At 72.1% G+C, this 446,248-nt stretch carries 438 protein-coding genes, 6 pseudogenes and 2 riboswitches (2 of these 446 running past the window's edge); of the genes and pseudogenes, 204 read left to right on the top strand and 240 right to left on the bottom strand.

Translation table 11 applies throughout. The features are described 5' to 3' along the window. A protein-coding gene (locus ACTFTM_RS16015) for a hypothetical protein (RefSeq protein WP_449561281.1) crosses the window boundary here: on the top strand, positions 1 to 22 show its 3' end. The gene continues 539 nt to the left of window position 1, outside the view; the window shows 22 of its 561 coding nt (coding positions 540–561); the start codon falls outside the window, past its left edge; it ends in the stop codon at positions 20 to 22. 24 nt (positions 23 to 46) lie between these two features. Here the strand turns inward: ACTFTM_RS16015 and ACTFTM_RS16010 are convergent, their stop codons facing one another. Continuing rightward, a complete protein-coding gene (locus ACTFTM_RS16010) occupies positions 47 to 1,009 on the bottom strand; it encodes a TerC/Alx family metal homeostasis membrane protein (protein WP_449561280.1) in 963 nt (320 codons plus the stop codon). A gap of 245 nt (positions 1,010 to 1,254) precedes the next feature. Here ACTFTM_RS16010 and ACTFTM_RS16005 point away from each other — a divergent pair, with 245 nt between their 5' ends. Both ACTFTM_RS16005 and ACTFTM_RS16000 read left to right on the top strand, forming a co-directional pair. Further along, positions 1,255 to 1,803 carry a hypothetical protein gene (locus ACTFTM_RS16005; RefSeq protein ID WP_449561279.1) on the top strand — a complete coding sequence of 183 codons (549 nt, stop codon included), beginning with the start codon at positions 1,255 to 1,257 and terminating at the stop codon, positions 1,801 to 1,803. 145 nt (positions 1,804 to 1,948) lie between these two features. Further along, positions 1,949 to 2,341, top strand: coding sequence for an FKBP-type peptidyl-prolyl cis-trans isomerase (locus ACTFTM_RS16000; RefSeq protein ID WP_130400969.1), 393 nt, complete (start codon positions 1,949 to 1,951; stop codon positions 2,339 to 2,341). Between the two features lie 107 nt (positions 2,342 to 2,448). Here ACTFTM_RS16000 and ACTFTM_RS15995 read toward each other — a convergent pair whose 3' ends face one another. After that, complete coding sequence (locus ACTFTM_RS15995) at positions 2,449 to 2,871, bottom strand: STAS domain-containing protein (protein WP_449561278.1); 423 nt, start codon at positions 2,869 to 2,871, stop codon at positions 2,449 to 2,451. A gap of 191 nt (positions 2,872 to 3,062) precedes the next feature. On the opposite strand from ACTFTM_RS15995, the gene ACTFTM_RS15990 reads away from it, so the two are divergent. Then, a complete protein-coding gene (locus tag ACTFTM_RS15990) occupies positions 3,063 to 4,079 on the top strand; it encodes an SMP-30/gluconolactonase/LRE family protein (RefSeq protein ID WP_449561277.1) in 1,017 nt (338 codons plus the stop codon). Positions 4,080 to 4,197: 118 nt separating this feature from the next. Here ACTFTM_RS15990 and ACTFTM_RS15985 read toward each other — a convergent pair whose 3' ends face one another. The 4 genes from ACTFTM_RS15985 to ACTFTM_RS15970 all read right to left on the bottom strand — a co-directional run bounded on the left by ACTFTM_RS15985 (position 4,198) and on the right by ACTFTM_RS15970 (position 8,975). Next, positions 4,198 to 5,466, bottom strand: coding sequence for an Ig-like domain-containing protein (locus ACTFTM_RS15985; RefSeq protein ID WP_449561276.1), 1,269 nt, complete (start codon positions 5,464 to 5,466; stop codon positions 4,198 to 4,200). A gap of 336 nt (positions 5,467 to 5,802) precedes the next feature. Continuing rightward, a complete protein-coding gene (locus tag ACTFTM_RS15980; RefSeq protein WP_449561275.1) occupies positions 5,803 to 6,489 on the bottom strand; it encodes a type 1 glutamine amidotransferase domain-containing protein in 687 nt (228 codons plus the stop codon). Between the two features lie 27 nt (positions 6,490 to 6,516). Beyond that, a complete protein-coding gene (locus ACTFTM_RS15975) occupies positions 6,517 to 7,893 on the bottom strand; it encodes an NADP-dependent succinic semialdehyde dehydrogenase (RefSeq protein WP_449561274.1) in 1,377 nt (458 codons plus the stop codon). A gap of 11 nt (positions 7,894 to 7,904) precedes the next feature. Beyond that, the gene (locus tag ACTFTM_RS15970; RefSeq protein ID WP_449561273.1) at positions 7,905 to 8,975 is read right to left on the bottom strand and encodes an NAD(P)-dependent alcohol dehydrogenase; all 1,071 of its coding nucleotides are present in this window, start codon (positions 8,973 to 8,975) and stop codon (positions 7,905 to 7,907) included. Positions 8,976 to 9,448: 473 nt separating this feature from the next. Here ACTFTM_RS15970 and ACTFTM_RS15965 point away from each other — a divergent pair, with 473 nt between their 5' ends. After that, entirely contained in the window at positions 9,449 to 10,423 is a 975-nt protein-coding gene (locus ACTFTM_RS15965) for a sugar phosphate isomerase/epimerase family protein (RefSeq protein ID WP_449561272.1), read from the top strand. A 20-nt stretch (positions 10,424 to 10,443) separates the two neighbouring features. Next, positions 10,444 to 12,543 (top strand): PQQ-dependent sugar dehydrogenase, encoded by a 2,100-nt coding sequence (locus tag ACTFTM_RS15960; protein ID WP_449561271.1) that lies wholly within the window; start codon positions 10,444 to 10,446, stop codon positions 12,541 to 12,543. 76 nt (positions 12,544 to 12,619) lie between these two features. Here ACTFTM_RS15960 and ACTFTM_RS15955 read toward each other — a convergent pair whose 3' ends face one another. From ACTFTM_RS15955 to pdhA, 4 genes are all read right to left on the bottom strand, one after another. After that, positions 12,620 to 14,302: a right-handed parallel beta-helix repeat-containing protein gene (locus tag ACTFTM_RS15955; RefSeq protein ID WP_449566650.1), complete on the bottom strand. Its 1,683-nt coding sequence runs from the start codon at positions 14,300 to 14,302 to the stop codon at positions 12,620 to 12,622. A gap of 136 nt (positions 14,303 to 14,438) precedes the next feature. Then, positions 14,439 to 15,908, bottom strand: a complete 1,470-nt coding sequence (locus ACTFTM_RS15950; RefSeq protein WP_449566649.1) for a dihydrolipoamide acetyltransferase family protein — start codon at positions 15,906 to 15,908, stop codon at positions 14,439 to 14,441. Continuing rightward, complete coding sequence (locus ACTFTM_RS15945; RefSeq protein WP_396804965.1) at positions 15,893 to 16,897, bottom strand: alpha-ketoacid dehydrogenase subunit beta; 1,005 nt, start codon at positions 16,895 to 16,897, stop codon at positions 15,893 to 15,895. Before ACTFTM_RS15945 ends, ACTFTM_RS15950 begins: the two co-directional genes overlap by 16 nt. Further along, entirely contained in the window at positions 16,894 to 18,060 is a 1,167-nt protein-coding gene (pdhA, locus tag ACTFTM_RS15940; RefSeq protein ID WP_449561270.1) for a pyruvate dehydrogenase (acetyl-transferring) E1 component subunit alpha, read from the bottom strand. Before pdhA ends, ACTFTM_RS15945 begins: the two co-directional genes overlap by 4 nt. A 169-nt stretch (positions 18,061 to 18,229) precedes the next feature. Between pdhA and ACTFTM_RS15935 the strand changes: the two genes are divergently transcribed. Next, positions 18,230 to 18,673, top strand: coding sequence for an Lrp/AsnC family transcriptional regulator (locus ACTFTM_RS15935; protein ID WP_449566648.1), 444 nt, complete (start codon positions 18,230 to 18,232; stop codon positions 18,671 to 18,673). 1 nt (position 18,674) lies between these two features. Here the strand turns inward: ACTFTM_RS15935 and ACTFTM_RS15930 are convergent, their stop codons facing one another. Beyond that, entirely contained in the window at positions 18,675 to 19,646 is a 972-nt protein-coding gene (locus ACTFTM_RS15930) for a DNA polymerase domain-containing protein (protein WP_449561269.1), read from the bottom strand. A gap of 136 nt (positions 19,647 to 19,782) precedes the next feature. Next, positions 19,783 to 20,673: a glycosyltransferase family 2 protein gene (locus tag ACTFTM_RS15925; RefSeq protein WP_449561268.1), complete on the bottom strand. Its 891-nt coding sequence runs from the start codon at positions 20,671 to 20,673 to the stop codon at positions 19,783 to 19,785. A gap of 208 nt (positions 20,674 to 20,881) precedes the next feature. On the opposite strand from ACTFTM_RS15925, the gene ACTFTM_RS15920 reads away from it, so the two are divergent. The 4 genes from ACTFTM_RS15920 (at position 20,882) to ACTFTM_RS15905 (ending at position 24,682) form a co-directional block, all read left to right on the top strand. After that, the gene (locus tag ACTFTM_RS15920; protein WP_449561267.1) at positions 20,882 to 22,441 is read left to right on the top strand and encodes a glycosyltransferase family 39 protein; all 1,560 of its coding nucleotides are present in this window, start codon (positions 20,882 to 20,884) and stop codon (positions 22,439 to 22,441) included. Positions 22,442 to 22,503: 62 nt separating this feature from the next. Continuing rightward, complete coding sequence (locus ACTFTM_RS15915; protein ID WP_449561266.1) at positions 22,504 to 23,235, top strand: histidine phosphatase family protein; 732 nt, start codon at positions 22,504 to 22,506, stop codon at positions 23,233 to 23,235. Continuing rightward, entirely contained in the window at positions 23,219 to 24,088 is an 870-nt protein-coding gene (locus tag ACTFTM_RS15910; protein ID WP_449561265.1) for an NAD(P)H-hydrate dehydratase, read from the top strand. Before ACTFTM_RS15915 ends, ACTFTM_RS15910 begins: the two co-directional genes overlap by 17 nt. Before the next feature lie 93 nt (positions 24,089 to 24,181). Beyond that, complete coding sequence (locus ACTFTM_RS15905; RefSeq protein ID WP_449561264.1) at positions 24,182 to 24,682, top strand: hemerythrin domain-containing protein; 501 nt, start codon at positions 24,182 to 24,184, stop codon at positions 24,680 to 24,682. Between the two features lie 59 nt (positions 24,683 to 24,741). Here the strand turns inward: ACTFTM_RS15905 and ACTFTM_RS15900 are convergent, their stop codons facing one another. Then, the gene (locus ACTFTM_RS15900; RefSeq protein ID WP_449561263.1) at positions 24,742 to 25,548 is read right to left on the bottom strand and encodes an SDR family NAD(P)-dependent oxidoreductase; all 807 of its coding nucleotides are present in this window, start codon (positions 25,546 to 25,548) and stop codon (positions 24,742 to 24,744) included. Between the two features lie 149 nt (positions 25,549 to 25,697). Further along, positions 25,698 to 25,787: riboswitch (ZMP/ZTP riboswitch) on the top strand. 18 nt (positions 25,788 to 25,805) lie between these two features. Here ACTFTM_RS15900 and ACTFTM_RS15895 point away from each other — a divergent pair. After that, entirely contained in the window at positions 25,806 to 27,242 is a 1,437-nt protein-coding gene (locus ACTFTM_RS15895) for a glycine hydroxymethyltransferase (protein ID WP_449561262.1), read from the top strand. A gap of 152 nt (positions 27,243 to 27,394) precedes the next feature. Here the strand turns inward: ACTFTM_RS15895 and ACTFTM_RS15890 are convergent, their stop codons facing one another. The 6 genes from ACTFTM_RS15890 to ACTFTM_RS15865 all read right to left on the bottom strand — a co-directional run bounded on the left by ACTFTM_RS15890 (position 27,395) and on the right by ACTFTM_RS15865 (position 33,647). Further along, complete coding sequence (locus ACTFTM_RS15890; protein WP_007460594.1) at positions 27,395 to 27,655, bottom strand: hypothetical protein; 261 nt, start codon at positions 27,653 to 27,655, stop codon at positions 27,395 to 27,397. Further along, on the bottom strand, positions 27,655 to 28,971 hold the full coding sequence (locus ACTFTM_RS15885; protein WP_449561261.1) for an aminotransferase class I/II-fold pyridoxal phosphate-dependent enzyme: 1,317 nt from the start codon (positions 28,969 to 28,971) through the stop codon (positions 27,655 to 27,657). The genes ACTFTM_RS15890 and ACTFTM_RS15885 overlap by 1 nt, the downstream gene beginning before the upstream one ends. Positions 28,972 to 28,975: 4 nt before the next feature. Next, positions 28,976 to 30,076 carry an alpha-hydroxy acid oxidase gene (locus ACTFTM_RS15880; protein ID WP_449561260.1) on the bottom strand — a complete coding sequence of 367 codons (1,101 nt, stop codon included), beginning with the start codon at positions 30,074 to 30,076 and terminating at the stop codon, positions 28,976 to 28,978. After that, positions 30,069 to 31,055, bottom strand: coding sequence for an alpha/beta hydrolase (locus ACTFTM_RS15875; protein ID WP_449561259.1), 987 nt, complete (start codon positions 31,053 to 31,055; stop codon positions 30,069 to 30,071). The genes ACTFTM_RS15880 and ACTFTM_RS15875 overlap by 8 nt, the downstream gene beginning before the upstream one ends. 9 nt (positions 31,056 to 31,064) lie before the next feature. Continuing rightward, positions 31,065 to 32,276, bottom strand: coding sequence for a cytochrome P450 (locus ACTFTM_RS15870; protein WP_449561258.1), 1,212 nt, complete (start codon positions 32,274 to 32,276; stop codon positions 31,065 to 31,067). A 66-nt stretch (positions 32,277 to 32,342) separates the two neighbouring features. Continuing rightward, positions 32,343 to 33,647, bottom strand: coding sequence for an SGNH/GDSL hydrolase family protein (locus ACTFTM_RS15865; protein ID WP_449561257.1), 1,305 nt, complete (start codon positions 33,645 to 33,647; stop codon positions 32,343 to 32,345). 284 nt (positions 33,648 to 33,931) lie between these two features. On the opposite strand from ACTFTM_RS15865, the gene ACTFTM_RS15860 reads away from it, so the two are divergent. Genes ACTFTM_RS15860 through ACTFTM_RS15850 form a run of 3 tightly spaced genes read left to right on the top strand, consistent with a single transcriptional unit; the run spans position 33,932 to position 37,656 of the window. Further along, complete coding sequence (locus tag ACTFTM_RS15860; RefSeq protein ID WP_449561256.1) at positions 33,932 to 35,491, top strand: AMP-binding protein; 1,560 nt, start codon at positions 33,932 to 33,934, stop codon at positions 35,489 to 35,491. Further along, positions 35,488 to 36,702, top strand: a complete 1,215-nt coding sequence (locus ACTFTM_RS15855; protein ID WP_449561255.1) for an MFS transporter — start codon at positions 35,488 to 35,490, stop codon at positions 36,700 to 36,702. The genes ACTFTM_RS15860 and ACTFTM_RS15855 overlap by 4 nt, the downstream gene beginning before the upstream one ends. 60 nt (positions 36,703 to 36,762) lie before the next feature. Further along, positions 36,763 to 37,656 carry an aminoglycoside phosphotransferase family protein gene (locus ACTFTM_RS15850; protein WP_449561254.1) on the top strand — a complete coding sequence of 298 codons (894 nt, stop codon included), beginning with the start codon at positions 36,763 to 36,765 and terminating at the stop codon, positions 37,654 to 37,656. A gap of 4 nt (positions 37,657 to 37,660) precedes the next feature. Here ACTFTM_RS15850 and ACTFTM_RS15845 read toward each other — a convergent pair whose 3' ends face one another. Then, positions 37,661 to 38,227: a hypothetical protein gene (locus tag ACTFTM_RS15845; RefSeq protein ID WP_449561253.1), complete on the bottom strand. Its 567-nt coding sequence runs from the start codon at positions 38,225 to 38,227 to the stop codon at positions 37,661 to 37,663. 220 nt (positions 38,228 to 38,447) lie between these two features. Here ACTFTM_RS15845 and ACTFTM_RS15840 point away from each other — a divergent pair, with 220 nt between their 5' ends. The 3 genes from ACTFTM_RS15840 (at position 38,448) to ACTFTM_RS15830 (ending at position 41,938) form a co-directional block, all read left to right on the top strand. After that, on the top strand, positions 38,448 to 39,374 hold the full coding sequence (locus tag ACTFTM_RS15840) for a sialidase family protein (protein ID WP_449561252.1): 927 nt from the start codon (positions 38,448 to 38,450) through the stop codon (positions 39,372 to 39,374). A 65-nt stretch (positions 39,375 to 39,439) separates the two neighbouring features. Further along, positions 39,440 to 40,141, top strand: a complete 702-nt coding sequence (locus tag ACTFTM_RS15835) for an SGNH/GDSL hydrolase family protein (RefSeq protein WP_449561251.1) — start codon at positions 39,440 to 39,442, stop codon at positions 40,139 to 40,141. A 258-nt stretch (positions 40,142 to 40,399) separates the two neighbouring features. Further along, complete coding sequence (locus ACTFTM_RS15830; RefSeq protein ID WP_449561250.1) at positions 40,400 to 41,938, top strand: ricin-type beta-trefoil lectin domain protein; 1,539 nt, start codon at positions 40,400 to 40,402, stop codon at positions 41,936 to 41,938. A gap of 55 nt (positions 41,939 to 41,993) precedes the next feature. Here the strand turns inward: ACTFTM_RS15830 and ACTFTM_RS15825 are convergent, their stop codons facing one another. The 13 genes and pseudogenes from ACTFTM_RS15825 to ACTFTM_RS15765 all read right to left on the bottom strand — a co-directional run bounded on the left by ACTFTM_RS15825 (position 41,994) and on the right by ACTFTM_RS15765 (position 54,817). Continuing rightward, complete coding sequence (locus ACTFTM_RS15825; protein ID WP_449561249.1) at positions 41,994 to 43,352, bottom strand: hypothetical protein; 1,359 nt, start codon at positions 43,350 to 43,352, stop codon at positions 41,994 to 41,996. Next, a complete protein-coding gene (locus ACTFTM_RS15820) occupies positions 43,349 to 44,317 on the bottom strand; it encodes an alpha-ketoacid dehydrogenase subunit beta (protein WP_449561248.1) in 969 nt (322 codons plus the stop codon). The genes ACTFTM_RS15825 and ACTFTM_RS15820 overlap by 4 nt, the downstream gene beginning before the upstream one ends. Before the next feature lies 1 nt (position 44,318). Continuing rightward, positions 44,319 to 45,290, bottom strand: coding sequence for a thiamine pyrophosphate-dependent dehydrogenase E1 component subunit alpha (locus ACTFTM_RS15815; protein ID WP_449561247.1), 972 nt, complete (start codon positions 45,288 to 45,290; stop codon positions 44,319 to 44,321). Continuing rightward, complete coding sequence (locus tag ACTFTM_RS15810; protein WP_449561246.1) at positions 45,287 to 46,078, bottom strand: DUF3050 domain-containing protein; 792 nt, start codon at positions 46,076 to 46,078, stop codon at positions 45,287 to 45,289. The genes ACTFTM_RS15815 and ACTFTM_RS15810 overlap by 4 nt, the downstream gene beginning before the upstream one ends. A gap of 2 nt (positions 46,079 to 46,080) precedes the next feature. After that, entirely contained in the window at positions 46,081 to 46,992 is a 912-nt protein-coding gene (locus ACTFTM_RS15805; RefSeq protein WP_449561245.1) for a phytanoyl-CoA dioxygenase family protein, read from the bottom strand. Continuing rightward, positions 46,989 to 48,062, bottom strand: a complete 1,074-nt coding sequence (gene hppD / locus ACTFTM_RS15800; protein ID WP_449561244.1) for a 4-hydroxyphenylpyruvate dioxygenase — start codon at positions 48,060 to 48,062, stop codon at positions 46,989 to 46,991. The genes ACTFTM_RS15805 and hppD overlap by 4 nt, the downstream gene beginning before the upstream one ends. 71 nt (positions 48,063 to 48,133) lie before the next feature. Beyond that, positions 48,134 to 49,372, bottom strand: a complete 1,239-nt coding sequence (locus tag ACTFTM_RS15795) for a beta-ketoacyl-[acyl-carrier-protein] synthase family protein (RefSeq protein WP_449561243.1) — start codon at positions 49,370 to 49,372, stop codon at positions 48,134 to 48,136. Positions 49,373 to 49,394: 22 nt separating this feature from the next. Beyond that, the gene (locus ACTFTM_RS15790) at positions 49,395 to 51,011 is read right to left on the bottom strand and encodes a class I adenylate-forming enzyme family protein (RefSeq protein ID WP_449561242.1); all 1,617 of its coding nucleotides are present in this window, start codon (positions 51,009 to 51,011) and stop codon (positions 49,395 to 49,397) included. Between the two features lie 13 nt (positions 51,012 to 51,024). Further along, positions 51,025 to 51,516, bottom strand: a pseudogene (locus tag ACTFTM_RS15785) (beta-ketoacyl synthase chain length factor); the annotation flags it as partial. A gap of 107 nt (positions 51,517 to 51,623) precedes the next feature. After that, positions 51,624 to 52,721 carry a beta-ketoacyl synthase N-terminal-like domain-containing protein gene (locus ACTFTM_RS15780; protein WP_449561241.1) on the bottom strand — a complete coding sequence of 366 codons (1,098 nt, stop codon included), beginning with the start codon at positions 52,719 to 52,721 and terminating at the stop codon, positions 51,624 to 51,626. After that, entirely contained in the window at positions 52,714 to 52,959 is a 246-nt protein-coding gene (locus ACTFTM_RS15775; protein ID WP_449561240.1) for an acyl carrier protein, read from the bottom strand. The genes ACTFTM_RS15780 and ACTFTM_RS15775 overlap by 8 nt, the downstream gene beginning before the upstream one ends. After that, complete coding sequence (locus ACTFTM_RS15770) at positions 52,959 to 53,225, bottom strand: acyl carrier protein (RefSeq protein ID WP_449561239.1); 267 nt, start codon at positions 53,223 to 53,225, stop codon at positions 52,959 to 52,961. Before ACTFTM_RS15770 ends, ACTFTM_RS15775 begins: the two co-directional genes overlap by 1 nt. Positions 53,226 to 53,422: 197 nt before the next feature. Then, a complete protein-coding gene (locus ACTFTM_RS15765; RefSeq protein WP_449561238.1) occupies positions 53,423 to 54,817 on the bottom strand; it encodes a class I adenylate-forming enzyme family protein in 1,395 nt (464 codons plus the stop codon). Positions 54,818 to 55,308: 491 nt separating this feature from the next. Between ACTFTM_RS15765 and ACTFTM_RS15760 the strand changes: the two genes are divergently transcribed. Further along, complete coding sequence (locus tag ACTFTM_RS15760; protein ID WP_449561237.1) at positions 55,309 to 56,043, top strand: SDR family oxidoreductase; 735 nt, start codon at positions 55,309 to 55,311, stop codon at positions 56,041 to 56,043. Positions 56,044 to 56,055: 12 nt separating this feature from the next. Continuing rightward, entirely contained in the window at positions 56,056 to 57,024 is a 969-nt protein-coding gene (gene sigJ / locus ACTFTM_RS15755) for an RNA polymerase sigma factor SigJ (protein WP_449561236.1), read from the top strand. Positions 57,025 to 57,056: 32 nt separating this feature from the next. Here the strand turns inward: sigJ and ACTFTM_RS15750 are convergent, their stop codons facing one another. The 10 genes from ACTFTM_RS15750 to ACTFTM_RS15705 form a co-directional block, all read right to left on the bottom strand. Next, on the bottom strand, positions 57,057 to 57,884 hold the full coding sequence (locus ACTFTM_RS15750) for a M55 family metallopeptidase (RefSeq protein WP_449561235.1): 828 nt from the start codon (positions 57,882 to 57,884) through the stop codon (positions 57,057 to 57,059). A 93-nt stretch (positions 57,885 to 57,977) separates the two neighbouring features. Then, positions 57,978 to 58,319, bottom strand: a complete 342-nt coding sequence (locus tag ACTFTM_RS15745) for an antibiotic biosynthesis monooxygenase family protein (protein ID WP_449561234.1) — start codon at positions 58,317 to 58,319, stop codon at positions 57,978 to 57,980. Then, on the bottom strand, positions 58,316 to 59,566 hold the full coding sequence (locus ACTFTM_RS15740) for a beta-ketoacyl synthase N-terminal-like domain-containing protein (protein WP_449561233.1): 1,251 nt from the start codon (positions 59,564 to 59,566) through the stop codon (positions 58,316 to 58,318). Before ACTFTM_RS15740 ends, ACTFTM_RS15745 begins: the two co-directional genes overlap by 4 nt. Continuing rightward, positions 59,563 to 60,828 (bottom strand): beta-ketoacyl-[acyl-carrier-protein] synthase family protein, encoded by a 1,266-nt coding sequence (locus ACTFTM_RS15735; RefSeq protein ID WP_449561232.1) that lies wholly within the window; start codon positions 60,826 to 60,828, stop codon positions 59,563 to 59,565. Before ACTFTM_RS15735 ends, ACTFTM_RS15740 begins: the two co-directional genes overlap by 4 nt. Further along, positions 60,825 to 61,229: a cupin domain-containing protein gene (locus ACTFTM_RS15730; protein WP_449561231.1), complete on the bottom strand. Its 405-nt coding sequence runs from the start codon at positions 61,227 to 61,229 to the stop codon at positions 60,825 to 60,827. The genes ACTFTM_RS15735 and ACTFTM_RS15730 overlap by 4 nt, the downstream gene beginning before the upstream one ends. Continuing rightward, complete coding sequence (locus tag ACTFTM_RS15725) at positions 61,222 to 62,019, bottom strand: SRPBCC family protein (RefSeq protein WP_449561230.1); 798 nt, start codon at positions 62,017 to 62,019, stop codon at positions 61,222 to 61,224. Before ACTFTM_RS15725 ends, ACTFTM_RS15730 begins: the two co-directional genes overlap by 8 nt. Next, positions 62,016 to 63,446, bottom strand: a complete 1,431-nt coding sequence (locus ACTFTM_RS15720; RefSeq protein WP_449561229.1) for an acetyl-CoA carboxylase biotin carboxylase subunit — start codon at positions 63,444 to 63,446, stop codon at positions 62,016 to 62,018. The genes ACTFTM_RS15725 and ACTFTM_RS15720 overlap by 4 nt, the downstream gene beginning before the upstream one ends. A 14-nt stretch (positions 63,447 to 63,460) precedes the next feature. Next, complete coding sequence (gene accB / locus ACTFTM_RS15715) at positions 63,461 to 64,045, bottom strand: acetyl-CoA carboxylase biotin carboxyl carrier protein (RefSeq protein ID WP_449561228.1); 585 nt, start codon at positions 64,043 to 64,045, stop codon at positions 63,461 to 63,463. Continuing rightward, positions 64,042 to 65,790 carry an acetyl-CoA carboxylase carboxyltransferase subunit alpha gene (locus ACTFTM_RS15710; RefSeq protein WP_449561227.1) on the bottom strand — a complete coding sequence of 583 codons (1,749 nt, stop codon included), beginning with the start codon at positions 65,788 to 65,790 and terminating at the stop codon, positions 64,042 to 64,044. The genes accB and ACTFTM_RS15710 overlap by 4 nt, the downstream gene beginning before the upstream one ends. Further along, complete coding sequence (locus tag ACTFTM_RS15705) at positions 65,787 to 66,125, bottom strand: TcmI family type II polyketide cyclase (RefSeq protein ID WP_449561226.1); 339 nt, start codon at positions 66,123 to 66,125, stop codon at positions 65,787 to 65,789. Before ACTFTM_RS15705 ends, ACTFTM_RS15710 begins: the two co-directional genes overlap by 4 nt. Positions 66,126 to 66,559: 434 nt before the next feature. On the opposite strand from ACTFTM_RS15705, the gene ACTFTM_RS15700 reads away from it, so the two are divergent. The 5 genes from ACTFTM_RS15700 (at position 66,560) to ACTFTM_RS15680 (ending at position 71,983) form a co-directional block, all read left to right on the top strand. Further along, complete coding sequence (locus tag ACTFTM_RS15700) at positions 66,560 to 67,402, top strand: AfsR/SARP family transcriptional regulator (protein ID WP_449561225.1); 843 nt, start codon at positions 66,560 to 66,562, stop codon at positions 67,400 to 67,402. 62 nt (positions 67,403 to 67,464) lie between these two features. Beyond that, positions 67,465 to 67,812: a TcmI family type II polyketide cyclase gene (locus ACTFTM_RS15695; protein ID WP_421470912.1), complete on the top strand. Its 348-nt coding sequence runs from the start codon at positions 67,465 to 67,467 to the stop codon at positions 67,810 to 67,812. A 1-nt stretch (position 67,813) separates the two neighbouring features. Continuing rightward, positions 67,814 to 69,163: an FAD-dependent oxidoreductase gene (locus tag ACTFTM_RS15690; protein ID WP_449561224.1), complete on the top strand. Its 1,350-nt coding sequence runs from the start codon at positions 67,814 to 67,816 to the stop codon at positions 69,161 to 69,163. A gap of 283 nt (positions 69,164 to 69,446) precedes the next feature. Beyond that, a complete protein-coding gene (locus ACTFTM_RS15685; protein WP_449561223.1) occupies positions 69,447 to 70,553 on the top strand; it encodes a hypothetical protein in 1,107 nt (368 codons plus the stop codon). Between the two features lie 224 nt (positions 70,554 to 70,777). Then, on the top strand, positions 70,778 to 71,983 hold the full coding sequence (locus ACTFTM_RS15680; RefSeq protein WP_449561222.1) for a low temperature requirement protein A: 1,206 nt from the start codon (positions 70,778 to 70,780) through the stop codon (positions 71,981 to 71,983). A 9-nt stretch (positions 71,984 to 71,992) separates the two neighbouring features. Here ACTFTM_RS15680 and ACTFTM_RS15675 read toward each other — a convergent pair whose 3' ends face one another. Further along, on the bottom strand, positions 71,993 to 72,820 hold the full coding sequence (locus ACTFTM_RS15675) for a hypothetical protein (protein ID WP_449561221.1): 828 nt from the start codon (positions 72,818 to 72,820) through the stop codon (positions 71,993 to 71,995). 231 nt (positions 72,821 to 73,051) lie between these two features. On the opposite strand from ACTFTM_RS15675, the gene ACTFTM_RS15670 reads away from it, so the two are divergent. The 7 genes from ACTFTM_RS15670 (at position 73,052) to ACTFTM_RS15640 (ending at position 85,277) form a co-directional block, all read left to right on the top strand. Further along, positions 73,052 to 73,258, top strand: coding sequence for a hypothetical protein (locus tag ACTFTM_RS15670; protein WP_306271566.1), 207 nt, complete (start codon positions 73,052 to 73,054; stop codon positions 73,256 to 73,258). A 380-nt stretch (positions 73,259 to 73,638) separates the two neighbouring features. After that, positions 73,639 to 79,101, top strand: a complete 5,463-nt coding sequence (locus tag ACTFTM_RS15665) for an ATP-binding protein (protein ID WP_449566496.1) — start codon at positions 73,639 to 73,641, stop codon at positions 79,099 to 79,101. 308 nt (positions 79,102 to 79,409) lie between these two features. Next, positions 79,410 to 80,603: an endo-1,4-beta-xylanase gene (locus ACTFTM_RS15660; protein ID WP_449566495.1), complete on the top strand. Its 1,194-nt coding sequence runs from the start codon at positions 79,410 to 79,412 to the stop codon at positions 80,601 to 80,603. A gap of 171 nt (positions 80,604 to 80,774) precedes the next feature. Next, on the top strand, positions 80,775 to 81,653 hold the full coding sequence (locus ACTFTM_RS15655) for an endonuclease/exonuclease/phosphatase family protein (protein WP_449566494.1): 879 nt from the start codon (positions 80,775 to 80,777) through the stop codon (positions 81,651 to 81,653). 115 nt (positions 81,654 to 81,768) lie between these two features. Further along, complete coding sequence (locus tag ACTFTM_RS15650; RefSeq protein ID WP_449566493.1) at positions 81,769 to 82,161, top strand: hypothetical protein; 393 nt, start codon at positions 81,769 to 81,771, stop codon at positions 82,159 to 82,161. Position 82,162: 1 nt separating this feature from the next. Further along, positions 82,163 to 84,601, top strand: coding sequence for a DUF4132 domain-containing protein (locus ACTFTM_RS15645; protein WP_449566492.1), 2,439 nt, complete (start codon positions 82,163 to 82,165; stop codon positions 84,599 to 84,601). Between the two features lie 451 nt (positions 84,602 to 85,052). Beyond that, entirely contained in the window at positions 85,053 to 85,277 is a 225-nt protein-coding gene (locus tag ACTFTM_RS15640) for a GntR family transcriptional regulator (RefSeq protein ID WP_449566491.1), read from the top strand. A gap of 70 nt (positions 85,278 to 85,347) precedes the next feature. Here ACTFTM_RS15640 and ACTFTM_RS15635 read toward each other — a convergent pair whose 3' ends face one another. From ACTFTM_RS15635 to ACTFTM_RS15600, 8 genes are all read right to left on the bottom strand, one after another. Further along, a complete protein-coding gene (locus ACTFTM_RS15635) occupies positions 85,348 to 86,331 on the bottom strand; it encodes a zinc-dependent alcohol dehydrogenase family protein (protein ID WP_449566490.1) in 984 nt (327 codons plus the stop codon). 102 nt (positions 86,332 to 86,433) lie between these two features. Then, positions 86,434 to 87,036 carry a LutC/YkgG family protein gene (locus tag ACTFTM_RS15630; protein ID WP_449566489.1) on the bottom strand — a complete coding sequence of 201 codons (603 nt, stop codon included), beginning with the start codon at positions 87,034 to 87,036 and terminating at the stop codon, positions 86,434 to 86,436. Then, positions 87,033 to 88,454 carry a LutB/LldF family L-lactate oxidation iron-sulfur protein gene (locus tag ACTFTM_RS15625; RefSeq protein ID WP_449566647.1) on the bottom strand — a complete coding sequence of 474 codons (1,422 nt, stop codon included), beginning with the start codon at positions 88,452 to 88,454 and terminating at the stop codon, positions 87,033 to 87,035. Before ACTFTM_RS15625 ends, ACTFTM_RS15630 begins: the two co-directional genes overlap by 4 nt. A gap of 20 nt (positions 88,455 to 88,474) precedes the next feature. After that, on the bottom strand, positions 88,475 to 89,230 hold the full coding sequence (locus ACTFTM_RS15620; RefSeq protein ID WP_449566488.1) for a (Fe-S)-binding protein: 756 nt from the start codon (positions 89,228 to 89,230) through the stop codon (positions 88,475 to 88,477). A 19-nt stretch (positions 89,231 to 89,249) separates the two neighbouring features. Next, positions 89,250 to 89,999 carry an SDR family NAD(P)-dependent oxidoreductase gene (locus ACTFTM_RS15615; RefSeq protein ID WP_449566487.1) on the bottom strand — a complete coding sequence of 250 codons (750 nt, stop codon included), beginning with the start codon at positions 89,997 to 89,999 and terminating at the stop codon, positions 89,250 to 89,252. Next, the gene (locus ACTFTM_RS15610; RefSeq protein ID WP_449566486.1) at positions 89,996 to 90,847 is read right to left on the bottom strand and encodes a fumarylacetoacetate hydrolase family protein; all 852 of its coding nucleotides are present in this window, start codon (positions 90,845 to 90,847) and stop codon (positions 89,996 to 89,998) included. The genes ACTFTM_RS15615 and ACTFTM_RS15610 overlap by 4 nt, the downstream gene beginning before the upstream one ends. A gap of 135 nt (positions 90,848 to 90,982) precedes the next feature. Further along, positions 90,983 to 91,867 carry an MHYT domain-containing protein gene (locus tag ACTFTM_RS15605; protein ID WP_449566485.1) on the bottom strand — a complete coding sequence of 295 codons (885 nt, stop codon included), beginning with the start codon at positions 91,865 to 91,867 and terminating at the stop codon, positions 90,983 to 90,985. Positions 91,868 to 92,032: 165 nt separating this feature from the next. After that, positions 92,033 to 94,834, bottom strand: a complete 2,802-nt coding sequence (locus tag ACTFTM_RS15600; protein WP_449566484.1) for a DEAD/DEAH box helicase — start codon at positions 94,832 to 94,834, stop codon at positions 92,033 to 92,035. A gap of 86 nt (positions 94,835 to 94,920) precedes the next feature. Between ACTFTM_RS15600 and ACTFTM_RS15595 the strand changes: the two genes are divergently transcribed. After that, the gene (locus ACTFTM_RS15595; protein ID WP_449566483.1) at positions 94,921 to 95,691 is read left to right on the top strand and encodes an HAD family hydrolase; all 771 of its coding nucleotides are present in this window, start codon (positions 94,921 to 94,923) and stop codon (positions 95,689 to 95,691) included. A 54-nt stretch (positions 95,692 to 95,745) separates the two neighbouring features. After that, positions 95,746 to 96,657 carry an EamA family transporter gene (locus tag ACTFTM_RS15590; RefSeq protein WP_449566482.1) on the top strand — a complete coding sequence of 304 codons (912 nt, stop codon included), beginning with the start codon at positions 95,746 to 95,748 and terminating at the stop codon, positions 96,655 to 96,657. Here ACTFTM_RS15590 and ACTFTM_RS15585 read toward each other — a convergent pair. The 6 genes from ACTFTM_RS15585 to ACTFTM_RS15560 form a co-directional block, all read right to left on the bottom strand. Then, the gene (locus ACTFTM_RS15585) at positions 96,620 to 97,573 is read right to left on the bottom strand and encodes a diacylglycerol kinase (protein WP_449566481.1); all 954 of its coding nucleotides are present in this window, start codon (positions 97,571 to 97,573) and stop codon (positions 96,620 to 96,622) included. The genes ACTFTM_RS15590 and ACTFTM_RS15585 overlap by 38 nt on opposite strands. A 144-nt stretch (positions 97,574 to 97,717) precedes the next feature. Beyond that, a complete protein-coding gene (tatC, locus tag ACTFTM_RS15580; RefSeq protein WP_449566480.1) occupies positions 97,718 to 98,671 on the bottom strand; it encodes a twin-arginine translocase subunit TatC in 954 nt (317 codons plus the stop codon). A gap of 18 nt (positions 98,672 to 98,689) precedes the next feature. Further along, positions 98,690 to 99,004: a Sec-independent protein translocase subunit TatA gene (tatA, locus tag ACTFTM_RS15575; RefSeq protein ID WP_449566479.1), complete on the bottom strand. Its 315-nt coding sequence runs from the start codon at positions 99,002 to 99,004 to the stop codon at positions 98,690 to 98,692. 157 nt (positions 99,005 to 99,161) lie between these two features. After that, positions 99,162 to 99,407, bottom strand: a complete 246-nt coding sequence (locus tag ACTFTM_RS15570; RefSeq protein WP_449566478.1) for a hypothetical protein — start codon at positions 99,405 to 99,407, stop codon at positions 99,162 to 99,164. Positions 99,408 to 99,417: 10 nt separating this feature from the next. After that, positions 99,418 to 100,482, bottom strand: a complete 1,065-nt coding sequence (locus tag ACTFTM_RS15565; protein WP_449566477.1) for a helix-turn-helix transcriptional regulator — start codon at positions 100,480 to 100,482, stop codon at positions 99,418 to 99,420. Then, positions 100,479 to 101,477, bottom strand: coding sequence for a helix-turn-helix transcriptional regulator (locus ACTFTM_RS15560; protein ID WP_449566476.1), 999 nt, complete (start codon positions 101,475 to 101,477; stop codon positions 100,479 to 100,481). The genes ACTFTM_RS15565 and ACTFTM_RS15560 overlap by 4 nt, the downstream gene beginning before the upstream one ends. 118 nt (positions 101,478 to 101,595) lie before the next feature. Between ACTFTM_RS15560 and ACTFTM_RS15555 the strand changes: the two genes are divergently transcribed. Both ACTFTM_RS15555 and ACTFTM_RS15550 read left to right on the top strand, forming a co-directional pair. After that, positions 101,596 to 102,588: a cation diffusion facilitator family transporter gene (locus ACTFTM_RS15555; protein WP_449566475.1), complete on the top strand. Its 993-nt coding sequence runs from the start codon at positions 101,596 to 101,598 to the stop codon at positions 102,586 to 102,588. Between the two features lie 62 nt (positions 102,589 to 102,650). Continuing rightward, entirely contained in the window at positions 102,651 to 103,742 is a 1,092-nt protein-coding gene (locus ACTFTM_RS15550) for a DUF3866 family protein (protein ID WP_449566474.1), read from the top strand. Between the two features lie 86 nt (positions 103,743 to 103,828). On the opposite strand, the gene ACTFTM_RS15545 is transcribed toward ACTFTM_RS15550, so the two are convergent. Further along, the gene (locus ACTFTM_RS15545; RefSeq protein ID WP_449566473.1) at positions 103,829 to 104,968 is read right to left on the bottom strand and encodes an oxalate decarboxylase family bicupin; all 1,140 of its coding nucleotides are present in this window, start codon (positions 104,966 to 104,968) and stop codon (positions 103,829 to 103,831) included. Positions 104,969 to 105,328: 360 nt separating this feature from the next. Between ACTFTM_RS15545 and ACTFTM_RS15540 the strand changes: the two genes are divergently transcribed. Then, positions 105,329 to 107,134: a protein-arginine deiminase family protein gene (locus ACTFTM_RS15540; protein ID WP_449566472.1), complete on the top strand. Its 1,806-nt coding sequence runs from the start codon at positions 105,329 to 105,331 to the stop codon at positions 107,132 to 107,134. A 75-nt stretch (positions 107,135 to 107,209) separates the two neighbouring features. Here ACTFTM_RS15540 and ACTFTM_RS15535 read toward each other — a convergent pair whose 3' ends face one another. From ACTFTM_RS15535 to rfbA, 4 genes are all read right to left on the bottom strand, one after another. Next, the gene (locus ACTFTM_RS15535; protein WP_449566471.1) at positions 107,210 to 107,404 is read right to left on the bottom strand and encodes a hypothetical protein; all 195 of its coding nucleotides are present in this window, start codon (positions 107,402 to 107,404) and stop codon (positions 107,210 to 107,212) included. Positions 107,405 to 107,471: 67 nt separating this feature from the next. Further along, entirely contained in the window at positions 107,472 to 108,830 is a 1,359-nt protein-coding gene (gene pafA / locus ACTFTM_RS15530) for a Pup--protein ligase (RefSeq protein ID WP_449566470.1), read from the bottom strand. A 68-nt stretch (positions 108,831 to 108,898) separates the two neighbouring features. After that, positions 108,899 to 109,522: a dTDP-4-dehydrorhamnose 3,5-epimerase gene (rfbC, locus tag ACTFTM_RS15525; RefSeq protein WP_449566469.1), complete on the bottom strand. Its 624-nt coding sequence runs from the start codon at positions 109,520 to 109,522 to the stop codon at positions 108,899 to 108,901. Beyond that, positions 109,519 to 110,397 (bottom strand): glucose-1-phosphate thymidylyltransferase RfbA, encoded by an 879-nt coding sequence (gene rfbA / locus ACTFTM_RS15520; protein WP_449566468.1) that lies wholly within the window; start codon positions 110,395 to 110,397, stop codon positions 109,519 to 109,521. The genes rfbC and rfbA overlap by 4 nt, the downstream gene beginning before the upstream one ends. Before the next feature lie 87 nt (positions 110,398 to 110,484). Here rfbA and rfbB point away from each other — a divergent pair, with 87 nt between their 5' ends. Genes rfbB through ACTFTM_RS15495 form a run of 5 tightly spaced genes read left to right on the top strand, consistent with a single transcriptional unit; the run spans position 110,485 to position 114,739 of the window. After that, positions 110,485 to 111,486 (top strand): dTDP-glucose 4,6-dehydratase, encoded by a 1,002-nt coding sequence (rfbB, locus tag ACTFTM_RS15515; protein WP_449566467.1) that lies wholly within the window; start codon positions 110,485 to 110,487, stop codon positions 111,484 to 111,486. After that, positions 111,483 to 112,370, top strand: a complete 888-nt coding sequence (gene rfbD, locus ACTFTM_RS15510) for a dTDP-4-dehydrorhamnose reductase (RefSeq protein WP_449566466.1) — start codon at positions 111,483 to 111,485, stop codon at positions 112,368 to 112,370. The genes rfbB and rfbD overlap by 4 nt, the downstream gene beginning before the upstream one ends. After that, a complete protein-coding gene (locus tag ACTFTM_RS15505; RefSeq protein ID WP_449566465.1) occupies positions 112,367 to 112,738 on the top strand; it encodes a DUF2304 family protein in 372 nt (123 codons plus the stop codon). The genes rfbD and ACTFTM_RS15505 overlap by 4 nt, the downstream gene beginning before the upstream one ends. Then, positions 112,731 to 113,432 (top strand): glycosyltransferase family 2 protein, encoded by a 702-nt coding sequence (locus ACTFTM_RS15500; RefSeq protein WP_393223495.1) that lies wholly within the window; start codon positions 112,731 to 112,733, stop codon positions 113,430 to 113,432. The genes ACTFTM_RS15505 and ACTFTM_RS15500 overlap by 8 nt, the downstream gene beginning before the upstream one ends. Beyond that, on the top strand, positions 113,429 to 114,739 hold the full coding sequence (locus ACTFTM_RS15495; protein ID WP_449566464.1) for a polysaccharide biosynthesis protein: 1,311 nt from the start codon (positions 113,429 to 113,431) through the stop codon (positions 114,737 to 114,739). Before ACTFTM_RS15500 ends, ACTFTM_RS15495 begins: the two co-directional genes overlap by 4 nt. Before the next feature lie 92 nt (positions 114,740 to 114,831). Here the strand turns inward: ACTFTM_RS15495 and ACTFTM_RS15490 are convergent, their stop codons facing one another. Beyond that, positions 114,832 to 115,461 carry a TetR/AcrR family transcriptional regulator gene (locus ACTFTM_RS15490; RefSeq protein ID WP_449566463.1) on the bottom strand — a complete coding sequence of 210 codons (630 nt, stop codon included), beginning with the start codon at positions 115,459 to 115,461 and terminating at the stop codon, positions 114,832 to 114,834. Between the two features lie 63 nt (positions 115,462 to 115,524). Here ACTFTM_RS15490 and ACTFTM_RS15485 point away from each other — a divergent pair, with 63 nt between their 5' ends. Next, positions 115,525 to 116,346, top strand: a complete 822-nt coding sequence (locus ACTFTM_RS15485; protein WP_449566462.1) for an SDR family NAD(P)-dependent oxidoreductase — start codon at positions 115,525 to 115,527, stop codon at positions 116,344 to 116,346. Positions 116,347 to 116,583: 237 nt separating this feature from the next. Here ACTFTM_RS15485 and prcA read toward each other — a convergent pair whose 3' ends face one another. The 6 genes from prcA to arc form a co-directional block, all read right to left on the bottom strand. Further along, entirely contained in the window at positions 116,584 to 117,414 is an 831-nt protein-coding gene (gene prcA, locus ACTFTM_RS15480) for a proteasome subunit alpha (protein WP_449566461.1), read from the bottom strand. Between the two features lie 61 nt (positions 117,415 to 117,475). Further along, a complete protein-coding gene (prcB, locus tag ACTFTM_RS15475; protein ID WP_433538768.1) occupies positions 117,476 to 118,315 on the bottom strand; it encodes a proteasome subunit beta in 840 nt (279 codons plus the stop codon). Next, entirely contained in the window at positions 118,234 to 118,905 is a 672-nt protein-coding gene (locus ACTFTM_RS15470; RefSeq protein WP_449566460.1) for an endonuclease VII domain-containing protein, read from the bottom strand. Before ACTFTM_RS15470 ends, prcB begins: the two co-directional genes overlap by 82 nt. 6 nt (positions 118,906 to 118,911) lie before the next feature. Then, positions 118,912 to 119,127 (bottom strand): ubiquitin-like protein Pup, encoded by a 216-nt coding sequence (locus ACTFTM_RS15465; protein ID WP_088948111.1) that lies wholly within the window; start codon positions 119,125 to 119,127, stop codon positions 118,912 to 118,914. A 105-nt stretch (positions 119,128 to 119,232) separates the two neighbouring features. After that, entirely contained in the window at positions 119,233 to 120,750 is a 1,518-nt protein-coding gene (dop, locus tag ACTFTM_RS15460; RefSeq protein WP_449566459.1) for a depupylase/deamidase Dop, read from the bottom strand. 288 nt (positions 120,751 to 121,038) lie between these two features. Further along, positions 121,039 to 122,823 carry a proteasome ATPase gene (arc, locus tag ACTFTM_RS15455; protein WP_449566458.1) on the bottom strand — a complete coding sequence of 595 codons (1,785 nt, stop codon included), beginning with the start codon at positions 122,821 to 122,823 and terminating at the stop codon, positions 121,039 to 121,041. A gap of 179 nt (positions 122,824 to 123,002) precedes the next feature. On the opposite strand from arc, the gene ACTFTM_RS15450 reads away from it, so the two are divergent. Continuing rightward, positions 123,003 to 123,296, top strand: coding sequence for a ferredoxin (locus ACTFTM_RS15450; RefSeq protein ID WP_449566457.1), 294 nt, complete (start codon positions 123,003 to 123,005; stop codon positions 123,294 to 123,296). 48 nt (positions 123,297 to 123,344) lie between these two features. Here the strand turns inward: ACTFTM_RS15450 and ACTFTM_RS15445 are convergent, their stop codons facing one another. From ACTFTM_RS15445 to ACTFTM_RS15435, 3 genes are read right to left on the bottom strand one after another with little or no spacing between them, the layout of a single operon-like run. After that, on the bottom strand, positions 123,345 to 123,917 hold the full coding sequence (locus ACTFTM_RS15445) for a hypothetical protein (protein WP_435207037.1): 573 nt from the start codon (positions 123,915 to 123,917) through the stop codon (positions 123,345 to 123,347). Positions 123,918 to 123,945: 28 nt separating this feature from the next. Then, the gene (locus ACTFTM_RS15440) at positions 123,946 to 124,947 is read right to left on the bottom strand and encodes a tRNA (adenine-N1)-methyltransferase (RefSeq protein ID WP_449566456.1); all 1,002 of its coding nucleotides are present in this window, start codon (positions 124,945 to 124,947) and stop codon (positions 123,946 to 123,948) included. After that, a complete protein-coding gene (locus ACTFTM_RS15435; protein ID WP_449566646.1) occupies positions 124,944 to 126,002 on the bottom strand; it encodes a M50 family metallopeptidase in 1,059 nt (352 codons plus the stop codon). The genes ACTFTM_RS15440 and ACTFTM_RS15435 overlap by 4 nt, the downstream gene beginning before the upstream one ends. A 173-nt stretch (positions 126,003 to 126,175) precedes the next feature. Here ACTFTM_RS15435 and ACTFTM_RS15430 point away from each other — a divergent pair, with 173 nt between their 5' ends. The 4 genes from ACTFTM_RS15430 (at position 126,176) to ACTFTM_RS15415 (ending at position 131,724) form a co-directional block, all read left to right on the top strand. After that, positions 126,176 to 127,090, top strand: a complete 915-nt coding sequence (locus ACTFTM_RS15430) for a RecB family exonuclease (protein ID WP_449566455.1) — start codon at positions 126,176 to 126,178, stop codon at positions 127,088 to 127,090. 295 nt (positions 127,091 to 127,385) lie between these two features. Then, a complete protein-coding gene (locus tag ACTFTM_RS15425; protein ID WP_396805148.1) occupies positions 127,386 to 128,072 on the top strand; it encodes a response regulator in 687 nt (228 codons plus the stop codon). Between the two features lie 329 nt (positions 128,073 to 128,401). Continuing rightward, a complete protein-coding gene (locus ACTFTM_RS15420) occupies positions 128,402 to 129,169 on the top strand; it encodes an ABC transporter ATP-binding protein (RefSeq protein ID WP_449566454.1) in 768 nt (255 codons plus the stop codon). Next, a complete protein-coding gene (locus ACTFTM_RS15415) occupies positions 129,169 to 131,724 on the top strand; it encodes an ABC transporter permease (RefSeq protein ID WP_449566453.1) in 2,556 nt (851 codons plus the stop codon). The genes ACTFTM_RS15420 and ACTFTM_RS15415 overlap by 1 nt, the downstream gene beginning before the upstream one ends. A gap of 51 nt (positions 131,725 to 131,775) precedes the next feature. Here the strand turns inward: ACTFTM_RS15415 and ACTFTM_RS15410 are convergent, their stop codons facing one another. Both ACTFTM_RS15410 and ACTFTM_RS15405 read right to left on the bottom strand, forming a co-directional pair. Continuing rightward, positions 131,776 to 132,426 (bottom strand): HAD family hydrolase, encoded by a 651-nt coding sequence (locus ACTFTM_RS15410; RefSeq protein WP_449566452.1) that lies wholly within the window; start codon positions 132,424 to 132,426, stop codon positions 131,776 to 131,778. A gap of 122 nt (positions 132,427 to 132,548) precedes the next feature. Then, on the bottom strand, positions 132,549 to 133,292 hold the full coding sequence (locus ACTFTM_RS15405; RefSeq protein WP_449566451.1) for a neutral zinc metallopeptidase: 744 nt from the start codon (positions 133,290 to 133,292) through the stop codon (positions 132,549 to 132,551). Between the two features lie 307 nt (positions 133,293 to 133,599). On the opposite strand from ACTFTM_RS15405, the gene ACTFTM_RS15400 reads away from it, so the two are divergent. From ACTFTM_RS15400 to ACTFTM_RS15390, 3 genes are all read left to right on the top strand, one after another. Beyond that, the gene (locus ACTFTM_RS15400; RefSeq protein ID WP_449566450.1) at positions 133,600 to 133,965 is read left to right on the top strand and encodes a hypothetical protein; all 366 of its coding nucleotides are present in this window, start codon (positions 133,600 to 133,602) and stop codon (positions 133,963 to 133,965) included. 408 nt (positions 133,966 to 134,373) lie between these two features. Further along, positions 134,374 to 134,553 carry a YciI family protein gene (locus tag ACTFTM_RS15395; protein ID WP_449566449.1) on the top strand — a complete coding sequence of 60 codons (180 nt, stop codon included), beginning with the start codon at positions 134,374 to 134,376 and terminating at the stop codon, positions 134,551 to 134,553. A gap of 4 nt (positions 134,554 to 134,557) precedes the next feature. After that, positions 134,558 to 135,808 (top strand): RNA polymerase sigma factor, encoded by a 1,251-nt coding sequence (locus tag ACTFTM_RS15390; RefSeq protein WP_449566448.1) that lies wholly within the window; start codon positions 134,558 to 134,560, stop codon positions 135,806 to 135,808. Between the two features lie 63 nt (positions 135,809 to 135,871). Here ACTFTM_RS15390 and ACTFTM_RS15385 read toward each other — a convergent pair whose 3' ends face one another. Beyond that, positions 135,872 to 136,972: a calcium:proton antiporter gene (locus ACTFTM_RS15385; RefSeq protein WP_449566447.1), complete on the bottom strand. Its 1,101-nt coding sequence runs from the start codon at positions 136,970 to 136,972 to the stop codon at positions 135,872 to 135,874. A gap of 91 nt (positions 136,973 to 137,063) precedes the next feature. Here ACTFTM_RS15385 and ACTFTM_RS15380 point away from each other — a divergent pair, with 91 nt between their 5' ends. Together ACTFTM_RS15380 and ACTFTM_RS15375 are read left to right on the top strand one after the other, a co-directional pair. Next, on the top strand, positions 137,064 to 137,426 hold the full coding sequence (locus ACTFTM_RS15380) for an ArsR/SmtB family transcription factor (RefSeq protein WP_449566446.1): 363 nt from the start codon (positions 137,064 to 137,066) through the stop codon (positions 137,424 to 137,426). Continuing rightward, positions 137,423 to 137,923, top strand: a complete 501-nt coding sequence (locus ACTFTM_RS15375) for an SRPBCC family protein (protein ID WP_449566445.1) — start codon at positions 137,423 to 137,425, stop codon at positions 137,921 to 137,923. The genes ACTFTM_RS15380 and ACTFTM_RS15375 overlap by 4 nt, the downstream gene beginning before the upstream one ends. Here ACTFTM_RS15375 and mug read toward each other — a convergent pair. Beyond that, complete coding sequence (gene mug / locus ACTFTM_RS15370) at positions 137,896 to 138,555, bottom strand: G/U mismatch-specific DNA glycosylase (RefSeq protein WP_449566444.1); 660 nt, start codon at positions 138,553 to 138,555, stop codon at positions 137,896 to 137,898. The two genes, ACTFTM_RS15375 and mug, sit on opposite strands and share 28 nt — an antisense overlap. A 273-nt stretch (positions 138,556 to 138,828) precedes the next feature. Between mug and ACTFTM_RS15365 the strand changes: the two genes are divergently transcribed. Further along, positions 138,829 to 140,112 carry a ThuA domain-containing protein gene (locus tag ACTFTM_RS15365; RefSeq protein WP_449566443.1) on the top strand — a complete coding sequence of 428 codons (1,284 nt, stop codon included), beginning with the start codon at positions 138,829 to 138,831 and terminating at the stop codon, positions 140,110 to 140,112. 87 nt (positions 140,113 to 140,199) lie between these two features. Continuing rightward, positions 140,200 to 143,031, top strand: a complete 2,832-nt coding sequence (locus tag ACTFTM_RS15360) for a PQQ-dependent sugar dehydrogenase (protein WP_449566442.1) — start codon at positions 140,200 to 140,202, stop codon at positions 143,029 to 143,031. A gap of 256 nt (positions 143,032 to 143,287) precedes the next feature. Here the strand turns inward: ACTFTM_RS15360 and ACTFTM_RS15355 are convergent, their stop codons facing one another. Next, entirely contained in the window at positions 143,288 to 143,872 is a 585-nt protein-coding gene (locus tag ACTFTM_RS15355; protein ID WP_449566441.1) for a hypothetical protein, read from the bottom strand. 58 nt (positions 143,873 to 143,930) lie between these two features. Next, entirely contained in the window at positions 143,931 to 144,359 is a 429-nt protein-coding gene (locus ACTFTM_RS15350; protein WP_449566440.1) for a VOC family protein, read from the bottom strand. A 103-nt stretch (positions 144,360 to 144,462) separates the two neighbouring features. Here ACTFTM_RS15350 and ACTFTM_RS15345 point away from each other — a divergent pair, with 103 nt between their 5' ends. Then, positions 144,463 to 145,371 (top strand): NAD-dependent epimerase/dehydratase family protein, encoded by a 909-nt coding sequence (locus ACTFTM_RS15345; protein WP_449566439.1) that lies wholly within the window; start codon positions 144,463 to 144,465, stop codon positions 145,369 to 145,371. On the opposite strand, the gene ACTFTM_RS15340 is transcribed toward ACTFTM_RS15345, so the two are convergent. Further along, positions 145,368 to 145,808, bottom strand: coding sequence for an N-acetyltransferase family protein (locus ACTFTM_RS15340; protein WP_449566438.1), 441 nt, complete (start codon positions 145,806 to 145,808; stop codon positions 145,368 to 145,370). The two genes, ACTFTM_RS15345 and ACTFTM_RS15340, sit on opposite strands and share 4 nt — an antisense overlap. A 234-nt stretch (positions 145,809 to 146,042) precedes the next feature. Between ACTFTM_RS15340 and ACTFTM_RS15335 the strand changes: the two genes are divergently transcribed. Then, on the top strand, positions 146,043 to 149,390 hold the full coding sequence (locus tag ACTFTM_RS15335; RefSeq protein WP_449566437.1) for a GH92 family glycosyl hydrolase: 3,348 nt from the start codon (positions 146,043 to 146,045) through the stop codon (positions 149,388 to 149,390). 180 nt (positions 149,391 to 149,570) lie between these two features. Here ACTFTM_RS15335 and ACTFTM_RS15330 read toward each other — a convergent pair whose 3' ends face one another. After that, positions 149,571 to 150,011: a VOC family protein gene (locus tag ACTFTM_RS15330; protein ID WP_449566436.1), complete on the bottom strand. Its 441-nt coding sequence runs from the start codon at positions 150,009 to 150,011 to the stop codon at positions 149,571 to 149,573. Positions 150,012 to 150,027: 16 nt separating this feature from the next. Beyond that, the gene (locus ACTFTM_RS15325; protein ID WP_449566435.1) at positions 150,028 to 150,915 is read right to left on the bottom strand and encodes a LysR family transcriptional regulator; all 888 of its coding nucleotides are present in this window, start codon (positions 150,913 to 150,915) and stop codon (positions 150,028 to 150,030) included. A gap of 144 nt (positions 150,916 to 151,059) precedes the next feature. Here ACTFTM_RS15325 and ACTFTM_RS15320 point away from each other — a divergent pair, with 144 nt between their 5' ends. Next, positions 151,060 to 151,779, top strand: a complete 720-nt coding sequence (locus ACTFTM_RS15320; protein WP_449566434.1) for an SDR family oxidoreductase — start codon at positions 151,060 to 151,062, stop codon at positions 151,777 to 151,779. 46 nt (positions 151,780 to 151,825) lie between these two features. Here ACTFTM_RS15320 and ACTFTM_RS15315 read toward each other — a convergent pair whose 3' ends face one another. Continuing rightward, positions 151,826 to 152,776 carry a zinc-binding dehydrogenase gene (locus ACTFTM_RS15315; protein ID WP_449566433.1) on the bottom strand — a complete coding sequence of 317 codons (951 nt, stop codon included), beginning with the start codon at positions 152,774 to 152,776 and terminating at the stop codon, positions 151,826 to 151,828. Positions 152,777 to 152,862: 86 nt separating this feature from the next. Here ACTFTM_RS15315 and ACTFTM_RS15310 point away from each other — a divergent pair, with 86 nt between their 5' ends. Continuing rightward, positions 152,863 to 153,441 (top strand): TetR/AcrR family transcriptional regulator, encoded by a 579-nt coding sequence (locus ACTFTM_RS15310; protein ID WP_449566432.1) that lies wholly within the window; start codon positions 152,863 to 152,865, stop codon positions 153,439 to 153,441. A 51-nt stretch (positions 153,442 to 153,492) separates the two neighbouring features. Here the strand turns inward: ACTFTM_RS15310 and ACTFTM_RS15305 are convergent, their stop codons facing one another. Next, on the bottom strand, positions 153,493 to 153,969 hold the full coding sequence (locus ACTFTM_RS15305; RefSeq protein WP_449566431.1) for a hypothetical protein: 477 nt from the start codon (positions 153,967 to 153,969) through the stop codon (positions 153,493 to 153,495). 78 nt (positions 153,970 to 154,047) lie between these two features. Here ACTFTM_RS15305 and ACTFTM_RS15300 point away from each other — a divergent pair, with 78 nt between their 5' ends. The 3 genes from ACTFTM_RS15300 to ACTFTM_RS15290 all read left to right on the top strand — a co-directional run bounded on the left by ACTFTM_RS15300 (position 154,048) and on the right by ACTFTM_RS15290 (position 155,899). After that, complete coding sequence (locus ACTFTM_RS15300; protein WP_449566430.1) at positions 154,048 to 154,584, top strand: N-acetyltransferase family protein; 537 nt, start codon at positions 154,048 to 154,050, stop codon at positions 154,582 to 154,584. A gap of 238 nt (positions 154,585 to 154,822) precedes the next feature. After that, complete coding sequence (locus ACTFTM_RS15295; RefSeq protein WP_088986731.1) at positions 154,823 to 155,200, top strand: carboxymuconolactone decarboxylase family protein; 378 nt, start codon at positions 154,823 to 154,825, stop codon at positions 155,198 to 155,200. Positions 155,201 to 155,506: 306 nt separating this feature from the next. Next, the gene (locus ACTFTM_RS15290; RefSeq protein ID WP_449566429.1) at positions 155,507 to 155,899 is read left to right on the top strand and encodes a VOC family protein; all 393 of its coding nucleotides are present in this window, start codon (positions 155,507 to 155,509) and stop codon (positions 155,897 to 155,899) included. A 239-nt stretch (positions 155,900 to 156,138) separates the two neighbouring features. Here the strand turns inward: ACTFTM_RS15290 and ACTFTM_RS15285 are convergent, their stop codons facing one another. The 3 genes from ACTFTM_RS15285 to ACTFTM_RS15275 all read right to left on the bottom strand — a co-directional run bounded on the left by ACTFTM_RS15285 (position 156,139) and on the right by ACTFTM_RS15275 (position 160,154). Continuing rightward, positions 156,139 to 158,304: an FtsX-like permease family protein gene (locus ACTFTM_RS15285; RefSeq protein WP_449566428.1), complete on the bottom strand. Its 2,166-nt coding sequence runs from the start codon at positions 158,302 to 158,304 to the stop codon at positions 156,139 to 156,141. After that, entirely contained in the window at positions 158,301 to 159,038 is a 738-nt protein-coding gene (locus tag ACTFTM_RS15280) for an ABC transporter ATP-binding protein (protein ID WP_449566645.1), read from the bottom strand. The genes ACTFTM_RS15285 and ACTFTM_RS15280 overlap by 4 nt, the downstream gene beginning before the upstream one ends. 441 nt (positions 159,039 to 159,479) lie before the next feature. Beyond that, entirely contained in the window at positions 159,480 to 160,154 is a 675-nt protein-coding gene (locus ACTFTM_RS15275) for an HNH endonuclease family protein (RefSeq protein WP_449566427.1), read from the bottom strand. Between the two features lie 205 nt (positions 160,155 to 160,359). Between ACTFTM_RS15275 and ACTFTM_RS15270 the strand changes: the two are divergent. Beyond that, positions 160,360 to 160,478 (top strand): annotated as a pseudogene (locus ACTFTM_RS15270) (transposase); the annotation flags it as partial. A 75-nt stretch (positions 160,479 to 160,553) separates the two neighbouring features. Here ACTFTM_RS15270 and ACTFTM_RS15265 read toward each other — a convergent pair. Further along, positions 160,554 to 160,976: a hypothetical protein gene (locus ACTFTM_RS15265; protein ID WP_449566791.1), complete on the bottom strand. Its 423-nt coding sequence runs from the start codon at positions 160,974 to 160,976 to the stop codon at positions 160,554 to 160,556. 2,099 nt (positions 160,977 to 163,075) lie between these two features. Between ACTFTM_RS15265 and ACTFTM_RS15260 the strand changes: the two genes are divergently transcribed. Continuing rightward, positions 163,076 to 164,935: a hypothetical protein gene (locus ACTFTM_RS15260; protein ID WP_449566426.1), complete on the top strand. Its 1,860-nt coding sequence runs from the start codon at positions 163,076 to 163,078 to the stop codon at positions 164,933 to 164,935. Between the two features lie 523 nt (positions 164,936 to 165,458). On the opposite strand, the gene ACTFTM_RS15255 is transcribed toward ACTFTM_RS15260, so the two are convergent. Both ACTFTM_RS15255 and ACTFTM_RS15250 read right to left on the bottom strand, forming a co-directional pair. Further along, entirely contained in the window at positions 165,459 to 165,941 is a 483-nt protein-coding gene (locus ACTFTM_RS15255) for an NUDIX domain-containing protein (RefSeq protein WP_449566425.1), read from the bottom strand. 19 nt (positions 165,942 to 165,960) lie between these two features. Then, the gene (locus tag ACTFTM_RS15250) at positions 165,961 to 167,184 is read right to left on the bottom strand and encodes a helix-turn-helix domain-containing protein (protein ID WP_449566424.1); all 1,224 of its coding nucleotides are present in this window, start codon (positions 167,182 to 167,184) and stop codon (positions 165,961 to 165,963) included. A 138-nt stretch (positions 167,185 to 167,322) separates the two neighbouring features. Between ACTFTM_RS15250 and ACTFTM_RS15245 the strand changes: the two genes are divergently transcribed. The 14 genes and pseudogenes from ACTFTM_RS15245 (at position 167,323) to ACTFTM_RS15180 (ending at position 176,144) form a co-directional block, all read left to right on the top strand. Then, a complete protein-coding gene (locus ACTFTM_RS15245; RefSeq protein ID WP_112681382.1) occupies positions 167,323 to 167,643 on the top strand; it encodes a hypothetical protein in 321 nt (106 codons plus the stop codon). 234 nt (positions 167,644 to 167,877) lie between these two features. Further along, entirely contained in the window at positions 167,878 to 168,306 is a 429-nt protein-coding gene (locus tag ACTFTM_RS15240) for a DUF3307 domain-containing protein (RefSeq protein ID WP_449566423.1), read from the top strand. A gap of 15 nt (positions 168,307 to 168,321) precedes the next feature. Continuing rightward, positions 168,322 to 168,498 (top strand): hypothetical protein, encoded by a 177-nt coding sequence (locus ACTFTM_RS15235; protein ID WP_449566422.1) that lies wholly within the window; start codon positions 168,322 to 168,324, stop codon positions 168,496 to 168,498. Positions 168,499 to 168,589: 91 nt separating this feature from the next. Next, positions 168,590 to 169,534: a hypothetical protein gene (locus ACTFTM_RS15230; RefSeq protein ID WP_449566421.1), complete on the top strand. Its 945-nt coding sequence runs from the start codon at positions 168,590 to 168,592 to the stop codon at positions 169,532 to 169,534. Positions 169,535 to 169,618: 84 nt separating this feature from the next. Further along, positions 169,619 to 170,491 (top strand): FtsK/SpoIIIE domain-containing protein, encoded by an 873-nt coding sequence (locus ACTFTM_RS15225; protein WP_449566420.1) that lies wholly within the window; start codon positions 169,619 to 169,621, stop codon positions 170,489 to 170,491. Then, positions 170,488 to 170,697, top strand: coding sequence for a hypothetical protein (locus ACTFTM_RS15220; RefSeq protein WP_449566419.1), 210 nt, complete (start codon positions 170,488 to 170,490; stop codon positions 170,695 to 170,697). Before ACTFTM_RS15225 ends, ACTFTM_RS15220 begins: the two co-directional genes overlap by 4 nt. Before the next feature lie 87 nt (positions 170,698 to 170,784). Further along, a complete protein-coding gene (locus tag ACTFTM_RS15215) occupies positions 170,785 to 171,225 on the top strand; it encodes a DUF6197 family protein (RefSeq protein WP_449566418.1) in 441 nt (146 codons plus the stop codon). Then, on the top strand, positions 171,222 to 171,524 hold the full coding sequence (locus ACTFTM_RS15210) for a hypothetical protein (RefSeq protein ID WP_449566417.1): 303 nt from the start codon (positions 171,222 to 171,224) through the stop codon (positions 171,522 to 171,524). Before ACTFTM_RS15215 ends, ACTFTM_RS15210 begins: the two co-directional genes overlap by 4 nt. A gap of 20 nt (positions 171,525 to 171,544) precedes the next feature. Continuing rightward, entirely contained in the window at positions 171,545 to 171,925 is a 381-nt protein-coding gene (locus tag ACTFTM_RS15205) for an RRQRL motif-containing zinc-binding protein (protein ID WP_449566644.1), read from the top strand. After that, a complete protein-coding gene (locus ACTFTM_RS15200; protein ID WP_449566416.1) occupies positions 171,925 to 172,632 on the top strand; it encodes a hypothetical protein in 708 nt (235 codons plus the stop codon). The genes ACTFTM_RS15205 and ACTFTM_RS15200 overlap by 1 nt, the downstream gene beginning before the upstream one ends. Continuing rightward, entirely contained in the window at positions 172,629 to 172,895 is a 267-nt protein-coding gene (locus ACTFTM_RS15195) for a hypothetical protein (protein ID WP_449566415.1), read from the top strand. Before ACTFTM_RS15200 ends, ACTFTM_RS15195 begins: the two co-directional genes overlap by 4 nt. After that, complete coding sequence (locus tag ACTFTM_RS15190) at positions 172,895 to 174,688, top strand: replication initiator (protein WP_449566414.1); 1,794 nt, start codon at positions 172,895 to 172,897, stop codon at positions 174,686 to 174,688. Before ACTFTM_RS15195 ends, ACTFTM_RS15190 begins: the two co-directional genes overlap by 1 nt. Before the next feature lie 22 nt (positions 174,689 to 174,710). Continuing rightward, positions 174,711 to 174,901: pseudogene (locus ACTFTM_RS15185) on the top strand (helix-turn-helix domain-containing protein). 1 nt (position 174,902) lies between these two features. Then, positions 174,903 to 176,144, top strand: coding sequence for a tyrosine-type recombinase/integrase (locus ACTFTM_RS15180; RefSeq protein ID WP_449566413.1), 1,242 nt, complete (start codon positions 174,903 to 174,905; stop codon positions 176,142 to 176,144). A 57-nt stretch (positions 176,145 to 176,201) separates the two neighbouring features. On the opposite strand, the gene metH is transcribed toward ACTFTM_RS15180, so the two are convergent. Next, on the bottom strand, positions 176,202 to 179,717 hold the full coding sequence (gene metH, locus ACTFTM_RS15175) for a methionine synthase (protein WP_449566412.1): 3,516 nt from the start codon (positions 179,715 to 179,717) through the stop codon (positions 176,202 to 176,204). 262 nt (positions 179,718 to 179,979) lie between these two features. Here metH and ACTFTM_RS15170 point away from each other — a divergent pair, with 262 nt between their 5' ends. Together ACTFTM_RS15170 and ACTFTM_RS15165 are read left to right on the top strand one after the other, a co-directional pair. Next, on the top strand, positions 179,980 to 180,849 hold the full coding sequence (locus ACTFTM_RS15170) for a PAC2 family protein (protein WP_269678735.1): 870 nt from the start codon (positions 179,980 to 179,982) through the stop codon (positions 180,847 to 180,849). A 143-nt stretch (positions 180,850 to 180,992) separates the two neighbouring features. After that, positions 180,993 to 181,784: a GntR family transcriptional regulator gene (locus tag ACTFTM_RS15165; protein WP_449566411.1), complete on the top strand. Its 792-nt coding sequence runs from the start codon at positions 180,993 to 180,995 to the stop codon at positions 181,782 to 181,784. A 337-nt stretch (positions 181,785 to 182,121) separates the two neighbouring features. Here ACTFTM_RS15165 and mshC read toward each other — a convergent pair whose 3' ends face one another. The 4 genes from mshC to ACTFTM_RS15145 form a co-directional block, all read right to left on the bottom strand. Next, a complete protein-coding gene (gene mshC, locus ACTFTM_RS15160) occupies positions 182,122 to 183,360 on the bottom strand; it encodes a cysteine--1-D-myo-inosityl 2-amino-2-deoxy-alpha-D-glucopyranoside ligase (RefSeq protein ID WP_449566410.1) in 1,239 nt (412 codons plus the stop codon). A gap of 67 nt (positions 183,361 to 183,427) precedes the next feature. Then, positions 183,428 to 184,246, bottom strand: a complete 819-nt coding sequence (locus tag ACTFTM_RS15155; RefSeq protein WP_449566409.1) for an SCO1664 family protein — start codon at positions 184,244 to 184,246, stop codon at positions 183,428 to 183,430. Beyond that, the gene (locus tag ACTFTM_RS15150) at positions 184,243 to 184,821 is read right to left on the bottom strand and encodes a DUF3090 domain-containing protein (RefSeq protein WP_449566408.1); all 579 of its coding nucleotides are present in this window, start codon (positions 184,819 to 184,821) and stop codon (positions 184,243 to 184,245) included. The genes ACTFTM_RS15155 and ACTFTM_RS15150 overlap by 4 nt, the downstream gene beginning before the upstream one ends. Before the next feature lie 147 nt (positions 184,822 to 184,968). After that, the gene (locus ACTFTM_RS15145; RefSeq protein ID WP_449566407.1) at positions 184,969 to 185,673 is read right to left on the bottom strand and encodes an MSMEG_4193 family putative phosphomutase; all 705 of its coding nucleotides are present in this window, start codon (positions 185,671 to 185,673) and stop codon (positions 184,969 to 184,971) included. A 623-nt stretch (positions 185,674 to 186,296) separates the two neighbouring features. On the opposite strand from ACTFTM_RS15145, the gene ACTFTM_RS15140 reads away from it, so the two are divergent. Further along, positions 186,297 to 186,866 carry a hypothetical protein gene (locus tag ACTFTM_RS15140; RefSeq protein ID WP_449566406.1) on the top strand — a complete coding sequence of 190 codons (570 nt, stop codon included), beginning with the start codon at positions 186,297 to 186,299 and terminating at the stop codon, positions 186,864 to 186,866. 76 nt (positions 186,867 to 186,942) lie between these two features. On the opposite strand, the gene ACTFTM_RS15135 is transcribed toward ACTFTM_RS15140, so the two are convergent. Continuing rightward, positions 186,943 to 187,779 (bottom strand): undecaprenyl-diphosphate phosphatase, encoded by an 837-nt coding sequence (locus ACTFTM_RS15135; RefSeq protein ID WP_449566405.1) that lies wholly within the window; start codon positions 187,777 to 187,779, stop codon positions 186,943 to 186,945. After that, the gene (locus ACTFTM_RS15130; protein WP_449566404.1) at positions 187,776 to 188,828 is read right to left on the bottom strand and encodes an LLM class F420-dependent oxidoreductase; all 1,053 of its coding nucleotides are present in this window, start codon (positions 188,826 to 188,828) and stop codon (positions 187,776 to 187,778) included. The genes ACTFTM_RS15135 and ACTFTM_RS15130 overlap by 4 nt, the downstream gene beginning before the upstream one ends. Positions 188,829 to 189,015: 187 nt before the next feature. Between ACTFTM_RS15130 and ACTFTM_RS15125 the strand changes: the two genes are divergently transcribed. Next, positions 189,016 to 189,987 carry an aldo/keto reductase gene (locus ACTFTM_RS15125; RefSeq protein ID WP_449566403.1) on the top strand — a complete coding sequence of 324 codons (972 nt, stop codon included), beginning with the start codon at positions 189,016 to 189,018 and terminating at the stop codon, positions 189,985 to 189,987. A 127-nt stretch (positions 189,988 to 190,114) separates the two neighbouring features. Beyond that, complete coding sequence (locus ACTFTM_RS15120) at positions 190,115 to 190,306, top strand: DUF5703 family protein (RefSeq protein WP_039906151.1); 192 nt, start codon at positions 190,115 to 190,117, stop codon at positions 190,304 to 190,306. 79 nt (positions 190,307 to 190,385) lie between these two features. Here ACTFTM_RS15120 and ACTFTM_RS15115 read toward each other — a convergent pair whose 3' ends face one another. Together ACTFTM_RS15115 and ACTFTM_RS15110 are read right to left on the bottom strand one after the other, a co-directional pair. Continuing rightward, positions 190,386 to 191,048, bottom strand: coding sequence for a hypothetical protein (locus ACTFTM_RS15115; protein ID WP_449566402.1), 663 nt, complete (start codon positions 191,046 to 191,048; stop codon positions 190,386 to 190,388). Positions 191,049 to 191,090: 42 nt separating this feature from the next. Next, entirely contained in the window at positions 191,091 to 192,419 is a 1,329-nt protein-coding gene (locus tag ACTFTM_RS15110) for a M20/M25/M40 family metallo-hydrolase (protein WP_449566401.1), read from the bottom strand. A gap of 173 nt (positions 192,420 to 192,592) precedes the next feature. On the opposite strand from ACTFTM_RS15110, the gene ACTFTM_RS15105 reads away from it, so the two are divergent. Continuing rightward, complete coding sequence (locus ACTFTM_RS15105) at positions 192,593 to 193,201, top strand: hemerythrin domain-containing protein (protein ID WP_449566400.1); 609 nt, start codon at positions 192,593 to 192,595, stop codon at positions 193,199 to 193,201. A gap of 88 nt (positions 193,202 to 193,289) precedes the next feature. After that, positions 193,290 to 194,261, top strand: a complete 972-nt coding sequence (locus tag ACTFTM_RS15100; protein ID WP_449566399.1) for a LysR family transcriptional regulator — start codon at positions 193,290 to 193,292, stop codon at positions 194,259 to 194,261. Between the two features lie 4 nt (positions 194,262 to 194,265). Here ACTFTM_RS15100 and ACTFTM_RS15095 read toward each other — a convergent pair whose 3' ends face one another. Then, entirely contained in the window at positions 194,266 to 195,393 is a 1,128-nt protein-coding gene (locus ACTFTM_RS15095; RefSeq protein ID WP_449566398.1) for an FAD-dependent oxidoreductase, read from the bottom strand. Positions 195,394 to 195,417: 24 nt separating this feature from the next. Here ACTFTM_RS15095 and ACTFTM_RS15090 point away from each other — a divergent pair, with 24 nt between their 5' ends. Then, complete coding sequence (locus ACTFTM_RS15090) at positions 195,418 to 196,134, top strand: TetR/AcrR family transcriptional regulator (RefSeq protein WP_449566397.1); 717 nt, start codon at positions 195,418 to 195,420, stop codon at positions 196,132 to 196,134. Between the two features lie 84 nt (positions 196,135 to 196,218). Continuing rightward, positions 196,219 to 196,464, top strand: a complete 246-nt coding sequence (locus ACTFTM_RS15085) for a hypothetical protein (protein WP_449566396.1) — start codon at positions 196,219 to 196,221, stop codon at positions 196,462 to 196,464. Between the two features lie 55 nt (positions 196,465 to 196,519). On the opposite strand, the gene ACTFTM_RS15080 is transcribed toward ACTFTM_RS15085, so the two are convergent. From ACTFTM_RS15080 to ACTFTM_RS15070, 3 genes are read right to left on the bottom strand one after another with little or no spacing between them, the layout of a single operon-like run. Beyond that, positions 196,520 to 196,870, bottom strand: a complete 351-nt coding sequence (locus tag ACTFTM_RS15080) for a DUF3140 domain-containing protein (protein WP_449566395.1) — start codon at positions 196,868 to 196,870, stop codon at positions 196,520 to 196,522. Continuing rightward, positions 196,870 to 197,076 (bottom strand): hypothetical protein, encoded by a 207-nt coding sequence (locus ACTFTM_RS15075; protein ID WP_449566394.1) that lies wholly within the window; start codon positions 197,074 to 197,076, stop codon positions 196,870 to 196,872. Before ACTFTM_RS15075 ends, ACTFTM_RS15080 begins: the two co-directional genes overlap by 1 nt. Continuing rightward, positions 197,073 to 199,631, bottom strand: coding sequence for an ATP-dependent Clp protease ATP-binding subunit (locus ACTFTM_RS15070; protein WP_449566393.1), 2,559 nt, complete (start codon positions 199,629 to 199,631; stop codon positions 197,073 to 197,075). The genes ACTFTM_RS15075 and ACTFTM_RS15070 overlap by 4 nt, the downstream gene beginning before the upstream one ends. Positions 199,632 to 199,769: 138 nt before the next feature. Between ACTFTM_RS15070 and ACTFTM_RS15065 the strand changes: the two genes are divergently transcribed. From ACTFTM_RS15065 to ACTFTM_RS15045, 5 genes are all read left to right on the top strand, one after another. Then, positions 199,770 to 200,150, top strand: a complete 381-nt coding sequence (locus tag ACTFTM_RS15065; protein WP_449566392.1) for a hypothetical protein — start codon at positions 199,770 to 199,772, stop codon at positions 200,148 to 200,150. 152 nt (positions 200,151 to 200,302) lie between these two features. Then, the gene (locus ACTFTM_RS15060) at positions 200,303 to 200,563 is read left to right on the top strand and encodes a hypothetical protein (RefSeq protein WP_007076395.1); all 261 of its coding nucleotides are present in this window, start codon (positions 200,303 to 200,305) and stop codon (positions 200,561 to 200,563) included. A gap of 6 nt (positions 200,564 to 200,569) precedes the next feature. Continuing rightward, on the top strand, positions 200,570 to 201,643 hold the full coding sequence (locus tag ACTFTM_RS15055) for a hypothetical protein (protein WP_449566391.1): 1,074 nt from the start codon (positions 200,570 to 200,572) through the stop codon (positions 201,641 to 201,643). Next, positions 201,636 to 204,311, top strand: a complete 2,676-nt coding sequence (locus ACTFTM_RS15050; protein WP_449566390.1) for an FtsK/SpoIIIE domain-containing protein — start codon at positions 201,636 to 201,638, stop codon at positions 204,309 to 204,311. Before ACTFTM_RS15055 ends, ACTFTM_RS15050 begins: the two co-directional genes overlap by 8 nt. After that, complete coding sequence (locus ACTFTM_RS15045) at positions 204,308 to 204,982, top strand: hypothetical protein (RefSeq protein WP_449566389.1); 675 nt, start codon at positions 204,308 to 204,310, stop codon at positions 204,980 to 204,982. The genes ACTFTM_RS15050 and ACTFTM_RS15045 overlap by 4 nt, the downstream gene beginning before the upstream one ends. A gap of 69 nt (positions 204,983 to 205,051) precedes the next feature. On the opposite strand, the gene ACTFTM_RS15040 is transcribed toward ACTFTM_RS15045, so the two are convergent. Both ACTFTM_RS15040 and ACTFTM_RS15035 read right to left on the bottom strand, forming a co-directional pair. Further along, positions 205,052 to 206,347, bottom strand: a complete 1,296-nt coding sequence (locus tag ACTFTM_RS15040; RefSeq protein ID WP_449566388.1) for a cupin domain-containing protein — start codon at positions 206,345 to 206,347, stop codon at positions 205,052 to 205,054. Positions 206,348 to 206,356: 9 nt separating this feature from the next. Continuing rightward, positions 206,357 to 206,662, bottom strand: coding sequence for a hypothetical protein (locus tag ACTFTM_RS15035; RefSeq protein WP_334629546.1), 306 nt, complete (start codon positions 206,660 to 206,662; stop codon positions 206,357 to 206,359). A 157-nt stretch (positions 206,663 to 206,819) separates the two neighbouring features. On the opposite strand from ACTFTM_RS15035, the gene ACTFTM_RS15030 reads away from it, so the two are divergent. Further along, complete coding sequence (locus ACTFTM_RS15030; RefSeq protein WP_449566387.1) at positions 206,820 to 207,593, top strand: DUF72 domain-containing protein; 774 nt, start codon at positions 206,820 to 206,822, stop codon at positions 207,591 to 207,593. An 8-nt stretch (positions 207,594 to 207,601) separates the two neighbouring features. Here ACTFTM_RS15030 and ACTFTM_RS15025 read toward each other — a convergent pair whose 3' ends face one another. From ACTFTM_RS15025 to ACTFTM_RS14980, 10 genes are all read right to left on the bottom strand, one after another. Beyond that, on the bottom strand, positions 207,602 to 208,030 hold the full coding sequence (locus ACTFTM_RS15025) for a DUF2267 domain-containing protein (RefSeq protein ID WP_357398195.1): 429 nt from the start codon (positions 208,028 to 208,030) through the stop codon (positions 207,602 to 207,604). Continuing rightward, complete coding sequence (locus ACTFTM_RS15020) at positions 208,023 to 208,208, bottom strand: hypothetical protein (RefSeq protein WP_396799396.1); 186 nt, start codon at positions 208,206 to 208,208, stop codon at positions 208,023 to 208,025. Before ACTFTM_RS15020 ends, ACTFTM_RS15025 begins: the two co-directional genes overlap by 8 nt. Positions 208,209 to 208,325: 117 nt before the next feature. After that, positions 208,326 to 209,198, bottom strand: a complete 873-nt coding sequence (locus ACTFTM_RS15015; protein WP_449566386.1) for a DUF72 domain-containing protein — start codon at positions 209,196 to 209,198, stop codon at positions 208,326 to 208,328. A 49-nt stretch (positions 209,199 to 209,247) separates the two neighbouring features. Continuing rightward, a complete protein-coding gene (locus ACTFTM_RS15010) occupies positions 209,248 to 209,646 on the bottom strand; it encodes a TraR/DksA family transcriptional regulator (RefSeq protein WP_421470800.1) in 399 nt (132 codons plus the stop codon). Positions 209,647 to 209,795: 149 nt separating this feature from the next. Next, positions 209,796 to 210,443 (bottom strand): uridine kinase, encoded by a 648-nt coding sequence (locus ACTFTM_RS15005; RefSeq protein WP_449566385.1) that lies wholly within the window; start codon positions 210,441 to 210,443, stop codon positions 209,796 to 209,798. A gap of 44 nt (positions 210,444 to 210,487) precedes the next feature. Next, entirely contained in the window at positions 210,488 to 211,093 is a 606-nt protein-coding gene (locus ACTFTM_RS15000) for a winged helix-turn-helix domain-containing protein (RefSeq protein WP_449566384.1), read from the bottom strand. A gap of 247 nt (positions 211,094 to 211,340) precedes the next feature. Then, entirely contained in the window at positions 211,341 to 211,904 is a 564-nt protein-coding gene (locus ACTFTM_RS14995; RefSeq protein ID WP_449566383.1) for a winged helix-turn-helix domain-containing protein, read from the bottom strand. A 51-nt stretch (positions 211,905 to 211,955) separates the two neighbouring features. Further along, positions 211,956 to 212,444, bottom strand: a complete 489-nt coding sequence (locus tag ACTFTM_RS14990; protein WP_449566382.1) for a rhodanese-like domain-containing protein — start codon at positions 212,442 to 212,444, stop codon at positions 211,956 to 211,958. A 35-nt stretch (positions 212,445 to 212,479) separates the two neighbouring features. After that, positions 212,480 to 212,935, bottom strand: coding sequence for a cysteine dioxygenase (locus tag ACTFTM_RS14985; protein ID WP_449566381.1), 456 nt, complete (start codon positions 212,933 to 212,935; stop codon positions 212,480 to 212,482). 109 nt (positions 212,936 to 213,044) lie between these two features. Continuing rightward, a complete protein-coding gene (locus ACTFTM_RS14980) occupies positions 213,045 to 213,422 on the bottom strand; it encodes a signal peptidase I (RefSeq protein ID WP_449566380.1) in 378 nt (125 codons plus the stop codon). 54 nt (positions 213,423 to 213,476) lie between these two features. Here ACTFTM_RS14980 and ACTFTM_RS14975 point away from each other — a divergent pair, with 54 nt between their 5' ends. Both ACTFTM_RS14975 and ACTFTM_RS14970 read left to right on the top strand, forming a co-directional pair. Beyond that, complete coding sequence (locus tag ACTFTM_RS14975; RefSeq protein ID WP_449566379.1) at positions 213,477 to 213,869, top strand: ankyrin repeat domain-containing protein; 393 nt, start codon at positions 213,477 to 213,479, stop codon at positions 213,867 to 213,869. A 15-nt stretch (positions 213,870 to 213,884) separates the two neighbouring features. Next, the gene (locus ACTFTM_RS14970; RefSeq protein WP_449566378.1) at positions 213,885 to 214,835 is read left to right on the top strand and encodes a DUF3500 domain-containing protein; all 951 of its coding nucleotides are present in this window, start codon (positions 213,885 to 213,887) and stop codon (positions 214,833 to 214,835) included. A gap of 428 nt (positions 214,836 to 215,263) precedes the next feature. On the opposite strand, the gene ACTFTM_RS14965 is transcribed toward ACTFTM_RS14970, so the two are convergent. From ACTFTM_RS14965 to ACTFTM_RS14935, 7 genes are all read right to left on the bottom strand, one after another. Continuing rightward, positions 215,264 to 216,022, bottom strand: coding sequence for a methyltransferase domain-containing protein (locus ACTFTM_RS14965; protein ID WP_449566377.1), 759 nt, complete (start codon positions 216,020 to 216,022; stop codon positions 215,264 to 215,266). Between the two features lie 207 nt (positions 216,023 to 216,229). After that, positions 216,230 to 216,721: a DUF2231 domain-containing protein gene (locus ACTFTM_RS14960; RefSeq protein ID WP_449566376.1), complete on the bottom strand. Its 492-nt coding sequence runs from the start codon at positions 216,719 to 216,721 to the stop codon at positions 216,230 to 216,232. Between the two features lie 128 nt (positions 216,722 to 216,849). Further along, positions 216,850 to 217,590, bottom strand: coding sequence for a GAF and ANTAR domain-containing protein (locus ACTFTM_RS14955; protein ID WP_449566375.1), 741 nt, complete (start codon positions 217,588 to 217,590; stop codon positions 216,850 to 216,852). 178 nt (positions 217,591 to 217,768) lie between these two features. Then, on the bottom strand, positions 217,769 to 220,060 hold the full coding sequence (secA2, locus tag ACTFTM_RS14950) for an accessory Sec system translocase SecA2 (RefSeq protein WP_449566374.1): 2,292 nt from the start codon (positions 220,058 to 220,060) through the stop codon (positions 217,769 to 217,771). A 65-nt stretch (positions 220,061 to 220,125) separates the two neighbouring features. Then, on the bottom strand, positions 220,126 to 221,892 hold the full coding sequence (locus ACTFTM_RS14945; RefSeq protein ID WP_449566373.1) for an ABC transporter ATP-binding protein: 1,767 nt from the start codon (positions 221,890 to 221,892) through the stop codon (positions 220,126 to 220,128). Between the two features lie 41 nt (positions 221,893 to 221,933). Continuing rightward, positions 221,934 to 223,022 (bottom strand): zinc-binding dehydrogenase, encoded by a 1,089-nt coding sequence (locus ACTFTM_RS14940; RefSeq protein ID WP_449566372.1) that lies wholly within the window; start codon positions 223,020 to 223,022, stop codon positions 221,934 to 221,936. Then, positions 223,015 to 224,025, bottom strand: a complete 1,011-nt coding sequence (locus tag ACTFTM_RS14935) for a Gfo/Idh/MocA family protein (protein WP_449566371.1) — start codon at positions 224,023 to 224,025, stop codon at positions 223,015 to 223,017. The genes ACTFTM_RS14940 and ACTFTM_RS14935 overlap by 8 nt, the downstream gene beginning before the upstream one ends. A gap of 220 nt (positions 224,026 to 224,245) precedes the next feature. On the opposite strand from ACTFTM_RS14935, the gene ACTFTM_RS14930 reads away from it, so the two are divergent. The 5 genes from ACTFTM_RS14930 to ctaD all read left to right on the top strand — a co-directional run bounded on the left by ACTFTM_RS14930 (position 224,246) and on the right by ctaD (position 229,929). Continuing rightward, positions 224,246 to 225,229, top strand: coding sequence for a glucosyl-3-phosphoglycerate synthase (locus tag ACTFTM_RS14930; RefSeq protein ID WP_449566643.1), 984 nt, complete (start codon positions 224,246 to 224,248; stop codon positions 225,227 to 225,229). Positions 225,230 to 225,275: 46 nt separating this feature from the next. Continuing rightward, positions 225,276 to 226,433 (top strand): glycosyltransferase, encoded by a 1,158-nt coding sequence (locus ACTFTM_RS14925; protein ID WP_449566370.1) that lies wholly within the window; start codon positions 225,276 to 225,278, stop codon positions 226,431 to 226,433. Between the two features lie 85 nt (positions 226,434 to 226,518). Continuing rightward, positions 226,519 to 226,977 carry a DUF4383 domain-containing protein gene (locus ACTFTM_RS14920; protein WP_449566369.1) on the top strand — a complete coding sequence of 153 codons (459 nt, stop codon included), beginning with the start codon at positions 226,519 to 226,521 and terminating at the stop codon, positions 226,975 to 226,977. 107 nt (positions 226,978 to 227,084) lie between these two features. After that, a complete protein-coding gene (locus ACTFTM_RS14915) occupies positions 227,085 to 227,813 on the top strand; it encodes an STAS domain-containing protein (RefSeq protein WP_449566368.1) in 729 nt (242 codons plus the stop codon). Between the two features lie 124 nt (positions 227,814 to 227,937). Then, positions 227,938 to 229,929 (top strand): aa3-type cytochrome oxidase subunit I, encoded by a 1,992-nt coding sequence (gene ctaD, locus ACTFTM_RS14910; protein ID WP_449566367.1) that lies wholly within the window; start codon positions 227,938 to 227,940, stop codon positions 229,927 to 229,929. A 69-nt stretch (positions 229,930 to 229,998) separates the two neighbouring features. Here the strand turns inward: ctaD and ACTFTM_RS14905 are convergent, their stop codons facing one another. Beyond that, positions 229,999 to 231,141 (bottom strand): SigB/SigF/SigG family RNA polymerase sigma factor, encoded by a 1,143-nt coding sequence (locus ACTFTM_RS14905; protein WP_449566366.1) that lies wholly within the window; start codon positions 231,139 to 231,141, stop codon positions 229,999 to 230,001. Positions 231,142 to 231,363: 222 nt separating this feature from the next. Further along, positions 231,364 to 232,776 (bottom strand): hypothetical protein, encoded by a 1,413-nt coding sequence (locus tag ACTFTM_RS14900; RefSeq protein ID WP_449566365.1) that lies wholly within the window; start codon positions 232,774 to 232,776, stop codon positions 231,364 to 231,366. Between the two features lie 176 nt (positions 232,777 to 232,952). Here ACTFTM_RS14900 and ACTFTM_RS14895 point away from each other — a divergent pair, with 176 nt between their 5' ends. Next, the gene (locus tag ACTFTM_RS14895; protein WP_449566364.1) at positions 232,953 to 233,183 is read left to right on the top strand and encodes a CDGSH iron-sulfur domain-containing protein; all 231 of its coding nucleotides are present in this window, start codon (positions 232,953 to 232,955) and stop codon (positions 233,181 to 233,183) included. A gap of 5 nt (positions 233,184 to 233,188) precedes the next feature. Here the strand turns inward: ACTFTM_RS14895 and ACTFTM_RS14890 are convergent, their stop codons facing one another. Genes ACTFTM_RS14890 through ACTFTM_RS14880 form a run of 3 tightly spaced genes read right to left on the bottom strand, consistent with a single transcriptional unit; the run spans position 233,189 to position 237,225 of the window. Further along, entirely contained in the window at positions 233,189 to 234,304 is a 1,116-nt protein-coding gene (locus ACTFTM_RS14890) for an iron-containing redox enzyme family protein (protein WP_449566363.1), read from the bottom strand. A gap of 49 nt (positions 234,305 to 234,353) precedes the next feature. Continuing rightward, the gene (locus ACTFTM_RS14885; RefSeq protein WP_449566362.1) at positions 234,354 to 236,108 is read right to left on the bottom strand and encodes a thiamine pyrophosphate-binding protein; all 1,755 of its coding nucleotides are present in this window, start codon (positions 236,106 to 236,108) and stop codon (positions 234,354 to 234,356) included. Continuing rightward, complete coding sequence (locus ACTFTM_RS14880; RefSeq protein ID WP_449566361.1) at positions 236,101 to 237,225, bottom strand: baeRF2 domain-containing protein; 1,125 nt, start codon at positions 237,223 to 237,225, stop codon at positions 236,101 to 236,103. Before ACTFTM_RS14880 ends, ACTFTM_RS14885 begins: the two co-directional genes overlap by 8 nt. A 142-nt stretch (positions 237,226 to 237,367) precedes the next feature. Between ACTFTM_RS14880 and ACTFTM_RS14875 the strand changes: the two genes are divergently transcribed. Continuing rightward, complete coding sequence (locus ACTFTM_RS14875) at positions 237,368 to 237,916, top strand: hypothetical protein (protein WP_449566642.1); 549 nt, start codon at positions 237,368 to 237,370, stop codon at positions 237,914 to 237,916. An 18-nt stretch (positions 237,917 to 237,934) separates the two neighbouring features. Here the strand turns inward: ACTFTM_RS14875 and ACTFTM_RS14870 are convergent, their stop codons facing one another. Next, the gene (locus ACTFTM_RS14870) at positions 237,935 to 238,273 is read right to left on the bottom strand and encodes a DUF3817 domain-containing protein (RefSeq protein ID WP_449566360.1); all 339 of its coding nucleotides are present in this window, start codon (positions 238,271 to 238,273) and stop codon (positions 237,935 to 237,937) included. A gap of 184 nt (positions 238,274 to 238,457) precedes the next feature. Between ACTFTM_RS14870 and ACTFTM_RS14865 the strand changes: the two genes are divergently transcribed. Next, the gene (locus tag ACTFTM_RS14865) at positions 238,458 to 239,936 is read left to right on the top strand and encodes a glutamate--cysteine ligase (protein WP_449566359.1); all 1,479 of its coding nucleotides are present in this window, start codon (positions 238,458 to 238,460) and stop codon (positions 239,934 to 239,936) included. A gap of 97 nt (positions 239,937 to 240,033) precedes the next feature. Here ACTFTM_RS14865 and ACTFTM_RS14860 read toward each other — a convergent pair whose 3' ends face one another. The 3 genes from ACTFTM_RS14860 to ACTFTM_RS14850 all read right to left on the bottom strand — a co-directional run bounded on the left by ACTFTM_RS14860 (position 240,034) and on the right by ACTFTM_RS14850 (position 242,764). After that, positions 240,034 to 240,420, bottom strand: coding sequence for a DUF2267 domain-containing protein (locus ACTFTM_RS14860; protein WP_435206913.1), 387 nt, complete (start codon positions 240,418 to 240,420; stop codon positions 240,034 to 240,036). A 196-nt stretch (positions 240,421 to 240,616) separates the two neighbouring features. Beyond that, on the bottom strand, positions 240,617 to 241,789 hold the full coding sequence (locus ACTFTM_RS14855; RefSeq protein ID WP_449566358.1) for a zinc-dependent alcohol dehydrogenase: 1,173 nt from the start codon (positions 241,787 to 241,789) through the stop codon (positions 240,617 to 240,619). Between the two features lie 24 nt (positions 241,790 to 241,813). Continuing rightward, complete coding sequence (locus ACTFTM_RS14850; RefSeq protein ID WP_449566357.1) at positions 241,814 to 242,764, bottom strand: SRPBCC family protein; 951 nt, start codon at positions 242,762 to 242,764, stop codon at positions 241,814 to 241,816. 210 nt (positions 242,765 to 242,974) lie between these two features. Between ACTFTM_RS14850 and ACTFTM_RS14845 the strand changes: the two genes are divergently transcribed. Together ACTFTM_RS14845 and ACTFTM_RS14840 are read left to right on the top strand one after the other, a co-directional pair. Continuing rightward, positions 242,975 to 243,346 (top strand): SCP2 sterol-binding domain-containing protein, encoded by a 372-nt coding sequence (locus ACTFTM_RS14845; protein WP_449566356.1) that lies wholly within the window; start codon positions 242,975 to 242,977, stop codon positions 243,344 to 243,346. 5 nt (positions 243,347 to 243,351) lie between these two features. Then, on the top strand, positions 243,352 to 245,394 hold the full coding sequence (locus tag ACTFTM_RS14840) for an amylo-alpha-1,6-glucosidase (protein ID WP_449566641.1): 2,043 nt from the start codon (positions 243,352 to 243,354) through the stop codon (positions 245,392 to 245,394). Here the strand turns inward: ACTFTM_RS14840 and ACTFTM_RS14835 are convergent. Further along, positions 245,391 to 246,098, bottom strand: a complete 708-nt coding sequence (locus tag ACTFTM_RS14835) for a helix-turn-helix domain-containing protein (RefSeq protein WP_449566355.1) — start codon at positions 246,096 to 246,098, stop codon at positions 245,391 to 245,393. The genes ACTFTM_RS14840 and ACTFTM_RS14835 overlap by 4 nt on opposite strands. A gap of 231 nt (positions 246,099 to 246,329) precedes the next feature. Here ACTFTM_RS14835 and ACTFTM_RS14830 point away from each other — a divergent pair, with 231 nt between their 5' ends. The 3 genes from ACTFTM_RS14830 to ACTFTM_RS14820 all read left to right on the top strand — a co-directional run bounded on the left by ACTFTM_RS14830 (position 246,330) and on the right by ACTFTM_RS14820 (position 249,077). After that, the gene (locus tag ACTFTM_RS14830) at positions 246,330 to 246,995 is read left to right on the top strand and encodes a DUF4097 family beta strand repeat-containing protein (RefSeq protein ID WP_449566354.1); all 666 of its coding nucleotides are present in this window, start codon (positions 246,330 to 246,332) and stop codon (positions 246,993 to 246,995) included. A 27-nt stretch (positions 246,996 to 247,022) separates the two neighbouring features. Beyond that, positions 247,023 to 247,841 (top strand): alpha/beta fold hydrolase, encoded by an 819-nt coding sequence (locus ACTFTM_RS14825; protein ID WP_449566353.1) that lies wholly within the window; start codon positions 247,023 to 247,025, stop codon positions 247,839 to 247,841. Between the two features lie 519 nt (positions 247,842 to 248,360). Then, a complete protein-coding gene (locus ACTFTM_RS14820; protein WP_449566352.1) occupies positions 248,361 to 249,077 on the top strand; it encodes a carbonic anhydrase in 717 nt (238 codons plus the stop codon). On the opposite strand, the pseudogene ACTFTM_RS14815 reads toward ACTFTM_RS14820, so the two are convergent. Beyond that, positions 248,973 to 249,304 (bottom strand): annotated as a pseudogene (locus ACTFTM_RS14815) (DUF5990 family protein). The gene ACTFTM_RS14820 and the pseudogene ACTFTM_RS14815 sit on opposite strands and share 105 nt — an antisense overlap. Positions 249,305 to 249,383: 79 nt before the next feature. On the opposite strand from ACTFTM_RS14815, the gene ACTFTM_RS14810 reads away from it, so the two are divergent. Then, positions 249,384 to 250,475, top strand: coding sequence for a winged helix DNA-binding domain-containing protein (locus tag ACTFTM_RS14810; RefSeq protein WP_449566351.1), 1,092 nt, complete (start codon positions 249,384 to 249,386; stop codon positions 250,473 to 250,475). A gap of 32 nt (positions 250,476 to 250,507) precedes the next feature. Here the strand turns inward: ACTFTM_RS14810 and ACTFTM_RS14805 are convergent, their stop codons facing one another. Further along, entirely contained in the window at positions 250,508 to 251,080 is a 573-nt protein-coding gene (locus ACTFTM_RS14805) for a hypothetical protein (RefSeq protein WP_449566350.1), read from the bottom strand. A 250-nt stretch (positions 251,081 to 251,330) separates the two neighbouring features. Between ACTFTM_RS14805 and ACTFTM_RS14800 the strand changes: the two genes are divergently transcribed. Beyond that, positions 251,331 to 252,002 (top strand): DUF4396 domain-containing protein, encoded by a 672-nt coding sequence (locus ACTFTM_RS14800; RefSeq protein WP_449566349.1) that lies wholly within the window; start codon positions 251,331 to 251,333, stop codon positions 252,000 to 252,002. 10 nt (positions 252,003 to 252,012) lie between these two features. On the opposite strand, the gene ACTFTM_RS14795 is transcribed toward ACTFTM_RS14800, so the two are convergent. Further along, the gene (locus ACTFTM_RS14795) at positions 252,013 to 252,927 is read right to left on the bottom strand and encodes an SDR family NAD(P)-dependent oxidoreductase (RefSeq protein ID WP_449566348.1); all 915 of its coding nucleotides are present in this window, start codon (positions 252,925 to 252,927) and stop codon (positions 252,013 to 252,015) included. A 101-nt stretch (positions 252,928 to 253,028) separates the two neighbouring features. On the opposite strand from ACTFTM_RS14795, the gene ACTFTM_RS14790 reads away from it, so the two are divergent. The 7 genes and pseudogenes from ACTFTM_RS14790 to ACTFTM_RS14760 all read left to right on the top strand — a co-directional run bounded on the left by ACTFTM_RS14790 (position 253,029) and on the right by ACTFTM_RS14760 (position 256,606). Further along, a complete protein-coding gene (locus ACTFTM_RS14790) occupies positions 253,029 to 253,694 on the top strand; it encodes a TetR family transcriptional regulator (protein WP_449566347.1) in 666 nt (221 codons plus the stop codon). A gap of 80 nt (positions 253,695 to 253,774) precedes the next feature. Then, positions 253,775 to 254,467: a S41 family peptidase gene (locus ACTFTM_RS14785; RefSeq protein WP_449566346.1), complete on the top strand. Its 693-nt coding sequence runs from the start codon at positions 253,775 to 253,777 to the stop codon at positions 254,465 to 254,467. 4 nt (positions 254,468 to 254,471) lie between these two features. Then, positions 254,472 to 254,660: pseudogene (locus ACTFTM_RS14780) on the top strand (S41 family peptidase); the annotation flags it as partial. A gap of 27 nt (positions 254,661 to 254,687) precedes the next feature. Beyond that, positions 254,688 to 255,491 (top strand): alpha/beta hydrolase, encoded by an 804-nt coding sequence (locus ACTFTM_RS14775; protein WP_449566345.1) that lies wholly within the window; start codon positions 254,688 to 254,690, stop codon positions 255,489 to 255,491. 46 nt (positions 255,492 to 255,537) lie between these two features. Beyond that, positions 255,538 to 255,915 carry a DUF2089 domain-containing protein gene (locus tag ACTFTM_RS14770; RefSeq protein WP_449566344.1) on the top strand — a complete coding sequence of 126 codons (378 nt, stop codon included), beginning with the start codon at positions 255,538 to 255,540 and terminating at the stop codon, positions 255,913 to 255,915. Between the two features lie 74 nt (positions 255,916 to 255,989). Then, positions 255,990 to 256,172, top strand: coding sequence for a hypothetical protein (locus ACTFTM_RS14765; protein WP_449566343.1), 183 nt, complete (start codon positions 255,990 to 255,992; stop codon positions 256,170 to 256,172). A gap of 11 nt (positions 256,173 to 256,183) precedes the next feature. Beyond that, a complete protein-coding gene (locus ACTFTM_RS14760) occupies positions 256,184 to 256,606 on the top strand; it encodes an SHOCT-like domain-containing protein (protein WP_449566342.1) in 423 nt (140 codons plus the stop codon). Between the two features lie 339 nt (positions 256,607 to 256,945). Here ACTFTM_RS14760 and ACTFTM_RS14755 read toward each other — a convergent pair whose 3' ends face one another. Then, positions 256,946 to 257,293 carry a GlsB/YeaQ/YmgE family stress response membrane protein gene (locus ACTFTM_RS14755; protein WP_449566341.1) on the bottom strand — a complete coding sequence of 116 codons (348 nt, stop codon included), beginning with the start codon at positions 257,291 to 257,293 and terminating at the stop codon, positions 256,946 to 256,948. Positions 257,294 to 257,403: 110 nt separating this feature from the next. Here ACTFTM_RS14755 and ACTFTM_RS14750 point away from each other — a divergent pair, with 110 nt between their 5' ends. Further along, positions 257,404 to 258,045 (top strand): hypothetical protein, encoded by a 642-nt coding sequence (locus tag ACTFTM_RS14750; protein ID WP_449566340.1) that lies wholly within the window; start codon positions 257,404 to 257,406, stop codon positions 258,043 to 258,045. 28 nt (positions 258,046 to 258,073) lie between these two features. On the opposite strand, the gene ACTFTM_RS14745 is transcribed toward ACTFTM_RS14750, so the two are convergent. The 4 genes from ACTFTM_RS14745 to ACTFTM_RS14730 form a co-directional block, all read right to left on the bottom strand. Then, the gene (locus ACTFTM_RS14745) at positions 258,074 to 258,439 is read right to left on the bottom strand and encodes a VOC family protein (protein WP_449566339.1); all 366 of its coding nucleotides are present in this window, start codon (positions 258,437 to 258,439) and stop codon (positions 258,074 to 258,076) included. A gap of 166 nt (positions 258,440 to 258,605) precedes the next feature. Next, positions 258,606 to 259,142: a TetR/AcrR family transcriptional regulator gene (locus ACTFTM_RS14740; RefSeq protein ID WP_449566338.1), complete on the bottom strand. Its 537-nt coding sequence runs from the start codon at positions 259,140 to 259,142 to the stop codon at positions 258,606 to 258,608. 120 nt (positions 259,143 to 259,262) lie between these two features. Further along, entirely contained in the window at positions 259,263 to 260,180 is a 918-nt protein-coding gene (locus ACTFTM_RS14735; RefSeq protein ID WP_449566337.1) for a hypothetical protein, read from the bottom strand. Then, positions 260,177 to 260,578 (bottom strand): hypothetical protein, encoded by a 402-nt coding sequence (locus tag ACTFTM_RS14730; protein WP_449566336.1) that lies wholly within the window; start codon positions 260,576 to 260,578, stop codon positions 260,177 to 260,179. Before ACTFTM_RS14730 ends, ACTFTM_RS14735 begins: the two co-directional genes overlap by 4 nt. Before the next feature lie 73 nt (positions 260,579 to 260,651). Between ACTFTM_RS14730 and ACTFTM_RS14725 the strand changes: the two genes are divergently transcribed. Continuing rightward, complete coding sequence (locus tag ACTFTM_RS14725) at positions 260,652 to 263,450, top strand: CHAT domain-containing protein (RefSeq protein WP_449566335.1); 2,799 nt, start codon at positions 260,652 to 260,654, stop codon at positions 263,448 to 263,450. A 12-nt stretch (positions 263,451 to 263,462) separates the two neighbouring features. Here ACTFTM_RS14725 and ACTFTM_RS14720 read toward each other — a convergent pair whose 3' ends face one another. From ACTFTM_RS14720 to ACTFTM_RS14710, 3 genes are all read right to left on the bottom strand, one after another. Further along, on the bottom strand, positions 263,463 to 264,572 hold the full coding sequence (locus ACTFTM_RS14720; protein ID WP_449566334.1) for a tetratricopeptide repeat protein: 1,110 nt from the start codon (positions 264,570 to 264,572) through the stop codon (positions 263,463 to 263,465). 147 nt (positions 264,573 to 264,719) lie between these two features. Continuing rightward, entirely contained in the window at positions 264,720 to 265,469 is a 750-nt protein-coding gene (locus ACTFTM_RS14715) for a DinB family protein (protein ID WP_449566333.1), read from the bottom strand. 175 nt (positions 265,470 to 265,644) lie between these two features. After that, complete coding sequence (locus tag ACTFTM_RS14710) at positions 265,645 to 266,790, bottom strand: helix-turn-helix domain-containing protein (protein ID WP_449566332.1); 1,146 nt, start codon at positions 266,788 to 266,790, stop codon at positions 265,645 to 265,647. 372 nt (positions 266,791 to 267,162) lie between these two features. On the opposite strand from ACTFTM_RS14710, the gene ACTFTM_RS14705 reads away from it, so the two are divergent. Both ACTFTM_RS14705 and ACTFTM_RS14700 read left to right on the top strand, forming a co-directional pair. Beyond that, positions 267,163 to 268,518, top strand: coding sequence for a hypothetical protein (locus ACTFTM_RS14705; RefSeq protein ID WP_449566331.1), 1,356 nt, complete (start codon positions 267,163 to 267,165; stop codon positions 268,516 to 268,518). Between the two features lie 40 nt (positions 268,519 to 268,558). Further along, on the top strand, positions 268,559 to 269,050 hold the full coding sequence (locus ACTFTM_RS14700; protein ID WP_449566330.1) for an NUDIX domain-containing protein: 492 nt from the start codon (positions 268,559 to 268,561) through the stop codon (positions 269,048 to 269,050). A gap of 390 nt (positions 269,051 to 269,440) precedes the next feature. Here ACTFTM_RS14700 and ACTFTM_RS14695 read toward each other — a convergent pair whose 3' ends face one another. Beyond that, the gene (locus tag ACTFTM_RS14695; RefSeq protein ID WP_449566329.1) at positions 269,441 to 270,784 is read right to left on the bottom strand and encodes a hypothetical protein; all 1,344 of its coding nucleotides are present in this window, start codon (positions 270,782 to 270,784) and stop codon (positions 269,441 to 269,443) included. Here ACTFTM_RS14695 and ACTFTM_RS14690 point away from each other — a divergent pair. After that, positions 270,783 to 271,322, top strand: a complete 540-nt coding sequence (locus tag ACTFTM_RS14690; RefSeq protein ID WP_449566328.1) for a RipA family octameric membrane protein — start codon at positions 270,783 to 270,785, stop codon at positions 271,320 to 271,322. The genes ACTFTM_RS14695 and ACTFTM_RS14690 overlap by 2 nt on opposite strands. Before the next feature lie 596 nt (positions 271,323 to 271,918). Here ACTFTM_RS14690 and treZ read toward each other — a convergent pair. From treZ to glgX, 3 genes are read right to left on the bottom strand one after another with little or no spacing between them, the layout of a single operon-like run. Beyond that, on the bottom strand, positions 271,919 to 273,643 hold the full coding sequence (gene treZ, locus ACTFTM_RS14685; protein ID WP_449566327.1) for a malto-oligosyltrehalose trehalohydrolase: 1,725 nt from the start codon (positions 273,641 to 273,643) through the stop codon (positions 271,919 to 271,921). Further along, positions 273,640 to 275,946 (bottom strand): malto-oligosyltrehalose synthase, encoded by a 2,307-nt coding sequence (treY, locus tag ACTFTM_RS14680; protein WP_449566326.1) that lies wholly within the window; start codon positions 275,944 to 275,946, stop codon positions 273,640 to 273,642. The genes treZ and treY overlap by 4 nt, the downstream gene beginning before the upstream one ends. A 1-nt stretch (position 275,947) precedes the next feature. Then, complete coding sequence (glgX, locus tag ACTFTM_RS14675; RefSeq protein WP_449566325.1) at positions 275,948 to 278,065, bottom strand: glycogen debranching protein GlgX; 2,118 nt, start codon at positions 278,063 to 278,065, stop codon at positions 275,948 to 275,950. A gap of 312 nt (positions 278,066 to 278,377) precedes the next feature. Here glgX and ACTFTM_RS14670 point away from each other — a divergent pair, with 312 nt between their 5' ends. Both ACTFTM_RS14670 and ACTFTM_RS14665 read left to right on the top strand, forming a co-directional pair. Next, entirely contained in the window at positions 278,378 to 279,823 is a 1,446-nt protein-coding gene (locus tag ACTFTM_RS14670) for a glycosyltransferase family 4 protein (protein WP_449566324.1), read from the top strand. 159 nt (positions 279,824 to 279,982) lie between these two features. Beyond that, entirely contained in the window at positions 279,983 to 280,627 is a 645-nt protein-coding gene (locus ACTFTM_RS14665) for a maleylpyruvate isomerase N-terminal domain-containing protein (RefSeq protein ID WP_449566323.1), read from the top strand. A gap of 182 nt (positions 280,628 to 280,809) precedes the next feature. On the opposite strand, the gene ACTFTM_RS14660 is transcribed toward ACTFTM_RS14665, so the two are convergent. The 4 genes from ACTFTM_RS14660 to ACTFTM_RS14645 form a co-directional block, all read right to left on the bottom strand. After that, positions 280,810 to 282,093 carry a citrate synthase gene (locus tag ACTFTM_RS14660; RefSeq protein ID WP_449566322.1) on the bottom strand — a complete coding sequence of 428 codons (1,284 nt, stop codon included), beginning with the start codon at positions 282,091 to 282,093 and terminating at the stop codon, positions 280,810 to 280,812. A 211-nt stretch (positions 282,094 to 282,304) separates the two neighbouring features. Further along, complete coding sequence (locus ACTFTM_RS14655) at positions 282,305 to 284,362, bottom strand: sulfatase-like hydrolase/transferase (protein ID WP_449566321.1); 2,058 nt, start codon at positions 284,360 to 284,362, stop codon at positions 282,305 to 282,307. Beyond that, positions 284,355 to 285,779, bottom strand: a complete 1,425-nt coding sequence (locus tag ACTFTM_RS14650) for a methyltransferase (RefSeq protein WP_449566320.1) — start codon at positions 285,777 to 285,779, stop codon at positions 284,355 to 284,357. The genes ACTFTM_RS14655 and ACTFTM_RS14650 overlap by 8 nt, the downstream gene beginning before the upstream one ends. Positions 285,780 to 285,793: 14 nt before the next feature. Further along, positions 285,794 to 285,943 (bottom strand): hypothetical protein, encoded by a 150-nt coding sequence (locus ACTFTM_RS14645; RefSeq protein WP_007459587.1) that lies wholly within the window; start codon positions 285,941 to 285,943, stop codon positions 285,794 to 285,796. Between the two features lie 190 nt (positions 285,944 to 286,133). On the opposite strand from ACTFTM_RS14645, the gene ACTFTM_RS14640 reads away from it, so the two are divergent. After that, a complete protein-coding gene (locus ACTFTM_RS14640) occupies positions 286,134 to 286,982 on the top strand; it encodes an arginase family protein (protein ID WP_449566640.1) in 849 nt (282 codons plus the stop codon). A gap of 9 nt (positions 286,983 to 286,991) precedes the next feature. Here the strand turns inward: ACTFTM_RS14640 and ACTFTM_RS14635 are convergent, their stop codons facing one another. The 5 genes from ACTFTM_RS14635 to ACTFTM_RS14615 all read right to left on the bottom strand — a co-directional run bounded on the left by ACTFTM_RS14635 (position 286,992) and on the right by ACTFTM_RS14615 (position 293,013). Beyond that, the gene (locus tag ACTFTM_RS14635; RefSeq protein ID WP_449566319.1) at positions 286,992 to 288,221 is read right to left on the bottom strand and encodes a glycosyltransferase; all 1,230 of its coding nucleotides are present in this window, start codon (positions 288,219 to 288,221) and stop codon (positions 286,992 to 286,994) included. Continuing rightward, entirely contained in the window at positions 288,218 to 290,398 is a 2,181-nt protein-coding gene (locus tag ACTFTM_RS14630; protein WP_449566318.1) for an ArnT family glycosyltransferase, read from the bottom strand. The genes ACTFTM_RS14635 and ACTFTM_RS14630 overlap by 4 nt, the downstream gene beginning before the upstream one ends. A gap of 44 nt (positions 290,399 to 290,442) precedes the next feature. Continuing rightward, complete coding sequence (locus tag ACTFTM_RS14625; protein WP_449566317.1) at positions 290,443 to 291,957, bottom strand: sensor histidine kinase; 1,515 nt, start codon at positions 291,955 to 291,957, stop codon at positions 290,443 to 290,445. Further along, positions 291,935 to 292,681, bottom strand: a complete 747-nt coding sequence (locus tag ACTFTM_RS14620) for a response regulator transcription factor (protein ID WP_357172268.1) — start codon at positions 292,679 to 292,681, stop codon at positions 291,935 to 291,937. Before ACTFTM_RS14620 ends, ACTFTM_RS14625 begins: the two co-directional genes overlap by 23 nt. A 101-nt stretch (positions 292,682 to 292,782) precedes the next feature. Beyond that, positions 292,783 to 293,013: a hypothetical protein gene (locus ACTFTM_RS14615; RefSeq protein WP_449566316.1), complete on the bottom strand. Its 231-nt coding sequence runs from the start codon at positions 293,011 to 293,013 to the stop codon at positions 292,783 to 292,785. 191 nt (positions 293,014 to 293,204) lie between these two features. On the opposite strand from ACTFTM_RS14615, the gene ACTFTM_RS14610 reads away from it, so the two are divergent. From ACTFTM_RS14610 to ACTFTM_RS14600, 3 genes are all read left to right on the top strand, one after another. After that, positions 293,205 to 294,137, top strand: a complete 933-nt coding sequence (locus tag ACTFTM_RS14610) for a serine/threonine-protein kinase (protein ID WP_449566639.1) — start codon at positions 293,205 to 293,207, stop codon at positions 294,135 to 294,137. 60 nt (positions 294,138 to 294,197) lie between these two features. Then, positions 294,198 to 294,623 (top strand): OsmC family protein, encoded by a 426-nt coding sequence (locus ACTFTM_RS14605; protein ID WP_357121818.1) that lies wholly within the window; start codon positions 294,198 to 294,200, stop codon positions 294,621 to 294,623. Positions 294,624 to 294,875: 252 nt separating this feature from the next. Beyond that, positions 294,876 to 295,724 carry a hypothetical protein gene (locus tag ACTFTM_RS14600; protein ID WP_449566315.1) on the top strand — a complete coding sequence of 283 codons (849 nt, stop codon included), beginning with the start codon at positions 294,876 to 294,878 and terminating at the stop codon, positions 295,722 to 295,724. 7 nt (positions 295,725 to 295,731) lie between these two features. Here ACTFTM_RS14600 and ACTFTM_RS14595 read toward each other — a convergent pair whose 3' ends face one another. From ACTFTM_RS14595 to ACTFTM_RS14575, 5 genes are all read right to left on the bottom strand, one after another. Next, entirely contained in the window at positions 295,732 to 296,265 is a 534-nt protein-coding gene (locus ACTFTM_RS14595; RefSeq protein WP_449566314.1) for an ATPase, read from the bottom strand. 109 nt (positions 296,266 to 296,374) lie between these two features. After that, positions 296,375 to 296,818, bottom strand: a complete 444-nt coding sequence (locus tag ACTFTM_RS14590) for a response regulator (protein WP_355052356.1) — start codon at positions 296,816 to 296,818, stop codon at positions 296,375 to 296,377. A 70-nt stretch (positions 296,819 to 296,888) separates the two neighbouring features. Then, positions 296,889 to 297,236, bottom strand: a complete 348-nt coding sequence (locus tag ACTFTM_RS14585; protein ID WP_449566313.1) for an STAS domain-containing protein — start codon at positions 297,234 to 297,236, stop codon at positions 296,889 to 296,891. Between the two features lie 110 nt (positions 297,237 to 297,346). After that, positions 297,347 to 298,393 (bottom strand): cobalamin B12-binding domain-containing protein, encoded by a 1,047-nt coding sequence (locus ACTFTM_RS14580; protein ID WP_449566312.1) that lies wholly within the window; start codon positions 298,391 to 298,393, stop codon positions 297,347 to 297,349. Next, entirely contained in the window at positions 298,390 to 300,156 is a 1,767-nt protein-coding gene (locus ACTFTM_RS14575) for a SpoIIE family protein phosphatase (RefSeq protein ID WP_449566311.1), read from the bottom strand. Before ACTFTM_RS14575 ends, ACTFTM_RS14580 begins: the two co-directional genes overlap by 4 nt. A 183-nt stretch (positions 300,157 to 300,339) precedes the next feature. Between ACTFTM_RS14575 and ACTFTM_RS14570 the strand changes: the two genes are divergently transcribed. Then, positions 300,340 to 300,738, top strand: coding sequence for an STAS domain-containing protein (locus ACTFTM_RS14570; RefSeq protein WP_449566310.1), 399 nt, complete (start codon positions 300,340 to 300,342; stop codon positions 300,736 to 300,738). Positions 300,739 to 300,789: 51 nt separating this feature from the next. After that, a complete protein-coding gene (locus ACTFTM_RS14565) occupies positions 300,790 to 301,131 on the top strand; it encodes an STAS domain-containing protein (protein ID WP_449566309.1) in 342 nt (113 codons plus the stop codon). A gap of 78 nt (positions 301,132 to 301,209) precedes the next feature. Here ACTFTM_RS14565 and ACTFTM_RS14560 read toward each other — a convergent pair whose 3' ends face one another. Beyond that, on the bottom strand, positions 301,210 to 301,524 hold the full coding sequence (locus ACTFTM_RS14560) for a hypothetical protein (RefSeq protein ID WP_449566308.1): 315 nt from the start codon (positions 301,522 to 301,524) through the stop codon (positions 301,210 to 301,212). A gap of 201 nt (positions 301,525 to 301,725) precedes the next feature. Here ACTFTM_RS14560 and ACTFTM_RS14555 point away from each other — a divergent pair, with 201 nt between their 5' ends. The 3 genes from ACTFTM_RS14555 (at position 301,726) to ACTFTM_RS14545 (ending at position 304,727) form a co-directional block, all read left to right on the top strand. After that, positions 301,726 to 302,700, top strand: a complete 975-nt coding sequence (locus tag ACTFTM_RS14555; RefSeq protein WP_449566307.1) for a DUF2267 domain-containing protein — start codon at positions 301,726 to 301,728, stop codon at positions 302,698 to 302,700. Positions 302,701 to 302,782: 82 nt separating this feature from the next. Beyond that, positions 302,783 to 303,565 (top strand): spermidine synthase, encoded by a 783-nt coding sequence (locus ACTFTM_RS14550; protein WP_449566306.1) that lies wholly within the window; start codon positions 302,783 to 302,785, stop codon positions 303,563 to 303,565. Between the two features lie 61 nt (positions 303,566 to 303,626). Beyond that, positions 303,627 to 304,727 (top strand): AI-2E family transporter, encoded by a 1,101-nt coding sequence (locus ACTFTM_RS14545; protein WP_449566305.1) that lies wholly within the window; start codon positions 303,627 to 303,629, stop codon positions 304,725 to 304,727. Here ACTFTM_RS14545 and ACTFTM_RS14540 read toward each other — a convergent pair. Continuing rightward, the gene (locus tag ACTFTM_RS14540; RefSeq protein ID WP_449566304.1) at positions 304,698 to 305,999 is read right to left on the bottom strand and encodes an NAD(P)/FAD-dependent oxidoreductase; all 1,302 of its coding nucleotides are present in this window, start codon (positions 305,997 to 305,999) and stop codon (positions 304,698 to 304,700) included. The two genes, ACTFTM_RS14545 and ACTFTM_RS14540, sit on opposite strands and share 30 nt — an antisense overlap. A 115-nt stretch (positions 306,000 to 306,114) precedes the next feature. Between ACTFTM_RS14540 and ACTFTM_RS14535 the strand changes: the two genes are divergently transcribed. Continuing rightward, positions 306,115 to 307,560: a M20/M25/M40 family metallo-hydrolase gene (locus tag ACTFTM_RS14535; protein ID WP_449566303.1), complete on the top strand. Its 1,446-nt coding sequence runs from the start codon at positions 306,115 to 306,117 to the stop codon at positions 307,558 to 307,560. A gap of 93 nt (positions 307,561 to 307,653) precedes the next feature. On the opposite strand, the gene ACTFTM_RS14530 is transcribed toward ACTFTM_RS14535, so the two are convergent. Continuing rightward, complete coding sequence (locus ACTFTM_RS14530; protein ID WP_449566302.1) at positions 307,654 to 308,187, bottom strand: GNAT family N-acetyltransferase; 534 nt, start codon at positions 308,185 to 308,187, stop codon at positions 307,654 to 307,656. 43 nt (positions 308,188 to 308,230) lie between these two features. Continuing rightward, positions 308,231 to 308,947, bottom strand: a complete 717-nt coding sequence (locus ACTFTM_RS14525) for a VOC family protein (RefSeq protein WP_449566301.1) — start codon at positions 308,945 to 308,947, stop codon at positions 308,231 to 308,233. Between the two features lie 152 nt (positions 308,948 to 309,099). Here ACTFTM_RS14525 and ACTFTM_RS14520 point away from each other — a divergent pair, with 152 nt between their 5' ends. Beyond that, positions 309,100 to 309,390 (top strand): hypothetical protein, encoded by a 291-nt coding sequence (locus ACTFTM_RS14520; RefSeq protein ID WP_449566300.1) that lies wholly within the window; start codon positions 309,100 to 309,102, stop codon positions 309,388 to 309,390. On the opposite strand, the gene ACTFTM_RS14515 is transcribed toward ACTFTM_RS14520, so the two are convergent. Continuing rightward, complete coding sequence (locus tag ACTFTM_RS14515) at positions 309,377 to 309,565, bottom strand: DUF397 domain-containing protein (protein ID WP_449566299.1); 189 nt, start codon at positions 309,563 to 309,565, stop codon at positions 309,377 to 309,379. The two genes, ACTFTM_RS14520 and ACTFTM_RS14515, sit on opposite strands and share 14 nt — an antisense overlap. Beyond that, entirely contained in the window at positions 309,556 to 310,341 is a 786-nt protein-coding gene (locus ACTFTM_RS14510; protein ID WP_449566298.1) for a helix-turn-helix domain-containing protein, read from the bottom strand. Before ACTFTM_RS14510 ends, ACTFTM_RS14515 begins: the two co-directional genes overlap by 10 nt. A 222-nt stretch (positions 310,342 to 310,563) precedes the next feature. Between ACTFTM_RS14510 and ACTFTM_RS14505 the strand changes: the two genes are divergently transcribed. Next, a complete protein-coding gene (locus tag ACTFTM_RS14505; RefSeq protein ID WP_449566297.1) occupies positions 310,564 to 310,857 on the top strand; it encodes a hypothetical protein in 294 nt (97 codons plus the stop codon). A gap of 94 nt (positions 310,858 to 310,951) precedes the next feature. After that, positions 310,952 to 311,881 (top strand): alpha/beta fold hydrolase, encoded by a 930-nt coding sequence (locus ACTFTM_RS14500; RefSeq protein ID WP_449566296.1) that lies wholly within the window; start codon positions 310,952 to 310,954, stop codon positions 311,879 to 311,881. An 87-nt stretch (positions 311,882 to 311,968) separates the two neighbouring features. Here ACTFTM_RS14500 and ACTFTM_RS14495 read toward each other — a convergent pair whose 3' ends face one another. Further along, entirely contained in the window at positions 311,969 to 312,295 is a 327-nt protein-coding gene (locus tag ACTFTM_RS14495; protein WP_449566295.1) for a hypothetical protein, read from the bottom strand. 7 nt (positions 312,296 to 312,302) lie between these two features. After that, entirely contained in the window at positions 312,303 to 313,010 is a 708-nt protein-coding gene (locus tag ACTFTM_RS14490; RefSeq protein WP_449566294.1) for a DUF899 family protein, read from the bottom strand. A gap of 136 nt (positions 313,011 to 313,146) precedes the next feature. Here ACTFTM_RS14490 and ACTFTM_RS14485 point away from each other — a divergent pair, with 136 nt between their 5' ends. After that, entirely contained in the window at positions 313,147 to 314,067 is a 921-nt protein-coding gene (locus ACTFTM_RS14485) for an RNA polymerase subunit sigma-70 (RefSeq protein WP_449566293.1), read from the top strand. 47 nt (positions 314,068 to 314,114) lie between these two features. Here the strand turns inward: ACTFTM_RS14485 and ACTFTM_RS14480 are convergent, their stop codons facing one another. The 7 genes from ACTFTM_RS14480 to ACTFTM_RS14450 all read right to left on the bottom strand — a co-directional run bounded on the left by ACTFTM_RS14480 (position 314,115) and on the right by ACTFTM_RS14450 (position 319,448). Further along, on the bottom strand, positions 314,115 to 314,549 hold the full coding sequence (locus ACTFTM_RS14480) for a hypothetical protein (RefSeq protein ID WP_449566292.1): 435 nt from the start codon (positions 314,547 to 314,549) through the stop codon (positions 314,115 to 314,117). Between the two features lie 134 nt (positions 314,550 to 314,683). Beyond that, positions 314,684 to 315,859: an alginate lyase family protein gene (locus tag ACTFTM_RS14475; protein ID WP_449566291.1), complete on the bottom strand. Its 1,176-nt coding sequence runs from the start codon at positions 315,857 to 315,859 to the stop codon at positions 314,684 to 314,686. A gap of 158 nt (positions 315,860 to 316,017) precedes the next feature. Continuing rightward, positions 316,018 to 316,311: a DUF6510 family protein gene (locus ACTFTM_RS14470; RefSeq protein ID WP_396799493.1), complete on the bottom strand. Its 294-nt coding sequence runs from the start codon at positions 316,309 to 316,311 to the stop codon at positions 316,018 to 316,020. 37 nt (positions 316,312 to 316,348) lie between these two features. Next, positions 316,349 to 317,113 carry a ferredoxin reductase gene (locus tag ACTFTM_RS14465; protein ID WP_449566638.1) on the bottom strand — a complete coding sequence of 255 codons (765 nt, stop codon included), beginning with the start codon at positions 317,111 to 317,113 and terminating at the stop codon, positions 316,349 to 316,351. Positions 317,114 to 317,120: 7 nt separating this feature from the next. Further along, positions 317,121 to 317,720 carry a sulfite oxidase-like oxidoreductase gene (locus tag ACTFTM_RS14460; RefSeq protein ID WP_449566290.1) on the bottom strand — a complete coding sequence of 200 codons (600 nt, stop codon included), beginning with the start codon at positions 317,718 to 317,720 and terminating at the stop codon, positions 317,121 to 317,123. A 76-nt stretch (positions 317,721 to 317,796) separates the two neighbouring features. After that, the gene (locus ACTFTM_RS14455) at positions 317,797 to 318,819 is read right to left on the bottom strand and encodes a TerC/Alx family metal homeostasis membrane protein (protein ID WP_449566289.1); all 1,023 of its coding nucleotides are present in this window, start codon (positions 318,817 to 318,819) and stop codon (positions 317,797 to 317,799) included. Positions 318,820 to 319,037: 218 nt separating this feature from the next. Continuing rightward, positions 319,038 to 319,448 carry a DUF2267 domain-containing protein gene (locus ACTFTM_RS14450; RefSeq protein WP_449566288.1) on the bottom strand — a complete coding sequence of 137 codons (411 nt, stop codon included), beginning with the start codon at positions 319,446 to 319,448 and terminating at the stop codon, positions 319,038 to 319,040. Between the two features lie 160 nt (positions 319,449 to 319,608). Between ACTFTM_RS14450 and ACTFTM_RS14445 the strand changes: the two genes are divergently transcribed. Continuing rightward, positions 319,609 to 319,896, top strand: coding sequence for a DUF2795 domain-containing protein (locus tag ACTFTM_RS14445; protein ID WP_449566287.1), 288 nt, complete (start codon positions 319,609 to 319,611; stop codon positions 319,894 to 319,896). 42 nt (positions 319,897 to 319,938) lie between these two features. Continuing rightward, positions 319,939 to 320,607 (top strand): DUF1345 domain-containing protein, encoded by a 669-nt coding sequence (locus ACTFTM_RS14440; RefSeq protein WP_449566286.1) that lies wholly within the window; start codon positions 319,939 to 319,941, stop codon positions 320,605 to 320,607. Between the two features lie 275 nt (positions 320,608 to 320,882). Here ACTFTM_RS14440 and ACTFTM_RS14435 read toward each other — a convergent pair whose 3' ends face one another. The 4 genes from ACTFTM_RS14435 to ACTFTM_RS14420 all read right to left on the bottom strand — a co-directional run bounded on the left by ACTFTM_RS14435 (position 320,883) and on the right by ACTFTM_RS14420 (position 324,907). Continuing rightward, entirely contained in the window at positions 320,883 to 321,851 is a 969-nt protein-coding gene (locus ACTFTM_RS14435; protein WP_449566285.1) for a pirin family protein, read from the bottom strand. An 82-nt stretch (positions 321,852 to 321,933) separates the two neighbouring features. Continuing rightward, on the bottom strand, positions 321,934 to 322,701 hold the full coding sequence (locus ACTFTM_RS14430) for a hypothetical protein (RefSeq protein ID WP_449566284.1): 768 nt from the start codon (positions 322,699 to 322,701) through the stop codon (positions 321,934 to 321,936). Between the two features lie 695 nt (positions 322,702 to 323,396). Then, positions 323,397 to 323,966 carry a hypothetical protein gene (locus tag ACTFTM_RS14425; protein ID WP_449566283.1) on the bottom strand — a complete coding sequence of 190 codons (570 nt, stop codon included), beginning with the start codon at positions 323,964 to 323,966 and terminating at the stop codon, positions 323,397 to 323,399. Positions 323,967 to 324,595: 629 nt separating this feature from the next. Further along, a complete protein-coding gene (locus ACTFTM_RS14420; protein WP_449566282.1) occupies positions 324,596 to 324,907 on the bottom strand; it encodes a MazG-like family protein in 312 nt (103 codons plus the stop codon). A 216-nt stretch (positions 324,908 to 325,123) separates the two neighbouring features. Here ACTFTM_RS14420 and ACTFTM_RS14415 point away from each other — a divergent pair, with 216 nt between their 5' ends. After that, the gene (locus ACTFTM_RS14415; protein WP_449566281.1) at positions 325,124 to 326,491 is read left to right on the top strand and encodes a hypothetical protein; all 1,368 of its coding nucleotides are present in this window, start codon (positions 325,124 to 325,126) and stop codon (positions 326,489 to 326,491) included. A gap of 57 nt (positions 326,492 to 326,548) precedes the next feature. On the opposite strand, the gene ACTFTM_RS14410 is transcribed toward ACTFTM_RS14415, so the two are convergent. The 3 genes from ACTFTM_RS14410 to ACTFTM_RS14400 all read right to left on the bottom strand — a co-directional run bounded on the left by ACTFTM_RS14410 (position 326,549) and on the right by ACTFTM_RS14400 (position 329,035). Further along, the gene (locus ACTFTM_RS14410) at positions 326,549 to 327,262 is read right to left on the bottom strand and encodes a hypothetical protein (RefSeq protein ID WP_449566280.1); all 714 of its coding nucleotides are present in this window, start codon (positions 327,260 to 327,262) and stop codon (positions 326,549 to 326,551) included. 232 nt (positions 327,263 to 327,494) lie between these two features. After that, positions 327,495 to 328,607, bottom strand: a complete 1,113-nt coding sequence (locus ACTFTM_RS14405; protein WP_449566279.1) for a DUF3626 domain-containing protein — start codon at positions 328,605 to 328,607, stop codon at positions 327,495 to 327,497. Further along, the gene (locus ACTFTM_RS14400) at positions 328,604 to 329,035 is read right to left on the bottom strand and encodes a VOC family protein (protein WP_449566278.1); all 432 of its coding nucleotides are present in this window, start codon (positions 329,033 to 329,035) and stop codon (positions 328,604 to 328,606) included. The genes ACTFTM_RS14405 and ACTFTM_RS14400 overlap by 4 nt, the downstream gene beginning before the upstream one ends. A gap of 213 nt (positions 329,036 to 329,248) precedes the next feature. Between ACTFTM_RS14400 and tsaA the strand changes: the two genes are divergently transcribed. Next, entirely contained in the window at positions 329,249 to 329,662 is a 414-nt protein-coding gene (tsaA, locus tag ACTFTM_RS14395; protein ID WP_449566277.1) for a tRNA (N6-threonylcarbamoyladenosine(37)-N6)-methyltransferase TrmO, read from the top strand. A gap of 21 nt (positions 329,663 to 329,683) precedes the next feature. Here the strand turns inward: tsaA and ACTFTM_RS14390 are convergent, their stop codons facing one another. Both ACTFTM_RS14390 and ACTFTM_RS14385 read right to left on the bottom strand, forming a co-directional pair. After that, entirely contained in the window at positions 329,684 to 330,313 is a 630-nt protein-coding gene (locus ACTFTM_RS14390) for an MBL fold metallo-hydrolase (RefSeq protein WP_449566276.1), read from the bottom strand. Beyond that, positions 330,313 to 331,398 carry an S-(hydroxymethyl)mycothiol dehydrogenase gene (locus ACTFTM_RS14385; protein ID WP_449566275.1) on the bottom strand — a complete coding sequence of 362 codons (1,086 nt, stop codon included), beginning with the start codon at positions 331,396 to 331,398 and terminating at the stop codon, positions 330,313 to 330,315. The genes ACTFTM_RS14390 and ACTFTM_RS14385 overlap by 1 nt, the downstream gene beginning before the upstream one ends. Positions 331,399 to 331,581: 183 nt before the next feature. Between ACTFTM_RS14385 and ACTFTM_RS14380 the strand changes: the two genes are divergently transcribed. The 3 genes from ACTFTM_RS14380 (at position 331,582) to ACTFTM_RS14370 (ending at position 334,792) form a co-directional block, all read left to right on the top strand. Then, complete coding sequence (locus ACTFTM_RS14380; protein WP_449566274.1) at positions 331,582 to 332,001, top strand: hypothetical protein; 420 nt, start codon at positions 331,582 to 331,584, stop codon at positions 331,999 to 332,001. Positions 332,002 to 332,071: 70 nt separating this feature from the next. Continuing rightward, positions 332,072 to 333,247: a low temperature requirement protein A gene (locus ACTFTM_RS14375; protein WP_449566273.1), complete on the top strand. Its 1,176-nt coding sequence runs from the start codon at positions 332,072 to 332,074 to the stop codon at positions 333,245 to 333,247. A gap of 75 nt (positions 333,248 to 333,322) precedes the next feature. Then, positions 333,323 to 334,792, top strand: a complete 1,470-nt coding sequence (locus tag ACTFTM_RS14370; RefSeq protein ID WP_449566272.1) for a cryptochrome/photolyase family protein — start codon at positions 333,323 to 333,325, stop codon at positions 334,790 to 334,792. Here ACTFTM_RS14370 and ACTFTM_RS14365 read toward each other — a convergent pair whose 3' ends face one another. From ACTFTM_RS14365 to ACTFTM_RS14345, 5 genes are read right to left on the bottom strand one after another with little or no spacing between them, the layout of a single operon-like run. Further along, on the bottom strand, positions 334,793 to 335,665 hold the full coding sequence (locus tag ACTFTM_RS14365) for an SDR family NAD(P)-dependent oxidoreductase (RefSeq protein WP_449566271.1): 873 nt from the start codon (positions 335,663 to 335,665) through the stop codon (positions 334,793 to 334,795). Next, positions 335,652 to 337,142, bottom strand: a complete 1,491-nt coding sequence (locus tag ACTFTM_RS14360; protein ID WP_449566270.1) for a flavin-containing monooxygenase — start codon at positions 337,140 to 337,142, stop codon at positions 335,652 to 335,654. Before ACTFTM_RS14360 ends, ACTFTM_RS14365 begins: the two co-directional genes overlap by 14 nt. 54 nt (positions 337,143 to 337,196) lie before the next feature. Further along, on the bottom strand, positions 337,197 to 337,727 hold the full coding sequence (locus tag ACTFTM_RS14355) for a PH domain-containing protein (RefSeq protein WP_449566269.1): 531 nt from the start codon (positions 337,725 to 337,727) through the stop codon (positions 337,197 to 337,199). Between the two features lie 10 nt (positions 337,728 to 337,737). Continuing rightward, entirely contained in the window at positions 337,738 to 338,199 is a 462-nt protein-coding gene (locus tag ACTFTM_RS14350) for a hypothetical protein (protein WP_449566268.1), read from the bottom strand. Continuing rightward, positions 338,199 to 338,678 (bottom strand): hypothetical protein, encoded by a 480-nt coding sequence (locus tag ACTFTM_RS14345; RefSeq protein ID WP_449566267.1) that lies wholly within the window; start codon positions 338,676 to 338,678, stop codon positions 338,199 to 338,201. The genes ACTFTM_RS14350 and ACTFTM_RS14345 overlap by 1 nt, the downstream gene beginning before the upstream one ends. A gap of 44 nt (positions 338,679 to 338,722) precedes the next feature. Here ACTFTM_RS14345 and ACTFTM_RS14340 point away from each other — a divergent pair, with 44 nt between their 5' ends. The 7 genes from ACTFTM_RS14340 (at position 338,723) to ACTFTM_RS14310 (ending at position 347,975) form a co-directional block, all read left to right on the top strand. Continuing rightward, positions 338,723 to 339,700, top strand: a complete 978-nt coding sequence (locus tag ACTFTM_RS14340; RefSeq protein WP_449566266.1) for a helix-turn-helix transcriptional regulator — start codon at positions 338,723 to 338,725, stop codon at positions 339,698 to 339,700. Between the two features lie 89 nt (positions 339,701 to 339,789). Beyond that, the gene (locus ACTFTM_RS14335) at positions 339,790 to 340,422 is read left to right on the top strand and encodes an ATP-binding cassette domain-containing protein (protein WP_449566265.1); all 633 of its coding nucleotides are present in this window, start codon (positions 339,790 to 339,792) and stop codon (positions 340,420 to 340,422) included. Next, on the top strand, positions 340,419 to 341,693 hold the full coding sequence (locus tag ACTFTM_RS14330; RefSeq protein WP_449566264.1) for an extracellular solute-binding protein: 1,275 nt from the start codon (positions 340,419 to 340,421) through the stop codon (positions 341,691 to 341,693). The genes ACTFTM_RS14335 and ACTFTM_RS14330 overlap by 4 nt, the downstream gene beginning before the upstream one ends. Beyond that, positions 341,690 to 343,456, top strand: a complete 1,767-nt coding sequence (locus ACTFTM_RS14325; protein ID WP_449566263.1) for an ABC transporter permease — start codon at positions 341,690 to 341,692, stop codon at positions 343,454 to 343,456. The genes ACTFTM_RS14330 and ACTFTM_RS14325 overlap by 4 nt, the downstream gene beginning before the upstream one ends. 41 nt (positions 343,457 to 343,497) lie before the next feature. Then, the gene (locus tag ACTFTM_RS14320; protein ID WP_449566262.1) at positions 343,498 to 345,852 is read left to right on the top strand and encodes a tetratricopeptide repeat protein; all 2,355 of its coding nucleotides are present in this window, start codon (positions 343,498 to 343,500) and stop codon (positions 345,850 to 345,852) included. A gap of 72 nt (positions 345,853 to 345,924) precedes the next feature. Next, complete coding sequence (locus tag ACTFTM_RS14315) at positions 345,925 to 346,548, top strand: ABC transporter ATP-binding protein (RefSeq protein WP_449566261.1); 624 nt, start codon at positions 345,925 to 345,927, stop codon at positions 346,546 to 346,548. Then, a complete protein-coding gene (locus tag ACTFTM_RS14310; RefSeq protein ID WP_449566260.1) occupies positions 346,545 to 347,975 on the top strand; it encodes a DUF6297 family protein in 1,431 nt (476 codons plus the stop codon). Before ACTFTM_RS14315 ends, ACTFTM_RS14310 begins: the two co-directional genes overlap by 4 nt. Positions 347,976 to 347,988: 13 nt before the next feature. Here the strand turns inward: ACTFTM_RS14310 and ACTFTM_RS14305 are convergent, their stop codons facing one another. After that, positions 347,989 to 349,020 (bottom strand): extracellular catalytic domain type 2 short-chain-length polyhydroxyalkanoate depolymerase, encoded by a 1,032-nt coding sequence (locus ACTFTM_RS14305; protein ID WP_449566259.1) that lies wholly within the window; start codon positions 349,018 to 349,020, stop codon positions 347,989 to 347,991. A 154-nt stretch (positions 349,021 to 349,174) separates the two neighbouring features. Next, positions 349,175 to 349,891, bottom strand: a complete 717-nt coding sequence (locus ACTFTM_RS14300; protein ID WP_449566258.1) for an SDR family oxidoreductase — start codon at positions 349,889 to 349,891, stop codon at positions 349,175 to 349,177. Positions 349,892 to 349,960: 69 nt separating this feature from the next. On the opposite strand from ACTFTM_RS14300, the gene ACTFTM_RS14295 reads away from it, so the two are divergent. After that, entirely contained in the window at positions 349,961 to 350,776 is an 816-nt protein-coding gene (locus ACTFTM_RS14295; protein ID WP_449566257.1) for a helix-turn-helix transcriptional regulator, read from the top strand. Positions 350,777 to 350,831: 55 nt separating this feature from the next. Here the strand turns inward: ACTFTM_RS14295 and ACTFTM_RS14290 are convergent, their stop codons facing one another. Next, positions 350,832 to 351,434 carry an MBL fold metallo-hydrolase gene (locus ACTFTM_RS14290; protein ID WP_449566256.1) on the bottom strand — a complete coding sequence of 201 codons (603 nt, stop codon included), beginning with the start codon at positions 351,432 to 351,434 and terminating at the stop codon, positions 350,832 to 350,834. Positions 351,435 to 351,476: 42 nt separating this feature from the next. Here ACTFTM_RS14290 and ACTFTM_RS14285 point away from each other — a divergent pair, with 42 nt between their 5' ends. Continuing rightward, a complete protein-coding gene (locus ACTFTM_RS14285) occupies positions 351,477 to 352,283 on the top strand; it encodes an SDR family oxidoreductase (protein WP_449566255.1) in 807 nt (268 codons plus the stop codon). On the opposite strand, the gene ACTFTM_RS14280 is transcribed toward ACTFTM_RS14285, so the two are convergent. Next, a complete protein-coding gene (locus ACTFTM_RS14280; RefSeq protein WP_449566254.1) occupies positions 352,255 to 352,887 on the bottom strand; it encodes a hypothetical protein in 633 nt (210 codons plus the stop codon). The two genes, ACTFTM_RS14285 and ACTFTM_RS14280, sit on opposite strands and share 29 nt — an antisense overlap. Before the next feature lie 157 nt (positions 352,888 to 353,044). On the opposite strand from ACTFTM_RS14280, the gene ACTFTM_RS14275 reads away from it, so the two are divergent. The 3 genes from ACTFTM_RS14275 to ACTFTM_RS14265 all read left to right on the top strand — a co-directional run bounded on the left by ACTFTM_RS14275 (position 353,045) and on the right by ACTFTM_RS14265 (position 355,539). Next, positions 353,045 to 354,142, top strand: coding sequence for a DUF5919 domain-containing protein (locus ACTFTM_RS14275; protein ID WP_449566253.1), 1,098 nt, complete (start codon positions 353,045 to 353,047; stop codon positions 354,140 to 354,142). A 74-nt stretch (positions 354,143 to 354,216) separates the two neighbouring features. After that, complete coding sequence (locus tag ACTFTM_RS14270; protein ID WP_449566252.1) at positions 354,217 to 355,092, top strand: pentapeptide repeat-containing protein; 876 nt, start codon at positions 354,217 to 354,219, stop codon at positions 355,090 to 355,092. 204 nt (positions 355,093 to 355,296) lie between these two features. Then, positions 355,297 to 355,539 carry a preprotein translocase YidC gene (locus ACTFTM_RS14265; protein ID WP_449566251.1) on the top strand — a complete coding sequence of 81 codons (243 nt, stop codon included), beginning with the start codon at positions 355,297 to 355,299 and terminating at the stop codon, positions 355,537 to 355,539. Here the strand turns inward: ACTFTM_RS14265 and rnhA are convergent. Next, entirely contained in the window at positions 355,536 to 356,000 is a 465-nt protein-coding gene (gene rnhA, locus ACTFTM_RS14260; RefSeq protein WP_449566250.1) for a ribonuclease HI, read from the bottom strand. The genes ACTFTM_RS14265 and rnhA overlap by 4 nt on opposite strands. An 83-nt stretch (positions 356,001 to 356,083) precedes the next feature. Here rnhA and ACTFTM_RS14255 point away from each other — a divergent pair, with 83 nt between their 5' ends. Beyond that, positions 356,084 to 356,812 carry a tyrosine-protein phosphatase gene (locus tag ACTFTM_RS14255; RefSeq protein WP_449566249.1) on the top strand — a complete coding sequence of 243 codons (729 nt, stop codon included), beginning with the start codon at positions 356,084 to 356,086 and terminating at the stop codon, positions 356,810 to 356,812. Between the two features lie 50 nt (positions 356,813 to 356,862). Then, positions 356,863 to 357,972, top strand: coding sequence for a serine hydrolase domain-containing protein (locus tag ACTFTM_RS14250; protein ID WP_449566248.1), 1,110 nt, complete (start codon positions 356,863 to 356,865; stop codon positions 357,970 to 357,972). 11 nt (positions 357,973 to 357,983) lie between these two features. Here the strand turns inward: ACTFTM_RS14250 and ACTFTM_RS14245 are convergent, their stop codons facing one another. Continuing rightward, entirely contained in the window at positions 357,984 to 359,228 is a 1,245-nt protein-coding gene (locus tag ACTFTM_RS14245; RefSeq protein WP_449566247.1) for a lycopene cyclase family protein, read from the bottom strand. Positions 359,229 to 359,530: 302 nt separating this feature from the next. Between ACTFTM_RS14245 and ACTFTM_RS14240 the strand changes: the two genes are divergently transcribed. The 3 genes from ACTFTM_RS14240 to ACTFTM_RS14230 all read left to right on the top strand — a co-directional run bounded on the left by ACTFTM_RS14240 (position 359,531) and on the right by ACTFTM_RS14230 (position 361,970). Next, on the top strand, positions 359,531 to 360,025 hold the full coding sequence (locus ACTFTM_RS14240; protein ID WP_449566246.1) for a hypothetical protein: 495 nt from the start codon (positions 359,531 to 359,533) through the stop codon (positions 360,023 to 360,025). Between the two features lie 88 nt (positions 360,026 to 360,113). Beyond that, positions 360,114 to 360,728 carry a class F sortase gene (locus ACTFTM_RS14235; RefSeq protein WP_449566245.1) on the top strand — a complete coding sequence of 205 codons (615 nt, stop codon included), beginning with the start codon at positions 360,114 to 360,116 and terminating at the stop codon, positions 360,726 to 360,728. A 135-nt stretch (positions 360,729 to 360,863) separates the two neighbouring features. Beyond that, positions 360,864 to 361,970: a magnesium and cobalt transport protein CorA gene (locus ACTFTM_RS14230; RefSeq protein ID WP_449566244.1), complete on the top strand. Its 1,107-nt coding sequence runs from the start codon at positions 360,864 to 360,866 to the stop codon at positions 361,968 to 361,970. 18 nt (positions 361,971 to 361,988) lie between these two features. On the opposite strand, the gene ACTFTM_RS14225 is transcribed toward ACTFTM_RS14230, so the two are convergent. Then, positions 361,989 to 362,699: an MBL fold metallo-hydrolase gene (locus tag ACTFTM_RS14225; protein ID WP_449566243.1), complete on the bottom strand. Its 711-nt coding sequence runs from the start codon at positions 362,697 to 362,699 to the stop codon at positions 361,989 to 361,991. A 97-nt stretch (positions 362,700 to 362,796) separates the two neighbouring features. On the opposite strand from ACTFTM_RS14225, the gene ACTFTM_RS14220 reads away from it, so the two are divergent. Further along, positions 362,797 to 363,216 carry a YchJ family protein gene (locus ACTFTM_RS14220; RefSeq protein ID WP_449566242.1) on the top strand — a complete coding sequence of 140 codons (420 nt, stop codon included), beginning with the start codon at positions 362,797 to 362,799 and terminating at the stop codon, positions 363,214 to 363,216. Between the two features lie 62 nt (positions 363,217 to 363,278). Here ACTFTM_RS14220 and ACTFTM_RS14215 read toward each other — a convergent pair whose 3' ends face one another. Next, positions 363,279 to 364,550 carry an MFS transporter gene (locus ACTFTM_RS14215; protein WP_449566241.1) on the bottom strand — a complete coding sequence of 424 codons (1,272 nt, stop codon included), beginning with the start codon at positions 364,548 to 364,550 and terminating at the stop codon, positions 363,279 to 363,281. Positions 364,551 to 365,274: 724 nt separating this feature from the next. Next, positions 365,275 to 366,054: pseudogene (locus ACTFTM_RS14210) on the bottom strand (membrane protein); the annotation flags it as partial. Between the two features lie 174 nt (positions 366,055 to 366,228). On the opposite strand from ACTFTM_RS14210, the gene ACTFTM_RS14205 reads away from it, so the two are divergent. The 6 genes from ACTFTM_RS14205 (at position 366,229) to ACTFTM_RS14180 (ending at position 372,285) form a co-directional block, all read left to right on the top strand. Next, positions 366,229 to 367,359: a peptidoglycan recognition protein family protein gene (locus tag ACTFTM_RS14205; RefSeq protein ID WP_449566240.1), complete on the top strand. Its 1,131-nt coding sequence runs from the start codon at positions 366,229 to 366,231 to the stop codon at positions 367,357 to 367,359. 110 nt (positions 367,360 to 367,469) lie between these two features. Further along, positions 367,470 to 369,044 carry an FMN-binding glutamate synthase family protein gene (locus ACTFTM_RS14200; RefSeq protein WP_449566239.1) on the top strand — a complete coding sequence of 525 codons (1,575 nt, stop codon included), beginning with the start codon at positions 367,470 to 367,472 and terminating at the stop codon, positions 369,042 to 369,044. Between the two features lie 417 nt (positions 369,045 to 369,461). After that, positions 369,462 to 370,073, top strand: a complete 612-nt coding sequence (locus ACTFTM_RS14195) for a GNAT family N-acetyltransferase (protein ID WP_449566238.1) — start codon at positions 369,462 to 369,464, stop codon at positions 370,071 to 370,073. A 68-nt stretch (positions 370,074 to 370,141) separates the two neighbouring features. Further along, positions 370,142 to 370,579 (top strand): VOC family protein, encoded by a 438-nt coding sequence (locus ACTFTM_RS14190; protein ID WP_449566637.1) that lies wholly within the window; start codon positions 370,142 to 370,144, stop codon positions 370,577 to 370,579. Between the two features lie 57 nt (positions 370,580 to 370,636). Beyond that, entirely contained in the window at positions 370,637 to 371,824 is a 1,188-nt protein-coding gene (gene dinB / locus ACTFTM_RS14185) for a DNA polymerase IV (RefSeq protein ID WP_449566237.1), read from the top strand. A 104-nt stretch (positions 371,825 to 371,928) separates the two neighbouring features. Then, positions 371,929 to 372,285: a hypothetical protein gene (locus ACTFTM_RS14180; RefSeq protein WP_449566236.1), complete on the top strand. Its 357-nt coding sequence runs from the start codon at positions 371,929 to 371,931 to the stop codon at positions 372,283 to 372,285. Between the two features lie 74 nt (positions 372,286 to 372,359). Here ACTFTM_RS14180 and ACTFTM_RS14175 read toward each other — a convergent pair whose 3' ends face one another. Both ACTFTM_RS14175 and htpG read right to left on the bottom strand, forming a co-directional pair. Continuing rightward, positions 372,360 to 373,028: a transglycosylase family protein gene (locus tag ACTFTM_RS14175; protein ID WP_449566235.1), complete on the bottom strand. Its 669-nt coding sequence runs from the start codon at positions 373,026 to 373,028 to the stop codon at positions 372,360 to 372,362. Beyond that, positions 373,028 to 373,196, bottom strand: a riboswitch (cyclic di-AMP (ydaO/yuaA leader). (Overlaps the previous gene by 1 nt.) Positions 373,197 to 373,422: 226 nt before the next feature. After that, a complete protein-coding gene (gene htpG, locus ACTFTM_RS14170) occupies positions 373,423 to 375,339 on the bottom strand; it encodes a molecular chaperone HtpG (protein WP_449566234.1) in 1,917 nt (638 codons plus the stop codon). Positions 375,340 to 375,533: 194 nt separating this feature from the next. Here htpG and ACTFTM_RS14165 point away from each other — a divergent pair, with 194 nt between their 5' ends. Beyond that, on the top strand, positions 375,534 to 376,232 hold the full coding sequence (locus tag ACTFTM_RS14165) for an SDR family oxidoreductase (RefSeq protein ID WP_449566233.1): 699 nt from the start codon (positions 375,534 to 375,536) through the stop codon (positions 376,230 to 376,232). A 109-nt stretch (positions 376,233 to 376,341) separates the two neighbouring features. On the opposite strand, the gene ACTFTM_RS14160 is transcribed toward ACTFTM_RS14165, so the two are convergent. Together ACTFTM_RS14160 and ACTFTM_RS14155 are read right to left on the bottom strand one after the other, a co-directional pair. Then, entirely contained in the window at positions 376,342 to 376,848 is a 507-nt protein-coding gene (locus tag ACTFTM_RS14160) for a hypothetical protein (protein ID WP_449566232.1), read from the bottom strand. 130 nt (positions 376,849 to 376,978) lie between these two features. Beyond that, positions 376,979 to 378,736 (bottom strand): M28 family peptidase, encoded by a 1,758-nt coding sequence (locus ACTFTM_RS14155; protein ID WP_449566231.1) that lies wholly within the window; start codon positions 378,734 to 378,736, stop codon positions 376,979 to 376,981. 204 nt (positions 378,737 to 378,940) lie between these two features. Here ACTFTM_RS14155 and ACTFTM_RS14150 point away from each other — a divergent pair, with 204 nt between their 5' ends. Continuing rightward, on the top strand, positions 378,941 to 381,793 hold the full coding sequence (locus ACTFTM_RS14150; RefSeq protein WP_449566230.1) for an ATP-binding protein: 2,853 nt from the start codon (positions 378,941 to 378,943) through the stop codon (positions 381,791 to 381,793). 598 nt (positions 381,794 to 382,391) lie between these two features. Here the strand turns inward: ACTFTM_RS14150 and ACTFTM_RS14145 are convergent. Further along, positions 382,392 to 382,583 (bottom strand): hypothetical protein, encoded by a 192-nt coding sequence (locus ACTFTM_RS14145; protein ID WP_449566229.1) that lies wholly within the window; start codon positions 382,581 to 382,583, stop codon positions 382,392 to 382,394. 1,169 nt (positions 382,584 to 383,752) lie between these two features. Between ACTFTM_RS14145 and ACTFTM_RS14140 the strand changes: the two genes are divergently transcribed. From ACTFTM_RS14140 to ACTFTM_RS14130, 3 genes are all read left to right on the top strand, one after another. After that, complete coding sequence (locus ACTFTM_RS14140) at positions 383,753 to 383,917, top strand: hypothetical protein (protein WP_449566228.1); 165 nt, start codon at positions 383,753 to 383,755, stop codon at positions 383,915 to 383,917. Further along, positions 383,914 to 384,165, top strand: coding sequence for a hypothetical protein (locus ACTFTM_RS14135; RefSeq protein ID WP_449566227.1), 252 nt, complete (start codon positions 383,914 to 383,916; stop codon positions 384,163 to 384,165). Before ACTFTM_RS14140 ends, ACTFTM_RS14135 begins: the two co-directional genes overlap by 4 nt. 800 nt (positions 384,166 to 384,965) lie before the next feature. Further along, positions 384,966 to 385,643: a hypothetical protein gene (locus tag ACTFTM_RS14130; RefSeq protein ID WP_449566226.1), complete on the top strand. Its 678-nt coding sequence runs from the start codon at positions 384,966 to 384,968 to the stop codon at positions 385,641 to 385,643. Between the two features lie 45 nt (positions 385,644 to 385,688). On the opposite strand, the gene ACTFTM_RS14125 is transcribed toward ACTFTM_RS14130, so the two are convergent. Then, entirely contained in the window at positions 385,689 to 385,898 is a 210-nt protein-coding gene (locus tag ACTFTM_RS14125) for a helix-turn-helix transcriptional regulator (protein WP_393246253.1), read from the bottom strand. Positions 385,899 to 386,088: 190 nt separating this feature from the next. Here ACTFTM_RS14125 and ACTFTM_RS14120 point away from each other — a divergent pair, with 190 nt between their 5' ends. Then, positions 386,089 to 386,316 (top strand): hypothetical protein, encoded by a 228-nt coding sequence (locus tag ACTFTM_RS14120; protein ID WP_449566225.1) that lies wholly within the window; start codon positions 386,089 to 386,091, stop codon positions 386,314 to 386,316. Between the two features lie 226 nt (positions 386,317 to 386,542). Here the strand turns inward: ACTFTM_RS14120 and ACTFTM_RS14115 are convergent, their stop codons facing one another. Beyond that, entirely contained in the window at positions 386,543 to 387,292 is a 750-nt protein-coding gene (locus ACTFTM_RS14115; protein WP_449566224.1) for a hypothetical protein, read from the bottom strand. Beyond that, a complete protein-coding gene (locus ACTFTM_RS14110) occupies positions 387,289 to 387,789 on the bottom strand; it encodes a SigE family RNA polymerase sigma factor (RefSeq protein WP_449566223.1) in 501 nt (166 codons plus the stop codon). Before ACTFTM_RS14110 ends, ACTFTM_RS14115 begins: the two co-directional genes overlap by 4 nt. A gap of 139 nt (positions 387,790 to 387,928) precedes the next feature. Between ACTFTM_RS14110 and ACTFTM_RS14105 the strand changes: the two genes are divergently transcribed. Continuing rightward, entirely contained in the window at positions 387,929 to 388,744 is an 816-nt protein-coding gene (locus ACTFTM_RS14105) for a DUF3152 domain-containing protein (RefSeq protein ID WP_449566222.1), read from the top strand. A 9-nt stretch (positions 388,745 to 388,753) separates the two neighbouring features. Here the strand turns inward: ACTFTM_RS14105 and ACTFTM_RS14100 are convergent, their stop codons facing one another. Next, positions 388,754 to 389,419 carry a hypothetical protein gene (locus tag ACTFTM_RS14100; RefSeq protein ID WP_449566221.1) on the bottom strand — a complete coding sequence of 222 codons (666 nt, stop codon included), beginning with the start codon at positions 389,417 to 389,419 and terminating at the stop codon, positions 388,754 to 388,756. A gap of 219 nt (positions 389,420 to 389,638) precedes the next feature. On the opposite strand from ACTFTM_RS14100, the gene ACTFTM_RS14095 reads away from it, so the two are divergent. Then, positions 389,639 to 390,232, top strand: coding sequence for an AMIN-like domain-containing (lipo)protein (locus ACTFTM_RS14095; RefSeq protein ID WP_449566220.1), 594 nt, complete (start codon positions 389,639 to 389,641; stop codon positions 390,230 to 390,232). Positions 390,233 to 390,259: 27 nt separating this feature from the next. Here ACTFTM_RS14095 and ACTFTM_RS14090 read toward each other — a convergent pair whose 3' ends face one another. Beyond that, positions 390,260 to 391,255 carry a GlxA family transcriptional regulator gene (locus ACTFTM_RS14090; protein ID WP_449566219.1) on the bottom strand — a complete coding sequence of 332 codons (996 nt, stop codon included), beginning with the start codon at positions 391,253 to 391,255 and terminating at the stop codon, positions 390,260 to 390,262. A 264-nt stretch (positions 391,256 to 391,519) separates the two neighbouring features. Here ACTFTM_RS14090 and ACTFTM_RS14085 point away from each other — a divergent pair, with 264 nt between their 5' ends. Together ACTFTM_RS14085 and ACTFTM_RS14080 are read left to right on the top strand one after the other, a co-directional pair. Next, the gene (locus tag ACTFTM_RS14085; protein WP_449566218.1) at positions 391,520 to 392,158 is read left to right on the top strand and encodes an HD domain-containing protein; all 639 of its coding nucleotides are present in this window, start codon (positions 391,520 to 391,522) and stop codon (positions 392,156 to 392,158) included. Positions 392,159 to 392,170: 12 nt separating this feature from the next. Next, positions 392,171 to 393,088 carry an NADP-dependent oxidoreductase gene (locus ACTFTM_RS14080; RefSeq protein ID WP_449566217.1) on the top strand — a complete coding sequence of 306 codons (918 nt, stop codon included), beginning with the start codon at positions 392,171 to 392,173 and terminating at the stop codon, positions 393,086 to 393,088. Between the two features lie 64 nt (positions 393,089 to 393,152). Here the strand turns inward: ACTFTM_RS14080 and ACTFTM_RS14075 are convergent, their stop codons facing one another. Further along, a complete protein-coding gene (locus ACTFTM_RS14075) occupies positions 393,153 to 393,485 on the bottom strand; it encodes an L-rhamnose mutarotase (protein ID WP_449566216.1) in 333 nt (110 codons plus the stop codon). A 161-nt stretch (positions 393,486 to 393,646) separates the two neighbouring features. On the opposite strand from ACTFTM_RS14075, the gene ACTFTM_RS14070 reads away from it, so the two are divergent. From ACTFTM_RS14070 to ACTFTM_RS14045, 6 genes are all read left to right on the top strand, one after another. Continuing rightward, a complete protein-coding gene (locus ACTFTM_RS14070; protein WP_449566215.1) occupies positions 393,647 to 394,327 on the top strand; it encodes a response regulator in 681 nt (226 codons plus the stop codon). A 13-nt stretch (positions 394,328 to 394,340) separates the two neighbouring features. Next, entirely contained in the window at positions 394,341 to 395,777 is a 1,437-nt protein-coding gene (locus ACTFTM_RS14065; protein ID WP_449566214.1) for an ATP-binding protein, read from the top strand. Further along, the gene (locus ACTFTM_RS14060) at positions 395,764 to 396,678 is read left to right on the top strand and encodes a Gmad2 immunoglobulin-like domain-containing protein (protein WP_449566213.1); all 915 of its coding nucleotides are present in this window, start codon (positions 395,764 to 395,766) and stop codon (positions 396,676 to 396,678) included. Before ACTFTM_RS14065 ends, ACTFTM_RS14060 begins: the two co-directional genes overlap by 14 nt. Positions 396,679 to 396,789: 111 nt before the next feature. Beyond that, entirely contained in the window at positions 396,790 to 397,419 is a 630-nt protein-coding gene (locus ACTFTM_RS14055; RefSeq protein WP_449566212.1) for a TetR/AcrR family transcriptional regulator, read from the top strand. A 33-nt stretch (positions 397,420 to 397,452) separates the two neighbouring features. Then, complete coding sequence (locus tag ACTFTM_RS14050; RefSeq protein ID WP_435208459.1) at positions 397,453 to 398,946, top strand: MFS transporter; 1,494 nt, start codon at positions 397,453 to 397,455, stop codon at positions 398,944 to 398,946. Between the two features lie 112 nt (positions 398,947 to 399,058). Continuing rightward, the gene (locus tag ACTFTM_RS14045) at positions 399,059 to 399,850 is read left to right on the top strand and encodes a maleylpyruvate isomerase family mycothiol-dependent enzyme (RefSeq protein ID WP_449566211.1); all 792 of its coding nucleotides are present in this window, start codon (positions 399,059 to 399,061) and stop codon (positions 399,848 to 399,850) included. Positions 399,851 to 399,893: 43 nt separating this feature from the next. Here ACTFTM_RS14045 and ACTFTM_RS14040 read toward each other — a convergent pair whose 3' ends face one another. The 3 genes from ACTFTM_RS14040 to ACTFTM_RS14030 all read right to left on the bottom strand — a co-directional run bounded on the left by ACTFTM_RS14040 (position 399,894) and on the right by ACTFTM_RS14030 (position 403,224). After that, positions 399,894 to 401,093, bottom strand: coding sequence for an RtcB family protein (locus tag ACTFTM_RS14040; protein ID WP_449566210.1), 1,200 nt, complete (start codon positions 401,091 to 401,093; stop codon positions 399,894 to 399,896). A 367-nt stretch (positions 401,094 to 401,460) separates the two neighbouring features. Further along, positions 401,461 to 401,922 (bottom strand): hypothetical protein, encoded by a 462-nt coding sequence (locus tag ACTFTM_RS14035; protein ID WP_449566209.1) that lies wholly within the window; start codon positions 401,920 to 401,922, stop codon positions 401,461 to 401,463. A 21-nt stretch (positions 401,923 to 401,943) separates the two neighbouring features. Continuing rightward, positions 401,944 to 403,224, bottom strand: a complete 1,281-nt coding sequence (locus ACTFTM_RS14030) for an RICIN domain-containing protein (RefSeq protein WP_449566208.1) — start codon at positions 403,222 to 403,224, stop codon at positions 401,944 to 401,946. 159 nt (positions 403,225 to 403,383) lie between these two features. Between ACTFTM_RS14030 and ACTFTM_RS14025 the strand changes: the two genes are divergently transcribed. Further along, the gene (locus tag ACTFTM_RS14025) at positions 403,384 to 404,613 is read left to right on the top strand and encodes a spore photoproduct lyase family protein (protein ID WP_449566207.1); all 1,230 of its coding nucleotides are present in this window, start codon (positions 403,384 to 403,386) and stop codon (positions 404,611 to 404,613) included. 12 nt (positions 404,614 to 404,625) lie between these two features. Here ACTFTM_RS14025 and ACTFTM_RS14020 read toward each other — a convergent pair whose 3' ends face one another. Together ACTFTM_RS14020 and ACTFTM_RS14015 are read right to left on the bottom strand one after the other, a co-directional pair. Beyond that, complete coding sequence (locus ACTFTM_RS14020; protein ID WP_449566206.1) at positions 404,626 to 405,498, bottom strand: M15 family metallopeptidase; 873 nt, start codon at positions 405,496 to 405,498, stop codon at positions 404,626 to 404,628. 85 nt (positions 405,499 to 405,583) lie between these two features. Continuing rightward, positions 405,584 to 406,594, bottom strand: a complete 1,011-nt coding sequence (locus tag ACTFTM_RS14015; protein ID WP_449566636.1) for an acetylxylan esterase — start codon at positions 406,592 to 406,594, stop codon at positions 405,584 to 405,586. A 214-nt stretch (positions 406,595 to 406,808) separates the two neighbouring features. Here ACTFTM_RS14015 and ACTFTM_RS14010 point away from each other — a divergent pair, with 214 nt between their 5' ends. Then, a complete protein-coding gene (locus ACTFTM_RS14010; RefSeq protein WP_433539195.1) occupies positions 406,809 to 407,831 on the top strand; it encodes a LacI family DNA-binding transcriptional regulator in 1,023 nt (340 codons plus the stop codon). Positions 407,832 to 407,949: 118 nt separating this feature from the next. Here the strand turns inward: ACTFTM_RS14010 and ACTFTM_RS14005 are convergent, their stop codons facing one another. The 5 genes from ACTFTM_RS14005 to ACTFTM_RS13985 all read right to left on the bottom strand — a co-directional run bounded on the left by ACTFTM_RS14005 (position 407,950) and on the right by ACTFTM_RS13985 (position 412,711). Beyond that, positions 407,950 to 408,747, bottom strand: a complete 798-nt coding sequence (locus tag ACTFTM_RS14005) for a peptidylprolyl isomerase (protein WP_449566205.1) — start codon at positions 408,745 to 408,747, stop codon at positions 407,950 to 407,952. Positions 408,748 to 408,888: 141 nt separating this feature from the next. Then, positions 408,889 to 410,118 carry a D-alanyl-D-alanine carboxypeptidase family protein gene (locus ACTFTM_RS14000; protein ID WP_449566204.1) on the bottom strand — a complete coding sequence of 410 codons (1,230 nt, stop codon included), beginning with the start codon at positions 410,116 to 410,118 and terminating at the stop codon, positions 408,889 to 408,891. A gap of 103 nt (positions 410,119 to 410,221) precedes the next feature. Then, positions 410,222 to 410,641 carry a protein-tyrosine phosphatase family protein gene (locus tag ACTFTM_RS13995; protein ID WP_449566203.1) on the bottom strand — a complete coding sequence of 140 codons (420 nt, stop codon included), beginning with the start codon at positions 410,639 to 410,641 and terminating at the stop codon, positions 410,222 to 410,224. A 323-nt stretch (positions 410,642 to 410,964) separates the two neighbouring features. Next, positions 410,965 to 411,549, bottom strand: coding sequence for a hypothetical protein (locus tag ACTFTM_RS13990; RefSeq protein ID WP_449566202.1), 585 nt, complete (start codon positions 411,547 to 411,549; stop codon positions 410,965 to 410,967). A gap of 385 nt (positions 411,550 to 411,934) precedes the next feature. Continuing rightward, on the bottom strand, positions 411,935 to 412,711 hold the full coding sequence (locus tag ACTFTM_RS13985) for a DedA family protein (RefSeq protein ID WP_449566201.1): 777 nt from the start codon (positions 412,709 to 412,711) through the stop codon (positions 411,935 to 411,937). Positions 412,712 to 412,823: 112 nt separating this feature from the next. On the opposite strand from ACTFTM_RS13985, the gene ACTFTM_RS13980 reads away from it, so the two are divergent. Genes ACTFTM_RS13980 through ACTFTM_RS13970 form a run of 3 tightly spaced genes read left to right on the top strand, consistent with a single transcriptional unit; the run spans position 412,824 to position 414,532 of the window. Then, entirely contained in the window at positions 412,824 to 413,492 is a 669-nt protein-coding gene (locus ACTFTM_RS13980) for a nitrilase-related carbon-nitrogen hydrolase (RefSeq protein ID WP_449566200.1), read from the top strand. 44 nt (positions 413,493 to 413,536) lie between these two features. Beyond that, positions 413,537 to 413,980 (top strand): VOC family protein, encoded by a 444-nt coding sequence (locus tag ACTFTM_RS13975; RefSeq protein WP_449566199.1) that lies wholly within the window; start codon positions 413,537 to 413,539, stop codon positions 413,978 to 413,980. A 48-nt stretch (positions 413,981 to 414,028) separates the two neighbouring features. Beyond that, on the top strand, positions 414,029 to 414,532 hold the full coding sequence (locus ACTFTM_RS13970) for a DinB family protein (protein WP_449566198.1): 504 nt from the start codon (positions 414,029 to 414,031) through the stop codon (positions 414,530 to 414,532). Here the strand turns inward: ACTFTM_RS13970 and ACTFTM_RS13965 are convergent. From ACTFTM_RS13965 to ACTFTM_RS13935, 7 genes are all read right to left on the bottom strand, one after another. Further along, the gene (locus ACTFTM_RS13965; protein ID WP_449566197.1) at positions 414,516 to 415,166 is read right to left on the bottom strand and encodes a histidine phosphatase family protein; all 651 of its coding nucleotides are present in this window, start codon (positions 415,164 to 415,166) and stop codon (positions 414,516 to 414,518) included. The two genes, ACTFTM_RS13970 and ACTFTM_RS13965, sit on opposite strands and share 17 nt — an antisense overlap. 58 nt (positions 415,167 to 415,224) lie before the next feature. Next, positions 415,225 to 416,100, bottom strand: a complete 876-nt coding sequence (locus tag ACTFTM_RS13960; protein WP_449566196.1) for an alpha/beta fold hydrolase — start codon at positions 416,098 to 416,100, stop codon at positions 415,225 to 415,227. 14 nt (positions 416,101 to 416,114) lie between these two features. Beyond that, positions 416,115 to 417,569 carry a protein kinase domain-containing protein gene (locus ACTFTM_RS13955; protein ID WP_449566195.1) on the bottom strand — a complete coding sequence of 485 codons (1,455 nt, stop codon included), beginning with the start codon at positions 417,567 to 417,569 and terminating at the stop codon, positions 416,115 to 416,117. A 94-nt stretch (positions 417,570 to 417,663) separates the two neighbouring features. Next, positions 417,664 to 417,858 carry a hypothetical protein gene (locus ACTFTM_RS13950; RefSeq protein WP_449566194.1) on the bottom strand — a complete coding sequence of 65 codons (195 nt, stop codon included), beginning with the start codon at positions 417,856 to 417,858 and terminating at the stop codon, positions 417,664 to 417,666. 10 nt (positions 417,859 to 417,868) lie between these two features. Beyond that, entirely contained in the window at positions 417,869 to 418,906 is a 1,038-nt protein-coding gene (locus tag ACTFTM_RS13945; RefSeq protein ID WP_449566193.1) for a LacI family DNA-binding transcriptional regulator, read from the bottom strand. 128 nt (positions 418,907 to 419,034) lie between these two features. Beyond that, complete coding sequence (locus ACTFTM_RS13940) at positions 419,035 to 419,922, bottom strand: helix-turn-helix domain-containing protein (protein ID WP_449566192.1); 888 nt, start codon at positions 419,920 to 419,922, stop codon at positions 419,035 to 419,037. Positions 419,923 to 420,060: 138 nt separating this feature from the next. Further along, positions 420,061 to 420,300, bottom strand: a complete 240-nt coding sequence (locus ACTFTM_RS13935) for a DUF397 domain-containing protein (protein ID WP_449566191.1) — start codon at positions 420,298 to 420,300, stop codon at positions 420,061 to 420,063. Positions 420,301 to 420,569: 269 nt separating this feature from the next. On the opposite strand from ACTFTM_RS13935, the gene ACTFTM_RS13930 reads away from it, so the two are divergent. After that, positions 420,570 to 421,217 carry a GGDEF domain-containing protein gene (locus ACTFTM_RS13930; protein WP_449566635.1) on the top strand — a complete coding sequence of 216 codons (648 nt, stop codon included), beginning with the start codon at positions 420,570 to 420,572 and terminating at the stop codon, positions 421,215 to 421,217. Positions 421,218 to 421,221: 4 nt separating this feature from the next. Here the strand turns inward: ACTFTM_RS13930 and rox are convergent, their stop codons facing one another. Beyond that, positions 421,222 to 422,649, bottom strand: coding sequence for a rifampin monooxygenase (gene rox, locus ACTFTM_RS13925; RefSeq protein ID WP_449566190.1), 1,428 nt, complete (start codon positions 422,647 to 422,649; stop codon positions 421,222 to 421,224). 210 nt (positions 422,650 to 422,859) lie between these two features. Next, complete coding sequence (locus ACTFTM_RS13920) at positions 422,860 to 423,789, bottom strand: phosphotransferase enzyme family protein (protein ID WP_449566189.1); 930 nt, start codon at positions 423,787 to 423,789, stop codon at positions 422,860 to 422,862. 241 nt (positions 423,790 to 424,030) lie between these two features. Between ACTFTM_RS13920 and ACTFTM_RS13915 the strand changes: the two genes are divergently transcribed. After that, on the top strand, positions 424,031 to 424,681 hold the full coding sequence (locus tag ACTFTM_RS13915) for a flavodoxin family protein (protein ID WP_449566188.1): 651 nt from the start codon (positions 424,031 to 424,033) through the stop codon (positions 424,679 to 424,681). Positions 424,682 to 424,714: 33 nt separating this feature from the next. Here the strand turns inward: ACTFTM_RS13915 and ACTFTM_RS13910 are convergent, their stop codons facing one another. Then, on the bottom strand, positions 424,715 to 425,206 hold the full coding sequence (locus ACTFTM_RS13910; RefSeq protein ID WP_422739839.1) for a type II toxin-antitoxin system PemK/MazF family toxin: 492 nt from the start codon (positions 425,204 to 425,206) through the stop codon (positions 424,715 to 424,717). A gap of 64 nt (positions 425,207 to 425,270) precedes the next feature. Between ACTFTM_RS13910 and ACTFTM_RS13905 the strand changes: the two genes are divergently transcribed. Both ACTFTM_RS13905 and ACTFTM_RS13900 read left to right on the top strand, forming a co-directional pair. Further along, positions 425,271 to 425,786 carry an NUDIX hydrolase gene (locus ACTFTM_RS13905; protein WP_449566187.1) on the top strand — a complete coding sequence of 172 codons (516 nt, stop codon included), beginning with the start codon at positions 425,271 to 425,273 and terminating at the stop codon, positions 425,784 to 425,786. A gap of 50 nt (positions 425,787 to 425,836) precedes the next feature. After that, positions 425,837 to 427,153 (top strand): hypothetical protein, encoded by a 1,317-nt coding sequence (locus ACTFTM_RS13900; protein ID WP_449566186.1) that lies wholly within the window; start codon positions 425,837 to 425,839, stop codon positions 427,151 to 427,153. Positions 427,154 to 427,231: 78 nt separating this feature from the next. On the opposite strand, the gene ACTFTM_RS13895 is transcribed toward ACTFTM_RS13900, so the two are convergent. From ACTFTM_RS13895 to ACTFTM_RS13875, 5 genes are read right to left on the bottom strand one after another with little or no spacing between them, the layout of a single operon-like run. Continuing rightward, positions 427,232 to 427,705 carry a DUF2267 domain-containing protein gene (locus ACTFTM_RS13895; RefSeq protein ID WP_449566185.1) on the bottom strand — a complete coding sequence of 158 codons (474 nt, stop codon included), beginning with the start codon at positions 427,703 to 427,705 and terminating at the stop codon, positions 427,232 to 427,234. Between the two features lie 50 nt (positions 427,706 to 427,755). Then, positions 427,756 to 428,154, bottom strand: coding sequence for an NUDIX hydrolase (locus ACTFTM_RS13890; protein ID WP_449566184.1), 399 nt, complete (start codon positions 428,152 to 428,154; stop codon positions 427,756 to 427,758). Positions 428,155 to 428,212: 58 nt separating this feature from the next. Beyond that, positions 428,213 to 429,553 carry an MGH1-like glycoside hydrolase domain-containing protein gene (locus ACTFTM_RS13885; protein ID WP_449566183.1) on the bottom strand — a complete coding sequence of 447 codons (1,341 nt, stop codon included), beginning with the start codon at positions 429,551 to 429,553 and terminating at the stop codon, positions 428,213 to 428,215. Then, positions 429,550 to 430,371 carry a TIM barrel protein gene (locus ACTFTM_RS13880; RefSeq protein WP_449566182.1) on the bottom strand — a complete coding sequence of 274 codons (822 nt, stop codon included), beginning with the start codon at positions 430,369 to 430,371 and terminating at the stop codon, positions 429,550 to 429,552. Before ACTFTM_RS13880 ends, ACTFTM_RS13885 begins: the two co-directional genes overlap by 4 nt. Further along, positions 430,372 to 431,409, bottom strand: a complete 1,038-nt coding sequence (locus ACTFTM_RS13875) for a zinc-dependent alcohol dehydrogenase (protein ID WP_449566181.1) — start codon at positions 431,407 to 431,409, stop codon at positions 430,372 to 430,374. Between the two features lie 116 nt (positions 431,410 to 431,525). On the opposite strand from ACTFTM_RS13875, the gene ACTFTM_RS13870 reads away from it, so the two are divergent. The 4 genes from ACTFTM_RS13870 to ACTFTM_RS13855 all read left to right on the top strand — a co-directional run bounded on the left by ACTFTM_RS13870 (position 431,526) and on the right by ACTFTM_RS13855 (position 435,452). Continuing rightward, a complete protein-coding gene (locus tag ACTFTM_RS13870; protein ID WP_449566180.1) occupies positions 431,526 to 432,920 on the top strand; it encodes an ABC transporter substrate-binding protein in 1,395 nt (464 codons plus the stop codon). Then, complete coding sequence (locus ACTFTM_RS13865; protein WP_449566179.1) at positions 432,917 to 433,861, top strand: carbohydrate ABC transporter permease; 945 nt, start codon at positions 432,917 to 432,919, stop codon at positions 433,859 to 433,861. Before ACTFTM_RS13870 ends, ACTFTM_RS13865 begins: the two co-directional genes overlap by 4 nt. Beyond that, positions 433,861 to 434,727, top strand: a complete 867-nt coding sequence (locus ACTFTM_RS13860; protein WP_449566178.1) for a carbohydrate ABC transporter permease — start codon at positions 433,861 to 433,863, stop codon at positions 434,725 to 434,727. The genes ACTFTM_RS13865 and ACTFTM_RS13860 overlap by 1 nt, the downstream gene beginning before the upstream one ends. A gap of 119 nt (positions 434,728 to 434,846) precedes the next feature. Continuing rightward, positions 434,847 to 435,452, top strand: coding sequence for a class I SAM-dependent methyltransferase (locus tag ACTFTM_RS13855; protein WP_449566177.1), 606 nt, complete (start codon positions 434,847 to 434,849; stop codon positions 435,450 to 435,452). Between the two features lie 45 nt (positions 435,453 to 435,497). Here ACTFTM_RS13855 and eccB read toward each other — a convergent pair whose 3' ends face one another. Further along, positions 435,498 to 436,868 (bottom strand): type VII secretion protein EccB, encoded by a 1,371-nt coding sequence (gene eccB / locus ACTFTM_RS13850; protein ID WP_449566176.1) that lies wholly within the window; start codon positions 436,866 to 436,868, stop codon positions 435,498 to 435,500. A gap of 126 nt (positions 436,869 to 436,994) precedes the next feature. On the opposite strand from eccB, the gene ACTFTM_RS13845 reads away from it, so the two are divergent. Then, the gene (locus tag ACTFTM_RS13845) at positions 436,995 to 437,708 is read left to right on the top strand and encodes a spermidine synthase (RefSeq protein WP_449566175.1); all 714 of its coding nucleotides are present in this window, start codon (positions 436,995 to 436,997) and stop codon (positions 437,706 to 437,708) included. Between the two features lie 220 nt (positions 437,709 to 437,928). Then, on the top strand, positions 437,929 to 438,105 hold the full coding sequence (locus ACTFTM_RS13840; RefSeq protein WP_449566174.1) for a hypothetical protein: 177 nt from the start codon (positions 437,929 to 437,931) through the stop codon (positions 438,103 to 438,105). Positions 438,106 to 438,108: 3 nt separating this feature from the next. On the opposite strand, the gene ACTFTM_RS13835 is transcribed toward ACTFTM_RS13840, so the two are convergent. Continuing rightward, positions 438,109 to 439,911, bottom strand: a complete 1,803-nt coding sequence (locus ACTFTM_RS13835; RefSeq protein WP_449566173.1) for an acyl-CoA dehydrogenase — start codon at positions 439,909 to 439,911, stop codon at positions 438,109 to 438,111. 146 nt (positions 439,912 to 440,057) lie between these two features. Here ACTFTM_RS13835 and ACTFTM_RS13830 point away from each other — a divergent pair, with 146 nt between their 5' ends. The 4 genes from ACTFTM_RS13830 (at position 440,058) to ACTFTM_RS13815 (ending at position 442,782) form a co-directional block, all read left to right on the top strand. Beyond that, complete coding sequence (locus tag ACTFTM_RS13830; RefSeq protein ID WP_449566172.1) at positions 440,058 to 440,468, top strand: MmcQ/YjbR family DNA-binding protein; 411 nt, start codon at positions 440,058 to 440,060, stop codon at positions 440,466 to 440,468. Positions 440,469 to 440,577: 109 nt separating this feature from the next. Continuing rightward, on the top strand, positions 440,578 to 441,615 hold the full coding sequence (locus ACTFTM_RS13825; RefSeq protein WP_449566171.1) for an L-dopachrome tautomerase-related protein: 1,038 nt from the start codon (positions 440,578 to 440,580) through the stop codon (positions 441,613 to 441,615). Positions 441,616 to 441,667: 52 nt separating this feature from the next. Further along, positions 441,668 to 442,048 (top strand): VOC family protein, encoded by a 381-nt coding sequence (locus ACTFTM_RS13820; protein ID WP_449566170.1) that lies wholly within the window; start codon positions 441,668 to 441,670, stop codon positions 442,046 to 442,048. Positions 442,049 to 442,086: 38 nt separating this feature from the next. Beyond that, positions 442,087 to 442,782 (top strand): alpha/beta fold hydrolase, encoded by a 696-nt coding sequence (locus ACTFTM_RS13815; protein WP_449566169.1) that lies wholly within the window; start codon positions 442,087 to 442,089, stop codon positions 442,780 to 442,782. Between the two features lie 161 nt (positions 442,783 to 442,943). Here the strand turns inward: ACTFTM_RS13815 and ACTFTM_RS13810 are convergent, their stop codons facing one another. The 3 genes in view from ACTFTM_RS13810 to ACTFTM_RS13800 are tightly spaced (at most 40 nt apart) and all read right to left on the bottom strand, a layout consistent with a single transcriptional unit that may run on beyond the window. After that, positions 442,944 to 444,200, bottom strand: a complete 1,257-nt coding sequence (locus ACTFTM_RS13810) for an MFS transporter (RefSeq protein ID WP_449566168.1) — start codon at positions 444,198 to 444,200, stop codon at positions 442,944 to 442,946. Then, complete coding sequence (locus ACTFTM_RS13805; RefSeq protein WP_449566167.1) at positions 444,197 to 444,793, bottom strand: ArsR/SmtB family transcription factor; 597 nt, start codon at positions 444,791 to 444,793, stop codon at positions 444,197 to 444,199. The genes ACTFTM_RS13810 and ACTFTM_RS13805 overlap by 4 nt, the downstream gene beginning before the upstream one ends. A 40-nt stretch (positions 444,794 to 444,833) precedes the next feature. Next, on the bottom strand, positions 444,834 to 446,248 hold the 3' portion of the coding sequence (locus ACTFTM_RS13800; protein WP_449566166.1) for an LLM class flavin-dependent oxidoreductase. Its footprint extends 178 nt past the window's final position; only the last 1,415 of its 1,593 coding nucleotides appear in the window; its start codon lies beyond the right edge, outside the window — the gene reads right to left on this strand; it ends in the stop codon at positions 444,834 to 444,836.

The following is a 446,248-nucleotide window of genomic DNA, read 5'->3' as shown; positions in this document are numbered from 1 at the left end:
GATCGAGCCGACGCGGCCGTGATCCGGTCGCTCGCCGCCGCCGGGGTCAGTGTTCGACGTGGGCGGCCCGACGGGCGGTCACGACGCTCGACGAGATGGAGACCGCCAGGGTCAGCACCACCACGGCGAGCGTCAGCCAGACCGGCAGCTTGCCCACCGGCGTCTCGGCGAGGATCAGCTTCGCCCCGGCGAACGCGAGCAGCAGCGCCAGCCCGTACCGCAGGTGACCGAAGTGCCGCAGCAGGCCCGCGAGGCAGAAGTAGAGGCTGCGCAGTCCGAGGACGGCGAACGCGACGGCCGTCCACACGAGGAACGTGTTGGTGGTGATGGCGAGGATCGCCGCCACCGAGTCGACGGCGAAGACCACGTCGGTGGCCTCGATCGCGACCAGCGCCACCAGCAGCAGGGTCGCCACCCGACGCCCGCCGACCCGGGCGGTGAAGCGGTCGCCGTGGTAGCTGGCGTCGGTGGGCACGACCCGACGGAACAGCCGCACGGCGAGGACACGGTCGGGGTCGATGTCCGGTTCCCCCCGTACGGCCAGCCGCCAGCCGGTCCAGATCAGGAACGCGCCGAGCACGAACCCGGCCCAGGCGAGCCGGGCCAGCAGCTCGGCCCCGGCGACGACGAACAACAGGCGAAAGGCGAGCGCGCCGACGACACCCCAGAACAGCACCTTGTGCTGGTAGCCCGCCGGCACCCGGAAATAGCCGAAGAGCAGGGCGAAGACGAAGACGTTGTCCACCGAGAGCGCCTTTTCCAGCAGATAGCCGGAGAAGTACGCGATGGCCGGGTCGCCGCCGAGGGTCCACCAGACGACCAACCCGAAGAGCAGGCCCGCGCCGATCCAGACGGCGCTCCAGAGCAACGCCTCGCGCAGCTCGATGACGTGGTTGTCCCGGTGCGCCACCACGTCGATCGTCAGCAGGACGGCGAGCAACCCACCGGCCGCCGCCCAGGCCCAGAGCGGCACCGTGACCGTCGCCTCTGCCACCGGTGCCCCCCGCATCGACCACGGCGCACCGCCCCGCTGCCCCCGCCGGCCGGCGCTCCCGAGCCTATGCGAGCGGCTCACCCGCCGTCGGCGCTCCGGCGAAGTCGACGCCCCGCCGGGTGCCACCGGGCCCCGCCGTCACGGGTCCAAGGTCCCGGTCCGGTGTGGTCCGGTCGGCCCTGCCGCCCCACCGGCCGAGGGCGTCCACTGGAGGTGCCACCGGGAAGCGCGGTGCGAGGCTGAGAAGGGACGTGGACACCATGACCGCGACGATCGACCGGACCACCGCCGGGACCCCCGCTGCGGCGACCGAGACCACCCGAGCGAAGGCCGCCCGGTACGTCCTGGCGACCACCCGGATGGCGCTCGGCTGGATCTTCCTCTGGGCCTTCCTCGACAAGCTGTTCGGCCTCGGCCACGAGACCGGGTCGAAGAACGCCTGGATCAACGGGGGCAGCCCCACCAAGGGCTTCCTCACCTTCGGGGTCGCCGGTCCGTTCAAGGACCTCTACACGAACATCGCCGGCGCCGCCTGGGCGGACTGGCTCTTCATGGTCGGCCTCGCCGGGATCGGCGTCGCGCTCCTGCTCGGTGTCGGCATGCGGGTCGCGGCCGTGACCGGCGGGCTGCTGCTGGTCCTCATGTGGACCGCCGTCCTGCCCCCGGAGAACAACCTCTTCATGGACGACCACCTGATCTACGCCGCGGTGCTCGCCGTCCTGGCGCTGGTCAACGCCGGCGACACCTGGGGCCTCGGGAAGGTCTGGGCGGGGCTGCCGATCGTCCGGCGGGCGCCCTGGCTGCGGTGAGGACGCTCGCGGCGGGCGTCACCTCCGGGTGACGCCCGCCACCGTCGTGCGGGCGGGGTTCGGGGTGTGCCGCCATCGGTCGTCGGCGATCCGGCAGGATCGACGGTGACCGGAGACATCACCGCGACACGGCAGGAGATCCCGCATGAACCAGGCAGCAGGCGCCCGATCGGGCAAGCCCGAGGTGGGTCCGATCGAGGGTGCGCCGCCGGCCGACCTCGTGATCGAGGACATCACTGTCGGCGACGGCCCGCAGGCCGAGCCCGGCCAGTTGGTGAGCGTCCACTACGTCGGTGTGTCGCACTCCACGGGCGGCGAGTTCGACTCGTCGTGGAACCGGGGCGAGGCGTTCGAGTTCCCGCTCGGCGGCGGTCAGGTCATCGCCGGCTGGGACCAGGGTGTGGCCGGGATGCGCGTCGGCGGCCGGCGTCGTCTCACCATCCCGCCGCACCTGGGCTACGGCGACCGTGGCGCCGCCGGCGTCATCAAGCCGGGCGAGACGCTGATTTTCGTCGTCGACCTGCTCGGCGTGCGCTGACCGACATGTTGCGGGGTCGTCCGGCTCGACGCCGGGCGGCCCCCACGTGCGTCTGCGTCGCCGTCGGGCGACCTCTGCCGAACCCCGTGTCGGCCCGCCCTAGCGGGTCAGGCCGCCAGCACCAGGTCACCCGGCGCGGCCGGCGGACGGCGGACGGGCGCGACCAGCTCGGCGGGCGTCCCACGACGGGCTGCCTCGACCACACGGGCGGGCTCGAGGATCGGCAGCACCCGGTGCAGGCCGGTGGCGCGCAACACGCGGGCCACCACCGGCGTCGGATCGACCACGACCAGCTCGCCGCCCCGCGCCCGGACACGCAGATGCGCGGCCAGCAGGGCCCGCACCCCGGCGGCGGACAGCAACCGGAGCCCGGACAGCTCGAGCTGGACGACCGGACGCGCCGGCACGGACCACAGCGCGGACCGGAACGCGGCCACGGTGGCGATGTCGACCTCACCGGCCACCCGCACCTGGACCACCTGGTCACCCACGCTGACCTGCACGTCGATCCGGTCGCTGCGCTCTTCCATGCCCTGAAATCTAGCCCCCACCACCGACAGTTTCGCCCGTCCGGGGAGTGATTCCGGGTACGTCCAGGGTCATCCCCCAGGGTTGCCCCCATCCGCCTGAGGGTGCAGGCCAGGGGCCTCGGGGGTCGGCCGAACGGCCAGGTGGCGCGCCGCACCCGCCACGCCCCGCATCGGCGTCGGAGAATGGGGCGATGGTGCTCCCCCGACCCCGGCCGCCACGGTTGATCCGGCCCGTCCGCGAACCGGCCACCGTCCCGCCTCCGCTTCGCGGTGTGTGGGCGGCCACCGATCGCCGCCTCGACCAGGTCGACCTCCTGCCCCTTCCCGAGGGCGCCGTCGGGCCCGAGGACGTGCTCGTCGACCCGACCGGCCGGGTCGTCAGCGGTGACGAGGACGGCAACCTCTGGTGGTGGCCGGTCGACGCGCCGGCCGGCACCCCGGGACGACTCCTGGCAGAGACCGGCGGCCGGCCGCTCGGCATCGAGCTGGACCCGTCCTCCGAGGCCCTGGTCGTCTGCGACGCGTACCGCGGGTTGCTGCGGGTCACGCCGGACGGGGCGGTGCGCGAGCTGACCGGGACGGCGCCACCCGTGCACCTGGCGAACAACGCGACGGTGGCCCGCGACGGCACCGTCTACTTCACCGACTCGTCGGACCGGTTTCCGGTCTCGCACTGGAAACGGGACCTGCTGGAACACCGCCCCAACGGGCGCGTGCTGGCCCACCACCCGGGCAGTGGGCGTACCGAGGTCGTGGCCGAGGGGCTGTACTTCCCGAACGGCATCGCGCTGACGCCCGACGAGTCGGCGCTGATGCTGGTGGAGACCACCACCCACCGACTGCTCCGCGTCGAGCTGGGCGGTGGGGTGCGGGTGCTCGCCGACCTGCCCGCGTATCCGGACAACCTCTCCGCGGTGGGCGACGGGACGTACTGGATCGCCCTGCCCAGCCCTCGCGTGCCCAGCGCCGAACGGCTGCTGCCGCACCCCCGGCTGCGCCAGCTCGCCGCGCTGCTGCCCGACGCGCTGCAGCCGCAGCCACGCCGCTACGGGCTGGTCGCGCTTGTCGACGGCGAGGGCACGGTCCGTCGTACGCTGCACGGCCCGGCCGGGCACTACTGGATGATCACCGGGGTACGACAGCACGGCGACCAACTCTGGCTGGGCAGCCTCACCGGGTCGGGCGTGGCCCGCGTACCCCTGGGGTGAAGGGCCTGGCCCGCACCCCACGCCCCCGGGCGGCGGCCGGCCCCGACGACGGGGGTCCCGCCACCGCGAACGCGAGCGGACCGGTCCACCGCGTGGGTGGACCGGCCCGGAGGATGTGTCAGCGCCCGCTCACCGACGGCGCCGGGGCCGGTGAGCCACCGGCGACCGCGCCCGGGTGCGCCGGGGCGGCCGGCGCGGGCTTGAGCCCCGGAGGCACCGGCAGCGCGCTGCCCCTGACGAACTCGTCCCAGCTCACGTTCCACGCCGTCCAACCGTTGCCGGGCTGCAACTCGACCTCGGTGCCCTTGACGGTGACCAGGTCACCGACCTGGGTCACCCCCATCAGCCAGTCCGCGGCGGTGGCGGAGACGTTCGCGCAGCCGTGCGAGGTGTTGGTGTAGCCCTGCTCGCCCTCGGACCAGGGCGCCGAGTGGATGAACTCGCCGCCCCAGGTCAGCCGCTGGGCGTCGTCGACGTCAACCACGTAGCCACCGTTCGGCTCACCCCGGGTGTCGAAGGTGGTCCGCTCGTGCTTCTCCATGATCACCATCTTGCCGCTCGAACTCGGCGTGCTCGGCTTGCCCAGGCTGACCGGGATACGGCGTACCAGCTTGCCGTCACGCAGCACCGACATCTGCTTGGTGGCGTTGTCGATCTCCAACGAGACCTGCTTGCCGATCTTCGACGTCGCGGTCCGCTCGGCGTCCCCCACCAGGTTCTTGCCGATCGGCAGGCCCTGAAGGCCGGCCCGGACGCTGATCGTCGTCCCCGGCCGCCAGAAGTCAGGCGCCCGGTAATAGACCTGACTACCGTCGTCCAGCCACGACCAGGTGCCCGGCTGCGGCGGATTCGTCTTCACGAACAACCGGCGCTGCACATCCGCCCTGGCCTCTTTCGGAATTGCCGGGTCGAACGCGACGGTTACCGGCATCGCAGTACCGTACGTCCGGTTGCCGACGAAATAGAGCGTGCTCGTGACCTGCGGTTTCGTGGACGTGGCCATCGTGGTGAACGTGGTGCTCCGAGTGGTCGTCGCGCCCGAGTCGCCGGTCGCCGTCACCTCCGCGGTGTACGTACGCCGAGGTTGCAGCGGCGCGCTCGGCACCCAACCCGAGCCGTCCTCGCGCGGTTCCGCCTTGACCTGCGCGCCCTTGTCGTCGGTGAGCCGGACGGCCGTGACCCGCCCACCCTTGACCACCGTGCCGACCTCGGCGCTGACCGGGACGTCGCGGGTCTTGTCGCCCGGCGTGACGGTGAGTTCCGGCGGCGCGGCGTGCGCCCTGGCCGGCCCGGCCGCGGAGTCCCGGCCGATGGTGCACCCGCCCAGCACGAGCGGTACGGCCGCGACAGTTACCGCCAACAGCGTCAATCGCCGCCCAGACGTCATGTTCAGTCCCCCCGTTTTCGGCTTCCCTCGGTCCCATTCTGGCCGCCTCGACAGGAGCATTCAGGGCATTCGGCGATAATCGCGAGCGCATTTATCGGCGCATTTTCCTCCACTGAGCCGGTTGCCGAGAAAGCGCACGGATGCCGGCTCTGGGCACTCCGTCCGCCCACACGCCCGCCGACCCGCAACGTCCGGTCCGACCTCGGCCGGGCCGGGCCAAGATCCGCACAACTTCCCGGATGGTGCTGCCTCCGGCGCGCGGAAAGCAGCACAAACCCTGATGTTGTGCGGATCTTGGCAAGCCCGCAACCCGCCGTGGATCCCCGGCCGGCGGGACTACGCCCGGCCGACCAGCGAGATCAACTGCTCCGCGGCCGGACCGGAGGAGGCCGGGTTCTGGCCGGTGACCAGCAGCCCGTCGGTCACCACGTACGGCTCGAAGTTGCCGGCCTTGGAGAACTCACCACCCTTGGCGATCAGTTCGTCCTCGACGAGGAAGGGCACGACCTTCGTCAGTCCCATGTACTCCTCCTCGCTGTCGGTGAACCCGGTGACCCGCCGTCCGGCAACCAGGGGCACACCGTCGGGCGTCGTGCAGTGCCGCAGGGCCCCCGGGGCGTGGCACACCAGGGCCGTGGGCTTGCCCGCCGCGACGAACCGCTCGATCAGACGGATCGAGTTCTCGTCCTCGGCAAGGTCCCACAGGGGGCCGTGGCCGCCCGGATAGAAAACGGCGTCGAAGTCCTCGGCGGAGACCGAGTCCAGCCGAAGCGTCGAGTCGAGCTGACCCGCCGCATCGGCGTCCGCCTCGAAGCGGCGGGTCTGCTCGGTCTGGAAGTCCGGCTCGTTGCTCTTCGGGTCCAGCGGCGGCCGCCCGCCGTTGGGCGAGGCGAGGGTCACCTCCCAACCGGCGTCGCGGAACCGGTAGTACGGCGCGGCCAGCTCCTCGAGCCAGAAGCCGGTCTTGCGCCCGGTGTCACCGAGCTGGTCGTGCGAGGTCAACACCATCAGCACCGTGGTCATACCCACTCCTTCCGCGTCATCGGGCACTCAGCCCTTCCAGACCGTCTTCAGATTGCAGAACTCCCTGATGCCGGCATAGGTGAGCTCCCGCCCGTACCCCGAGTTCTTGACACCGCCGAACGGCAGCTCGGGGAAGGATTCGGTCATGCCGTTCAGGAAGACCATGCCGGCGTCCAGGTGGTGAACGAACCACGCCTGCTCCTCGGCGTCGCCGGACCAAACGGCCGAGCTGAGGCCGAACGTGGTCTGGTTGGCGACCCGGACGGCTTCCGCCCGGTCGGCCACCCGGTAGACCGACGCGACCGGACCGAATGCCTCCTCGGAGACGATCCGCATGTCGTCGGTGAGACCGGCGAGCACCGTGGGCGGGTAGTACCAGCCGGGCCCGGCCGGCACGACGCCACCGACGAGCACCTCCGCGCCCTTGGCGACCGCGTCGTCGACCAGTTCGGCGAGGTCGTCGCGCCCCGCCTCGGTGGCCAGCGGACCGACATCGGTGGCATCGTCCATCGGATCGCCGACGACCAGCTTTCCCATCTTGGCCACGAACTGACGGACGAACTCGTCGTAGACGTCGTCGTGCACGATGAAGCGCTTGGCCGCCACGCACGACTGACCGTTGTTCTGCACGCGGGCCCGCACGGCGGTCGTCGAGGCCGCGTCCAGGTCGGCGCTCGGCATCACGATGAACGGGTCGGAGCCACCCAGCTCCAGCACCGTCCGCTTGATGTTCTGGCCCGCGATCGACGCGACCGACCGGCCGGCGGGCTCCGAACCGGTCAGGGTGACCGCCCGGACCCGATGATCGGTGATCACCGGCTCGATGTCGGCCGAGGAGATCAGCAGCGTCCGGAAGGAGCCGGGCGGGAAGCCGCCCTTCTCGAAGAGCGTGTCGAGGTAGAGCGCGGCCCGCGGCACGTTGGAGGCGTGCTTGAGCAGTCCGGCGTTGCCGGCCATGAGCGCCGGCGCGGCGAAGCGCATCACCTGCCACAGCGGGAAGTTCCACGGCATCACCGCGAGCACCACGCCGAGCGGCTGCCAGACCGTCCAGGCCTGGCTGGCGTGCACGGCGCCGGGGTCGTCCAGCGGCTCGGCGGCGAGGAACTTCTCCGCGTTTGCCGCATAGAAGCGCATGCCGTGCACGCACTTGCGCGCCTCCGCGACCGCCTGCGCCAGCGGTTTGCCCATTTCGAGGGTGAGCATCCTGGCCACGTCCTCGAGTTCGGATTCGAGGGCGTCGGCCGCGGCGTTCATCCAGGTCGCCCGCTGCGTGAAGCTGGTGCCCCGCAAGGTGGCCGCCGCGTCGGCGGCCTGGGCGATCCGCCGGCGCACCTCCACGTGCGAGTGCGCCTCGAAGGTCTCCAGGGTTTCCCCGGTGGCCGGATTGATGGTGGCGATCGGCATCAGGTCACCCCCTACTCGAAGACGACGACCTGGCGGCCGACCACGTCTCCGCGGCCCAGCGCCTCCAGGTTCTCGTTGATGTCGTCGAGTTTGACCGGGGTGATGGTGTGCTTGATCCTGCCGGCCGATCCGAGCGCGAGCACCTCGGTGAGGTCGTTGTAGTTACCCCAGAATGATCCGAAGTAGGACAGCTCAGTTCCGACGATCACGTTCAGCGGCACCTCCACCGTGGTGCCCATCAGGCCGACCGAGGCGACCGCGCCCTCCGGTTCGAGGATCGAGAAGTCGAGGGCGATCGACTCCTTGGCGCCGGCACAGTCGAGGATCGCGTCGACGGTCCGGCGGCCGGTCGCCGCCTCGATCTCGTCCTGCACCTGCTCGGCCGACTTGTCGCGGGTGTTGACGGTGTGGTCGGCACCGTTCTCCCGGGCCACCGTCAGCTTGTCGTCGGTGCGGGAGAAGGCCACCACCGTCGCGCCGGCGCCGAGCAGTTTGGCGTACTGCACGGCGTAGCTGCCGAGCCCGCCGATGCCGGCCACCACCACCGTGCGGCCCGGACCCAGCTTCCCGGCCGCCGCCAGCTTCTTGATCCCACGGTACGGAGTCAGGCCGGCGTCGGTCAGCGGCGCGAACGTCTCCGGCTTCTGACCACCGGGGTCCACCGTGATCAGGTGGCGGTACGGCACCGCGACGTACTCGGCGAAGCCGCCCGGCGGACCGAAGCCGGGCCACGAGCCGGTCCCACTGCACAGCTGCTCGTTGCCCTCGTGGCACTGCCGGCAGGTGCCGTCACCCCAGCCGGGGTTGACCACGACCAGATCGCCGTCGGACAGTCCGGCCGATCTCGGCACGGCGGAGCCCACTCCGGCCACGTGCCCCGCGATCTCGTGCCCCGGGATGGCCGGGAACTCCATCGGCGCGGCCTTGGTGAAGTAGCCCTGGGCGAGCTGGTAGTCGCTGCGGCACATACCCGTCGCGGCGACCTTGACGAGAACCTCGTCGGCGCCGATGTCCGGCACCGGCACCTCTTCCAGTCGCCACGGTTCGTGGTAGTCGTACATCCGGGCCGCTCGCATCTTCATGTCGTCCTCCTTGCCTCTGGGATCGATCCAGCCAACCGATCGTATGAGCGACAAGTGGACAAAAAGTGGATAGATTCCAGCGCCGGCGAATGGGTCGACGCCCGGGGCGCGACGGTCACCGACCGGACGAACACGCGCCGCACGCGGCCGGCGCGGGACTGTCGCGCACCCGCTGGGCGGACTTTTGTCAGGTGGAGCGAAACTTCTGCTGATCGCGAGGGAGCTTTGCCTTTGTCCAGGGTCAAGGGTAGGGTCGCGTTTCAGATAGAGGGTTGCCCATTCGTCGATCAGCCTGCCTGCCGCCCCTGCCGGGGTTCGGCCGCGGTCCGCCCACAGGGTCGCCGACCGCGGATAACGCGTCGTCCACACCGTCCACGCCGGAGCACGTCTCCGGCCGGTTCGTCGCGTCCCGGTGCGGGCGGCGGGTTGACCGCTGCCGACGGCACGCCATCCGTCAGGAAGGAACCACCACCATGGATCACCAGGCCAACCGCTCGGAGTCGACCGTGACCTCCGAGCCGGTCAGCCGGCGCGGGCTGCTCCGCGCCGCGACCGTCACCGCCGCCGCCGTCGGCGCCGCCGGGATGTTCGCCGGTCCGGCCAGCGCGGCGCCCGCCGGTGACACCGCCGCCGCTGGCCACTCCCACGGTCGGCGTCGGGTGCCGGTGGACCGCATCAGCATCCAGCTCTACACGCTGCGCGACCAGCTGGCCGCCGATCTGCCGGGCACCCTCGCGGCCCTGCGTCGCATCGGCTACCGGCGGGTGGAGCATGCCGGCTTCGTCGGGCGTACGGCCGCGGAGTTCCGGGCCGCCCTCGACGCCGCAGGATTGCGGGCCACCTCCGGGCACACCGGTATCCCGCAGCCGTTCGACGCCGCCACCTGGGAACGCGCCCTCGCCGACGCCAACACGCTGGGCTGCAAGAAGATCGTCCACCCGTACTTCGGGCGGGACGCCGAGGGCCGCCCGTACCGCGACCCGGCCATCTACCGCGCCCTGGCCCGGGACCTCAACCAGGCTGGCCGGCTCGCCGAGCGGGCGGGCCTCGACTTCGGCTACCACAACCACCAGCTGGAGTTCGTGCCGCTGACCGACGGCTCGACCGGCTTCGAGATCCTCACCGGGCAGACCGACCCCCGGTTGGTCCACTTCGAGCTGGACCTGTACTGGACCTGGCGTGGGGCGCACGACCCGGTCGACGTGATCCGGGAGAACCGGGGACGGATCCGTCAGGTGCACGTCAAGGACCTGGACGTCGAGGGTGGCTTCGCCGACCTCGGCGACGGTGTCATCGACTTCGGCCGCATCTTCGCCCACGAGCGGGAGGCGGGCATCGAGGAGTACATCGTGGAGCGCGACGACGCGGGCACCTCGCCGCGGGTGCCCGCCGACGCCATCGACACCGCCCGGGTCGGCTTCGACTATCTCGCCGCACTTCGGTACTGAGCACCGTGAAGGGCTACCTTATGAACAGGACCGCATTCGCGTCCGCCCTGCTGCTGGTGACCGCCGGCCTGGTCGCGCCGACGACGGCGGCGACCGCCGCGCCGGCCCCGCCACCGGACAGCAGCTTCCAGAAGGTGACGCTGAACGACTTCCCGGGCGAGCCGATGAGCCTCGCCGTGCTGCCCGACCTGCGGGTGCTGCACACCTCCCGAACCGGCGAGGTACGCATCCACGACCCGCGCACCGGGCTCAACACCCTCGCCGCCGACATCGACGTGTACCAGCACGACGAGGAGGGGTTGCAGGGCATCGCGATCGACCCGAACTTCGCCCAGAACAAGTGGGTGTACCTGTACTACTCACCGCCCATGGACACCCCGGTGGACGACCCGGCCACGCCGGACGTCAACGAGGGGGACGCGCCGGAGGTCGGCACCGCGGCGGACTGGCAGCGGTTCAAGGGCGCGCTGCGGCTGTCCCGGTTCAAGCTGGAGGGGATGAAGCTCAACCTCGCCAGCGAGCAGCAGATCATCGACGTGCCGACCGACCGGGGGATCTGCTGCCACGTCGGCGGCCAGATCGACTTCGACAGCAAGGGCAACCTGTACCTGTCGACGGGTGACGACACCAACCCGTTCGCCTCCGACGGCTACGTCCCGATCGACGAGCGGGCCGACCGGAACCCGGCGTATGACGCACAGCGTACCGCGGCCAACACCAACGACCTGCGCGGCAAGCTCCTGCGGATCAAGGTGAAGGCCGGCGGCGGGTACACGGTGCCGGCCGGCAACCTGTTCAAGCCGGGTACCGCGCAGACGCGACCGGAGATCTACGCGATGGGGCTGCGCAACGCGTTCCGCTTCGCGGTCGACAGGCGCACCGACGACGTGTACGTGGGCGACTACTCCCCCGACGCCTCCACGCCGAATCCGGAGCGCGGGCCGGCCGGGCACGGCCGTTGGATGGTTGTCGACAAGCCGGCGAACTACGGCTGGCCGTACTGTGTGACGCCGACCATCGCCTACCGCGACTACGACTTCGCCACCGGCGTGTCCGGTCCGAAGTTCAACTGCAAGCGCCCGGTCAACGACTCGCCGCACAACACGGGCAAGCGCGTGCTGCCGCCGGTCGAGGCCCCGCAGGTCTGGTACGCGGCGGCCGCCTCGGCCGAGTTCCCGCAGCTGGGCACCGGCGGCATCGCCCCGATGGGCGGCCCGGCGTACGACTACGACGGAACCAGCACGTCGCGTACCCGGTGGCCGGCCTACTACGACGGGGTGCCGCTGTTCTACGAGTGGACCCGGGACTACATCAAGGAGTTCCGCCTCGACTCCGACGGCGACGTGCAGGACATCCGTCCGGTGGCGCCGTCGCTGGTGGTGGACAACCCGATGGACATGGAGTTCGGTCCGGACGGCGCGCTCTACGTGCTGGAGTACGGCGACGGCTACTTCGCCGAGAACCCGGACGCGCAGTTGTCACGGATCGACTTCGTCCGGGGCAACCGGACGCCGATCCCGAAGATCAGCGGCACCCCGACCGTCGGGCAGGCCCCGCTGACCGTGGCGTTCTCCAGCGCCGGCACCACCGACCCGGACGGCGACAAGCTGAGCTACGCGTGGGACTTCGACGCGGACGGTTCGGTGGACAGCACCGATCCCAATCCGTCGTGGACGTTCCAGGAGAACGGCTCGTACACGCCGACTCTGAAGGTGACCGACCGCACCGGACGCTCGGCCTCGGCGACCCTGCCGCTGGTGGTCGGGCCGACCGCGCCGGTCATCGAGTTCGTCGCCCCGGTGGCCGGGCAGCCCTTCCAGTTCGGGCAGACGGTCGCGTACGAGGTGAAGGTCACCGACGACCTTCCGGTGGACTGCTCGCGGGTGAAGGTCACCTACGTGCTCGGCCACGATGAGCACGGGCACCCGCTCTCCACGGCGACCGGATGCTCCGGCACCATCCCCACCTTCCTCGACGGTGGGCACAGCGGCGCGGACAACCTGACCGCGGTGTTCGTCGCGGAGTACACGGACGCGCCGACGGAGCCCGGCGTGCCGCCGCAGACCGCCTCGGCGACGGTCGTGCTGGACCCGACACCGGTGGCGGGCCTGGCCGGCTGACAGCCCGTAACACCAGCACCAACCCTCGCTGACAGCGGCGGCGACCGGTTCACTCCGGTCGCCGCCGCCGCGGCGTTCATCCCCAGTCGTTGTCGTCGACGTGGTTGTCGCGCCACCGTCCGCCCACCGGCGGGGTGTCCAGGCACATCCCGTCCTCGGCGTTCCCGGCCAGGTCGTTGTCCTCGACCCGGCAGTCCACGCAACTTCCCCGCCCGGTGATCCACAGGCCGTGGGTCTGGGTCCGGTCCTCGTGGTTGTCCCAGATCCGGTTACCGCGGACGGTCGCCGAGTCGAACGCCGCGTCGATGGTGATGCCGGCCCGCCGCTCGGGGGCGGCGGACAGCTCGTACTCACAGCCGGGAGGCGGTATGTCCCCGCTCCACGCGCTGATGCCGTCGGGACGTACCGGGGCGAGGGTGAGTTCGTCTCCGGTGTTCGCGGCGACCATGGCCACGGACCGGCCCACCCGCAGGACCTTGCCGCGGTGACCGTCGTGCGGCCAGTTCGCGGACCGGTCCACCACGGACCGTTCGGAGTAACGGACGGTCTCGCCGCTGCCGCTGGCGGCCTGCGCGTACTGTCGGCCGTTGTTACGGATCCGGTTGTTGAGCAGCACCGCGTCGGTCATCTGGTGGTCGATCCGGATGGCGTCCAGCCCGTTGCCCCAGAAGTCGTTGCTCTCGATCACCATGTCCCGCACCGCGCCCTGGTAGCCCCGCCCGAGGTCGTGCGCGTGGTAGCCGTGCTGCCCGTTGCCACTGATCCGGTTGCCCCGGATGCTGTACGGGCCCGGGGTGTTGCCGATGCTGACCCCGTCGCGGATGTTGCCGTCGATGACGCAGTCGGCGACCAGCCCGCCGCGCCCGGCCACTGCGGCGGTGCCCATGGCGGAGATGTCGAAGCCGGCCTCCAGGTTGCCGGTCATCGTGCAGGCGGAGACGATGAGACCGTCGGCGCCCCAGTCGGAGATGCCGAACCGGTTGCCCTGGCTGTGGCAGCCGACGATGCGGTAGCCACGCGGCGGCGTCCAGTAGTCCTTCTGGAGTTCGAGGAAGATGCCGTTGGTGCCGTTGGCGAGGGTGGTGCAGTTGGCGATGGTCAGGCGCTCCACCGGGCCCCACCCGCCGATGCCCACGCCGATCCCGGCGCCGCCGATCTGCTCGCCGTTGTCCAGCCGCCCGCAGCCGACCACGACCACGCCGTCGATCAGCGAGTCCTGCAGGAAGTCGCAGCCCAGCCCGGTGGCGGCGGTGTGGTGGATGTAGAGGTTTCGGAACACGCCGCGCACGACGTACTGCAGGCCGAGGCCCTTGGCGAGGTAGTTGTACTCGGCCATCGCGACGCCGGAGCCGTCGATCTGGAAGTCGGCGAAGGTGCAGTCGGCGATGTGGCGGTCCCGGTCGGCGCCGTGCTGCACGGTGGTCCAGAACGCCAGCGGGGTCGGGTCGGCGCGGTTGCCCTCGTTGCTGAGCATGAACCGGGTCGCCGCCGGGCCGGCGCCGACCAGCGAGACGCCGCTGCGCCACACCGTTCCGGCGTCGCGGATCGAGTAGATGCCCGGCGGGCAGTAAATGACGCGGGCCCGGCCGTCCGAAGCGTACCCCTCGCCGAGTCGGTCCACGAGGGCGGCCAGCGCCGGCTGGTCGTTGGTCGCGCCGTCACCGGTCAGGCCGTACTCCCGGGCGTCGCAGTAGAGCGGTGCGCCGGCCGCGGCGGGCCGCCGCACCCGGATCGAGTTGAGTAGCAGCTCGTTCGCCACGCCCACCTGTCGGCTCCCTTCGACGCGTCCGGCGCGTGCCGGCGGGGCCGACTTCCCGGTGACACCGCCGGGAAACCCCGGGGCGCGTGCCGGCCCCGACGCCGCGCGGGCGACGTCGGGGCTCCGAGGGTACGCGTCAGACGGCGGCGATCAGCAGCGCCGGGCGCTCCACGCAGTCGGCGACGTGCCGCAGGAAGCCGCCGGCCACCCCGCCGTCGCAGACCCGGTGGTCGAACGTGAGGCTCAACTGGGTGACCTTGCGGACGGCCAGTTGCCCGTCCACCACCCACGGCTTGTCCACGATCCGCCCCACTCCGAGCAGTGCCGCCTCGGGGTGGTTGATGATCGGCGTGGAGCCGTCCACGCCGAACACCCCGTAGTTGTTGAGGGTGAAGGTGCCGCCGGTGAGCCGGGCCGGCGCGAGCGTACCGGCCCGTGCCGCGGCGGTGGTCTCCGTCAGCGCGGCGGCCAGTTCGGCGGTGGTGAGCCGCTGGGCGTCGCGCAGCACCGGCACCAGCAGGCCCCGGTCCGTCTGCGCGGCGATGCCCAGGTGCACGCCGGCGGACTGGATGATCCGCTGGCCCTCGGTGTCGACGCGGGCGTTGAGCTGCGGATACCGGCGCAGGCCGCTGAGGCAGATCCGGGCCAGCAGGGCCAGGATGCTGACCGGGGCGTCGGGCGTCGCCGCGTTGATCGCGGCACGGGTCTCCAGCAGCCCGGTGGCGTCCACGTCGACCCAGATGGTCACCTCGGGGATCTCCCGCCGGCTGCGGGAGAGCTTGTCGGCGATGACCTTGCGGATGCCGGTGAGCGGGACGACCACGTCGCCGTCCCCGGCCGGGGCCAGCGCGACGTGCGGGTCCGGCACGGCGGCGAGCCGGGCGGCGGGCGCGGTGAGCGCGGCCTCCACGTCGGCGCGGCGGATCACGCCGCCAGGCCCGGTTCCCCGCACGGTGGCGAGGTCGACGCCGCGCTCGCGGGCCAGCCGGCGCACGATCGGCGAGATGACCAGGGCGGACGACGACGTGCCGCCGGCGACCGGAGCAGCGTGGACCGCTGGACCGGTACCGGTCGCCGTGCCCGCGTCGGGCCGGGCAACGCCGGCCGAGCCGGGCGCGAGCCGGCTGGCATCCTGCGGCCCGGCGTCGGCCGGGTCAGCGACGTCCGAGGCGGCATCCTGCGAAGCGGCGTCGACCGGCTCGGGGGCGAGGGCCAGCCGGGGCCGACGTCGACGCCGGGTGGCGCCGCCGTGGCCCGTCCCGTACCCGATCAGGACGTTGCCGGAGCCGGCCCGCTCCTCCTCGCGGTAGGTGGCGTGCCCGGCGGGCTCGTCGCCGCCGTCCAGCGGCGCGATGGTGATCAACGGTTGGCCGACCGGGCGGACCTCACCGGCCGCGCCGTGCAGGGTCACGACCCGTCCGGCGTACGGGCAGGGCACGTCGACGACGGCCTTGGCGGTCTCCACCTCGACCACGCTCTGGTCCACCTCGACGACGTCACCGACGGCGACCCGCCACTCGACGATCTCGGCCTCGCTCAGCCCTTCGCCCAGGTCGGGCAGGAGGAAGACCTGTGTCCGCTCGACGGTGGTCATGCCGCCGCCCAACGCGCGTCCGGCTGGTCGTCCCACTGGAGGCGGGCGACCGCGTCGAGGACGCGGTCGACGCCGGGCAGGTGGGTGTGCTCCAGCATCGGCGCCGGGTACGGGATATCCAGCCCGGCGACCCGCAGCACCGGGGCGTGCAGCGCGTGGAAGCAACGCTCCTGCACCCGGGCGGCGATCTCCGCGCCGACGCCCGCGAACCCGGGCGCCTCCTGGATCACCACGCAGCGGCCGGTCCGCCGGACCGACGCGGTGATGGTGGCGTCGTCGAACGGCACGATCGTGCGCACGTCCACGACCTCCAGGTCCCAGCCCTCCTCGCGGGCGGCCTCGGCGGCCTCCAGGGCGACCGGCACGGCCGGCCCGTACGCGACGAGCGTGGCGTCGCGGCCGGGCCGGCGCACGACGGCCCGGCCGAACGGCTCGGTCCGCGTCGGCAGGGCCGCGTCGGCGCTGGCGAAGTAGAGCTTCTTGGGCTCCATGAAGACCACCGGGTCGGGGTCGTCGATCGCCTCACGCAGCAGGGAGTACGCGTCGTCGACGGTCGCCGGGGTGACGACCTTCAGGCCCGGGGTGTGCGCGTAGTACGCCTCGGACGAGTCGCAGTGGTGTTCCACCCCACCGATCCCGCCCGCGTACGGCACCCGGATGACGATGGGCACGCTGAGCGCGCCCCGGGTGCGGTTGCGCAGCTTCGCCACGTGCGACGCGATCTGCTCGAACGCCGGGTACGCGAACGCGTCGAACTGCATCTCGACGACCGGCCGCAGCCCGGACATCGCGAGGCCGACGGCGAAGCCGACGATGCCGGCCTCCGCCAAGGGCGTGTCGAAGCAGCGGTTCTCGCCGAAGCGCGCCTGGAGGCCGTCGGTGATCCGGAAGACGCCGCCGAGCTGCCCGACGTCCTCGCCGAAGACGACGACCTTCTCGTCGGCGGCGAGCGCGTCGGCGAGGGCGGTGTTGAGGGCCTTCGCCATGGTGGTGGCCATCAGGCGTCCCCCTCCTGGTCGTGCGCGGCGGCCAGCTCGGCGCGGATGAGTTCGCGCTGCTCGACGAGCTGCGGGGTGGGCTCGGCGTAGACGTGGTCGAACAGGCTCAGCGGGTCGACCGCGGGCTGGCTGTTCATGCGGGTCCGCAGGTCGGCCGCGTACGCCTCGGCCTGCTCGGCGATCTCGGCGACCGCCGCGTCGTCGAGCGCCGCACGGGCGCGCAGGTACGTCTCGAGGCGGGCGATCGGGTCCCGGTCGCGCCAGGCGTCGACCTCGGCGCCGTCGCGGTAGCGGCTGGCGTCGTCGGCGTTGGTGTGCGGCTCCATCCGGTAGGTGTGCGCCTCCACCAGGAACGGCCCGTTGCCGGCGCGGGCGTGCGCGACCGCGCGGGTCAGCACGGCGAGCACCGCCACGGGATCGTTGCCGTCGACCTGCTCACTGGGCACCCCGTAGCCGACGCCCTTGTACGCCAGTGACGGCGCGGCGGTCTGCCGGGACAGCGGCACGCTGATGGCGTACCGGTTGTTCTGCACGAAGTAGACGACCGGGGCTTTGAACACGGCGGCGAAGTTGACGCCCTCGTGGAAGTCGCCCTCGCTGGTCGCCCCGTCGCCGATGAAGGCCAGCGCAACGGTGTCGCGTCCCTGGTACGCCTCACCGTGCGCGAGGCCGGCGGCGTGCACGCACTGGGTGGCGAGCGGGGTGCACTGCGGCGCGGTGTGCACCTGGGTCGGGTCGTAGCCGCAGTGCCAGTCGCCGCGCAGCAGGGTGAGCACCTCGACGGGGTCGATGCCTCGGGCAACCAGCGCCATCGATTCGCGGTAGGTGGGGAACACCCAGTCGGTGTCGCGGACGGCGAGCGTGGCGGCCACCTGGCACGCCTCCTGGCCCCGGGACGACGGGTAGACGGCGAGGCGGCCCTGCTTGGTCAGCGCGGTCGCCTGGGTGTCGAACCGGCGGCCGAGCACCATCCGGCGGTACAGCTCCCGCAGCGCCTCGACGGGCGGTTCCGGGTAGTCGGTGCGGACCGGCAGCGGCGTGCCGGCCGGGTCGAGCAGGCGGACCGGTTCGGCGTCCGGCAGCAGCGGACGCGCCGGGTCGGGCGGGGTGACCGTCCGACGGGCGCGCGGGGATGCCCTGCGGACCGCCTGGGGTGTGGTCGTCACGGCGGGACCTCCTGGGACGTGTGGTGAGCCTATGCTTCCGCCTGACGGATGATTGACTCAAGATCCACGAAGAAGGCGGGACGTCTGGCATGCGGGAGGCAGATCGGTGAGCCAGGAGACCGAAGACGGGGTGGGCCGGGCCGCCGGAGCGGGACGATCGGCCCGAGCCATGGACGAGGTCGACCGGCGGATCCTGGACGAGCTGGTCCGCGACGGGCGCACGTCGGTGCGCACCCTGGCCGAGCGGATCCACATCTCGCGCACCAACGCCTACGCCCGGGTCGAGCGCCTGGTCCGCGACGGCGTGATCACGGGGTTCCGTGCCCAGGTGGCGCCCGAGGCGGCCGGGCTGGGCACCTCGGCGTACATGGCGTTGACGATCGAGCAGAACACCTGGCGGGAGGTGTCGGCCGAGCTGGCCCAGGTGCGCTACGTCGAGCACGTCGCGCTGCTCAGCGGCGAGCACGACGTGCTGGCCCTGGTCCGGGCGCCGGACAACGCCGCCCTGCGGGACGTCGTGCTCGACCGGGTGCAGCGCATCGCCGGGGTGCTGTCGACGCGGTCGTGGCTGGTCTTCGAGGAGTTCGAGGGCACGCAGAGCCCGTGGCAGTAGGTCACCGCTCGGGCGGCGCCTCCAGGCCCTCGCGGTCGGCCAGTTCCAGCAGCGGCTCCAGCGAGTGCCGGTCGCCGTCCAGGCCGGCGTGCGGGTCGCCGCGCTCGGCGAACCGGGCCGGCACGGTGAGCACGTCGAAGTCCTCCGGACGGGCGTCGTCCAGCTCCGCCCAGTCCAACGGCGCCGACACCAACGCGCGAGGCGTCGGCCGGATCGAATACGCCGACGCCATGGTGTGGTCGCGGGACATCTGGTTGTAGTCGACGAAGACCGGCCGGTCCCGCTGGTCCCGCCACCAGGTGGTGGTGACCAGCTCCGGCAGCCGACGCTGCATCTCACGCCCCAGCGCGAGCACCGCCCGACGGCACTCGCCGAAACTCCACCGCGGCTCGATCGACAGGTAGATGTGCAGGCCCCGCCCGCCGGTCGTCTTCGGGTAGCCGGTCATGCCCAGCTCGGCGAGGAACGCCCGCACCTCCCGGGCCACCGGCACCACCTGCTCGAAGCCGACGCCGGGCAGCGGGTCGAGGTCGACGCGTAACTGGTCGGGCCGCTCCACGTCGCCGGCGGACACCGGCCACGGGTGAAAGCGCAGGGTGCCGAGGTTGGCCGCCCAGATCACCACGGCCAGCTCGCTCGGCGCGACCTCGTCGGCGGTCCGGCCGCTCGGGAACGTGATGTGCGCGGTGCGCACCCACTCGGGCGCGCCCGCCGGCAGTCGCTTCTGGTAGAAGGCGTCACCGCGGTTGGTCTGCCGGGTCGCGATCGTCGCGCCCTCGAAGACACCGCGCGGCCAGCGTTCCAGCATGGTCGGCCGGTCGCGCAGCGCCCGCAGGATGCCGTCGCCGACCGCCAGGAAGTAGCGGACCACGTCGAGCTTGGTCAGCCCACGCTCCGGGAAGTACGGCTTGTCGGGGCTGGAGACGCGCACCAGCCGCTCCCCCACCCGGATCTCCTCCGCCGCCGTGGCCACGCCCCGAGGGTACGACCTGAGGGCGGGCCCGTGGGCTACCGGCCGGTGCCCAGCGTGGCGTGCCGCTGCCCAGGCGGACCGCCGACCGACTACGTCGCGGGCGGCTCGCCGCCCGCGACGGCCTGGTCGTGGTCGCTCATCGGCCCGGCCCGAACGCGTGCCGCGACAGGCTCTTCACACCGGTCATTCGGCCGGCGAGGATCGCCGTCGGCAGCAGCGTGATGGCGTGCAGCCGGGACGACATGTAGCGGCGGGCCGCCCGCGCCGCCCGGGGCCAGCCCTGCTCGTCCATCCGCCGGGCGACGTCGACGAAGAACGCCCGCGCCTCGTCGAACCGGGAGCCGGTGATCGCGTCGGCGGAAGACTTGCTGACCGCGTGCCGCCGGTACTGGAAGCACAGGGTGGTGTCGATCGCCATCTGCTCGCCCCGCTGGATCAGATCGATCACCAGCGCGAGGTCCTGGATGACCTGGAGCTCCTCGCGGAAGTTGACGGCCTTGAGCGCGTCCGTCCGCCAGCAGATCGACGGGAAGTAGAACCAGCAGCCGCGCAGCAGGCTGGCCGCCAGATCCTCGCCACCCATCAGCGCCCGGGACTCGATGCGCGGTGCGTAGAGCCGCCGCTTGGCCTCGTCGACGATGGTGTTGACCACCGTGCCGTCGGCGTCGATGATCTCGACTCCCGGCTGCACCATGCCGACGCCCGGGTACTGCTCGATCACCGACCGCACCGTCGCCACGTAGTTGGGGTGCATGATGTCGTCGGTGCCCATCATCACCAGGTACTCGTGTTCGGCGAGGCCGACGCACTTGCGGAAGTTGCCGGTGATGCCGAGGTTGCGCTCGTTGCGCTGGTAGCGCACCCGCTCGTCGGTGATCTGCGCGAACCACTCCGGCACGCCCGGCTCGGTGCCGTCGTCGACCACGGTCAGCCGCCAGCCCGGGTCGGTCTGTGCCAGCACGCTGCGCACCGCCGCCTGCATGAGGGGCACGCTCCCGTAGTACGGCAACATGATGTCGACAATCATCGGTTCCCCGGGCCTTACTGTGCGTGGTGGACGTGCGCGACGGGCGCGGGCCACATTATCAGGCACGGCGTCCGAATCCAGCACCGGCGAAGCGGGCCGCCGGCCGTCGCGGCACCGCCTTGGCGCACCGGGGCGACGGCTCCGTGACCTCAGTGCCGAGGGCTATCATCGGCGCGCCCACACCGCACGCCCCCCGGATTGGACGCCGATGCCAGACCGTGCCGCCATCACGGACGCGCCCCCCGCGCAGACCGACGTGGGCTCGCCCCCGCCGACCACCGAGCCGGCCCGCCGACGGCTTCCGTTCGCCCGCCGGCTGGCGCTCAGTGTCTGGTTCTGGCCGACGGCGTTCGCGGCCCTCGCGGTCGGCTGGCGACTCGGCAGCCCGGAGATGTGGCAGGACGAGTTGGTCAGCGCCGACCTGGCGAACCGCTCCACCAGCCAGATCCTGGGCATGCTGAAGAACGTCGACGCCGTGCACGGCGCGTACTACCTGTTCATGCACGGCTGGGTAACCGTCTTCGGCAGCGGGCCGACCAGCCTGCGGGTGCCGTCGGCGCTGGCCATGGTCCTGGCCACCGCGTGCGTGGCGCTGGCCGGGCGACGGATCTTCGGCCAGACAGCGGGGATCGCCGGTGGGTTCGCCTTCGCCCTCGTGCCCACGGTCACCCGTTTCGGGCAGGAGACCCGGTCGTACGCCTTCGTCGTCCTCGCCGCCGCCGCGGCCACGCTGTTCCTGCTCCGGGCGTTGGAGCGGCCGGGGTGGCTGCGGTGGGCGCCGTACACGCTCGCCGTAGCCGTTATCGGCCTGGTGAATGTGGTGGGGCTCACCCTGCTGATCGGGCACGGTCTGGCCGTGCTGATCCACTGCTGGCGGGAGCGTCGCTGGTGGTCGGTGGTCTGGTTCGGACTCGCCGCGTTGGCCGGTGTGGGCATCGCCGCCCCGGTGATCCTGCGCGGCATGAAGCAGGCGGGCCGGCAGATCAGCTGGATCCCGGACAGCGCGCCCTGGACGGTCTGGGAACAGGTCCTCGGCTCGGTGCTGCTGGCCTTCGCCGTCACCGCGCTGGCGGTGGTCGGTGTGCTGACCCACCTGCGCCGCGACAACGCCGCGCGGACCGTCATGTTCGCGCTCATCGCCGCCGTGCCGCTGCCGGTGGTCCTGCTGGCCTCCACCGGCGACATCAACTACTTCTTCTCGAAGTACCTGCTCTTCGTCCTGCCGGCCTGGGCGGTGCTCGCCGGCGCGGGTCTCGCCGCGTTGCGCCGCGTCCCGCTGGTCGTGGTGGGTCTGGTGGTGCTCGCCGCCCTGAGCGTGCCCGGCCAGCTCGCACTGCGCGCCGAGTACTCGCACAGCTGGTACACCTATCCGCAGAAGCGGGCGTTCGCGCCGTTCGGGTACTCCGAGGCGGCGCGGGTGGTCGAGGCCGGTTACCAACCCGGCGACGGGCTGGTGGTCGGTGGCGCCTGGTGGTGGGCGGCCGAGGGCGGGGTTCGGTACTACCTTCCCGAGGACGTGAAGCTGCGCAACGTCTTCGAGCAGCGTTCCGCGGTCCAACGCAATGAACTCTTCAACTCGGCCTGCACCAACCCCGCCCGTTGTCTGCACGACGAGCCGCGACTGTGGGTGCTGCTGCCGGCCGTCACCGACACGCCGCTGGCCAGCCTGCCGAAGAAGCAGTCCGCCGTGCTCACCGAGCGGTACGAGGTGGCCCGCGTCGACCACGTGACCGGGATGACCGTGGCCCTGCTGCAACGGCGCGGCTGAGTCGACGCCCGGCCCGGGCGCGGAGACGGTTACCCCGTGCCGCGCCCGGGTAGGGGGTCGGCATGGCGGAACTGTCGACGCTCTGGATCATCCGGCACGGGGAGAGCACCGCGAACGTGGCGGCCACCCGGGCCGAGCAGACCGGCGCGGACGTGATCGCGCTGAGCCACCGCGACGCCGACGTACCGCTCTCGGACACCGGCGAGGAGCAGGCGCGGGCGACCGGCCGCTGGCTCGCGGGTCTGCCCGAGGACCGGCGACCCGACGTCGCGGTGGTGTCGCCGTACCTGCGGGCGGTGTCCACGGCCGAGCTGGCGCTGCACGGCACCGGGGTGCCGGTGAGCCGCGACGAGCGGCTGCGTGACCGGGAGCTGGGCATCCTGGACGGCCTGACCGGGCACGGGGTACGCCAGCGGTTTCCCGACGAGGCGAAGCGCCGCGACCGGCTGGGCAAGTTCTACTACCGACCGCCCGGCGGCGAGGCGTGGACCGACGTGGCGCTGCGCCTACGGACGCTCCTCGGTGACCTGCGCCGCGACCACGAGGGCCAGCGGGTCCTGCTGTTCGGCCACGACGCGCTGGTTTTCCTGCTGCGCTACCTCATCGAGGGGTTGACCGAGCAGGAGCTGATGGCGCTGACCCGCGAACACGTGATCGCCAACTGCTCGATCACCGACTGGTCCGCCGACGAACAGGGCATCCTGCGGCTGGGCGGTTTCAACGAGGTCGGCCACCTGCACCGGCAGGGCGCCGAGGCGACCAGGGAGGACGAGATCCATGCCGAACCGGTCTGAGGTGCAGGTGATCACGCCGGCGCTGCTGCGGGACTGGGCGCTGCCGGTGCCGGCCGGCGGCAAGGAGAGCCGCGGCACCGTGCTGGTGATCGGCGGCTCGCGCTTCACCCCCGGGGCGGTCCTGCTCGCCGGGGTGGCCGCGCTGCGCGCCGGGGCCGGGGTGCTCCAACTCGCCCTCGCCGAGTCGACCGCGGCCACGCTGAGCATCCAGGTGCCGGAGGCGCTGGTGATAGGGCTGCCGGAGACGTCGGACGGCGCGGTCGCCGCCGACCGGGCCGGGCAGCTCGGCGAGTTGGTGACAGCGGCCGACGTCGTGGCCCTGGGGCCGGGCTTGTCCGGTATCGAGGAGACCGGTCGGCTGCTCGACCTCGTCCTGGAGGCGGCCGGACCGCGCACCCCACTGGTCCTCGACGCGTACGCGCTGGGCGCGCTGAGCCACGAGCCGAAGCTGCTGGTCGACTCCGGTCGCCCGGTGGTGCTCACCCCCAACGTCACCGAGGCCGGCCACCTGCTCGGCCGCGACCCGGGCGACGACCTGAGCGCCGAGGCCGCCGAGCTGGCGCACCGGTACGACGCGGTGGTCTCGCTCTACGGGCACGTGGCCGCCCCGGACGGGCGCGGATGGCGGGAGGAGAGCGGCGACGCCGGCCTCGGCACGTCCGGCAGCGGCGACGTGCTCGCGGGCCTGCTGGCCGGGCTCCTGTCCCGGGGCGCGGACCCGGCGCAGGCCGCCTGCTGGGGGGCGTTCGCGCACGCCGTGAGCGGCCAACGGCTGATCCCCCGGTACGGCCGGATCGGTTTCCTGGCCCGGGAACTGCTCGACGAGATCCCGCGCACCCTCGCCACCGTCTGACCAGGCGATGTGAGCCGAGTTCGCCTGTTTCGCCGCTCGGGCTCGGGGTACCGGATCGACACCAGCCGACTTACCCACCAAGGGGGCACACCGGTGTCGACCGATGCCATCGTCCTGCTCAAAGAGGACCACAAGGAGATGCGCCGTCTGTTCAAGGCCTTCCAGGACGCCGAGGAGGGGCCGGCGAGCCAGCGGCAGAAGCTCGTCACCCAGATCCTGGAAGCCCTGACGGTGCACACCTACCTGGAGAACGAGGTGATGTATCCGGAGGTCCGCCGGCTCCTGCCCGACCTGGAGGACGACATCCTCGAGTCGTACGAGGAGCACCACGTGGCCGACGTGCTCTGCGCCGAGCTGGCCGGCATGGACGCCAAGGACGAGCGCTTCGTCGCCAAGACGACGGTGCTGATCGAGAACGTCACGCACCACGTGGAGGAGGAGGAGCAGGAGTGGTTCCCCAAGGTCCGCGAGGCGTTGGGTCGTAAGCAGCTCCAGGAGATCGGCGAGAAGATGATCGCGTTGCGCGCGGACGCGCCGCGTACCCCCACCCAGCCGAAGGCGATCAAGAAGGCGCTCGACGCGGTGACCGCCTGAGGCGAGACGTACGCACCGAAAGGGCCCGGCACACGTGCCGGGCCCTTTCGGTGCCGGGGTCAGTCGCCCGAGCCGGGCTCGGCCATCCGGCGGTGCTGCTCGGACTTGAGCTTGTCCGGAATGATCTTCCCGGCGGCCGTCTGCACCTTGTTGAGCAGCGAACCCGCCGTGACGGTCTGGTCACCCTTCATCATCGCCGCGAAGCCCTGCGCGGCGACCTCGGCCGGGTCGTCCTTCTTGCCGGAACCCACCCGGGTGTCCTGCATCTCGGCCCGCTCGAAGAAGGCGGTGTCGGTCGGCCCGGGCATCAGCGCGGTCACCGTGACGCCGGTGTCCTTCAGCTCGTTGCGCAGCGCCTCCGCGAAGGACTGCACGAACGACTTCGAGGCGTTGTAGACCGCCTGGAAGGGGCCCGGCATCGTCGAGGCGATCGACGAGGTGAACAGCACCCGGCCCGTGCCCCGCTCGACCATGCCCGGCAGCATCCGCTTGGCCAGGTGCACCGTCGACCGCACGTTGAGGTCGACGATCTCCAGCTCGTCGCGCAGGTCGGTGCCGCCGACGAACGCGCCGCCGGCGCCCCGGCCGGCGTTGAGCGCCAGCGCGTCCAGGGGGCGTCCGGTCGCGGCGACGGCGCTCACCAGTTCCTCGACCCCCTGCTCGGTGGACAGGTCGACGCGTATCGGATGGATCTGGGCGCCACCGTCGCGGCGCAGCTTGTCGGCCGCGGCGGCGATGCCGTCGTCCTCGGCGGCGACGACCAGGTCGAAGCCGTGCTCGGCGAACCGCACGGCCAGCTCGTACCCGATTCCGCTGGACGCCCCGGTCACCAGTGCGAACGGCCGGCCGGTGGTCGGTGTGGTCATGGGAGTCGACTCCTCTCGTGGACGGGACCATCGCGCCCGTGCCGGCGCGAGGCCCCCTGGTCCCATGCCCGAGCGGGGACGGTTCAACCACCGCGACGCGCTCGCGTCGGGAGGTCGGCCGGGTCGGCCACGGCCGGCCCGGTAGGATCGGCGCGGGCCGTTACTGGCGCGTTGGGATGGAGAACCATCGGGGAGCGGCCCCGTCACGAGGACGTTTGCCGAGCGCCTGGGCCTTCCGCACGTTCGTAGGAGGTCGCATGTCGCGCAACGCCGAGTCCACCGCATTCCGGAGCGCCCTCGAGGTGATCCGGGCTGTCGAGCCGCGGGTGGCCGACGCCATCGGCGCCGAGCTGACCGACCAGCGGGAGTCACTCAAGCTCATCGCCAGCGAGAACTACGCCTCCCCGGCGACCCTGCTGGCCATGGGCAACTGGTTCAGCGACAAGTACGCCGAGGGCACCGTCGGCCGCCGTTTCTACGCCGGCTGCCAGAACGTCGACACCGTCGAGGCGCTCGCCGCCGAGCACGCCCGGGAACTGTTCGGGGCCGCGCACGCGTACGTGCAGCCGCACTCGGGCATCGACGCCAACCTGGTCGCCTTCTGGGCGGTGCTCGCCGACCGGGTGGAGTCCCCCGCCCTCAGGAAGGCGCAGGTACGTCAGGTCAACGACCTCACCGAGGCGGACTGGTTCGCGCTGCGCCGCGAGCTGGGCAACCAGCGGATGCTCGGCATGTCGCTGGACGCCGGCGGTCACCTCACCCACGGTTTCCGGCCGAACATCTCCGGCAAGATGTTCGACCAGCGCAGCTACGGCACCGACCCGGCGACCGGCCTGATCGACTACGACCGGGTGGCCGAGGCCGCCCGCGAGTTCAAGCCGCTGATCCTGGTGGGCGGCTACTCGGCGTACCCCCGGAAGGTGAACTTCCGGATCCTGCGCGAGATCGCCGACTCGGTCGGCGCCACCTTCATGGTCGACATGGCGCACTTCGCCGGCCTGGTGGCGGGCAAGGTCTTCACCGGCGACTTCGACCCGGTGCCGCACGCGCACATCGTCACCACCACCACCCACAAGTCGCTGCGTGGCCCGCGTGGCGGCATGGTGCTCTGCCAGCCGGAGTTGGCCGACCAGGTGGACCGGGGCTGCCCGATGGTGCTCGGCGGTCCGCTGCCGCACGTGATGGCCGCCAAGGCCGTCGCCCTGGCCGAGGCCCGTCGCCCCGACTTCGCCGACTACGCCCAGCGGATCGTGGACAACGCGCAGGCCCTCGCCGAGGGGCTGCTGCGCCGGGGCGCGACGCTCGTCACCGGCGGCACCGACAACCACCTGGTGTTGATCGACGTGTCCGGCTACGGGCTCACCGGCCGGCAGGCGGAGCAGGCCCTGCTCGACTCGGGCATCGTCACCAACCGCAACTCGGTGCCGCAGGACCCGAACGGCGCCTGGTACACGTCCGGCATCCGGATCGGCACCCCGGCGCTGACCACCCGCGGGCTGGGCGCCGCCGAGATGGACCAGACGGCGGAGCTGATCCACACCGTGCTGACCCAGACCACGGCCGGCGCCAACGCCGACGGCACCCCGTCCAAGGCGAAGTACACGCTCGACGCCGACCTGGCCGACAAGGTCTCCCGCCAGGCCGCCGACCTGCTGGCCCCCCACCCGCTCTACCCCGCCGTCGACCTGACCTGACGGTCGCGCGCGTAGTAGTCCGCGTCGATCATGGAGTCGTGGTGCCCGGTTCAGGGCGGGTGGCGACCTTTGTCCACCACCACAACTTCATGATCGACGCGGACGGGGGCGGGGACGGGGCGGGCGGGGGGGGGGGGGCGGGTGGGGTGGGGTTAGTTCAGGGGGCGCTTGAGGTGGTAGCGGTGGACTTCGGTGCTGCCCTGGACGTTGTTGACGTCCTCGGCCGCTGAGACCAGCTCCCAGCCCTCCCGGCCGGCCCGGTTGAGGTGCGCGATGGCCGTGTCGCCGTAGGCGGTGATGTCCTTACGGGACCCGTCCGGGCCGTACCAGACGAACGAGACGGTGAAATTGCGACCCTGTCCCTGATAGCGACGAACGAGCAGGGCGTACTCCCAGGCAACCATGCGGCCCATTATGACCGTCCACGCAGGAGCTCGTCGCCGACGAGGGCGGCGAGTCGGTCCAGTCCCACGTCGATCTGCTCCGGCGTCACCGCGCTGACCGACAGCCGCAGCGCGCGCACCGGCGCGGTGTCGTCGTAGAAGTGCGCCATCGGCGTCCAGAGCACGCCGTACTCCCGCCCGGAGAGGTCCAGCAACGCGTCGTCGACGACGAACGGCACGGTCACCACCACGAAGAACCCGCCGGCCGGCACCGTCCAGCGCACCTCCGGCCGGTCCGCGAAACGCCGGGCCAGGCCGGCCACCAGGTGACGCAGGTTGCGGGCGTACGCGGCCCGCTCCCGGGTGTTCGCGGGCACCAGGCTGCACCCGTGCTCCAGGAGCCGCCCACCGATCACCGCCTGCGCGAGCGGCGAGGTGTTCACGGTGACCATGCTCTTGATCATGGCGAGCTGGTCGGCCAGCGGCCCGACGCGGCCGTCCGGGCCGGCCACCCGCTGGTCGGCCACCACGTAGCCGACCCGCGCCCCGGGCAGCACGGTCTTGGCGAACGACCCGAGGTAGACCACCCGCCGGCCGGTGTCCAGCGCCTTCAGGGTGGGCGGGCGCGGCCCGTCGGCGACGGCGAACAGCCCGTACGGGTTGTCCTCCAGCAACAGCAGGTCCTCCTCGGCGGCCAGCGCCAGCAGCCGCTGCCGGTCGGCCACGTCGATGCTGACCCCGGACGGGTTGGCGAAGTCCGGCATCACGTAACAGGCACGGGGCCGCAGGCCCGCCTGACGGGCCCGACGCGCCTGCGCCCGCAGGTCGGCGAGGTCCACTCCGGACGGTCCGTCGGCGACCGGCCACACCGGCAGGTCCACCAGCCGGGCCGCACCGGTCAGCCCGACATAGGTCGGCGCGACCGCCAGCAGCACGTCCGTCGGGCCGGCCCGCAACGCCCGCAGCACCAGGAACATGGCCTCCTGACAGCCGACGGTCACCACGACGGCCTCCGGGTCGACCGTGATCCCCTCGTCGAGGGCGAGGTTACGGGCGACGAGGTGGTGCACGATGCCCTTGGTCCGGCCGTACTGCAACAACAGCCGACGCGCCTGCTCGGGCGAGTGTCCCCGTTCCTCGACGAGGTGCCGGTGGAACGTGTCCAGGTGCCGGTGCACCGCGGCGACGTCGAGGAACTCCTCGTACGGGCGCCCGGCCGCGAGCGACACCGCCTCCGGATACCGTTCGGACACCTCGTTGAGGAAGTTCATCGAGGTCAGCGCCGGGTCGCCAAGCGCGGGGTGCAGGTCGGCGACGCCGAGGTCGGCCGGTCCGGTCACGTCCACCGGCTCAGCCCGTCCCGAGGGTCCGCAGCCCGGCCGCCGCCGTCGGGTCGGCGCAGCCGGCGAGGGTGAGCGCGTCCCGCACCTCGGCGGCGAGCAGCGCCAACGCGTCCTGCGCGCCGCGCCGGCCCCCGACGGCCAGCGCCCAGAGCAGCGGGCGGCCGATCAGGACGCCCGCCGCGCCCAGCGCCAGCGCCCGCAGCACGTCGGTGCCGCTCCGGATGCCGCTGTCCAGCAGCACCTGGCAGCCGTCCCCGACCGCGTCGACGACCTCCGGCAGCATGGTGACGCTGGCCGGGGCGCCGTCCAACTGCCGTCCCCCGTGGTTCGACACCACCACCGCGTCCGCCCCGATCCGTACCGCCTCGACCGCGTCGCGGGGGTCCAGCACCCCCTTGACGACCAGCGGCAGGTCGACGTGCTCGCGCAGCCAGGCCAGGTCCGCCCAGCGCAGGGCCGACTCGAACGACGCGTCGGTGTGCGCGGCGATCCCCGAGACACCGGGGGCGCCCGTGTGCGCGAGCGTGTCCCTGCCGTACGGCAGGTTCGCGGCGAACACGTCGGCCGGCAGGCGGAACGCGTTGCGCAGGTCGCGGGGGCGCCGGCCGAGCACCGGGACGTCCACGGTGACGACCAGGGCACGGCAGCCCGCTGCCACGATCCGGTCCAGCAGGTCGCGCACCAGAGCCCGCTCGCGCAGCCAGTAGAGCTGGAACCAGGTTGGGGCGCCGGTCGCGGTGATCTGTTCGATCGGCGTGCTGCTCAGGGTGCTCGCCACGAACGGCACGCCGGCCGTGCCGGCCGCCGCCGCGAGGCCCGCCTCCCCGTCCGGGTGCACGAGCCGCTGGTAGGCCATCGGCGCCACCCCGACCGGCAGCGCGTACGGCTGACCGAGCAGCCGTGCGCCGGTGTCCACCGCGTCCCTGCCGCGCAGCACCCGGGGCAGCACGGCGACCCGGTCCAGCGCGCTCCGGTTGGCGGCCAGCGTCACCTCGGCCGCGCCGCCGCCGGCGACGTAGTCCCACACGTCCGGGGCCAGCACCGCGCGCGCCCGCTCCGCGTAGTCGGCGAACGTCACCGGCCGGTCGGCCAGCGCCGGCTCACGCACCGGACACCGCCGCGCCCTCCGACTCGACCGGTGTCGCCTCCCGGTCCGACGGCAGGCCGAACCGGTCCCGCAGGAACGCGGCGGCGCTGTCCTGCGCGCGCCGGCCGTCGGTGAACACGCCGGGCATGGCGAAGAACCCGTGGATCATCCCCGGGTAGTGGTCGACGCGGGCGGGCACGCCGGCCGCGCTCAGTCGCTCGGCGTAGCGCTGCCCCTCGGCGCACAACGGGTCCATCTCGGCGGTGACCACCAGGGCCGGCGGCAGGCCGGACAGGTCGTCGGCGCGCAGCGGCGATGCCAGCGGGTCCCGCGCGTGCTCCGCCTCGGCGAGGTAGTGCGTCCGGTACCAGGCCACCGAGTGCCGGTTGAACAGGGTCGGGTCATCGCCGACCGGGCCGGACGGCTCCCCGCCGATGTCGGTGTTCGGGTAGACGAGCAGTTGCGCCGCCAGCGCGGGCCCGTCCGCGCGGCAGAGCAGGGTCACCGCGGCGGCGAGGTTCCCGCCCGCGCTGTCGCCGCCCACCGCCAGCCGCGTGGGGTCCACACCGAACCGGTCGGCGTTCGCGGCGATCCAGACGGTCGCCGCGTGGCAGTCGTGCACCGCGGCCGGGAAGGGGTGCTCCGGGGCGAGCCGGTAGCCGACGGTCACCACCTGGCAGGGCACCGCGTTGGCCAGTCGCCGGCAGATCCCGTCGGCGGTGTCGATGCTGCCGAGCGTCCAGCCGCCGCCGAAGAAGTACAGCAGGGTGGGCAGCGGCCCGGAACCCGCCGGCCGGTACACCCGGACGGGCAGGTCACCGCCCGGACCGGGGATGTGCTCGTCGCGTACCTCGGCGACCTGCTCGACCGCGCCGCCGCCGGCGCGGATCGCGGCCAGGTCCGCGGCGCGCGCCTCGGCGAGTGTCTGCGTGTACAGCGGCGGCGTGGCCGCCGCGGCGCGGGCGGCGCGGTAGGCCGCCACCTCCGGGTGCAGGGCCATGTCGATCTCCTATCCGCCGGTGCTGACCAGCAGCTTGTCGATGCCGCGCAGGAAGAGGCTGCCGCTGTACGTCGGGGTCTCGGTGACCGCGAGCCGGGGGAACCGGGCGAACAGGCGGGGCAGCGCGAGGCGGCCCTCCAGCCGGGACACCGCCGCGCCGAGGCAGAAGTGCAGGCCCACCCCGAAGGCCAGCGACGGCGGGCCGGCGCGCGTCGGGTCGAAGACGTCCGGGTCGGGGAACCGCGCCGGGTCCCGGTTGGCCGCCCCGATGATGATGAGGACGTTGTCCCCCTCGGCGACCGGCACGCCGGCCAGCACGGTGTCCTCCGGCGCGGCCCGGGCGAGGAAGTGCACCGGACTCTGCAGGCGCAGCACCTCGTCGACACACCCGGCGGCGAGGGCGTCGTCGGTGGGCAGCGCGGTGACCGCCCCCGGGTGGGCCAGCAGCAGCGGCAGGCCGTTGCTGAACATGTAGACGGTGGTGACGAAGCTGGCGTTGAACAGCACGATCAGGTTGCTGATCAGCTCCTCCTCGGTCAGCTCCACCTCGCCCGATCCGACCGCCTCGACCAGGGCGCTGATCAGGTCCTCGCCGGGCGTACGGCGCCGATGGTCCAGCAGATCCCGGTAGAACGCCCGCAGCTCCTGCGCCGCGGCGTTCGCGGCGGCCAACCGCTGCGGGGTCTTGCCGGCCACATCCAGGAACTCGTCGATGCGCTCCACCCGATCCCGGTACCAGGGCAACTCCCCCGCCGGGATGCCGATGAACTCGGCCATCACCAGAGCGGGAATGGGGTACGCGAAGTCGGCCACGAAGTCGACGACACTGTCACCGGCGTCGGCCATCTTGTCCAGCAGGTCGTCGACGACGCGCAGGATCACCGGCTCCAGGGCGCCGAGGCGGCGCGGGGTGAACGTACGCGAGAAGACATGCCGCATCCGGGTGTGGTCGGGCGGGTTGATGAACATCATCGACGTCTGGAAGGTGCGCAGGATCTCGTGCTCCTCCCAGCCGGGCGGCGGCTGTTTGGTCCACCGTGGATCGCGCAGCATCCCATCGATCAGGTCGTAGCCGACCGCCACCGCCGCCACGGTGCGGTGCTCGGCGCGCGGCGGCACCGCGCTGACCGGCCCGAGCCGGTGCAGGCGGGCGTACCACGGGTACGGATTCTGGCGGCCCTCTTCGCTGTAGAGGCCGGTGAGCAGGTCCTGCACCGTCACGACGTACTCCTCCCCAGGATGTCGGTGCTCCGGAGGCGGCGGGTCACCCCGCCGCCCCCGGCGGTGTCACAGGCCGAGCAGCCGTAACGGCACGGCGTCGGCCATCGCCGTGTTGCCGGCGTCGTTCGGGTGGATGTGGTCGCCCGAGTCGTACGCGGGCAGCAACTGGCTGGGCCTGGCCGGGTCACGCAGCACCCGGTCGAAGTCGAGCAGCCCGTCGAACTCCCGGCTGCCGCGCAGGTACGCGTTCACGGCCTGCCGGGTGGCCTCCTTCTCCGGCGTCCACACACCCGGCGCGCCGTGCCCCTCGTACGGCGTCAGCGTGGCCACCAGGCTGGTCAGCCCGCGCTGCTGGAATTGCTGGTTGATCTGCCGCAGGGTGGCGATGATCGCGTCCGCCGAGTCGTTGGACATCCAGATGTCGTTGATGCCCAGGTGGGTGACGACGGTCCGCACCCCGGTCTGGGCGAAGACGTCCTCGTTGAGGCGGGCCGCCGCGTTCGGGCCGAGTTGGAAGTAGCCCGGGTAGTCGCCGGCGCCCGGCTCGGTGCCCTCGTGGTTGAGGCGGTTGCCGGCCAGGCTCAGGTTGAGCACGCCCGGCGTGCGCCGGTCCGGCCGGTCGGCGAGCAGCCGGTCGGAGAGCAGGTCGGGCCAGCGCCGGTTGGCGTTGACCGTGCTGCCGTTGCCGTCCCCGATGGAGTCGCCGAGCACGACCAGCGCCCCGGGGGTGCCCTTGCGCTGCACGTCGACGCCGGAGAGGAAGAACCAGCAGCAGTTGGGCCGGATGGTGAAACCGGTCCCGTCGGCGGCCCCGGTCAGGTCACCGGCGCCGATGAAGTTCGTCTGCTGGGACTGCCCGTGGAAGGTGGTCGGCCCGGTCGGCGTCGGGAAGTGCAGGGTGATCACCAGGTCGCTGTCGTCCGCGACGGCGAAGGTCAGCGGATCGCTCAGCAGCTCGGCGCCCCGGTTCATGGTGGCCGAGGCCGCGCCGGTGAAGGTCAGCGGGCGCAGCGAGGCCGGGTCGATGTCGGAGACGTCGTCGACGGTCGTGGTGTTCGGTCGGGCGACGGTGGCGCGCCCCACCCGGACCGCCTGCTCGCCGTAGAGGTTGCTGAGCCGTACGCGCACCGCCGGGCCGCCCACCGAGACGTGCACGACCATCCGGACGCTCTGGTCGTTCAGGCCCGTGTTGGTCAGGCCGACCGAGTTGCCCCGGGTGACCGCCGCGGCCCAACTGCCCGCCCACTCGCCCCGGTCCGGCCGGCCGGCGATGGTGGAGGATCCGCCGGCGGTGGCGACGACGGCGGGTGTTCCGGTGACCAGTAACGCCGCGAGGGCGGTGACGACATGCCATCTCTTCGGGGTCGACATGGAACCTCCATCGTGTGGCAGCCCAGGGCCGTCCGCTGACGACTCCCGCTGGACGATGGTCCAGAAACCTAGCCGCCGCCGATGACGGGCGTCAATCAACTGATCGACGCGATCAAATGTCCACCGGGCCTGCGGTTTCGCCCTTCGGCCCGGTCCCGCCGCGCCCGCGCCGGCCTAGGCTCGCAGGCGGCGGCGGTGCGGTCGCCGAACGCGCCCCACCGCCCGCGACGTCGCCGGGAAACCGACCCGGAGACCGCCGCCTTCCTGCGATGGGGGTTTGCCGGATGACTGACGGACCCGGGCACGCGACCTATGTGGACAGGGCACTGCGACTGTTCGCCGAGTTCGGCGATCGGGAGGCGCTGGTCGGCGGTGGTCGCCGCCTGACCTACACGGAGGCCGCCACACGGGTACGCGCGATGGCCGCGACGCTGACCCGGCACGGCGTACGACCCGGGTCGGCGGTGCTGGTGACGATGGCGAACGCCGTGGAGGGTCCGCTGCTCCAGCTCGCGCTGCACCTGCTCGGCTGCCGGACGATGTGGGTCGCTCCGGTCACCGCCCGCCGGGAGGTCGACGAGTTCGTCCGACTGGCCCGACCCGACGCCCTGGTCTACGACGCCCGCGACCCGGCCAGCCTGGGCCCGGAGCTGGCCGCCGCGCTGCCCGGCGTGCCGGTGTGCTGCCTGGGACCCGGCGGCGCGGGCCCGGACCTCACCGTGGACACGGCGGAGCCGGTGGCGCTGCCGACGACGGTTCCCGCGCCGGAGTCGTTCCTACAGACCAGCGGCACCACCGGCGCCCCGAAGCTGGTGCACCACACCGAGAGCTTCTACGCCCAGATCCTCACCCTCGCGGCCGATTTCCGCGCCGCCGGGTTCCCGCTGCTGCGGCACCTGTCGCACTCGCCCATGTGGCTGGCCAGCGGCCAGATCACCACCCTGTTCAACCTGTTCACCGGCGGCGTGCTGTTCCTGCGCGACGACTGGGACCCGACGGCGTTCGTGTCCACCGTGCAGCGGGAGCGGATCAACTCCACGTTCGTGACCCCGCCGATGCTCTACGAGCTGCTGGACCATCCGGCGCTGGCGGGCGCGGACTTCTCGGCCATGTTCATGTTCAACGTGGGCGCCGGGCCCGCCGCGCCCGCCCGGCTGCGCCAGGCCATCGCGCGGTTCGGCCCGGTGCTGCGCATCGTGTACGGCCTCAGCGAGGCCGTCGTGATCACCGCGCTGCCCGGGCTGACCGACGATCCGGAGCACCCCGAGCGGCTGCGCTCCTGCGGGCGACCCTACGGCGACGTACGGATCGAGATCCGCGACGACGACGGCGTCGTGCTGCCGCCGGGCCACGACGGCGAGGTGTGGGTGCGGAGCCGGCTGAGCTTCGCCGGCTACCACGGGCAGCCCGAGCTGACCGCGCAGACGCTCGTCGACGGCTGGGTCCGCACCCGCGACATCGGCCACCTCGACGAGGACGGCTACCTCTACCTGGTCGACCGGGCGCACGACATGATCGTCACGCACCGACGGAACTGGGCCATCTTCTGCCGCCCCATCGAGGACGTGCTGGCCGGGCATCCGCAGGTGCGGGCCGCCGCCGTGATCGGCGTACCGGACGACGAGGTCGGCGAGACGCCGTACGCGTACGTGGTGCCCGCGCCGGGCGCGACCGTCACCGCCGCGGAGCTGATCGATCTGGTGACCGCCGAGCTGAACGAGATGTGGGCGCCGACCGCTGTGGAGTTCGTCGACCGGTTACCGGTGAACCGGTCGGTCAAGGTGGACAAGCGGGCACTGCGCGCCGGTTACGCCGCGCGGCGGGCGGCGGCGGTCGGGGCGTGACCCCCCGTCGGCAGTTGCTCGTCCTGGTCGGCGCCGACCTGATCTCCAACCTGGGCACCCGCATCTCCGTGGTGACCATTCCCTGGCTGGTACTGGTCACCACCGGCAGCCCGACCAAGATGGGTCTGGTCGCGTTCGCCGAGACCCTGCCGTACCTGCTGTCCAGTGCCCTCGGCACGCCCTGGGCCGACCGGATCGGCCTGCGCCGGACGTCGATCCTCTGCGACGCGGGCAGCGCCCTGGCGATGGTCGTCGTCGCGCTCACCCCGTGGCTGGGCTTCGCTCCCCTGGTGGCGCTGGTCGCGGTGGCAGGTGGGCTGCGCGGCATCGGAGACCGGGTCAAGCACGTCATGTTCCGGCCGGTCGCCGAGGCCGCCGGGGTGCCCCTGATCCGCCTCACCTCGGCGTACGACGGGTTGAGCCGGGTGGTGACCCTGTTCGGCGCCGCCGTGGGCGGTCTGCTGATCGCCGCGTTCGGGGTGACCCAGGCGATCCTCATCGACGCGGCCAGCTTCGCGATCTGTGCGCTGCTCATCGGCCTCCTGGTCCGCCCGCCGGCCGCCCCGGCGACGCCCGCCGCGCCGGTGGGCTACCTGCGCGCGCTGCGGGACGGCTTCGGCTACCTCGGTCGGGACCGGCCGCTGCTGGGCATGCTGGTGGTCGTCTCGGCGCTGAACATGGTGGCCAACGCGAGCGTGGCCGTCTACATACCGTTCTGGGTCGCCCGGGAACTGCACGGTCCGAGCGGGCTCGGCCTCGTGCTGGCGGCTTTCTCGGCGGGCGCGCTGCTGGGCAATGTGGCGTTCACCGCGCTCGGGCCCCGGCTGCCCGGCCGGCTGACGTTCCTGATCGGGGCGACGGTCGCCGGCACACCCCGGCTGGTCGCCCTGGCGATCAGCGACGACCTGCCGGTCGTCCTCGTGGTGACCTTCCTGTCCGGGATCGGCATCGCGGCGGTCAACCCGCTGCTCGGGGTGGCGCTCTACGAACGGGTGCCACCGGATCTGCAGACCCGGGTGCTCGGCATCGCCGGTTCGCTGGCCTTCGTCGGGCTGCCGGTCGGCGCTCTGCTCGGTGGCTGGTCGGTGGACGCGTTCGGCCTCACCCCGGCGCTGCTGCTCATGGCGGCGGCCTGCCTGTCGGTCACCGCGCTGCCCCTGCTGGCGCGTACGACCACACCGTCACGCCCCACCCCGGTCGGCACCACCTGACCGGCACGGCGACGCGAAACCCGGTTGCGGGCGGCGGCCGACACCCGCAGGCTCGACCCGATGAGCGCACCCGCACCGCACACCGACGAGCCGGTCGCCCCGGTGATCGACGCCGCGTTGGCGCGCCGCCTGGTCGCCGAGCAGTTCCCGCGCTGGGCCGACCTGCCCGTACGTCCCGTCGAGGTCGGCGGCTGGGACAACCGCACCTTCCACCTGGGCGACGAGATGACCGTGCGGCTGCCCAGCGGCGAGGGGTACGTGCTCCAGGTGGCCAAGGAGCAGCGGTGGCTGCCCGTGCTCGGCGAGCGGCTCGCCTGGGAGATCCCCGTGCCGCTGGCCCAGGGTCGACCGGGAGCGGGCTACCCGTACCCCTGGTCGGTGTACCGCTGGATCGACGGCCACACCGCGCGCGCCGAGCGGATCGACGACCTGACCCGGTTCGCGACGGACCTCGCGGCGTTCCTGCGGGCCCTGCGGGCCGTCGACGCCACCGGCGGCCCCGCGGCCGGCCCGCACAGCGCCTGGCGGGGCGGGCCGCTGTCCACCTACGACGCCGAGACCCGGGCGGCGATCGAGACACACCGTGACCGGCTCGACGTCGCCGCGGTCACCGCCGTGTGGCAGGACGCTCTCGAGGCCACCTGGGTAGGGCCGCCGGTGTGGTTCCACGGCGACGTCGCGTACGCCAACCTGCTGGTGCGCGACGGCCGGCTCGCGGCGGTCATCGACTTCGGTTGCTGCGGTGTCGGCGATCCCGCCTGCGACACGGTGATCGCCTGGACCCTCCTGCACGGCGCCAGCCGGGCCGCGTTCCGGGACGCGCTCGACGTCGACGCGGGCACCTGGGCGCGGGGGCGCGGCTGGGCCCTGTGGAAGGCGCTGATCACCCTCGACGGTCCCGACCCCGCCGGTTCCCGGCGCGTGATCGGGGAACTGCTCGACGAGCGCCGCTGAGCCGTCAGCGGCCGGCCGCCGCCGGGGTCGCGTGTTCAGTGTGGCAACGCGGGCAGCGCAGCCGCGACCCGGCGGCCCGGGGCACCCGCAGCCGTTGACCGCACGCGCAGGCGAACACCGGCTGGGCCGAGCGCAGGTACTCCTCGCGCGTCCGCCGCGGCCAGCTCCCGTGGCAGCGGTGGCACCGCTTCGGCGGGTAGCTGTGGTAGTGGGCCAGCCCGAACGCGCCCAGGAGCAGCACGGTGGCGAGGACCGGCAGTCCCAGCAGGACCACCAGGGCCGGCATCAACGCGCCGGACACCACCGCGCCGACCACCGTCACCAGCAGCACCGGCACGCCGAGCAGCAGACCGGCGAAGCCCCAGGTGAAGGTGAGCAGCGACGGAACGAAGAGCGGCCACACCCCGCCGGGCGCCCAGCGGGCCACCCCGTATCCGCCGCAGCGCGGGCAGTTCGGCGAGGCGGCGTGCGGCACCGACCCCAGCGCCTTCGGCGCGAGCCACTCGACGACCCTCTTGAGGATCTCCTCGACGAGTTTGCTGGCCAGTTGTTGCAAAAGCGATGCGAGCACGCTGCCACCTCCCGACCGCCGCGTACCACCCACCGTCATCGTGACCGGCCGCGGCCACCGACATGCGGCCCAGCGCGCCGACGCCGCCGCGACCGACGCCTTTCCGACACGCGATCGTTCGTCAGCCGTTCGCCGCACGGCCGTCCGGGCGTCGACGGCGGCGGCTACCGTCGTCCGTCGCGGGACGCCCCGCCCACCAGCGTCAGGAGGCCCGTCGCGCATGACGTCGTCACCCACCCGCCGCACGAGAGCCGAGGTCGTCGCCGTACGCCGCATCGGCGACAGCGCGCCGCACAGCGCGTTCACCGACCTCGTCCGACACGCCGGGACGTGGTTCTGTGCCTTCCGCGAGGCCGACAGCCACCTCTCCGACGACGGCGTGATCCGGGTGTTGACCTCGACGGACGGGCAGGCGTGGAGGTCCGCGGCGGTCGTCCGGGCGGCCGGCGTCGACCTGCGTGACCCGCGCTTCGTGACGCGGCCCGACGGGCGGCTGCAAATGCTGGCCGCAGCCCGGACCGGGACGTTCACGACGGTGTCCTGGCTCTCCGACGACGGCCACGCCTGGAGTGACCCGGCACCGGTCGGTGAGCCGGGCGTCTGGGTGTGGCAGGCCGCCTGGCACGACGACGCCATGTACGGCGTCGGCTACGCCACCCGGGGGCCCCGGTTCGCCCGGCTCTACCGCAGTGTCGACGGGCTCGACCTGCGGCCGTGGGTGCCGACGTTGTTCGAGGGCGGCTACCCGAACGAGTCCGGGTTGACGTTCGCCCCGGACGGCACCGCGCACTGCCTGCTGCGCCGCGACGGCGACGGCGCCACCGCCCAGCTCGGACGGGCGCACCCGCCGTACCGCGAGTGGACGTGGACCGACCTGGGCGTACGGGTCGGCGGCCCCGCGTTGCGGCGGCTGCCCGACGGGCGGCTGGTCGCCGGGGTACGCCTGCTCGACGGCGACGTGCGGACGGCGATCTGCGCGGTCGACCCCGAGCGCGGCGCGCTGACCGAACTGGTCACGCTGCCGTCGGGCGGCGACACCAGCTACCCCGGTCTGGTGTGGCACGACGATCGCCTGTGGGTCAGCTACTACTCCTCACACGAGGAGCGGACCTGCGTGTACCTGGCCGAGGTGGGACTGACCGGCTGATCCGTGCCACGGACGGGGCGGCGCGGCCCTGTCCACGACCAGGTCACTCGATTAGTCTGCCGAGGATGGCATCGATGACCGAGTCGATTGACCCGCACTGCCTGCGCGAGGGCGAGAGCGCCACCCTGCTGCGCGAACACCGGTGGCGCCGGTTCGTCGTGCTCGGCGACAGTGTCGCCGAGGGCAGTTGCGAGCCCGTCGACGGCTACCCGGACCAGCAGTGGGCTGATCGGATCGCGGCCGAGCTGGCAGCCGTCCGACCCGGCCTGGCGTACCTCAACCTCGGCCGCAGCGGGCTGCGTGCCCACGAGGTCCGCGCGACCCAACTGGCCCCGGCGCTGGCGTTCGACCCAGACCTGGCGCTGGTCGTCTGCGGGGGCAACGACGCCTTCCGCTCCCGGTACGACCCGGACGCGGTCGACGAGCACCTGGTCGCCATGATCGTCGCCCTGCAGCGGGCCGGCGCGGATGTCATCACGGTGGGCATGTTCGACGTCTCCCACAGCCCCGCCGTCCCGGAGGCCCTGCGCGCCGGCCTGGGCGAGCGGATGCGCCGACTCTCGTCGCACACCGCCGCCCTGGCGGACCGACTCGGGACCCTGCACGTGGCCCTGACCGATCATCCGGCCGGTCGGGACCCGAGCCTGTACAGCAGCGACGGGCGGCACGGCAGCGCCCGCAGTGACGCCATCGCGACCGCGGTGACGCTCCGTCGCCTGCACGTCCACCTGAACGCCCAGCGACGCGGGGGCCCAGGCCCCACCTGAGCTGCCGTCGAAACGGCGCGGCGGATACGTCCGTGCCGCGCTCGGGCGTCACCTCCCCCGCAAGCGCCCGGTGCGCGCGCCCCTCGCCGGGGACAACGCCCGGCCAGCGATCCTCCTATAGTGACATCGGTCGAGATCAACCCGGCGTGCCGAGTGGTCGCGACGAGCACGAGCAACCGGCGGGCCCCGCGGCCCGCCGGCCACGGGGGAGCCGATCGCAGCCGTGTCGGCGGCGGTCGACTCAGATCGGAGAGACGCATGCGGCGAGCCCGCGCCCTGACAATCGTTATCGGCACGCTTGCGCTGGCGGTGGCCGGATCCGTGCCCGCGCAGGCGGTCGGCGGCGGTCAGGCCGTCACGGACAACAGTTACCCGTTCATCGCCAAGGTGGACTTCGGCGTCGGCGTGCGCTCCTGCACCGGGACGCTGCTCGATCCGCACTGGGTCATCACCGCCGCGACCTGTCTGAGCGACACCGCGCAGCGACCGGCCGCCGGCCCACCGGCCCAGGCCACCACCGTCACCGTCGGTCGGGTCGACATGACGAGCACGGCGGGCCAGGTACGCACGGCCGTCAGCGTGGTGCCGCACCCAACCGACAACCTCGCGCTGCTGCGGCTCGACCAGCCGGTCACCACGCACGCGCCGGCCCGGATCGGCTCCGCCCCCACCATCGACGAGCAGTTGCAGGCGCTCGGCTACGGCCGCACCGCCAGCCAGTGGGTCCCGGATCAGCTGCACGGTGGCACCTTCACGGTCACCTCGGTGGGCGCCGGCAGTGTCGACCTCGACGGCGCTGCCACCGGGGCCACCCTGTGCCGTGGCGACGCCGGCGGCCCGTCCGTCCGCCGCGTCGGCAGCTCGGTGGAGGTGGTCGCCGTACACGACAGGTCACTCCAGGGCGGTTGCTTCGGGGAGACCGAGACGCGTCGCACCGCCGTCGACTCCCGCCTGGACAACCAGGCCGGTTGGGTCCGGGGCAGCATCGACGCCGCACCCGACTGGTCCGAGGGCCTGGCGTTGCCCATCACCAACGGGTTCAGCGGCAACTGCCTGGTGACGGCCGCGAGCACCAACCAGAGCCCGGTCGCCACCACCACCTGCTCGGCGAGCGCTCCGGAGCAGCAGTGGACCATGGTGCCGAACGGGTCCGGCACGTTCCACCTGCGCAACGCCAAGACCGGCAAGTGCCTCTACGGTGAGACGCCCCGACTCGGCGACGTGAAGATCTACACCTGCGACACCGGCATCACCCAGCAGTGGCAGATCACCACCGGCTCGCTGCGCAGCCAGTTGAAGAACGCCGGCTCCGGCCTCTGCATCGCGTCGCCCTCGGCCACCCCAACGGACGTCCGCATGGACACCTGCGGCACCTTCGAGGACCACTACTGGGTGCAGCGGGGCAACGGCGGCGGCGCCTACGGTCCGCTCCAGGCCGAGGCACTGGGGTTGTGTCTGGTGAACTACGACGGTCCCGGCGTGCACTCAAGCGTTCCACTCGGGGCCTGCGGCAGCTCCGACCGGGCGTGGACGCAGAGCGGGACCACGCTGCGAGGCGCGACCGGCTGCCTCACGGCCGGCACGCCGTCGACGGACCCCCGCCGCATCACCCCCGTGTCGATCGGCACTTGCACCGGCGCGAAGAACCAGGACTGGATCGCCCTGCCCAACGGCACGTTCAAGAACCCCGGTTCCGGCAACTGCCTGGCCACCGCCTTCGACCGCGTCGAGACCCCCGCCTACGTCGGCACGATGGCCCCGTGCAGCGGCCAGTCGTGGCGCCTCCCGGACGTCTGAGCATACGAGCGCGCGGGGTTCCGGCCGGAACCCCGCGCGCTCGGGCCAGTGCGGGTCAGTCGTGCAGGAGGATTCCCGTCAGGAGGACGCCGTGGGCCAGGTTGAGGATGCCGTCGCCACCGGGATAGCCGACCCGCGCCAGGCCGCCGGAGGCCGTTCGGCCGAACAGGTACGGGGCCAGCGAGTACGGGACGTCGGCCGTGACCGTCTCGCCGGTCTCGATCTGCACGAAGTCCATCGGCACCCGGTCGGCCGGCAGGTACTGCTGCAGGATCGCCCCGCCCCGGTCGACGGCAGCGCGCAGGCCCTCGGTCCAGTCCGACGGGCTCAGCTCGGGGCCGATCAGCACGCCGTGCCCGGCTGAGCCGTCGGCCGGCTTGGCCACCAGCGAGGTCTGCTCGGCGATCGCCCGGTCGAGCACCGCGACGGTCAACGGCACCGTGTACGGCACGTGCCGGCGGATCAGCGTCCGGTCGTCGGCGGGCAGGGTGTCGACGTCCTCCCACAGCCAGGCGAAGGTCGTCTTGTTGCCGAGCAGCCAGGCCGCCGTCGACACGTACATCGGCAGCGTGCCGGCGGCCAGGGCGCCGGCCACCGCGTCCAGACCGGCGGTCGGCGTGACCCGGTTCGGCACGAACAGCCGGAACAGCGCGTCGACCGGCGCGCCGTCCACGACGAGACGCTTGTCGGTGTCCAGGGTGGCCGTGGACAGGGGCGCGATGACCAGGTCGATGCCGAAGTCGCGGGCCCGGACGGCGAGCGGGCTGAGGATCCGGATGAACGTCTCCGGGTCGTCCAGGCCCGGGTAGTCGGCGTCGAAGTCCATCAGCAGGGCCAACCGGGCGCCCTCGGGCAGGCCGAGTTCGTCGCGGATCGCCACGAACCGCTGGTCCAGCAGTGACGGCGCGGCCCGTACCGGCAGACCGTCGAGGAGCCCGTGCTCGGTGTAGAGCTGCGCGAAACGTTGGATGACGGTGTCGGCGTCGAACCCTCCCCCGAGGCTGCTGTCGATGTTGTACTCGACGAACTTCGGCACGCCGTCGGTGAAGATCACATCGGGTCGGTACGCGGCCAGCAGCGCCTCGGTCAGGGGCTCCGACTCGTCCAACAGGCGGGTCTCCCCCGCCGGGACGCCGAGCAGCCGACGTAGCTCGCCGGCGGTGTCCACCCGGCGGCGGCAGGCGTCGAGGATGAGCTGGGCCAGCCGGTCGCAGACGTCGTTCAGCTCCCGCCAGGTGTCGGCGGCCAGCACCGGGGGGCGGGCCAGCCGCCACTGCTTGTTGTAGGTGGCCCGGCCGTGGAAGACGCGTTCCCAGGCGGCGGCGCCGGTGGCCACCATGGCCCGGCGGGCCGGCTCGGGCAGGTCGGTCCACGCCCCGTCGGCCGACGGCCAGGGATAGTTCGGGTCGATCATGAGCCGTCCTTCATGGTCAGGTGGATGGCGGTGGTGAGCTGCTCCCGGCCGGGCTGCACGGCCCGGTCCAGGGCGGGGGCGAACGGCAGCACCGCGCCGTCGGGCCGGGTCACCCGGCGCGGAGGGGCGAGCAGCCGTACCCGCTCCACGACCGAGGCGATGATCTCGGCGGCGACGCCGCAGGAGCGGTTGGCGTCGTCGAGGACGACGAGACGGCCGGTACGCGCCACCGACTCGGTGAGGCCGTCGATGTCGAACGGGTACAGGGTGCGCGGGTCGAAGACCTCCACCGACACCTCGCCGGCCACCTCCTCGGCGACGGCGAGCGCGTCGTGCACGAGGTGCCCGACCGCGACCACCGTGACGTCGTCGCCGCGGCGGTGCACCCGGCCCCGACCCAGCGGCACCGGTTCCAGCTCGGCGACGTCGTCCCGGACGTCCATCGCGCCGGCCGGCGCGAACACGACCACCGGGTCGTCGTGCCGGATCGCGCTGACCAGCAGCCCGTACGCGTCGGCCGGGGTGGCCGGCACGACGGTGACCACGCCGACGTGGGCGAAGAGGCTGTACGGGTGGTCCGAGTGCTGCCCGGCCCACCCGGTACGCGACCCGGAGCCGGGTACCAGGTAGGTGACCGGCACGGCGCACTGCCCGCCGGTCATCAGCGGGAACTTGTGCGCGTGGTTGACGATCTGCTCGAAGACGAGGAACAGCAGCGACGGGATCTGGAACTCGATCACCGGTCGGAGCCCGGCCAGCGCCGCCCCGGTGGCGAAGCTGGTGAACGCCTGCTCGGACAGCGGTGTGTCGCGGACCCGGTCGGTCCCGAACCGCTTGGCGAGCCCGGTGGTCACCAGCGACGCGCCGACCTGGACGTCCTCGCCGAGCAGGAACACCGTCTCGTCGCGGGCCAGCTCGTCGGCGAGAGCCCGGGTCAACGCCCGGCGGTACGACAGTCGGGGCACCTCAACCACCTCCGGTGCGGGCGGTCAGGCCGCTGGCATACAGGTACGCGAGCGCGTCGGCGGGCTCGGGTTCCGCGCTGGCCAGAGCGAAGTCGACCGCCGCGTCGAGGGTCGCCTCGACCTCGGCGTCCACGGCGTCCCGGTCGGTGTCGGTGAGCCGGGAGCCCTGGATGTCCACCGGGTCCCGGGACCGCCCCCGGGACACCTCGTCGGGCGTGCGGTAGTCGAGGCGTACCCCGTGCTCGAAGGTGTGGTGGGCGTCGAAGCGGTAGGTACGGGCCTCGATCAGCTCGGGGCCGCCGCCGGCGCGCATGCGCGCGGCGGCGGCGCAGGCGGCGGCGCGTACCGTCTCGGGGTCCTGGCCGTCGACGTCGACCGCCGGGATGCCGAAGGCGGCGGCGCGGCCGGCGATGCTGCCGGCGACCGCGCCGGCGACCGGCATGGTGGTGGCGTAGCCGTTGTTCTCGCAGACGAACAGCACGGGTACCCGCCAGAGCGCGGCCAGGTTGAACGCCTCCAGCAGCATCCCTTCGTTGACCGCGCCGTCGCCGAAGAAGCTCACCCCGATCGTGTCGCGGCCCTGGCGACGGCGGGCCCAGACCGCCCCGGTGATGATCGCCCCGGACGCGCCGACGATCGCGTTCGCGCCGAGCACGCCGATGCTCAGGTCGGCGGCGTGCATCGAGCCGCCCCGGCCGGCGTTGAGCCCCGTGATCCGGCCGCACAGCTCGGCGAGCATCCGCGCCGGGTCCGCGCCTCGGGCCAGGACGTGCCCGTGCCCGCGGTGCGTGCCGGCGAGCACGTCGTCGACGCCCAGCGCGGCGCAGACGCCGGCGGCGATCCCCTCCTGACCGAGGTACGGGTGGATGCCGCCGACGATCTGCCCACCGTGGACCAGCTCCACCGCCCGCTCCTCGAACCGGCGGATCAGCCGGACCGTGCGGTAGAGCCGGACCTTCTCGGCGTCGCTCACGCGGAGCCCTTGACGGCGGCGAGGATGTCGTCCCAGAGCCGGGCGCGGGCGGCGAGGGCGGTGTTGACCGTGTCGGCGCACTCCTGCCACTTGGCGTCGTCGTCGCCGCACAGGTCGGCGAGCATCTGCATGGCCATCGGGGTGTGCTGCTCGCCGTCGACCTCGATGTGCCGTTCCAGGTAGTCGACGAACGTGTGCAGCCGGTTGCTGCGCTCGTTGACGGCGACGACCTGGGTGAACATGTCGGGGATCAGGTCCTCGCGGCCGAACGCGAACGCCGCCGCCTGGCAGTGCACCGGGGTCGACTCGATGATGTGCCAGGTGGTCGCGGCGAACCGGGCGGACGCGGCCGGCGCCCCCGCCTCGGCGAGCGCGTCGGTCACCGGACGACCGGCGCGCAGCAGGTCGACGAGGGCGTTCACGGCGGTGGTGTCCGCGCCGGCCTCGGCCATGCCCCGCACGTACAGCTCGAAGTGGCTGATGTAGCCCTCGCCCAGCTCGTCGCTCTCCTCGACCATCACGATGTCGTTGATGAGCCGGCGGCTGCCGGTCGGTCCGGTCGGGATCCACGGCACGGTGACGCAGGTGAGCTGCCGCTGCAACGACTTCAGCAGGGACATGAAGTCCCAGACCGCGAAGACGTGGTGCTCCATGAAGGTGACGAGCGCCTCGTGGGTGTCCAGGTTGGCGTAGAGCGGGTGCTTGACCACGGCGTCGCGCCGCTCGGTCACCGCCTCTTCCAGCCGCTCGATGCCCGGGTGCGTCCTACCCCAGTCGTACCGTGACATTGTCAGCCTCCCTGCTGGGCGCGGTCGCGCCAGATGACCGGGCAGTAGTCGGGGTCCGCGTAGTCCGGCCGCCCCTCGTGGGTGCGGCGGACCAGCACGTCGTGGTTGTAGGCGGCGAGGGTGCCGTCCGAGAGGGGATACTCCCGCCAGGCGTTGTCGCCGTCCTGAAGGTGCAGTGAGATCGCCTGTCGGGGGCGACCGCTGACGTTGGGGCCGCTGCCGTGGTAGGTGCGGCAGTGGTGGAAGCTCACGTGTCCCTTGGGGATCACCATCGGGATCTTGCGGATCTCCGCGCCGTTGTACGCGGCGTTCTCGGCCAGCATCTCCTCGAGCTGGCCGCGGTCCCGGTCGGCGAAGTGCCGCACGACGGTGTCGTCCGCGCCGATCTCCTTCCACAGGTGCGAGCCGTCCACCATCGTGATGGTGCCCATCTCCGGGCCGCAGTCGTGAAAGGGGATGAATGCGGTGAGCATCTTCTCCGACGACGAGGACGCCCAGTAGTGCTTGTCGAAGTGCCAGGGCACGATGTTGCTCGGCTCGCCCTCGATCGGCGGCTTGAGGATCAGGGTGGACTGGAAGACGCGGATCTCGTCGGCCTGCGCCAGCCGGGCGGCCACCGCGCCGACCAGCGGCTTGCGCAGGATCGCGCCGAGGCCGTCGTGTTCGTGGTGGACGTAGTCGTTGTGCCGCTGCACCGGCCCGTTCGACGGCTCCCAGTAGGCGAGCTTCGGTGGGCGTACCGGCAGGCGGCGGTCCCGCTCGCCGTCGTAGTAGCGCCGCGCCGCGTCGGCGAGCGCGTCCACCTCGTCGTCGGTGAAGATCTTCTTCGACAGGTACCAGCCGTGCTCGGCGTAGTGCCGCACGTCCTCGTCCGAGGGCAGCAACGCCTGTTCCGTGACGGTCAGCGCGCTCACGCCCCCACCCCCTGCGCGGCCAGTTCCCGTTCCTTGGCCTCGTAGAGCGCCTTGATGTTGCCGCTGCCGAAGCCGCTCGCGCCCCGCCGCTCGATCAGCTCCAGGAACAGCGTGCGGCGCACGTGCATCGACTCGGCGAAGATCTGCAACAACTGTCCACCGTGGTCGGAGTCGACGAGCACCCCCAGCTCGCGCAGCCGGTGCAGCGGCGCGTCCACCCGACCCACCCGCGCCTCCAGGGTGTCGTAGTAGGCGCCGGGGGTCCCGGCGAAACGCACCCCGCGCCGCCCGAGGGACTCCACGGCCGCCACGATGTCGTCAGTCCGCAGCCCCAGGTGCTGCACTCCCCCACCGGAGTGCTGGTCGAGGAACGCGTCGATCTGCCCCGGCCGGCGGGTCCGGTCCGGCTCCAGCAGCACCACCGTGACGCCGCCGGACGGGCTCTGCACCACCTTCGAGTTCATCCCCTGCCCGGCGACCTCGACGTGCTCCTCGAAGATCTGCGCGAAGCCGAACAGCTCCTCGAAGTGCCGGACGGTCCCGTCGAGTTCCCCCGGCGGCACGCACACCGCCAGGTGGTCGACCTCGGCGAGGACGGGTTCCTCCTCGTTCGCCGACGGCGTCGGCGTGATCACCCCGGGCAGGAACTCGCTCCGACTCCCCCGACGCTGCACCAGGCGGTGCCGCACGTCGGCGAAGCCCTCCACCTCGGCGGTCACCACCTCGGCGTCCGCGCCGGTCAGGGTGGTCGGTGGCGTCACGCCCGTCGCACCCCGCGCCAGCAGCTCGGCGTACGCGGCCACGACGTCGTCGACCTCGACGGCGACGACAGCGATGCCGTCGCCGTGGCGGTGCACGTAGCGGGCCGCCGGGTGGTCGACGTCCAGCCCGGAGGTGAGCAGCAGTCGGATGTCGCCGTGGCGCAGCAGCACCGAGCGCTGCCCGGTCAGCCCCGTCTCCGGGCCCCCCTGCCCGCAGAGCTGGAAACCGACGGCGGTACTGAACCAGAACGCCGCCTGCCGGGCGTCGCCTACGTAGAGTTCGATGTGGTCGATACCACGGATGTCCATGTCCCTGGGTGCCCTTCTGATGCTTCGTCCGTTGTGCCGTCCGGACGCCCCCCGCCCGGGATGCGCGTCGCTCACCTCCTCGGCTCGGCGACCCGCGCGAGCACCAGGCTCACGTTCTGGCCGCCGAACCCGAACGAGTTGGTCAGCGCGTACTCCGCGTCGGCCCGGCGGGGCGCCCCCCGGATGTGGTCGCCCGGGCAGGCCGGGTCCAGGTCGTCGAGGTGGTACGTCGGTGGCAGCAGCCCTCGACCGAGCGCCAGCGCGGTCGCCGCCGTCTCCAACACCCCGGACGCGCCGAGCAGGTGACCGGTGAGCGCCTTGGTCGAGCTGACCGGCACGCCACCGTCACCGAAGACGTCCGCCAGGGCCGTGGTCTCCGCGATGTCGCCGAGCTTCGTGCCGGTGCCGTGGGCGTTGACGTAGCCGACCGCCGCCGCGGGCACCCCCGAGCTGCGCAGCGCGCCCCGGATGCACGCCGCCGCGCCCGCGCCGTCCGGACGCGGGGCGGTCGGGTGGTACGCGTCGGTGGTCGCGCCGTAACCGGCCACCTCGGCGTACCCCCGGGCACCGCGCGCGGCGGCGTGCTCGGCGTGTTCGAGGACCAGCAGCGCCGCGCCCTCGGCCAGCACGAACCCGCTGCGGGAGGTGTCGAACGGCCGGCTCGCCCGGGTGGGGTCGCCGCCGCCGCGGGCCAGCGCCCGGGCGTTGCCGAACGTGTCGGTGAAGGTCGGGAAGAGCGGCGCCTCGCTGGCTCCGCAGACCACCACGTCGGCCTCCCCGCAGCGGATCAGCCGGACCGCGTCGGCGACCGCCTGAGCCCCGGAGGCGCAGGCCGTGCCGACCGACGAGCTGTAACCGCGCATGCCGTAGGCGATGGCGATCCGGGCCGCCGGCATGTTCGGCAGGATGCCGGTGAGCAGGTACGGGCTGACCGCCGATCGCCCCCGCGCGGCCCGGGCCAGCACCTGCGACTCCAGGGTGGCCATCCCGCCGACACCGCCGACGATCACGCCGATCCTTGCGGGGTCGACGTCGCGGCCCACCTCGATGCCGGCGTCGGCGAGCGCGTCGGCGGCGGTGAGCAGCGCGAGGACCACGGTCCGGTCCAGCACCCGGCTCTCCGGCCCGGGCAGGACGCTGCGCGGGTCGATGTCGGGCAGCAGACCGGCGACGTCCAGTGAACCCGCCGCCGGATGCCCCTCGGGTGGGCGGGTCAGCCCGGACCGGCCGGACGTCAACGCATCGAACGTCTCCTCGACGCCCCGCCCGACCGGGGTGAACAGGCCCATCCCGGTGATCAGCGCCGTCACGACGGTGCTCCGGCCCGCCCGCTCACGACGCGGCCTCGGTGAGGTAACGCTCCCGCAGGGCCACCTTGCGGACCTTGCCGGTCACGGTGACCGGGATGTCGTCGGCGCGTACCGGCACGACCCGGCGCAGCGTGGCGCCGACGTCCGCGCCGAGGGCGGCGCGGACCCGTTCGGTACGGTCCTCGGCCTCGTCCGCGCCGGCGGCCAACTCCAGCAGCACGTCGGTCACCACCCGCCCGGCCTCGGCGACGATCACGACCGTGCAGTCGGTGACGTCCGGGCAGGTGGCGAGGATCCGCTCCTCCGACAGGGCGGTGAAGAACCGCCGCCCGTCCCCGGCGTCGACCGAGTCGACCGCACGGTCCAGGTGGTAGTACCGGCCCTCGGCGTCGGCGCGCACCAGGTCGCCCGTGAGGTACCAGCCGCGCTGGCGGAACCGGTAGGTGGTGGCCGAGTCGTTCCAGTAGCCCCGGAACAGCGACGGCGAGTCGATGCCCAGGAAACCCACCTCGCCGACCGGCACCGGCTCGCCGTCGGCGTCCAGCACCGCGACCCTGGTGAACTGGTACGGCCGGCCGATACAGCGGCCGTACCGGTCGGTGTCGGCGCGGTGGGTGATGTGGAACATCGAGTGCCCCATCTCGCTGGAGCCCAACCCGTCGATGAACAGCGAGCCGGGCACCCGCGCCACCCCGTCGCGGGTGACGGTGTCGTGCCAACCGACCGCGACGAGGCGGCGGATGTGCGGCTCGTGCGAGCAGTCACCGGTGTTGAACCACAGCCGCACCGAGTCCAGGTCGTACGCGGACAGGTCGAACCGGGCCAGTTCGGCCCAGGTGACCGAGAAGCCGAACACCCCGTCGGGACGCCAGCGTTGGATCGCGTCGAGCACCCGCTCGCCACCCTGCTCGGAGAGGAGGAACATCTCCGCGCGGTTGCCCAACGCCTGGTTGACCATCAGCACGGTCGCGGTGTGCGGTGCGGGCAGCGCGTTGAGGATCCGGCTGGTGCCCTGCGCCTGCGGCATGCTCAGCAGGTGCCGGGTGGCGGCGAAGAGGCTGGCATGGGAGTGCAGCACCGCCTTGGGCACCCCGGTCGTCCCGGAGGTGTGGGTGATCACGATCGGGTCGTCCGGGTGGTGCCGGTAGTGCGGCGGGGCCGCCACCGGGTCGCCCGTGCCCGCCCGCGCGGGCGTGCCCAACACCGGTACGCCCAGCTCGTGTCCGGCCAGCAGCGCGGTGTGCGCGTCGTCGGCGAGCACACCGACGCCGCGCAGCCGACGGATGTACTCGGCGGCGATCTCCGGGCGGAGCTTGCCGTTCATCAGCGCCGGGATCGCGCCGAGCCGCGCCAGCGCCAGGAAGCTGAGCACCATGTCGGCGGCGGCGGTGGCCCAGACGGCCACCGGGTCGCGGGGTCGTACCCCCTGCTCGTGCAGCCACGCCGCGCGGGCGGCGACCCGCTCGTCGAGCTGGCCCAGCGTCAGTGGCGCCTCGGCGGGATGCCCGTCGACGGCGGTGTCGAAGGTCAGCGCCGGCCCGTCCGGATCGGCGCCGTGCGCCAGCACGCGGGCCAGCATGTTGCCCGCGCCCAGCTCCGTGTCGGCGGCCAACCGGCCGCGCAGTCCCGGTTTCCTCATGGTCGTGCTCCTCCCCCAGCAGCACCGCGACCGCCTCGGCGGACAGGTCGGGCGACTGTTCGATCAGGATCAGCAACACCTCGTCGGCGTCGCCGTCGTCGCGCAGCAGGGCCGCCTGCGCGGTGCCCTCGGCGTACGGGTCGCCGGTCGGGCTGAGGCAGACCACCGGGCCGCGCAGCCCCCAGCGGGCCGCGAGGTGCCCGGCGACGCTGTTGGGCACGGACTGGTAGAAGAACAGCGGCCCGACCCGGCCGCCGGCCTCGACCGTCGCGCGTACGTGGTCGGCGCTGGCCCGGTCGCCGCTGGCGCTGACCAGCACGATCGCCGTGCGCACCTTCTCCGGCACCGGCTGGGTCCCGTACCGCCGCCGCAGGCACCGCTCGGCGACCGCCACCACCGTCGGGGCGAATGCCGAGTGCACGAACCCCGGCACCCCCGGCACGACCCCGTCCCCAGGCTCGGGCCAACAAGCCCGCGCAACCTCCCGCACCCCTGCCTCCCCCACCCCTGCCTTCCGCGATCTTGCGGTTTCTGTTGTGGATTCGCGTTCTTCGCCGGATTCGTCACCACAGAAAGTGCAAGATCGCGTGGGGGTGGGCGTGGGTGGGGTGGTCATGGGACGCCGACCAGGAGTGCGGTGTTGGCTCCGCCGAAGGCGGCGTTGAGGGTCAGGGCGTGGGTCAGCCTCGTGCGACGCGGCGGCGCCGTGACGACGTTGAGCGGGCATGCCTCGTCGGGGGCCTGCCAACCGGCGTTGACCGGCAACTCGCCGGCCCGCAGCGCCGTCGCCGTGACCACCAGTTCGAGCAGCCCGGACGCCTCCAGCGCGTGCCCGTGCAACCCCTTCGTGGAGCTGACCGGCACCTCGGTGGCGTACCCGTCGAAGGCTCGCAGCAGCGCCGCCGCCTCGGCGGCGTCGCTCTGCGCGGTGCCGGTGGCGTTGGCGTTGACGTACCCGATCGCCTGCGGCGGCAGCCCGGCCCGGCGCAGCGCGGCGCCGGCCGCGCGGGCCAGGCCCGCGCCGGTCGGGTCCGGCTGGCACGGGTGGTACCCGTCCCCGGCGCGTCCCCAGCCCTCGACCGTCGCCACCGGGTCCGCGCCCCGCCGCGTCTCGGCGCGGGACTCCACCACCACGGCGGCCACGCCGTCACCGAGCAGCAGCCCACGACGGCCGGCGCTGAACGGGCGTACCGCGCCGTCGTCGGCGAGGGCGCGGCCCGCGTCGAAGAGCGCGAACTGGTCCGGCTCGACGAGATAACCGGCGGCCACCACCACCCGGGCCAGCTCACCCCGGCTGATCAGGGTGGCGGCGTCGGCGACCGCCGTACTCGCCGACACGCAGGCGCTGGTGTAGACCCGGGTGTGACCGGACAGCCCGCACCGGGCGGCGAGCTGGCCGACGAGCGCGGACGGGACCGGCTCCACGCCGGTGGCCGGCCCGCCGTGCACGGCGAGCAGCAGCGCGCACTCCAGGCGGTGGGCGCGGTCCAGGCCGGCCGCCCGGCAGGCCGCGTCGATCGCGTCGGCCAGCTCGTCGGCGAGAGTGCCGACCTCGGGCAGGGTTGCCGCCACGGTGACGCGGCGGGCGCCGGTGTCGAAGCGGCGGACCGGACCGAAGGCCGGCGCGGAGGTGAGCTGCGCCTCCGCGCCCCGCCCCAGGGCGCTGACCGCGTGCACACCGGTGAGCTGAATGACGGGCGGCTCAGCCATCTGCGGGGGCGGTCAACGACGCCCGCAGGACCGCCAGGGCGTCGTCGACGGTACGGATGCCGGCCAGGTCGTCGTCGGTGAGGTCGAGCTGACGCTCGTAGCGCTGCTCGACGAGGTGCACGAGCCAGGCCAGTTCCATCGAGCCGACCCGGTCCGGGACCTCGTCGGCGGGTTTCGCGGTGAGTTCGGCGAGCATCGTCAGCAGGTCAGCTCGCCCCAGGTCGGGCTGACCGGACATCAGGCGTCGTCGCGCTTCGCCTCGGCGACGCGGTCGGCGACCATCGTGGTGAATTCCCCGACCGTCATCAGCGCCAGCTTCTCCGACTCGTCGTCGGCGAACGTCAGACCGAAGTGGTCCTCGACACGGACGGCCAGATCGGACAGGGCCAGCGATTCCAGGTCGACGCCGGACGGGCCGAGCGTGGTGTCGTCGTCGAGCCCCTCGACGTCGTAGTTCATGTCGACGAGCTGCTCGACGACGAAGGCGCGGACCTCGGCTCTCATGGATACCCTCTCTGCGAATGCCACGTCACGGTGTCCGATCGGGACACCGCGTAGGTCTGGGTCGGTCGGGACACCGGCGGTCGGCCGGGTCCCGCCGTACGGTTGCCGCGCGCGGCTGCGGCGACGCTCGGGGTGGTGGGCAGCGAGGCCCTGGCGCTCGGGGTACGTGTCGACGTCGAGGTGACGCAGCGGGCCGGTCACGATGTCACCGCCGAGCGCAGCGCGTCCGTCGAGCGGACCAGCTTGCCGGTGGTGGTGCGGGGCAACGCGTCGAGCAGGCGCAGCACCCGGGGACGTTTGTAACCGGCCAACCGTTCGACGAGGAGCTTGTCCAGGACCTCCTCGGACAGCGGGCCGTCGGGCTGGACGTAGGCGGTGATGCCGTCGTCCCACACCACCACGGCGGCAGCCACGCCGGGCAGCTCGCCGACGGTCGCCTCCACCTCGGTGAGATCGACCTTCATCCCGCCCACGGAGACCTGCGAGTCGAGGCGGCCGCGCACGGTGACCAGGCCCGTTTCCGAGTCGACGGCGCCGGCGTCGCGGGTGTGCAGCCAGCCGTCGGCCCAGCGGGTGGGGTCGCTCAGCCCGACGTACGGCGACGCCGGGCAGGACACCCACAGCTCACCGCCGTACTCGCGGACCTCGATGCCGGGGGCGGGGGCGATCGAGGGGCGGTGCGCGCCGTGCAGGTCGGTGCCGATGACCCCGACCTCGGTCATGCCGTACATGTTGCCCAGCGGCACCCCGTACCGGTCGGTGAACGCCCGGACCACCGCGGCCGGGACCAGCTCGCCGCCGGTGGTCATCCGCCGGAACTGCGGAAGCGCGCCGGTCGGCCGGCTGGAGGCGAGCAGACCAATGTGGAACGGCACGCCCAGCACCGTGGCCGGCGTGGTCCCGGCGGCGATCGCGGCCAGCACGGCGTCGCCGCTGAGCCGCTGCGGCGGCACCAGCTCCACGCCGGCGTGCAGCCCGTAGAGCAGGCCCCCGACCAGGCCGAGGACGTGCACCATGGAGGGCAGCAGGATGATCCGCTCGCCGGGCAGCGCCACGCCGTCGATCCGGGTGTAGCGGCGCACCTCGGCGACCAGGTCGGCGGCGGTACGGCCGATCACCTTGGACGGGCCGGTGGAGCCGGAGCTGAGCTGGATGACGGCATGGCCGCTGACCGCCGGGCGGTCGGCGTACCGGGTGACGCTCTCGGTGACGTCGACGAACACCTTCAACGCGCCGCCGCCGGTCCGCAGCGGCGCGACGACCACCTGCGGGGTGAGCCGGGTCAGCGCCCGGTCCACCTCGTGGTCGGTCAGCCGGTGGTCGAGCAGGATGGCCTGCGCGCCCGCCCGCCAGGTGGCGAGCAGGTTGACGACGTACGCCAGCGACGGTGGCAATCGCAGCGCGGCGGCGCCACCGGAACGCAGTCCGGCGGCGGTCAGCCGGTCCTGCGCGGCGGTCACCAACCGGTGCAGGGTGGCCCGGTCGATCGGTTCCGGCAGGCGGAGACAAACATCGGTCGGACGGCCGGCGAACAGGACTTCGTCCACCCAGCCAGGGTCATCTACCGTAAGGTTTTCGGCGAAATGATGCATTGCCCCCACCATTCGACGCGCAGCGCAAAGTAGGGCATAGGAGCCAATTTCTGGCATCTTTCGAGGTGCTGCCGGAACCCTACGACAGCCGCGCTGGGCATCGCTAGATGCAAATGGCTAGATCAAGTTGAGCGCCCGGACCGATTGCCGCATACCGCTCCAAGTCATGATCGACTCGGCTTCCTGCAAGCCGGGGCATCCCAGTCGGTCGGATACCGCCGTTTTCGGGATCCCGAGTCGATCACGGACGGGTCAGGCCGGTGAGGTCGGCCCGCCGGGCCACGCCGGCGGCCGCGGAGCCGCACCGTCCAAGGCGGGCGCCATCGCCCTTCCCGCGGCCCGCATTCACCGGTGAGGCCCACCCCGGTTTGTCCGCCGGTCGCCATGGCTGAGGGCTCCGGGAGAAAACTCGCCGCAAAGCCTGACATATACGTGGCCTGCGTCGTCATATTGGTGAGGGCGGCGACCGGTGGCCCGGAACGGAGTGCAAAGTGAAGGTTTTCATCGCTGGTGGGCGCGGCCGTGTCGGCTCCCCCCTTGCCGACAAGCTGGAGGCCAGAGGCGTCGAGGTGGTCTCGGGAGGACTCGATGACGGGATCGACGTGATCTCTGGCCAAGGGCTCGCCGAGGCCCTCGTCGGGGTCGACACCATCGTGAACGTCCTGAACACCCCCCGATTTGACGCGGAGGGGGCAATTTCGTTCTTCGAGGGATCGATCAACAATCTGGACGCGGAGGGCAAGCGGGCAGGTGTGCGTCGTCACGTCCTGCTCTCCATCGTCGGCGTCGGACAGGGAGACGCGTCTGAGGTCGGGTACTACCTCGGCAAGGTAGCCCAGGAGAAGGCCGCACGATCCGGCTCGATTCCCGCAACCATCATCCGAGCCACTCAGTTCCAGAGCTACATTCCCGTCCTCATTGACCAGCACACGGTGGACGGCAAGGTCGTCGCTCCCCGGTCGTTCATCCAGCCCGTCGAGCTGGACGAGGTCATCGAGCTGCTCGCCGAGGCTGCCACGACATTGGAGCCGGGAAGCGAGGTCGAGATCGCCGGGCCCGACCGCTTCTACCACGATGACCTCTTCCGAGCCACGCTGGCTAATCGCGGAGACGACCGCGAGGTTGTGACCGTGGACGCGGAAGGGGCACCTGATGCCCTGGTTCCACGTGGCGCTCACCGGGTGGGCACTGTGCGGTACCCCATTTCAGGGATCCCCATCGTCTGAAAAGGGCGCCTGATGTCCGAGGATCTTCCTGTCGAATCCGCAAGGGCTGGAGGAGCCGAGCGCGATGAATCGCAGGCTTTCGATTCCGTCGCCGCCGAACGACGCCACTTGATGTCGCTGGCGTTTCGCATGATGGGTACCCTGGCCGACGCTGAAGATGTCGTGCAGGAGACGTATGTCAGGTGGTACCGCCTCGATGCCGAGGAACGAGAAGCGATTGCCACACCCGCTGCGTGGTTGATGCGAGTTGCGAGCCGAATCTCACTCGACATGCTGGGCTCCGCGCGGGCACGACGGGAGACGTACGTCGGACAGTGGCTACCGGAGCCGGTTCCATCTGACCTTTTTGCGGATGCGGCGAAGGGGCCAACGAGCTCCCGTCATATCGCCGCCGATCCGCTCGATCACGTTTCCCTCGATGAAACCGTCAGCATGGCTTTGCTCACGGTCCTCGAATCCATGACCCCAGCGGAGCGAGTGACGTTCGTACTGCATGATGTGTTCGGCGTGCCGTTCGGCGAGATTGCTGGTGTGGTGGGCCGCTCACCGGGTGCCGTACGGCAATTGGCGACGTCCGCACGTCAGCACGTTCGAGGGGGAAGGCGAACGCACGTTTCTCCGCGACAGCATGATGACGTTGTTCGGGCATTCCGCGACGCAACGGTTGGAGGGAACATCGAAGAACTGTTGCGCGTATTGGCCCCAGATGTCGAACTGCGGGTGGATGGCGGCGGATTCGTCAATGCCGCCCGTCAGGCCGTCCGCGGTTCGGACCATGTAGCGCGGTGGCTCATGGGAGTGATGCGCAAGCAACCCGCCCTCCGTTTTGAGCGACGAGACACGGCCGACGGTCTCGGATACATTCTGAGGGATGGGGAGCGTCGATATGGGATGGCCACCTTTGACGTCAGCGCCGGACGTGTCACGAACGTGTGGCTGATGCTCAATCCGCTGAAACTGACGAGTTGGCCACTCGACTGAGTCTCCGTGGCCGATGTCGGGCGCTTCCCGCGTCAGCCCGGTTTGATGCTGGCGAGTTGGACGAGCAGCTGGACGAGCCGGTACGCCTCGGCGGCGTCGGCGGCACGGAAGGCGACCGTCCGGCCGCCGCCGACCCGGGCCACACCCGGCACCAGGACGGCGAGGTCGACCATGTAGGGGCCGTACAGGTCGACCTCGACGTCCAACGGCCCGGTCATCGTCCACGGGGGAATCGAGGCGCGTCGGGTGATGGCATCGGCGGCAGCGCGACGCAGCCGCTCGCGCGCCTCCCGCGGGTGCAGGGCCACGGCGGCGGCCTGGCCCAGGGTCTGCTTGACGGCGACCGTGACCGCCGAGGGCACCAGCTCACCGAACTCGGCGCAGGCGGCGTCGTCCCCGCTGAGCAGAACCACCGGCGCCTGCACATGTCCCGCCATCGCGGCGTTGAGACCGATCTCGCCCAGCGACCGCCCCACGACGCGTACGTCGAGGATCGCGTCACTCATCGTGTGGGCCAACACGGCCGGACCGGCACCGGCCCGAGCGTGGTAACCGATGAACATGACGGCATCCGTGTGCTCGTCCAGCCCGGCCAGCATGCCCAGCGGGCGGGGCTTGCCGCGCACGAGGTGAGCCCGGCGGTCGAGGTCCTCCGGCAGGATGTTGCGGAACGACCCGTGCGCGTCGGCGACCCACACCACGGCGTCAGGCGCGGCATCGAGAACGCCGGCGACAACCGCGTTCGCCTCGGCGGTCATCAGGGTCCGACCGCGCTCGTAGTCGTACCGATCGGGATTCGTCTCGGTGGGGTGCACGATCCCGGAGACGCCCTCCATGTCGACGGAGATCAGTACCTTCATGACCCTGGGAGCCTACGCGCTGATCGACTCCAATTCGCCGACGTGGGGGTGTCCGCGCGTCCGGGCACCCCCACGTCGGCGATCCGGTGCGGCTCAAAGCCCTCCGGCGGCCGCGAGACGTGCCCCTTCCGGGGTCTGGGCGTGGATGTGGAAGCGCAGCGAACGGGCGTCGGTGAAGCACTCCCGCATCGGGCGCACCAGGTCGCGGTGCTCCTCGGTGCGCTCCCAGTTCTCGAAGTCGGCGAGGCTCGCCCACTCGCTGGTGATCAGCCACTGCTCCGGGTCGGTCGACGAGCGGCACACCTGGTCCACCAGGTGCCCCGGCACGCCGTCGGCGACCAGGTGCCGGACCTGTTCGTACGCGGCCAGGAACGCCTCCGTGCGCGGCGTCGGCACCCGGACCAGGAAGACCACTCGGGCCCGCTGTTCACTCACGGCGTCTCTCCTTCCGTCGGCGCGGCGCCCCGCAGGACCAGCGCGCTGTTGAATCCGTCGAAGCCCCGCGCGCAGACCAGCGCGAGGCGGTTACGCGGCCGGCGGTGCTCGCGCAGGAAGTCCAGCTCGCACCCGTCGGCGACCTCGTCGGGGCCGGCCGAGGCGGGCAGCGTGTCGTGCGCGAACGCGAGCAGGGCGGTGGCCACGTCCAGCGCCGAGCCGCCCTGGTGTGCCCGGCCGGTCAGCGGCTTCTGGGTGGTGACCGGGGGCGGCCGGTCGGCGAACACGGCGCGCAACGCCGCGGCCTCGCTGCGGTCGTAGCGGGGCACCCCGAGTGCGTCGGGCAGCACCACGTCGATTCCGGCCGCGGTGACACCGGCGCGGTCCAGGGCCAGCCGCATCGCCCGCGCGTACTGGGTCGGGTCGCCCGCGCTGTCGGCCGTGGTGTGCGCGGCGTCGTGGGTGGCCCCCCAGCCGCTGACCTCGCCGTAGATCCGGGCCCCCCGGGCCACCGCGTGTCCCAGCTCCTCCACCACGAACACCGCGCCGCCCTCGGCCGGCAGGTAGCCGCTGGCCGTCGCGTCGAACGGCCGGTACGCCCGCTCCGGGTCGGCGACGTCGCTGAGCAGCCCGGAGCGCAACTGGCAGGCCAGGGCGTACGGGCTCAGTGGACACTCGGTCGCCCCGGCGATCACCACGGGCGTGCCCCGGCGCACCGCGCGGGCGGCGTGCGCGAGGCTGTCCAGCCCGCCGGCCGCCTCCGCGACCAGGACCCCGCTCGGCCCCTTGAACTGGTGGTGGATGGAGAGCTGCCCGACGCTCGCGGCGTAGAACCAGGCGATCGACTGGTACGCGCCGACGGTGCGCGACGCCCCGCCCCACAGCCGTTGCAGCTCCCGCTGGCCGAACAGGTTGCCCCCGGACGAGCTGGCCAGGGTCACCGCGTAGCCGTACGGGTCGGGCGCCCGCTCGGGGAGCCCGGCGTCGGCCAGCGCGAGGCGGGTGGCGGCGAAGCCGAGGTGTGTCCACCTGTCGGTCTGCACCAGTTGCCGACTCTCGGCGTACGACCCGGCCGCGAAGTCGGGCACCTCGCCGCCGAGGCGGGTGGGATAGCCCGCCGGGTCGAAGAGCGTGATCGGTCCGGTGCGGCGAGTGCCGGCCAGCACGGTACGCCAGTGCGCGTCCACGCCGACGCCGCTGGGCGCGACCACACCGATGCCAGTGACGACCGCCCGGGCGGTGCTCACGCCGCCGCCGGGAGCCGGCGGAACACCATCGCCGACTGGAAGCCGCCGAACCCGCTGCCCACCGACAGGGCCACGTTCACCGGGACCTCCCGCGCCTCGTTGGGCACGTAGTCCAGGTCGCACTCCGGGTCGCGGGTGCTCCAGTTGGCCGTCGGCGGCACCACACCGAACTCGATCGCGAGGGCGCAGGCGGCCATCTCGATCGACCCGATCGCGCCGAGCGAGTGCCCGACCATCGACTTGATGGAGCTGATCGGCACCCGGTACGCGGCCTGGCCCAACGCCCGCTTGAACGCGGCGGTCTCGTGCCGGTCGTTTTGCCGGGTGCCCGAGCCGTGCGCGCTGATGTAGGAGACCTGCTCGGGGATGATCCGGCCCTGCCGCAGCGCGTCGCTGACGGCGAGGCCCATCTCCAGCCCGTCGGGGCGCAGCCCGGTCATGTGGTAGCCGTTGCTGCGGCTGGCGTAGCCGGCGACCTCGCAGTAGACGTGGGCGCCGCGCCGTCGGGCGTGCTCGGCCTCCTCGAGCACGAGTACGGCCGCGCCCTCGGCCAGCACGAACCCGTGCCGGTCGGCGTCGAACGGGCGCGAGGCGTGCGCCGGATCGTCGTTGTCGGGGCTGGTCGCCTTGATCGCGTCGAACGAGGCGACGGTGACCGGTGAGATGGGCGAGTCGGCCGCGCCGGCCAGGACGATGTCCGCCTCGCCGTCCACGATCATCTGGTGGGCGTAGCCGATGGCGTCGATGCCGGACGTGCAGCCGGTGGAGACGACCTGCGCCGGGCCGTGCAGGCCGTGCCGGCAGGCCACGTCCGCGGCCAGGCTGCTGGGCACCAGCGCCTGGTAGAGGTACGGGCCGCCGAGCGCCGCGTCGACCAGCCACCGTCGACCGTGGTCGCTGACCCGCACGTACTCCTCTTCCAGGGCCATCGTGCCGCCCACCGCGGTGCCGAGCACCACCCCGGCGCGGTCCCGCTCGGCGTCGTCGAGCACCAGGCCGGCGTCGGCGATGGCCTCGGTGGAGCAGGCGAGCGCGAACTGCACGTACCGGTCGGCGCGTCGCCGCTCGGCGTCGGTGAGCCCGGCGGCGACCGGGTCGAAGTCACACTCGGCGGCGATCTGCGAGCGGAACGGCGACGGGTCGAAGAAGCTGATCCGCCGCGTGGCCGTACGCCCCTCGGTGATGGTCTTCCAGAACCGGTCCCGGCTGGCGCCGCCGGGAGCGACGACGCCCACACCGGTGACCACGGTCCGACGGGTCATGATCCACCCCGCTGTTCGACGAGTTCGGTGTCGACGTGCCCCAACTCCGGGCGCGGGGCGAGCGGACCCAGGTGGAAGACCACCTCGGCCGGCTCCGTGCCGGTGTTGCGCAACCGGTGCCGCACGTTGACCGGTACGAACAGCGCCTCGCCGACGGCCACCTCGGTGGGCTGGTCGTCCAGGTCGACCGTGATCGCGCCGCGAGACACGTACAGGAACTCCTCGCTGTAGGGGTGGTAGTGCTCGGCGATCCGCTCCCCCGGCGCGAGCGTCGCCACCCCGAGGAAGCCGGAGGTGCTGCCGACGGTGCGGGGGCCCAACAGCACCCGCAGCTCGCCGCCGCGTCGCCGGTCGGCCGGTACGTCCGAGGCCGCGATCAGTCGGGTGTCCAGGTCACTCATCGCCGGCCTCCCGCGAGACGGAGCCGGCCTGGGCCGGGGCGTCGCCGTCGACGGGACCGGCCTGCGCCGGAACCGGGCCGTCCTGGCCGGCGCGTTCGCGGGCGATCCGCTCCACCCGGTCCTTGATGACCGCGAGTTGGATGACGCTGTTGGTGTTGATCCGCTCGGTCATCGCGGCGTTGTCGACGGGCGCGGTCGGCTTCATGGCGAAGTCCTGCGTCCAGGTCATCCGGGTGCCACCGGCCTCCTCGGTGTAGCGCCAGTGGATCCGCATGTACTCGAACGGCCCGGTCTCCACCCGGTGCGCCCGCACCTGGCGGCTCACCGGGTCGGCGGTGCGTTCGCTGACCCAGCTCCACGCCACCCCGTTCTCGTCCGGGTACATCGTGAGCCGGAACCGTACGGTGTGCCCGTCGCGGTGCAGGATCTCCACCACGGCGTACTCGGTGAACAGCTCGGTCCAGTTCGCCACGTCGTTGGTGACGTCCCACACCAGCGCGAGCGGCGCGTCGATGACCACGGTGTTCTCGGTGTGACCGGGTGGGTCGGCACGGCGGGCGACCAGGTCGGCCACCGCCGCGATGCTGAGCTGCCCGGCCTCCTCGCCGATGCTGACCTGCCACCGGTCGGCGACGACCGCGGAGAGTTCCAGCAGGGCGAGCGAGTCCATGCCCAGTTCCTCCAGCGACGCGGCGGGCGCGCGGGCCGCGGTCTCGGCGTCCAGGCCGCAGTGCGCCACCAGGATGTCGGTGATCTCGGCGGTGATCGGGCGACCATGGGTGACGGTCATCGGGTCCTCCTGTGGGTTACGTCGGGCTCCGCGACGGGCGCGGCGCGGGGTGTGGGGGTGGCCGCCGGCCGCGACGCGGGCGCGGCGAGCAGGCGGTCGACGAGGCCGGTGGTGTACCGGCCCTTGCGGAACCCGGCGTCGTCGAGCACCCGCCGGACGAACGGGATGGTGGTGTGCACACCCGGGCCGGCGATGTCGAACTCGTCCAGGGCGCGTTCCAGCCGGTTGAGCGCCGACTCCCGGTCCGGCGCCCAGACCACGACCTTGGCCAGCAGGGAGTCGTACCAGGGGCCGACCAGGTAGCCGGCGCGGGCGTGGGTGTCCACCCGGGTGAACGGGCCGCCCGGCGGGGTGAACCGCTCCAGCCGTCCGGGCGTGGGGGCGAAGCCGCGCGACGGGTCCTCGGTGTTCACGCGGCACTCCACGGAGACGCCGCGCAGGCGTATCTCCTCCTGCCGCCACCGCAGCGGCACGCCGGCCGCGATGTGCAGTTGCTCGTGCACCAGGTCGATCCCGGTGACCATCTCGGTGACGGGGTGCTCCACCTGGATCCGACAGTTGATCTCGAGGAAGTGGAAGTGTTCCTCGGCGTCGACCAGGAACTCCAGCGTGCCGGCGCCGACGAAGCCGACCTCCAGCGCACCCCGCAGCGCGGTCTCGGCGATGGCGTCGAGCGTCGCGGCGGACAGCGCGGGGGCGGGGGCCTCCTCGACGAGTTTCTGGTGGCGGCGCTGCACCGAGCAGTCGCGGGTGCCCAGGTGCACGCCGTTGCCGTGGGCGTCGCAGAGCACCTGCACCTCCACGTGCCGGGCCTCGGTGAGATAGCGCTCGACGTACACCCGGTCGTCGCCGAAGGCGGCCTGCGCGGCGGCCCGCGTCCGCGCGTAGGCCCGGGCCAGCTCGGCGGGACGACGCACCACGGTCATCCCGCGCCCGCCGCCCCCGGCGGCGGCCTTGACGATCACCGGGTAGCCGACGGCGTCGGCGACCTCGGCCGCCGCCGCGGCGGTCGCCACCGGCGCGACGCTGCCCGCCGGCAGCGGCAGTCCGGCCCGACTCATCAGGGCCCGGGCCGAGGACTTGTCGGCCAGCGCCGCCATCACCGCCGGCGGCGGGCCGATGAACGTCAGGCCGTTGTCCGCGCAGATCTCGGCGAAGTCGGCGTCCTCGGAGAGGAACCCGTATCCGGGGTGCACGGCCTGCGCACCCACCTGGCGGGCGGCCTCCACGATGGCGGCGGCGTTGAGGTAGCTGCGCCGGCTGGACGCGGGTCCGATCCGGACGGCCTGGTCGGCGAGGCGCACGGCCGCGGAGTCCGCGTCGGCGGCGGAGTAGACGACCGCCGTGCGGATGCCGAGTTCCCGGCAGGCCCGCAGCACCCGCAGGGCGATCTCGCCCCGGTTGGCGATCAGCACGGTCTCGAACATGGGCACCCCCGCCGTCAGGCCGGATCCAGTTCGACCAGCGGCTGGTCGTACTCCACCGGCTGACCGTCCTCGACGAGGATCGCGACGACGCGGCCGGCCCGGTCGGCGCTCACCTCGTTCATCAACTTCATGGCCTCCACGATCGCCACCGGCTGGCCTGCGCGGACCAGGTCGCCGACCGCGACGAACGGCCGCGCGCCCGGCTCCGACGCGCGGTAGAACGTGCCGACGATCGGCGCCCGGATCGCGGCGCGCCCGGGAATCGGGGGGCGGATCAGCGCGGCCGGCGGGCCGGGCACGGCCGCGGCCGGCGGCGGCGTGGGGGCGGCCGACGGCAGAGCCGGGGGTACGTCCGACCCGCCGGCCGCCTCGTCCGGATGCCACTCGATCTCGAGCACGGTCGCCCCGCTGCGCAGCCGGATCCGGCGTACCGGCCCGGCCAGCTCGGCGAGCAGGTGCCGCGCCTGTCGACGGAGTCCGGCCAACACCTCCTCGCCGTCCGTGTCGGGCCCCGGGGGCCCGTCCTCCGGGAGGCGCCCGTCGACGTCCGCCCGGCCGTTCGGACCGTCGGCGGTGGACACCGTGGCGCCGGCCGTCATCGGGCACCCGCCTGGGCGCCGACGCGGGCGGCGCCGAACCGCCGAAAGCGCTGCCGTCGCAGGCGGACCAGCATCGCGGGCGGCACGTCCAGCAGCGGCAGCAGGTTGGCCAGCAGGGCGGCCCGCAGCCGCCGGGCGGTCTCGGCCGGGTCGTCGTGGGCGGCCGTCGCCGGCTCGGGGACGATCTCGTCGACGACGCCGAGACGACACAGGTCGGGCGCGGTCAGCCGCATCGCGCGGGCCGCCTTCGGGGCAGCGGAGCGGTCCGGCCAGAGGATGGCGGCGCAGCCCTCCGGGCTGATCACCGAGTAGACGGCGTGTTGGAGCATCAGCACCCGGTCGGCGACGCCGAGGGCCAGCGCGCCGCCGCTGCCGCCCTCACCGGTGATCACCGTGACGACGGGAGTGGGCAGCACGGTGAGGGTGAGGATGTTCTCCGCGATGGCCGCCGCCTGCCCCTGCTCCTCGGCGCTGATCCCCGGGTCGGCGCCGGGTGTGTCGACGAGGGTGACCACCGGCAGGCCGAGTCGTGCGGCGAGACGCATCAGTCGCAGCGCCTTGCGGTGCCCGGCCGGGCTGGCCATGCCGAAGTTGCGGGCGACCAGGTCGGCGGTGGTGTGTCCCTTCTGGTGGCCGACCACCACCACGTGCCGTCCGGCCAACCGGGCGATCCCGCCCACGATGGCGGGACAGTCCCCGCCGAGCCGGTCGCCGTGCAGCTCGACGAACCCGTCGAAGACCGAGTCCAGGTAGTCCAGGGTGGTGGGTCGGCCCGGATGGCGCGCAGTGCGCACGGTGTCCCACGCGTCACGTGCCGCCGGCTGCGCGCCGTCGTCGACCGGCGATCGCTGCCCGCCGTCCGCCGCCGGTGGGACCGCGCCGTCCAGGCGCTCGTGACGCCGCGCCGGCTCCTGCCGGGGTACGGGCGCCCGCGCCGGCCGTCCGGCGCGGGCCGCGGCCAGCAGCGCCGCCAGCCGACCGCGCAACGACCGACGCTGCACCACCATGTCGACCTGCCCGTGGCGCAGCAGGAAGTCGGCGGTCTGGAACCCCTCCGGCAGGGCCCGACCGGTGACCTGACGGATCACCCGCGGACCGGCGAACCCCATCCGGGCCCCGCTCTCGGCGAGCACCAGGTCGGTGTTGGTGGCGAAGGAGGCCGCCACGCCACCGTAGGTCGGGTCGGTGAGCACGCTGACCGTGAGCAGGCCCGCCTCGCGCAGCGCGGCGATCGCCTGGCTGACCGTGGCCATCTGCATCAGCGACAGGGCGCCCTCCTGCATCCGCGCGCCGCCGGACGCGGTGACCAGGATGAGCGGCACCCGGTCGTCGAGCGCCCGCTCGGCGGTGCGGGTGATCAGCTCGCCCACCGCCGCGCCGAGACTGCCGCCGAGGAAGCGGAAGTCCATCACCGCCAGGGCGGCCGGGTGCCCACCGATGGTGGCGACGCCACAGAGAACAGCCTCGGGCAGGCCGGTGGCGGCCCGGGCGGCGGTGAGCCGGTGCGGGTACGGCAGCACGTCGACGAAGTTCAGCGGGTCCGCCTCGGGCAGTCGGTCGGGCAGCAGGCGCAGGGAGCCCGGGTCGACGAGCTGCCGCAGCCGTTCCGGCGCGCCGAGCCGGGAGTGCTCACCGCACTCGGGGCAGACGTCCAGGTTGCGGCGCAGCCGCTTGCGGTAGAGCAGGCTCGCGCAGCCGGCGCAGCGGGACCAGAGTTGCTCCTCCTGCCCCGCGGCGGCGGTCACGAGCGCCCTCCGGCGTCCGGGGCGTCGTACCGGTAGAAGCAGCGCGCCATCGCGTCGCGCGGGGAGCGCCAGGTCGGCAGGTACGGCGAGACGTACGGCCGGAGCCGGTCGCTGACCCGGACGAACTCGGGGTGACCCCGGGCGGCCTCCACCGCCGGCTGCGCCGGATGCTCGGTCTCCAGCAGGTGCACATAGAGGTCGTGCAGCCGGTACAGCGCGCGGTGCCGGACGCCGACCAGGTGCGGCAGCTCGGTCGCGTCCGACTCGGCGAAGATTTCGGCGACCTGCTCCTGGGCGGTCGGTACGACCTTCGCGATGATCAACGATCGGTCCATGGCTGGGCCTCCCCCCACGGCGTCCGGGTCGGCCGGATGAGCCCCGGGACACGCTGGACGACTGTCGCCACGATGCGGCAGTCGTCGTCACGGCGGCGTCACCGTGAGGGAACGGCCGGCGACGCCCAATGGTGACGCTGCGTTGACGCAATCTGTGTATGAGCTATGCGTCCCTTGTGCAAAGCGCCGCGACGGATCGATGTTTTAGCAGTTCAGAACCGATTTCATGGGTGAGATAGCGCCAACGTGGACGTTGACTCATCGTGACCGTAATTGATAATCTTCACGGTGGTCAGCCCGGCGGCTCCGGCGGGTGGTGCCGCGCCTGGACAGCCGTGGTCGGGTTCCATCGACGGAGCCGACGGTGGCGACGCGGGCAGCCGATCCGGGACACAGCAGACAGTCGGGACGAGCGTTCCGCAGGGGGTGCCGCCGTGGCCGCTGATCCGTCCGTGCCGACCGCCGGAGGCCCCGGCGAGGGCGACCTCGCGCTGCACCTGCTCGGCGGCTTCCGCCTCCTGCACGCCACCGCGCACATCGTGGTGCCACGGGGGCTGCAACGCGTGATCGCGCTGATCGGGCTGCGCCCCGGCGCGACCCGCAGCCAGCTCGCCGGGCTGCTCTGGCCCGACGTGTCCGAGGAGCGGGCGTTGTCGTCGCTGCGGACCGCGCTGTGGCGGCTACGGCAGGACCCGTGCTGCCCCATGATCGTGGCCGGCGACACGGTCCGGCTCGCCCCGGCCGTACGCCTCGACGTGGACGACCTCGTCGGGACGGCCGCCCGCGTCCGCAACGGCGACGATCCGCGGACCACTGCCGGAGCGCTCGCCGCCGGCCGGCACGACCTGCTCCCCGGCTGGTACGACGACTGGGTGCTGCTGGACCGGGAACGGCTGCGGCAACTGCGCCTGCACATGCTGGAGCAGGTGTCCGCCCAGCACCTCGCCGCCGGCCGGCACGGCGAGGCGCTGGAGGCCGCGTTGGAGGCGATGGCCGCCGAGCCGCTGCGCGAGACGCCGCACCGGCTGGTGGTGCGGATCCACCTCGCCGAGGGCAACGCCTTCGAGGCCGTGCACGCCTTCTACGTGTACCGCGACCTGCTGCGCCGCGAGCTGCGTCTGGAACCCAGCCCGGCGATGAGCGCCCTGCTCGACGACACGCTCGCCCCGATCCGGGCGGCCACCCGTCCGCAGTCGTCGGCCGGGGCGCCGCCGCACGGCCGTCACCGGCCGGGCGGCGCACGTGACGGTGACGTGACACAGCCTGCGGCACGGTGACCGCATCGAGCACGTGACCACCGGCCCGCGGGTCGGGATCGGCCACCGGCGGAAGGGGTCCCATGAGTCGTCTACTGATCGTCAGCCGGATCATCCCGGGCGCGGAGGGGCGGGTCGCCCAGATCTTCGCCGAGTCCGACGCCACCGAGCTGCCCGGCCTGACCGGCGTCACGCACCGGTCCCTGTACGGACTGCACGACGTGTTCGTGCACCTCATCGAGACCTCGGACGTGAATCCGGGCGCTCTCGCCGCCGCCCGTAACCACCCGCTGTTCCAGCAGGTCAACGAACGGCTCGCCGCGCACACCTCGCCGTACCTGTCGACCTGGCGCTCCCCGAAGGACGCCATCGCCGAGTGCTTCTACCGCTGGGACGCGGCCGACGCGGCGGCGCCTCACCCGGCCGGCTGACATGTCCACCACCGGACCGCACGTCCTGATCATCGGTGCCGGCACCGGCGGCCTGTGCCTTGCGCACGGGCTGCGCCGCGCCGGCATCAGCGTCGCCGTCTACGAGCGGCACCGGCACAGCGGCGAAGGGCTGCTCGGTTACCGCGTGGGCATCGGTCCCACCGGCAGCCGGGCGCTGCGCGACTGCCTGCCACCGCAGTTGTTCGCCACGTTCCTGGCCACCTGCGCCCGCCCGCCGAGCTACTTCAACGTCGTCACGCAGCGGCTGCGCGAGACCGCGTCGTTCGAGCTGCGGCCGGCCGTCGATCCCGTGCGCACCGAACACTCGGTGGCCCGGATGGTGCTGCGCCAGGTGCTGCTGACCGGCCTCGCCGACGTGGTGCACTTCGACAAGACCTTCGTCCGGTACGAGCAGCGCGACCACGGCACGGTGACCGCGTACTTCGCCGACGGCACCAGCGCCACCGGCGACCTGCTGGTGGCGGCGGACGGCACGCACTCGGCGGTACGCCGCCAGTACCTGCCGCACGCGGTCATCCGCGACGCCGGAACCATCAACATCGCCACGCGCATCCCGCTGACCCCGCAGGCCCGCGCTCTCGTGCCCGAGCGCGTCGGCAGGGGCATCTCGCTGATCTTCGGCGCCGGCGGCACGATGGGCGTGCTGCACGTGATGGAGTTCAAGTGGGACGCCGACGGGACGATCAAGCCCGGCGTCGGCGACGACGACGCCGCCCTGCTGCGGGCCTGGTCCGGCCTGTCGGAGCACACCAGCGCCGACTACATCAACCTCATCATCTGGAGCACGGCCCGCCGGTTCCCGGCCGACGTCCTGCAACGCCGTGGCGAGGACCTGAAGCGGGTCGCGCTGGACCTGACCCCCAACTGGCACCCGGACCTGCGGGAGCTGTTGCGGATCAGCGATCCGGGCAGTGTCCTGCCGATCAGGGTGAGCACGTCCGAGCCGACGCCACCCTGGAAGAGCAGCACCGTCACCCTGCTCGGGGACGCCATCCACACGATGACGCCCGGACGCGGGGTGGGGGCGAACACGGCGCTGCGCGATGCCCGCCTGCTCTGCCAGCACCTCACCGGCGCCGCCGCCGGGGACAAGACGCTCGTGCAGGCCGTGGCGGACTACGAGGCCGCCATGGTGCCGTACGGCTTCGCGCGGGTCGCCGAATCGCTCCACCGCAGCGGCACCAGCGGCGAGGACCGGATGTACCGGCCGGTGGTGGGCCGTCTCGCGTTGCTCGGCGCGCGAGGCTACTTCGGAGTGACCAGCCGGGTGCCTCCACTGCGACGCCGTTTCGTCGACGACTTCCACACCTACGAGGGCGACCAGGACTGACCGCGGCACCACTGACCCGGGTACGACGTAGGAGCGTCGTACCCGGGTCGCGTCGTCCCCGGCGGGCACCGGTCGCGGTGCCGACGCCGGGCGTGGCGCGACGACGGCTCCGCTCGGCGGACGTGTCGGCGCGACGCTGCGTCACCCGTCAGGCACCCCGCGAGGTGGTGGTCGGCGGCGCGCGCCGTACCGCCGGTCCTGTCTGTCGCCGTCCGATCGCGTGTGCGAAGCTGCGGCGAGTTTTTTTCGTGACTTTCTCGACGAGGTGAGAGGGAGGTTCGCCGTGGAGTGGTCTATCGGACACTCGCTGATAGTGGTCGTGGCCGTGCTGCTGGGCCTGGCCGCCGGATGGTTGCTGCGCGGCCGGCAGGGCGCGGGGGCCACCACCCGGCCCATCGTGGACGGTGATCCCGTCGCGGGGCTGGCCGACATCACCAGCCCGGAGGCACCGGCCACGACCGACGAGGCCCGGCCGGCGGCGACCATCGATCCCGCTCCCGTGGCGGTCGCCGACGAGCCGACCCCGGTGGACACGGTCAGCGCGCCCGCGACCGTGACCGCGCCGGCCTCCGTGACCACGCCGGACGATTCCGCGCCGGACGACGTCGACCCCGGCGACATGGCCCTCACCGAAGCCCCGCCGCCCGTTCCGGCCGCCGAGCGGACCGACGCGATCGACGAGCCGGGCACGGTCGACGAGCAGCCCGCCCCCGCGACGGTCGTCGCCCCGCGCCAGCCGCTGGACGACAGCACCGACACCCCGTCGTCCGAGCTCACCATGGCAGAGCCGACCGACACGGCAGCGGCCGGCACCATGCCGATCGACACCACACCGGTCGACACCACGCCGGACGAGCCGGTCGACGCCGACCCGATCGCGGCCGGCACCACCGCAACCGCGACCACGCCGGCCGACACCACGCCGGCCGACACCACGCCGGCCGAGACCACGTCGGACGACACCACGCCGGCCGAGACCACGTCGGACGACACCGTTCCCGCCGACAGCGCGTACACCGGGATGACGCCGGCCGACACGACCCCGGCGGTCGTGGCGGCCGTGCCGACGGCGGACGTCGACGAGGCCGAGCCGGAGCGGGCCACGCCGCCGGTCCGCGCGACCGACGCCCCGCCGATCCCGGCGGCCACGGCGGACGACTTCCGCCGGATCCAGGGGGTGGGTCCGAAGATGGCGGCCGCGTTGCAGGCGGCCGGAGTGCGCACCTACCGCCAGCTCGGCGAGCTGGACGAGCCGGCGCTGCGCGACCTGATCCGGACCGCCGGTCTGCGCGCCGCGCCCGCGCTGGCCACCTGGCCCCAGCAGGCTCGGGTGCTGGCCGGCGCCGGCGACGAGGCGAGCGCCGTCCTGCCCGGCGGCGACCAGGGCTGACGCACCACCGTGAACCCCCGGTCGTCCGCGCGGACGGCCGGGGGTTCGCCCGTTCCGACCCGCCCGGCGGAGGCGGGGACGCCGGCCGTGTTCCCGCGCGGCGAGCCGACCGCCCGGTCGGGGGACGGGGGACGAATCCGGAGATGACGGGGTCGGCCGCTGGCTAGCGTCGGTCGAGGTGGGCCGGACGGTCCGCCGAGTCGACCGGCACCGCAGGAGCGAGCGTGCAGTTCTCCGCGCCGGAGCCCGGGCCGGGTAGGACGCGACCACCGGTGCGCGACCCGGATTCACCCCGCCGGGTGACGCTGCTCGAACTCTTCTTCGACCTGGTGTACGTGGTCGCGCTCGCGCTCATCTCGCGCGGCATGGTCAACCAGCTCGACTGGCACAGCGCCGGGCAGGCGTTGATCCTGTTGGCCGCCGTCTGGTGGACGTGGGCGATCACCACCCTCGTCACCGACCTGTACGATCCGGAACGGACCGAGATCAAGCTGCTGATCTCCGCCGTCATGTTCGGCGCGCTGCTGATGACCACCGCGATCCCGGAGGCGTTCGGCGCACGCGGTCTCGTCTTCGCCGGCACGTACGTCGCCATCCACCTGGGGCGCGGCCTGTTCCTGATGCCGGCCGTCCGTCGCCAACCGCAGACCCAGCGCCGGGCGCTGCGCATCTTCACCTGGTTCGCCGTGTCGGCGATCCCCTGGATCATCGGCGGGTTCGTCGCCGGTGACGCCCGGCTGGCGTGCTGGGCCGTCGCGCTGGCCATCGACTACACGGGCTTCCGGCTCGCGTACCCGGTGCCGGGGCTCGGTGTGGTGCCGGAGCGGCAGCGCAACGTCACAGCCGAGCACCTCTCCGAGCGGTACCAGCAGTTCTTCATCATCGCGCTCGGCGACGCCATCCTGACCATCGGCACGATGTTCAACCTCAACCACACCGAGGCGCAGAACATCGCGTCGTTCGCCGTGGCGTTCGCGACCACCCTGCTGCTCTGGCGGATCTACGTCCACAAGTCGGGCCAACTGCTGCCGACGGCCATCAAGATGTCCGGCGCGCCGGGCAAGTTCCTGTTCACCGCCCCGTACACCCACCTGCTGATGATCGCCGGGGTGGTGACCACGGCCGCCGGGTTCGACCTGGTGCTGCACGACCACCCGGGTCATACGCCGCCGGCCTGGGTGGCGGTGATCCTCGGTGGCCCGGCGCTGTTCCTGCTCGGCCGGTCCTCGTTCGAGTACGAGGTGTTCAGTCGGGTGTCGCCGTCACGCCCCGGTGGGCTTCTCGCGCTGCTGACGATCGCGCCCGCGGCGATGTACCTGCCACCGCTGGTCGCCTCGTCAGGGGCGCTGCTGGTGCTGGCCGGGGTCGCCTACGCGGACCACCGCCGCAGCCGCGGCAAACCGCCGGAGTCCCCCGCGCCGCCGCACTGACCCGGCCGGTCACACCAGCGCGCCCGCGTACCCCCGGGCCTGTAGCCGCCGCGCGGCGGTCGCGCCGAGGCGGACCTGAAGGCCCAGCGGCACGGCGGCCCGGCGTACGTCGTCGACGTGCAGCGAGCCGTGCCGGTCGACGGTCAGGACCGGCGGCTCCTCCAGCTCGCCGACCGGCGCGTGGAACGAGAGCAGGGTCACCGAGGTGGTCAGGTAGCCCGGGTAGGCGGCGCGGGCCACGGCCTCGTCCGGGTGGGCGAGCACCACCAGGTCGCGCAGGTGGGCGAAGTCGGCGGCGAGCGCGCGGGCCTTCCAGTGGGCCGGCTCGTCGGCGGCCCCGGTGTGGTGCCGGGACCGGTTCGCCGACGTGATGTAGAGGTGGTCGGTGCCGGTCTCGACGAGCGCCTGCTCGAAGAACGTGTTGGACGGGCAGGTGAGGCCGGGGGCGATGACCTGGGCCGTACGCAGTCCGCCGTCGACCTGCGTGAGGTGCTCGGGCAACCGGTCGGCGGCCGGACCCCGGAAGCCGAACGGCCCGGCCCCGTAGAGGGCGTCCATGAGGGCCCGTACCCGGCCGACCGGCAGCCGCGGCGAGATGCGGGACCAGTCGAACATCCCCGGGATACGCCCGATCGCGGTGGTGATGCTGCCGACCTGGTCGACGGCCCGACCCTTGGCCAGGTTGACCCGCCGTACGGTGGCCGGGTCCGGGCGGGCGACGAGGGCGTAGACGTTGGCGAACGCCACCGCGACGACAGCGCCTTTGGCGAGCGCGCGGGCAGCGACCGCGACGTCCTGGGGGCGGTCGATGTAGAGCGACGGTGTCGGGACGTCCATGGGTCCTCCTCGGCGGGCCGTGAGGCAGTTCTACGTCCGATGCCCCGCGCGGCGGCCGGGTCGGTCGGCGATCCGATAGCCACGCGGGGAGACGTCGTTCGGGCGGCCGATGCCGGCATCGGCCGGACGGATGATGCGCCGGGGGTACGACGCGCCCACCGTTAGCGGCGCGACCCGATTGGGTACAACGCCTGCACCTCAGCTCCACCACAATTCCTTCAGGAGGCAGCGATGCGCGGCACCTCGATACTCGGAGTCATCGTCGTTATCTGGCTGGTGATCGGCGCGGTCGCCGCCGGCCAGCGCGGCTACTACAGCGGCGACGACACCAACTGCGCCGAGGCGGGCACGATCCTGGTCACGATCGTGGCGGGACCGCTGAACTACATCGGGGCCAACCCCAAGGTCGACTGCAAGCTGCCCGAGCCGTCCAAGTAGGACGAACGCCCCGTCCGGCCCGCGCCCGTGCAGGGCGCGGGCCGTTCGCTGTGCGGGTTGGACGCGACGCCCCGCGCGTTCGGCTTCGGCGTCGACACCACGGCTGCCACCCTCGGCGACGGCGCGACCGGCGCCCAGGGTGGCAGTAACGGGGTGAAAAGGGCCGAAGGTGATGTCGGGGCGTTCATCGCGAAGAGGGGACATCTATCCGGCACCCGCCGACTGACAGCCAAAAAGTTTTGTGGGGTCTCTACAAATCAGCGGCGGTTGGTTGGGCCGTTGCACCATGGCGCCGTCCGCTCCGACCCGGAAAAGTGATCACTGCCGGGAGCCGTCGTGTCTCGGCACGTACATCATGGTCTACCAAAGGGGTCAGTCGGGTGTTCAACCGTGTCGCCATCGTCAACCGTGGTGAGGCCGCCATGCGGCTCATCCACGCGGTCCGGGAGCTGGCAGCGGAGACGGGCAGCCGGATCGAGACGGTCGCCCTCCACACCGACGTCGACCGCACGGCCACCTTCGTCCGCGAGGCCGACATCGCCTACGACCTCGGTCCGGCGTCGGCCCGCCCGTACCTGAACCTCGCGACGCTGGAGCGCGCCCTGACCGAGACCGGCGCCGACGCGGCGTGGGTCGGCTGGGGCTTCGTCGCCGAGGATCCGGCCTTCGCGGAGCTGTGCGAGAAGATCGGGGTGACCTTCGTCGGGCCGAGCCCGGAGGCCATGCGCCAGCTCGGCGACAAGATCGGCGCGAAGCTGATCGCCGAGGAGGTCGGCGTGCCGGTCGCGCCGTGGAGCCGCGGCGCCGTCGAGAGCCTGGAGGCCGCGACGGCGGCGGCGGCCGAGATCGGCTACCCGCTGATGCTCAAGGCGACGGCCGGCGGCGGCGGGCGCGGCATCCGCGTGGTCACGAACGACGCCGAACTCGCCGACGCGTACGAGCGCACCAGCCAGGAGGCGGCGCGGGCGTTCGGCAGCGGCATCGTGTTCCTGGAGCGCCTGGTCACCGGCGCCCGGCACGTCGAGGTCCAGGTGATCGCCGACGGTCAGGGCACCGCGTGGGCGCTGGGCGTGCGGGACTGCTCGGTGCAGCGGCGCAACCAGAAGGTCATCGAGGAGTCGGCCTCGCCGGTGCTCGACAAGGCGCAGGCCGCCGAGCTGAAGACGTCGGCGGAGCGGCTCGCGGTGGCGGTCGGCTACCGGGGCGCGGCGACCGTCGAGTTCCTCTACCACCCCGGCGACCGGCTGTTCGCGTTCCTGGAGGTCAACACCCGCCTTCAGGTCGAGCACCCGATCACCGAGCTGACCACCGGATTCGACCTGGTCAAGGCGCAGCTGCACGTCGCGTCGGGCGGCCGGCTCGTGGGTGAGCCGCCGGCCGAGCGCGGGCACGCCATCGAGGCCCGACTGAACGCCGAGGACCCCGACCGCGACTTCGCGCCGTCGCCCGGGCGTATCGCACGGCTCGACCTGCCCGCCGGGCCGGGCATCCGGGTGGACACCGGCGTCAGCGAGGGCGACACCATCCCGGCGGACTTCGACTCGATGATCGCGAAGGTCATCGCGTACGGGCGGGACCGGGACGAGGCACTGGGCAAGCTGCGGCGGGCGATGGCCGACACCACCGTGATCATCGACGGTGGCGCGACGAACAAGAGCTTCGTGCTCGACCTGCTCGACCAGCCGGAGGTCATCGACGCCAGCGCCGACACCGGCTGGATCGACCGGGTCCGGGGCGAGGGCCGGCTCGTCACGCACCGGCACTCCGCGGTCGCCCTGGCCGCCGCCGCGATCGAGTCGTACGAGGAGGAGGAGCGCGCCGAGCGGCAGCGGCTGCTGTCGACGGCCGCCGGTGGGCGTCCGCAGGTGCAGCACGCCAGCGGCCGACCCCTGGACCTCAAGCTGCGGGGCGTCACCTACCGGCTGCGGGTGGCGCGGATCGGCGCCCACCGGTTCCGCGTGGGAATCGAGGTGGGCGGCGACGTCCGCACCGCCGACGTCGAGCTGGACCGCTTCGACCGGCACACCGGCCAGATCGCCGTCAACGGCGTCCGGTACCGCCTGCTGACGGGCACCCACGGCCCGACCCACCTCGTGGAGGTGGACGGCGTCACGCACCGGGTCAGTCGCGACGAGGGCGGCGTCCTGCGCTCCCCCATGCCCGCGCTGGTGGTCGCCACTCCGCTGGAGGTGGGCGCCGAGGTCGAGGCGGGCGCGCCGGTGCTGGTGCTGGAGGCCATGAAGATGGAGACGGTGCTGCGCGCGCCGTTCAAGGCCCGGCTCAAGGAGTGCGCCGTCTCGGTGGGCAGCCAGGTGGAGGCCGGTGCGCCGCTGCTGCGGCTGGAGCCGGTCGCCGACGATGCTGCCGACGCCGTGGCCGCTCCGAGCGGCCCCACCGTCGAGCTGGACCTGCCGGCCGCCGACGCCGGCCTGTCGGCGTACGAGCGCAGCCGGCGCGGTCAGGAGGACCTGCGCGGCCTGCTGCTCGGCTTCGACGTCGACCCGCACGACGACCGTCGGGTCCTCGACGACTACCTCGTCGTACGCCGGTTGGCGGCCGAGGACGGGCACCGGCCGCTCGCCGCCGAGGTGGACCTCGTCGACGTGTTCGCCGATCTGGCCGAGCTGAGCCGCAACCGGCCGACCGGCGAGGACGGCGGCGCCCACGCGCGCAGTGACCGGGAGTACCTGCACACCTACCTGCAGAGCCTCGACGTGGAGCGGGCCGGGTTGCCGGACGCCTTCCAGGCCAAGCTCGCCAAGGCGCTCGGCCACTACGGCGTCACCGACCTGGAGCGCTCCCCCGGCCTGGAAGCCGCCGTGTTCCGGATCTTCCTGGCCCAGCAGCGCGCGTCCGTCGACGCCACCGTCGTGGCGTCGCTGCTGCGCGAGTGGCTGCGCGAGACCCCGCCGGACGAGTCGCTGCGGGAGCCCGCCGGTCTGGCGTTGGAACGGCTGGTGGCCGCGACGCAGGTCCGCTTCCCCGCCATCGCCGACCTGGCCCGGGGCGTGGTGTTCGCCTGGTTCGCGCAGCCGCTGCTGCGCCGCAACCGCGCCCGCGTCTACGCGCAGGTGCGGGCCCACCTGCGCCACCTGGACGCCCACCCGGACTCGCCCGACCGCGCGGAGCGCGTCGCCGAGATGGTCCGCAGCACCGAGCCACTGGTCCGGCTGCTCGGCCAGCGCCTCGTGCGGCACCACCTCGACAACACGGTCATGTTGGAGGTGCTCACCCGCCGCTACTACGGCAACAAGGCGCTCAACCGGGTACGGACCCGCGAGGTCGCCGACTGCTCCTTCGTGGTCGCCGAGCGGGCGGACTCCACAGTGGTCTCCGCGGCCGTACGCTTCGACGGTCTGGGCGACGCGCTGCGCGGGCTCGCCGAGCTGGCCGGCGCCGAGGACTCGGTCGACGCCGACATCTACCTCGGCTGGGAGAACCAGCCGGAGGACTTCGACGCGATGGCCGCCGCGCTGCGCGACGTGCTCACCGCCCACCCGTTGCCGGCGCAGGTCCGTCGGCTCACCGCCACCGTCGCGGGTCGGGGCGGGGCGGTCATGCACCACCACTTCACCTTCCGCCCGTCGGACGCCGGGATGGTCGAGGACCGGCTGATCCGCGGCCTGCACCCGTACATCGCGCAGCGGATGCAGTTGGAGCGGCTGCACAAGTTCGACCTGACCCGGCTGCCGTCGTCGGACGAGGAGGTCTACCTCTTCCAGTGCGTGGCCCGGGAGAACCCGGCCGACGAGCGCCTGGTGGCGTTCGCCCAGGTGCGCGACCTGACCGAGCTGCGCGAGCAGGACGGCCGGCTGGTGGCGCTGCCCACCGCCGAGGACGCGGTGGCGGCCTGCCTCGACTCGATCCGTCGGGCCCAGTCGCGCCGGCCGTCGAAGACGCGCTTCACCACCAACCGGATCGTCGTCTACGTGTGGCCGCCGAGCGAGCTGACCCGCGAGGAGATGGAGATGATCGCCGGGCGGGTGCGTCCGACGACGGTGGGCGCCGGCCTGGAGGAGATCCTGTTCATCGCGCGGCAGCGCGACCGCCGCACCGGCGAGCTGAGCAAGATCGCCGTACGGATCTCGTTCGACGCCCAGGGCGGCGCGGAGCTGACCGTGGGCGAGCCGCCCGCAGAGCCCGTCGAGCCGCTCGACGAGTACCGGCTGAAGGTGCTGCGGGCGAGCAGCCGCAACACGGTGTACCCGTACGAGCTGACCGGTCGGCTCGGTGACTTCGTCGAGCACGACCTGGACGACGCGCACGTGCTGGTGCCGGTGGACCGGCCGAGGGGGCGCAACCGCGCCGCGATCGTCGCGGGCGTCGTCACCGCGCCCACCGAGCGGCACCCGCAGGGCGTGACCCGGGTGGTGCTGCTCGGCGACCCGACGAAGTCGTTGGGCGCGCTGTCCGAGCCGGAGTGCCGGCGGGTGATCGCCGCGCTGGACCTGGCGGAGCGGATGCGGGTGCCGGTGGAGTGGTGGGCGCTGTCCGCCGGGGCCCGGATCTCGATGACCTCGGGTACGGAGAACATGGACTGGGTGGCGGCGGCGCTCAAGCGCATCGTCGAGTTCACCCAGGCCGGCGGTGAGATCAACATCGTGGTCGCGGGCATCAACGTCGGCGCGCAGCCGTACTGGAACGCCGAGGCCACGATGCTCATGCACACCAAGGGCGTCCTGGTGATGACCCCGGACTCGGCGATGGTGCTCACCGGTAAGCAGTCGTTGGACTTCTCCGGCGGCGTCTCCGCCGAGGACAACTTCGGCATCGGCGGGTACGACCGGGTGATGGGCCCGAACGGCCAGGCGCAGTACTGGGCGCCGAACCTGAACGCCGCGCGGGACGTGCTGATGGCCCACTACGACCACACGTACGTCGCGCCCGGCGAGGACGCCCCGCGTCGGGTGACCACCACCGACCCCGTGGACCGGGACATCTCCCCGTTCCCGCACGACGTGGCGGGCAGCCCCTTCCGCACGGTCGGTGAGATCTTCTCCGCCGAGGCCAACCCGGACCGCAAGAAGCCGTTCGACATCCGGACGGTGCTGCGGGCCCTCGCCGACCAGGACCGTCCGGTGCTGGAGCGGTGGGCGGGCATGGCCGACGCCGACACGGCGGTCGTGCAGGACGCCCACCTCGGCGGCATCCCGGTGTGCCTGCTCGGCATCGAGTCGCGGTCGGTGCCGCGTCGGGGGTTCCCGCCCACCGACGGGCCGGACACCTACACGGCGGGAACCTTGTTCCCCCGCTCGTCGAAGAAGGCCGCGCGGGCCATCAACGCGACCAGCGGCAACCGGCCGCTGGTCGTGCTGGCCAACCTGTCGGGCTTCGACGGCTCGCCCGAGTCGATGCGCAAGCTGCAACTGGAGTACGGCGCGGAGATCGGCCGGGCGATCGTCAACTTCCGTGGTCCGATCGTGTTCTGCGTGATCTCGCGGTACCACGGTGGCGCGTTCGTGGTGTTCTCGAAGGCGCTGAACCCGAGCATGACGGTGCTCGCGTTGGAAGGCTCGTTCGCCTCGGTGCTCGGTGGCGCTCCCGCCGCCGCGGTGGTGTTCTCCGCCGACGTCAACGCCCGTACGGCCGCCGACGAGCGGGTACGCGCCCTGGAGGCCCGCGTCGCCGCCGCGTCCGGCACCGAGCGTGCCGCGTTGACGGCCGAGCTCGACGAGCTGCGGTCCTCGGTGCGGGCGGAGAAGCTCGGCGAGGTGGCCACGGAGTTCGACCGGGTGCACAACATCCAGCGGGCCGTCGAGGTCGGCTCGGTGGACGCCGTGATCCGCGCCGCGGAGCTGCGTCCGCGCGTCATCGAGGCGATCGAGGCGCGGCTGAACGCCTGATTCGTCGCCGACCCGCATCCTGGGGGTGGCACCGACCCATCGAGGTCGGTGCCACCCCCACTGCCGTTGATCGGGCGGCCACGCCGCGCAGCGGCGAAACTTTCATCCGATGACTTTCCACAGTCGCGCAGCTCACCGGACTCTTTTCCGGAAGTTTTCAGAGTTGACGAGGCCCATCGACGGCCATAATGTTTCGGACGAGTTTCCGGTCCTTCGAAGCGACACCCCACCCACTGCGCCCTTTCGTCCCGGGCCGCACCCTTCCTTCAAAGATCGACACTTGTCGATCATCATCGAGAGGTAGGCAGATGAAGCCAAGACGGTGGATCAGCGCCGGTGTCGTCGCCGTCGCGACCGCTGCGGCGTTGAACGCGCTTCCGGCCACCGCGAGCCGGCCGTACGACCCGACCGCCCAGACGCTCGCGGCCCTCGGCCAGCGCCACGGTCTGAAGATCGGCACCGCGGTCAACGCGGACGCGCTCAACGACGCCAACGACCCGCGCTACCGCCAGCTCGCCGCCTCGGAGTTCTCCTCGGTCACCGCTGAGAACGCGATGAAGTGGGAGAGCCTGGAGCCCACCCGGGGCACCTACGACTGGACGGCCGCCGACCAGCTCATCCAGTTCGCCCAGCGCAACCGTCAGAGCGTACGGGGTCACGTGCTGGTCTGGCACAACCAACTGCCCGCCTGGCTGACCAGCGGCGTCGCCGACGGCACCATCAGCAAGCAGGAACTGCGCGAGCTGCTGCGCAAGCACATCACCACCGTCGTGAGCCGCTACAAGGGCAAGATCTGGCAGTGGGACGTCGTCAACGAGGCGGTCAGCGACCCCTGGGACACCCCGTCGACGCTGCACTACAAGGGCTTCTGGGCGCAGAACCTCGGCCCGGACTACATCGCCGACGCGTTCCGCTGGGCGCGCGCCGCCGACCCGAAGGCGCTGCTGTTCTACAACGACTACAACATCGAGGCGTTCGGCTCGGGCAACCCGGCCGACGACAAGACGCAGTTCGTCTACGACATGGCCAAGGGGCTGCGCGCCAAGGGCGTCCCGATCGACGGCGTCGGCTCACAGGGCCACCTGGGCACCCAGTACGGCAACTTCGACACGCTCCAGGTGACCGCCGCCCTCAAGCGGTTCTCCGCGCTCGGTCTGGCTACCGCGTTCACCGAGGTCGACGTCCGTAGCCAGATGACCGAGGGCGTCCAGGCCGGCAACTCCGAGGAGATCAATCCCCGGTTGCAGGCGTCGGCCGCCAACTTCAGCGTGCTGATGAAGGCGTGTCTCGCCGTACGCGACTGCCTGTCGTACACCGTCTGGGGGTTCAGCGACAAGTACTCGTGGGTGCCGGACTGGTTCAACGACCCGCCGGAGGGTCTGGCCACGATCTACGACGAGAACTACCAGCCCAAGCGGGCGTACCAGGAGTTGAAGTCGGACCTGATCTTCGCTGGTCCGCCGTACGTCCTGCCACGGGTCGCGCCTCGGCCGCACCGCTGAGGTAGCCGCGGGCCGTGCGGGGTCCACCCTCCCCGCACGGCCCGTGTCAGCGCGACCCGGTCAGGTCGGTCACCCGATCATTGATCCGCCACAGGGCTCCTTCCCCGGGACGGCCGGCAGTAGGATCGCGGGCACCTCGGCGACGATCGTCGCCGCCCGGCCGGAGCCCGCATGTCCACAGAGCCGCCCGGCGACACCAGCCGCCGTCGAGGCAGACCCCTCGGCACGTACCGTGCGATCCGTCGGTCTCTCGCCGTCGCCTGCCTGGTCGCCGTCGCCGGGCTGCCCGCCGGACCCGTGCCCGCGTCACCCGCGCCCACGACGCTGATCGTGGCGCAGATGAACCTGTGCAACAGCGGACGCGCCGGCTGCTACACCGGCCGCTCGGTGACCGGAGCCGCCGAGCTGGTCCGGGCCGAGCGCCCCGACCTGGTCACCCTCAACGAGATCTGTCAGGACGACGTGCCCACGCTCGCGGCGGTGTTCGCCGAGGCCCACGGCGGCGCCGAGGTCGTGTCGGCCTTTCAGAGCGCCGGCGACCGGCCCAGCGGCGCCGACACGCTGTGCCGCAACGGCCAGGCGTACGGCATCGGTCTGCTGACCCGGCTGCCGGCGGCGGGCAGCCGGTACGCCGTGCACAGTGGAATCCATCCGACGCAGGACCTCGCGGACCCCGAGGAGCGACCCTGGCTCTGCGTGCGCGTCGACGGCGCGCTCACCGCCTGCACCACCCACCTGGCGGCCACCAGCCACGCCGTCGCGCTCGCCCAGTGCGGCGACCTGCTCGACGTGATCCTGCCGGCCATTCGTCGCCGCACCGGCTACGCCCCCACCGTGCTGAGCGGCGATCTCAACCTCCGACTCCGCGACGACCCGGACGTACGGTCCTGCCCTCCGCCCGGTTACCGACGCGTCGGCGACGGCGCGGTGCAGCACGTCCTGACCAGTGCCGACGTCACGATTTGCTGTACACGGTCGGTGGGCATGGGCGGGGCGACCGACCACCCCGCCCTACTGGCCACCCTCGTCGTCGACGGCACGCGACGCTGACGACGACCGTCAGTCCTCGTCGTCGTCACCAGCGGCTGGCAGGCCCCTGGGGCACCGGTTTTCGTCGGACGGTCGTGCCATGCTGCCGCTCACCTGAGGGCGAGGAGCGCAGCGCATGGTCACGGTGATGGTTCGGGACGAGACGGCGACCGGCAGAGCCGTCGACAGTTGGCCGTTGACGGGCCTGCCGGAGCGCATCTCCGCGCGGGAGCTGGTGCGGCTGCGGGTCCGCGAGGAGGTGGCGCGGTTCAACGCCGCGCAGCCGCGGCACTTCCGGGGCCTGGTACAGCCGACCGACACGGAGGCCACGCTGAACGGCTACCGGGTCGCTCCGGGCCGACGGCTCGACTGGGAGGCGCAGGCGGATCGGGCCTGTGCCGCGTTCTCGCACAACGGTTTCCTGCTGCTGGTCGGTGACCACCAGGTCGACGACCTGGACGAGGAGATCGACCTGCGGACCGACCCCGACGTGGCGTTCGTCCGGCTCGTCGCGCTGGTGGGTGGCTGACATGGGTGACTGGACGGCGCTGCTCCCCCGCCTCAGCGACGCCGACCGGCGGCAGGTGGAGACCGGCCTCGCCGAGGCCGACGAACGAATCCGCACGGTGCTGCGCATCGCCAGCACCTACCACTGGGGGTCCTCGGTGACGAACGTCCCCGAGTGGTCCACAGTGACATCGTGGTCGGCCGAGGAGCGCCGCCGCGCTGCCCTGGCCATGCACCGGGAATCGGCGTCCGCGTCGATCCCGACCGCACTGAACGACGTGGTGCGTGCTCTCGCCACCGACGATGTCCTCTTCACGCGCGCGGACCTGCTCTGGTGCCTGCACGTCGCCGCCGAGGGCTACTGCTTCGACAACGGCGCCCACCTGGAGCTGCCCGCCCTGATCGCGGCGCGCCTGACGGCTGCCGAACTGGCCGACCTGGTGCAAGCGCTGTCCGCCCTGAGCAGTGAGCTGGTGGACGACCACTTCGTCGCGGCGGCGTCCCGACGGCGCGTCGTCACGCTGCTCGGCCAGGCTATCGACCGCGCCACCGGCAGCCGGCTGCCGTCGTGGCTGCTGCACCACGGGGACACCTTCGGCCCCGCCGTCCGCGCCGATCTGGGCGCCGACCTCGCCGCGCCCGGCGTGCCGGAGCTGCTGGAGCACTGTGCCGCGCTGGACAAGCCGGCGGCGACCGCGAAGTGGCTGCGCCGCCTCGACGAACTGCTCGTGGCCGCGTACGGCGGCCGGCAGGTCGTCCGTCGGCTCCTCGACGCGTTCACCACCCACGGGCGCGGCGTCCACGACGACACGGACCGTCTCCTGCGCGGGCTGGTGTGGGCGCTGTCCCGCGAGCGCGACGAGCGGGCGACGGAGCTGTTGGCCCGGGCCACCACCGGCGCGGCGTCCGCGCCACGCGAGGCCGCCGGATTCCCGTACGCCCCGCGGACGGCGATCGCGGCGGTACGACTCCTGGCGGACCGCGACGGTGACGTGCCGCTGCGCACGCTGGCCCGCCTCGCGGTGACGGTCCGCAACAAGGCCGTGCGCAGCCGGGTACAGACCGCGCTGACCCAGCTCGGGGCCCGGCGCGGGTGGTCGCTCAGCGAGGTCATGGAGCTGGCCGTCGACGACCACGGTCTCGGCCCGGACGGACGGCTGCGCAGGGCGGTCGGTCCGTACGAGGCGACGGTCGAGATCGTGGGCGAGCGGGCGCGCCTCGTCTTCGCCCGCGACGGGGTCACCCGCAAGGGCGTTCCGGCCCAGGTGAAGCAGTCCCACGGGGACGATCTCGCCGAGTTGCGGGGCCTGGTCAAGCGGATCGGCGCGACGTTGGCCAGCGAACGGCAGCGGGTGGAGGGGCTGCTGTCGGAGGAGCGCGTCTGGTCGTACCCGGACTGGTCGTCGCGCCTGCTCGACCACCCGGTCACGGCGACGTACGGGCGGCGGCTGCTCTGGGAGACGAGCACCGACGGCCGGCGCTGGACGGCCGGTCTGCCCCGGCGGGACGGCGGCGCGTGGGCGCTCGTCGACCGGGACGGCCACGCTCTCGACCACGGGACGGTCCGGTTGTGGCACCCCGCCCGCGCGAGCACGGCCGAGGTGCTCACCTGGCGCGGACATCTGCTCGACGCCGGCCTGACGCAGCCGTTCAAGCAGGCGTTCCGGGAGGTCTACCTGCGCACGCCGGCGGAGGAGAAGACGGAGACCTACTCCAACCGGTTCGCCGCGCACGTCCTGCGCTACCGGCAGGCCAACGCCCTGATGCGCGCCCGCGGCTGGCAGGCGGGCTACCTCGGCACCTGGGACGGCGGGTACGACAGCGAGGCCACCAAGGTCTTCGGCGGTGGCGCGTGGCGGGCGTCCTTCCACCACGAACTCGTCGACGACCCGGAGGAGCGTCGCCACGACGTCGAGTACTGCGCGACCGATCAGGTGCGCTTCGCCCGGCTGGACGGCACGACGTGGCGGCCCGCGCCGATCATCGACGTGCCACCGCTGGTGTTCAGCGAGGCCATGCGCGACGTGGACCTGTTCGTCGGCGTCACCTCGATCGCCACCGACCCGCAGTGGGCCGACCGTGGCGAGGACCGGTTCTCCGCCTACTGGCACCGCACGGCGGTGGCGGAGCTGACCCCGTCCGCACAGGTACGCCGGGACGCGCTCGCCCGGCTGCTGCCCCGGATGGCCATCGCCGACCGAGTGGACCTCGCGGAGCGGTACCTGCGGGTGCGGGGCAACCTGCGCGCGTACCGCATCCACCTCGGGTCGGGCAACATCATGATGGAACCCGACGACAGGTACCTGTGCATCGTCGCCGCGCGCAGCCAGACCGGCCGCCTGCACCTGCCGTTCGACGACGACCCCATGCTCGCCACGATCCTGTCCAAGGCGATCATGCTGGCCGCCGACGACCGCATCACCGACCCCACCGTGCTGAGCCAACTCCGACCCGCGGGCTGATAAAGATCAACGCTTCTGGAACATGACGGCTGCCATCTCTGCTGTCAGCGCGATCGCCCAATCAAGCTGTGGACAGTCGTCGCGACCTCTGCACTCCAAGCAACCACCTACCCGCCATGGCCGGCCGGGTGTCGAGGTCCAATGCGCGTCGAGTACCCGCTTTGCCATGAACAGCTCGGTCGCCCTGGACACCGGTTCGTCGATTGGCACGGTGAGCACCTTCCCAACGATCTGTGGGGTCCCACCGGAGGGCGTTGTGCCCCTCAGGTGGGCGTGCGGCCGGGACCCAGGAGTTTGCCGAAACCAGGGAACCCGACCCAGAAGCCAACTTATTCCAACTTGTAGGAGTAGGTTAGGCCAGGATTATTGGCAGATCATGAAACTTGTTGGAACAGGTCCTCCCGTGATCGAATTAGAGCGCCGAAACCAGGGGACCCACGGAGATCGACCCATGCCGACCGAGCGAGTGGACTACCGGCGCATAGCCAACGAGATCGCCGAGAAGATCAAGTCCGGAGCGCTTGCGCCGGGCGAGAAGCTCCCGTCCACACGCGAGCTGGCCGAGCAGTACGGCGTGCACATCTCCACGATCAACCGCGTCATGACAATCCTCAAAGACCGCGGGTTGGTCGAGGGACATCCCGGTAAGGGTGTCTACGTGGCCGAGGCTGGCTAACCCCGTCAGAAGAGCCAGCCCCGGTGCCTCGGGCGTCCATCTCAGCAGGTACCCGGCCAGCTGGGCCTGGTCAGGGCAGGTCGATGACGATCTTGCCGGTGCTGGTGCCGGCCTCCACGACGGCGTGGGCGTCCGCGACGGTGTCCAGCGTGAACCGTCGGGGATCGACGATCGGGCGCAGCGCTCCCGCGTCGGCGAGGGCGCTGGCCTCGCGCAGGATCTCGCCGTGCGCGTCGCGTCCCTGACCGGTCAACAGTGGCAACAGGGTGAAGACGCCGGAGTAGCTGGCGCCCCGGAACGACAGCGGCGCCAGGCTGTGCGTACCCCAGCCGAGCGCGCTCACGACGCGGCCGGTGTAGGTGCGTACGGCGGTGAAGGACTTGTCCAGGGTGGCCCCGCCGACGGTGTCGAAGACGACGTCGAAGCCCTCGCCGCCGGTGTGCGCGGCCACGTAGTCCTCGACCTCGGTGGTGTTGTAGTCGATCGGAGTCGCCCCGAGTCGGGCGATGGTCTCCAGGTTCCGGGGTGAACCGGTGGCGAAGACCGCCGCGCCCCGGGCGCGGGCGATCTGGATCGCGGCCTGCCCGACGCCGCCGGCGCCGCCGTGCACCAGCACCCGCTGGCCCGCCCGCACCTGTGCCCGGTGCACCAGCGCCTCCCAACTCGTGATGACGGCCAGCGGCAGTGCCGCCGCCTCGCGCAGGCTCAGCGACTCGGCCGTACGGGCCAGCAGCCGGGCGTCGACGGCCGCGTACTCGGCGAGCGACCCCTGGATGTCACCGACTCCGCCGGTGAGCCCGTACACCTCGTCGCCCTCGGCGAAGCCCACGACGCCGGGGCCGACCTCCGCCACGACCCCGGCCAGGTCCAGGCCGAGGATGACGGGCGGATGGTTCCGGGCGTGCGGGGCCTTCCCTTCACGGATCTTGGTGTCCAGGGGGTTGACACCACTGGCCGTGACCCGCACGAGCACCTGCCCCGCGCCGAGGGTCGGCGTGTCGACCTCCCGCACCACGAGCGGGCCGCCGAATTCGCTGAGCACTACCGCGCGCATGGCGCTCCCTCGCAGTCGTCGTTACTGATCCCTCCAACGATGCCTACCCGGGGGCGTCCTTGGCGGGTCATCGGGAAAAGCGAGGTGGCGCCGAGCGCTGCGTCAGGGCAGCAGGAGGATGTGCAGGCGGCGTGGGCCGTGCACGCCCTCGACACGGATCAGCTCGATGTCGCTGGTGGCCGACGGCCCGCTGATCCAGGTCAGCGGGCGCTGCGGCGTCAGTCGCGCGATGGCCTCGGGGACGGTCGCCACGACCTGGTCGGCGCGGACCACGCAGACGTGCAGGTCCGGCAGGAGGCTGAGGACGCGACGTCCCTGGTCGGGTGAGCCGTCGAGGACGACGGTGCCGGTCTGGGCGATGGCGACGGCGGCGGCGGTGACGACGCCGTCGGCCGCGCCGATCCGCGCGTGGTCGAGGCCGTCGTCGGGCAACGCGGTCACCGTCGGCGGCAGCCAGGCCGGTGCCAGACCCGGGGGTACGACGACCGTGCCGCCCGCCGGCAGGATGTCGGCGATCGCGTCGGCGACGCCTGCCTCGGTGACCCGGTGCACGTGCGCCCGGTAGTCGGTCAGCCGCTGCGCCAACTGGTCGAGATCCGCGTCGGCGGCCCGGCGGTAGTCGCGCGGCACCGGCACCGGATCGGCGGGACCGCCGCCGGCGAGCGCGGCGCGCAGTCGGCCGAGGACGAGGTCGCGGGAGGTCACCGCGCGTCCCACCACTCACGGAAGGTCTGCGCCGGCGGCTCGGGCAGGTCACGGCTGGCGGTCCAGCCGTTCAGTGGCGGGGGCAGGCCCCGACCGCGCCGGCCGGCGAACCGGCTCAGCCGGGCCGCGCCCTGCCCGGCCGCGTACAGCCGGGGTCGGTCCATCGTGTACGCGGCTGCCGCCATCGCGATCGACTCGACGGTGGGTCGCTGCCGCGCCTCGACGGCCTCGGCGCGCAGGTGCACCAGCAGCTCCGGGATGTTGATTTTCACGGGGCACGCGTCGTAGCAGGCGCCGCAGAGCGTCGACGCGTACGGCAGGGACGCGTTGTCCTCGATGCCGGTGAGCTGCGGCGACAGCACCGCCCCGATCGGACCGGGATACACCGACCCGTACGCGTGGCCGCCGGTGCGCTCGTACACCGGGCACACGTTGAGGCACGCCGAGCAGCGGATGCACCGCAGCGCCTGCCGCCCCACCTCGTCGACGAGCACCGCGCTGCGCCCGTTGTCCAACAGGATCAGGTGGAACGTCTGCGGCCCGTCGCCCGGGGTCACGCCCGTCCACATCGAGGTGTACGGGTTCATCCGCTCCCCGGTCGACGCCCGCGGCAGGAGTTGGAGGAAGACCTCCAGGTCACGCCAGGTGGGCACCACCTTCTCCACGCCCATGACGGTGATGAGGGTCTGCGGCAGGGTGAGGCACATCCGGCCGTTCCCCTCGGACTCCACCACGGCGAGGGTGCCGGTCTCGGCGACGGCGAAGTTCGCGCCGGAGATCGCCACCGGCGTAGTCAGGAAGGTCTGGCGCAGGAACCGGCGTGCGGCGGCGGCCAGGGCCGTCGGGTCGTCGGTGAGCGTGGGGTCGACGCCGGGCATCTCGCGCAGGAAGATCTCGCGGATCTCGGCCCTGTTGCGGTGGATCGCGGGTACCAGGATGTGGCTCGGCCGGTCGTCGCCGAGTTGCACGATCAGCTCGGCCAGGTCGGTCTCGACGGCGGTGATCCCGGCGGCGTCGAGGGCCTCGTTGAGGCCGATCTCCTGGGTCGCCATCGACTTGACCTTGATGACGCGGTCCGCGCCGGTCGCCGTGACGAGGTCGGTGACGATGCGGTTGGCCTCGACGGCGTCCGCCGCCCAGTGCACCACACCGCCGGCCTCGACGACCTTTGCCTCGAGCTGTTCGAGCAGCTCGGGCAGGCGGTGCAGGGTGTCGGCCTTGATGGCCGCGCCCGCCGTGCGCAACTGCTCCCAGTCCGCCTGCTCGGCGATCACCGCTCCGGACTTGGTGCGGATCGTGGTCGTCGCGTACCGCAGGTTGCGCCGCAGTTGCGGGTCGGCCAGGCTGCGCCGCGCGGCGGCCGGGAACGGCTCGTCGCCGCGCAGGTGCCCCACGCCGGGCGGCGCGGTCGCCGGCATGCCGAGGAACGTCCGGCGGGTCACGACCGGGCCGCCGATCCGGCGCGGGTCTCCGTCGAGGCCAGGATCTCGGCGAGGTGCACGGTACGCACCCCGGTGCGCAGCCGGGACAGTCCGCCGCCGATGTGCATGAGGCAGGACACGTCGCCGGCCGCGCAGACGTCGGCGCCGGTGTCCAGCACGTGGCGCATCTTGTCCGCCAGCATCGCCGTGGACGTCTCCGGGTTCTTCACGGCGAACGTGCCGCCGAAGCCGCAGCACTGCTCCGCCGCCGGCAACTCGACCAGGTCGAGACCACGCACCTCGCGCAGCAACTGTCGCGGCCGGTCGGCCACCCGCAGCATCCGCAGCGAGTGACAGGTCGGATGGTAGGTGACCCGGTGCGGGTAGTACGCGCCCACGTCGGTCACCCCGAGCACGTCGACGAGCAGTTCCGACAACTCGTACGTCCGCTCGGCCACCGACTCGGCCCGGCTGGCCAGACCCTCGTCGCCCGCGCGCCGGGCCACCATCGCGTGCTGGTGGCGCACCGAGCCGACGCAGGAGCCCGACGGCGCGACGATCACGTCGTACCTGTCGAAGGTCCGCACGTGCCGTCGTACCAGCGGCACGGCCTCGCGCCGGTAGCCGGTGTTGACGTGCATCTGCCCGCAGCAGGTCTGCTCGGTCGGGAAGACGACCTCGTGGCCGAGTCGTTCCAGCAGCCGTACGGTCGCCGTGGCGGCCTGCGGGAACATGGTGTCGGCCAGGCAGGTCACGAAGAGCGCGATCCGCACGGCACACCCCCGCCCGTCGTCACGGCCGGACCCGCAGGTGGGTGACACCGCCGTCGACGTCCAACACCGTACCGGTGGTCGACGCCGAACGGGGCGACGCGAGGTAGAGGATCGCGTTGGCGACCTCCTGCGGGGTGACCAGTCGTCCGATGGGTTGGCGGGCCTGTAGCGCCGCCCGTTCGGCGGCCGGGTCGTCCGCCTGCGCGAGCAATCGCCCGACCCATGGCGTGTCGGCGGTGCCGGGGCAGACGCAGTTGAACCGGATGCCCTCGCGGACGTGGTCGGTGGCCATGGCGAGGGTCAGCGACAGGACCGCGCCCTTGCTGGCCGAGTAGAGCGCGCGGCCGGGCAGTCCGTTGAGGGCCGCGATGGACGAGAGGTTGACGACCGAGGCGTGCTCGGAGCGGCGCAGCCAGGGCAGGGCGGCGGTGACGACCCGCGCCATGCCGACCACGTTGACGTCGAGCACGCGGTGCCACTCGTCGTCGCCCTGGTCGGCGACGGTTCCGGTCGCGCCGATGCCGGCGTTGTTGACCACCACGTCGAGGCCGCCGAGCACGGCGGCGGCCTCGGCGACCGCCGCGTCCACCGACAGCCGACTCGACACGTCGGCGGTGATGCCGACGATGCCGTCGTCGAGCCCGCTCGGGTCGAGGTCGAGGACGGCCACCCGGGCGCCCCGGGCGCTCAGCTCCACGGCCGTGGCGCGACCGATGCCGGACGCGCCGCCCGTGACGATCGCGGCCAGCCCGGCGAACTCCGCGGTCATGCCGCCGCCAACGTCTGGCGCGCGCGGCCCAGGCCGGTGACCTCCAACTCCACCACGTCACCCGGGCGCAGGTAGGGGTGGTCGGGGAGACCGAGCGCCACCCCGGCCGGCGTGCCCGTGTTGATGACGTCGCCGGGGTACAGGACCATGAACTGGCTGAGGTACCAGAGCACGTGCGCCACCGGGAAGATCATGTTGGCGGTGGACCCGTCCTGGCGGAGCACCCCGTTGACCCACAGGCGCAGCGCGAGCGACTGCGGGTCGTCGACCTCGTCGGCCGGCACGAGACTCGGGCCCAGCGGGTTGAACGTCTCGCAGCTCTTGCCCTTGTCCCACTGGCCGCCGCGCTCCAGCTGGAAGGCGCGCTCGGAGACGTCGTGCGACACCGCGTACCCGGCGACGTGGCGCAGGGCCTCCTGCGGGGACTCGGCGTACCGGATGGTCCTCCCGACGACGACCGCGAGTTCGACCTCCCAGTCGGTCTTGGTCGAGCCGCGCGGGACGAGCACGTCGTCGTACGCCCCGACGATCGTCATCGGGTCCTTCATGAAGACCACCGGCTCGGCGGGCAGCGCCGCGCCGGTCTCCTGGGCGTGGTCGCGGTAGTTGAGTCCGATGCAGACAATCTTGGCCGGACGCGTCACCGGGGCGCCCACCCGCAGCGACGCGGCCCCGGGCAGCTCGGTCAGCTCGCCCTTCTCGAGCGCGCCGCGCGTCCGCGTGATCCCGTCCGACGCCCAGAACTCCCCGTCCAGGTCGGCGGTGAGTGGCCGCAGGTCGAAGGTCGTACCGTCACGCTGGACCACCGGGATCTCCTGGCCGCTCGGGCCGAGGCGTTGGAAGTTCATCTCACCCTCCTCTGTGTCCGGGCTGGCGTGCGGGGGTGGCGGACACCCCCGCATTCAACACCGGCACGCCTCGCCGCCCGCACGGCGGGACCACCTCGGTCAGCGGACTGGGACGCGATTGTCGCGCCCTGCGCCTCAGCGCTGCGGGGTGTCCCGGCGGGACGGGAACGGGGTGCCCGGCCGCCCGAGGCTGGGGCGGGCGCGCAGCCCGACCGGGTCGGGAGCGGTCACCGGCGCGGCCGGCGTGGGCTCCTGGGCCCGGCGTGCGTCCAGGTACGCGGCGGCGGCCCGGTCGTCGTCGGTGGGAGCGGCGAGCAGGGCGTAGAGCAACCCGACCACCCCGAAGATCACCGCCACGACGATCGGCACCAGCAACGCGCTCACACCGGCACCGGTCACCCCGCCCGAGCGTTCGTGCAGGTGCACCGAGAGAGCACTCATGCCGGTGAAGTGCATGCCGTTCACGGCGATGCCCATGACCAGCGCGGAGGCGAAGATCGCCAGGCCGCCCCGGACGGTCATCGCGAGCCACAGGGCGACCGTCGCGGCGACGACCGCGATGACCACCGACAGGACGACACGGGTCGTGTCGTAGCCGAGGCTGCCGTTGAGGCGCATCGCCGCCATGCCGGTGTAGTGCATGGCGGCGACGCCGGCACCGGTGAACACGCCGCCGGCGACGAGGCGTACCGGGTTCAGCCGGCCGGTGCCGACGATGGCCAGGCCGATGCCGACCGCGACCACCGCGATGGCGGTGCTGGCGGCGGTGAGGGGCACGTCGTACCGGATGCGGGTGCCGTCGACGGCGAAGCCGAGCATGGCCATGAAGTGCATCGCCCAGATGGCGGTGCCGCCGAGGGCCCACGCGGCCAACAGGCCCCACCAGGCGCGCTGTCCGGCGGTGCGGGCCGTGCGGATGCGCCCGGCGCAGACGAGCCCGAGGACCGACCCGAGCACCGACAGCGCGTAGCTCAGCGCGGGCGTGATCCACCCGTACTCAAAGTGATTGATGTCCGCCACGGCGGTGCCTCTCCCCCATTCGTTACCGGCGCGTACGTACCGCGCCCGGCAATGATCAGGGGTGCTCCGAGCAGGCGCAATAGCCCTTCGGGGCTATTCGCGGGGTGCCGTCACGGTGACCGTCCGATGCGTCGATTCACCGGCATGGCTGACCGAAAGTGATCCTCAGGCGGAGGTGTGGTACGCCAGCACTCCCCGATTGATGGCCGCTATCGCCTGCCGGGCCGTCGAACGCAGCTCCGGCGACGCGCCACCGGAGTCGGAAAGCTGACCAAGAAGGTCGACCACCTGCCGCGCCCACCGGACGAAGTCGCCGGCCGGCATCTCGCCGTCGATCTCGTGCCCGCTGCCGAGCACCTTCGCGAGGGCCTCGCCCCGCGCCCACCGGTAGACCGGCCAGGCGAAGCCCAGATCCGGCTCGCGGGTCGCGGTCAGCCCGCGGGCGGCCTCGTCGGCCTCGATCTCGCCCCACAGCTTCAGCGTCTCGTCCACGGCGTCGGAGACCGGGCCGCGCGGCAGCGACGCCCGCTCGTCGACGTCGCGGCGCGCCTCGAAGACCACCACGGACACCGCGGCGGCCAGCTCGGCCGGGGAGAGCCCGTCCCACACCCGTCGGCGCAGGCACTCGGCGACCAGCAGGTCCGCCTCGGTCCAGATCCGGCCGAGCATCCGGCCGGCGTCGGTGACCGCGCCGTCGCGGGCGAGGTAACCACGGTCGGTCAGCAGCGCGACGATCCGGTCGAACGTCCGCGCGAGCGACCCGGTACGACCGGACACCCGCTGGCGCAGCTCGTCGGTGTCCCGTTCGAGACGTCGGCGGCGCTCCGCCCAGCGGGCGTGCTCCTCCCGCTCCGGGCAGGCGTGACAGGGGTGGTTACGCAGCTCGGTGCGGAGCTGGCTGAGTCGGTGGTCCTCGCCCGGCGTCTGCCGGGAACGGCCACCGCGGCGACCGCCGTGCCGGTCCAGGCCGGTGCCGCTGACCTCGGCGGCGAGATCCCGCCGGGCCGCCGGCGAGCGGTGGTTGAAGTGCTTGGGCACCCGGATGCGGGCCAGCACCTCGGCCGGCGTGGTGAAGTCGCCCGGACTGACCCGTCCCGCCCAGCGGTCCTGGGTGAGCACCAGCGGACGGGGTTCGCCGAACCCGCCGGTCGCCGGGTCCAGCACGACGGCCAGACCCGCCCGCCGGCCCGAGGGCACGCGGATCACGTCGCCGATGCGCAGCCGCTCCAGCGACGCCACGGCCGCGGCCTTGCGCTGGGTCTGCCCCTGCCGGGCGATGGCCTTCTCCCGGTCGGCGATCGCCACCCGCAACGCGAAGTACTCGTCGAAGTCGCCGTGGTGGCAGGCGGCCTCCGCGCCGTACGCCTCGATGGTCTCGGTGTTGCGCTGCACCTGCCGCGCCAGGCCGACCACCGACCGGTCGGCCTGGAACTGGGCGAATGAGGACTCCAGCAGCGCCCGGGCGGGCTCCGCGCCGACCGAGCCGACCAGGTTCACCGCCATGTTGTACGACGGCCGGAAGCTGGACCGCAGCGGATAGGTGCGGGTGGAGGCGAGCCCGGCCACGTGGCGCGGGTCGGTCTCCGGGGACCACACCACCACCGCGTGCCCCTCGACGTCGATGCCGCGCCGGCCGGCGCGGCCGGTGAGCTGGGTGTACTCCCCCGGGGTCAGGTCGACGTGCGCCTCGCCGTTGTACTTGACCAGGCGTTCCAGCACCACGCAGCGCGCCGGCATGTTGATGCCCAGCGCGAGGGTCTCGGTGGCGAAGACCGCCTTGACCAGGCCCCGGACGAACAGCTCCTCGACGACCTCCTTGAACACCGGCAGCATGCCGGCGTGGTGTGCGGCGAGGCCGCGTTCCAGGCCGTCGAGCCACTCCCAGTAGCCCAGCACCGTCAGGTCCTCACCGGGGATGGCGGTGACCCGGGACTCCACCACCCGGCGGATCTCGGCGCGTTCCTCGGGGGAGGTGAGCCGCAGTCCGGCGGCCAGGCACTGCTGCACGGCGGCGGCGCAGCCCGCGCGGCTGAAGATGAACAGGATGGCCGGCAGCAGACCCTCGCGGTCCAGCCGGTCCACGATGTCCGGGCGGATCGGGCCACGCCAGCGGGGACCACGGCGTCCGGCGCCCGGCCCGGCGCTGCGCCCCTCCCCCAGCTCCAGGCGACGCATCGTGTCGCGCGTGTAGCGCAGCAGCTCCGGGTGCACGTCGTGCTTGCGGGCGGCGTCGGCGTCGTGGAACAGGTCGAACATCCGCTTGCCGACCAGCATGTGCTGCCACAGCGGCACCGGCCGGTGCTCGCTGACCACCACGGCGGTCTCGCCGCGCACGGTGACCAGCCAGTCGGCGAACTCCTCGGCGTTCGACACGGTCGCCGACAACGAGACCAGGGTGACCGACTCCGGCAGGTGGATGATCACCTCTTCCCACACGCCGCCACGGAACCGGTCGGCGAGGTAGTGCACCTCGTCCATCACCACGTAGGCGAGCCCCTGCAGGGTGCTGGAGCCCGCGTAGAGCATGTTGCGCAGCACCTCGGTGGTCATCACCACCACGGGCGCGTCGCCGTTGATCGCGTTGTCGCCGGTCAGCAGGCCGACCTGCTCGGCGCCGTACCGGTCGACGAGGTCGTGGTACTTCTGGTTCGACAGCGCCTTGATCGGCGTGGTGTAGAAGCACTTGCGCCGGGTCGTCGGCGGCGTCGCGCCGCCCGCCGCCGCCGGCTCGTCGGGCCGCCCCCGCAGAGCCAGGTGTACGGCGAACTCGCCGACCACGGTCTTGCCGGCGCCGGTCGGGGCGCACACCAGAACACCGCTGCCCCGCTCCAACGACTGACACGCCTCGCGCTGGAAGTCGTCGAGGTCGAACCCCAGGTCAAGGGCGAACTCGTCAAGCGCCGGAAACTGTGAGGCCTGCGCGGCCCGGCGGCGCGCCGCTGCGTACCGCTCGGCGGGACTCGACATGGCACCAAGATTAGTGCGTGCCGGCACAGTGCACCCCACAAGGCCGTCCGGCGGGGCTGTCCGCCGGGGTCGGTAGGGTGCACGGCGTGCCGGACCATGTCGAACCGCCCCAGACCACGTCGCCGGTCAGCGCCACCGACGCCACCGCCCGCCGGACGTCCCGGCGGCCCGTGAAGGCGGTGCTCTTCGACTTCCACGGCACCCTCGCCCAGGTGGAGGAGCCTCGGCAGTGGGTGCAGGAGGCCGCGGCGGCGTGCGGGGTCACCCTGGACCGGGTCCGCGCCACCTCGCTGGCCGACCGCCTGCTGACCGCCGGCCGCGCGGGCGGGCCGCTACCGGCCCGGGTGCCGCCCCGACTGGCCGAGCTGTGGGCCGACCGGGATCTCTACCCGCACGCCCACCGGGGCGCGTACACCGGGCTTGCCGAGACCGTGGACGCCGGCATCGAGGGCTTCGCCGACGCGCTCTACGAGCGGCTGCTCGTCGCCGAGGGCTGGGTGCCCTACCCGGACACGGCCCCCACGCTGGCCGCGCTGCGCGACGCCGGGGTTCGGGTCGCGGTGGTCAGCAACATCGGTTTCGACCTGCGCCCGCACTTCGACGCGTGGGGGTTGACCGACCTCGTCGACGCGTTCGTCCTGTCGTACGAGGTGGGGCGCTGCAAGCCCGACCCGGCGATCTTCTGGCGCGCCTGCGGGATGCTCGGCGTCGACCCCGAGCAGACGCTGATGGTGGGCGACAGCCCGGCCGACGCGGGCGCGGTGGCCGCCGGCTGCGCGGTGCTGGTGCTGCCGGCAGCCGATCCCGGCCGGGAGAACGGGCTGGGCGCGGTCCTGGACCTGGCCCTGCCGTCCTGATCGGCGTGGAGGCCGCCCGCGCGGCCCCGGAGTCGACCGCCTAGCGTCAGGGCCGTGACGGACACCCTCCTGCCTGCGTCGACACCGACCGACGCGCCCCCGCAGCGCCGCGGTGGTGTCGTCGCCGTGGGGCTGGTGCTCGGCGGGGCGCTCTCGGTGCAGTTCGGCTCCGCGCTGGCCGCGCTGCTCTTCCCGCGTACCGGGGTGGCGGGCGCGGTCACCCTGCGGCTGACGATCTCGGCGGTGCTGCTGCTCGTCGTGTGCCGGCCCCGACTGCGCGGGCACGACCGCTCGGCCTGGCTGGCGGCCGGCGCGTTCGGGCTGGCCCTGGCCGGCATGAACTCGCTGTTCTACCAGGCCATCGAACGCATCCCGCTCGGCCCGACGGTGACCCTGGAGGTGCTCGGCCCCCTCGCGCTGTCGGTCTTCACCGCCCGCAGGCTGGCGAGCTGGTGCTGGGCCGGGCTCGCGCTGGCCGGGGTGGCGCTGCTCGGACAGGGCGGCTTCGACCGGCTCAACCCGGCCGGGGTGGCCTTCGCGTTCGGCGCGGGCGCGATGTGGGCCGCGTACATCGTGCTCAGCGCCCGGGTCGGCGGCCGGTTCCCCGGCGCGGACGGACTGGCCCTCGCGCTCACCCTCGCCGCGCTGGTCACCCTGCCCCTGGGCATCGCCGACGGCGGAGCCGTCCTGCTCGACCCGGAGGTGCTGGCGCTGGGCGCGGCCCTCGCGGTGCTCGCCTCCGGCCTGCCGTACACCCTGGAACTGCTCGCGCTGCGCCGGATGCCCACGTCGACCTTCGCGGTGCTGATGAGTCTCGGCCCGGCCGTCGCCACCCTCGCTGGTTGGCTGGTGCTGCGACAGGCGTTGACCGTGCCGGAATGCGTCGCCATCGTGCTGGTCATCGCCGCCAGCATCGGCGCGGTACGGGTCAGCGCAGCAGTCGCAGGGCCCCCGGCACCGCGGTGATCGTCACCGGCAGTCCGAGCGAGCGTTCCCCGTCGGCGTACGTGACGATCCCGTCGGCGGCCAACTCCACCGTCCGGGCCCGGTAGCTGCTCACGATCGGGTGCTCGACGTGGGTGCCCCGGTAGATGTGCGGCTTGACCCGGATCATCGTGCGCCGGTCCGCCCGGCCGGCCACCACCACGTCCAGCAGCCCGTCGGTCGGGTCGGCGTCGGGGCAGATCCGCATCCCACCGCCGTACGACGGGCAGTTGCCCACCGCCACGAGCACCGAGTCCATCTCGTGGAGCACCCCGTCGAGGCGCATCGTGTAGCGCCGGGGCTTCAGGCGGGCCATCTCGACGAGGATCGCCAGGTCGTACCGGCGAGGGCCGCGCGGCCACCGCATCCGGTTGGCCCGCTCGTTGACGATCGCGTCGAAGCCCGCCGCGAGGACGGCCCCGTACCAGCGTTCCGCGCCGTCGACGCCCGTCATCCGGGCCAGGTCGACCTCGCGGCTCCGGCCGGCACGCAGCGCCTCGACGATCACCTCCACCGCGGCGACGGGATCGGCGGGAAAGCCGGTGTCGATCGCGAAGTCGTTGCCGGTGCCGGCGGGCACCGGCCCGAACGGGATCTCGGTGCCGGCCACGGCCTGCAACGCCCGGTGCACCGTGCCGTCACCGCCGATGGCGACCAGCGCGCCCGCGCCCTCGGCGACCGCCGTCCGACAGGCCAACTCCGCCTCGTCCGGAGTGGTCGCCGACAGCACCGTCACCGGCCGGCCGGCGGCGGACAGCCCGTCCAGCAGTCGGGGCAGCAGGGCTCGACGCCGTCCCCGGCCGGCAGTCGGGTTGGCGAGCACGGCCACCGGGCCAGCGGTCGACGCGGCACCCTCCACCGGTCCGGGCCGAAACTCTTTCACGGTCACGGCCAGCACCGTACTCGTCGTACATCTGATGTTCATCGTGCGGAGGTAGCGCTCCCAGCCCACCGGGCGGCTCGATTCGGTCGACGGCGGACACGGCGACGCCGCCCCCACTCGGTGGGGACGGCGTCGGCGGACGTCGGCGGCGCGGGGCCGTCAGGTCATGTCGTCGTAGCGGCGTTCGATCGGCGCCGGCTTCGCGATCGGCTCCGGAGCACCGATCGGCGCTGTCGCGTCGACCCGCTGCCCGGCCACGACCGGGTCCGTGTCGAACTCCAGCGGCGAGACCTCGTCGTCGTCGAGACCGGCGTAGACCTCCTTGCCACGACCCCGCCGCCTGTCGTTGATGAACGCGACGCCCACCGCGCCGAAGTAGAGCGCGGAGAGGCAGACCGCCAGGGCGGTCATCCCGAACGGGTCGGGGGTGGGGGTGACCACGGCGGAGAACGCGAAGAACACGAAGATCGCCACCCGCCACCAGCTCAGCAGCCGCTTCGCGCTGGCCAGGCCGACGAAGTTGAGCATCAGCACGATCAGCGGGAACTCGAACGCCACCCCGAACAGCAGGATCAGGTTGGTGACGAAAGAGATGTAGCGGGTGACTTCCAGCGTCGTCGAGATGTCGTCGCCGGACACGTTCATCAGGAACTCGAGGCCCTTGGCGGTGACGAAGAACGCCAGCACCGCGCCGGCGGCGAAGAGGGGCGCCGCCAGGGCCGTGAACGCGTACGCGTAGCGCCGCTCGTGCCGGTGCAGCCCGGGCGCGATGAACGCCCAGAGCTGGTAGAGCCAGATCGGCGCCGCGATGATCAGGCCCACCCACAGGCCGATCTTCAGGTTCAGCAGAAAGACGTCCGCCGGACCGAGCTGGACGAACAGGCACTTGCCGGTCTCCGGGTCGACCGACCCGGGCAGATCGCAGTACGGCTTCGACAGCAGCACCCGGACCGGCTCGGCCAGCCAGATACCGAAGCCGAAGCCGATCATGATCGCCAGCGAGGCGCGGAAGAGACGGTTACGCAGCTCACGGACGTGCTCGATGAGCGTCATCGAGCCGTCGGCGGCCCGCTCGAACGTGCTCGGGCCGCGCTTACGCAGGGCGAAGGCCACGGTGCGAAGGCCCTTCGGTCAGTTGTCGCGGACGCGGTGCACCGGGTCGACGACCGGCTGCTGCGCCGGCGCCTGCTGGTACGGCGGCTGCTGCGGCTGCGCGGCGTAGGGCGCCTGCTGCCCGGCGTGCGGCGGCAGCGGCTGGTAGCCGGCCTGCGCGTCGGCCTTCTCGGCCAGGTCGCGGTCGTCGTCCTGCAGGCTCTTGGTCTCGGCCTTGATGATCCGCAGCGAGCGACCCAGCGAGCGGGCCGCGTCGGGGAGCCGCTTCGCACCGAAGAGCAGGATCAGCACAACCACGAGAACGGCGATGTGCCACGGCTTGAGGGCACCCATGAGAAGCTCCAGTCGCTCTGTGTCCGGGGGTGGTACGCAGCCCATCGTACGTGCGGATCGGGCGGATGCCACCCACCGGGTGGTGGTGGTCCGGCCCGGCCGGTGAAGTCTTGACCAACGCGCGATGATCCGTCAACCACGCGGGCCGACCACCCGGTCAGCCGCGCTTGGCCTTGATCAGCTCAAGGCGTTGCTGGGCGGTGTCGAGTTGGCGTTGGACGCCCTCGGCGCGCTGCTGCAACGCCTCCGCGGTCTCCCGCAGCGCCTCCGCCTCACCGGCCCGGCGTTCGAGCGCCACGGCGGCGCGGCGCAGCTTCGGCAGCCGGGCCAGCACCGGGCGTACGGCCAGCGCGAGCGCCACGAGTGGGAGCAGCACCAGCGCGAGCACGATCCACATCAGCACGCCGGCCAGCCTACTGGGTGCGGCCGGCCACCGCCGGGTCGCCCGACGGCGCGCCGGGTGTCGCGGACGCCCGTTCGCCGTCGGGCAGTCGCGTCACGGGCGCGGGCACCGCGTACGCGTCGAGCGCGGCGGACGCGGTCGCCCGGACCTGCTCGGCCAGTTCGGCCGGGGCGACCACGGTGACGTCCGGGCCGAGGCCGAGCACGAACCGTCGCGCCCACCCCAGGTCGGTCACGCGCAGCGAGACGAGCCACTGGTCGCCGTCGCCGGCCTCGACCCGCTCGCACGGGTAGTACTCGGTGATCCACCGCTCGCCCCGCCCGATCCGCAGGGTGATCAGCGGCAGGTCGGGTGACGGCCGGAAGACCCCCTCGGTGCGGTCGTGCGGGACGGCCTGCGGCGGAACGGCCGCCGGCTCGTCCAGTTCGGTGATCGCGTCGATCCGGTCGGCGCGGAACAGCCGCACCGCCTCGGCGCGGCGGCACCACGCCTCCACGTACGCCCGGCCGCCGACCATCAGCATCCGCAGCGGGTCGACCACCCGCTCGGTGGTCTCGTCCCGGGCCGCCGTGTAGTAGGTGATCCGCAGCGCCCTGCCGCCCTCCACGGCGGCGCGCAGCGCCTCGACCTGCCGGGTGTCCCCGGGCAGCCGGACCGCGACCGGCGCGCCCACCAGGTCGCCGGCGGCGTCCTCGATCTTGGCCAGGGCCCGTTCGATGGCGTCCCGGTTGGCGACGCCGGGGGTCTCGGCGAGCATCCGCAGCGCCACCACGAGCGCGAGGGCCTCGTCGGGGGTGAGGCGCAACGGCCGGTCGATGCCGGCGTCGTAGGTGATGGTCACCCGGTCGCCGTCGAACGCCATGTCGATCAGGTCACCGGGGCCGTAACCGGGCAGCCCGCACACCCACAGCAGCTCCAGGTCCTCCCGGAGCTGCCGCTCGGTGACGCCCAGGTCACCGGCCGCCTCGGCGACCTCGATGCCGGGTCGGGCCAGCAGGTAGGGCACGAGGTTGAGCAGGCGCGCCAGCCGGTCGGCGGAGGTTCGGGAACCGCCACGGGCGGCCGGGCGGGTCACCGGGCACCCCCGGAGACCGCCAGCTCGTCGTGGCGGACCGCGATCTCCTTGAGCCGCTGGATGACCGCCTCGCGGACCTCGGGCGGGTCGAGCACGCGTACGTCCGGCCCGTACCCGACGAGGTGGCCGGCCAGACCGTCCGGCTCGGCGTACGGCAGGACCAGCCGGTCCCCGTCCGGCCCGGCGGTCACCTCGACCGCCCAGCGACGCAGGCCGGCGGCCCGGCCCGGCGCGGCCAGCACGGTCGCCCGGCCGGTGCGCTCCACCGGGCCGGACCAGCGGGCCACGTGACTGATCAGGTCTTCCCCGGCCGGCGGCTGGTACGCGCCGGGCGCGCCGGTCACCCGGACGGCGCCGACGACCCGGGAGAGGCGGAAGCAGCGGGTGGCGTCCCGGTCCAGGTCGTGGCCGACCACGTACCACCGACCGCGCCAGCAGACCACGCCCCACGGTTGCAGCCGGCGACGGCTGGGCGCGTCCCGGTCCGGTACCCGGTAGTCGAACCCCACCTCCCGGCGGTCCCGGGCGGCGGCGGTCAGCGGCGCGAACGCCGGGTCGACGGTGACCATCGGCTCCATGCCGAGGGTGGCCTGCGGGTCGACGTCCACCCCGGCGGCGCGCAGCTTGGCCAGCCCGGAGGACGCGGCGGCGGCCAGCCCGGCGTGCTGCCACAGGCGGGCGGCGATCCCGACGGCGGCGGCCTCGTCCGGTTCGAGGGGGATGTCGGGCAGCGCGTACTCGCGGTGGGCGATGCGGTAGCCGGGCTCGGCGTCGAAGACGCTGGCCGTGCCGGTCTCCAGTGGGACGCCCAACTCGCGCAGCTCGGCCTTGTCCCGCTCGAACTTGCGCTGGAACGCCTCGTGGTCGCGCGCGTCGTCCGGATCGTGCTCGTAGCCGGGCACGGTCGCGGCGATCTGCGCGGCGGTCAGGAACCGTCGCGTGGACAGCAGGCAGATCACCAGGTTGACCAGGCGTTCGGTGCGGGTCCGCGACACGCGGTAGACGCTAGCAGCCGCCGCGCCCGCACCGTGCACCCACGCGGGCGTGCCGCACACTTGTTCGGATCGGGTCCTCCCCGGGCGGGCCGCCGCTCGCGGCCATAGGGTTGCCCTCATGTCGCAGGGCGGGATGAAGACCGAGAGCGAGAGCGTCGGCACCGTGGTCGTCGCGGGCGTGGCCAACCTCGCCATCGCGGTCGCCAAGCTGGTCGCCGGTCTGATCTCCGGGTCGGCCGCGATGCTGTCCGAGGCGGCGCACTCGGTCGCCGACACCACCACCGAGGTGCTGCTGTTCCAGGCGCTGCGCCGAGGGGCCCGGCCGGCCGACAAACGGCACCCCTTCGGGTACGGCAAGGAGAGCTACGTCTGGGCGTTCTTCGCCGCCATGTTCACCTTCGTGGCCGGCGCCGGTTTCGCCGTCACCCACGGCGTCACCACGATCCTCGTGCACGAGCACAGCGGCGACTACCTCGTCTCGTACATCGTGCTGGCGGTGTCGTTCGTCATCGAGTCGATCTCGCTGGCGCGGGCCGTTCGACAGGTCCGCCGCGAGTCCGAGCGCTGGCAGACCACGCCGCGACGGTTCCTGCGGCTCACCGCCGACACCACCGTCAAGGCCGTCTTCCTGGAGGACAGCGCGGCCCTGATCGGCCTGCTGCTCGCCGCGCTCGGCGTCGGCCTGTCGCACGCCACCGGCGACGAGGTGTGGGACGGCGTCGCGTCCATCCTCATCGGGCTCCTGCTGCTGGCGGTCGCCGGAATCCTCGCCGGCAACAACCTGTCGCTGCTGGTCGGCCGGGCCGTCCCGGAGCGGCTGCGGCGCGAGATCGAGCAGGAGTTGGCCGGCCTGCCCGAGGTGGAGCGCATCGACACCCTCCTGACCATGCAGCTCGGCCCGGACGACATCCTCGTCGCCGCGAAGGTCGACTTCCGCGACGAGGCCACCGGCGCGCAGATCGAGGCCACCGCCGACGAGGCCGAGCGGCGGCTCACCGAGCGGTACCCGGAGATCCGGTTCGTCTTCCTCGACCCCACCCGCTCGCAGCCGGGCGTCACCGGCAACGCCCGACACACCCAGGCCGCGCCGCCCGGCGACCAGCCCACCTGATCATCGCGGCGGCGCCGCACCCGGTCGCGGTCCGCCGCGCCCGCGCGGCTAGCGTGCCCGTCATGGTGCGATGGCGTACGGGGACGGTGGCGGGGCTGCGACGGCGGTGGACCGGGGCGGTGGAACTCGACGTCGACCTGCCCGACGGCACGCGCATGCGGGCACTCGCCTATCCCGAGCTGGTCGGTACGCCCGAGCCCGGCGACCGGGTGCTGCTCAACGCCGGCGCGCTGCTGATGGGGTTGGGCACCGGCGGGTACGCCCTCGTGGTGGCCGTGCCGGACCGGCTGCCCCCGGACCCGCCGGAGGCCGTCGACACCCGCGACGCCGGGCACCTCGTCAAGGCCCGCTACACCCCGTTGCAGCCGATCCTGCTCGGCGTCGACGAGGAGGCGTCCCCGCACCGCGCCGTGCTGGCCGACGCCGACGACCTGGGCGGCATGCCGGTGGTCACCGCCGACCTGCACTCGGCGCTGCCGGCGATCCTGGCCGGCATCCGGGCCGACGCCCCGCAGGCGCGGGTGGCGTACCTGTTCACCGACGGCGGGGCGTTGCCGGCCTGGTTCTCCCGCACCCTCGCCGGGCTGCGCGACGAGCTGGCCGGGACGATCACCGTCGGGCAGGCGTTCGGCGGCGACCTGGAGGCCACCACGCTGCACGGCGGTCTGCTCGCCGCCCGGCACGTGCTGCGCGCCGACGTGAGCATCGTGGCGCAGGGCCCCGGCAACCTGGGCACCGGCACCCGGTGGGGCTTCTCCGGTGTCGCCGTCGGTGAGGCGGTCAACGCGATCGCCACGCTCGGCGGGCGGCCGGTCGGCTCGCTGCGCATCTCCGACGCCGACCCCCGTCCCCGACACAACGGCGTGTCGCACCACAGCCTCACCGCGTACGGCCGGGTGGCGCTCGCCCCGGCGGAGCTGGTGGTTCCCGACGGCCTGGACCCGGACCTGGCGGCCGAGGTCGACGCGGCCCTGGCCCCGCTGGCGGCCCGGCACCGGATCGTGCGCGTGCCCACCACCGGCCTCGACGCCGCGCTACGCGCCAGCCCGATCCCCCTGTCCACCATGGGCCGCCCCCTCGACGCCGACCACGCCTACTTCCTGGCCGCGGCAGCAGCCGGCCGCCAAGCCACCACCCACCTCCCCCTCCCCTAATCTCGCTGATCAAGAGGTTCGCGTCAGAATCCGGCGGGTTGTTGACGCCGACCTCTTGATCACCGGGAGCGGTCAGGGCGGGTGGGTCAGCGGATTACCGGGCGTTGGTCTCGGGGTAGGGCCTCGATGAGTTCGCGGGGCAGGTTGAGGGTGTCGGCGCTGACCTCGGGCGGGGTGTTCGCCATCCACTGGGTCAGCGAGACGGACTCGAACCGGGGCTTGCGGAACATCTCCAGGAACACCAGCGGCTCGGTGCCGAGGTTCTCGATGTAGTGGCCGTACGCGAACGGCACGTACCCCACGTCCCCCGAGCGCATGTCGAAGGTGCCGGCCACACCGGAGCTGGCGAACACGCCCATCCGACCGTGGCCGGACAGGTAGTACTGCCACTCGTCGTCGGTGGGGTGCCAGTGCAGCTCCCGCATCCCGCCCGGGTCCACCTCGACCAGCGCGGCGCAGATCGTGGTGGCCGCGGCGAACTGGGTGACGTCGGCGATGCGGACCTGCCCGCCCGGGAACCGCTGCGGCTTCTGCGCGAGCAGCCGGTGGCTGAGGCTGCGGGGCACGTCCCCGGTCGGGCTGACGACCCGGTCCTGGTCCAGCGGCGGCGGCACCTGCCCGGCGAAGATGTACTTCTCCCGCTCGGGGATCGAGTCGAGCTGATCGAGCCGCCACCCGAAGTTCTTGGCCAGCACCTCCTTCGGGGTGTGCGCGAAGAAGTCGCTGATCAGGAACGTGCCGTTCTCGGTGAACGCGCCGTCGTCGAAGACCAGCAGGAACTCGACGCCCTCGTCGAGGGCCTGGATGTGGTGCGGCACCCCCTGGGGAAAGAACCACAGGTCGCCGGCGCGTACGTCGTCGAGGAAGTTGCGGCCCTCCTGGTCGACCGCGCTGATCCGGGCGCTGCCGCGCGACACGTACGCCCACTCGGACTGCTTGTGCCAGTGCATCTCCCGGTACCCGCCCGGTTCCAGCGCCATGTCCACGCCACTGAGCTCGGTGGCGATGGGCAACTCCCGTACGGTCACCTCCCGGGTCCATCCGCCGCGCTGCACACGGGTGTGCGCGTCCGAGAAGGAGAACCGCAGGTTGGGCAGCGTGCCCGCGTCCGTGCTCGGCGGGGTCAACAGGTCGGGGTTCTGCCGGTCGCGGACCACATCGCGTGGCCCGGGATCCACCCAGCCCCCACCGCCGCGTTCGGGTTGGGGCACCGTCGGGTCGTTCATGATCGCCTCCCGCGTCGTCGCGTCCTGGTGCCGCCGGCGGGTCGGGCGGGCGGAGTCGCCCGCACCGGCAGGGCCGGCCGGAACCGCGGGGGCACGCGGTACGGACGGACGGCCCGCGCCGGCACCCGATGCGGGCGGACCACCCACGTCGGCGACGGCCATCGGATACCCGGCGGCGCGACCCGGCCGGGCCATCCGTGGCCCCGGTGGGTCACCGGCGGACGCCGGCACGACGGTTGGGCGGAGAGCCGACCACACCGGCCCGTGTCCCGGACCGCCCGGGTGGGCGAGGCGATCCACGAACAGTTCCCAACCGGAGTCTGACCGGTTCCTGACAAGTCGTCGTTAGCGTCCACGCCCATGAATCGATCCACCACGTGGGCGGTGGCCGGCATGACCGCCGTCGCCCTGACCGTCGCGCCCGTTCCGGCCTCGGCCGCGGACAGCATCGGCGCCCAGCTCCAGGAGGTCACTCCGGGCGGGATGTTCCTGGCCAACATCGACGACGACGCGAACGCCTGCCGGTCGGCGGCCCAGCGGATCACGAACGAGGCGGTGGCCCGCGAGGAGGCCAACGAGCAGCGTTTCAGCGACGAGAAGGATGCCCTCGCCGAACTACCGGACCAGGAGCAGGCCGAGAAGGACTTCCTGGCCCTGCGGCGGTCGCACCGGTGGGAGCAGAACCTCGCCGACCGGCAGTTGGCCGCGTGCAACGACGCCGCCGACACGGTGGTGAACGGTGCCGCGGACGAGCGGGACCTGTTCCGGTTGCGGGTGACGCCCTGGTCGAACGCGCCGGCCACCGCCACCGCGAGGGTGACGACGAGCGGCCGGGTGCGACTGTTCGTGAAGCGGGCCGGCTGGGAGGTGGCGGACGTCCTGACGCTCGCCGAGCTGCGCCGCGGCGTCGACCTGGGCCTGGAGGGCACCGACGTCGTGCGGGACCGGGCCGACTGGGACGGCACGGCGGTGGTCACCCTGACCGTCACCGTCGCGGGCGAAGCCACCACCCGGGTGGTACGGCTGCGGGCCGCACCCGTGCTCACCCAGCTCAACACGCAACGACTGCAACGTGTGTTCGCCGCCGAGTCCGATGACGAGGACACTCTCGGCTGGCATGCCGAGGTCGCCAAGGTGGCGCCGCTGACCACCCTGGCCACCCCCGACGACGGCTGGACGCAGGACCTGTTCGAACCGGCGTACCAGAAGGTCGACGGGCACGGCATGCGGGTGCTCGTGCCCTCGGTGAACGACCGGCACCGGCAGGCCGCCCGCGTCGCCTACACCCAGCTGCGGGGACGCGACGTGGCGGTGGTGCACATCGCCGACGTGCCGCAGGCCGACAGCAACGACGACAACACGTACGACTCGATGGGCAACCTGGAGACCATGCCGCCAACGCCGGGGCACCCGAACGGGACGATCGTGGTGGGTGGCACGCCCTCGGCGCAGGTCATGACGTTCTTCCGGGCGCAGGGCGCGCAGGACGTGGTCACGGTGGACACCGGCTGGCTCACCGTCGGGCACGTCGACGAGTTCATCCAGTTCCTGCCCGTCGCCGACGGGTGGAAGGCGATCGTCGCCGATCCGGCCGCCGGCCTCACGATGCTGGCCGGTGTGCCGCAGAAGGAGAAGCTGCACGGCAACCTGCCGACGTTGGAGTGGCCCTACGACGAGCGCATCGACCAGCGCACCGTCGCCGAGTTCCGCGCCGACGACCAGTTCGTCGACACCAACCGCATCGCCGCCCGGCGGATCGAGCAGAACATCACCACGCTGGGACTGCCGGCGTCGAGGATCGTCCGGATCCCGGTCCTGTTCACCGCCCGCAGCCTCGACTGGGCGCTGGCACAGAGCGCGATCGACGGCATGGACGACGGACCGGAGAGGGACGAGGCGATCGTCGCTCTCAACGCCATGCGGTACGCCGTCGGCGAGACCCCCAACCTGATCAACGGGCTGGTGGTCAACGGCAACCGGTACGTCGCGCCCAAACCGTACGGTCCTCTGCTCGGCGGCCACGACGTGTTCGAGACCGCCGCCACCCAGGCGCTGGCGAAGGTGGGTTACCAGGTCAGCTACGCGGACGATCTCACCTCCGCGCACGTCGGCGAAGGCGAGATCCACTGCTCCACGAACGTGTTCCGCGACTACCTCGGCTCGTGACCGACGTACGACGTCGGGCGGGCGGGCGGCGAACGGGGTGAGCCCGGCACGCTGACCGGACCGGCTGGACGCGGTTCAGGAGAGGAAGATCAGGGCGAGCCAACCGCCCACGATGAGCACCAACGCCACGGCCAGCACCCAGGTCGGCACGGTGTACTCACCGCGCCGGTTGCGCTCGATCTCGGCGCGGATCTTCTCCCGCCGGCGCTCGACCCAGTTCTGCCGCTCGGCGCCGCGGTCGGAGGGTTCGGATGGTCCAGAAGTCGTCATGGCGCGCTCAGCCTACCGGTCGCGCCGGCCCCGTCGGCGTACACCACCGTCGGGGCCGGCGGACCCGTCACATGCTGGCGATCAGCCGCTCCACCCGCTCGTCGTACGCCCGGAACGGGTCCTTGCAGAGCACGGTGCGCTGCGCCTGGTCGTTGAGCTTCAGGTGCACCCAGTCGACGGTGAAGTCGCGCCGCTTCTCCTGGGCGTGCCGGATGAACTCGCCGCGCAGGCGCGCCCGGGTGGTCTGCGGCGGGGTCTCCTTGGCCTCGAAGATCTCCGGGTCGGTGGCGACCCGGTCCACCTCGCCGCGGCGCTCCAACAGCCCGTAGAGGCCACGGCCACGGCGCACGTCGTGGTACGCCAGGTCCATCTGCGCCACCCGGGGGTGCGACAGCGGCAGGTCGTGCTTGCGCTGGTACCGCTCGATCAGCCGCAGCTTGCTCACCCAGTCGATCTCGCGCGAGACCGGCTCCAGGTCCCCGCTCTCCACCGCGTGCAGCACCCGGCCCCACAGCTCGACCACCCGCTTGGCGGCCTGGTCGCCGCCGCGGCGCTCGACGAACTCGGTGGCCTTGGCCAGGTACTCCTGCTGGATGTCCAGCGCGCTGACCTCCTTGCCGGAGGCCAGGCGCACCTTGCGGCGGCCGGTGATGTCGTGCGACACCTCGCGGATCGCCCGGATCGGGTTCTCCAGCGACAGGTCCCGCATGACCACGCCGGCCTCGATCATCCGCAGCACGATGTCGGCCGTGCCGACCTTGAGCAGAGTGGTGACCTCGTTCATGTTCGAGTCGCCGACGATCACGTGCAGGCGCCGGTAGCGCTCGGCGTCGGCGTGCGGCTCGTCCCGGGTGTTGATGATCGGGCGACTGCGGGTGGTCGCCGACGAGACGCCCTCCCAGATGTGCTCGGCCCGCTGCGAGAGGCAGTAGACCGCGCCGCGCGGTGTCTGCAACACCTTGCCGGCCCCGCAGATCAACTGCCGGGTCACCAGGAACGGGATGAGCACGTCGGCGAGCCGACCGAACTCCCCGTGCCGGGAGACCAGGTAGTTCTCGTGGCAGCCGTACGAGTTGCCGGCCGAGTCGGTGTTGTTCTTGAACAGGTAGATCTCACCCGCGATGCCCTCGTCGTGCAGCCGCTTCTCCGCGTCGACGAGCAGCCCCTCCAGGATCCGCTCGCCGGCCCGGTCGTGGGCCACCAGGTCGGTCACCGAGTCGCACTCCGGTGTCGCGTACTCCGGGTGCGACCCGACGTCCAGGTAGAGACGGGCCCCGTTGCGCAGGAACACGTTGCTCGACCGACCCCAGGACACGACGCGCCGGAACAGATACCGGGCGACCTCGTCCGGGGACAGCCTCCGCTGCCCGCGATAGGTGCAGGTGACGCCGTACTCGGTCTCGAGGCCGAAGATTCGCCGCTCCATGATGAGACATTAGCCGCCCGGAGGCCCGGTTCGTCACTGTCACACCACAGGTCGTGCCCGAGGGGTGGTCACATACCGGCTGAGTGCGACATTCCGTCCGGTCCGAGGCTCGTCACGAACCGCCGGCAGGCGTCGTACTCCGGCAGCAGGCCGCTCCCGCGGGCCTGCGCGAGGGTCGGCGCGGCGTCGTCGCGGGCGGACAGCAGCGGGGTGTCGGCGGGCCACTCGATGCCCAGGTCCTCATCGAGCGGGTGCACCGCGTGCTCGCCGGTCGGGTTGTACGTGGCCGAGCACAGGTAGGTGAGCGTCGCGTCGTCGGTCAGCGCGCAGAATCCGTGCCCCAGCCCCTCGCTGAGGTAGACGGCCCGCCGGTCGGTGTCGTCCAGCCGGACGCCCTCCCAGCGGCCGAACGTCGGCGAGCCCACCCGCAGGTCGACGATCACGTCGAGGACCGCTCCGCGCACGCAGGTCACGTACTTGGCCTGCCCGGGCGGCACGTCGGCGAAGTGGATGCCGCGCACCACGCCGCGCGCGGAGACCGACAGGTTGGCCTGGGCCAGGCGCAGCGGATGCCCCACCACCTCGGCGAGCTTGTCGAAGCGGTACCACTCCATGAACATGCCGCGCGGGTCGCCGTGCTGCTGGGGGGTGATCTCCCAGGCGCCCTCGATGCTCAGCTCGCGCAGCTTCACCAGGACACCCCGTTGCCGTCCAGCAGGCCGAGCAGGTAGTCGCCGTACCCGCTCTTGGTCAGCGGCGCGGCCAGCGCGCGCAACTGGTCATCGTCGATGAGGCCGGCCCGCCAGGCCACCTCCTCGATGCAGCCGATCTTGAGGCCCTGCCGCTCCTCGACCACCCGGACGAACTCGGCGGCCTGCATCATCGAGGTGAAGGTGCCGGTGTCCAGCCACGCGGTGCCGCGATCGAGCACCGTCACCGACAGCTCGCCGGTCTCCCGGTACACCTCGTTGACGGCGGTGATCTCCAGCTCGCCACGAGCGCTCGGGGTGAGCTTGCGGGCGATGTCGACCACCCGATTGTCGTAGAAGTACAGGCCGGGCACCGCGTAGCGGGACTTCGGCAGGGCCGGCTTCTCCTCGATCGAGAGCACCCGGCCGTCGGCGTCGAAGTCGACCACGCCGTACTCCTGCGGATTGGCCACCTGGTACGCGAAGACCCGGCCGCCGACGGGGTCACCGTGGTCGGCGAGCTGCCGGCCCAGCCCCACGCCGTGGAAGATGTTGTCGCCGAGGATCAACGCCACCGACTCGTCACCGATGAAGTCCGCACCAAGAATGAACGCCTGCGCGATGCCCTCCGGGCGCTCCTGGCTGACATATTCCAGCCGCAACCCGAACTGGCTGCCGTCGCCGAGCAGCCGACGGAACTGGTCCTGGTCCTCCGGTGTCGTGATCACCAGGATCTCCCGGACCCCGGACATCACCAGTGTGGAGAGCGGGTAGTAGATCATCGGTTTGTCGAAGACCGGCATCAGCTGCTTGGACACTGCCCGGGTGATCGGCCAGAGCCGGGAACCGGTGCCGCCGGCGAGTAGGATTCCACGCACCGGCGAAGCCTACCGGCACGGCTACGGAACGTGCGTGGGGGTCGCGTCCCACGTCCGCCGACGAACGTCGCGTACACTTTCGGACCCGTGAGGATCCTCGTCACCGGCGGAGCCGGATTCATCGGGTCGGAGTACGTTCGACTGCTGCTGGGCAAACCCCTGGGCAGTGCCGAGGGCGTGCCCCCGCTCGAACCGGCGGTCGTGACCGTGCTCGACAAGTTGACCTACTCGGGCAACCGGGCCAACCTCGACCCGGTCCGCGACGACCCTCGCCTGCGGTTCGTGCAGGGTGACATCTGCGACCCAGTCGTGGTCGACGAGGTCGTCGCCGACCACGACGTGATCGTGCACTTCGCCGCCGAGTCGCACGTCGACCGCTCGATCGCCGGCGCCGCGCCGTTCGTCACCACCAACGTGCTCGGCACGCAGACCCTGCTCGACGCGGCGCTGCGGCACGGCAGCGTCCGGTTCGTGCACGTCTCCACCGACGAGGTGTACGGCTCGATCGACGAGGGCTCCTGGACGGAGACCTGGCCCCTCGCCCCGAACTCCCCGTACTCGGCGTCCAAGGCCGGCTCCGACCTGCTCGCGCTGGCCTACCACCGCACCCACGGCATGGACGTGGTCGTCACCCGCTGCTCCAACAACTACGGTCCGTACCAGTTCCCGGAGAAGGTCATCCCGCTGTTCGTGACCAACCTGCTCGACGGCGGGACGGTTCCGCTGTACGGCGACGGCGGCAACATCCGCGACTGGCTGCACGTGCACGACCACTGCCGGGGCATCGCGCTGGTCCAGCAGAAGGGTCGCGCCGGCGAGGTCTACAACATCGGCGGCGGCACCGAGCTGACCAACAAGGAGCTGACCGGTCGGCTGCTGGACGCCTGCGGCGCTGACTGGGACCGGGTCGTCCCGGTCACCGACCGCAAGGGCCACGACCGCCGGTACTCCCTCGACATCAGCAAGATCAGCGAAGAGCTGGGCTACCAGCCCAGCATCACCCTCGACGACGGCCTCGCCGACACCGTGCGCTGGTACCAGGAGAACCGGGCCTGGTGGGAGCCGCTGAAGTCGGCCCCCACCGCATGACCCGACTACTCGTCACCGGCGCCGGGGGGATGCTCGGCCGGGACCTGGTCACCGTCCTGGAGACCCGGCCCGACCTGAAGGTCACCGCCGCCGCCCGTGCCGACCTGGACGTCACCGACCCCACTGCGGTCCGCCACGCCGTCGCCGGACACGACGTCGTGATCAACGCCGCCGCGTGGACCAACGTCGACGGCGCGGAAGCCAACGAGGCGGCGGCCACCGCCGTCAACGGCCACGGCGTGGCGAACCTCGCCGCGGCGTGCGCCACCAGCGGCACCCGGTTGATCCAGGTCTCCACCGACTACGTCCTCGCCGGCGACGCCGACTCCCCCTACCCGGAGGACGCGCCCACCGCGCCCGTCAACGCGTACGGCCGGAGCAAGCTGGTCGGCGAACAGGCCGTCGCGCGGCTGCTGCCTGACACCGGGTACGTGGTCCGCACCGCCTGGCTGTACGGGGCGCACGGGCCGAACTTCGTGGCCACCATGCTGCGGCTCGCCGACCAGCACGAACACCTCGACGTGGTCGACGACCAGCGCGGGCAACCCACCTGGTCGTACCGGCTCGCCGAGCGGATGGTCGCGCTCGCCGACGCCGCCCTGGCCGGTCACGCTGCTCCCGGCGTTTACCACGGCACCTGCGCCGGCGATACCACCTGGTACGGGCTGGCCCGCGCCGCGTTCACGGTGGCCGGTCTGGACCCGGACCGGATCCGACCCACCACCAGCGACCGGTATCCTCGTCCCGCTCCCCGTCCGGCGTACAGTGTGCTAGGGCACAACCGCTGGGCGGCCGCGGGTCTGCCGCCACTTCCGGACTGGCACTCCACCCTGGTTGACGCGTTCCACTCCCCCGCTCCACCCGCCCCGTGGAAGGTCGCATGAAGCTCACCCTCGTCACCGGCTTGACCGGCCTGATTCTGCTCGGCACCATCGTCGAGCTGCTGCGCCGTCGTCAGCTGCGCGAGAAGTACGGCATGCTCTGGCTCGCCGTGCTGATCATCGTGATCCCGTTGTCCCTGTTCCCCCGGCTGCTCGACAACGTCGCCGAACTCCTCGGCGTCGCCTCCGGTGTCAGCCTGGTGCTCTTCCTCGGCATCGTCTTCCTGCTGCTGGTGTGCGTACACCTCAGCTGGGAGGTCAGCGCCCTGGAGGAAGAGACCCGCACCCTGGCAGAAGACTTCGCTCTGCTCCGCGCCGAGATCGACGCGGACCGGGCGGCCCGAGACGAACTGGTGTCCAGCGATGGTTAACGGCAAGCGGGTCCTGATCATCATCCCGGCGCTCAACGAGTCCGGCTCGATCGCCGACGTCGTCGGCGAGGTCCGCGGCGAACTGCCGGGCGTCGACGTGCTCGTGGTCGACGACGGCTCCACCGACCGCACCGCCGCCGTCGCCTCCGCCGCCGGCGCCCGGGTGGCGAAGCTCCCGTACAACCTCGGTGTCGGCGGCGCCATGCGGGTGGGGTACCGGTACGCCCGCGATCACGACTACGACGTGGCCATCCAGATCGACGCGGACGGCCAGCACGACCCCCGCTACGTGCCGAAGCTCGTCGACCTGCTCGACGAGACCGACCTGGTGATCGGCGCCCGGTTCGCCGGCGAGGGCGACTACAACGTCCGCGGCCCCCGCCGCTGGGCCATGGTCATGCTCTCCGGCGTCCTCTCCCGCGTCGCCCGCACGAAGCTCACCGACACCACGTCCGGTTTCCGCGCCGCCAATCGCCGCGTGATCGAGATGTTCGCCACCTGGTATCCGGTGGAATACCTGGGTGACACGGTCGAGACGCTCGTGCACACCGCCCGGCGGGGCTACACCATCCGCCAGGTGCCGGTGGCGATGCGCAAGCGGATGGCCGGCACCCCCAGCCACTCCCCGGCCAAGGCCATGATCTACCTCGGTCGGGCCTTCGCCGTCCTCACGTTGGCGCTCATTCGCCGGTGATCCGGCGGCTGCTGAGTCTGGTCCCACCGGGCACCGTCGCCGTCGGCGCCGGCCTGGCCCTGCTGGGGCTCGCCTCCTACGTTCACCTGGCCGTCGCCGGGCACAGCCTCACCGAGGCCGACTACTCGTCGCTCGCGGCGCTCTGGACGATCGTCTTCACCCTCGGCATCGGCCTGTTCATGCCCGTCGAACAGGAGGTCGCCCGGCTCGTCGCCGGCCGGCACAGCCAGGGCCTCACCCCCGGGCCCGTACTGGCCCGGGGGGCCGCCCTGGCCCTCGGCCTCCTCGTCGCGGTCGTCGCGCTGATCATCGTCGCCTGGGCCCCGCTCGCCGACCGGCTCTTCGCCGGCGACAACCGCATGGTCGCCGTCCTGATCGGGTCGCTCGCCGCGCTCGCCGTCGCGCACACCACCCGCGGTGTGCTCTCCGGCCTGCAACTGTTCCCCCGGTACGGCACCCAACTCGGCGTCGACGGCGGCCTGCGCATCGCCCTCGTCGCCCTGCTCGGCCTGACCGGCGTCACCTCCCCCATCTGGTTCGGCGCGGTGCTGATCGCCGCGCCGCTGATCGGCGTGGCCGTCACCGCCGCACCGGTGCTGCGGGCCGTCGGCGGCGGCGTACCCGTCGCCTGGGCCGCGTTCCTGCGTGGCCTCGGCCTGCTCATCGCGTCCAGCCTGCTCTCCCAGGTCGTCGTCAACATCGGCGTGATCAACGTCAAGGTGCTGGACCCGTCCGACGTGGCCACCGCCGGCGCGCTGCTCTCCGCGCTGGTGCTGGTCCGGATCCCGCTGTTCGTCTTCGCGTCGCTCCAGGCGTCCCTGCTGCCCGGCCTCGCCACCTCCGCCGCCACCGGTGACCGCGCGGCCTTCAACAGTCTCCTGCGCCGAGCCCTGGGCATCGTCACCGCGCTCGGCCTCACCGGCGCCGTGCTCGCCGTCCTACTCGGCCCGTGGCTGGTGCAGACCCTCTTCGACGCGCCCGACGTCCTCGGCCACGGTGACTTCGCCTGGCTCGCCGCGGCCACCCTCGCCTACCTCTGGGCGATGGTCCTCGGCCAGGCGCTGCTGGCCCTGGACCGGCACCGGGCGCAGGCGGTCGCCTGGGCCGTCGGCGTGGCCGCGCTGGTCGCCGCCACGCTCGCCCCGGTCGCCACCGCGCTGCGGGTCGAACTCGGCTACGCCATCGGGTCCGTCGTGGTCGCCGCCACCATGGCCGCCCTGCTCCGCGCCCGCACCAGCGGCCCGGCGCCCGTGCACACCACCACCGCCCGCGAGGCGGTCGCGCCCGGGGTGACCGGCACTCCCTGATCCACCCGGTCCAACCGCGCTGTCCACGGCGGCACCGACGTAGTGATCTTGGAAGGAATCGTCCCTGAGGGGCCGATTCCTTCCAAGATCTCTCATGCCGTCGAGTCCAGATTCGCGTGCCGGCCGTAACGCGCCACCATGGTGCGAACGGCGTCCTCCACCACCACGCGCACGCGCTCCGGGGTCACCGTCCATCCCGGGACCAGCAGGCTCGGCCAGAACAGGTAGTTGGAGATCATCCCGAGGAACTGCGTGGTGGCCATCTGCGGGTCCGCGATGTCCGCCGTCCCCGCGTCGCGCTCCGCCACGAGGTAGGCCCGAACCGTCTCGAAGTACGGCAGCTTGCCCTCCGCGAAGTGTGCCTTGGCCAGCTCCGGAAAGCGGGGCAACTCGGCGATGACGATGCGGAACAGATCCACCATCCCCGGCCGGCCCAACAGCGCGGCGTAGTGCCGGCCGAGCACGGTCAGGCCGGCTCTCAGGTCACCCACCGACGGCACCTCGGCGTCATCCTCAGCGGCCCAGGAGTCGATGACGATGGCGTCGAACAGTGCCGCCTTCGTCGGGAACTGCTTGAACAAGGTCGCCTTCGACACCCCGGCCTCCTCGGCGATGCGCGCCAGCGACGCCCGGTCGTAGCCCAGCTCGAGGAACAGCTGCGTGGCGGCCCGCACGATCAGCGCGCGCTTCTGCTGAGCCACCCGCTGGTGATAGGTCGTCATGCGGTCATCATAGCGAGGTGAGTGGGTTGACTCACCACCCACCGACGACGTACCGTCGCCAAGGTGAGTCGCCTGACTCACCACTGCTCGCTGACGGAGGACCGCATGTCCCGCTTCACCGCTCACACTGTTCTCGTCACCGGCGGCACCGGCGGGCAGGGCGCCAGCCACGTACGCGCCTTCCACGCCGAGGGCGCCAACGTCGTCATCGGGGCCATCGACGCCGAGCGCGGCGCGGCCCTCGCCGCCGAACTGGGCGACCGAGCGCTTTTCGTACGCCTCGACGTCTCCGACGAGAAGTCCTGGGCCGACGCCGTCGCGGCGACCGAGGAAGCTTTCGGCGCGCTCACCATCCTGGTCAACAACGCCGGGGTGCAGAACCCGCCGGCCCTCATCGAGTCCACCGACCAGGCCACCTGGAGCCGTATCCTCGACATCAACCTCACCGGCACCTTCCTCGGCATCAAGGCCGCCGCACCGGCGCTACGGCGAGCGGGCGGCGGAAGCATCGTCAACATCGCCTCCACCATGGGCACCGGCGGCACCGCCTTCTACGCGCCCTACGTCGCCAGCAAGTGGGCCGTCCGCGGCCTCACCCAGACCGCCGCCCTCGAACTCGGTCGCGACAACATCCGCGTCAACACCATCCTCCCCGGCGTCGTCGCCACCGCGTTCATCACCGAACCAGCAGCCGGCGCGGACGCCCCGATCGCCGACTTCTACACCCCCGAGCCGTTCGCCGTCCCCCGGCTCGGACAGCCCGCCGACATCACCGCGACGCTGCTGTTCCTCGCCTCGCCCGACGCCGCCTTCATCACCGGCGCCGAGCACATCGTCGACGGCGGGCTCCTCCTCGGACCCGCCCTCAAGAACGAGCCCGCGTAACGTCGCTGCCGAACCTGCCGTCGGAGATCACGCCCGTGGCCGGCACCCGCGGCCGGACCGCGTCGATCTTGCATCTTCTGTCGTGACCAATGCCCACAGAAGGTGCATCACGGCAACCGCAAGTGCAAGATCGGCGAGCCTTGAGCGGGGCAGCGCGGGGGGGTCGGCGTTCTCGCGGTGGCGAACGCACGGGGCGGGCGGCCCATTCTCGGGCCGCCCGCCGCCACACGTCAGGTGCTACTTGCCGTCCGCCGGCTTGTCCTCCAGGTCAGCCGAGCCCGCCGACGTCGTCGGCTTGTGCGCCTCCGTGGTCGGCTGCGCCGGCGTGTCCGGCCCACCCGCCTCAGCCGGCTCCTCCGCCGCCGCGACATCACCGTCGAGCAGCGCCGTCAACGCCGCCCCCGTGATCCGGCGGAACGTACGCCCCACCCGCTGACGGTCCAGCACCGCCACCTCGAGCTGGTTCGCGGCGATCGTACGGGCCGCGCCACCCTCACCGCCGGCGGTGCTCAACGCCTGCACCGCCACCCGGACCGCCTCCCCGAGGGACATGTCCGCCCGGTGCTGCGACTTCAACACACCGGTGATCGCCTCGGCCTGGCCACCCATCGCCATCCGGCCCGGCTCGTCGTTGACCGACCCGTCGTACGTGAGCCGGTACAGCTCGTCGTCGTCCGGGGTGGACCCGACCTCCGCCACACAGATCTCCACCTCGAAGGGCTTCGACTGCTCGGTGAAGATCGCCCCGAGCGTCTGCGCGAACGCGTTGGCCAGGGCCCGCCCGGTCACGTCACGCCGGTCGTAGCTGAGGCCGTTCAGGTCGGCCATCCGCACACCCGCGCGGCGCAGGTTCTCGAACTCGTTGTACCGGCCGACCGCGGCGAAGCCGATCCGGTCGTAGATCTCACTGACCTTGTGCAGGGCGCTGGAGAGGTTCTCCGCGACGAAGAGCACCCCGCCGGCGTAGCTCAGGACCACCGCGCTGCGACCCCGGGCGATGCCCTTGCGGGCCAGCTCGGAGCGGTCGCGCATGATCTGTTCGGGCGAGGCGTAGAACTGCATGGCCACGGCGGCGGTTCTCCTTACGGCGCTGTGCTGACGACTGCTGACTGGTGGGGGTGAACGGCGCTCATCCGCCCGGGTTCTCCATCCGACCGGCGACCACACCCTCGGCGATCGCCGCCGTCTCGGTGTCGGTCAACCGGCGGGTGCCCTCGGCGGTAGCGGTCATCACCACCGGGTAGATCCGGCGGGTCAGGTCCGGTCCGCCGGTCGCGGTGTCGTCGTCGGCCGCGTCGTAGAGCGCCTCGACCGCGAGCCGGGTCGCGTCCTCGAGAGACAGGCCGGTCCGGAAACGCTTCTTGAGCGCCGACTTGGCGAAGAGCGAGCCGGAGCCGATGGCGTCGTACCCGGTCTCCTCGTACGGGCCACCGGTCACGTCGAAGCTGAAGATCCGCCCGGCGCGCGCCGGGTCACTCGCGGCCAGGTCGAAGCCCGCGAACAGCGGGACCACGGCGAGGCCCTGCATGGCCGCGCCCAGGTTGCCCCGGATCATCGATGCCAGCCGGTTGGCCTTGCCGTCGAGCGAGAGCATCGCGCCCTCGATCTTCTCGTAGTGCTCAAGCTCCACCTGGAACAGACGCATCAGCTCGATACCGATGCCCGCGGTGCCCGCGATGCCGACCAGCGAGTACGCGTCGGCGGGGTGCACCTTCTCGATGTCGCGCTGGGCGATCAGATTGCCCATGGTGGCCCGCCGGTCACCGGCCATCACGACGCCCCCGGCGGCCGAGATGGCCACGATGGTGGTCGCGTGCGGCGCCAGGTCGGCGGCCATGCCCGGCGGCAGCGGCCGACGACCGGGCAGCATCTCGGGCGCCACCCGGCTCAGAAACGTGGTGAAGGAGGACGTCCCCGCGTTGGTGAACACATCTGGTAGACGCCCGGATGGATCAAAGCCCGCTGCCACGTGGTTCCTCTCAGGTACGTGATCGCCCTGGCCAGCCTCGTAGGACTGTCACGGAACTGGCCAAGACCACCGTTGCAGTTGAAGCAGAGTATCCCGCGCACCCACCCGGTGCGATGATCGTGGTCCAGATGTTGCGGGTCCGCGCCGCCACAGATCGCGCAGACCCCGCCCTGCTCGGCCAGAAGCTCCTGAAAGTCCTTCTCCCCAATGCCGTAGCGCCGCCGTAGGTGGTACTCGCGTGTGCCGCCGTAGAGTCGTTGCGCCGTCTCTTTGCCGCGGGCGTTGTGGCAGGGCTTGCAGTAGCTGTGTCGACCACTGGCCTTGGTCGAGGTGGTTGGAAAGTCGTTCAGGGGCTTGATCTGCTCACAGTCTGGACACCATTTGAGGCCTTCACCGACAGGCGTGGGTGACTTCCGCTGCGGGGCGATACCGCGCTTGCGCCGACTTGCCTCCGACCGTGCGGCCGCGCAGATCTTGCAGTAGAAGGCCAGTCCGTCCTTCCGTCGCCGGTCACGGTGGAACTCCGTGCTGGCCAGCGCTCTCTTGCACTGCGGGCACACCTTCTCGACACCGTCCGGCAAATCGGACATGTAGTATCATTCACCTCCTTTCTGTACATACCCCCTCACGAACTCTTCTGCGTTCTCTTCCAGGACGGAGTCGATCTCGTCGAGCAGGTCGTCGACGTCCTCGGTGATCTCGGCGTGCCGCTCGGCCACCTCGGGGTTCGCCTCGGTGGTGACGTCCTCGATCTCCTCGCCCTGGCGGGACTTGCCGGACTGCGACTGGCCGCCGCTGTCATGAGTGGCCATTGCTGCCTCCTCCACGATCGTCTGCGATGAACTTACCTCGCTGGGGCGACGAAAAGCCCGCCGCGCGCCGGCTTGCGGCGCACAGCGGGCATTCGGTTGTCGCGTTCAGCCGCCGGTCAGCGTCTCCAGCAGATCCTTGGCGCTGGCGCAGCGGTCGAACAGGGCCCCGACGTGGGCCCGGGTGCCCCGCTCCGGCTCCATCATCGGCACCCGGACCAGCGACTCGCGGCCCACGTCGAAGATGACCGAGTCCCAGCTCGCGGCGACGACCTCCGAGGCGTACTGCGCGAGGCAGCGGCCCCGGAAGTAGGCCCGGGTGTCCTCGGGGGGCTCGGTCATGGCGCTGCGGGTCTCCTCGTCGGTGAGCAGCGTCTTCATCGCCCCGCGGGAGACGAGCCGGTTGTAGAGGCCCTTCTCCGGACGTACGTCGGAATACTGCAGGTCGACGAGCTGGAGCTTGTGGGAGCCCCAGCCGAGCTTCTCCCGCTCCCGGTAGCCCTCCAGCAGCCGCAGCTTGGCCACCCAGTCCAACTCGTCCACGCAGAGCATCGGGTCGCGGCCGAGGCGGTCCAGTACGCCCTCCCACCGGTCCAGCACGTCGACGGTCTGCTCGTCGACGTCGGCGCCGTAACGGTCGTCGACAAAGGAGCGCACCCGTTCGAGGTACGCCCACTGCACGTCCAGAGCGGTCAGCCGGCGGCCGTCACGCAGCCGCATGAGGTGCGTGAGGGTGGGGTCGTGGCTGACCGCGCGCAGTTCGCTGACCGGGTCGGCGATGCCAAGGTCGGCGCCGAGCGCCTTCTCCTCGATCATGGTGAGGATGAGTGCCGTGGTGCCGACCTTGAGGTAGGTGGAGATTTCCGAGAGGTTGGCGTCGCCGATGATGACGTGCAGCCGGCGGTACTTGTCGGCGTCGGCGTGCGGCTCGTCGCGGGTGTTGATGATCGGTCGCTTGAGGGTGGTCTCGAGGCCGACCTCGACCTCGAAGAAGTCCGCACGTTGGGAGATCTGGAAGCCGCTCTGGCCGCCGTCCTGCCCGATGCCGACGCGGCCGGCGCCGCAGACGATCTGGCGGGTCACGAAGAAGGGTGTCAGGTACGCCACGATGTCGGCGAACGGGGTCTGCCGGCGCATCAGGTAGTTCTCGTGCGCGCCGTAGCTCGCGCCCTTGTTGTCGGTGTTGTTCTTGTAGAGGTGGATGGGCTGGCTGCCGGGAATGGTGGCGGCCCGGCGGGATGCCTCGGCCATCACCCGCTCGCCGGCCTTGTCCCAGCGCACCACGTCGCGGGGGGTGGTGACCTCGGGGGTGGAGTATTCGGGGTGCGCGTGGTCCACGTAGAGGCGTGCGCCGTTGGTGAGTATCACGTTGGCCAGGCCCAGGTCCTCGTCGGCGAGGGCCTCGGCGGGGTCGTAGGCGGCTCCGGAGTAGGTGAAGCCGCGGGCGTCGCGCAGCGGCGACTCCTCCTCGTAGTCCCAACGGGCGCGACCACCCCGGTTGAGTTCGGGCCGCGCGCCGTAGGCGTTGACCACCTGGGACGAGGTGACCATCGGGTTGGCTCCGGCCTGGCCGGGAACGGAGATGCCGTACTCGACCTCGGTGCCCATGATCCGTCTTACGCTCATCGACCTACCCGCTTCGCTCGCCCGACCGGTCCCCGTCACGTCGAGCGTAGTCCGACTGTTCTCCGCGAGGGGCGCGCCGGTGTGGGCGGGTCACGGGTGTCGTGGCGCGCACCCGCCCGCCCACGGTGGTGACCCGGCCGCGCAGGTCCGGATATCTGGTCGGCTGGCGGTCGACGCGTCGCTGCGGAAGCGCCACCGCGTACCGGGTCGGGTGGGTGTGTGTGGGCAGGTCGGCGCGATGGTCGGGGCCCGGGACGCGTCGCGTCCCGGGCCCCGATGTCGGCGTCGTTACAGGTACTGGCCGGTGTTGCTGGCGGTCTCGATGGACCGGCCGGCCTCGGCGCCCTTGCCGCCGGAGACGAGCGTACGGATGTAGACGATCCGCTCGCCCTTCTTGCCGGAGATGCGCGCCCAGTCGTCGGGGTTGGTGGTGTTGGGCAGGTCCTCGTTCTCCCGGAACTCGTCGACGCAGGAGTCGAGCAGGTGCTGCAGGCGCAGCCCCTTACGACCGGAGGTGAGGAACTCCTTGATGGCCATCTTCTTGGCCCGGTCGACGATGTTCTGGATCATCGCGCCGGAGTTGAAGTCCTTGAAGTAGAGGACTTCCTTGTCACCGTTGGCGTAGGTGACCTCGAGGAAGCGGTTCTCCTCGGTCTCCGAGTACATCCGCAGGACGACGGCGTCGATCATCGCGGCCACCGTGGCCTGCGCGTCGGCGCCGTGTTCGGCGAGGTCGTCCGGGTGCAGTGGCAGCCCGGAGAGGATGTACTTCGAGAAGATGTCCTTGGCCGCCTCGGCGTCCGGCCGCTCGATCTTGATCTTCACGTCGAGCCGGCCCGGGCGCAGGATCGCCGGGTCGATCATGTCTTCCCGGTTGGAGGCGCCGATGACGATGACGTTCTCCAGTCCCTCCACGCCGTCGATCTCGCTGAGGAGCTGCGGGACGATGGTGTTCTCCACGTCGGACGAGACACCGGAGCCACGGGTCCGGAAGATCGAGTCCATCTCGTCGAAGAACACGATCACCGGGGTGCCCTCGCCGGCCTTCTCCCGAGCCCGCTGGAAGATCAGCCGGATGTGTCGCTCGGTCTCGCCGACGTACTTGTTGAGCAGCTCCGGGCCCTTGATGTTGAGGAAGAAGCTGGTGTGCTTCTCCTTGCCCTGCCGCTCGGCGATCTTCTTGGCCAGGGAGTTGGCCACCGCCTTGGCGATCAGCGTCTTGCCGCAGCCGGGCGGCCCGTAGAGCAGGATGCCCTTGGGCGGACGGAGCTGGTGCTCGCGGAACAGGTCCGCGTGCAGGAACGGCAGCTCCACCGCGTCGCGGATCTGCTCGATCTGGGACTGGAGGCCACCGATGTCGGAGTAGTCGACGTCCGGCACCTCCTCCAGGACCAGCTCCTCGACCTCGCTCTTCGGGATCCGCTCGTACGCGTACGCCGAGCGGGGCTCGATCATGAGCGAGTCGCCGGCACGGATCGCCGAGCCGATCAGCGTCTCGGCGAGGTGCACGATGCGCTCCTCGTCGGAGTGGGAGACCACCAGCGCCCGGTCGCCCGGCGCGCCGTTCGGTCCCTCCAGGATCTCCTTGAGCATCACCACCTCGCCGACCCGCTCGTACCCGAACGCGTCGACGATGTTGAGCGCGTCGTTGAGCAGGACCTCCTGGCCGCGACGCAGCTCGGCCACGTCCAGTGAGGGCGAGACGGCGACGCGCAGTTTGCGTCCGCCGGTGAAGACGTCCACCGTGCCGTCGTCGTGCTTGGCCAGGAAGACTCCGTAGCCACTCGGCGGTTGTGCGAGCCGGTCGATCTCCTCCTTGAGCGTGACGATCTGCGTGCGAGCCTCCTTGAGGGTGCTCACCAGCCGGTCGTTGTTCTCGGTCAGCCGCGCCAACTGCGCCTGGGTGGCCGCCAGCCGCTCTTCGAGCTGCCGGACGTGTCGGGGGCTTTCGGTCAACTTACGCCGCACCAGGGCGAGTTCCTCCTGAAGGAACGCGACCTGCGTGGAGAGATCGTGGGCTTCCTTCTCCCACCGTGCGGCGCGCGAGTCCGCGTCGTCGCTGCGTGCTGCCACGTCCCACCTCCCCGGGGGGCTTGAACGTTCTGAGCTAACACTAGCCGCTATGAGCCCGATTCGGTCCCACGCAACACCCTCGTCACTGAACCTTGATCGCCAAGGGGTGGTCTGCGGGGCCGGTAACGGCGTTCGGGTACCGTCGGAGGCTGGTACGGGAGAACATGGGGGGTGCACCGGTGGCCGAGGTCGCGACCGACCAGCTGCAGGTCTGGGTGGACCAGGATCTCTGCACGGGCGATGGGCTCTGCGTGCAGTACGCGCCGGAGGTGTTCGAGTTCGACATCGACGGCCTGGCGTACGTCAAGGGCGCCGACGGTGAGCTGCGGATGGCGCCGGGCAGCCGGGTCGACGTGCCCGAGCACCTGCGACTCGAAGTGATCGACTCCGCGAAGGAGTGCCCGGGCGACTGCATCCACGTGGTGCGTGGCGACGGCGTCGAGGTCGCCGGCCCGGACGCCGAGGACGGCTGAGCCGGCGCCGCCCGCTTCGCGCGGCGCCGACCCGAAACGGGGTACGCCTCAGAGCATCGGGCGGCCGACCACCGAGGCGACCAGCCGCGCGAACTCCTCCAGCCGGGCGATCTGCCCGGCCCCTCCGTCGTCGAGGGTCTTACCGAACCGCAGCGCGTCGTGCCGGGGCGTACCGGCCATCTCCTCGCTCGGCGGCGCCTCGTCCAGCGAGGTGAGCAGCAGGTAGACGTCGATGCTGTCGACCCGGATCTCGCCGTTCTCCAAGCGGTTGAGCCGGCGTCGACAGCCCACCTCGGTGACCGTGGAGACCGGCACGACCCGCAGTGACGACGTCATCGAACCCGGCGGCCCCTCCCCCGGCGGCACGTCCTCGCCGTGCCAGAGGATCAGCCGGCTGCCGTCGCAGACGACGACCTCCTGCCACACGCCGTTGACCTCGTTGACGAAGCGTTCCAGGGTGAAGCCGAGCACCGAGGCGCCACGGAGCACCCCGCCGAGCGCTTCCAGAGCGACGTCCGGGTCCCGCAGGTAGGCGCGCGCCGCGGACTCCAGATCCTGGTAGGGCGACCAGTCCGGAAACACGGCGGGTAGGTCGCCGCCGCCGTAGCCCGGTCGGCTCATCGGGCCGCCCCTCCCCCCTCACCGATGGTCACGGCCTGTCCATCTCCCCCGTCGCGTCGGGCTGCGCGCCGGCGGCCTGCGCGGCGGCGGCCTGGCGGGCCGCCTCGGCGGCGCGCAGGTCCTCGCGACGCTGGGCGTACGCCTCGGTGCCCTTGCTGGGTTTGCGGCGGCGCGGCGGCGCGGTGACGCCCGGGGCGAGCTTGCGCGCCGAGACCAGGAACGCCGTGTGCGCGATCATCCGGTGGTCGGGGCGGACGGCGAGGCCCTCGGCGTGCCAGTCGCGCACCAGCGACTCCCAGGCGCGCGGCTCGGTCCAGCCGCCGCGCTCGCGCAGCGCCTCGACCAGTTCGGAGAGCTGCGGGGTGGTGGCGACGTAGCCGATGAACACGCCGCCGGGCACCAGTGCCCGCTCGACCATGTCGAGGGTCTCCCAGGGCGTGAGCATGTCCAGGATGATCCGGTCGAAGCCGGTCTCCTGGCACTGCGCGACGTCGCCGACGTGCAGGTGCCAGGACGGGTGCGGCCCGTTGAAGAACGCCTCGACGTTGCGCTTGGCGATCTGGGCGAAGTCGTCGCGCAGCTCGAACGAGTGCAGCTCGCCCTCGGTGCCGACGGCCCGCAGCAGGGAGCAGCTCAGCGCGCCGGAGCCGGCGCCGGCCTCGAGAACCTTCGCGCCGGGGAAGATGTCACCCATCGCGACGATCTGCGCCGAGTCCTTCGGGTAGATCACCTGGGCGCCGCGCGGCATGGAGAGCACATAGTCCGACAGCAGCGGGCGCAGCGCCAGGAACGCGGTGCCGCCGCCGGAGGTGGTCACCACGCTGCCGTCGGGCAGTCCGATCAGCGTGTCGTGCGCCAGGATGCCGCGGTGGGTGTGGAACTCCTTGCCGTGCTCCAGCGTGACGGTGTGCATCCGCCCCTTGGGATCGGTCAGCTGCACCCGGTCGCCGGGCCGGAACGGGCCTCGGTGCACGGGTGTCAGAGTCCGGGGGGCGGCGTCGGCTCCGACGGTGGAGGGAGTTGCGGTCACGGTGTCATCTTCCGGTTGGGTTCGAGGAGCTGTGCCAGGTCCCCGATGTGCAGAATGCCGACGACATCTTCGCCTGACGTCACCACGTACTGCGCGCCCGGGTGGGTCTGCACGGCCTCCATCACCCGTTCGCCGTCGAGCCCGAGCGGCAGGGTGGGGAGCGCGGTCAGCGGCCGGGCGACGGAGTCCACCGCCTGCCAGGGGCGACGCTCGGCGGGTACGGCCGCGGCGGCGGCCGGGTCGACCAACGCCACCGGGTGGCCGGTGGAGTCGGTGACCAGCAGCGCGGCGGCGGGCTGCCCGCCCTCGGCGCGGCGGCGCTGGGCCTCGGCCAGCGGCGTGCCGGTGGTCACCGGCCAGACCGGCCGCGCCAGTTGGGCCAGGTCGATGAGCGGGAACCGCCGGCTGACCCGCGCGGCGCGGATCGACTGCCCGGCGCCGCGCCAGAGGGTGATGGCGACCAGCAGCATCAGTGGCAGCGCCACCGGCGCCAGGTGGCGGGTGGCGGTGAGCAGCCCGACCAGCGCGGCGGTGCCGACGGCGACGACCCGGCCGGCCCAGCCGGCGACCTCGGTGCCGCGGTGCCGGTCGCGGGTGAGGCCCCACACGGCGGCGCGCAGCGCCCGGCCGCCGTCCAGCGGCAGCCCGGGCAGGATGTTGAACACCGCGACGATGACGTTGCTCAGCGCGAGCTGGAAGGCGAGTTGGTGGCCGACGGTGCCGGGCGGCAGGGCGAGGGTGGCGGCGACCGCGAGGGCCCCGAGCACCGCGGAGACCGCCGGGCCGGCCAGCGAGACCAGCAGGTCGATCCGGGGCGTCGGAGCGTCCCGCTCCATCTCGGTGTACCCGCCGAGCAGTTCGAGCGTGATTCCGCGCACACCGATGCCGTAGCGGCGGGCGGTGAGCGCGTGGCCCAGCTCGTGCAGCAGTACCGAGCCGAGCAGGGACACCACGAACCCGAAGCCGATCAGGTAGCCGCTGAGCTGCGGCAGGTCCAGTTGTCGGCGGGCGAACTCGGCGTAGAGCACGGCGACCAGCACGGCGAGCAGGAGCATCGACGCGTTGAGGTGCAGGGGTACCCCGAACACCCGGCCCACGCTCAGACCGGGTCGCCGGTCGGACCGACGCGGTGGCCGGGATGTCTGCTCCATCGCACCGATGCTACGGACCGGCCCCGTGCGGGGCGGCCGGCGGGCGGTGTCACACCGGTGCCCTAACCTTTGCGCACATGACGGCGGAAACGGTCACCACCCCCCAGTCCTCTCCCCCGGCGCAGACGCCGCCGACGGTGCGGGCCTCGCTGTCGCCGTCGCGGGCGGCGGATTTCAAGACCTGCCCGCTGCTCTACCGGTTCCGCAGCATCGACCGGCTGCCCGAGCGGACGACCATCGAGCAGGCCCGGGGCACGCTGGTGCACGCGGTGCTGGAGCGGCTGTTCGACCTGCCGGCGTCCAGCCGCACCCCGGCCGCGGCCGGTGACCTGGTGGCCCCGCAGTGGGACCGGCTGGTCACCGAGCAGCCGGAGCTGGCCGCGATCTTCGACGACGCCGAGCCGGCCGGGCCGGTGGAGTTCCTGCGCTCCGCGGCGGGGCTGCTGGAGGGCTACTTCGCCGTGGAGGATCCGACGCGCCTGGAGCCGGCCGAACGCGAGAGCCTGATCTCGGCGGTCGTCGACGAGGAGCTGCTGATCCGGGGCTACCTCGACCGGCTCGACGTGGCTCCGGACGGCGCGCTGCGGGTGGTCGACTACAAGACCGGCGGCGCGCCCCGGGAGGCGTTCGAGGCGCGGGCGCTGTTCCAACTGAAGTTCTACGCGCTGGTGCTGTGGCGTACCCGTGGGGTGGTGCCCCGGGTGCTGCGCCTGCTCTACCTGCGCGACGCCGAGGTCTTGGACTACACGCCCGACGCCGACGAGCTGGTCCGCTTCGAGCGCACCGTGGTGGCGCTGTGGCGGGCCATCGAGCAGGCCACCGCCCGACAGGACTTCCGGCCGCGGCCGAGCAAGCTGTGCGACTGGTGCAGCCATCAGGCGCTGTGCCCCACGTTCGGCGGCACCCCACCCCCGTTCCCGGTGGCGGCGGCGAACACCGACCCCCTCCGCGACGCCCGCAGCACCCCCACACCCCCCGGCGCCGACGAGTAACCCGCCCGCCCCGGCCCGCCCCGCCCCGGCGAGGCCCGCCCCGCCCCGGCCCGGCCCGCCCCGCCCCGGCGAGGCCCGGCCCGGCCCGGCCCGGCGATCTTGCAGTTTCGGATGTCGACTTCATCGGATCCGCACCACTTATCCCAGCAGAAAGTGCAAGATCGACGGCGTCCGGAGGGCCAGGCCCCGGCACCGCCCGACCGGAGCGGTGCTGTCCGGGTCGGGACAGGGTGCCCGGGCTGCCTCTACCGTGGTCCGCGACGCACAGGCCGGTGGACGCGGAACGGGAGACGACATGAGCGATCGGGTGGCCCCGGCCAGGCCGGTACGGATCCTGCTCGCCGACGACCAGCCGCTGCTGCGTACGGGCTTTCGGATGGTGCTGGGCGCCGAGGGCGACCTGGACGTGGTGGCGGAGGCCGGTGACGGCGTGGAGGCGGTGGAGCTGTCCCGACGGCTCCTGCCCGACGTCGTGCTGATGGACATCCGGATGCCCCGCATGGACGGGGTGGCGGCGACCCGGGCCATCGTCGACTCCCGCCTGCCGGTACGGGTGCTGGTGCTGACCACGTTCGACCTCGACGAGTACGTGGTGGGGGCGCTGCGGGCGGGCGCGAGCGGATTCCTGGCCAAGGACGTACCCGCCGAGGATCTGATCGCGGCGATCCGCACGGTGGCGGGCGGGGACGCGGTGGTCGCGCCACGGATCCTGCGGCGACTGCTGGACCGCTTCGCCGATCTGTTGCCCGACCCGGCGGCGACGCCGTCGGCGGCGCTCAACGCGCTCACCGACCGGGAGCGTGAGGTGCTGGTGCAGGTGGCCCGGGGGTTGTCCAACGCCGAGATCGCGGCGGTCCTGTCGGTCAGCGAGACCACCGTCAAGACCCACGTCGGGCACCTGCTGACCAAGCTGCGGCTGCGCGACCGGGTGCAGGCGGTCGTGCTGGCGTACGAGTCGGGTCTGGTCCGCCCACGGGCGTAGCCGCCGCGCGGCGGGTACCTCACCCGGCGTACCCGAATATCCCTCCGTGGAGGGACGGCCCGGTTGCCGTCGTCACCTACCGTGACCGGAGACGGCGTCGCGCGGTTGACCCTCCTGTGACGTGAGGGGGAAGTGTGCAGAACCGGTCGACCGGCGGTCGGGTCAGGGGCAACCCTGATGCGGCATGGGGGTGCACCCGCAGCGGGAAATCCGCTGCACGTCCCCCCAGGGGCGGACGGGACGGGCGCGTGCAGCGCCGATGATTGAACGGTCGCGCCGGACCATCGGGGGGCGGCGTGGAATTCGGACAGACGGAAGAGGTAGATGACGTGACCGCGACGGTAGGCCAGCAGGCGCAGGCCGCGGCCCGGGCGAACGACGTGTGGAAGGTGTACGGCAGCGGCGAGGCTCAGGTCATCGCCCTGCGGGGGGTCAGCGCGGAGTTCGAACGTGGCCGCTTCACCGCGATCATGGGGCCGTCGGGTTCCGGCAAGTCCACGCTGATGCACTGCCTCGCCGGTCTGGACTCGGTGACCCGGGGGACGGTGTCGATCGGTGAGACGACGGTCACCGGGCTGGGCGACTCGGGGCTGACGAAGCTGCGCCGGGACAAGGTGGGCTTCATCTTCCAGCAGTTCAACCTGCTGCCGACGCTCACCGCGAAGGAGAACATCCTGCTGCCCATGTCGATCGCCGGGCGCAAGCCGGACCCGGCCTGGTACGACACGGTGATCAAGACGGTGGGCCTGCAGGATCGGCTGGACCACCGGCCGGCGCAGCTCTCCGGTGGTCAGCAGCAGCGGGTGGCGTGCGCGCGGGCGCTGGTCGCCCGTCCCGACGTGATCTTCGCGGACGAGCCGACCGGCAACCTGGACTCGCGCTCCGGCGCCGAGGTGCTCGGCTTCCTGCGCGACTCGGTGCGTGAGCACGGTCAGACCATCGTGATGGTCACCCACGACCCGACCGCCGCCGCGTACGCCGACCGGGTGGTCTTCCTGGCCGACGGCCAGATCGTGTCGGAGCTGATCGAGCCGACCGCCGAGACGGTGCTGGACACCATGAAGAAGTTGGACACTCCGGCCGAGGTGGGCAACTGATGTTCCGGGCGACACTCAAGAGTCTGCTGGCCCGCAAGGTCCGGCTGATCCTGTCCGCTCTGGCGGTGGTGCTCGGGGTCATGTTCGTCTCCGGCGCGTTCGTGCTGACCGACACGCTGGGTCGCAGTTTCGACTCGGTGTTCGCCGACGGCTTCTCCGAGATCGACGTGAACGTCGCGGCGAAGCCCAAGGTCGAGGTCAGTGAGCTGGAGGGTGAGCAGACCGCCGCTCCGCTGCCCGCCGCCGTGGTGGACCGGGTCAAACAGGTGCCGGGGGTGGCCTCGGCGACCGGTGTCGTCAACGCCGACGGCGCGCGGGTCATCGGCAGCAACGGCAAGGTGGTCACCTCGTTCGGTCCGCCGCAGCTCGGCGAGAACTGGGTCGGCGAGAGCGACCTGCTGCAACTGCGCGAGGGACGCGCCCCGCAGGCCGACGACGAGATCGTCATCAACAAGTCGCTGGCCACGACCGCGAAGGTGCGCGTCGGCGAGAAGGTCGGCGTGCTGACCGCGTTCGAGTCGAAGAAGCGGGACTTCACCCTTGTCGGCATCGCCGGTTACAGCGGTGACCGGGACTCGATCGGCGGCGTCAACGAGGTCTTCTTCACCACGCCGGTGGCGCAGCGGCTGATGCTGGGCGAGCCCGGGGTGTTCAGCAGCATCACGGCGACCGCCGCGGGTGGGGTGTCGGACGAGGCGCTGCGCGACGACGTGGCCGGCGCCCTGGGCGCGGACTACGACGTCAAGACCGGCAAGCAGCTGGCCGAGGACGCCGCGGCCAGCCTGAAGGAGGGCCTGTCGTTCTTCAACAAGATCCTGCTGGGCTTCGCCGCGGTGGCGCTGCTGGTCGCCACGTTCCTCATCCTCAACACCTTCTCGATCATCGTGGCGCAGCGCACCCGGGAGCTGGCGCTGATGCGCGCCATCGGGGCGAGTGGCCGGCAGATCATCGGCTCGGTGGTGCTGGAGGCCATCGCGGTCGGTCTGCTCGCGTCGGTGCTCGGCCTGGCCGCCGGCATCGGGGTGGGCGCGCTGCTGGCGTTCCTGTTCGGCAAGCTGGCCGGCGGCCTGACCCTGGCCGGGATCGGCGTGCCGGCGGCCGCCGTGATCGGGTCGTTCGGCGTCGGCCTGGTCATCACCGTGGTGGCGGCGCTGCTGCCGGCGCTGCGGGCGGCCCGGATCCCGCCGATCGCCGCCATGCAGGACGTGGCCACGCCGGACCGGCCGTTGACCAAGGTCACCGTCGCCGGGTCGGTGGTCACCGGCATCGGCGCGGTGCTGCTGTTCCTGGGGCTCAGCGGCAACGCGGGCGGCCAGACGCTGTGGACCATCCTGGGCGGCGTGCTGTTCGCCTTCATCGGTGTGGCGCTGCTGACTCCACTGATCAGCCGGCCGGTGGTGAACCTGCTCGGGGCGATCTTCTCCTGGTCGGTGCCCGGCAAGCTGGGCCGGCTCAACTCCGGGCGCAACCCGCGTCGGACCGCCATCACGGCCGCCGCGCTGATGGTCGGCATCGCGCTGGTCACCGGCATCACGGTGATCCTCGACTCGGCCAAGAGCAGCCTCAGCGCCCTCGCCCAGGACACCATCAAGGCCGAGCTGGTGATCTCCGGTCAGCAGGGCGGCCCCCGTCCACCGAGCTTCGACCCGAGCGTGCTGGACCAGGCGAAGGCGCTGCCCGGCGTGCGGATGGTCGACGGCGAGTACGGCGACATGGCGCGCGTCGACGGCAAGAGCACGTGGGTGGCGGCGAGCAGCGACATCGCGTCACTGCGGCAGATCTTCGGCGCGAAGGCCACCGCCGGTGACATCGACCGGCTCTCGCCGACGCAGATGCTCGTCAGCTCGGACACCGCCACGTCCCGTGGCTGGTCGGTCGGCTCGACGGTGAACGTGCAGCTCACCCGTGGGGAAGCCCGCACGTACACGGTCAGCGGCATCTACGAGTCGTCGCAGTTGACCAACCCGGTGACGTTGCCGGCGACGGCGGCGAAGGACTTCGCGATCCCGCAGCCCATCCAGGGCTTCATCCAGCTCGCGCCGGGGGCTCGGGTGGCCGACGTGCAACCGCGGGTGGAGACGCTGCTCGCGGACAGCCCCGAGGTGTCGGTGGCCGACCGGGACGCGTTCATCAAGCAGCAGACGAGTTCGCTCGACGGGCTGCTCACGATGATCAAGATCCTGTTGGCGCTGGCCATCATCATCGCCGGGCTCGGCATCATCAACACCCTGGCGCTGTCGGTGTTGGAGCGCACGAGGGAACTGGGCCTGCTGCGGGCGATCGGCCTGCGCCGCGGCCAGACGATGGGCATGATCACGGTCGAGGCGGTGGTGATCTCCGTGTTCGGCGCGCTGCTGGGCTTGGCGGTCGGCACCGGCCTCGGCGCCGCGGTGGTCGAGGCGCTCAAGGACGAGGGCATCACCGAACTGAACCTGCCCTGGGGGCAGATGATCGTCTTCCTCGGTCTCGCCGCGATCATCGGGATCGTGGCCGCGGTGCTCCCCGCCGTGCGGGCGGCCCGGATCAACGTCCTGGGCGCGATCGCCCACGACTGACGCCAGGTAGGAGCACGAGGGGGTCCCGCACGGCGGGGCCCCCTCGCTCGTTCAGGCCGCGGCCCGGTCGGCCAGCAGCGCCGCCAGCGCCGCCAGGTCCACGCCGGCCAGGCTTGCCACCTGGTGTACGCCCTCGATCGGAGGCAACGGCACCTCGGCGGGTACGGCCAGCACGGCCGCGCCGGAGGCGTGCGCGCTGGCCACCCCGGTCGGCGAGTCCTCGATCGCCACACACCGTTCGATCGGCGCGCCGAGACGCCGTGCGGCGGTCAGGTACGGCTCCGGGTGCGGTTTGGCCGCGACCACCTCGTCACCGGCGACCACCACGTCGAAGTTGTCCCGGCCGAGGGTGTCCAGGGCGATCTCGACAAGCGCCCGAGGACTGGAGGTGACCAGCGCGGTGGGGATCCCCGCCGCGCGCACCGCGTGCAGCAGCTCGAAGGCGCCCGGCCGCCAGGGCAGACCGGTCCGGAACAGCTCCAGGATCCGCGCGTTGATCCACGCCGCGCTGATCTCCGGATCGCGCTCGGGCTGGCCCAGGTCGTCGTGCAGGATGCGCATCGACTCGGCCATGGCGGTGCCGATGATCGAGCGGCGGGCGTCGACGGACAGCTCCCCGCCGTACTCGCGGGCCAGTTCCTGCAACGCGACGTCCCACAGCTTCTCGCTGTCGACCAGGGTGCCGTCCATGTCGAAGAGCACGGCGGCGAGGTGTTGGCTGCTCAGCGGATCCTCCAGGGGTCATGACCGACACCGGCGATCCTGCCAGCCGTTGCCGCCGCCGGCGGCGGCAACGGCTTCGAGGGTGACCGGGGCAACCCCGCTCAGCTCAGGTCGCACTCCTTCAGCGAGCGTTCGTACCCCCGGAAGAACATGTCGGTGCGCTGCTCGGCGGTGCCGTGCGCGCCCTCGGCGAACCACGGCTGGTCCGGGTCGTCACCGACCGCGGCGACTCCCTCCCGGAACTCGTCCAGGTCGCCCTCGGCGAGGGTGAGGTCGCCGGCGCGCACCGAGTCGCCGAGGTACGCCCCGGCCATGCAGTCGGCCTGCAACTCCTGCTGGATGGTGAAGCTGTAGTTGATGCCCAGGCGCACCTGGATGCCGTGGGCGTACTCGTGACCGAGCAGGTAGAACACGAACGCGTCGCCCACCTCGCGGAAGGCCGCCACCGACCAGGCGACGTCGTACGCGATGAAGTCGCCCTGCGAGCAGTAGACCGCGTTGTTGCGCGGCAACGGCTGACCGCCGCAGGAGACCTCGCCGGCCCGCTGGTACGGGGTGACCCGCCGGATGGGCGTGAAGCGTTGCCCGGACGCCTTGAACTGGGCCGCCCAGTAGCGCTCCGCGACCGCCTGCGCGTCGGCGACGTCCTGTTTGAACTCGGCCACGCTGGTGGTGCTGTCCGCCCGTGTGGTGTTCGGATCAGCCGAGGCGGCCGGCGGGTTCGCACCCGGACGTTCGCCCTCCGGTTCGGCCAGCCCACCGCCCGCGCAGGCGAGCGACACCAGCGCGACGACCACCAGGCCCGCCAGGGGTCCCCGCGCGACGCGTCCCGACCATGCCCCCACTGTGCCTCCCCAGACCTCGGCGCTCGCACCACGCCATACCCCGACGGTACGACCACCACGCCCGCCCCCGGATTCACGCACGCCCGGTCCAGTCGGTTCACGCCCCGACCCGCACCCCCTCCCCCTCCCGCCCGCCCGTGCCGGTGATCAAGAGGTTGGCGTCAGTCCGTCCGGCGGGTCGTGACGCCAACCTCTTGATCGACGGATTTGGGCGGGCGCGGGAGGGGAACGCGACGGTTCCCGTGGGTGGGGGCGGGCCGCCAGAATGGTCCGGGGTGGGCCGGCCCGGTCCGGGAAGGGGGGCTACGTGCACGTGCTGGGGAGCCGTCGACGCAGCCAGCCGGCGCCGGCGCATGTCGTGTGGCGCTCGCTCCGTGACCCGTACGAGGTCGGACGTCGCCCCTGGCTGGAGTTACGCGACGACGAGGTGCCGCCACGGGTGGTGGCGGGTTACGCGCCGGTGCTGCTGGTGTGGTCGTCGCTGTGGCCGCACCGGCCGCTGGACGAGATCCGTTTCGACATCTCGAAAGGGCTCCCCGGTCGTGACTGCGCGCTGCGCTGGACACTGACCACGCCCGACCCGGACCTGCCCGGCGAAAGCACCCTCGGCTACCTCCGCCACCGCCTCAACTACCTGGTCAACAACCGCCTCCGCCTGTCCTACGGCCAGTAACCCCCACCCACCCAGCCCCGTTGATCATGAAGTTGTCGCGCCGACACGCCGACATCGATGGCGATAACTTCATGATCAACGGGGTGAGGCGGGGCCGGCGGGGCCGGCGGGGGTGTCCGGTGGGCGGGGTTGGGTTCGACGTTTCTGGTGAGCGGTGCCGGGGCGGCACCGGGAACAGGAAGGCCACCATGAAATACATGATCATGCTTTACGGGTCGCAGCAGGACTACGACGCGCTGTCGGGGCGGCCCTCCGGCCGACCGGCCATGTCGGCCGAGCAGGTGGCGGCCATGCACAAGCACATGGAGACGTTCCACCAGGCGCTCGCCGAGTCCGGGGAACTCGTCGACGCACGCGGCCTCAGCGAGCCGGTGCACGCCCGCCGCGTGCAGGTGCGACCGGGCGGCCGTGGTCACCGACGGCCCGTACGCGGAGACGCAGGAGGTCCTGGCGGGTTACACGATCGTGGAGTGCGCCAGCTTCGACCGGGCCACCGAGATCGCCACCGGCCTGGTCGATCCGGACAACCCCGGGGCGTACGTGGACGTGCGGCCGGTGCTGGACGGCGTCGAGGACCTGGCCGGCTGACCACGTGCCCGAGACACCCGCCGAGGACCTGCTGCGCGAGTTGGCGCCGCAGGTCCTCGGCGCGCTCGTACGCCGTTTCGGGCACTTCGACACGGCCGAGGACGCGGTGCAGGAGGCGCTGATCGCCGCGGCGGACACCTGGCCACGCGACGGCGTACCGGACAGCCCCCGGGCGTGGCTGATCACCGTCGCGTCCCGGCGACTCACCGACCTGCTGCGGCGCGAGCAGGCGCGGGCACGGCGGGAGGCGACGGCGGCGCGGTGGACGTTGCCGGAGCAGTGGCTCGCGCCGGCCGCCGACCGACCCCGGGACGTCGACGACACGCTCGTCCTGCTGTTCCTGTGCTGCCATCCGGCGCTCACCCCGGCGTCGCAGATCGCGCTGACGCTGCGCGCGGTGGGCGGGTTGAGCACGGCCGAGGTGGCCCGCGCGTTCCTGGTGCCGGAGTCGACCATGACCCGTCGGATCAGCCGGGGAAAGCAGCGGATCCGCGACAGCGGTCTCCGGTTCGCGCCCCCGACGGCAGCGGAGCGCGCCGATCGGGTCGCCGCCGTGCTGCACGTCCTCTACCTGATCTTCACCGAGGGGTACGCCCGTACCGCCGGGCCGGGACTGCTGCGCGCCGACCTGGCCGCCGAGGCGATCCGGCTGACGCGGCTGGTGCGCCGGCTGTTGCCCGACGATCCCGAGGTCACCGGGCTGCTCGCGTTGATGCTGCTCACCGACGCCCGCGCGCCCGCGCGGACCGGCCCGCACGGCGAGCTGGTGCCGATGGCCGAGCAGGACCGGGGCAGGTGGCGGGCCGAGCAGATCGCCGAGGGCGTCGCGCTGGTCGGCGAGGCGCTGCCGCGCGGGCCCGTCGGGCCGTACCAGCTCCAGGCGGCCATCGCGGCGGTGCACGACGAGGCGCCGAGCGCGGCGGCCACCGACTGGGCGCAGATCACCGCCCTGTACGAGGTGCTGCTCGGCCTCACCGACAACCCGGTGGTGGCGCTCAACCACGTCGTGGCGGTGGCGATGAGCCGGGGCGCGTCGGCCGGCCTGACGCTGCTCGCCGACCTGGACGGCGACGCCCGGTTGGCCGACGATCCGCGGCTGCCGGCCGCCCGCGCCCACCTGTGGGAGCTGACCGGCGAGCGGGCTCCGGCGCGCGAGGCGTACCGGATGGCGGCGGCACGCTCGACGAACCTGGCGCAGCAGCGCTACCTCAACGCCCGCGCGGACGCCCTGGCGGACGACGCCACCACCGGCTGAGCGGACGACGCGACCGCCAGGCTGAGCGGGCCACGCGGGCGTGGGCCTCGCCGAGCCGGCACCTCAGGGACTGGCGGCCAGGAAGACGAACGCGGCCAGCAGCACCAGGTGGACGCCGCCCTGCAACACGTTGGCCCGGCCGGGCACGACGGTCAGCACCGCCGTCACGGCGGTGAGGGCCAGCAGCGCGAGCTGGGTGCCGCCGAGGCCGAGCAGCAGCGGGCCGTCCAGCCAGATGGAGGCGACGGCGATGACCGGAATGGTCAGACCGATGCTGGCCATCGCGGAGCCGAGGGCGAGATTGAGGCTGATCTGTACGCGGTCGCGGCGGGCCGCCCGGGCGGCGGCGAGGGTCTCCGGCAGCAGCACCAGCAGCGCGATGATCACACCGACGAACGCGTGCGGCAGGTTGGCGGCCGCCACACCGGCCTCGATCGTCGGCGAGACGGTCTTGGCGTCGCCGACCACCGCGACCAGCGCCACCAGCAGCAGCACGAGGCTGAGCAGCGCGGCCCGGTTGGTGGGTGGCTTGGCGTGTTCCTCCGCGTCGATCACCCGGCCCTGCGTGTCGACCGGCAGGAAGTAGTCGCGGTGCCGACCGGTCTGCACCAGCACGAACAGCCCGTACAGCGCGAGCGAGGCGACGGCGGCGAAGGTGAGCTGGGCCGGGCTGAACTCCGGGCCGGGGCGGGCCGTGGTGAAGGCCGGGATGACCAGACTCAGCGTGGCCAGGGTGATCACGGTCGCCAGGGCCCCACCGGTGCCCTCTGGGTTGAACACGGCCACCCGGCGGCGCAGCGCACCGAGCAGCAGGGACAGGCCGAGGATGCCGTTACACGTGATCATGACGGCGGCGAAGACGGTGTCGCGGGCGAGCGACTGGGTCTTCTCCGGACCGCTGATCATCAGGGTGACGATGAGGGCCACCTCGATGACGGTTACCGCGACGGCGAGCACCAACGACCCGTACGGCTCCCCCACCCGGTGGGCGACCACCTCGGCGTGGTGCACGGCCGCGAGGACCGCGCCGCCCAGCAGCGCGGCGACCACCACGACGACGGGGCCGGGGAGTTCTCGCCCCCAGGTCACGAACAACACCAGCACCGCGAGCACGGGTACGGCGACGGTCCAATCGAGCAGGCGGGATCGAAGCTGGGCTGGCATGTCGTCAAGAGTGCCAGGTCACGTGATCATGTGCCCACCATCGACGCACCCGCGTCACGTAATCCGTAACCCATAGGTTACGCTTCCCGGCGTGGACGAGGTGGCCACCGCGATCGCGGACCCGGTACGGCGGCGCATCCTCAGCATGCTGCGCGACGCGCCACTGGCCGCGGGCGAGATCGCCCAACGGTTCGCCATCAGCCGGCCGGCGGTCAGCCGCCACCTGCGGGTCCTGCGCGAGAGCGGGCTGGTCCGCGACGAGCTGGTCGGCCGCACGAGGATCTACCGGCTCGATCCCGGCCCGCTCGCCCCGCTCGTCGACTGGCTCGGCGGACTCGTCGCGCCCGAGAAGTGGGAGCAGCGCCTCGACGCGTTGGAGACCGAGGTCTATCGAACCCGCCGGGAACGCCGCGCCCGCGGCCCGGCCACCCATCGAACGGAGCACACCGCATGACCCGTACCCCCGCCGGCCGCCTCTTCCGCACCGCCACCGGCCACGACCTCGTCCTCACCCGCACCTTCCGCGCCCCGGCGGCGGACGTGTGGGCGAGCCTCACCGACTCGGAGCGCACGGCCCGCTGGTTCGGCCCGTGGGAGGGCGACGCCCGGCCCGGCAACACCATCCGGGTCCAGATGGCGTACGAGGAGCAGCAGCCCTGGTGCGACGTACGCGTCGAGGAGTGCGAAGCGCCTCGCCGCCTGGCCGTCTCGATGGTCGACGACCACGGCGACTGGCTGCTGGGGTTCGCGCTGACCGAGACCGACGGCGTGACCGAGCTGCGCTTCACCCAGCGCCTCACCAGCCTCGACGGCGTCGCCGAGGTGGGCGCCGGCTGGGAGTACTACCTCGACATGCTGGTCGCCTCGCGGGACGGCACGCCCCGACCGGAGTTCGACGAGTACCACCCGGCCATGCGGCCGTACTACGAGGCGCTGGCCGAAAAGGCCTGAGGGTCGACCTCCCGCCGCAGTCGGGCGAACTCGGCGGTCAACGCCGGAAGTGGGAAGTGGGCGTTCAGGCCGCTGGGGTTGGGCAGCACCCACACCCGGGCCGGGCCCAGCCGCTCCGGCTGCGGGCCCAGCGCGGCCTTCGGCCGGACGAACGCGATCCGGTACGCGGTCACCCCGAGCACCGCCACCCACCGGGGCCGGTGCCGCTCGGCCTTGACCGCCAGGCCGGTGACCCCGGCGACCAACTCGGCGGCGGTCAGCTCGTCGGCCCGTGCCGTGGCCCGGTTGCTGAGGCTGGTGATGCCCAGCCCCTGCCGCAGCAGCTCGGCGCGCTCCCACGGGCGCAGTTCCCGGTCGGTGAATCCCGCACCGTGCAGGGCCGGCCAGAAGCGGCTGCCCCGCCGGGCGAAGTGCTCCCCCACCGCCGCCGAGTAGAGCCCGGGGTTGAACCCGCAGAACAACACCCGCAGGCCAGGGCCGATCACATCCACCAGGCCGCGACCGGCCGCCGCCGCGACCTCGTGGCGGGTCGGCGGCCGCCACGGCGGTGACAGGTCCGCGTCCACCAGCCCGATCCTGCCGTACGCCCCGAGTTGCGTCGGCAGTTCCCCCATGTCCGTCCCGACGACCATGCCGACCGCGCCTCGGCGCGCCGCAGGCCGGAGTGGGTGGGGTTGACGGGCGCAGACATCGGAGGTTTACTGCCTCAACGACACCAGTCGATACCATCCGTCCGTCCACACTGGCCGGTCGGAGCCGTCGGCTGGCTCGTGTACCGCAGCACGGCACCATCACCCCGCACCTAGCCGAGCATCGGCGGCCCGGCTTCCGCACCACCGCCACCATGGCCCCGGGCGTGCCTTCGCGCACCCTCCGGGGTTGACGCTCAGCTAAGGAGCATCACCATGCGTTCCCGTCCCCGCCTGTTGGCACTCGTCACCGGCTTGGCCGTGTTGATGGCCGGCCTGGTCGCACTGCCGACCACGGCCTCGGCCGCGCCACTGACCAAGGTCCTGGTGTTCAGCAAGACCGCCGGCTTCCGGCACTCGTCCATTCCCAACGGCATCGCGGCCATCCAGCAGCTCGGCGCTGCCAACGGCTTCAGCGTGACCGCCACCGAGGACGCCAACCAGTTCACCACCTCCAACCTGGCCCAGTACCAGGCGGTGGTCTTCATGTCGACGACCGGCGACGTGCTCAACTCCAGCCAGCAGACGGCCTTCGAGCAGTACATCGCCGCCGGCGGCGGCTACGTCGGCGTGCACGCCGCCGCGGACACCGAGTACAGCTGGCCGTTCTACGGGCAGTTGGTCGGGGCATGGTTCGACTCGCACCCGGCGATCCAGACCGCGACCGTGAAGATCGAGGACCGGACCAACCCGTCGACCGCGCACCTCGGCGCCACCTGGGTCCGCTCCGACGAGTGGTACAACTACCGCACCAACCCCCGGTCCAGCGCGCGGGTCCTCGCCAGCCTCGACGAGTCGTCCTACAGCGGCGGCAACATGAACGGCGACCACCCGATCACCTGGTGCAAGGCGTACGGCGGCGGACGGGCCTGGTACACGGGCCTCGGGCACACCGAGGCGTCGTACACCGACCCGAACTTCACCCGGATGCTGCTCGGTGGCCTCCAGGTCGCCGCGGGTTCGGTGAGCGCCAACTGCTCGCCGGGGACGAACCCGACCACCCCGCCGCCGACCACCGCTCCGCCGACGACGGCCCCGCCGACCACTCCCCCGCCGACGACCGCGCCGCCGACCACGGCCCCGCCGACCACCCCGCCGCCCGCCGTCGCCGGTTCCACCCTGCGGGCCCGCGCCAACAACCAGTACGTCAGCGCGCCCAACGCCAGCACCCCGCTGATCGCCAACAAGACCTCGGTGAGCACTAGCGAGCGGTTCGAACTGGTGAACCTGGCCAACGGCAACGTCGCGTTGAAGGCCAAGAGCAACGGGCAGTTCGTCGCGGCGGAGAACGCCGGGGCGTCCGCGCTGATCGCCAACCGGGCCAGCGCCGGCGCGTGGGAGACGTTCCAGCTGATCCGCAACTCCGACGGCACGGTGAGCCTGCGGGCCACGGTGAACAGCCGGTACGTGGCCGCCGACAACGGTGGCTCCTCCCCGCTGATCGCCAACCGGACCTCCATCGGTCAGTGGGAGAAGTTCGACCTCGTCACCACCAACTGACCGCACCACGACCCACACCCCGCCACCCACACCTGGTCGTGGTGCGCCCCAGCACGCCCCGGCCCTGGTCGTCGAGGAAGGACGATCATGCTTTCGAAATCCCGGCGCTGGTCCCGGGCACTCGTCGCGGCGGTCACCACCGTCGCGAGTGTGACCCTGGCCGTGGCCGCAAACTCCCCCGCCGCGCAGGCGGTGGTGATCCCCGCCAGTGACTATCAGCAGATCAAACTCGCCACCGGCTCCGCCGAGCTGGGCGAGGCCATGTCCCTGGCCGTCCTGCCCAACCGCTCGGTGCTGCACACCGCCCGCAACGGCGTCCTGCGGGTGACCGACGTCGCCGGCAACACCAAGGTCTCCGGCACCCTGTCCGTCTACACGCACGACGAGGAGGGTTTGCAGGGCGTCGCCGTCGATCCCGGCTTCGCCACCAACCGGTGGATCTACCTGTACTACTCGCCCACGCTGAGCACCCCGTCGGGTGACGCGCCCACCACCGGCACGCAGTCCGACTGGGACCGGTGGAAGGGGCACCTGCGGCTGTCCCGGTTCACCCTGAACAGCGACGACACGCTCAACCTGAGCAGCGAGAAGATCGTGCTTCAGGTCGCCAACGACCGTGGGCAGTGCTGCCACGTCGGCGGTGACCTGGACTTCGACGCCGCCGGCAACCTGTACCTGACCACCGGCGACGACACCAACCCGTTCGAGTCGTCGGGCTACGCGCCGCTGGACGAGCGGACCAACCGCAACCCGCAGTTCGACGCCCAGCGCTCGGCGGGCAACACCAACGACCTGCGGGGCAAGGTGCTGCGGATCACGCCGCAGGCGGACGGGACGTACACCATCCCGTCGGGCAACCTGTTCGCGCCCGGCACGGCCAACACCCGTCCCGAGATCTACGCGATGGGTATGCGCAACCCCTTCCGGATGAGCGTGGACAAGGCGACCGGCGTCGTCTACGTCGGCGACTACGGCCCGGACGCGGGAAGCACCAACTCCAGCCGGGGCCCGCAGGGTCAGGTCGAGTTCAACCGGATCACGGCGCCGGGCAACTACGGCTGGCCGTACTGCACCGGCAGCAACACCAGCAACGAAACATACAACGAATACACCTTCCCGTCCGGGCCGTCGCAGTCGAAGTACAACTGCTCGGGTGGGCCGACCAACAACTCGTTCCGCAACACGGGTCTCACCACGCTGCCTGCGGCGAAGCCGGCCTGGATCAAGTACGCGGGCGACTCCGGCTCGCCGTCGGAGTTCGGCAGCGGCTCCGAGTCGCCGATGGCCGGGCCGGTGTACCGGTACGACGCGTCGCTCAACTCCAGCGTCAAGTTCCCGCAGTCGCTGAACGGCCTGTTCTTCGCCGGTGAGTACGGTCGCCGCTGGATCAAGCCCATCGCCATCAACGCCGACGGTTCCCGGGGGGAGATCTCCAGCTTCCCGTGGTCCGGCACGCAGGTCATGGACATGGCCTTCGGCCCGGACGGCGCGCTGTACGTGCTGGACTACGGCACGGGCTCGAACAACCAGGCGCTGTTCCGGATCGAGTACATCGGCGGCGGCAACCGCAACCCCATCGCGGTCGCCTCGGCGAACCCGACCTCCGGGGCCAACCCGTTGACGGTGAACTTCTCCTCGGCGGGCAGCTCCGACCCCGAGGGCGGGGCGCTGAGCTACCTGTGGACGTTCGGTGACGGCACCACGTCGACGGCGGCGAACCCCACCAAGACGTACACCACGAACGGCACGTACTCCCCGACGTTGAAGGTCACCGACCCGACCGGCCTGTCCGGTACGGCGAGCCTGGTCATCACCGTCGGCAACACGGCACCGACGGTGACGCTGACGTCGCCCGCAGACGGGCAACTGTTCAACTTCGGCGACACCATCTCGTACCAGATCAGCGTGAGCGACCCGCAGGACGGCACCATCGACTGTTCCAAGGTGAGCCTGACGTACGCGCTGGGCCACGACAGTCACGCCCACCAGATCACCTCGAAGAACGGGTGCAGCGGCTCGATCACCGTGCCGACCGACGGCGAGCACGACTCCGCGGCCAACATCTACGGGGTCTTCGACGCCGCCTACACCGACAACGGCGGGCTGACCACGCACAGCATCCGGACGCTGCAACCGAAGCACCGCCAGGGTGAGCACTTCGGCGCCCAGTCGGGTGTCCAGGCCACCGACCACACCAGCGCCGAGGGTGGCCGCACCGCCGGGTTCATCGAGAACAACGACTGGATCTCGTACCAGCCGTACAACCTGACCGGTGCGAACCGCATCACCGTGCGGGCGTCGTCGGCCGGGGCCGGCGGCACGATCGAGGTGCGGGCCGGGTCGGCAACCGGCACCCTGCTGGGCACCGTCACGGTGCCGGTGACCGGCAACTGGGAGACCTTCACCGAGGTGTCCGGCACGATCAGTAACCCGCCCACCGCGTCGACCACCCTGTACCTGGTGTTCAAGGGCGGGTCGGGCTACCTGTTCGACGTGGACGCGTTCACCTTCACCACCGGCACCGGTGGCAGCACGCCGGTGACCACGCTGCGGGCGCAGATCAACAACCAGTACGTGTCGGCGGTCGGCACCACCGCGCTGATCGCCAACAAGGCCAGCGTCGGCAGCACCGAGCAGTTCGACCGGGTGGACGCCGGCAACGGCAACATCGCCCTGAAGTCGCGCTCCAACGGGCTCTACGTCTCGGCCACGAGCACCACCGCACCGTTGGTCGCCACCGGCACGTCGATCGGGGCGGCGCAGACCTTCCAGCTCGTCAACAACTCGGACGGGACGGTCAGTCTGCGTGCCACGATCAACAACCAGTTCGTGTGCGCGGAGAACTCCGGGGCCGGGTCTCTGATCGCCAACCGCACGTCCGCCGGGGCCTGGGAGAAGTTCTACCTGACCACCGGCTGACACGTGGTGGGCCCGGCCCGTTCGGTGACCGGGCCGGGCCCACCGCACCATCGACCGCCGACGCGCCGCGTCGACAAGGGCGTGTGTCGAAGTCCTCGGTCGAGCCGAGGCGGAGTCCAGGCGGCGGTCCGGCAAGGCGGAGATGGGCTCGGATACCGGTGTTGTATCCGGGCCCATCTCCAACGCCGCCGGCCGTCTTCTGGGCCCGCCGTAGGCCGGCCAGGGGCTTTGACACACGCCCTAGGAGTCCCCGCCGTCAGGAGTCGGCGGGGACTCCGCTGTCCAGTTGCCCGATCACCGGCGCCAGCAGGTCGTTGAGTTCCCGGGCCAGCACCACGACCGCCCGCCGCGCCGCAGCGGGAACGTCGTCGTCCGGTCCGTCGGGTGTCGGCGGCAGGCCGTCGAGCGGCAGCGGCGCCTCCACCTGGAGCAGCGCGCGAAGATGGGGACGGCGCGTCCGGTCCTGCTCGGTGGGGGTGGTGAACTGGCCGAACAGCCGCGGCCAGTCCTGCCATCCGCGGTCCCGCTGCCACTGCTTGCTCCAGGTCAGCTCCGCGGGCCAGCGGGAGGCCACGGTGACCGCGCAGACCATGCTGCCGTCCCACGGGCTGCGTTCGCAGGTCGCCGAGATGATCCGCCGGTGCCACCGGACGAAGCCGGGTGACAGCTCGCTGGCCACCCGCCAGGCCGTCGCGGCGAACGCGACCGGCGCGAAGTCCCCCCAGGTCTCGGCGAAGTCGTCGATCCGGCGGAGCACCTCGGCCTCGTACCGGCCGTGGCCGTCGGTGCCGTGCTCACGGTCGAACTGCTCGTCCAGCCAGAAGGCGCGCGGTTCCGGCATCCTCGACCCCGTTCTCGACGATCGTGTGCGCGTCCGCCACGCACGGACACGGACGCCACTATCCCACCATGATGCAGAACGGGTGGCCGGCCGGATCGGCGTACACGCGCAACGGCTCCTCGGGGTCCTCGATCCGGTCGTAGCGCAGCCGGCCGCCGAGGCGCAGCACCCGCTCGTGCTGGACCAGCAGTTCGTCGACGGACTCCACGGTCAGGTCCAGGTGCAGCTGCTGTGGCACGTCGTTCTTCGGCCACGTCGTCTCGGGCAGACTGTCGACCTGCTGGACCGCGATCTGCGGGCCACCGGCCGGGGACCGCAACACCAACCAGTCACGACCGCGCTCGTCGGGACGGCCGTCCGTCGGTGGCTCGTCGCCGGGCCGGTAGACGAAGCCCATGAGCTGCCGGTAGAACTCCGCCAACTCCCGTGCGTCGGTGCCGTCGAGCACCACCGACGTCAGCCGGGGAACGCTCTCCTGGTCGACCATCCACGATCACCTCCGGACGCCATTCTGGCCGCAGCATGCCGTCGTCGCATCCGCTGCGGCACCGTACTTGACACGCACCCCGCCACACAGTGGACGATTCAGCGTGCGAATTCTCGTGGTGGGTGGCAGTGGCCTGATCGGCGCGCACGTCGTGGAGGTGCTGCGCGAGCGCGGCCACGCCACGACCTCGGTGGCGCGTACCGCCCAGCCGGGCGTCGACCACCTGCTCGACGTGGGGTCCGCCTCGATCGACGAGCTGCGGTCGGTGCTCGCCGGTCACGACGGCGTCGTGTACGCCACCCGGACCGACGAGCAGCGCCCGTTGCCGAAGCCGATCTATCCGCAGTTCCGACGCGAGAACGTCGACCCGGTGGTACGCCTGTTCACCGCCGCCCGCGACGAGGGCCTCACCCGTGGGGTGGTCATGGGCTCGTACTACACGTACTTCGACCGGCTCCATCCGCAGTGGCGGCTCGGTGAGCGGCACACGTACATCCGCTGCCGGCTGGAGCAGGCCCTCCAGGGACGCGCCGCCGCCGGCCCGGGCCTACCGGTCGCCGTCCTCGAACTGCCCTTCGTCTTCGGCCGGGCCGGCGACCGGCTGCCGAACTGGGCCGGTCCGCTGGACCGGTGGGCGCGCTCTCGTACCCCTCTGGTGGCGCCGACCGGCGGAAGCGCCGCGGCGTCGGCGCGCAGCGTGGCCGAGGTCGCGGCCGACGCCCTCGAGGGGGCCAGCGGCGCGGACATCCCGGTCGCCGACGAGAACCTCACCTGGCACGACATGCTCGCGCGCATCGCCGAGGCGGTCGGCCGACCCCGCCGGGTCGGCCGACTGCCGGCCGGCGCGGCGCGGACGGCGCTGCGGCTGGGCGGCGCGGCGCAGGCACTCGGTCGCAAGGAGTCCGGGATCAATCCCACCTTCCTCGCCGATCTCCTGCTCGCCGACCTGTTCATCGAGCCGACGACCGGCCGTGCGCTGGACGCCGCGCTGCGCGAGACCTTCCCTGGTTAGCCGGGCGGACGCGCGAGGTACGCCGTCTTGACGTCGGCCGAGAACCCGCAGGCACGGTAGAAGGCGTGCGTCGCCGGGTTTCGCGACCCCGTCATCAGCATCGCCTTGTAGCAGCCCGCGTCCCAGGCGGCCTGGAGCGTGCCGGCCATGATCTGCCGACCCAGACCGGTACCTCGCCGCGATTCCTCGACGACGACGTTCTCGATCACCGCATACGGTGACGCCGACCGGCTGAGGTTGGGGATCACGTTGAGGTACGTGGTGGCGACGACGATCCCGTCCAGTTCCAGGACGAACAGCCGCAGCCCTGGTGAGCGGAGGATCTGCGCGAAGGCCGCCAGGTCGGTGCCGTCGTCCACCACCGGATCGTCCGGGTTCAGCTGTCGGTAGAGGCGGATGATCTGCGCGAAGTCGTCGGGCCGGGCCGCACGGAACATGCCGGCAGCGTAACGAAGGCAGCTGGCCACCCATCGGCCCGCACGTCTGACCGGGCGACGCGTCCCGCCATCCCTGATCGGGGATCTTGACAGTCCTACCGACGGAGGGGAACCATCCTCGGTGGACTAGACAACGTTGTCAGTGCCGGGTGCGGCTCCGACATAGACGGAGGAAGCATGACGGGTCGCCCCGCCGAGCTTCATGCAAACGGTGCCAACCGAAGGGCCAACACTGTGTCAGACACAACGGCGCGCCTGGCGTACAGCGCCAAACGCCGAACCCTCGCCGCCGCCACCGCCGTGGCCGTGGCGGCGCTGGCGGCGGTCTCCGCGGGCACACCCGCCGCGGCCGCCGCGCCTGTCCACCTGGTCACCGATCCCGCCGGGTACGTCAACCCGCTGATCGGGTCGACGAACCTCGGCAACACCTACCCCGGAGCGGTCCGCCCCTTCGGCATGCTCGCCTGGAGCCCGCAGACCAGTACCGGTCGGCAGACCTCCACCCCCGCGCCCGGCGGCTACGAGTACGGCGCGACCCGGATCCGCGGCTTCAGCCTCACCCACCTCAACGGGGTCGGCTGCAACGGAGGCGCGGGCGACATTCCGATCATGCCGTTCGTGGGCGACGTCAACTCCTCGCCATCCGTCGACACCTCCGACGCGACGTACGCGAGCGGCTTCTCCCACCAGAACGAGACCGCGCGAGCCGGGTACTACCGGGTGGGCCTCGACAGTGGCGCGTCGGCCGAGCTGACCACCACCCCCCGCACCGGCTCGGGCCGGTTCGGCTTCCCGGCCGACCAGCCCGCCAGCATGCTGTTCCGCACCTCGAACTCGGAGACCGGCAGCACCGACGCCACCGTGAAGGTGGACGCCACGACCCGGTCCGTCACCGGCTCGGTCACCGCGGGCAACTTCTGCGGCCCGCACAGCGACAACAACCGCAAGTCCCTGTACACGCTGCACTTCACCGCCCACTTCGACCAGCCGTTCGCCCGGGTCGGCACGTGGCAGGACGCCGTCGTGACGCCGGACGCGACGACGGCGTCCGGCGGCACCGGCCTCGACGCGGGCAACCCCGTAGCCGGCAAGGGATCCGGCGCCTACGTCACCTTCGCCAAGGGCACCACGGCCGTCGGTGTGAAGGTCGCCATCTCCTACGTGAGCCTGGAGAACGCCGAGGCCAACCTGCGGACGGAGAACCCGCAGAAGAAGAGCTTCGACGCGGTCCGGTCGGAGGCCACGGCGGCCTGGCAGCGCGAGTTGGGCAAGATCAAGGTCGGTGGCGGAACCGGCGACCAGCTGAGCACCTTCTACACGGCGCTGTACCACTCCATGCTCGAACCCACCCTCACCAGTGACGTGGACGACCGCTACCTCGGCGCCGACGGCACGCCGCACCGGCTCAGCAAGGGCCAGGACGCGCAGTACGGCACCTTCTCCGGCTGGGACCAGTACCGCGCCCAGGTGCAGCTGATGACGCTGGTCAACCCGAAGGCGGGCAGCGACTATGCGCAGTCGCTGTTCAACTACGCCACCCAGCGTGGCGGCGAGTGGGACCGCTGGCTGCTCCAGCACGGCAAGACGAGCGTCATGTCCGGCGACCCGTCGGCCCCCGCGGTCGCCGGCATCCACGCCTTCGGCGGGCGGGACTTCGACGTCAAGGGCGCCCTCCGCTCGCTGATCACCGCGGCGACGGTGCCGAACGCCAACGACTCCGACAGCGCCGGCTGCAACGTGGCGTGCGTCGGTCAGCGTCCCGCCCTCGACAAGTACCTGGAGCTGGGCTACGTCCCCGCCGACGGCTGCTCCTGCTGGGGTGGCGCGGCCGAGACGATGGAGGACGCCGTCGCCGACGCAGCGCTCGCCGAACTCGCCGGGCAGGTCGGCGACCGGGCGAATCAGCGGGCCTTCCGCGAGCGGTCGGGCACCTGGAGCAACGTCTTCGACCTGACCGCCACCGAGCAGGGCGGCTACCCGCGCTCCCGCAAGGCCGACGGCACCTGGGCGGAGCGCTCCTTCACCCCGGCGACCGAGAGCGGGTTCGTCGAGGGCAGCAGTGCCCGCTACACCTGGATGGTCTACTCCGACGTCGCCGGCCTGGCCCGTGCCATGGGCGGCAACACGCTGGCCGAGCAGCGGCTCGACGCCTTCTTCCGCACCCCGGGCGGCACCTTCGACTTCTCGGCCCGCGACCTCACCCGGTACGACCCCACCAACGAACCGGACATGAACGCGCCGTACCTCTACAACTACTTCGGCGCCCCCTACAAGACCCAGGAGACCGTCCGCGCGGTGATGGACCAGCTCTGGGGAAACACCCCCGGCGGCATCCCGGGCAACGACGACGCCGGCACCATGTCGTCGTGGTACGTCTTCTCCGCGCTGGGCATGTACCCCCAGAACCCGAGCCGGGCGGATCTCGTGCTCACCGCGCCGCTCTTCCCGCGCGCGGTGATCGACGCCGGTCACGGTCGCCGGATCACGGTCAACGCCCCGGCCGCCTCGGCCCGGCAGAAGTACATCCAGTCGGTCAAGGTCAACGGCAGGAAGTCGACCCGCAGCTGGGTCCCCGACACCCTCGTCAACAAGGGCGGCACCGTCGACGTCGTGCTCGGCGACAAGCCGAACACGACGTGGGGTAGCTCCCCCGCCGACGCCCCGCCCTCGTACGGCGACGGCCGGCGGCCGTACCTGACCGGCGCGAGCCCGCAGACGCTGAAGGTGGAGCCGGGCAGCACCGCGGCGACGACGTACAAGATCCAGGCGTTGACCGAGGCTCCCACCGCCGCGCGCTGGAAGGTCAGCGCGCCCGCCGGGCTGACCGTCACCCCCGCGCAGGGTGAGTTCACGCTGACCGGCGACGGGTCGGGCAGCACGGCGCTCACCGTCACCGCGCCGGCCGGCCTCAAGCCCGGCGCCTACGCCGTGACGGTGACCGCTGCCACCACCTCCGGTACGGCGTTGCCCACCGTGACGATCCCCGTGACGGTGGCTGTGCGGGACAGCGTGCTGTGGAACCTCAACAACAACGGCATCTCGGCCGACGACACCGATCCGCAGGCCAACTTCGACACCGGAGGCTGGAGCTACTCCGCCAAGGCCCTCGAAGCCGCCGGGGTACGGCCGGGCTCCACCGTGTCGGTCGACGGGTTCGACTTCACCTGGCCGAACGTGGCCCCGGGCGACCCGGACAACATCCTGGTCGGCGGCGGCGGTCAGGTGCTCAGCGTCCCGGCGGCCGACGGCGACACGAAGCTGAGTCTGCTGGGCAGCGCCGCGTTCGGTCCCACCAACGGCACCGTGACCCTCACGTACACCGACGGCACGACGCAGCAGGCGACGATCGGCTTCAGCGACTGGACGCTGGGCGGCGGTGGCGACCAGCCGTCGTTCGGCAACGCCACGGCGGTGCACACCACGTACCGCGACAAGATGGGTACGGGGGTCGAGCCGGTGGCGACGTACGTCTTCGCGACGGCCCCGATCGACCTGCAGCCGGGCAAGCGGCTCGCGAGCCTGACGCTGCCCACCACCGTCGAGGGCGGTGTCATCCACCTCTTCGGGGTGGCAACGGCCTGACGCACGGTGTGCGGGCCTGCTCCGCCGCGCGGCGGAGCAGGCCCGCACTGGTACGCGCTCGGGGGTGCTGGTCCCAAGATCAGCACAACATCAGGGATGTTGTGGTCTCCGTGGGGTGTGAGGCCACGACATCCCTGACATTGTCGACGCCCGACCGACTGCGGCGGCCACTCACTGCATTCAGCGCAGCTCCTCGGCCAGCCCGACGACGATGCCCTCGGGGCCGCGGACGTAGCAGAGCAGGAAGATGTCCTCGTACCGCTGCACCTCCCCGGCCACTTCCGCCCCGTGGCCACGCAGCCGGGCGATCGTGTCTCCGACGTCGTCCACGGCGAACATGATTCGGCGAATGCCGAGGGTGTTCGCCGGCGCGTCCCGCGGCTCGTGGCGGATTGCCCTGGGCGCGTGGAACATCGCCAGCTCCACCTTGCCGTGACCGTCCGGGGTCCGCAGCATCGCGACCTCCTGCCGCACGTCGTCGACGCCGATGACGCGCTCCACCCAGCGCCCCTCGACCGGTCCCCTGCCCTCCAGCTCCATGCCGAGTTCGACGAAGAACGCGATGACCGCGTCGAGGTCCTCGACAACGATGAGGACGTTGTCCATCCGCCGGATCGCCATGCTGGTTCCCCCTGCTCTAGGTGCGATCGCCGGGGCCGACGTCGTCGGCCCGCCCCACGGCGATGTCGACGAACTCCCGCACCAGCGGTGACCGGTTGTTCTCGGCCCAGGCCAGGCACACCTGGTTGTGACCGAGGTCGTCGACGGGCACGTGGACGACGTCCGGCCTGGTGTAGAACCTCGCGATCGACAGCGGCAGGATAACCACGCCGGCCTCCGCGGCGACGTGCTCCAGCTTCTCCTCGACGGAGGTCAGCACCGGCCGGGGGCGGGGCCCCGGGTCCGTCGGACGGTTCGGCAGGTCCCGCCACTCCGGCACCGTGTCCGGATCCTGGAGAAGGCGCTCCTCGGCCAGCTCGGCGAGGGCGACCGACTCCTTGCCCGCCAGACGATGTGCGCCGGGCAGCACCACGACCCGAGGTTCGGTGAACAGCGGGCGGAGGCGCAGGCCCCGCTGGTCGACCGGAAGGCGCACGTAGCCGACGTCGGCGCGCCCCTCGCGGAGCACCTCGGCCTGGTCGTGCCGAGAGGTGCGGACGACACCGACGGACACCTCGGGGTGCACCTGCGCAATGGCACGGGCCTCGGCCGTGACGATGATGCCCGGCATGAACGCGATGGTGAACGTCTGCCGGCCGTGCGCCACCCGCTGCACCCGCCGACCAAGGGCCTCGGCCGAGGCCAGGAGCGGACCGGCGTCGGCCAACAGTTGACGACCGGCCTCGGTCAACACGGTGGAGCGGCGATCCCGAACGAACAGCTCGGCGCGGAGTTCGCGCTCGAACGCCCGGATCTGCCGCGACAGGACCGGCTGGGCGATGTGCAGCCGCGCGGCGGCCCGGCCGAAGTGCAGTTCCTCGGCGACGGCGACGAAGTAGCGGAGCTTGCGCAGATCGACGTCCATCCGATCCTCCAGTCGGGCCGCAGGTGTCCCCACAAGCCACCATACCCGTCGGGTATCACAGCAGCTCAAAGAGGTCTTGGACGTCAGTGCCGCCTCCGACGCACCGTGGTGAGCGTCAGCCGAACGTCATCCGGAAGGACCATCATGACCCTCACCGACCAGCGCGTCGTCGTCCTCGGCGGAACGTCGGGAATCGGGCTCGCGACCGCCGCCCGGGCCGCCCGGGAGGGCGCCCAGGTCGTGGTCGCCTCCCGCACCCGGAGCAGCGTGGACCGCGCCCTCGCCGCCCTTCCGGCCGGCACCCAGGGGTACGTCGCCGACCTCGCCAACCAGGACGACGTGACGCGCCTGTTCCAGGGACTCGGCCCGTTCGACCACCTCGTCTACACCGCCGGCGAACCACTGGCGCTGATGTCCGTCGACGCCCTCGACCTCGCCGCCGCCCGTGCCGCGTTCAACCTGCGCTACTTCGGTTCGCTGGCCGCCGTCCACGCGGCGCTTCCGCACCTGCGGCCGGGCGGGTCGATCACCCTCACCACCGGCACCGCCAATCACCGGCCGAACGCGGGCTGGTCGGTGGTCGCCGGCATCACCGGGGCGATCGACGCGCTGGTCCGCTCGCTCGCCGTCGAACTGGCACCGGTGCGGGTCAACGCCGTCTCCGCCGGCGTCATCCGCTCACCGCTGTGGGACACACTGCCCGACGACACCCGGGAGCAGATGTACGCCCAGCTCAGCGCGTCACTGCCGCTCGGCCGGGTGGGCGAGCCCGAGGAGGTCGCCGAGGCGTTCGTCTACCTCCTGCGGTCGACATACGCCACCGGCACGGTGATCACCGTCGACGGCGGCACCCTGCTCGCCTGAGACCCGCGCCGGGCGGCCCCGTGCGGGTCGTCGCAGCCCGTCCCCGCTACGGGGTGAGGACGATCCGCCCGAAGACCTGGCCGGCGGCCATCTTCTGGTGGGCGGTCGCCGCCTGCTCCAGGGGCAGCACCTCGTGCACCACCGCGACCAGTTCGCCACGGGTCACCGCGGCGAACTGGTCGCGCCGCACGGCCTGGCGAGCGGCTTCGGGCACCGTCGCGGCGCTGAAGGTGGCGAACGACATCGACTTCTGGAAGGCGGTCATCAGCGTCGCCCCGAAGTCCGCCGGCGGCTGGCCCCCGACCGCGCCGACGAGCACGAGGCGTCCGTTGGGATTGAGCCGGTCGAAGAACGAGGGCATGCTGTCGCCGGCGACAACGTCGATGATCACGTCATAGCCGCGGGGCCCGTCCGGACCGCCCGCTCCGGCCCGGTCGAGCACGTGGGTTGCGCCAAGGCCACGCAGCCGACGCCCACGCTCCGGCGACGAGGTGGTGACCGCGACGGCGCCGGCGCCCTGGCGGGCTGCGAGTTGCACCGTCATGATCCCGATGCTGCCGGCCGCGCCGCGTACCAGGACGCTCTCCCCCTGCGAGAAGTGCGCGTGGGCGAGACCGAAGTGGGCCACGACCCCGGAGCTGCCGAGCGTCACGGCATCGACGACGGAGAGACCGGCGGGGACGGGCAGCACCTCCGAGATCGGGGCGACCGCGCGCTCGGCGTACCCACCGCCGGTGCCGGTGAACGCCCACACGCGCCGCCCGATCCACGCCGTGTCGACACCCGCGCCCACCGCGGCCACCGTTCCCGCCACCTCGCCGCCGAGGATGTGACCCTCGCGGAAGCCGTACGCGGCGAGGGCGCCGCTTCGGATCATGACGTCGACGCCCGCCACACCGACCGCCTCGACGGTGATCATCACCTGCCCCGCAGCCGGAACCGGGTCGGGGATGTCGATCACCGCCAAGCCCCGAGGATCACCGAACTCTCTGATCATGACTGCCTTCACGTGTGCCTCTTCTCGAGCCGGACCGCCTGTGGTCAGCGCGAACGGTAGTGGACGCCGGCGTCCGTTTAGCTAAAATGAGAGCCGTGACCGAGCAGTTGACTCGAAACCTGCGGTCGGACGCGCGGGACAACCGCGAGCGGATCCTCGAAGCCGCCCGGGCGATGTTCGCCACCGACGGCATGGACGTGCCGATGCGCGAGATAGCCCGCAGGGCCGGCGTGGGCCCCGCCACCCTCTACCGACGCTTCCCCACCAAGGAGGCGTTGGCCACCGAGGCATTCGCCGAGCAGATGGACGCCTGCCGGGTGATCATCGACGAAGGGCTCGCCGACCCCGATCCGTGGCGTGGCCTGTGCCTGGTGATCGAGAAGCTCTGCGAGCTGCACGCCCGCGACCGCGGCTACACCACGGCGTTCACCGCGGCGTTTCCGCATGCCGTGGATCTCGCGGCGAAGCGCCGGGCGGCCCTCGCCGCACTCGCCGACCTCACCCTCCGGGCCAAGAACACCGGCCACCTGCGACCCGACTTCGTCCTGGACGACCTCATCCTCATCCTGATGGCCAACGGCGGCCTGCACGCCACCTCCACGGACGCCCGGGTCGCCGCGTCGCGACGATTCGCCGCGCTCGCCATCAGAGCGTTCCGCGCCTGACGCGCGTCGTTCCCGATCAGAAGCGACGCGGCCGCGCCTCGCGCTGACCCATCACACCGTCGCTGGCGGCGACAACTGCATCTTCTGCCAGTTGCGGAACACGAAGCGGTGTACCGACTTCAACCCGACCCACAGGGCCGGACAGAGGACCACCCGACCGAATCCGCGAACCGTCACCGTCGTCGTCCGGGTCACCTGCGTGCCGCGCTCCGTAGCGGCCAACTCGAACACATCCCCGAGCTGATCGACGAAGCGATGGAAGCCCAGGTCCGTCGACTCCATGTGGAACGCCAACCGGACCGGCGGCTCCCACGTCGTGATGCGTTGCCGCACCACACCCTGCTCCGACACGCACTGCCGAGCGGCGCCCACCTCACCGGGGCCCTCGGGCAGGCGGCACGTCGTCGGCCGGGGCGTACCCAGATAGAAGACCGGGCACCGGGGCTGCGGCTCCAACCGGGAGTCGCACAGCGCCGGCCACAACACCTCGGGTGAATGGGGCATCGACCAGCGCGTACGCACGATCATGCCCGTGACGGTAGACCCGGTGCCCACAGGGCGCTGCCCCGGGCCTTTCCCCTCGATCTCGCATGGGAGGCTGCGGCGGTGACGACGTTCAGCATCCGTACCGCCACCTCGACTGACGACGGTTTCCTGCTCGACATGCTCGTGCAGGCCGTCAACTGGCTGCCCGAGCGCAACTTGTCACGCGAGGAGATCCTGACGAAGCCCGAGCTGGCCCACTACGTCGCCGGCTGGATGCGACCGGGCGACTTCGGGGTCGTCGCCGTCGACCCGGCTGATCAGCCCCTCGGCGCGGCCTGGTGCCGACAGCTGACCGCCGCCGACCCCGGCTACGGGTACGTGAGTGACGACGTGCCCGAGCTGACCCTCGGCGTGGTGGACTCGTGGCGCAATCGCGGCGTGGGCCGGGCGCTCCTGCGCGCGGTTCTGCCCGTCGCACGCGATCGCGGCCTCCGGGCGGTGTCGTTGAGCGTGGAGCGGGCCAACTTCGCCGCGAAGCTGTACGCGGGCGAAGGCTTCCACACAGTCGAGTCCTTCGAGGACGCCGACACCATGGTCGCCCAGCTCGTCGGCCGTCCCTCGGCCGACGGCGACCCGTGGGTCAGCGCGAACTCCTGACCACAGACGCTGCGGCTACTGCCGGGCCGCGCACCGTTCGGCGCGACCGGCCCGTACACGTGGCGGCGCACGAGGTCGTCCCGCTCCAGGATCACGTCGACGACCTGCCAGAACTCGTTGATCGCATCCGATGCGTGCCGACCACCGGTTTCCCGGAACGGCCGACCGAACGCCGGGGTAGGCGCGATGCTGGTCCGAACGGCAGTCGATCGGCTGACACGTGCGGAGGTGGCAACGCATGCCCGACGATCCCCGATACCAGCAGGCCCTCGACACCGCGGAGCGCCTCCTCGGCCAACCGTTGACCCTGCCGCTGGCCGACGGGGAACCCGCGGTCGGTCAGGACTTCCGACGGCTGGCGACCGAGCACACCTTCGGCGACTCGTGGCCGCGACCGGGCCTGGACCTGCGGAGCCGCTGCCTGATCTCGGTGGCCGTCGCGGCGGCGCTGGGCACCCACGAGCCGCTGCGGGGGCAGTTGCGCATCGCGCTGACGTCCGGCGTGACGAAGGAGGAGATCGTCGAGCTCTTCATCCACCTGGAGGCGTACGCCGGGGCGGCCCGGGCGTTCGACAGCTACCAGGTGGCCGCGGCGGTCTTCGGCGAGCACCGCTGACGACGCTGCCGCCATCCCGTTTGCCGCCGACCCGCCCTCCCGGGGAGCGGGCCGCCGCCCGGCCCGCCACGTCTTGACAGAAGCAGGAGCGTCCTTGCCGGCAGTCCGGCCTGTCCTCCGTCGGGTAAGGTGCGACAGTCTTCCGCCATGCGTCAGCCGAGAATGCGCGTCGCGGCTAGATCAGCGTGCTCGACCAAACGTGTGCGTCAGGTTACGTCGTTCAATCTGTCGAGCGCGCCGTCGTGCTGGTCGTCGTATCAGTGCGGGCGCGCCTCGCAACCGGCGGCACGGGCCACAGGAGGCGACATGTCCGACGAGATCAGGCTCAGCGCGGTCACCCTGGACTGCCCGGACGCCGTCGCCTTGGCGGAGTTCTACGCCAGCATCACCGGCGGAACCCTGACACACGCAGGGGACGGCTGGGCATGCGTGCTGAGCCCGGCCGGGCGGATCAACTTCCAGACTGTGCCCGGATACACGCCACCCACCTGGCCCGACCCCGCCTCGTCGATCATGATGCATCTCGACTTCATGGTCGTGGACCGAGACGCCGCCGAGGCCCGCGTGCTCGCTGCCGGAGCAACAAAGTACGACTTCCAGCCCAACAGCGAACAGTGTTATGTCTACGCCGACCCGGCGGGCCACCCGTTCTGCCTGACCACCTGGGAGGCCACGGCTACACCACCTCAGCTCGGCTGATCGAGCCGCGCAGACGAAGGCAACGATGCTGCTCTCAGCCGGACAGCTCTGGGGCGAGCAGCAGGAAACGAGCCAGCGGGGGACAGTCGGGTCAGCCGTCGCCGTTACACGTGCAGCGCGGTTCCACTCCGCCTGCCTGCGCACCGGTAGAACACCCTTGATTGCATGGATGAGTCGTCGCATGACGCCGAGACCGGGAACTCAACCATGCTTGAGGTCCGCTGCCGCCTCAGGCCGCGTTATTCGCTGGTACCCGCCGCGCGGACCGGTGGGATCCGCAGCAACCGCCGAATCGGCAGAATCGTGGTTACCAGGGCCAGCGCGGTCGCGCCGCCCAACACAGCGACCCAGCCCAGCGGTGGGACGTACGGGATCAGCGTGCCGGTGAGCGCGTGGACGACCGCGACGAGCGTCATCCCTGCGATCGCCACCCCGAGCGTCAGCGCCGTACCGATCAGGCCCACCTGTTCGGCGTCGACCATCCGCCGCACCTGCCGGCGGGTCACACCGGCCAGGCGCAGCACCGCGAGTTCGCGGCCGCGGGCCAGCGCGGCCATGACCATGGTGTTGCCGGCGGCCAGGGCCGAGTAGCCGACCAGCACGGTGATGAGCAGCTTGTTGAGCCAGGCCGAGATGGCCAGGTCGCGGCTCAACTGGCCGGTCAGGGTGCCGGCGTCGGTCACCTTTCCGAACGCGGCCAGCCGTTGGTCGACGTCGCCGGTGGCACGCACGAGCATCTCGTCGTAGACACCGCGTTCCTGTGGCAGCAGCACGTCGCCGAAGCCGAGTCCACGGTCGTAGATCGCCACCAGACGAGGGTGGATTGGTGTGCCGTCGGCGAGCCAGATCTCGGCCGTCTCGCCGACCTTCCAGCCGGAGGACGACGCCTGCAGAGCCGAGGCGGCGATGGTCCCGTCGGCCAGCCCGGCCAGACTTCCCTCACGCACCTTCACGTCGATCGTCGACGTGAGCCCGCTCGGGTCGACCGCCCGGGCCGCAACCGTCTCAGCGCCGTCGAGGACCCTGACCACCACCGAGGTGTTCCGGACGCCGGTCGCCGCCTCGACTCCCGGGATCCGGCGTACCTGGGCCACCTCCGTCGACGAGATGCCCCGAGGCCCGGTCAGCACCCGGTCGGCCAGCATGCCGTCGCGGCTCTGCGTGACGGTCTGCCGCTGCAGGTTGTCCTGGAGAAACCAGACCGAACCGCCGAAGCCGATCGCCAGCACGAGCGCGCTCAGCACGACCGACATCCCGCGTGCGTTGGCCCGCAGGTTGGCCGCCGCCAACTCGCCCGGCGCCCGCCACACCGTTCGCAACACCGGCGACATCAGTCGGGCGGCGAACCCGTTGATCCAGGGCGCGAGCAGCGCGACCGCGAGCACGAGGAGGTAGAGCATGCCGACCGCCGTGGCCAGCGCGGTCGTGCCGGACAGCCCGGCCGCGAAGAACAGTGCGGCCACGCCGCCGACCATCGTGACCAGACCGGAGACGAGCCGGATCCGGGCGCTCCGAGCCGGTTCGACCGCGGCCTCGCCGAGCGCCTCGGCCGGGCGGATGCGGGCGACGCGACGCGACGCGAACCAGGCCCCGGTGGCCGCCACCAGGACGGTCACCGCGACGGCGGCCGAAGCGGCGAGCCCCGCGTTGACGATCGGGAAGTCCGCGGGCAGGAAGCCCCGGCTGACCAGTTGATGGTGCACCCAGTGGGTGGACCAGAGGCCGGCGGGCACACCGAGCACGGCGGACGTCAGAGCCACGACGGCCGCCTCGGCCACGACCAGCAGGCGCGCCTGGCGTGGGGTGGCGGCCACCGCCCGCAGCAGTGCCAGGTCCCGGCGACGATGCCGGACCGACAGGCCGATCGTGCCGGCCGCGACGACGACGATCAGCAGGACCACGTAGCCGCCGAACGCCGAGCCGGCTTCGAGCAGGAACGAGCGGGCCTCGAGCGAATCCGACTGCTCGGCCCAGCCGCGGTCCATCCCGGTGTACGACTCGACGCCGGCCTGCCGGGCTAACCGGTCGATCGCCCCGTACGCGTCCGTGGGGGCCTGCACCTCGACGGCCGACGCGACGCCGCCCTCGGCGCCCACCAACCGCACATCGGTGACGCCGGGGACCGCGCGGATCTCGTCGGCCAGCCCGACCGGGACGGTGCCCTCGGCCAGCGGTACCCGTGTGGTGGTGGTGTCGCCGAACTCCTTCGTGGTCACGGTCAGCTCCCGGTGGGCGACCACCACGTCGGCCGCCGCGAACTGCTCCGGTGCGGGACGGAACACCAGGGCGGACTGCACGAAGACCGCCAGGGTCATCAGGATCATCACGCCACCGGCCAGGGCCACCAGAGTGGCGACGGCGGAGGCGGGGCGCTGCCGGAGCAGACGCACCGCGAGACCGGTCATCGGACGGCTCCCGTCATGCGAGCCGTGGCCAGCACCTCGGCGATCTTCTCGGCGCCCAGGGGCGGCATGTCGCGGACGATGCGACCGTCAGCCAGCACGAGCACGCGGTCGGCGTAGGCGGCGGCGACCGGGTCGTGGGTCACCATCACCACGGTCTGGCCAAAGTCGTCGACCGCCGAGCGCAGCAGGGCCAGAACGTCGGCGGCCGACTCGGTGTCGAGCGCGCCGGTCGGCTCGTCGGCGAAGATCACGTCGGGCCGGACCGACAGCGCCCGGGCAATCGCGACCCGTTGCTGCTGGCCACCGGAGAGCTGGGACGGCCGGCGCGACCGGCGGTCGGCCAACCCGACGCGCTCGATCACCTCCGCCAACCAGCGCGGATCGGGCCGCCTGCCCGAAAGCCTCGACGGCAACGCGATGTTCTCGTCGACGGTGAGCGCGCCAACCAGGTTGAAGGCCTGGAAGACGAACCCGATGCGATCCCGCCGCAGCTCGGTCAGCCTGGTCTCGGAGAGCGTGGACAGCTCGGTGTCGCCGATCCAGACGCGGCCCGAGGTCGGCCGGTCGAGACCGGCGGCGGTCTGCAGGAGTGTGCTCTTGCCGGAACCGGACGGACCCATGACCGCCGTGAACGTGCCGCGGGCGAAGCTCGCGTCAACACCGGCGAGCGCCACAACCGGCTCTCCGGCGGTGGCGTAGGTCCGGCTGACTCCTTCGACCCGGACCGCGACCATGTCGATCATCACTAAGCCTCTCGGTGTGCGCTTATCGCTGACACCGGAAACGCTAGGTCGCCCGACGGCCATGATCGATGAAGCCAGCGGGCATCTTCGTGTACAGCCTGCTGTACCTCAGGCGGTTGAGCAGGTGGGCGGCACGACGGCGACCCGGCGGGTCGGCGACGCCGGGCCGACCGCTGACGGCGCGATCCGGCGAGGCTGGTTCGTCGTCCGAGATGGGGCTGCGACGTCGATGCGGACTTGCACCCTCAGCGGATGCGGACGACGACTGACGACCTCGCCGCTTCGCGCTACGCGCGGATGCGTTCGAACACCCCGTTGTTGGAGGAACATGCCGCTCTGCTCCCGCAGTGGCTTGATGTTCGGGCCGGCGCGGCCGCGTGGCACCCGGCTGGCCAGCCCCGTCGTGACTGCCGGCCGGGTGCCACGCGCCGTTCAGGAAGCGCAGGTGTTGAGCATGCTCTGTAGCGCGGACTTCTCCGAGGACTGCAGAGTGAGGCCCCAGTTGTACTTCACGGTGATCCACATCTTGCTGTAGGTGCACCGGTACGAGGACAGGGGCGGCTGCCAGGTGGAGGGGTCCTGGTCGCCCTTGGCCTGGTTGACGTTGTCCGTGACCGCGATCAGTTGCGGGTGGGTGAGGTCGTTGGCGAAGCTCTGCCGGCGGCTGGTCGTCCAGGAGTTGGCGCCGGAGCGCCACGCTTCGGCCAGCGGCACGACGTGGTCGATGTCGACGTCGGAGGCCGCCGTCCAGGTTGCTCCGTCGTAGGGGCTGTACCACTGGCCCGAGGTGGCGGCGCAGGAGCTGTCGACGACGACGGAGGTCCCGTCGCGCTTGAGGACCTGCTCACGGGTGTTGCAGCTACCGCTGATCGTGATCCAGTGCGGGAACAGGTCACGGGAGTAGCCGCTGGTCGATCCTTGGGACGCCACAGTCAGGGCGCTGAGCTGCGACTGTGCCGTCGCTTTCGAGGGGATGCCGGGAGGCGTGGCCAAGGCCGGTTGCCCGTTCACGACGGTCAGGCAGGTCCCCGCAAGGGCGGCGGCCGAGAGAGCGGCAGCTCGGCGCACGGTACGGGAGATGGACGTGACAGAGGGCGCGATGGGCATGAGCGGCCGCCTTTCGTCAAGGGGTGGACCGCAACCGTCCCTAACGATCATGTCAATCGAAGGTCATGCCCGTGAAGGATGCCCGTCCGGTCATTGGCCATTGAGCATCCCCCCGGCGTTCCCGCACCGCTTAGTCGGCGACCGCCCTGGCCGATACTGTGCCTGCCGGCGTCGCTGTCGCTTGTGGCTGATCGACGTCGACACCGCTGGGCAACTCCTCGTCACCGCCGGCGACAACCCTCACCGCTTGCACTCCGAAGCGGCTTTCGCCCGGCTGTGCGGCGTCGCCCCGTCCCGGTCGGCTCGGGACGCACCGAGCGCCACCACGCTGTTTGCGTGCGGAACACCATGCCCACCGGTCGGCCGGAGGCTCCTCGGGCCTTACAGGTCGTCGTCGGGTCACCAGTGCGGGTCAAGGCTCTTGCCATGCCCCCGAGGGCAACGTCCGTAGCCGGTACCGGACACCTTCCAGTGGTGGAAGCAGTACGGGACGTCGCACTGCCCGCAGAATCCGGCATCATCGTAGAAGCCGGCCGTCCTGACGGCGGCGTACCGGTACGGCTGGGTGAAGGCGCCGACGATGCGGTGCGCCTCGGCCAGGTCCACCGGCCGCCCGGTCCCGTTGCCCGCCACGATCCCGGAGAACAGCAGCCACCATGGCTCGCCGCCGTGACGCTCACGCGCAGTGGTGTAGGCGTCGCGCTTCGGAGTAGGCCAGCTCTGCCAGTTCACCGGCTGCGAGGCAGGCGCGACGAGTTCGACGTGAGCTACCGGTCGCCCACACACCGCGCACGGCGGCTCGGCGACGAAGGCCTCAAGCATGACCCTCATTCTTTCCGACCCGCCGGGTAACCGCATGGCCGGTGGGCAACGTTCGTTGCTCCGTCCGGCAACATCCATCACGTACGCGACCTTGGGCGGTGGTTCGCCCTCGGCCGCCGGCCACTGCCCTCAACCTGGCCGGTTGCAATCAGCATTGCTGTCAGGGCTGTCGCCGGAAACGGTGTGGGAGGGCGCGGGAGCCCCGCGGACCGGCGGGGCTCCCCGGACTCGGCCCGGCTCGAACGGGCTGCCACCCTCTCCATCGTGCGGGCGTGGTCATCCGGAGCCACCACGCCTTGAGCGAGGACCCACGGATTCAACCAAGCGACGTGGTCGTCCGGCGTCGGCCCTTACTGGCTGGCTTCGCCCGCAGCACCGGTTGCTGTCAGCGCTGCTGTCGACATCGCTGACAAGGTCTCCCTGCGTCATCGAGGATGTGGGAGCGACGAGTGCACCGGCGGCAGATGCTCACCGACGTTGTGGAGCAGACCCAACGTCGGGGTAGTCGGACTGATCGGGTTCTGCCATCCTGGCCCGGTGAAGCCCAACCTGGAGAGGATCCCGGGGAAGCAGGACCGGCTGGCAGAGGCGATCCTCTCGCGCGCGCCGCCCGGACAGACATCACATTGGAAGCCTTCGGCTGGGAGCTGGTCACAACTGCCAGTGGCCCGGACTTCCGCCCGCTGTACTGACCACAAGGAGCATCCGCGGCGTCGACGGGACACCTTGTGCGCCCCCAGGTGACTCCTTGCCCGCCCAGGCAACGATCAGGATCCGTCAACCTGCCTCAACGCACGCCCTAAGCAGGCGTCGGCGTGCACCATTGTCCGCCAACGTCCAGCGGTGTACGCCGTGATCGTCCCCCAGTTGGTCACTCAGGCTGATTGGTGACGCGCTCGTCGTCGTGACGACCATGTTCGCAGGTCAGCGCCCCTGCGGCCGTCACTTGGCGTTGTATTGATCAAGAGCGTGGGCGTAGCCGATCAAAGCGGACGACTTGGCCCCTGACCTGCCGCTACGCTTGGCAGAGATGGTCATCATTGGGTGCTGCGGGTTGACCTCAGACGGCCTGAAAACGGCATGATCTTGGCCTTCGACTGCCCTAGCGGCGAGGTCCGGACTCCTCGCTTACAAGTTCCGTGCGCTCTGTCCAGTGGGGATCCATCGGCGTCACCCCGCCTCGGCCATCGCCCGGCGTCGGTCCCTGGTAGCCGAGCAGCAGACCCAAGGGCGCCTGATTCTCGGGTATGTTCCGCACCGTGCTTGACACTGCTCTATGGGACCGGCTTCTTCCAGTGATCACGCTACTTGTTGGCGCTGGTCTATCGGCGATTCGGCAGGCGCAGCGACTCACGTCGGACTGCTGCTGAGCAGCTCGCGGAGCTGGATCGGCCTGTATGGGCCAAGGGCGGTGAGAACAACTGGTTAGACCTACAGGTCTACTTGGGTCGCCTTCAGGTCGCGCTCCGCACCGCCGGAGTGCCATGGCGACTGGTCAAGCGTCTTCGGAAGGCGGCCGTGGATCACTGGAGAGCCGTGGAGCATTCAGGTGACGACGAAGTTGGCTGGATCGTGTTGGGCGCAGAGCCAGATAAGTTGGCTGCCGCCAAGGACGCGGTACTGGACTGGCTGGACCGGCCGTGGCACTTCTGGCGCAAGCTGCGGGCGTGGCGGACATCCAGCGAGGGGGCGACTGCCAGTAAACCGGCCTCGTCTGGGCCTGAATTGTGAGGAGTCCCAGACGTTGAAGCCGAACTAAGAAGGGGCCTTCTGTGATCTGCGCCTACGTGCCCGACAGCGCTGGCCGTACCTTCTTCTGACCTCACGTCATTGGGGGTTGGTTGCCAACGTCTCACGCTGTCTTGTGCCCCGTGTGTGCCCCAAGCCCGCCATACGGTGCCCGTCACCCATGGTGGGCCTTGGCCTCGTCCACGATCGTCCTCCCAAGTCCTGGTGACGGCGCATGGCCTGGGCTTGGTCGATCCGCTCGGAGTCGGCACGGTTGCCTGATACCGCCCTAGCTAGTCGCTTGACTTGGTCGATATCCTGACCAGTTATCGTTCGCACCACCGCGTGCACTCGGGGAGGAACCGCAGCCGATGAGCATCGATCCGAGCGCCGACGGGCTATCCGCACCGCGTGAGAACCTCCTAGCAACCTGGAACCCGACTCCCCCGCAAGCCCAATTCTCCCAATGGGAGAAGCAGAACATTGACGAGATCTGGGCAGAGTTGAGAGTAGTCGCAAGTGCCAATGCTTGGCGATCGACAAGCGCCCTCTGCGGTCAGCTTATCGAGGCGCATCTCAAGCAGCGACTGATTCTTGGTGGTCGCCAGATCGAGGCGGTTAACCGTGCCATGCTGCATCGCTTGATTGAGATGGCGATGACAGACGGGATTTTTACGAACGAGGCTAAACTAGGAATTTCTGGCAGCATCTTCGCCGCCAAACAGATTCGCAACTGGTCATCTCATGGTTCAGCTTGGATTAGGAGCCCGGGCGAGAATGAGGGAACAATAGCGCTAACGTTGCTCGTCTGCTACAGCGGTTGGCTCTTCCCGCATCCCGCTTCGCCGATTTCCTCGACCGATCATGTGGTTGACGATGATGCCCGGTGGGATGCCAATGTTGAGGCCGCCAGCCTTAACACTGCTAGCAACCGAATCGGATTTCTACTTCGCGTCGACGACCAAGATGTAGAGAAGTATCAGGCAGCAATGGCGCAGAGCATTCGAATTGGAACGGCCCGGTCATTGTTGAAGCTTATAAGAAAAGCGCGGGGCTCGGAGACGGGCCGAACGGCCGCGACATTAGCCATTTCTGGGAACTTCGCAGAGGTAGTTGCTACAGCTGGGCGCGGACGAGCGCGGAATGTTTTGGAGCTCGCCGCCGCAGTAACGGGGCTTGGCTTAAAAAATCACGCCCGCCTACTCCGTGCTTGCTTGCCCCGGGATGGAGAGGCTCTGGCGTATTACCTGAGCAGGAGCCCCGCCAAGTTCAGCACCTATCTTGCCGCAGTGCGGGATGCCGACCCAAAGGCTTTCCCCGGACTTCTAGCAGACCCGGTGCATCGCCAACCGCTGCTCACCTCACTCAAGCGTCGCGTGAAGCGCAGCGAAATCAGCTTCTCCACCCTAATTCACGTCCTGAGATCCTTACCGCCGAGCTTGGCGGCAGAGGTCTTGACCGAGGTGCAGCCTGAAATACGGGCCTGGCTTGCCGACCAGTCGCCGTTAACGGCTGCCAACTTTCTCAAACTCGCCACACGGCGGCCGATTTGTGACATTCCTGGGCTTACTCCGGATGATGTTGTCGACATACTGCACGGTCGCATACGAACAGAGTCATCTCAGTTCCGTCTAATCGCTTTTCGACTATACAGTCTTCACCTCTGCGACCATCCAGCTGCACTTCGTTTATTCGAACATATCCTCGACAACGTGGGCTCTTGCATCGATTCGAACACTAGTCAGCTACTTATTTGGGATATCTGCCAATACACCAAGCTGGAGGAACGCGCGGTGGGGGCATCCCAGAAGTTGGCCGAAGACTGCGCACTGGCATGGCCGGCCAGGGACCGACTTAGCATCCTGGGACTACTACATTCTGTCGAGAGTTCACCGCCCTACCTTGCCTCTCGGGAGGATGCTTTGACCGTGTCCTACGAGGTTGAATGGGACCGCTGGCAATTGTTTCGCGTGACGCTCGCCCTGGCTCGGTCGGATAAAGCAACCAGAGCGGCAGCGTCTGGGCTGTTTAAAACCGCAGCCAGGACTGCGAGTGAAACGTTTACTGCAAGTAGCGCCCTGAGCAAAAAGCTCCTTGAGGATGTCAAATACATACTTTCTCGCGTAGATCTTTCTTCCGCTGGCGCCCCAGAGCTCCCATCCCGTCTGCCCTCGGCCCGCCCCTCTGGGGAGCGGGCCGCCGACCGGCCCGCCACGTCAAGACGGCCTTGACACCCGTTCGGACGCTGGCGGGTCGGGCGGTGGTCTGCTCGGCTCGCCCGGGTCGAGGGCAGGCGGGATGGCCTACCGCAACTACTCACGGACCGCGACGCGCCGACGCAGCCCCCTGCCATCCTGGAGCCGGAGCGCCCCCGCCGGAGGCGCAGTAACCCCTACCCCGCGACCACCGCCAGCTCGCCGACGCGGCCGGCGTGCCCTGCCCTACGCCGCGCCGGCTCTGGCCGCGCGGCCCGGTCGGCTGCCGGCCCAACCCCCTCGACGGCCACCGGCCTGTCGTTCTGCGGTGGTCCGCCGGGCTCCCCGCTGTCCGCGCCAGCCGCCGGGCGTCTTGCGCGGTCGGAACGGAGCGACAGCGAAGTGCAGGCCGCGCGCCCAGGCGGCGGCGCGTGCGGCCCGTTCAGGGCCGCCTTGAAGACGTACAGAAACTTTGAACCACTTCGCCGGCAGCCCGGCCGAAGGTTCCATCGCCAGAACGCGCGATGGGTGCAGCGCTCCGGTGACGTGGATGTGTGTCTCAGAGCGTGGCGGGGACGTCGCCCACTTCAAGGTAGGACGCGCGAGACTGCTTCCGGGCTTGTGCACTGGCCCGAAGCCGTCGGGCGAGTCTGGGGATGGTCAGCTCGTCTAGCTGGTGGTCTTCCACGAATGCCCACTCTGCGATCTCGCCGTCGCGGAAGGCAACGGCCGCAAGCTGGTCAGACGTGAGAATGCCGCCGTCGAAGACGAAGAGCATCTTGTCGCCCTCGTCTGGCCTCGGAGCCCAGTCGACCGTAAGAAGAGCACCGATCGTGACTCTGAGGCCCAGTTCCTCGTAGACCTCTCTCGCACAGGCCTGTAGAGGGCTCTCGCCCTGCTCGACGTACCCGCCTGGGATATCCCAGTGCGCCTTGTACGTCGGCCTGACGAGCATGATGCGCTCCTGCTCATCAACGAAAAGCGCGCCCGCCGCCACCTTGGGAGTAGCTTGCGGACGCGCGTTGCTGGCTTGGCTGGTCACATCCTCGGACTCTACGGATCTAAGCCGTGACGTGCACGCGCTGCGCCAGGCTGGCGAGTTGGTAGCTGGGTCGGCCTCGACCGCGGCGCATCCAGTTCTGCACGAGCTGCCTGCTGATCGCGTGGTGGCGAATCTGCTCGGGCGCCTGCTGCTCAGCAGACAACACTACCGCCATAGCCTCATCTGTTCTGTTCCAGGCAGTCAGTGCCCGCGCCGTTTCGAGCGCATGCCGCGCCTGCCGTTCGACAGGAAGGCCGGTCGTGTCGATACGCGGACCGAGGTCGATCGCAACCTGTACGTCATCCAAGTCCATGGCGGTTGTCACGCGGTGGATAGCCACGTTGGTTGGTCCGAATGCGGTCCAGAGGTGGTTCGCGTCGTGGCCTAGTCGCCGCGCAGTCTCGTCCGCCTCGCTGAGGAAGGATCGGACGGCGGTACGGTCCTCGTCGCGTGCTGCGGCCACAGAACCGGCCAGGAACAGGGTGCCGTATACCGACAGGTACTCCGGCGTCGCTCCGGCCAAGCCAGGCTGCATGTATGCCGCCGCATCAACGGTAAGCTGCTTGGCTTCACGGAAGCGGCCCGTCGAGAGCAGGGTATGGGTAACTGAGCGGAAAAGCGACCCGATGACAACCACATCGCCGCATCGTTGGGCCGCCGTGAACCCTCTCTCGGCAGCAATCCATGCGAGGTCCGCTTCCCCGAGCTTGGTGAGCAGGACTGCGGTCGCTTGGTAGGTGAGCGCCAGAAGTCCGAACAACTGCTCCTGGTCCTCGCCCTCGTGAGTTTGGGTCGCGGCTTGTCCGGCGGCGAGCGTCTGCGGCAATCGCGCGACGACGTATCCGTATCGAGAGGCTTGGTACGCGTCCCACACCTGGGTGACTTCCGTACGCAGTTGGGCTACGCCTGGTGCCTCCGCGAGAGGACCTGGAACGAACGGCGAGAGCTGCCGATAGTTCAGGAGAGCATCCCGCAGAGCGGAGACGGTCTTGGTCCCGCTGTCGGCACTCCAATCAAGGAGGGTTGGCTCTCCGACGAGATCGCCAATGCTTACGTCCAGCGCACCCGCTACAGAGCGGATGACGGACAACCGATCGAGATCAATTCGGTTGTTCTCGACCTTGCTCAGCCAGTCGACAGTGCGCCCGACGATGCCCGCCAGCACTTCTTGCGACATGCCCCGTCGACGGCGATACCAAGCAATCCGCTCGCCAACCGTTAGATCCTGACCGATGCCTCGCATGCATCCAGTGTCTCATGTCGACGGCCCTCAACCCCCGGAAAGTTATTCCGGGTTCGACCCACAACCTGGCCATACCTTGGGTTCAGCACCGAGCAGTCGTCCATAGGGGACGCGCTCGACAACCCTCGGAGGTATCTCGTGAAGTTGTACGTGGACACCCAGAGCAAGCAGGTTCAGGTGACGAAGGACCCGGAGCCGAAGAACGACCAGAACGGCAATCAGCGGTCGGAGAAGAACACTGGCCGGCTCATGTGGTCGACCCAGGTCTTCGTGCTCGACGAGACTGGCGGCGAGATCATCACCATCACCACGGCGGGTGAGAAGCCGGGCGTGACGGTGGGACAGCTCGTCGCTGTCGAGCAGTTGGAGGCCATTCCGTGGGCAACCAACGGGCGCAACGGCGTCGCGTTCCGTGCGATCACGCTGAAGCCGAAGGCTGGTAACTCGGCGGCGAAGTAGGTCCCTCGCTCACCGCACTGCGTGAGCTTCTGGTGTCTGACGCTCGAAGCGGCCTAATGGTCCGCTGATCCATCAACGGTTCGTCCGGAAGCGGTTCTGGCTCGCACGTTTCCGGCCGGTGACCACGTCAGGTGGTCACAACCCTCAAGGCACGGGGTCGGTACTGGCTCGCATACCTGCCGACCCCGTCTGCCATCCAACCTGTCTGCCCTCGTCATAGGGAGTGGTTGTCTCATGCTCGTTTCCGCCATCGTGTTCGCCGTTGTCGCGGCGACTCTCTACGCCGGCCACCAGGTGGCCGATCACGTCCTCGGCCAGTCCGACAAGCAGGCCGCACACAAAGCCGCACCCGGTTGGGACGGCTGGCGTCACCTGTTGGGCCACGTGATGGCCTATCACCTCGTGGTGGTGGTCATGCTCGCCATCACCATCGCCGCCCTGGACCTGCCCGTCACCACCCTCGGGCTGATCGTCGGGCTCGGCTTCTCCGCGATCTCGCACGCGTTTTTTGACCGGCGGTGGCCGGTGCGCTGGCTGCTCACTCACACGGGAAGCGGCGACTTCGCCGACCGTCAGACCCCGATCTGCGGGATGTACCTGGCCGACCAGTCCCTACACGCGGCCTGCCTCTGGGCGTCCGCGCTACTCATCGCCTGCCTCTAGCAGAGGAGACCGATCATGCACATGTTGTGTCAGCACCCTGCCTGCGTCAACGCGGCCTGTCTCGAAGTGATCGCGGAAGGCACCTCGTTCAGCTACCTCGTGTGTAGCACCGATGCCAGTTGGGCCAAGCGGGAACTCTCGAAGGACTTCCCCGGCCGCCGCATCCAGGCCAAGCGCTTCAGCAGCTACTAGGAAATTACAAGCGTGGGGCCGGTACTGGCTCGCAACCTGCCGACCCCACGCCTTCCAACCCATCCACCCCAATCGCTTGGGAGGACGTGTCATGTCCAAGTCTAGCCCCCGCCGGTTCGCCGGCAGGTCAACCGGAACGGTGACGGTCATCGAGGCCAAAGTCCACCGATCCTCAGCCCGAAACGCCCGCATGGCGTTCATCCTCACGGCGGTCATCGTCGGCCTCCTGGCGGCCGTGGTGGCCGCTTCCTCCATTCACCCGATCCTCGCCGTGTTCGTCGGCGCGCTGATCGGCGTCCCGACCGGCGGCCTCGTGTGGGTGCTCGTTCGGATCTGGCCGGTGATCCGGCTGCTGTGGTGGTGGACCCCGGAAACCCTGCTCGCCGTCTCGCTGCTCACCTTCTGGGTGCAGCTCGCCAACCACACCCCGACCCTGGTGACTCTGCTCGTGGTCGCCCTGGTCGTCGGCGTTCCCGCCGCTATCCGCCCGGTTCGCCGTCAGGTCATCGCCTGGACCTGGTGCCTGGTGGTGCGGCATCGGCTGCGGGTGTGTTTCGCGCAGTTCATCATCGCCAACCAGTCCGGCAGCCTGCCGCTGATCCTGTGGGCCAAGCCCACCCCGGTCGGCGAACGCGTCTGGGTCTACCTGCGCCCCGGCCTCTCCGAGAAGGACCTGGAAGGCCGCCTCGACAAGATCGCCGTCACCTGTCACGCCTCCACCGTGCTCGTCGAGCGCGCTTCGGAGAACAACGCCGCCTACCTGCGGTTCGACATCAAACGTCGTGAGGTGCTGACCGCCCACGTCGGCTCCCCGCTGGTCGACGTCATCGACCCGACCGCACCCGTCTCGGCATCGCCGCTGACGGTGCCCACCGCCCTGGACCTGCCGGACGTCGACGTGCCGACGGTCACCCTCCCGGCCCAGGGCAAGCCCGCCGGCAAGAAGCCGGCCGCCACCACGACTGCTAACGGCAGCAAGCCCGCGGCTTCGTCCGCGTCGTCCGTCGAGGACGACGACACCTCCGACTGGATCTGACCTTCACCCATTCCCGGACGCGAGGAGCCATGGCGGCTCGTTCGTGTGGCTCCTCGCGCCCACAACGCCCAGAAGGGGCACGTCATGACCACCACGATTCCCACCACTGCTGAGGCGGTGCCGGTGGGTCCTGGCCTGTCGATGTTCGACCCGATCTTCATCGGGATCGACGAGTTCGGCCAGCCCGTCTACCTGGACGTCGTCTATCGCAACCTGCTCACCGCAGGCGAACCCGGCGGCGGTAAGTCCGGCCTCATCAACAACATCTGCGGCCACGCCGCCCTAGCCGACAGCACCCGCCTCGTGCTCTTCGACGCCAAACTCGTCGAACTCGGCCCCTGGCGCGACCTCGCTGACGCGTTCATCGGCCCCGACATCGACCAGGGCATCGACGTCCTGCGCCGCCTCCTGGTCGTGGCCACCAACCGCTACGCCTGGCTCCTGGCCAACCGGCGCCGCAAGCTCGCCGAGGGCGACGGCATGTCCGTCATCGTCACCATCATCGACGAACTCGCCATGTTCTCCACGGTGCTCGGCACCAAGGCACAGCAGGAGGAGTTCTCCACTCTCCTGCGAGGGCTCGTCTCCCTCGGCCGCGCCTGCGGCATGCCCGTCGTCGCCGCTACCCAGCGCCCGTCGTGGGACATCATCCCCGCCAGCCTGCGGGACCTGTTCGGCTACCGGGCCGCGTTCCGGTGCACCAGCCTGAACAGCTCGAACATCATCCTCGGACAGGGCTGGGCCGAGCAGGGCTACACCGCCTCCGACATCAGCCCCATCAACCAGGGCGCGGCGTACCTCCTGGCCGAAGGCGGCGTTCCCCGCCGCATCAAGGCGGCCTACCTCACCGACACCGACATCTACAACATCGCCGACTACGCCGCCTGGACCCGCCGCCCCACCAACGGCACCAGCACCCCGACGGTCAACGCCACCGAGTGGGGGATGGCGGCATGACCACCCGCGAACGCGCCTACGCCAAAGCCAACAACCAGCGGGCCGCCCAGTTCACCGAGCTATGGGTCATCGGCCGTCCTGAGGACATCGCCGCCATGATCCGCGTCGCCGGCATGTCCGGCCGACTCGTCTACGTGTCCTCGCCGACCCCAATGGGCGGCGACGACACCCGCCACCGCCGCTACCTGCGGCTACGCACCCACTGATCGGCCGACAGGACCGGGACTTCGCCTGGCAGCAACTACCGGTCCTGCCGACCACCAACCAACAACCCGCGAAAGGACGTGGTTGCCATGAAGGCTACCCACAACCCACCCATCACCGTCGAGGTCGGTCCGGCCGATCTGCTGCGGATGGCTGCCCTCTACCTGCGCCGGCACGGCTGGCACCAGGGCACCTACTACGCCAAGAACCCCGACACCCTCACCCCGCCGGCCTGCGCCGCCGGAGCTATCGGCATCGCCTGCGCCGGACACCGCGTCGAGCACTTCTCCCAACTCGATCCCGACGCCCTGGCCGACTATCTCGCCGCCCTGGGCGTGTTCGTCGACTACCTCGACACCACCGCCCCGGTCTTCTTCATCGACGAGGACGGCTACCTCCTCGACGAGCACACCTCCCCCTACTCGTGGAACGACGACCCGGCGCGCACCGCCGAGCAGGTCATCACCGCCCTTGAGGCTGCCGCCAGCGATTGGGACTCCCTCCGCACTGGTGGAGGTGAGAACGCATGAACACCGTCAAGAAGCCCTTGACGCCTTCCATCCCCCGACAGAAGCGCCGGGATGTCGTCGAGAACGACGCCTTCGCCTCGTTCGCTCGGCGCATCATCCGCGCCCACGGCCGCCGCGTCGCCACCGGCGACGTCGAAGCCCTGCGCGACCTCATCGCCCTGTCCAGCGTCATCGACGATGCCATCGGAGAAGCCGTGATCGGGCTGCGTGCGTTCGGCTACTCCTGGGCCGAGATCGGCTCCCGCCTCGGCATCTCTCGCCAAGCCGCTCAACAGCGCTGGGGCGGTGACAAGCCATGACCGACCTCCGCCGTGTCGACCTGGACAACCTGGCTGAGCGGACCGGTATCCGGGTCGAGTTCTACGACCCGCTCGGCACCCGCTACGGGTTCCCCACCTTCCCCTACCACTGCGCACCTACCGGCCTGGCCACCCTGCGGCAACTGCGCGCCGCCGGCCTCCGACCCGGAGGACATGACCCGGTCGCGCAAATCTATTGGCGGCACCGCTCTAACCGGCGAGTCGCCTACCTCTACCGCACCGACCTCGCCAAAACCAAGCGCACCGCCACCCCCGCGCAGCGGGAGGCCATCGCCAAAGCCCTGCTCGCCCGCCGCACCTGCGGTGTCTGCGGCCAGGTGAAGCCCTACTACATCCCCCGCCGCTACGGCTGCTGCCTCGACTGCCACGGAGGCCACTGATGTCTGCCAAGACTCCGACCGCCGGTCCTCGCCTGGAGGGCGTCGCCCTGGTCCTCATCCTGCTCACCGTCGCCGGCTTCGCCGGAGCCGCCTCCTTCACCCACGTCAAAGACTGGACCCTCGCCAACTCCCCCACCGGCACGGGCGAGTGGTTCGGATGGGCCAACGCCGTCATCTCCGAACTGGTCCCCATCGCCGCCCTGCTGACCATCCGTCGCCGCCAACGCCTCGGCGCGTCGATCACCTACCCGATGCTGCTGCTCATCGGCTCCGCCGGCCTCTCCCTCGCCGCGCAACTCGCAGTCGCCAAACCCGGCCCATCCGGATGGCTCCTCTCGGCTGTTCCCGCGCTGGCGTTCATGGCCCTGGTCAAACTCGTCCTCGCCCCCGCAACCACCTCGGAGCACATCCCGCCGACCGCTGCGCCGGTCGAGCCGATCCGCGTCCAGGTAGCCGAGCAGGTCACCACCGAGCCGGCACCCCCGGCCGCCATCACCCCGGCACCTAAGCCGGAGCACGTCACCGTGTCGGCCGCCGAGCCGGTCGACGTCCCCGCCCACCTGCTGCCCACCGCCCGCTTCGCCGCGATGCAGCACGAACAGGCCACCGGCCGACCCATCACCACCGCCGAGCTGGTCGACCGCCTCGACCTCACCCCGGCCGTTGCCGGACAACTCCTGGCCACCATCAACGGCGTTGCCCGATGAGCATCCACCTCGTCGACATCGAGCAGGTCACCCACACCTGCCCCGCCCACCCCGACGCCCACCCGTTCGACACCCGCCGAACCCTCATCGACGTCATCCCCGGCGGACCCTGCCGGACACCGGTCACCATCCACTGTGGCGACACCACCGCCCTGATTCCGTGCCGCAGGCACGAACCGGCCAAGCGCCAATGCGGCGCCTGCCGAGTCATCGTCACCGAACGCACCATCACCACCCGCTACCTCGACGAGGTTGGCGGCTGATGGCCTCGACGCTGGACCTCACACCCCGGACCGCTCTGGCCCGGGGTGTGGGCTCGAACGCCGACACCATCCCCGTCTACGACTACACCGCCGAAGGCTCCGCCTTCCAACGCGCCACCGGCCCGGACTACTTCGGGTGGCTGGAACACGTGCGCGCCGCCGCCGGCTGCACCCGACCCATCCGCCTCGCCGGCAGCCTCTACACCGTCGACTCGTCGACAGGCCGTGTCTTGGAGCAGCGGCACACCGACGCCATGCCCGACGCCGCGATCTACACCGCCTGCGGCAACCGCCGGTCAAGGGTCTGCCCCTCGTGCGCGCAGACCTACCAACGCGACGCGTTCCAACTCCTACGCGCCGGCCTCATCGGCGGCAAAGGCATCCCCGACTCGGTTGCCTCGCACCCCGCCGTGTTCGCCACGTTCACCGCACCATCGTTCGGGACCGTCCACGCACGGGTGGTCAAGCGCCACACCTGCCGCAACCGCCGCCGCTGCGACTGCCGTGCCGAACCCTGTCACGCCCGCCGCGACGCCGGCCTATGCGAGCACGGGCGTCCCGCCGTGTGCTGGGCACGCCACGAAGCCACAGACACCGCGCTCGGGCAGCCCCTGTGCCTGGACTGCTACGACCACGACCACCAGGTCGTCTGGAACATCTTCTCGGGCGAACTGTGGCACCGCACCAAGCAAGCCGCGGAACGCCATCTCGCCAAACTCGCCCGCCGTCGCGGCATTCCCCGCGTCGATGTCGTCACCGCCTCCGGCAACATCCGCAAGGTTCCGCCGGTCCGGCTCTCACCCGGGAAGGTCGCCGAACTCCAAGCACGCGGAGCGGTGCACTTCCACGCCATCGCCCGCCTCGACGGCGTCGACGGCCAGGACCCCGACGCCGTCGTACCCCCACCCGCCGGGTTCGGTGTCGACGAGCTGGTCGACGCGCTCCGGTATGCCGCCCAACACGTGGCCTTCCACACCCCTACCCACCCGGACCGGCCTGAGGGCTGGCCGATCACCTGGGGCGAGCAGGTCGACCTGGAACCCATCGCCACCGATGGCACAGGCGAAGTCACCGATGGGATGGTCGCGGGTTACCTTGCTAAGTACGCCACCAAGAGCACCGAGGCCACCGGGCACACCTCCACCCGCCTGACCGCCGATTCGATCGGCGACTATGCCGACCCTGACGGCGACCACACCGCCCGCCTCATCGACGCCTGCTGGCGCATCGGCCGGCCCACCGGCAGACCCGTCCCCTTCTCTGAGCGGCCCCGGGACCACCGGCCACGGCCCGGCTTCGTCGACCGCTGGGAGTGCCCCGACTGCGGCACCCACACCCGCTACCCCGCCTGTCCCGTCTGCATCGCCCGCCGTCATGCCGTCCTTGACGCCCAACCGGCCAGCAGACCACAGGCCACCAATCCATACGCCCGGCTACGCCGCTGGGCGCACATGCTCGGCTACGGCGGCCACTTCCTCACCAAAGCCCGCCGCTACTCGGTGACCTTCCAACTCCTACGCGACACCCGCGTCACCTACCGACGCCACGAACACGAGCACCAGGCCGACGAGCAGCTCGGCACCCCCCGGACCGTCGACCACCTCGACGAAGACGACACGACGCTCATCGTCGGCACCCTCACCTTCGCCGGCGTCGGCTGGCACACCACCGGAGACGCACTCCTGGCCAACACCGCCGCCGCCATGGCGCGCGAACGACGAGCCACCGGCCGCGAAGAACTCGCCCACGAACTCAGCACCACCCCCGCCGGCACCGTGCCGGCTGCTGCCTGACCCCTCGACTACGGGAGACGACATGACCACCGCGCAACCGCTCAATCTTTGGACCGTCGAAGACGTGTCCGCCTACCTCGGCGTCCCGGTCCAGACTCTCTACACCTGGCGCAAGCGCCGCATCGGCCCACCCGCCGGCCGCGTTGGTCGGCATTGCGCTACGACCCTGACGTGGTACGGGCGTGGTTCGCCGACCAGTCCAAGGCGGCCTGAGATGGCTCACATCGTTGACCGCTGGTACAAGACGGTTGTCGGCCCGGACGGCAAGTCCCGGCAGGAGCCAAGGCCGGAGTGCGGACAGGGGATGCGCTATCGCGTCCGGTACCTCGCTCCGGACGGCAAGGAGAAGTCGCACTCGTTCCCCGACAAGAAGAAGCGCGAAGCGCAGGCGTTCCTTGCCAACGTCCAGGCCGACATCCTCAAGGGCACCTACATCGACCCCGACGCCGGCCGGACGACCTTCAAGCAGTGCGCCGACGAATGGCTTGCCGCCGCGACTACTGACCTACTGACTCGCGACCGGATTGAGTACGAACTCCGGCTGCACGTGCATCCGGTGCTCGGGCACAGGCCGATCGCGTCGATCCAGCCGGCGACGATCCGAGCATGGGCGCGTGGGATGCAGGAGAAGGGACTGTCCGCCGGTTACCGCCGCGTTCTGTTCAGCGACGTATCGATGATTCTGAACGCCGCTGTAGACGACAAGAAGATCGTCAGCAATCCGTTTGCCGCCAAGAGCATCCAACGGCCCCGGCATGTCCCCACCAAGGTCCAGCCGTGGTCAGTCGACCGGCTCACCGCGTTCCGCGCGAAACTGCCGGACCGCTACCGAGTCACCGTCGACTTGGGCGCAGGTTGCGGACTGCGGCAAGGAGAGATTTTCGGCGCAAGCCCTGAAGACCTGGACGCGACCCGGCCAATCTTGCGAGTCGTCCGTCAGATCAAGCTCGTGCGCGGCGTCCTCATCTTCGCCCCGCCCAAGGGCGGCAAGACGCGGGAGGTTCCCCTCCCAGCCTCCGTAGCTCGCCGCCTGGGCGACCACGCCCAGCAGTACCCGCCCGTAGAGGTCACCTTGCCATGGAGCTCCCCCACTGGCGACCCCATGACAGTCATGCTCTACCTGACGACTGCTGACGGCCTGCCGCTCAGCCGTTCGAAGTTCAACCCCGGCGTCTGGAAGCGCGCAGTCCGTGCCACAGGCGTTCCCGACGACCGCCACAACGGCATGCACGTTCTGCGACACACCTACGCCTCGGTGCTTCTGGACGCCGGAGAGAGCATCAAGGCCCTGTCGATGTACCTCGGTCACGCCGACCCCGGATTCACCCTGCGGATCTATACGCACCTTCTGCCGACCAGCGAGGACCGTACGCGCCGCGTCATCGATGCAGCCTTCGGTGAGGACCAATCAGCTGCGGACGGCCCGGATGCCGTTGACGGCCTGGAGACGGCATGATCATGGTTCAGCGGCCTTCCCGGCAACCTCAGGCGCAGGTCAGGGCACCTGCGCCCGTCACTTGGCGTTGAAGTAGCTCGCCTCCGGGTGGTGGACCACGATGGCGTCGGTGGCCTGCTCGGGCATGAGCTGGAACTCCTCCGACAACTCGACGCCGATCCGATCCGCGCCCAACAGGTCCACGATCTTCGCCCGGTCCTCCAGGTCGGGGCAGGCCGGGTAGCCGAACGCGTACCGGCAGCCCCGGTAGTCGTTGCGCAGGATGCCCGCCAGGTCCGTCGGGTCGTCGTGGCCCAGCGGACGTCCGTCGGGCAGGGTCAGCTCGGCGCGCACGCGCCGGTGCCAGTACTCGGCGAGAGCCTCGGTGAGCTGCACCGACAGGCCGTGCACCTCCAGGTAGTCGCGGTACTCGTTGCGGGCGAACAGCTTCGCGGCGTACTCGCTGACGGGTTGCCCGACCGTGACCAGTTGCAGCGCGACCACATCGAGCTGGTCGCCCTTGGGCCGGAAGAAGTCCGCGAGGCAGAGCCGTCGCTCCTGGCGCTGGCGGGGGAACGAGAACCGGGCGCGCTCCGCGTGCCCGTTCTCGTCGAGCACCACCAGGTCATTTCCTTCCGAGTACGCGGGGAAGTAGCCGTACACCACGGCTGCCTCGAGGACCTGGTCGGCGATCAGCCGGTCGAGCCAGTACCGCAGACGCGGCCGGCCTTCGGTCTCGACCAGTTCGTCGTAGGAGGGGCCGTTGCCGCCGCGGGCGCCGTTGAGGCCCCACTGCCCACGGAACGTGGCCCGCTCGTCGAGCAGCGCCGCGTAGTCGGCCATCGGCACGCCCTTGACCACGCGCGTGCCGAAGAACGGTGGGGTGGGCACCTCCACGTCGAGGGCCACATTGGAGCGGACCGAGGAGTCGTGCAGCTCCGGCAGCGACTCGGTGACCACCGCGCGCTGCCGCTCGCGGCGGGCCCGCCGGGTGGCGAGGGCGGCTTCGCGCTCCGGGTCGACGACCGGGGCGCCGCCGCGCTTGGCGGTCATCACACGGTCCATGAGGGACAGTCCCTCGAAGGCGTCACGGGCGTAGTGCACCTGCCCGGGGTACGTCGAGCGCAGGTCGTCCTCGACGTACGACCGGGTCAGCGCCGCCCCACCGAGCAGGACGGGCCAGCGTTCGGCGACCCCGCGCGTGGCCATCTCGGCCAGATTTTCCTTCATGATGACCGTGCTCTTGACCAGCAGCCCGGACATGCCGATCGCGTCGGCGCGGTGCTGCTCGGCGGCGTCGAGGATCGCGTTGATCGGCTGCTTGATGCCGATGTTGACGACCTCGTAGCCGTTGTTGGACAGGATGATGTCGACCAGGTTCTTGCCGATGTCGTGCACGTCGCCACGCACGGTGGCCAGCACGATGCGACCCTTGCCGCCGTCCTCGCTGGTCTCCATGTGGGGTTCCAGGTACGCCACGGCGGTCTTCATCACCTCGGCGGACTGCAGGACGAACGGGAGCTGCATCTGCCCGGAGCCGAACAGCTCACCGACGACCTTCATGCCGTCCAGCAGGATGTCGTTGATGATCGACAACGGGGCCCGGCCACCGGCCATCGCCTCGTCCAGGTCGGCCTCCAGGCCGTTGCGCTCGCCGTCGATGATGCGCCGCTTGAGCCGCTCGTCCAGCGGTAGCGCCGCCAACTCCTGCGCGCGGGTGGCGCGGGCGCTGGTCACGTCGACGCCCTCGAAGAGTTCCAGGAAGCGCTGCACCGGGTCGTACCCGTCGCGCCGCCGGTCGTAGACCAGGTCGAGCGCGACCTCGCGCTGCTCCTCGGGGATCTTCGACATCGGCAGGATCTTGCTGGCGTGCACGATCGCCGAGGTCAGGCCGGCCTGCACGCACTCGTGCAGGAACACCGAGTTGAGCACCTGCCGGGCGGCGGGGTTGAGGCCGAAGGAGATGTTCGAGATGCCCAGGGTGAAGTTGACCCCCGGGTAGCGGTCGGCGATCTCCCGGATCGCCTCGATCGTCTCGAGGCCGTCGCGGCGGGTCTCCTCCTGACCGGTGGCGATCGGGAAGGTCAGCGCGTCGATCAGGATGTCGGCGCGGTCCATCCCCCACCGGCCGGTCAGGTCGTCGATCAGCCGGGTGGCGACCCGGACCTTCCACTCCTTCGTCCGCGCCTGCCCCTCCTCGTCGATGAGCAGCGCCACGACCGCCGCGCCGTGCTCGCGTACGACGGGCATGACCCGCGCGTACCGGGAGTCGGGGCCGTCGCCGTCCTCGAAGTTGACCGAGTTGACCACGCACCGCCCGCCGAGCATCTCCAGGCCGGCCTCGACGACGGCCGGCTCGGTGGAGTCCAGCATGATCGGCAGCGTCGAGGCGGTGGCGAACCGGCCGGCCAGCTCGCGCATGTCACGCGTGCCGTCCCGTCCGACGTAGTCCACACACAGGTCGAGCAGGTGCGAGCCGTCGCGGGCCTGGCTGCGGGCGATCTCGACGCAGGCCCGCCAGTCGGCGGCGAGCATGGCATCCCGGAACGCCTTGGAGCCGTTGGCGTTGGTCCGCTCCCCCACCATCAGCACCGAGGCGTCCTGCGCGAACGGCACCGGGTGGTAGACCGACGACACGCCCGCCTCGTGCCGGGGTTCGCGCCCGGGCGCCGTGACGCCGTGCAGCCGCTCGGACAACACGCGGATGTGCTCCGGGGTGGTGCCGCAGCAGCCGCCGACGAGCCCCACGCCGTACTCGGTGACGAACCGTTCCAGGGCCTCGGCCAGCTCCACGGGAGTCAGCGGGAAGTACGCCCCGTCGGCCGTCAACACCGGCAGGCCCGCGTTCGGCATCACCGACAGCGGGATCCGGGAGTGCTGCGACAGGTAGCGCAGGTGCTCGCTCATCTCGGCCGGGCCGGTCGAGCAGTTCAGCCCGATCAGGTCGACCCCGAGCGGCTCGATGGCCGCGAGGGCCGCGCCGATCTCGCTGCCCACCAGCATCGTGCCGGTGGTCTCGACGGACACCTGGCAGATGATCGGCACCTGCTGGCCCAGCTCGACCATCGCCCGCTTCGACCCGACCACGGCCGCCTTGACCTGCAACAGGTCCTGGCAGGTCTCGATGATCAGCGCGTCCGCGCCGCCGGCGATCAAGCCGGCGGCGTTCTCCTGGTACGCGTCGCGCAGGGTCGCGTAGTCGGCGTGCCCGAGGGTGGGCAGCTTGGTGCCCGGCCCCATCGAGCCGAGCACGAATCGGGGCCGCTCCGGCGTGCTCGCCGCGTCGGCGGCCTCCCGGGCGATCCGCGCGCCCGCCTCGGCCAGCTCGCGGATGCGGTGCGGGATGTCGTACTCGCCGAGGTTCGCCAGGTTGGCGCCGAACGTGTTGGTCTCCACGCAGTCCGCGCCGGCGGCCAGGTAGGCGTCGTGCACGCCGCGCACCACGTCGGGACGGGTGACGTTGAGGATCTCGTTGCACCCCTCGAGGCCGTCGAAGTCGTCAAGCGTGAGGTCGGCGGCCTGCAACATGGTGCCCATCGCCCCGTCGGCGATGAGGATCCGGTCGGTCAGCACATCCAGCAACGAAGTCCGCACCCGTTCAGGTTAGTGCGGTCCCCGGCGAACCCGAGCGCCCTCCGCGCCCGATCCCATATTGTGTCAGCCGGATCACGCTGTCCGGTTCGCCGCCGTATGCCCGGTCGTGGAGCGGGCGGACCGGCGCGGCCGACGGGCCGCATCCCTGCCCGACACGTAGGCTGGCGGACGTGAAGGAGAACAGGGACGCCATCGTGCACCACGGTCCGACAACCGGGCGCGGTCCCGGTGCCGGCCGCGACGAGCAGGGTGAGGTGACGGCGTGACCGAGTTCGACGGACTGCCGGTCCTGCGATCCCCCGTGGCCATCGCCGCGTTCGAGGGCTGGAACGACGCTGCCGACGCGTCCACCGCCGCGGTCGAGCACCTGGAACAGGTCTGGAACGCCCGGCAGATCACCGAGCTGGACCCGGAGGACTTCTACGACTTCCAGGTCAGCCGGCCCACCATCACCATGGCCGACGGGGAGACCCGCCGGGTGGAGTGGCCGACGACCCGGTTCATGGTGGCGAGCCCCGAGGGCACCGATCGCGACGTGGTGCTGATCCGGGGCATCGAGCCGAGCATGCGCTGGCGGACGTTCTGCGAGCAGGTGCTGGAGATCTGCCACAGCCTGGAGGTGGAACGGGTCGTGCTGCTCGGCGCGTTGCTGGCCGACGTGCCGTACACCCGGCCGTTGCCGATCAGCGGCAGCGCCTCCGACGCGCAGGCCGCGGAGCGCTACCAGCTCACGCCCACCCGCTACGACGGTCCGACCGGCATCGTCGGCGTGCTGCACGACGCCTGCGCCCGCGCCGAGGTCGACGCCGTGTCGTTCTGGGTGCACGTGCCGCACTACGCCAACAATCCGCCCTGCCCCAAGGCCACCCTCGCCCTGCTGCACCGGGTCGAGGAGGTCGTCGACCTGCCGGTGCCGATGGCCGACCTGGCCGAGGAGTCCGCCGAGTGGGAGCAGCGGGTACGCAGCGCCGCCGAGCAGGACGCCGAGCTGGGCGAATACGTTCGCGAGCTGGAGGAACGCGTCGGCGACGAGGGCATCACCCCGTTGACCGGTGACGAGATCGCCCAGGAGTTCGAGAAGTACCTCCGACGTCGGGGCGGCTCGGCCGGCCCCACCGCCGGCTCCTGGTAACCGCTCTTCCCGTACGGGCCCTCGGACCTTCTCTGGTCCGGGGGTCCGTCTTCATGTTCGGGGCGGGTTTTGGCGTGTCCGGGGTAGCGCCGTCACACCCGCTGGGGCATCCTAGGAACCTAGATGTGATCAAGGAGGCGGGTGTGCAGATCAATCCCGGCGCCGCCGAGTTCCCCCACCGGCAGATCGCCGCGCAGCTCAAAGCCCAGGTCCGCCGCGGCGACTGGGGCCCCGGCGAACGGCTGCCGTCCATCCCGGCCATCGCCGAGATGTTCGGCGTCGCGAAGCAGACCGTGCAACGCGCCGTCGACCAGCTCCGGGTCGAGGGCATCCTGATCACCAAACCCGGCTCCGGTACGTACGTCCGGGGCACCCGGCGTCGACTGAACCGCCTCTCCCGGGGCCGGTACGGCGGGTTCCGCGGCTACCACACCGACCTCGCCGCCCGGTACCGCCAGCAGCTCGTCTCCGTCGGCCTCTCCCCCGCACCCGCCGAGGTCGCCGACGCGTTCGGCGTCTCCGACGGCACCCACCTGCTCTGCCGTCGCCACCTCGTCCGCACCGACGACTCCCCCGTCGAGGTGGGCGCGTCCTGGTTCCTGCCGGCCGACACCACGGGCACCTCGCTCGAGCGCGCCGAGGCGTTCGGCCGGCCGCTCTACCAGGAGGCCGAGGAGGTGACCGGCCGCCGGTACGTGTCGGCCACCGACACGATCAGCGCCCGCCAGCCCAGCCGCGAAGAGGCCGAGACCCTCCAGATCCGGCCCGACACACCGGTGCTGCACCTGCTGCACATCGCGTACGACAGTCACCGCAAGCCCATCGAGGTCGCCCAGGCGACCTGGCCCGGCCCGATGACCACCCTCACCGAGGAGTACCGGATCCCCGCCCCAACTCCCGACCCCGATCCAGACCCAGGCCTGATCCTGGGCTGATCCCCCCGCCCCCGCCCCCGCCGATCTTGCACTTTGTGTCGCCCCTTTGCCCGGATTGGCAACTTTCGTTACGTCAGAAAGTGCAAGATCGGCGCGCCAGGGGCGAGGTACTGGCGTCGATCATGGAGTTGTGGTGCCTCGCATAACGGGCACTACACCGCATCGCGGCCACCACAACTTCATGATCGACGCGGGCGGGCGGGCGGGCGCGCGGGCGCGGGCGGGCGGGCGCGGGCGGGCGTTGACGTGGGCGGGCGACGTGCGGGGGGGGGCCGGCGAGGCGGCGGGCGCGAGAAGGCCGGGCGGGGCAGGGTCGGCCGGGGGGCGCGCGGGGCTGTTAGAGGCGGATGCCGAGGAGGGCGTCTACCGTTTTCGCGAAGAGGGCCGGGGCCTCGGGGTCGTCCGTGGCGCCGGACAGGGCTGCGTCGGCCCAGCGATCGGCCACCGCCAGGGCACCGGGGGTGTCGAGGTCGTCGGCCAGTCTGGCGCGTACCCCCGCCAGTAGTTCGGCCCCGGACGGCCCGGCGGGCGCGGCGGCGGCCCGCCGCCAGCGGTCCAGGCGCTCCTGCGCGGCCGTGAGCAGGTCGTTGGTCCAGGTGCGGTCGCTGCGGTAGTGGCCGGAGATCAACGCGAGCCGGATCGCCATCGGGTCGACCTTGTCGGCGCGCAGGCGGGAGACGAAGACCAGGTTGCCGCGGGACTTGGACATTTTCTCGCCGTCCAGACCGATCATCCCGGCGTGGACGTAGTGCGCGGCGAACGGCGCCTGCCCGGTGAGTCGTTCGGCGTGCGCGGCGGACGCCTCGTGGTGCGGGAACAGCAAGTCGTTGCCGCCGCCCTGCACGTCGATGCGGTCGCCGAGCAGGTTCAGCGCGATGACGGCGCACTCGATGTGCCAGCCCGGCCGGCCCGGGCCCAGCTCCCCGCCCGGCCAGGACGGCTCGCCCTCACGCGCCCCGCGCCACAGCAGCGGGTCGAGGGGGTCGCGCTTGCCGGCCCGGTCGGGGTCACCGCCGCGCTCGGGGAAGATCTCCAGCATCTGCTCGCGGGTCAGGTTCGACTCGTAGCCGAACCGGCCGGTGGCGGAGATGTCGAAGTAGACGTCGCCGGTGCCGTCGTCGAGCCGGTAGGCCGCGCCGTCCTTGACCAGTACCTCGACCTTGTCGGCGATGTCCGGGATCGACTCGACCGCCCCCACGTAACGCTCCGGCGGGATGATCCGCAGCGCCTCCATATCCTCGCGGAACAGCGCGGTCTCGCGCATCGCCAGGACCACCCAGTCCTCGCCGTCACGGGCGGCCCGCTCGAGCAGGGGATCGTCGATGTCGGTGACGTTCTGCACGTACCGCACCGGACGGCCGGCGTCACGCCACATCCGCTGCACCAGGTCGAACGTGATCATGGTGGCGGCGTGACCGAGGTGGGTGGCGTCGTACGGGGTGATGCCGCAGACGTACATGCTCGCCGCGTCGGCCGGGTCGCTGGGGTGGACACCCTGCCGCGCCGAGTCGTACAACGCCAACGGCTCGCCCCGACCCGGCAGCCGTGGCACCTCGTGTCCCGCCCAAGACTCCATGGCCTCAGCCTAACCAGCCCTCAGGGGACACCGGGACGCCCCACGGGTGATCAAGATGACAGCGGGTTCACATGGGTGGCCAGGGTATGGCGGGCCAGTCCTCCGGCGGCTGCGGGAAGCGGCCGGTCTCCCGCAACCTCTCAACGCGGGCGGCCAGTTCGGCGATCTCGCTGATCGTCAGGTGGTCGGCCAACTCCTCGCCGAGCGCCCCGGCGACCTGCGCGGCGAGGCCGTCGAGCATCTCCATGGCGTCCGGCGGCACCTGCTTGCCGGCCCAACCCCAGAGCACCGTACGCAGCTTGTCCTCGACGTGGAAACTCACCCCGTGATCCACGCCGTAGATCCGGTCATCGGCGCCGACGAGCACGTGCCCGCCCTTGCGATCCGCGTTGTTGATCACCGCGTCGAGCACGGCGAGGCGGGCCAGCCGTGGATCGTCGGCGTGCGCGAGGGCGTACGCGGCGCCGTCCTCGTCCCGGGCCGCCGCGACCGGGAACCAGCGCGGCGGCACCTCCTCGGCCGGCACGAACCCGACCAGCGGCTCCGCGTCCTCCGGCTCGTCGATCCAGAGTTGGCAGGAACCGGGACCGAACGGACCGTCCCGCAGCACGGTCGGCGGCACCAGGTCCCATCCGGTGGCGTGGGACACCAGGTACGCCGACACCTCCCGGCCGGCGAGGGTGCCGTCCGGGAAGTCCCACAGGGGGCGCTCCCCGCGTACCGGCTTGTAGACGCACCGGGCCGTGACGCCGTCGAGGGTCAGGATGCCCCGCAGGGTGGTGTTCGACGCGTCGACCAGCCGACCCTCCAGGTCGAGGACGCCGTCGCGGAGCAGCCGCAGCGCGGCGTCACCGTCGCGCAGAGGCTGGAGGCCGGACAAGGTCACCGGTGGTAACCGTTGTGCCGCGGGCAGAGGTGCCCGGCGGGATCCAACGGCTGGCCGCACAGCGGGCACGGCGGTCGGCCCGCGTTGACCACGCGCCGGGCCCGTTCGATGAACTGGCGGGTGGCCTGCGGGGTGAGCCGTACGCGCAGCCGGTCCAGATCCTCGTCCGGCTCCTCGTCCTCGTCGTCGTCCTCGTCGTCCTCGTCGCCCAGCTCGACCTCGGGCTCCACCTCGCCGGCGGCGATCGCCTCGATCACCACGGTCGCGGAGTCGACGTCGAAGGCCAGCCCGAGCGTCCCGACCCGGAACTCCTCGTCGACAGGGGTGTCCAACGGCTCGTTGTCGCCGACCACCGGCGCGAGCTCGGGCAGTTCCACCCCGAAGCGGCGCTGCGCCTCGGTGAGCAACTCCTCCAGCTTCTCGGCGAGCAGGGACACCTGGACCTTCTCCAGCGCGACGCTGACCAGCCTGCCGCCGCCGCGGGCCTGCAGGAAGAACGTGCGCTCCCCCGGCGGCCCGACAGTCCCGGCGACGAACCGCTCCGGCGGTTCGAAGGCGTGCACCTGGTGGGTCATACCCACGACCCTATCCGGCCCACCACGGCATCGCGCACCCCACCGACCCGAATCGCCGCAGGGGCAACGCGCCCGGTGTAGCGGCGGCCACACCCGGGCGTGGCGGCCCCGGGCGTCGTGGTCGTCGGTGGTGGGGTCACGGCGTACTCACCTCGTCGCGCCCGCCCCGCCGCCCACGGCGGCGTCCGAGTCGGCCGCCCGCGCGGTCCGCCGACGCCGCTTACGCGGCGGCGGGACCAGCGCGGCGAGGTCACCGCCCGTGTCGTTGAGCCGGACCAGGAAGGGCCGCAGCGGCGTGAAGCGGATCGCGGTCACCGACGCCGGGTCGGCCACGATCCGCTGAAAGGCATCCAGGTGTACGCCGAGGGCGTCCGCCACGATGGCCTTGATCACATCGCCGTGGCTGCACGCCAGCCAGACCGCCTCGGACCCGTGCTCGGCGGTCACCCGGGCGTCCCAGTCGCGTACGGCCGCCACCGCGCGGGCCGCCATCGCCGCCATCGCCTCGCCCTGCGGGAAGACCGCCGCGCTGGGGTGCTGCTGGACCACCGGCCAGAGGGGCTCCTTGGCGAGCTTCTTCAGCGGCTGCCCCTCCCAGCTGCCGTAGTCGCACTCGATCAGCCCCTCCTCCACCACGGGCGTGACCTGGGGCAATGCCAGTTCCAGGGTCTGCCGGCAGCGGATCAGCGGACTGGTGACGACCGCTGCCAGCGGCACCGTCCGCAACCGTTCGCCGACGGCGGTGGCCTGGGCGCGCCCGGTGTCGTCCAGCTCGACCGGCTGCCGGCCGGCCAGGCCGCCGTCGGCGTTCGCGGTGGTACGGCCGTGTCGCAGAAGCAGAAGGGTCGCCACACGATCACCCTAGGGCCTCACCGGTACGCCCCGAGCGCCACGGGCTCCGGCCACGCCGCCCCAATCGGGCTCTTGATCGACACGAGGTCGCCGATCTGGGGCTGTCGACCGGTCCCGGATACCCCGAGTTCGGCGATCCGGAGTCGATCACCCCGCGCGATCGCCTCGATTGAGCGCTATGTCCGTTTGTGGGGTGTCTGTGGTGACCGGCTGCACCCGCCGGCCGGAATCGTGGCGGGCCGGGGGTCGTTACACACCCTGACGATCGCAGGACCACCGGGCCACCCCGCCTGTGGGAATGACCCCGAACCGCAGGTCGTCACACCCGGACCCGGCACCGACGAGCCGCCCGCCCCTGCGGGAATGGCCCCGGCCGCCGGTTCGTTACACACGGACCGGCCGCCACGAGCCCCCCGCTCGCAGGCCGCCAAGCCCCCCGGGGAATGACCCCGGCCCCCCGGTCGTTACACCCCGACCCGGCGCCGCAAGCCCCCCGGCTCGCAGGCCGCCGCCCCCTCTTCACGTCTTTGCACAGCGCCCGGACGAGGTGCTGACACCCCATGTTCACCGCCCCCCGCAACAGGTGGCGTGTGGGTGTTTCCTACCCCCGAAGGAGCAACCCCATGAACACGATCTTCCGCAAGAGCATGCTGTCCGTTGCTGGTCTCGCGTTCGCCGGTGGCGTGTTCGCCGGCCCGATCGCCGCCCACGCCGCCACCCCGGCCGTGGACACCAAGCCCACCACCGCCGCAGCGGTGCAGACCGCCGCGCCCAAGCCGCAGGGCGACCAGTCGCACATCACCCTCAACGGTGAGCAGACCGCCAACGCCAAGGCCATCATCGCGGCCACGAAGAAGGCCGGCCTGCCGGAGCGGGCCGCGGTCATCTCGATCGCGACGAGCCTGCAGGAGTCCAAGCTGGAGAACCTGGGTCACCTCGGCGACGCCAACGACCACGACTCCCTGGGTCTGTTCCAGCAGCGCCCCACCTCCGGCTGGGGCACGCCGGAGCAGATCACCAACCCCGAGTACTCCACCACCGCGTTCCTCAAGGGCCTGCGCCAGGTTGACGGCTGGCAGGACATGCCCCTGACCGACGCCGCGCAGACCGTCCAGGTCTCCGCCTACCCCGACGCGTACGCGCAGTGGGAGCAGCAGGCCACCGACCTCGTCGCCCAGCACTGGAACAGCTGACACACCGAACAGCCAACAACGACCGATGGCCGGCACCCGACAACGGGCGCCGGCCATCGCCGTCTGCGCAGAGGCGTCAGGTGGCGCTGATCGTGCCGGTCAGCAGCAGGGCCAGGACCAGGGTGCCCAACGCGACCCGGTACAGGACGAAGACGTACAGGGTGTGGTGGGCGACGTACCGCAGCAGCCAGGCGATGGCCGCGTACCCGATGCCGAACGCGATGGCGGTGGCCACGATCATCTGGGCGACCGAGGGCGCGGACGTGCCCGGGGCGGACGGTTCGAAGACGTCCCCGAGGCTGAACACGCCGGACATCACCACCGCCGGGATGGCCAGCAGGAACGAGTACCGCGCCGCCGCCTCCCGGGTGAGGTTGAGCAGCAGACCGGCGGTGAGGGTGCCCCCGGAGCGGGACACGCCCGGAACCAGCGCCATCGCCTGGGCGAAGCCCATCACGATGCCGTCCTTCATCCGGAAGTTCTCCAGCGTGCGGGTCTGCCGACCCCAGTACTCGGCGAACGCCAGCACGAACGCGAACACGATCAGCGTGGTGGACACCACCCAGAGGTTGCGCCCGGCCGTCTTGATCTGGTCCTTGAAGAGGAACCCGAACAGCCCGATGGGGATCGAGCCGACGATCACGTACCAGCCCATCCGGTAGTCGAGGCTGGAGCGCACCGACGTGTCCCGGATGCCGACCAGCCAGGTACGGGTGATCCGCCAGATGTCCTTCGCGAAGTAGATCAGCACGGCGGCTTCGGTGCCGAGCTGGGTGACCGCGGTGAACGACGCCCCGGCGTCGCGGTCGAAGAAGATCGCCGAGGTGATCCGCAGATGCCCCGACGAGCTGACCGGCAGGAACTCGGTCAGCCCCTGGACGATGCCCAGGACGATGGCCTCAACCCAGGTCACTCGCCGACTCCCGAGAGCTCGAGAGCCTCGGCGACGGTCCGCAGGGTCTGCACACCGCTGTCCCGGTCGGCCACGAACAGGCTCACCGACAGCGTGGTGACGCCGGAGGCGGCGTACTCGCGCATCCGCTCCGCGATGCGCTCCTTCGGGCCGAGCAGCGACGTACGGTCGATGAACTCCATGGGTACGGCGGCGGCGGCGTCGCGCTGACGCTTGGCCAGGTACAGGTCCTGGACCTCGCGGGCGGCGTCGCCGTAGCCCATCCGGGTGGCGAGCTGGTTGTAGAAGTTCTGCTGCCGGCTGCCCATCCCGCCCACGTAGAGCGCGGCGTACCAGCGGACCAGCTCGGCGCAGGAGGCGACGTCGTCGCCGACGACGACCGGCACGGACGGCACCACGTCGAAGCCGGCCAGTTCCTTGCCGGCCTTGGCCCGACCGGCGGAGACGGCGGCGAGGTGCTCGTCGGCGAACTCCGGCGCGTAGAACACGGCGAGCCAGCCGTCGGCGATCTCGCCCGCCAGCTCCAGGTTCTTCGGGCCGACGGCGGCCAGGTAGATCGGGATGTGCTCGCGGGGCGGGTGGAAGCTCAACCGCAGCGCCTTGCCGGGGCCGTCGGGCAGCGGCAGCGTGTAGTGCTCGCCGTCGTACGCCACCTCCTTGCGGGCGATGGCCAGCTTGACGATGTCGACGAACTCGCGGGTGCGGCCGAGAGGCTTGGCGAACCGCACGCCGTGCCAGCCCTCGGACACCTGCGGGCCGGAGACGCCGAGGCCGAGGCGGAACCGGCCACCGGAGAGGGCGTCGATGGTGGCGGCGGTCATCGCGGTGGCCGCCGGCGTGCGGGCAGGGATCTGCATGACCGCCGCGCCCACGTCGATCCGTTGCGTCTGGCCGGCCATCCAGGCGAGCATGCTGGGCGAGTCGGAGCCGTACGCCTCCGCCGCCCACACCACCGAGTAGCCGAGGCGGTCCGCCTCCTGGGCCAGCGCCAGGTGGTCGGCGGGCGTACTCCACGCTGTCTGGTATCCGAGGCTGAGCCCGAGTCGCACTGGTCCTCCCCCATCCGTGGCACAGGTCGCACCAGGTTACGCAATGCCGAAAACGGACCCGATCACCGGCTCTCCGCCAATGATCCCCCGTCCGTCGCGGTGCCTCGCGGCGGCGGAACCGGCAGAACCGGCAGAGATGACGGGAGCGAGGATATCGGTGGCGGCGGGTTCGAAATAAGGTTCACCCATGCAACAGCGACCGCTCGGCCGAAGCGGGCTGGCGGTTTCGCGGCTCGCGCTCGGCACCATGACCTGGGGCCGGGACACCGACGCCGACGATGCGGCCGCCCAGCTGAAGAGTTTCCTCGACGCCGGCGGCAACCTGATCGACACCGCCGACGTGTACGGCGACGGCGACGCCGAGTCGGTGATCGGGTCACTGCTGGGCGCCCTCGTCCCCCGCGACGAGCTGCTGATCGCCACGAAGGCGGGGTTGCGGCCGGGCAGCGCCCGGCGGCGCGACGGCTCCCGGGGCCACCTGCTGCGCACCCTGGAGGCGTCGCTGCGACGGCTCGGCACCGACCACGTCGACCTGTTCCAGGTGCACGGGTACGACCCGGACACCCCCCTGGAGGAGACCCTCGCGGCACTGGACCACGCGGTGGCCAGCGGGAAGGTCCGTTACGTGGGGGTGTCGAACTTCTCCGGTTGGCAGACCGCGCGGGCCGCCGCGTGGCAGACGGCCTGGCCGGGTCGGGCGCCGGTGGTCGCCGCCCAGGTGGAGTACTCACTGCTGGAGCGGGGCGTGGAGCGCGAGGTGCTGCCGGCCGCTGACGCCCTGGGCCTCGGCGTGCTGCCCTGGTCGCCGCTGGGTCGAGGGGTGCTCACCGGCAAGTACCGGCACGGGCGGCCGGCGGACTCCCGGGCCGCCTCCCCGCACTTCGAACGGTTCGTCTCCACCTACCTGGAGCCGCGCTGCTCCAGCATCGTGGAGGCGGTGGCGACCGCGGCCGGCGGCCTGGGCGTGTCGCCGCTGGAGGTCGCGCTGGCGTGGATCCGGGACCGGCCCGGGGTGACCGCGCCGATCCTGGGCGCCCGCACCGTGGGCCAACTGCTCGGCGCCTTGCAGGTCGAGCGCATCACGCTGCCCGAGGAGATCACCACCGCGCTGGAGGACGTCTCCTCGGTGCCGGTCGGCTACCCCGAGCGCGACGGGTGACCCGAGCTGGTCCGGACGGCGGGAAGCGCCCGCCGACGGCCAGGACGGCACGAACCACGCGCGGCAGCGGCGTTGGTCACCCGCCAGGGGGTGGCAAACGGCCGCCGGGCTGGGCAGCATGGACGGCATGGACTACGAGTACGCGCCGCTGCGGCTGCCGCCGAACGTCGACCGGTTGACCGCCGCGGCGCAGTTGGCGATCCAGGCGGAGTTCTCCGGATGGGAGTTGGCCCGGGTACGGCTGTTCCGTGACGGCACGCGGCAGGTCATGCTGCGCCGTCGGCGGGTCAACCAGCCGCAGCCGGGCCTGTCGTACTGACAGGCACCCGGCCGGGACAGCGCGACGGAACGCCCGGGGCCCGAACCGCACTCGGTCGGGTCCCGGGCGTCGTACGGCCCTAGTGCTGGTGCCCGGCGTGGTCGTGGTCGTCGTCGTCCAGCTCCAGGAACGGGTGCTCGTCGAGCCGACCGACGAGCCGGTCGTCACCGGCCGGCTGGAACGGGCCGACCGCGTCGTCGTCGTCGAACGACTCCAGGTCGACCGGGGTGCCCACCTCGCTGACCATCACCACCCCGTCGAGCGGTTCCAGCTCCGGGACGTCCAGCGCGCCGAGCGAGCCGTCGCCGCTCTGCAGCAGCTCCAGCACCGCCTCGCCGACGCCCTCCACCGGAGCCGGCTCGTCGTCCTCCGGGGTGCCCTCACGACGGGCCGCCTCGGCCGCCCGCAGCAGCGCGGAGATGCTCGGCACCCGGTAGTCGCGGCGTTGCCGCACCGAGATCACGCGGGGGTGCGGGTCGCTGGCCTCGACGCTCTCCCCGCCGAAGCGCTCGTCGGCCTCGTCCGGGTCGATCGAGTCGACGTCCCATGGCGTGACCTCACCGAAGGCGTCGAGGAGCTGCTCGTCGTAGGCGAAGGAGGCGTTGTTCAACGCCACGTACGCCTGCCAGACGTCGTCGTCGTCGACGCGGCCCTGCGCGGCGCGTACGGCGGCCAGGTGGTGGCGGGCCGCTTCGATCACCCGCTCGAGTGCGGCGTCCAGCTCACCGTGCTGGTCGGTCATGTGGGGCAGTCCCTTCACGATGGGGAGGTAACGCGGACACTGCTAACAGGTGCGGAGGAACCGGTCGAGAACCCGCACGCCGAACTGTAGTCCGTCGACCGGAACGCGCTCGTCGATGCCATGGAACAGCGCGGAGAAGTTCAGGTCGGCGGGCAGCCGCAGCGGCGCGAACCCGAAGCAGCGGATGCCGAGCGTCGAGAACGCCTTCGCGTCGGTGCCGCCGGAGAGCATGTACGGCACCGGACGCGCGCCCGGGTCCTCGGCGCGCAGCGCCGCCGACATGGCCTCGACGAGGTCGCCGTCGAAGGTGGTCTCCAACGCGGGCTGCCGCTGGACGTACTCGATGTCGATGTCCGGGCCGACCAGCTCGCGCAACTGCCGCTCGAGCATCTCGGACTGGCCGGGAAGGCTGCGGCAGTCGATGGTGGCGGTGGCACGGCCCGGGATGACGTTGTCCTTGTACCCGGCGGCGAGCCGGGTCGGGTTGGCCGTGTTGCGGATGGTCGCCCCGATGATGTTGGCGATCGGGCCGAGCTTGGCGATGGCGACCTCCGGGTCGTCCGGGTCCAACTCGATGCCGAGCAGGTCGGAGACCTCGGTCAGGAACGCCCGTACGGTGTCGGTGACCACCACCGGGAAGCGGTGCTGACCGATGCGGGCCACGGCCTCGGCGAGGGCGGTGACGGCGTTGTCGTCGTGCACCATCGACCCGTGCCCGGGGCGACCCTTGGCGTGCAGCCGCAGCCAGTCGATACCCTTCTCGGCGGTCTCGATCAGGTAGAGGCGCTGGCTGTCGTTGACCGAGTAGGAGAACCCGCCGACCTCGCCGATCGCCTCGGTGCAGCCGTCGAAGAGGTCACGGTGGTTCTCGACCAGGAAGCGCGCTCCGTAGTCGCTACCCGCCTCCTCGTCGGCGGTGTACGCGAGCACGATGTCGCGCGGGGGCCGGACGCCGGTGCGCTGCCAGTGCCGCACCACGGCGAGCACCATCGCGTCGAAGTCCTTCATGTCGATGGCGCCGCGGCCCCACAGGTAGCCGTCGCGCTGCTCGCCGGAGAACGGGTGCACCGACCACTCGCCGGCGTCGGCGGGCACCACGTCCAGGTGGCCGTGCACGAGCAGGGCTTCCCGGCTCGGGTCGGCGCCGGGGATGCGGGCGACGACGTTCGCCCGGCCGGGCGCGGACTCGTGCAGGACCGACTCGACGCCCACCTCGGCGAGCTTCTCCGCCACGTACTCGGCCGCGCGGCGTTCGCCGACGCTGGTGTCGTTGTCACCGGTGTTGGTGGTGTCGATGCGCAGCAGGTCGCGGCAGAGGTCCACGACCTCCGCGGTGGGGTCCGGTCGGGCGGAGGCGGCGTCGCTCGTCATCGCCCCTTCATACCAGCCCGGAGTTACCGGCGGGCCGGCGCACCGACGAGACGCGGCCGGGCATCCAGGCCGACGAATCGGGCGACGGTTTCGTGACGGGCGCGTTCGGGTACCGCCGCCCACGACCGCACATCCCCTGCCGGAGCTTCCGCCCGCCAGTCGAGGAGGGCATCATGTCCGCCGTTCCCCTACCCCCGTTGCCGCCCGCGCCCGCACCCGAGCAGGGCTACCGGCCCGGTGGCCGCAGCGTCGCCGACATCGTGGACCGCGAGCACCGGCAGTTGCTGACCCTCGTGGACCAGTTGACCGGCCCCGACGCGACGCCGCAGGAGGCGCTGGCGGTGCTCACCGCCGCGCTGTCGCGGCACATCTCCGCCGAGGAGCAGTACCTGCTGCCGGCGGTACGGGCGGCGCTGCCGGCCGAGGCCGGCCGGGTGGACGCGGAGATCGACGCGGACGCGGCGCTGCTGGCCTCCCTGAAGGGGCTGAACGACGAGACCGTGACCGAGGTCGCCGAGCGGGTCCGTCGGCACGTCGACGGCGTGGGGGCGCTGGTCGCCGAGCTGCGTGCGGTGGCGACCCCGGAGGAGCTGATCCGGCTGGGCAACCGGTTGGAGATCGCCGAGGAGGCCGCACCGACCCGGCCGCACCCGGGCACCCCGGCCACGCCGCCCTGGAACCGGATCGTCGAGCCGGCGGTGGGCGTGGTGGACAAGGTGATCGACGCGGTGACGCGGCGGCCGACGTACCTCAAGGACCTGCCGGAGCCGCCGCGCGACTGAAGCCGCGCGCCGCACCACGTAATGCATTCAATGTCACCGATCCACTTGGCCCCTTCCGCAGGCTCCGGCGTGGTCCTACCGTCACCGTATGAACCTGGAGCTGCGACACCTGCGGGTGGTCTGCGCGATCGCGGAGACAGGGAGTGTGACCAAGGCGGCGTCGGCGCTCGGGCTCGCCCAGCCGGCGTTGACCGCCCAGCTCCAACGGATCGAACGGACGCTGGGCGGGCCGCTGTTCGACCGGGATCGGCGCGGCGCCCGGCCCACCGCGCTCGGTGAGCTGGTGCTCGCCCGGGCCCGGGTGCTGCTGCCGGCCATGAAGGGCCTCCAGGACGAGGCGGCACGGTTGGCCGGCGCGGCGGAGGTGTCGCGGTGCTACCGGCTGGGTGGGGTGAACAGCCCGATCCTGGGCCGGCTGGTGCACCGGCTGGCCGCCGAGGAGCCCCCGGCCCAGATCACCACGTACGCCTCGTGGTCCGTGGACGAGCTGGCGCAGTTGGTGGCCGGCGGACGGTTGGACTTCGCCCTCACCGGCGTCTGCGGGGACGCCACGCCGTCGGCCGAGTTCGGGTTGCGGTGGCGGGAGGTGGCCGTCGACCCGGTGCTGGTCCTGCTGCCGGCGAGCCACCCGCTGGCCGACCGGGACGAGGTGCGCCTGGGCGACCTGCGCCACGAGCAGTGGGTGGCGGCGCCCGGCGACGGCTGCTTCGGCGACTGTTTCGCCGCCGCCTGCGCCCGCGCCGGCTTCACCCCGCGCAAGGTGTACGAGACCGACATCCGTGGCTGCGTCGACCTGGTGGACGCGGGCGTGGCGGTGGCCCTGTGCCAGGCGACGTTCCGGCCGGTGGCCGGTCTGGTCACCCGACGGTTGGCCGGTGTCCCCCTGCGCTGGCGGCTGCTGCTGGGGTGGCACCCGGACTCGCCCGCCGCCCGCGACGCGGAACTGCTGCTGGCGACGGCGAAGGCGGCGTACACCGACTCGCTGGCGTCGCACCCCACCTACCTGGACTGGCTGGTGCGCAACCCGGCCTTCGGCGTCCGGCAGCCCAGCGGGGTGTGAGGGCCTACTGCCCGACGGGCTCGGCGGGCCGCCGGGTGAAGAAGCGGACGAGGTCGTCCGCCGCCGTCGGCGACAGCATCATCGCTTGGACCCGTGCGCACATCTCGGCGATCGGCTGGATCCTGGCGAACATCGCCTCCTCGTACGCCTGGATCGCCGCGTCCGGGTCGGTCGGGTTGGCGACGAGTTCGCGGGCGAGTTCGGCGGCGTCCAGCATGGCCTGGTTGGCGCCCTCACCGACCGGCGGCATGAGGTGCGCGGCGTCGCCGAGGAGGGTGACTCCCGGCTGGTGGACCCAGCGGGCGTCGACCGGCATCGCCTCGACCCGGCGTGGCGTCGGCGCGTCGTCGCCGGCGTCGAGGAGGGCGACCAGGCGCGCGTCCCAACCGTCGAAGAGCGCACGCAGAGCGTCCTTGCTGCGGTAGGCGTCCAGGTCACGGTCCGGCGCGCGCAGGGAGATGCCGACCCGGATGCTGCCGTCGCCGAGGCGCTGCGCGGCGAGGATCTGGTTGACGCCGACGCACCACAGGTTGCCCGGGCCGACCATGTCGGCGAGATCCGGGTGGCGCCGGTCGGCGTCGCCGATGGTCAGATCCACGTGGGTGGAGACGTACGACAGGGGCGCGTCGATCAGCAGCGGTCGAACGACCGAGCGGGCGCCGTCCGCGCCGACGAGGATGTCGCACTCGGCCCGGTCACCGCCGTCGAAGGTCAGCAGGAAACCCCCGGCGGGCCGCGGCGTCGCCGCGACGAGGCGATGCCCCCAGGCGACCGCGTCGGGCGGGAGCGCGTCGAGCAGCAGGGCACGCAGGACGGTGCGGTCGATCTCCGGGCGTCCGTCGAACGAGCCGGGGCGCGGCGTGTGGTGCACGAGGGTACGTCCGGCCGGATCGAGGATGCGGTGCTCCTCGCCCTCGGGCCGCGCCGAGGACCGGAACACCGCGCCGAGGCCCGCCTCGGTGAGGGCGCGCTGCCCGGACTCCGGGTGCAGGTCGAGCATGCCGCCCTGCGAGCGCGCGGACCGGTCCGCCTCGCGTTCGTGGACCACCGCCTCGATGCCGTGCAGGTGCAGGATCCGCGCCAACGTCAGCCCTCCGAGGCCGCCGCCCACGATCGCCAGTCGCATCGTCATGCCCCTTACCGTACACTGTATTGCGTGGATACACCGTACGGTAGCGAAGTGGTGCCCGTGTGGGAACGGCCGGAGCCCCGCCCGCGGGCGACGCCGGTGCCGCTGACCCGCGCGAAGATCGCCGAGACGGCGATCCGGCTCGCCGACGCGCACGGCCTCGACGGCCTGTCGATCCGCCGGCTCGCCAAGGAACTCGGCGTCGGCCCGATGCGGCTCTACGACTACGTCGCCAACCGGTCAGAGCTGCTCGACCTGATGGTCGACGCGGTCTACGCCGAGATCGCCGCGACCGGCCCGCAGTCCGGGTGGCGCGACACGGTGCTGGCCATCGTGCGACGGACCCGCGCCGCCGCCCTCGCCCACGAGTGGTTCTCCGACCTGCTCGGCGGGCGGCCCCAGCTGGGGCCGCACGCGCTCGCCGTGGGCGAGTCGACCGCCGCGGCGCTCAGCCGGGCCCCCGACGTACGCGGCATCGACGACCTCCAGCGGGCCCTGGGCGCCCTCAACGCCTTCATCGTCGGGGCGCTACGGCGGGAGGTCACCGAGCGCCGCACCGCCCGTTCCACCGGCACCGAGTTGAGCGCCTGGCAGGCCAGCCTCGGCCCCTACCTGACGCGCATGCTCGACACGGGCCGCTATCCGACCGTCGCCCGCCTCGTCGTCGACGGCGCGCACCTCGACGCCGACGAGACCTTCGACCACAACCTGACCACCCTCCTGGACGGCATCGCCGGCCGGTGACCCCGCCAGCGGCGAGACGAAGACCACCGGCGACGCGGCGGTCACCGGCGGTGCGAACCGCCGCTGCCGGGGTATCTGGCGGACATGACCGATCTCTACCCGCCCGCCGACGACCGCGAACTGCTTCGCCAGGCCGCCGCCGCCCACACCGCCGCCGTCCGTCAGGTGGAGGCGTTCCTGCGCCGGCTCCCGGAGGTGCCCGACCCGGCCGACGTCACCGAGTACGCCAACCTGCTCACCCGCGAGGACCAGACCCGGGGCGAGCGGGACGCCGCCGCCGACGCGGCGGGGCTGACCATCGGCAGCCTGGAGTCCGACCAGGGTCAGTAGGCACTACGACGGCGCCGTCCCGGTACCGGGTCGGCGCCGTCGCGTACGGCCGTGCTCAGCGCTCCACGAGCGGATCGTGGCCGAGGTCGAGCAGCGAGTGCCGCCACTCGTCGTCGGCGTTGCCGCGCCGGGGCTTGGCGTCCATCAGCCCGCGGATCCGCTCGACCGCCTCCCGCATCACCTCGATGTCCTCCGGCGTGAGGTCGACCTTGCGCTTGTTGAGCACCTTGAGGATCTCCCGCCCCGGCTGGGGCAGGTCCAGGTCCGGGTTCGGACTGAACGACTCCTCCCCCGAGCCCCGGGTCAACAGCCAGGTGCGCAGTTGCTCCGACGGGACGTTGACCTCGGCGTGGAAGTCCTCCCAGAGCACTTCCACCTCGGGGTCGAGCCGCGTGTCGCGTACCATCACGTCTCCTCTCGCGTCTCCGGGTCGTCCTGGTCGGTCTTGGGATGCAGGCCCTCGGCGGGCACCCGCGTCCGGCGTGGGTTCGCGGTCGGGGGCGCCAGGATCGGGTCGGGGTGGTCGTCCTCGTCCCGGGGTTTCGCGGCCTCCGCGTGCTCGTGCGGCTCGTCGCGGTCCTCGTGGTCGTCGCGTCCCGCCGGCCCGCTCATCGCGGGTGTGTTGTCGTGGCGGCGGTGTACCCCCGCTCGCCCGCGGTCACGTCGAAGGTGAGTTGCCCGTCGCGGGCGTCCACGACGACCTTCTGCCCGGGTGAGATCGCCGATTCCAGCAGCATCCGGGACAGGTGGTTGTCGACCTCGCGCTGGATCACCCGGCGCAGCGGACGGGCGCCGAACTCCGGTTGGTAGCCGTGCTCGGCGAGCCAGTCCACGCCGGCGGTGGTGACCTCCACCTGGATGTCCTGGGCGTGCATCCGGCGGCGGGTGTCCTCCAGCAGCAGCGCGGTGATGTCGCGCAACTGCTCGGCCTCCAACCGACGGAAGATGATGATCTCGTCGATGCGGTTGAGGAACTCCGGCCGGAAGTTCTCCTGGAGGCGGCGCATCAGCCGCTCGCGCAGCTCGTCGTTCTCCTGCTCGCTGCCGGGCGCGCCGGTGCCGAACCCGACGGCACGCTGCGTCCCCGTGATCAGTTCGGAGCCGAGATTGCTCGTCATGATCAGGACGGTGTTCTTGAAGTTCACCGTACGGCCCTGGCTGTCGGTGAGCCGCCCGTCGTCGAGCACCTGGAGCAGGATGTTGAACACGTCCGGGTGCGCCTTCTCGATCTCGTCGAGCAGCACCACCGCGTACGGGCGGCGGCGCACCGCCTCGGTGAGCTGGCCGGCCTCCTCGTAGCCGACGTACCCGGGTGGGGCGCCGACCAGCCGGCTGACCGTGTGCCGCTCCTGGAACTCGCTCATGTCCACCCGCACCATGCGGTCCGCCTCGCCGAACAGCGCCTCGGCCAGGGCCCGGGCCAGCTCGGTCTTGCCGACTCCGGTGGGGCCGAGGAACAGGAAGCTGCCCATCGGGCGGTCCGGGTCCGCCAGCCCCGCGCGGGAACGGCGCACCGCCTCGGCCACCGCGGTGACCGCGTCGTCCTGGCCGACCACCTTCTCGTGCAGGTGACCCTCCAGCCGCAACAGCCGGTCGCGTTCCTCCTCGGTGAGCTGACTGACCGGGATACCGGTGGCCCGGGAGACCACCTCGGCGATCTCCTGTGGACCCACCTCGGGCACCTGCGAGGACGACATCCCGTCCTCGCCGTTGGCGCGCCGGATCTCCCCCTCCAGCTCGGCGATCCGGTCGCGCAGCGCCGACGCCCGCTCGTACTGCTCGTCGGTGACGGCCTGCTCCTTGTCGCGGCGTACGTCGTCGAGCTCCTGTTCCAGCTCGCGCACGTCGGACGCCGGCGTACGGGTGCGCAGCCGCACGCGCGCGCCGGCCTGGTCGATCAGGTCGATGGCCTTGTCCGGCAGGAACCGGTCGGTGACGTACCGGTCGGACAGCTCGGCGGCGGTGACCAGCGCCTCGTCGGTGAAGCGCACCTGGTGGTGCGCCTCGTACCGGTCCCGCAGTCCGCGCAGGATCGCGATCGTGTCGTCGATGCTCGGCTCCGGCACCAGCACGGGCTGGAAACGCCGGGCCAGAGCCGCGTCCTTCTCGATGCTCTTGCGGTACTCGTCGAGCGTGGTCGCGCCGATCACCCGCAGCTCGCCCCGCGCCAGGGCGGGCTTGAGCATGTTGGACGCGTCCATCCCGCCCTCGCTGCCGGCGCCACCCGCGCCGACCAGGGTGTGGATCTCGTCCAGGAAGATGATCAGCTCGTCGCGGTGCGCCCGGATCTCGTCGATCACCTTCTTGAGGCGCTCCTCGAAGTCACCCCGGTAGCGGGTGCCGGCGACCAGGCCGGCGAGGTCGAGTTGGACGACCCGCTTGCCGAGCAGGGTCTGCGGGACGTCCCCGTCGCAGATCCGCTCGGCCAACCCTTCGACGATGGCGGTCTTGCCGACACCGGCCTCACCGATGAGCACCGGGTTGTTCTTGGTCCGCCGGGACAGGATCTCCACGGCCTGTTCGATCTCGTCGGCCCGTCCGATCACCGGGTCGATCTGGTCGTTGCGGGCCAGGTCGGTGAGGTCCTGGCCGTACTGGTCGAGGGTGGGCGTACCCCGGTCCGGCTTCGGTCCGTTCATCGGGCCGCGCTCGGCGTTGGCGGCCTGCAACGACTCCGGCTGGATCCGGCCGGCGGCCAGCATCCGCCCGGCCGGCGACTCCGGGTTGAGCGGCAGGGCCATCAGGATGTGCTCGGGGCCGATGTAGTTCGCGCCCATCGCCCGGGACAGCTGGTGGGCGTCGAGCAGCGCCCGCTTGGCCGCCGGGGTGAGCGACAGGTTGGGCGGCACCTCGCCGCGCGGCGCGCCGTCGCCCTTGCCGCCGAGCGCGTTGAGCAGGGTGTCCGGGTCGGCGCCGGCCCGACGGACCAGGTCGCGCAGGGGTTCGCGTTGCAGCGCGGCCCAGAGCAGGTGGTCGGTGTCCAGGTCGTTGCTCTGCCGTTGTGCGGCGCGACGGGCCGCGTCGGCCAGCATCTCCCGCGCGTCGGCGGTCATCAGTCGGGTGATGTCGACCCGGTGCGGCGGTCGGCGTCCTCCCTCACCCCGGCCGAAGTACCGGGCCAGGAATTCGTCCCACGGGTCGGAGCCGAGATCACCGGGTCCCATCATGTCTCTCCTCCGCAGTCGGGCGCGGCACGGTCGGCAGGGGCTACCCGGCACCCGGCCCGACAAACGCCGCAGGCGGTGGCGCACCTCGCTGTGGAGTGGCGTCCGGCCGGTTCGGCCGGGTGGTGGCAGGCTGGCGGCATGACGGAGAACCCGCTGCTGATCGTGGACGGCGCCAACGTGGTGGGCTCCCGGCCCAACGGGTGGTGGCGGGACCGGGCCGGGGCCGCCGCCCGGTTGCGGGACGCCCTCGCGCCGGTGGCCGCCGAGGGGCTGCCCGCCCGGTTGACGGCACCGGTCGACGTGGTGCTCGTGGTCGAGGGCGCGGCGCGGGACGTGCCCGGCATCGACGAGGTGCGCGTGGTCTCCGCCCCCGGCTCGGGTGACGACACGGTGGTCGAGCTGGTGCAGGCCGCACCGCAGCGTCGCCGGCTGGTGGTCACCGCCGACCGGGAACTGCGCGAGCGGGTCACGGCCCTGGGCGCCGAGGTGTACGGCCCCCGCTGGCTCCGCGATAACTGAAAGGTTCTCGCACTGGGACTCCCACAGAACGGACTCCCGGCACTTCACGGGGGTTAACGGTCAGGCGGGCATCAACACCGCCAGGGCGGATGTTCTCCCGGGGACGCCGATAGGCTCTAATGGAGATCTCCCCGCCCCCAGGAGGTTCCGCCGTGGCGAGCGTCGCCGAGCTGAAGGCTGCCATCGATGTCGCCCTCCAACAGATCGGTGACGGGCAGACAGCCGTCCAGGCGGCGGGTGAGAAGCTGGCCGAGGCACAACAGACCCTGGCCGGCGCGTTGGAGGGCAGCGGCCACGAGACGGTCGAGGCGGCCCAGGCGTCGCTGACACAGGCCAGCCAGGAGCTGGAGGAGTGTCTCGCCGCGACACTGGTCGCTGTCGAGCAGGCCCAGCTCTACGTCTCCACGCTGTAGGCCGACGTGTCCATCATCGAGGACATCGGCGGCCAGGTCCGGGCGGCCAGCGAGGAGTTCCCGGTGGGCCTGCTCGGTCAGGCCCTGGAGAAGTTCGGCCTGGCCGCCGAGCGGCTGCGCTGGGTCCGGCAGGAATCGGCCAACCCGATGGGGGTGCCCGAACTGTCCGCCGCCACCGAGCACGCCGAGAGCGCCAACTACGCGCTACGGGTGGCGCAGGAGCAACTGTCCGCGTATCTGGCCGCGATCGGGTTGGCCGCCGACGGCGCTCCGCCGCCCCGGCCGCAGCAGCGCGACCAGCGGCACGACGAGGCGCCGTCGGACGGTCCGACCACCGTGCCGCCGGAGCGGCCCGAGCAGGTACGGATGCGTCGCTGGTGGTCCGTACGGGTGGCGGAGCTGACCGGCGGGCGCGACGCCGACGCGGACGAGCCCGACGAAGCGCTGCGCGACTCGCAGGAGTTGCTGCGCCGGGTCGTGCGCGGCGTCCGCGCCGGCGACCGTGACCGGCTGCGGACCGAGCTGCGCCGCGCCTCGGCCGACGTGGGCCTCGGCATGGCGGCGCTCGCGCCACCGTTGCTGCGCGAGCTGGCCGGTGAGCTGCTGGGGCACCCGCCCCGCGCCACGGACCTCGGCCGTCTGCGCGGTGAGCTGGACGGCCGGGTACGGGATCTGCTGCCCGGGTTGCCGCCGCCGGTGTTGGAGACGCTGCTGACCCGGGTGTGCCGGATGCCACCGCCACGGTCGTCCGGGGAGCCGCCGCACGCCGCCGACTCCGCGGTGGCCGCCGGAGTGACGGCCGGGCTGCTGCTCGCCCGGCTGGGCCGGGACCTACCCACGGGAACCCCTCGGGCCGCCGCCGAGCCGACCACCGGCGGCGCGAACACGAGTCCACGCCGCGACGACAAGCGCGCCGGCGGTTCACACGACGGCGGCGCGAGCCCACTCCCGAGCGATCGACGCGCCGCCGGTCCGCCGCGTTCCGGCGCGGCGGGGGGACAGGCGTCGGGTGGGGTCGTGTCGCCCCGCACGGGCAGCCCGTGGCGGGACGCGCCGGCACGCCGGGGCTCCGATGGCTGACCGGCGCGGGCAGCTCGCCGCCCGGGTCCGGGACTCCCTCGCCGAGGCGCTGGGCGCCACCCGCACCCGACTGTCCACGGCGCAGGCCGACCTGAGCGCCGGACGCGAGCGGCTCGCCCGGGTCCGCCGGGCCGCCGCCGCCGTCCCGGAGCGGGTGGGCGGCCAGCGCGACCGTCGCCTCGCCGAGATCGACGCCCGGCACGCCACCCGCATCGCGGAGCTTGCCCGCCACGCCGCCGACGCCGCCCGCCGGGAAGCGCCCGGCTGCGCCGGCGCCGACTGGCCGGGCTGGACGCCCACACCCCTGCGCCGGTCCGAACCGCCCGGCGCGCTGCGGGTCGGCACGGTCCGGCTCGACGACGTCGACCCGGTGCCCGCGCTGGTGCCGCTGCTCGACGCCGGGCACGTCCACCTGTCCGGAGACGACCGCGCCGGCTGCGACGCCGTGGTGTCCGCGCTGCTGCTGCGGGCCGTCGGCCGCGCCGACCCCGGTGGCGTACGACTCATCGGGTACGACCCGGAGCACCTCGGCGGCGGCCTGGCCGGGTTCGCGCCGCTGGGCACGGCGGGGCTGCTCACCTTCGTCGGCCCCGGCGGACTGGGTCCGCTCCTGGACGACCTGGTCGAACAGATCCGGCGGATCAACGAGACGGTGCTGGCCGGCGAGTACGGGTCCCTGCGGGAGCTGGCCTCGGCGACCGGTCGTCGCCCCGAGCCGTGGCGGGTGGCGGTGCTGCTCGGCGGCGACGAGCTGAACCGGCACGAGCGCGGACAGCTCGACCGGGTGGTCCGGGCCGGCGCGGCCTGCGGGGTGCACCTGGTGGTCCGTGGCGTGGCGCTGCCCGACGATCCGACGGTGACCCGGGTGGTGGCGGACGCGTCGGGCGCCCGCATCGGCGGCCCGTCGGGCCTGTCGGTGCGGCTGGACCCACCGCCGCCGGCGACGCTGGTCACCGAGACCTGCCGCGAGATAGCCGCCCAGGTGAACGCCGGCCCGCCGCCGACGCCGTTCGGCGACCTGTTGCCGCCACCGGAGCTGATGTGGCGGGAGAACTCGGCGGACGGCCTGACCGTGCCGATCGGCGAGGGACCGCAGGGTCGGCCGGTACGCCTGACGCTCGCCGACTATCCGCCGCACGCCCTCATCGGCGGCCCGTCCGGCACCGGCAAGACGAACCTGATCTTCGCGTGGATCGGCGCGCTCGCGGCCCGCTACTCCCCCGCCGAGCTGGAGTTCTATCTGCTGGACTTCAAGGAGGGCGTATCCTTCGCCCGGTTCGCGCAGGGCCGGCGTGACCCGAGCTGGCTGCCGCACATGCGCCTGGTCGGGATCAACGTCAACACCGACCGGGAGTTCGGGCTGGCGCTGCTGCGCTTCCTCGCCGAGGAGTTGCGCCGGCGCGCCGACGCGGCCAAGAAGCACGAGGTCACCAAGCTCGCCGAGCTGCGCGCGGTGGACCCGACCGGGCACTGGCCGCGGATCGTCGCGGTGGTCGACGAGTTCCAGATGCTGCTGGCCGGCCGTGACGTGGTGGCCCGGGAAGCCGCCGACCTGTTGGAGGACCTGGCCCGCCGCGGCCGCTCACAGGGCATCCACCTGGTGCTCGCCTCCCAGGACGTACGGGGCATCGAGGCGCTGTGGGGGCGTCCCGCGCTGGTGGCCCAGTTCGCCCTGCGGATCGCGCTGCCCAAGGCGCTGCGGATCCTCGCCGAACGCAACGACGCGGCGCAGTCACTGCCGCGCTGGCACGCGGTGGTCAACGCCGAGTCGGGCCTGGTCGAGGGCAACGAGGTCGCCCGCATCCCGGCCGCCAGCGACTGGGAGACGTGGAGCGGGCTGCAACACCGCCTGTGGCGGATGCGTCCACCCGACGCGGCCCCGGCCCGGCTCTTCGACGGTGACGCGATCCCCCGGCTGAACGATGCTCCCGACTTCGCGGCTCTCGAAGCCCCGGCGGACGGCCGCGCGCCGCGTAACCCGGTGGCCCTGCTCGGCGAGATCATCGACGTACAGGCGCGTTCGGCGGCGCTGCGGCTGCCCCGCGCGCCCGGGCGCAACCTGGCGGTGCTCGGCACCCGGGTGGACGAGGCGTGCGCGGTACTGGACGCGGCGGCCCGGTCGCTGGCCCGCCAGCACCCGCCGGGCACCGCCCGCTTCTCCATCGCCTGCCTCGACGCGGACGCCGACGGCATCGCCCGCGCGCTCTACGACGACCTGGCCGACGACGCCGCCTGGTACGACGAGGAGACCGTCGGCGAGTTGATGACCGAGACGGCCGACGGGTTGTCCGGCGCGGGCAGCCCGCACTACCTGCTGCTGTTCGCGGTCGACGCGGCGGCCGGGGCCCTCGCGGCGCGGACGGGCCGGCGTACCGGCCTGGAGCAGCTCCGTCGGATCCTGCACGACGGTCCGGAGCGGCGTACCCACGTGCTGGCCTGGTGGCGGGGGGTGGCACGGATGCGCGCGGACCTGGGTGGTCCGGCCGCCCGCACCGACCAGATCGGGGCCTGGGTGGCGTTGGACGCGCACGGCGGCGAGCTGGGCGCGTCGCTCTATCCGGGCACCGGCGGCCCGGACTGGTATCCCCGCCCGTGGCGCGGGCTCTTCTTCGACCGGGCCGTGCACCGCACCGGTCACGTGATCATCCCCTACGGACCGTCGCGGTGAACGAACCGGTGGCCAGCGAGACGTACACGGCGCAGCTCCGACGGCTCGCCGAACTGACCGCGCGGGTGCGCGAACAGCGCGCCGAGGCGCACACCTGGTACGAGCGGCAGTGCGCGGCGGCCGAGCGCGCGGTCGACGAGGCCGTCGCCGAGGTGCGACGTGCCGAGCAGGAACTGGTCGACGCCCGCGAGGAGCAGGAACGGGTAGACGCCGAGGTGGCGCACCTGTGGCAGCAGGCCCGCGCCCGGCTGGGCGCCCGCCGCATCGGCGGACCGCCCGTGCCGGCCAACGGCGGTGCGCCCGGCGACCCGGCGTTGCTTCTCGGCCGGGTTCGTGACCTGCTCAACCGGGCCGGGCAGCCGGGCGAGCTGCCGGGCTCGGTCAACCCGTTGCTGGCGCTGTGCGGGGTGGGCGGCGCGGTGCTCGGGTACGCGCTGGGCGTCGCCGCGCGGGCGCTCGGCGTCGGGTACGGCGGCGACCTGGCCGTCGGGATGCCGGTGCTGGCGCTGGTGGTGACGCTGCTCGGGCCGTTGATGGGGCTCGCGCCGGCGCGGGCGCTCGCCGACCGCCGGCACGCGATGCTCGGCCCCCGCCCGATCATGGTGGTGCTCGGCGCCGGCCTGGTCACCACGATCCTGCTGCTCGCCGCCGGCCCCTCTTTCTCCGGTTGATCAAGAGGTTCGCGTCATCGGACCGGCGTGTGGTGACGCGAACCTCTTGATCAACCGCCTGGGAAAGGGTCAGGCCGGCACGAGGACGGCCTCGCGCAGGAGGCGGCGGGCCAGGGTGACCCGGTCGGCGTCGTCGGGCAGGCCCGGCAGGTCACCGACCCGCGTGGCGACGCCGCTGAGCAGCGCGCGGGTCGCCGGCTCACAGTCGGCGGGCAGCGTGATCGTGCGGTCGAACACCCGGAGCGCCACCTGGCCGTCCCCGTGCGGCGCGAGCTGCCACCGCAGGCCCGGCCGCAGGACGAGCCGGGAGTCGGCGTCCAGCGCGTCCAGCGCGCCGGCCTGGGCGAGCGGACGGATCGGCGCCGGGCGGGCCGCCGGCCAGGCGCGCTGGCGCAGCCGGGCGGCGACCGCGCCCGGGTCGGCCCGCAGCAGCCAGTCGCGCAGCGCCTCCACCGTCTCGGTCAGCTCCGGCTCGATGGCGTCCGGATCGGCGACGTCGGTGCCGAACGGCAGGCTGGCCCGCAGCCGCTGGTCCTCGGCGGCCAGCGCGAGCAGTTCCTCGACGAGCGCGTAGCGGGTCAGGGCGCGGATGCCCACGGTCAGGTGCAGCGAGCTGGCCTCCTGCGCCTGGGCGCTGTGCAGCCACCCGCGCGGCAGGTAGAGGGCGTCACCGGGCGCGAGCACCACGTCCAGCGCGGCGGGGCCCTGCGCGGTGGCGCCGACCTCGTCGGCGCGGCCTCCCCAGGGCTGCTTCTCCAGCGGGTCGGGCAGCACCGGCGGGTGGATCCGCCAGTGCTTGCGACCGTCCACCTGGAGCACGAACACGTCGTGGGTGTCGTAGTGGGTGGCGAAGCCCTGGCTGCCCGCCGGCGTGAGGTAGGCGTTGACCTGCAACGGCTGGCGCAACGCGAGACCCAGGTCGCGGGCGAAGTCCACCAGCGGCGGCCAGATCCGGTGCAGGCCCTGCACCACCAGCGTGGCTCCGCCGGCGTACTGCTCCAGAATCCGCTCGTCGAGCACCTGGTCGCCGATCTCGGCGCCGGCGCCGCCGCCGCCGGTCCAGCGGGCCGCCGGCACGAGCTGGCCGTCCTTGGCGACGCGCAGGAAAGGGGTACGCAGACCGCGCCGGCTGAGCAGCTCGTCGGCGTCGTCCGGGCTGAACAGGTCGGTGAAGCCGGCGGGGTCGGGCAGCTCGGCGGCGCGGGACAGCAACGGAGTGTGGCCCCAGTGCGCGGCGGCGAACTTGGCCGGCTCGACCGAGACGCAACGCGCCAGCGCGGCGGCCGCCGTGGCCGGCACACCGTCGGGGGCCACGGACGGAACCGCCGGGCGGCCGTGGCCGCCCGGCGGGTCGAGGTACGTCATGACGTGCCGCTACCGGGCGCTGCCGTCGGCGCCACCGTCCTGGTGACCCGGGGTCGCACCGCCGTCGGCCGGACCCTCCGCGCCACCGTCCGCGCCACCGTCCTGGTGACCCGGCGTCGCGCCACCGTCGGCCGGACCCTCCGCGCCACCATCGGCGCCACCGTCCTGGTGACCCGGCGTCGCGCCGCCGTCGGCCGGACCCTCCGCGCCACCGTCCGCGCCACCGTCCTGGTGACCCGGGGTCGCACCGCCGTCGGCCGGGCCCTCCAGGCCGCCGCCGCCCGTGGTCTGCATGTCGTCGTCGTTGAGTGCCATCGGTACTCCCTCGGGTGTGCCGCCCCGTCATACGCCGGGGTCCGTCGTGCTGCGGGTGGTACCCCACGCGCGATCTTCTCTAACCCACACCGTAGACGCCGAACCGGGACGACACGGTCGGTTCGCGGGCGGCGGCGGAGAGTGCCAGGATGGGACGGTGATCCTGGTGGGCACGTCCGGCTGGCAGTACCGGGACTGGCGCGGCCGCTTCTACCCGCAGGGACTGCCACAGCGCCTCTGGTTGGAGCACTTCGCGTCGGGCTTCGCCACCGTCGAGGTCAACAACGCGTTCTACCGGCTGCCGGAGCGCGAGACGTTCGCGGCGTGGCGGGAACGGACCCCGGCGGACTTCTGCGTGGCGGTGAAGATGAGCCGCTACCTCACCCACATCAAGCGTCTGCGGGAGCCGGCCGAGCCGGTGGCGCGCTTCCTCGGCCGGGCCACCGCTCTCGGCGACCGACTCGGCCCGGTGCTGCTGCAACTGCCGCCGAACCTGCGGGCGGACGTCGACGCGCTCGACGCGACGCTGCGGTTGTTCCCGCAGGAGGTACGGGTGGCGGTCGAGCCCCGGCATCCCTCGTGGTGGACCGACGCCACCCGGGCCGTCCTGGAACGGCGGCGGGCGGCGCTGGTCTGGGCGGATCGCCTCGGTCGGCCGGTGGCGCCGCGCTGGCGGACCACTGACTTCGGCTACCTGCGGCTGCACGAGGGGCGGGCCCGGCCGTGGCCGCGCTACGGACGCACCGCGCTCGGCTCGTGGGTCCGCCGGCTCACCGACGCGTTCTACGCGGACGAGCCGACGTACGTCTACTTCAACAACGACCCCGGCGGCGCGGCGGTCACCGACGCCGTCGCGTTCGCGGCGCTGGCCCACGGGGCCGGCCACCCGGTGTCCCGGGTGCCGTCCCCGCCGGACAGCGCCGCTCGATAGGCCCGGTCTCAGGGCAGCATCATGGCGAGGTCCTTGGGCATCGTGTCCTTCACGTCCTGCCACTCGCCCTGGGTGACGTGCCGACGCAGGGTGTCGAGCACCACCTGCGTCACCCGCTCCGCGCCGCCCTCGGCGTCGTACGGGAAGCCCTGGCGGACCTCGTAGAGGAAGTCGTCGCGGTTGAGCTTGATCGGCACGTCGGACGGGTTCCAGCCGTCGAAGTAGATCCCCCGGACCAGCACGGGCAACTGCTGGGCGAACTCGACGCTCTCGTTGACCGCCAACCGGTCCCGCAGCAGGTGCAGCACCGTGCGCAGCGCCGCGTACGACTGGTTGCGCCGCTCCTTCGGCCACCCGTAGGCGTCCTCGATGTCCTTGAGGATCAGGTTGGTCTTGTCCAGCGAACTCTCGAAGGCGGAGATCATCGAATCAGGCATCGGTCGACCCCCGTTCCGTGGCCTCCCAGCGTCGCTCGTCGGTGCGTCGCGGTGGTCCCACCGGACCGCGCCGGGCACGTACCGGGCTGCCCTGCGGGGCGCGTCGGGCGTTGTCCGCCGTGCCGACCACGTGCAGGACGGCCCCGCGCCGTCTATCCGTCACCAGTCGAACCGTCATCCCCCGTCACCTCCGTGTCGTCTCCGGCCGTCGGGCGGCCGTACCCACCGTGTTCCACCCTGCCGGGCGAGCGGGTGAGCCGGCCCCACCCGGATCGGGTGAGACGGCCGCGCGGGGTCAGCCGGCGTCGAGGAGCCCGGCCAGGGTCGTGGCGTTCGTCTGCGCGAAGTCGCGGTAGCAGTTGTTCATGAGGACGTGGGTCTGGCCGGCGGAGTCGGCCAGCTCGCGCAGCTTGGGCGCCCAATCCTTGAGCTCCCGCTTGGAGTAGTGGTAGCCGAACTTCTCGTGGATGTCCTTGCTGGTCCACTTGTCACTGTGACCGTGAAAACGCATCACGGCCAGGTCGCCGGTGGCGGCCAGCACCGGGGGCACCGAGGAGCGGTGACCCTGCGGCATGTCCACGCAGACGTACGACAGGTCGTGCTCGCGCAGGAAGGACAGCGTCTCGTCGGCGTTGTCGCCGTCGAACCAGGACGCGTGTCGAAACTCGTAGACCGGGCGCAGCGGTGCGCAACGCTTCGCCACCTCCAGCAGGTACTGCTTGTTGGCCCGCTTGATCGTGAACCAGGGCGGAAACTGGAACAGCAGCGCGCCCAGCTTGCCCGCCTCGACGAGGGGATCCAGCGCGGACAGGAAGCGCGTCCACACCTCCTCGTACGCCTGCGCGGGCAGGTCGTCCGGGTAGACGTTCTTCTTGTCCGTCTCCGGTCGCAGGTCCTTGTAGAGCGCGCCGACCCGGGTCGGGTGGCCGGTCAACAGGCTGAACGCCTTGATGTTGAACGTGAACCCGGCCGGCGTGCGGTCGACCCAGAGCCGTGCGGTCGACTCGGCGGGCGGCGAGTAGTAGGTCGCGTCCACCTCGACCAGTGGGAACTGGCGGGCGTAGTACGCGAGGCGCTTCTCGGGGTTGTCCGCGGTCTGCGGGTACCAGCCCGAGTCGAGCAGTGTGCGGTCGGTCCAGGACGCGGTGCCCACCAGGATGTCACCCATGGGTGAAGTCCATCGTGTCGTGGACCGACCGGCAACCGCTGCTTCTCGCTCAGGCCGCCCGCCGTTCGCGGGTCTGCTTGCAGGTGACACAGGTGGTGGCGGCCGGGAAGATCTCCAGCCGCTCGACCGGGATCGCCGCCTTGCAGCCCTCGCACCAGCCGTACGTGCCCTCGGCGAGGCGGCCCAGGGCGTGCTCGTACTGGGCGCGGCGGTCGAGGATCGTCCGCAGGAGGGACTGTGCGGTGTCCCGCTCGGCAGTCTTGGTGCCGCTGTCGGCCTGGTCGTCGCCGGCGGTGTCGCCGACCTCCACCAGACGCAGCACCTGGCTCTGCAGGACGGCCTGGTCGTACTCGGCCGTCAACTCGTCGTAGCGCGCCTGCAGGGACTGCCGGATCTGGTCGATCTCCGTCTGGGAGCGGCCGGTGTCGACCGTGTCGTGGACGAGCATCGCTGCCTGCCTTTCCTGGCCTGTGGTTCACGTGAACCGGGTCCGGCGGCGTGGAGCCCCGGTAGCGGTCGCATGCGGTACGCGGGCGATCACCCGCGCTCTGTGAGCCGGGCGAGTACCCGCCGACCGCGGCACCCAAACCGGCAATTTCAGCCCTCGCCGGTGGCCTCGACGAGCGCGGGATGGCGGGGGTCGTCGGCCCGTACGACCACATCGGCGAAGCTGGCGGGAACCACCTCGTCGGCGTAGCGGTCGAAGGCCGGCAGGGTCCACCCCTGGGCGGGTTCGGTGCGGCGGCGCAGCGCCGCCGTGGACACCTGAAGGTGGACGGTCACGTCGAACGGCAACGCGCCGCCGAGCAGGAGCGCGCCGCTGACCAGCACCACGCCGCCCGGCGGCAGATCGAGGTACGCGGCGCGGCTGGCCCGGTCGGCGACCGGGTCCCACAGCGACGGCAGCAGCCGCCCGTCGCCTCCGGGGCCGGCCGGGTCGAGCACCTCGCGGCGCAGGCCGGCCTCGTCGAGCCAGCCCTCGTAGTAGGCGTCCGGGTTGGTGCGGCCAAGTTCGAAGCGCAGCGACGCGGGCCGCAAAAAGTCGGTGGCGCGTACGTGCAGGACCGGGCGACCCCGGGCGCGCAGCGGGTCGACAAGCGCGCCGGCCAGTTCGTCCGGACCGGCGGCGGGAGCACCGTCGACGGCGACACGCAGCCGGGCCGGCTCGACGGTGGCCGAGGCGTCGGCGAGGCGACAGGTCAGTTCCGCGACGAGCAGGTCGGGCGAGATGGGACGGATGCGCACCGGTCCATCCTGCCCGGCATGGGATCAGCGGGCGGCGGTGGCGGTCAGCCGGTGCGGTCGACGGTGACCCGCGCGTCGTCGGCCAGTCGGTAGCCCACGCCGTAGACGGTGGTGACCAGGGGGACGTCGACGCCGACCTTGCCGCGCAGTCGACGCACGTGCACGTCGACGGTGCGCACCCCGGCGTGCTCGTAGCCCCACACGGCGTTGAGCAGTTGCAGCCGGGTGAAGACGCGGCGGGGATGGGCGACCAGGTGCAGCAGCAGGTCGAACTCCAGCCGGGTCAGGGGCAGCGGCTCGTCGTCGCGCAGCACCGACCGGGACGACGCGAGGATGTGCAGGGAGGGGATCGTCGGGGTGCGGGCCCGCACGGGTGACCGGTTGGCCGGCACACCGTCGGAGCGGCGCTCGGCCGGAACGGAGCTGGTGATCACGCCCTCGCCACGTTCGAGCAGCTCACGAGCGGCTTCGAGCAGCCGTCGGGCCGGCGGCGTCAGCGACTCCTCGCAGGTCAACGGGATGGACAGCGTCACGGTGAGCTCGGGCGCGGCGGTGTTCGCCGGGCGGCGTTGACCGCCGGGAGGTCGACCGGGCACCGCAGGTTGGGACGTATGCCATCCGGCGCGCGACGAGGCGGGGCTGACCGACATGGTCCTCCTTGGGCTGGTCCGGGTATCTCCCCACGGCCCGGGACGCCGCTTCATCGATGCTTCCCGGCGCCCGGGCGAGGGTCAAGAGGCGGCTGCGTTGCATGAATGTGACAATTGACGAACGCATCGGAGCCAGACGCTCGCTCTGCGTACGAAGCCAGATGATTACAGCAGAGCCCCCCGGATGCCCGGTTACGGGGGTCCCCGTCCTGTTCACCATGCGGATGCCGCCGCCTCCCCGACCCGCTCAGCGGGTATGGTCCACGCTGATCCGCGCCTCGTCGCCCAGCCGGTAACCCACCCCGTAGACGGTGGTGATCACCTCCGCTCCGGCGAGCTTGGCGCGCAGCCGCCGGACGTGCACGTCCACGGTCCGGGCCACCGCGTGCTCGTAGCCCCAGACGTTCGACAGCAACTGCAGGCGGGTGAAGACCCGGTGCGGACGCTCGGCGAGAAAGAGCAGCAGGTCGTACTCGATGCGGGTGAGGGCGACCACCCGGTCGCCCTGGCGGACGGTCCGCGATCCGGCCAGGATGCGCACGTCGGCGGCGTCGACCACCGCGGGCGGTTCGACGGCGCCGGGCCGTGCGAGCGGTCGCGGCGGCGGCACGTCGGCGGCGGGTTCCAGCCGACCCTCTCCGGCGTCGGCCAGCTCGCCGAGCAACTGCACCAGCCGGGCCAGCCGGGGGCTCATCGGCCCGGGGGCCAGGTCGAGGGTGATGGTCAGGGTGGGTCCGGTGCGCGGGCGGCCGGCGGCCCGTCCCGGGTGGCCCGGCGAGTAGGGACGGGTGGGGATCGCGACGACGGACATCGTGCCTCCTGAGATGGCGGTACGCCCGCCACGCCCGGTGCGGCGTGGGGGTCAGCGGCGCGCCCAGCCGGCGGTGACCGGGGGCGCGAGGGGGGTGACGCGGTGCAGGGGGGTCGGGCCGAGCGCCGGCAGGCCGGCGATGCGCCAGGCGGCGAACCCGCCGTCGACGTCGGTCGCCCGGTGCAGGCCGATGTCCTGCAACGCGGCGGCGGCCAGTGACGAGGTGTAGCCCTCCTGGCAGAGGATCACCACCGGCACGTCGTAGTCGACGGCCTCGGGCAGCCGGGCCGGGCAGCGTGGGTCGAAGCGCCACTCCAGCACGTTGCGCTCGACCGTGAGCGCGCCGGGCACGACGCCGTGCGCGGCGCGCTGGGCGGCTGGCCGGATGTCGACCAACAGGGCCCCGGCCCGGTACGCCAGATGCGCCCGCTCCGGGTCCAGCCGGTCGAGCCGGGCACGCGCGGCCGCCAGGATCTCGTCGATGCCCCGGGAGCCCGGCGGTGGCACGGGTGCCGGACAGTGCGCGGCGGTGACCTGCATTATCGATTCCTTCCGGGAACGAGGGTTGGGACGATTCACCAGGACCGGCCGGCCTCGGCGACCTCGGCGGCGCGCAGCCGCCCGTCGAGCAGGTCGTAGCGGGTCATCCGGCGCAGCGCCGGCCGGTAGACGTGCACGCTGACCGCCGGGTCCGCGCCGCGGTTGCTGACCTGGTGGACGTGGTGAGCGCCGAAACGACGGCCGGCGCCGGCGGGCAGCACGCGGGGCAGCAGCAGTCCCCGGCTGACCGTCTCCTCGGTGAGGGCGCCGGCCACCACCCGGAACGCGCCGGCCGAGCCGCCGTGGTCGTGCAGGTCGGTGCCCTGGCCGGGCAGCCAGCTCAGCGCCCACACCTCGTGGTCGTCGGCGGTGGCGAGTCGGGCGTACCAGCGCTCGGTGGGATCGAAGCGCAACGTGACCGGCCAGTCGGCGGGGTCGGCCCAGCGGGCGGCGACGGCGAGCAGGTCGGTGGCCGGGTGATCGTGGGTCATCGGTGGTTCCTTGCGGCTCGGCGCGTGGGGTGCACCCGTACTCTAGCCGGCAAAGCCTATAGGTTTAGTAGGTAATTCCACATGCCGGGACCCGAGCGGTAGTGGTCCTTCACCGCAGGATCGGCGGCTCCACCCGGTAACCCGGCAGCGACGGCCACCGCACCGTGAGCACCACCGAGGCCCGCTCGGCGTACCAGGAGTGGTCCACCCCCCGCGCCCACACCACGTAGTCGCCGGGCGCGGCCAACCGGACCGTCCGGTCCGGCAACTCCACCCGGAAGCATCCGTCGACGAGCACCAGCAGGGTGGTGCGGCGCTCACCCGTCGCCCACCGCGAACGGGCCTCGCCGGGCGGATGCACGCCCCACTTCACCTCGACGTCGGTGCTGTGCCGGATCTCGCCGGGCGGCGCGAAGTGCCCGAGCAGCCAGCCGCCGTTGCCGACGCCGTCGACACCCGCGTTGCCCACGTAGACCGTCTCATCCATCGGGCCCTCCCCCACGTGCCGGCCGAGCAACCTATCAGGGCCTAACCTGGACCGGTGACCGACGACCTCGACGCCGAGACCCTGGCGTTCGCGCACCGGATGTTCGACCTGGCCCGCGCGGGCGCCACCGAGGAACTGGCCGCCCAGGTCGACGCCGGGCTGCCGGTCAACCTGACCAACGACAAGGGCGACACCCTGCTGATCCTGGCCGCCTACCACTCCCACCCCGACACGGTGGCCGCGCTGCTGGCCCGGGGCGCGGACCACACGCGTACCAACGACCGGGGTCAGAGCGCCCTGGCCGCCGCCGTCTTTCGCAGCAGCGCCGACGCGGTCCGCGCGCTCCTCGCCGCCGGCGCCGACCCGGCGTACGGCAATCCTTCCGCCCTGGAAACCGCGCAGTTCTTCGACCTGCCGGAGATGGTGCGGCTGCTACAGGCCGGCTGACGGTATACAGGGGCGGTGGAAGATCCTCTGCCCGAACAGATGCGTGCCGCCGCGAGCGCGCTGCTGACCGCGCTCGACCCCGCGACCCGCGTCGAGGCCGTGTACCCGTTCGACGACGAGCCGGCCCGGCGCTGGCTGGAGTACCGGCCACGCCCGCGTCCCGGCGTCTGCCTCGCCGGGCTGGACGTCGCCGGGCGCAAGACCGCGCACCGGCTGCTGGCCACCGCGCTCAGCCCGTCGGCGTACGCCCAGGCGATGGCGATCATCGCCCTGGAGGAGGTCCTGGACCGGGCCGAGGGGTGGCGTCGCGGGCGGCACAGCGGCGACTACTGGATCGCCGTGTTCGGCGACCCGGCGCGCGACGACCGCTGGGCGTGGCGGCTCGAAGGGCACCACCTGTCGGTGACCATGACCGTGGTGGACGACCAGGTCTCCCCCGCGCCGGTCTTCTTCGGCGCCAACCCGGCCGCGGTGCGCTACGCCGGACGTGCCGTCTCCCGACCACTCGGTGTCGAGGAGGATCTGGGCCGCGCCCTGCTGGACGCCCTCGGCCCCGCCGGCCGGGCCGCCGCGATCATCGCCGACGAGGCGCCGGCGGACATCATCAGCGCCACCCGCCCCCGCGTCGACGGGCCACTCGAACCCCTCGGCGTGCCGGCCGACCGGCTGGGCCCCACCGGCCGGGCGCTGCTCGACCAGGTCGTCGCGCTCTATCTGGACCGGCTGCCGCCCGAACTGGCCGTCCGCGAGGCCGCCCGATTCGCCGGCGGCCCGCTGCACTTCGCCTGGGCCGGCCCGACCCGCCCCGGGCAGCGCCACTACTACCGGGTGCAAGGCGACGACCTGCTGATCGAGTACGACAACACCAGCGACGACGGCAACCACGCGCACACCGTGCTACGCCGCCCCGCCAGCGACTTCGGCGCCGACATCCTGGCCACCCACCACAAAACCCACCCCCACTAACCCCAACCCCACCCGCCCCACCCTCGCCCCGCCCCGCCGCCCCGCCCTCGCCCTCGCCCGCCCTCGCCCCGCCTTGCCCCGCCCCGCCCCGCCCCGCCGATCATGGAGTTGTGGTGGGAACGAAGGGTGTGAGCGGGTGCATAACGCCCACCACAAGTCCATGATCGCCGGGGCCGGGGCCGAGGCCGGGGGCGGGGCCGGGGCCGGCCGGGGGCGGGGCCGGGGGCGGGGGCGGGGCCGGCCGGGGGCGGGGCCGGGGGCGGGGGCGGAGAGGCGCAGTCCCAGGTGATGCCGCCGCCCGCACTCTCCCACCCCGCCCCCCTCTCGCGTCGATCTTGCAGTTTCTGTGGCGACTAAGGGTGCCGATGGGACATAACGCCAACAGGAAGTGCAAGATCGGCGCAGGAAGGGCATGGGGGGCGGGGTGGTTAGGGGTGGGTTGCTTCGATCAGGAAGCGTTGGGCTTGGGCTATGAAGGGGCCTTGCTCGGCGATGCGGCGGTGCAGGGCTAGCAGCGCGGGGCGGTGACGGTCCACCGTGAAGCCGGGCACGGTCCAGACCACCTTGCGCAGGAACCAGACCACCGCGCCGATGTCGTGGAACGTCGCGCGCAGGGTGGCCCGGCGTAGGTCGACCACCCGCAGGCCCGCCGCCTCGGCGGATGCGACCGCGTCCTCGGGGTGCCGACTGTCCGGCGGTGGCAGCGGGCCGAGGATCGCCTCGCTCAGCTCCCGCATGGTGCCCGGCCCGATCTGCTGCGACAGGTACGTCCCGCCGGGGCGCAGCACCCGGGCCGTCTCCACCCAGTCGGTGCGTACCGGATGCCGGCTGACCACCAGGTCGAAGGCGTCGTCCCGGAACGGCAGCGCCGAGTCCGGCGCGACGGCCACCACGGTCGCGCCGAGCGGGCGCAGGTTCCGCCGTGCCACGGGGACGTTCGGTGGCCACGCCTCGGTGGCCGCCAGCACCTTCGGCGGGTACGGCGTCTCGGCGAGGACCTCGCCGCCGCCGGTGTCCACGTCCAAGGCCGCGTGGGCGCGAGCCATCCGCTCGCCGACCAGCCGGGCGTACCCCCAGGGTGGACGCTCCTCGGTGGCCCGGCCGGCCAGCCACCCGAACCCCCAGCCGTCGACGGGCGCGGCGGCGGCCTCCGCGATCAGTTCCTCGACGTCGCGCGCATCGGTCATGGCGGCGAGCCTCGCGGGCCCGCCGCCCCGGCGGCAATTCATTTTCACGGCGTCGATCGACTCGGGTTCCTGAGGTCCGCCCGGTCACCGAGCCCCCGACGCTCCGATATCCAGGAAGCCGAGTCGATCAACGCCACCCGGGGACGGGCGGCGACGCGACGCGGCTTCCCCGTGCGCCGGTCACCGCCGGCCGGCTGCGGGACCCGGTCAGGGGCGGGGCCGGACGACCTCGACCGTGCCACCGGCGAGAGCGTCCAGGCTGCCGGTCTCGACGCGACCGCCGTCGAACTGGCGCATGAGTCGCGCGCCCAGGTACACGCCGACCCCGCCGGCGGCCAGCGCCACCAGCTCGGTGAACAGGATCGCGGCCGTCGCGCCCCGATCCGGCGAGTGGGCGCGGACCAGGCTGGTGATCAGAAACAGTCCCGCCATGGCCGCGTTCACCAGGTTGAAGGCGATGGCGGTACGGCGGGTCCCGTCGACCGGCACGTCCCAGAGGTCGACCATGCCCGCGATCGCCGTCATCGCGGCGGCGAAGAGCGCGGCGACGCCGGTCCAGTAGCCCACCTCGCCGAGGAAGACCGGCCCGCCGAGCACGTCGGTGAGGTCGAAGACCGTGGCGCTGACGAAGAGCCCGAGTGGGAACGTCACCAACATCGGTTGGATGGGGTGCCCCTGCACCCGCAGCCGGCTCTGCATCGGTCCTCCCCAGGGTCAGGCGCAGTCCACCAGTACCAGACTGCTACCCGAGCCCCCGTCGGGTGAAACGACGCCGCCCGACTCGCCGCCGACCGGGAGAACGGGCATCCGCCCGCGCCGGTCGACGGTCAGCTCTCGCGGGGACGGGAGACCGTCCGTACGAGGCGTTCGGCCACCTCGCGCAGCGGTATGTCCAGCGACGAGGCGGCGGCACGCAGCACGTCCAGGGCCTCGGCGGCCGGGCACCCCCGCTGCGTCATGATCACCCCGATCGCCTGGCCCACCACGCCCTCGTGCAGGAGCGAGGAGTCGCGCTCGCCGGCGAGCGCCTGCTGACGGCCCCGGTCCCGGACGGCGGCCAGCAGCAGACCGGCGTGTTCGGCGAGCAGCATCGCGGTGAGTTGGTGCTGCGGGGTGAGCACGTCCGGCGCGGCGGCGTAGAGGTTGATCGCACCGATCACCTGGTCGTCGATGTCCACCGGCGCGGAGATCACGCCACGGACACCAAGGTCGCGGGCGCGGGGCGTCCAGTCCGGCCATCGTGACTCGCCGCTCAGGTCGACCGCGAGGATCATCTCGCGGCGACGGATCGCGTCCATCGCCGGCGAGTCCGGTCCGTGGCGCAGGTCGTCGAGGCCGGCCATCTGGTCGTCGGAGGCGGCCACACCGGCCGGCTCACCGGCGCGCAGCGCGGTGAACCCGCACCAGCGGACCCCGGCCACCGCGTCACGGGTGACGCGAACCAGCGCCAGCAGCGCCTCATCGAAATCGGTCAGGCCGATCAGGCCGGCGGTCAGCTCCCGCAGCAGTGCGGCCGTCTCCAGCACGCCGAGTCGTTCGACCACCGGTTCCCGCGTGTCCAGGTTCACCGTCGCACTGCCCTCGTATGCCCTCGCGCGCGTCCGGACGTCGTCGTCACGTGTGCCATCGTCTGCTCTCTTCCGCCTTGACCGACCCGCCCTACTACCCTCGCAAACCGGGATCGAAACGGCGCGAGGAAGGGCCTCTGCCCTACCCGGAGGTACGGCAGAGGCCCCGCGAGCCAGGTCAGCGCGACGCGCCGCTGAGCCGCCGCCCGATCGAGGCGATCAGCCGGTCGAGCTCGGAGCCGAACGGGTTGTCGTGCACCAGGTACGTCCAGGTGGCGGTCGGCCGGACCAGGGTGCCGTCCTCGGGCTCCCAATCCTCATCGAATTCGGTCTCGTTGAACGTGGCGATGGTGCGCGCCTCGATCTCCGGGACGAGGTTGTTGAACGCCGGCACCGCCGCCCGGTGGAACTCGTCCAGCGGGTCGAGCCGCCCCAACGCCCGCAGGTGTACGCCCTCACGGACCTCGGACAGCTCGGCCAGGTGCTCGGCCCAGAGCCGGTCCAGGTGGAAGAGCGCGATCGAGCGGGCCGCCCGGGCGAGCAGGTCCTCGTCCATCTCGCCGGCCTTCTCGGGCTCCTTGTCCAGCAGCATCAGGGCGGCCACGTCGCTGGTCAGCAGGCGCTCGCGGCGGGCGGCCAGGGCGATGCGCTGCTGCTCGATCACCACGCTGTAGCGCCAGGTGTTGCGGTGGATCTCGTGGTTGACGCCCTCGGCGACCCGCTGGGCGTGCTCGATCGCGTAGTCGACCTGCTCGTCGGTGACCAGACCGTCCGCGTTCATCCGCGGCGACGGGGGCACCGCGTCGGCGGCGTGCCGCACGACCAGGTCGTCCTCCAGGCTGACGAAGAAGACCGAGCCGCCCGGGTCGCCCTGGCGGCCGGCGCGACCGCGCAGCTGGTCGTCGACGCGGCGGCTGTCGTGCCGGCCGCTGCCGATCACGTACAGACCGCCCAGCTCGGCCACCCGGTCGCGGTCGGCCTGGTCGCTGCCGCCCAGCCGGATGTCGACGCCTCGACCGGCCATCTGGGTGGACACCGTCACCGCGCCGTACGCGCCGGCCTCGGCGATGATCGCCGCTTCCTCGTCGTCGTTCTTGGCGTTCAGCACCACGCAGGACACACCGGCCGCGTTGAGTCCGGCGGCCAGCGCCTCGGACTCCTTGACGTCCAGGGTGCCGACGAGCACCGGCCGCCCGGCGTCGTGGCAGCGGCGGATCTCGTCGATCAGCGCCTCGTCCTTCTCGGCGCGGGTGGCGTAGATCCGGTCCGGCTCGTCCTCACGGATGCATGGCGTGTTCGGCGGGATCACCGCGACCTCGAGGTCGAAGAACTCCCGCAGTTGGTCGCCGACCAGCACCGCGGTGGCGGTCATGCCGCACACCTTCGGGTAGAGCGCGATGAACGCCTGCACCGCGATGGTGCCCAGCACCTCACCCTCGGCGGTGGCGTCCAGCCCCTCCTTGGCCTCGACGGCCGCTTGGAGCCCGTCGGGCCAGCGGCGGCGCTGGGCCACCCGGCCACGCATCTCGTCGATCAGCTCGACCGAGCCGTCCCGGACGATGTAGTCCACGTCACGGTGCAGCAGGGTCTGGGCGTGCAGCGCCACGTGGACCGCGGAGAGCTGCTCGACGTGCTCCTCGTCGTACAGGTCGATGCCGAGCTTGGCCTCGACGGCGGCCAGGCCGGCGGAGGTGAACGCCACGCTGCGCCCGTCCTCGGCGATCGTGTAGTGCCGACCCTTGCGCAGGCCGCGCACCAGCGCGGCGGCGGCGTGCACCGGGTCCTGCTCGCCCGGCACCGCACCGGCGAGCACCATCGGCACCCGGGCCTCGTCGATCATGATCGAGTCAGCCTCGTCGATGATCGCCGTGGTCAGCACCGGCTGCACGCGGTCCTCGACGTCGGTGACGAGCTGGTCGCGGAGGTAGTCGAAGCCCGCCTCGCTGACCGAGATGTAGGTGACGTCGCAGGAGTACGCGTCGCGCCGCTCCTGCGGCGTGGACGCCTCGTTGACCCAGCCGACGGTCAGGCCCAGCAGCGTGTAGACGGGCTCCATCCACTGGGCGTCACGGCGGGCCAGGTAGTCGTTGACGGTGAGCACGTGCACCGGCCCGTTGCCGAGCCGGACGTGCCCGTACGCGGCGATGGTGGCGGTCAGCGTCTTGCCCTCACCGGTGGCCATCTCGGCGACCTTGCCGGAGAGCAGCGCCATCGCGCCGAGCAGCTGCACGTCGTACGGCCGCTGGTCGAGGCCCCGGCGGGCGGCCTCGCGGCCGACCGCGCAGATCTCCTCGTAGCCGGTGGCGGCGCCGGCGGCCTCGGTCAACTCGGCGTCGTCCAGCGCGGCGAGGTCGTCCTCGCGCGCCGCGATCGCCGGCAGCAGCTTCTCCAGCGGAGCAAGATCCACGGTTGATCCCGGGCGCTGGAGGAAACGCCGGAATTTGCTCTTGAACCGTTGCGACACACCCATGAGCGGCAACGGTACGCGATTCCGGCCGGCACGGGCGGCCCGGCCGGCCGGCAAGTTGGGCCCGGTCAGGCGACCAGCAGTTGGTGGGTGGCCAACTCCCGGTAGAGGGGGTCGGTGGCGGTCAGTTCGGCGTGGGTGCCCACGGCCACCACCCGGCCGCCGTCGAGGACGACGATCTGGTCGGCGTCCACCACGGTGGCGAGTCGGTGCGCCACGATCAGCAGCGTACGGCGGACGGCCACCGCGTCGATGGCGCGGCGCAGGGCGGCCTCGTTGCGCGCGTCCAGGTTGCTGGTGGGCTCGTCGAGCAGCAGCACCGGCGGGCCGGCCAGCAGGGCCCGCCCGATGGCCAGCCGCTGCCGCTCACCCCCGGAGAGCAGCACCCCACCCTCCCCCACCTGCACGTCGAGGCCCTGCGGGGTGCGCTGGACCAGGTGGGTGAGGTTGACCTCGTCCAGGACCTCGCGCAGCCGGTCGTCCGTCGCGTCGGGGGCGGTGATCAGCAGGTTGTCGCGCAGCGTGCCGGCGAGCACGGGCGCCTCCTGCTCCACGTAGCCGAGCCGGGCCCGCAGCGCGTCGCGGGGCAGTTCCCGGACGTCGACGCCGTCGACCCGGACCGCGCCGGCGCTCACCTCGTAGAAGCGCTCGACCAGGGCCAGCAGCGTCGACTTGCCGGCGCCCGACGGGCCGACCAGGGCGGTACGGGTGCCGGCCGGCACCGCGAAGCTGACGTCGTGCAGCACGGACGCGCCGCCCGGGTAGCCGAACCCGACCCGGTCGAACTCGATCATGGAGGCGGGCTGGCGCGGCGTCGCCGTCGCGGTCGCGGTCGTCGGTCGGTCCGCCGCGCCCTCCGCCGGCACGGTCAGGATCTCCTCGATCCGCTGCAACGCGCCCAGACCGGACTGCAACTGGGTGTACGCGCGCAGCACCTGGCCCAGCGGCAACGCCAGGAGGAACAGGTACATGACGAAGGCGACCAGGTCGCCGACGGAGATCGCCCCGGCGGCGACCCGCGCCCCGCCGATGCCGAGCACGAGCAGGAACGCCCCCTGCACGGTGACCGAGCCGATCGGACCGATCAGCGCCTGCACCCGGGCCACCCGCAGCCCCGCCGCGTACGCCTCGCGGGCGCTGCCGGCGACGGTGTCCGCCTCCCGCGCCTCGGCCCGGCTGGCCCGGATGGTCCGGGCCGCCGAGATGGCCCGCTCCACCGCCGAGGTCATCTCGCCGACCCGCTCCTGTGCGGCGCGCGCCAACGCCCGGACCCGCCGGGCGAAGGTCGCCGCGAAGCCCAGTCCGAGACCCACGCCGAGCAGGGTGACGCCGAACAGCAGCGGGTCGAGCAGCACCATCGCGGTGCCCGCCCCGACCACCATCACCGCCCCGGTGACGGTCTCGAACAGCCCGGAGGTGACCACCGCCCGCAGCAGGGTGGTGTCCGAACCCACCCGGGAGAGCAGGTCGCCGGTGCGCCGCTGGTCGTACTCGGCGATGGGCAGCCGCAGCAGGTGGGCCGCCAGTCGCCGGCGGGTGCCCAGCACCAGTCCTTCGGCGGTGCGTTGCAGCAGGTAGTCACGCAGCCCGCCGATCGCCGCGCCGAGCACCACGAGCCCCACCAGCACCGCCACCAGCAACGAGACCGGGTGCTCGCGGCCGATCCGGTCCAGCACCGACCGGGTGAGCAGCGGCTGGGCCAGCGACGCCGCCGAACCGGCCAGCGACAACACGCCCACCACGACGAGGGTGCCCCGATGCTCACGCAGGTACGGCAGCAGTGCGCGAAAACCGACCGGGCGGCTGTCGACCGGCGTGTCCGTCGAGGTGCTCATGGGGCGAACGGTAGCCGGCCCCCTCACCCCCCGACGGCGCCTCACACGGCCAGGACCACCTGGAGTTCCTGGCGGCGGCGCTCGGCGAGGTCGGTGAGCAGGGTGGGCGCCTCGTCGAACGGCACCACCGCCGAGACCAGGTGCTTGCGGATGACGTCCCCGTACGTCCGCAGCAGGTCGACGGTCTCGGCGGAGAGCCGCTCACGGTCCCAGGTGGGCGCGAGCCCGCGCGGCACCCGCCCGATCTGCGCGCACCGCAACGCCAGACCGTTGTGGTGGAACTCCTCGCCGAGCCGGACCGCGTCCGCGCCGCCCTGGTAGAAGGCCAGGTCGATCACGGTGCCCTGCGGGCGCAGCAACCGCAGCGCGAGGTGCAACGCCCACGCCTGCCCCCGGCACTGGAACACCACGTCGGCGCCCCGGTCGCCGGCGACGTGCGCCCACCGGGTCTTCAGCACCACGGCCGGGTCGTCCGCCTCCGGGTCGAGCGACTCCAGGCCGAGCCCGTCGGCGACCTGACGTCGCTGCGGGGTCGGGTCGAGCACCACCACCGACGCGGCGCCGTGCCGGCGGGCCAGCAGGGCGGTCAGCAGACCCACCACTCCGGCGCCGACCACCGCGACCCGCCGGCCGCGTACCCCGTCGCCGAGCGAGCGGACGTGCGTGCCGTGCAGGTCGGCGGCGGCGTGCAGCAGACCGTTGGCGCAGATGGGGCCCATGTGCGCGACATAGACGCCGAGCAGCGGGTCCAGGTCGTCGGGCAGCGGAACGAACCGTTCGGCGACCGGGTCGGCCAGCCAGCCGGTGCGGTGCCCGTAGGTCATTGCGCCGACCGCGCCGACGGCGACCGCCGGGGTCGCGCTCTCCACCACCCTGCCCACCTGCATGTAGCCGAGCCGGGTCACCGGGTACGGGGTGCTGGCCGCGCCGGGTTGGAAGAGCCCGAGGTCGGCGTTCCAGGTGACGTTGAGGTAAGGGTTGGTGCCCTTGACGTAGCTCAGCTCGGTGCCGGCGGAGACGCCGCTGAACAGCGTCTCGACGCGGAAGGTGCCGGGCCGCAGCTCCGCGGCCTCCTGCTCGACGAGTTCCACCCGCCCGGGGGCGGTGACCGCGACCACCCGGTCACGCATCGACGGTCACCCCGGTCGTCGGCACGACCGTCTCGGCGGGCGTGGTGAGCCGCACCGTCCGGCCACCACGGGCCGAGTCGGCGACCGCGAGAGCCAGCCGCTGGGTGTTCAGCGCCTCGGCGTACGGGACGCGCACGTCGTCGCCGACACCGCGGACCGCGTCGACGAACGCGCGGTCCACCGCCACCCGGGCGGCCTCCGGATCGGCCGGGACGTGCCGCTCGCCGTCGGCGTCACGGATCGACAGACCCTCCTCGTTCAGCGACAGGGCCAGTCCGTCGGCGAGGATCTCCAGGCCGGCGCGGTGCTTCCAGCCCAGCACGCAGGCCGCGCTGAGCGTGCCGACCGCGCCGCTGGCGAAGCGCAGGGTGGCGGTGGTCACCGAGTCGATGTCGGCCCCGTCGACGGGCGGCGGCGTGCCGTCGCCGTACGCGGTGACCTCGGTGACCTCGCCGGCCAGCACCCGGATCAGGTCCAGCACGTGGGCGGCCTGCTCGACGACCGGGCCGCCGGAGCGGTCGCGCCGCGACCACCAGGCGACCGGCGGGACCTTGTCCAGCCAGGCGCCGCTGACCATCCGCACCGGACGGTCGGCGAGCAGCTCACGGGCCGTGTCGAGCACGCTCAGGTAGCGCCAGTGGTGCCCGACGGCGGTGCGCAGTCCCCGCCGGGTGACGAGGTCGGCGATGCGCTCGGCGGTGCCCAGGTCGACGGCGACGGGCTTCTCCACGAACATCGGCACCCCGGCGTCGATCACCGCCTCCTCGGCGGGGCCGTGCGCGAAGGGCGGCACGCAGACGTACACCGCGTCGGGGCCGGCGGCCAGCAGCTCGGCCACGTCGGTGAAGGTCCGCGCGTCGTGCCGTACGGCCAGCGTGGACGCCGCCTCCGGAACCACGTCGGTGACCCCGACGATCTCGACGTCGTCGAATCCGGAGAGCACGCGCGCGTGACGCTGCGCCACCCCACCGGCACCGACCAGGCCAACTCGGCATCTGACCATTCGACAACCTCTTTCGAGAACGTTTCGGATCCGCCGGGAGCAGTCCCCTGAGGTGCGCGCAATCAAACGTTCATCCCCCGGGAACGCGCCGATGCCACGTCGTGATCAAGCTGTTGCCCTGGGAACGGTTAGCGCGTGGTGCCGAGTGGGAACTACAGCCCTGCTTGTTCCACGCACGAATGGAGGGGTGCCCGTGCGGGATACGACCGTGTCACCGGTGGTGGAGGCCTGGGCCACGTACCGGACCACATCGGCCGCGGACTGGCCGGTACGCCGGCTGCTTCGCGCCAAGGGCGCGTGCCGGGTCAGCGTGGTGCTGCCGGCACGCAACGAGGAGGCGACCGTCGGCGCGATCGTGTCGACCATCCGGGAGCACCTGATGGACCGGGTCGCCCTCGTCGACGAGCTGATCGTGGTGGATTCACGGTCGACCGACCGCACCGCGCAGGTGGCCCGCGCCGCCGGCGCGGAGGTGGTCAGTCAGGACGCGATGACCCGGGGCCTGCCCCGTCTCACCGGCAAGGGCGACGCGCTCTGGGCGGGGCTCGCCGCCGCCGAGGGCGACGTGGTGGCGTTCGTCGACGCCGACCTGCGGGAGTTCCGCCCGCACTTCGTCACCGGCCTGCTCGGGCCGCTGCTCACCGACCCGTCGGTGGACTTCGTGAAGGGCTTCTACCACCGCCCGCTCGTGGGGGCCGCCACCGTGGAACAGGACGGCGGTGGGCGGGTGACCGAGTTGATGGCCCGGCCGCTGCTCAACCTCTTCTGGCCGGAACTGGCCGGTTTCGTGCAGCCGCTCGCCGGTGAGTACGCCGGCCGCCGCGACGTGCTGGCCCGGGTGCCGTTCGTCTCCGGGTACGGCGTGGAGACCGCCATGATGATCGACCTGCTGGACCTGGTCGGTCTGGACGCGCTGGCGCAGGTCGATCTGGGCGAGCGTAAGCACCGTCACCAGGACACGGCGGCGCTGGGTCGGATGTCCGCGCAGATCATGCTGACCGCGTGGTCGCGGCTGCAACGACGGGGCTGGGCGACCCCCGGCCTGGTGCCGGAGGCGCTGCTGACCCAGTTCCGCCGGGGCGGCTCCGACACCCTGCCGAACCTGGACCGGGAGATCGTGGTCAGCGACGTGTCCATCGAGGAGCGCCCGCCGCTGGCCGAGCTGCGCCACCGGGTCCCCCGCCGACGGGTGGCCGCCGCGTGAGCGCCCCGGCTCGGCAGTTCGCCGCCGGAGTACGGAAGGACCGCCGATGAGCCTCACCGTGCTGATGAACGCCGGCCCGTGGCTGTCGGTGCCGCCGCCCGGTTACGGGGGCATCGAGAACGTGATCGCGACCCTGGTGCCGGAGCTGCGGCGGCTCGGCGTGCGCGTGGTGCTCGCCTCGGTGGAGTCCAGCGCGCTGCCGGTGGACGAGAAGGTGTCGGTCTTCCCCGACGGGCAGTTCGGCGCGCTGCAACGGCCGTACAACCAGGTCTGTGGCATCGCGCAGGCGCACCTGGCCGGGGTGGTCCGCGAGCTGCACTCCCGCGACGACATCGACCTCGTGCACGACCACGTGGAGGCGGTCGGGCTGGCCACGCTCACCGCGATGGGGCCGTCCGGGCCGCCGGTGCTGCACACCCTGCACTGGGACCTGGCCAAGCACCCCGCGCTCTACGGGAATCTAAACGGCGGCGACCGGGTCCGGGTCAACGGCGTCTCGGCGTCGCAGGTGGCCCGCGCGCCACTGGCGCTGCGGGAGCACTCGGTGGGTCACGTGCACCTGTCCACGCCGCTGGCCGTGGACGCCGACCGTCGCCCCGGCCCGCCCAAGGGCGAGCACCTGCTCATCCTGGGCCGGATCAACCCCGGCAAGGGGCAGGACGTGGGCGCGCGGCTCGCGCAGCGGATCGGCGTACCGCTGGTGCTGGCCGGTCCCGTGGGCCCGTACCACCGCCCGGCGGATCTGGTCGCGGCCGGCGACGAGGCCCGGCAGAACCCGGACGTACGGTTCTTCCTCGACGAGGTCGCGCCGCACGTCGACGGCGACCTCGTCCGCTGGATCGGCACCGTGGCCGGGCAGGAGCGCGACGACCTGCTGGCCAGCGCCCGCGCGTCGCTGTTCCCGCTGCGCTGGGAGGAGCCGGGCGGCACGGCCGTGGTCGAATCGCTGGCCCTGGGTACGCCCGTGGTGGCCACCGCCCGGGGCTGCCTGCCCGAGTTGATCGAGCACGGACGCACCGGTCTGCTCACCACCGAGGAGGACGAGCTGGCCGATCTGGTGCTGGCCGCGGAGCTGCTCGACCCGCAGGAGTGCCGCCGGGTCGCCGCCCAGCGGTTCACGCCCGCGGTGATGGCCCAGCGCTACGTCGAGCTGTACCAGCGGGTCCGCGAGCTGTCGACCGCGTCCCGCCTGCAACCGGTCTGAGCCGCCGTCGCCGCCGGCGCGTTTGCCCCTGGCGGCGGCGGGTAGGCGCACCCCGCACGCCTGCCGCGGAGCGAGGGAGCCGGTGATGGTCGGACCGATGGCGCACTCCCGGGCCCGGGCCAACCCGGCCGAGGGCAAGCCGCCGGTACGCCGCGCGGCGAGCGCCGCGTCCGTGCTGTTCCTGCTGGTCGGTGTGCTCGGGTTCGTACCGGGGATCACCAGCGGTACGGAGAACCTGCGCTTCGCCGGGCACACCTCGGGCGCGTTCCTGTTCGGCGTCTTCCAGGTGTCGGTGCTGCACAACCTCGTACACCTGCTGTTCGGGGTGGCCGGCCTGGCGCTGGCGCGGTCGGTGGGTGGCGCGCGGACCTTCCTGGTCGGCGGCGGGGCGATCTACCTGGTGCTCTGGCTGTACGGGCTGGCGGTGGACCACGACACCGGCGCGAACGTCCTGCCGGTCAACACCGCCGACGGTTGGCTGCACCTGGGCCTGGGCCTCGGTCTGATCGCGCTGGGTCTGCTGACGGCGCGGACGCGCCGGTGACCGGGCCGGAGTGACCCGCGTCGCCCTGACCGATCGGTCCGGTTTGGTGACGCGGAACCCCGGGTAGTGGGCAGATCCCGACCGACCAGCGAATCGAGGGCGCCCCGATGGCCAGCCGGATCACCTGCGAGGTGCGCGACACCGCACCCGTGGCGGTCGTCCAGCTCAGTGGCGCCCTGGATCTGGGCACCATGCGATCGGTGCACCAGGCTCTGGACGGCGCGTTGGCCGCCCAGCCCGAGGCGCTGGTGGTCGACCTCGCCCGGGTGACCGTACGGGACCGGCTGGCGCTGTCGGTCTTCGCGGCGACGGCCCGGCGTGCCGAGGAGTGGCCGGCCGTGCCGGTCGTGCTCTGCGCCCCGCCGCCGGCCGCCGCCCGGTGGCTGGCCGAATCGACGACGTGCCGGGTGGTTCCGGTCTCGCAGGACTGCGCCGAGGCGACGCGGGTGGCCGGCGAGCAGGGCGCGCTGCGGATCCGGGCCCGGTTCGAACCGGTGGCGGAGGCCTGCCGGCGAGCACGGGAGCTGGTCGGCGACGCGTGTGCCCGGTGGAACCTGCCCGATGCGGCCGGCCCGGCCGCGCTCGTGCTGACCGAGCTGGTCGGCAACGTGGTCCGGCACGTCGGCACCCCCATGCAGGTGACCGTGACGCTGCGTCGGCCGTACCTGCACCTGGCCGTGGTGGACGGCAGCCCGGCGGTGGCCCAACCCGCTGGCCTGGACCTGCGGGCCGAGGGTGGCCGAGGGCTGCTGCTGGTCCGCGAGATGGCGCAGCGGTGGGGCAGCGTGCCGGCGGGTCAGGGCAAGGCCGTTTGGGCGATGGTGCCGGCGTCCTGAGACCGCAGGGCACTCCGACCGGTACCGGCGATCTGACCGAAATTACCGCTTAAGCCTGGTTACATGGTGCAAGGGTCGGGTAGGCACGCCCGTCCTTTCTGCCGTCACGACGGGGTGAGCAGCCATGCCCAAGCGGGTAACCACGGAGCCCGTTCGCGATCGGGGCCCGGCGATCCTGGCACCGGCCCGCTTCGGGGGCTTCCCCGGGGCGCTGCGGACGCCGGTCCCCGGGAACTCCCTGATCAAGTTCCTCGCCACCACCGACCACAAGCAGATCGGTGTGCTGTACCTGCTGACCTCCTTCGGGTTCTTCCTGGTGGCGGGGCTGCAGGCGATGGTGATGCGCGCCGAGCTGGCCCGGCCGGGCCTGCAGTTCCTCTCCTCCGAGCAGTACAACCAGCTCTTCACGTCGCACGGCGCGGTGATGCTGCTGCTGTTCGCCACGCCCGCCGCCTTCGGGTTCGCCAACTTCATCGTGCCGATCCAGATCGGCGCGCCGGACGTGTCGTTCCCCCGACTCAACGCGCTGGCGTACTGGCTGTACCTGTTCGGCGGCCTCATGGTGATCGGCGGTTTCGTCACGCCGGGGGGCTCGGCGGACTTCGGCTGGACCGCGTACAACCCGCTGAGCGACGTCGACCACAGCCCCGGCGTGGGCGCGAACATGTGGGTGCTCGGCCTGGTCGTCTCCGGCCTGGGCACCATCCTCGGCGCGGTCAACCTGATCACCACGATCCTCACCCTGCGCGCGCCCGGCATGACCATGTTCCGAATGCCGATCTTCACCTGGAACATGCTGTTCACCAGCGTGCTGGTGATCCTCGTCTTCCCGCTGCTGGCCGCCGCGCTGCTGGCCCTCTCGGCCGACCGCCTGATCAACGCGCACGTGTACGACCCGGCCACCGGTGGGCCGATGCTCTGGCAGCACCTGTTCTGGTTCTTCGGGCACCCCGAGGTGTACATCATCGCGCTGCCGTTCTTCGGCATCATCACCGAGATCATTCCGGTGTTCTCCCGCAAGCCGATCTTCGGTTACACCGGCCTGGTGCTGGCGACCATCGCGATCACCGTGCTGTCCATGACGGTGTGGGCGCACCACATGTTCGCCACCGGGCAGGTCCTGTTGCCGTTCTTCAGCATCCTGAGCTACCTGATCGCGGTGCCCACCGGAGTGAAGTTCTTCAACTGGATCGGCACCATGTGGAAGGGACAGCTCACCTTCGAGACGCCGATGCTGTTCGCCATCGGCTTCCTGGTCACCTTCCTTCTCGGCGGCCTCACCGGGGTGCTGCTGGCCAGCCCGCCGGCGGACTTCCACACCCACGACAGCTACTTCGTGGTGGCGCACTTCCACTACGTCGTGTTCGGCACGGTGGTCTTCGCGCTCTTCGGCGGCTACTACTTCTGGTGGCCGAAGATGACCGGGCGGCTGCTCGACGAGCGACTCGGCAAGGCGCACTTCTGGACGATGTTCATCGGCTTCCACGGCACCTTCCTGGTGCACCACTGGCTGGGCGCCGAGGGCATGCCCCGCCGGTACGCCGACTACCTGCCCACCGACGGCTTCACCACGCTGAACACCATCTCCAGCATCTTCGCGTTCATCCTCGGCCTGTCCACGCTCTTCTTCATCTACAACGCCTGGAAGTCCTGGCGGTACGGGGCGGTGGTCACCGTGGACGACCCGTGGGGCTTCGGCAACTCCCTGGAGTGGGCGACCAGCTGCCCGCCCCCGCTGCGCAACTTCGACAAAATGCCCCGGATCCGCTCCGAGCGTCCGGCGTTCGACCTGAAGTACGGCCCGCTCGTCGCCGACCTGGGACGGGACCTGCCACAGCGCACGACCAAGCCGCCGCAGCAGTTCGGCGACGAGATCCACCTGGAGCACCACGTGCCGGAGTCGCCCGCCCCCGAGGGCGCGCACGGCGCCCCGGAGGCGGCCCGCTACCACCCGGCGCCCGAGTCCGGCGCGCGCCCGGTGGACGTGCCCGACCCCGAGGGCGTACGCCGGCCGAGCTTCGAGCAGAGCGACGCGCCGCAGGACGCGCAGGACGCGCCGAAGCCGCACGAACGCTGGCGGCACCCGCACAGCGACGGCGAGGACAAGGACCGCTGAGAGTCGGTACGCGCGCGGCAAGGGGCCCGACACCTGTCCGGTGTCGGGCCCCTGGCTGTCGTCGGCGGATCAGTCCCGGGCTGGCGGCAGCCCGGCGGCGGTGAGCGAGCGGCGCACCGCCGGCTGTACCCGGGTGAGCCGCAACGGCACGCCGGTACGTTCCGCGGCCTCCCGACCCGCCACGAGCGCGGCGATCGCGCCGGCGTCGAATCCGCCCGCGCCCACCAGGTCGACGACGACCTCGCTCGGCTGGCCGGTGACGGCCTCCAGCATCGCCCGGCGCAGTTGGTCCGCGCCGTCGCGGTCGACCTCGCCGCCGACCTCGACGACCACCCTGTCGCCGTTCTGCCGTACCGAGATGCGGGTCTTGCCCGGGTCTGGCTCGGCGGCGCCGTTCTGCCAGGGCGGCGGCGCGTCCGCGAGCATGGCCTGCCGCAGCCAGGTCAGCGCCCGCGACAGCAGTCGGGACACGTGCATCTGGGAGATGCCGAACCGGGCGGCGATCTCCGCCTGGGTCTGGTTTCCGTAGAAACGCATGGCGAGGATGCGGCGCTCGCGCCAGGGCAGCCGGTGCAGCAGGCCGCTCACCGTCACCCGGTCGTCGACCGATTCGAGGGCGTTGTCCGACTCGCCGACCAGGTCGCCGAACTCCGCGGAACTCTCCCCGCCGACCGGCGCGTTCAGCGACGCCGGGCTGTAGCCGGCCGCCGACTCCAGCGCCGCGAGGATCTCCTCCTCCGGCGTCTCCAGCCGGGCCGACAGCTCGGCCACCGACGGCGCGCGGGACAACTCGCTGGTCAGCGCCGCGGTGGCCTGCCCCACCTCGAGGATCAGGTCGCGCAGCCGCCGGGGCACGTGCACGCCCCAGGTGCGGTCCCGGAAGTGGCGCTTGATCTCACCCACGATGGTGATCGCCGCGTACGCCGTGAACGATCCCCGTTCCGGGTCGTACCTGTCGACGGCGTTGACCAGTCCCAGGCGGGCCACCTGCTCCAGGTCCTCCAGCGGTTCTCCCCGCCCCCGGTAACGGCGGGCCAGCCGCCCGGCGAACGGCAGCGCGAAGCGGACCAGGTCGTCCCGCGCCTCCTGCCGCCGCTCCGGCGGCAGCCCTTCGATCCGGGCCGCGTACGCCAGCGCCGCCGCGTCGAGGTCCTCCAGACCGCGCTCGGTCGGTGGTGGTGTGGTCGTGGTCGTGCTCGTCTGTCCGAACATCCGCGCCTCCCTCAGGAAGGTCCCCCGCCCGGATCGGGAAACCGGTCGTGCGCGTGGTCGAGCCACGCACCGGGCCGGAAAGTGGGTCAGTGACTGGGATGCCAGCGGGCGACAACATCTCTACGCAGCGCGATCAGGTCGTCGCAGCCAGCGATGTTCCCGCTCCGTAGGTACTCAATCACGGGACCCCGGGTTCGCGAGGAAGTTTCGGCGTCCTCCCCTTCAGGAGACGAGCAACCCCTGGTGGCCGCCGGTGTCACGGAGCACCGACAGTGCCTCGGCGACCCCCAGCGGAGGCGGGACGGGCAGGTCGTACGGCTGGGCGCGCATGACCTCGGTGGCCCGGCGCGTCGGCACGGACGTCACCGGATAGCCCCGCGCGGAGGTCCGGTCCAGCGCCCTGCGCCGCCGGCCGAAGCCCGCGACCGCCAACCACTGCGGGAGGCCGGCCAGGGCGGGCGAGCGCATGCCGGGCGGCTCGGGCAGGACGTCCACCGAACTGAACGTCTCGCTGCCCGCCAGCCACCACTCGGCCTCGTCCACGCTGCGGCGGGTGGCGTTCTCGCACCAGTACGGCACCAGCCCCGCCCGCACCACCTGCCACGGATCGAGCAGCCGCCCGCATTCCACCACCAACCGGTCACCGGTCTTGCCGGCGGCCCGCAACCACCGCCGGTAGAGGTCGGCCACCGCGGCGCTCAGCGCTCCCGGGCGGGGCACCAGCACCCGGTGCAGCGGGCGCCCGGAACGGGTCGCGAAGTCCCGTGCCGACTGCTCGAATCCGGCGTCCATCCCGTGCTCGGCGTCGCCCGACGGCACCGACACCTCCGGCGGCGCCCACCGGGTGGCGTCCCCGCCCACCGCGCGCAGGACCTGCCGCAGGGCGTGACTGTCGGGGTGGAAGTCCACGGGGTCCAGCCCGCTCGCCGGGCAGCCGACCTGGAAGCTGTGCCCGGCCCCGCCATCCAGCACCGGCCACGTGCGCGCGTCCCGCACCAGCAGCACCGGGGCGTCGGCGCTCAGCCGGTCGGTCAGGAACTGCGCGTACGCGTCCGGCAGCGACCGCCACCGGGCGGCCAGCGACACGGTGACGCCGGTCAGGGTGCCCCGGCTGGCCGGGCAGTGAACCTGACGCAGGTGCACGTCGGGGTTGCCGCCGAGCAGCCGTTCGGCGAGCGCGCCCCCGTGCGCCAGCGCCTCCCGGGGACGGTCCACGGCCCCGTCGCTCCAGTGCGCGGTCATCTCGAAGCCGGCGGGCAGCCACGGCACGCCGAGCGCGACCGCGAGATGGGCGGCCGCGCCGTGCGGCGACCCGATGAGCACCCCCGGGTAGCTGTGGCGCGGGTACTGGTCGACGAACCAGCGCGCCACCCGGGCCGCGTCCACCTCGCCGACCTGGTCGACGGTGAGGGCGACCCGCCCGGCGGCCCGGGTCGCCGCGGCCCGGCGTACCGGCTCGGGCGCCGTCGGGAACCGCGAGGTCGGTCCGGTGTGCCCGAGGTCGGCGCAGTCCGCGCCGCGCAGCGCCCGGGCGGTGGCGGCGACCAGCACCCGGGCCGCGCTGCCCTGGGCCACGACCCGGTCGCCGGCCAAACCGGCGCCATCGGCCGTGAGCCCCTTGTGCACCTTGTGCACCGGCCCCACCTTGCCTCGTTCGCTCACCACGCGGCCCGGCTTCCCGTCCCGATGCGGTTCAAACGGGGCATCGGCCACGCGGCGGCCCCAATCCGCTGGTCAGCGGGTTGCGCCGGTCATCACCGGCGATCGGCCGCGCAGGTTTCACCCGGGCTGGGGCGGGCACATCGGGGCCCATGCGCACCGACGACACCAGCGAGCCCGCCGCCGCCACGATCACCCCGTACGAGGACGGTCCACTGCTCGTGCGCGGCGACTTCGCGCTGGTGACCCCGGACGGCGAGCGGATCGACGCCCGCCGGGGCACGGTGGCGCTGTGCCGCTGCGGCAAGTCGGCGCTCAAGCCGTTCTGCGACGGCACCCACAAGGCGGTCAACTTCCGGGCGGGCACCACCCGGGAGGGGTGAACGGGTCAGACGAGCGCCCTCGGCGCCAGCGGAACGACCGGCACCGTGGGGGTCACCGGGGTCGACCCGACGAGCGGGACGGTCGGCGGCGGGGACGGCGGGGCGGGTGCGCGCAGGGAGCTGCGGCCGGCCGCCCAACTGTCCAGCACGTGCGCCGCGAAGAGCCGGTCCACCGCGAGCGCCGCCGCCGCGCCGAGGAGCACGTCCGGGGCGAGCGCCGGCTCGGTCCGAACCAGGCCCCCGCACAGGTCGTGCGCGGCGATCTGCTCGTGCACCGCGTCCGCCTCCACGTGCTCGTCGTAGAAGCGGGTGGCCACCTCGTCCAGGCCGAGGCGGCGCAGTCCGTTGCCGTAGCGGCGGTTCGGCAGGGACGAGGTCATCTCGAAGGCCGCCAGGTGCCCGAGCAGCGCCCCGCGCAGCCGGCGGTGCAGGCCGAACAGGGACATCAGGTTGTTGGTCGCCAGGGTCACGGCGGGAACCACGTCCAGGTGGGCGCCGTAGCCGGTGTCCAGACCGAGCCGGTCGAGGGTGCGCCGGAACAGCTCGGCGTGCATCCGGTCCAGCCGGCCGTTGCCGTACTCGTCGGTCTGGATCTCCACCAGCGCGGCCTTGGCGGGACCGCCGAGGCGCGGCAACGCCCAGCTGTGCGGGTCCGCCTCCCGCAGGTGGTAGACCGAGCGGTGCACGACGAACTCGCGGAACTGGGCGAGGTCGGCACGTCGTTGCAGCGCGGCGGCCAGCGACGGCCCGTCGTCGGCCGCGACCAGCTCGGCCAGCCCGGCGGCGACGCCGCCCGCCGGCACCGACGGGACGCCGGCCAGGCGGCGCAGCGCCGCCTCGAAGGGGCGTTCGACGCGGGCCCGCAGAGCCAGCAGAGTGGGCTGCCACTCCCAGCTCTCGTCCACGCCCAGCCAGCCCCGGTAGTGCAGCTCGTAGCAGAGGAACAGGGTCAGTTGCAGGTCCTCGTCGGTCAGCGGGTCCGCCGGATCGAGGTCGACGCCGAGGTCCGCCGGCAGGTCGTACGGCGCGCGGCGCAACGCGTCGGTCACCGCCGCCGACAGCGGGCCGCGCGGCTGCGGCAGGTGCGCGGGACCATAACGGCGGTCGGCGGGCTCCAGCATGGGACCTCCAGGGTCGTCGGGCCGCTACTGATGCCCTGGCGCAATGGGCCTAAACGAGATCCTCGACGGCCACGGCCTGCTCCACCTGCTCCCGGACGCGCCGGGCCGGTTCCCCCTCGTCGTACAGGCCACGCAGGTCGGCGAAGGCCGGCTCCGGGGGCGCCAGCGAGACCGCCGGGTCGACGACGGCCTCCAGGACGCAGGGCCGGTCCGCGGCGAGCGCCTCGTCCCAGGCCGCGCCGACCAGCTCCGGACGGTCCACCCGGACGCCGTGCAGCCCGAGCAGCCGGGCCCAACCCGCGTACGGGACGTCGGGGCGGCGGCGCATCGGGTCGGCCGACGGCTCCCGTCCACCGCCCATGCCGTTGTGGTCGCGGTTGTTGAGCACGAGCACCACCAACCGTGGGTCGGCCCAGTTCTGCCAGTGGTGCGAGACGGTGATCAGCTCGGCGAGACCGTTGAGCTGCATGGCGCCGTCGCCGAGCAGCGCGACCACCGGCGAGTCCGGCGCGGCGAGCTTGGCGGCCACCGCGTACGGCAGGGCGCAGCCCATCGAGCCGAGCGTGCCGCACAGCTGCGCGTTCACCCCGGGCGGCAGGACGAGGTGCCGGGCGTACCAGTAGAGGACCGAGCCGACGTCGACCGCGACCGACCCGGCGCGCGGAACCCGCGTGGAGAGTTCCTGGAGCACGAGCTGCGGGTTGATCGGTTCGGCCGGCGCGGCGGCCCGGTCGGCGGCGGTCGCGCGCCAGCGGTCGACGGTGCTCTCCACCGTCGCGCGCCACTGTTGGTGCGGCCGGGCAGGTACCCGTTCCAGCAGTGCCCGCAGCGTCTCGGTGGCGTCGCCGACCAGCGGCACGTCGGCCGGGTAGCGGCTGCCGATGCGGGTGCCGTCGATGTCGATCTGCACCGTGCGGGCCTGGTCGGGCATCGGGAAGTAGTCGGTCCACGGGTCGTTCGTGCCGACCAGCAGCAGCGTGTCGCAGCCGCCCATCAGCTCGGCCGCCGCCGGTGTGCCGACCTCCCCGAGCACCCCGGCGTGAAACGGCAGACGCTCGTCCAGGATCGGCTTGCCCAACAGCGACGTCGCCACCCCGGCGCCGAGACGGTCGGCCAGCTCGACGATCTCGGCGGCGGCGCCCCGGGCGCCCTGACCCACCAGGATCGCGGTGCGCTGGCCGTTGCCGAGCACCTGCGCGGCGGCGTCGAGGTCCACCTCGTGCGGCAGCACCCGGGCCAGCGGCTCACCGGGGGTCGCCGTGATGACGCCCGCCGCGTGCGTCCCCAGGTCGGGCACCAGGGCCTCCTGGAGGTACCGCGGCAGCACCACGCACGTCGGGCTGCGCGTCGCCGCGGCGGTACGGAACGCCCGGTCCAGCAGCGCGGGTACGGATTCGGGGCTGCGGCCGTACTGGACGAACTGGTTGCACACGTCGCCGAACAGTCGGCTCAGCCCGATCTGCTGGTGCGCGCCGCCGAGCGGCCCGGTGATGTCCTCACCGACGATCGCCACGACGGGCTTGCTGTCGAGCTTGGCGTCGTAGAGGCCGTTGAGCAGTTGCACCGCGCTCGGCCCCTGGGTGGCGAGGCAGACCCCGATGCCCCCGGTGAACTTGGCGTGCCCGGTGGCCATGAACGAGGCGGTCTCCTCGTGCCGGGCCGGGATGAACGCCGGGTCTCCCCCGGACCGTTCCAGCGCCTCGATCAGCGAGGCGATCGCCGCGCCGGGGTAGCCGAAGGCGCGCGGGACCCGCCAGGCCCGCAACCGCTCGACCACCAGGTCCGCGACGCGCCGCTCAGCCATTGCCGCGCCCCGGTGTGCCTTCGTCGACGTAGCGCAGCACCGCCCCGACGCCGTCGGTGAGCTGGGGCGCCTCGTCCGCGCCGAGCACCGTCAACGCCGCGTCGGTGCCGACCAACGCCCGGACCAGCGCCGCGTCGGCGCGTACCCGCTGCGGGTCGTCGACCGACATCGCGCTCAGCTGGGCCGGGTCGACGGCGATCTCGGTGGGCTCCGGACCGATCCACAGCTCGCCGTTGGCCGACGGGTCGTCGACGATGATCATTGTGTCGACCTGGTTGCGTTGCAGGGCCGAGACGACCGCGTCGAGGCCGGCGCCGACGTCCTCCTGCACGCCGAACTTGTCCAGCGCGGCGGTGATCCGCTGGTCGGCGACCTCGGCGATGGTCTGCACCGTGAGGTCGTCCAGCAGCGTCTGGTCCGCGCCGCCGGCCCGGGAGCCGGCGTCCGTACGGACGACCAGGTCCTGCCAGCGCGGCGGCATCTGCGCGGCGATCATCCCGGTGGCCCGGACGTCACCGGCCACCACCACGACGTCCGCGCCGACCCGGTCGGCCAGCTCCACGGTCGCGGCGGTGACGTCGCCGGCGTTCTGGTGCCACGCCTCCATGGCGGCCCGCTGGTAGCGCGACTGCGACCAGCCGCCGGGCTGGACCCGACGCAGCGGGAAGCTGTCCCGGCCGGCGACGTGCGCCCGTCGGGGTACCCCGCCCGCGCTGACCGCGACGGCGTCGCCCCCGGTCCGGTCGGCCACCACCCGGACCCACGCCACCTGCTCGCCGCGCGCGGCGAGCAGCGGCATGACGTGCGGCAACGGTCCGAAACTCGCCAGGTCGCGCAACGGCGGCGCGGACAGGTACTCGGAGAGCGCCACCCGACCGTGGCTGGCGAAGACCGCCAGGCCGTAGTCCCCGACCATCGGGTCGTGACCCCGGACCACCCGGTCCAGCGCGGCGATGCTCGCCTCGTCCGCCCCCTGTTCGGCCAGGCGGCGTTCCAGAGCGCGCCAGCGCAGGTCCAGCGCCGGGTGGGCGTCCTCCGTGTCCGCGGAGGCGTCCAGGTACACCGAGCACCACGGCCCGGGTCGGTCGTAGAGCGGGCGCAGGAAGGACAGCTGCATGCTCGACCCCTTTCCAGCTCGGCCCCCCGCTTACCCGGGTGGCCCGGGATGTCACCTCGCGGGCGTGAGCCCGTGACCAGGTTTCATTCACGTCGTTCAACCGGGGACGTCGATACGATCAGTGAACACAAGCGGACTCTCGGTGGTGGAGATGGACAGCGGACTCGATACCCGACGGATCGTGCACCCGACGGAGCGGATCGTCACCGGACGGCTGGTCCGCCTGCTCGACGGCTACACCCGCGAGATACGCGTCGGTCAGCCGGTGCTGGTGGCGGTGCTCGCCGCGGCGGCGTTCGCCCGGCTGCCGGCCCTGCTGCTGCGCACGCTGTTCTCCTTCGGCGGCGGGGGCGCCCGCCGGCGCTGGAAGGAGCTGAAGCAGGGCCCGGCGTACCTGGTCACCCCGGTACGCCTGCGCAACACGGCCGGTCAGCTCTGCGAGGTCGAGTTGCACGGGCACCTGCCGCAGAGCGCCCTGCACCCGGCCGACCAGGTGCAGCTCACGCTCCGTCCGCAGCGCGACCCGGAGCTGCCGCCCCGCATCGAGCGGATCGTCAACCTGACCACCGGGCAGTTGCTCACCCCGCGTACGGCGACGCTGTGGTCACACCTGGGGCCGCCGCTGCTGTTGCAGGCGGTCATCGGCGCTCTGCTGCTGGCCGGCGTGGTGGCCTGTTCCGCGCTGACCTGAACGCTCGGCGGCGGCGGGTCAGCCGACCGGCGTGGGCTCGCGGGTCGGCTGGTCCACGCTGCCGAGCATGCCCCGGCGGTGGGCCCAGCGTTCGAAGATCAGGGTGGCGAACGGCGGCACCGCGCACGCCAGCGCCACGACGGTCACCGACAGGCGCCAGCGGCGCAGCCGCGCCACCGCGAGCACCAGCAACCCGTACGCGATGAACAGGCCGCCATGAATCGGGCCGAAGATCTTGACGCCCAGCTCGTTGCCGGGTGGACCGTACTTGACGGCCATCCCGGCCAGCAGGGCCAGCCAGGAGCAGGCCTCGGCGATCGCCGCCGCGACGAACAGCCGGGTCACCTTCTCGCGCATCCGGACGCCACCACCTCTCGGGCGGTAATGCTAACGGCGCCGGCCGTTCGCGGTCCCGTCGACCACACAGCGTGCGACAGGGGTCACGGGGCCCACCACTGGGTAGGAAAGAACCCTCGGGTCTTCCCCGCTCGCACGGCCGCGTGCGAGGTTAGGGGGAACCAGCGGTGACAGGGCGGTGACCATGGGCGAAGACGTCGGCGTACGGACCTTCAGTCGGGAGGATCGGGCCCGCTACCGCGAAAAGGTGCGGAACTGCCTGGATGTCTTCGCCGAGATGCTGCGGGAGTCGCGGTTCGACATCGACCGGCCGATGACGGGGCTGGAGATCGAGCTGAACCTCGTGGACGAGGCGTCGAATCCGGCCATGCGCAACGCCGACGTGTTGGCGGCGATCGAGGACCCGAGTTTCCAGACGGAGCTGGGCCAGTTCAACATCGAGATCAACGTGCCGCCGCGCCGGCTGACGGGCACCGGCACCGCCGACTTCGAGGAGCACGTGCGGGCCAGCCTCAACGCCGCCGAGCAGAAGGCGCGGACGGTCGGCGCGCACATGGTCATGATCGGCATCCTGCCGACGTTGCGTCCCGAGCACCTCACCGCCGAGACGCTCTCGGCCAACCCGCGCTACAAGCTGCTCAACGAGCAGATCTTCGCGGCCCGCGGCGAGGACCTGCCGATCGCCATCTCCGGCGTGGAGCGCCTGGCGGTCACCGCCGACACGATCACCCCCGAGGCGGCCTGCACCAGCACCCAGTTCCACCTCCAGGTCAGCCCGGCGCAGTTCGCCGACTACTGGAACGCCGCCCAGGTGGTCGCCGGCATCCAGGTGGCGCTCGGCGCGAACGCGCCGCTGCTGTTCGGTCGGGAGCTGTGGCGCGAGACCCGCATCCCGCTGTTCCAGCAGGCCACCGACACCAGGCCGGAAGAGATAAAAGCCCAAGGGGTACGCCCCAGAGTCTGGTTCGGCGAACGGTGGATCACCAGCGTCTTCGACCTGTTCGAGGAGAACGTCCGCTACTTCCCGGCGTTGCTGCCGGTGTGCGACCCGCAGGACCCGGCGCAGACCCTGGCGGCCGGTGAGGTGCCCAACCTCGCCGAGCTGCGGCTGCACAACGGGACCATCTACCGCTGGAACCGCCCGGTGTACGACGTGTCGCGCGGCCGGCCGCACCTGCGCGTGGAGAACCGGGTGCTGCCGGCCGGGCCGACCGTGCTGGACACCATCGCCAACGGCGCGTTCTACTTCGGACTGGTCCGCGCCCTGGCCGAGTCGGACCGGCCATTGTGGTCGCAGATGTCGTTCAGCGCCGCCGAGGAGAACTTCACCAGTTGCGCCCGGCACGGCATCGACGCGCAGGTCTTCTGGCCCGGCCTCGGCTACCTGCCGGTCACCGAGCTGGTGCTGCGCCGGCTGCTGCCGATGGCGCACCACGGTCTGGACCGGTGGGGCCTCGACCCGGCCGAGCGGGACCGCCTGCTGGGCGTCATCGAGCAGCGTTGCCTGACCAGCCGCAACGGCGCGACCTGGCAGGTGGCGACGCTGCACCGGTTGGAGTCCACCGATCACCTGGACCGGCCGGAGGCGCTGCGCGAGGTGGTGCGGCACTACGTGGAGCTGATGCACAGCAACCGGCCGGTGCACGAGTGGCCCATCCCCTGACCATCGCCTGTCCTTCGTGGTCGACGCCGGGGCGGGGACCCTGACCGTGGAAGCCGGGGTCCGCGCCCGCTGACCCGGTGGTCGTGCGCCTCGACGCTCAGCCGCGTGGGGTGGGCACGCCGAACAGGTCGGTGATGCCGCCGGGCAGCTGGGCCAGCAGGTCGTTACGGTCGTCGTCGTCGAGCGCCTCGGCGACGGTGCTCAGCACGACGCGGGCGTGCTCGCGTACCTGGTCCGCGTTCGCGACCTGCTCCCGGTCGCCCACGTGCTTCAGGAAGTCGCCGACGTCCCATCGCCGGCCCTGCGGGTTACGGGTGACGGAGGCGTTCAGTCGGTCCGGCAGCTGCGCCGCGAGGTTGTCGGCCTCCTGTCCGGCGAGTCGTTCGCCGAGCACCGACAGGACGGCCTGCACGGACCGCACGGCCTCGTTCTCACCGAGACCCCCGCGCTGTCGTACGGTGGCGATCATCTGCTCGTAATCCATGATCCGCTTCCTCCCGTCTCCTGCGCCTCCTGAACAGACGCGTAGGCCGGACGAACGGACGGCGTTCCCGAGCCCCCCGACCACAAACGCGCCCCGCTCTGTCGCGCCGATCTTGCGGTTTCGGTTGTCGACCTGGGGGTGTTTAGCCCCTTGTGTCGCCGCAGAAAGTGCAAGATCGGCGAGGAAGGGGGCCGGGTCAGACCTTGAGGAGCACCTTTGTGCAGTTTTCCTGTTTCTTCTGGAAGATCCGGTAGCCCTTGGGGGCGTCGCGCAGCGGCATGCGGTGGCTGACGATGAAGCTCGGGTCGATCTCGCCGCGCTGGATGCGCTCCAACAGTGGGCGCGTGTACCGCTGCACGTGGCACTGGCCGGTCCGCATGATCAGTGACCGGTTCATGAAAGCGCCCATCGGGAACTTGTCGACGAAGCCGCCGTACGCGCCGACGACCGACACCACTCCCCCGGACCGGCAGGCCAGGATCGCCTCCCGCAACGCGAACGGCCGTTCCGTCTCGGTCCGCGTGGCCTGCTTGGCCCGGTCGTACGCGTACATGGCGGGGTTGCCGTGGTGTCCCTCCAGGCCGACCGCGTCGATGCACGCGTCGGGGCCCCGGCCGGCGGTCATCTCGTTGAGGGCGTCCAGCACGTCGACGTCCTCGTAGTTGATCGTCTCGGCGTCGGCGTGCTCGGCGGCGAGCCGCAGCCGGTACGGGAACCGGTCGATGACAATCACCCGTTCCGCGCCGAGCAGTCGGGCGCTGGCCGCGGCGAGCAGCCCCACCGGTCCCGCGCCCCAGACCGCGATGACCTGTCCGGGTTTGATGTCGCACATCTCGGCGCCCATGTAGCCGGTCGGGAAGACGTCGGCGAGCATGACGGCCTGGTCGTCGGGGATCTCGTCGGGCACCTTGAGCGGGCCGACGTCGGCGAACGGCACCCGCGCGTACTCGGCCTGGCCGCCCGCGTACCCGCCGAGGAGGTGGGAGTAGCCGAAGATGCCGGCCGGCGAGTGGCCCATGACCTTCTCGGCGATGCCGGCGTTCGGGTTGGAGTTCTCGCACACCGAGTAGAGGCCGCGCTGACAGGAGGAGCAGTGCCCGCAGGCGATCGGGAACGGCACCACCACCCGGTCGCCGGGCTTGAGGTTCCGCACCTGCGGACCGACCTCCACCACCTCCCCCATGAACTCGTGGCCGAGGATGTCGCCCTTGCGCATCGCGGGGATGTAGCCGTGGTAGAGGTGCAGGTCGGAGCCGCAGATCGCGGTGGTGCTGACCCGCACGACGGCGTCCCGGGCGTTCATGATCGTCGGATCGGGCACGTCGATCACCTTGACGGTGTCGGTGCCCATCCAGGCGGTGGCCTTCATTGGTTCGTCCCTTCGGGGATTCGGTCAGTGACGGGACGCCGGCAGCGGCTGCGCCGGCCGCTGCATGGCCTGCTGGCGTACGGAGATGCCGGTCGGGCTGCCCTCGGAGCGGACCACCTCGCCGGTCTCCAGCACCTGCTTGAACCGGCGCAGGTCGTCGCGGACCTGCTGCTCGGGCTCCTCGCCGAAGAGTTTCGCCACGGCCCGGCCGAGCGCGCCCGCCGGTGGCGCGTAGCGCAGTTGCACCCGGACCTCGGTGCCACGATCGCCCGGAGCGGGTACGAACGCGACCCGACCGGCGTTGGCCACGCGGCTGCCGGGCAGTGACCGCCAGGTGATCGACCTGTTCGGCTGGTCGTCGATGATCTCGGCGTCCCACTCGACGCGGCGGCCGGCCGGTCCACGGGCGACCCAGTGCGAGATGCGCAGGTCGTCGGCGCGTACCGACTCCAGGTGCGCCATGAACCGGGGCAGGTTCTCCATGTCGCGCCAGAACCGGTACGCCTCGGCGGGTGAGCGGTTGACCGTCACCGCGATCTCCATGCGGATCATTCGCGCCCGCGCCCGATGGGCACGCCCGGCGACGATCGCGGCGGCGACGTCCAGTGCCGTGATACCGGCGATCGCGGCCGTGGTCAGGGCCAGGCGGCGGCGTCGCTCACCCCGCCGGTCGGCCATCGCCCGGCCCAGCAGGGTGAGGTCGAGGGCGTCTCCAGCGACCCGGGTCCACGCCCAGCCGGCCGGGCGGCGGCCGGCGAGCAGACCGACGGCGTGGATCATCTCCCGCGTTCCGACGGCGGGGATCACCGCCTGCGCGGCAGGTGAGTCGTCGACGCCGGTCACGCGGGCCAGGGTCCGGGGCGCGGCCAGTGCGCCCACGCCCAGGGCCAGGCTCAGCAGACCCAGCGCCCGCGTCGCCGCGGTCGGCACCGGGCCGTCCAACTCTGGCAGGAGCATGTTGTCGACCCGGTCCATGAGCCGGTCCCTTCCGGTTGGCGTCGCCGCGGCGGGCAGCGGTGTCCGTCCTGGTGACGGTATGCGGTCGTTGTGGGCTCTGCGCCCGGTTCGGGCAGAACCCCGGAACCGCAGTCCGCCCATCACCTTCAGTCAGCATCCGGTCGGAGCGTTAGGAACGCTTCGCAGCGGGTAGCCGTCGTCCGCTCTTTGCCGGAGCCGGGAGGTGGGATGACGGCGACCAGCGACTTCTTCGAGCGGCTGGCCGCCGCGTGCCAGGATCCACGGTTCAGCAAGGTGTGTGGAAGTGTGCGCTTCGACATCTCCGACGGGGACGACCTGGAGCAGTGGCTCCTGGTCATCGACCACGGCAAACTACAGGTGTCGCAGAGCGGGGACGCCGCCAGCACCGTCATCAAGGTGTCGGCACAGGTGGCGGAGTCGATGGCGCGCGGCGAGGTGAACGGGTTGGCGGCGATCGAGCGCGGCGAGATCCTGGTCGACGGCGACCTCTCCCTGGCGCTGCGTATCGGGCGGCTGTTTCCCCGTGCGGGAGAGGGTGACGCGGGAGCCGACCAGCCGACGGCGACCAGCGCGCCGTGAGGGACATCCCGGGCACGGTGTCCTGCATCGACGGCAACACTTTCATCGTGTCGGACGCCAGTGGGGACGTGGAGTCGTCCCCCGCAACCCCGGTGGGGCTGTTCGCCAACGACACGCGCTATCTGTCCCGCTGGGTGCTCACCCTGAACGGCGAGCGGCTGGCCGCCCTGTCGGTGGACGACAGCCAGTACTACGAGGTCACGTTCTTCGTGGTGCCGGGCGGGGCCGTCGACTACGTGGAGGCGGACGTGTCCGCGATCCGGCGACGACGCATCGGCCCGGACCTGACCGAGACGCTGACGATCTTCAACTACGGCCAGGGAGTGGTCGACCTCGACGTACGGCTGGAGGTCGAGGCCGACTTCGCCGACATCTTCGAGATCAAGTTCGACATCCAGGACAAGGCGGGCAGCTACTACACCGACGTCGAGCCGAACGAGTTGCGGGTCGGTTATCGACGCGGGACGTACCGGCGTGAGGTCGTGGTGTCGACGAGCGAGTCGGCCACGATCGACGCGCGCGGCCTGCGGTACGCGGTGCGGCTGCGGCCCGGAGAGCAGTGGGACACCCGGTTGCAGGTGGTCATGCGGGCGCTGCGACCGGACGGCGTCGACCTGCGCACCGCCCTGCGCGCCCTACGCCCGCACGAGTCGACGCTGCCGGACAGCGTGCGCGAGTGGGTGGCGCAGGCGCCGACGTTGGACACCGAGAGCGCCACCCTCCAACAGGTGTACCACCGCAGCCTGGTGGACCTCGCTGCGCTGCGCTTCGCGCCGCTGTCGCTCAGCGGCGCTGCCGTACCCGCGGCGGGACTTCCCTGGTTCATGACCCTGTTCGGCCGCGACAGCCTGTTGACCTGCCTCCAGACGCTGGCCGTCACGCCGTCGCTGGCCCCGCCGACGCTGCGGATCCTCGCCTCGCTCCAGGGCGCCCGCTCCGACGACGTCCTGGAGGAGGACCCCGGCCGCATCCTGCACGAGCTGCGCTACGGGGAGTCGGCCGCGTTCGAGGAGCAGCCCCACTCCCCGTACTACGGGACCGTCGACGCGTCGCCCCTGTTCGTGGTGCTGCTCGACGAGTACGAGCGCTGGAGCGGCGACACCGCGTTGGTGATGGAGTTGGAGCAGGAGGCTCGCGCGGCCCTGGCCTGGGTCGACGAGTACGCGGACCTGACGTCGACCGGCTACGTCTGGTACCAGCGCCGCAACCGGGCCACCGGCCTGGACAACCAGTGTTGGAAGGACTCCTGGGACAGCATCTCCTACGCCGACGGCCGGCTGCCCGGGTTCCCGAGGGCGACGTGTGAGGTCCAGGGGTACGCCTACGACGCCAAGCTCCGGGGGGCGCGGCTGGCGCGTACGTTCTGGGGCGATCCCGCCTATGCCGAGCGGCTGGAACGGGAGGCGGCGGCGCTGTACGAGCGCTTCAACCGGGACTTCTGGCTTGAGGACCGCGGCTACTACGCCCTCGCCCTCGACCACGACGGCACTCCCGTGGACAGCCTCTCCTCGAACAACGGGCACCTGCTGTGGAGTGGCATCGTGGCGCCCGACCGGGCCGCGCGGGTGGTCGAGCACCTGATGGGTCCGGCGCTCTTCTCCGGCTGGGGTGTGCGGACCTTCGCCGCCGGGCAGAGCCGCTACAACCCGCTCGGCTACCACAACGGCACCGTCTGGCCGTTCGACAACTCGTTCATCGCGTGGGGCCTGCGCCGTTACGGGTTCCTCAGCGAGGCGGGTCGTATCGCCGAGGGCATCCTGTCGGCCGCGACCTACTTCCAGGGCCGCCTGCCGGAGGCGTTCGGCGGCTTCGACCGCAGCACCACCCGGTACCCGGTCCGGTATCCCACCGCCGGCAGCCCCCAGGCGTGGTCCAGCGGGGCGCCGATGCTGCTGCTGCGCACGATGCTCGGCCTCGACCCGCACGAGGACCACCTGGCCGTGAACCCCGCGCTGCCGTCCGCCTTCGACCGGATCGCGCTGCTGGACATCCCCGGGCGCTGGGGACGCGTCGACGCGTACGCCCGCCACCGCCCGGACCGGAACTAGCGTGCGTGCAGGACGTCGCGGGCCTGCTCGGCGGCGCGGGTGATGCTCTCGCTCATGAAGTCGAGGAAGCGGGCGACGTTCTCCAGGCGGGCGGCGGCGGGGGTGTGCGGGCCGAGGACGGCGACGCCCTGGCGTGCCGTCGCGGAGAGTTGGTCGTTCGCCCGGGCGCTGGCGATCGTCGCCTGGTAGAAGAGTTCGGTGTCGACGACGTAGCGGTCGCGGCGGCGCTCGTCGCGCTCCCGGCGCACGAGACTCTGACCCTCCAGGAAGCTGATGGCCTTGGAGATGGACGCCGGGCTGACGTGTAGGCGCTGGGCCAGGTCCGCCGCGGTGAGGCTGCCCGTGTCGGTGGTGAACAGGCAGGTCAGCACCCGGGCCCCCATCTTGTTCAGGCCGGATGCCATGAGGACGGTGGTGAACGAGTCTTCGTACTCGGCGACGGCCTCGACGTCGCGACCGTGCGGCTGCGCGATCGACTCGCCGGTCCGGGAGGCGGCGGGCACGCGGCGGCGGGCGCGGCGTTCGGTGGCACGGTGGGCGAGGTCGGCCCGGTAGGCGTTCGGGCCGCCGTTGCGCAGCACCTCGCGGGTGACGGTCGAGGTCGGACGGTCGAGGCGTCGGGCGATCTCGGCGTACGAGAGGCTGTCGGCCAGTCCCGACGCGATCTGCTGACGGTCCTGCTGGGTGAGCCTGCCTCCCGGCACGGGAATCTCCTCGGTGGTCGTCCTCGATGGCACTGCCACCATAGCGTTCACCGTCAGCCTATTGCAATGGCGGCGAGGCCGCGCGTTGCTTTATCTACAGAGCGGTTGCAACGTTTACGGTTGTTTGAGCTGCTATTACTTGCTTTATACGCAACAAGGTTGTTGCCACTGAATGGAAAGCAACGTAGCGTTTCCGATATCAGAAAGCAGCAACGAGCACCGGAGAACAACGTGCAGAGCTTCGCCACCCCCGCCCCCATCGCCGCCGTCCTGGACATCCCGGCCGGACGCGTCCAGGTCATCGCCGCCGACCGCGCCGACACCACCGTCGAGGTCCGGCCCGCCGACGCCGGCCGCGGCCGCGACACCCGGGCCGCCGAGCAGACCACCATCGTGTACGCCGACGGCGTCCTGCGGGTCACGACCGCGTCCCCCGCCAACCAGCTCCTGGGCGCCACCGGCTCGGTGGAGGTCACCGTTCAACTGCCCGCCGACTCGCGCGTCGAGGTCAGGGCCGCCAGCGCCGAGCTGCGCGGCGTCGGACGCCTCGGTGACGTCACCGTGGACGGCGCGTACCGCCACATCAAGGTCGACGAGGCGGCGAGCATGCGCCTCACCGCCGTCGACGGCACCGTCGAGGTCGGTCGGCTCAACGGCCCCGCCGAGATCAGCACCACGCGGGGCGACATCCGCATCGCGCAGGCAACGCGCGGCCGGCTCGTGCTGCGTACCCAGTCCGGTGACATCTCGGTCGCCGCCGCCGGCGGCGTCTCGGCCGCCCTGGACGCCGGCACCGGCCACGGGCGCATCAGCAACGCCCTGGTCAACCACGGCAGCGCCGACCTCGACATCCACGCCACCACCGCGCACGGCGACATCACCGCCCGCAGCCTCTGAACCCCAACCCCTTGAAGGAGTACGACAATGACGACCAACAACCCCTCCTCGACCAGTTCGCCGTGGACCGGCATGGTGCCGGTCGACGACACCGCCCTGGCCGTCACCGACAGCGGCGGCACAGGTGTCCCGGTGGTCTTCCTCAACGGCCAGTTCGCCACCCAGGGCTACTGGCGGCACGTCCTGGCCGACCTGGGCACCCGATGGCGGCACATCACCTACGACGAGCGGGCCCGCGGCAGAAAGTCGGGGCGCTCGGCGGACTACTCGTTCGAGGCGGCCGTCCGGGACGTCGACGCGGTCCTCGCCGCTCGAGGCGTCCAGCGGGCGGTGCTCGTCGGCTGGTCGTACGGGGCTGTCGTCGCCGCGCACTGGGCGAGCCGCAACCCCGATCGCACCATCGGCGCGGTCCTGGTCGACGGCGCGTTCCCGCACGACTGGCTGGACGACGCCATGGAGCAGCGCATCCGCAAGCTGTTCCGGCGCATGCGCTTCATCGCGCCGCTGCTGCGCCCGACCGGCCTGATGCCGCGGATGTCCGCCGCCCAGCAGGCGGAGAGCAACATCGAGCTGGGCCGGCTGTCCCGGGAGCGCGAGCTGGGCCCGGTGCTCGACGGCATCGCCGTCCCCGTGCGGTACGTGGTCGCGTCGGGAACGTCCTTCGGCAGCAAGGGTGACGAGCAGGAGCGCATCCGCGCCAGCCTTGACGAGGTGACGGCCCGCAACCCGCACATCCGCATCCACGCGAAGGTGGCCAGCAACCACGGCGCGATCCTCAAGAAGGACTTCACGGCCGTCGCACAGGCGGTACGCGAGGTCGCCGCCCTCGACAGCACGGAGCGCTGAGCCCTGGCCCGTCCTGCCTCAGCCCCGGCTGCCTCGCCGATGCGTGGTGGCCGGGGCGTCGGCGGCCTCACGGACCACCACAGACCAGGGACGCAGGTGCGGATGCGTGGGGTCCTCGCCGCTCACCCAGCGGGCGACAGGCCGGTGGCCCACGTCCTGCTCGCGCCCTTTGGAGCTGACTCGTTTACGACATCGCCGGCCACGCCACGGCCAGCACGGGCGGGCGGAGCGCCATGGTCGGCACGGGCAGCGGAGGCCACGGTCGGCACGGGCGGCCGAGCGCCACGGCCGGCACGGCTCGCGAACCGAAGGGGTCGGCCTCGACCTTCGTCTCGCCCAGATCAGCGTGGGGCGCCGGCATGCCGCTGATTCGTCTGTGACATCAGCTCCAAAGGGACCATGCACCACCCACCCACCTCGCGGCCACCGGCGATCGGTCGACGCCGAAACGTCGAGTTACCACTGTGGACGGATCATGGTAGGAAGGAGGCGATTCGCCACACACCCGGGAGGACCGTCGTGGGTCGTACTCATGTGTCTCGCCGTTCCCTGCTGGCCGCCGGTGGCGCGACGGCCGTCGCGCTCGGCGCGGCCGTCGCGGGCCCGTCCGCGGCCAGCGCCGCCGCGCCGCCCGCCGACGATCCGGTCGGTACGCCGGCCGAGGCGCTGCGTCGACTGCTCACCGGCAACCACCGCTTCACCAGCGGTCACGGCCGGCACCCGCACCAGAGCCTGGACGACCTGCACCGCCTCGCCGCCGGCCAGCACCCGTTCGCCATCACGGTCGGTTGCGCGGACTCCCGGGTCGCGCCCGAGGTGCTGTTCGACCAGGGGCTCGGTGACCTGTTCGACAACCGGGTGGCCGGCAACATCGTCGACGACCTGCTGCTGGGCAGCGTGGAGTTCGCCGTGGAGGAGTTCGGCAGCCTGCTGATCGTCGTCCTCGGGCACGAACGCTGCGGCGCGATCACGGCCACCATCGACACCATCCGCAGCGGGGGCACCGCTCCCGGACACATCGGCACCATCGTCGACAGCCTGCGCCCGGTGGTCGAGCCGGTGCTGAACCAGCCCGGCGACCCGGTGGAGAACGGGGTTCGGGCCAACATCGCCGCCCAGGTGCGGGCGCTCTCAGCCCGCAGCCCGATCATCGCCGAGAAGGTGCGCCAGGGCGCTCTGCGGGTCGTGGGCGCCCGCTACGACCTGGACAACGGTCGGGTCTCGCTGGTCGCCTGACGCCATCTCTCCCCGGTCGTCCGTCTCGTACGGGCGGCCGGGGCCGGCCGCGTCCGTCAGCCCCAGCCTGCTCACCAGCAACCCACCGCCCTCGTGGGCGGCGCGCAGCAGGGTGGTCGGGATGTCGGTGAACATCAGCTTCGCCCGCCGGACATCACGAACCCGTCATCGGTCACCGTGCCCCAGCTCAGGTAGAGGAACCGCGCTCCGGGTCGTCCATGCGCCACCGACTCTAGTTTCTCGGCGTCGACCGCCCCCCGCGCGGCCGTTCACCGCGAACTGACCGCTCGCAACTAGGGTGCAGTCATGGTCGATCGTCGCCAGGTGATGAACTTCCGGGTCCGGGCCCAGCAGCTCGACCGGGACGAGGGCACGCTGGCCGACACCGCCGTCCTGGACATCGGCGTGCAGAACACCGGCCCGGACGGCGCCCGCTGGGCCCTCGCCGTCCGTGGCGTCGATGTGACCGCCCTGTCCGACGCCGACGTGGTCCTGCTCTGGACGGTGCGGGGCGCTCCACACCTCTACCGCCGGGCCGACGTCGGGCAGGTGGTGGCGGCGGTCGAGCCGTTCTCCGACGCCGACGCGGGCAAGCGCATCTACGACGCCGCGAAGCCGTTGAAGGCCGCGGGCATCGGCAACCTCGCCGCCCTCGACGCGGTGGCCGCCGGCATGCGCTCGATCGTCACCACGCCGACGGTCAAGGGCGACGTCTCCGGCCGTCTGGCCACCATGCTGCCCGAGCCGTACCTGCGGTTCTGCCGGCCGTGCGACGCCACGCACCTCTACGAGATGCCGTTCCGGCTCGCCGCCGCGCGGGCCGGGCTGGAGTTGCAGCTCGACACGTCACCTCCGGTTCTGCGGCGCATCACCGGCTTCCGCAGGGCGTCCGCTCCGGGTGTCCGGTTCGACCTCGTCCGCGCGTACCTTCGTCTGCTCGGCCCGGCCACTCCGAAGCAGGTGGCCGACTATCTCGACGCCCCGGTCAAGGACGTGAAGGCCCGCTGGCCCGACGACGTTGTCGAGGTGACGGTCGACGGCGAGACCCGCTGGCTGCTGGCCGCCGACGAGCAGGCGTTGCGGTCGGCCGAGATCAGCACGACCCGCCTGCTCGGCCCGTTCGACCTGTTCCTCCAGGCGAAGGACCGGGCGACGCTGGCACCGGACGCCGCCCACGCGAAGGAGTTGTGGCCGGTGCTGGGTCGCCCCGGTGCGGTCCTGGTCGACGGCGAGATCGTCGGCACGTGGCGTCCCCGCAAGTCCGGCCGGACGTTCACTGTCGCCGTCCAGCCCTGGCACAACCTGTCGACCAGCATGCGCGACGCCATCACCGCGCAGGCCGAACGCCTCGCCGCGCACCGCCGCGCACCGCTCGCCGACGTCGACTTCGCCACCTGACGACGCCCGCCGGGCGGCACGCGGCGGCACCGTCAACGCGGCGACCGTGTACGCCGGTAGTAGGACCACCCGGCCAACGGCAACGCGACCGCCCAGACCAGGAGCAGCGGAAGGCCGATCAGGACACCCGTCGGGGTGAAGATGTCCTGCGTGCCGGGATCGGAGAGGTCGGCGGCGAACTGCCAGGGCAGGGTCGCCGCGTAGCCGATCAGCAGGGCGGACCCCAACACCGTCGGCGTGAGCGGCACCCATGGCGGCACCCGGTGGCCACGCAGCCACGGCACCCACCGGGGAAACGTACGTCCCCAGTCGCTGATCAGGCCGAGCGCCAGCACTCCCCCGAGCCCGGCGAGGACGCACAGCAGGCCGAGGTAGAACGCGCCGGCCGGCAGGCCCAGGAACCCGTCGACGGGGTGGTCTCCGACGCCGGGCCCGCGACCGTGGTACCACTCCTCGAACGGTTCGGCGTGTGCGAACAGCGGGATGCCGAGGATCCAGGGGACGTGTAGCGGGATGAAGCCCAGCACGGGCGCGATCCACGCCACATGACCGGCTCGGCGTGCCCACGGCGGCGGTGGCTGCGTTGCTTCCAGGCTCTGGTTCACGGTCGTCACTCCGTATCGATGCGGTGGTTTCCTCCGGTTCCACGCTGCGCTGCCGGCGGGCCCGGCGGATCCCCACGCAGAGGGAGCCGGGTCCCCGTGCCCGGGGGCGCGGCCCGCGCGACGAACGTCCGATCCACCGGTACGGGCGGGTGCGAGATGGGAGACTGTGGGCTGCCGTCGGCAGTCAGTTGACCCCCTCCACGTTCGGCCGCGACGCGCCGAGGCGTCGGTTGGAAAAAGGGGGGCGAGGATGCAGCCGGCCTGGCTCTCGACGCTCTCCTGGCTCTCGCTCGCGGTCGGTGTGGTCAGCTTCGTGATCGTCCTCGTCGACACCTACGTCTACGGGCACCGTCAGCCGGCCAGGGTCATGGAGATCGTCTGGCTGGTGACCGTCCTGTACGTCGGCCCGGTGGCCGTCCACCTCTACTGGAACTGGGGTAGGCCCGAGGCGCTCGCGCCTCCACCGCCGAGGGAACGGCCCCACCGCGGCACCATCGTGACCCAGGTGTCCCGCTGCGGCGCGCACTGCGCTCTCGGTTTCGTCGTCGCCGAGGTCGCCCTGTACGGATTCGACCTGCCCCGGACCGCGCTGTGGATCGACTACGCGGGCGACTACCTGATGGCGGTGACGATCGCTGTTCTCTTCCGACTCTTCGAAAGTCCTCGTCGCCGCCTCACGCAGGTCTGGCGCGCGCTGGCGACCGTCGTGAAGGTGGAGCTGGTGACCATCACCGCGTTCGAGGTGGCGCTGTTCGCGTGGCTGACGCTGGCGCACCACATGGTCTTCCCGGAGCCACCGCTGCGGCTCGACAGCCCTACGTTCTGGTTCGCCGGCCAGATCGGATTGATCGCCGGTTTCGTCACGGCCTGGCCCGCCGCCTCCTGGCAGATCGGCCGAGGAAGGAGCGTCGCGGCACGCTGACGCGGCACGGTCAGACCTCGGCGGCTGCCCGGCCGATCGGGAACCGTACGCCGGTCAGCTCCTCCGAGACGTCCCAGAGGCGTTGCTGCACGGCCAGGTCGTAGGACTCGGGGCTGGACGTGACCAGCTTCGGGTGGCCGCGCACCTCGCCCAGGCCGTCGGGGCCGTAGTACTGCCCACCGAGAACGGACGGGTCGGTGGCGGCGCGCAGGGTGGGCAGCGCGCCCGCCGCAGCGGGTTGGGTGAGCACCGGAGCGAGCGCGGTGATGGGCGCGCGGACGAGCGTCGGGGAGTTGCGGACCAGTTCGGTGTCGGAGACGCCGGGGTGCGCGGCCACCGCGACGGTGGTGCCGCGCGGGGCGAGCCGGCGCTGCAACTCGTAGGTGAACATCAGGTTGGCGAGCTTCGACTGGCCGTACGCGCCGACCCGGCTGTACGACCGCTCCCAGTGCAGGTCGTCAAAGTGAATGGCGGCGCGGATGCGGTGGCCGACGCTGCTGACCGTGACCACCCGGGAGCCGGGCACCGGCAGCAGCAGATCCAGCAGTAGGCCGGTGAGCGCGAAGTGGCCCAGGTGGTTGGTGCCGAACTGCATCTCGAAGCCGTCGCGGGTGGTCTGCTTCGGCGTGTACATCACGCCGGCGTTGTTGATGAGCAGGTCGATCCGCGGGTGGGTGGCGCGCAGCCCGGCCGCGGCGGCGCGCACCGACTCCAGCGAGGTCAGATCCAGTTCCTGTACGGAGACGTCGCCGCTCATCCGGGCGGCGGCGCGCTTGCCCTTCTCGGTGTCGCGCACGGCCAGCACGACCGAGGCCCCGCGCTCGGCGAGGAGCCGGGCGGTTTCGAAGCCCAGGCCGGTGTTGGCGCCGGTGACCACGGCCACCCGGCCGTCCTGGCGCGGAATCTGCTGCTCGGTCCACTTCATCTCAGGCTCCCAAGGTACCGCCGGTAAGTTATGCGGGAAACGCTAATGTACCGCCGGTACGCTGTCAAGAGACCGCCGGTACCTAAGTTAGGGTTGACGTCATGACCTTCCAGCGGGCGCGCAGCGAGGAGCAGCGCGCGGTCCGTCGCCAGGCGATCCTGGAGACGACCTCGGCGATGCTCGACGAGATGCCGGTGGCCGACGTGACCCTCAACGAGCTGAGCCGGCGGGTCGGCCTGGCCAAGACGGCGGTGCTGCGGTACTTCGAGTCCCGCGAGGCGGTGCTGCTCGACCTCCTCGACGACCGGACGACGACCTGGCTGGCCGAGCTGGAGCAGGAGTTGGTCCAGGGCGTCGACCCCAGCCGGTCCACGTCGGAGCGGGCCGAGCAGGTGGCCGATGTGCTCAGTCGATCGCTCGCCGCCCAGACGGTGCTCTGCGATCTCTTCGGCGCGCAGGGCGGGGTGCTCGAACACAACGTCTCGGTCGAGGCGGCCCGCCGGCACAAGCGGGCCTCGCTGGCCAATCTCGCGGTGATGGCCGACCTGCTGCGGCGGCACCTGCCCGAGATCGGTGACCGCGCCGACCTGTTCTGTCTTCAGGTCCTCCTGGTGGCCGGCGCGTTCTCCGCCTACAGCACGCCGCCGCCGAGCCTGCTCGCCGTCTACGAGTCCGAGCCCGCGCTCGCGGTCTACCACATCGACCCGCGGACAGCCCTGCGCATCGCGATCATCACGCAGCTCGTGGGCATCCTGCCGCGCCCCTGACTCCGACCGCCCGCACTTCCGCGGCTGAGCGCGCGATATTCAATGGTCCTGACGCCTCGTACGGTCTATCGTGGCCCGCCATGCTGTCAAACGAAGAGATCATCGGACAGGCCCTGGACCGGATCGAGGCAGGGTACGTCTTTCCTGCGAAGGTCGCGGACATCGATTCCGCGATCCGGCGTCGTCTCGCGGCGGGCGAGTACGACGACCTGGACGGGCAGGCGCTCTGCGAGACGGTGACCGCCCACCTTCAACAGGTGTGCCCCGACAAGCATCTGCGGCTGCTGTGGTCGGACCAGCCGCAGTCGCTGGATCCGGCGGACGAGGACGGCGGGAAGGCGGCGTTCCTCGCGCTGCTGCGGGCGGAGAACCAGGGCATCCGCCGGGTCGAGCAGCTGGACGGGAAGGTCGGGCTCATCGACGTGCGGCGCATCGCGTACGCCGACGCGGGGGCCGACGTGATCGGCGCGGCCATGCAACTGGTCGCCCTCAGCACGGCGCTCATCCTGGACCTGCGCGCGTGTTCCGGCGGAGCGCCGGAGGGAGCCGCGATGTGGTGCAGCTACTTCTTCCGCGACGACCAGGTGCACCTCAACGACTTCTACGAGCGTTCCACCGGCGCCACCCGCCAGTTCTGGACCGCCGCGCACCTTCCCGCGCCGCGCTACGTGGACCGTCCGGTCTTCGTGCTCACCAGCGCGTCGACGTTCTCCCTGGGGCGAGGACGTCGCGTACACCCTCCAGGCGCACGGTCGAGCCGTCGTCGTCGGTGAGACGACCCGGGGCGGCGCGCACCCGACGGCTCGCCACGCGGTCACCGAGCACATCCTGGTGACCGTCCCGACCGCCCGGACGATCAACAGCGTCACCGGGACCAACTGGGAGGGCGTCGGCGTGGTCCCCGACGTACCCGTACCGGCCGACCAGGCTCTCGACACGGCGCTCAAGGCCATCGCGGACGCCTAGGGCATGCGGCCGAGATCGGATGCCGCCATGCCGGGGACCTGTCGTACGTCCTCGACCTCGTATCGGGCCGACGATGGCAGTGAGCTACCCCTGCTGGTCTTCGAGCCGGACGACGGCACGCCGCCGCGCGCCGGCATCGTCCTGTTCCACGGCGGCGCCCTGCGCGGCGGATCGCCCGACGGGCTCGCGCCACACTGCCGGGCACTGGCGTCGCGGGGAATTTTCGCGGTGTCGGCCGGGTACCGGCTGCTCGACCAGGGCGCGACCGGCATCGACGACTGCCTCACCGACGTGCGGCGCGCGGTCGCGCGGTTCGGCCGGCTGGCTGCGTCGCGCGGGCTCGAAGCGGGGCACCTGGCCTCGGGCGGCAGCTCGGCCGGCGCTCACCTGGCGATGCTGGCGGCCCTGACGCCGTCCCGCACGGCACCGGAGCCCGGGGTCGCGGCCGTGGTGGCCCTCAATCCGGCGGGACTCGACCTGGGCGTCCTCGCGCCGGACGCGCAGCGCCGCCTGGAACGGCAGGTTGGCCTCGACGCGGGCAGGCTGATCGAGTATTCGCTGATCGAGTGGGTCCGGCCGGGCAGTCCGCCGACGCAGATCCACCACGGCACCCGCGACGAGGTCGAGCCGATCGACTCCGCGCGGTGCTTCCGCGACGCGATGACGCGCGCCGGCAACGAGTGCGCCCTCCTCGAGTACGAGGACGCCTCACACGGATTCCACTACCCCGGCGCCGGTGGGCGCTTCGACGACGTCGTGGACGCCACGACGCTGTTCCTCCTCGGGTACGCAGCACCACAAGCCCCTTCCACCCAGAATCAAGAAAATTAAGTTCTGAGTCTTGGAAGTTGAGGATTATTAAGCTAGAACTTTAGGTATGACAGAGCAGGCGATGGACTGGCAGGAACTGACCAGCCTGACGCGAGGGCAGCCGTTCGTCGTCGAGCGAGTGCGCCTCGCCAGCAACGGCGTCGCGATCGAGGGCTCGTTCGAGCTACCGCAACTGGCGCAGCTCAACGTCGAGGACCAGGTCTTCGTCACGGCGTTCGTGCGCTGCCACGGTTCGATCAAGGAGATGGAACGCATCTTCGGCGTGAGCTATCCGACGATCAAGTCGCGGCTCAACCGGATCACGCAGATGCTCGACTTCGTCGAGACCGATCCCGCGCCGTCCCGGGCTGACATCATCGACCGGTTGCGCCGCGGCGAGATCACCGCACAGCAGGCGCTGGCCGAGCTGGACGGCCGCTCATGATGCCCCAGCTGGTGACCGTCAGGGTCGATCGCTCGGCCCGCCGACCCGTCCGTCTCTGGGTTCCGGTGCTCCCCGTGGCGCTCGTACTCCTTCCGATTCTGGTCCTGGTCGTCCTCGCGGCGATCGTGGCCTGCCTCGTGTTCCGCATCCGTGTGATGCGGGCGCTCGGTGCCGGCTGGCGCGTTGTCTCCGCGCTGCCCGGTGCCCGCTTCGACATCGAGCAGGGCCGCTCGGCCGTGCTCGTGGCCATCCGATAGGAGAGGTTCGCATGACCGAACAACGCAAGGACATCCTCGACATGCTGGCCGCCGGCAAGATCACGGCCGAGGAGGCGGAGCAGCTCATCGCCGCCCTCGAACGGGACGCGGCACCGGCGTTGGCAGGCCCCGACGCCCGGCCGAAGGGCAAGGTGAAGTACCTGCGGGTGGTGGTGGACGCCACCGACAACGGCGAGCCGTCGCGGGTCAACGTGCGGGTGCCGCTGCAACTGCTGCGGGCCGGCGTACGGCTGGCGGCGCTGGTGCCGCCGCAGGCCCTGGTCAAGGCCAACGCCTCGCTCAGCGACTCGGGCGTGCCGATCGACCTGACGCAGCTCAAGCCCGAGCAGTTGGAGGCGCTCGTGGAGCACCTCGACGACGTGACCGTGGAGGTGGACTCCCCCGATGCCACCGTGCGGGTCTTCTGCGAGTAGCCGCCGTCCGACGGGACGGCCCCTCGAGAGGGTGCTGCAACACCCTCCCGAGGCTGCGCCCGCCGCAGCAGAGCACAGGTGATTTGCCAACCTGAAGTCTAGCCACTGACCAGCGATCAGCGGAGGGACCACTCGCCCGGGTGGTCCCTCCGCCGCGTCCGCCGCTACGCGCCCGCCCGTCCGCCAAGATCCGCGCAACTTCCCTGATACTGCCGCCTCGGCAACACGGGAGACAGCAACATCCCTGATGTTGCGCGGATCTTGGGCGGAGATCAGCTTGGCCGGGCACGCTGATCAGAGAGCCGGGCCCTGTCAGCCGCACCGCGACAACGCCGGCGATCAGGATTCGCGCTTGGCCTTGGTGCGCCGGGTCCGCCGACGAGGGGTGTCGTCACCGCCGGCGAGCCGGGTGAAGGTCAGCATGTTCGCCAGCGCCACGGCGACGATCGCGAGGCCGACCTGGATCGCGAGCACGATCCAGTCCCAGCGCAGCACCCACACCTTCACGCCGGCGTCGTCGTCGACGTGCAGTGCCCTGGCGACCACGGTGCCCAGCACCGCCGAGCCGACGCCGAGAACGAACGTGGCGAAGATGCCGATCCGTTGCCGCCCCGGCAGGATGAGCCGGCCGAGCAGGCCGACGAGGGCGCCGATGAGCACCGCGCCGAGATAACCGGTTACCAACATCGCTGTCGCTCCCCTTCCCGCAGTGCCGTCATACATGCCCGAATCTCACGTTCGCGGAAACCCCGCCCCGATAGGCTGACGGGCCTTCCACCCGTGACCGAAGGACGTTCATGGCCCGCCCGTACCACCCCGGACCGAAGCAGTTCGTGTTCACCGCCGGTGACGGCACCGCGCAGGACGTCTCGGTGGGCGACCCGCAGGAGGCCTACGAGGCGTTCTCGGCGTTCTTCCGGCGTCGCGAGTCCGACACGTACACGATCAGGGACGAGCCGGCGCGGCAGAGCCTCGTGCTCATGCCCCGCCCGGGGGTGATCTCCCGGTTCGAGGACGCCGACCCGCCCCGGTCGGCGCACCTGCTGGTCGACCGGGCCAACCGCTACCTTCCGAGCGCGATGCTGTTCTTCGAGAACGGCTATCGCGGCCTCGACCACTTCGGCCAGTGGTTCCCCGACCTCGCCGACCTCGACGCGTCACCGGAGACCCGCGGTGCCGCCCAGGCCGCCAGGATCACGACGGAGGCTGCGGCGCTCGACGAGGTAGCCCGGATCTGGGCGGATTCCGGCTACGTCGACCCGAGCGACCAGTACTACATCTTCTTCGACTCGAAGGACGCCGACGACGACCGCGCCGAGCGGGCCACCCTGCTCCCGCTGATCGAATTCCTCGGCCTCGAACGAGCCGACGCCGCCGGAGGTGAGGTCTGGGTGCGCACCGATTCACGCCTCGTCGCCGAATGCGCACGGTGGGCATAACCAGGTCGTCCGGCGTAAGCCGGTCGCGTCACCCGCGTAGGCAGAAGGGATGGCCGGCCGGGTCGCGCAGGACGCGGAAACGGTCCGGCGCGAACTGCTGCTCTTCTTTGACGGCTCCGAGTTCGATCGCGCGCGCCTCGGCGTCGTCGAGGCTGGCGGGGTCGTCGACGGCCAGGTCGAAGTGGATCTGCTGCGACCGCTCGCCCGAGGGCCAGTTCGGTTGCCGGTAGTCGTCGACGCGTACGGCGCCGAGGAACAGCGGACCTGCCTTGACCGCGCAGAAGTCCGGTGTCTGGACCGCGACCTCACCATCGAGCATGGCGGCCCAGAAGCGGGCCAGATCGGCGGGGTCGGAGCACTCCAGGTTGATCGCGGCGATGTGAGCTACCGGCATGGCTCCTCCACAGTGCGGAACACTGATCGACTCTATCAGCTAAAACGACGGTTCGCTCTCTTTACGCTCGACCCTTCTCCGCGCGGCTGCCACCGCCCCGCCCGTCGCCGTCCGGGGCCTGGACGAGCGCTCGCGGGCCGGCAGCGATCGGTCGCACCGGGCCCGGCTAGTCGTTGATGATCGCCATCAGCCCTGCGGAGTAGGGCGCGGGGTCCACGTCGCCGCGGACCGCCAGTTGCAGGCTGTAGCTGACGGACAGGGCCACGAACGCTTCGGCGATGTGTCCCGCTCGCGGGCGCTGGCGGTCGGGCACCAGCTCGGCTATCGCGGCCCGCATGGCGGCGAGCTGTCGTTGCACCACGGCCGCGAGCAGGGGCGACACCGCCGCCTCGGCATAGATCTGGGCGACCAACCGGGCATGGTGGGACTCCCGGGCCTGGGTACGCACATGCTCCAGGAAACCCCCCACCGCCTCGGCGGTGAGCGCCCTCGGCAGCGCGTCGGTCCCCTGCTCGCAGACCGCGACGACGATCTCGTCCTTGCTCGTGAAGTACCGGTAGATGGCTCCGTTGGAGAGCCCCGACTCGGCGACGATGTCGGCCATCGACGTGTGGGCGAAGCCGTGGCTGGCGAACCGGGCGCGGGCGGCAGCCACGATCTGCTGGCGGCGCGAGTCGAGATGGGCTTGGCTGACCCTGGGCATAAAGAGTGACCCCTCGTTTTTCTTGCTACTGTCGAGAGCGTACCTCCTCGCACCGGAACTCAGGAGGCCGCCCGGCAGATCCTCGAGGCCGTCGTCGACGCCGGCGGTACGTCGACATCTTCATGCCGCGCTTCCCCGACGGTCCTTGCGAAGCAGGCGGGTCACGGCCTCTCCGTCGGCCGTGCCGAAGGCGCCGTCGGTCGGATGTCCCAGCGCCGCGCCGAGGGTGCGTACGTGCAGGTCGACCACCGCCTCCACCAGGTCGGCCAGCAGGGACACCGTGTCACGGCCCTGTCGCCAGCCCGCAATGCACAGGCCGAGGCCGACGATCGCCGCGGGCCACCACAGCAGGCCGAGCGCCAGATACAGCAGCCCCCAGCCCACCCGTCGGGCGGCGGCGGCGAAGTCGGCCTGCGCGAGGGCGAGCGGTCCCCTGGTCTCCTCGGGCAGCAGCAACCACAGCCGGGGCCAGGCGGCGGCCAGGTCCAGGCCGTAGCAGGCCCCCACCCGTACCGCCGTGGCCTGCATCCGGTCACCGATCCAGGTCGGGCGGACCGGCTCGGTCAACGCGATACGGTCGCAGGCGCGGGCGAGCGCCTGGGTGTCCGGTAGCGGTCCGCCGTCGTCGTCGGCAGACCGCAACCGGCGTGCCTTGTCCCGCAGGGCGTTCTCGTAGCGGTCCATGGCCGCGTTCCACCGACGCCGCCGCCGGCGGATCACGGCATCGCCGACCCGACCCCAGCGCTGGGTCCACAGGGCCACGACCAGGCGTTCCAGGCCCTGCGCGGCCATCGCGGCGACGACACCGCCCAGCACGACACCGAGGACGATCAGCAGCGCGGACCCGGTGCCCCGGGCCGGTGGTCCGAGGGCGAGACGATCCACCTCCTGCCGCAGCAGCCGCAGGTCCCACCAGTGGGCGTGGCCGAGTCGCACCGCCGCGGCGACCATCGCCACGAACACCACACCGGGCAGCGCCAGTCCGGCGAGCCACCGCTCTGCCAGCTTTCCGCCGAGCGAGGCGATGAGCGCGTTCACCGGTCCATCCGGAACGTCGGCAGTGGGCAGTCGAACACGGCGCAGTGCGGCGACGGGCCCGCGTCCGGCCGGGGGATCTCGACCCGGTCGCACAGGTCGGCGGGGCACACCTGGACCACTTCCGGGCGGCGGCCGTGGATGCCGGCCAACGGCAGGTAGCGATCGCTCCGGACGGTGGTGTCACCACCGACCAGGCCACCGACGCGCATCAACTCGGTCACCTCGGCGAGCACCGCGTCCACGCTCTGGTCGGACAGCGACCGATCCCGCAGCCGCGTCAGGGCCCGGGCCGGCTCCGGCCCGAGCAGGTCGCCCACCTGCGCGATGTCCGCGCAGACCCGGGCCAGTCGAGCCGCCCGGTCGTCGTCGAGTCGCCTGTCCGGCACCGATTGACTCATCGGCTGATTATCTCCCGTCGATGTGGCGCACGGCTGGCAGGCTGGGGAGCAACCGCGACGGGGAGGTACGCCGGTGGGTCGCTACAAAAGGGACGCCGTGAACGACTGGCGTCGTGTCGCGGCCGGCCAGCGGCGCGGCGACCGACGCTGGGCCGAGGCGCAGGTGGAGCTGGGGGCCGCGCTGCTCGACCGGTACCACGCGGACCGGGCGCGGCAGGACCTCATCGAGGCCACCGTCGTGCTGGAGGCCGCGATCCGCGCGATGGCCGACTCCTTTCTGGCCGACGAGTTGGGTACGACGCACGGTGTCCTCGCGCTGGTCACGTACACCGATGTGCTGCTGGCCAGGGCCCGGATCGAGAGCGAGCCGCAGCTCCTGGACGTCGCCGAGCAGTATCTGCAGTTCGCGGAGGACGCCTCGGCGGACCTGGGCAACAGCGCGGTGCTGATGCTCAAGAAGTGCCAGGTCTATCGGGTCCGGCACGACTTCGACGGCTCGGTGGACACGCTCTACCGGCTCACGGCCATCGCCAAGATGGCCGAGAACTGGATCAGTGAGGAGCACCGACCCGCGTTGCGGGGCATCCACGCCGAGGCGCTGTTACGCGCCTACCAGCTCACCGGTGTGGAGGACTACGTCGACGAGGCGCTGGACCTGCTGTCGTCGGTGGACACCACCGGGCCCAACCAGGACCAGATCGTCATGCTGCGAGCCCGGTGCCTGCTCGCCAGGGCCGCCGGGACCACCCACACCGCTGATGTCGAACGGGCCGTCGCGGTGCTGCGGGACCACACCCCGCAGAGCGTCGACGCGCGTTTCCTGCTCGGGCAGACGCTGCTGACCCTTGTCGACCGCACCGGTCGTGCCGAGCTGCTCGGCCAGGCCTGGGAGGAGTTCGCCGGCGCGCTGAGCACCGTCGGAGAGCGGCATCCGCACCATCGGATGGCGCTCGCCAGCCTCTCCACCGTCGGCATGAAGACGCACCAGCTGACGGGCGACGTCTCCGCCCTGGAGATGGCGATAGGGCTGCTGCGCCGGGCGCTCGCGCTGTCCGTACACGGCGACGCCAACCACGCGTTGTACCTGGACCAGTTGGGCTACAGCCTGCGGTTGCTCTACGACGCCACCGGGGAGCCCGCCTACCTGGAGGAGTCGCTCGTCCTGCTGCGCAAGGCGCTGGACTCGCTACCCCCGCGCCATCCGCAGCGTGTCGAGACCGGCTTGTCCATCGCCCAGGCGTTGCGGGCGACCTACCTGCGTACCGGCAAACCCGCTCTCCTGACCGAGGCCGCCGAACGGGCGCTCGCCGCCGGCCGCATCGAGTCCGGCGCCGTGCCGGTCCGGATCCAGGCCTTCGACAAGGCGGCCTACACGCTCACCGCGCTGGGGCGGTGGGAGGAGGCGACGGACGCCTTCGACGAGGCCATCACGTTGCTGCCCCGGTTGGCCTCCCGGGGGCGTACCCGGCACGACCAGTACGCCGACCTCGGCTCGACGGCCGGGCTGGCGGCGACTGCCGCCTCCTGCGCGATCGGCGCGGGGCAGCCGGAGCGGGCCTTGGAGCTGCTGGAGCGTGGCCGGGGCCTGTTGCTGCACCAACGGTTGACGGCGGATGGCGAGTGGGCGGCCCTCCAACGGGCCGACGGGCGTCTGGCCACCGACTTCCAGCGGATGCGCCGGGACTTCGAAGCGCCCGCCCCCGAGTCGTCCCGGCCGACCACCTTCGGCCGGGACCGGGAGACCGAGTGGAACGTGCTGCTGACGACGATCCGGGAGTTGCCCGGCCTGGGCGACTTCCTGCGCCCACCCAGCGCCCGGCAACTGCTCGACCAGGTCGACGGGACGGTGATCGTGCCGATCGCGAGCGAGTTGCGTTGTGACGCGCTGATCCTGCACCGGCACCGCGTGACGGTGCTCCCGCTGCCGGAACTGTCGCTGACCGAGGCCATGACGCAGCTGCGACTGCTCCAGGAGGCCACCACCACGGCGTCCGATCCGGCGGCGGACGCGCGGAGCCGCCTGCGCGCCCAGTCGGTGCTCAGCGGCGTACTCGAATGGTTGTGGTCTGCCCTCGTCGGGCCGGTGCTGGCCCGGATCGACGCGCCCGGGGCGGGCGGCGAGTTGCCGCGTGTCTGGTGGTGTCCGGTCGGTCCGCTCGCGTTCTTTCCCCTGCACGCCGCGCAGGCCGGCGCCGCCGGGTCCGCCCTCGACCGGGTGGTCTCCTCCTACACCCCGACCGTGACCGCGCTCGCCCGCAAACGCACCGGGGCGCGCCAGTCCCGGCCCGACGCCCGGTCCTGTGTGGTGGCGATGCGCAACACTCCCGGCGGCCCGGGGGCGCTGCCCAGCGCCGAACGCGAGGCCGCGTCGGCGGCGCGGGCGCTGCCCGGAGCGTGGACCGGGCTGGACGCGGAGGCCACCCGGCAGCAGGTCCTGGACCGGTTGGCCGACTCGGCCTACGCGCACTTCGCCTGCCACGCGGTGGCCGACCCGCAGGACCCGGCGCAGGGCCGGCTGCTCGTGCACGACCACCAGGACAGCCCGCTCACCGTGGCCGACGTGTCCCGACTCGACCTGGACGCGGAGTTCGCCTTCCTGTCGGCCTGCGCGACCGCCCAGGCCCCGCCGACCCTCGTCGACGAGGCGCTGCACATCACCGGCGCCTTCCAGCTCGCCGGGTTCCGGCACGTCATCGGCACCCTGTGGGAGGTCGACGACGCGGTCTCCCTCGCCCTGACCACGGCCTTCTACGAGCACGGCGACGCGACGGGGTCGGCGGCGTACGCGCTGCACTCGGCCGTGCGCGGGCTGCGGGACCGCTACCCGCTGGCGCCGACGCTGTGGGCGGCGCACATCCACACCGGCGGCTGACCGCCGTTGAGATCAGCGGGTGCGCCGGACCAGCGTCCGGGCCCTCTCCGTGTCGGGGTGACCCGGGCCGTGCACGCGTTCGCACCCGGCCAGCGCGGCGCGCGCCGCACTGCCCGCCCGTCGGTCACCCGCCTCGATGAGCAGTTCGGCGAAGAGCGTCCGCATCTCCAGGGTCCCGGGATGGTCCACGCCCCGGCCCCGTTCACTGTCCGGCAGCGTGTCGGCCAGCAACCGGATCGCCTCGGGCCGCCGCCCCGCCCCGGTGAGCGCTCTGGCCAGGGAGTGCCGGGCATGCAGAGACACCCCGTCGGTGGTGCTGAGCGCGCGCCCCGCGTCGTCGGCGAGCGCCCGGGCCGGGTCGACCGCCTCGGCCGCCCGGCCGGAGTCGAGCAGGACGACCAGCAGGTTGCTGCGCGCCTGGAGCGTCACCGGACTGGTGGGCCCCAACGTCCTGGTCATCCGCCGGACCACGTCCCGTAGGGCCCGCTCGGCCTGCCGGCTGTCGCCCCGCAGGTGTTGCAGGCCGGCCAGTTTCATCTGGCAGGCCAGGGTGTCCGCGTCGTCCCTGCCCAGCGTCCGCGCCATACCGTCGGCGACCCGCCGCAGCAGCGGCTCGGCCTCGTCCATCCGACGCAGCTCGATCAGCAACCAGCCGAGGTTGTTGCCGCTGCGCAACGTCTCGGCGTCGTCGTCGCCGAGCACCCGGCGGCGCGCCTCGTAGACGTCCCGTTGCACCAGTTCCGCCTCGGCGTGCGAGCCGAGCTGCCAGAGCGCGAAGGCCAGGCTGTGCTTGCTGCGCAGGGTGTCCGGATGCTCCGGACCCAGCGCCGAGCTGCGCAACCCGACGACCTCCTGGTAGACGGCCACGGCATCGCCGATGTCGTGGTGCCGCATCAACTCCTGGGCATAGCGGTACCCCGCCTCCAACGTCCGCGGGTCGGACCCGCCGTACTGCTCGTGGAAGGCGTGGTACTGCAAGCCGAAGGCGGTCGGGCCGCCGATCGTCTGGGTGGTCGAGCGGCCGTCATGGGTGACGGTGATCTCGATGACCGGGCGGGTCGACTCCGGTTCGCGCGGTGGCTCGTCGTCGCGTTTACGGCTGCGGTTGAACCACCTGCCCACTGCGCGCACCTCCCCCGGTGTCGAGAGCAGACTATCGATCCTGGGTGATTTCGTCGCCGCAGGTTCTCAACGGGTGAGGCCGACCAGCGACGCCGGGCGCGCCACGCCAGCCGGCGCCGGCTCCATATCGTCTCCGAGCCCGGAGCATCACGCATACTCCTGTTCCAGGATGGCCAGGTCGCGGTTGGCGAACTGCACGTGCGCCCACTGGTCGCTGAAGATGACGTGCAGGCACTTGACCGCCGTACGTTCGGCGGGCGGCGGGCAGCCGATCGCGGTGTTCGGCCCCCGTACGCGGTCCAGTTCCTCCTGCGTGACCTGCGCCAGATATGCGCGCAGATCGGCGATCCGCTCGGCGCGCACGGCGAGGATTTCGCCGAGGGTGGGCGCGGCCGACTCGTCGATGCCGAACTCGGTGCCGTTGGTGGTGAACGATGCGGGTACGCCGATCGGATGGAACGGGTTCGGGCGAAGGGCCGCCGCGTGGCCATACCAGGCGTCCATGACGAAGATCGTGTGGCGCAGGGTCTGGGCGAGCGACCATTCGCCGTTCACTGATCTGTGGACGGCTTCCTCAGGCAGCACGCTTGCGCGTCGCAGCGTCGCTTGCCACAGCTCCTCGATGACATCCACCGCATCGCGCATCGTCTCGGGTGTGGTTGGCTGCAGTCGAAGCCGTTCGGGGTACAGGCGATCCAGCTCGGCCTCGATCAATGGCATGACCTCCACCCCGTTGACGCGCAGGCCGTCGATCGCCCCGTCGATGTCGGCGTCCAACAGCAGCACGCCACGCATCCGGGCGCGGCTGAGATCCACCTCGCGGAAGGTTGCGCCGGCCATTGACAGGTCGATGAACTCCGCACCCTCGTAGTCGGGCTGCTGCACGAATCGCGTCATCGGCACACCGTAGGGGCCCGCTACGACAAGACCACCACATCAAGCGCCCGAGGCGCCTCCCGATTGAGCACCCGCACTACTTCACCGAAACTGCTGCCTCGGACGCGCGGGAGACAGCAGTTTCCCTGATGTTGCGCGGATCTTGAGGCCGATCAGCTCGGCGGGGCGTACCGATTCAGCGGGTGAGGCCGACCAGCGTCGCCAGTCGCGCCACGCCGGCCGGCGCCGGCCGCGCTCGGGCACAATCGGCGATGAGGGTACGCGCCAGAGGCCGTCCCCGAACCTCAGCCGGCGCAACGCTGTCCGCGTCCACCAGGGCGCGTGCCGCCCCGCGCAGGTCACCCATCTGTAGGTACGCCCGCGCGGCATCGATCAGGTACGCGCCCCGGTACTCGGCCGGCAGCCGCCGCCACGCCTCCCGCCGCACCACAGTCGAATGCCGTCGTACCGCCTCGTCGGCGGCACCCCGCTGCGCCGCCAGCAACACTCGCGCCAGGTCGACGACGATCGGCCCGAAGCTGGTGCGGTGCTGATCGTCGTACCCCCGAAGGTTCGTGGCGACGCCCGCGGCCCGGTCGGTCAGCTCGTCGGCGCGGCGGTGCTCGCCGCAAGCGGCGGCGGCGAGCGCGGCCTGGACCAGCAGCGTGCCGCCCACGGCCCACTCCCCCGCCGACCGCTGCGGCCCGATGCGGTTCGCGGCGGCGAGCGTCGCGGTCAGGGCCAGGCGGTCGCGGCCCGACGCGCGGAGCGCCTGGGCGACCGCGATTGCCGCCGTCGCGGCGAGGTGGGGGTTGTCGGCGGCAGCGCCCATCGCTCGGTCGGCGGCCAGCCAGGCGAGGTCGGCCTCGCCGAGCTTGACCAGCAGCAGCGCGGTGATCCGGTACGCCTGCACCAGCACCTCCGGCGACCGCGCGCCCTGAGCGGCGTCGAGCAGGCCCGGCACCACGCGCAGCAGCTCCGGGTAGTGCGCGTGCTGGTACGACAACCAGGCGTGCCCGACCTGCCGCCTCAGCTCATCGGTCTGCGGTGGAGCCTGCGGACTGTCGTAGCGGGCGAGCGCGGCCCGGATGTCGTCCACGCCGGCTGGGGCGCTGCTCGGGGCGCTGGGCGGCTGGCCGAGCAGCACCTCCGGGTCGACCCGCAGGACGCGGGACAGCTCCTGGATGACCGAGTACCGGTCCAGGGGACGGACGCCGCGCTCGATCTTGTCGACCCAGCTCTTCGACCTGCGCAGGCGATCGGCCAGCATCTGTTGCGTCATCGACCGCCGCACCCGCCAACCGGCGACCCGTCGCCCGATGGGGAGGTCATCGCTGCTCACGCCGCCACCGCCGGTCCGGGACCGCACGGGTCGTGTCATCCACGGGTACGCGTTCCGCCTCGGCCTGAGCCAAAATCCGCTGCTTGGCAGCCTCCCGCTCGGCCGCCTCAGCCTGTTCACCCTTGCTCGGTTGCCTATCGCTGCTCATCTCCACCTCCGTCAACCAGGGCGGGACGTTGAGCCTTTGCCGCCGCCCGGGAACGCCCTGCAACCAGGCAAGCGGGCTACCGACTGACGGGCCAGATGGCGAGCGATGTGCTCGGTTGCGCTGGTCAGGGCGTGGCTTGCGCGGGGTTGTGCGGGTCCCCATCGGAGGGCGGATACCCATAGGCTCATCACTGTTGGTAGTTGCGTGATGGCTGGAGGCGGAACATGGCGCGACCGGTGACGAATGCGGCGTTCGACGGGCTGCTGACTGCCGCTGGTTATGGGAACGCGCACGCCGCATTCGCACGCCAGCTCAATCACACCGGCCGCGAGCAGGGTGCCTGGCGGTACGACGCGGCCAGCGTCTACTGGTGGCTGCGCGGCCGCCGGCCTGGCGAACACGTCCAGGCAGCCATGGCCGAAACACTCGCCCGCAAACTCGGGCGTGCTGTCTTCCCGTCGGAGCTGGGATTCGGCGTTGCCGACAGCGCCGAAACTTGCGTCTACCCCGCTTCCGTAGATGCGGCGGTAGACGCCGCGGAGCAAATCTGGATGACGCTCGCCAAGCACCTCAACCGGCAGGTAGACGGCACCTTCGACAGCGGCAAAGCTCTACAGGCGGCGCTCGGCTGGCGGTACGACCTGCCCGACCAGGTGGTAAGCCGACACGGCCGTCAACAGGTCACCTCCACGGATGTCCAATCGCTGTACGCGCTGGCGGACCACTTCACCGACCTGGACCGACGTCACGGCAGCGGCTCTCCGCATACCCGTGCAGTCATGGCCGACCTGCTTGTACGGCAGGTCGGGCCGATGTTGCGCGGCACCTACACCGACGCAGTGGGGCGCGAACTCCTGCGTGCGGCGGCGGTGCTCGCCGGCCAACTCGCCTTCATGTCATACGACGCGGGTGAACACGCCATGGCGCAACATCACGTAACCGTCGGTCTTCGGCTTGCGAAGGCCGGTGACGACCGCCTCTACGGCGCTCACCTCCTCGCGAACCTTGCCACCCAGGCCGTGTTTCTGGGTCGCGCTCGGGAGGCTGCTCGGCTCGCCGAAGCTGCCATTGACGGGGCTGGCCGCGCGCCCGCCACCGTCCTCGCGCGGCTACACGCCACCGCCGCCACTGCATACGGACAGGCAGGTGAGCGGCGTGCCTGCCAACTCGCCCTCAACAAGGCTGAGCGCTTTCTCGGCCGGACCGGCGGTGATTCTGGCCCACGCTGGGTCGGCTACTTCACCTCGGCCCACCTTGCCGGGGCCGCGCTGAGATGCCTGGGCGACCTGCGTCTGTACCCGCAGGCCCTACGGCATGCGCCTGACGCGCTTAGCCTCGGCAGCCAGAACACCCGAACCCGCGCCCTGCACACTGCCCTCGTCGCCTTGATTCATGCACGTGCTGGTGAGACCGATGCGGCGTGTGAATGGAGCCGGACGCTGGTGCAGGATGTGGCGAGCGTCCAGTCGGTGCGCCTTCGCCAGCGTCTCCACGAACTCGCTAGCAGTCTCCGTCCGCAGTCATCGCCCCAGGTCAACGAAGTCCTGCATGCTCTGACTGCCACGCCCGCAGCGATGTAGAGCGAGAGCGCACATAGGCATGTCCGCTAGCGTCAGCGAGGTGACCTGGACGGAGCCCGCCACGTGGTACGCGAACCTGGCTTCCTTTTACGCTGCCGCTGCCGCTTTTATCACCGACGCGGCCGGTAACGTGCTGCTCGTAAAACCCACGTACCGCGACCACTGGGCCTTCCCCGGAGGCTATGTGGACGATGGCGAGTACCCGCATGATGCCTGTGCCCGCGAGATCCGAGAAGAGTTGGGCATCGCGCTGACGGTGGGACCTCTACTCGTAGTCGACTGGGCACCGCCCGCCGGACAACGTCCTCGTGCGATCGTCAGTTTTACTTTCGACTGCGGGTCCATCGTCAGCCTCGACGGCATTGATCTGCCGGGACCCGAGTTGGAGGACATCAAGTTCTTCCCGGGCCAAGAGGCCAAGCGGCGCCTTCCCGAAAACGTCGCCACACGAGTTCATGCGGCCGTACGCGCCCGTCACCGACGCGCTCCGGTGTACCTTGCTGGCGGCTCGGTCGCCTCCACTCAAGGGTGATGCAGCTGGTACGCTGCCTGGGAAACGTCGTGAACATAGTCCAGCGCACAGGTCGACTCGCCCGTCGCCCACGAGGTCGCAGCCCTGACCGAAGTTCCGCCTCGCCTCAAGCGGCAACTATGGATCCGGGCGGACATTGGTCAAGCTGGATGCCTGATGCCCTGATCATGACGCCGATCCATGCCACGCTCCGATTTGGAGTGCTTTCTCCCGCCTCTCGCGTCAACATCCGCGCCGCCGCTGAGGGTCCGCTCGCCTACGTCGCCGGCAACACCGACCTTGTTGGGACCGACAGGGTCGATGAGGGGACGCCTACCAAGCGCCTCCTTAAGCGGTGAAGCGGAAAGTGCCACGGCCATCGCCACCTGCACGTGGGCGACCAAATAAGCTTCATCTCTTATTGCGTAGGATATCCATGTAGGACGCACTCGTCTCCCTATTGTGCCATGCGCCGATGATATGTTCGGTAAGCCGCGGAACGTCCTTCTCGACAGCACTCTTCCATAACGTGGAGTTGTAATCCCACACGCGAAGCGCGTTGTCTACATCAAAGATTGGCCCGGTTCCACGTGACCGCACCAGAACGACAGGCTTGTTTACTGCCATGCGGATGCCGAGTTCGAACAGCACGTTTGGATTGTGCTCCGACAGGTCCGCCAGGACGAGGTCAGCATCTATCAACTCGTTCAGAAGAGTGTGATGAATCAAGTCCGAACCATACTGTATAGCAGTCTTAACCTTAAACCCGGCGTCTTGCAAAGCTGGCGTGAAGAGGTTCTCCAGCACCTCCGCGAAATAGCCCGAGGGATGATCCTCGTGTCGCTCGGTAAACGGCATCGCAACGAAGCAGGTGAGTTCGGGGGTAGGTTCACCAACAGGCGAGTCTAAGGTGACGAGTTTCGGCGGAGCATCTATAGGCCTAGGCATCTTTGATGAGGAGGATATGTCGAATTCCTCGCCAACGCCCACGTATCTACAATTTTTTTGGAATAGCTCGATAAATTCCTCGTGGATTCGAGGATCGATTTTCAACGTGTTTTGCAGCACGTTGGACAAAAACCGCTCTTCGGGCAACTTGCTGCCTTTATAGTACTCGACAAGCCGTCGAAATACGCTGACGCCTAGGAACGCATCTAGGAGCGCACGACGCTCCTCGTCCTGATTTTCCGGATATACCACGCGCCTACCCAGATCCGTCAGTTTGATTGCCGACGAATCCCGATTACCATCGGTTAGACCGAAGTCGCGAGAGGCATTTGTTAAGTAGTAGTAGTTGCCGGACTTGGGCCCAAGATTGAGCGCGGCGGCAATCTCGCTGGGCTCCCATGGATTGCCGGCGTTATAGTCCTTGATGGCGTTCGGAATGCGAAGAGCTTGTTCGAGAGAGCGGCGCGGATAGGGACGAAACACATTCCCTTGACCTGCCTTGGAGCGTGGCTGTGCTGACTCGTCGGTCACCGCTTCCGGTTCTGTCTGCTCGCTACCCACAGGCCCGTCCTCAGGCACATTGACCCCCCTGACCTCAGGTCGACGTCGCGTCGTCGCAGTTAGGTCCGTCGGTCGCGAGTCTATGAGCCGACGTCCGTAACCTGAAGCCTCCTGTCGGCATGTCGCCTCGGGGGCGAAGTCCTTGCGAGCTTCGGCCAAGATCACGTCGTGGCCTCCCGCCAGCAGACGGCCCGAGGTAGCTGTGGACGCCTTTATCACGCTTGACGATTGGAGAGTTGTTTCCATGGACCAAACGATGACACCGAGGTCCGACAGTTCCTCGGGTTTCCAGAGCGGGCTGTGGAACGACGGCGACCGGCCGAAGGTGGGAAGATCTGCGAATGAAGCTCACTGCGACATAGTGTTCGAACAGTATAAAATGGTCGTGGAGATGGCTGATCACTTGAGTTCTCGACGAAGTTTAGCCAACACATTCTTTCTAGGACTTAACACGACGGCACTTGCCGCCTTCGGCATCTTTTCGCAAAAGCAACCACTCACCTCGACTTGGTGGCTTCTGCCCGCACTGGTTGCGCTTCTAGTGCAGTGCGCCGCTTGGCACTGGCTGGTGAGGTCCTATCGCCAACTCAGCGCCGCGAAGTTCGCAGTTATTGCACAGATGGAGGAGAGGCTTCCGGCCGCTCCGTTCCGCCTGGAATGGGAGTTACTGGAGGAGGGAGCGAACTGGAAGAGCTACCTATCACTGACTCATTTGGAGCAGGTGGTGCCAGCTGCTTTGGCCTGTACCTACATCGCCTCTTTCGCTGCTGCCGTCGCCTACTGACCGGTGAGCGGCAAACCATTCACCGTCGAGCTGTTGCCCACGCTTACCTAGGTCGGCGATTGGCAGGATGGCAGCTACCCAGTAACCTACGCACCAAAGCCGTTTGAAGAGTCCCTGCTGAGGTTGTTTGGCCCGCCCGTCAGCGGCAACTCCTTGCCTGCCCCTACCGCCTCCGAGCCAGTAAATCTCAGCGACCGCTTGCCGCAGTTCAGCAATCGATAGGCCTCCGGGCGCCTGTCAGCCTTCGCATCCTCACGGATCGCATAGAACGGGGTAGAGGCGGCGTGGGTCCTGCCAGGGCCATTCGGGGCCCGTCGCCGGCTCAACTCAGCGCTCCAGGGGTGAGGCGCAGGAAATGACCGTTTGAGGGCCGTCTGACTTGACGCCTTACCGCCGAAGCCCGCCGCCGGGACGGTAGCCCAGCAGTAGCCGGTCGCCGCGCCTCGGCCTGCGCCGCAGAGCGCATTGATTTAGTACAAAGAAGATGGTCAGCTCACCCGCAGCCCAAACGCCCCATACGGTAGCCCCAGACCGCGTATGGTTCGTCACCTTAATTCTAAAAACTCACCTCGCCACCCCTGGCCTTCATGCCCCGGTTAGAGCGCCACGATCGCCGCTGTCTCCGCAGGAAGCTCGATCCGGTCCCGCATAACGGTGACCCCCTCACCCGTAGCCAGCAGCACCCGCCGAGCCACCCCAGGCAGCGACACTCCCTGCCCCCGCCCAGCGAAGTTCGCCACGACCAACGTGTCCCCCCGCCGCATCAACAGGAACTGGTCCCCATGCTGCACGGACACCGCGTGCATCCGAGGGTCAGACAGGTCCGCCACCGACCGCCGCAGCGAGATCAACCGCTGGTAGAACGCCAGCATCGACGCATGCTCAGGCTTGTCCAGCTCCGCCCAGTCCAACCGCGACCGTACGAACGTCTGCGGGTCCTGCGGGTCGGGCACGTCCCCTTCGGGCCACCCGTGTGAGGCGAACTCCCGCCGCCGCCCGGTGCGCACCGCCGAAGCCAACTCCGGCTCAGGATGCGACGTGAAGAACTGCCACGGCGTCGACGCCGCCCACTCCTCCCCCATGAACAACATCGGCGTGAACGGCGCCGTCAGCAGCAGCATGGCCCCGACCCGCACGAGGGCGGACGACAGCGAAGCCGAGATCCGGTCCCCGGTGGCCCGGTTACCGATCTGGTCGTGGTTCTGCAGATAGGCCACCAGCCGATGACCGGGGACCCGCGAGTCCAGGGGCCGCCCGTGGTGGCGGTTGCGGAAGCTGGACCAGGTGCCCGCGTGGAAGAACCCGTTGGTGAGGACGTCCGACAGGGTCTCCAGGGAGCCGAAGTCTCCGTAGTAGCCCTGCCGCTCCCCCGTCAGCAACGTGTGCAGGGCGTGGTGGGCGTCGTCGTTCCACTGGGCGTGCAGGCCGAACCCGCCCGCCTCCCGAGGCGTGATCAGCCGCGGGTCGTTGAGGTCGGACTCGGCGATCAGCGAGAGCGGCCGGCCCAGATGCGTCGACAGCGACTCGACGGAAACCGCCAGCTCCTCCAAGATCGGCACAGCCCGCGAGTCCGGCAGCGCGTGCACCGCGTCGAGCCGCAGGCCGTCGACGTGGTAGTCGCGCAGCCACATGAGCACGCTGTCGATGATGTAGCGGCGTACCTCGTCCGAATGCGGGCCGTCCAGGTTGATCGAGCGGCCCCAACTGTTGCTCTGCTCGGCCAGGTACGGGCCGAACCGCGGCGCGTAGGCCCCGGAGGGCCCGAAATGGTTGTAGACGACGTCGAGGATCACCCCCAACCCCTTGGAGTGGGCCGCGTCGACGAACCGTTTCAGGCCGTCCGGGCCGCCGTAGGGCTCGTGCGGGGCGTACCAGCAGACTCCGTCGTACCCCCAGTTGTGTTCGCCGTTGAAGGCGTTGACCGGGAGCAGTTCGACCAGGTCGACACCGAGGTCGACCAGGTGGTCGAGGCGGTCGATGGCCGCGTCGAAGGTGCCCTCCGGGGTGAAGGTGCCGATGTGCAGCTCGTACAGGACGCTGCCGGGCAGCTGCCGACCCGTCCACGCGCCATCGGACCACGCGAAGGCGCTGTGGTCGTAGCGGCGGCTCGGCCCGTGCACACCCGCAGGTTGCCACGGGGAGCGGGGGTCGGGCAGGGGTGTGTCGTCGTCGTTCAGCAGAAAGGAGTAGTCGAGGCCGGCGTCGGGCACCTCGACCGTCCACCAGCCGTCGGCGGTGGCGCGCATGTCGTGGTCGGTGTCGCCGGCCAGGCGCAGGCGCACCCGGCTGGCGTCCGGCGCCCAGACGGAGAATTCGGTCATGACGAGGCCTCCTCGGCAGCGGTGGGAGGAGCCAGCAGAGCAACGGGGTAGTCCGCGAGGAGATTGTCCAACGGGACCTCCCCGCCACTGTAGACCCGGCCGGTGAACAGGTCCTTCACTTCGTTAACGCCAAGCGACAGGGCTGTGTCGCACCAGCCACCGGCGCGCGCCAGGCCGAGCGGCAGTCGGGTCGCCACGGCGATCACGCCACCCCGGTCGAAGGCCACCACGTGTCGTCCGACCGGGCCGTGCGCCGGCACCGGCCGGTAGGTGGTGAACAGCTCCGGGTGCGCCCGCCGCAGGCGCAGCGTCCGCGACACGACGAGCAGCTTCGCCGCTCCGTCGGTGTCGACCGGGGGACGCCAGCCGCCGTCGAGCCGCGCCAGCATCTCCCGGCGTACGTCGAAGTCGACCGGCCGGCGATTGTCCGGGTCGACCAGGGAGTTGTCCCACAGCTCGGTGCCCTGGTACGTGTCCGGGACGCCCGGCATGGTGAGCTGGATCAGCTTCTGCCCGAGCGAGTTGCACCAGCCGGCCGGGGTGATCGCGGCGGCGAGTTCGGTCAGCTCGTCGTGCAGGGCCGGGTCGTCGTACATGCGGTCGATGACCGCGTGCATGGCCTGCTCGAAACCCGGGTCGGGGTCCGCCCAACTGGTCGAGGCCGCGGCCTCCCGGGCGGCCTTCTCGGCGTACGCGTGCAGCCGCTCCCGCTCGATCGGCCACGCGCCGACGGCCGTCTGCCAGAGCAGGTGGGCGAACGCCGGGTCGGGCAGCGGCGCGTACTCCATCCAGGTCCTGACCTGCTGCGCCCACTGAGCCGGCAGCTCGCTGAGCACGGCGAGGCGGGCGCGCACGTCCTCGCCACGCTTCGTGTCGTGGGTGGAGAGGGAGGTCATGCTGTCCGGCCAGCGGACCTGTTGGGCGGCGGCGAAGCGGTGGAACTCCGCCGGCGGCACCCCGAAGTGGGCGGGGCTGCCGCCCACTTCGTTGAGGGCCACGAACCGCGTCCACCGGTAGAAGGCGGTGTCCTCGACGCCCTTGGCCATCACCGCGCCGGTGAGCTGCGGGAACCGCATGCCCAGCTCGTCGTCGGGGTCGCGCAGCCGGCGGGTGATCGCGTCCAGGGCGCCGGTCAGGTCGGGCCGGCGGCGACCGGCCTCGGAGCGGGCGGCGGCGAGGTGCCGCGCGCCCTGCGGCGGGTAGCCCCGGTAGACCGGGAACGCCGCGGCCAGCTCGGCGAGCGCCTCGCGGGCCTGCTCGGTCGGCACCTCGGGGGCGAGCGCGGCGAGCCGGGTCAGCTCGGCGGAGAGCAGTTGGGTGGCGGCGGCCAGCTTGGTGGAGTGGGTCAGGTCCTCCCAGGAGGTGCGCTGGCCGGTCAGCCGGGTGTCCAGCACCGTGAAGTCGCCCTCGGCGTCGGGGTCGACGAAGAGCCCGTTCACGGCGGCGAGAGCGTCGTACCCGGTGGTGCCGTCCACTGGCCAGTCCGGCAGCTCCTCGCCGTACTCCAGGATCTTCTCCACCACGAGCCAGGCGTCCGGCGCGGCCTCGCGCAGCCGCGCGAAATAGCCGGCCGGGTCGCGCAGGCCGTCCGGGTGGTCCACGCGGATGCCGTCGACCTCGCCGTCCGCGGCCCAGCGCAGGATCAGCTCGTGCACGGCCGCGAACACCGCCGGGTCCTCCACCCGCAGGCCCGCGAGGCCCGCGATGGCGAAGAACCGGCGGTACGTCAGCTCGGCGTCCCCGCGCCGCCAGGAGACCAGCTCGTAGCGCTGCCGGTCGTGCACCTCGCGGGCGCTGCCGTCGCCCGTGCCGTCGGCGATCGGGAAGCGGTGCTCGTGGTAGCGCAGCTCCCCGTCGACGACCTTCAGGTCGTCCAGGGCGGCCGGGTCGTCGGCCAGGACCGGCAGCAGCAGCCGGCCCCGGTCCCAGTCGATGTCGAACCAGTCGGCGTACGACGAGTCGCGCCCCCGGCGCAGCACGTCCCACCAGGCCGGGTTGGCCGGCGGCACGGCGACCCCGGCGTGGTTCGGCACGATGTCGACGACCAGGCCGAGCTGCTTGTCGCGCAGGGCGCGCACCAGCCGCTGCCGGGCAGCCTCCCCGCCCAGCTCCGGGTTGACGGTCCGGTGGTCGACCACGTCGTAGCCGTGCTGCGAGCCGGGCGTGGCGGCCAGCAGCGGTGCGGTGTAGAGGTGACTGACGCCGAGGTCGTGCAGGTAGTCGAGGATCGCGGCGGTGGCGTCCAGGTCGAAGCCGGGGCGGACCTGGACGCGGTAGGTGGCCTTCGGAGGGGTGGCCGGCATGTCAGATCATCCTCTCCAACACGACGAGGGACCGGTCCGGCACCCGGATGGTGCCGCCCGCGCTGATCACCGTGGCGTCGTCCGGGTCGGGTTCGGCCGTGCTGATGACCCGTTCCCACTTCTGCCCGTACTCGCTGCCGGGCATCGTGAAGTCCAGCGGCGCGTCGTGGGCGTTGAAGCACAGCAGGAACGAGGCGTCGTGGTGCCTCTGGCCGTACTGGCCGCGCTCGCGGATGCCCTCGCCGTTGACGAACAGCGCCACCGACCGGCCGAAGTCGTTGCCCCAGTCCTCGCCGGTCATCTCCCGCCCGTCGGGGGTGTGCCAGGCCAGGTCGGGCAGCGGCTCGTCGGTGCCCCGCCCGCCGACCGGCAGGCCGGTGAAGAACCGGCGGCGGCGGAACACCTGGTGGCGCTTGCGGAAGTCGGTGAGCGTGCGCACGAAGTCCAGCAGCTGCTCGTCGGCGTTGTCCCAGTCGATCCAGGCCAGCTCGCTGTCCTGGCAGTACGCGTTGTTGTTGCCGTGCTGGGTACGCCCCAACTCGTCGCCGTGGCCGATCATCGGCACGCCCTGCGACAGCATCATGGTGGCCAGGAAGTTGCGCCGCTGCTTGGCCCGCAGGGCGAGCACCGCCTCGTCGTCGGTGTCACCCTCCACGCCGCAGTTCCACGACCGGTTGTGGCTCTCGCCGTCCCGGTTGTCCTCGCCGTTGGCCTCGTTGTGCTTGTCGTTGTACGACACCAGGTCGTTGAGCGTGAACCCGTCGTGCACGGTCACGAAGTTGATGCTGTGGAACGGACGGCGGCCGTCGTCCTGGTACAGGTCGGCCGAGCCGGAGATCCGCGACGCGAACTCGGCCAGGGTCGCCGGCTCGCCGCGCCAGAAGTCCCGCACGGTGTCCCGGTACTTGCCGTTCCACTCCGTCCACAGCGGCGGGAAGTTGCCCACCTGGTAGCCGCCCGGGCCGACGTCCCACGGCTCGGCGATCAGCTTCACCTGGCTGACCACCGGGTCCTGCTGCACCACCTCGAAGAACGTGGAGAGCCGGTCCACCTCGTAGAACTCGCGGGCCAGGGTGGCCGCCAGGTCGAAGCGGAACCCGTCGACGTGCATCTCGGTCACCCAGTAGCGCAACGAATCCATGATCAATTGCAGCGAGTGCGGGCTGCGCACGTTCAGGCTGTTGCCGGTGCCCGTGTAGTCGACGAAGTAGCGCCGGTCCTCCTCGCTGAGCCGGTAGTAGCTCGGCGCGTCCACGCCCTTGAAGCTCAACGTCGGCCCGAGGTGGTTGCCCTCGGCGGTGTGGTTGTACACCACGTCGAGGATGACCTCGATGCCCGCCGCGTGCAGCGCCTTGACCATGCCCCGGAACTCCTGCACCTGCTGCCCCAGGCGACCCAGCGCCGAGTAGCCGTGGTGCGGGGCGAAGAAACCGATCGTGTTGTAACCCCAGTAGTTGCGCAGGCCCAGATCGTGCAGCCGGTGGTCGTGCACGAACTGGTGCACCGGCATCAACTCGATCGCCGTCACCCCGAGCCGGGTGAGGTGCTCGATCATCGGCGGTGAGGCGATCCCCGCGTACGTGCCGCGCAGCTCCTCCGGGATGTCCGGGTGCCGCATCGTCAGCCCGCGCACGTGCGCCTCGTAGATCACCGAGTGGTGGTACGGGGTGCGCGGCGGCTTGTCGTTGCCCCAGTCGAAGTACGGGTTGACCACCACCGACTTCGGCATGAACGGCGCCGAGTCGGTCTCGTTCTTGGTCTCCGGGTCGCCCAGCTCGTAGTCGTACACCGCCGGGTCCCACGTGACGTCACCGTCGATCGCCTTGGCGTACGGGTCGAGCAGCAGCTTGTGCGGATTGCAGCGCAACCCGTTCGCCGGGTCGTACGGCCCGTGCACCCGGTAGCCGTAGCGCTGCCCCGGCTCGATGCCCGGCAGGTACGCGTGCCAGACGTACGCGTCGACCTCGCGCAGCTCCACGCGGCGCTCCGCGCCGGTGTCCCACTCGTCGAACAGGCACAGCTCGACCCGCTCGGCCACCTCGGAGAAGATGGCGAAGTTGGTGCCCATCCCGTCGTAGGTGGCGCCCAGGGGATACCGCTCGCCCGGCCAGACCTGCATGTCGCTCCCTCAAGCCATGGTGATGTGCGCGCCGGCTGAGCCGCCCGCGCGCAAGCGGGTAGTGCCCCCGCTCCGGGCGCGCCAATCCATCCTTTCAGGCGGTGACCGGAATCCACCCGTCTGATGTGCGCTACACCCTCAGGTGTCTTCCGTCACCATGGCCGATTTCGAGATGCGAACCGGCGTCCGATGGCCTTTGCTTGTCGGGGGACACGCGCCTGCGTGTGCTCTCTGGCCCTCGGCCGCCCTTTTTCCACCCTCTCCGCCGCCACTGACGCCGGCGCGCCCCACCATGCCTGGACGGAGACAGATGTGACGACCCTGCGGGTCGATGAGCAGCTCGCTGCCACCAAGGACCGGACCCACCGACCCACCGTGACCTCCCGGCCCCAGCCTTCGACCCCGCCCGGTCCGTCCGCGCAGCCCGGCTCCGCCGTGCCGGCGCAGCGCGGTCCCGGTGTGCCGCCGCAGACCCGTCGCATCCTCATGTTGTCGTGGGAGTACCCGCCGGTGCTCGTCGGCGGCCTCGGCCGCCACGTCCACGCCCTGTCCGTTGCCCTGGCCGCCGCCGGCCACGAGGTCACCGTCGTCACCCGCCACGCCGAAGGCGCACCCCTGGAGGAGTACGCCGACGGCGTCCGCATCCTGCGCGCCCCCGAAGACCCGGTGACGTTCCCCCTGGCCACCGGCTCCCTGCTCGCCTGGACCATGGCCTTCAACCACACCCTCACCCGCACCGCCCTGCGCGCCACCCAGGCCGGCGCCTACGACGTCATCCACGCCCATGACTGGCTCGTCGCCCACACCGCGATGACGTTGCGCGACCACCTGGACATCCCGCTGGTCAGCACCATCCACGCCACCGAGGCCGGACGGCACCAGGGCTGGCTGCCCGAGGAGATGAACCGCACCATCCACGGCGTCGAGCAGTGGCTCAGCGGCGAGTCCAACCGGGTCATCGTCTGCTCCGGCTACATGCGTGACGAGGTCAACGCCCTGTTCGGCGTGCCGGCCGGGCGGGTCGATGTGGTCGCCAACGGTGTCGAGTCGTACCGCTGGAAGGTGCCGGCACGCGACGTGGCCGCGGCCCGCGCCCGCTTCGCCGGGGACGGCCCGCTGGTCACCTTCGCCGGCCGGCTGGTGTACGAGAAGGGCGTCCAGCACCTCGTCGCCGCCCTCCCCCGACTGCGCGAGCGCCACCCCGGGCTGCGCGCGGTCATCGCCGGCGACGGCCCGTACCGTGCCGAACTGGAGGCCGAGGTGCACCGCCGCGGCCTCGGCGGCATGGTCACCATGCCGGGCTTCCTCGGCGGCACCGACCTGCCGGCGCTGATGGCCGCGTCCGACTGCTTCGCCGTGCCGAGCATCTACGAGCCGTTCGGCATGGTCGCGCTCGAAGGCGCCGCCGCCGGAGCGCCCCTGGCCGTCGCCGCCACCGGTGGTCTCGCCGAGATCGTCGAGCCGGGAGCGACCGGGATGACGTTCCGCCCGCACGACCCGGACAGCCTCGCCGACGCCGTCGACGCGCTGCTGTCCGACCGCGAACGGGCGCGCGCCATGGCCCGCCGCGCCCGCCGGATGGTCACCGACCAGTACGGCTGGTCCGCTATCGCCCAGCGCACCGCCGCCAGCTACGGCGCCGCCATCGCCACCGACGCGGCGTTCACGACCGAGCGCGCCGAACAGCGCATGTCCCAGGGCCGGGCCCTTCCGGCGCTGCCCGAGGGCAACCTGCTCGCCGCCGCCGGCCTCCGCTGAGGCGGTCGCCCGCGCTTGGCTCTTGATCGACTCGGTTTCCCTGAAGTCGGGGTGTCCTCGTGCCTGGGACACCCCGACTTCCTGCAAGGCGAGTGGATCACCCGGGCGGCCGGACGTCGCCGGGCGGCGGTGGGCAGGCGGGGCTGCCAGAATGTGCGGATGTCTCGCCCTGTCGACTCCCTGGATTCGGCCTTCCCGGTCGCCGCCTCAATCGCGCTGGACCTGATCCGGCACCCCGAGGTCTCCGCGCAGTGGTCACGGCCGAGCGCGCTGCCGCACCTGTCCGTGGGCGGTCTGGCCTGCCACCTCGGGCGGCAGGCGATCCGTGCGGCGGAGCTGCTGCCGTCCCCCGCCGACCTGCCCACGCTCGACTCGGCCGACGCCCACTACGAACGGGCCGCCTGGGTCACCGAGGGCACGCCGGACGAGGACGCGGTCGCCGAGGGCCCGGACGAGGCCGACGCGCGCCGCGGACCGGACGACCTGCACGCCCGCTCCGGCGAGGCGGTCGCGCAGGTGCGCGACCTGCTGTCCCGGGCAGGCGCCCTCGACGTGGTGCCGATCCCGTGGCAGGGCTGGTCCCTGCGCCGCGCCGACTTCCTCCTCACCCGCCAGCTGGAGATCGTCGTGCACTCCGACGACCTGGCGGTGAGCGTCGGCGTGTCCACGCCGGTCTTCCCGGACGAGGTCTTCGACCCCGTACGCGACCTGCTGGTCCGGCTGGCCGTCCGCCGGCACGGTCAGTCCGCGCTGATCGGCGCGCTCAGCCGCAGCGAACGAGCCCGCGACATCTCCGCCTTCTGAGCCCCAGTTCGCCCTTTGCTCCACAAGGCTTCGCCGATATCGGGGGGTCCCAATGCGCCGGATACCGCGATATCGGCGAAGCGGAGCGGTTCAAGGCCGACCGCACATGGCGCAGGCCGCCGACCCGGATCGGGGTCGACGGCCTGCGGTCGTGCTCGTGCGGGTTGTGCGCGGAGCGGAGGTCAGCGCTCGTTGAAGGGGACGTAGTCCCGCTCGGCGGCACCGACGTAGACCTGCCGCGGACGGCCGATCTTGGTCTCCGGGTCGTTGATCATCTCGCGCCACTGGGCGATCCAGCCGGGGAGCCGGCCGAGCGCGAACAGCACCGTGAACATCTTGGTGGGGAAGCCCATGGCCTTGTAGATCAGGCCGGTGTAGAAGTCCACGTTCGGGTACAGCCGACGGGAGACGAAGAAGTCGTCGGCGAGCGCAATCTCCTCCAGCTCCATGGCGATGTCCAGCAGCGGGTCCGGCTTGGCCATGCGACCCAGCACGTCCTGCGCGGCCTTCTTGACGATCGCCGCCCGCGGGTCGTAGTTCTTGTAGACCCGGTGGCCGAAGCCCATCAGCTTGACGCCGTCCTGCTTGTCCTTGACCTTGCGGACGAAGGACCGGACGTCGCCGTCACCGGCGTGGATCTGCTGGAGCATCTCCAGCACCGCCTGGTTCGCGCCGCCGTGCAGCGGGCCGAACAGCGCGTTCACGCCCGCCGAGACGGAGGCGAACAGGTTGGCGTTGCTGGAGCCGACCAGCCGGACCGTCGACGTGGAGCAGTTCTGCTCGTGGTCGGCGTGCAGGACGAAGAGCATGTCCAGCACCTTCGACATGACCGGGTCGACCTCGTACGGCTCCGCCGGCACGCCGAACGTCATGCGCAGCAGGTTGTCCACGTACCCGAGGGAGTTGTCCGGGTAGAGCAGCGGCTGCCCGATGGACTTCTTGTACGCGTACGAGGCGATGGTGGGGACCTTCGCCATGAGCCGGACCGTGGAGATCTCCACGTGCTCGGAGTCGAACGGGTCCAGGCTGTCCTGGTAGAAGGTCGACAGCGCGCTCACGGCGGACGACAGCACCGCCATCGGGTGGGCGTCCCGGGGGAAGCCGTCGAAGAAGCGACGCATCTCCTCGTGCAGCAGCGAGTGCCGCCGGATCCACTCGGTGAACTCGGTCAGCTGCTGCTCGGTGGGCAGCTCACCGTAGATGAGCAGGTACGAGACCTCCAGGAAGGAGGACTTCTCGGCCAGCTGCTCGATCGGGTACCCCCGGTAACGCAGGATCCCCGCGTCGCCGTCGATGTAGGTGATCGCGGATGAGGCAGCCGCGGTGTTGACGAAACCGGGGTCGTACGTCGTCATCCCGGTTTCCTTCAACAGCTTGCTCACCCCGATGCCAGCGGGGCCCTCGACCGCGGAATGCACCGGCATCGACAGCTGCCCGCCGGGGTGGTCGAGCTTGACTTCCGTCATGTGGTTCCTCGCTTCGCCGGCAGATCTACGTTGAATTGCCTTCGCTTCTACCGTAATTGCGGCTCGGGGGACACTGCCCGCCGTGGTTCGGCGGTGAGGTATGCGTCACCCGATTCCCGACCAGCAGGCCGGGAAACCCGCAATCCCGGCAGGCGGGAAGCCCACGAAAGCCGCAAACCACCAGTTCGCAGCAGTCCGGTGGACAGCCAGCTCAGGACAGCGTCAGGCGGCGAAGCGTACCCGTGGGCGTGACCTGGTAGACGTCGAGCTGATTGGTGCCGGCGCGGAACAGTCGGTCGTCGGTGAGCAGCGCGGCGAAGCGACGTCCGCCCGGGTCGGCCGGCACCACCGGCACCACCGCGCCGATCCGTCCGTTGACGGCGACGGCCAGCAGCGTGCCGTCCGGTATGGCGTCGGGCACGTCACCCCAGACGAGCGCCGGGAGGGTGCCGGTGTCCGGGTCGGTGGCCCGGAACGCGGCCAGGTCGGCGACGCGGGCGCTGCCGCCGCTGGGGCCGGCGCGCACCTCGGTGCCGATCAGCCGGTCCGGCGTCGGCAGCGGCGGTGGGGTGGGTACCCCGCCGGGGAAGGTGACCGCCTGGCCCGGGGTGTCGTAGAAGTGTTTGGTGCCGTCGGCGCGCGGGGCCTGCCGGGCGGAGCGGCCGTCCATCCGCCAGGGCAGGCGGATGCCGGCCTCGTCGGCGACGGTGGGCAGCAGGTCGACGTGTTCCCAGTTGCGGTCGTCCACCCGGCCCGTCTGCTGCCGTGGTTCCTTGACGAACATGGGCACCCAGGCGACCTCGCCGGCGGCGGCCTTGATGGCGTCCATCCCCCGGCCCTGCGCGCCGGGTCGGAAACTCACCCCGTGGTCGGCGGTGACGACCACGAGGGCCTGGTCGTAGAGGCCGCTGGCGCGCAGCGTGCGCAGCGTCTCGCCGATCAGCCGGTCGGTGTAGCCGAGTTGGGCGAGGTGGCGCTGACGGGCCAGGTCGATCCAGCCGGCGCCGTCGTTGGGCAGGTCCTCGGGGGCGTCGTACCGCGCGCCGGACGGCAGGTACGCCCACGGGGAGTGCGGCATCAGCAGGTGCAGGAAGTGCAGGGTGGGTCGGGACCGCGGCTTCAGCCCGGCGAGGAAGCTGGTGAACCGGGCGGGCTGGTTGTCGTCGAGGCTGTCCCAGCGGAACTTGGGGTCGGCCGGCACCGGCTCGGCGGCGTCGAGGCCGGCCTCGGCCCTCGTCCGTTCCCGGTACGAGTCCTCCGGGTCGACCGCGCTCTCCGTCGGCCCGGCGATCCGGCCGAGCAGCTTGCCGGTCTCCTTCACCAGCACGCCGAGGCCCTGTTCCGGGGCGACCGGCTGCTCACAGCGGCTGGGCGGGCAGAGCCGGGTGATGCTCTCCTCGGCCTGGACGTCGTACAGGCCGCCGAAGGCGGTGAAGAGGTTGTCCGGGTACTGCGAGTAGTGCGGCGCGACCGACCGCGCCGGGTAGCGACCGGTGAGCATCGCCGGCAACGCGTAGGGCGTCCAGCCGCTCACCCCGGTGGCGTTGCGGTACCAGGTCGAACCCTCCGCCAACTCGGCGAAGTGCGGGAACCGTGCCGCGTCGATCCGGCCGTCGCCGCCGAGCAGGCTGACCAGCGGCAACTCGTCGAGGACCAGCATGACCACCGGCGGGTGCACGGCCCCGCCCTGGGCGGTGCCGGCCGCGCCGCCGTCGCCACGGGGCAGCACGACCGCCGAGGTGGGCGACACGAACAGGAACAGCGCCACGAACGCCACCGGCCCGGCGGCGGCCAGTCGCAGCGCACGGCCCGGGGCCCGCCACCGCCGGTGCGCCGCCGCGCCGGCCACACCGGCCAGACCGGCAAGGACCAGCAGGGGTACGCCCCGAAGCGTCGTCGCGTGCCGGCCCACCTGCACGGCGAGGGCGGCGACCAGCAGGCCGACCAGCGCGGTGTGGGTGAGCGCGCGGGCCGTCCGGCCAGCCAGTCGACTGAGCGCGCCGAGCGCCGCCACGGGCAGGGTCGGTACGAGCGCCACCAGCGCGACCAGGAGCAGGATCTGCCCGGTGTCGGCGCGGTGGAAGAGGAAGAAGTCGGGGCTGCGCCCGAGCACGTCCAGCAGCGGCTGGGTGACGACCAGCCCGACCAGCGCGACGACCTCCAGCAGTCGCCCCAGCTCGCCGCGCCAACCCCGGTCCCACCGTCCGTCGGCGGCCGCGGGCGGGGCCGACGGAGGCGGCGCCGGGGACTCGACGGGCGGGTCAGCCACCCATCACCGCCCGGTAGAGCGTTCGGCTGCCCGAGGGCAGTTCCAGCCGTTCGGTGATCCGGCCCCGGGCGGCGAGGAGCCGTTCGAAGGTGTCCCGCCGGTAGTCCGGGAAGAGGCCGTCGGGCTTGTTGGCCAGCAGGCGGGCGGCCATCGGGTCGTCCGGATGGACGAACTCCACCACCACGGTCCCGCCGGACGCGGTCAGCCCGGCCAGCCAGTCGACGACCTCCGGCAGCGGCACGTTACGGCCGATCGCCAGGTGGTGCACGAGGGCCAGGGCGAGCACGACGTCCGCGGACGCCCGCTGCGCGAAGCCGGCCCGCTCGACGCCGCGCCAGCCGCCGCCGGGGGACGGGTCGGCCAGGTCGACGACCAGCGGCAGGATCCGGCGCTGCCCCTCGGCGCGCAGCGCCCGGTACAGCTCGTCGACCACGGCCGGGTCCTGCTCGACGGCGACCACGTAGTCGGCGTGCCCGGCGGCCAGTCGGGAGTACCGGCCGTCGTTCGCGCCCAGGTCGAGCACCAGCCGCGGGCGGCCGGCGGCGGCCACGGCGGCGACCACGAACTGTTCCTTGGCGACCCGGTCGCGGGCCGAGTACCCGCAGGTGCGCTGGTAGTCCGACCAGTGACTGCCCGCCGGGCGGTGCGCCAGGCGGCGGACCAGCTTCTCGATGCCGCGTACGGTGGCCGCCTGCAACTGGCGTGAGTAGCCGGCGGCGCGGAGCTGCGCCCGGACGTCGGTGGTGCTGGCGGCGGCGTTGCGCTGCTGCATGGCGGCGTGCAGGTGCAGGTGGGTGAGGACGCCGGGGCGCAGCCGGCGGGTTCCGCCGAAGAGCGGACGCAACTGCTCGGCCTCGATGCCGTCGACCTGGGCGCGCAGCCACGGCTGGAAGTCCACGCCCAGGTGCGCGGTGAGCAGCAGCGGGTACAGGACGGTCTGGCAGAACTGCCGGTAGCCGGCCCACGGTTCGCCGTCGCGGACCGGCGCGAAGGAGCCGATGTCGATGAAGACCGGCTTCGCCCCACGCCACTGGAGGTTGTAGGCGGAGCCGTCCTTGGTGGTGAAGCCGTCGGCGAGGGCGGTCCGCAGGATCTCCAGGTGCAGCAGCGCGGCGTCGCGGAGCATGGAGAAGGACCACTCGTACGGGTGGGAGACGAACGGGATGCGCTCGTGGCGCAGCACCGCCGCCCAGCCGGTCCCGGCGGGCGCCAGCGTGGCCGGGGCGTCCTCGGTGGCGCAGATCTTGCCGGCCGAGACGAGCGCGGGGAAGAACGGGCTGGCCGCGAGGGTGCGCCAGTGCTCGGCGGCCTGGGCGTCGAGCCCGCGCAGCACCTCGTCACCGACGTGGAAGACCCGGTTGGCGGGGTCGCGGAAGGAGGCGGGCTCGGGGCGTACCCCGGTGGGTGAGGTCGTCATCGTCGTCGTGACCGCTACCGCTGGTCGGTGGGTTGCCGGCGGAACCGGTCGACAAGCCGCCGCCAGTACAGCTTGGCGGCGACCGCGGCGCCGGCCACCCCGCCGACGACGGCCTGCACGATCAGGCTGCCCGATCCCGCGTCCAGGTAGGCCAGATGGATCACCGACCGCTCCTTCCCCTCGCCCGTCTCGACACCGGCGTCCCGGGACTACAGCCGTGAGGCTTTTGAACCGAAAAGCCGGACTTGTCCAACACCGTACGCTGCTCGTCCGCGCCGTCGCGGCCACATGCGAGGACTCCCAGGCCGACCACAGGAAGCGGCCCGCGTCGGTAGGCTGCGAAGCGTGCGCTGGATGGTCGTGGACGCGCCACTGGACTCCTCCGGCGCCCGGCGCGGCGAGGAGCGGGCGCCGGCCGCCCTGCGCCGGGCCGGCCTGCTCGACGCCCTGGCCGCCGACGACGACGGGCAGATCGACGAGGCCCGGTTGCGGGACCCGCACCGGGAGCCGGCGAGCGGGGTGATCGACCCCGCCGGCCTGGTCCGGGCCAACGCCGCCATCAGCGCGCGGATCGGCGGGCTCATCGCGGACGGTCACCGACCGCTGGTGCTCGGGGGTGACTGCGCGATCCTGCCCGGCATCTGCCGCGCGCTTCCCCGCACGACCGAGCTGTGGTTCGTCGACGCCCATCCCGACTTCCTGGACGGCGCGACGTCACCGACCGGCGAGGCCGCCGACATGGATCTCTCGGTGGTCACCGGACACGGCCCGGCCGGCGCGATCGGCGTCGACGACGCGCTCCTCGACCCCGCCCGGGTGCACCTGCTCGGCCACCGACCGGCCACCGACGACGACAGTCGCGTCGAGGCGGCCCGCATCGACCCCGCGATCCGCCAGGTACCCGCCGCCGACCTGCTGCGCTCCGGGGCCGGGGCGGTCGGCGCGCGCCTGGCCGCCGACGGCGACGCGCCGGCCTGGCTGCACCTCGACCTGGACGTGGTGGACCCCCGGGACCTGCCGGCGGTGACGTACCCGGAACCGGACGGGCTGCGCTGGCCCGACCTGGTCGCCCTGGTCACTCCCCTGGCCCGCGCCGATCGGCTGCTCGGGATGAGCGTGACCGACCTGAACGCCGACGAGGACCCCGACGGGCGGCACGCCCGACGCGTCGTCGAGGTCCTCGCGCAGATCCTGACCGGCTGATCGGCCGCCCTAGCGACGCCCGTGGTGCATGCCCAGGCGCAGCAGCACGAAGCGCAGCACGGTGGCCACCAGGTTCGCGGCCACCAGCACGGCCAGTTCCACTCCTCGGGCGGGTACGGCGACGACCGCGTGCAGCACCGCCAGCGCCCCGCTGGTCAGCGCCAGGCCGAGGCCGAACGCCAGCAGCCCCTGCGCGTGGTGCCGACCGGCATGCCGGCTGCCGGTGATGCCGAACGTCAGCCGCCGGTTCGCGGCCGTGTTCGCCACCGCCGTCAGAAACAGCGCCAGCAGGTTCGCCGGCTGGGCGCCGAGGGCACCACGGGTGGCCACGAAGAGCAGCAGGTACGCCAACGTGCTGGCCACCCCGACGGCGGCGAACCGGACCAGCTGCCGGGGCAGTCCGACCGGCAGCTGCGCCGGCGGCGCGACCAGCGGCGCCCGACCGAGTTGCGCGCGCAGCTCGGCCAGGGGCAGCGCGCCGGTCACCAGGGACCGCCCGAGGCGACCCATCCCCCGCAGGTCGGCCAGGGCGGTGGCGACGATGTCGACGCGGCTGTCGGGGTCGTCGACCCAGTCGACCGGGACCTCGTGGATACGCAGCCCGGCCCGCTGGGCCAGCACCAGCAACTCGGTGTCGAAGAACCAGCCGGTGTCCCGCACGTGCGGTAGCAGCCCGGCGGCCACGTCCGCGCGGATCGCCTTGAAGCCGCACTGCGCGTCGGAGAACCGCGCCGCCAACGCGCCGCGCAGCAGCAGGTTGTAGGCGCGCGAGACCACCTCCCGCTTGGTGCCACGCACCACCCGGGACGTACGCGCCAGCCGGGTGCCGATCGCGAGGTCCGAGTGGCCGGAGATGAGGGGTGCGACCAGGGGGAACAGCGCCGCCAGGTCGGTCGAGAGGTCCACGTCCATGTACGCCAGCACCGGCGCGGACGAGGCCGACCACGCGGCGGACAGGGCCCTGCCCCGACCCTTGGCGTCCAGGTGCAGCACCTCGACGCCCGGCAGCTCACGGCGGAGTCCGTCGGCGACCGCCAGGGTGTCGTCGACGCTGGCGTTGTCGGCGATGGTGATCCGGAACGGGTACGGGAAGTGCTCGGTGAGGTGCGCGTGCAGCCGGCGGACGCACGGCGCGAGGTCGATCTCCTCGTTGTAGACGGGGATCACCACGTCCAGCACCGCCCCGGTGGTGGTGGACCGGGTCTGGACGGCGGGACGCGGGCCGCTGAGCGCGGTCACGACGCGTCCGCGCCGGTGCTCAGGTCGTAGAGGGTGACCCCGTCGACGGTCTGCGCGGTGAACGTCTCCGCGACCCAGGTCGAGATCTCCTGCGAGGCCGAGCTGCCTCCGTTGGCCCGGAAGCCACCGCCACCCACGAAGTAGTGGATCTTTCCGTCGGCCACGTAGCGCTGGAACTGGGCGAGGGTCGGTGACGGGTCGCTGCCGTTGAACCCGCCGATCGGCATCACCGGTGCGCCGGTGGCCAACTGGTAGCCGGAGGCGTTGTTCGAGCCGATGGTCGCCGCCACCCAGGTGTAGTGCTCGCTGTCGCGCTCCAGCAGCTCACGCAGCGCGGCGCTGGGCTCACGGGCGTCGAGCAGACCGCCCATCCCGCCGCCGGCCTCCCGGCCACCACCGGCGAAGCCGGGCAGTTGACCGCCACCGGGGACGCCACCCGGGAAGCCCGGCGCCTGCCCGCCACCGGGAGCACCGGGCACCTGCCCTCCGCCCGGAAGGCCCGGGAACCGCCCACCGTCCTGGTTGCCGTTGCCGCTCTCACCGCCCGGCACCGACGCGCCGTTGCGGCCGTCGCCGGGGAACTGCCCACGGCCGGGGAACCCCATGCCACCCGGCGGTCGTCCGCCGGGGAAGCCACCACGGCCGAATCCGCCCGCCACCGCCGGGCCGGCGCTCGGGATCGAGCCCGTGTGCGGAGTCCCGGCGGTCTGTGCCGCGTACGCCGCCGGCCCCGCGAGGGCCGCCGCCGCGCCGACGCCCAGCGCCACGGCCCCCAGCCACCGGGGCAGTCGGACGGCCAGCAGGAGCAGGGCCGCGCCGAGCAGACCGGCGACCAGGACCGCCGTCCGCAGCCACGGGTACCAGTCGGGGCTGCGCCCGAGCAGCGTCCACGCCCACCACACGGTGACCGCGAGGGTGCCGGCGAGCGTGGCCGTGGCGGCCAGCGGACGCCAGCCCTGCCGGCCGCGCTGCCGCCAGAGCAGGGTGACGCCGACGCCGACCAGCGCGCCGACGGCCGGCGCGAGGGCCACGGTGTAGTAGGCGTGGAAGATCCCGGACATGAAGCTGAAGATCAGACCGGTGACCAGCAGCCAACCACCCCACAGCAGCAGACCGGCCCGGACGCGGTCGGTACGCGCGGCCCGACCGGCCACCAGCAGGCCCGCGACCAGCAGGATCAACGCGGCCGGCAGCAGCCAGGAGATCTGACCACCGACCTCGCCGTCGAACATCCGCAGCAGGCCCGTCCGCCCCGAGAACGGCCCACCGCCACCGCCCATCCGTCCGGCGCCGCCGCCGACGCTGCCCACCTCGTCGCCGGTGATCCGGCCGAGACCGTTGTAGCCGAGGGTCAGCTCCAGGATGCTGTTGCCCTGCGAGCCGCCGACGTACGGACGCGCGCCGGCCGGGACGAGTTCGACGACGGCCACCCACCAGCCGGCGGACACCACCACCGCGAGGCCGGCCAGCAGGAGTTGCCACACCCGCCGCCACAGCCCGGTCGGGGCGGCCAGCAGGTAGACGCCGGCGAACACCGGCACCAGCAGGAAGGCCTGGAGCATCTTGGTCAGGAAGCCGAAGCCGACCAGCGCGCCGACCAGCACGATCCATCGGGTGCTGGCCGTCTCCAACGCGCGGACGGTGGCGTACGCGCCGCCGACCAGCAACAGCACGAGCAGCGCGTCGGGGTTGTTGAAGCGGAACATGAGCGTCGCCACCGGGGTGAGGGCAAGGACCACACCGGCGATCAGGCCGGCGACCGGCCCGTACCAGCGCTTCACACTCGCGTACAGCACGCCGACGGAGGCGACCCCGCACAGCGCCTGCGGGACGAGCATCGCCCAGCTGTTCAACCCGAAGATCCGCACCGACATGGCCATCAGCCAGAGCGAGGCGGGCGTCTTGTCCACGGTGATCGAGTTGGCCGCGTCGGACGAGCCGTAGAAGAACGCCTTCCAGCTCACCGAGCCGGCCTGCGCGGCGGCCGCGTAGAACGAGTTGGCCCAGCCGGAGGCGCCGAGGCCCCACAGATAGAGCAGGCCGGTGCCCAGGAGCAGGGCCAGCAGCGCGGGCCGGGTCCAGGTCGCCGGAGGCGGGTGTTCCTCGGGGCGCGTGCTCGGGTGGGGCGGCCCGACCGGTTCGGCGGGCGTCGTCGACAGGGTGTCTGTTCGGTCCATGCCGCCAGCCTCGGCGGCCGGGCTGGCGGGACCCCGTGCGTCGCCTATGCGTCAGCTGTGGGATCCGGCAGGCGAACGGTGAACACCGTACGGCCCGGACGGCTGTCGACACCGACCGTTCCGTGGTGCGCCTCCACGACGGCCGCCACGATCGCCAGACCGAGGCCGGTGCTGCCGTGCGCCCGGGACCGGGAGCTGTCGCCGCGGGCGAACCGCTCGAACATCTCCGGCCGCAGTTCCGGCGGCACGCCGGGCCCGTCGTCGGCGACGGTGAGCACGGCGACGCCGGCCCCGACGGCGAGGGTGGTGCTGACCGTCGTACCGGGTGGGGTGTGCACGCGGGCGTTGGCCAACAGGTTCGCCACCACCTGGTGCAGGCGGGCGGCGTCGCCGGGCACCCGGATGACCACCTCGGGCAGGTCGAGCCGCCAGTGGTGCTCAGGGCCGGCGACGTGCGCGTCGCTGACCGCGTCCACCACGAGGGCGGACAGGTCGACCGGGTCCGCCGCGAGCGGGCGGCCGGCGTCGAGTCGGGCCAGCAGCAGCAGGTCGTCGACGAGGCTGGTCATCCGGGCGCTCTCGGACTCGACGCGGCGCAGGGCGTGCGCCACGTCGGCGGGGACCTGGTCGCGGCCCCGCCGTGCCACCTCGGCGTACCCGCGGATCGCCGCGAGCGGGGTGCGCAGCTCGTGGCTGGCGTCGGCCACGAACTGGCGTACCCGGGTCTCGCTGGCCTGCCGCGCGGCCAGCGCGTCGGCGACGTGGCCCAGCATCCGGTTCAACGCCCCGCCGACCTGGCCGACCTCGGTCCGCGGGTCGGTATCGGCGGCCGGCACCCGGACGGCGAGCGCGACCTCGCCCCGGTCCAGCGGCAGCTCGGTGACCCGGGTGGCGGTCGCGGCCACCCGGGTCAGCGGTCGCAGCGTGGCCCGCACGATCAGCGCGCCCGCGCCGCCGGCCAGGAGCAGGCCGAGGCCGGCGACCCCGGCCTGCGCGGCGACCAGCGCCCAGACGGTGTCCTGCACGCCGTTGAGCGGGATGGCCACCGCGACCACGACCCCGTTGGGCAGTTGCCGGGCCACCGCCCGGACGTCCCCCTCGTCGAGGGCGACCGTGCGGGGCCGGCCGTCGGCGGGAAGCGCGACCAGCCGTGCGGCGTCGGCGGCGGGCACGTCGGCGAGGCTGCCGCTCGCGGTGCTCCGCGTCGCCGTGGTGACGCCGTCGGCGCGGCGGACGGCGAGCGAGCCCGGCGGGAAGCCGCGCGGAGGCTCGGGCGGGGACGGCGCGGGAACACCCGGCCGTGGAGCGGGCCGCCCGGGGTCGCCACCGCCCTGGCGGAACCAGGGCGGCAGGTCGCGCGGCCGGTCCCCCATCGTCAGCTGGGTGTCGACCTGGGCGACCAGGACGTGCCGCAGGGCGAGCGTGGTGAGCCCGCCGAGCGCGACGCTGACCAGGGCGAACAGCGCGACCAGGGCGAACACCAGCCGGGTCCGCAGCGGTCGGCCGGCCCACCAGCGCCGCAGACGGGCTAACGCCCTAGTCCGCGGGTTTGAGGACATAGCCCGCGCCGCGCAGCGTGTGAATCATCGGCGGTCGCCCGGCGTCGATCTTCTTGCGCAGGTACGAGATGTACAGCTCCACCACGTTGGCCTGGCCGCCGAAGTCGTAGTTCCACACCCGGTCGAGGATCTGCGCCTTGCTGAGCACCCGGCGCGGGTTCCGCATCAGGTACCGCAGCAGCTCGAACTCGGTCGCGGTCAACGTGACGAGCTGGCCGGCGCGGCGGACCTCGTGACTGTCCTCGTCGAGGCTGAGGTCACCGACGGTCAGCAGCGCCTCCTCGTGGGCGGCGACCGCGAAGCCCGAGCGGCGCAGCAGCGCGCGGAGCCGGGCGATCACCTCCTCCAGGCTGAACGGCTTGGTCACGTAGTCGTCGCCGCCCACGGTCAGCCCGGCGATGCGCTCCTCGACGGCGTCCCGGGCGGTCAGGAAGAGCACCGGCACGGTCGGGGCGTGTTCGCGCAGCCGACGCAGCACCTGGAAGCCGTCGAGGTCGGGCAGCATGACGTCGAGGACGACGGCGTCCGGTTGGAACTGCCGCGCGGCGCTCAACGCCGCCATGCCGTTGCCGGCGCTGCGCACCTGCCAACCCTCGTAGCGCAGCGCCATCGAGAGCAGGTCGGTCAGCGTCGCCTCGTCGTCCACCACCAGCACACGGACCGGTTCGCCGTCCGGGCGGCGCAACTCGATCCGGCCCGGCACGGTCTGCCCCTGGATGACCATGCCCCCCATCGTGGACGGGTCCGCTGTGTCCCGCCTCTGCCCCGCCTGTGTGCCAGCTGTGCGGCCGGGCCGCCGGGCCACCGCTCAGCCTCCGACCGTGGTCACTCGGACACCCCGTACGCGTCGGTCCGTACGAAGCGCATGCTCCATCCGCCGTGACCGTCGGGCTGGTCGCGTTCGTAGAGGTGGTCGGGGCCTGGCTGCGTCGGGCCGGTGCCGCCCGGATGCCGCATGATCCACCGCTGCGGAGGTGCGCCGTCCGGCCCGGCCGGTACCGCGCGGACCAGGCCGTCCGCGGGACCGCCGACGAAGCGCACGGTGACCTCGCCCATCGCGGCTCCCTTGCGTGACGATGCCGGCACGCTCGGTGCGTACGGCTCTGGCTCGCAAGCTACCGCACGCGGTGGCGGCGCACGCCGAGGTACGGCGTGATCGGCGGCCGGCGCGGTTTGCCCAGCTCGACCCCCGGGTACCGCCATTTCCGGGCCCCGCCGTCGGGCGGGACGAGGACGAGGAGTTGTCGATGCGGACGCTGGACGGGCGTTACCAGCTCGAACAGCGTATCGGCGTCGGTGGGATGTCCGAGGTGTGGCGGGCCCACGACCGGGTGCTGGACCGCCCGGTCGCCGTGAAGCTGATCGCGCCCGGCCCGGACGGCCACCACGACACGGTGGACCAGATCCGCACGGAGGCACGCTCGGCGGCCCGGCTGGTGCACCCGAACGTCGCGAGCGTGCACGACTTCGGCACCTCGTCGACGCTTCCCGGCCGTCCGGTCCCCTACATCGTCATGGAGCTGGCCGAGGGCGAGACGCTGGCCGTGCACCTGCGGACGGGTCCACTGGACTGGCGCATCTCGGTTCGGGTCTGCGCGGAGGTCGCCGCCGCTCTGTCCGCCGCGCACGCGAGCGGCATCGTGCACCGCGACGTCAAACCGGCCAACGTCATCCTCACCCCGGCGGGGGTGAAGGTCCTCGACTTCGGCATCGCCACCCCGACCGGCGCGGCGGACCCGATGCCCGACGGCATGCTGCTCGGCACCCCGGCGTACCTGGCGCCCGAACAGCTCGACGGCGTCGCCGCCACCCCGGCCGCCGACATGTACGCCCTCGGCGTTCTGCTCTACTACTGCCTCACCGGCCGGCTCCCGTACCGGGCCCAGACCCCGGCCGAGCTGCTGGCGGCGCGTCGGTCCCGGCCACCCGAGCCGCTGCCGGAGATCGACGGGCTCCCGCCCGAGGTGTCCGAGTTGTGCCGCTCCTGCCTGGCCGACGATCCGGCCCAGCGTCCGACCAGCCTGGTCGCGGCGCTGCTGCTCGCCGAGGTCGTGGACGCCCGCGTGTACGTGCCGATGGTGATCCCCACGCAGCGGCCACCGTCGGCGACGCCGTCGCCGTGGACCGAGCGGGCGGCGGCGCAGCCCACCGAGGCGCTGTCGGTCGTCGACGGGACCTGACACGGCGTTTCACCCGCCCCGGGCCGGGTAGCCGGGCGGGTGAGCGACGGGAGGAACGCGATGCCGAGTCCGAGTTCCTGGCTGCATGAGGCCACCGCCACCGCCGAGGGTGGCCACGTCCGAACCGATGACGGCGGGCTCTCCACGCCGCTCGCGTCGCCGCTGGCGGCGCACTGCACCGGCCTGAGACCGGAGCAGTTGTTGGCGGCGGCCTTCGCCTCCTGCCTGCACCACGCGGCGGTGGAGGCGGCCGGGGAGATCACCGACGAGGCGCACACGGTCCAGGTGCGCGCCGAGGCGAAGCTGGGGCGCGACGACGACGGCCGGTACCGGGCCGACGTGCACGCCTCGATCTCCTCCGCCGGGCTGAGCCGGGCGCAGTTGGCCGACCTGGTCGAGTACGCCGATCGGCTCTGGCCCTTCTCCAGCAGCGACAACACGCGACACCGGCTGACGGTCACCCCGGCGGAGAACGGCCGGCACTGAGGGCCCGATTTTGGGGGATGCGGCCATCGTCCGATCGGAGGATGGCCCGCGCGCGGACCGGATCGACGGACCGACATGTCGCCGTGACCGAGTTGACCGGGCGAATCGGGAATACCCGTCTCGCCTGATCGGCGAGGTTATGCCGGTATAACTGGCCTTCGACCGATACCACATCGTAGATTCGGGCAAATTGTGGCGCATGCCACTCTTGGGGCCGATGGCAGCGGGCGGACGACTATCTAGCCTCGGCGGGTGCATCCCGACGACCCCTCCGCCCAGAAGCTGACCGACGCGCCCCCGACCGCCCGCACGGGGGACGCCGCATCAACCGAACGGACGATCGGCCGTCACCGGGCCCCCGACCCGCCGCGCCGCACCCTGCTCGGCTCCACCCCGGTCCGGGTCGCCCTGGCCACCGGCGTCACCTGCTGCCTCGGCCTGGGCGCGTTCGCCGCCGCCCGCGACGGGCAGGAAACCCCACAGCCCGTACGGCCGATAGCCGACGCACTGGCGGACCGTGCCGCCATCGCCGACGAGCGCGCCAGCCGGTCGCTGGACCGCGACGCCGCCCCGGCCCGGGTCCTCCCCACCCCGACGGCCTCGCCCACCCCCCGGCCCACCGTCACCCGCAAGGCGCCCAAGAAGCCGGTCAAGCCCCGCCGGCCGCGCCCGGTCGCCGGGCTCGACCAGCAGCAGATGGACAACGCCAAGATCATCGTGGACGTCGGCAGGGAGCTGAAGATGCCGCGCCGCGCCCTGGTGGTGGCGCTCGCGACCGCGATGCAGGAGAGCAACCTCTACAACCTCGCCAGCGACGTGCTGCCGGAGTCGAGCGAGTACCCGCACCAGGGCAGCGGCTCCGACCACGACTCGGTCGGGCTGTTCCAGCAGCGGCCCAGCAGCGGCTGGGGCACGGTCGCCGAGCTGATGCGCCCGTCGTACGCCGCGCGGGCCTTCTACACCGCCCTCGCCGAGATCCCCGGCTGGCAGGACATGAGCCTCACCGCCGCGGCCCAGGCCGTGCAGGTCTCGGCGTACCCCGACGCGTACGCCCCGCACGAGGAGCGCGCCAGCACCGTGGCGGCGGCGCTTTTGGCCTGACGCCGGCTCAGCGGGCCGTACGCCCGCTGGGGGGCTGCGCGCCGCTGTCCCGGCCGCCGGCCGCCACCCGGGTCGCGGGTACGCCCGTGCCGGCCGCCGCCGTGGGCGTGTCGGCCGGCACCGGATCGACGGTCACGCCGGTGAGAATCTCGTCCACCAGGCCCTCGCGGCGTCGGCGCGCGTGCAGCGCCTCCTCGAAGTCACGTCGGGCCTGCACGGCATCCGCGTACGCCTGCTCCCGGACCCGACGCGCCTCCTCGCGGGCGTCGTCCAGCGCGCGGCGGGCCTGCGCCAGGATCTCGTCCGCCTCCTGACGCACCTCGTCGCCGGCCCGGCGGGTGGTGGCGGCGTCGCCCAGGTCCAGCCGTTGGAGCAGCCCGCTGAGCCAGGTCGCCTCCTGGCGGATCTCGTCCCATTCCCGGGTCGCCCCGGCCGCGCCCTCCGCCCGTGCCGCGAGCCGGGACAACCTGATCCCCAACTCGTCCAGGCAGGAATCCACCTGTCGCTGGTCGTAGCCGGTCCTCACGACGGAAAACCTCATACTGTCGCCCCCAGGCAGCCGCTGTTACGTCCCCACCTGGATCCTCGGGCGCGACGACACCTACCGGGGCGGTTCGGGGAAATTGTTCAGCATGCGCGGGACAGGCGGATCAGGGGCGCTTGGGCAGCACGACCACGCGGCCGAAGAACTCGTCGATGCGGCGCACCACGTCGTTGAAGTCGTCCAGGTCGATCGGCTTGGTCACGTACGCGTTGGCCTGCAACGTGTAGCTGCCGACGATGTCGGTGTCCGCGTTCGAGGTGGTCAGCACCACGATCGGAATGGTCCGCAGATCCTCGTCCTGCTTGACCGCCCCGAGCACCTGACGCCCGTCCATGCGCGGCATGTTGAGGTCGAGCAGGATCACGTCCGGTCGACGGGCCTGCAAGTGGCGACCCTCGGCCCGGAGGAACTCCATCGCCTCCTCGCCGTCGCTCACCACGTCGATGATCTTCTCGACGTCGGAGTCGGCCAACGCCTCCTCGATCATCAGCACGTCGCCGGGATCGTCGTCGACCACCAGGATGCGTACCGGCTGCGGGCTGTCGCCCATCACTACCTGCCTCGGGTCGGCGGAGAATGGAAACCGGACGGTCACCATGCTGGCGGGGAAATCTAGCCCATCAGGGGGCGCCGTGGGACGCCGGGTCGGCCGCGTCCGGAACGTAGCGGAGCACCTCAGCCAGACCGGTGATCCGCAACACGCGCTCGACCCGCCCGCTGGCGCCGGTGATCCGCAGCCAGCCCCCGTCGGCGGTGGCCTGGTTGTCGCCCCGGACGAACACGGCCATGCCGGTGGAGTCGCAGAAGGTCAGCTCGGTGAGGTCGAGCAGCACCCGGCGCTCACCGGCGGCGCTGAGCCGGTCGATGGCGGCGGCCAACTCGTCGGCGGTGCTCAGGTCCAGCTCACCGGCGAGCCGCAGGCAGGCGACACCACCGTCGCGCTCGGCGTCGCTGACACTGAACGTCACCGTCTCCCCCTCGCTCGCTCCACCGACGGGTGGGACGTTTGCAGTGCGGCAAGTATACGCAGGGGGGTACGACAGGTCCGCAGCCCGTGGTGATCGACCGACCGAGCTGGTCAGCCGGCGGTACGGGACGCGGCGGTCAGCCCGGCGCGCCCCAGCGCCAGTGCGCGCGCTGCCCGGGGGTAGTCCCGCAACTCGGTGGCGAAGTGCTCCAGGGTCAGGGCGACGGCGCCGGCCGGCACCCGGCGGCTCGTGAGGATCTCCGCGAGCCAGTCGACGAACTCGGTGAACAGCGAGGCGTCGTCGACGTACAGCGCGGCGGCCAACGAGTCCAGGATGTGACCCAGGTCGCTCACCGTCGAGTCGAGCTGGGCGGCCGTGTACCCACTCGTCGCCGGCACCTTCTCCCGCAGGTCCGTCAGCGCGCTGTCGATCAGCTCGCCACGGCGGCGGACCAGACTCGCGTACTCGTCGTCGGCCAGGTGCGCGAGTTGCGCCGCCGGCACCCGCCGCAGCGCCCGCTCGTCGGCGATCAGCTCGGCCGCCGCCGGCGCGTTCGGCGCCCAGGCCGCGCCGAGGCGGGCCGCCCACCGGCCGTCCGCGCCGAAGCCCCGCCCACCGACCACGACCGGCACGTCCGAACGCCGGCACGCCTCGATCATCCGGTGGGCGTGCGGCAGCCGCATTGGCAACGCGCAGGCAAGCGCGACCGCCTGCGCATCGTGCCGGAGCAGGTACGACACGAGGTGGGCCGCCGGCACGCTGGCGCCCAGGAAGGTCACCTGCCAACCGCGGAGCCGCAGCACCTCCGCGACCAGCCGGGGCGGCAGGGCGTGCCACTCGCCGTCCATGCAGGCCACCACCACACGTCCGCCGGTCGGCCGCGGGTTGGCGTGTGCCGCCACGGCGGCCACCACCCGCTCGCTGATGTGCGTGGCCGCGTGCTCCTGGGCGACGCTCCACTCGTTGCGGGCCCACCGCTCACCCACCTCGGCCTGCGCCGGCGCGACCAGGTCGAGCAGCACCCGCTCCGGCGACACGCCCGCCTCCAGCAGGTCGATCGCCACGTCGATCGCGGCGTACTCGTCGGCGTCGGCGAGGCAGGCCAGGTAGCCGGGGTAGGCGTCGGTCGGGTCCGTCGTCGCGGCGGGGGCGGTCACGCGGGGCTCGTCCTCTGCTCGTCGGCGGCCGTCGGCGTGGGAACGGCGTGCAGGTGCCGCGCGCCGCGACCGCCGGGGCTGACCGCGCGCAGCGCCAGGACCGCGATGTCGTCGTGGTCGCCGTGCCCCAGCCAGTCACAGGTGACCTGCTCGACGCGCTCGGCCAGGGCCGGCGCCGGCATCCGCTGGCAACCCGTCACGGCCGTCACCAGCCGCTCCGCGCCGAACTGCTCGTCGCCGCGACGACCCCCACGGGCCTCGGTGACGCCGTCGCTGTAGAGCAGGCAGGTCTCGCCCGGCGCCAGTCGTACGGTCACCTCGCCGACCCGCGGGTCGGGCACCACGCCGATCAGCATGCCACGCAGCGGCACGGTCTCGACCTCACCCGAAGTCCGCAGCACCAGCGGCGGCAGGTGTCCGCCCCCGGCCATCGTGAGGGTCACGCCGCCGTCGCGCTGCGGACGGGCGACGCCCAGCACGATGGTCGCGAAGCGGCCCTGGCCGTGCGCCTGGGTCGTCTCGAGCAGGGCGTCGTTGAGCAGCCGCAACAGCCGCCCCGGGTGGGACTCCACCCGGTGCAGCGCCTGTAGGCACTGCCGGAGCTGGCCGGTGAACACGGCGGCCTCGACGCCCTTGCCGGAGACGTCACCGAGGAAGAAGACGGATCCGCCGTCGGCGAGCCGGTGTGAGCCGTAGAAGTCGCCGCCGATGCGCAGTCCGGCCTGCGCCGGACGGTACGCGGTGCCCCACTGCACGCCCGCGGTCTCGGTCGGCTCGACCGGCAGCAGGCTGGCCTGCAGGGTGTCGGCCACCTCCGCCTGGTCGCGGTAGAGCTGGGCGGTGGTCAGCGCCGCGCCGGCCCGGGCCGCGAACGCCCGGATCAACTCGACGTCGTCCTCGTCGTACCAGCGGCTGGAGCGCCGGGCGACCAGCAGCACTCCGGCGGGGGTGTCGCGGCCGGGCAGCGGGACGACCCGGGCGGTGCTGTCGACACCCGTGAGGCCGGGCAGCCAGCCGGCGTCGACCGCCTGCTCCACCAGCCAGTCGACGGTGTGCGGCTCGACGCCGGTCAGCCCGTCGGCAATGGCCGGAGGAAGGGTGCCGCCGGTCAGGACCCCGCTGTCGACCATCGGGGCCTCGTCGTCGACACGGCTGGCCCGCCACCACCGGGCCCGCCCCGCCCGGGGCGCGAGGACCAGCACCGCCACCTCGGCCAGGGTCGGCACGGCGAGCCGGACGACGGCGGCGGCGGCCCGGTCGGGGTGCAGAGGGTTGCCCAGCTTGTCGCCCACCACGGCCAGGAAGGCCGACCGGGCCCGCTCGGCGAGCAACGCGTCGGCACGGCTGACGCTCTCGGTGACGTCCTCCACGTACCAGCAGCAACGGCCGGCGGACAGCGGCACCTGACGGGCGGTGAGCCGACGGTCGTGGTGGGTGAAGCTTCCCGGTGCGCCCTCGCCCAACCCCGGCACACCGGAGGCGGCCAGCGGTTCGCCGGGTACGACCTCGGGCAGCAGCCGCTCGGCCACCGGGCTCACGTGCCGGACAACACCGTCCGCGTCACAGACCACCAGGCCCTCGCGGAAGTGCTCGACCACCTCGGACCAGTCCGGCGTGGCCTGGTCACGGTCGGGGGCCAGCGGCGGCAACGCGGGCGCAGGCCAGGACGGTGCGTCGGCGGACCACGCCGGGGCCCGTGTGGTACTCGGCGTGGAGATCCGTCCGTCGCCCGGGTCCCAGTCCCTGACGTCGGAAGCAGTCACCAGCTGAGCCTCACTCCTTGTCGTCCACCCGAACGTGTCCTCGTCTCCCACCCTACGCCGGTACGCCCCGACCGGCACCTGACGGCAGGTCCGGGCCCTGGTTCGCGTAGCGAGCGGACCCGGTCGGCGGTTGTTACGATCCCTTCGCACGGCCAGAGAAACGGCAGGCGAAAGGACGTGATCGTGCTGTCGGAAGGGCGCAGACCCGACGCGAAGCCGCTCACCACGTCCGTCGATCGGTCCGACCCCGACACGCCCGTGATCCGTGTCGGCGGGGAGCTGGCCTACGCGACAGCGGCCCCCCTGCGGGCCGAGGTCGACCGGATCCTGGCCGACGCGCCGCACGCGATCGTGCTGGACTTCGCCGACCTGGCCTTCATCGACAGCACCGGTCTGGCCGTGATCGTGCACGCCTGGCGCGAGGGTCAGGAGGTCGGCGCGGCGGTGCGGCTGCGCTCGGTCCCCCGCTTCCTGGCGGCGATCCTGGACATCACGGGGGTGGCGACGCTCATCGGTCGGCCGCCGTCGTCGACCCGGCCGGAGGTCGACCCCGACGCCGAAGTGTCCGCCGCCACGGCGTGATCCGGCGGCCCCGGGGTTTGCGTTCCGCGCGAGGACTGGGAACATGGTGCAATGCCGCACCAGCTGTTGACCATTGAGGTGAGCCGGCCCGACGCCGGCCACGTCCGGCTGCGGCTGACCGGCGAACTCGACTACGACACCGCGCCCGAGCTGGTGGCCGCGGCGGCGGACCTGAGCGGCGAGCAGCGGGTGACGATCGACCTGAGCGGTGTCGGCCTCTGCGACTCGTCCGGGCTCAGCGCCCTGCTGATCGTGCGCCGGGGCGTCGGGGCGATCCGCCTCACCGGGGTCAGCCCGCAGGTGCAGCAACTGCTGGACCGCACCGGCCTCACCGAGCTGCTGGCCGTGCAGGACGCCGTCGACGACGGCGACGAGCTGCGCGCCACCGGCTGACGGGCCCGCCCGGCCACCACCCGCGCGCAGGGGGTGGCCCCCGACCCTGGGACCTGGGGCCGGGGGCCGGAGAAATGCCTAGGGCGCGGTCATCGGCTGGAGTCGGGGGCCGCCGTCGCGCAGCTCGACGGTCGACGGAGGTTCGATGTCGTCGGGTTCCCCCGAGTCGGGCGTCTGGTACAGGTAGCGGACGAACTCCCCACCCGCCTCGTTGTCGTCCGCACCCGGCCACTGGCCGATGCAGTCCATTCCGACCACTTCCCGGCCGGTACCGTCGGCCTCCTCCACCAGCGCCCACAGGCTCACCGGGTAACACCGGGTGGCGTTCGGCGTGAGCTGCCAGCGGGCGTACCAGCCGGGTCGTGCGGGAACGATCTCGACGATCCGTTTCATGACGACCTTCCTTCCGCGTACCTCGGAAGAACTGCGGTCCTGCCCCGATCATGCGGCCCGCGCGGGTGAGCACCCCTCACCCCGGGCGGATGAAGCCCGGCCGACGCTCAGCCCTACTCGGCCGGCAGCGTCCGTTTCGGCTCCCGGGACGGCGGGAACGCGACCGGCGCAGGATCGATCCCCAGCGGAAGGGGCGACACCATGCGCAAGCAGATGGAGGGCGACAACCAGCGCCGCCGGGCGATGGCCCGGCAGGCCCGCGAGCAGGGCGGCCAGCCCAGCGAGTACGGCGCGAGCCTGAGTGCCTCCAAGCAGCTCACCAGCCTGGACCAGGGCAAACGGGCCGGCCCACCGCCGGCCGGACGGCACAAGTCGGACACCACGCGTGGTGGACCGGCGCCGCCGTCGAGGGGTACCCCGGACAATCCGCGACCGCAGCCGCCGCCCGGCGGCGCGGCCGGCGTGACGAGCGTGGGGTACCGGGATCTGGTCGAGGACGTCCAACGCCGGTCCGGGGTCGACTTCCCGACGGCGAAGGTGGGCGCCGAGGCCACCGTGCTCGTGCTGGCCTTCGCGCTCGACGCGGCGGCGCGGCAACGACTGCTCGCCGCCGTGCCCAACTCGCTGCACGACGTCGTGCCCGTGGACGGCATCGAGCGGCATCAGGACCTACCCGGCTTCCTGGCCGAGGTCGGCCGGATCAGCGGACGTACGCCGGAGCAGGCCCGCTACCAGGCGGAGGCGACGATCGCCGCGCTCGCCGAGCAGGACGGTGACCTGATCGAGTCCCTGCACGTCCCGGACGGCCTGCGGGAGCTGCTGAACCCGCCGGCGGCCGGCGGCGGCATCGTGGGAGCCTCCACCACCACGCCCACCCTGGACGAGGAGCAGGTCCAGGCGGCGCTGGACGACCTGCCGTACTGGGCCGGCGACACGTCCGCCCTGTACCGCGTAGTCGCGCTGCCGTCGGACAACCTCGACCGGGTACTCGCCCGACTCGACCGGCTGCGTCAGGAGAACGGGCGCGGACCGAGCATCGGGCGTCCGGGCGACACGGCGGCCGTGCTGACCGTCCGCACCAACCAGGCGGACGGGGTGACCGCGCTGGACGTGGACCTCGCCCACTCGATCGACGACGCGATCGACGAGGTCGGCGCCGGGATGGCCGGCGGCTGACCGCCGTCGTGGCGTACGCGGGCCGGCGGACGCGGGTGCTCCCGCGCCGCCGGCCCGCCGGGCGCTCGGTTAGCGTGCCGTCATGAACCGTGCCGCCGACCGGTTGGAGCTGGTCGCCGATCCGGTCCGCCGGACCGGACGGACGCTGCTCTCCGCGGGCGTCGAACAGTCCTACGTGGACGTCGAGGATCCGCGGCACCTGCACTTCGAGTACGTCCGCCGGATCGCGTCGGCCGTGGAGCTGGCGGCGCCGGCGGGCGTACCCCTGAGCGTGCTGCACCTCGGCGGCGGCGCGTTGACGCTGCCCCGCTGGCTGGCCGCCACCCGGCCCGGCTCGCGGCAGCGGGTCGTCGAACGGGACCGGGCCGTGGTCGACCTGGTGGCGCGGGAGCTGCCACCGCCGCCACCCGAGGTGCGGGTGGAGGTCGCCGACGCCCGGGAGGCGGTCACCGCCGCCGAGACGGGCGCGTACGACCTGGTGATCGCCGACATCTACCGGGCCGCCCGGATGCCCCGGCACGTGCGCACCGTGGAGTTCGCCGCCGAGGTGGCCCGGGTCCTGCGGCCCGACGGGCTCTACCTGGTCAACGTGACGGACCTGCCACCGCTGGTCGGCACCCGGGTGCAGGTGGCGACGCTGCGCGCGGTCTTCGGGGACGTCTGCGTGTTCGGCGACCGCCGGATGTTGCGTGGCCGGCGCTACGGCAACCTGGTGCTCGCCGCGACGCACCGCCCGGGCGGGCTGCCGGTCGGTCGGCTCGCCGTGGCCACGCTGCGCGACCCGATCGCGGGTGGGCTGCTGCACGCCGCCGCCCTCGACACGTTCGTGGCCGGCGCCCACCCACTTCTCGACACCGACGGCTGAGGTAGGACCAACCGGCCGGGATGCCGGGTTTCGCACGGTCTGCGCGGGGAAGGCCCGGCGGGTGAGCAACGCCGACGATCGGGCCACCGCCCGCCGTACCCTGGTCGTGATCGCGCTGGTGCTGGCCACCGCGCTCACGCTGGCCTTCGTGTACGCGACCCGTCGGGTGCTCGTCTGGGCGGTGGTGGCCGCCTTCTTCGCGGTCGCGCTCAAACCGGCCGTGGACCGGCTGCAACGCCACCTCGTGCGTCACCGGGCGCTCGCCACGCTGCTCGTCTTCGTCGCCGCGTTCGTCGTGCTGGCGGTCCTCGCGGCGGTGATCCTGGTGCCGCTGCTGGACGAGCTGGGCCGGTTCGCCGAGCGGGGGCCCGAGCTGCTGCGCGACGCGCGCGCCGGTCGCGGCCCGCTGGGTGGGTTCCTGGAACGCACCGGGGTACGGCGCTACGCCAGCGCGCACGCGGACGAGCTGCGCGACGCCGGGGCCCGGCTGCGGCAACCCGCCGTCGGGGTGCTGCGCGGCGTGGTCGAGGGGGTCGCGGGGCTGGTCACGGTCGTCGTGCTGGCGTACCTCATGGTGTTGGAATCGCCGCGGATCACCCGCGGCGTCCTCGCGGTGGCCGGGGACGGCCAGGGCGAGCGGCTGCGCCGCGTCGGCCGGGAGGTGTCCCGGACCGTCACCGGCTACCTCACCGGCAACCTGGTGATCAGCGTGATCTGCGGCGCGCTGACCTTCCTGGTGTTGACCGTCACCGGTGTGCCGTTCGCCGCGGTGATCGCGCTGCTGGTCGCGGTGGCCGACCTGGTGCCGCTGGTCGGCGCGACGATCGGCGCGGTGATCGCCACCGGGGCGGGGTTCCTGCGCTCCCCCACCGCCGGGATCGTCGTGCTCGTCTTCTTCGTCGTCTACCAGCAGGTCGAGAACCACCTGCTCCAGCCCCTCATCCTGGCCCGTGCGGTGCGGCTCAACCCGTTGACCGTGCTGCTGAGCGTGTTGCTCGCGGCGGAGCTGGCCGGGCTGCTCGGCGCGCTGCTGGCCATCCCCGCCGCCGGTATCGCGCAGATCCTGCTGCGCGAGTACGGTCCGCGCAGAGCCGACCCGCCCCGCCCCGTGGCCCGGGCGGACCCTCCTCGCTCAGCGGCCCCGCGCCGCGACCTCGGGTGAGGTGCTCTCCAGCGGCACCGCGTTCGCCGGAACCAGCCCCAACTGCACGGCCGAGCGGGTGAGCGCGGCGTCGAGCGCCCAGTCGGCTCCCACGCGGGTGCGGTTACCCGGCATCGCCATCAGGTGGTACGCCCGGGTGACCGCCTTGGCCAGCAGCCCGCCGAGGTTGACGTGCAACGGGTTCGCGGCGGCGTCCTTGCCACCCAGATCGACCACCCAGCCCAGGTCGTGGTGCTTGTACGGCCGGCGCTTGCCGAACCCGTACGAGGCGGCGATGTTGTGCGCCACCCGCTTGCCCTGCCGCTCCGCGTGCTGGGCCGTCATGCCGCAGATCTGCCCCGGGTTGACCAGGTCGGGCACGGCGGCCGCGTCACCGCAGGCGAAGACCTCCGGATAGCCGGGGACGTTCAGGTACTCGTCGGTGACCAGCCGGCCGCGCTCGGTACGCAGGCCCAGCTCGTTGACGAACGGGTCGGGGCGTACGCCCACGCACCACACCAGCGTGCACGTCGGGACGTACTCGCCGTCGGTGAGCTTGACCCCGTCGCAGGTCGCCTCGGCCACCGACGTGCCCATCCGCACGTCCACGCCGCGTTTGTCGAGCACCTTGTGCGAGGTGTCGGACATCCTCTTGTCCAGCTCCGGCAGCACGCGGGGGGCGACGTCGAGCAGCATCCAGCGGGGCCGGACGGTCAGCCGGGGTCGCTGCGCGTGCAGGGCGTCGGTGAACAGTTGGCCGTGCGCGGCGACCTCGGTGCCGGTGTACCCCGCTCCGACCACCACGAAGGTCGAGCGGGCCTGCTGCTCCGCCGGGTCCTCCGCCTGCTCGGCCAGCTCCACCTGACGGACGATGTGGTCGTGCAGGTACACGGCCTCGGGCAGGCCGCGGAAGCCGTGCGCGTACTCGGTGACGCCCGGGATGGGCAGCAGCTTGTTGACGCTGCCGACGGCGAGGACCAGCCGGTCGTACGCCAGGCGGTTCTTCTCCCCCTCGGGCTGGGTGAAGCCGACCCAGCGGTTCTGCAGGTCGACGTGGTCCGCCTCCCCGATCACCACCCGGACGCCCTTGAGGGTGCCGGTCAGCGGCACCGCGATGCGCGAGGGTTCGACCACCCCGGCGGCCACCTCGGGCAGGAGCGGCAGGTACAGGAAGTAGTCGGTGGAGTTCAGCACCACGATCTCGGCCCGGTCCCGGGCGATCCGGCTCAACGTCTTCGCCGCGTGGTAACCGGCGAACCCGGCCCCCACGATCACCACACGAGGTTTCGTCATTGCCGGCCGTTTCCCGTCGCAGCCCAGGACAAACGTCGGTTCCGGCGACGGCTCCGCCACCCATCCACCTCGAACGATATGGACAGACACCACCATCGATGGGCAGGATGCCCCAATGGGATCAGACGACATCGGCGGATCGCCCACGAGGCCCACCCGCCGCACCTTCCTGTCCGCCTCGGCCGCCACCGCGGCGACCGCCGCCACCGTCGCGTTGCCGGCCCTGGCCACGCCCGCCGCCGCTGACGCCGGCCCCGCCGGCCCCGGGCGCGCCGCCCACCCGCAGCGGCCCGACCGTGAGCTGCGCGAACTGCTGCGCCAGGTCGACCCACGCCGGATCGAGGCGATCGTGCGCCGGCTCGCCGCGTTCGGCACCCGGCACACCCTCTCCAGCCAGGACGACCCCGAGCGGGGCATCGGCGCCGCCCGGGACTGGATCCACGCCCGCTTGCAGGAGTACGCGGCCACCTCCGGCGGCCGGATGACCGTCGAACTCCAGTCGTACGTCCAGCAGCCCGCGTCGCGGATCCCCACCGCCACCCGGATCACCAACGTAGTGGCCACCCTGCGCGGCGAAACGTCGCCGGACCGCACGTACGTGGTCACGGGTCACTACGACTCCCGGGTCACCGACGTGATGGACGCCGTCAGCGACGCCCCCGGAGCGGACGACGACGCCTCGGGTGTGGCCGTGGTGCTGGAACTGGCCCGACTGATGGCCACCCGGCCGACGGCCGCCACCATCGTGTTCGCCGCGGTGGCCGCCGAGGAGCAGGGCCTGTACGGCTCGGCGTACCTGGCCGCGCAGCTCAAGGCGGCCGGCGCGGACGTGCAGGGCATGTTCAGCGACGACATCGTGGGCAGCAGCACCGCCGACGACGGCGCCCGCGACCCGTACTCGGTGCGGCTGTTCGCCGAGGGCGTGCCGACCGCGGAGACGCCCGCGGAGGCCACCACCCGCCAGTCCGTCGGCGGCGAGAACGACTCGCCGTCGCGCCAGCTCGCCCGGTTCGTCCGGGACGTGGCGGACAACGACGCGACCGGCATGCGGGTACGGGTGATCTACCGGCGGGACCGCTACCTGCGCGGCAGCGACCACATCTCGTTCCTGCGCGAGGGCTGGCCGGCGGCCCGGTTCACCGAGCCGAACGAGGACTTCGCCCACCAGCACCAGGACGTCCGCGTGCAGGACGGCAAGCAGTACGGTGACCTGCCGGAGTTCTGCGACTTCGGGTACATCGCCCGGGTGGCGAGGGTGAACGGCGCGGCGCTGTGGTCCCTGGCCCAGGCCCCCGGTACGCCCAAGGGCGCCATCATCGTGACCACCGACCTGACCAACAACACGACGCTGCGCTGGCAGCGCGGCGACGAGCCGGACCTGGCCGGCTACGAGGTGGTGTGGCGCGAGACCACGGCCGCCGAGTGGCAGCGGGTGATCGGGGTCGGTGACGTGACGGAGGTCAGCATCGACCTGTCCAAGGACAACGTCTTCTTCGGCATCCGCGCCGTCAACCGCGCCGGCCTCCGCAGCCCGGTAGCCTTCCCCCGCCCCGGCGCCTAAACCGCCCCTCTCCCCCGCCCCGCCCCAGCTGCACCGCGTTGATCATGAAGTTAGCGTCAACCGCCTCGGCGTGTCGTGACGCTAACTTCATGATCACGCGGGAGGTGGGGTGGGGGCTGTTATGGCCCAGCGTTCGTGGTCGCGCCACGCGCCGTCGATGAACAGGTAGTCCGGGGAGAACCCCTCGAGGCGGAAGCCGAGCTTGCGGGCGACCCGACGGGACGGCTCGTTGCCCGGCTGGATGTTCGCCTCCAGCCGGTGCAGTCCGACGCTGGTGAACGCGTGGTCGATGACCAACGCGATGCCCGCCGAGGCGTGCCCGGTGCCGCTGTACGGCTCGAACGCCGCGTACCCCAGGTACCCGCCGCGCAGCGCGCCGAGCACGATGCCGCTGATGTTCACGTAGCCGGCGATCTCTCCGCTGGCCCGGTCGCAGATGAGGTAGCCGGCGCTGTCGCGGCGGCGGATCCGGGCGAGGTAACGGTCGTACTCCTCGGCGGTCTCCGGCGCGGCCAACCACGGATGGTGCAGGTCCCGACTCCGTCGCACGGCCGCCACGAACTCGTCGACGTCGGTCGGCCGGGGGCGTCGGATCGCGGCGGGACCACCGCTGCGCAGGTATCTCACGGCGGACCACTCTGACGGACCGGCGGGGCGGTTGTCCAACCGGCTAGCGGGGTGTCAGCACGGAGAAGTCGTTACCGTCGGGATCGGCCAACACGACTCGACCGGCCGGGTCGGTGCCGACCCGGGTCGCGCCGAGGGCGAGCAGACGGTCCACCTCCGCCTGCTGATCACCGTCGGCGGGTGGCGCGAGGTCGAGGCGCACCCGGCCCTCGCCCTCGCGCGACATGTAGGGCGGCCCACCCCAGGTGATCTTCGTGCCGCCGCGCGGCGACTGGATCGCAGTCTCCTGGTCCTGATCCCAGACCAGCGGCCAACCGAGCGCCTCGGCCCAGAAGTACCCGACTTCCGGCGAACCGTCGCAGGCCAGCGCGCCGACGAACCCGCAGCCAGCGAGGAAATTGTTGCCCGGCGCAATGACGTCGAACTCGTTGCCCTCCGGGTCGGCCAGCACCACGTGGTCGACGTCCGGCCCCTGGCCGATGTCGATGTGCCGTCCACCCAGCTCGATCGCCCTGGAGACCGTCAGCTCCTGATCCTGCGGCGACGTGCTCGTCAGGTCGAAGTGCATGAGGTTCTGGACGGTCTTCGGCTGCTCGGTCGGCGCGAAGCGGAGTCGGAAACCGGTGTCGTCAGTGGGTACGAGCCCCACGCCCTCGCGCGGATCGTCGACGATCTCCCAGCCGAGGATCCCGGACCAGAACCGCGCCAGACGCAGAGGTTCGAGCGCGTCGAAGCTGATCGCGAACAGGTGAGAGGTCATCGGTCTGCTCATCTCCGATCCGAATGGGCGCGGGCCGCCGTGGAGCGGAAGCCTAAGGATGAGCACGCCTTTCCGCATCCGAGTATTCGACGGAGCCCTCGTCGGCGCGAATCCCGCTACCGCCGTGCCCGCCCGGGTCCTAACGTCGCACCGTGGCCAGGACTCGCAAGCGGACGATTCGTGTCGACGACGTCGACTACCGGTGGACGGCCAGCCAGGCCGATCCGGGCCACGTCGTGGTCCGGGTGTGGAACGTCGACGGCGGCCAGGACGTCCGGCTGGAGGAGCGGGTCGCCTTCGACGATCCGTGGCTCAACTACGGACCGATCATCACCACGGATCCCGAGCGGGTGGCCGAGGTGTTCGCTTTGGACCCGGTCACGCCACGGCTGGTCGAGAGGCTGATCCGGGCGGCGCTCGCCGGCCCGGTCAGTGGCGCGTGACGAAGGTGACGAAGGCCCGCCAGGCCGCCGGGGTGACGACCAGCGCCGGGCCGCTCGGGTCCTTGCTGTCGCGAACGCCCACCACGCCCGGCAGGTTGGCCGCGACCTCGACACAGTCGCCCTGATTGCCGCTGCTGCGGGTGCTCTTGCGCCAGATCGCGCCGGTCAGGTCCATGCCGCTGCCGCCTCCGAGATCACGTTGAGGGTCTGCCCGTGCGGCATCGCCTCGGCCCGTACCGATTCCCACGACTGTCGCAGCGATAGTACGTCCGCAGGGCGCTCGATCACCGTCCCCTTTAGAGGATTGTCCAGGTAGGCCACGTCGTCCCCGTCAGCCGGGGTGGCGATCACGAAGGCGCCGTTCAGCCCGGGATACGCGCCCACCTCGCGCGGCACGAGGTGCAGGTGCACCCGTGGCCGCCGGCCAACGTCGAGCAGGTGCTGTAGTTGCTCGCGCATCACGGCCGGCCCGCCCACGGGCCGTTCCAGCACCGTGTAGTCGAGCACCGCGACGAAGAGTGGTGGCTGCTCACGGGTCAGGATCTCCTGCCGCTGGAGCCGGGCAGCGACAGGCTGGTCCAGCTGATGATCGGCCAGCTGACTCGCGCCGCCATAGAGCGCCCGCGCATAGCCCTCGGTTTGCAGCAGCCCCGGCAGCACCAACGGCTGGAACGAGCGCAGCGCCGTCGCCTCCTGCTCGATCGTCACCCACTCGCGGAACCACGGCATCACCGACTCGCGGATCATCGTCTCGCGGATGCGCAGCAACAGGCCGTCGGCGTCCAGCACGCGGTCGCTGCGCTCGGTGAACTCCAGCCGGGGCGGACGCCGGCACTGCTCGACGGCCGCGACGAGCGACGCCGAGTAGTTGATCCGTTCGCTCAGCGCCTCCTGGGACAGACCGGCGACCGTCCGCAGCCGACGCAGCTCGCCGGCGAACAGCTCCAGCATGGGCAAACGATCCACTGCACACGTCTGCACACCGGGGGCGTCGGACACGTACATCGGCGCTGGTGGGACTCGCGCGCCTTCCGACAGTAGCGGCCCGGTGAGCAGACTGTCACGTAGCGGAACCGCCCGGCCCGGCCGACCGACGGGCGGAACCGAACGAGGGGCCGCCGCGAACCCCCGTACCGCGGCGGCCCCTCCCCCACCTGCGAAGGAGCCTGATCCATGGTGACCTCACCGCCCGTGCCGACCGGCACACCGCCGCACACGCCGCTGCGTCCGATGTGGTGCTGCCGTGCCTGTGGCGGCCCGTGGCCCTGCCCCACCGCCCGGCTGGTGCTCAAGGCCGAACACGAACACGACCTGATCGGCCTGTCGATCTACCTGTGCGGGCAACTGCACGAGGCGATCCGGGACCTCTACCGGCTCAATCCCGACGAGGCGCCCGCACCGCACGCCATGTTCGCGCGGTTCGTCGGCTGGACCCCGTACCGCCGCCCATTCATCGCGCCGGACTGAACCACGGGGGCCTCCTGAGGACCGCCGACGTTGTGACGGCTTTGTACTGTCCAGAGCCGGACGTCGGCCAATGGGACGGCGACGGGGAGGTCTGGTGGACACGGGGACGCAGGATCCGGTCGTCACCGCTCTGTCGCGCCTGGTGCCGGGTGCTGTCGCCCGTCACCACCTGAGCCGCGAGTCCGGTCGGCGACTGGGGTGGGTGGAGACCGGCCGCGCGGAACCCGCCGTCATCCTGGCGTCCGGAGCCGGCGAGGTGGGACTGGACTGGGCCGTCATCCTGCCGGCGCTGGCCGAGAGGACGCGCGTCGTCGCCTACGACCGCGCCGGCCTGGGCGCCAGCGACCCCGTCGCGCGACTGACCCTGGACTCCCAGGTACGCGACCTCGTGGCACTCCTCGATCACGTCGGGCCTGCCGTGCTGGTCGGGCACAGTTGGGGCGGACTGCTCGCGGAACTGGCGGCGCTCGCCCGGCCTGACCGGACCCGAGGCCTGGTTCTCGTCGACCCGTTCCACGAGGACACCACGACCGAGGTGCCGTTGGCTCTGCGGGTGTCGTCGAACCTCGTCCTCAACGCCCTTCCGCTGCTCAAGGCGATCGGGCTCTTCAACCGGATCGCCGTGAACATGGGCCGCGAACTCGGGCGGCGCTGTACCGACGACCCCCGTACCCAGGAGCTGGTGACCGCGGCGTACCTGGCCAGCTATGGCACGTACGGCCAGGTCGCGACCATCCGTGCGGAGAACCGCCTCGCCAACACCTGCGCCCGGGAGGTCCGTGCCGCCCGTGCGGCGGCGGCGGTGCCCGACGTGCCGATGCGAATCCTGACGTCGACGCGGGGCAAGCCGGCCGCTCTGCTCCAGCGCTCCCGCGAGCTGGCCGACCGGACGGCCGCGCACTTCCCACGTGGCGTCCACCACGCGGTGCCCGACAGCGGCCACTACATCCACAAAGAGCAGCCCGAGGCTGTGGTGGACGCCGTACTCGCCGTCGTCGCCGAGGCCGACCGGAGAGCGCCATAGCAGCACGCCTAGTGCCGTGACCACGAACGTTCACGGTGTTGGTTGACACGCAGCGCAGCCTGACTCCAACACCGCGAACCTTCGTCGTCAAGGCACTAGTTCATGAAGAAGATCATGGCCGTGAGGCTTGCCCCCATGGCCAGGTGCTCCCAACGGAGCATCTCCGGCCATACGGTGCCACTCCACCTCCGGGCCGCGCTCGGTCGGACCGCCGACGACGATTGCCACCGCCAAGACCAGGAGCAGCAGCGTGCCCGCGTACTGCACAACCGGTGCGGCGTCGAGGGTCACCGCGACCATGACAGCCACCATCGCACCCGCGAGCATCCGGGCTCTGCGGGACGCGCCCGCCCGCGGTACGACGCAGCAGCAGGCCGACACCGCGGCCGAACCGAGCATGATCACCTCGATCATCAGGATGTCATCGCGGTGCGACGCCGGGACGTGACCATTGCGCGGTGGGGCGGCCGTTGAGACGCCACGGGTGCCCGGTAATCCGCGGCCAGCCCTCAGGCGAGTTCTCCCAGTTCTCCTGCCGGCCGTACACCGTGAGGTCCAGGGCATGGTAGGTGGTCATCAACGCTTCTACGCCCCGCCCGGTGGTCCAGTAGGTCTCGTAGACCTTGTCGCCCTCGCGCAGGTAGCACGCGATGAACCCGAAGCCACGACCGTCGGCCAGAGCCGGGTCGGAGTCTTTCGCCGAATACCAGGGGAACCTGTAGCCCATGAACTCCGCGAACGGGGCACTTTCGTCGTAGGGACCCTGGCAGAACACGGCGTAGGTGACGTCCCGAGCGTGCAGGTAGTCCAGCATCTGCATGTGACAGGTCGAGAAGGTGCACCCCTCACACTGGTGCTCGTACGGCTTGCCGTCGTGCCACATGTGGAAGTAGGCGATGAGCATCCGGCGGCCCTCGAACACCTCCACCAGCGGGGTGTCCCCGCCAGGGCCCCGTACCGTCACCGTTGGCATCAAGGTCATCGGCAGCTGACGACGAGCGGCTGCGATCGCGTCTCCTTCGCGGGTATGGGCCTTCTCCCGGACCAGCAGTTCGTCGCGCTCGCGCAGCCAGGTCTCCCGGTCGACGACCGGGGGCGCGGCCGCGCTGGACGTGGGGGTTGCCGTCATGGCTGTCTCCTTCGTGGAGTGAGGGTCGGTCGCAGGTACAGACGAGCGAGTCGGCGATCGTCATCGGTGACCGATGACGGATGGGTCCGCGGTCGTCAGTACGGTGGTGAGGACCATTCAGCCCCGGGGAGATCGCATGTCCGACTCGCCCGACGAGCAGTCGGTCTGGCTGCAGCGCGCCTTCGACCAGCACCGGCGCGAGCTACACGTCCACTGCTACCGCCTCGCCGGGAACGTCACCGACGCGGATGACCTGGTGCAGGAGACCTTCCTTCGTGCCTGGCGGGCTCGCGACCGCTTCGAGGGTCGGGCGTCGGCGCGCACCTGGTTCTACCGGATCGCCACGAACGTCTTCCTCGACAGCCGCAAGGCGGCCGGTAACCGGACGGTGCCGTACGGTGACCCGCTCGAGTGGTCCACCGATCTCGGTCCTTATCCCGACGCCCTGCTGGCCGACGATCCGCAAACCGGTCTCGCCGCCCGGGAGACCGTCGAGCTGGCCGTGATCGCAGCGCTCATGTACCTGCCGCCGCGGCAGCGGGCGGCCTTCGTGCTACGCGATGTCCACGGCTGGACGCCGCAGGAGATCGCCGCCGCGCTCGACACCGCCGTGGCTGCCGTCAACAGCCTGCTCCAGCGAGCCCGCCACACCCTCCGGGGGCGCGCTCCGTCCGACCCGAAGGACTGGCGCCGCCCGCAGCTCACCAGTGAGGACGAAGAGATCCTGCGCCGCTACGCCAACGCGAAGGACCCGGAGACGATCCGGGCACTACTCGCCGAGGACGTGCGGATCACGATGCCACCCGAGCCGCCGGTCGTCGGGATCGACGCGGCCGCGGAGTTCCTTGCCCGACCGCTCGACTGGCGTACGTTCCCCACCTCGGCCAACGGACGCCCGGCACTGATCAACTATCTCCGCCGGCCCGGAAGCCCGCACTACGAGGCGTTGGTCGTCGACGTACTCCGGATCGAGAACGGAAAGATCGTAGAGAGCAACGCCTTCATCGGCGCCCGTCACGTCGCCGCCTTCAACATGCCCGCCACCCTCGAGCCCTAGTGGCCGCCCCAGCTTCTCGGGCGGGCGTTGGCCGCCGGATCGCGTCCTCATCGGTCTGGACCAGGCGGACGGTGGCCTGCACAGCGAACGAACCAGCGGGCCAGCCACGGGGTGAGCGCGACGAGCGCGAGGGCGAGAACGGTGATGACGGCCTGCCCGATCCGGCCCGGGGTGACGCCACCGGCGGGGTCGAGCACGTAGTTGGCGTACCCGTTGGCGGCGGCGTCGGTCACCAGCACCGCGCAGCCCAGCGCGAGCCCCGCTCGGCGGCGGTTCGCCAGCAGCAGCGCGGCCAAGGGATCCCACAGGGTCAGGGACGCGAAGTAGACCGCGAGCCAGCCGGGCAGCGCGAGCTGCGGCCGAAGACCGGGGACGAACAGCTGGAGTACGTGCACGACACCGCCGTACGCGAAGACCAGCACGGCCACGGACACGACCAGCCGAACCCGCGCCGGAACGTCTCGCCAACGATCGATGCCCACCCGGCCAGTCTGCCGCGTGACCCCAAGACGAGGCGCACCCTGATCCACACGAGATCGCCGATGTGGGGGCGTCCAGGGCGCTCGGACACCCCCACATCGGCGAAACGGAGTCGATCACGGACAGGGCGGCGGGCCTACGCCGGGTTGTTGGCGTGGGTCAGGGTCTCCCAGGCCACGAAGAGGTTGTTCGTGCCCTGGGGACGCTTGCGCTCGGTGTAACTCTGGGTGTTGGCCATGCCGATGCCCATCCGGTTGTGCAGCGCGTTGAAGCCGACCTCGGTGATCGGGCCGAGGCCGAGGACGACCGAGCCACCGCACACACTCGACGGGACGGCGGTGCCGTTCTCGAACTTGGTGTGGAAGCCGAGCGCGTGGCGCAGCCGGTCCTGGAGCTCCGGGTAGAGGTCGCCGCCCTGGATGCGGGTGGTCTCGGCGACGTGCGAGATGGCGGAGATGCTGTAGCCGGTGTGGACCCAGTCGCGGCAGGTCTCCTGCGCGTGGCCGTCGGTGTAGGTGGCCTGGCCGTGCCAGCGGGAGACGAGTTCGGCGGGCGTGTCGACGCTGGTGGCCGGCGGGTACAGGGGCCGGACCCCGTCCGCGGCGATGTAGATGGACGCGGCGGCCGCGGCCCGGAACCGGGCGAGCGCGCGGTCGTACGAGGTGCGGTCCTCCAGGAAGATGGAGATGCCGATGGCCGCCTCGGCGAGGGTCAGGTCCCAGTTGCTGGTGCGGGAGTCGCCGGCGATGACCACGGGCAGGTAGACGTTGCGCAGCATCGTCGCGAACCGCGCCTGGTTGGGCCAGTTGCCGTACGTGTAGCGGATGATCTCCGCGGCGCGCGGCCACACCGAGCCGGCCCAGCCGGTCTGCAAGGGGGCGTTGGAGTTGGTGTGCCGCTGGATCGTGGCGGACCAGGCGTCCATCAGGGCGATCGACTTCTGCGCGTACGCCGAGTTGCCGGTGATGTACCAGGCCAGCGCGTCGGTGTACGCGGCGATGGCGTCCTCACGCTCGTCGGTGCAGCCGTAGTTCGGGTTGGACGTCGGGCCGCACTCGACGGTGGCGCGTGGGGCGGGCACCCGGGACAGCGAGGCGTACCGGCTGCCCATCATCTGGTTGTAGGCGTCGCGCCACGGCTGCTCGCCGGCCTGCACCTTGGCCTTGACGAAGTCGAGCTGCGGACGGCTGACCAGCACGCCGGGGTGGGTGAAGGTGGCCGGGGCTGCCTGCGCGCTCACGGGCACGTCGACCGTCACCGCCGCCGCGGCGAGGGTGACCACCGCCGTCAGGAGTATCGATCGCCAACGCATGGGGGCTCCTCGGGGGTCGGAGGGCTAATAGGAAACTGAATTAACAGTTGCCGGCCATCCGATCGCACCCACGCGGGGTCAAACAATGAAAGATTCGGATATTTAAGATTGTGAAAAGTTGTCGGAATTCATGAACGAGCCGGGCGCACCGGGTCCGGTCACAGCGGCTCGGGCAGCGCCTGCTCCATCGGCATCGGGACCTGGAGGTAGGTGACGCCGCGCATGTCCAGCCAGGCCCGGTCCGGCCCGCGCACCAGCCGCACCATCACCGACTCGCAGGACGGGCAGCGGCCGACCAGACCCGGGGCGTGCGAGTAGACGTGCAGGCTCGCCATCGAGCCAGTCATGCCGCAGTTCTCGCAGCGGCCCATCGCGGTGCTCAGGTCGACGGCGAACAGCTCGCGCAGCGGGCCGTCGAGCATGTTGCCGTCCAGGTAGGACATGTTGGTCATCGGATCTCCTCGACGAGACGGTAAGCGGCGGACGGGCTCAGCCGGTGGGGCCGAAGCGTTCGGTCCTGATCCGTCGCGACGGGTGGCCCAGCCCGACCAGCAGGTCGGCGACGGCCTCCACGAACCCGGTCGGACCGCAGACGTACGTGAGCGGTTGCAGGTCCGGCGGCCACCCGTGCGTGTTGACGTCGGCCAGGCCGAGCCGGTGCGGCTCGCCACGCCACCCGTCGGGGGCCTCGCGCGTGTAGACGTACGCCACGTCGAGGCCGAAGTCGTCGCGGCCCCGGCGGCGCAGCTCGTCGGCGTAGATCACGTCCTGCGGCGTCCGCACCGAGTAGATCAGCCGGAACGGCACCTTGCTGCCGACCTCCCGCCGCGCCCGGATCATCGCCATCAGCGGCACGATCCCCGAACCGCCGGCCACGAGCTGCACCGGCTCTGTCTGCTCCGGACGCCAGATGAACCAGCCACCGAGCGGTCCGCGGATCTCCACCGGGTCGCCGGCGCCGAAGACATCGATCAGGTACGGGGACACCTCGCCGTCGTGGACCCGCTGGACCGTCACCTCGATCCGAGGGCCGCCGGGTCCGTCCATGACCGGCCCGGCGATCGAGTACGACCGGGCGGCCTGGTAGCCGTCCGGCGCGGTCAGCCGCACGTCGACGTGCTGGCCCGGCAGGTGCCCCGGCCAGTCGGGCACCTCCAGGACCAGCGTCTGCGCGGACGGCGTCTCCACCCGGCGCTCCACCAGCCGGGCCACCTGCCACCTGATCGGCGCGCGGGCCGGGGTGCCCGTCGCCACGGCCCGCTCAGTCACCCTGGTACCGCTGCTCACGCCACGGGTCGCCGTAATCGTGGTAACCGGCGGTCTCCCAGAAACCCGGCTCGTCCATCGTCTTGAGCCGGATACCGCGCACCCACTTGGCGGACTTCCAGAAGTACAGGTGCGGCACCAGCAGCCGGGCGGGACCGCCGTGCTCGGCCGGCAGTGGCGCGCCGTCGAAGGTGTGCGCCACCCAGGCCCGACCGCCGCGCAGGTCGTCCAGGGGCAGGTTGGTGGTGTACCCGCCGTACGAGTGCGCGAGCGCGAAGTGCGCGCCGGTGTCCACACCCTCGAGCAGGGTGTCCAGGGAGACGCCCGTCCACGTGGTGCCGAGCTTGGACCAGTGGGTGACGCAGTGGATGTCGACGGTCGGCGTCTCCTGCGGAAGCGCCATCAACTCCTGCCACGACCACCGGTACTCGGCGCCGTTCTCGGCCGCGATGACGAACTCCCACGTGTCCAGGGAGACCCGGGGTGTCGGGCCGGCCGAGAGCACCGGGAAGTCCTCGGTCAGGTACTGACCGGGCGGCAGGGCCGGCTCCTGTGATCGGGGGCGACCCTGAAAGCCCGGTGACACGATTCCCATTGCACAGTCGTACCACCCGGGCCGGCCGGGGCGGGAGCTTTCCCGCGTACCCCCTCGTGGGCCCGGCGCGGCGCGGTCAGTGCCGTTCGGTGACGACCTCGCGCTCGGCGGGCGTGCCGCCCCGGGTGGCCCGCAGGCTGGTCAGGGTGACCACCACCAGCACACCGATGATCACGCCGAGCGAGGCCAGGGTGGGGATCTGCGGGACGCTCTCCCAGATGCCGTGCGCCCAGTGCAGACCCAGCTTGAGCCCGATGAACGCCAGGATGATCGCCAGGCCGTAGCTGAGGTGCACCAGGCGGCTCAGCGCCGCGTGCAGGACGAAGTAGAGCGCCCGCAGGCCGAGCAGGGCGAACGCGTTGGTGGCGAAGACCAGGTACGGGTCCTCGGTGATGCCGTAGACCGCCGGCACCGAGTCGACGGCGAAGACCACGTCGGTGGCCAGCACCGCGACCACCACCAGGGCGAACGGGGTGAGCGCCCGCCGCGCGCCCTCCCGCACGGTCATCCGGGTGCCGTGGTAGTCGTCGACCACCGGCATGACCTTGCGCAGCAGCTTCACCGAGCGCATCTTGTTGATGTCGACCTCCTGCTCGTGCCCGGAGAGGGCGTCGCGCAGCAGCTTCACCGCGGTGGCGATGAGGATGATCGCGAAGAGCAGGAACGCGAAGTCGAGGGTCTGCAACGCCGCCGCGCCGAGGGCGATGAAGACCGCCCGCAGCACCAGGGCGCCGGCGATGCCGTAGAGCAGCACCCGCTGGGCGAGGACGGCCGGCACCGCGAACGCGGCCAGCAGCAGCATGAAGACGAAGAGGTTGTCGACCGAGAGGGACTTCTCGACGAGGTAACCGGTCAGGTACTCCACGCCCTGCTGGGAGCCGTAGCGGGCCCACAGCCAGCCGCCGAAGGCCAGCGGCAGGGCGATGTAGAAGGTCGACCAGCCGATCGCCTCGCGCATGGACACCTCGTGCGGCTTGCGCGTCACCAGGAAGTCCAGCACGAGCAGGAGCACCACGCCTGCGATCGTCAGCGCCCAGAGGGTGGGCGTGCCGACCGACGTCAGGTCACTCGCCGCGGCCAAGGGGGACAATTCGGTCATGGGGTCTCCTCGAACACCGTGTCATGTTCGAGGTCTCCTTCACCCATCGTTCGATGGGCAACCACCCGAGGCACGCCGGGCGTGCCGTACTGACCGGAATGGTTCGTGGGAAGTACTCCCCTCGCACGACAAGGTTAGGCCAGGCCGAATCGACACGCCAAGCCGGACGTCGATGGTTGCCCTGGCCAACCGCTGTGCGGGCCCGTTTTGCGCCACCGTCAGGCGCGGCGCAGCGTGGCCCCCGGTGCCATCGCCTGCTCCACGAGGTCCCGGTAGTCGCGCGGCAACTGCGTCGCCACGTCGTCGAACTCCCCGCCCGTGATCGCCTCCCGCAGGGTGGTGAACACCGCCCGCACGGCGTCCCGCGCCGCCGGCTCCTCGACCCGCGCCCGCAACGCCACCCGCGCCACGAACTCGGCCGCCCCGAACCGGTCCGCCTGCTCGGTGCTCGGACTCGGCTTGAGCACCAGTTGCAGCGGCTGCGGCAACTGCGCGGCCAGGTCCAGCACCTCCCCGCCGGTCAGCCGCTCGGCGAACGTCTCCAGCACGGCCCGGGTCACCTCGACCGCCTGCTCCGACGAGGTGCGGGTGCGCTGGGAAACCTGGTCGACGAAGGTGTCGTAGTTCATCGCGTACTCCCTCGGGCTCTGTCTGCGGCGCCTGCGGGTACCCGCGGCGCCGTCGTGGAAACGACGCCGGATTTCCCTCACCGACCCGGGCGTGACCGGGCGACGGACGGGTAACCGCCGCCCGTCGTGACCAATCCATGCCCCGAGGGAGCCCGAAGACATGGCGAGCTACGCGGACGTCCTGCAGTACCTGTCGAGCCTGGACTACCCGGCCGAGAAGGACGACGTGGTCCGCGAAGCCGAACGCGAGGGCGCCCCGCCGGACGTGCTCAAGGCGCTGCGCGCCCTTCCGCCGGTCGACTATGCCAACGGCACCGAGGTGGCCCGCTCGGCCGGCATCGAGGCCGCCCCCGAGGTGGGTCCCGCGCAACACCCGACGGCGCAGCGGGCCACGCAGGCCCGGGACAAGAAGCACAACCGCGTGTCGCAGCACCTGCGCGGCATCTGACCCCGTGATGGGGGCGCCCCGCGCGGCGGGCCGGCGTCGCGGATGACCGGCACCGGACCGCTGTCCCGCCCGCCGGACGGGGGCATCCCCGCGGCGACGCAACTGGTGATCGTGGCGGTGGTCGGCATCATCGTGGGCGGCGTCTTCGCGCTCACCCTGTCACCGGCGCTCGCTCCCCTGGCCGGCTGGGACGTCGCCGCGCTGAGCTGGCTGGTGCTGGTGTGGCGCAAGCTCTGGCCGATGGACGCCGCCCGCACCGCCCAACTCGCCGTACACGAGGACCCCAACCGGCCCACCCGGGACGTGGTGCTGCTGATCGCCTGCCTCGCCAGCCTGCTGGCCGTCGGACTGGTCCTCGCCAGCGCGCACGCCGCTCCGCCCGGAGCGCGCCGCGACCTGTACAGCGGGCTGGGCGTCCTCAGCGTGGTCCTGTCCTGGCTGGTCGTCCACACCGTCTTCGCCGCCCGGTACGCGCGGATCTACTACACGGGCCCGGACGGCGGGGTGAACTTCAACCAGAGCGAACCGCCCCGCTACTCGGACTTCGCCTACGTGGCGTTCACCGTCGGCACGACGTTCCAGGTCTCCGACACCAACCTGACCAGCAACGAGATGCGCCGGACGGTGCTGCGGCACTCGATGGTGTCGTACCTGTTCGGAGCGTTCGTCATCGCCGTCACGGTGAACCTGCTGGCGGGGCTGGCACGCTGAGTGTGTGGGCGCGGGCCGGTGCTCGACGGTCTTGCCGGAGCTGGCGGACGCCTCGCCGGGACAGGCGGGCGCCCCTTGGCCACGAACCGCGACCGGGGGCGCCACGCAAACCTGTCCAGGCGGTGAACCACGTCCGAACCGGTCGCGGTCACCAGGCGGTGGATGCCCGCCCGAACCGAGCGGTCAGCACTGCCGGGTACAACCATACGGCAGACCATCCTCCGTACGGTCAGTTTTTGCTGAACTGTGGGCCAACGCACGTCACGGTCGGCCGGTCACCGCAGGCCGCCGTTGCGGTCGCGGGCCTTGAGCCGGGTCGTGGGCAGGGCGGGCGCCGGCAGCGGTGACGCCGCGTCGTCGGCCACCACCCCGAAACGCCGCCCGGCCATCCAGTCCTCCCGGGCCGTGGCGATCTCCTCGTGTGAGCGGCCCACGAAGTTCCACCACATGACCAACGGCTCCTCGAACGGCGTACCGCCCAGCAGCAACAGCCGCGCCCCCGCGCCGCCGCGCACCGTCAGCTCACGCCGACCCGTGCCCAGGTACAGCAGCGCCCCCGGCTCGAAACCCACCCCGGCGGCCTCGGCCGCGCCGGACATCGCCATCAGCGCGTACTCGAAGTCGGGCCGCAACGGGAGCGTCGTCGGCGCCGACCCGCCCAGCTCGAGCTGCACGCCCACCAGCGGGGTGTGCACCACCGCCGGCGACCGCTCTCCGGCGAACTCACCGACCAGCAGCGTCGCGTCGACCTCGCCGTCGCGCCAGCGCGGCAGGTCGGCGTGGTGGGCGAAGTCGGCCGCGCCGGCCCGCGCCGGGTCCGGCAGCGCCACCCACAGCTGCACACCGTGCATCACCGGCGGGTGCGTGGCCGGCGACCGCTCCGAGTGGGCGATACCGTGCCCGGAGGTCATCACGTTCAACTGGCCCGGTCGGATCGCCTGGACGTTGCCGAGGCTGTCCCGATGGATGATCTCGCCGTCCAGCAGCCAGGTCACTGTCTGCAGGCCCGTGTGCGGGTGCGGCGGCACCTCCATGCCGGGCCGCTGCGCCACGTCGTCCGGGCCGAAATGGTCCACGAAGCACCACGCGCCGACCATCCGTCGGGGCCGCTGCGGCAGCAGACGCCGCACCGTCGTGAACCGCCCCAGCGGCACGTCGTGGCCCGGCAGCAGCACGCTGCCGGGATCGACGTCGGCCACGCCGGGAGGTCGGGTCTGCGCCAGCATCGATTCGGTACGCTCCACCGCCCGACTGTACGCTCGCGCGCTCCCCCGCCAGTGGCGCTTCCGGCTCGGGGTGACCGCCACCTCAACGCGGCTGGCGCCCTCACCGAACCTCGGTCACCGTCACCGCGTCGACGCCCGCGACCAGGTCCAGGAAGACCCGGTTGGGCGAGCGGTCCCATCCCGGCGTACTCAGCAGCGCCCCGGCGGCGACCCCGTTCCACCGCTCGTCCCGGACCACCACCGAGCCGGCGCCGGCGCTCGCCCGCACCCGCACCGGCGGCGCGCCCGGCACCCGGATGGACAGCCGGCTGGTCCCGCCGGTCAACCGCACCGTCAACGCGCCGCGATCCACCGGCGGCAGGATGAGATCGGTGCGAGCGGAGCCGCCGGCGAGGTCCACCCCCAGGAGACGTGCCCGCGTCAGGTCCAGCACCTGGTCGCTCACCCCGCCCTCCAGTCGCAGACGCCAGACGACCCGATCGCTGAGCAACACCCGTACGGCACGGCCCTCGGACGGGCCGGCGGCCACCAGGCCGAGCCGGACGGTTCCGCCGTCGAGCACCGGCCGCGCCGCCACCCCCGTGCCGGACGGACTGCTGACCCGGTAGAGGTCGTCACCCAGATCCGTCACCCGCAGGTCGAACGACGTCAACCCGTCGGCGAGCACGAAGGTGGCCGTCTGTCGGTCCGCCAGCGGGGCGGTCATCGTCTGGTCGGAGGCCGCCGCGGCGTCCTGCCTCGTGTCGTGTGCGCCGGTGTCGCTCTGGGTCTGACCGAGGCGGTACGGGTCGCTGACGACCACCGCGACCGCCATGGCCCCGAGCACCAGCACGACGGCAGCGGCCGTCAGCAGCAGGCGGGCACCCACGGACCAGCGGCCCACTTCCGGTGGCCCCGGCTCCGCGGCCTGCCCTGACCGCTGCTCGACGGCCCGGCTCGGCTTTGACCCTGCGGCCTGCGGCGGTTCCGCTGTGCTCGTCGTCCGGTCCCGGCTGGCCGGACCGGGCTCCGGTTGGCTCGTCGCCGGGTTGTCGGCCGGCAGGTGCGCCGCAGCCGTCCGAGCCGCCGCCGCCGTCCGCGCAGGTCGCCGTGTCGCGTGATGCTCGCTTCGATGCTCGCCTCGAGGTTCGTTGCCGTCACCCACCGCGGCCATGCCCTGTCCCTCCGCCGGTCCCCGCCGGAGGGTACGGACGCGACCGTCGATCGGATCACCGGGCGGCGACAGGGCCACTGCGCTACGTTGCCTCGCGAAATCCTGGACAGCGTCCGCCATCTTGATGACTCGCGGGCATCACGCCGCCGGCGGTGGACCCGTCCGAGGCCACCCCACGCCGCCATCCGACACCGCCCCAACGAGCGTGATGCCTCTGCGTCATCTTGATGACCCACAGGCATCACCCCTCTGGCGGTGGACCCGCCCGAGGCCATCACCCGACACCATGCCGATAAGCGTGATGCCGAGGGTCAGCCACCAGCGGGAAGTGGCAGCCGTCTGAAAAGACGGCGATGGCCGGCGCCCGTTGTCGGGTGCCGGCCATCGGTCGTTCTTGGCTGTTCGGTGTGTCAGCTGTTCCAGTGCTGGCCGACGAGGTCGGTGGCCTGCTGCTCCCACTGCGCGTAGGCATCCGGGTAGGCGGAGACCTGCACGGTCTGCGCGGCGTCGGTCAGCGGCATGTCCTGCCAGCCGTCAACCTGCTTGAGGCCCTTGAGGAACGCGGTGGTGGAGTACTCCGGGTTGGTGATCTGCTCCGGCGTGCCCCAACCCGAGGTCGGGCGCTGCTGGAACAGACCCAGGGAGTCGTGGTCGTTGGCGTCGCCGAGGTGACCCAGGTTCTGCAGCTTGGACTCCTGCAGGCTGGTGGCGATGGAGATGACCGCGGCGCGCTCGGGCAGGCCGGCCTTCTTGGTGGCGGCGATGATGGCCTTGGCGTTGGCGGTCTGCTCGTCGTTGAGGGTGATGTGGGACTGGTCGCCCTGGGGCTTGGGCGCGGCCGTCTGCACCGCTGCGGCGGTGGTGGGCTTGGTGTCCACGGCCGGGGTGGCGGCGTGGGCGGCGATCGGGCCGGCGAAGACGCCACCGGCGAACGCGAGACCAGCAACGGACAGCATGCTCTTGCGGAAGATCGTGGTCATCAGGGTTGCTCCTTCGGGGGTAGGAAACACCCGCGCCACCAGTTCGGGGGATCGGTGACGTGCGGGGTGTCAGCACCTCGTCCGGGCGCTGTGCAAAGACGTGAAGAGGGGGGCGGCGGCCTGCGAGCCGGAGGGGCTTGCGGCGCCGGGTGTGTCGACCGGGGGGCCGGGGTCATTCCCGGGGGGCGCGGCGGCCTGCGAGCGGGGGGCTCGTGGCGGCCGGTCCGTGTGTAACGACCCGGCGGCCGGGGCCATTCCCGCGGGGCGGGGCGGCTCGTGGGTGCCGGGTCCGGGTGTGACGACCTGCGGTCCGGGGTCATTCCCGCAGGCGGGGTGGCCCGGTGGTCCTGCGATCGTCGGGGTGTGTAACGACCCCCGGCCCGCCACGATTCCGGCCGGCGGGTGCAGCCGGTCACCACAGACACCCCACAACCGGACATAGCGCTCAGTCGAGGCGATCACGCGGGGGTGATCGACTCCAGATCGCCGATGTCGGGGTATCCGGGACCGGTCGATACCCCGATATCGGGGACCTCGTGTCGATCACGACGCAGAACCGCACGACGCGCACCGCACGACGCGAGCCGCACGACGCGAACCGCACGACCACGGGCGGCGGCGCTGGCGGCTCATGCCTCCAGGCGGGACCGGACCTTGTCCGCGCACGACTCCAGGACGGTCTGCGCGTCGAGTCCCAGGCTCTCGATCGCCACCAACGCGGTGAACACCACGTCGGCCAACTCGGCCGCCACGTCCTCGCGCGTGTGGGTGACACCCTTGCGCGGATTCTGCCCGAGCAGGCCGATCCAGGCGGCGGACGCCTCGCCCGCCTCCTCGGTCAGCTTGAGGATGCGGCAGGTCAGTTCGGTCTCTCCGGTGCCGTTCGCGGTGTCCAGCCAGCTTCGCGCGGCCCGGGCCGCCGCCCAGATCGAGTCGTCCACGACGACAGTCAACCGCAACGGACCGGACCGGCCGACCACCGCCACTCACCGTCGAGACCCAGCTCGCATCATCGGGGCAGCCGGAGTCTGACCGCTCGGTCAGCGTAGCCATTGACTCCGGTCGACGGCGGTCCTAGGTTCAGGGCGCTACCGGCCGGTAGGCAACCGTCCCGCCTGGTCGCCCCGCAGGCGACATCCGTCCGATGGGGAGCATCGATGCTGTCCGTACCCGTTCGCACCCTGCGCCGCCTGGTCGCCGCCACCGCGACACTGACCCTGGCCGTCGGGCTGATCGGCCCCGCGCCCACCGCTGCCGCGGCGGCTGGCTCCGACGGCGACCAGCCGCTGCCCGGTTACACCTTCCAGAACCCGCCGTTGACGCCGCTGACGGTGGCGGGCAAGCCGACGACGGTACGTCAGGGCGCGCACCGGCACGCCGCGTACATCATCGAGGTTCCCGCCCGGTGGAACGGCGACCTGGTGGTGTGGGCGCACGGCTACCGGGGTCAGGGCACGGTGCTCTCACCCGAGCCGCCGGCCTTCGACCTGCGCCAGCGGATGCTGACCCAGGGGTACGCGTGGGCGTCGTCGTCGTACGACCGAAACGGCTTCGACATCCGCTCCGGAGTGCTGGGCACGAAGGACCTCGCGGACCACTTCGCCCGGACGGTGCGCCGGCCGCACCGCACGTATCTCGCCGGGGTGTCGATGGGCGGGTACGTCATCGGCCGCTCGCTGGAGCAGTATCCCGGCTACTACGACGGCGCCCTGCCCATGTGCGGTGTGCTCGGCGACCAGACGCTGCTCGACTTCTACCTGGACTACAACCTGGTCGCGCAGGCGCTCGCCGGGGTGCCGGCCTATCCCACGCCGGCCGACTACCTGACCAACGCGGTGCCGCGCATCCAGGCGACGCTGGGGCTGGCGGGGCTCACGCCGACCGGCCCGGACACGACGAACGAGCGGGGCAAACAGTTGCGGGCCGTGACGGTGAACCGCTCGGGCGGGCCGCGTCCCGGCGCGGAGGCGGCCTTCGCGGTGTGGAAGGACTTCCTCTTCTCGATCATGGTGACCGACGGCGGCGACTCCCCCGCCCAGCGGCCGGGGCAGCTGGCCACGAACCTGCTCACCCGCTACAGCCCGAACAGTCCGGTCGACCTGAACTCGACCGTGCAGCGGGTCGCGCCGGAGAACGTCCTGCAACGGCTCTTGCCGACGTTGACGGAGGTGCCGCGCATCGCCGGCCGTCCCAGCGCGCCGGTGGTCAGCCTGCACGACCTCGGTGACCTGTTCGTACCGTTCAGCATGGAGCAGGCGTACGCCACCGACGTGGCACGGCACGGTCGCGGCCGGCTGGTGGTGCAGCGGGCCATCCGGGCCGCGCAGCACTGCGAGTTCAGCCCGGCCGAGGCCGGCGCCGCCTGGGACGACCTGGTGTCCTGGGTACGCACCGGCAAGCGCCCGGCCGGCGACACCGTGGCCGATCCGGCGGTGGTGGCCCGACCCGACTACGGCTGCCGGTTCAGCGACCGGGGGGCGTACGCCGCCGGGGTCGGCACCCGCCGCCTCTACGCCCCCTGCTGACGAGACGACACCGGCCGGCCCCCGGAACGGGAGCCGGCCGGTGTGGTCAGGGTGCGGTCACCAGAGCTGCTGGACGATGTCCGCCGCCTGCTCCTCCCACTGCGCGTACGCGTACGGGAAGGCGGAGACCTGCACGGTCTGCGCGGCGGTGGTCAGCGGCAGGTCCTGCCAGCCGCCGACGTTCTTGAGCGCGTCGAAGAACGCCGTGGCGGCGTACTCCGGGTCGGTGATCTGCTCGGGCGAACCCCAACCGGACGACGGACGCTGCTGGAACAGGCCCTGCGAGTCGTGGTCGTTGTACGCGCCGAGGTGGCCGAGGTTGTAGAGCTTCGACTCCTGCAACGAGGTGGCGACACCGATCACCGCGCCACGGTCGCCGACGCCGGTCTTCTTGGCCGCGTCGACGATCGCCCGGGCGTTGTCGAGCTGCGCCTTGTCGAGCGGGATGCGGGACTGCGCGCCCTCGATGCCGTGCGGGATCAGCTCGTCGCGACTCGGCTTGCCGGCCGGCGGCTTGCCGGTGGCGGAGCCGGTGGTGAGCCCGGATTCGACGGGCTGCTCCTGGTGCTGGGCGGCGGTGGCGGCCTTGCCGGTGGCGAGGTCGATGGCGGCGACGGCGCCCTGGTGCGGCCCGGAGGTGACCGGGGCGCCGGTCGCGGTCGGCGCGAGCGCCAGACCGCCGAGGGCGGCCACACCCACCACGCTGAGCGCGGTCTTGCGGTACGGGTCCTTGGCGATGGCGGGGAGCCATCGAGTGAAGTCGGGCTTCACGATGGTTCCTTTCGATCGTGCGGAGCGCTCCGGGGTGAACGCCCCTCGGGAGTGACCGCGGAAGAAGGGGTTTGGGCTCCGGCGGTACGGGGGACACAACCGGGTTGACGAGTCGGTCATTCCGGATATGCCGGAGTCACGCCGAGCTGGGGTCCCGGTCACTCCCGGGAATTCGGATGGCCGACCGACCCGAGCGACGGATGGGCGGAACCGGACGATCGACGCGGACGGGTCAGCCCGGATGGGCCACACCGAACCGGACGAGCACGTGCCAGAGCTGCTTGAGGTGCTGGAGGGTGTCGGCCACCGGCCCCCGGTCGGCCCACCGCTGCGGCTCGGTCACGACCGACACGGCGCCCCGGCCGATCAACGCCGCGTCCACCGGCACGTCCGGTTGGCCGAACTCCCGGTGCAGGCGTGCCGCGAGCACCGGAATCGCGGGACCCCGGAACTCGGGGTCGACCTCGCCGACCGGCAGCACGAAGCCGGGGTGCCACCGCAGCGGGAAACCGTACCGCCGCGCGACGGACTCCAGCGTCGCGCCGGTCGCCGTGCCGGCGAAGGACGGGTCCACCACCAACTCCTCGACGTCGGTCGCGAGGTCGAGGGTGCCGTGGACCTGGGCCTCCACGTAGTCGTCGAGCGCACGACCGACCGACGCGGGCGTGCGCGGCGCGTCCAGGAGTGTCCGCGTCAGGGTGGCGACGTCCGTTTCGGCGCGGCCGAGGCACACCCCGGTGCGGGCGGCCTGGGCCAGGAGGCCGGCGAGGACCGCCTCGAAGGCGTCGGCCGTTCCCCGCACGCTCGGCCCGAGGTGGCTGTCACCGAGGCAGTAGGTCGCCCGCGCCAGCACCGCCGGACGCAGCCGCAGGTGACAGGACCCGAAGCGGGGGCAGGCGCCGTCCGCGTGGTCGAGCAGGTTCAACCCGCCGTAGATCGGGCGGTCCGCCGGGGTCACCCCGGCCTGTTGGTACGCGCCGCCGAACATCCGCCGCTCCCAGCGGTCGCGGTCGCCGCCGGGGTACGCGGTGAGCCCGCCGTTGGAGATTCCCGTGACGAACTGGCTGCGGTACACCCCGTCCTCGTACAGGGCCGTCGCGACGGCGCGCCCGTCGCCGCACAGCCGATCCGGGTGGAAGTTGACGGTGATCCGAGCGCGCTCGACGGCGGCGAGCAACCGCTCCGGCGGGTTGCCGACGTCGGCGTCGGCGAGGTGCCGGGCGATCGTGGCGAGCGCCGCGGGACGCTCGGCCATCGCCGACGCCCGCACGTACGCGAGGGCAGCCACCTGCGCCGGCGCACGGGCTCCGGCACGCGCCCCACCCCGCTCGGACGTCGCCGTCACGGCGTGTCCGGCTCCGTGCCCAGCTCCTGGAAGACGGTGATGTGCAGGTCGGCGGGGGCGTCGAGGCGCGCGTTGAGGGACTGCCACGGCGTCAGCGTCGGCGGCGCGACCTCGGTCGCACCGGAGGCGACCAGCCGGGCCGTGGTCGCGGCGGCGTCGTCCACCTCGAAGGCCACCCGCATACGCGGGGCCACCTGACGGCCCACCTCGACCTCGTCGATGAGGCGCTTCTGCGCCGGGTTGGCGATCTCCAGGGTGGCCCGGCCGGCGTCCAGGATGACCACCCGCGCGTCCCCGTCGCTGGTGAACTCGGCCTCCACGGGCAGGCCGAGGGCGTCCCGGAAGAACGCCACGGCGGCCTCGTGGTCGGCCGCCTCCACCACGAGGCGAAGCTGACGGACGACGGGTACGGGATGCTCGGCGACCATGCGGCGGATCGTAACCCCCAGGGCCTGTTTCATGAGGACTGGCCGGCCTGCGGCGGGCCCGGACGACGACCGGCGGCGTTGCGGTCGCGTCCGGATACAACACCGGTAACCGGACGCGACCGCGCCTTGCCGGATCGCCGCCCGGACTCCGCCTCGGCTCGACCGCCCTCATGAAACAGGCCCTACGCTGGCACTGTCCCGAAGGGAGCAACAATGGTCGAGGAGTACCTGCTGCGCCCGGTCGGCCGGGTCGCCTCGCCGCTGACCGACGCGGCGAGCGCGCCACGCCAGGGCGACGAGGGCTCGCCACCGGCCTGGCTGGTGTTCGAGCCGGACGTCGAACCCGCCCTGCTCGACCTGGACGTCGGCGCGGAACTGCTGGTCCTGACCTGGTTGGACCGGGCCCGGCGCGACGTGCTGGCGGTGCGTCCGCGCGGTGCCGAGACCCGCCCGGTGACCGGCGTGTTCAGCACCCGCTCCCCGCACCGGCCCAACCCGATCGGGCTGCACCGGGTACGGGTGCTGGCGGTGGACGGGCTGCGCGTCGAAGTCGCCGACCTGGAGGCCCTGGACGGCACCCCGGTGCTGGACGTCAAACCGGTGCTGGGCGCGGCCGGCGAACGCTGACGCGTCCGCCGGCACGCGCGGTCAGTGCCCCCGGGCCAGCCACTCCGGCAGGTGCGGGGCCTCCGCGCCGATCGTGGTGTCGTCGCCGTGGCCGGTGTGCACGACCGTGTCCGGTGGCAGGGTCAACAGCCGGGTACGGATCGACTCGACGATGGTTCCGAAGTCGCTGTACGACCGCCCGGTCGCGCCCGGCCCGCCCTGGAACAGGGTGTCACCGGTGAACACCGCGCCCAGGTCCGGGGCGTGGAAGCTGCACGCGCCGGGACTGTGTCCGGGGGTGTGCAGCACCCGCAGGGCGGTGCCGGCCACCTCGACGCTCTGCCCGTCGTGCAGCTCACCGTGCGGCGGCAGGTGGGGGTGCACCAGATCCCAGAGCACCCGGTCGTCGGCGTGCAGCAGGATCGGCGCTCCGGTGGCCTCGGCCAGTTCGGGCGCCGCCCGTACGTGGTCGTCGTGGGCGTGCGTGGCGAGGATGGCCCGCACCCGGCGACCGTCCACCAGCGCGAGGATCGCGGCCACGTCGTGCGGCGCGTCGAGAATGACGCACTCGTCGTCGTCACCGACCACCCACACGTTGTTGTCCACCTCGAACGTCTGCCCGTCGAGCGAGAACGTGCCGGCGGTGACGGCGTGGTCGACGCGTACGGTCATCAGAACACCACCACCGAACGCAGCACGTCGCCGTGGTGCATCCGCTCGAACGCGTTCTCGACCTGGTCGAGGGCGATCTCCTCGGTGACGAAGGCGTCCAGGTCGAGACGGCCCTGTAGGTACAGCTCGGTCAGCATCGGGAAGTCCCGGCTGGGCAGACAGTCGCCGTACCAACTGGACTTGAGCGCGCCGCCGCGACCGAAGACGTCCAGCAGGGGCAGCTCGATCCGCATCTGCGGGGTCGGTACGCCGACCAGCACGACCGTGCCGGCCAGATCGCGTGCGTAGAACGCCTGCTTCCAGGTCTCCGGCCGGCCCACCGCGTCGATGACCACGTCCGCGCCGAAACCGCCGGTGGCGGCGCGGATCGCCTCGACCGGGTCGGTGTCGGAGGCGTTCACGGTGTGCGTCGCGCCGAACTTCCTGGCCCAGTCCAGCTTGCGGCTGTCGGTGTCCACGGCCACGATCGTCGTGGCGCCGGCGAGGGCCGCGCCGGCCACCGCCGCGTCCCCGACGCCACCGCAGCCGATGACCGCGACCGAGTCGCCGCGGGTCACGTTGCCGGTGTTCATCGCCGCGCCCAGGCCGGCCATCACACCGCAGCCGAGCAGGCCCACCGCGGCCGGACGCGCCGCCGGGTCCACCTTCGTGCACTGCCCGGCGTGCACAAGCGTCTTCTCGGCGAACGCGCCGATGCCGAGCGCCGGGGCGAGTTCCGTGCCGTCGGTGAGGGTCATCCGCCGGGTGGCGTTGTGGGTGTTGAAGCAGTACCAGGGCCGGCCGCGACGGCAGGCCCGGCAGTCGCCGCAGACCGCCCGCCAGTTGAGCACCACGAAGTCGCCCGGGGCCACGTCGGTGACGCCCTCCCCCACCTGCTCCACGATCCCCGCCGCCTCGTGGCCGAGCAGGAACGGATAGTCGTCGTTGATGCCGCCCTCGCGGTAGTGCAGGTCGGTGTGGCAGACGCCGCAGGACTGGATCCGGACGATCGCCTCACCGGGACCGGGGTCGGGCACCACGATGGTGGTGACCTCGACCGGTGCGCCCTTGCTGCGGGAGATGACTCCCCGGACTTCCTGGCTCACTGCGCCTCCTGGTGGTGGTCGGTGGCGGGACCCGGCTCCGGGCGGTGAAGCGGGCTCGGCGGTGGGCCCCCGGGCGAACCTACCGCGATCACCACGACCGGCCCAGTCGGTCGGGTGGCGGGTTATCGCGGGTCACGCCGGGTACGCGGGCCACGATTCGGACCACGGCCACCGGGAGTGATCATGAAACTCGCGCACCTGCCGCTGCGGGCCAGCATCGGCGCGTACTTCCTCGACTCGGGCCTCGGCAAGCGCAACCTTGAGGGTGAGGCCGCCCAGGCCATGCACGGGATGGCGGTGGCGGCGCTGCCGCAGCTCGGTCAACTGGACCCACCGCGGTTCGCCAAGCTCCTGTCGTACTCGGAGATCGCCCTGGGGGCGGCGCTGCTCGCGCCGTTCGTGCCGACGCCGCTGGTGGGGCTCGGCCTGACCGCGTTCGGCGCGGGCCTGGTGCAGCTCTACCTGAAGACGCCGGGGATGCGCCGGCCCGGCGGCATCCGTCCGACCCAGCAGGGCGCCGGGCTGGCCAAGGACGTCTGGCTGGTCGGCGCCGGCCTGACGCTGGTGCTGGAGGGGCTGACCCACGGTCGCCGCCACGGCTGAGCGTGCCGAACCGCGCCGCCGGCACCCGCTATCGTGTGCCCGACCACGACGGTCGGCCTGAGGAGCTGCGGTGACCCACAGTCGTTCGGTGCGGCCGTTCTACCGGCCCATGCGGCCCCGGCGTCGCGACGAGCCCCACCGCGCGGCCACCCCGCTGGAACTCTTCTTCGACCTGTGTTTCGTGGTGGCCGTGGCGCAGGCGGCGTCCGCCCTGCACCACGACGTCGGCGAGGGGCACCTCGGCCACGCGCTGCGGAGCTACCTGATGGTGTTCTTCGCGATCTGGTGGTCGTGGATGAACTTCACCTGGTTCGCCTCGGCGTACGACACCGACGACGACGTCTACCGGATCACCACGCTCGTGCAGATCACCGGTGCGTTGATCCTGGCGGCCGGGGTGCCGCGCGCCTTCGCGGAGGGCGACTTCACCGTCATCACCTACGGGTACGTGGTCATGCGGCTGGCCGCCGTCGTGCAGTGGAGCCGAGCCGCGGCCGGTGACCCGGGGCACCGGGCCGCGGCGCGCCGCTACGCGATCGGCGTGACGGTCGTGCAGCTCGGCTGGCTGCTACGGCTCGTACTGCCCGACGGTTGGGGCATCGCCACGTTCGTGCTGCTGGCGCTCGCCGACCTGCTGGTCCCGGCGGTGGCCGAACGCCCCGGGATGACGCCGTGGCACCCCGGGCACATCGGCGAGCGGTACGGGTTGTTCACGCTGATCGTGCTCGGCGAGGCGGTGCTGGCGATCTCGGTGGCGATCCAGACCGGGTTGGACGCGGGCGAGCACGGTCTCTGGGCGCTCGCGGCGGCCGGCGCGGTCATCGTGTACGCGCTCTGGTGGCTCTACTTCGACCGCCCGGTCGAGGCGCCGGACCGGCTGCCGTACTCCCTGGTCTGGGGCTACGGCCACTACTTCATCTTCGCCGCGATCGCCGCGGTCGGCGCCGGCCTGCCCGTGGTGGTGGACCACGAGCGGCACCTCGCGCACGTCTCCGGGACGACCGCCGCGTACGCGGTGGCTGTACCGATAGCCGTCTTCCTGCTGGCCGTCTGGGTGCTGCACGTCCGCCGCCAGCAGCACGGCGCGGTGGTGGTCGCCTATCCGGTCGTCGCCGGGGTGGCGCTGCTCGTGCCGCTCGGGCCGGCCCCGGTGCCGGTGCTCGCGGTGCTGCTGGTCGCCCTCGTGGCCGTGACGGTGGTGCTGCGGGGACGGGACGCCGGGACCGCCACGAGCCGCGCGGCCTGACATCGATCTGGATCAGACATCGATCATCCGGCCTGGCGGCGCGCGGGACGGCCCGAAAATGGGCAGAATTGCGGGATGTTACGCCGCCGATGGTTGCTGGCCGACCAACTCGGGCCACATTTCCTCGACGACCCCGATCAACCGGTCCTCCTGGTGGAGATCCGGGAACTGTTCCGCCGCCGCCCGATGCATCGGCAGAAGGCGCACCTGATCCTCTCCGCCCTGCGCCACCGCGCCGCCGAGCTGGGCGACCGTGCGCTGCTGCTGCGTACTGACACCTTCCGCGAGGCGCTGGCGCAGGTCGCCGAGCCCGTGGAGGTGTGCCACCCGCACTCCCGCGCGGCGCTGGAGTTCGCCCGTTCGGTGCCCGGCCTGACCGTGCTCCCGCCGCGTGGCTTCATCACCAGCCAGTCCGACTTCGCGGCCTGGGCGGACCGCACCCGGCGCGGCCCGCTGCGGATGGCCGACTACTACCGGCAGGCCCGTCGCCGGCACGACGTGCTGACCGGGCCGGCCCGGGTGGCCGCCACCGCCCCGACGCCGCGCCGCCCGCGCGGCGAGGCCCCCGCCGTGCCCGCCTCGCCGCCGCCACCACCGCCCATCGTCGAGGACGACATCGACGCGCAGGTCCGCCGCGATCTCGACGCCTGGGAGGCCGACGGGGTGCGCTTCGTCGGTCGGGACGGCCCCCGGCGATACCCGGCCACGCACGACGAGGCGCAGGCCCGGCTGGCGCACTTCCTCGCGTACCGGCTGCCCGGGTTCGGCCGCTACGCCGACGTGATGAGCGCCGACGACCCGCTGTTCGCGCACTCCACGCTCTCGTCGTCGTTCAACCTTGGGCTGCTGCACCCCGAACCGGCCGTGCGCGCCGCCGAGCAGGCGTGGCGGTCCGGCCTCGCGCCGCGTACGGCGGTGGAGCCGTTCATCCGCGGGCTGCTCGGTTGGCGGGAGTTCCTCTGGCAGTTGTACTGGTACCACGAACCGCAGTTCCGGGGCGCGAACTGGCTGGCCGCGACCGAGCCGATGCCCCAGTGGTTCGCCGACCTGGACGCCGACGCGGTGGAGGCGCGCTGCCTGGCCGACGTGCTCACCGCCGTCCGCGACCGGGCGTGGACCCACCAGAGTCCCCGGCTGCTGGTGCTGGGTAACTACGCGTTGCAGCGCGGTTGGCGTCCCGCCGAGGTGGCCGACTGGTTCCAGCGCTGCTTCGTCGACGGCACCGACTGGGTGATGAACGCGACCGTGATCGGCATGAGCCAGTACGCCGACCTGGCCAGGGTGGACACCCGCCCGTACGCGGTGGACGGCACCGACATCGACGAGATCAGCGACTACTGCGCCGGCTGCCGCTACGCGCCGGAGCGGGCGCTCGGCGAGCTGGCCTGCCCGTACACGGGGGGTTTCGAGAGCTTCCTGCACCGCAACCGGGAGCGGTTGGTCGCCGACCCGCGCCTCGCCGCCGAGCTGGCCCGCCGCGACGAGCCCGCGCACCGCGAGGCGGTGCTGGCCCAGGAGGAGAAGCGCGGCGGCAGCCCGCCCTGATCAGGTGGGGTCCGCGACCGGCGGCGGGGTCGGCGCGGGCCGCGCCACGCCACGGTTCAGGCCGAGCACCAGCACCCGGTGGTACGACGCCGGCATGATCCGGGCCAGCAGGTCGGGCACCTTCGCCGACCAGCCGATGAGGACCCGGCCCCGGCGCCGCTCGACACCCCGCAGGATCACCCCGGCGGCCCGCTCCGGGGCGATCGTGAGCAGCTTCTCGAACTGCGCCCGGCCGGCGGTGTACTCCTCGATCGACACGCCGCTGCCGACGCGGGCGTTCTCGGTGATCCGGGTCCGGATCCCGCCCGGGTGCACCGACGTCACGCCGATGCCGTCGTCGACAAGTTCGTGCCGCAGCGCCTCGGTGAGACCCCGGACGGCGAACTTGCTCGCCGCGTACGCGACCTGCCCGGCCGGCGCGATCAGCCCGAACAGGCTGGAGATGTTGACCAGGTGCGCGCCCGGCTCGGCCTTGAGCGCGGGCAGCAGCGCGTGCGTCAACTGCGCCACCGCCCGGAAGTTGATCTCGATGACCCAGCTGAACTCGTCGAACGTCACCTGGTCGAACCGGCCGCCGAGGCCGACACCGGCGTTGTTCACCAGCAGTCGTACGCGCGGATGACGCTGGCCGATCTCGGCCGCCACCCGGGCGGTGGCCGCCGCGTCGGCGAGGTCCACCCGGTACGTGTGCACGCGCCGGTCCGGGTGCGCGACGGCGATGGCGGCGACGACCGCGTCCAGCCGCTCGGCGTCGCGGTCCAGGAGCACCAGGTCAGCGCCCCGGTTCGCCAGGCCGTGCGCCAACGCCGCCCCGATGCCGCTGGCCGCGCCGGTCACCACGGCCGTCGCGCCGGCGAACTCAAACCTCCGCATGATCGGTGCTCCTTCCCTCGCGGGCGCGGCGGGAGAACCGCACACCCTCGTCGGCGAGCCGGCCGTGCCGCATCAGCAACACGTCGCGGACGTAGTTCTGGTGCAGCCGCCACGGCGTCCGCGCGCCCTGCCGGGGCAGCGCGTCGACACCGCGCAGCACGTACGAGGAGCGCAGGTCGATCAGCGGCACCCGCTCGTCACCGGGCGGCGGCAGCGGGGTCACGACCTGCTGGCCGGTGCGGTCCAGGTGGCGCAGCAGCCGGCAGACGTAGCCGGCGACCAGGTCGGCCTTGAGCGTCCACGACGCGTTGGTGTAGCCGATGGTCAACGCGAAGTTCGGCACCCCGGAGAGCATCATGCCCTTGTAGGCGACGGTGTCGGACAGGTCGACGTCGACGCCGTCGACGCGCAGCGTCAGGCCGCCCAGGGCGAGCAGGTTGAGCCCCGTCGCGGTGACCACGATGTCGGCGCGCACCTCGTCGCCGGAGGCCAACCGGATGCCGTCGGCGGTGAACGTGTCGATGGTGTCGGTCACCACCGACGCCTGACCCTCCGACACGGCGCTGAAGAGGTCACCGTCGGGCACCACGCACAGCCGCTGGTCCCACGGGTCGTAGCGGGGCGAGAAGTGCCGGTCGACGTCGTAGCCGACCGGCAGGAGGCGCGTCGCGGCCCGGCGCAGCAGCCGTCGCACCAGCCCCGGCGCGCGTCGGCTGAGCTGGAAGGTGGCCGTGGACAGCAGCACGTTCTTCCACCGCACCACCGGGTACGCGACGCCCGCCGGCAGCCGACGCCGCAGGGCGTCGGCGAGCCGGTCGCGCGAGGCCAGGGCGATGACGTACGTCGGTGAGCGTTGCAGCATCGTCACGTGGGCGGCCCGCCGCGCCAGGGCCGGCACCACCGTCACGGCGGTCGCGCCGCTGCCGATCACCACCACCCGCTTGCCGGTGTGATCGAGGTCGTCGGGCCAGTGCTGCGGGTGCACCAACCGCCCGGTGTACGAGTCGACGCCCGGCAGGGCGGGCGTGTAGCCCTCGTCGTACCGGTAGTAGCCCGTGCAGGCGAACAGGAACGAGCAGGTCAGCACCACCGTCTCGGCGGTGTCGGTGCGCTCGGCGTAGACCGTCCAGCGGGCGGCGGCGCTGTCCCACTCGGCGCGCGTCACCCGGTGGGAGAAGCGGATGTGCCGCGGCACGTCGTACTCCCGGGCCGTCTCGCGCACGTACTCGAGGATGCTCGCGCCGTCGGCGATGGACCGCGCGTCGGTCCACGGCCGGAACGAGTAGCCGAGGGTGAACATGTCCGAGTCGGACCGGACGCCCGGGTAGCGGAACAGGTCCCAGGTGCCACCGACGGCGTCCCGCGCCTCCAGCACCGCGTACGTCTTGTCGGGGCAGTCGCGGCGCAGGTGGCAGGCCGCGCCGACGCCGGACAGGCCGGCGCCGATGATGAGCACGTCGACGTGGTCGGAGGGCATCGCTTCCTCCATCCGGGGCGGTGTTCGGACCCTAACACCGGGGCCTAACGGCCGTTAACTGGTGCCGACCACCTGCGGGCCGTGGCGGCGGGAAGTTCGCTCGGCGTCGAGCCGAGCGAGCATCCCTTCGAAGTCGTCCGAGGAGAGCACCGGCCCGACGTCCTTGCGCCAACCCGTCACCCGGGAACGCCGCTGCACCGCCGACTCGAATGCCCCGCTTCTCGTACGCACCCAGCACGCATCGCGCACGGTGGGCCCGCCGAGAAACAGCGCGGGACGCGCCTCGAACCCGGTCACCTCCGACCATCGGAACGTCCGCGTGCGGAACACGTGCCGCAGTCGTACGCCCTCGTCGTTGACGTAGATCCCGGTCAGGTACAGGCGGGTGACCCCCGTCAACCACAACCCGACGAAGGGGAACACGGTGAGCACGCCCACGTCGTCGAGCGGGTCGAGGTCACCGCGCAGCAGCGCCATCACGACGCCGGCCAGCACTGCCACGCCCACTACCGATCCGACCACCACCATGAACCCGGTGAACGCCTGCCAGAAACCCCACGGATCCACCCGCCGCCATCTGCGCACGACCGGCAGGCTAGTCCACGGACGCTCGCGTCGATTCCATGATCCAGTTCGTCTCCCAGCTGCGTTCGCCGTCGACCGAGAACGCCTGCTCCCAACGGGCCGTCGTCGCGGTGATCCCCGACCAGATGAACCGGCACCGGACCGGGCGCCCCTCGTGCTGGTCGTCGGCGTAGAAGCGACCCACCCCGTCGACGAAGCGACCGACCACCGGCGGCTGCTCAAGCTGACCGAAACCGCTGTTCATCCAGTAGATCGACCACTGCTCGCTCGCCGGGTCGAAGATTCTGATCGTGGCACCGGAGAAACCCCTGGTGGGAAAGGTGATCTCGTCGAAGTTGCCGCCGCCGCCGAAGAAGCTGCGCGCGACCGAGACGCCGGGGAACTCGTCCCACTCGTCGCAGCCGGTCAGCCGTTCGCGCAGCCGCCGGTTGACCACGTTCCAGGTGCCCACGTAGAAGTCGAAGTCGCCCATCAGCGGCCCACCGGCCCTTCCGCTCGCGAGTCGCGCAGATAGCCGGCCAGATCGGAGCTTGCGGGCGTGAGCACGTGGCGCACCCAGGCGGCCCGCTCGTGCTCCAGCACCGCCAGCTCCCAGACGCAGCCGATCGCTTGGCGGCGCAGCGTCACGAAGTGTTCCGGGTCCAGGTCGGGGCAGTCCAGCGCGGGCTGTCCGGCCGCCGCGACGCGGATCTCCACCGCGTTGTCCCACACCCAGGTGTACACCAGCAGGTAGGCGCCCGTGTCCGCGCCCCGGTGCAGCACCACCCACCCGGCGGCCGGGGTGCCGTCGCGCGGGACGTCGGCCAGCAGCGTCGGCAGCAGGTCGTAGGCGGCCTTCTCCACCGCGGGCTCGATCGGCCGCTGCGGCTGGTCGACGTGATAGCGCTTGAGATGCCGGCCGTCCACCACGATCGGCGGCGGCGTCCGGAGGTCCTTGTCGTCGAATCGCATGCCGGGACGGTAGGGCCCCTTCACTGACAGCTAGTGTCAGTGAAGTGCGGGCCAGTCGACTTATTTCCGTCCTGCTGCTGCTCCAGTCGCACGGCCGGCTGACCGCCGCGCAGCTCGCCGAGCGGCTGTCCGTCTCCCCGCGCACCATCTACCGCGACGTGGAGTCGCTGCACGCCGCCGGCATACCGCTCTACTCCGAGGCCGGGCACGCCGGCGGTTACCAGCTCGTCGACGGCTGGCGGACCCGGCTGACCGGCCTGACCGCCGAGGAGGCCGAGCGGCTCTTCCTGGCCGGGCTGCCCGGCCCCGCCGACGAGTTGGGCTACGGCGACGTGGTGGCGGCGCTGCGACTCAAGCTGCACGAGGCGCTGCCGACGCCGTTGCGTGACCGGGCCGCCCAGCTTCAGCAGCGCTTCCACCTGGACACACCCGGCTGGTACGCGGACGGCGACGCCTCCCCCGAGCTGGCCCGTACGGCCGAGGCCGTCTGGCGGCAGCAGCGCGTGCGGGTGCGCTACCGCGGTTGGCGGGGTGAGGCGACCCGGGTGCTGGAGCCGTACGGCCTGGTGCTCAAGGGCGGCCGGTGGTACGTGGTGGCCACCCAACCCGGCCGGTCCGAGCCGGCGACCTACCGGATCAACCAGATCCTCGCGTTGACCCCGCTGGCCGAGGAGTTCGACCGGCCGGCCGACTTCGACCTGCCGGCCTGGTGGCGGGAGCACGTGGTGCGGTTCCGCGCCCAACTGCACCAGGACGAGGCGACCGTACGACTGTCCCCCGCCGGCCGGGAGCGGCTGCGGGAGATCGGCAGTGATCCGGTGGTGGCCGCCGTGGACGCCAGCGCCGGTGTCGCCGACGCCCGGGGATGGGTGACCGCCGTGCTGCCGATCGAGTCGTTGACCCACGCCCACGGCGACCTGCTGCGCCTCGGCGCCGAGGTGGAGGTGCTGAGCCCGGTCGCGCTGCGCGAACTCCTGGCCGCCACGGCCGCCGGTCTGGCTGCCCTCTACGCCCCCCGGTAGGCGCCGCCGCATCCACAGTGGAAGATCTGCGGGACATCGACTGTCGGCCACGTGTGCCACCCTGGGACGGTCACCAGCGGTCACCGGAGGTGAGGGCAACGTTACGACTACGCGCGCTGGTCGCCGTCCCCGGCACCGGGCCGGCCACCCTCGACGTCGCGGCCGGCGAGACGGCCGCGCTGGTCGCTCCGCCCCGGATCGGCACGGCCGTGGCCCGGGTGCTGGCCGGCCTGGCCGCCCCGGTCACCGGTCGGATCATGGTGGGCGAGCGGGACGTCACCGCCCTGCCACCGTCGCGCCGGCAGATCGGCTACGTGCCGGCGGGCGGCGCGCTGCTGCCGCAGCTCACCGTGCGCCGCAACATCGAGTACGGCCAGCGCAAACGCGAGCGGGTGCACGAGATGGCCGAGGACTGGACGACGACGGTGGTGGAGCGGCTGGAGTTGGCGCCGACGCTCGACCTGCTACCGCACGTGCTCTCCGACGCGCAGCGGTTCCGGGTGGCGCTGGCCCGGGCCGCCGTCTGCCTGCCCGAGGTGCTCGTCGTCGACCTACCCGTCGACCCGGCCGGCGGCAGCCGCCTCGGCGACCTGCTGCCCCGACTCGCCCCGCTCTCCGCGCCGGGGGTGGCCACGCTCGTCTGCACCGCCGATCCGTCCACCCTGGCCGAGATCCCGACGCGGCACGACCTGGTCACCGAGCCCGACGAGGTGCCCCGGTGACGCCGGGCGGCGGCCTCACCCGCCGTACGCTGCTGCGCGCCACCGCGGCCGGCGCGGCGGCGACCGCGGCCGGGTGCGCCCCCCGCGCCCGCTCGGTGCAGGTGGCCGTGGTCTGGAGCGGCAGCGAGCTGGACCGCTTCCGCGAGGTCGTGGACGCGTACCCCGATCCGGTGCGGGTGGTCAGCGCCGGCAACGACATCGACGCGTTCCTGCGCGCCCGACACCTCGCCGGCACCTCGCCGGACGTGGCGATCCTGTCGCGTCCCGGCCTGGTCACCGAGTACGCGGCGCGGGGCTGGCTGCGCCCGGTGCGCCCGTCGACCGAGTACGCGGTGCCGATCGGCCTCGGCGACCTGCTGATGGCGAAGGGGCAGCGCTACGGCCTCTGGGTCAAGGCGGCGCACAAGTCCCTGGTGTGGCATCTGCCCTCGATGTTGCCCGAGCCGCCGACGAGCTGGGACGAACTGGTCGCGCTGACCCGCCGCCTCGGCGCGCTCGCCCGCGACGGCGGTCCGGCGCCCCTGGCCATCGGCGCGGCGGACGGTTGGGTTCTCACCGACTGGTTCGAGAACGTGCTGGCCGACCTCGCACCCACCGCGTACGACGCCCTCGCCGCGTCCGAGGGCGACTGGCAGGGCCGGGCGGTACGCGACACCCTGGACCGGCTCGCCGAGCTGTGGAGCATCGACGGCGCGTTCCCCGGCGGCGGCCGGCGTGCCCTGCTCACCCAGTACGAGGAGTCAGTCATCCAGGTGGTGCGCTCCCGTCGGGCGGTGATGGTCTTCGAGGCCGACTTCACCGCCGAGGTGGTGGGCCGGTTCCGCAGCGGCACCGAGGAGCCGGTCACCTTCCGCTTTCCGAGCGCCGGGGCGGGCAGCGGCGCGCTGATCGTCGGCGGCGACGTCGCGGTGGCGTTCGACCACGACCGGGGCGGCCTGGAGCTGGTCGAATGGCTCACCCGGGCCGACTCGTTCGGCCCCTGGCTGCGGGCCGGCGGCTACCTGTCGCCGAACACCACCATCGCGCTGACCGAGTACGCCGACCCGGTCCGCCGGCAACTGGCCCGCGAGATGCGCGGGCCGGACACCCTGCACTTCGACCTCTCCGACCAGTTGCCGGGGGCGTTCACCGGCTCCGACGGCGTCGGCATCTGGCGCATCATGCAGGACTTCTTCGCCGACGTCACCGGCGGCGTGCCGGCCCGTCGGGCGATCGACGACGCCACCGGGCAGCTCGCCGCGGCGGCCCGCGACGCGGGCGGTGAGCGGTGAGCGAGACCCGGGTGCTCGGCGAGCTGGCGGTGCTCGACGACGTGGGCCCGCCGCGCCGGGGCCGCGCCTACCCGGCGGCCGGTGCGACCTCCGCGCTGCTGCTGCCGGCCGCGCTGCTGCTCGGCGCGCTGGTGCTGTGGCCGGTGCTGCGCACGCTGCACGCCAGCGTCACCACCGACGGTCGCTGGGTCGGCGCGCAGCACTTCCGGGCCGCCCTCGACGCGCCGCACACCGGCGCGGTGGTCGGCCGTACGGTGCTGTGGGCGGTGCTGGTGCCGGCCGTGGTGACGGCGCTGGGCTACCTGTTCGCCGTCGTGTCGCGCCGCTCGCAGGAGGGTGGCCTGGTCCGCCTGATCCTGCTGGTGCCGGTGGCGTTGCCGCTGGTCGTCACCGGGGTGACCTTCCGGCTCATGTACGACCCCGACCCGACCCGCGGCCTGGTGACCCTGCTCGCGGCGCGGGTGACCGGCCGATCCACCGAGGACGCCCCGCAACTGCTCGGGCCGGGCCTGGTGACGGTGGCGTTGATGTCCGCGTTCGTCTGGGCGTGGGTGGGACTGGCCGTGCTGGTCTTCCGGGCCGCGCTGGACCGCGTACCGCCGAGCCTGGCCGACGCGGTACGCGCCTACGGCGGCGGCCGGCGACACGTCCTGTGGGACGCGCAGTGGCGACCGCTGTTGCTGCGTACCGTCGCCGTGGTCTTCGCCCTGGTGGCGCTCGGCACGAGCCGCACCTTCGACCTGATCCTGGTGATGACACCCGGGTCGGTCCGCGACGACGCGGCGGTGCTCGCCCTGCGCGTCTGGCAGACCTCGGGCGGCACCACCACCGGGCAGGGCGCCGCGCTCGGCGTCGTCTGGTTGGCGGCGGTGGCCGCCGGAGTGCTGGTGGCGGCGTTCTTCGTCCGCCAGGCGTGGCCGCCGCCGCGGGTCGAGGCGACGCCCGACCCGGCGCCGGTGCTGCCGCCACGCCGGCTGTTCCGGGTGCTCGCCGCCGCCGCCGCGGTGGCCTGGCTCTTCCCGCTCGTGGTGCTGCTGGCGACCTCCGCACACGGGCAGGTCGACGCGGCCGCGCAGGGCTGGTGGTCGGCCCCGCCCGGCGCGGGCTCCTACGAGGCACTGCTCGGCGGCGACGAGCTGTGGCGGGCACTGGGCTTCACCCTGCTGCTGGCGACCGTCGTCACCGCCACGGTTCTCGTCGTCGCGCTGCTGGCCGCGTACCCGCTGGCGTGGCTGACCGGGCCTGCCGCGCAGGCGACCGGTCTGCTGCTGATGGCCGCCACCGTCGTCCCGGTGCAGGTGATCGCCGGGCCGGTCAACGAGGTGCTCGGCCTCGTGCTCTCCTCCGGCACCGCCCGTGGGTTGGCGCTGGTGCACGTGGCGCTGGGGGTGCCGTTCGCGGTGCTGGTGTTGCGTAACGCGTTCGCCGACCTGCCGGCCGAGCAGGTGCGGGGCGCCCGGCTGGGCGGTCGACGCTGGTGGGGCACGCTACGTCGACTGGCCCGGCACAACCTGCCCGCCGTGGTCGCCGTCTCCGTGCTGGAGTTCGTCCAGGTCTGGAACGACCTGGCGGTGGGCCTGCTGTTCAGCGGCCCGGAGGCCACTCCGCTCGGGTTGTTCCTGGCCGGGCAGAGCCGCGGCTTCGTGTCCAACAGCGGGGTCCTGGCCGCCGGGTCGGTGCTCGCGTCGTTGCTGCCGGTGGCGCTCATGGTGCTCGCCCGGCGGCAACTCGTCGCCGGCCTGGTCTCCGGGGGCGTACGGTGACCCGCCCCGGCGGCGCGCCGGGTCGAGGGCCGAGGTGGCCGGTGCTCGCCGCCGTCGTCTCGCTGCTCGGCGGCGTACTCGGCAACGTGGGCATCAACCTGCTCTCCGAGCTGGTGAGCAGCGCGCTCGGTCCAGCCGCCGAGCTGCTCGGTCCGGCGAGCATCGTGATCGGGCTCGTCGGCGCGATCGGCTTCGGCGTGTACGCGCATCAGCGCCGGACCGGGCGGCAGACCGGTCCGGAGCCCACCGAGGTGGTCAGCACGCCGGTCGAGGATGTGCCGACCCTGCCGTACACGGCGGGGTTCACCGGCCGCGACGAGCACGTGCGGGCGGTGCTGGACCTGCTCGCCCGCGAGCACGCGGTGGCGGTCCTGGGCCGGCGGGCGGTGGGCACGTCCGCCTGCGCGATCCAGGCGGCGAACCTGTGCCGGGCGGAGTTCCCGGACGGGCAGTACCACTTCGACCTGCGCCGGGGCGGTCGACCCCGGTCCCCCCGGCAGGTGCTCACCGCGTTGGCGGGGGTCCTGGGCAGCACGCCACCGGTGTCCGGTCGGGCGGACGCCCTCGCGACCGCGGCCGCCGCGATCCGCCGCAAGATCGACGGACGCAAGATCCTGCTGGTGCTGGACAACGTCGACCGGCCCGAGCAGGTCCGCGCACTGCTACCGCCGACCGCGCGCACCTGTCGGCTGCTGCTGGCGGGCGGTCCCGCGCTCAGCGGGTTGAACGGAGTGGTCGAGCACTGGATCGCCGAGCCCGGCCCGGACGAGGCGGTCGAGCTGTTCGCCGCCGCCGGGGGCGCCGCCCCGGCCGCCCGGGTCCGCCGCTCCGACCCGCGTACCGACCCGGCGGTGCGCGAGATCGTCGACCTGTGCGGCCGGCAGCCGCGCACCGTCCGCGCGCTCGGCTACCGCACGGCCCAGCACGGCTGGCGGCACGCCGACGTCCTGGACGCGCTGCGTCGGGCGGTACGCACCCCGCCGCACCAGCGGGTCGCCGTCTCGCCAGCGGCCCAACTCGTCACCGAACGGGACACCGCCTACCGGGCGTTGACCCGCGAGGCGCGGCGGCTGTACCGGCTGATGTCCCTGGCGCCCGCCCCGGTGGACCGACCGACAATCGCCGCGCTGGCCCGCCGGCACCCCGAGCGGATCACGGCGCTGCTGGACCAGTTGGCCGCCGCCGCGTTCGTGGTCGGCGCGCCCGGCGACCGGTACGAGGTCCGTCCGCTGCTCGCCGCCAGCGCCCGGCTGCACCTGCGCGACGCCGATCCGGCCCGTTCCCGGGTCGCCGCGCAGGCCCGGCTCACCCGGCACCTGGCCCGCCGGGCGGAGCGGCACGCGGCCAACCTGGCCGTGCTGGGCTCCCCGCCGGACCGGGAGTGGTCGCTGCCGCTGGACGACGACCCGTACGGCTGGTTCGACCTGCACCAGGAGTTGCTGCTCGCGGTCGTGCGGGTGCCCGCCGGGGCGGCCGAGACACTGCCCCGACGGGTACGCCGGTGGTGGTTCCGGTTGGCCGTGGCGCTGTGCGGGTGGCTCGCACACGTCGAACGGCTCGACGAGTGGGAGCAGGTGTGCCGCACGGTGCTGGCCACCCCGACGGCCGACGACCGACCGGAGATCGCCGGCTGGGCGCACAACGAGCTGGGGGTGCTGCGCCGACGTCGGCACGACCCGCAGGGTGCGGCGGCGGCGCTCACCCTCGCGGTGGCCGAACGCGGCCGGCGGGGCACCGCCCAGGCCCGGATGAACCTCGGCCTGGCCCTGCTCGACCTGGGGCAGCTCGACGACGCGGTGGAGCACCTGGAGCTGTCCCGCCGGCACCGATCGTCCGCGGACCGGGCCGGGCACGCCCTCACCCAGCTGGGCCTCGGCGCGGCGCAGTTGGCCCGGGGCGAGCTGGACGCCGCGCACCACCATCTGGTGCGGGCGGCGAACACGTTCCGGTCGGTGGGTGACGCGCGCGGTTACGCCGCCGCGCTGACCAACCTGGTGCTGGTGCACGCCAGCCTCGGCGAGCACCTGGACGCGGCGCAGGCGTGGCGGGCCGCCCTGCGCGAGTACGAGTCGGTCAACGACCCGACCAGCCGCGCCGCGGCGCTGCTGAACGCCGGCGCGACCCTGCTGACCAGCGCGCCGGGGCAGGCGCGGACGGCGTACGAGCTGCTGGCCGAGAGCCGACGGCTGCGCGAGGACGTCCGGCCCACGGCCGGACTGGGGCGTACCCTGCTCTACCTGGGCGACGCCGCCGCCGCGCTGGGCGACCGGGCCGACGCGCGGCGGCTGTGGGCGGACGCGGCGACGGTGGCCGAGGAGGTCGGCGACGACCGGGCGTTGGCCGCCGCCGACGAACGCCTGGTACACGACGTCGGCGCGCCGCCGGCCACCACCTGAGCGGTGTGTCCCGCCGGGCCGGCGTGATGTCGATCGCTCGTCGTGGCCGCTGGCGTGGGTCTGGGAGAGTGTGTGACCGTGGACGCTCTCTCGGTGCGGGGACTCAGCCGCAACTTCGGCAACCTGGTCGTGCTCGACGACGTGACCTTCACGCTGCCGCCGGGCCGGGTCGCGGTGGTGCTGGGCCCCAACGGCAGCGGCAAGACCACCCTGCTGCGCTGCGTGGTGGGCGCCGACCGGCCGGACGCGGGTGAGGTGCGGGTGCACGGTTACCGGGCCGACGAGACCGACCCGCAGGTGCGCTCGCTGGTGGCCGCCGCCCTGGACGACATCGACTTCTTCCCGGACCTGTCCGTGGTCGAGCATCTGGAGTTGGTCGCGTACGCCCACGGGGGCAGCGCCGAGCCGGTCGAGGAGGTGCTCACCGAACTGGGCCTGGAACCGGCCCGTGATCAACTCCCGGTCACCCTGTCCAGCGGGCAGCGCCGCCGGCTCGCGCTGGCGTCCTGCTTCGTCCGGCCGCGCCGGGTGCTGATCCTCGACGAGCCGGAGCAGCGCCTCGACGTCGCCGGACGGCAGTGGCTCGCCGACCGGCTGCGGCGCGAACGCGACGCGGGCACCACCGTGCTGATGGCCTCGCACGACCCGGAGCTGATCGACGCGGTCGTGGACGAGCGGATCGAGATCGGCCGGTGACGGCCGCGCCGACCACGATCGCCGAGGCGCCCGCCGGGCTGCCCACCGCCCGGCAGGTCCGTGGGCACCTGCGTCGCGCCCGTCGCCGCCACCACGACCATTCGCTCGGCGATGTGCTGGGCAGCGCGTACGTCATGGTGCTGTTCGTGGGCATGTACGGCTGGTTCGCGATCAGCGCCAGCCGCGACGTGCTGGACTCCCCCACGGTGGGCCAGGCCGAGCCGGGCGTGCGGTGGTGGCTGGCCCTCGCCGCGCTGCTCGCCGGCACCGGGCTCGTCTGGCGCGGCCTGCGGGCGTTCGGCCCGCTGCTGGTCACCCCGGCCACGCAGAGCTGGGTGACCAGCGCGCCAATCGATCGGCGGGCCTGGCTGGCGCCGCGCCTCGCGGTACTGCTGGCGGGCGCCGCGGCCGGCACGGCCGCGCTCGGGGTGGCCGTGGCGGCGCTCGGCGGGGTCGGCGAGCCGGCGGCCCTGGGCTGGGCGGCCGCTGCCGGCGCGGGATGGGGCACCGCGGCGCTGGCGCTCAGCGTCGTCGCCCAGAGCAGTCGTGCGGGACGGCGGTGGCCGGCCCTGGCCGGCGCGGTCCCGATGGTGGCCGCCGCCGTCATCACCGCCGTCGTGGTGCTCACCGGCCGCCTCGGCGAGGGACTGCCCCGGCCGTCGTCGACGCCGACGATCGCCCTGGTCGCCGTCGCGGCGCCGCTCGCGGTCGTCGCCACGGTGCTGGCGGTACGCGCGCTGCCGCGCGTCGACCGGGCCACCCTGACCACCGGCGCGCAGTTCGCCAACGCCGCCGCCACGGCCACGATCCTGCTCGACCCGAGCCTGCTGTCCGGCCTGGTGGAGAGCCGTCGTTGGCGGCGCGTCGGTCGGGTCCGCAGCAGCCGGTTCCTGCCCGGTCCGGGCTGGTGGGCGTTGCTCCAGGCGGACGTCCGACGGCTGCGCCGGCACCCCAGCGCCCTGCTGATCTGGGCGGGGCTCGTCGGTGTCCAGTACGCGGCCGCGCTCGCCCTGCCCGGCCTGGCCGGGGCGGCGCAGGTGGTGTTCGCCTACCTCGCCGTCAACCGGCTCACCGGTGGGCTGCGCGCGGTCAGCCGGTCGGCCGGGCTGCGCCGGGCGCTCGGTGGCAGCGACGCCCTCCTGCGCGGTATCCACGTGGCGGTGCCGGCGGTCGGCGCGGGCCTGTGGTGGCTGCTGACCCTGCCGAGCCTGCCCGACGTCGACGCCGGCCCGGCCTGGCTCGCGCCGACGCTGGCGCTCGGGGTGGTGGCCGCCGCCTTCCGGGCGGGCACCCGTCCGCCGCTCGACTATGGCGGCGCGACGGTCAACACCCCGTTCGGGATGGTCCCGGTCGACCTGCTGCGGCAGGGTTCCCGGGGACCGGCGCTGCTCGCCGTGGTCGTCCTGCTCCAGCTGTTCCTGGGCTGAGGGGCCACCGCCATCAGCCGTCCAGGCGGCGGACCATGTTCATGATCGTCTCGAGCTGGGCACCGCCCTTGATCGGGAAGTTCGTCGCGCCGAGGTAACCCCACCAGTCCCAACAGCCGTTCGGGTTGCTCAGGGCGGTGCCCCCCTGGGGGTAGAGCACGATCAGGTTGTTGGTGTCGGCGTACTGGTTGAGGTTGGCCCGGTCGACGAAGGCCGTCCCCACCGACCCGGCCCCCTGCACACAGCCGTGCAGGGCGACCAGCAGTCGGCACGACTGGCCGGCCGCGCACGCCGACGGGACGTACGCGTAGCCGTTGGCGTCCATGCTCAGCCCGTTGGCCCACCCGTTGACCGCGAACGTGTTCTGGTCGAAGCGGACGAGCGTCCCGCCCAGCGCTCCCGTGTTCGGCGCGTTGACCCCGCCGAGCAGTTCGCGCAGCAGCGCGTTCTGCGGGTCGGTGCCGCAGTCGTTGAGGTAGGGCGACGCGGTCGCCGTACAGCCCAGCGTGCCGTACGGGGTGACCCACGAGTGACCGGCGGCGGAGCCGCTGTCGTACTGCACGTTGGCCCCGAACCGCTGGTAGTACCGGACGAGGTCGTCGGTGACGGACTTCTTCACGGCGGTGTCGTTGTTGCCGTGGAACACGTACACCGGATCACCCGAGAGGTTGCCGACCGGGTCGACCCAGCCGTACGACGCCCAGGTACGCGTGTACGTCTCCAGTGCCGGCACGTTCGTCGGGTAGATGTTGTCGCCGCAGCCGTAGAGCGCCTGGGCGACGGTGTTCTGGGAGCAGTAGTAGGGGCCGGCGGCGAAGACGGCCGCGCCCCGGATCCGGGACGAGTAGGCGACGTGCAGTTGGGTGGCCATGTAGCCACCGGAGGAGACCCCGGCGACGTACACCCCGGAGACGTTGTAGGTGCCCAGCGACCCGGAGACCGGTGGCTTGGTGGACGGGGTGGCGGCCTGGGCGGGGGCCGCGACGGCCAGGATCAGCAGCAGGACGGCGGTCAGGGCGGTGGCGGCTCTGCGCGGTGTGGTCATGGACGCTCTCCTCGGCAGCGCCGGCGGGGCGTCGACGCGCGCCGAAGCTACCGTGACGTGGGCCACACCCGACATGAGCAGGACCGACATGCTTGTCGATGTCGTTGTGTGCGCCGACCACCCCGACGGTCACGGCAACGCGCCCGCCAATGACTCACCAGGGCACGGGCGTTCCGTCCCAGGAGAAGAAGCCACCGGTGGGGCCGTCCTCCGGCAGCAGGGCCAGACGGAGGGCACCCTGCGCGGCCTCGGCCGGGTCACCGCCGGCAGCGGCGGCCCGGGGGTTGAGATCAGTGGCCCGCAGGCCGGGGGCGAGCGCGTTGACCTTGAAGCGGTCCTCGGCCAGCGTCTGGGCGTAGAGGACGGTGAGGGCGTTGAGAGCGGCCTTGGACGACCGGTACGCGGCGGCGCCGCCGCTTCCCGGGGTGAACTGGGGGTTGGGGGTGGTGCTCCAGGTCAGCGACGCGGTGCCACTGGAGATGTTGACGATGCGCGGACTCGGGGACCGGCGCAGGGCGGGCAGGAAGGCATTGGTCACTGTCACCACCCCGAACACGTTGGTCTCGTAGGTGCGCCGGAACTCCGCAACGCCGGTGTCGGCCGGCGGAGCGAGTGACGGCGAGATGCCGGCGTTGTTGACCAGCACGTCCAGGCGGTCCACCTGAGCCGCGGCCTGTGCGACGGCGTCAGGATCTGTCACGTCCAGGACCAGCAGACGGGCCCCGGCTCCGATCTCCTCGACGGCCCGCTGCCCACGCCCGGCGTCACGGGAGCCCACGTACACGGTGAGACCCTCGGCCGCGAGCAGCCGGGCGATATCCTTGCCGATGCCCTTGTTGGCGCCGGTGACCAGAGCTGTGCGTTCATTCATGCAACCAGTCTTGCCTGGTCATGGGCGCCCTGGCAGGGACAGCCTGTACCAGGCAGTCAAGGAGGCGACATGGCGCGGCAGGAACTGGCGCACTTCCTGCGGGACCGCCGGGCGGCCCTGCGTCCGCGCGAGATCGGGCTGGCGGTGACGGGCACCGACCGCCGCACGCCGGGGCTGCGCCGCGAAGAGGTGGCGGAACTCGCCCACATGTCGGTCGACTACTACACGCGGCTGGAGCAGGCCCGGGGGCCGCGGCCGTCGGCCCGGATCCTGGACGCGCTGGCCCGCGCGCTGCGGCTCACGCCCGCCGAGCGCAGCCATCTGTTCCGCCTGGCCGGTTCGAGCGCGCCGCCTGGCGTCAGCGCCCCGCGGCGGGTGCGCCCGCACGTGGCCCGGATGCTGGAGCGGCTGCCGGAGACCGGCGCCATCGTCACTGACGCGACGTACAACGTCGTCACCTGGAACCCCCTGGCCCGGGCACTGCTCGGCGGCGACCTCGACGGCGGGACGACGAACCTGGCCCGACGCCGCTTCCTGGGCCAGGGGCGGATGTACGAGAGCTCCAGCGCCGAGGAATTCGGGCACATCGTGGTGGCGCGGCTGCGCCGCGCCGCGGACCGCTACCCGCATGACCCGCAGCTGGCCGCGCTGCTGGCCGAGCTGCACGCCGGCAGTGCGGAGTTCCGGCAGATCTGGGAGGCGCGTCCGGTCCACGCTCCCGGGCATCGCACCAAGACCCTGGACCACCCGGAGGCCGGCGCGCTGCGGTTGAACTGCGACGTCCTGCTTGTGCCCGACGATGACCAGGAAGTCGTCCTGATGACCGCCGACCCCGGATCACCTGCCGTGCGGGCCCTGCGCAGGCTGGCCTCGCAGGCGGCTTGAGACGACGGATGCCACAGAGCAGCGCAACATGTCCTGCGCGCGACGGCCACGTCGCTCAGGCGGTGTCGCCCGGGGCGAGGTGACGGTAGCCGGGGATGGTCTCGGCGAACCAGCCGGCGACGCTGGCCAGGCCACGATCGTTGAGCTGCGCGTCGTGGACGGGGTACGCGGCCTCGGCGCCCACCGCGCGCGCGAACCGGATCGCCTCGTCGAGGCGGAGCCACGACCCCTGGGCGGGCACGAGCAGGGTGCGCACCGGCTCGTCCGGCACGTGCACCGAGTCGCCCGGGTGGTAGAGCCCGTCGCCGACCAGGTAGCCGAGGTTGGGACAGTCGGGCTGGCCCTCGTGGATCACGGCGTGCCGGCCGCCGTGCGCGCTGACCGTGATGCCGGCGGCGGTGAAGCGCTCACCCGGGCGTACCCGGTTGACCGGTAGCGGGGCGAGGTCGGGCAGCCGGGCGCCCTCGGGGGCGTACACCGGCACGCCGAGCCCGGCCAGCCGCAGCACGTCCACGTGGTCGGTGTGTTCGTGGGTGACCAGGACGGCGTCCGCGCCGACCAGCGCGCGCGGTTCGCTCCAGGTGCCCGGGTCGATGACCAGCACCGCGCCGTCGTGCTCGACGCGGACGCAGGAGTGCGTGAACCGGGTGATCCGCATCCGGTCACGGTACGTCGCGCCCGGCCGGGGTACTGCCCGTGCATGCCTCAGCGATACGACACGTACCCCCGGATCGCCGTCGTCACCGGCGCGGACTCCGGCATCGGCAAGGCCAGCGCGGTCGCCCTGGCCGAGGCCGGCTTCGACATCGGCATCACCTGGTACGGCGACCCCGACGGCGCCGAGCGGACGGCGACCGAGGTCCGCGCGACCGGGCGACGGTGCGAGGTCGCCGAGGCCGACTTCACCCGCCTGCCGGACGCGACCGCGGTGATCGACGAGCTGGCCGACCGGTTGGGCGGCATCGGGGTGCTGGTCAACAACGCCGGCACCGGCGGCTCGACGCCGTTCGTCGACACCGGCTGGGAGCAGTGGCGCGAGGTGCTGGCGGTGGACCTCGACGCTCCGTTCTTGTGCGCGCAGCGGGCCGCGCGACGGATGCGGGCCGCCGGCCTTGGCGGGCGGATCGTCAACATCACCAGCGTGCACGAGCACGCGCCCCGGGTCGGTTCGGCCGCCTACTGCGCGGCGAAGGGCGGCCTGGGGTTGCTGACCCGGGTGATGGCCCAGGAGTTGGCCGCCGACGGCATCACCGTCAACGCCGTCGCTCCCGGCGAGATCGCCACACCGATGACCGGGCAGGAGGACGTCGACCCGTTCACCCAGTCGCGGCCCGGCGTACCGGTGGGGCGCCCGGGTGACGCGCGGGAGGTCGCGGCCGTGGTCGCGCTGCTGGCCTCGCCCGCCGCCAGCTACGTCACCGGGGCGTCCTGGCCGGTGGACGGCGGCATGCTGCTGATGGGCCCGCAGGCCAACGCGCTCACCAGCGACGACTGGCGTCGGATCTAGTCCTGCGTCCCCTCGACATGCGGACGATGTAGAGGAACTGGGCCCCGAACGCCGCGAGCGCGACGGCCACCCCGGCGACGACCATCAGCCAGTGCCACCCCCCGACCATGCCGAGCACCAGGACGACGGCCGAACCGACAAGTGCGGCATTGACCGCGCCCACGAGCGCGGCCGTGGTGAGCAGGAACTCCCAACGCCCCGGCCGGATGCCCACCAGCTGCCGGGCCGCCTCCGCGCTGTCCTCGGACGCCACCGCGTCGGCGAAGAAGTCGTGCTCGCTGGCGAGACGGTGGTGGTAGTAGGCGCGGATGCGCTGGATCCGCTTCATGTCCAGCGAGTTCTCCACGGTGGTCTCCACCAACCGCAGGAAGGTCAGCACCCCGATGATCACCAGGATCGGCAGCACCGCGCCCAGGTAGGGCCGCACCACGCTGTCGTTGCCGGCGGCGAAGCCGAGGCCGATCAGGGCCGCCGACAGCACGGACAGGAAGATGGTGGCACGGCCGGTGGCCTCGTCGATCGTGCCGGCCCGGGACGTCTGTAGGGCGTAGTGCTCGGTGTTGAGGACGCTCAACAGCGCCTTCTCGCGTTCCGCGTCGTCCACACCGTCACCCTCCGCGCTCGCCCGACTCCGATACCGTCACCCTACGAGTGGTACGGCGGGCCCGGCCGACGAAACCGTCGGTCACGATCGGGACAGCGAGCGGCAAAGCCGGCACGTATCCTCCGCATCTCGGTGGGCGACGATGGAAGGGGACCGGATGCCCCAGTGGGCGGGTCGGGGCGAGGGTGGCGGCCGACAGCGACGCGCCTTCGTCGTCGGTGGGGCGCTGCTCGGCATCGCGGTCGTGATGCTGCTGGCCGCCTGGCGCAGCAGCGGCTTCCTCAGCGACCTGCTACTCAACATCGGCTCCAGCGTGGTCCTCGCCGCGATCTCGTACGTCATCTTCGACCCGTTGTTCGAGGAGGCCCGCCGGGCGCGGGTACAGGAGCACCTGAGCTTCGACCAGCACGCGTTCGTGAACCGGCTGCACCGCTGCGCACGCCGGGTGCGCATCCTGGACACCTGGACGATCCTGCTGGAGGACACGCACCGGGAGCAGACGTTGCGGGCGCTGCGGACGGCCCTCGCGAACGGCGCGCAGGTGCAGTTGCTCCTGCTCGACCCGGACTGCACGGCCGCCCAGCAGCGCTCGGAGGAGTTGGAGCGGCAGCGGGTGGACGTGCCGCGTCAGATCCGCACCAACCTGCGTCACCTGGCGCTGTTCCAGGAAACCCTGGACGACCGGTTGCGGCGCCGGTTGCAGGTGCGGCTGTACGACGCGTCCCCGTCGATCCAGCTCTACCAGTGGGACAGCCGGGCGCTGATCTCGTTCTTCCCGATCGGGAAGCTGTCGTTCAACGTGCCGCAGCTCGAGGTCGACATGGACAGCCCGTGGGGTGGGTTCGTGCACGCCCGTTTCGAGGAGCTGTGGGAGCACGAGCAGGCGACCGTCAACCTGGAGCGGTACTGGTCCGTCGCCGTCACGCTGCGCCACGACGACTCCGACGTCATCGAGATGCGGGTGCCCTACGTGAGCGTGGACGGGCAGCACTACGTCGACTGCGCCGGGTTTCGGGTCACCGGGCCGCTCACCGTCCGGGCGGTGCTGCCACCGCGTACGCCGGGTGGCGCGCCGGCAGTGTTCGCGCTGGCGGAACCGGTCGATGGGGACCCCACGCCGGCCGCCACCGTGCGCAGGCACTTCGACCAGAAGTACGGCGACGCGCAACGGGAGATCCGCCGGCTGGTGCCGCCGGGCGGTCCGCGTACCCCCGATCCTCGCTCCGCGGCGGCCAGCGACGCGCACGGACGGTGACCCCGGCGGCTGCGGGGCCGCGACCCCCGCGACAATGGGGGTCGTCGCCCCGAATCGCCAGGAGGACCGTTTCCGTGTCGACGCACCCCGCGCCGCCGTCCGGGTCGGCGCGCCTCGCCGCCGACTGCGCGCGCTGCTTCGGGTTGTGCTGCGTGGTGCCGGCCTTCGCCGCGTCGGCCGACTTCGCCATCGACAAGCCGGCCGGGCGACCCTGCCCGAACCTGCGCCCGGACCACCGCTGCGGCATCCACACCGAGCTGCGGGAGCGCGGATTCGCGGGCTGCACCGTCTTCGACTGCTTCGGCGCCGGACAACAGGTCGCGCAGGTCACCTTCGGTGGGCGGGACTGGCGGGACGCTCCGGAGACCCTGCCGGCGATGGCCGAGGCGTTCCGGGTGCTGCGTCCGCTGCACGAACTGCTCTGGTACCTCACCGGGGCGCTGTCGCTCACCCCGTCGGCCGGGCTGCGCGCCGAGCTGGACCGCGCCCGCGCCGAGATCGTCGGGCTCACCGAGGGCGATCCGAGTCGCCTGCGCGCCGTGGACGTCGATGCGCAGCGAGCCCGGGTCAACCCGCTGCTGTCGCGCGCCAGCGACGCGGCGCGCGCTCCCGGGGGCGTCGACCGCCGGGGCGCCCACCTCCTCGGCGTCGACCTGCGCCGGACGGACCTGCGCCGTGCCAACCTGCGCGGCGCGCTGCTGATCGGCGCCGACCTGCGCGGCGTCGACCTCGCCCTGGCCGATGTCACGGGCGCGGACCTGCGCGGGGCCGACCTGCGCGGCGCGGACCTGCGGACGACGCTCTTCTTGCACCAGGCGCAGCTCGACGCCGCGCGCGGTGACGTTCGCACGGGCCTGCCGGCGACGCTGACCCGGCCGGCGCACTGGACGGCGCTCGCGCTCACACCGGTGCGCGCCCCCGCTCCGGGCCGTCGGGGGCGGCGGCGCTGACGAGGGTACGAGGTACGCGGGCACCTCCCGGACCGCCGGCTGGTTCGGAATCGATCGGGACCTCAGGTACGCATAGGCCCTGCGCCTGCCGCGCCGCAGGCGACCCCGGCCGTCCAACCGGCGGCTGCCGCCGGACGAGGTTTCGCAGGTGACGACGCCGGGTAGCCACCGCCGACGCGGACCGGCAGCGACGGGAGGCACGGCGTGGGCTACCGAAAACGCGACGGTGAGCTGCCGGGCGACCCGCAGCACAGCGAAGACGAGAACGGCCAGGTGCCGTTGGTGCAGGTCGAGACGGACACCGAGGTCCCTGCCCCGGCCGACACGGACGAACGGCCGGACATCGTGACCGAGGGCGACAACTCCGGTGTCGCCGGTGGATCGTCCGGGAGCAGCGGCGGCGGGTCGAGCATGCCGGGGCACCCCGACGCGACCCGCCGACCCTAGCGGGTCGACAGCGCGGCGCGCGCCTCGGTCATGCCCTTGTTGGCCAGGCCGTCCGCGCGCTCGTTCTCCGGGTGACCGTTGTGCCCCTTGACCCACAGCCAGGTGACCTCGTGGCGCTCGCAGGCGGCCTCCAACCGCTGCCACAGGTCGGCGTTCTTCACCGGCTGCTTGGCGGCGGTACGCCAGCCGTTGCGCTTCCACGACGCCAGCCAACTGGTGATGCCGTTGCGCACGTACGTGCTGTCGGTGTGCAATTCGACGGTGACCGGTCGGTTCAGGCTCTCCAACGCCTGGATGGCCGCCATCAGCTCCATCCGGTTGTTGGTCGTCGGCGTGGCCTCGCCGCCGCACAGCTCGCGCTCGTGGTCGCCGTAGCGCAGCAGCGCCCCCCATCCGCCCGGGCCGGGGTTGCCACTGCACGCCCCGTCGGTCCAGATCTGCACGCCTCTGCCCTCCGCCATGGCAGGCAACCTACCGGGCGACGACCACGTGACGACCCGTCGGGGGCCGCCACGCCGAGACCGGAGGCGCTAGGGTCTGCCGGATGGACCGGCACGTCGCGTTCGACCGTCTGCACAACTTCCGCGACCTCGGTGGTTACCGCACCGGCGACGGGCGTACGGTCCGCTGGCGGCTGCTGTACCGCTCGGACTCCCTCGGCAAGCTGGCGGGCGCCGACCTGGAGCGGTTCCACGCCCTCGGTGTCGGCACGGTGATCGACCTGCGGTATCCGTGGGAGATCGCCGCACGGGGTCGGGCACCGCAGGCAGACGGCCTCGCCTGGCACAACCTCAGCATCGAGCACCGCACCTACGACCAGGCGACGATCGACCCGCAGCTCGACCCGTGGCGTTACCTCGCCGATCGGTACGTCGAGGTGGCCGAGGACGGCGTGACCGAGCTGCGGCAGGCGTTGGAGGTCGTCGCGGCCGCCGACGCTCCGCTGGTCTTCCACTGCGCGTCCGGCAAGGACCGCACCGGCCTGCTGGCCGCGCTGCTGCTGGCCCTGCTCGGCGTCGACGAGGACCAGATCGCCGCCGACTTCGCGCGCACCGAGCTGGCCACCGAGCGCCTCATCGCCGACTGGCACGCCCTCAACCCCGACCGCGAGCTGCTCTGGCCCGGGTACGGTCGCGCTCCCGAGGCCATCATCCGGCACTTCCTGGCCGACCTGACCGCCGCGTACGGGTCGGTGGTCGGCTACGCCACCGACCGGCTCGGGGTGGACGAGGCGTTGACCGACCGGCTGCGTGACCGCCTCCTCAGCCGGTAAGGGGGAAAATCGCGCGCCCGGGCGGGTCCGGTCTGTCAGAGTCGACCGTCGTGGACGGGAACTGGGACGGCCTGCGGGCCGACGTACGGCGCACGATCGACGAGCTGATCGCCAGCGGACGGGAATCCGGGGTGCAGGTCGCCGCGTACCTCGACGGCGAGCCGATCCTGGAGGTGCACGCCGGGAGCGCCGACCGGGCCACCGGCCGGGCGCTCGGCGGTGACACGCCAATCTGGAGCGTGTCCACCGGCAAGGCCCTCACCGCGACCGTGGTGCACGTGCTGGCCGAGCGCGGCGAACTGGACTACGACCTGCGGATCGCCGACGTGTGGCCGGAGTTCGGCAAGAACGGCAAGGAGCGGGTCACCCTGCGGCACGCGCTCACCCACACGGCAGGTGTGCCCGCCCTGCCGGCGGACGTGACGCCGGAGGACTTCGCCGACTGGGACCGCATGTGCGCGATCGTCGCCGACGCCGAGCCGATCGCCGCGCCCGGCGCGGTGAAGGCGTACCACGCGTGGACCTTCGGTTGGCTGGTGGGTGAGGTCGTCCGTCGGGTCACCGGCAGGCGTGTCTCGCAGGTGCTCGCCGAGGACGTGGCCGGTCCCCTCGGGGTGGCCGACGAGCTGTACCTCGCCGTGCCGGCCGCCGAGCTGGACCGGCTGGCCCGGGTCGAGGACCGCAACCTGTCGGCGCTGTTCGACTACGCGAGCGCCAACCTGCCGAACTTCGACCGGGTCGCCCCGGTTGGCGTCCGACCGGGCGCGCAGGTCGGCAGCCGGGCCGACGTTCTCACCGCCGAGGTGCCGGCCACCGGCACCATGACCGCTCGCGGGGCGGCGCGGATGCTCGCCGCGCTGATCGGCGAGGTGGACGGCGTACGGCTCATCTCGGCGGCTCGGCTGCGGGAGGCGACGACGCCGGACGGGCCGCCGGGGCCGGAGTGGGTGTTCGGGCAGGAGACGACGTGGGGTCTCGGGTACGCGGTCGACGACGACGGCTCGTTCGGCGCGGCCGGCAGCGGCGGCAGCCTCGCCTTCGCGTACCCGGAGCTGGGACTGACGGTCGCGGCGACGAAGACCCTGCTGGGGGCCGGTGACGGCGACCCGATGGAGGACCTGCGGGTGCTGATCCGCGACGCGGTGTCGGCCCGGCGCTGACCAGGGCTGGCTCAGCTCTCGGGGTCGGCCGGGGGCCGGGGCGGGCCGCCGACCACGGCGGCCGGGATGGCCGGAGCGGGACGGGCGGGGCGGAGCCGGTCGCGGACGCGGTGCGCGGCGTCGCCGACGGTGGCGGCGATCATCGGCCCGAGCCGGGTCGAGTTCATGATCGCAACCTCCTCGGCCGGGGTGGTGACGCCGTCGAGGAACCGTAGGACCCGCTCGGCGGGGTTGCGGTCGAAGAGCCGGTCGAAGAAGTCGGGGCCGCCGACGCCACCGGTGTCCAGCGCGCGCAGCGCCACCGCGTCCATCCAGCGGTGCCGGGCCGGGTACGCGGGCTGCGGAACCGGTGGCCGGCCGGCGGTGAGCGCGCGGGCGATCTGGTCGGCCTGCCGGTACATCGCGGAGAAGGTGAACCCGGTGGAGGGGCGGGTCGCGCCACCGGCCGTGCCGAGGCGTACGACGCGGGGCGAGGGCCGGGCCGGGAACGGCGCGTCGGTCATCGGGATCACCCCGTTCTCGACCTCGCGGACCCGCAGCCCGCCCGGGTCGAGCCCGAGCAGGTCGCGGTAGCCGGCCAGAGCTGTGTCGTACCCGGCGTCGGTGAGCAGGTCGGGCGAGAACTCGGTGTACTCGACGAGGGCGTACCGGTCGCTGACCGGCAGCACGTACCCGAAGGAGACGCCCCGGGCCGGCTGCGGGGTACGGAAGTCCATGAGGACCGCCCGCCGCGGGTCGAACACCGACCGGTCGGCCTCCAGCCACCAGCCACGGAAGTGCTGCCACCAGGTCGTCCGGCCGGCACGTGCCGGCGGGCGGGGGCGGGAGTCGAGCACCCAGCGGGCCCGCACAACAGACCCGTCGCCGCAGCGGACGACCACCCGGTCGCCGTCGTCGGAGACCGTCCCGGCCGGGGCGATGACACGGGTGGCGGCCAGCCGGCGTTCGGCCTCGGCAGCCCGGTCGTAGACCGGGCCGGAGCGCAGCATGGCGTACCGCAGCGGGGTCAGGTCCAGGACGCGACGCCGCGCGGGCGTGACCACCTCGACCTGGTGCCAGCTCGCGCTGAGCAGCGGGTCGAGGTCGCTGTCCGGGTCGCCCCAGAACGCCCAGGTGCGGTCCTGGCCGCGCCGGCGGACCGGGTCGACGACGGCGATCCGCAGGTCCCGGACGCCGTGCCGGTCGAGCGCGGCGAGCAGCAGCGAGGCAGCGCCCCCGCCACCGAGCAGCGCGAGATCAACGTCGAGGTGGCTCACCCGCACCACGCTGCCACACCGGCGCGCAACGGCACCCTCCGCACCGCGATCTTGCAGTTGCTGTGGCGACATACAGGCATGGCACACCTGTCGGCGACCGAAGGTGCAAGATCGGCGCAACCCTGTCGGCCCGCACCAGGACCCGCCTTCGGGTGGACACGTGACGGCAACGAAGGTTTCTCATTTTCACCTGATCGGGGTCCCAACCCACCTAGTGTTGGGCACACCGGTGCTAGTCACGGAGTTGGCCACCCGAACGACGTCCCACGCAGTCAGCGGACGAAAAGTGAGGGAAGACGCGTATGAAGGTCTCAACAGCACTCTGCTCGACGGCGCTCGGCGTGGGTCTCGGCACGCTCCTGCTGCCGGGCGCCGCACTGGCCGACACCGTCGTGTCACCGGCCACCACCCCGGTCGGAGGAACCGTCGTGCTCACCGCGACGACCTGCAACCCGAAGTCGGGCGACGTCATCTTCCGGGTCACCGGACCCAACCGCGACGAGAACGTCCGATCCACCACGGCCGCCGCGGGTGGCGGGCTCAGCGCCGAACTGTTCACCGCCGGGTTCACGCTGGGCTCGTACACGGTGGCCGCGACCTGCGGCGACGGCAGCTCGGCGGGTAGCGCCACCTTCACCGTCACGCCGATCGGCGGCGCCCCGGCCGGCTCGGGCGGCGACAGCCGGAACGGACGCGACGCGGGCGCGCTCGCCGCCGGAGGCACCCTGCTCGGCACCGCCGCCGCCGGCGCGGTGCTGCTGGTACGCCGACGCCGACCGGTGTCCACCGTCGCCTGACCGGCGACCGCTTCATCCCTTGAGGACGGGTGCCCGTGCCGGTACGACCGGTGCGGGCACCCCGACGAGCCCTGACGGAGGTGCCCACGTGTGGTGGCGGCAGCGGGCTCTGGCGGCGGTGGTCGCCCTGCTCGGCGTGTCCGGGCTGGGGCTGATCACCGTCGGCCTCACCGCCGGGCCGACCCGTCCCCCCGGGCCGTCGGCCGACGCGCCGACACACTCCCGGCCCGCGCCGGACCTGGCGCCGCTGGCCCGCGCCGCGCCCGTCCGGGTGCAGATTCCCACCATCGGTGTACGCGCCGACATCGTCCCCGTCGGCGCGGACGCCGCCGGGGTGCTGGAGGTACCGCCTCTGGACAAGCCGACCCTCGCCGGCTGGTACCGGCACGGGGTGAGCCCCGGCGAGACCGGCAACGCCGTCCTGGTGGGACACGTCGACTCCCCCACCGGACCGGCGGTCTTCTTCGACCTCGGTCGGCTGCGCGCCGGCCAGCAGATCCAGGTCACCCGGGCCGACGCGCGGGTCGCCACGTTCACCGTGGACGGCGTCCACGCGTACCCCAAGGACCGCTTCCCCAGCGGCCTGGTCTACGGCCCGGCGGACGTCGCCGGGCTACGCCTGATCACCTGCGGCGGCCGTTTCGACGACGCGACCGGCAACTACGTGGACAACATCGTCGTCTTCGCCACCCGCACCGCCTGAGCCGATCCCTAGCCTGTCCGTCGCGGCACGCGCAACCCACCCCGTTGTCGGGGGCGGGACGCCGCTGGGCAGAATCCGGTGGCACCATGCCCTGCGAGCACCGTGGCCGCGACGGTGCGCGGGAGGGGGCGCGTCGTGGATCAGCGAGCGGTACGGGACCGGGCTGGTCGGGGCGTACGCGCCCTGGCCCGTCGACTACTCGGCCGCGACGGCGGTGCCGCTCCCGCGCCCCGGCGGTCCAATCCGGACGCCGTCGTCGACTGCGCCGTGTACGTCAAGGGTCGCCGCGAGCCGGGCCGGCCGCACTACGACGACGCGTACGCGAGCGCCCGACGTGGCCGCGACTCCTTCGTGTGGCTCGGGTTGCACGAGCCGGGGCCGGCCGTGCTCGCCGCGGTGGGCCGCACCTTCGGTCTGGACGAGCTGACCGTCGAACAAGCGCTCGCCGACGGGCACCGGCCCACGGTGCAGCGGCACGGGCCGGTCACCCTGCTGGTGCTGCGCACCGCCGGGTACGTGGAGCACGCCGAGCTGACCGACACGTCCGAGGTGATCGACACCGGTGACGTGATGGTGCTGCTCGGTGACCGGTTCGCCGTGACCGTGCGGCACGGCGCGGCCGGGGCGCTGCGCGACGTCCGCGCCGACATCGAACGCCGACCGGCGCTGCTGGCCGCCGGGCCCTGGGCGGTGGCGTACGCGGTCTGCTCCCGGATGGTCGACACGTACCTGGAAGTGGCCGGGCACGTGGAGCACGACCTGGAACGCGTGGAGGAGGCGGTCTTCGCCCGCGACCGATCGGCCGACATCCAGCACATCTACCAGCTCAAGCGGGAGGTGGTGGAGTTCAAGCGGGCCGTGCTCCCGCTCCAGACTCCCCTGCGGACGCTGCTCGACCCGACCGGCGACGGACCGCCGCGCGCCCTGCACCGCTGGTTCGTGGACGTCGACGGCCGGCTGGGCCGGGCCGTGGACCGGGTGGCCGCGTACGACGACCTGCTCACCTCGATCGTCCAGTCCCGCCTGGCGCAGCTCGCCGTCGAGCAGAACAACGACATGCGCAAGATCGCGGCGTGGGCCGCGATCGCCGCGACCCAGACCGGCATCGCCGGCATCTACGGCATGAACTTCGACCACATGCCCGAGCTGGCCTGGCGCTACGGGTACGCGGGCGCGCTGGCCCTGATGGCGGTGGCCGCACTCGCCCTGTACCGCCTCTTCCGCCGCTCGGGCTGGCTGTGAGCGCAGCGCGCCGGGCCGTCAGCCGCGACGGGTCAGGAAGGCGCGGATCCGCTCGCGGGGACGGTCGGTCAGCTCCGGGCCGTGGGTGAACGCCGCGATGTCGTACTCCAGTTCCCCGAACACGTGGGCGGTCTGCCGCGTCATGCGGTAGTCGCTGCACAGCAGCTTCGGGGCCCAGCGCACGCCGAGCACGTTGAACAGCGCGTCGCCGGTGATCAGCAGTCGGGTCGGCTCGTGCAGCAGCGACACGTGACCGGGTGAGTGCCCGGGAGTGTGCACGACCCGCAGGCCACCGCCGACGTCGAGGACGTCGCCGTCGGCGAGCGCTTGGGCCACCCGTACGGCCGGAAAACGGCCACCGGCCATCCGGGTGAAGAACCGGCCGCCGGTCACCGCCGGGTCCACGGGCGGATTGTGGCCGCCCTCGGCGTACGGGACGTCGGCGGCGTGCGCGGCGACCGGCGCGCCGGTACGGCGGGACATCTCGGCCGCCCCGCCGGCGTGGTCGGGATGCGCGTGGGTCAGCACGATGCGGGTGACGTCCGCCGGCGTCCTGCCCATCGCGGCCAGCCCGGCCACGATCCGGGCGGGCGCCTTGGCCAGCCCGCAGTCGACGAGCGTGACGCTGCCGTCGTCGTCGACGAACGCGTACGAGTTGACGGCCGAGCGCCCCACGGTGGGGATGCGCCAGATGTTCGGAGCGAGCGACACCGCCGGGGAACGCGTCATGCCCGGGAGTCTAGGGACGATGGTCAACCATCAGTGCCCCGCCGACGACCGGGCGGCCGGTCACCGGGACCGCCCGCTGGTGCGGCAGGATGGTCCGGTGGGCAAAGCGGGACGGGGCCGGCGGGCGAACGCGACAACCGGCGGCCTCTGCCCGTGCGGTACCGGTCGGGCGTACGCCGACTGCTGCTCCCCCGCGCACGGCGGCGCCGCCCCGGCGTCGACGGCCGAGGCGTTGATGCGCTCGCGGTTCAGCGCGTTCGCGCTGGGCGACACCGACTACCTGCTGCGCAGTTGGCACTCCTCCACCCGGCCGGAGCGGCTGGACCTGGACCCGGCGCAGCGGTGGATCCGGCTGGAGATCGTCGAGACCGAGCGCGGCGGCCTGCTCGACGCCACCGGCACCGTGACGTTCCACGCCCACTACCGCGCGGCCGGTCGACCGGGCACGTTGACCGAGCGCAGCCGCTTCGTCCGCGAGGACGGCCGCTGGGTCTACGTCGACGGCGACCAGTCGTAACGGAGGAGCCCGCCCGGACGGGTGCGTACCGGATGGTCCGCCGACTCGCCCGGGCCGCGCCCTCAGCCCGGGCCGCGCGCGCCGGCCGCGGCGACGTCGCCGCGCACGGTCGCGGGGCGCCGGCGGCGGATCAGCAGCGCCAGCGCCACCAACGGGTACGCCCCGGCCGCCACCGCGAACGCGACCGCGTTGCCGGCCGCCGTGGCGACCAGCCCGTACCCCGCGTACGTCCCGATGATCAGCACGTCGGTGAGCATCCCGGCCAGCGAGGTGACGGTGGCGCGACTGCCGCCGGTGATCCTCGCCTGGAGGCGGGCGTCGGCCAGGACGGTCGCCAGTTGCGCCGCGCCGAACGCCACCGCGAGCAGCACGAAACCGGCCGGACGCCGGACGAGTGCTCCCCCGGCCAGCGCGACGGCGACCAGTCCCAGCAGCGCGGCGTAGCCGCGACGGCCGAGCCGTTCCCCCGCCGGGGCGAGCAGCCCGCCGACGGTCACGCCGGCCCACAGCAGCAGGAGCAGCAGCGGTACCGCCTGCGCGCCGGCGCCGGTGTCCAGGGCCAGCAGCGGCGTGTACTCGTCGAGCGCTCCCCAGTCGGCGGCCACCACGGCGACCAGCAGCACGGCGGCTCGTACGGGTGGCCGCGTACGGACCTGCCGCACCCCGGCCCGCAGCGTCTCGGACCAGGTCAGCTCGTCGTCGTGGTCGTCCGGGCCGGACGCCACGACCGGCGGCGGGTCCGGCGGCCGGCGGTGCTCGGGGAACCGGGTGGCGACCGTCGCGGCGAGCAGGCAGGCGAGCACGCTGCCCGCGCCGACCGCCGGGTAGCCGCCGGCGGCGAACACCGGGCCGGCGAGCACTCCGGTGACCACCACGCCGAGCACACCCGCCGTGCGCGCGCGGCCGAGCACGCGGGCGTACCGGTCGCTGGCGTCGAGGCGGGCCAACTCGGTCCAGACCAGCGCCTCCAGCGCACCGGAGACCAACGCCCCGCCGGCGCCCCAGAGCAGGAACCCGACCGCGAAGGCCGGATACGACGGGAGCAGCACCCAGAGCGCGAACCCGGCGGCGGTCACCAGCGGGGCGAGGCACAGCAGCAGCCGTCGGGACACCACGTCGGCCCACGCGCCGGACGGCACCTCGAACAGGATTCCGGCGGCCGACCAGAGAACGAACAACGACGATACCTGCCCCACCGACAGGCCGGTGTCGGCGAAGAGCACCACGTACAGCGGATAGAGCAGGACGAGGTCGCTGAGGAACGCGTACCCGTAGAGGGTCGCCGAGAGGCGGCGCACCGCCGGGTCGGGCACGCGTGAGGCGAGATGGATCATGGGGGCCTTTCCCGTGGGAGTGGACGGCGGACACCGGACGTGCGGTGCCCGTGGCGGCCCACGGGTGCGGCCTGCGGCGCTGGATCAATGTCGCCAGGTCATGTCGGCGATGGTAGACCGGCGTCCCGGCGTCGGCCAGCGCTTTCGACGCTCGGCGGGACGAGAAGCGGGGCGGGATTCCGATGGATCCCGCCCCGCTGGCCCGTCGCTCGGCCCGCCCGGTTCAGCGCCGGTCGGGGTCCACCGGCGGGATGACCGTCGTGGTCTCGCTCTCGTCGCTGGTGCGCTGCCCGGGGACCGCGCCGCCACTGATCACCTGGGTCGTGTCGGCGTCCCGGCCGGGACCCACCACCTGCGTCGTGTCGTCGGTCGACGCCCGCACCTGCGTGGCGTCCGCGTCGGACGAGCGGTTGACCACCTGCGTGGTGTCCGCGTCCGACGGCCGGGTGACCACCTGCGTGACCTCGGGGTCGGACTGACGAGGGGTCACCTGCGTGACGTCCGCCTCCGACGGGCGGGGCACGACCTGCGTGACCTCGGGGTCGGACTGACGAGGGGTCACCTGCGTGACGTCCGCCTCCGACGGGCGGGTCACGATCTGCGTGGCGTCGGGGTCGGAGGGTCGGGGCGTCACCTGCGTGACATCCGAATCCGACGGGAGGGTGGTCCCCGACGTGCTCTCCGCCTCGAAGGGGCGGCCGACGGTCGACGTGCGGTCCGCGTCGGCGCGGGCGGCGGTCGAGCGGGCCGCTTCGGCCTCGACGCGGGCGGCCTCGACACGGGCGGCCTCGGCTTCGGCCTCGGCACGGGAGGCCCGGTAGGCGCGGGCGTGCGTGGCGATCAGGTGCGACTCCTGCTCGGCGCGGGTCAGCCACGACTCCCAGCGGCTCTGCATCGGACGGATGAGGCCGCCACCGACTCCGACCACGAGGATGCCGCCGACGGTGGCCAGTACGGCGATCAGCACCGGGGTGGTGACCGCGGTGGCCACGCCGATCTGGTTCAGCGCGGCGATGACGCCCAGGCCGAGGATGAACACCGAGGTGATTCCGGCCAGCGCCCGGCCGTACGACAGCCCACCGAGCGCGCCGCCGATGATGTCCTTGACGGCGTTGGCGATGGCCGCGGCGACCACGACGATGACGATCGCCACGAAGGCGCGCGGCAACCACGCGACCACGGCGGTGATGAGGTCGGAGATCGGGTTGGGCCCCCAGATGCCGAAGGCGAGCTGGAGGGTGAGCAGCAGCACCGCGTAGTACACGAGCTTCGCGACGATGTCGCTGGCGTCGTACCGGGAACGGTTGAGGGCCCGACGGATGCCGCCGCGCTCGACGGCGCGGTCGAAGCCCACCCGTTCGAGGACCTTCTCCACGATCTTCAACACGGCCTTGGCGATGAGCCATCCGGCCACCAGGATCGCCACGAAGGCGACGGCCTTGGGCAGGAAGAGCATCACCGAGCGGAGGGCGTCGCCCACCGCGTCGCTGACGTTGTCACTCATATGGTCATTCCTTAAGGGGCAGCGCGGACAGTCCGCCCCGACCTACCCCCACCAGCGGACACGGAAACGCGACTGGCCCTGGCGCGCGGCCCACTCTGGCAATATTCTCCGTGGTGCGTGCGGCCACTGGAGCTACTTTTCATCCCCCCGCCGTCGGCCGCAGGAGGAGATGTCATGCACGTCGAACGTTCCGAAATGGACCGGCGGACACTGCTGCGCGCCGGTCTCGGCGCGGCCACGGTCGCCGTCGTCGGAAGCGAACTCGCCTTCTCGGGCGCGGCGCAGGCCGCCCCCGGCACGGACCTGGACTGGATCATCAGCTGCGACGAGTGGGGCGCCCGCCCACCGGCGGACCCGCTGTCGGTCAGCGCCATCGCCACCAACAAGATCATCGTGCACCACATGGCGTTCCCGAACGTCACCGACTACTCCCGCGAGCAGGCGGTCAAGCTGGCCCACGACTGCCAGGACCTGCACATGGACGGCAACGGCTGGTCGGACACCGGTCAGCACTTCACGGTAAGCCGGGGCGGCTACGTGCTGGAGGGCCGCCGGGGCAGCCTGGAACGTCTCGAAGCCGGCGACCGCCAGATGATCGCGGCGCACTGCCCGGGTGAGAACGGCCGGGCCATCGGCATCGAGAACGAAGGCACGTACGTCACGGAGACCCCGCCGGAGGCGCTGACCGACTCGCTGGTCAAGCTGTGCGTGGCGATCTGCCGGCAGTACGGTCTGCACGCGTACGACATCTTCGGCCACTGGGACTTCCGCACCACCGAGTGCCCGGGCGCCGCCTTCTACCGGCAGTTCCCGGAGCTGCGCCGGCGGGTGCACGCCGCCCTGGGCACCACGCTCGGTGACGTCCCGGCCCGCCGCTGGCCCGACCTGTGGCGCTTCGTCAACTCGCCGTCGGTCCGGGTCGTGCAGCACCTGCTGGCCTTCCGGGGCTACGCCGTGACGGTCAGCGGCACGTTCGACGCCGCGACCGTGGCCGCCGTGCAGGACTGGCAGGCCCGCAACGGCCTCGCCGTGGACGTGGACGCCACGCTGACCATGCCCACCTGGGAGACCCTGGCGCCGGAACTGGACCAGCACGCCGTCGGCGCTCCGGTCACGGCCGTCCAGGAAATGCTGGCCACCAAGGGGTACGCGGTCACCGTCACCGGGGCGTACGACCACGCCACCCGGGCCGCGGTGCAGGACCTGCAGGCGCTGCACGGCCTGCCCCGCAACGGCAAGCTCAGCACGAGCACGTGGTGCGTCCTGGTCGGTGGATCGGTCCGCCAGTCGTACCGACACAGCTGAGCCCGACCGGCGGCGGCGCGGGTCCGGCCCGCGCCGCCGCCAGGCCCACCACCAGCGGGTACGCAGCACGGTCGGTTTGAGCCGGCGCGCGGGCGGAAAGACTCCCGGGCATGACCTGGGCCCGTCGAGCCGTACCCGCCGTCGCCGCCGCTGTCGCGGCGCTCGCCGCGCGTGACCTGATCCAGCGCGACCACGCGCTGCTGCGCAACTTCCCGGTGCTCGGCCGGGCCCGGTACCTGCTGGAGGCGATCGGGCCGGAGCTGCGGCAGTACATCGTGGCCGGCAACAACGAGGAGCGCCCGTTCACCCGGGACCAGCGCCGCTGGGTCTACGCGTCGGCCAAGCAGGAGAACAACTACTTCGGCTTCGGTACGGACAACGACATCGAGTTCACGCCCGGGTACCCGATCATCAAGCACCGCACGTTCGGCCGGGCCGTGCCGCCGTCCTCGCCGACGGCCGGGCACGACGTACGACTGCCGTGCGCCAAGGTGCTCGGCGGGGCCCGGGGTCGGGCGCGTGCCTTCCGGCCAGAGTCGGTGGTCAACATCTCCGGAATGAGCTTCGGCTCCCTCTCGGGCAACGCCATCACCGCGTTGAACAAGGGCGCCGCCCTCGCCGGCTGTCTCCAGAACACCGGCGAGGGTGGCCTGTCGCCGTACCACCGCAACGGCGGCGAGCTGGTCTTCCAACTCGGCACGGCGTACTTTGGCTGCCGCGACGAACACGGCCGGTTCAGTCTCGACCGGCTCAAGGACCTGGTCGCCGGCGCACCCGTGCGCGCCTTGGAGATCAAGCTGAGCCAGGGCGCTAAGCCGAGCCTCGGTGGCCTCCTCCCCGGGGCGAAGGTGTCCGCCGAGATCGCCGCGACGCGGGGCATCCCGGCCGGGCAGGACTGCGTGAGCCCGTCGCGGCACGCCGAGTTCTCCGACTGCGACAGCCTGCTGGACTGGGTGGAACTGCTGGCCGCCGAGACCGGCCTGCCGGTCGGCATCAAGTCGGCGGTCGGCGACCTGAGTTTCTGGCAGGAGCTGGCCGGGCTGATGCGCGACACGGGCCGGGGCGTCGACTTCGTGACGGTCGACGGCGGCGAGGGCGGCACCGGCGCCGCGCCGCTGATCTTCACCGACTCGGTGTCGCTGCCGTTCCAGCAGGGCTTCTCCCGGGTCTACAAGGTCTTCGCGGAGCACGACCTGCACGAGCGGGTGGTCTTCGTCGGCAGCGGCAAGCTCGGCCTGCCGGACAACGCCGTGGTGGCGTTCGCGCTCGGCTGCGACATGGTCAACGTGGGCCGGGAGGCGATGCTGTCGATCGGCTGCATCCAGGCGCAGAAGTGCCACACCGACACCTGCCCGACGGGGGTGGCGACACAGAACGCGTGGCTGGCGCGGGGCCTCGATCCGACGCTCAAGTCGGTTCGGGCGGCCAACTACCTGGCGACACTGCGCCGGGACCTGACCAAGGTCGCCGAGGCGTGCGGCGTCGAACACCCCGGCCTGATCGGCACGGACGCCGTGGAGATCCTGGACGGCCGCACCGGCTCCACCCCACTGCACGAGGTGTACGGCTACCGGCCGCACTGGGGCCTGCCCTCCCCGGCCGACCAGAAGGAGATCATCCGGCTGATGACCCCGGAGGCGCCCCAGGGCGGCAGCGCCCCGCCGTCGCCCACCGCCGTCGGCTGACCCCACCGCCAGCCCTCGTCGGTCCGGGCCGACTCCCCGGGTCGCCGGATCAGTCCGCCCCACGGCCCAGCCCCAGACGCCAGACGCCAGCCCCAAGCCCACCCCCAGACGCCAGGCCCAGGCCCACCCCCAGACGCCCAGGCCCAGGCCCAGGCCCAGGCCCAGGCCCCAATGAGCGTGATGCCTGTGCGTCATCTTGATGACCCACAGGCATCACCCTTCCCGCGGCGAGCCCGACCCGAGGCACCCCCGTCACGCCAACACCCAACGCCGCGCCAAGCGCGATGCCTCTGCGTCATCCTGATGACCCACAGGCATCGCCCTTCTCGCGGCGAGCCCGGCCCGGGCCCCCGGGGGGCCGTCGGAACCGCGCGATAACTCGTGGAAGCCGTGAACTACCGCGCTTATGGTGGCGCGGTGCTGATCAGACGCGAGACCTCCGCTGACATCGACGCCATCCGGGCCGTGCACGCCGCCGCCTTCGCCACCACCGACCACGGCCCTGACGGCGGTGACCACGGCTCCGATCACGATCGCGATCACGGCCCCGACCAGGGCCGCGATCACGGCTCCGAGCAGGGCCGCGACGATCGCGTGCCGATCGAGGCCACGCTGGTCGACGCGCTGCGCGCGGACGACGGGTGGCTGCCCGCGTACTCCCTGGTGGCGACAGCTCCGGACGGCCTGGTGGTGGGGCACGTCGTGGCCACCCGCGCCCGCGTGGCGGGCGCGCCGGTGGCGTTGGGCCTCGGGCCGCTCGGCGTGCTGCCCGAATGGCAGCGGCGCGGTGTCGGCAGCGCCCTGATGCACGCCGTCCTGGGCGCCGCGGACGCCCGCGACGAGCCCCTCGTGGTGCTGCTCGGGCACCCGGAGTACTACCCGCGTTTCGGGTTCCGGCCCGCCGTCGAGTTGGGCGTCACCCCGCCGCAGCCGTGGGGCCCGCAGTACTTCATGGCCCGCACGCTGACCGCGTGGCACGCCTCGATCCGCGGCGAGTTCCGCTACGCCCGCCCGTTCGACGACCTGTGACCGATCCTGTCGGTCCGTCGCGAGAGGATGGCGCCATGACCGACCAGACCGAAAATGAGGTGACTGCCATGGCGCGTGAGGTGCAGATAACGTTCGACGCCGCCGACCCGGCCGCACTGTCGGCGTTCTGGGCCGACACCCTCGGTTACGAGTTGCAGGGCCCGCCCGGCGGCTTCGACTCGTGGGAGGCAGCGTTGGACGCGATGGGCGTGCCGCCGGAGCGCCGCAATGACGCGTCGGCGGTGGTCGACTCGGCGGGGGCGGGGCCGCGCCTGTTCTTCCAGCGGGTGCCGGAGGGCAAGCAGGCCAAGAATCGCGTCCACCTCGATGTGCGTGCCGCGCCCGGGCTGACGGGTGACGACCGGATGGCGGCCCTGGAGGCCGAGGCCGACCGGCTCGTCTCCCGGGGCGCCACGCGGCTCGCCCGACACGAGCCCGCTCCCCCGCTCGGCGCCGGCCACATCGTCATGGCAGACCCGGAGGGCAACGAGTTCTGCCTCGACTGAGCGCGCGTTCTCCCAGCTCACTGCCGTGCCGACCGACCGCCATGCGAACATGTGTACGTGTCGCACGGCGCCCACATCCTGCACGCCGACCTGGACGCCTTCTACGCGTCGGTCGAGCAGCGTGACGACCCGCGCCTGCGCGGACGGCCGGTGATCGTCGGCGGCGGCGTGGTGCTGGCCGCCAGCTACGAGGCGAAGGCGCGGGGTGTCCGCAGCGCCATGGGCGGTCACCAGGCACGACGGCTCTGCCCGGACGCGATCGTGGTGCCGCCCCGGATGTCGGCGTACACGCAGGCCAGCCGGGCGGTGTTCGAGATCTTCCGGCAGACCACGCCGCTGGTCGAAGGGCTCTCCATCGACGAGGCGTTCCTCGACGTGGGCGGGCTGCGCCGGCTGGTCGGCACACCGGCGGACGTCGCCCAGCGGCTGCGTCGGGAGGTCCGTGACCGGGTCGGTCTGCCGATTACGGTGGGCGTGGCCCGGACGAAGTTCCTGGCGAAGGTGGCCAGCGGGGTGGCCAAGCCGGACGGGCTGCTGGTCGTCGCCCCCGAAGCCGAGATGGCGTTCCTGCATCCCCTGCCGGTGGAACGGCTCTGGGGCGTCGGGCCGGTCACCGCCGCGAAGCTGCGGGATCGCCGGATCCGTACCGTCGCGGACGTGGCCCGGCTCGGCGAGGCCGCGCTGGTGTCCCTGCTCGGGGCGGGCGCCGGCCGACACCTGCACGCCCTCGCCCACAACCGCGACCCCCGGGCGGTGCAGGTGGGCCGCCGCCGGGGCTCGATGGGCGCGCAGCACGCGTTGGGTCGCAGCCCGCATGCGCCAGCGGAGCTGGACGCCATCCTGGCGGGCCTGGTCGACCGGGTCACCCGGCGGATGCGGGCGGCCGGGCGGTCCGGACGCACCGTGGTGCTGCGACTCCGCTTCGGCGACTACACCCGCGCCACCCGCTCGCACACCGTGCGCAAGGCGACCGCGGACACCACTTTGCTGCTCGCCGCCGCGCGGACGCTGCTGCGGGCCGCCCTGCCGGAGATCGACCGGCGCGGCGTCACCCTGCTCGGCGTCTCGGTGGGCAACCTGGACGACAACCCGGTGCAGCCGGAGCTGCCGTTCCAGGCCGACACCGGGGCCGACCTGGACGCTGCGGTGGACGCGGTCCGTGACCGCTTCGGCTCGACGGCGCTCACCCGGGCGGTGCTCCTGGGCCGCGCCCCCGGGGTCGAGATGCCGCTATTGCCGGACTAGAAGTCACCGGCTGGTGCGACCGGAGACACATCACAGCAGGTCGGCGGTTTAGCCGATCGCACATGGGTGAAATCTTGGGGTGGAAAGCCTGACGAGGGGGGCCCATGTCCGACGAGACCAGCAACCGACCGAGCCGTCGTGCCGAACGCCCGCACGACGTGACCGACCCGCTGCTCTGGCAGCTCGCGGTCGACGTGCTCGACGCGCACGAGCCTGACGACGAGGGTCACTGCCGCAATCTCCAGTGCGCCGGCCAGTCCTGGCCGTGCACGGCGCGTACGACCGCCGAGCAGTCGTTGCGACTGGCCCGCGGCGTCCCCGACGCGGCCGAGAGGGCCGTCGACGGCCACGGGGCCGCCACCGGCTGGCCGGCCGAGGCGGTCGCGCCGACGCCGCGCCGGGGCTGGAACGGCGACGTGATGGCCCGCCGCGAGGCGAGGACGGCCGCCTCCGCGGCGTGACGCGTTCCGCGAGGACAGCGCCAGACGAACGAACGCTCGGCCGGTGACCCGGCCGAGCGTTCGTCTGTCGTACGTCAGAGCGCGAGGCGCTGCCCCGGGAAGATCAGGCCCGGGTCCGCGCCGATCAGCTGACGGTTGCGCTCGTACAGGGCCTGCCAGCCGCCGCTGCGGGGGTGCCGCTCGGCGATCTCCGACAGGGTGTCCCCCGCCGTGACCACGTACGTGTCACCGCTGGCCACCGGCGCGGTCCGCTCGTGATTACGGGTCGCCGGTTGGTCACCCCGCGACGACCGCTCCTTGCCGGCGGTGGACTTCGACGAGCCGGTCGACGACTTCGTCGAGGGCTTCGCGGTGGACTTCGTCGAGGAGCCGCCCGACGAGCCGCCCTTGCGGCCGCAGGTCGGCCACGCGCCGATGCCCTGCCCGTCGAGCACCTTCTCGGCGATCGCGATCTGCTCGCCACGGCTGGCGAGGTCGGCGCGGGCGGCGTACTTCTTGCCGCCGTAGCCGGCCCAGGTGCCCTGGGAGAACTGCAACCCGCCGTAGTAGCCGTTCCCAGTGTTGATCTTCCAGTTGCCGCCGGACTCGCACTGGGCGATCGCGTCCCAGTTGACGCCGGCCTGGGCCGGGGCCGCCGGTCCGAAGAGGGCGACGGCGCCGGTGACCGCGCCGACGGCCAGGGTGCCGACGGCGACGCGGCGGGTGGTGACCCGTCGATGACGGGGGGTGTACGCAGACGTCATGGAACTTTCCTCCACGCCGGCGAGGTGAGCTGTCGGGTTCGGGCCGAGGAGCCCGGCCGCGCGGTGGCGGCTTCACCCCGAGGTGACATGCACCGAGGAACGTTGGGTCCCCCGCTCCTGCCCGGGTTCTGTTTCCGACGACCGGGGGCAGGATTTGGCGTTGCCGGTCGCGGCGTCCACGGTGGCGGACCCGACCGACGGTAGGCACGGTGGGTGACAGTCGCCCACCGCTTGTGAAGTTGTTCACCGGCTCACGCGGCGCGCCTTCCCCAGCGGTTGCGGACGACGTGCACCTGTGCACCGACCATGGTGGACCGTTTCCGATCAGGCGGCGTTCGCGTCCGGCAGCGGCCGGCGGGCCATCAGTCAATCGGCGCCCGCCGGCCGCGAGCGACTACAGGGTGCGCGCCAGCCGGTCGGCGAGCGTACGGGTGAACCGGGCCGGGTCCGCCAGCTCGCCGCCCTCGGCGAGGACTGCCAGCCCGTACAGCAGTTCGGCGGTCTCGGTCAGGGCCGGGCCGGAGTCGCCCTGCTCGTGGGCCTTGCGCAGCCCGGCGACGAGCGGGTGACCAGGATTGATCTCCAGGATCCGCTTGGTCGAGGGGACCTCGTGCCCCATCGCCCGGTACATCTTCTCCAGCGTCGGCGTGAGGTCGTGCGCGTCACCCACCACACAGGCCGGTGAGGTGGTCAGCCGCGACGACAGGCGGACCTCCCGGACACTGTCGGCAAGGGTGGTGCCCAACCACTCGACGAGCGCGGCGAACTCCTGCCGCTGCTGCTCGCGCTCGGCCTCGGCCTGCTGCTTCTCCTCGTCGGTGTCCAGGTCGACCTGGCCCTTGGCGATCGAGCGCAGCGGACGGCCGTCGTACTCGCCGACCCGCTCGACCCACACCTCGTCGACCGGGTCGGTGAGCAGCAGCACCTCGTGGCCCTTGGCCCGGAACGCCTCCAGGTGCGGGGAGTTCTCGATGGTGGTCCGGGAGTCGCCGGTGGCGTACCAGATGTCGGTCTGGCCGTCCTTCATCCGCGAGACGTAGCCGGCCAGGTCGGTGGGCTCCGCCGCGTCGTGGGTGGAGGCGACCGACAGGATCTCCAGCAGGGTGTCGCGGTTGTCGGCGTCGTCGATCAGCCCTTCCTTGACCACCGCGCCGAACTCGGTCCAGAAGGTGCGGTAGCGCTCGGCGTGGTTGGCCTTGAGGTCCTTGACGGTGGCGAGGACCTTCTTGACCAGGCGGCGGCGGACGATCTGGATCTGCCGGTCCTGCTGGAGGATCTCCCGGGAGATGTTCAGCGACAGGTCGTGCGCGTCGACGACGCCCTTGACGAAGCGCAGGTAGGTGGGGACCAGCGCCTCGCAGTCGTCCATGATGAACACGCGCTTGACGTAGAGCTGCACGCCGCGGCGACCCTGCGGGGAGAACATGTCCAGCGGGGCGTGGCTGGGCAGGAACAGCAGCGCCTCGTACTCGAAGGTGCCCTCGCCCTTCATGTGCACGACCTCGAGAGGGTCGGCCCAGTCGTGGCTGACGTGCTTGTAGAACTCGTTGTACTCGGCGGCGTCGACCTCGTCGCGGGGACGCGCCCACAGCGCCTTCATCGAGTTGAGGGTCTGCACCTCGCTGGTGGCCGCCTCGCCCTCGGCGCCCGGGCGCTCGACGGTCATCCGGATCGGCCACGCGATGAAGTCGGAGTAGCGCTTGACGATCTCGCGGATCGTCCACTCGGCGGTGTAGTCGTGCAGGTTGTCCTCGGTGTCGGCCGGCTTGAGGTGCAGGGTCACCGCGGTGCCCGCCGGCGCCTCGTCGACGGACTCGATCGAGTAGGTGCCTTCGCCGCTGGACTCCCAGCGGGTGCCGCCGGTCTCACCGGCCTTGCGGGTCAGCAGGGTGACCCGGTCGGCGACCATGAACGCGGCGTAGAAGCCGACGCCGAACTGCCCGATCAGCTCCTGCGAGGCGCGGGCGTCGGCGGATTCGCGTAGCTGGCGCAGCAGCTCGGCGGTGCCGGACTTGGCGATCGTGCCGATCAGCCGGACCACCTCGTCACGGGTCATCCCGATGCCGTTGTCCCGCACGGTCAGCGTGCGGGCGTCCCGGTCGACCTCGATGGCGACGTGCAGGTCGTCGGTGTCGGCGACGAGATCCTTGTCGACGAGCGTCGCCAGCCGCAGCTTGTCCAGGGCGTCGGACGCGTTCGAGATGAGTTCCCGCAGGAAGACGTCCTTGTTCGAGTAGATCGAGTGGACGACCAGCTGCAGGAGCTGACGCGCCTCGGCCTGGAACTCCAACGTCTCGGCCTGGTTGCTCACACCGTCTCCCTTCTCGGCTCGTGCGGAGGTTCGCGCAAAGGATACGAGTCGTCACGGGCGGGGGTGTGTGCGCCTCCGGGTCGTATTCCCGATTCCCACCCGCTGGTCGCGTGACCTAGCTGACTTTGCTTGACAGAAGTCAGCCGGATAGCGTTCCTGTCGACAAGGCCCGCCACGAACCCTGGAGCAGTCCCATGAAGATCGCTGGAAGCACCGCCCTCGTCACCGGCGCCAACCGGGGCTTCGGTCGACACGTGGCCGCCGAACTCGCCTCGCGCGGGGCGACCGTCTACGCCGGCGCGCGCAACCCGGACAGCGTCGACCTGCCCGGCGTGACCCCGGTCCGGCTGGACATCACCGACCCCGCGTCGGTCGCCGCCGCCGCGAAGCGGGCCGGCGACGTGAACCTGCTGGTCAACAACGCCGGCATCGACAGCCGGGTGGACCTCCTCGACGGCGACCTGGACCTGATCCGGCTGGAGTTGGAGACCCACTACCTCGGCACCCTGTCGATGATCCGGTCCTTCGCCCCCGTCATCGCCGGCAACGGCGGCGGCACGATCCTCAACGTGCTCTCCGTGCTGTCCTGGGTGAACTACCCCCTGCACGGGGCGTACGGCGCCGCGAAGTCGGCCGAGTGGGCGATGACCAACGCGCTGCGCCTCCGGCTCGCCGAGCGGGGCGTCCGGGTCGCCGGGCTGCACGTCGGCTACATGGACACCGACATGGCCTCGACCATCACCGGCGCCAAGTCGGACCCGGCGGCGATCGCCCGGGCCGGCGTCGACGGCATCGAGGCCGACGCGTACGAGATCGTCACCGACGACGTCAGCCGGCAGGTGCAGGCCGGGCTCGCCGGCGGCGTCGCCGCGCTCTACCCGCAGCTCCCCTGACCGTTTCCCGACCGGGGACGCGACGGGCCGCCGCCGGGAAGCACCGGCGGCGGCCGACCCCTTTCGGGTACGCGGTCAGCTCCCGCCGCGCACCCCGCCACAACCGCGGTCAGCAGCCGCCGCAGGTGTAGAAGAGGATGTCCCAGTGGCTACCCTCCTTGGTGTAGAGGTTGCCCGACGGCGCCCGGTACTGGTATCCGAAACCGGAGATGTAGCCGACGTAGGCGTAGTTCGCGGAGATGTAGTTCTGGATGCACGTGCTCAGGGCGATGTCGAGCTTGTAGCCGTTCCAGTGGCTGTACGTGCCCCCGGCGTGCCCGACCTCGGTGCCCGCGGTGATGGTGACCGCGCAGCCACTGGCCCGCTTGAAGGTGATGATGCCGTCGATGGTGGCCTGCCGGACCCCCTCGAACGAGGTGCAGGTGGACACGTTGCGGTCGCTGCAGTTGCCGCTGGAGGTCCAGGAGATGCCGGCGGCGCGCAGCTGCGACGTGGCGCTGGAGTGGCTGATGGCGAAGGCCGGAGCGGCCAGACCGAAGGTGGCGCAGACCGTCGCCAGGGTGGCCACGATCAGCGTGAGCACGCGGCGGCGCAGGGTGGATCGAGTGGATGACATGGCACTCCCGGTCGCGTGAGGCGGAATTCTGCGAATCAGGGGCCGGCCTTGAAGGATTTCTACCAGAGATAGACGGGTATGACCAGATGCCGGGTGGGGACGCCCGACAGCACGCCCCCACCCGACGCCCTCAGCTGGCCTGGAGCGTCACGTCGTCGATCACGAAGCTGGTCTGCAACGACGAGTCCTCGGTGCCGGTGAACTTCAGGGTGACGGTCTGCCCGGCGAACCCGGCCACGTTGAACGTGCGCTGGGTGTATCCGGAGGCGGCGTTCAGGTTCGAGTACGTCGCCAGGGTGGTCGAGCCCACCTGCACGGTGAGCTTGTCGTACGCCGTCGAGGAGGTCGTCTCGGCGGTGTCGACGTGCAGCCAGAACGACAGCGTGTAGCTGGCACAACCGGCCGGCACGGTCACCGACTGGGACAGGGTGTCGGTGTGGGTGCTGCCGTACCCGTCGAGCCACGCCTTGTACGACCCGGTCCGGGCCGCCTGGCCGCTGGAATTGGTGATCACGCCGGAGGAGGCGGTCCACGGCGTGCTGCCGCTCTCGAAGCCCCCGTTGCCGACCACCTGCCCGCCGGCACAGCCCCCGGTGCCGGTCACGGTGAGCGTGAGGCTTGCCGTCCGGGTGACCGACCCGGTGCCGGTGACCGTGACGGTGACGGTGCCCGTGGCGGCGCTGGACGACGCGGTCAGCGTCACCGTGGCCGAGCCGCCGGAGGTCACCGACGACGGGCTGAAGACCACGCTCACCCCGCTGGGCGCGCCGGAGGCGGTGAGGCTGACCGTCTGCGCCGAGCCGGAGGTGGTCGCGGTGCTGACCGTGGCGCTGGCGCTGGCGCCCCGGGCGACGCTCAGCGAGGTGGGGCTGACCGCGACCGAGAAGTCGTTGGTCGGGGTGCCGCCGCCCACGGCGAGCTGCCACAGCGCGTACGCGACGCCGTCGGCGGACCGGTTCAGCACGGTGGCGCTGACGTTGGCGGTGGTGTCGCAGGACCGGTGGTAGCACGCGTCGTACGCGGCGTTGGCCGTGCCGCCCCACTTGGCCGCCTGGGTGCTGGTCTTGCGCGCGCTCGCGCCCGCCGCGTACCCGGAGGTGGGGATGCCGGCCTGCTGGAAGTAGTAGTCGTCGGAGCGGCCCTGCCCCTCGACGTTCTCCTCCGGTTGCAGCCCGAGGGAGTCCCAGTACGCCTTGAGCGGCGCCGCCGTGGTCGAGCTGACCCGGTTGATGAAGTAGCCGCCGTTGGTGGAGCCGACCATGTCGAAGTTGTAGTAGCCCTTGATGTAGCCGCGCTGGGTCGAGTTCAGCGAGTTGACGTAGAAGCGGGAGCCGTTGAGCCCCTGCTCCTCGTCGGTCCACCAGGCGAACCGGACCTTCTTCGTCATGGTCGGGTTCTGGGCGGCGAGGACCAGGGCGTTCTCCAGCAGGGTGGCCGAGCCGGACCCGTTGTCGTTGATGCCCGGGCCGGCCGAGACGCCGTCCAGGTGGGCGCCGAACATGACCACCTGGTCGGCCGGGCCGCCGGGCCACTCGGCGATGAGGTTGTTCGAGGGGTACGTGCAGCTTGAGCAGTACTGCTCGCTGACCGTGTAGCCGGCCGCCTGGAGCTTGCCCTTGACGTAGCTCAGCGAGGCGGTGTAGCCGGCCGAGCCGGCCCGCCGGTTGCCGCCGTTGCTGCTGGCGATGGAGTTGAACTGGGTCAGGTGCGCCTGGACGTTGCTGACGGAGATGTCCGGCGCCGCCAGGACGGCGGCGGACGCGGCGATCGGCCGGGCCGCTGTCGTCGCGGCGGAGGGTGACGCGGTCGCCGGCTGGGCGGCCAGCGTCACCGTCATCCCGGTGAACACGGCGAGCGCGATTCCCGCGCTCAGCGTTCTGCCTCTCATGGGGGCTCCTCGGGGGTTGGAGAGATACCGAGACACTTACAGAGATCTATGTCACCGGCATCAGTCGTTCGTCCCGAACCCCCACCGGTTCGACAATGGGTACCGGCGTCAGCACAGGTGAGTAGAGGTGCCAGGATGGGTAGGTAACACCAGCAGGGGTCGTCGGGCCCGGAACGGGGGGCTAGCGATGAGGCCGGGTCGAGCGTGACACGACCCCGCAGCGACCTGTTCGACGACGGCGGGGACACCGGACGCCTGATGGCGGAGCTGGACTGGGCCGACACGCCGCTCGGCGCGGTGTCCGACTGGCCGCAGAGCCTGCGCTCCGCCGTACGGATGGTGCTCTCCTCCCGCTACCCCATGCTGCTGCTCTGGGGCGACCGCCTCTCCCAGCTCTACAACGACGCGTACTCGGCGCTGATCGGTGACAAGCACCCCGGCGCGCTCGGCGACGACGTGCGGGTGACCCTGGCCGAGGGCTGGGACGTCCTCGCTCCCCTGATCGAGCAGGCCATGGCGACCGGGGTCGCCAGTTGGGTGCCCGCCCTGCAACTCCTGCTGGAGCGCGCCGGCTACCGCGAGGAGGCCTACTTCAGCGTCTCGCACGCCCCGGCCCGCGACGACGACGGCCGCACCGTGGGCGTGCTGACGGTGTGCAGCGAGGTCACCGAACAGGTCGTCGGCGAACGGCGACTGCGGCTGCTGCGGGACCTGTCCCTGGGCGGCGACGGGCGCACCGTCGACGTGGACGCGACCTGCGCGCGGCTGATCGACGCGATCGGCGGCCACCCTCTGGACGTGCCGTTCGCCGCGATCTACCTGCGCGACGGCGCGGCCCTGCGACGGGTCGCCTGCACGGGCGGCGACCCGCGCCACGCCACCGTCACCGGGGCGCTGCCGACCGTCGTCGACCTGGCCGACCCGGGGCCGACGGCCCGCGCCTGGTCGCTGCCGGAGGCGGCGTCGGGCCGGCCCACCGACGTGACCGGCCTGGCCGAGCGGCTGTCGCTGGCTGCCGGCCCGTGGGGCGACCCCGCCCGCGCCGCGCTGGCCCTGCCGCTCCCCTCGGCCACCGCGGACCAGCCGCTCGGCGTCCTGCTGGTCGGCGTCAGCCCCAACCGGAAGCTGGACGAGGCGTACCGCTCCTTCTACGAACTGCTGACGCAGCAGGTGTCCACGGCGGTGCGCAACGCCCAGGAGTACGAGCGGGAGCGACGCCGGGCCGAGACGCTGGCCGAACTGGACCGGGTGAAGACCACCTTCTTCACCAACGTCAGCCACGAGTTCCGTACCCCGTTGACCCTCATGCTCGGACCGCTCGCCGACGCCCTCGCCGACACCGCCGCGCCGCTGGCGCCCCCGCAGCGGGAGCGGGTCGAGACCGCCTGGCGTAATGCGACCCGCCTGTTGACCCTGGTCAACAGCCTGCTCACCTTCTCCAGCCTGGAGGCCGGCCGGGCTCGCAGCGACGCCCACGAGGTCGACCTGCCCGCGCTCACCGCCGAGCTGGCCAGCGTGTTCCGCGCCGCCGTCGAGCGCGCCGGGCTGAGTCTGGACGTCGACTGCCCGCCGCTGCCCGGCCCGGTCTCCGTCGACCCGGTCAACTGGGAACGCATCGTCACCAACCTGCTGTCCAACGCCCTCAAGTACACGTTCATCGGTCGCATCCGCGTCGCCGTGGACGCCGACGACGACGAGGTACGCCTGACCGTCGCCGACACCGGCATCGGGATCGCCGAGGCGGACCTGCCGAAGCTCTTCGAGCGCTTCCACCGGGTGCAGGGCGCGCGGTCGCGCAGCCACGAGGGCACCGGCATCGGCCTGGCCCTGGTCCACGAGCTGACCCGGTTGGAGGGCGGCGAGGTCCGGGTGACCAGCCGGGTGGGCGCCGGCACCACGTTCACCGTGGCCCTGCCGTGGTCGGCGGCACGACGCACGGTGACCGGCCGGTCCTCCGAAGGGCTGGGCGACGCGGCACGCGCCGCCGTCCAGGAGGCGACGGGCTGGCTGGCCGACCCGGCCGGAGACGTCGCCGAACCCGCCCCGGCCCCGGGTCCGGCCGCCGACGAGCTGGCCGGCGCACGGATCCTGCTGGCCGACGACAACAGCGACATGCGCGCGTACCTGAGCCGACTGCTCGCCGCGCAGGGCTGGCGGGTGCGGTCGGTCACCGACGGCCGGCAGGCCCTCGACGCGATCCACCTCGAGCCACCGGACCTGGTGCTCACCGACGTGATGATGCCCGTGCTGGACGGCTTCGACCTGGTCCGCCGGCTGCGCGCGGACCCCGCGACCCGGTCGCTGCCGGTGCTCGTGCTCTCCGCGCGGGCGGGCGAGGAGGCCAGCGTGGCAGGTCTCAGCCTGGGCGCCGACGACTACCTGGTGAAGCCGTTCGCCGCCGCCGAGCTGATCGCCCGGGTCCGGACCGCCATCCGCCGCGCTCGCACCGGCGCGTCCGACGGCGACCCCGCCGCGCCGGACGCCGACGGCGAGCCCGCCGCCGACAGGGCCCCGACAGCGACGCGGCCCGCCGCGTCCACGCCGGTCGAGGCCCGGCCCACGCCGGCGGAAGCCCGGCACACCCCGGTCGAGGTCGATCCGGCGCAGAGCGGGCCACGGGTGGACCGCGCCGCCGACTCGGCCGGCGCGTCGGCGGTCACCACGACCGACGACGGTCTCGGCGACCGACTGGACGAGCAGTGGACGTACGCGTCGGTGCCCACCTCGGCGGCCACCATGCGCCAGGACGTCCGGCTGGCGTTGGACGGCCTGGACGTCGACGCGGACGTGGTGGAGGATCTGCTGCTCGCCGCCTCGGAGGCGATGAACAACGCCGTCGAGCACGCGCAACGGCCCAGCCGCCCGGAGGTGCGGGTCCGACTCCAGGTGGGCGACGCGCTGGTCCGGATCTCGGTACGCGACTTCGGCACCTGGCGGGACCGTCGACCGGCCATGGACCGGGGGCGCGGCGCGCTGCTGATGAACGCCTACGGCGACGTACGGCTCGTCTCCACCGGCGAGGGAACGACCGTGACCATCGAACGCCGGCTGGCCTGAGACCGGGCGACCGGCTCGGCGTGTGTCATGACGCAAGCAAGGCGGGTTAAGGATCTCCTGTCCGGACACGCGGACAGCCCGGACAAACGGACGGCCAGGACAACACCGAGGTTGTCCGGGCCGCTGTCCGCGTGTCCGCCGCTGTTCGCGTGTCCACGCGTCGGGGTTGCCGCAGACCGCGCGAAATCCCAGTTCGCAGACGTTCTAGCGGCTCGCAGGCAGGTCCGACCTAGGTCGGGGCGCGGTGTTTCCCTGGTCAACGCCGATCGGCGCTCTGACCTAGGTCGCCGCCCCAGGCTGGCCGGAGCGGTCCTAACCGGTGTCGAAGTGTCCGCCCTCGGCGTGCTCCACGTGTCCGCCGTCCGGGCGCGCACCACGAGTCCCCGGGGTTGTCCAGCGCTCCTATATGGCCACGTCCCCGGGGTTGTCCAGCCTGTCCGCCTGTCCGTCGTTGTCCACCGCCCGGAGTTGTCCGGACCGTCCGGCTGTCCACCCGTGCCGATGAATAGTTCAAGCGGAAGATGCAGCCCTAGGCGATGAACTTGCGGAGTCGGCGAGGTCGGGCGCAAGGGCATTTTTGCGCCCGACCTCGCTCGCGCTAGCGCCGGCTCCGGGGAGGCCGCTTGCGCAGCACCAGCGTGATCGCACTGATCGTGGCGAGCGTGATCGCACTGATCGCGGGGACCACCGCCGGGGCGACGTTGCCCATCTCCTCGGCGCTGCTCAGTGCGATCCAGAGCAGGGCCCCGATGGACGGGATCACGACCACCACGAGGGCGGCGATCAGCACCTTCTCAGTGCTACTCGTCGCGTTGTGCTGGTGATTGGTAGATGCCGTAGGTACGGTAGATGCGGAATTCAAGGGTCACTGCCTTCTTTCTACTGGTCCGGCTAGGGACATGTGGTGAGACGTGACCCGTCAAGGCGGACCCGGGGGCTGGCACCCCCGGGCACCCGCCTTGACGTGTTTCTGCGGGTCTTGTCTCTAGTGGAGGACTGTACTGGCGTGATCTGCGCGGCTCCACCGTCCGCGCCAGGAGTCCGGTGTTCGGACCGGCGCTCCGAGCAGTTGGTGACCACTGCCCCCTTGTGGGGTTGGCAGCGCCACCTGTTGCCACACTGTATCCAGCAATCGGGACATCACCCGGAGGACTGCTGTTCGCTGCGACTGGCGCACAGCGAACAGCGCCAGATCTGCTGCGCCTTCGCGGGGAAGCCCATCCCCCTGAGAGCGCCGCGCTCTCGCCCGGACTCATCGCACCCCGATGATCATGACGGCACTTCCCTCCACCATTTACCTGCCCAGACGCGCATCAACACGCCCACGTGGATAAGCATGCAGGCGCTGTCTGATGGACCGGCGGTTTTCCCGGCCGCCTCCGCGCATGTGTTTCTGGAACCTCCGCGCTGCCGTTGTGCACGGACAGGCGCAGCCCTTGGCGCAGGCCCTTCGCTTGGTGGTGGACCACTGCCACAGCACCCGCGCGATGCTGCGGCCTGCTCTGCTAAGACTGCAATTCGGTACTCGGAACTTTCGACGCAGTAGACCGACGGATGGTAGAAGCCGAGGACTTTGCGGCGGACCGGCTGACCGTGCCGCCCGCCCCCGCGCCCGCGCCCCCGGCAGCCCACGATCCGTCCACAGTGTGTTCAGGTACGTGTCGAGCATCGGGGCGACCAGCCGGAAAGCCGCACCATAATGGTCACTATTGTATGCCTATCGTGATACAAACCTTGCCACAATGAGACATGCCGAGAATGACTGCCGGACAGCGCCATAAGCAGGAGTCACAGGCTCTAGAGCTGTCCAACGCCGGGCACTCGATCGACACCATCGCGGAGCGCTTGGAGGTGGGTCGCGCAACCGCCGCCCGACGCGTCCGGGCCGCACTCGCGCGCATCCCAGGGCAGGAAGCGGACACGCTCCGGCGGCAGTCTGAGACGCGCACCAATAGGTGGATGCGGCGCTGCAACACCCTGCTCGACTCCCCCGAACTGTTGACGCAGGACACGGTGCGGGTACTCAATCTCCTGCTCACCCTGGGGCGCGAGCGGGTCCATCTCTACGGGCTGCGCCTGCCGTCCGCGCTGGTCGTGCAGATCGAACAAGCAGCCGTGCAGTGAGTCCGCTCGCGCGTCCCGACGTGACCGGCACTGGCTCGCTCGGCCGCTGCCGCATCCACCGCAAGCCGCTGCCGCCCGAGCGCCACGCCCTGGCCGAGCCGATCGCCACCGAGCGGCTGGCGGCCGAGGAGGGCGAGGTTGGCCCGTCACCGCTCCCCCGCCCGTCGCGCCGACGTGGCACCTGCCCCGACTGCACTGCCGCCCTAGCCGCTGGGGCGTGGGCGTTCCTGAACGGAGATGATCTGTGATCTACCCGAGTGATAACCGCGTGCGCTACGCCCCGGAGTTGGGCGTGTGGGTGGTCGACACGGGCGAGAGCCACGCCGCAGGCGCTGACCAGATCCTCGCCGCGATGATGGTCTACGCCGAGCAGGCAGGCGACGTGCCGCCGGGCTGCGCGTGCTTCCCGGAGTCGTCCAGCGTCTCGTGCACGGCGTCACCACCACCGCGCCCACCGTGCACAGGATCGGCCGCAAGGGCGCCGTGGTGCTGTACGGGCACGGCCGGGTGCCCGACGAAGCACCGGTAGCGACGGAGGCCAACGCCGCGGAGTGCCCGTGCAACAATGCCGAAGGCGAGGCGCGTGCGCGAGCGTTGGGCAAGGCTGGCCAGTGGGCGGAGTTGCACGCGCTCACCGTGGCGTTCCCGACCGCACCGGGTGCGCTCCAGCCGGCCGAGCCGGGCACGGACGCTCCGGCGGCGTGGGAAGGCGAGCAGGTGGCCGTGGCCGGGATGTCCATCCCCGATCGGCACGTGCACCCGGACACTCGGGCCGACCTGGAGCGACTGTCCGCGCTGGCCGCTCGCTCCGCTGAGTTGGACCGGGCCGCGCGAGACGCCAAGCGAGACGCGGAAAGCGCCGGCACCGATACGCGCCGGCTCGCGGCTGACGCTGCCGCCGCAGGCACCCCGCTCGACGCCGCTGCCGTGACCCAGACGATCCGCGAGCGACAGGAACAGGTGGAGGCCGCACAGATCACGGCGGACGGCACTCGGGACGCGGTCGGCCAGGTCCGCCGCCAGGATCGAGCAGCGCCGGGCGGAGTGGTTGAGCTACCTGCACGGCCAGGCCGCCGCCGGGCTGGCGCGGCTGGATCTCGTCCTGGCCGAACTGGACGCGGCGGTTACCAACCTGGCCGAGATCGACCGGATCCGCCAGACGGTGAAGTCTCCGAGCGCTGGCCGGCTGTTCACCGCTGGGACGCCCATCCCGGTCACGAGCGCCGTGGAGGCGGCCCGGCAGACCCGCCAGAGCGCCGCAGAGGCGTTGGCCGGGCTGGAGCGGCGCCGCCAAGGTGGCGCGGGAGAGCGCGTCTCAGCCTGCCTGAGCGGTCACAGGGAACGGGCGCGGTCGATTGGCCGCGCCCGTTCTGTCGTCCAGCGGACAGAGCCGCCGCCGGCACCGGCACGGCCGGTCAGGATCGCGGGACATGCCAAGTACCCGGAGGGACGCGACGTGGCGAAGCGCGAGGACTACAAGACGACGGCGGCGGACTACCTGCGCAGCGCAGAGAAGCGGGACGACGAGTTAGGGGTCAAGCTGGACTCCAACGATCTCCGCCGGTACGGCGCCGCGTACGCCGCCTTGGCCGTGGCGCAGGAGTTGAGCGATCTCCGCGAGGCCGTCAGCGGTGTGGAAGGCGCACTGAAGGATCAGGATTACATCGGAATTGGCGCACACGCGCGGTACATCTCCGAGGCGCTGGAGAAGATCGCCAAGCGGTGAACGGTCGCAAGCGGACGGCCCGGACCTGGCAGGGTCCGGGCCGTCTCAGCGTGCGTCCGGGTCCGCGTCCCGTGCCTGGTGGGGTCGGTGCTCGGTGATCCACGCTTCCACGTCTTCCACCAACCACACCGCTCCCCCGGCCAGGCGATCGAACGGCTCTGGGAAGTCTGGCCGGCCGGTGATCTGCACGACGCGGGCGCGGGACACCTGGAGGCGTTCCTGTAGTTCGGCACTGCCGTACAGCCTGCGGACCATGGACCGGACGCTATGCGGACCCGTCAGTGTCATATATGACAGCTGTCAGACTTGACACTATCGTGTACGACAGGGCACGGTCACTATAGGGACCGTGCGGACGGCAACCGGTTGGTCCCTTTCGGTGAGCGGTCCGGGTACCTGATCGGGGATCGGTGCCCGGACCTGCCCATTTCTCGGAGGTGGAGCCGTGCCGATGGACGACGGACCCGTAACGCCCGCGCTGCTGCTGTGGACAGCCATGCGCGTGATCAACCAACACGCGGAACCGGCCAGCCCGCACCGGGAGACGGGGCGGTGTGCGCAGTGCGGTGACGGCGCGTGCGGGATGCTCGCGTGGGCCATCGGGGAGGTCAAGCGCCAGCGGATGACTGGCAATCGCGCTGCCCGGTACGGGATGACCGGTACCCGCCGATGATCGAGCGGGAGCTACCCCGGTCGGTATGGGTGCCGCTGGCGGCCCGGCACGTCATCAGGCGGCACCGGACGAACGGATCGTGCGGGCGCTGCCGGCCGGACGGGTGCCCGGCGCTGAGTTGGGCGCGCGACCGGATCGAGGCGTACCGGGTGGCCGGGAACAGGTCGCAGCGGTACTGAGCGGTTTCCCCGTCGCGCAATGGCATGTGTCACCGCTGTCCCGGGGATCAGAGCCGGCGACCGGCGCCGTCGTGGGCGACGATGCCGTCCAGCCGCTTGCCGGGAGCGAGCGTGGTCGGATCGAACCAGAAGATCACGACCTGCTTGTCCAGACTCCACCGCCGCACCGTGGCGTCGACCTGCCGACCGTCGACGGTGCCGATGATCCGCGCCGCCGGGCCGACGAAGTAGCCGAAGGTGGGCACCGCGAAGACCGACTCGCTCTCGTCGTAGCCGATCTGGTGGAAACCCGGGCTGCGGTCGGTGCCGTCGACGTCGTTGACCAGGATGTCCGTGCGCACCGTGCCGTCCGGCGCGCGGCGACCGGCGGCCAAGCCGATGGTCACCTTGGGTGCGCCCGGAATCGTCACCGCGACGAAGAAGTAGACCCGCCGGTCGGTGCCGTGCACTGTTCCGGAGTCGACCACCTGGCCCAGGGGCTTCGGATCCGGCACGCCACGAGGATTCGCCGGCGGTGGCGTCGGCTCGTTCGACGTCGGCGCGACACCGGCCGGGGACGAGGCCACGGCGACCGGGGACGCGGGGTCGGTCAACGCGGGCTCGCGCGACCCGCCCGGGTCGACCGTCACCGCGGTCACGGCGACCAGCCCGGCCGCGAGCGTCGCCGCCGCCGCTCCGGTCACCTTCCGGCGGGTACGCAACCGCCGCCCGTCACGCATGACCCGGGCCAGGTCGAGCACGGCGTCGGGGCGTTCGGTCGCCCGCATGGCCTCGCGGAGCCGATCCAGCTCGCTCATCGGCGCGCCCCCTCGTCGGCGGTGCGCGGCGCGGCGGTGCGCAACTTCTGCAGGGCCCGCGAACTGGTGCTCTTGACGGTGCCCACGGACACGGCGAGTTCTCGGGCCACCTGCGCCTCCGGCAGGTCGAAGTAGTACCGCAGCACGACGATGGCCCGCTCCCGAGGGCTCAGCGCGCTGAGGATGGCGACCAACCAGCGCCGGGTGGCCACGTCGTCGGCCACGTCACCACGTCGCTGCTCCGGCACCTCGTCGGTCGGGTACTCCCGCATCGGCCGTCGCCACCGGTCGACCAGGTGGTTGACCAACGTGCGACGCGCGTACCCGTAGGCGTCGTCGTCGTGGATCCGCGACCACGACGCGTACGTGCGGACCAACGCGGTCTGCGCGGCGTCCTCGGCCTGGTGGTGGTCGCCGGTCATCAGGAACGCGGCGTGCACCAGTCGCGCGGACGCCGCCCGCGCGAACTCGACGAACTCCGCGTCACCCCGCGCCACCGCGAACCCTCCCCCGTGCCACATCACCTCAGACGGATACGGCCGCCGAAAGGTTGAGATCCGGATCACCTCAACTTTTCGCCGCCATCACCCGTCTTCTCCTGTGTGGCGCCGCCAGGCGACGCGCGAGGGGAGAGACATGTCGACGAAGGGTACCCGCCGGTGGCATCTGGCATCGGCGGCGTCACTGCTGGCGGTGGCGCTGCTCACCGGATGCACGGGGCCAGCGGCCGGAGACCCCGCCACCGGATCGCGAACCGGTGACCAGGCGGCTGCCTCGCACCGGCCGACCGGCGTCGGCATCCTCGGCACCCGCAGCACGCCCAGCCACCCGGTCAGCTATCCCGCCACCGGCGGTAGCCGCTGGACGATGGCCGCGGCCGAGACGACGCACGGCGGCGCGCAGAGCGGCACCCTGCTGCGCTACCGGGTCGCCGTGGAACGCGACATCAGTGGACTCGCGGCGGGTGACATCGCCACCGCGATCTCGGCGACGTTGAACGACCCCCGCGGCTGGACGGCAGGTGGGAACTGGCGGCTGCGGCGGGTGGGCCTCGACGACGCGGCCGACTTCACCATCTACCTGGCGACCCCCGGCACCCGCGACACCCTCTGCCAGGACGTGCCGGACGGCTACACGTCCTGCCGCAACGGGGCCAAGGTGGTGCTCAACGTGGCGCGCTGGGTGTCGGGCGTGCCGGACTACGGCGCGAGCCTGAACACCTACCGCCAGTACATGGTCAACCACGAGGTGGGGCACCGGCTCGGGTTCGGCCACGAACGCTGCCCGGGATCGGGCAAGCCGGCGCCGGTGATGCAGCAGCAGACGTTGGGTCTGCACGGTTGCCGCGCCAACGCCTGGCCGTACCCGAACGGCACGGTCCGCTACCACGGCCCGTCCGGGGCGTACGACGACGCGATCCCCCGACGCGACGGCGCGTACCCGAAGCACTGAGACCGCCGGTCAGGGTCGGCGGCGGCGCTCCTGCTCGAGTCGTTCGTCCAGCCGACCCAACTCGTAGACGGCGTTGAGGCTGGTCGGCAGGCGGCGGACATTCTCCGGCCCGGGGTCGGGATCCGGGTCGGGGCCGGAAGACGGCGGCGGGTCGGGAGTCGGCGCGGGAACGGCGGAGTGACCGGCGCTGCCCCGGCGGCGCAGCAGCAGCGCCGCCAGCCCGACCAGGACCACCGCCACCAGCAGGTAGGACACCGGTGGCCAGCCACTGCGGACGGGGTCGGCGAGCGACGGCGCGACGTCCGGCGCCGGGGTGTCGCCGCCGCGCTGGGGCACGGCCGGATCGCTGTCCGTGGTGCCCGCGCCCCCGCCGGGGCGGTCGGGCTTCACCGTCGCCCGGCCACCGGTCGACGACGCGGCGGGCGCGGGGGTCGCGCCGGGCGTCGACGGGCTGGACGGCCCGGCCGTGGGTGGTCGGCTCGGCCCGGAGGTCGGGGCGCGGGTGCCGCTCGGAGTCGCGGTCGGGGTGGGCGTACCGCCGCCACCCAGCAGGTCGCCGACCATCCGGCCGACGCCACCGACCAGTTCGCCGAGCGGACCTGGACTGGCGGAGACGGACGGCGTGGGCGCGGGCGCGAGCGCGAGGGTCAACGCGAGGACGACGACGGCAGGCATCCATCCACCTCCGATGTGCCGATGCCAGGCACCGTACCGCAGTGTGGGACGCCGTGGGTGCCGCGCCACGGCGCGGCTGACGTCGTGCCGGCCGAGCGTTGTTACCCAGCGGTTACGCCGCGGCGAGGTGCCCGTGTCGGGGCGGGACGACGGTGGCGGCGGAGGGTCATCGGCAGGGCTGCCGCGACGTGACCCCGGGACACCGAACGGAGAACCACGATGAGGATCAGGAGCGCGTTGACCGCGACGGCGGTCGTCCTCGCCGGAGTGCTCGCCACGGCGGGCAGCAGCACGGCGGGCACCAACAGCACGGCGGGCACCACCTCGGCGCGCGCCGCGACCGGGGCGGCGTACTGCGGAATCACCTGGGGCAGCGGGGATAAGTCGGCCGGCGCGCTGAGCGACGCCCCCCTGGTCGACGTCCGGACGGGCCGGCACGACTGCTACGACCGGGTGGTGTTCGAGTTCGCCGGCCCCGTCGACGGGTACACGGTCGGCTACGGCGAGACCTGGACCGAGGGCGAAGGGCTCGCGCTGTCGCCGTACACCGCCGGAGGCGCGCTGCTGCGGGTCTCCCTGCGGGCCCCGGCGTACGACGCCGACCACGTCGGCACGCTGCCCTACCCCGTCGGCGCGCACGTCGCGAACCTGCTGCGCTACCCGACGCTGCGGGACGTGGTCTTCGGCGGCAGCTTCGAGGGCTACACCACCTTCGCCGTCGGCGTACGGGCCCGGTTGCCGTTCCGCGCCGTCGTGCTGGCCGGTCCGGGTGCCCACAGCCGGATCGTGCTCGACGTCGCCCACGAGTGGTAACCGTCGCCGGACCCGGGCGGGCGTGACTCAGGGTCGTGGTGGATCCTCGTCCGCCTGGGCGCGGCGGGTCGTACGGAACCGCCGTTGGTACGCGGCGGGGCTGATCGACAGCTTCCGGGCGAAGACCCGCCGCATGCTCTCGTAGCTGGGGAATCCGGCGAGCGTCGCTGCCTGCGTCGCGGTGTGGTTCTGGTCCAGCAGCGCCCGGGCCAGGTCGAATCGGATGTTCTCCACGTAGCGGGCCGGTGTTGTGGACAGCTCGTCGTGGAACAGCCGGGTGAGCTGCCGGGTGCTCACGTTGAGGTGTTTCGCGAGTTCGGTGAGCGAGTGGTCGGCGCGGGGGTTCGCCGTGACGACGTCGGCGATCCTGCGCAGGGCCGGCGACCGGGGCGGGGGCCCCTGCAACGGCGCGGAGAACTGGGACTGACCGCCGGCGCGCTGCATGTACACCACCAGGGCGCGGGCCACGTCGCGCGCCAGGTCGGGCCCGTGGTCCTCCTCGACGAGAGCGAGCGCCAGGTCGATGCCGGCGGTCACGCCGGCCGAGGTGTAGGTCGCGCCGTCGCGCACATAGATCGCGTCGGGTTCGACGCGGCAGGTGGGACACCAGGCGGCCAGCTCGTGCGCGACCTGCCAGTGGGTGGTGGCGCGCTTGCCGTCGAGGAGGCCGGCGGCGGCGAGGACGAACGCTCCGGTGCAGATCGACGCGATCCGTCCGGCCGTGGCGGCCGGCACGCGGGCGGCGTCCGCCAGGTCGACGGGGACGCGGGCGCGGGGATACCGGTCGGAGCCGGCCACCAGCAGCGTGTCGAAGCCGGGCGTCGCGGCGGTCGCCGCGCCGTCGACCGCCATCCGGACGCCGAGGCTCGACGTGACGTCCGCCCCGGTCGGCGAGAGCAGAACGATCCGGTAGGCGGCGCCGAAACGGTTCGCCTCCTTGAACACCTCGGCCGGACCCGCGACGTCCAGCAGCGTCACCCCGTCGTACACGAAGATCGCGACGCGGTGCGTGCCGCCGTTCACGGTCGCCGGCCCTGCGCGCCGCGCGGAGCCGGGCACGGCGGGTGTCGACGATTACCGGGGTGGCGGACGGGCGGCGTGGACACGATGCATTGGTAGCACGCCGCCGGCGGGAACGACCGAGGTCCCCATCACTCTGTGTGGCGGCCGACCCCTGTCCGGATATGAGTGGTTCCTGGCTCGACGGAGGCGGCGGGCCACGACGACCGGTGGGCACGATGGGGTCGTCAGCATTCGGCTCACCTCGTCCGGAAGGCGCAAAGGGAAATGGCAGAGGTCATCGCGGGATTCGACATTCCGCGGACAACGGCGGTCGCCGAGGCGACCCGGCACATCCAGGAGACGACCGGGCCGCTCATTTACCACCACTCACGGCGGGTTTTCCTCTTCGGTCTGATCCACGCCCGACGGCTGGGCGTCGAACCGGACCCGGAACTGCTCTACCTGGCGGCCATGTTCCACGACGCCGGGCTCGTCACGCCGTTCTCGGACCTCCAGCAGCGCTTCGAGGTCGACGGCGCCGACCACGCGCGCAGGTTCCTGCTGGAACGGGGATTCTCCACGGCCGCCGCCGAGACCGTCTGGACGGCGATCGCCCTGCACACCACGCCGGGTATTCCCGACCGGATGGGCCCCGAGGTCGCGACGACCTACCTCGGTGTGCTGACCGACGTTCTCGGCCTCGGTCTGGACGGGCTGGACACCGACCAGTTGACCGAAATCCTCGCCGTCCATCCGCGCGGGGATTTCAAGAACGAATTCCTGCGCACCACCGTCGAGGGGTTGAAGAATCGGCCCGAGACCACGATCGGCACCGTCAACTCCGACTATCTCGAACACTTCGTTCCCGGCTTCCAGCGCGTGACGACGGTCGAGCGCATCGTCGGCTCACCCTGGCCGAGCTGAAAGGCCACGACTATGAAAGCCATCACCGTACGCGACCGTGACGCCGGCGTGCAGGGGCTCAGCCTGACCGACATGCCGTACCCCCACGCCGCGGAGAACGACGTCATCGTGCGCGTCCACGCCGCCGGTTTCACACCCGGGGAGCTCGACTGGCCGACGACGTGGACCGACCGCGCGGGGCGTGACCGGACGCCCACCATCCCCGGCCACGAGCTCTCGGGTGTCGTGGCCGAGCTGGGCTACGGCACCACCGGCCTCTCGGTGGGTCAGCGGGTGTTCGGCCTGACCGACTGGGCCCGCGACGGATCCCTCGCCGAGTACACGGCGGTGGAGGCGCGGAACCTCGCCCCGCTGCCGGCCGACGTCGATCACACGGTGGCCGCGGCGCTACCGATCTCCGGACTGACCGCCTGGCAGGGGTTGTTCGACCACGGCCATCTCACGAGCGGCCAGAGCGTCCTGGTGCACGGCGCCGCCGGAGGTGTCGGCTCGATCGCCGTCCAACTCGCGCGGGAGGTGGGCGCCCGTGTGATCGGCACCGGTCGCGCCGCCGACCGGGACGTCGCGCTCTCCCTCGGCGTGCAGGCCTTCGTCGACCTGGACGCCGACGACCTGCGACAGGTCGGCGAGGTGGACGTGGTGCTCGACGTCATCGGTGGCGACATCCTGCGCCGGTCGACCGATCTGCTCCGCCCCGGCGGCACCGTCGTGACCATCACCGCGCCGCCCGCCGTCCAGCCCAGTGACGGGCGAGCCGTCTTCTTCGTCGTCGAACCGGACCGTGCCCGGCTGGTCGATCTCGCCGAACGCGTCCGCACCGGACGGCTCAGGCCCATCGTGGGCGCTGTGCGGCCGCTCGACGAGACGGCCTCGGCGTTCGCCCGGCGCCAGCGCACCGCGGGAAAGACGATCATCAAGATCGCGGACTGACCCGGATGCGGCCGGCTCCCGCCCAGATCGAGGCGGGAGCCGGCCGGCGCCGACCGTGCGGCGGTTACCCTCCGGAGCCCTGCGGGGCCTCGTCGGCCAGGTGCCAGACCTCGCGCATCGGGGCCCACCAGTCCCCCGAGCCGGGCTCGGCCAGCGACTCCTGGCACGGGTCGGTCAGCTTCCACCACTCCTGGGTCTCGGGGTCCGCGGCGATCAGCCGAAGGTCGGCCTCGTAGTCGTCGCCGACGTACTCGTAGTAGCCGAAGAGCAGGTCGTCGTGGAGGAAGATGGTGTAGTTGCGGAAGTTCGCCTCGCGCAGCGTCTGCTCGACGCTCGGCCAGACGGCGGCGTGTAACCGCAGGTAGGTCTCCCGCTGCTCGGGGCGGAGTCGAATCACGCAGCCATGACGTTGCACGTCGTGCCCTTTCGTGTGAGGGGGGTGCCCGGAGGCACCTGACCGTAGCTCGTGGACGGTGCCGGGACGGGGACCCGACCGGCCGCCGATGACGACCGTTCCGCCAGGGTCACGCACAGTGGTCACGGGTCTACCCTCGACTGATGGAGGGCCGCGTACTGGTGGTCGAGGACGACGTCTCCATCCGGGAGGTCACCGCCATCGGCCTGCGCCGCGCCGGTTTCCGGGTCGACACCGCCAGCGACGGACGAGCGGCGCTCGTGACCTGGCGCGCCCACCCGGTCGACCTGATCGTGCTCGACGTCATGCTGCCCGGACTGGACGGTCTGGAGGTGTGCCGGGAGATCCGGCGGACGAGCCAGGTGCCGATCCTCATGCTGACCGCCCGCACCGACACGCTCGACGTGGTGGTCGGCCTGGAGTGCGGCGCGGATGACTACCTGCGCAAACCGTTCGACCTGCCGGAGCTGGTGGCCCGGGTCCGCTCGGTGCTGCGGCGGGCGAGCGCGCCGACGCCGTCGCGCGACATCGCCGTCGGCGACCTGGAGATCGACCCGGGTGCTTTCGTGGTACGCCGGAACGGCCGGGTGGTGGAGCTGACCGCCACCGAGTTCCGGCTCCTGCTGGAGCTGGCCCGACGCCCCGGCCAGGTCTTCACCCGGGAACTGCTGCTGGACCTGGTCTGGAACCACCGCTTCCTCGGTGACTCACGGCTCGTCGACGTGGCCGTGCAGCGGTTGCGCGCGAAGGTCGAGGACGATCCGGCGCACCCACGGCGCATCCGCACGGTACGCGGCGCGGGCTACAAGCTGTCCGGCGACTGACGGGAGGTCGGCGATGGCCGTACGCGCGGTGACGCCCGGCCGGCTGCGTCGCCGACTGACGATCGCCTTCGTGCTGGTCGCCGGGGTGTCCGCCGGTCTGCTCGCCGGCGGGACCGGGCTGCTGCTGCGGCAGTCCTGGTGGGACGCGTCGCTGCGCCAGGCCACCGCCGACGCCCGCTACCAGCTCGTGCTCGCCGGACAGTTCCTGCCGTTGACCGAGCAGCACGACGCCGAGCTGCTCAACAGCTTCGAGGGCAGCGGTCGGCACGTCGTCCTCGTCGACGGCGACGTCCATCCCTCCCACCCCGGGTACGCCCCCGCCCTGGGCGGCCGTCTGCGGGCGTCGGTCGCGGACGGGCAGCTCGCGTTCCAACGCTCGACGTCGGCGCAGCGCCCCCGACTGCTGGTGGTGGGCGGGCGTATCCCCGGTTCCACCGCGGAGCTGTACGTGATCACCGTGGAGGACGACATCGCGGCCGGCCTGAACCAGGTGTACGCGGCGCTGCTGGCCGGCTGGGTGACCGTCGTCGTGGTCGCCGCCGCGGTGGGCAACCTCCTGGCCCGCCGCACCCTGGAGCCGGTGGGCCGGGCCAGCCGCGCCGCCCGGGCGCTCACCGAAGGGCTGCTCGCCACCCGTCTGCCGGTGCGCGGGCGGGACGAGTTCAGCGCCTGGGCGGCGTCGTTCAATGAGATGGCCGAGGCTCTGGAAGCGAAGATCGCCGCCCTGTCGGCCGCACAGGCCCGGGAGCGGCGGTTCACGGCCGACGTCGCGCACGAACTGCGTACCCCGGTGACCGCCCTGGTGGCGGCGGCCTCGCTGCTGCGCGAGCAGCTGGACCGGCTGCCCGACGACGCCCGGCCGGCCGCACGACTGCTGGTGGGGGACGTGGTCCGGCTGCGCCGCCTGGTCGAGGACCTGCTGGAGATCTCACGGCTGGACGCCGGGCGGGAACGCCCGAGCGTCGAACCGGTGGACGCGCTGGCACTGCTACGGGCGATCGTCGCGGCGCGCGGCTGGTCGGACCGGGTGCTCGTCACCGGCGATCCCGTCGTGCTGCACACGGATCCCCGCCACCTGGAGCGTGTCCTCGCCAACCTGATCGCCAACGCGGTCGAGCACGGCGGCGGCGAGATCTCCGCGAGGGTGACCGCGGCGGACCGGATCGTCGCCGTCGAGGTGTCCGACCAGGGGCCCGGCATCCCGGTCGCGCACCTGCCGCTCGTGTTCGACCGGTTCCACAAGGTCGACTCCGCGCGTTCGGCCTCGGGCAGCGGCCTCGGTCTGGCGATCGCCCGGGAACACGCGGCCGTGGTGGGCGGGGCGCTGAGCGTGCACAGCGAGCCGGGCGTCGGCACGCGGTTCCGTCTGGAGCTGCCCGCCGACGTGCCGGAGCCGGCGGCCCACCCCGACGGGGGCACGCGGGAGGGGGCGCGGGATGAACTGCCGTGACCGGTGGCGCGCGGCGGTCATCACGGCGCTCGTCGCCGTACTCGCCGTCGCCGGCTGCGGCACCCCCCGCTCCGGCGTCCTGGGCGCGGCGCCGACCGCGCCGCCGCCCACCACCGCCCCGCCGACGGGAGCGCCGACCGCGACCCCGTCGGCCGCTCCGGCTCCGCCGACGCCGTCGGCCACCACCCCGCCGCGTCCGCCGACGCCGCCGGTCAACGGCACCCGCCGGCCGGACACGGTGACGATCGAGCTGTGGTACGTCCGCTCCGGGCGGCTCGTGCCCACCCGGCGCACCCGACCGGCCACCGTCGCGACGTCCCGGCTCGCCCTGGACGAGCTGTCCGCCGGTCCGACGCCGGCGGAGGCCGCCACCGGGATGGTGACCCTGCTGGCGGCCGGCGTCGAGGTCACCCGGATCGCCGACGGGGTGGCGACACTCGGTCCCGTCCCGTCCGCCGACGACCCGGCGGACCGCCGGCGGCTGCGCGAGGCGCAGGTGGTGTGGACGCTCACCCAGTTCCCCACCGTCCGGCGGGTCCGTTTTGCCGGCGGCGCTCCGGTCGGCCGGGCCGACTATCCGGGTCTGCTCGCGCCGATCGTGGTCAGCGGGCCGAGCGTCGGCGAGCGGGTCACCGCCCCGCTCACCGTCAGCGGCACGGCGGACGTGTTCGAGGCCACGGTGAGCGTCCGGGTGCTGGACGACGCCGGCCGCCAGGTGGCCGCCGCCTTCGGCACGGCGAGCTGCGGCAGCGGCTGCCGGGGCGCCTACCGGGTGGTGGTCACCTGGCGTACGACCAGGCAGCAGCGCGGGACGGTCGAGGTGTACGAGGTGTCGGCCCGCGACGGGACTCGGACCAACACGGTGGCCGTGCCGGTGCTCCTCGCGCCGCACGGCAGCTGAGCGGGAAACGCGGCCGTTTCGCTCGTCCGATGCGACGCACCTCATAAAACCCTGCAACAACGGCCCCGAGCGAACTAGGGTCAGTACGACATCGTTTCACGGGGGGTTCGGATGCTGGACGGTCAGCAGGTGAGCACGGGCGTCGGGGTGCCGGCTGCCCGGGCAGCGCGCTGCTCGGCAACCGACCTGTTCACCGTAGTGATCGACCTGCTCCGGGAGGTCGGCTACGACCGGATGACCATCGACGCCGTCGCCGCCCGCGCGCACGTGAGCAAGGCCACCATCTACCGGCGGTGGGACGGCAAGGCCGAACTGGTCGTCGCCGCCCTGAGCGACCGCCAGGTCGGCGTGCTCAACCCACCGGACACCGGCTCGCTGCGGGGTGACCTGATCGAGCTGCTCCGGGCCACCGCGGCCATCTGCGTCGCCGACTGCGACCTGATGCAGGCGCTGACCTTCGCCATGCGGACCAGCCCGGAGTTGGAACGTCTCGTACGCCACCAGGTGCTGCCCGCCGGGCGGGTGGCCAGCACCGCCGTCCTGGTCCGCGCCGCCGCCCGTGGGGAGATCCCCCCGGAGGCCGGCGAACGGGACCTGTTCCACGATCTGGCGCCCGCGCTCCTCATGTCCCGGCTGGTCGCGCACGGCCTGCCCGCCGACGACGCGTTCCTCACCCAGGTCGTCGACCAGGTGCTGATCCCGGTTCTCCGCTACCGGCACGACCGCCCGTCCCAGGCCTGATCCATCAACATCCGCACCACGGAAGGCTTCACCATGCCCGGAACCACCTCGACCGCCCCCGGCGCACCCGGCGCCGGGACGTCGACAGGCGCGCCGCACCCGCGGCGCTGGATCGCCCTGGCGGTCATCGCGGTCTCGCAGCTGATGGTCGTCCTCGACGCCACCATCGTGAACATCGCGCTCCCCCAGGCCCAGGCCGACCTGGGCATCACCGACGCGAACCGGCAGTGGGTGATCACCGCCTACACGTTGGCCTTCGGCGGTCTGCTCCTGCTCGGCGGCCGGATCGCCGACTACTGGGGGCGCAAGCGCACCTTCCTGGTCGGCATGACCGGTTTCGCGTTGGCCTCCGCGCTGGGCGGTCTGGCCACCACCGGTGGGATGCTCTTCGCCGCCCGCGCGTTGCAGGGCGCGTTCGGCGCGCTGCTCGCGCCGGCCGCGCTGGCGCTGCTCACGGTGCTGTTCACCGAGGCCACCGAGCGCGCCAAGGCGTTCGCCGTGTACGGCGCGATCGCCGGCGGCGGCTCCGCCGTCGGGTTGCTGCTCGGCGGAGTGCTGACCGAGTACGCCGACTGGCGCTGGTGCCTGCTGGTCAACATCCCGGTCGCCGCCATCGCGATCGCCTTCGCCCTCCCGCTCGTGCCGGAGAGCCGGGCCCACGGCAACACCCGCTACGACGTGCCCGGCGCGGTCGTCGTCACCGCCGGTTTGGTCTCCCTCGTCTACGGCTTCACCAAGGCCGCCGAGGACGGCTGGGACGCCACGGCCACGCTCGGCTTCATCGCCGCCGGTGTGGTGCTGCTGGCTGCCTTCGTGGTGATCGAGCTGCGCACCAACCACCCGCTGCTGCCGCTGCGGATCATCCTGGACCGCAACCGGGGCGGGGCGTACCTCACCTCGACGCTGATCGGCGCGGGGTTGTTCGGGGCGTTCCTCTTCCTGACCTTCTACTTCCAGGTGGTCCTGCAGTACAAGCCCCTGGAGGCGGGCCTGGCCTCGTTGCCGGTCACGGCCGGGGTGCTGATCGCCGCGGGTGGCGCCAGCCAGCTCATGCCGCGACTGGGCGCCAAGCCGCTGATGGTCGCCGGCGCGGTGCTCGCGGCCCTGGGCATGGTGGTACTGACCCAGATCGACGTGGACACCCCGTTCCTCACCCACCTGCTGCCCGCCCAGGTCATCCTGGGCCTGGGGCTCGGCTTCACCTTCGTGCCGCTGTCCAGCCTCGCCCTGGTCGGGGTGCCGGAGCACGACGCCGGCGCGGCCAGCGCGACGCTCAACGCCACCCAGCAGGTCGGCGGCTCGCTCGGCACCGCGCTGCTGAACACCTTCTACACCAGCGCGGTCACCGCGTACCTGGTCGGTCGGGCGCCCAACCCGGTCACCCAGGTCGAGGCGTTGGTGCACGGCTACCGGGTCGCCTTCGCCTGGGGCGCGGTCCTGATCGTGCTCGCCGGACTGGTCACCCTGGTCCTGGTGAAGGTGCGCAAGGAGGACATCCCGGCCGGCAACGCCGTCCACATGGGCTGAGGTCACCTGGACCGAGGCCCCGTGAGCCGGCCGCCGCACACCGGGTGCGGCCGGCCGGCACACGGCGTCGGGTAGCGTCCCGACCATCGTCGAAGATCCGTTGAGGAGATACATGTCCACGCCGGCCGACCAGATCATCCACGCGCTACGGGCGGGCCACGAGGAGCTCGCCGCGCTCGTACGCGACCTCAAGGAGGACGACCTCCGCCAGCCCTCGGGGGCCAGCGAATGGCAGGTCTCCCAGGTGCTCAGCCACCTCGGCAGCGGCGCCGAGATCGGCCTCGCGACCCTGACCGCCGCCCGGGAGGGCACGCCCACGCCGGACGGCGACTTCAACCGCGGCGTGTGGCAGCGCTGGGACGCCATGTCCCCCGAGGACCACGCCGCCGGCTTCCTGGAGTCCAACAAGCGTCTCGTTGAGGCGTACGAGGCGCTGGACGCCGAGACCCGCGAGTCGCTGCGGATCAACCTCGGCTTCCTGCCCGACCCGGTCGACGTCGCCACCGCCGCCCGGTTCCGGCTCAGCGAGTTCGCCCTGCACCAGTGGGATGCCGAGGTGGCGTTCAACCCGTTCGCGGCGGTGACGCCGGAGGCGGTGCCGCTGCTCCTCGACCAGCTCGGCGGCATGTTGAGCTGGACCAGCCGCCCCAAGGAGCTGGCCGGACGCGAGGGCACCCTGCTGGTACGGCTGCGGGACCCCGAGCGGACGTTCGGACTGCGGCTGGGCGAGCAGATCGCGCTGACCGACGCGCCGGAGCAGCCCGACGGCGAGCTGTCCCTGCCGGCCGAGGCGTGGCTGCGGCTGGTGGTCGGCCGGCTCGGTCCGCGCTACACCCCGGACGGGGTGCAGGTCAGCGGGCCGGTGACCCTGGACGACCTGCGCCGGGTCTTCGTCGGCTACTGAGGACGTCGCGCGGGCCGGTGCTCCCGGCCCGCGCGTACCCTCGTCAGCCCTTGACGCAGACGACCTGCTTGAGGTGCGCGACCACCTCCACCAGGTCGTCCTGCTGGGCCATCACCTCGGTGATGTCCTTGTACGCGCCGGGGATCTCGTCGACCACCCCGGCGTCCTTGCGGCACTCCACGCCCTCGGTCTGCGCGGCCAGGTCGGCGGTGCTGAACGTCCGCTTCGCCTGCGCCCGCGACATCCGCCGCCCGGCCCCGTGCGACGCCGAGCAGTACGCGTCCGGGTTACCGCGGCCCCGCACGATGTACGACCCGGTCCCCATCGACCCCGGGATGATGCCCAGGTCACCCCGGCCGGCCCGGATCGCGCCCTTGCGGGTGACCAGCACGTCCACGCCGTCGTAGCTCTCCTCGGACACGTAGTTGTGGTGGCACGAGATGGGCTCGTCGTAGCCGACCTGCGGGAACTGCTCGCGCACCACGTTGCAGAGCAGGGCCAGCATGACGGCCCGGTTGCGCCGCGCGTACTCCTGCGCCCACCACAGATCCCGCCGGTACGCGTCCATCTCCGGCGTGCCGGCGAGGAACACGGCCAGGTCCCGGTCGGGCAGGTCGGCGTTGTGCGGCAGACGCCGGGCCACGCCGATGTGCCGCTCGGCCAGCTCCTTGCCGATGTTGCGGGACCCGGAGTGCAGCATCAGCCAGACCCGACCCTCGTCGTCGCCGCCCTGCTCGAGGCAGACCTCGATGAAGTGGTTGCCGCCGCCGAGCGTCCCGAGCTGCCGCTGGGCGCGGGTCTCGAGCTGCGCCACCCGACGGTCCAGGCCGGCGAAGCGGCCCCAGAAGTCGTCCCAGCCGGCCTGCTCCAGCCCACGGACCCGACGCGTGTTGACCGCCTCGGTCCGCTGCGCGAAGCCGACCGGGATGGTGGCCTCGATCGCGTTCCGCAGCCCGCCCAGGTCGTCCGGCAGGTCGGCGGCGGTCAGCGAGGTGCGCACCGCCGACATGCCGCAGCCGATGTCGACGCCGACGGCCGCCGGCGAGACGGCCTGCCGCATGGCGATCACCGAGCCGACCGTGGCGCCCTTGCCGAAGTGCACGTCGGGCATGACGGCGACACCCTGCACCCAGGGCAGCGCGCCGATGTTCCGCAGTTGCTTCGCGGCCTGCGGCTCGATCGCGTACGGGTCGGTCCAGACCCGGACCGGCGCGCGGGTGCCGGCGAGCGGGGTGAATCCCATGATGGTCTCCTTCTGTCATGCGGGTGACCGATATCGATCATGCGCTGGCCGACGGCGCTCCGACGGCGGTACGGGCATACGAGAAGGCCGCCCGCTCCCGGTGGGGAGGGGCGGCCGGCGGACGCGTCAGCGTCGGCGTCAGGCGCGCCACCCCGGCCCGGTGCCCCGCAAGGGGTTACCGGTGATGGTCGTGGAGGGGGTAGATAGATAACCGCCGGTAGGAAGCACACGCCGGGCGGCGTCGGTGCGGACGCGTCGCGACACGGCGTACTCCCCTCGTGGTTGCTCTCGGCCTTGCACGGGTGACAGTAGGGCGATGGCGGCACGTCCGCAATGGATATCGCCGCTGCCCGGCGGATCGTGCGGATCAGGTGTCGTAGCAGCCGTCCCACGGCGGGTCGAACCCGAGGTCGTCGGGGAGGAACTCGGCGTGGTCGTCACCGTCGTACTCCTCGGACCAGTCGACGAGCCCGAACACGTGCCCGTCGACCTCGACCTGGAACAGCCGGATGGCGATGTCGGCGAAGACGCGACCGGGCAGCGCGTCCAGCCACTCGGTGAGGCGCGCCTCGGCCCGGTCGATGGAGGTGTCCTCGTGCTCGCTGGTGCCGGCGAACCAGATGTCCGAGTCGGTGTGCGCGCCGTCGGCGTCGAAGCGGTGCAGCACCGCGTACCACCGCTTGTGGCGGTACCAGTCGTCTTCGGCTCCGGCACCGTCCCCAAGGGTGGCGGTGACGGAGCCGAAGAACTGACCCTTGTCGTAATGGCCGATGGTGCTGGTGCGGTAGTCGGGCTCGTGCGCGATCGGCACCAGATCGGGAATCGCCATGGCCGGCAGGCTATGGCGGACCTACGACACGGACACCAGCCGGAAGGACTGCGCCGCGGTGCCGTTGCAGGTGTACTGGACGAGCTGGACGCTGTCCGCCGTGGACGCCCCCGGCACGTCGAGGCACTTGCCGCTGCTGCGGTTGACCAGGCGGTAGTAGCCGCCGCCCTCGGACTCCGCGCGCCACTGCTGGTTGGTGCCACCGCTGTAGGACCAGAGCTGGATCGGGGCCGAGTCGGCGGTCGACCGGTCGGTCACGTCGAGCACCTGCGCGCTGTTGTTCCGGTTGTTGACCCGCAGGTAGCCGTCGCTGGTCGGGACGAACTGGTACTGCTGGGCGGCGCTGCTGTTGCAGGCGTACTGCTGGATGGCGGTGCCGTTCGCGGTGCCGGCGGCCCGCGCGTCCACGCACTTGCCGCTGCCCCGGTTGACCACGGTGTGCCAGGCGGTCGGCGAGATCGGGCCGGCGCTGCCGGTCGGGGTCGGCGTCGGGGTCGGGGTCGGCGACGTGCCGACGCCGGCGAGCCAGTGCAGCCCGTCGATCAGCAGTTTGTTCTGCTGCGCGCTGTCGAAGGTGGACGACAGGCCGGTCTTGGTGCCGTAGTCCATCTTGTTGTGCCCGAAGTTGGCGTAGATCATCTTGTACTGCCGGTTGCTCCACACCAGCGGGTAGTAACCGCTGTACCAGGACTGGTTGGGGTCGGTGCCGACCGGGAAGCTCGACGGGTCGACCGAGGCCAGGATGTCGATGTTGGAGTTCTGCCGCAGGTCGTTGCTCCACGAGTACCACTCGCTGAACGACGACGAGAACGTCGCCGGCAGGTTCCGGGTGGCCGCGTGGGTGCGGTTGTCGACGCGCATGGTGACCCGGGTCGGCAGCCAGGTGTTGGTCCGGAACGAGCCCGAGCCGAGGAACGTGTTGTAGTACCAGCTCCAGCTCGACGGGTTGTCGGTCCAGGCGCTGACGTGGAAGCCCATCCACGCCCCGCCGTTCTGCATGTACTGCTGGAACGCCGCGCGCTGGGCGGTCGGCGGGGCGTCGTCCAGGAACATGACGACCTTGTACTGGGCCAGGTTGGCCGTGTTCAGCAGGCTCCAGTTGTTGGTGGCCTCCCAGGAGAAGCCGTACTGGGCGGCGGCCTGCGGGAACCAGGCGCGCGCGTCCTTGACGAAGTCGATGTGCGCGTCGTCCCAGGTGCCGTTGTAGAAGGCCAGGACCTTGAACGTCGGCGCGGCCTGCGCGCTGCGCGCGACGCCGAGGCCGACGCCGGCGCTCACGGCCACGACGAGGGCGACGAACACGGACAGGATCCTTCTGGTACGAGAGGAGAGTTCTGCGATCACCCTGATCGTCCCTTCGGTCGGGACGCGCGCCGCCGCGTCGATGTGAATCTGTTCACAAGGTTTACAGATAGACGAAAGATTATGCGTTCCGGATGTGTGGCGTCAATCGCCGTGCCGATGATCGGGTGGGATTCCTGCGGCAACGGGTACTCCGGCCCGATGACCAGCCCGGACGCCATCGACGTCGACACGCCGCTGGCCGTGGACGTGCCCGCCGCCCCGCACGACGCCAGCGGCGAGTGGGTGCCGACCCGCGACCTGGCCGGCCTCGCCCCGGCGACGCGACCCGCCCGCCGGTGGACCCCGAATCGGGTGGTGGCCACCCCCGCCGCTCTGGACCACCCGCACGGGCAGCGGATCGTCGACCGGGTGCAGGCGCTCGGCATCGAGGTGGAACGCCTGAGGTCGAACCGGCTCAGCGGAGTACGCGGGCAGACCGACCGCGAGACGTACGCCCGGGCCAAGGGGACCCTGGCGATTGTGGTGAGCCCGCCGTCACGGCGCAAGCTGCAACCCATCGCGCCCAGCGCCGACTGGCGCGTCGACCTCGCCGAGGGGTGCCCCGCGCACTGCCAGTACTGCTACCTCGCCGGCTCGCTCTCCGGCCCGCCGGTGACCCGGGTGTACGCGGACCTCGACGACATCCTCGCCGGGCTGAGCCCGTACGCCGGGCGCGGCACGGTGACCAGCCGCGACGCGCGTCGCGCCGACGAGGGCACCACGTTCGAGGCCTCCTGCTACACCGACCCCCTCGCGCTGGAGCACCTGACCGGCAGTTGGCAACGGGCGGTGCGGCACTTCGCCGACTGGGACGCCCCCGTGCAGTTGCGCTGGACCACCAAGTACGCCGACGTGGACAGCTTCGTCGGCCTGCCCCACCACGGCCGTACCCGGGTCCGGTTCAGCGTCAACTGCGCCCCGGTCAGCCAGCGGTTCGAGGGCGGCACCGCCCGGGTGCCGGACCGGCTCGCCGCCCTGCGCCGGCTCGCGCTCGACGGATATCCCGTCGGGCTGACCATCGCGCCCATCATCGCGCTGCCCGACTGGCGCGACGCGTACGGCGACCTGCTCGAGAAGGTCCGCGCGGCGGTCGACGGGGTACCGGAGCTGGACCTCACCGCCGAGCTGATCACCCACCGGTTCACCCCCGGCAGCAGAGAGGTGCTGCTGGGTTGGTATCCGCGGACGCGGTTGGAGATGGACGTCCAGGCGCGCACCCGCAAGCACGGCAGGTTCGGCGCGGTGAAGTACGTCTACCCCAGGGACACGATGGCCGAGCTGCGACGCTGGTTCACCGACGAGTTGGCCGGCCGGGTCCCCGCCTGCCGCGTCCTCTACTGGACCTGACGGCCGGCACGTTCAGCCGAGCGAGGAGCGGGCCACCGGCGCGGCGAAGTACGTCCGCGGGTGCGGATCGTCGCGGAGACCGTAGTGCCACCACTCCCGGTCGTAGTTCACGAACCCGGCGTCGGTCATCAGCCGTCGCAGCAAGCGCCGGTTGTCCCGCGCCGTGCCGGTGATCCGCGGGTCGTCGGTGTGCGCCCGGCCATCGAAGCAGTCGAACCCGGTGCCCATGTCGACGCTGTTGTCGGCGAAGCGTCGCCCGACCGGCGCGGTACACGGGAGCAGCCGCTGCCCGGGCACGTACGCGGGTTGGGCGGCGGGCGGCTCGTCGACGAGCGTCAGGTCCAGCGTGCTGCCCCGACTGTGCGCGGTCGGCGCGCCGATGTAGCCGTCGGCGAAGAGCCGGTCCTTCGCCACGTCGGGGTAGAACTCGGCCCTGGTCTGCTGCTCGCCCGGACGCTTCGACCAGGCGACGAAGTCGTCCACCGCCGGCTGCGGGCGGTAGCAGTCGTACACCTTGAGGCTGTGACCCCCGGCGAGCGCGGCGTCCTGGACCCGGCGCAGCGCCTCGGCCGCCTGCCGGGTGAGCAGGCACAGCGGCTCGCGGTAGCCGGCGATCGGCCGGCCCACGAAGTTGTGCGCCGTGGCGTAGCGGATGTCGGCGTGGATGCGCGGGTCGAGGTCGGTCAGCACCACGAAGCCCGGCAACCCGCCCGCGCCCGGCGGAGTCGCACCCGGTCGGGAGGTCGGGCTGTCGGTCGCCGGTGCTGGGCTCGCCGAGGCGGGGGTGCCGACCGTCGGCGTGGGGCGTGGCGGCTCGGAGCAGCCGCCGAGCGCCGCGACGAGCGCGAGCACGGCGACGCCGCCCACCGGCCCTGACCTGCGCACAGGTCATGTCTACCAAAGGCGGTCGGTGCCGGGCGCCGGATCGGCGAGGAGTCCCGGAGTCCCGGGCCCGGTCCGGCGGGCCCGCTCACGCGCCGGGCGTCAGCGGAACCGGCTGGGCCGCGGCCGGCGTCGCCTCGACCAGGTGCGCGGCGAGGAAGCGCAGGGCCGCCTCGTCGTCGTCGATGCCCCCGGCCTCGTGGCCGTTGTAGCGCCACACCGACAGCTCCGTCGGCCCCGCGTGGGAGTTGTAGGCGGCGTACACGCCCGAGGGCGGCACGATGTCGTCCATCAACGCCACCGAGTACCGGGTGGGCCGACGGCAGCGCCGCGCGAAGTTGACGCCGTCGACGTACGACAAAGTCGTCAACGTCCGCTCCTCGGCGTCACGGTGGATCGCCAGGTAGTCGCGGATCTCCCGGTACGGGTGGGTGTCGGTGACCACCACGGCGCGCGGGATGTCGCACAGGAACGGCACGAGGGCCACCACCGCCCGCACACCGGGCGCCAACGCGCCGGCCGCGAGCGCCATGGCGCCGCCCTGGCTGTGCCCGAGCACCGCCAGCCGGGTCGGGTCGACCATGGGCAGGGTACGGGCGGCGTCCACGGCCCGTACCGCGTCGGTGATCAGTCGTCGGTAGTAGTACGTGCGCGGGTCGGCGATGCCCCGTGTCGCCACGCCGGGCGCCTGCGCGCCTGTCGCGCCCAGGTCCGCGGTGTCGCCCCGGCTCCAGCCCGAGCCCTGCCCCCGGGTGTCCATCTGAAGATGGGTGAACCCGGCGGTCGCCCAGAGCAGGTTCTCCAGCGGGTGCCCGCGCCCGCCGCCGTAGCCCACGTACTGCACGACGGTCGGCAATGCGGTGCCGGTGCCCTGGGGCACCCGGAGCCAGGCCCGGACGGGCTGGCCGGCGAAGCCGGGGAACGTCACGTCGTACACGTCGATGGCGGTCAGGCCGGTCACCACGGGCTCCAGCCGGACCGGCCACGCGGCGTCGCGCGACTGGGCCAGAGTGTGCGCCCAGAAGTCGTCGAAATCGGCGGGCTCGCGCACCACGCCGCGGTACTCGCGTAGCTGCTCCTCGGGCAGGTCCGTGTACATGGCGTCCTTGTCTGTCGCGCGGGACGGTAAGCCGAGACGCATCCGACAAATTACCGGAACATTTCCGCAACTCTGCCGAACGCTATGACCGACCTGGCGTGTCGTCAACCCCCCTCGGTGAGGCAAGATGGCCCGAGGAGCGGGCGTGCCGTTCCGGGACACGGGACGGGCGACGCATGCGGTCGCCGCTCCCGGAGCGGTGAAGGAGACACGGGTGGACGCGGACGACGGACGCAGGGTGACCATCACCGCGATCGCACGGGAGGCCGGCGTCTCGGTGCCGACCGTGTCACGGGTGCTCAACGGCCGGTCCGATGTGGCCCCCGACACCCGCGAACGCGTCGAGGAGTTGTTGCGCCACCACGGCTACCGACGCCGCAGCAGCCGCAGCGTCCGCCGCGCGGGCCTCGTCGACCTGGTCTTCAACGACCTGGACAGCCCGTGGGCCGTGGAAATCATCCGGGGTGTGGAGGACGTCGGGCACGGCGCCGGCGTCGGCACGGTCGTCTCCGCGATCCACCGGCAGCCCACCGCGGCCCGGCAGTGGTTGCAGAACCTGCGCACCCGCGCCACCGACGGGGTCATCTTCGTGACGTCGCACCTGAGCCCACCGCTGCACGCCCAACTGCGCCGCCTCAACGTGCCGGTGGTGGTCGTCGACCCGGCCGGCGTGCCGGCCATGGACGTGCCGACCATCGGCGCCACCAACTGGGCCGGCGGGCTCGCCGCGACCGAGCACCTGCTGGCGGTCGGCCACCGCCGGATCGGGTTCGTGGCCGGGCCGACGCATCTGCTGTGCAGCCGGGCCCGACTCGACGGCTACCGGGCCGGGCTGGAGGCCGCCGGAGTGCCGGTGGACGACGCGCTGATCTACCCGGGCGACTTCTACCACGCCTCCGGCTTCGCGGGCGGCACGGCGCTGCTCGACCTGGCCGATCCGCCGACCGGCATCTTCGCGGCCAGCGACCAGATGGCGTTCGGTGTCTACGAGGCCATCCGCCGCCGCGGGCTGCGGGTCCCCGACGACGTCAGCGTGGTGGGTTTCGACGACCTGCCGGAGGCCCGGTGGGCCTCACCGCCGCTGACCACCGTCCGACAGCCCCTGGTGGAGATGGGCCGGCTCGCGGCGCGGACGGTCCTGCGACTGGCCCAGGGTGAGGGCATCGACTCGCCCCGGGTGGAACTCGCCACCGAACTGGTCGTCCGGGACAGCACCACCGCCCCGCCGACCGGCTGACCCTCGTCGTTCCGACGGTCCGAACCGGGTCGGATACCTGGTTCCGCCGGTACCGGTCGGACTCCCGGAAATTCCGGCGCGCGGTGAGCGGCCCTCGCCGCCCACCGCGCCCAACGGATCAGTGGTGGTGTGCGCGGACGGCCCGGCAGATGGTCACCGGCAGCGCGGGCGCACCGTCGACCGGCGCGGGATCCTCGGCCGTCGGCGCGATGCCCCCGGCGGCGATCCGGTCGAGCGTGTCCAGCCCGGCCGCGTCGACGGTGCCGAAGATCGTGTAGTTGGGCCGTAGCGCCGAGTCGGCGTACACCAGGAAGAACTGACTGCCGTTGGTGTCCGGCCCGGCGTTGGCCATCGCCAGCACGCCCCGCGCGTAGAGCCGGCGTACGCCGGTCGGGTCGGTGGGCGCGGGCGGCAGGTCGGTGGGCAGTTCATCGCGGTACCGGTAGCCCGGTCCGCCCTCGCCGGTGCCGGACGGGTCGCCGCACTGCAACACGCTCAGCGTGGGGTACGCGGTGAGCCGGTGACACGGGGTGCGGTCGTAGAACCGCTTACCGACCAGGTGCAGGAAGCTCTGCACCGTGCACGGCGCGGCCGCCCGGTCCAGGGTCAACCCGATCGGACCCAGGTTGGTGGAGAGCGTCACGCGGACGCTGCCCCGGTCCGGGGTGCGGCGCGGATCGGGTGGCAGCGGCACGGGTCGAGCGGCCGGCTCGTCGGGCGTCTCGGTGTACGCGCACGGGCCGTGCGTGGTGCGCGGCGGTCGGCCATCGGCGGGCGGCGCCGCTGCGTGCGCCACGCTGGCGACGCCGGACGCGTCGACGGTCGCGCCCGGCGCGGCCACCGCGGTGGCCGAAGCGCCGACGACCAGCGTCGCGGCGATCGCCGTCACGCCCGCGAGGCGGGTCAGCGCACGCACTGACGGGCGGGGTGCCGCCGCGCCGGAGGGCGTTTCGCGTTCACTCGACACAGGGATCCTCCTGGGACTCGCGCTGCCAGAAAGACCGGAGTCTATGAAGGCCGGAGCCGGTTGTCGATCGCTGCGGCCGGTTGCCGACCGTCAGGACAACCGGCGGCGACGGTGCCACAGCAGCCCACCGAGCAGCGCCAGCACCCCCGCGCCGCTGAGCGCGGCCACCGACCAGAGCCACCCGAAACCCGTGTGCGCCGGACCGCTGGCCGCCGCCGGCCGGGCCGGACCGGGCGCGGCGAGCGCGGGCAGGGTCGCCGACGGCGTGGCGGTCAGCTCGCCCGGCGCGACCAGGCGACCGACGCCGGCGTCGCGGGGCAGCGAGAAACCCCAGTCCAACAGGGCCGCGCCCTGCTCCCAGCCCCGCATCGGCGTCGGCTCGGCGCCCAGCAACGTCACCACCAGCCGGCGACCGTCGCGTTGCGCCGCGCCGACGTACGTGTGCCGCGCCAGGTCGGTGAAGCCCGTCTTGCCGCCCAACGCGCCGGGGTACCGGTAGATGAGCTGGTTCTCGTTCTGGATCTGGAAGCCCTTCGTCCGCTGCGCCGGCTGCGCGGGAATCGTCGCCAGGTCGGTGAGCGCGTACCGGCGGAACGTCGGCTGCGCGAAGCAGGCCCGGGCGATCAGCGCCAGGTCGTACGCGCTGGTGAACTGGCCCTTGCCGTCCAGGCCGGACGGGGTGACGGCATGCGTCTGGAGCGCGCCCAGGTGGTGCGCCTGCTCGTTCATGGCGCGCACTCCCCCGGCCGCGCCGTCCGGGCCGCCGCCGAGGCGGGCCAGCGCGTTGGCCGCCTCGTTGCCGGAGTTCAGCAGCAGCCCCAACCAGATCGTCTCGATCGTGTAGCGGCCACCCTCGACCAGGCCGACGGCGGACGAGCCGGGCTCGATGTTCATGTCCGCCGCGGTGACGGTCACCGTCTGGGCGGGGTCGAGTCGGGGCATCATCGTGGCCGCCAGCAGCAGCTTCTGGACGCTGGCCGGGGTGCCGTACTCGTGCGGGCCGCAGCCGCCGAGCACCTGACCGGAGTCGAGGTCGGCGACCAGCCAGGATGTGGCCGTGATCGCCGGAGGCGCGTCCACCCCGGCGGGCACGACCAGGCCGCTGGTGGCCAGTCCGACGCCGCCGACCACCCGATCCTCGGGCACCGCGGGCGGGGGCGACGGGCGCGGCGGCCGGGACACCGCCGGCGCCGGCGCCCGGGGACACCGCACGGCCGGCGCGGCGGCAGCGGTACGCGTGGCCGCGGACGCCGTGCCGACAGCCGGTGCGGGAGCGAGCAGGACGGCGGACGCCGTGACCGCCAGCAACGCAGCTCTCATGTGCCCGACCCTAGTCAACAAGATCGCCCGGCGGGGGCGGTTGGCGGTGCCGCCCGGCGCGCGGTTGGCCAGGTGTCGTCCGGGGCGCTTGGCGGTGCCGTGGTCAGGCGACACGGCGCAGCCAGCGCCGCTGCCACGGCGTCTCGACCGCCTTCGGGTGGTAGCCCGCCCGGACCCAGGACACCGCCCGCTCGGCCGGCAGGCCGTCGAGGATCGCCAGCGCGGCCAGCGCCGTGCCGGTGCGGCCGATCCCGCCCCGGCAGGCCACCTCGACGCGTTCGCCGTCGTGCGCCCGGCGCAGCGCCTCGCGTAACGCGTCGAGCGCGTCCGCCCGGTCGACCGGCACCCAGAAGTCGGGCCACCTGATCCGTCGGTGTGCCCAGGCCGGTTCCGGGCCGGGCGCCAACAGCAGCGCGAAGTCGGCCGGCGAGGCGGTCGCGGCGACGCGACGGCCGCGTACCCGCGCCCCGCTGGGCAGTACGAGCACACCGGGCTCCTCGGACCAGGTCTGCGCGGCATCCATCGCCACATTGTGCCGCGACAGTGGTCGGGGCGTCGTGCCCGGTGGACACAGAAAACGCCGCCCCCGACCGTGGTCGGGGGCGGCGCTGGTGTCGGTGTGCAGGTCGCCTCTCGGCGAGTGGCGCGACGCGGCTCCAGCCGAACGGTATTCCGCGAGGGCTATGTAGGTGAGGCCCGGGGACACTGAGTCACACCGACACTGGTTCACAACCAGCCGACGCCTCCCGGTGTTCCCGCTCGGGCGAGGTCTTTCGAGCCCGGCGGGTGGAGATGCCGATGGCCGGCACCCCGGGGTGCCGGCCATCGGTCGGTTCGTGCGGTGGGTCAGCTGTTCCAGTACTGGGCGACCAGGTCGGCGGCCTGCTGCTCCCACTGCGCGTACGCGTCCGGGTACGCGGAGACCTGCACGGTCTGCGCGGCGTCGGTCAGCGGCATGTCCTGCCAACCGTCAACCTGGCGCAGGCCCTTGAGGAACGCCGTCGTGGAGTACTCCGGGTCGGTGATCTGCTCCGGCGTGCCCCAACCGCTCGACGGGCGCTGCTGGAACAGACCCAGCGAGTCATGGTCGTTCATGTCGCCGAGGTGGCCCAGGTTCTCCAGCTTCGACTCCTGCAGGCTCGTGGCGATCGAGATGACCGCCGCACGCTCGGGCAGGCCGGCCTTCTTCGTGGCCGCGATGATGGCCTTGGCGTTGCCGATCTGCTCGTCGTTCAGGTCGATGTGCGACTGCTCGCCCTGGGTGCCGTGCGGGATCAGCTTGCTGGTGTCGGGCTTGTCGGCCTGCACCACGGCCACCGGCCGGGTGTCCGTGTGCGGGGCGGCGACGTGCGCCACCGGGCCGGCGAAGACACCGCCGGCGAAGGCGAGACCGGCAACGGACAGCATGCTCTTACGGAAGATCGTGTTCATGGGGGTAGCTCCTTCGGGGGTAGGAAACACCCGCCTCACCACAGGGAAACAGCGGCGCGGGTGTCAGCACCTCGTCCGGGCGCTTGCAAAGATTGGGGGGCGGCCTGCGAGCGGGGGGCTCGTGGCGCCCGGTCCGGGTGTAACGACCCGGTGGCCGGGGCCATTCCCGCAGGCGGGTGGCCCGGTGGTCCTGCGATCGTCGGGGTGTGCAACGGCCTCGGGACCGCCAGGATTCCGGCCGGCGGGTGCAGCCGGTCACCACACAATACCCCAAACCGGACATACCGCCCAGGCGAGGCGATCGGGCGGGGTGATCGACTCGGGATCGCCGAACTCGGGGTATCCGGGACCGATCAATACCGCGACATCGGCGAACTCGAGTCGATCACGACCCCGATGACCCGCTGCGGTAGAGGGTGCCCCGGCCACTGGGATCGGGCACACCCGACGCCGGAACTCCGGACGCGTCGCCGGTTGCTTCCGAGTCGGGCTCGCCGCGGCGGGCGCGGCGCACCCGCGAGCCGACGAACCAGGCGACAGCCGCGACGCACGCGACGATCACGACGTTCTGGAGTGTGCCGACGTAGCCCTCGACGAGGTGCCAGTTGTCGCCGAGCAGGTAGCCGGCGAGCACGAAGGTCGTGTTCCAGATCAGGCTGCCCATCGTCGTGTAGAGCAGGAAGGTCCGCACCGGCATCCGCTCCACCCCGGCCGGAATGGAGATCAGGCTCCGGAAGATCGGGATCATCCGGCCGAAGAACACCGCCTTCACGCCGTGCCGCAGGAACCACGCCTCGGTCCGGTCCACGTCGCTGAGCTTCACCAGGGGCAGTCGGGCGACGATGGCGCGCATCCGGTCGCGACCGAGGGAGGCGCCGATCAGGTAGAGCGCCAGCGCGCCCAGCACCGAACCCAGGGTGGTCCAGAAGATCGCGCCGGCCAGGCTGATCCGACCCTGCGCGGCCACGAAGCCGGCCAACGGCAGGATGACCTCGCTGGGGATCGGCGGAAACAGGTTCTCCAGCGCCACCGCCAGACCCGCGCCCGGCCCGCCGAGTCGCTCCACCAGATCACTGACGTAGCCGACGATCCCGCCCTGCGGCGGTTCGGCCGCGGCGGCGGGGGTTCCGGTGGCGAGGACGGCGTGCGACGTTCGAATCATGTCCCCACGCTACGAACCGATCCTGAGAATCGACCATGAGGCGGACCATCCGACGCCGCGGGTCGCCCCCACCGGCGGGGGTGCGGAAAGCCGCACCCCTCTACGGCTCGCGGTGGCGCAGCCGCCGTGCGTACCCCTGGATGTCGCGGAGAACGCGCGGGCGCACGCCGACGCGGTCCGCGCGGCGCGCGCCCGGGTGGTGGTCTTCCCGGAGCTGTCCCTGACGGGGTACGAGTTGCGGGGGCCGATCGTGCCGGTGGACGACCCGAGGCTGACGCCACTTGTCGACGCGTGCGCCGAGGCGGGCACGCTGGCGCTGGCCGGCGCGCCGGTGGTCGGTGACCACATCGGGGTGCTGGCGGTGTCCGGCGACGGGGTGCGGGTGGCGTACCGGAAGATGTGGCTCGGCGGCGTGGAGCCGCAGCGGTACCGGCCGGGCGGCACACCGGGTGTGCTCGATGTGGACGGGTGGCGGATCGGTCTGGCCGTCTGCAAGGACACCGGCGTCGCCGCGCACGCGGAGGCGACGGCGGCGCTGGGGATCGACGTGTACGCGGCGGGCGTGCTGGAGTCGGCCCGGGACGCCGCCGTGCCGGACGAGCGGGCGCGCCGGATCGTCGCGACGCACGGGGTCTGGGTGGCGGTGGCGAGCTTCGCCGGGTCGACCGGCGGCGGCTACACGGAGGCTGCCGGCCGCTCGGCCATCTGGACGTCGCGGGGTGACGTGGCAGTCCGGGTCGGCACGACGCCGGGCGAGTGGGCGGCAACGTCAATCCACTGAGGACGTCGCCATGTCCTGTCGTACCCGTGCGGCAGGATCGGGCGATGAGCGCGATCCCTCCTCGACTGTCCGTGGTCACACTGGGCGCCCGCGACCCGGGCCGGCTGCGATCCTTCTACCGGTCCCTGGGCTGGCCGGAGCTGCCCGCCAGCGACGACGGCTGGTCGGCGTTCCTGCTCGGTGGCGTTCTGCTCGCCCTCTACCCGCTGCCCGAGTTGGCGGCCGAGGCGGCACCGGATGTCCCCGATCCGGCCGGTGGCTGGTCCGGCGTGACGCTGGCCTGCAACGTCGATCAGCGTGCGGAGGTCGACGCGGCCTTCGCGGCGGCCGTCGCGGCGGGGGCGACGGTCGTGGCGGCGCCCACCGACCGTTCGTGGGGTGGCCGCTCGGCGTACATCGCCGACCCGGAGGGCAACCGGTGGGAGATCGCCTGGGCGGGTACGGCCGTGTTCGACGAACGCGGCGCGCTCGTCTCGTTCGGCGGGTGAGGCGTGCCGTGGTTGCTCCCGGGCAAGGCTCTTGACATGCTTCGGTCCATGACCATCTTTCCGCCGGCCTTCGCCGACGACGTCGTCGACCAGCCAGCTCAGGCGCAGGTCGAGACCTTCATCGACGAGCATCGCCGCGCGCTCAACGAGGCCCTGGACGGGCTGACCGAGGAGCAGGCACGACGCTCGCTGGTGCCGTCGCGGACGACACTGCTGGGTCTGGTGAAGCACGCGGCCTTCGTGGAGAAGGTCTGGTTCGACGAGGCGATCACGTGTCGGTCGCGTGCCGAGATCGGTATCCCGGCGACGCCGGACGAGTCGTTCATCCTCGACGACGGCGACACCATCGCCACCGTTCAGCAGGCTCACCGCGAGGCGTGCGAGGCGTCGCGCCGCGCGACGGCGTCGCTGGGTCTGGACGACGTGGTGCGCGGCAACCGGCGTGGGCCGCTGCCACTGCGCTGGGTGTACCTGCACGTCCTGCGGGAGCTGGCGCAGCACTGCGGGCACGCGGAAATCCTGCGCGAGCAGATCCTCAGCGAGCAGCGCTAGGGCCCGTTTCGGCGGTGTCCCCGAAGCGGCGCAGGGTCCAACGGGCCGGCGGCCAGCCGCCGGTGTCGTGGTCGGTGACCCACTCGCTGATCGACGCCGGGGGCACCTCCAGGTCGAACGCCCGGAAGATGGGCTGAGCGGCGAGCGCGTGGAAGGCGCCCTCCACGGTCTCGCTGTGGCCGACCAGCACCACGGTGCCGCCCCGGTGCCGGTGCGCGATCTCCATGACGGCGCGGCTGACGCGGACGACCAGTTCGGCCCAGCTCTCGTTGCCGTCCTCGAACGGGCGGAACACTCCCCCGCCGGGCACCGCGTGCTCGGTGCGGAAGCGCGCGACCGGCAGCCCGTCGGCGTACGGCGGGGTGTGCCACGTGCAGAGGCCGCAGTCGGCCAGGGGCCGGACGCCGAACGTCGCGGCGATGGGCTGCGCGGTCTCGACGGCGCGGCGCAGCACGGACGAGTACACCGCCACCGGCCCCTCGACGGCGTAGTCGTCGACGAGTCGCTGGGCCAGCCGGTGTGCCTGGTCGTGGCCGAGCGACGTGAGTCCGCGGCACCCGTGCGGGCCGCCCACGATCCCGTCGACCTGGTGGACCGACTCACCGTGACGCACGAAGATCAGCCGTGTTCGCATCGGCCCATCATGCCAGCGACCTTCGCGGATGGATCAGCCGTCCGGACGGACGGCGGCGTCAGTCGGCGTCCAGGACCTCGCGTAGCCGCGCGGCGAACTCCGCGGGCTTGCCCGCGTACCCGTGCTCGCCACCGAGGAAGCCGCCGTGGTGACTCGGGAACACCACGGCCTCCCGGCCGAGCAGCGCCGCCGTGCCGTGGGCCGTACGCGCGGTGTAGGTGCCCGTCGACTCCGCGCCGACCGCGATCACGATCCGGGTCGACGCCGCGGTGAGAACGCCCGCGTCGGGGCGGTAGTCGGTGATCGCCCACGAGTTCGTCGACAGCAGCGGGTCGTCGCGGCTGCCGTCGTCCTCGGTCGACAGGCCGAACATGGCGGGGTCGGGCGCGGGCTGGGCGAAGTAGGCGTCGGTGAACTCACCCTGCCACGACGTCATCGCGATGAACGCGGCCATGCCGGCCCCGGGGCCCTTCGCCTGGTACGCCTCGTTGAAGGCGTTCCGAGCGCGCTCGGCTGCCGCGGCGTCGGGAAGAACCGCGTTGATCGGCGGCTCGTGCGCCACCAGCGTGCGGACGTCGGCGGGGTGGGTCGCGACGAGTTCGAGCGCGGTCACCGCGCCGCCGCTGCTGGCGAACACGTCCACCGGACCGGCGGCGAGGGCTTCGAGGAGCAGGTGCAGATCGGCGGCCTGTTGCTGAGGTGTGTGGTCGGAGCGGCCGTCGCTGCGGGTGCTGCGGCCGAGGCCGCGCGGGTCGTACGTGACGACGGTCCGGTCCGTGAAGTGCGGGGCGAGCGCATCGAAGCCCTCCGCCGTCATCGGCTGGCCGATCATGAGCAACACGCGACGCCCGCCGGCCGGAGGCAGTGGACCGCGGACGTCGTAGACCAGGTCAACGCCGGGTAGGGCGAGGTGGTGCGTCTGCGCCGTCGTCATGCCGGTGAGACTACTCAGTCGTTGGCGCGATCCACGGGTAGCTCACGGGTCTGGGCCAGCAGCGCGTCGAGCTGGACGGCGGTCTGCCGGGGCAGCCGACCACGGTCCACCAGTTCGGAGATGGTGTCCCGCAGGTCGGCGATGCGCCGCTCGCGGTCCCGGGTCCGTCGGTTCACGTCGGCGAGGTCGTCGCGCAGGTCCTCGGCGGTTCGGCGGTCGACGTCGCCGCGGGCCACCGCCACGGCGAGCACCTGCGCGAACTCATCGCTGACCTGGCGGAAGCTGACCGGCACCTGCTGCCCCACGGTCGACGGCGCGGCGCTGCTGGGGCGGGGCGACGGGGACGCCGACGTCGCCGGCTTCGGTGACTGGGTGCGAGGTGGGGGTGCCGTGGTGGAGGGCGACGTCGGAGCGGCCACCGGCCCGGGGCCGGACGTGTCGGGTGCGCCGAGACCCTGGGTGAGCAGCGCGCCGAGGCCGACCAGCACGGCGAGCCCGGCCGCGAGGGCGAGCGCCAGGGGCCGGCGCGAACGGCGTCGGACCGGCGCGGACACGACCGCCGCGGGCCGGACGGCCGAGCGGTCGATCAGGGTGGGCGGGTGGGCCGCCGGGACGATCCGGAGCAGCTCGGTGGGTGGCTCGACCGGCTGGCCGGCACCGAACCGGCGGGCGAGCTGTGCGGCGCTGGGCCGCCGGGCCGGGTCGGCGGCGAGGCAGGCGAGGGTCAGCTCGGCGATGTCGGCGGGTAGGCCGGGCACACGCAGCGGCGGCACCGGTGTGCCGCGCCGGTGTACCTCGATGGCGTCCTCCCAGCTCTGTACGGGCAGGGGCGCCTCGCCGGTGAGCATGCGGTAGAGCAGCGCCCCGAGGGCGTACACGTCGCTGGCCGGGTCCGGTGGACCGGCGGCGAGGCGCTCCGGGGCGAAGTACGCGGGTGTGCCCATCACCGGCTCGCCGGACTGGCTGTCGAGCCCACCGAGCGCGGCGATGCCGAAGTCGAGCACCTTGGCGCCGGTGTCGGTGAGCATGACGTTGCCGGGCTTCACGTCGCGGTGCACCACCCCGATGCGGTGCGCGGCGGCCAGCGCGGCGGCGATGTGCCCGGCCACCCGCACGGCCTCCGGCCAGGGCAGCGGGCCGGAGCGCAGCCGGTCGGCCAGGTTGTGGCCCTCGACCAGCTCCATCACCAGGTACGGGACGACGACGCCACCGGCCAGGGTCGCCTCGGCGTAGTCGTACACCTGGGTGACGTGCGGGTGGGTCAGCCGGGCGGCCGCGCGGGCCTCGCGCTGGATGGTGGCCCGAAGCTGCGGGTCGGCGGCGAGCTGGCCGGCGAGCACCTTGATCGCCACCGGCCGGCCGAGCACCTCGTCGTCGGCCCGCCACACCTCGGACATGCCGCCGAGCCCGATCCGCTCGTGCAGGACGTAGCGGTCGTGGAGGCGGAGGGTGGGCGTGAAGGGTGACATGGCCAGACCAGTCTGCCCGGCGAGCGCCCCTTCGACCACCCTGCGTGCCCGGACCGGCACTGTTCGTCCCCGGAGTGCCGGAATGGGGTGGCGATCAGGAGCAGCGGGGCACCGGTCGGGGCTGGATCCGGTCGGCGAGCCGGCGCAGGGCGACGGCGGTCACCTGCCGGGTCGGGGCGAACAGCGGCCGGCGGGCGCGCTCGGCCTGGACCGGGGCGTCCGGTCGGGCCGAGTTGACGTGCCGGTTCATGGCGTCGAGGGCGGTGACGTATCCGGTGGGGAATTCCATGGTCAACTCCTCAGGTGAGAGGTCCGGTGGACGTCCGGACGACGAGTTCGGTGGGCAGGAGCACGTGGCCGGCGGCAGCGTCCGCGGGCGGATCGAGCAGCAGTTCGGCGGCGATCCGGCCCTTCTCCTGCGCCGGCTGCCGGACGGTGGTGAGGCCGGCCGCCGCCGCCTCGGGGACGTCGTCGAACCCGGTCACCGAGACCGGTGGGTGCTTGCCGCCCGGTCGCCGGGCCAGGGCGTCGAGCACGCCGAGGGCGAGCACGTCGGAGCCGGCCAGCACGGCGGTGGGCGGCTCGGGCCGATCGAACAGCCCGGCGACGGCGGCCGCCGCGGCGTGCCCACTGTTGCCGGGAGCGTTGAGCAGTGTCAGCTCCGACCAGGCGACGCCGACCTCGGCGAACGCGTCGGCGAAGCCGGCGAGCCGGCCGCGGGTCGTCGGATGCGGGGCCCGGTCGAACCCGGACAGGGTCACCGGGCCGGCGGGCGCGTCGGGCAGGACGGAGTCCACGAGCAGGGCGACGCGGCGGTGACCGAGACCGGCCACGTGTGCGGCGGCGCCGCGCGCGGCGGCCCGCTCGTCGATGCCGACGAACCGCTCGTCGGCGGCGGCGTCGTCGCGTACGGCAGTGCTGACGTATGGCAGGCCGCGCGCCCGGATGACGTCCAGCGCCCACTCCTCGTCGGCCACGCAGTACACGCAGAAGCCGTCGACGGCGGCGTTCTCCACGGCCCGCCGGGCATCGGCCTGCGCCTGCGGCAGGGGTACGAGCAGCATGCTGGTGCCGTGTCGCTCGGTCGCGGCGCCCACCCCGGCGAGGAAGCGGACGGCGAAGGGGTCGGTGAAGGCGTACGACAACTGTGAGGTGAACAGCACCCCGATCGAGCCGACGAAGCCACGGCGCAGGGAGCGGGCGGTCGGGTTGGGGCCCGGGTAGCCGAGCTGGCGGGCGGCGTCGAGGATCCGCTCACGCAGGGCGGAGGAGAGCTGGTCGGGGCGACTGTAGGCATTGGACACGGTGCTGCGGGAGACACCGACGGCGTCCGCCACGGCTTGCAGTGTCGGCTTCACTCGACGCCCCTCTGTATCGATTCAGACTGGATCGATACAGAGACTAGCCCGGCACGTCGGCAGCGGTCAATACGAACGAACCCGCACGGGCCCCGAGCAGGGCACCGCTACTGCGGGTAGACCTCTTCCAGCAACCGGCCCAGGATCTCCGGCGTACGCTCCGGCGGCTCCGCCTCGACGCAGAGACGTTCCATGGCCACGGCGTAGTAGTCGAGGTCGTCGCGCTTGTCCAGGTACAGGGCGCTGGTCAACTGTTCGATGTAGACGATGTCGGGCAGCTCCTGGTCACCGAAGCGCAGGATGGTGAAGGCGCCACCGGCCGCCGCGTGACCACCTGCGGCGAAGGGGATGACCTGAAGTCGGACGGTGGGCGACTTGGTCGCCTCGATGAGCGCGGTGAGCTGGTCCCGCATCACCTCGGCACCGCCGATCGGCCGGCGCAACGCGGCCTCGTCCACCACGGCCCAGAGCAGCGGTGGCTTGTCCCGGAGGAGCAGTTGCTGGCGCTGCATCCGCAGATCCACCCGGCGGTCGATCTCGGCGACGCCGGCGCCGCCGTGCCCGAGCAGCACCACCGCCCGGGCGTACTCCCTGGTCTGCAACAGGCCGGGGACGAACTGCACCTCGTAGCTGCGGATCAGCGCCGCCGCCGCCTCCAGGCCCAGGTACGACTGGAACCAACTCGGCAGCACATCGCCGTAACGGTGCCACCAACCGGGACTGTTCGCGTCCCGCGCGAGCTTGAGCAGCGCCGCGCGCTCCCCCTCGTCGCTGACGCCGTACAGGGTGAGCAGGTCGGAGACGTCCCGTTCCTTGAAGCCGACCCGGCCCAACTCCATCCGGCTGATCTTCGACTCCGAGGAGCGGATCTCCCACCCGGCGCCCTCCCGGGTCACCCCGCTGGACTCCCGCAGCCGACGTAGCTGGGCGCCGAGCAGCATGCGCAGCACGGTCGGCCCGGTTGTCGGGCCGCCCTCGGCGGGGACCATCGTCACGTGCGGACCTCCGGATACCGACGACGCGGCCGGGCACCGAGCCCGACCGACGTGTAAGCATGCCATGGACCGACAGTGAGGTGAACTCCTCCGGACCGGCGATTCAGTCCCATCGCTGGGACCGTCCCGTGCGGCCGGTCAGTTGATCAGATGATCGAAGTCCCCGTCCCGGGCGCCGAGCACGAAGGCGGCGATCTCGTCCACTGTGTAGATGAGCGCCGGCCCCTCCGGATGACGCGAGTTGCGGAGCGCGATGCCGGCGCCCCCGGGCAGTTCGGCGAGTTCGACACAGTTGCCGCTCGGGTTGCTGCGGCGACTCTTCTGCCAGCTCAGAGGGGGCAACTGAGGGATCGGAACGCCATTGGGTGGCTGCTGCATGAGAGGCGTCTTTCTGCTCACGAGCCCGCCGGTGCCCGTGGGAGGAGCGGTGACGCGGCGAGGGTGCGGTATCGAGGTCGGGCCGTTCTGCACGTGCATCTGCTATTGCATCTGCACCGGATGGCGAGCATGATAACGCACGTGATCGGTGCTTATCCGTTCACTTTGCGTTACCCCGAGCGGGGTGACGACCAGGGAAAACTGGCCCCGACGCGGCACCGCGCCGCGCAGACCCAAGGCTGGAGGCGGTCGCGGCGATGGGAGGTCTCCTGCCCGATCCGATGAGCGTCGCCTCCGGCATCTGTGCCGCCGGGGCCCTGCTCTCCTCATGGCAACTGCGGCGCCGCGCCGTGCGGGCCGAGGCCGAGATCGAGCACCTCCAGGCCGAACTGGCCGCCGAACGGCACGCCGCCAGCCACGACCCGCTCACCGGGCTGCCCAATCGCCGCGCCTTCTACCGTCTCGCGGCCGCCCTGCTCACCAACGCCGACGGCCAGCCGCTGATCGCCATCGTGCTCGACCTCGACGACTTCAAGCAGATCAACGACCGGTACGGGCACGCCGCCGGCGACCAGGTGCTGATCAGCGTCGCGGAACGACTGGCCGGGTTCGCGGGCGACAACCTCGTCGCCCGCCTCGGCGGCGACGAGTTCGCGGGTCTGCTCGCCAGCCCGACCGTCGACCGACGCTGGATCGAGCACGCCACCCGACGCCTCAGCGAGACCGTCGCCGCGCCGATCCGCCTGAGCGGGTGCAGCGTCCGGGTCACCGCGTCGGTGGGGCTGGCCCCGGTGACCGGCCCGGCCCAGCTCACCGACGCGCTCAGCCGCGCCGACGCGGCCATGTACCAGGCGAAGAGCCTCTCCGGCCCGCGGGCGCCGCGCCAACTCGTCGACAGCGTCCTCTTCGCGGAGTAGCGGCTCAGGTGGCGCTCGCGCCGAACCACCGGCGCAGATGGCCTACCAGGTCGGCCTGGTCGTCACCGACCCACGCCACGTGGCCGTCCGGACGCAGCAGCACACCGGGTACGTCGAGCCCGTCAGCGACGTCGACGACGTGGTCGACCCGGTCCGCCCATCCGGCGGCCGAGAGGCGACCGGTCGCGTCGAGCAGCAGCCCGCGACCGGTTCGCAGCAGTTCGTAGAGCCGTCCCCGGGTCAGCGGCACGTCCCGCAGGTGCCGACCGAGCAGGTCGTGGCCCGCGCCGAAGTCGTACCGGACGCCGATCCCGGTCACCTTCTCGATCAGGTACCGGTTCACGTCCTCGAAGTCCAACAACTCCGACAACAGATGGCGCACCGCCTGGGGTCCCGGGTCCGGCGACAGCAGGAGCATCTGCGCGCGGGTGTTGACGAGGACGTCGGCGGCAACCGGGTGCCGCTCGGCGTGGTAGCTGTCCAGCAGCCCGTCCGGCGCCCAGCCGTTGACCTCGGCGGCCAGTTTCCAACCGAGGTTGACGGCATCCTGGATACCGAGGTTGAGGCCCTGCCCGCCGGTCGGTGGGTGGATATGGGCGGCGTCGCCGGCCAGCAGCACCCGGCCGACCCGGTAACGCTCGGCCAACCGGGTGGCGTCGCCGAAACGGGAGAGCCAACGCGGCGAGTGCACGCCGAAGTCGGTGCCCGCGTACACCCGCAGTTGCTGCCGGAACTCCTCGATGGTCGGCGGGACCGAGCGGTCCTCGGCAACGCCCTCGGCCGGCACGAGGACCCGGTACACGCCGTCTCCGAGTGGCCCGAGGCCGAAGCGGAGGTGCGTCCTGCGCACTTCGGTCACCACGTCGGCGACCGTCTGCGCAGGTACGCCCACCTCCATCTCGCCCAGCAGCGAGTCGACCCGGCTGGGTTCACCGGGGAAGCCGACGCCGAGCAGCCGGCGGACCGTGCTCCGGCCGCCGTCGCAGCCGACGACGAAGCGCGCGCGCAACCGCGTCCCGTCGGCCAGCTCCACCGTCACGCCGTCGTCGTCCTGGCTCAGTCCGACCACCTCGCTGCCGCGCCGGACCTCGACGCCGACCTCGACGGCGTGCTCCGCCAACAGGCGGTCCGTCATGGTCTGCGGGATGCCGAGGACGTACGCGTGGGCGCTGTCAAGGCCGCTCGGCGGCGGCTTGGGGATCGCCGCGAAGTAGCCGCCGAGCGGATGCCGCGTACCCAGGGCGAGGAAGCGCTCCAGCAGACCGCGCTGGTCCATGATCTCGATGCTGCGGGCGTGCAGACCGAGGGAACGGACGAAGCGGGTCGGCTCGACGTCTCTCTCCAGCACGACGACGCGTACGTCGTGCAGCCGCAACTCAGCGGCGAGCATGAGGCCGGTCGGTCCACCGCCGGCAATGATCACATCGATCACGAGATCCCCCGAATTTGCCACGTTTGGGCTTCGGGTGGAGATTCTGCGGCACCACCCGGGTCTTGCCGCAAGACCCCGGGTGCGCTATATGTTAGAAGTGGCAGGGAGCACGATCTCCCTGCCGTTTCGCGTTTCCGGGCCGCTCAGCTTTGCGGACCGCTCAGCTTTACCGGCCGCTCAGCGTTGCCGCCGCTCAGCTTTGCCGGCCACTCAGCGCCGTTCCGCCACGTCGCGCAGCGCGGTGTCGGCGAGGGTCACCAGGCCGACGGGCGACACGAGCCCATGGACGATCCGGGCGGCCGTCGCCCGATCGTCGAGGCTCGCGGTCGGATCCCACGCCTGGCGGGTCCAGTCGCTGAGGTCGTCGAGCGCGCGTACCGCGAGGAACCAGGCCAGCCGCACCGCGTCGATGTCGACGACGCCGTACCCGGCGAGCACGGCCTTCTCCTGTTCGGCAGTGATCGGCGCGAAGGCGAGCACCCCACCCACCACGAACATCAGGTCACACTCGCGCGGCGCAAGCACGGCGTCGTCCCAGTCGATCAACCAGACCTGACCGTCCGGGCCGAGCAGCAGGTTGCCGAGGTGGGGATCGCCGTGGCAGACCACCGCCGGCCCCGACCGGTCGGCGGCGAGTCGTTCGACCCCACCGAGCACCGTGGACACCCGCTCGGCGTTCGCCGACCAGACGGCGGCCAGTTCGGCGACCAGCGGATCGCCGGAGTCGGCCCGGTCGCGGAGGCGTCCGGCCACGTCCCGGGTCGCGGCCACGATCGTGGGGTACGCGTCACCGCCGCCCGGCAGCAGCCGTTCCAGTTCACCGGTCACCGGGACCGCGTGCACCGCCGCCAGCAGTTCGCCGTAGGCACGCCAGTGCGCCTCGCTCATCGGGCCGTCCAGCGCCCGCAGGTCGGAGACCCACGGGACCACGGACAGGCGGTGTCCGTTCCGCTCGGCGTACAGACGTCCGTCACGGGTGCGGACCGGCGCCGCGACACCGGGCACGCCCCGCTCTGCCAGGTACGCGGTCACGATCAGGCCGGCCGGCGTACCACCACCGCTGACCTTGACGGCATAGCGCGCGCCGTCGTCCGTCGCACCCCGCCAGAGCCGAGCCCGCAGGTCAGCCCCGTGCACCACCTCATCCACAGTGGACAGCCGAATCCCGAACTCGGCCCAAACCCACCCCACCACGTCCACCCCACACCCCCCACCCCGCCCCTTTTCGGCGGTGATCAAGAAGTTCGCGTCACTGTCGGCCCGGATTCTGACGCAAACCTCTTGATCACGCGTCCCTGATTTGGGGGGTGGGGGACGTGATTCGGTGTGGTGTTCGGGTAGGCGGTGGGAAAAGACCCTGGTTTGACGAGAGGAAACGCTTGTGCCGAGCATCCGTGCGCTCGTACTCAACTGCACCCTCAAGCCGTCACCCGCCCCCTCCAGCTCCGACCAACTGGGCCGGGAGGTACTGGCCGAACTGGCCCGTCAGGGCGTGGACGGCGAGATCGTCCGGGTGGTCGACCACAACGTGCGCTTCGGGGTGTCGACCGACGAGGGCGACGGCGACGGTTGGCCCGCCATCCGCGCGAAGCTGCTCGCCGCCCGCATCCTCATCATCGCCACACCCATCTGGCTCGGCCAACCCGCGAGCGTCACCAAGATGGTCCTCGAACGTCTCGACGCCGAGCTGTCCGAGACCGACGACGAGGGGCGGCTGCTCACCTACGGCAAGGTGGCCGGCGTCGCGGTCGTCGGCAACGAGGACGGCGCGCACCACACCATCGCCGAGGTGCAGGGGGCGCTCAACGAGGTGGGCTTCACCGTCGCCGCGGCCGGCGCGACCTACTGGGTCGGCGAGGCCCTGCACAAGGTGGACTACCGCGACGCCGGCCCCAAACCGGACACCACCGGTCGTACCACCAAAGCCCTGGCCCTCAACACCGCCCATCTGGCCCGGCTGCTCGCCGACCAGCCGTACCCGCCGCCGGAGGCGCAGGGCGCCGCCGTCGGTCCGAGCCGCGAGCCGGCCTGACCGGTCGTCCGGCCCGCCACCGAGGGGGTACGGTCAGCGCCAGCCGTACCCGGCACGCAGCGCCTGCCCGACCCGGTCGAACCGGGGCCGGTCCAGCACGGCGCCCTCGCGGCGGATGCTGTCCTCGCGCATGGTCAGCACACGGTCCAGCCGGACCCAGCTCGGCCGCTTGTCCCGGTCCCACTCGCCGGGGCCGAGCGCGAACCAGTGCCGCTGCCCGTCACGCTCGCTCTGACTGGACAGCATCAGCCCGAACAGCGTCCGGCTGTGCCGCCCGACCACCAGCACCGGGCGGTCCTTGCCCTGGCGGGGGTCGTCCTCGTACGGCACCCACGTCCAGACGATCTCACCCGGGTCGGCCTGGCCGTCGACCTCCGGCGCGTAGCTCAGCTCGCGCCGCTGCAACGCGCTCACCTGGCGGGGGCGGGCCACCCGCGCCGGAGACGGCCCGGTACGCCGGGGCGACGGAATTGCCGCGCCCACCCGGGAGATGCGTTGCGCCACGTTCCTCAACAGACCAGCCACGGCGGGCAGCCTACCGGCCCGCGCGCGGACCCCCGGAGCCGGCGCACTGCGGCAGACTGAGCCGATGGACCAACTGCCCGACGACCTGCCGATCCTCGAGCGCCGCGCGGTGCGCGTGGTGGTCCGCGACGCCGACGACCGGGTGCTGCTGTTCCACACCCGCGACCCCGACCACCCTCGGCTCGGCACCTGGTGGGAGCTGCCCGGCGGCGGCATGGACGCGGGCGAGACATACCGCGAGACCGCCGTACGGGAGTTGCGCGAGGAGACCGGCATCGTCGTCACCGCCGACCAGGTGGGCGCACCGACCTGGCGGCGACGGGCCAGCTTCGTGCACCGCCAGTCGCGTCACGTCCAGGACGAGGTGATCGTCGCCGTACGACTGGCCGGCCCCGGCCCGGACGTGGACGAGACGGACCGGCTCGACTACGAGCGGGAGGACTACTTCGGCTTCCGCTGGTGGCCGCTGACCGACGTGGTGACAAGCGCGGAACGCTTCTATCCCGGTCAACTCCCCCGGCTGATCACGCCGTTCCTGGCCGGCGAGCGGATCGACGAGCCGTTCGAGCTGTGGTCGTGAGCGGGATCGGTGCGGATGCCGGACCGGATCGCGCCGGGCAGAGTAGAGGCATGACGACCGACCTGCACGGCCCGCTGTCCGCGTACGCCGAGCGGCTGCACGCCACCATCGGCGACCGGCACCACGTCGCCAGCCCGCTCGGGGCCTGGCTCCTGCTCGCCCTCAGCGCCGCGACGACCGAAGCCGGCCCGGTGACCGGCGCGGGCGCGGCGACCGGCCAGGACACGGCCGCCGGCTCAGACGTCCCGGCCGGCTCAGACTCCGCGACCGGCGGGGACGGAACGGCCAAAGATCTGGTGGCGGCGCTGGGCACCGACCTGGTCAGCGCCGCGGAGGCGGCCCGTGTCCTGCTGGACGCGCCGCACCCCCTGGTCGCGTCCGCCACCGCGCTGTGGCTCCGGACGGGTCGAGGAGTCGGCGAGCCGGCCGGATGGCGGGCCACCCTCCCCGCGAGGACCGAGGTGGGCGCGCTCCCCGACCAGGCCGGGTTGGACGCCTGGGCGCGCGAGCACACTGACGGCCTGATCGAGACGTTCCCCCTGAAGGTCGGCCCGGACGTGGTGTTCGCCCTGGCCAGCGCGCTGGCCACCCGGATCTCGTGGGCCGAGCCGTTCGACGTCACCGACGCGCGGGCGTTCGGCGCCGGCAGCGCCTGGGCGGGCGACCTTCGCCAGGCGTTGCGCAGCCCGGACCACGGGCACCTGGGCGCCATCGTCACGACCGAGGAGGTCGGCGACGTGATCGTGCACGCCGCCCGGGCCCAGGCGACCGACGGCGCGGGGCTGGTGGTCCTCTCGGTGGCCGCCGCGCCGCACGTGCCGGCGGCCGATGTGCTCGCCACCGCGTACCGTCTCAGCGCCGGCGCGGCCGACGGCGCGCAACCGGCGGGTCGACGCTCTCTGTTCGACCTGCCGCTCGGCGAGACCCCGCTGTGGACACTGCGCGAGGAGCGGGTACGGACCCGCGCCCGCGACGGCCGCGAGGAGCGGCACCAGGCGGTACTACCCTGCTGGTCGGCGCGCAGCGAGCACGATCTCACCGCCGGGACGCTGGGCTTCGAGGCCGCGGCCGCGACACTGGCCCGGGCACTCGACCAACCCGTTCAGGGCTTCGAGGCGGGGCAGGTGGCGATGGCCCGGTACGGCCGGTACGGGTTCGAGGCGGCGGCGGTGACCGGCATGTTCGGCACGGTCAGCCTGCCGCCGGAGGGAGTCGCCCGCACTGCCGAACTGCGCTTCGGCCACCCGTACGCGGTGGTGGCCGTCGCCACCGACAGCAGGGCGGACGGGACCACCGGGCCGTGGCACGGGGTTCCGGTCTTCTCCGCCTGGGTCACCGAGCCCGAGGAGCCCGGCGCGGACGAGTGAGGCACTGATCCACTCCAGGTCGGCGATGTGGCGGCTTCGGCGCGCCGGGATCCACCCACGTCCCCGATCTGGTGTGGATCACGCGAGATCGGACGGGCCCTCGTCGCGGGGCAGCCGGGCCACCATCTCGTGGAACTCCCGTACGGTCACCGCCTCGCGCAGGGTCGCGAAGACCGCGCCCGTGCCGATCCGTGCGGTCGCCGCGTCCACTCCGGCACGCCGGCTGACCCGGCTCAGGAAGTCCACCGGTCCCGCGTCCACGGGCGGCGGCGTCACAGGTCCGCCGACGTCGGGGCTGACACCGGTGTCGAGCCCGCCACCGCCGGTGGTCGGGTCGGTCGGGTGGGCGTCCGGCGCGAAGTCGTACAGGTAGCCGTCGACCTGGTCGGGAAGGTGGCCGGCGGGGTCGGGCACGCCGCCGGTGACGCGTTCCGCCATCGTGGTCAGCACCGCGCGGGCGAGGGCGGCGGCCTGCGCGGTCGGTAGGCCGGAGCGCCGGGACACCGCGTCGATGAACTGCGGAAACCCGTCGCCGCCCGCGCTGTCGGTCACGCCGGGGCGGTTACCCGCGCTCGACGGCGACAAACAGCGCCGGAATCTGGTCAGCGCAGCAGATCCGCGGCCAGCAGGTGGTCGAAGATGAGCTGGTCGACCGGGGAGGTGCGGTGCCGGTCGGCGTACCCGAGCCAGGCCATCTCGGCGATCTCGCTGGCCGGCCGCAGCCGTCCCCGGTAACCGGCCCGGTAGCAGGTCATCCGCACCGCGACGCCGACGGCGTGCCCGTGCGCCTGCGCGGTGAACGTGCCCAGGCGCGTCGCCCCGTGCACGTCCACCTCGACGCTCAACTCCTCATCGATCTCCCGGCGCAGGGTCTCCAGGTCGCTCTCCCCCGGCTCCCGCTTGCCGCCGGGCAGGTACCACACGTCCTTGCCCTGCGACCGGGTGCTCAGCACCCGCCCGTCCTCGATCAGGATCCAGGCCACCTTGTCGATCTCGCGCACGTCGCCTCCCGCCCCGTTGGGACCGGGCACGTTACCACCCGACGCCGGCCGGGAAGTGTCACGCGGCGAGCAGGTCGAGCAGCAGCGCGGCGGTCCACCCGAACGCCGGTGAGCCCAGCCCGGCCCCCGTGTCGGGGTGGAAGTACTCGTGGCAGCCCGCGCCGGCCACCAGGTCGATCATCGAACGGCGCAGGCCGGCGGCCAACTCCGGGTGCCCGTGAGTGGTCAGGCCGCGCCGTACCAGCCAGCCGATGTTCAACCAACTCGGTCCCCGCCAGTAGCGCAACGGTTCGAAGTCGGGCGCGGTGCGGTCGTGGCTGGGCAGCGGCCGGTCCATCCGCCGGGCCACCCCGAACCGCGGCGACGTCGCCTCGGCGACGAGCGCGTCGACCTGCCGGGCAGGCAGGTTGGGCAGGAGCAACGGCGCGAGCCCGAGCACGGTACGCGCGCCGACGAGCCGGTCGGTGCGCAGGTCGCGGGGCTGGAACGTGCCGGTGTCCGGGTCGTACAGCCGTCGTACCAACGCCTCGGTGACGCGGTCCGCGCGGGCCCGGTGCGGGCCCGGGTCGAAGCCGGTCAGCGTGGCGATGTCGGCCAGCGCGTGCTCGGCGGACCCGAACGCCGCGTTGAACAGCGGGCACTCCACCAGGAACGGATGGTCGTCGGCCAGGTCGCGATCGGCGTAGCCGTGGTCCCGGTAGGTCGCGACGATCGCCAGGTAGCGCGCGTAGTCCAGGTCCGTGGGGCGGTGCGCGGCGTCGGCGTGCGCGGTGTCGTGCCGACGGTACGCGCGCATGACGGCCGCCTCGGCGTGGACCCCGGCCATCGGCTCGTCCCAGGCGGGGCTGTTGTCCAGACCGGACTCCCACGGGTGTACGACGCACACCAGCCCGTCACCGGCCACGTCCCGCCGCTCGGCGAGGTAACGCTGCTGGGCCACCAGTGCCGGGTAGAGCCGCCGCAGCGCGGCCAGGCCGTTCTCATCGGGCGCGCGCCGGTAGGCCAGGAGCGCGGCGAGCGCGTGCACCGGCGGCTGGACGAGCCCGGAGGTGTCGACGCCCGGGGCGCCCTGCACGTCGGCCGAGCGCCACAGCTCCGGGCCGGGAAAGTACCCGCCGACCCGCAGCGCCGGGTTGAACACGATGTGCGGCACCCGCCCGTCGGCCCACTGCGCCCGGAACAGACTCGCCAGCTCCCGCCAGGCCCGCCCGGGCCGCACGTGGGCCAGCCCGATCGCGATGAACGCAGAGTCCCAGCTCCACTGGTGCGGATAGAGCGTGCGCGACGGCACCGTGTGGTCGTGTTCCCAGTTCGCGTCGAGTGTGGCGACGGCCAACCGGCTCAGCCCGGCCGGCTCGGCCGTACCACCGATGCGGGCCGGGACGGCGCCGGCGGTCATGCGGCGGCCCGCCGGGGCAACGCGTGCCGCAGCACCGTGACGGCCTCGCCGAGAGCGCGGACGGGGTCGCCGCGCAGCCGGCACTCCAGGGACAGCCAGCCCCGGTAGTCCAGCTCCAACAGGGTCCGCACGAGGCCCGGCCAGTCCAGGTGCCCGGCGCCGGGCTGGTACCGGTTGGAGTCGCTGACCTGCACGTGTCCGAGGTACGGCGCGGCGGCGCGCAGCGCCCGGTGCGGGTCGTCCTCCTCGATGTTCATGTGGAAGGTGTCGGCGACCACCCGGACCGAGGGCAGCGCGAGGGCGGCGCAGAGGGCGACCGCCTCGTCGAGCCGGTTGACCATGTGGTCCTCGTACCGGTTGAGGGGTTCGAGGAAGAGGGTGACCCCCTCGGCCCGGGCGTGTTCGCCGAGGGTGCCGAGCGCGTCCAGGAGCACCTGCCGGTCGCCGGCCGGCGGGCGTGGCGGCTCGAAGGGCGGCAGCCGCCGGGAGAACATCCCCCACGCGGCGGGGGTCAGCACCCCGATGCCGCCCAGTTCGGCGATGACCGAGAGCTGGGAGCGCAGATTGCGGACGGCGTCGGCGGACCGGGCGGGGTCGAAGTCGCCGATGAAGTGGGTCATCTCGACGCAGACGGTGGGCATCACCACGCCGGCGGCGCGGGCCCGGCGCAGCTCGGGCAGGCGACGGGCGAACGCGAGGTCACCGCGTCCGCGCAGCTCGATGCCCTGGTAGCCGAGCGCGGTGGCGAGGGCGTACTTCTGGATCAGGTTGGTGCCCGGCAGGAGTTGTTCCTGGCAGGCGAGCGCGATGGTGGTCATCTAGAACCTCAACACCACTTGGAGGACGTCATCGGCGCCGCTGTCGAGCAGCGCGAGGGCGTCGGCGACCGCGCTGGCGTCGACGATGTGGCTGACCAGTGGCAGCGGGTCGACGCTGCGGTCGGCCACCAGCTCCATGAAGGTCTGCGCCACCCGATCCCCGGTCCACCGGCCGGCCATGCCCGGCGCGGGGGTGGGACCGGAGACCTGGGCGGCCACCAACTGGATGCGGTTGTGGTGGAACTCCTCGCCGAGGCCGAGCCCGTCGGCCTGGCCCTGGTAGAAGCCGGCGGCCACGACCCGGCCGGCGTGCGCGGTGGAGCGGATCGCCTCGTGCAGCGCCGGGTACGCCCCGGACAGCTCCAGGCAGACGTCCGCGCCCCGGCCGCCGGTGGCCTCGCGCAGCACGGTGGCGGCGGACCGGACGTCGGCGTCCACGGTGGACCGCGCGCCGTAACGGCTGGCGTGGGCCAGCCTGCCGGGCACCCGGTCGACGGCCACCACCCGGGTGCCCGACAGGGCCGCGAGGCGGGTGGCGAGCAGCCCGATGACGCCCTGCCCGAAGACACCGACCCAGTCGCCCAGGTGCAGGTCACCGGCGAGCACGGCGGTCAGCGCGATGGCGCCGGGCCGGGCGAAGACCGCGGCGAGCGGGTCCAGCCCGACGGGCAGGGGACGGACCGCGTCGGCGGGGAGCACGGCCTCGGCGCGGTGCCCCCAGATGCCCCACACGAGCTGGCCCGGATGCCGGTCGGCGACCTCGGCGGCCACCTCGACGACCTCGCCGACCTCCTCGTAGCCGAAGCCGACCAACGGGTACGGCACGGGGGCCTGGCGGGGGACGAACATGCGCGCGGTGTCGTCCCAGTCCTTGCGGAGCCGCGGATTGCTGCCCCGGTAGAGGGTCAGCTCGGTGCCGGCGGAGATGCCCGAGTAGCAGGTGCGGACTCGGACCTGGCCGGGGCCGAGCGGATCTGGCGGGCAGGGCTCGAGACTGATCTGTCGAGGCCCGGCGAGGGAGACCACCCAGTTGCCCATGTGTCACATCCCGGTAGCACTGGGTTCCAGGATAGCCAAAAAATAGCCATATGTCTTGCTATTGATCAATCGAAGGTGTTGAATCCGTCTTGTACCCTTCGAGAGGAGTGCCACCGATGTCAGCACCTCCGAGGCGGATACTCGCCACCACCCTGATCCTGGCACTGGCCACGTCCACCCTGCTGGCCTGCGGAGACGACGGATCCGACAGCAACAGCAAGAAGATCACCGTGTGGAGCCTGGAGGACGTCGCCGACCGCGTCACCGCCACCAAGGCGATCATCGCCGACTTCACCGCCAAGACCGGGATCCAGGTCGACCTCGTGACCGTCAACGAGGACCAGTTCCCCTCGTTGATCGCCGCAAACGCCGCCGCCGGCGAGCTGCCCGACGTGGTCGGATCGGTCTCCCTGGCCGGCATCCGTACGCTCGCGGCAAACGAGCTGCTGCACGCCTCGGCGAACGCGGAGGTCGTCGACACGCTGGGCCGGCAGACGTTCTCCCCCCGGGCGCTGGAACTCACCTCCGACGACGGCAAGCAGCTCTCCGTGCCCAGCGACGGGTGGGGGCAACTGCTCGTCTACCGCAAGGATCTGTTCGACGCCGCCGGCCTGCCTGCCCCCGACACGTACGAGCGCATCGCCACCGCGGCGGCGAAGCTGAACACCGGCGGCGTCGCCGGCATCACCGCGGCGACCTCGGCGAGCGACGTCTTCACCCAGCAGACCTTCGAGCACCTGGCCCTGGCCAACGGATGCCAGCTCACCGACGACTCCGGCGCCGTCACCCTCGACTCTCCGCAGTGCGTCGAGGCGTTCCGCTTCTACGGCGACCTGATCCGCACCAGCTCCGTGAAGGGCGCGCAGGACGTGGACACCACCCGGGCCACCTACTTCGCGGGCAAGGCGGCCATGGTGATCTGGTCGCCGTTCATCCTCGACGAGCTGGCCGGGCTGCGCAACGACGCCAGGCCCACCTGCCCGCAGTGCCAGGCCGACCCGGCGTTCCTCGCCAAGAACAGCGGGTTCGTCACCGCGATCAAGGGCCCCAACGCCAGCGAACCCGCGCAGTACGGCGAGATCAGCTCGTGGGCCGTGCTGGACGGCGCGGTGACCGACCCGGCCAAGTCCTTCGTGGAGTACATGCTCGGCGACGGCTACCCGCGCTGGTTCGGCATGTCCCCCGAGGGCCGGTTCCCGGTGCGCAAGGGCACCGCGGCCGAGCCGGAGGCGTTCCTGACCGCCTGGACCACCAGCCCGGCCGGCGTGGACGCCAAGAAACCCCTCACCGACGTGTACGGCGACGACGTGCTCGCCACCCTGCGGCGCAGCCCGGACACGTTCGGCCGCTGGGGTCTCAGCCAGGGCCAGGGCAAGCTGGTCGGCGCGATGCTCGGCGAGCTTCCGGTGCCCAAGGCGCTTGGCGACCTGGTGACCGGCAAGTCCGACGCGGCAGGCGCCGCCGGGCGGGCGAAGAAGGACGTCGAGGCGATCAAGGCGGGCGTCAATTGACCACCACCGCGCCCCCGGAGACGACGGAACGGCCGGCGCGGACCCGCCGCCGACCGCTGACGCTCCGCCGCCGAGAATCCCGCGCGGGACTGGCGCTTGTCGCGCCGACCCTGCTCGTCACCATCGCCGTCATCGGCATCCCGATCATCTGGACCGTCGTGCTCGCCTTCCAGCGGGTCCGGCTCGCCACCCTGCGCAAGACCGGCCTGTTCGGCGACCTCACCCTGGACAACATCGACCGGGTGCTGCACACCCCCGGCTTCGCCGACACACTGTGGGTCACCCTGCTGTACAGCGTCGGCGGCACCGCCGGGTCGATCCTGCTCGGCCTGGTCGCCGCGCTCGTCGTCCGCCGCCCGTTCCGCGGTCGCACCCTGGTACGGGCGTCCATGCTGCTGCCGTACGTGGCGCCGGTGGTCGCGGTCACCTTCGTCTGGCAGGTGATGCTCGACCCGCAACTCGGCATCGTCAACCACTGGGGTCAGCGCCTGCTGGGCTGGGACGCGCCGGTGCCGTTCCTCACCCAGGAGTCGACCGCGCTGGCCACGGTCATCGCGTTCGAGGCGTGGCGGTACTTCCCGTTCGCCTTCCTGTTCCTGCTGGCCCGGCTCCAAGCGGTGCCCGGCGAACTGGAAGAGGCCGCCCGCGTCGACGGAGCCACGCCCACGCAGCGGTTCCGGCACATCCTGCTGCCGCAACTCCTGCCGGTGGTCGCCCTGCTGGGCGTGCTGCGCTTCATCATGACGTTCAACAAGTTCGACGACGTCTACCTGCTCACCGGCGGGGCCGCCGGCACCGAGGTGGTCAGCGTCCGGGTCTACGAGTTCCTCACCGCCCGTACCGACGTCGGGGCCGCCGCCGCGCAGGCGGTGGTGCTGGCCGTGGTGCTCATCGTGTTCGTGCTGATCTACCTGCGCTTCTTCGGACGGAGGGTCGGCTGATGGACCGGGACATGGTCGAGACGGTGAGCCTGCGCTGGCTGCGCCGCCTGGTGATCGCCGCGTTCCTGGTGGTCACCGTGTTCCCCTTCTACTACATGCTGTTGCTCTCGGTACGCCCCATCGAGCGGCTGCTGCTCGACCCGGGCTCGCTCGGCGTCGGCTTCGGCGAGCTGACCGTCGCCACGTACGCCGAGGTCCTCAAGGCCACCGCCGACGGCGGCCAGGGATTCCTGACCTTCATCCGCAACAGCGCTCTGGTGGCGATCTCGGCGACCGTGCTCACGCTCCTCGTCGCGATCCCCGGCGCGTACGCGGTGGCCCGATTGCGGTTCTTCGGCCGGCGGCAGGTCGACTTCCTGTTCCTGGCGGTCTACCTGTTCCCGTCGATCGTCATCGCGATCCCGCTGTTCGTGGTGTTCAGCCTCGCCGGGCTGCGCGGTTCGCTGTTCGGGCTGGTGCTGGTCTACGTCTCGCAGACGCTGCCGGTGTCGGTCTACATGCTGAAGAACTACTTCGAGACCATCCCGGTCAGCCTGGAGGAGTCGGCCGCGATCGACGGGGCCGGCCGGCTCGGCATCATCCGCCGGGTCAGCCTGCCCCTCGCCGCGCCGTCGATCATGGCGGTCGCGCTCTACGACTTCATGATCGCCTGGAACGAGTTCCTGTTCGCGCTGCTGTTCCTCGTCGACAAACCCGACCGGTGGACGGTGTCGCTCGGGTTGTCGCTGCTCTCCGACGGCGTGGAGGTGCCCAAGACGGTGCTGATGGCCGGGTCGGTCGTCCTCACCCTGCCCATCGTCATCCTCTTCTTCGCCAGCGAGCGGCTGCTGACCGAGGGCCTGACCAGCGGCGCGGAGAAGGGCTGAGCCTGCCGCGCGATCGGTGGCGGCCCGGCGGTTCGACACGCCGACCTCGGCGTCGCCGAGCCGCCACCGATCGGCGTACCCGCCGGCCCGGTCCCGTCCGGCCCGGTTACCGTGGCCGTATGGCCAACCCGACCCGCTGGGCGACCGACACCGGCCCGGAGCACTCGCAGTGGTACGTCGACAGGTTCCGCAAACTCGCCGCCGAGGGCGCCGACCTGGCCGGCGAGGCGCGACTGGTCGACACGCTCGTCGAGCCCGGGTCGCGGATCCTCGACGCCGGCAGCGGCACCGGCCGGGTGGGCGCGGCCCTGGCGCAGCGGGGGCACACCGTCGTCGGAGTGGATGCCGACCCGGTCCTCGTGGAGGCCGCCCGCGCCGACCATCCCGGCCCGCGCTGGCTGGTCGCCGACCTGGCCGACCTGGACCTGCCGGCGCTGGGAGAGCAGGAGCCGTTCGACGCCGCCGTGCTCGCCGGCAACGTGCTCGCGTTCGTCGCCGTCGGCACCGAGCCGGAGGTGTTGCGCCGCCTCGCCGGGCACCTGCGCCCGGACGGCGTCCTGGCGGTGGGCTTCGGCACCGAACGCGGCTACCCGCTGACCGCGTTCGACGCCGACGCCGTCGCCGCCGGGCTGCGCCTGGAACACCGCTTCGCCACCTGGGACCTGCGCCCGTGGCGCGACGACGCGCCCTTCGCGGTCAGCATCCTGCGCCGTCCGGCAACCTGACGCCCGAGCGGAGTCAGGACAAGGGCGGCGGCGACCCGCGCGGCGTCAGGACGGTGCGGCGACGGCCCGCGCCGCGGCCGGGTCGAGGGTCGCGCCCGCCGGCACGAGACTGACCAGGGCGGCGGGCAGCCGTACCGGTCGCACGTCGCGGTACCCGAGCATCGGCAGCACCTCGCGGTCGGCCAGCACGTACCGCCGGCCCAGGTCGGTGACCACGGCCACCGCGCCTCCGGACGCGCCGGGCGCCGCGGCGGCCTCGACCACCGCGCCTCCCCCGGGCTGCACCACCACGTGGTCGGCCAGCGCCGCGCCGCCGGACGGCGCGGTCCGCGGAACGGCCGCCAGGTCCGGCAGGCGTACGCCCCAGCGCACCTCGCCCGCGCCGTCGTCACCGACCCGGGTGCAGACCGCCGTGTCGTCCACCGCGGCGAGCCGGGGCGGGGCGGGCGGCGGAGCGGTCGGGCCGCTCGGGGCGAGATCGGGCATGGTGGGCAGCGCGGCGAACCGGCCCAACGTCATCGGCTCCGACTCCCCCTGCCCGGTGCGGGCCAACAGCAGACCGGCCTGCAACTCGGTGATCCCGGCCAGCCCGTCGTCGAGCGCCACCGCGTACTGCCGGCCGCCGCCGGAGTTGCGCACCAGGTAGACCTGTCCGATGGTGGCGCCGGGCACCCGGGCGGAGGGCCGCCCCTCGCCGGGCAGCGCCGGCGGGGCCAGGTCGACGCCGGCGGGCAGGGCGTTCAGCAGGGCGGGGGCGACGGGCACCGCCCGCGTCCGGGTGGTCGCCAGCGCGGCCAGCACCCGGTTGGGATCGCGGATCAGGTAGCGGCGCTGGTGCCACACGAGATGCAGGCCGCCGTCCGGGTGGCGCAGCAGCAGCGCGTCGTCGCCGAGTGGTCGACCGCCGTCGGGGTCGACGCCGATGAGCAGCGCCGAACGGGTGTCCGCGCCGGTCGTCGTCGAGCAGACCGTCCAGGCCGACCTCGCGAGACGACCCGGCGCGGGCAACGAGTCCGGTGCGTCGGCGATGCCCAGTGGCAGGCCGCGCGGCACACCGTCGATCGAGCGCCGGGAGACCAGCACGGTCTTCGCCCGGTCCGCGCCGACGATCAGCAGCGCCGAGGCGTAGTTGAGCACCGGGTGCAGCCTCTGCTCCCGGTACACGAACCGGGCGCCGGACTCCTTCTCCACGATCACCGCGCCCGGGTCCCGCCAGCCCGTGCCGCCCCCGGCGAACAGGCCGTAGAGCGCCGAGCCTCCGAGCGCGATCACCGCGACGAGGACGCTGGCCAGACCCGCGCCCGCCAGCCGCCGAAACGGGGACTGGGCCGGATCGGTCTCCCGCATCACCAGCGCGGCGACCGCCCGCTGGACGCTGAACTGGTAGGAGTGCAGCTGATCCTGCCGCGACGGCATGGGGTCCCTTCCGCTGGTTCGACCGCGCACAGGATATGCGCTGCGTCGATGTCCCGTGGACCCTGCGTGGCGGGACGCGAACCGGCCGGTACCATTCGGGGACGAATCCGGCGGCGAGAGGGTACCGTGGGCGCGCGTTTCGAGGAACTGGCCTGGCGGGAGACACCGATCGGCGCGATCAGCCTGCGGCGGCGTCGCGATCCGGCGCTCCAGGTCGAGGTGTACGAGGTCAAGCTCGACGACGAGTACCTGATGTCCAGCCTCTTCCCCGTCGCGGAGATCGAGCTGGCCCGACTGGGCCTCGCCGAACTGACCGGCGACACGCTCGACGTGGTGGTCGGCGGTCTCGGGCTGGGCTACACGGCGTGCACCGCGCTGGCCGACCCACGGGTACGGGCACTGCTGGTGGTGGAGGCCATCGAGGACGTCATCGACTGGCACCGACGGGGGCTGCTGCCCTTCGCGGCCGGGCTGGCCGAGGACCCGCGGACCCGGTTCGTGCGAGCCGACTTCTTCGCCGCCGTGGCGGGCGACGAGGGTTTCGACACCGAGACGCCCGGACGACGCTTCGACGCGGTCCTCCTCGACGTCGACCACTCGCCACGTAACGTCCTGCACCCGAGCCACGCGCCGTTCTACACGCCGGACGGCCTCCGGCGGCTCGCCGCGCTGCTCCGTCCGGAGGGCGTCTTCGCGCTCTGGTCGGACGACCCACCGGACGACGGGTTCACCGCAGGGCTCGCGGAGGTGTTCACGACCGCACAGGCGCACGTCGTGCCCTTCGCCAACCCGCTGACCGGCGGCCAGTCCGCAAACACCGTCTACGTAGCCCGCCGCTGAGCCCTCTCCCCCCGCGCCGCCCCCGCCCCGCCGCGCCCCGCCCCCGCCGATCTTGCAGGTTCTGTTGGCGATCCGTGGGCTGAAGTCCCTTGTGCGGGCACAGAAAGTGCAAGATCGCGCAGGGGTGGCCTCGGGACGGCGTGTTTGGGGTTCGCGGGGGCGGGAAGGTCACCCCGGGTCGACGCATCTCGCGTTGCGGCCGCGGTCACTGGAGGTTCGGATGCGTGCCCTGCTCTGGGTCGTCGGCGTGGTCGCCGGCGTGCTGATTCTGCTCGGGCTGGTTCTCGAAGCGGTCCGCTGGCTGATCATCATCGGTCTGATCGCGCTGGTGATCGTGATCATCCTGGGCGTGGTCAAGGGACGACAGGCGATGAACCACCAGGCCCGCCGACGGTGACGGTCAGAACCAGTCCGCGCGCATGTCGAGCGCGGTGCGGTCGAGGCTGTCCAGCAGGTCGAACTGGGGTCCCGTACGGGACAGTTCGACAGTGAGGAAGTAGCGGGCGGCCTGCCGCTTCCCGGCGTGGAACGAGTCGCCGCTCTCGGCGGGCGGCAGCGCCAGCACCTGTTCGAGCCACATCCAGGCGATCACCACGTGCCCGACCGCTTCGAGGTAGACGCTGGCGTTGGCCAGCGCGAGCAGCGGGTCGCCGCCCGCCCACAGCCGCCGCGTGACGGTGGTGACCCGTCGCACCGCCGTGGCCAGCCGGTCGGCCAGTTCGGCGGCCGCGCCGCCGGCCAGCCGCGCCCGCGCGACGGTGTCCGTCATCGTCTCGGTCAGCAGGAGCAGGCCCGCGCCGTCGTGCATGGTCATCTTGCGCCCCAACAGATCCAGCGCCTGGATCCCGTGGGTGCCCTCGTGGATCGGGTTGAGCCGGTTGTCGCGGTAGTGCTGCTCCACGTCGTGGTCGCGCGTGTAGCCGGCGCCGCCGAGGACCTGGATGGCCAGATCGTTGGCCGCCAGACACCACTGCGACGGCCAGCTCTTGGCGATCGGGGTGAGCACGTCCAGCAGCAGGTGCGCCCGTTCCCGGTCGGCGGCGGCCGGTGCGGTCTTCTCCTCGTCGAGCAGCCGGGCGCAGTAGAGCACCAGGGCGAGGGCCCCCTCCACGTAGCTCTTCTGCGCCAGCAGCATCCGTCGTACGTCGGGATGGTCGATGATCGGCACCTGCGGCGTCGCCGGGTCCTTAGCGCCGATCGGTCGGCCCTGCGGCCGTTCGCGGGCGTACGCCAGGCTCTTGAGGTAGCCGGTGTAGCCCAGCGCGGTGGCGCCGGCCCCGACGCCGATGCGGGCCTCGTTCATCATGTGGAACATCTGGGCCAGCCCCTGGTGGGGGGCGCCGACCAGGTGGCCCACCGCGCCGGACCGACCGCCGGGGGTGTGTCCGCCGTCGCCGAAGCTGAGCAACGCGTTGGTGGTGCCCCGAAAGCCCATCTTGTGGTTGAGCCCGACCAGCGCCACGTCGTTGCGCTCGCCCAGCGAGCCGTCCGGGCCGACCAGCACCTTGGGTACGACGAACAGCGAGATGCCCTTCACCCCGGGCGGGCCGCCGGGGATCCGCGCCAACACCAGGTGGACGATGTTCTCGGCGAGTTCGTGGTCACCCCCGGAGATCCACATCTTGGTGCCGAACAGCCGGTACGTGCCGTCCGGCTGTGGCTCGGCCCGGGTGGTGATGTCAGCCAGTGAGCTGCCAGCGTGCGGCTCGGACAGGCACATGGTGCCGAAGAACCGCCCCTGGAGCATCGGCCGGACGTACGTGTCGACCTGCTCGGCGCTGCCGTGTGCCAGCAGCAGGTTGGCGTTGCCGAGGGTCAGCAGCGGGTACGCGGAGGTGGCCACGTTGGCCGCCTGGAACCAGGCGAAGCAGGCGGCGGCGACGGCGTGCGGCAGTTGCAGACCACCGACCGAGTCGTCCATCGCCGCAATGAGCAGGCCCGATTCGGCGAAACTCCGCAACGCCGCCTCGATCTGCGGGATCGTCCGCACCCGGCCCCCCTCGACCGTCGGCTCAGCGAGGTCGGCGGCCCGGTTGTGCGGGGCGAACTGGTCGGTTGCCACCCGCTCGGCGAGGTCCAGGGCGTCGTCGAAGGTCTCCCGGGAGTGCTCGGCGTAGCGGGAACGCTCGACGAGGTGCGACACCCGCAGCCAGTCGTGCAGCAGGAAGTCCAGGTCACGGCGGGACAGCAGGGTGGAGGGCACGAAACTCCTCGGCGGGGCTGGGGGGGTGTCGGGTCGGGGGGTGGCCGGCGTCGGCCCCGACCCATCCTGACCGATGCGCCGGGAGCGCACCACCGCCGCCCCTCGTGCGGGCGTCGTTGTCGTACCCGCCAGCTAGCGTCCCTGCCGTGAGCGCACCCGGAGACGTCGACCCCGAGGTCCTCGACAGGCTTCGCCCGGTCTGCGGCGGATTTCCGGAAACGTACGAGGAGCCGGCCTGGGTGGGCACGCGTTGGCGGATCCGCCGCCGCACGTTCGCCCACGTGCTCACCGTCGACCCGGACCGTCAGGCGGCGCCCACGCGCGCCGCCACGCTCGGCCGTCCCGCCTGCCTGTTGGTCTTCCGATCGCCGCTCGACGAGATCGCCGGTCTCCTGAGCGTCGGCCACCCCTTCTACAAGCCGGACTGGAGCCCGAACGTGGTGGGCATGGTCCTGGACGCGGACACCGACTGGGACGAGGTCGGTGAGCTGCTCACCGAGAGCTACTGCGTGCAGGCCCCCAAGCGGCTCGCCGCGCTTGTCGCCCGGCCCGGTTGAGGGCACCCGGCGAGGCCGGAGTTTCGCCGGGGCCGGCACGGGGATACCGCGCCAACGGCGGACCATCGACGGCTACGGCGACGTCGCCCGTGGCGCGAGGAGCGGACCCATGTCCATGCGGGCAACCGAGGAGGACCCCCGGTTGACACCGGTGCTCGCCGAGGAGCGGGTGTGCACGGGCGTGACCACGCTGCGGGGGCGGATCTTCCTGAGCTACCCGTCGGCGGACGGGCCGGGTGTGCAGGTGGTGGAGGCGCTGCCGGACGGCCGTCGCAACCCGTACCCGGACGCCGCGTGGAACGCGCCGAACCGACCGCCCGACGGGACGTTCGTGCACGTCAACGCGCTGCGTGCCGGCCCGGATGGTCACCTGTGGATCGTCGATTCGGGCGCGCCGCAGCTCGGCGGCGACCAGGTGCCCGGTGGGGCGCGGCTGATCGTCGTCGACGTGGACGGCGACCGGGTGGACCGGGTCTACCACCTCGACGGCGCGGTGCGTCCGCACAGCTACGTCGACGACGTCCGGTTCCACGACCGCACGGCGTACGTCACCGACGCCGGCGCGCCCGGTCTCATCGTCGTGGATCTCGACTCGGGTGGGTGTCGACGGGTGCTGGACGGGCACCCGAGCATGGTGGGCGGGCCGGTGGTCGCCGACGGCCGGGCGCTACGGGATCCCGGCGGCGCCGAGGTGCGCCTGCACGCCGACCAGTTGGAGGTGTCGCCGGACGGGCGGTGGCTGTACTACCAGCCGGCCTCGGGTGGGATGTCCCGGATCGGCACCCGCTGGCTGGACGACCCGACGCTGTCCGCGGAGGAGCTGGCCCGGCGGGTCGAGCCGTGGTGGGACACTCCGAGCACCGGCGGCACGGCCATCGACGCGCGCGGCACCATCTACGTCAGCGACGTCGAGCACCGCCGCATCCTCGCCCTGGGGCTGGACCGCAGCGTCCGTACGCTCGTCGCGGACCCACGCCTGAACTGGGTGGACGCGATGTGGCTGGACACCGCGGGGCAACTCTGGCTGCCGGCGGCCCAACTGCACCTGACGGCGGGGTTCAACGGCGGGCACCCGGCCGTCGCGTACCCGGTGCACATCTACCGGATGCCGGTCGACGCCGGCCCGCCCGCGTCCGACCACGCTTGAAGCAGTCGCGCGCGGCGGGCGGACAGTGGGCGTACTCGATATCCTGCCTCGCATGCATCGAAGCCGTGTGTACGCGTTGCTCATCGACGCGCCCGAGGCGGAGGCCGCGCGGGCTGCGGAGTTCTGGTCGGCGGCGCTCGGCGTCGGCACCCGGACCCACCCGGACGAGCCGCAGTTCGTGGGCCTGCACGAGGCGCTGCCCGGCCTGGTCACCGCCGTCCAGGCCGTCGACGACGCGCCGCGCTACCACCTCGACATCGAGACCGACGACGTGGCGGCCGAGACCGCGCGGCTGGTCGGTTTGGGCGCCGTCGAGGTGACGCGGTGGATGGAGTGCCGCATCCTGCGGGCCCCCGGCGGGCACCTGCTCTGCGTCCTGCCGGTCGAGAGTCCGGCCGAGGTGTTCGACGCCCAGGCCCGGACCTGGTCGTGACGCGCGAGCCTGTCATAGTGCCGCAGTAGGGTCCGGCCATGGCTGATCTGGTGTTGGTGGCAGGAGCGTGGCTGGGGTCCTGGGCGTGGGACGAGGTGGTGCCGCACCTGCGGGCGGCCGGGCACCGGACCTTCCCCCTGACGCTCTCCGGTCTCGCCGAGCGGCAGGGCGTGCCGGCCGGCCAGCAGACCCACGTGCAGGACGTCATCGACGAGGTCGAGCGCCGCGACCTGCGCGACGTGGTGCTGGTCGGGCACAGCTACTCGGGCATCCCGGTGGGGCAGGCCGCCGAGCGGATCGGCGACCGGTTGTCCCGGGTGGTCTTCCTCGACTCGGAGGTGCCGGTCGACGGCGGGTCGTTCGCCTCCGGCTGGTGGCAGGGTCAGGCGGCGTTCGATTCCGTGCTCGCCGCCAACGGCGGTGACTGGCCGCCGCTGGCCCCGGCCGAGTTCGACGGTCAGGGTCTCACCGACGAGCAGATCGCGCGGCTGGTCAAGGGCGCCACGACGCATCCGGGGCGCACGCTGACCGAGCCGGCCGTGCTGACCCGTTCCCTGGGCGAGCTGCCGGCGACGTACGTCAAGTGCCTGCTCGACGGGCCCGAGCCCAACGACGTCGTGGCGGCGTTGCTCGGCAGCGAGCGCTGGCGGCTCGTCACGATGGCCACCGGTCACTGGCCGATGTTCTCCCAGCCCGTCGAGCTGGCCGCGCTGCTCGCGGCGGAGGCGAGCTGACCGGCGGCCGGTGCCGGCGCGCCGTCGAGATCGGCTCGGGGGCTGTCGGTGCGATGAGCGTGATGCCGGTGAGTCATCAAGATGACCCACCGGCATCAGGCTTCGGGAGGTGGGTGCCTCCGGTCAGGAGCGGGACAAGGGCAACGGCCAGGCCGGTTCGGTCACGGCGTGACGGTCTCGAGGCTCCTGATGTGGCGCACGGGGGACGCGAGCAGCCACAGCACGGCGAGCACGCCGCCCACCCCGGCGACGACCAGGGTCGGCCGCAGGCCCAGGGTGGTGCCGAGCGCGCCGCCGACCAGAGCGCCCAGGGGCCGGATGCCGTAGTTGACGGCGCTGTACGCGCCGGCTCGGCGGCCGCGCGCGTCGTCCGGTGTGACGGCGGCGAGCAGGGCGTTGAGGTTGACGTCCATCAGCATCACCCCGACGCTGGACACCAGCTCGATGGCCGCCAGCATGGCCACCTTCGCCCAGGTCGGGCCGTCGATCAGCGCGGTCAGCGCGAGCGGGGCGGGGAACACCACCGCGCCGATCATCGCCGTGCGGCCGAGCCCGATTGCTCGCGAGACGCGGGGCGCCAGGGCCGCGCCGGCCAGGCCGCCGAGCGCGCCGACGCCGAACGCGACGCCGATCGCACCGGCCGAGAGGCCGAGTTCACGATTGGCGTAGAGCACCAGCAGCGCCGAGGCGATGAACGTGAAGAAGTTGACGGTGCTGGTGCAGCCGAGCGCGGCGCGCAGCACCGGGTGGCGCAGCACCAGGGCCATGCCCTCGCGGACCATACCGAGCGTGGACGTCTGCCGTGGCGGTGGCGGAGGCTCGGTGACCGGGATGCGGCGCAGCAGCAGGGCGGAGACGAGGAAGGACACCGCGTCGACGAGGATCGCCACCGGCGCGCCGAGCGCCTGGACGAGCCCACCACCGGCGGCCGGGCCGACGATGAACGAGAGGGAGCGACTGACACTGAGTTTGCTGTTCGCGTCCACGTAGGCGGATCGCGGCACCAGGGCGACGAAGAACGCCTGCTGCCCCAGGGCGAACAGCACCGCTCCGACGCCGGTGAGCAGTGCCACCAGGTACAGGTGGGTGAGGGTGATCGTGTCCGACAGGTACGCCACCGGGAGGCTGAGCAGCACGGCCGCGCGGATCAGGTCCGCGATGATCAGGAGTCGGCGTTTGTGGGTGCGCCGGTCCACCCACGCGCCGAGGAACAGGCCCAGCAGGTTGGGCAGCCAGATCAGCGCGGTGAGGACGCTCACCTGCACGGGCGTCGCGGCGAGTAGGGCGACGGCGATCAGGGGCAGGGCCAGCTCGCTGATCCGGTCGCCGAACGCGGAGATCGTCTGACCGATCCAGAAGGTACGGAAGCGTCGGTCGCGGTGCGGGGCCGGTGCGGCCGGGGCGTCGACGGCGGTCATGACGCGGACGGATCGTCGGCGGTCTCGGGCAGCAGGTAGCGCAGCATCCGTACGACCTGCGCGCCGGCCGGGGGCGTGTCGTCGTCCTTGCGCCGCACGTACGGGGCGAGCAGTTCCTCGATGGCCTCCTCCAGCTGGCGCATCTCGTCGGGAGTGGCGATGAATGAGGTGTCGGCCACCCCGGCCAACGCGCGCCAGGTGTCGTCGAGTCGGGGCTCCTCCTGCAACAGCCACTGCTGGGGCGTCTCGGCGTACCGGGCGAACATCTCGCCGCGGAGCTGTCGCGCCGCGGCCTGCCCCTCGGCGTCGTCGGGCAGGTTGAAGCGGAACCCACGGGCGGTCGCCTGCCACCAGCGTTCCCGCTTGCTGGTGCTCCCGTCGGCGTCGGCGACCAGGCCGAACGTCGCGAGGTGGCGCAGGTGCCAGCTCACCACCGACGGCGTGGCGCCAACGTGCGGAGACAGGCCGGTGGCCGTGGACGGGCCGTGTCGCTGGAGCCGGTCGAGGATGGCCAGGCGGACGGGGTGCGCCAACGCCCGCAGGGCCTGCGGCTCGGTGATCTCGAAATCCCCGTACGGATTCTTGAGAGACATGTTTCGAAAGTAGTCTCTCAGATCTCTCGGGGCAACCCGGTCAGCTCACCCCCAGGCGGGCCAGCGGCTCGACCAGCTCCCGCTCCTCGTAGCTCAGGTGCGACAGCAGGGCGTCGGTCAGCAGGTTCACCGCGGCGCGCAGCTCGGCCAGCCCGTCCGGCGCGCCGACGTACGCCACCAGCGCCTTGTCGACGCCCTCCAACACCTCGTGGATGACGTGGTGCTCCTGCTCCAGCCGGTCGACGACCGAGCGCAGCCGCGGGTCGGCCTGCCGCAGTCGCGGAAAGAGCGCCTGGTCCTCGATGGTGTGGTGGGTGGTGACGATGCGGCAGTAGGACTCGCAGTACGCGCCCAACGTCCACCGGTTCTGCCGCATGGTCATCGTGTTGATCTGCGACCGCGCCGCGCCGGCGTCGATCTCGCCCGCCGCGACCTGCTCGATCAGGTCGTGGATCTGCGCCAGCTCGGCGCGCAGCCCGTCGTGCACCTGCACCAGGTGCTGGCCGGTGGCCTGCTCGTGGGCGGTGTAGGTGCGGGTGGGATCGGGCGTCGGCCCGGTGGGGCGGGCCGCCTCGTCCCAGACCTGCCGGTCGCTGAGCCGGCGGCCGTCGTCGGGCGTCGGCACCACCGCGAAGGCGCCGGCGCTCACCCGCGCCCGGGCCCGCGGCGCGGCGGGCGCGACGACCGCCGCCGGCTGCGTGTCCGCGAGGACCTCGGCGGGGGTACGCACCGACGCGGCGCCCCGGTCACGCTCGACCGCGACCAGTTCGCGCACGGCGGGGGCCACCTCCCCGGCGAACCGGCGCAGGTCGTCGGGGTCGTCGCTGGCCAGGATGAACGTGCCGATCCCCTCGCCCAACGCCAGTTCGGCCAGCTCCCGCGCCCACTGTTCGGCCGGCCCGTGCAGCGGGCCACGCCCCACCGTGGCGAAGGTGCCGGAGATGTTGAGCAGTCGGCGGACGTCGGCGGGTGAGCGGCCGGCCTCCTGGGCGGCGTCGTCGATGATCGTGTTGCCCCGGGCCAGGTCACCGGGTTCGAGGTAGCCCAGCGAGGGCAGCCACCCGTCGGCCCGACGACCGGTGAGCGCGAGCATGCGCGGCTTGTACGCCCCGAGCCAGATCGGCACCGCGTGGGCGGGGGCCGGGCCACGCTTCGCGCCGACCACCCGGTGGAACTCGCCGTCGACCCGCACACCCCCGCGTGCCTGGGCGTCCCACATCTGCCGGAGGACGTCGATGCCCTCCTCCAGCGCCCGTACGCCCTGCCCGGGGGTCAGCCGGCGGCCGCCCATCGCCTCGATGGCGTCCCAGAACGCGCCCGCGCCGAGGCCCAGCGCGACTCGGCCGCCGCTGAGCAGGTCGAGGCTGGCGACGCTGCGGGCGAGCACGGCCGGCGGGCGCAGCGGCAGGTTGGTGACGTTCGCCGACAGGTGCACCCGGTCGGTCCGGGCGGCGA

Source organism: Micromonospora sp. RB23 (assembly GCF_053585025.1).
The sequence above is the reverse complement of the archived record's forward strand: the minus strand, read 5'-3'. Positions and strand labels throughout refer to the sequence as shown.

What these genes read in the sequence shown, in the direction of transcription:
- ACTFTM_RS14860 (WP_435206913.1), bottom strand. Translation starts at nt 240,420, where the DNA reads ATGGATTACGAGCAGATGATCGCCACCGTACGACAGCGCGGGGGTCTC.
- ACTFTM_RS15195 (WP_449566415.1), top strand. Translation starts at nt 172,629, where the DNA reads ATGAGCATCCACCTCGTCGACATCGAGCAGGTCACCCACACCTGCCCC.
- ACTFTM_RS14100 (WP_449566221.1), bottom strand. Translation starts at nt 389,419, where the DNA reads ATGCCTGCCGTCGTCGTCCTCGCGTTGACCCTCGCGCTCGCGCCCGCG.
- ACTFTM_RS15265 (WP_449566791.1), bottom strand. Translation starts at nt 160,976, where the DNA reads ATGCTTGAGGCCTTCGTCGCCGAGCCGCCGTGCGCGGTGTGTGGGCGA.
- ACTFTM_RS14015 (WP_449566636.1), bottom strand. Translation starts at nt 406,594, where the DNA reads ATGTACACGGACCTGCCCGAGGAGCAGCTACGCGAGTACCGCGGCGTG.
- ACTFTM_RS15960 (WP_449561271.1), top strand. Translation starts at nt 10,444, where the DNA reads ATGAACAGGACCGCATTCGCGTCCGCCCTGCTGCTGGTGACCGCCGGC.
- ACTFTM_RS14660 (WP_449566322.1), bottom strand. Translation starts at nt 282,093, where the DNA reads ATGACGGAAGTCAAGCTCGACCACCCCGGCGGGCAGCTGTCGATGCCG.
- ACTFTM_RS15645 (WP_449566492.1), top strand. Translation starts at nt 82,163, where the DNA reads ATGGGTGACTGGACGGCGCTGCTCCCCCGCCTCAGCGACGCCGACCGG.
- ACTFTM_RS15075 (WP_449566394.1), bottom strand. Translation starts at nt 197,076, where the DNA reads ATGAGCGGGCCGGCGGGACGCGACGACCACGAGGACCGCGACGAGCCG.
- ACTFTM_RS14960 (WP_449566376.1), bottom strand. Translation starts at nt 216,721, where the DNA reads ATGCAGAGCCGGCTGCGGGTGCAGGGGCACCCCATCCAACCGATGTTG.
- ACTFTM_RS14715 (WP_449566333.1), bottom strand. Translation starts at nt 265,469, where the DNA reads ATGACGCGATTCGTGCAGCAGCCCGACTACGAGGGTGCGGAGTTCATC.
- ACTFTM_RS15385 (WP_449566447.1), bottom strand. Translation starts at nt 136,972, where the DNA reads ATGCCAGCCCAGCTTCGATCCCGCCTGCTCGATTGGACCGTCGCCGTA.
- ACTFTM_RS15555 (WP_449566475.1), top strand. Translation starts at nt 101,596, where the DNA reads ATGTCGCAGGGCGGGATGAAGACCGAGAGCGAGAGCGTCGGCACCGTG.
- ACTFTM_RS15915 (WP_449561266.1), top strand. Translation starts at nt 22,504, where the DNA reads ATGGCGGAACTGTCGACGCTCTGGATCATCCGGCACGGGGAGAGCACC.
- ACTFTM_RS15995 (WP_449561278.1), bottom strand. Translation starts at nt 2,871, where the DNA reads ATGGAAGAGCGCAGCGACCGGATCGACGTGCAGGTCAGCGTGGGTGAC.
- ACTFTM_RS14550 (WP_449566306.1), top strand. Translation starts at nt 302,783, where the DNA reads ATGAACCGTGCCGCCGACCGGTTGGAGCTGGTCGCCGATCCGGTCCGC.
- ACTFTM_RS14485 (WP_449566293.1), top strand. Translation starts at nt 313,147, where the DNA reads ATGTCCGACTCGCCCGACGAGCAGTCGGTCTGGCTGCAGCGCGCCTTC.
- ACTFTM_RS15250 (WP_449566424.1), bottom strand. Translation starts at nt 167,184, where the DNA reads ATGCGAGGCATCGGTCAGGATCTAACGGTTGGCGAGCGGATTGCTTGG.
- glgX (WP_449566325.1), bottom strand. Translation starts at nt 278,065, where the DNA reads ATGCAGGTCTGGCCGGGCGAGCGGTATCCCCTGGGCGCCACCTACGAC.
- ACTFTM_RS15790 (WP_449561242.1), bottom strand. Translation starts at nt 51,011, where the DNA reads ATGAGGAAACCGGGACTGCGCGGCCGGTTGGCCGCCGACACGGAGCTG.
- ACTFTM_RS13995 (WP_449566203.1), bottom strand. Translation starts at nt 410,641, where the DNA reads ATGGATGCCGCGCAGACCTGGTCCGAGGAGCCCGGTGTGCTCGTACTG.
- ACTFTM_RS14665 (WP_449566323.1), top strand. Translation starts at nt 279,983, where the DNA reads ATGTCTCGCCCTGTCGACTCCCTGGATTCGGCCTTCCCGGTCGCCGCC.
- ACTFTM_RS14890 (WP_449566363.1), bottom strand. Translation starts at nt 234,304, where the DNA reads ATGCTGGAGCCCGCCGACCGCCGTTATGGTCCCGCGCACCTGCCGCAG.
- ACTFTM_RS14870 (WP_449566360.1), bottom strand. Translation starts at nt 238,273, where the DNA reads ATGCGCGAGAAGGTGACCCGGCTGTTCGTCGCGGCGGCGATCGCCGAG.
- ACTFTM_RS15875 (WP_449561259.1), bottom strand. Translation starts at nt 31,055, where the DNA reads ATGGCCCTGCACCCGGAGGTGGCGGCCTACCGCGCCGCCCGCGCCGCG.
- ACTFTM_RS15770 (WP_449561239.1), bottom strand. Translation starts at nt 53,225, where the DNA reads ATGAGAGCCGAGGTCCGCGCCTTCGTCGTCGAGCAGCTCGTCGACATG.
- ACTFTM_RS14165 (WP_449566233.1), top strand. Translation starts at nt 375,534, where the DNA reads ATGAAGATCGCTGGAAGCACCGCCCTCGTCACCGGCGCCAACCGGGGC.
- ACTFTM_RS15625 (WP_449566647.1), bottom strand. Translation starts at nt 88,454, where the DNA reads ATGCCGGCGACCGCGCCGCCCGGCGTGGGGCACCTGCGCGGCGACGAG.
- hppD (WP_449561244.1), bottom strand. Translation starts at nt 48,062, where the DNA reads ATGGACATCCGTGGTATCGACCACATCGAACTCTACGTAGGCGACGCC.
- ACTFTM_RS14750 (WP_449566340.1), top strand. Translation starts at nt 257,404, where the DNA reads ATGGCCCGCCCGTACCACCCCGGACCGAAGCAGTTCGTGTTCACCGCC.
- ACTFTM_RS14565 (WP_449566309.1), top strand. Translation starts at nt 300,790, where the DNA reads ATGCCGCACCAGCTGTTGACCATTGAGGTGAGCCGGCCCGACGCCGGC.
- ACTFTM_RS14555 (WP_449566307.1), top strand. Translation starts at nt 301,726, where the DNA reads ATGCGCAAGCAGATGGAGGGCGACAACCAGCGCCGCCGGGCGATGGCC.
- ACTFTM_RS15490 (WP_449566463.1), bottom strand. Translation starts at nt 115,461, where the DNA reads ATGACGACCTATCACCAGCGGGTGGCTCAGCAGAAGCGCGCGCTGATC.
- ACTFTM_RS15895 (WP_449561262.1), top strand. Translation starts at nt 25,806, where the DNA reads ATGTCGCGCAACGCCGAGTCCACCGCATTCCGGAGCGCCCTCGAGGTG.
- rfbD (WP_449566466.1), top strand. Translation starts at nt 111,483, where the DNA reads ATGACCCGACTACTCGTCACCGGCGCCGGGGGGATGCTCGGCCGGGAC.
- ACTFTM_RS14730 (WP_449566336.1), bottom strand. Translation starts at nt 260,578, where the DNA reads ATGAGTCAATCGGTGCCGGACAGGCGACTCGACGACGACCGGGCGGCT.
- ACTFTM_RS15970 (WP_449561273.1), bottom strand. Translation starts at nt 8,975, where the DNA reads ATGAAGATGCGAGCGGCCCGGATGTACGACTACCACGAACCGTGGCGA.
- ACTFTM_RS14180 (WP_449566236.1), top strand. Translation starts at nt 371,929, where the DNA reads ATGTCCGACGAGACCAGCAACCGACCGAGCCGTCGTGCCGAACGCCCG.
- ACTFTM_RS14740 (WP_449566338.1), bottom strand. Translation starts at nt 259,142, where the DNA reads ATGCCCAGGGTCAGCCAAGCCCATCTCGACTCGCGCCGCCAGCAGATC.
- ACTFTM_RS14640 (WP_449566640.1), top strand. Translation starts at nt 286,134, where the DNA reads ATGGTCGTGGACGCGCCACTGGACTCCTCCGGCGCCCGGCGCGGCGAG.
- ACTFTM_RS14040 (WP_449566210.1), bottom strand. Translation starts at nt 401,093, where the DNA reads ATGGGATTCACCCCGCTCGCCGGCACCCGCGCGCCGGTCCGGGTCTGG.
- ACTFTM_RS14440 (WP_449566286.1), top strand. Translation starts at nt 319,939, where the DNA reads ATGACCGGCACCGGACCGCTGTCCCGCCCGCCGGACGGGGGCATCCCC.
- ACTFTM_RS15365 (WP_449566443.1), top strand. Translation starts at nt 138,829, where the DNA reads ATGCGTTCCCGTCCCCGCCTGTTGGCACTCGTCACCGGCTTGGCCGTG.
- ACTFTM_RS14365 (WP_449566271.1), bottom strand. Translation starts at nt 335,665, where the DNA reads ATGCGGAGGTTTGAGTTCGCCGGCGCGACGGCCGTGGTGACCGGCGCG.
- ACTFTM_RS14215 (WP_449566241.1), bottom strand. Translation starts at nt 364,550, where the DNA reads ATGATCCATCTCGCCTCACGCGTGCCCGACCCGGCGGTGCGCCGCCTC.
- ACTFTM_RS15985 (WP_449561276.1), bottom strand. Translation starts at nt 5,466, where the DNA reads ATGACGTCTGGGCGGCGATTGACGCTGTTGGCGGTAACTGTCGCGGCC.
- ACTFTM_RS15010 (WP_421470800.1), bottom strand. Translation starts at nt 209,646, where the DNA reads ATGCTCGTCCACGACACGGTCGACACCGGCCGCTCCCAGACGGAGATC.
- ACTFTM_RS14225 (WP_449566243.1), bottom strand. Translation starts at nt 362,699, where the DNA reads ATGACGCGTTCCCCGGCGGTGTCGCTCGCTCCGAACATCTGGCGCATC.
- ACTFTM_RS15430 (WP_449566455.1), top strand. Translation starts at nt 126,176, where the DNA reads ATGACGGCGGAAACGGTCACCACCCCCCAGTCCTCTCCCCCGGCGCAG.
- ACTFTM_RS15180 (WP_449566413.1), top strand. Translation starts at nt 174,903, where the DNA reads ATGGCTCACATCGTTGACCGCTGGTACAAGACGGTTGTCGGCCCGGAC.
- ACTFTM_RS14140 (WP_449566228.1), top strand. Translation starts at nt 383,753, where the DNA reads ATGCGGCGCTGCAACACCCTGCTCGACTCCCCCGAACTGTTGACGCAG.
- ACTFTM_RS15775 (WP_449561240.1), bottom strand. Translation starts at nt 52,959, where the DNA reads ATGTCCGGTCAGCCCGACCTGGGGCGAGCTGACCTGCTGACGATGCTC.
- ACTFTM_RS14615 (WP_449566316.1), bottom strand. Translation starts at nt 293,013, where the DNA reads ATGGGCGAGGTCACCGTGCGCTTCGTCGGCGGTCCCGCGGACGGCCTG.
- ACTFTM_RS15355 (WP_449566441.1), bottom strand. Translation starts at nt 143,872, where the DNA reads ATGCCGGAACCGCGCGCCTTCTGGCTGGACGAGCAGTTCGACCGTGAG.
- ACTFTM_RS15120 (WP_039906151.1), top strand. Translation starts at nt 190,115, where the DNA reads ATGGACTACGAGTACGCGCCGCTGCGGCTGCCGCCGAACGTCGACCGG.
- ACTFTM_RS15470 (WP_449566460.1), bottom strand. Translation starts at nt 118,905, where the DNA reads ATGTCCGATTTGCCGGACGGTGTCGAGAAGGTGTGCCCGCAGTGCAAG.
- ACTFTM_RS15125 (WP_449566403.1), top strand. Translation starts at nt 189,016, where the DNA reads ATGCAACAGCGACCGCTCGGCCGAAGCGGGCTGGCGGTTTCGCGGCTC.
- ACTFTM_RS15310 (WP_449566432.1), top strand. Translation starts at nt 152,863, where the DNA reads ATGAGAGCCGTGACCGAGCAGTTGACTCGAAACCTGCGGTCGGACGCG.
- ACTFTM_RS14760 (WP_449566342.1), top strand. Translation starts at nt 256,184, where the DNA reads ATGACCGAACAACGCAAGGACATCCTCGACATGCTGGCCGCCGGCAAG.
- ACTFTM_RS15100 (WP_449566399.1), top strand. Translation starts at nt 193,290, where the DNA reads ATGAACCTGGAGCTGCGACACCTGCGGGTGGTCTGCGCGATCGCGGAG.
- ACTFTM_RS14255 (WP_449566249.1), top strand. Translation starts at nt 356,084, where the DNA reads ATGGACCGGCACGTCGCGTTCGACCGTCTGCACAACTTCCGCGACCTC.
- ACTFTM_RS15655 (WP_449566494.1), top strand. Translation starts at nt 80,775, where the DNA reads ATGTCCACAGAGCCGCCCGGCGACACCAGCCGCCGTCGAGGCAGACCC.
- ACTFTM_RS15825 (WP_449561249.1), bottom strand. Translation starts at nt 43,352, where the DNA reads ATGATCGACCCGAACTATCCCTGGCCGTCGGCCGACGGGGCGTGGACC.
- ACTFTM_RS15050 (WP_449566390.1), top strand. Translation starts at nt 201,636, where the DNA reads ATGGCTGACCGGCGCGGGCAGCTCGCCGCCCGGGTCCGGGACTCCCTC.
- ACTFTM_RS13885 (WP_449566183.1), bottom strand. Translation starts at nt 429,553, where the DNA reads ATGACCGCCGGCGCCGTCCCGGCCCGCATCGGTGGTACGGCCGAGCCG.
- ACTFTM_RS15965 (WP_449561272.1), top strand. Translation starts at nt 9,449, where the DNA reads ATGGATCACCAGGCCAACCGCTCGGAGTCGACCGTGACCTCCGAGCCG.
- ACTFTM_RS13905 (WP_449566187.1), top strand. Translation starts at nt 425,271, where the DNA reads ATGGACCAACTGCCCGACGACCTGCCGATCCTCGAGCGCCGCGCGGTG.
- ACTFTM_RS15670 (WP_306271566.1), top strand. Translation starts at nt 73,052, where the DNA reads ATGCGCGGCACCTCGATACTCGGAGTCATCGTCGTTATCTGGCTGGTG.
- ACTFTM_RS14880 (WP_449566361.1), bottom strand. Translation starts at nt 237,225, where the DNA reads ATGCAGCTGTCCTTCCTGCGCCCGCTCTACGACCGACCCGGGCCGTGG.
- ACTFTM_RS15190 (WP_449566414.1), top strand. Translation starts at nt 172,895, where the DNA reads ATGGCCTCGACGCTGGACCTCACACCCCGGACCGCTCTGGCCCGGGGT.
- ACTFTM_RS13935 (WP_449566191.1), bottom strand. Translation starts at nt 420,300, where the DNA reads ATGCAGCAGCCACCCAATGGCGTTCCGATCCCTCAGTTGCCCCCTCTG.
- ACTFTM_RS14915 (WP_449566368.1), top strand. Translation starts at nt 227,085, where the DNA reads ATGGCCAGCCGGATCACCTGCGAGGTGCGCGACACCGCACCCGTGGCG.
- eccB (WP_449566176.1), bottom strand. Translation starts at nt 436,868, where the DNA reads ATGCCGTCGCGGCAGGATCAGCTGCACTCCTACCAGTTCAGCGTCCAG.
- ACTFTM_RS14965 (WP_449566377.1), bottom strand. Translation starts at nt 216,022, where the DNA reads ATGACCGATGCGCGCGACGTCGAGGAACTGATCGCGGAGGCCGCCGCC.
- ACTFTM_RS14450 (WP_449566288.1), bottom strand. Translation starts at nt 319,448, where the DNA reads ATGAACTACGACACCTTCGTCGACCAGGTTTCCCAGCGCACCCGCACC.
- ACTFTM_RS13990 (WP_449566202.1), bottom strand. Translation starts at nt 411,549, where the DNA reads ATGAACACGATCTTCCGTAAGAGCATGCTGTCCGTTGCCGGTCTCGCC.
- ACTFTM_RS15675 (WP_449561221.1), bottom strand. Translation starts at nt 72,820, where the DNA reads ATGGACGTCCCGACACCGTCGCTCTACATCGACCGCCCCCAGGACGTC.
- ACTFTM_RS14125 (WP_393246253.1), bottom strand. Translation starts at nt 385,898, where the DNA reads ATGGTCCGCAGGCTGTACGGCAGTGCCGAACTACAGGAACGCCTCCAG.
- ACTFTM_RS14200 (WP_449566239.1), top strand. Translation starts at nt 367,470, where the DNA reads ATGACCTGGGCCCGTCGAGCCGTACCCGCCGTCGCCGCCGCTGTCGCG.
- ACTFTM_RS13970 (WP_449566198.1), top strand. Translation starts at nt 414,029, where the DNA reads ATGACCATCTTTCCGCCGGCCTTCGCCGACGACGTCGTCGACCAGCCA.
- ACTFTM_RS14940 (WP_449566372.1), bottom strand. Translation starts at nt 223,022, where the DNA reads ATGCGTGACCGGGTGGTCGCGGTCACCGCCCCCGGGCGGGTGGAACTC.
- ACTFTM_RS14060 (WP_449566213.1), top strand. Translation starts at nt 395,764, where the DNA reads ATGAACTGCCGTGACCGGTGGCGCGCGGCGGTCATCACGGCGCTCGTC.
- treY (WP_449566326.1), bottom strand. Translation starts at nt 275,946, where the DNA reads ATGCCGGCCACCCCTCCGAAGGCCACCTACCGCGTCCAGGTCCGCCCC.
- ACTFTM_RS14390 (WP_449566276.1), bottom strand. Translation starts at nt 330,313, where the DNA reads ATGACCGTACGCGTCGACCACGCCGTCACCGCCGGCACGTTCTCGCTC.
- sigJ (WP_449561236.1), top strand. Translation starts at nt 56,056, where the DNA reads ATGTCCGAGGATCTTCCTGTCGAATCCGCAAGGGCTGGAGGAGCCGAG.
- ACTFTM_RS14850 (WP_449566357.1), bottom strand. Translation starts at nt 242,764, where the DNA reads ATGGACCGGGTCGACAACATGCTCCTGCCAGAGTTGGACGGCCCGGTG.
- ACTFTM_RS15635 (WP_449566490.1), bottom strand. Translation starts at nt 86,331, where the DNA reads ATGCGCGCGGTAGTGCTCAGCGAATTCGGCGGCCCGCTCGTGGTGCGG.
- ACTFTM_RS14810 (WP_449566351.1), top strand. Translation starts at nt 249,384, where the DNA reads ATGGTCGATCGTCGCCAGGTGATGAACTTCCGGGTCCGGGCCCAGCAG.
- ACTFTM_RS14980 (WP_449566380.1), bottom strand. Translation starts at nt 213,422, where the DNA reads ATGGATGAGACGGTCTACGTGGGCAACGCGGGTGTCGACGGCGTCGGC.
- ACTFTM_RS15040 (WP_449566388.1), bottom strand. Translation starts at nt 206,347, where the DNA reads ATGACGTACCTCGACCCGCCGGGCGGCCACGGCCGCCCGGCGGTTCCG.
- ACTFTM_RS15085 (WP_449566396.1), top strand. Translation starts at nt 196,219, where the DNA reads ATGACCGATCTCTACCCGCCCGCCGACGACCGCGAACTGCTTCGCCAG.
- ACTFTM_RS15375 (WP_449566445.1), top strand. Translation starts at nt 137,423, where the DNA reads ATGACCCGTACCCCCGCCGGCCGCCTCTTCCGCACCGCCACCGGCCAC.
- ACTFTM_RS14625 (WP_449566317.1), bottom strand. Translation starts at nt 291,957, where the DNA reads ATGTCCTCAAACCCGCGGACTAGGGCGTTAGCCCGTCTGCGGCGCTGG.
- ACTFTM_RS13950 (WP_449566194.1), bottom strand. Translation starts at nt 417,858, where the DNA reads ATGGAATTCCCCACCGGATACGTCACCGCCCTCGACGCCATGAACCGG.
- ACTFTM_RS14630 (WP_449566318.1), bottom strand. Translation starts at nt 290,398, where the DNA reads ATGGACCGAACAGACACCCTGTCGACGACGCCCGCCGAACCGGTCGGG.
- ACTFTM_RS14755 (WP_449566341.1), bottom strand. Translation starts at nt 257,293, where the DNA reads ATGTTGGTAACCGGTTATCTCGGCGCGGTGCTCATCGGCGCCCTCGTC.
- ACTFTM_RS14000 (WP_449566204.1), bottom strand. Translation starts at nt 410,118, where the DNA reads ATGAGAGCTGCGTTGCTGGCGGTCACGGCGTCCGCCGTCCTGCTCGCT.
- ACTFTM_RS15295 (WP_088986731.1), top strand. Translation starts at nt 154,823, where the DNA reads ATGCCCGACGATCCCCGATACCAGCAGGCCCTCGACACCGCGGAGCGC.
- ACTFTM_RS15890 (WP_007460594.1), bottom strand. Translation starts at nt 27,655, where the DNA reads ATGGGCCGCATGGTTGCCTGGGAGTACGCCCTGCTCGTTCGTCGCTAT.
- ACTFTM_RS14445 (WP_449566287.1), top strand. Translation starts at nt 319,609, where the DNA reads ATGGCGAGCTACGCGGACGTCCTGCAGTACCTGTCGAGCCTGGACTAC.
- ACTFTM_RS15200 (WP_449566416.1), top strand. Translation starts at nt 171,925, where the DNA reads ATGTCTGCCAAGACTCCGACCGCCGGTCCTCGCCTGGAGGGCGTCGCC.
- ACTFTM_RS15935 (WP_449566648.1), top strand. Translation starts at nt 18,230, where the DNA reads ATGGACGAGGTCGACCGGCGGATCCTGGACGAGCTGGTCCGCGACGGG.
- ACTFTM_RS14490 (WP_449566294.1), bottom strand. Translation starts at nt 313,010, where the DNA reads ATGACGGCAACCCCCACGTCCAGCGCGGCCGCGCCCCCGGTCGTCGAC.
- ACTFTM_RS14085 (WP_449566218.1), top strand. Translation starts at nt 391,520, where the DNA reads ATGGCAGAGGTCATCGCGGGATTCGACATTCCGCGGACAACGGCGGTC.
- ACTFTM_RS15235 (WP_449566422.1), top strand. Translation starts at nt 168,322, where the DNA reads ATGCACATGTTGTGTCAGCACCCTGCCTGCGTCAACGCGGCCTGTCTC.
- ACTFTM_RS14595 (WP_449566314.1), bottom strand. Translation starts at nt 296,265, where the DNA reads ATGAGGTTTTCCGTCGTGAGGACCGGCTACGACCAGCGACAGGTGGAT.
- ACTFTM_RS14295 (WP_449566257.1), top strand. Translation starts at nt 349,961, where the DNA reads ATGGCGCGGCAGGAACTGGCGCACTTCCTGCGGGACCGCCGGGCGGCC.
- ACTFTM_RS14300 (WP_449566258.1), bottom strand. Translation starts at nt 349,891, where the DNA reads ATGAATGAACGCACAGCTCTGGTCACCGGCGCCAACAAGGGCATCGGC.
- ACTFTM_RS14495 (WP_449566295.1), bottom strand. Translation starts at nt 312,295, where the DNA reads ATGATCGAGGTGATCATGCTCGGTTCGGCCGCGGTGTCGGCCTGCTGC.
- ACTFTM_RS14345 (WP_449566267.1), bottom strand. Translation starts at nt 338,678, where the DNA reads ATGCGATTCGACGACAAGGACCTCCGGACGCCGCCGCCGATCGTGGTG.
- ACTFTM_RS14885 (WP_449566362.1), bottom strand. Translation starts at nt 236,108, where the DNA reads ATGGCTGAGCGGCGCGTCGCGGACCTGGTGGTCGAGCGGTTGCGGGCC.
- ACTFTM_RS14745 (WP_449566339.1), bottom strand. Translation starts at nt 258,439, where the DNA reads ATGCCGGTAGCTCACATCGCCGCGATCAACCTGGAGTGCTCCGACCCC.
- ACTFTM_RS13860 (WP_449566178.1), top strand. Translation starts at nt 433,861, where the DNA reads ATGGACCGGGACATGGTCGAGACGGTGAGCCTGCGCTGGCTGCGCCGC.
- ACTFTM_RS15425 (WP_396805148.1), top strand. Translation starts at nt 127,386, where the DNA reads ATGAGCGATCGGGTGGCCCCGGCCAGGCCGGTACGGATCCTGCTCGCC.
- ACTFTM_RS14515 (WP_449566299.1), bottom strand. Translation starts at nt 309,565, where the DNA reads ATGGACCTGACCGGCGCGATCTGGCGCAAGAGCACCCGCAGCAGCGGC.
- ACTFTM_RS15750 (WP_449561235.1), bottom strand. Translation starts at nt 57,884, where the DNA reads ATGAAGGTACTGATCTCCGTCGACATGGAGGGCGTCTCCGGGATCGTG.
- ACTFTM_RS14080 (WP_449566217.1), top strand. Translation starts at nt 392,171, where the DNA reads ATGAAAGCCATCACCGTACGCGACCGTGACGCCGGCGTGCAGGGGCTC.
- ACTFTM_RS13840 (WP_449566174.1), top strand. Translation starts at nt 437,929, where the DNA reads ATGCGTGCCCTGCTCTGGGTCGTCGGCGTGGTCGCCGGCGTGCTGATT.
- ACTFTM_RS15695 (WP_421470912.1), top strand. Translation starts at nt 67,465, where the DNA reads ATGAGTCGTCTACTGATCGTCAGCCGGATCATCCCGGGCGCGGAGGGG.
- ACTFTM_RS13875 (WP_449566181.1), bottom strand. Translation starts at nt 431,409, where the DNA reads ATGGGCAACTGGGTGGTCTCCCTCGCCGGGCCTCGACAGATCAGTCTC.
- ACTFTM_RS14155 (WP_449566231.1), bottom strand. Translation starts at nt 378,736, where the DNA reads ATGAGAGGCAGAACGCTGAGCGCGGGAATCGCGCTCGCCGTGTTCACC.
- ACTFTM_RS13975 (WP_449566199.1), top strand. Translation starts at nt 413,537, where the DNA reads ATGAGCGCGATCCCTCCTCGACTGTCCGTGGTCACACTGGGCGCCCGC.
- ACTFTM_RS15020 (WP_396799396.1), bottom strand. Translation starts at nt 208,208, where the DNA reads ATGACGGTTCGACTGGTGACGGATAGACGGCGCGGGGCCGTCCTGCAC.
- ACTFTM_RS14560 (WP_449566308.1), bottom strand. Translation starts at nt 301,524, where the DNA reads ATGAAACGGATCGTCGAGATCGTTCCCGCACGACCCGGCTGGTACGCC.
- ACTFTM_RS14240 (WP_449566246.1), top strand. Translation starts at nt 359,531, where the DNA reads ATGAAGGTCTCAACAGCACTCTGCTCGACGGCGCTCGGCGTGGGTCTC.
- ACTFTM_RS15640 (WP_449566491.1), top strand. Translation starts at nt 85,053, where the DNA reads ATGCCGACCGAGCGAGTGGACTACCGGCGCATAGCCAACGAGATCGCC.
- ACTFTM_RS14990 (WP_449566382.1), bottom strand. Translation starts at nt 212,444, where the DNA reads ATGCAGGTCACCGCCGCGCACTGTCCGGCACCCGTGCCACCGCCGGGC.
- ACTFTM_RS14290 (WP_449566256.1), bottom strand. Translation starts at nt 351,434, where the DNA reads ATGCGGATCACCCGGTTCACGCACTCCTGCGTCCGCGTCGAGCACGAC.
- ACTFTM_RS14920 (WP_449566369.1), top strand. Translation starts at nt 226,519, where the DNA reads ATGGTCGGACCGATGGCGCACTCCCGGGCCCGGGCCAACCCGGCCGAG.
- ACTFTM_RS14825 (WP_449566353.1), top strand. Translation starts at nt 247,023, where the DNA reads ATGACGACCAACAACCCCTCCTCGACCAGTTCGCCGTGGACCGGCATG.
- ACTFTM_RS13965 (WP_449566197.1), bottom strand. Translation starts at nt 415,166, where the DNA reads ATGCGAACACGGCTGATCTTCGTGCGTCACGGTGAGTCGGTCCACCAG.
- ACTFTM_RS15260 (WP_449566426.1), top strand. Translation starts at nt 163,076, where the DNA reads ATGAGCATCGATCCGAGCGCCGACGGGCTATCCGCACCGCGTGAGAAC.
- ACTFTM_RS14905 (WP_449566366.1), bottom strand. Translation starts at nt 231,141, where the DNA reads ATGTTCGGACAGACGAGCACGACCACGACCACACCACCACCGACCGAG.
- ACTFTM_RS15690 (WP_449561224.1), top strand. Translation starts at nt 67,814, where the DNA reads ATGTCCACCACCGGACCGCACGTCCTGATCATCGGTGCCGGCACCGGC.
- ACTFTM_RS15610 (WP_449566486.1), bottom strand. Translation starts at nt 90,847, where the DNA reads ATGAACTTCCAACGCCTCGGCCCGAGCGGCCAGGAGATCCCGGTGGTC.
- ACTFTM_RS13825 (WP_449566171.1), top strand. Translation starts at nt 440,578, where the DNA reads ATGTCCATGCGGGCAACCGAGGAGGACCCCCGGTTGACACCGGTGCTC.
- pafA (WP_449566470.1), bottom strand. Translation starts at nt 108,830, where the DNA reads ATGGAGCGGCGAATCTTCGGCCTCGAGACCGAGTACGGCGTCACCTGC.
- dop (WP_449566459.1), bottom strand. Translation starts at nt 120,750, where the DNA reads ATGAGCGTAAGACGGATCATGGGCACCGAGGTCGAGTACGGCATCTCC.
- ACTFTM_RS14855 (WP_449566358.1), bottom strand. Translation starts at nt 241,789, where the DNA reads ATGAAGGCCACCGCCTGGATGGGCACCGACACCGTCAAGGTGATCGAC.
- ACTFTM_RS14045 (WP_449566211.1), top strand. Translation starts at nt 399,059, where the DNA reads ATGTCCACGCCGGCCGACCAGATCATCCACGCGCTACGGGCGGGCCAC.
- ACTFTM_RS14205 (WP_449566240.1), top strand. Translation starts at nt 366,229, where the DNA reads ATGCACGTCGAACGTTCCGAAATGGACCGGCGGACACTGCTGCGCGCC.
- ACTFTM_RS14035 (WP_449566209.1), bottom strand. Translation starts at nt 401,922, where the DNA reads ATGGCGATTCCCGATCTGGTGCCGATCGCGCACGAGCCCGACTACCGC.
- ACTFTM_RS13855 (WP_449566177.1), top strand. Translation starts at nt 434,847, where the DNA reads ATGGCCAACCCGACCCGCTGGGCGACCGACACCGGCCCGGAGCACTCG.
- ACTFTM_RS13815 (WP_449566169.1), top strand. Translation starts at nt 442,087, where the DNA reads ATGGCTGATCTGGTGTTGGTGGCAGGAGCGTGGCTGGGGTCCTGGGCG.
- ACTFTM_RS14795 (WP_449566348.1), bottom strand. Translation starts at nt 252,927, where the DNA reads ATGAAGTGGACCGAGCAGCAGATTCCGCGCCAGGACGGCCGGGTGGCC.
- ACTFTM_RS14775 (WP_449566345.1), top strand. Translation starts at nt 254,688, where the DNA reads ATGCCGGGGACCTGTCGTACGTCCTCGACCTCGTATCGGGCCGACGAT.
- ACTFTM_RS14695 (WP_449566329.1), bottom strand. Translation starts at nt 270,784, where the DNA reads ATGGAAACAACTCTCCAATCGTCAAGCGTGATAAAGGCGTCCACAGCT.
- ACTFTM_RS15315 (WP_449566433.1), bottom strand. Translation starts at nt 152,776, where the DNA reads ATGATCAGAGAGTTCGGTGATCCTCGGGGCTTGGCGGTGATCGACATC.
- ACTFTM_RS14865 (WP_449566359.1), top strand. Translation starts at nt 238,458, where the DNA reads ATGGGCGAAGACGTCGGCGTACGGACCTTCAGTCGGGAGGATCGGGCC.
- ACTFTM_RS15275 (WP_449566427.1), bottom strand. Translation starts at nt 160,154, where the DNA reads ATGCCCATCGCGCCCTCTGTCACGTCCATCTCCCGTACCGTGCGCCGA.
- ACTFTM_RS14705 (WP_449566331.1), top strand. Translation starts at nt 267,163, where the DNA reads ATGGCGCGACCGGTGACGAATGCGGCGTTCGACGGGCTGCTGACTGCC.
- ACTFTM_RS14190 (WP_449566637.1), top strand. Translation starts at nt 370,142, where the DNA reads ATGGCGCGTGAGGTGCAGATAACGTTCGACGCCGCCGACCCGGCCGCA.
- ACTFTM_RS14845 (WP_449566356.1), top strand. Translation starts at nt 242,975, where the DNA reads ATGACGGCGACCAGCGACTTCTTCGAGCGGCTGGCCGCCGCGTGCCAG.
- ACTFTM_RS15325 (WP_449566435.1), bottom strand. Translation starts at nt 150,915, where the DNA reads ATGGACGTCGATCTGCGCAAGCTCCGCTACTTCGTCGCCGTCGCCGAG.
- ACTFTM_RS14350 (WP_449566268.1), bottom strand. Translation starts at nt 338,199, where the DNA reads ATGGGCGACTTCGACTTCTACGTGGGCACCTGGAACGTGGTCAACCGG.
- rnhA (WP_449566250.1), bottom strand. Translation starts at nt 356,000, where the DNA reads ATGGCGGAGGGCAGAGGCGTGCAGATCTGGACCGACGGGGCGTGCAGT.
- ACTFTM_RS13880 (WP_449566182.1), bottom strand. Translation starts at nt 430,371, where the DNA reads ATGACCACCATCGCGCTCGCCTGCCAGGAACAACTCCTGCCGGGCACC.
- tsaA (WP_449566277.1), top strand. Translation starts at nt 329,249, where the DNA reads ATGGTCGAGGAGTACCTGCTGCGCCCGGTCGGCCGGGTCGCCTCGCCG.
- ACTFTM_RS14785 (WP_449566346.1), top strand. Translation starts at nt 253,775, where the DNA reads ATGCTGTCAAACGAAGAGATCATCGGACAGGCCCTGGACCGGATCGAG.
- ACTFTM_RS15415 (WP_449566453.1), top strand. Translation starts at nt 129,169, where the DNA reads ATGTTCCGGGCGACACTCAAGAGTCTGCTGGCCCGCAAGGTCCGGCTG.
- ACTFTM_RS15810 (WP_449561246.1), bottom strand. Translation starts at nt 46,078, where the DNA reads ATGTCACGGTACGACTGGGGTAGGACGCACCCGGGCATCGAGCGGCTG.
- ACTFTM_RS13805 (WP_449566167.1), bottom strand. Translation starts at nt 444,793, where the DNA reads ATGTCTCTCAAGAATCCGTACGGGGATTTCGAGATCACCGAGCCGCAG.
- ACTFTM_RS15830 (WP_449561250.1), top strand. Translation starts at nt 40,400, where the DNA reads ATGCGGCGAGCCCGCGCCCTGACAATCGTTATCGGCACGCTTGCGCTG.
- ACTFTM_RS14610 (WP_449566639.1), top strand. Translation starts at nt 293,205, where the DNA reads ATGCGGACGCTGGACGGGCGTTACCAGCTCGAACAGCGTATCGGCGTC.
- ACTFTM_RS14370 (WP_449566272.1), top strand. Translation starts at nt 333,323, where the DNA reads ATGTTACGCCGCCGATGGTTGCTGGCCGACCAACTCGGGCCACATTTC.
- ACTFTM_RS15240 (WP_449566423.1), top strand. Translation starts at nt 167,878, where the DNA reads ATGCTCGTTTCCGCCATCGTGTTCGCCGTTGTCGCGGCGACTCTCTAC.
- ACTFTM_RS15350 (WP_449566440.1), bottom strand. Translation starts at nt 144,359, where the DNA reads ATGGTCGACCAGGAGAGCGTTCCCCGGCTGACGTCGGTGGTGCTCGAC.
- ACTFTM_RS14175 (WP_449566235.1), bottom strand. Translation starts at nt 373,028, where the DNA reads ATGACGTCTGCGTACACCCCCCGTCATCGACGGGTCACCACCCGCCGC.
- ACTFTM_RS15500 (WP_393223495.1), top strand. Translation starts at nt 112,731, where the DNA reads ATGGTTAACGGCAAGCGGGTCCTGATCATCATCCCGGCGCTCAACGAG.
- ACTFTM_RS15215 (WP_449566418.1), top strand. Translation starts at nt 170,785, where the DNA reads ATGAAGGCTACCCACAACCCACCCATCACCGTCGAGGTCGGTCCGGCC.
- ACTFTM_RS15210 (WP_449566417.1), top strand. Translation starts at nt 171,222, where the DNA reads ATGAACACCGTCAAGAAGCCCTTGACGCCTTCCATCCCCCGACAGAAG.
- ACTFTM_RS15065 (WP_449566392.1), top strand. Translation starts at nt 199,770, where the DNA reads ATGACGGAGAACCCGCTGCTGATCGTGGACGGCGCCAACGTGGTGGGC.
- ACTFTM_RS15285 (WP_449566428.1), bottom strand. Translation starts at nt 158,304, where the DNA reads ATGACCGGTCTCGCGGTGCGTCTGCTCCGGCAGCGCCCCGCCTCCGCC.
- ACTFTM_RS15540 (WP_449566472.1), top strand. Translation starts at nt 105,329, where the DNA reads ATGAATCGATCCACCACGTGGGCGGTGGCCGGCATGACCGCCGTCGCC.
- ACTFTM_RS16005 (WP_449561279.1), top strand. Translation starts at nt 1,255, where the DNA reads ATGACCGCGACGATCGACCGGACCACCGCCGGGACCCCCGCTGCGGCG.
- ACTFTM_RS14995 (WP_449566383.1), bottom strand. Translation starts at nt 211,904, where the DNA reads ATGTCCGTCGTCGCGATCCCCACCCGTCCCTACTCGCCGGGCCACCCG.
- ACTFTM_RS14790 (WP_449566347.1), top strand. Translation starts at nt 253,029, where the DNA reads ATGACCTTCCAGCGGGCGCGCAGCGAGGAGCAGCGCGCGGTCCGTCGC.
- ACTFTM_RS14620 (WP_357172268.1), bottom strand. Translation starts at nt 292,681, where the DNA reads ATGGTCATCCAGGGGCAGACCGTGCCGGGCCGGATCGAGTTGCGCCGC.
- ACTFTM_RS14070 (WP_449566215.1), top strand. Translation starts at nt 393,647, where the DNA reads ATGGAGGGCCGCGTACTGGTGGTCGAGGACGACGTCTCCATCCGGGAG.
- ACTFTM_RS15990 (WP_449561277.1), top strand. Translation starts at nt 3,063, where the DNA reads ATGGTGCTCCCCCGACCCCGGCCGCCACGGTTGATCCGGCCCGTCCGC.
- ACTFTM_RS15535 (WP_449566471.1), bottom strand. Translation starts at nt 107,404, where the DNA reads ATGACGACTTCTGGACCATCCGAACCCTCCGACCGCGGCGCCGAGCGG.
- ctaD (WP_449566367.1), top strand. Translation starts at nt 227,938, where the DNA reads ATGCCCAAGCGGGTAACCACGGAGCCCGTTCGCGATCGGGGCCCGGCG.
- ACTFTM_RS14460 (WP_449566290.1), bottom strand. Translation starts at nt 317,720, where the DNA reads ATGGGAATCGTGTCACCGGGCTTTCAGGGTCGCCCCCGATCACAGGAG.
- ACTFTM_RS15095 (WP_449566398.1), bottom strand. Translation starts at nt 195,393, where the DNA reads ATGACGATGCGACTGGCGATCGTGGGCGGCGGCCTCGGAGGGCTGACG.
- ACTFTM_RS15000 (WP_449566384.1), bottom strand. Translation starts at nt 211,093, where the DNA reads ATGTCGGTCAGCCCCGCCTCGTCGCGCGCCGGATGGCATACGTCCCAA.
- ACTFTM_RS14115 (WP_449566224.1), bottom strand. Translation starts at nt 387,292, where the DNA reads ATGAGCGAGCTGGATCGGCTCCGCGAGGCCATGCGGGCGACCGAACGC.
- ACTFTM_RS15550 (WP_449566474.1), top strand. Translation starts at nt 102,651, where the DNA reads ATGGTGCGATGGCGTACGGGGACGGTGGCGGGGCTGCGACGGCGGTGG.
- ACTFTM_RS15900 (WP_449561263.1), bottom strand. Translation starts at nt 25,548, where the DNA reads ATGACCACACCGACCACCGGCCGGCCGTTCGCACTGGTGACCGGGGCG.
- accB (WP_449561228.1), bottom strand. Translation starts at nt 64,045, where the DNA reads ATGACGGCCGGCGCCACGGTGTCCACCGCCGACGGTCCGAACGGCCGG.
- ACTFTM_RS15615 (WP_449566487.1), bottom strand. Translation starts at nt 89,999, where the DNA reads ATGACCGCGGAGTTCGCCGGGCTGGCCGCGATCGTCACGGGCGGCGCG.
- ACTFTM_RS15070 (WP_449566393.1), bottom strand. Translation starts at nt 199,631, where the DNA reads ATGATGGGACCCGGTGATCTCGGCTCCGACCCGTGGGACGAATTCCTG.
- ACTFTM_RS15305 (WP_449566431.1), bottom strand. Translation starts at nt 153,969, where the DNA reads ATGATCGTGCGTACGCGCTGGTCGATGCCCCATTCACCCGAGGTGTTG.
- ACTFTM_RS15660 (WP_449566495.1), top strand. Translation starts at nt 79,410, where the DNA reads ATGAAGCCAAGACGGTGGATCAGCGCCGGTGTCGTCGCCGTCGCGACC.
- ACTFTM_RS14770 (WP_449566344.1), top strand. Translation starts at nt 255,538, where the DNA reads ATGACAGAGCAGGCGATGGACTGGCAGGAACTGACCAGCCTGACGCGA.
- ACTFTM_RS14505 (WP_449566297.1), top strand. Translation starts at nt 310,564, where the DNA reads ATGGTGACCTCACCGCCCGTGCCGACCGGCACACCGCCGCACACGCCG.
- ACTFTM_RS14590 (WP_355052356.1), bottom strand. Translation starts at nt 296,818, where the DNA reads ATGGGCGACAGCCCGCAGCCGGTACGCATCCTGGTGGTCGACGACGAT.
- ACTFTM_RS15865 (WP_449561257.1), bottom strand. Translation starts at nt 33,647, where the DNA reads ATGTCGACCCCGAAGAGATGGCATGTCGTCACCGCCCTCGCGGCGTTA.
- ACTFTM_RS15600 (WP_449566484.1), bottom strand. Translation starts at nt 94,834, where the DNA reads ATGTCGAGTCCCGCCGAGCGGTACGCAGCGGCGCGCCGCCGGGCCGCG.
- ACTFTM_RS13820 (WP_449566170.1), top strand. Translation starts at nt 441,668, where the DNA reads ATGCATCGAAGCCGTGTGTACGCGTTGCTCATCGACGCGCCCGAGGCG.
- mug (WP_449566444.1), bottom strand. Translation starts at nt 138,555, where the DNA reads ATGGTCGTCGGGACGGACATGGGGGAACTGCCGACGCAACTCGGGGCG.
- ACTFTM_RS16010 (WP_449561280.1), bottom strand. Translation starts at nt 1,009, where the DNA reads ATGCGGGGGGCACCGGTGGCAGAGGCGACGGTCACGGTGCCGCTCTGG.
- ACTFTM_RS15720 (WP_449561229.1), bottom strand. Translation starts at nt 63,446, where the DNA reads ATGTTCGAGACCGTGCTGATCGCCAACCGGGGCGAGATCGCCCTGCGG.
- ACTFTM_RS15330 (WP_449566436.1), bottom strand. Translation starts at nt 150,011, where the DNA reads ATGGCGATCCGGCGGATGGACAACGTCCTCATCGTTGTCGAGGACCTC.
- ACTFTM_RS15780 (WP_449561241.1), bottom strand. Translation starts at nt 52,721, where the DNA reads ATGGCTGAGCCGCCCGTCATTCAGCTCACCGGTGTGCACGCGGTCAGC.
- ACTFTM_RS14415 (WP_449566281.1), top strand. Translation starts at nt 325,124, where the DNA reads ATGCTGTCCGTACCCGTTCGCACCCTGCGCCGCCTGGTCGCCGCCACC.
- ACTFTM_RS14360 (WP_449566270.1), bottom strand. Translation starts at nt 337,142, where the DNA reads ATGCCCTCCGACCACGTCGACGTGCTCATCATCGGCGCCGGCCTGTCC.
- ACTFTM_RS14650 (WP_449566320.1), bottom strand. Translation starts at nt 285,779, where the DNA reads ATGACGACCTCACCCACCGGGGTACGCCCCGAGCCCGCCTCCTTCCGC.
- ACTFTM_RS15725 (WP_449561230.1), bottom strand. Translation starts at nt 62,019, where the DNA reads ATGACCGTCACCCATGGTCGCCCGATCACCGCCGAGATCACCGACATC.
- ACTFTM_RS13810 (WP_449566168.1), bottom strand. Translation starts at nt 444,200, where the DNA reads ATGACCGCCGTCGACGCCCCGGCCGCACCGGCCCCGCACCGCGACCGA.
- ACTFTM_RS15735 (WP_449561232.1), bottom strand. Translation starts at nt 60,828, where the DNA reads ATGACCCGTCGGACCGTGGTCACCGGTGTGGGCGTCGTCGCTCCCGGC.
- ACTFTM_RS15225 (WP_449566420.1), top strand. Translation starts at nt 169,619, where the DNA reads ATGACCACCACGATTCCCACCACTGCTGAGGCGGTGCCGGTGGGTCCT.
- ACTFTM_RS15975 (WP_449561274.1), bottom strand. Translation starts at nt 7,893, where the DNA reads ATGCCGATCGCCACCATCAATCCGGCCACCGGGGAAACCCTGGAGACC.
- ACTFTM_RS14540 (WP_449566304.1), bottom strand. Translation starts at nt 305,999, where the DNA reads ATGACGAAACCTCGTGTGGTGATCGTGGGGGCCGGGTTCGCCGGTTAC.
- ACTFTM_RS15545 (WP_449566473.1), bottom strand. Translation starts at nt 104,968, where the DNA reads ATGAACGACCCGACGGTGCCCCAACCCGAACGCGGCGGTGGGGGCTGG.
- ACTFTM_RS15850 (WP_449561254.1), top strand. Translation starts at nt 36,763, where the DNA reads ATGAGCGCACCCGCACCGCACACCGACGAGCCGGTCGCCCCGGTGATC.
- ACTFTM_RS13900 (WP_449566186.1), top strand. Translation starts at nt 425,837, where the DNA reads ATGACGACCGACCTGCACGGCCCGCTGTCCGCGTACGCCGAGCGGCTG.
- ACTFTM_RS14380 (WP_449566274.1), top strand. Translation starts at nt 331,582, where the DNA reads ATGAAACTCGCGCACCTGCCGCTGCGGGCCAGCATCGGCGCGTACTTC.
- ACTFTM_RS14535 (WP_449566303.1), top strand. Translation starts at nt 306,115, where the DNA reads ATGGGATCAGACGACATCGGCGGATCGCCCACGAGGCCCACCCGCCGC.
- ACTFTM_RS14025 (WP_449566207.1), top strand. Translation starts at nt 403,384, where the DNA reads ATGATCGGGTGGGATTCCTGCGGCAACGGGTACTCCGGCCCGATGACC.
- ACTFTM_RS15035 (WP_334629546.1), bottom strand. Translation starts at nt 206,662, where the DNA reads ATGGCACTCAACGACGACGACATGCAGACCACGGGCGGCGGCGGCCTG.
- ACTFTM_RS14475 (WP_449566291.1), bottom strand. Translation starts at nt 315,859, where the DNA reads ATGCGTTGGCGATCGATACTCCTGACGGCGGTGGTCACCCTCGCCGCG.
- ACTFTM_RS14275 (WP_449566253.1), top strand. Translation starts at nt 353,045, where the DNA reads ATGCCCCAGTGGGCGGGTCGGGGCGAGGGTGGCGGCCGACAGCGACGC.
- ACTFTM_RS14935 (WP_449566371.1), bottom strand. Translation starts at nt 224,025, where the DNA reads ATGGTCAGATGCCGAGTTGGCCTGGTCGGTGCCGGTGGGGTGGCGCAG.
- ACTFTM_RS14065 (WP_449566214.1), top strand. Translation starts at nt 394,341, where the DNA reads ATGGCCGTACGCGCGGTGACGCCCGGCCGGCTGCGTCGCCGACTGACG.
- ACTFTM_RS15840 (WP_449561252.1), top strand. Translation starts at nt 38,448, where the DNA reads ATGACGTCGTCACCCACCCGCCGCACGAGAGCCGAGGTCGTCGCCGTA.
- ACTFTM_RS15835 (WP_449561251.1), top strand. Translation starts at nt 39,440, where the DNA reads ATGGCATCGATGACCGAGTCGATTGACCCGCACTGCCTGCGCGAGGGC.
- treZ (WP_449566327.1), bottom strand. Translation starts at nt 273,643, where the DNA reads ATGACCGAATTCTCCGTCTGGGCGCCGGACGCCAGCCGGGTGCGCCTG.
- ACTFTM_RS14985 (WP_449566381.1), bottom strand. Translation starts at nt 212,935, where the DNA reads ATGACCCACGATCACCCGGCCACCGACCTGCTCGCCGTCGCCGCCCGC.
- mshC (WP_449566410.1), bottom strand. Translation starts at nt 183,360, where the DNA reads ATGGAGTCTTGGGCGGGACACGAGGTGCCACGGCTGCCGGGTCGGGGC.
- ACTFTM_RS15465 (WP_088948111.1), bottom strand. Translation starts at nt 119,127, where the DNA reads ATGGCCACTCATGACAGCGGCGGCCAGTCGCAGTCCGGCAAGTCCCGC.
- ACTFTM_RS14095 (WP_449566220.1), top strand. Translation starts at nt 389,639, where the DNA reads ATGAGGATCAGGAGCGCGTTGACCGCGACGGCGGTCGTCCTCGCCGGA.
- ACTFTM_RS15505 (WP_449566465.1), top strand. Translation starts at nt 112,367, where the DNA reads ATGAAGCTCACCCTCGTCACCGGCTTGACCGGCCTGATTCTGCTCGGC.
- ACTFTM_RS15080 (WP_449566395.1), bottom strand. Translation starts at nt 196,870, where the DNA reads ATGGTACGCGACACGCGGCTCGACCCCGAGGTGGAAGTGCTCTGGGAG.
- ACTFTM_RS16000 (WP_130400969.1), top strand. Translation starts at nt 1,949, where the DNA reads ATGAACCAGGCAGCAGGCGCCCGATCGGGCAAGCCCGAGGTGGGTCCG.
- ACTFTM_RS15115 (WP_449566402.1), bottom strand. Translation starts at nt 191,048, where the DNA reads ATGACCGACCAGCACGGTGAGCTGGACGCCGCACTCGAGCGGGTGATC.
- ACTFTM_RS15230 (WP_449566421.1), top strand. Translation starts at nt 168,590, where the DNA reads ATGTCCAAGTCTAGCCCCCGCCGGTTCGCCGGCAGGTCAACCGGAACG.
- ACTFTM_RS15730 (WP_449561231.1), bottom strand. Translation starts at nt 61,229, where the DNA reads ATGAGTGACCTGGACACCCGACTGATCGCGGCCTCGGACGTACCGGCC.
- ACTFTM_RS14945 (WP_449566373.1), bottom strand. Translation starts at nt 221,892, where the DNA reads ATGAGCACCTCGACGGACACGCCGGTCGACAGCCGCCCGGTCGGTTTT.
- ACTFTM_RS14050 (WP_435208459.1), top strand. Translation starts at nt 397,453, where the DNA reads ATGCCCGGAACCACCTCGACCGCCCCCGGCGCACCCGGCGCCGGGACG.
- ACTFTM_RS15105 (WP_449566400.1), top strand. Translation starts at nt 192,593, where the DNA reads ATGTCCGCCGTTCCCCTACCCCCGTTGCCGCCCGCGCCCGCACCCGAG.
- ACTFTM_RS13955 (WP_449566195.1), bottom strand. Translation starts at nt 417,569, where the DNA reads ATGTCACCCTTCACGCCCACCCTCCGCCTCCACGACCGCTACGTCCTG.
- ACTFTM_RS15765 (WP_449561238.1), bottom strand. Translation starts at nt 54,817, where the DNA reads ATGCATCATTTCGCCGAAAACCTTACGGTAGATGACCCTGGCTGGGTG.
- ACTFTM_RS14305 (WP_449566259.1), bottom strand. Translation starts at nt 349,020, where the DNA reads ATGACCACACCGCGCAGAGCCGCCACCGCCCTGACCGCCGTCCTGCTG.
- ACTFTM_RS15705 (WP_449561226.1), bottom strand. Translation starts at nt 66,125, where the DNA reads ATGGACCGATCGTTGATCATCGCGAAGGTCGTACCGACCGCCCAGGAG.
- ACTFTM_RS15445 (WP_435207037.1), bottom strand. Translation starts at nt 123,917, where the DNA reads ATGAGCCGACCGGGCTACGGCGGCGGCGACCTACCCGCCGTGTTTCCG.
- ACTFTM_RS15435 (WP_449566646.1), bottom strand. Translation starts at nt 126,002, where the DNA reads ATGCTCCTGCTCGCCGTGCTGGTCGCCGTGCTCTACGCCGAGTTCGCC.
- ACTFTM_RS15015 (WP_449566386.1), bottom strand. Translation starts at nt 209,198, where the DNA reads ATGGGTGACATCCTGGTGGGCACCGCGTCCTGGACCGACCGCACACTG.
- ACTFTM_RS14525 (WP_449566301.1), bottom strand. Translation starts at nt 308,947, where the DNA reads ATGACCTCTCACCTGTTCGCGATCAGCTTCGACGCGCTCGAACCTCTG.
- ACTFTM_RS14470 (WP_396799493.1), bottom strand. Translation starts at nt 316,311, where the DNA reads ATGACCAACATGTCCTACCTGGACGGCAACATGCTCGACGGCCCGCTG.
- ACTFTM_RS15320 (WP_449566434.1), top strand. Translation starts at nt 151,060, where the DNA reads ATGACCCTCACCGACCAGCGCGTCGTCGTCCTCGGCGGAACGTCGGGA.
- ACTFTM_RS14400 (WP_449566278.1), bottom strand. Translation starts at nt 329,035, where the DNA reads ATGGTCGCCGAGCATCCCGTACCCGTCGTCCGTCAGCTTCGCCTCGTG.
- ACTFTM_RS15920 (WP_449561267.1), top strand. Translation starts at nt 20,882, where the DNA reads ATGCCAGACCGTGCCGCCATCACGGACGCGCCCCCCGCGCAGACCGAC.
- ACTFTM_RS14895 (WP_449566364.1), top strand. Translation starts at nt 232,953, where the DNA reads ATGCGCACCGACGACACCAGCGAGCCCGCCGCCGCCACGATCACCCCG.
- ACTFTM_RS14605 (WP_357121818.1), top strand. Translation starts at nt 294,198, where the DNA reads ATGCCGAGTCCGAGTTCCTGGCTGCATGAGGCCACCGCCACCGCCGAG.
- ACTFTM_RS14800 (WP_449566349.1), top strand. Translation starts at nt 251,331, where the DNA reads ATGCAGCCGGCCTGGCTCTCGACGCTCTCCTGGCTCTCGCTCGCGGTC.
- ACTFTM_RS15860 (WP_449561256.1), top strand. Translation starts at nt 33,932, where the DNA reads ATGACTGACGGACCCGGGCACGCGACCTATGTGGACAGGGCACTGCGA.
- ACTFTM_RS15360 (WP_449566442.1), top strand. Translation starts at nt 140,200, where the DNA reads ATGCTTTCGAAATCCCGGCGCTGGTCCCGGGCACTCGTCGCGGCGGTC.
- ACTFTM_RS14455 (WP_449566289.1), bottom strand. Translation starts at nt 318,819, where the DNA reads ATGACCGAATTGTCCCCCTTGGCCGCGGCGAGTGACCTGACGTCGGTC.
- ACTFTM_RS15650 (WP_449566493.1), top strand. Translation starts at nt 81,769, where the DNA reads ATGGTCACGGTGATGGTTCGGGACGAGACGGCGACCGGCAGAGCCGTC.
- ACTFTM_RS15140 (WP_449566406.1), top strand. Translation starts at nt 186,297, where the DNA reads ATGAACACGATCTTCCGCAAGAGCATGCTGTCCGTTGCTGGTCTCGCG.
- ACTFTM_RS15280 (WP_449566645.1), bottom strand. Translation starts at nt 159,038, where the DNA reads ATGGTCGCGGTCCGGGTCGAAGGAGTCAGCCGGACCTACGCCACCGCC.
- ACTFTM_RS14160 (WP_449566232.1), bottom strand. Translation starts at nt 376,848, where the DNA reads ATGTCATCCACTCGATCCACCCTGCGCCGCCGCGTGCTCACGCTGATC.
- ACTFTM_RS13960 (WP_449566196.1), bottom strand. Translation starts at nt 416,100, where the DNA reads ATGACGACGGCGCAGACGCACCACCTCGCCCTACCCGGCGTTGACCTG.
- ACTFTM_RS15925 (WP_449561268.1), bottom strand. Translation starts at nt 20,673, where the DNA reads ATGATTGTCGACATCATGTTGCCGTACTACGGGAGCGTGCCCCTCATG.
- ACTFTM_RS15025 (WP_357398195.1), bottom strand. Translation starts at nt 208,030, where the DNA reads ATGCCTGATTCGATGATCTCCGCCTTCGAGAGTTCGCTGGACAAGACC.
- ACTFTM_RS15910 (WP_449561265.1), top strand. Translation starts at nt 23,219, where the DNA reads ATGCCGAACCGGTCTGAGGTGCAGGTGATCACGCCGGCGCTGCTGCGG.
- ACTFTM_RS15290 (WP_449566429.1), top strand. Translation starts at nt 155,507, where the DNA reads ATGTCCGACGAGATCAGGCTCAGCGCGGTCACCCTGGACTGCCCGGAC.
- ACTFTM_RS15340 (WP_449566438.1), bottom strand. Translation starts at nt 145,808, where the DNA reads ATGTTCCGTGCGGCCCGGCCCGACGACTTCGCGCAGATCATCCGCCTC.
- tatA (WP_449566479.1), bottom strand. Translation starts at nt 99,004, where the DNA reads ATGGGTGCCCTCAAGCCGTGGCACATCGCCGTTCTCGTGGTTGTGCTG.
- ACTFTM_RS14055 (WP_449566212.1), top strand. Translation starts at nt 396,790, where the DNA reads ATGCTGGACGGTCAGCAGGTGAGCACGGGCGTCGGGGTGCCGGCTGCC.
- ACTFTM_RS15150 (WP_449566408.1), bottom strand. Translation starts at nt 184,821, where the DNA reads ATGACCCACCAGGTGCACGCCTTCGAACCGCCGGAGCGGTTCGTCGCC.
- ACTFTM_RS15110 (WP_449566401.1), bottom strand. Translation starts at nt 192,419, where the DNA reads ATGACGAGCGACGCCGCCTCCGCCCGACCGGACCCCACCGCGGAGGTC.
- secA2 (WP_449566374.1), bottom strand. Translation starts at nt 220,060, where the DNA reads ATGGGTGTGTCGCAACGGTTCAAGAGCAAATTCCGGCGTTTCCTCCAG.
- ACTFTM_RS14105 (WP_449566222.1), top strand. Translation starts at nt 387,929, where the DNA reads ATGTCGACGAAGGGTACCCGCCGGTGGCATCTGGCATCGGCGGCGTCA.
- ACTFTM_RS15220 (WP_449566419.1), top strand. Translation starts at nt 170,488, where the DNA reads ATGACCACCCGCGAACGCGCCTACGCCAAAGCCAACAACCAGCGGGCC.
- ACTFTM_RS14690 (WP_449566328.1), top strand. Translation starts at nt 270,783, where the DNA reads ATGGACCAAACGATGACACCGAGGTCCGACAGTTCCTCGGGTTTCCAG.
- ACTFTM_RS14285 (WP_449566255.1), top strand. Translation starts at nt 351,477, where the DNA reads ATGCCTCAGCGATACGACACGTACCCCCGGATCGCCGTCGTCACCGGC.
- ACTFTM_RS13870 (WP_449566180.1), top strand. Translation starts at nt 431,526, where the DNA reads ATGTCAGCACCTCCGAGGCGGATACTCGCCACCACCCTGATCCTGGCA.
- ACTFTM_RS14925 (WP_449566370.1), top strand. Translation starts at nt 225,276, where the DNA reads ATGAGCCTCACCGTGCTGATGAACGCCGGCCCGTGGCTGTCGGTGCCG.
- ACTFTM_RS15980 (WP_449561275.1), bottom strand. Translation starts at nt 6,489, where the DNA reads ATGACCACGGTGCTGATGGTGTTGACCTCGCACGACCAGCTCGGTGAC.
- ACTFTM_RS14425 (WP_449566283.1), bottom strand. Translation starts at nt 323,966, where the DNA reads ATGACCACGATCTTCCGCAAGAGCATGCTGTCCGTTGCTGGTCTCGCG.
- ACTFTM_RS14510 (WP_449566298.1), bottom strand. Translation starts at nt 310,341, where the DNA reads ATGCTGGAGCTGTTCGCCGGCGAGCTGCGTCGGCTGCGGACGGTCGCC.
- ACTFTM_RS13985 (WP_449566201.1), bottom strand. Translation starts at nt 412,711, where the DNA reads ATGATTCGAACGTCGCACGCCGTCCTCGCCACCGGAACCCCCGCCGCC.